Below are 461373 nucleotides of genomic sequence, written 5' to 3' on the forward strand. Positions count from 1 at the left end.
TGTCCGATGCCTGTGGAATGGGTGCCGACGGGAATCCAATGAGCTATCTGCTGACACAGCGTGGTCGGGAACTGCTTGCGGAGCACGACTGCATCGCTGTCAAGTCCTAACTGGTCGACTTGCCGCGCCATACGAGTGTACGCCACCGCAAAAGCGGGTAACGCACAGATCAAGGGTGGTAACGAACGCTGCGCCGACGCCCTTCGCGACGGCACCGTAGAACGTGGTCGACTCGACGACCAGGTGGACGATACCGAGGATCGTCGTCGACGCTATCTCGTTCGTGCTGGTGGCGCTACTTCCGAGATAGTTGGTGAGAGAGAACCGGCATTTCAGCTGGCCGCCTAGGACTGACGCCCCACAGGACTGGCACTCACGGCCGGCGCAACAGAGCCACCACCAGCGCTTGTCGTGACGCGTTGGCGTCAGAGGGCACCTTCACCCCTATCGTCTAGCATCATATCCGGAATGGAGGACGCCTCGCCGGTCGGCTTCAGTTCGGTGAAATTTCGATAGCGATCACGCGGCAATCAGTGTGGTTGTCCCGGATTCGTATTTCAACGGCATGACCAGTGTCCGCTCTGTCTCGGATTTATCTATGGACTAAGGGATGCGAATATCTTATGCTTCAGACGGCATTATAAACGCCAGAAAGCTTTCTACAAACATATTTTATATGTGTTACCCGAACGTGTGGAACCGGAGATGTACCGACCAGTTACCGGTCGGTGCTCACGGAGCCAAAGAAGGGGTCCATATCCGTCCACCCATTCGTTTGTCTTCGAAATCCGCCTCAACCCATAACCAAGATGAATTTTACCATAGTCAAGGGTGTCATAGAACGATTCACAAGCTGTTGTTTACAGTTAAAACATGTCTGAATTAGTAGTTGGAAAGATCCTGCGTATTGACCGCCGAGGATTCTACTAACTCAGAGGAGTGTTCCGGTAGGCGTGCGAGATACAGAGGGTGAGTTCATCAGAGGAATCGCTTATCAGCCTGTTTAGATTTGATTGTTGACCGCGATGCGTTGAGCCAGCCTGTGTCTACATCATCTGGAACATCGAAGTCAGGGACGAACGGTTTGATATCCAGCAACGGTGTCCCATCAACGACATCGATTCCTCGGACGGTCACTTCGGGTCCTGTGATTGAATCAACTTCAACAACAGAGAGGCCGATTTGATTCGGGCGCTGTGGTGCTCGGGTGGCAAAGACGCCTCTTTGTTCTTCATCAAGAAATGGTTCAACCTGTAACGAACCGGTATCAGCAACTGCGTGAAAGTGATAAAGCAAAATACAGTGAGAGAACCCATCCAGGTCTTTCAACCCATTAACGTATGACTCCTTTAGCTCAACAGTTCCCTCTACGGTATCCGCTCCAGTTGGTTGGATCGGCATCCCTTCCGGCGATTCAAAAGGTGTCCGAATTACCCCAATTGACTCGTACTGGTACTGGTCATTTGGCATAATATTCCGTCAGTCTTCGAATGAGAAATCAGTGTCGTGACCGATACGCGCGCTCTATACAGCACGGACTTCGTGTCAATTGTAAAGGATTGTAGCAGGGTATTTTATCACATCTGAGTGGGCAGGCGTACAGGAAACGGGGGATTCTTGAACGTTTCAAACAGGATTTGAGATCCATAGTAGTAGGATTCTAGCACATCTAGGGGCGGATCTGTTGAAATCCTCGGCCGCTAGTAGTTCGTCAAGCTCATGCCGAATACAGAGAGCGAATACAACACGATCCACTACACACACCAGATTTATTCGACTCCCAAGCCTCTCTAGAATCATGAGTACAGACATCGACGACCCCGGCGATGAGGAGCCCATACTGCCGGTCAACATTTCACTGTCTGTTGGCGAGAGCGGAGACATGTGGATTGCTCGTGACGAAGACACCGGTGTCACGTCGCAAGGAAAGACCCGGGAGGCTGCGCTCGAAAACCTCGACGAGGCCGTCGCCGGCTATCACGGTGCTGGAGAGTCGCCGAGCGACGAGGAACTCCGTACGATGGGGATTAACCCGGAACAGAACAACTCTGGGTCACTGGACGAGTCTGACGTGTTCCAGTGACTGTATGGCACAAGGAACGTTTTCGGGCAAAGAGATCGTGAAGGTGATGGTGAACAGCGGTATCTACGAGTGGGACCGAACGAACGGTGACCATGCGATACTCCGCTGGGAACCGCCCGCAGACCACGATTCGGACGCGCGTACTGTTCCGGTCCCTCTACACGACGAGGTCAATATGGGAACGTTGCGGAGCATCGCCGAGCAGGCCGGCGCAAAGGATTTCGACGAATTCTGTGCGTGGATCAAGCGTAACAGGTAGCTCATACCGACCTCTTCGGTCCAGTGATGACCGACTGCTGAATTGTAATTGTGGCGGCAATGCGGGGTGGGAAGACACCGTAGTGCCGCCGTAAATAGCCGTATACGGGCTTCAAAGTCGAATTAAATCGCTATTTCTATTGTGTGAAACTCCCGGGAACTGGTGTATAGTATGAAAAAACACACCCCACGGTGCCGCCGTAACGAAAGCCACCGCTGCGATATTTGTTCAGCTACTGAGCAAGCAACCCTCCGTCGACAATAATTGGCTGTCCCATCACGTAGGAGGAATCCTCAGAACAGAGCCAAACGACTGTATCGGCTATCTCTTCTGGCTCACCGAGGCGTCCTGCTGGGATACCCGCAGTAATGCGGTCCATCTCTTCGCTGTTGTCCTCTCCCGCCTGTTTGACCATTGGTGTGTCGATAACACCCGGACAGACAGCGTTGAACCGGATTCCATCTTTAGCGTAATCAACTGTTGCCCGCCGAGTCAGTCCAATAACACCGTGTTTGCTGGCCGCGTAGTGTGCGCTTCCGTTCGCACTCACACCAGCGACCGAGGAAGTGTTGACGATGGCGCCACCACCTCGTTCAACCATCTCTGTGATCTCGGCTTTCAGACATCGCCAAACGCCTTTCAGATTCACGTCGATCATCCGATCCCACTGTGTTTCGTCGTATTCAGCAAGGCGGGTACCCTCATCTGCGATGCCGGCGTTGTTGTGTGCGAAGTCAAGCCCGCCGTACTCGTCAAGCGCCGTCTGTACCATCGCGTCAACATCGTCAGAGTCGGTGACGTTTGTCTTGACGAACGTCGCTTCGCCGCCGTCACTCGTGATCATCTCAACCGTCTCGTGGCCACTCTCCTCGTCGATATCGGCGACAACGACGTTTGCTCCTGCTTCGGCAAACCGAAGTGATGACTGTCGACCAATTCCCGATCCACCACCAGTGACGACCGCAACTCCGTCTTGTATTCCGTTCATAATGTCTCCCACCACGTTGTTTCACGTGGAGTGTTAGTTATTGACAAACAATTATAATATACTTATCTGTAAGAGTTTATTCAGCATTGGTTGTATATCAACATTAACGAACACCAACTGGCGACTGTACAGTGTCGAGACCTACAGCAGTGGCCAAGTGAAGACCAAGTACGCCCTCAGCGGTGAGGGAGAGTGATCGAAGTGCGCTGGCTGCTGTTGAGAACTTACTCTACGCGATGAATTTAGACAATAGTATAGAATGCGTATAAATATGAGCAGTGAAAAAAATCTGTGCCAGTTTCACTCCCGTCGGAGTTGGTAGAACGCCTAGGAGCTCTTGTCGAGGATGGCGTCTTCGGCTCTCGGTCCGAAGCGCTGCGGTACGGCGCTCGACTGGTTGTTCGGGAGGAGCGCCTGAAGCGAGTCCACGACCAGCCTGTGGAGCGCGCTCATGAAGATCTCAAGGAGCGGCTGGAGCGCAAACGTGTATCTTGATCTGAATGTCACTCTCGCCGAACTGAAGGAGGACGACTGACTCGCCAGCGAGGCCGATCTGGAGACGATAGATACCCCGAAAACGTCCATCGCTACCGGCATCGAACTCCAGTACGTGATGGAAGACGAATGGCCACGTGATCGGGTCGTGCGCGCTTATCAGGAGATCGCCGACTTGGGAATTGAGATAATCCCGCTCGGGGGCGATGCGTTAGATGCCGCCGCCAAACTGCGGTCGCAGTACGACTCGTTGAACATCTTTGACGGCGTCCATCCCGGAACCGCCCAGACACTTGATGATCCTATCGTCTCCACAGACACGCTCTATCCTAATATCCCCGAAGTGGAGAGTATCGACCAGAGGGATCTTGAGTAGCTGTTCTCGCCCATGTAGACGCAGTCGTCGCTGCCCATCTCCACGCCGGGCAGCTGCGTGGGCGTGTTGAAGTCACGGCCTTGCGACTTGTTTTTTTCACCCAATTCTCACAGAATGACCCGAACGACGGGTAGGCGACGTCGAGGTCGCGTTCCTCGAAGGTCTTCCAGGTCGCTTTTCGACACGCGCTCACCTAGGTGGTCGCATAGATACTCGTAGAACGCCAGCACGGTCTCCCCACGCGCCTCGTATTTCGGTCCGCTCCCCGACGGGTCCGAAGATCGAAGGAAATTTTCAGCGTCCTCCTGCGCCGGCTCAGCGGTTTCCTGTTCTATTAGAGTTTATGGAGCGTTTCGGTACATCGGGTGTTGGTAGGGGTCTCAGTAGCGCTTTTCACTGAATCGCGTTTTAATATGGCGGTGCTGTTTCTACAATATGAACAAGGCGAGTGTCCTGAGGCTTGACTCCGAGGCGGTTCATCAAAACTCACGCCAAAATTAACTCGACCGCGCCGTTACGGATCGGCGTTGACTACGCGGTCGCGTTGCCGGATGGGTCAGTCTCGTTGCCCGACGGCTCCGGTGGTTCAGGCGGCGGCGTCGTCCCGCCCGGTGGGACCGTTGCCCCCGGCGGAACTGCCCCACCCGGACCGGCTCCCGGTCCAAATGACACGTCGGGGTTCGGTCCGGTCACGAGGAAGTCCGCGATGTTGCCGATCAGCACGCCGTTGTCGGCACGGCCGGCATTCTCCGGTTCGAGGAAGCTCGAGTCCCCGAACACTGCGAGTGAGTCGCTACGGACTGCGACCCCGTAGGAGCCGGTCTCACGAGTCGTTGACAGTTGTGACGTCTCCGCGGTGGTGAACGTTGTCGATCCACCGGCCACGCCGATCGGCGCGGCGCCGCGGAAGACTGCCTCCTCAACGCCTTCCGTCAGCGACCCCGAGCCGGTCGGCTCGCCGAGTACGCTGAGGTAGTTCGCGTCGTTGTGCTCCATGTCGTATACGTACCCCGCCTTACCGTAGACGCCAAACGGCGAGCCGAAGTCGGTAAGCGCGCCGGTGCCGCCCGGATCGCTCGTCACAAGCGTCCGACCGCCGGCTTCGACGAACGACTCAACCGCGTCGGTATCGCTTGCCGACAAGGCGCTGGGACTCGTGGTGACGAACGCGTCCGCGTCCGAGAGCAGCGACGGCAGCGGTTCCGCGCCGAAGGCTCCTCCGTAGAACCGAACCTCATGGCCGCTCTCGACGAGCGCCGCGGTTAGCGGTGCGACACCGCGCCGGACACCGCCGAGGGACCCGATGTCCGCTTTCGTGGGCGCATCGCCGTCTTCGATCGGTAGGACCGGCGCGCTGCCGCCGAGTCCAGCCGCCGCGCCGCCGAGGTGGACGACGACGGTGTTCGACGGTTCGGAGCTCTCCATTTCGACCTCGCCGCCCTCGCTGACGGTTTCCGGCTCGACCGTGTCCAACCGCCAGTGGTCGTCCGCAACGGCGTCGGTCTCGGGCGATCCGCCGTCAAGGACGACGCCGCCGACGGCGGCGACGCCGACGACCGCGAGGAAGACCAGCGCGAACGCGCCGACCGTCGTTCGCAGGTCGACATTCATTCACCGTCACCTCTGTTGACCGTGGCCGTGTCGTCAGTCATCGCGTCCGCTGCGTCGCCGTCTGTAGGTAACTGTCCAGTGTAGCTCGTCATGATCACGTCGTCGCCGACAGTTTCGTCCCACGCCTGCGGCGCGACTGCGAGTATCAGCCCGTCGCCGAACTGCTTTTTCGAGCCGTCGACGACGACCGTACCGTCGTCTTGTTCCAACAGCGGAATGCCGCCGGGGATGCGGCTCTCGGTGCGGCGGGTGTCGACCGCGTAATCGTTGAGTCCCGCTTCGCTCGCAGCGTCGGCGACCGCGCCGTCGACGAACCCAAACCGGTCGGCGAAGCCATTCTCAACTGCCTCGGTGCCAAGGTACGCGTCGGCGTGGGCGATCGCCTCGCGGTCGAGTTCGATCTCCTCGCCGCGTTGTTCGAGCACGTTCTCCAGGAAGAGGTTCGCGAGCGTCTGTCGGCGCTCGCGTTGGGTGTCCGGGTCGCTCCCGCGTTTGTCCGGCCCGGTCGTCCCGGCGCTGGGACCGCTTGGGGCCGGCGCGGTGCCGGCGACGCCGACGCTGCCGACCGCCTGCGCGGAGGGCGCGACGTAAATGCGGTCGGCTGGCGCAATCGCGAGGTAGGCGCCCGACGCGCCGAGCGTGTCGACGGCGGCGTAGACGGGCATCACCGACGCGGTGCGGTCAACCGCGGCGTACATCCGTTCGCTCTGTGCGGGGAGGCCGCCTCCGCTGTTAACCTCAAGGACGACCGCTTCGATTGAGTCGTTCGTGCGGGCGTCGCGGAGGTTGTCCTCAACGTGTTGGGCCGTTGCTGAATCGATGGTTCCGTCGATTTCGACCACAGCGACGGTGCCGTCTGGACCGGTGACGGCGCCGTACACGCCGGGCGCGACCAGCAGCCCCGCGGCCACCGCGAGGATTACCGCGACGCCGACCGCGTGTCGCGTCTCGATCCGGTCGAACCCCGTCGCGCTCGTGTCTCCGGAAGCCGATCGCTCGGCGGTCGGCGGCGAGCGCGCGTCGGTCGACCGATCGTCCGCCGCGGCGTTCGCGTTGTCGGTGTCGTCCGGTGTTCTCGACGGCGAGTCGTCGGAACTCATCGATTCGTCCTCGTTTGGTGCCGCGGTCGCGACGTCGTGTGCTGTATCGTCGTCATCGTGGATTCGCATGCGCGTTTGTCCGTCGATACGTCTGTATTTCTATCGCGATCGGCGGTGTCGTGGTAGACGCCGCCGCGGTCGTCGCCGCCGCTCACGCGTCGGTCACCTCGATCGGGTCGCCCACGGCTGCGTCGAACAGCGACGCGTGGGACGCGAACAGCTCGCTCTCGGCGGCGGCGTCGACGATCACGGTCCGTCCGTGTCTGGAGACGGTCGCGTCCGACAGCGAAGTCTCTCCTTCGCGGGCCGCCCTTGCTATCGCCTCCGCTGTCTCCCTGTCAAGTCGACGAGGGTCCGCGACCGCGCCGTACCGCAACGCGACGCTCGGACCGTCTGAGCCGCTGCCACCATCTCCGGGCGCTCCGCCGCTCTCGGACCCCTTGTCGGTCACACGGAGTGATGCCCCAACTGCGGCCGACGCGTCGACCGCGGTTCGGAACTCTCCCGGCGCGTCGGCCAGCAGGCTCGTGAGATGTTCCCGGGCGTCCGCTCCCAGATCGACACACACCGTCGCGTCGCCGTCAAGCAAGGGCGGAAGCGACCCGAAGCTCGCAGTCGTTCCTGCCCGACGCCCGCGGTCACCGTCGAGTCCAGCGTCGCGGTGTGTCGCGGCAACCGCAGGCGTTGGGCCGTACGCCACCACGAGTTCATCCGCCGTGACGGCGACCGCCGACCCTAGGTTCCGCGCTCGGAACCGAGCGAACCCGGAGTCGTCTTTCACCTCGCGGGCCACATCGGGGTCAGCGTCGAGTTCCGCAGCGAGCTCCGACGCGTTGACGTCACCGACCGCGACCGCGCACCCCTCTGGTCCTTTCTCGGTGAGCGCCGCGCTGCCGGCCGCCTGTCGCACGCCGTCAAGCGACACGCTCTCGTACCGATCGAGGAGGCGTTGAACCCTAGTCCCTATTCCGCTTGGGAGCCCGGTCGCCGTCAGAACTGCCGGATCGATCCGGCCCGTCACGACGGTGTCGACGGCACTTGACGTGGTTGCTGCCGGGTCGTAGCTTCCAGCGGCGACCGCGGAGCGTGGCCTGTCGGATCCTGGGCTGGCCTGGTCGCTTTGCGTCTCGCCGTCCGACTCGACGGTGGCCCCGGTCGAGCCAACCGCGAGGGACGAGTCGGGCGGCGGTTCGGAGGTCAGAGCGTCGATCGGTCCACCGATTCCAAACCCAGTCGCTGCGAGCGCGGCTACGCGCTTCGCGAACGTCCGTTTGGAGGGCATCGTTTCAGGTGACTGCTGACAAGTAATAATACTACCGAGTGGCGACGTCATAAAGAGAAAGCCTCGCGCTACAGCACAAGGGGGCTGTCAACGCGACATGCGCTGTGGCTTAATTTCGGCGGTTGTTGCCCTGTTATCGGCTTCGTCCCCGCGGTGAATATGAGACTTTCGCCTCGAATTTCCGTATACGCAACTGTGTCTAGCTTCCTGGCGCTCTAGCGGTCGCGTTCTCTGTGCCAGCAGTGCTGTTTGTTGGTGTCCGGATCTCGACCGATTCGTCGTCGTACACTGTCATGGTTTCGATTACAGTGCCGTTCTCAGCAACTCGTTGGACGATGACTGTCGGCGCCCCCGCAGTCGTGTCAGTTGGGTCCGTCTCTGTGGGTGTCTCAACTGGGGTCTCCCCTCCGAGGAACTGCGTGATTGCGTCAGTCTGTTCAAATGAATCGACGTCACCGGATCTTGCGTCGACAAATGCAACGTATGCGATCCCACTGTTGTCCTCAGGGACGACGCGTACTTGCCAGTACTCTCGATCGTCGATAACTGTAAGGATCGGCTCGGCTGGGGTAAAGCGGTCCCAATCTGTTTGTGGTGCTGACTGCCTTACGAGGTCCGCTGCTCGCTGTGGGCCGAACAGTGAGTCGGCTGGCACGTACCGTTCGAAGGTTCCGTTTTGACCATCGATGGTCCACAGCTCTTGAAGTCCCTGTGCGTTGCCGTACGGTTCGACGGCGACAACGTATTGCGGACCTGACTCAGAGAGGATAAAGAACGGCTGGTCATTTTCGTCTCCGGGGAGCGGTGCGATCTCAATTTCGTCTTCGTGACTGGTGTAGGTGTTGAGAATTCCGTTGCGGTACTTCGTCGCAGCGACCGACTGAAGCGCCAAATTCTCAGGGTACAGCTGCTGATTGTCGAGAATTGGGCTGGCTGTAGCCTCAGAGGGAGAGAGCGTTTCGATCGAACCGCTTGGATCGATGACGGCGACGCCTCCCCACTGTGGTGTAGAGTGCGGAAGCGGCGTCAGGTGGAATGTTGGTTCCGAGTACGGGACGGCGATATATTGGGTATTGTTGTGAATGACCATTTTCGGGTCACCGTAGTCGACAAGATACGCCTGCGATTTGAGGAGTTCCCACCGATAGTTCCGGTGGAAGATCGTCCCGACACCGGTCTCAAGCTCGCCATCAACGGACCGTACATTCGCCTGCTGGGTTGTCACATCGACGAGGACGGTCCCGGCCTGTCGTTTGGTGATCTTATTGAACAGGCCGTCCGGAGCGAGCGGTGCCGCCCAGTAGGGAGTCCCGTTCACCACGCTAATGTCTGTGTCACCGACGCGGTACTGCGGCCGATTGAGCGTGTTCGATGCGTACCGATCGGCAACCGCTCGCGTGACGATACGTGGATTATCGGCATCAACATCGTCGAGTCGCTCAACGGTGGCTGTCTGGCTCATCGTTTGGTCGCTCAATGTGACGCCGGCAACCGCGTTGGCGACGGGCATCAGCGCAAACGCAGTGATCACGAGGACGACTACCCCGACACGAAGTGGGGTAATCGTGTGGTCATTGCTGGTGAACGCGTTGACGACCGTCTCAACGCCACCGCCCGCCCGTGCGGTGGCCCACGCAGCGATGCTACCGGCAACGATACCAAACAGCAGTAGCGGCGTCGTGTACACCGCGTAGATGAGTCCATGGAGCCACGGTCGGAAGAACCACCCTATGGCAACAGCAAGGATGCCAACAATGCCAAGCGGAATCCACGGTGGGGACGACTCGTGCTGATCCGAGTTGCCTGGTGGCCAGTCGGTGAGCTCATCATCGGATGACTGTTCGTCTGAATCGTCAGATGGAGGGCGTGTTGACATTGATCTGGATCGTGAGGTTATGGCTCTGAAACGTGTATGTGTGGAGCCATGAGTTACTCAACTCGAATCCGCAAGTAATCAGGGCAACTCGCCGATTGAGAGAGGGAACCTAATGGAACCACAAGATGGAGTGATTTCTACCAGCAAATAAATATTACACAACTGACTTCGTTGGAATCCCATCCTCCTAGCAAAAGATAGACTGAGACAGCTGGTAGCTGAAAACTATATTTGGATCGCCTTCTTAACCAAACTACAGCGATCGGAGTCACGATTGATATCCTCCTCGCGCTGAAGCGCGAGGCTTTCTCCTTGTACTCCCGTAAGAGACAGATCCGACGCCGCAGTTACCCTCGTTGCTTTTTATAAGGTTTTATATATGATCTGTTACAGTATAAACTGATGCCCTCTGTACTCGAACAACCGGTGTTTCATTACGGAGTTCCGTTCATCAACGCCGCGATTATCGCTGTAATCGGGTTTACCGTGTTTAGTGGCGTAGCGCGTCTGTTTACACTCGTACTCGCCTGTCTCGAGGTCGTTGTGGTCCCACAGATACTGAAACGCGCGGCGTAGCTTAACCCACTCGCCGCTGAGTGGATATCCGCTATAATTGAACGCCATCGACAGGCGCATTACACTCACCAAACGAATGAGGATGTGACGGCCCGCAACCTGTACGTCACTTGGTGACGCTGCTAAGCGTTCAATGTGCGGGCCGGTCACTACATTCCCTCTATTCAGCACGCGATATTTTCCAGTTCATGAGGATCTCAACAGGGCATACTGAATAGAGCGCGTATTTCCCACTCTCATGTGGCGTGTGACTAGACAGTGATGACTAATATTAGAATTGATATGTGGATCGAAATGTATACCCCCGGAACAGGCCGTTGTATTGGTATGAGTGGCAGTCTGGTCGCCTGCGCCGGAGTGAGCGATGGACGGTAGCCGTGACCGCGGCGTTACGACCGTCGTTGCCACGATTCTCATGGTCGCCATCGTGGTGATACTCGCTGCTACCATCAGCGTCGTGATTCTTGACTTCGAGAGCGAGCTCCCAGAGCCGCAGCAACTGCGCGGGTTCGGCGACACGGAGGTGACGCTCGGGCCCGAACACCGATCGTGGGGTGGGTGGAACAATGGTAACAGCAATCCCTCCCGCGGAGACATTGACGTCGTTCGAGTGCCCTACGTCGCGGGGCCGAGCTTCCAAGGCGACGAGATCGGTTCGATACTGGTCAGCTGGGAGGGTAGCGACGGCGAGGGCGGTCAGGTTCGGTTCCTGAATCCCAACCGCTTCGACGCGGACACCGCTCAGACGTTCCACGACGGCGATGTCGGGGAGTTCTGTACCGGCGATTTCGGCGTCGGTGAGACACTGACGATCCGGATGGCTCACAACCGGTATCAAGCGGGGGGAACCGGGACCGATGTGGCAGATATTGGTGAGCAGTACGTCGAGTCGAACCAGAACGACATCGCTCGCGGCGATGACGAGCCTTTCTTCCGGGTCGAAAACAGGTATCCGATCGATTTTAGCGGCGACCGCCCGATGGACCCGGGAGACTCAGTCGAGATCCTTTTTATTGGCGTCAACGACGAACAGCCCATCGCCAGAACGACCGCAGTCGCGACCGCAGCGAGCGGCGAGCCCACAGAACGAGACAAGCCAGAGTGTCGCTAAAAACAGTCGACAGTCGCAGATTCGAACACATCCAGAGACGGCGTGATTGAAATTCGCGGTCGCTGATAGTTCGTCGAGATTGTGCTGGATACAGAGCGCATATTCAGCATTACCGTACCTTTCTCAGGAGAAGCTCCCGCTGAATAAAAACGCCGTTCAGAAGCCGCGTTCGGCAAACGCTTCCCGTGCCTGTTCGTATCCTGTCTCTCCACCTCTCGTGTAAAGTGACGGGAGGTTCACGCGACGTTTACAAGTTGTTCTCGCGTCGGTATACTTAATTACAAGTCGGGGACGTGTTAGTCCCTTTATGCCATCCGTTGCGGAGACCTGCTGGATCGCATCAAGTCGAATTCGGTCTGGCGAGCGGAACCCACGTGCGTAATTTACTGCCCAGAGTACGAGGATCGACCCGCCAAGGGCAGCGATGTAGAGAAAATTACCACCGCGAACCACGCTGACCACCCACCAGATGCCGATTGGAAATACAAACAAGTAGCCGACAAGGACAGTACTAGACCACCACGTTCCGCGCTGCCAGTAATCTCGATAGAGTGACTTAATATACCCTAAAAACGATTCCTGGAAGTATACGTAATCTTCGGTGAACCGTGCTGTGCCGCGTTTTATCGGGAATGACTCGATGGAGGACATACGTCTCTCTCACTTTACTGATCATACGAAAAACTTGCCCGCTGTGTCAGTAGCTGAAATGCTACTATCGGCATCTCCCTTCGTTGAATACAACCTCTGTATCTTGAGGCTCTGGGTAGGTCACCTCAGGCTATGCAAGATAGAGGGCGCGTATCGGCCACAAGGTGAAGCGTAACTCACGAAACGTTTTCTGGGGTGCTCCTCCTACGACAGATATGTCCACGACTGTAGCGACTCCGAATGCGGACAAACGTTGCGCGTACTGTGAATCCCGAATTTTCGACCACGACCCAATCTGTGTCCGTGATTGTGACGACAACTGCGGTTCCCCCCAGTACTTTTGTAACTACGCGTGTCTCACGGCATACATCGAGGAAAACAGCCTGACCACGGGGAATGCGTGTACGTGGAACCCCGATGAAAACAACTGCTGCTAATCGGCTGTATCGCTAACAGAGACTGCTGAACTCACTCTCTGTATCTCGTACCTTACTACTGACAGAAACTGAGAAGATCTCGTGGGCGCTGCTGAATACACTGCGCGAGTCTGTCACCCATCTACAGACTGGGTGGTATGACGGTTGTACAACCACCATGGATTCTACTACCCCAGATCGAGGGTCACTACTGCGACCAACAATCTGCTTCCTATGAGCGTACTCGAAACGGATAGTCAGATCTATCCCGTAACCGACAAAGTAGTCCAATCCTCAGATATCACATCTGTTAAGTACATATCGATAAAATTACAAAATATGACCAAACAACACATTTTCACTCAGATGATTCTCGAACGAGAGGAGCCAGCATTGTTTATCAATCCTCGCTCTGAACAAATCGCAGCCTTCGCAGAGCAAGCAGTAACGGCTGAGGACCAGCCTAAGGTCAGGCTGCTCGCAGACTCAGACGAAATCAAAGACGCCCTCTACAGTTTTCTCACAGCATCAAAGCTAGCCGAGCTCATCCACCGAGACCAGCTCAGCCTCCGAACACTCACGGAGCCAGTTCAGAATATTATTTTCACAACCGAGTCTGAGGCTGTTGTTCCTGTGATGGACAAGCACAGTATCTCGAGTTCGGATCCCAAACTGGTCCCATCAGTCTACGGTGAGTTCGACTCCAGATTCGAGGCTGCCGAGCAGTATCACCTCCGGACACCTGCCCTCTCAGTAGTGAAACAGACGCTCCGGGAGGAGATTGGCGACGATGTCGCTGACGAACTCAACGAAGTCCTCGCACACGCTGAAGAGATTTCCAACAGCAACGAATACCTCAGTATCGTCGAGATCATGCTTATCCTCGCAGCCCGCAACGAGGTCCTCCTCTACGACATCTCGAAATGGGGAGAGGATACAGGTATCGCTTCGAAAGCAACCTTCTCACGGGCCAAATCAGCACTCGAAGATGCTGGCCTCATCGAGACTGAAAAAGTCCCACTAGACATCGGTCGCCCCCGACTTCGGCTTATCGCAACCGACGAGCTCGCGACAGCAAACCTGAAAACACTCTCCACCGAGATCCAGTCTCCGCTGTAGCATCTGCCCCACGACAGCCACCGACTATCGAGACGGGAATACGGTGCTTCTCCAACTCAAGCTTGAGATGAAGCAGTCAAAATCACTGTATAGAGGGTGTGAAACGTATTCTATAACACGCAGTCACCAGATCAATAGTATTTCAAAACTCGACTACGAAAATTGCGACATGTACGATCTTACTGGCTTTCAGCGCGATCTGCTGTACGTAGTTGCCGGACTTGATGACCCCCACGGACTCGCGATCAAAGACGAGCTGGAGGACTACTACGAAAAGGAAATCCATCATGGGCGGCTCTATCCCAACCTCGACACGCTCGTTGAGAAGGGACTCATCGAAAAGAGTCAGCGGGACCGACGGACCAACGAGTACAGCACTACTCGCCGGGGCACTAGAGAAATCGAAGCTCGGACTGAATGGGAAGCCGGGTATATTGACCACGACGGGTGATCGAACTACTGCGTTCGAGGACTGTATTTCACGTCCCTGGCTCTGTTGAGATCCTCAGCAGGAGATATGTTCCAGGCCGATCACGGTCAATACAGAGAATTCACCGACCGGCTGTTTCAGGGGCTGTGTTGGATCGCTGTAAGGCGGAGAGATTCACTGTTTGACGAAGCGTTTGATGTTATAGACGACACACATCAGCGCGATTTCGCGGAACTCACGGAACCATGACCGCGCTCGCACGGCGAAGCCGAGCGAGCGCTTCACAGCCGAGTTCACAGTTTCGGTCATAGAGCGCTGATTATAGCGATTATCGTCGATTCTGGCGTTGTGTGCGTGGTCGTACGGTCCGAAGATGCGGTGCTTGATCAGCGGTCTGATCCCGAGATCGCATAATCCTTCGCGGAGCGATTGCTTGTCATAGCCTTTATTGACCGCGAGAGACCGCAGGTCGCCCGCATTCCGGCGGGCGATCTGCTCTGCGAGGTCCGTGTCACTTCCTTCCCGATTCGTTGAGCAGTGAACGTCAATGACGGCTTGCGACGCTGTATCGGCGAGTTTCGTGACTTTGAGCTTCTGAACGCGGTAGCTGATTCGCTGGCAGTAGTGGCGGCTCGCTGGTGAGCGGTCGTAGAACGTGGCGTCGATCGCGGCGTGTTCAGAGAGATCGTGCAGCTGCGCCGACTGGCGCAGCAGCACTCGACAGACGCTCATGCTGATCCGGTCGAACGCCTTACACAACGTGGACGGGGCGGGGAGATCGGCCGCGTTAAGGCCGATCTCCCCGATTATTTGTGGCATCTCTTTGAGCAGGTCGATCGTCATGCGGTACGACAAATCGAGGTAAATCCGCAGACAGTGAAGGGAAACGAGTGCGTAGTCGGCGAATCCGCCGCCACCGTCCGGGGCGGCGGATTCGCCTCCATCGCCAGTAACTCTTTGAGCAACCGGTACAACCTCCCCGATGAAGCGGGAGATTTGCGTCATGGTCGACGGAACTCTCCCGCTTCAATTCCTTTGATTTAGCGGCCTACCTCGCCTCCGTATGGCGATTCAACACAGCCGGTTGAAGCTACCGCAGTCTCGGTCTTTGGCTCGCCGCCGACCGGTTTCAGACGAACCCCTGTGAGGTACACTTCATTCAAATCTACCGAAGGACTGCCTCCCATATTCAGTACCTCACAAAGCATCCTCAGCTAGCTGTTTCTGAAGCCTGAGTTCTGTGGCGGAGCGGTTGTGCTGGGTGGTCTTGACGAGAAGATCGTCGACGAACCGACGGAGAGCTGTCGCTGTCGGCGGCGGCTGCCGCCGACGCGACAGCGTTGCCACTTCTGGCGGAGGCTAGCCCGGTCGGAGATTAGCGAGTAAACCGGTCGTCTGGTGGTCGGTTTGCGGGGACGGCCCGACGCGTCGCGAGGGCCGTCCACGCTGCCCGTTGAATCATGTTGATGAACTCCTTGAACGACCACTTCCAGAGGCGACGCCCCCCACGGCGGGGCGTCGCCACGTATTCCCAGTGTAAATACCGCCAGACGTTCTGTAACAACAAGCTCACCACGACGTACAGCAGCCGTACGACCGGATTTTGTGTCGAGGTCGTCGCAATACTTTGCTCGGAGAGTCGGTAGCTGGCCTCGATACCAAAGCGTTTCGCGTAGTGGTATCGAGCGTCTCGTGGTGAATCGATGAACGGCGCGTCAGCGGCGTAGCCGTGACGCGCCACTCCATGTTCGTCGTACCGTCCGTTTTGGTACGTACAGTCGATGTAGACGGGAAACTCGACGGTCCAGCTGTGACCGTCGAGTTTCGCCGTCATGTCGTGTTGAATCACGCGACTCCAGCCTTCCGAGAGTTCTTGCTTGATCGTCTGTCCCCAGCGGACGATCGGCATGACGTAGGCGTGGTTGTGTGCCTGAAGCAGCGTCAAACACTTGCTGTCGTAGAATTCGCGGTCAAGAAAGACGGCCTTGACCTCGAGGTCAAGGCTGTCGAGGATACCGAGAAACTCTGCGAGGACACTGCTGGCGGTGTCGCCGTCTTCGAGACGGCGCACCGCCAGCGTGTAGCGTTTGTTCTTCACACGCGCGTAGAGTGTGGCGTAGGCGTGGAACGCAGTCGTTCCACGCTTCGCTTGTGAGTGGTACAGGCCGTCTGTCCCATCTTCGTCGCCGTAGTAGGGCCGCAGGTGGAGGTCTGAAACGACCTCCACCTGCTGGGGAAGGACGTCGAGAACGTCCTTCTGAAGGAGCGCGTTTCCGACTTGCTCAAGCGTCTCAAGGTCGAATTTGGTGCGGAGATGGTAGAGAACCGAATTTTCGTGGGGGGCGTCTTCACTTTTCTCACAGAGCGTTGAGACCGAGGTCCCGTCGGCGCACGCGCCGACGAGGACCTCGTAGATGTCTTCAGCATCGATCTCGGCGTTTTCGGCGAGTGTGAGAGCAACTTCCTCGTCAAGAGCGTTGACGAGGAAGTTAAGGAGTTGGTCTTCGTGGATTTCATCGTCTGCTTGCTGGGTTTTAGACACACCTTCTGTAAGCAGACGTCTCAACTAACCGGCTTTGTGATGTACTGATTCTACCGCTAACCACCGACTGGGCAAGGCAGCGGAATAAGTGACAACGCTTTCGCGTCGGGGACTGGTCGCCGCCGATCCGGGCTGATTTTCTCTACGAAACCGTCAGTACAACCGCTTCGACACAGAACTGAAGCCGCAGAAGCAGCTAGACGAGAATGCTTTGTGAGGTACTGATATTAGATCGAGATCTGAACAGTTGAAGTTGTGTTGTAAGAACAACAACGTAGCCCACCGACATAGTTCGAAAGGGTACCGCAATAGTGAACCAACGTATCACACCGATATCCAGTATCCAGAAATCTCTTCAAGACCTACGCGGGTATCGAATCAACGGTCGTATCGTCGAAAACTCCGGATAATACTATAGAGGTACATCGTACCACAAGCATTATCACGAGTCCACTTCGTATGTAGCAGCATGGAAGAAGACCCCTTGGAGCGTATGCGTGAGCTCCGTAAAGAAAACAAGGAGATTTACGCCGAAATGGGGAAAGTCGGTTCGGGACACGCTACTGCGGAGGATTAAATCAGCTACCGCTATCGTTCGACGCGTCTTTTTCAATTCCGTTTAATACCTCTCGTGCTGTTTCCAGTACTTGATCTAATGTTTCTGTAGGCGGATCGTGTGGTCGGCGCTCTTCTAATCCCGGACAGAGTGTGTGAGTAAAGTATCGGTGCCAGACGCTGAACAGTTCATCTTTTGCCCACAACGTGTTGTATCGAACGTCGGATTGGAACGTTCGAGTATATTTTGAATGAAGAACAAAACGAGGAATAGACGGGGTGATAATTCGATCACTCGGACCGTCAGACTGTTCAACAAGATATTCAAGCGAGTTTGTCGCAGTTCGGTGGTTTGCGTCGGGAAAAAGGTGGAGCCCGACAATTGCTCGAATCCAGTGAGCGCATGCTTCGGGAAGCGGTGCGGTGGTGGGAAACTCCCGGATCAAGCGGCGGATATCTGAGTCTATGACATTAGAAATCCGCTGTTTTGTCAGCCCCGGTTCGTTTTCTCGTACCTCTCCGTAGGTAGAGCCTGGTTCCTCGTAGAACTCTTTGTTGAGCTGTTTGATTACCTGAGCGTTGACGGAGCCGAAGTCACGAAGCCGCCAGTCGTCTGCTTGGAATGCGTCCGGAGATATCCCCTCAACATCAAGAATAACGTTCTCTATGTGTTTCTCAGGCGGATCTCGGAGAAGTCTTGAGCCATAGGAGTTCTCCTGATAGGTTTCCAGCCCTATTTGAGTGACAGCACCGATACGTTCGAGATCACGGAGTTGTAGACGAAGTACGTTCTCCCGAAAGCGATCCTGTGCCAGCCGGTGTGGAGTGACGTGGGTTTTGTCTTGGAGGGCTTCGAGGATGTCTAGATCAGAGAGGTACATTGGGGCGCTCGGATCGATGAAATCCCGGTACGAGTGTGTTCCAGTGATTTCATCCGGCATATCAGAACCCCGCCCACTTCTCGGGCCGCGTAGCGTAGCTCGGTCGAAGAGCAGGAAGCGGCCGAACAAGATCGGCGTTCACGTGCCCGTCAAGATACCTGGCGCCCCACGTTGTGATCGACCAGTGATTGTCGAGCTCACCGCGATCGTGCGAGGCGATCCAGCTGGCCTTCGCGAGAACGCGGAGCCGGGTGCGAACGAGCCGCTGCTGGAGATGGAAGTCGTGAGCGACTTCCCACCAAGACGACGCCCCCTCACGATCGAGATACTCAAGGATGCGATCGTCCTCGCTGACCATCCAGTTCGCGGATTTTTTCATGTTACACCTGTGCGCTTTCGTCACCGTTCGAGGACTAGTCGTTGAGCTGTTCAGCATTGAGTTCCCCATCGAGGTAGCGTTCGCCCTCGGTGGTGATCGAGTATACTCCGTTACCAAGCTCCGTAACAAGCCCGTGGTCCTTCATCCGGTTCAGACGCTTGGAAACTCCCGATTTACCGATATGGATATACTGGTGATCGGAAAGGGGTGTAGGAGACGTAGGGCCTTCATCACGGATGATCTCAAGAATTCGGTCATCCCAGATGGTCATCCAGTCAGCGCTCTTCCTCATAGACACAAGGTTTCTTTGAGGAAACTTTGTTCCACGCAAAAGCAACGCCCAGACACACTGGGGCTAAGTAGAAACGTCGTTAACTTTAAGATACGTTGTTTCTTATCGTGAACCACGGAGCCCGAGTGACGAACCCTCGGCTCGCGATGAAATGTAGGATCCCGGCCGCGGTGTTGGCGCACCCGGCCGGGTCGGGTTCTGTGCTGAAACCACAGAACCATGCCAACGACGGCATCCGGGGGACTGAATCCCCCAACGACGACAGACGGACCGAGCGGGCATAACAACGGCGACTGCGAGATCTGCGGCGACCCGGCCGATGGGTTCTGCGCGCAGGTGAAATGCCACCTGTGCGCCGACTGCGCGGCGAAGCCGCTCGCCGCGCGCCGCGATGCAGGGGTGCGCGATGCGTAGCGTCCTCGCCGACAACGAACGCGACGGCGACGAGCCGACCGCGCTCGCCGACCTCACCGCCTTCCAGCGCGATCTTCTCTGGGCGCTCTCCCACGAGAACGCCCGCAAGGGGACGGCCCTGAAGGCGGACCTCGCTGCCTACTACATCGACGAGATCAACCACAGCCGCCTCTACCAGAATCTCGACACGCTCGTCGAGTGTGGCCTCGTCGCAAAGCGGGCACGCGATCGGCGCACCAACGAGTACAGCCTCACCGAGGCGGCCCGCCGCGCCCTCGAAGCGCGCCGCGCGTGGCAGGCGGAGGGTGATGCCACGTGATTCGCACCCGCCCACCGTATCTCCGCTTCGACGCCCGCGAGACCCTCACTGGCGAACTCGGTGAAATCACCGTCCAACAAGCGGTCGAGGGCCGCGTATGATGAAGAAGCTCTGGCGGTGCCGCCAGTGCGACCGACTCGTCAACCGATTCGTCAACGGGTGGGTCTGCCCGCGGTGTGGGTGGTACTGTGGCCAATCGATCGCGAGTGTGAATCGGGGGCCATGAGTCGAGACAACCAGCAGTCCGCCGACGCAACGCTAACAGGCACCCTCACGAACGACACCATCGCAAGCCTCGATCAGCTGTCGCTTGCGTCAACGTCGGGGGCGTGTCAACACTGCGGGCGCTCGTTCACCGAGGGCGACGACGTCGTCGCATACGTCTCCAAGCCGGCCGAGAAGCGCACCCACGAGGTTGGGCATTGCGTCTGCGCGCACCGCGAACACCGCCAGCAGGAGGTGTTCACGCTCGGCGTCCACGAACTGCTGGTTGCCGGGCGTATCGGGCTCGCCTCGGACGCAGCAACACAGTCGACGTGGCCGATTCTCGTCGAGCCGGTCCCACTCGGTGTGAGCGCGCCAGCGACGACGACGATCCGCTGGCTGCCGCCCGAGACACCACTCGCCGAGCAGGTCACGCCGACAGCGACCCACCGGCAGCGACGGCGTGAGGCCCGGGCGCAGGTGACGGTTGGTTCCCCACCGGCAACGGAGGGGGATGACTAATGCGGTCACCATCCCGCACCGAGGCCGCTCAACAACGACGGCCGAAGCACCACCGAACGCGTCCGTCCACCCGACCACCAACGACTGACCCGGACACCACCCTCGCGACGATCGCACACCTTCGGCGGGCGCTCACCGCGAGTACCGCCAGTGACGCGGCCGGCGTGACGGCGGCGCTCTTCCGAGCGACGCGGACTGTCGACGAGACACACTATCCAGACATCGCGGCCGCAGTCCGGATTGCCCGCAGTGTCGATCCTGTCTCGCGAACAGTCCGCCAGTACATCCGAGAGCTGCTCCGGCGGCTCGTCGCGATGGTCAACTGCTGGGAGCCACCAAAGTGATGCCAGCAGACAAGCAGACCCGCTGCGGGCACGCACAGCCCGCCGGCCAAGGCCACGAGCGTGGCGTCCATCTTGTAGGCCCAACCACACAGTATGACGCCGCCGGGATCCACTGTGGAAGCGTCTCGCCCCGGCTGACCGAGTGGATACCCGAACTCCTCGACCAGCTTCGTGAGGCGAGCACAGAAACAGTCCGAACCCAGACACCCCACACCGACCCGTGGCGGGCGAGTACGTCACTCCTCGATACCACGCTCCCGGAGTGGAATTCCCTCGAGAACACGTGGGACGATGCGACCGCCGAGGCCGTCGCGTACACGCAGGCGATTACCGAGTTGGCGCTCGTCGACGGCGACACCGAGTCGTCATATCACACCCAACGCCACGACGAATTACGTGACACAGTTCATACAGTCGGCACCGGGCGCGGCGCGGTCAACGCCGGGCTTGGCGCACTCGCAAAGGGACCAGTCGCGCTCCACCGCGAATTCGACGCTACTCCCCGAGCGATCACCGTCGCACTCGATGGCCCAACCTGGACCGATCTCCCCGACCGCCGAACTGGCGTCCGCGCGCTCGCGGCCATCGCCGTGCTCGCAGCCGGGTTCGACGTCCGCGTTGTCGTCTCCCCGGCGCTCAAACGCCACCTCACCCAGCGGTACCCACAGTGGTGTGAAATCCACCTCGATCTTACGCAGAGCCGGGATCGGTCCCACCCGCATCCCCACCGCGTTCAGTCTCACGAGCCGACCACCGACGAGCGCCACCCCGCCTGGCAAGCGCTCGATGGGCTCGAACGCACACCGAAGAAACGACGCCTCCTCACCAATCTCGACGCCACTACCGGGCGAACCTACCAGAATCTCGAACACGACGACGCGATCGACATTGAGGCAGGGACGGTCAGCCGGTACGTTCTTGATCTCGAGACGCGTGGGCTCGTCGACGTTGACCGTCGAGGTACCCACCACAGCGTCACACTCTCTGAACGCGGTCAGACGGCCGTGGCTGGGTATCTCGACGCTGCCGGCGACCTCGTCCATCCCGAACAACGCCGACTGACTGACGATCGTACTGCGACCACTCACGATGTCACAAGTACAGTGTCGCCCCGCCGAGAGGACCCCACAGGTGACACCCCACCCTCACTCGAGGAGTGGCTGGCGGCGACGGGTGACCCCGACGCCGACGGAGAGTTCGTCCAGTGGCTCAGGGGGCCCGACACCGTCAATGAAACCCACCTCCACCAGCGGTTTTGGACCCCCGCCCAAGACGATAGCGTCACGCTCGTCGATGACACCCCAACCCCGTTCGATGACGGCCGGGTTGGGTATCTGAGTCACACCCCCGGCGAGGCGCAGGTCGTCCTCCAATGGGGTGGGCCCTTAGCCACCCTGGGACGTCTCGCGGCTGTCTTACTCAGCGATAAGGCGCTCTCGAAGATCCTGACGCCGTCGCGGTTCGGCCGCGCATTCGAGGCAATCCATCGCGGTGATCTCGAACAAGACGCCCCACGAGTGCTGTGTCGTGGTCACCAGGTTGGCTGGTACAGCGAGGACGAGCACACGTATGCGGCGTGGCGTGACCGCATCACGTCCGTCCGCGATACACTGCTCGCTAAGATCGGCGAACACACGAACAGTACCAATACCGCCGCCCGCAGCGAACTCTTCGAAGATCTCCACGGGCTGGTCGCCTCGGCTACCCACCTGTATCACGCAATCGGCGTTGATCTCACGACCACGATCAGACTCCCGGACACCGCGGCGCTCGCCCGAAACTCGGCGCAACGCCGGCAGCTCTGTACGTTCCTTGCGAAGACGGTGCCCAAACAATCGGTGTATGGCGTTCACTCGGGCTACCGCATGTTGTTCGAAGAGCGCCCGCCCAAACTGCGGCGGCGGCTTCCATATAACGTCGAGCCCAACGCGACGATGGATCTGACGATGTCGTGGGTGCTTGCGGGCCCGACGATCACCGATCTCCGCGATGTAATCCAAGAGGCACTCACCACAGAGCTCACCGCCGTCCGAGAGGCGATCGCTGAAGGAATCGAAACCGCCCCTACTCTCTCGATCCCGGTCGTCGACGGGACGACCTACCCCGCCATCCGGCGGGTGATTGACGAGATTGCGATGACCCACGACGCCCAGTGGACACCCCGCGAGCGACAGCGGCTCGTGCGGCTCTGTCTCCGCTCGTTCGGCCCGGCGGACACCACGCGCCGTGCGTGCCCGTACGACGTCGTGGTGAGCCTGCTGCGCGCGCTGAACGAGTCCCACTCCCCGACCGTGGCTGCGGTTGAACGCGCGGCGGCGACGCTCTCTGTCGCGCGGTTCCGTCCCGATCTCGTGCCAACGGCGACGGCGCTGTATGCGGCCCTGCTTCGAGCCGACGAGCCGCTCGGCCGCTCAGCGTTACTCGAGCGGGCCGACATTGCGGCCAGTAGCTATGATCGCCGGATTGGCACTGTCCAAGCGCTTGACCGAGTACAGGCCGTCCAGATAGATGGCCACCGACGCTGGGTCACCACCGACGAACCCAGTCACCCATCACTACAGCCGTCGCCGTGCCTCGGTCACCCCCATTCCTGGCTCCCGCTGTTGACGCATCGCTCACGAACACATTCAGTCCGTTTCGCCCCCACCCTGTGGGTTCCACTCCGAGTCGGCTGGCGACACCCACATCGAATCCCCACGTGGGATCAACACGCCCCGACTGTCACCTCCCTTGACATCGCCCTTCCGGTGAACCAGTGGGGACCGCGCCGGGAGGACTGTACCGCAATCACCGACGCACCAACTCATCACAGCCACCGACCAGCCACAGCGCTCGAAACCATCACCGATGAACCACGCATGACACCACAATACTACGCACCGACCGCATCGCTTCTCGACCACCTACGTCTCCTCTTACCACGGGGTGTGTCCCAATGAGACACTCAGCAAGCGATCGTACAACCGACGCCATCTGCGAGCGCTCGCTCACCAAAGAGGAGACACACATCCGCGTCGCCCGCTGTGAAGAGGCCTCATCTCAACTCACGTCTAGCGTCGAACAGCGGAATCAGCGCCTGTGTCTCACCGTGTCCACTAACGATGCGTAACGCTACAAGTACACGACCGAAGATTGTTCGAGTAATCGACAAGTACGACCTCGACGGCATTGGCGACGAAATGGTTGCGGAGTGGACAAAGCCCGAGAGTACCCGACGCTCTTGTCGTGAACTCGCGGAATTCTTCAACATCCGTGTACTCGATGTAGCACTCCGCGAAGCGGGTATCATCTGGGATAGATCACTTGTAGAGGAGTGTGCTGCGATCATCAAAGACAGAGATAAATCGCTGACAGGATATGATCTCGATAGTAGGGGAGTAGACACCGACGAAGTCGGCGGAGACATGGTTTCATATCAATCTATATACACGTATCTGACAGAGTACCGTGATACTGAGTATGAGCGTGAGGTCGATGATATTCACTCGCGAGTTGCGAGTTTAGGACAGATCGAAACGTACTTGGATAGCAAGACCAAGATACACCGCTCAGTGATGCCTCTCGTCCTTACCGAAGTTCTCTCCCACCCAAAATTGACTGGAGCTGTTCAGGTGGGTCAAGTCCTCGCCGTTTCCACGTCGCCAACATCGTTGTTATTGTCTCGTGAATCTGGACCCCTTCTTCCGAACGGAGGGTCCGAAACATCTTCCGAAGGACTACTTGCTCGCGCAGAGCCCGCTCTGCGCGATTATTCGTTGAGTCAACACCTGGCTCAGTCACAAACGTCAGCCAATGACCCAACCCATTGCTGATCTTCTTGATCAGCTGCTGAACCTCTCGGACCTCGTAATCTTCCCTAATCAGGCCCTCTAAGTGCAAGGACGCTTCCGCCCGCTTCTGCTCGCGGGCGGAAGCGGACGGATCTCCTTCGACGAACGTCGTTAGATCGTCGTGGAGTGCGTGCAACTCTCCAGACAGCCGCTCTGCTTCGTCGTACCGTTCAGCGACGTACTCGGCTTCCCGCAACAGATGCGCCCAGCACCGCTGAAGCTTCGTGTGATAACTCGGATACGCTGACCAGCCGTCACAACTGAGCGTCGAGTCCTCGGCGAATTCCTCGCCGAGGACGTCTTCTAGGACCTGACTTCCACGGCTCTCATCAACCCAGAACAGCACTTCGTCATCAGTGACGAACGTCCACGCCCAGTGTTGCTCGCCGTCAACCGGAAAGCCTGTTTCATCACAGTAGACGACCTCACTCTCTCGAATCTTCTCTTTGACATCGTTGTATGCGGGTCGCAGCCGGTCTGCGACCCGCTTGGTCAAGTTGTAGATCGTCCGGTGGGAGATCGGAAGATCGAGCTCCCAGTCAAACAGCTCGGCTTGTTTCCGGTTCGGCAGTCGCTGATGGAACCGACCGAGAGCGGTTTGGGCCATGAGATTTGGCCCAAACCGCCCCTTTTCGGGACAGTCAGGATGCTCAGCAACGACCTCGTTTCCACAGGAGCAGTGGTGTTTGCCGAGTTGGAACTCTACGACGGTGGTTGGAACAGGAAGCGGGACATCGATAACAGTTTGTGAGACGTAGTTCTCAGGGTTAGAGAGGATTTGCTCACAGTCAGGGCAGTATCCCTGATCGACCCGAATCGTCTCTTCGGGTTCTGGTGGCGGTCGTGTTGTTCCCTCGTGACCTTCACTACGCCCTGGTGAAGAGTCGCTGGCGGCGTCAGAGTCGCCGCCAGCGTTGTCTTCTTCAGGTTCTTCGTCTTCGTCCTCGGTTTGGCCGTCATCGCCTGGTGAATTAGCCGCACCACCCTGTCTACTGGGAGGTGTGTTTGGATTTTCGTACTGCTTGAGGCGAGCCTCAAGCTGTTCGATCTCCTGTTGTTTTGCGGTAATCTGACGTCTCAGAAGCCGGTTCTCAAGCTTTTCGACTACGAGCTGCTGGCGGAGTAGAGAACTATCATCGGTGCGGATCACGGAATCTGTCGATTCCGTTGATCCGCGACTCCCCAGTGACACAGTTAGTTCTGCATTAGAGAACGGTCTATGAGACTGCTACGAAATCGTCTCGACATAGAACTGCTATCCAACTACATCGAAACAAAGACAGAGACGATTGCTGCTGGGATTATCTCACGGTCTGTATCCCACAACCAAGTATACGGAGCAGAGCCTCAAATAGAGGTTACGACGGAATGTATTTGTGAAACATGCGAGACCAACACCGAGATGTCGGTGTATCTGCGAAACGGCGGCTGTCCTACCTGTAGTCGGTCGCGTTAATTTCGCTCATTCTTCTTTGTCATTCTATTGAAATACTCAGCATACTTCGAGGTGGACCCTCCGGCCTCAAGGAGCGACCGGAGGGAGCGAGTAGGCCGGAGAGGAAACCGACATACTACTGAGCAAGTGTTAATTTACATCCCACCGTACTGACAACTAGTGCTGTGCTGGCACAAGTCCCGCGCAGTACGGGCCGCAGTAAGTGCTGTGCTGGCACAAGTCCCGCGCAGTACGGGCCGCAGTAAGTGCTGTGCTGGCACAAGTCCCGCGCAGTACGGGCCGCAGTAGCCCGGCCCCAAATGGTGGGTTCACCGACCCCGAAGGGCGTTCGGTGGGCGGGGCGCACAAAACGCCCCGTCGCATCAACTGACGGCGAGGACCACATCAAAGCTCCACCCTCAACGAGCGAGCTTGTCAGTGCGAGCGAAGTAGGATGGGGTCGGTTACTGAGTGGTGGTCTCTCGGAGACGTGCCGAATTCAGCGCGGGGAGGGTGTCAAGGTGATGACGGCGCTGTATCCCCTCCCTGCTCGCTCCCTTCGGTCGCTCGCTGAGGAAAGGGCCTTAGCGCCTATCTTCAGGTGAAGTGGGGTAGTTCATTCTTCTCTGGCACGACCGAAGAAAGCGAGTGCTGCGCCAAGGAGTGTGATATTTTGAAGGAACGATGTGAGTTCCCCACCGCGCTCTTCCTCGTCGACTGCCCAGAAGTCGTGCATGAGTGGCGTCACACCTATCAAAAACGCAGCTACAGCGCTCGCAGAGAGTTTTGGAGCCTTCCACACGCTAATTCCGAGACCACCACCGAGAAGAAGACCACTACCTGCCGGCACAAGTGTCTCTGCCTCAGGCACCCCTTTTGCATCGGCGTATGCAACCCGCCCATCAAGATTCGTGAGATTCCGTACGGCAAGCGCTACAAGGCCAGATCCAAACAGTACTCGGCCAAGAAGAGCTGGTTTTTCTGTGCTGTCGGTGTCTGTTTTAGACATTACCAGCTGGTAAAATAGCCGGTAATATAAGACTCATGATCATCGTATGAGGCGGATTTGTTACACATCTCTATCAAATATAGTAATACAGTCAAAACCCATATCAACCCCGATAGACGCCTCCCGATATGGCCGCAGCCACAGACAACGACCAGCTACAAGAGAGTAGCGCCGAATCTGGCGGGGACTTCTGGCGACAGTCGTTCGAGCAGTTCATCGAGGACCTTCCTGAAGCAGCATTCGTCGTCGACGCCGATGGTGACATCACCCAGTGGAACACCGCAACAGCCGACCTCCTCGGCCTTCCCGCAAGCAAAGCCGTCGGCATGAACGCATACGATGTCTTCGGCACTGAAGGCGAAGATGAGACCCTTGCCGAAGAAGTCCTCCGTACTGGAACCCCCATCCGTGAAGACCAGTTCCGATCCGCAGAACGACCGGACGGCACGAAAGCACATGCGCGCGCGATTGGAACCCCGATACAGACACCCACTGGCAAGGTCGTTGGGGCTGTCGAGTTGCTCTTCGACGTCACCACCGTCGTCGAACAGCGGGAGACGCTCGCCGACCTCCAGGAAGAACTCTCGGACAATGTCGAGACGTCCATGGAACAGCTGAGCGAGTCGACAACCGAAGTTGCGAATCGCTCGAATGAAATCAGCCAGCTCGTCGACGAGCAGGCAGCCGAGCTCGAGAGTACCCAAGGCGAGATCTCCGGATTCAGCGCCACTATCGAAGAGATTGCGTCCAGTGCCGAGGAAGTCAGCAACCAAAGCGCGGAATCGAGAACCCTCGCCGAAGAGTCCGTCGACACCGCGGGGGAGGTTATCGACCAAGTGGACGACACAGCCGAGAAGTCAGCTTCGGTCGCAGACGACGTCGCTGAGTTGAAAAACGAAATCGAACAAGTCGAAGAACTCGTCGGCGTGATCAACGATATCGCCGAGCAGACAAACATGCTCGCGTTGAACGCCAACATCGAAGCGGCACGCAGCGACAGTGACGGCTTCGCGGTCGTCGCCGACGAGGTGAAGAACCTCGCCAATCGCTCACAAGATCAAGCTGACGAGATCGAAGAAATCGTCGCAAGGATCAAAGAGAAGGCTGCTACGGCGACTACCGAAGTAAGAGCAGGAAACGCAGAGATCCAGTCCGCGAGAAACGACATCCAACGCCTCCTCGAAAACCAGAAACAAATCCTTGCTGCGGTTGAGCAAACCGAAAGCGGGATCACCGAGATCGCAGACGCAACGGATGAGCAGGCGAGCGTGGCTGAAGGGATATCGAGCGCTGTCGACGATGTCTCTGAACGGGCTGCCCTCGTGAGTGAAGAAGTCACAGAGATTGCGGACGAAAACGACAATCAAACAGAGATGGTCGCGGGGCTAACCCGGCAGGTCGAACAAATTGACCGCGAACTCGCTGAGGTCATGAACACGTCTGTCTAAGGTGAAGTACCTCGGGGACAAGCCCCGAGGCTTCACCGTTTTGTCTGTATCGTCTAGAAACGGACAGACAGACGCAGGCGAATTTAATTCCTCCCGACCTCGTGTATCAGCACTCGGCTGGAATTAACACCCGAACGCCCGATTGCGTCCGTGGGAGTCGGTCGCTCCACCACGACCCGATAGTGTCCGTCTCACCGTGTCGAAGACACGGGTTTTGAGAGACACCACATTTCCATATCGTGTCTCAGTCAGCATTGGATTAAGATCTTTAATCCGTCTTTGGAGTTTCCCTGACTGTATCAATAGCTTCGTGTCATTTGATTGTAAGGGTATTGGTCGGCTTCACCCTCGGGGTCAAGCCTCGAGGCACTCGCCTTGTTTATTTGTAGACATCCCGTGATCGGACAGACGAACAGTCTCATCCCACGTTTCCGCTCTAGTTCGCTGACGGCTCTTTCCGTGGGAGTGAGATGCTGACGACAGTTCCAGTCACCTCATTTTCGCCAAACTGGACACGACCGCCGAGGAGATCGGTTCCCCACTTGATGATCCAGAGCCCGAGCCCACTTCCATGGTGAAGCACAGATTCGGTTCCTTCAGAAAGTACGGATAGTTCGTGCTCGGGTATCCCCGGCCCGTTATCGCGGATTTCGATCTGTACCTGCTCGCCTACGCTGGCGACAATCTCAACATGTGGACTGTCACTGGTATTGTGTTCAGCAGCGTTTTCGATAGCGTTCGAAAGCACTGGACTAACAAGCACATCGACGGGTACATCCTGGTCAGGACACTGAAGCTCGAATGTAACGTCGGAAAAGCGTGATCTAACCTCTCTCAGCCGCTCTTTAAGTATCATCTCTATCGATCTGACGTCGGATTCTTCTCGAGCGCGACTGAAAAGCCGGATTGCCTCGCGACCTTTCTGTCCTAACTCATCGATTTGAAGTGCGCTTTGTTTTACGCGCTCGGCTGCTTCCGTCGGCAGGTCCTCGCTATACCCAAGTATCAGGTTAGTTTCTGTCTTGATGTTGTGGCGAAGCACGCGATTGAGAACCTGTAGACGCTGTTCTTGGCGCAAGAACTCAGTCACGTCCTGTAACGTCACCATGCTCCCAATGACCTGCCCTCGCTGTGTGGTAATCTCGACAGTTTTGATCTTGAAGTCCCGCTTACCTGAGTGGGTTTGTATCGTAAGGAAGTCTTCAAATACTCCAGAATCTGGAAATGCCTCGTACTTAGGAATCGTCTCTGGCGCAGATGATCCGAGCAGTTCGTCTCTTTGTACATTAAGCATCTCTAGTGCTGGACCATTGACGTTAATCACGTTGTCATTCAAATCAAGAACAAGTATCCCCTCTTGGGTACTATCAAATACGAGTCTTCGAGCGGTAGTGTTCGGTGCCGGATTCGTTCGCAGTAAACTGTACCGTCGAATGGCGGTCAGGTAGATGACGCCAGAAACTGAAAATGCGACTGGTGTCGGGTCAATAGGCGTGCTAAGCACGTTTGTGAGGTAGCATAGGTTTATACCCCAGGGAATGATCAACGCCCCAATCAGCGTATACGCCTGTTTCCGAAACGCAGCCATCTGGCTCAGGGCCAACCGGACTAACAGGGCACTACCCACGCCACCCAGTAAATACGTATAAGCGGCAACAATCCAATACCAGATGCCTCCGCTGTCGTTCTGGGCGACGCTGAGATCTGGTGTTTGTGCGATACTGATCTGTAGAAGTCCCTGAGTCGGCCCGAGAATGGCTAAAATCACGGTCACCACCGGGACGACCGTAAGTGCCGATACATATCTCCAGTTCAAAAAACGATCGTGACCAGTGTATGATAACGCAAACAGCATCCACCCGAGTGGGATTGCAACGACGCCTATCCACATCAGGTACATCCAGAATAGCTTTGCCTCCACACCAGGTGCTCGGAGTCGAAAAATAAGCATAAGCGACCAGAACACCTGCCCGGCCAGCAACAGTACGAGAGGTCTCGCCCCCGGAGATTGCCCCTCTCTCCACGCTAAAATAGCCGAAGCTGAGCCAAGAACGACGGAGATGTGTAACACAGACAGCAGAAAGATAGTATTTGACACAGTCTTACAAGGACATCTATGTATACTAACTTTATGTCTAAGAAATTTAACTTTCCACGGTCAATAAAAAAGAGAGTGCCGTGGATTACCCGATGATAGCGATAAACAGTCCGCACGCCACGAACACGTAGTTCATCTCACCGAGCAACTCCAGGCGACGGTAGTCGTTACTACGCCCAATTCGACTATTGAGGAAAACCGCCAGCACTCGTCCAGCAAGAAGGACCAACGCAAAAAGTGCTGGGAGGAATCCGCTAAGAAACGCGCCAATGACGACGAGAACTGAGAGCATGTTGATGATGTACAATAGATGCCGTGTCCGCTTGACGCCGACGACAGTCGGGAACGTTGAGACATTATTTTTGACATCATCTTCGATGTCGCGGACGTTCGGAATTTCAGTGTTGACGAAAATATCGGCAAAAAAGTAAACCGCCAACACAATGGCAAGTGGCGTGATTGCGGCATCGGCAAACACAATTGGCAGGACTACCATTGCTGTCGCCCACGCCAGTGCCACAAGCGTAGAATTAAGCACAAAGATGGTCTTCAGTCGCTGGACCGGCACAAGCGATCGTTCAGACAGATCTGCTACATACAAGATCCAAGTAACGCCTGGAATGAGGGTGACCGCAAGCGCAAGTGGGCCACCAAGCGCCGAGAGAGTAATTGCAAGTCCGTATGCTCCAGCAGACGTGATCGAAAGAAGACGCCTGTGTCGCCCGATGAACGCACTTCGCTCGGACGTCGCTTGTGGGTCGTATCGCACATCGCTGATTCTGTCACCGACGTAGACACCGTAAGCGACCAATCCAACGACGACGGGTGCCAGGGATGGCTCGAGCGACAAGATCACCATCGTGACAAGTGTTCCCGCGATCCCCATGCCTACAATATCGAGTTGGAGGAAAATACAGGCTTTTCGTATGCGATGCCACAGTTTGACCGATGGACGAAAACCGCTACCGGTTCCGGTAGATTGTCTATCGGAACCCGTCCGTTCTGGTTTTTTCTTTGACATTCTGTTGGGGACACCGCAAGAAAACACGCTGTTGCTTCCCTGGGTGCCAGCTATAAATTACTTCTAATTGACAATAAAGATAGATAGATACTTCTCATCAGATTAACAGGCCGTTTTCGGGTTTCGCGAATGCTCATTTTTCTGACATAATGTGTTTGCTGTTCGCATCTCTTACCAGTAGTTGGTAATACAATTTATTTATTCAGAGATGATGTTGGAATTATAGTAATAATCAAAACGATATACTTCTTCCCACTCTGAGTGGGAATATGACCAAAGTGGATTCAAAAGGGCGAATCGTCCTCCCGCAAGAAGTGCGAGACCGACTTGGTATTACTCCGGGAACAGAGGTTGATATCCGCGAAAAAGACGGGAAAGCAGTTGTTGAGCCAGAGGACAGCCCCGACGAAATTCTCGACAAGATGGAACAACTCATTGAAGAAGCGTCTTCGAACCAGGGAGAGACGACACCTATTTCTGAAGGGGCCGACCCGGTTGCCCACAGACACAGAGATGCCGTTCAGCATTTTCGAGGTGGAGCCCCCGACCTCAAGGAGCGAACGGAGTGAGCGAGTAGGTCGGGGAGGAAACCGACATGGGACGACACAACCACCACACCTCGACCGACTGACTCCCAAGCGTATAAGTACCGTCGAGTGCTCTCTGAAACTATGGGCGTGCGTCGAACCGCCGTCGTGAAACTCGCCGTTTCCGACGAGCAACGCGACGCACTCCATCGAACCGCCGAGCAATACCTGTACTGCGCGAACCGAACCGCCGACTACTGTTGGTCCGACACCTCCTACATTGAGTGTAAGACCAACAAGCGAGAGGTTCGCGACGCGCTCTACGCTGACATTCGAGAGGAGACAGACCTCCAGGCCCAACTTGTTCAAGCCGCTATCAAACGCGCTGTCGAAGCTGTCAAAGCGTGTGTCGAACGGTGGAAAAAGGGACAGCGCGTCTCTCAACCGACGTTTACCGCCGAAACGATGGACTACGACACGCGGAGCGCGACCTTCTACCGGAACAAGGTGTCGCTGGCAACTGTTGAGGGCCGAGTCGAACCGTCGTTCGTTCTCCCGGCAGACAGTCCGACGCCCTACGAGCGGTACGTACTCTCCGAGAGCTACGAGTTCCGTGAGAGTACGCTTCGGTACGACGCGGCCACTGACGAGTTCTACCTCAACATTTCGACGCGGCGGACAGACGGTGACGATGAGGTTTCGGAAGATACCGGGCACTCCGACCAAACGGTCCTCGGTATCGACCTCGGCGTCAACAGCCTCGCTGTGTCCTCAACCGGCACGTTTTGGCAGGGGGACGACTACGACCACTGGTGTCGTGAGTTCGAGAAGCGACGTGGCGAGATGCAACAACGCGGCACGCAGGCCGCACACAAGGCCCTGCTTCGCCTCGGGAAGCGAGAGGAAGCCTGGCGCAAACAGTACATCCACACGATCGCCAACGAACTCGTCTCGGAAGCCGTCGAACACGACTGCGACGTGATCGCATTCGAGGACTTGAGTGACATTCGAGAGCGGCTTCCACACGCGAAGTGGCACCACGTCTGGGCGTTCCGACGCCTGTTTGAATACGTCTCCTACAAAGCCCCTGAACAGGGCGTCTCTGTAGAGCAGGTCGAGCCGACCCATACATCCCAACGCTGTTCTCGGACGGACTGTGGGTTCACGCACGACGGCAACCGCCAGGGCGAACACTTCGAGTGCCAGAAGTGTGGGTATGAACTGAACGCGGATTATAACGCTGCAAAGAATATTGGCGTGCGGTACGCTCGGAAGCGACAACACAAACTCCGTTCCTCGCCCAAGTCGGAGAGCGGAGACGCACCAGTAGACGTGCGTGTGACTGGTGGGACGTTGAACGGTGAGAGTCACCAGCCTATTGCTGGCGACTAATTGCCGGGAGTCCACATCAAAGCCCTACCCTCAAGGACCGAGGCGCGGAGCGCCGAGGGAGTAGGGTAGGGTAGTTTACCGAGGAGCGGAGCAACACGATGAGTAAACAGTAGTTCAGGAGCCGGAGATCGACTCATCCGACCCAACGAGAGTGCGAACACGGCGCGCAAGAACCGTGGGCGGGAACTGTCCATACACTGACCTTCGGACACACCCGAACGTTTCGACACTGGCGTGAATTGTCGCTGCTGAGCCGAGTTCCTGCTGGAGGATGTGCTCGTAGGCGGCGATCTGGAGTTCATACCGCGGTTGCGTTGCGTCGAGTGACTCATTCAGCGCAATCTTGAGATCGGCCAACTGCCACTCGCCTCCACCCAGATCTATGAGGATATCGGCCTCACCATGAACTTCTACCTCAACCTCCCCAGCAGTCACGAGTCCACTCAAATCGTGGTCGACGTAGACCGCCTCCGCCGCTTGGATCTGGGCCCACAGGTCGGAGTTGAGGAAGTCCGACACGACCGACGTGTGGAAGAAGCTGACGAGGCCACCACGCTCAGTATCTGGCAACATCTCGATCGACTGCGGCGTTATCTGTTCCATCGCGTCCCGAAGTGCGCTTCGGACGGGCTTGCTCCACGCATCGATCTCGGTGTCCGGCACGTCCATCTCGATGAGGGTGAGTAATGCCTCGTGGAGACAGGTCCCGACGGCCTCTGGCCCAAGCGTCTCGAACGTGATCGGGAGGCTGTCGGCCACCGCCTCAGTTTCGGTATGAATGGCCTCGTCGAGGAGGTGGGCACCCACGGTGGCGTCGACATCGTCAGTCAACGGATAGGCCGTACTCGGGTCGAGAAAGCGTGGGACCCATGACTCCAACTGGTCGCGTCGAGGCGGGACGGCGCCCGTCACCGATAGCGTCGTGTCGTACATCTCGCGTGTCATACGGCCCTCGACGTCATTCACACCAATCGTCAAATCACCGGCACTGGACGGTTCGTCGATCGCATACGTGGGTGTCCGTCCAGGCGAAAACTCGAGTGTCTCAAACAGGGTATCGAGCCAGCGATCACGCGGCTGTGCCGTGCCGGGTAACGTCTTCGGAAGCGGGATGACGAGATGGTCACGTGCCCGAGAGAGTGCCACATACAGGAGTCGCCACGCCTCCGCACGCTCGTTGGCTGCGACTGACTGGAGCTGGTCGGGACCAAGCAGGTGCGGGGCCCCACTGTCGGCGTCATCGAGCCAGTGCTCGGTCGCCCACCGCAACCCGACATCGCGTGATGCAGCACCCTGTTTATCGCGACTGTCACCGCTTGGCGTGTAGAGTCCCCCATCGAATGGTGGCAGTTCGATATCGGGTGCTGTCTCGACGTTCGTCGGCGGGGCCAACGCCGCAACGCCACCCTGCGTCATGAACCGCTGAGAGAACGGGCCGGTGTCCCAGAGCTTGAAGCCCGGCGTTGCAAGCACAATCACGTCGTCTTGATCGCCTTTGAGCCGATGAACTGTGCTAAAGACGACATCGGCATCGGTGGTCACACTCGGGATATCGGGCCCCTCGCTCGGGGCCGCCCGAAACGGCGCAAGCAGGTCACCGAGGGCAGCTGGTGGGTACTGCGTGTCAGCTTCCCAGTCGGCGACGGTGCTCGTGAGCGTGTCGAGCGCGGCTACTCGTTGTGCTGCCGGCAGCTCGGTGAACTGGTCGCTCGGGTCGGCTCGAAGCGCGAGTTGCTCGATGATGTCTTCCAGATACACCGACGCTGGAACGCGATGGAACCGGCCCAGCTGATCGCGAAGATCGCGCAGGCCACAGAGGATGTCTCGGGTTTCGGCGTCGAGGTCGTCGGCCGCACAGATGACATCAAGGTCGTACCCAGCCCGCTCGAAGCAGTCGTGGGCTGCTGTGAAATCGAACGGCGAGTCAGTCAACAACGCACGTGTCTGGGCCCGATCGGTCGGCGCAGTGAGCCAGTCACAGACGGCGAGGACCGCCTTGACCACGGAACACGCAAAGAGTCTCGAACTCGCGTTTTGGACGGTCAGTCCTTCGGCCTTGAACGCGTCTTTGTACGCGTCCATCCGCGTTCGCTTTCTGAAGACGACGGTTATCGACTGTGGCGACCCGGTCTCATCAGTCAATGTCCCATCAGCGAGGCCCTGTGCGATGTACGTCGCAAGGATGTTCGCCTCGCCAGCGCGGCCGTCGGGGTTGACCCACCGTGTCTTGTCGGGCGCTGCCCCACCGGTGAACGCGGTGACGTGGATGCTCGGGTCGGCGGTTGGATCCCGAGATGCGTCGAGGCCGGGGTAAGTCGCCGCAAAATCATTGAGCCCCCCGCGAGTTGGATCGTCAAAGACGGGCCGCATGATGGTGTTGATGCCGACGGCGATGTCCGGGGTTCCACGATAGGTTGTTGCGGCTGTCACCGTCGCATGGGTGTCCCAGTCGATACCGAGATACTGGCCCTCGCGACAGGCGCTCGTGAACAGCGACGGATCGGCATGTCGCCAGCGGTAGATGCTTTGGAGCGTATCGCCACACGCGAGGACGCGCATCGAGGGAGTGACAAGCTGTGACAGCGCTGCGTGTTGGATAGTGGAGACATCCTGTGCTTCATCGATGATCACGCTATCGAGCCGCGCGTGGTACCGCTGACGAAGGGCTGTGTGCTGGTCGGTGGGTGGCCCATCGCCATCGACTGGCCAGTCACGCTTGAACACACTGGTGATGAAGAAGGCGACGTCGGTGTGAGAGACCACGCCATACTCGCGGATCAGGGCTCGGTACTGCTCGCGGTACGCTTCAAGCACGTCACCAAACGCTGTCAGCGTCCCCTCCCATGCGTCATAGAGGCGCTGGTCAGCAGCCACAAGGTCGTCCCACTCCGCTGGTGAGAGAGCCGCGTCGGTGTCAGCTGCGGCGTCGGCGTCGACGATGTCTGCGATCGTCGTCACGATATCCGCACGACTGCTGGTTCGTCCCCCGGGATACACTGCCTCTTGTGTGGTACGGAGTTTGCGTTCGAAGGCGGCCGTGGTGAGTCGCTGATCGCGACAGTACTTGACGGCGTCAGTGAGCATCTCCGCAGGAGTGGCTGACCAGCGGCCATCCGGGTATGCTGCTTCCAACTCGGCGATCGCGTCTTCGTGGGCCGGATCGGCAGCGACGGCGTCATAACACGCGTTGTGAACCGTTTTCAGCAACGCCTTATTCCCGATCGATGGCGTCTCCTCGAACCCCAGGTCGGTGGCCAGCTCTCCGAAGACATCACGCAACACGCTGTCGACAGTACCGATGAACGGTGCGTGCCGGACCCGCGTCACGAGATACGCGACATCTGACTCGGTGAGTGACGCTGCCTCGGGGATCAACTCATGATTCACAATCTCCCGAATGTGTTCACAGACACCGGGTCCGATCGCGGCCGCCTCATCGGTGGTAAACGACATGACGGCCACGCTCTGGGCAGGTGTCCGATCGCCACGAGCGTACCGCCGAATGATGGTTTCGGCCGCGATTCGCTGCATCGTCAGTGATTTGCCAGCACCGGCGACACAGTTCATGGTAAACAGTCCCGACTCGGCGTCGACGAATCGGTCTCTGATCGTTGCTTGTGCGTTCCGGAGTCTCCGTGGCTCGTCGTCGTTACTCATGAGGTGTCTTGGTGGGTGCTGGAACGGTATCTGTACTCGCAGAGAGGAGCGCGGCAATCGGCTCAGGAAGCTGCGGTGTCGTGCTCACCAGTTGGGTGCGGGCCTGCTCGGAGACAGTCTCCATCTCGAGTGACGCAAGAAACGGCGAGGGGTACACAACACCACCGTCGGCGGTCTGTGTGTACCGCGTCACGATCACGCCGCGCTCGGCGGCACGCATCGCATCGGCGAAGTGATCGCGATCACGGCCGTTTCCCCACGCGGTTCGCGGCGCAACGATATCTGTCTCACCAGCCCCAGCGAGAACGGCTTCCTGGAGCTCTGTGGGAACAACGCTGTCAATCTGGGCCGGCCACTCGGCTGCCGTCGCGCCGACCGCGATAACGAGTGGAACAGACAGCGCCCACACGTCGTTTGCCTCCATAATGTCGATGGCCCAGGCGTTCGAGTGTTCACGGCGGCCCGGGCGTTGTGTCGCCAGCAGCTCACACAGCTCCTGTACAGCGTCCCACGATCGGGAGACCGTCCCGTCTGCGAGCCATTCGTCGTATTTGTGCGAGACCTGCTCGACGAGCCGAGTGACCCTGACGGTTGCTCGCGCGGCCGTCTCCGTCGCCATGAGCGCCGGTGAGTCAGCCTGCTTGCGGGCGGGCACGCTCGTTTCGCGATACGCGTCGATCGACGCCCCCAGAACCGTTCCAACTGTCTCTGGCGTTGGCTCGCGCTCGGCATGCGACAGTAGCCAGTCACAGTAGGTTGTGAGTCGCTCGTCCGTGGTGTGTGTCTGTATCGTCTCGGCCCACTCGACGATCGATCGATGCCCGGGGGGAAGGGCCCCAAGAGCGGCCTGGATCGTCGACTGTTCGAGTGGCCAGCTGGCTGTATCCGTGAGTGGTGCCCACCGCTGCGCCACTGGTTCCAACAGCGTTGTAGCAGCGACGTCGCCGGCGCCAAAGAGCGTACAAAGCGCCGCTATCAGCGCGTATGGTTCGGTGCGGGTTACGCGCAACTGTGTCCAAAACACTGGCGTCACCCCATACTGGATGGCTGCCCGGGTCAGCGGCTGTTCATACGGATCAAGATCGCGAGCCACGACGACGATATCGCGGATGTCAACGCCACGATCACGAATCTCGCGGATAGTCGCCATCACAGCACGCGCTTCCTCGCGACGCGTCGGTGCGGGCAATTCGACAACAGGACATGACGGTGCTGGTAGCTCGCCAGTGAGTGCCGTGCGGTGGGCGTGGGTCACAGATTCACCTCTCGCCCGGGATAGTCAATGGACAAGAGGTCCGGGAGTCGCGCTGTGAGGTACTCGCTGGTTCCGGGGCGGAGGTGGAGTTCGATATCTGCCGTTGTTGCGGTACAGAGGCCAGACAGGAAGTCAACCTCTGGTGCCGGGATGCTGCTCACACCGACGAGTGAGATCCGCTCGATATCGGGATAGCAATCGGTCCACACCTCGTCACCGCCGATGAGGCGACGCGTCGCCCGTCTGAGAAGCGCCGTCTTCGAGACCGCTTTGTCAGTCTGGTTGCGCAGCCACGTCTCGACGGCGAGGCCACCATCAACCAGTATGGTCGCCTCGTCCGCAATGGGAGTCGCAAACTCGTCGGTGACATCGCGCAGCGCCGCAGTCCGATCCGGATGGAAGTTCGTCATTGATTCGACCTCTGAACGGATCTGCTCCAGTTGTTGGGGACCGATGTCTCGACGGGCAGCAAGCAACGGACGGAGTCCCGATGGCTGATCCGGTGTCGTCGTCGGAAGCGACTGGAGGAGCGCTAAGCGATCGACGCGATCGAGGCTTGTTGGGGCCGGGTCTGCGGCTCCAAGCAGTACTTCCGCAACGGTTTTCGGGTCGACAAATTCAAACGCATTCTGTGGCTGTGTACGCTCTCGCAGCCGCCGTTGGAGGTTTCGTTGGTGGAGTTCGGTCGGCGCCAACACGAGTTCTGTCGGCGTCGCTGTGCGGTCAGCACGATTGAGTAGCCGTTCTTCCTCGCCACAGTAAATCGAGATCTGCGAGGCAATATCGTCGTCAGTCGTGCGGAGGTCCGTTGTCGACATCAGCGAGATCAGGATATGGGGTACAGTAGGGTGGGTATAAGTCTCTCGCCCCGGAGCGGAAGTGGACCGATCTGTCGGGGCATTTTGGTCGTGGTGTTCGACTGTGGGTACCTCATGACAGGGGCACCATTTGGAAGGTCTCGGTGAAACGTGGACCCCGCACCACGGAGAAAGCCTCGCGCTTCAGTGCAGAGTGCTCTGTTGAATCCGATGACTGCACGGGGATCACGATCTCTGAAGAGGCGATTATCTCACGCTTCGTCATCGAGGAGTTGGATCGCTCCGCCCAGTGACCTTGGTCCTCACTCTCTCTGTCAAGATTCCATCTCTGAATTCACTCGACAGCGCTCCAGAACCGAGTACAGAGTGACCCGATCCCACCGCCTTCTGCGGATTCAACAGAGCACTGTCTTCTAATGAATATCTGGAAACAAATATATTGCCAGATGAAGCTGAATACTGAACTCAATCAACAGCCGCAGTGTTGCTTCTCTCCGCAAAGTCTGAACTGATCTCGTCTAACGAGCAGCCAAATTGGTCTATTTCAGCGACGAATCACTTCCTGTCTGAACGCTTTCCTCCAAGGAGCGGAGGATGTAATGCGAACCGACTCCTAATAAAATATATAATGATGTTTAATTCAGTATCGTTAGGCGATCTGACACTGAACAATCGGATCGGGTTAGCTCCGATGACACGGGTAAGTGCAATGGACGATGGGCAGGCGACTTCTAGGATGGCCCGGTATTACACGAAGTTTGCTAAAGGGGGATTCTCTTTTCTTATCACTGAGGGTGTCTACACTGATAACGCCTATAGTAAGGGGTATAACAACCAGCCTGGGTTGGTCACTGACGATCACGTGGAGGCGTGGACCCATGTGACTAATGCTGTACACGACGCTGGGGGGGTAATTTTTGCGCAATTAATGCACTGTGGTGCCCAGAATCAGGGGATCCCGCGAGAAAGCGATCAAGAAACTATCGCCCCGTCAGCAGTCAAGCCGGACGGTGAAAAGAACGAAGCCTACGGTGGCAACGGGCCATACCCTAAGCCGAAAGAGGCCGACAAGGAGGACCTCAAGACTGCTCGAAGGGGGTTCGTTGCGGCGGCGGTAAACGCTCACGAGGCCGGCTTTGACGGCGTGGAGATTCACGCCGCGAATGGATACTTGCTTAACGAATTCCTTTCAGACAAGATGAATCAGCGCGAGGATGAGTACGGTGGTTCACCAGAAGCGCGGGTACAGTATCCCGCAGAAGTCGTCGATTCGATCGTTTCGGCTGTGCCCGAGGAGTTTATCGTAGGCGTCCGGGTGTCACAGTCGATGGTGACTGACTACAGCTACGTATGGCCCGAAGGCGAAGAGGCAGCAGCGGTGTTCTTCGAGATGCTCTCGAACACTGGGGCAGACTACATCCACACAACCGAACGCTACGCCACAGAGCCAACGTTTGGAGACGATGGGCCATCGCTTATGGAAGCCGCGGTCAAGTACGTCACCGACGATACGGTCGTTATCGCAAATGGTGGCCTCGGGACACCCGAAGCAGCACGCCAGGCGATCGACGACGGGGCGGACCTCGTAACCCTAGGGACGAGTGCTCTTGCGAATCCGGACTGGCCATCGCGGGTTGTGGCGGGCAAAGAGCTCGCACAGTTCGACCGGACGCAGTTGCTGGAACCGAAAGCCGTCATCAGCGACGAGGAACTTTCTCTTGACAGCTCATCAGTTGACGAGTAACAGTAGTTGAGGCTAGCTATCTCAATGCATACGCTCTTCGATTCCTAGTGTCGAGAAGCAGGTGCGGAACTATGATCTCCCCCTGTCATTGCAGGTGGTGTTAACTTAAGCATCGGTTCCAGCAGACGGGAAAGGCTCGGAGGCATGATTCTACCGCCGTCGGCTCCGTATTTCCAAACATATTTGAAAACAAAAAATTTTGTCGTTTTGCTCTTCAAACGACATATTTGACAGCAGTCCAATTTCCATGACGAGTGATTTGAAATCGGAGCGGGGTTCGTGAGAGCGCAGCTGTGAGATGTCCGCCAGCATCAACCAGAAAGAGCGCGTCGTCAATATGGTGTTTCTCTCTGAGATCGCGGAGAAACACCAGAGTAAATTGTTGGTTTTGAACGGTAGATACGCCAACGTGGAGGAATTCAGTTGTATGAGGATCGACGGCGGCGTACAGCCAGAATCGATCTAAATCGATCTGAATCGCAGTCTCATCGACCGCAACGCGATCTGGACTCGCACCATCAACTGGCTGTAGATCGGCTTTTTGAATCCAGTTGTGGATTGCTGTTCGACTCCGATTGACACCCAATTTCTCAAGATACTGATTTGTATTCAAAACTGATAGTTCAGCAAGGTGGAGCTGAATACCGGTTTCAATGATCTCGTTGGGTGTCCGCTCTCGCTCCACAAACTCCAAGTCGATCCATTCAGTAGAGCCGGTGAGGCGGTTGGTTTCGAACATAGACCATTCGAAACACTGACCGCCTCGTTCTTAACTTAACATCGCCCTTCAACGCCACCCGCTAAACTAGGGACCTGCACACCGTAGGCGTCCATTTCTTCTGGAGATCGCATCACCGGACGGGTAGACTTTTGTGGTGCTGCCCGCATCTTTACGGTATGAGCGGAGCGCTACCGGGTACGGACGAGAACCGGTTGTTCGATACGCACGCCCACCAGCCCACCAGCGAGTTTCTTCATGACGCCGGCGGCGAAATGATGCAAGATGCGGCCGATCGCTTCGGAACGGACCTGGAAACGTGGGATTACGAGGAGATGATCGACGAGTACCACGAGGCGGGCGTCGGTCGCGCCGTCTTGCTGGGTTGGGACGCCGAAACGAACACCGGAAATCCGCCCGTGCCGAACGACTACGTCGCCGAAGTCCGTGACGAACACCCCGATTTCTTCGTCGGGTTCGGGAGCGTCGACCCCCTAAAAGACGACTGCGTTCGGGAGGCCATCCGGTGCGTGGAGGACCTCGATCTGTCGGGGTTCAAATTCCAGCAGATAGCACAGGGATTCGATCCGTCCGACGACCGCCACGACCACCTCTGGAGCACGATCGAGGATCTCGGTGTCCCCGTCGTGTTCCACGGGGGGAACTCCACGTTGGGCGCCTGTAGCGCCGGCGGGCGCGGTCTCAAGGTAAAGTACGGAAATCCCATGCTCATCGACGATGTCGCAGCGGAGCATCCGGACCTTCAGATTCTCATTGCCCATCCCGCCTATCCCTGGGAAAAAGAACAACTGGCAATTTGTCAGCAGAAGGGTAACGTCTACATGGATCTCTCAGGGTGGATTCCGAAATACATCGACGAGCAAGTCCTCCAATACGCCGGGTCACTACTCAAAGATAAAGTGATGTTCGGTACCGACTACCCGATGATTTCCCCCGAGACGTGGCTTGAGTCGTTCGAACATGACACCGACTTCAGTGAAGAGATTCAGCGCAAAATCCTCTTTGAGAACGCCGAGGAGTTTTTTGACCCATGATCAGCTGAAATCTGGTTTTTGCCCATTTAGGAACGCTTCGACCCCTCTGTCGTGGGCCGGCGTGTCGTAGGCCATCGCTTGAAGTCGCCCCTCCTGCGCCAGCCCGTCGCGCCACGACTGCCCGAGGTTGTCGTGGATGGCCTCCTTCGCCATTCCGATGCTCGCTGTCGGGCGATCCCGGAGTGTGTCAACGAGATTGTCGACGCGCTCGTCGAGTTTATCGTCCGGTACTGCTTCGTTTATCAGGTCCATTGCTGCGGCCTCGGTCGCGTCGATGAGGCTCCCGGTGAAGGCGAGTTCCTTCGTCTTTCTGAGGCCAATGATCCGCGGGAGCATCGCCGTTGCGCCCATGTCCGGAATAAGACCAACGTTGATAAACGTCGCACCGAAGCGAGCAGAGTCGGCGGCGTAGGCGAAATCTGAAACCGCCGTCAGAGACATTCCGGCACCAACTGCGTCTCCGTTGACTTTGCTGATAACCGGCACTGGCGCAGTGAGGGCGTTCTCGGCGACCGCTCCAAGGGTCTTGCGCACACGATTGTACGCCTCCAACGTCGTCTCGTCCCGTGCTGCCATAGCCTCAATGTCGCCGCCAGCACTGAATGCTTCGCCTCGACCTGTGATAACGACCGCATCGTGCGTCTCAGGGTCTAGGCCGGTGAGCGCGTCGGCGATCTCAAGCGCAACGTCCGCCGTCATCGCGTTTCGAACGTTTGGGCGGTCGAAAGTAATCCGTCGAACGGGACCGTCGTCGATTTGCATGGGTGTATTTCCAGGTGAGTGTACTTTGTTCTGGCTCTCCGTGCCGTCGTTCAGTTGTCATCCGTGATTCCATCGTCGGTACCGCTTGAGCGTATCCGGTCCGGCCGGTCCGCAATATCAGGAAACAGTTGCATGAGCAGACTATGCTGAGCACGATGGAGTCGCTCGATGAACGCGGACTTGCTGATGCCCATCTCGGCGGCTACCTCGCTGGCGGTCGCCTCGCGCGGAACTGTAAAGTACCCCATAGCAACCGCGTATCGCAGGCTTTCTTCCTGTGCCGGCGTGAGGTCCCACTGTTTCGCTATGGATCTCTCTTCTTCGCCTCGGAGGGCATACACCCGTTCGAGTTTCACACCGACGGTCTCACTGGTAGTTTCCATCACCGCCCGCATGATCTCGTGACCGACGACAGCCCCGGTCACGATGGCGCTTCCGTCTTGATAGATGATAGATTCGACCATGAACCCGCCGCTGATGAGTTCATGGACGACACACGGATGTAAAGAGAGACAGCGGTAATTGTAGCGGTCGCCGTTGTCCGATTTGTAAAGATACCGAATCCGGTCGTCTTCATCGAGCCAAGCCGTTAGATCGTCGCTAAGGGCGGAACTGAACCGAAGAAGCACGTTACCGTCGCTACGCATCAGTGGCGGAGCCACATCGACAGTTGTGCCTGTCGACCGAGTTGCATCAGCCAGTGGGCAGTCATCGCCCTCAATCCGGAACTCGGTCATCAGACACTCATCGATCATACTCCACAATGTCGGGGAGAAGTTAAAAAACCCGTCTATGGACTGGACAATGACTAATAGGTAACAAGCAATATCTTATGATGAATCATGAACATTGACGAAGTCAAAGAACGTGCGGGTCCACGGGCGTTCAACCCACGAGACGACATGCCCGAGGAGTACCGGAAAGCTGCGACGCGGATGCTCGAATTCCACGCAAACAGCGAAATCATGGGTGCGTACTTGGAGCGCCCGTTCATTCGTAAAGCGCCGAGCCTAGAGCGGAAGATGGCCTTCAGCGCAAAAACGCAGGACGAAATTGGTCACGGGCAGATGCTCTACCGGGCTGCCGAAGCGCTCGGCATCAAAACTCGCGACGAAATGCTCGACGACCTCGCTGAGGGTCGCGGGAAGTTCCTCAACTGCTTCCACTACCCGATGGAGAGCTACGTCGAAACGCCAATGATCGCCTTCTTTGTCGACGGCGCCGCAATGCGTCGCCAGGCAACGCTCAAAAAGTCTAGCTGGGAGCCGTACGCCCACGCAATGGACAAGATCTGCTTCGAAGAGGGGATGCACGTCAAGCACGGCGAGTCCATTCTTCGTGAGTTGATGAATGGTTCCATCAGAGAACAAGAGATGACCCAAGAAGCCTTCGAGAAGTGGTGGCCACGCATCTTGCAATTTTTCGGTCCGACCGATGATAAGAGCACCCACCATGGCTTCGCGTCGGAAGTTGGTCTGAAGACGGCCTCGAACGACGAACTTCGGAACTCGTTCCTCAACACCTACATGCCCAAGGCGGAGCGGTACGGGCTCGAAATTCCTGATGAGCCGCGAATCCGTGACAATGGTGATGGAACCTACGAAGTCGTTGAGGATGACCTCGACTGGGACGAGTTCTTCACCGTCTCGAAAAACGAATACGAGGGTAGCAAACAGCAGATCAACGGCCGCGCACAGTCGCAGAAAGCCGTGCAGTGGGTCCGTGACATGATGGATAGCCAGACGACCACCGGCAGTGGCCCGATCCCACAGGCGGCCGACTAGACCATGATCTGGGAGGTTTTTCGCCAGTCAAACGAAGGTGGTGAGTTCAAATACTGTCGTGACGTGCACGCACCCGACCGGGAGATGGCAAAGCAATTTGCCGTCATCCAGCACGGTCGACGCAAACCGACGAACGCGCTGTGGGTTGCACCGCAAGAGAAGATACTGAGCATCTCTCCCGATGAAGACCCGGGCGAGTCGACCGCCGACGGTGAGACCGTCGAGTGGGTCGTCTTTGCCCCGAACTTCCAAGGCTATCAAACCGAGGCAGGTTCGGTTGAGGCGACTGACGAGGCCGGTGCGAAGGCATTAGCGCTTGAGGAGTTCTCCGACCCTGACGACAAGGAACTCTGGGTCGTCGAGGAACAATTCCTCAGCGAAGTAAACGCGACCCAAGTTGCGTTCGGCGGGACGACCGACAAAGCGTACCGATTCGCACAGACCTACAACGTCGACCCTGCCGCCGAAGAGGTAGCAGCCTCCGAAGGTGAGCAGGTTGAGGCCGAGCGCCGGCGAGGTGAACTATAATGTCGGCAACCGAACCCGACCTCGGCAGCGCCGATGATCTTACCGAGCGTGAGCGAAACGCTGTTGAGGCACAGTTGTTCCGACTGGCTGACGACGAGTACGTCCAAGCCGAGCGTTACACGTTTTGGCAGGTTCGCGCGCCAACGCTTGAGTCTGACCTTGCCTTTGCAAACAACGCACAGGACGAACTTGGACACGCCCGACTGTGGTACGATGCCATTCAACAGTTCGGTTACTCCGAAGAGTCGCTGCTCTGGGAGAGCGAGCCGTCGGACTTCCAGCACAGTACCTTCGTCGAGCTTCCCTTCGAAGAGGGTGACTGGGCAGACGCGGTCCTCCGAGCGTACCTCTACGACGTGGCCGAGGACATCAGGCTGTCAGCGTTAGAAAATTCAAGTTACAAAGTCATCCGTGAGCGCACCAGCCGGATTCAGGGCGAAGAAGGCTACCACGTCGAACATGCCGAGAGCTGGCTGCAACGAATGGCTCAAGACAGCGACGCCAGTCGCCGCGTGGAAAAGGCGCTCGATCATCTCTACCCGTACGCGCTGACCTTGTTCGAGCCGGTTGGTGATGTGGAAGATAATATCGTGGAACTCGGTGTCCGGACCATGACCCTCGACGAGATGCGCGAGGAGTGGACCGACCGAATCACCGACTTCCTCACCAACCTCGGCTTCGACGTCCCGACGGACGAGGAACCGGCCACGCCCATTGGCCGGGACAACAATCACACCGAGTACTGGGACGAACTGTACGAGGAGATGGTCTCCTCGTACCGGAACCTCGGTCGACACGAAGCGACCAAGCTCATGGGCCCTGAAGACGATGAGTAGCGATTACGACCGGCCACGGGCCGACGCCGACGCAAAAGCATGCTCGTACACGGAGTACGATACGAAAGAGCGTGCGACGGGCGATGTGCCTGCCACCGGTGACGGAGCCGAGGGACTCGAACGCGAGATCTGGTCCGCACTCTACCAAGTCGAAGACCCTGAGATGCCTATCAGTGTCGTCGACCTCGGACTGATCTACGGACTGGAGCTTGACGACGGTGAAGTGACAATCGACATGACGCTGACTTACAGCGGGTGTCCCGCTCGTGAGCTCATACTTGAGGACGTTGAACAGGCTGCTGAGAGCGTCAACGGCGTTGACAAGGCCGACGTGCGTCTGGTCTGGTCGCCCGACTGGTCCATGGACCTCGTCACCGAACAGGGCAAAGATGCGCTCCGCGACTTCGGGATAAGTTTTGACCAATGAGCGAACCCGATCCAAGCGTTACGACTAGTGGCGAACTGACGGGTGCTAGGTGCCCGTACTGCGAGTCAACCGACACCAAGCGAGAACATCCCTGTGGTCCATCGCGGTGTCAATCCATCCACTACTGCAACGAGTGTCTTCAGCAATTCAAAAAGTTCGAGTGATTCACCCAAACGACAGCTCATTTCTACGCTCTTCACGCCTGTAGTACTCATCTCAATTCCGTTATACTTTACAGAACTCAGCCTCGAACGTTGAGTATCTAGCACTTAATCGACCGAAAATGGCGTCTGAGACGGTGTAAGCATGGAAAAGAGAGTTCAGCCGCAGACGCTCCGCTCTCCACTAGAGGTTCAAACGCCGTGAACGCTGCCTTCACTACCCCCTGTGAATCACTCTCCTGTTCGATCGATACCGTAAATTCCTCGTAGAACGTCTTTTCCTCCGATTTCGGGCCCAATAGTGCCAACACGACAACATTCAAAGCTGAGTAGACTGTTTAGAACAAAACGAGGAATTGGATACACCCAGAAATATACGAACTCTGGTGTGTAACCGAAATAGATACTTTGCAGACATTCCACCGTCCCGGCGGTCGTCGTCGAAGCGGGCGATTTCGGATCGATTGGCCACCGTAGGAGGTGACTGTTCGTCCGCAGTCCCACCGGAGAGCGGGTCAGTGCCGTCTCGCCGCGTTCCGGGTCGGCGGTCACGTTACACTCCGGGGTAGACCCCCCGACAGCATTCGCCTCAGCCGAGGTTGACGTTGATTGCTTTCGTCTGAGTGAACTCGTCGATAGCCTCCATCGCGTTCTCACGGCCGGTACCGGACTGTTTGTAGCCGCCGAAGGGCTGACCCGCCGAGACATCGTTGTAGTGGTTTACCCAGACCACACCGGCTTCGAGCCGTCGGGCGGTCCCGAGGGCTTTGGTCACGTCACCGGCGATGACACCGGCGGCGAGGCCGTAGTCGACGTCGTTTGCCAGCGCGACCACGTCGTCTTCATCACTCCAGGCGAACGTCTCCATGACGGGACCGAATATCTCCTGTTGAACCGACGGGTGGTCGTGGTCGATGTCGTCGATGACCGTCGGTTCATAGAAGGCACCGCCCGCCAGCGAGTCGTCGTCGGGCGCGTTACCGCCGGTTCGGATAGTCGCCCCGCTCTCGCGGGCGGCCTCGACGTAGTTGTGCGTGCGTTCGACCTGCTCGGCGGAGACTTTCGGCCCCATATCCGTCTCTTCGAGGAGCGGGTCGCCGACCGACATCCCTGCGGCCGCGTCGGTAAAGGCGTCCATGAACTGTTCTTCGATGTCCTCGTGGACGAAGAGCCGAGAGCCCGCGGCACAGCACTCTCCCTTGTTGAAAAAGATTGCCATCATCGCTGCCTCGACTGCTTCCTCGAGGTCGGCGTCCGGGTAGACGATGACCGGACTCTTTCCGCCGAGTTCGAGTGTCGTCTTCGTGATGTCCTCCGCGGAGTTGCGGATGATCTCTTTCCCGACTTCCGTCGACCCTGTAAAAGAGATTTTGGGAACGTCCTCGTGAGTCGAGAGGGGTTCGCCCGCGTCCTCGCCATAGCCCGTGACGACGTTGATGACCCCGTCCGGGACGATATCGTCGGCCAGTTCCATCAGTTTCAGAATCGACAGCGGGGTTTCCTCGGACGGTTTGAGCACGACGGTGTTGCCGGCGGCGAGGGCGGGGCCGAGTTTCCAGATGGCGATCATAAGCGGGAAGTTCCACGGAACGATGGCCCCCACGACGCCGTAGGGTTCTTTGAGCGTGAAGACCTGCTTTTCACGGTCGAAAAGGTCGTTCGTCTGGCGGGTTTCCCCGGTGACGTTCCGGGCCGCGGCGGCATAGTAGGTGAGATGGTCGACGATCAGCCCCATGTCACCCATCGCTTCGGTGATCGTCTTGCCAGTATCAAGCACTTCGAGGGTTGCGAGCGTCTCCTGATTTTCCTTGATGACGGCAGCCATCTCCGAAAGGACGCGCTGGCGCTCGCCTGGTGAAGCGTCTTTCCACCCGCCCTCGAACGCCTCGTGTGCTGCTTGGACGGCAGCGTCGATGTCGGCGGCGTTGCCGGCCGGTACCTCGTCGATCACGTCTCCCGTGGTCGGGTCCCGTGTCTCTATTGTCTCGTCGCTGTCACCGGCGACGAACTCCCCGCCGATGTAGTGGGCGAGAGTGTCGGGAACGGCGTCTGCGGCAGCGTCGCGATGTCTCTGTTTGATTGCACTGTCGGTCTCTGCTGAATCATCACTAGCTGTACTCATAGGTAGGGCAATGACAACATTTGCCACGAGACTGTAAATAGTTAACTGAAGCCTCAGATTTGAACGTTGAGTATCTAGCACTTAATCGACCGAAAATGGCGGCTGAGACGGTGTGAGCATGGAAAAAAGAGTCCAACCGCAGACGCTCCGCTCTTCGGTGGTTTGCACTCGACACAACAGTTATTATTCGACATCTTATCGTGTGGAGTATGCGGGTGCGAGTCAGTGTCGGGCACGCAGTGTTCGGTGTCGCGTTCGCAGCGACAGTACTGAGCGGCACTGCAGCGGCACACGGGGGCGCGGGGTCGACAGGCGCCGCGGGCGTTCTGATCGTCGTCGGCGCGACGGTGATGGGCGGCTTGGTGGCTGGACTCTCCGGTCTATGGTACGACCGGTGGCTGCCGACGATACCCGTTTGGGCGCCGTTTGCCGTCGGGGGATTGCTTGTCGTTCTCGGCGGGTCGTTGTTCCTGTCGACAGCCACAACCGTCGGTACCGATCCGGCCGGACTCCTAGTCGCCACCCTCGCTGGTGGCGCCGGTGTGGGGTTTGCTGTCACCGGCGACGACTGGGGGTGCTCGTGTGATGCAGACGCCCTCTCGACAGCGGTTTTCGGCCATCGGTTCGTCGAGGGACTGGTTCTGGGAATCGTCCTCGACGCTGCAAACGGGCTCGCTGTTGTTGCTGGCGCGGTCGTCGTCGGGCATGCGGCGGTCGAGCTGGCCGTCATCGGCCGCTACTACCGACGTGTGGACCGACTCCGTCGCGGATTCGCTGCTATCGCGGTGATTACGCTGGGATTCGTCGTCGGCGCCGCGGCCGGGACGACGCTCCTCTCGGCCGTTCCAGATGTGTTGGAGGGGGCAGTCCTCGCGGCCGCAGGCGGCGTGCTGTTGGCACTCGGTGTTTCCGAGTGGCAAAAAACAGGCCTCAACGCAGGCTAAACGTTGTGCAGAGCGAATCGTTTTATTACTGGGTGATGACTTATTGCTAACGATGATCGTGCTAACCCGTCGCGCTCTATACCCCGTCTGGCTCGTCCGCGTTGTTTGTCAAAAGTAGTCGTAATTTACAAACCAGTGCGATTGGAGTCGGCAGTCGCCGACACCAGTGCCTGCTCAGTCGTCGTCTGCCGTACCCTGCATACTCTCGTCCGTTTCGTCCTGGAACTCGTCCCGCGAGGGGATGTTGTGGCCCTCGTTGATCGCGTGTTCCGGCGGCACGTCGATGGCCTCGGACTGGTCGAAGAAGTTGTCCGGCGTCAGTTTCAGGTTTGCCATCTGGACGGGCAACACCGGCCAGTCCTCGGGTCGGGTGACGTGGTTTTTCCCGAGCGTGTACCAGACTACTAGGTCCTCGTTGTCGAGGTCGCGGTTCTGTTCGGTCCAGACTGGGAGCCCTTGTGGACCCTCGGCCTGGTTCGGATAGTCACCGGCCGGGAAGCGCTCGTCCTCGTCGTGTGGAGTGACCCAGAGGTGATTGTCGATAAATCCCGCGCGCCGCAGCACGCTACTGTCGTCGGTCTGTGCTGCTTTGACGTTCTCGTGCGGCTCGATACGGTAGCCGACCTCCTTGTCCAGCTTGTTCGTCTTGTTCGGGTTAGTCACCTTCCAGTACCGCCCCTCAAGCGGGTTGATCAGGCGCTGGGCCTCCTGCTCGGTCTCAAGCTGGCGCTGGTCGGCGTAGAAGGCATTGCCGCCGGGGTTGGGCGAGTCGACTGAGGGATCCGCGTGTGGACTGAATCCCTGGGGCCCCGTCGGCACGGTCTGGTTTTCGACCTCGTAGATGTTGTTGTCGGTGCCGTCGATGTCGAAGTCCAGGCGGAAATTGAAGAAGTGCTGGTGGATGGCTGACTTGAGCTGTGGCGCGAGCAGTTCGTCGTAGCCCGTCACGTCCTTGCCCTTCGCTGCCGTGGCGGTGGCGTCAATGCCGGTGAGTCGGACCTGAACTTGGATGCTACCGTCTTGGTAGAAGTACCAATAAAAGGCATAATCGTAGTTCCCGACCGCGCCGATGAACGAGACCACAAGACGGCGGTTTCGGCGGGATTCAGCCGACTCGGTCCGCCAGTCCGACCGCTCCCACAGGAGACCGTAGTCCTCCTCGTGCATGCAGATGGCGTTCGGGACGACGTTGACATCCCCGTCCATGGTGTTCATCACCGCGTCGAAGTAGTGCATGTAGCCCAGGCAGTCACACCGCTTTTCCAGGGACTTGGCCATCCGGCCGATGTTGTACTCGCCGGCGTCCATCGCGTTCTTGAACCGGTCGTGACGGTCGGGCGAGCCGTATGGGACGGACATCTCGGCCAGCGACGCACGGTTCAGAATCTTCCGAAACTCCCCGTTGTCGTCGTAGCCGACGTTGTGGAGCACGAGGCCCTCACGCTGTGTCCAGCCGACGCGGAACTCCCAGTTTTGCCACTCGACTTTGTGGCCGTCGACATCGAAGGAGGGGCCGTTGGGCTGGACGACGTCGTACGGTTCCACGTCGTCGCGGAGCTCGACCTCGCCCTCGCGATAATGCATCTCCTCGGGCGGGAATATGTTGTCCTCGTCCGGGGGTCCGTCGTCGACCACTTTGACGACTTCCATCGCGTCCAAGTCGACGAACGCGTGCAGGCCGTGGACCGGCTTTGCGTACCCCTCGTCGCCGTCTTCCTCGCTGGGTCGGAGGTAGCTCAGGCCGTGTGCCATCCGTCGGTCGCGATCGATATCCTCCGGGATGAAATCGTACCCGACGGAGAACGGATCAACCATGGCGCGGTCGGTGTCCTCGACGCCACGGTCTCTGAGAGCCGCCTGCCACTCTTCGTTTTCCTTGACCGTCTGTTCGCACTCGATGAACTCCTGGATGGCAATCGATGGCTGGGCACCGTCGATGTGCTCTACGTCTGTGAGTTCCTCGTCTTCCAGCGAGACGACTGCTTCGTACGTTTTGCGTTCCGGGCTGTCCCGGATTACCGCAAACGCCTCACGCTCGATTTTGGTCCCGTTCTCTCTGTATTCGTTCAGGGCTTCCTTTGATGGTTCGTTCAGTTCGATTTTTACCATCCGTGCGTTGTCAGTGAAGTCGGATGCTTCACGGAGCACTTTACCTGCGATTTCTATCTCGCCCGGCAGGAGGGGGTCCAAAGGGTGTTCAACTGTTTCTTTGGCTTCGGTTGCCATACACACATGACATGTGCACACACACTAATAGCTTTCTGGATCTAAGACCGACGTTCGGTATGCCTCGATCGCGCCACAGACCGGTTCGCGGTGCTTTTCGGCCGTCTTCACCGAGGAAGCGTGGCGACGGAAACCGTCCCACTGGCCCGGGGCTACAGTTTCTGGTACTCGCCGTTCGCGTGCTGCTCGGGGTAAACAGTGACCTGCTCACCGTCACGCCATTGTGACCACGTCGGCTGGAAGAAGCCCGGCCCATACTTGAGGTCGTGGGGGTACGCGTTGCCGTCCGGACTCTCTTCGTCGGGGCCGTACACCGAGTACGTCTGGTTGAGGTCGTAGGTGGTGTTCTCCATGGTCTCGACTGTATCGTCCAGGCTCGAACCGTCCTCTGTGCGGACTCGGGCGTACATCTGCGTCGCTGCGTACGCTCCGAAGGCCGCCCAGGTCGGTTTGCTCGGCCGGCTGTCGTAGTTCGACTCGTAGATGTCGACGAACTCCTGTGCCTTCGAGGAGAGGTCAACGCCCCATGTGGTGAACGTTCGGCCGATGATGAGCGAGGAGTCGGAGTTGATATCCGAGAGATACGCAGGCGACTGTGAGGCCACGAGGTCACCGAGTAGCGGTTTCTGTGTACCCGACTGTTCGTGCGCCAGCAGCGGTGCCTTTCCTGCCTCGGCGACGAGCCCGAACACGATATCTACATCCATCTCTTCGATCTGGTTCATCTACGGGCTAAAGTTGTTTTCGCTGAGCGAGAACACGATGTCGTCGTCGATTTCGATTCCCAAGTTCGGAACGTTCTGCTTCAGGGCCGGAGCGACCTGGCCGGTCTAGGCAGCGTCCTCGCGCAGAATGGCTGCACTGGACCAGTCCTGTTCGCCCACTGCAAACTGTTCGGCGAAGTTTATCATGTCCAGCACGAAAAAACGCCGCGTTGATCGATGCAACCCTGAACCACGGCTTGAACCGCTCGTAGTCTTCCGCGACTTGGGCCGGCAGCGCAGGTGAGACAGCACCGACGTTGAGATGAATCATTTCGGTGTCGGCCACCTCGGACATGATACCGGACGCCGTCTGTTCGGCGAAGGTCCCGAGTGTGGCATCAGCTCCCTGTCTGTTGACCAGCGTGTTGTGTGCTTGTGCAGCGGCGGTCGATTGGCCCTCGGTGTTTGCACTCTCGACTGTCATCTCGGCGTCAAGGATCCCCTCGTCGTTGTTCTGTTGTGTGGCAAGTTCAACGCCGCGTTCGGTTGCCTTTCCAACGTCGAGACCGAGCGCTGTCAGTACCCCAATAGTTTCTTCACCCGAACCAGAATGGTCACCACCTCCTCACGCGGGGTGGCTACCGGTAGAAGATCGAACATCAAAAATCCGATGTTGCCGCCGTCTTACGTTCAACACGGCATTACAAAATAATACTACGAAGCGGGCGAACAAGTAGCTCACCGGCGGCGGACGGGGTCAGTCGAGGTTGACGTGGACGTTCTTGACTTCGGTGTACGTCTCGATGGCTTCTTGACCCTGAGCACGGCCGTGGCCGCTCATCTTCGTGCCGCCGAATGGCGTCTGTGGCCACGTGTTCGGCGTTTCGTTGACCATGACCATTCCGTAGTCGAGCCTGTCGGCCACTCTGTGGGCACGCGATAGGTCGTTGGTCCAGACACACGAGGTCAACCCGAAAGGCGAATCGTTTGCGACCTCGATCGCCTCTGCTTCGTCCTCTACTTCGATTACCGACAGTACCGGGCCGAAGATTTCCTCGCGGGCAACAGTCATGTCGTTAGTCACGTCGGCAAGCACTGTTGGCTCAACGAAGTAGCCCACGTCCTTTTCGTTGGGAACACCGCCACCTGCTGCCACGGTTGCACCCTCGTCGCGACCGATTTCAATGTATTCGAGGACTTCTTCCAACTGCTCTTTGTTCACGACCGGCCCCATCTGGCCGTCGTCGTCGATGCCACCGCCGATAGGAATGCCCTCCGCGATGGTGGCCATTTTCTCGACCATCTCGTCGTAGACGTCCTCGTGAACGACTAAGCGGGAGTTGGCCCAACACATCTGGCCCGCGTTCATGAAGATGCCATACTGCACACCGCGCGAAGCCGTATCGAGGTCAGCATCCGGGAAGACGATGGCCGGTCCCTTTCCGCCGAGTTCAAGCGTTGCGTCGGCGACAGCCTCGGCCGCGTCCCGCTGGATGGACTTGCCGACGCCAGTGCTCCCGGTGAAAGTGACGTGATCGACACCATCGTGGCTGGCGAGTGCACTCCCGGCACCGGATCCAGACCCGGGGACGACGTTGACGACGCCGTCAGGGAGACCGGCTTTCTCTGCGGCTTTCGCGTAGTACAACGCCGATAGCGGCGTGACGCTGGAGGGCTTGAGAACGACTGTGTTGCCCGTCGCTAGCGCTGGCGCGATACCGCGGCCGGCTAGCTGGAAGGGGTAGTTCCAGGGAGCGATGTGGGCGGTGACGCCGACCGGGTCACGCGTCGTATAGTTTAGACGGGAGTCCGAAACAGGAATTTCGCTGCCTTTGATCTTATCTGACCAGCCGGCGTAATACCGGAACGTGTCGATGACCATGTCTATTTCCAACCCGGCCTCGAACGGCGTTTTGCCGTTGTCGTGCGACTCGACGAGCGTGAGTTCGTCTTTCATCGCCTCGATGGCATCGGCCATTCCCCGGACGTGTTCACGACGTACATCGGGATCCATCGTGCTCCACTCGGAGCTGCGCTCGGCAGCGGCCGCTGCCGCCTGAACAGCCTCGTCAACATCAGACTCATCGGCCTTCTGGACCGTCGCGTATTCCTCTTCGCTGGCTGGGTCTACCGAATTGATGGTCTCACCGCTGTTTGCGTTGCGCCATTCGCCGCCGATATACAGCTCTGTGGGACCGGAGTACCTAGTCACAAAGAAACGATTAGTGTACGGCGTATTAGTTTTTGTTGTTAGACTCCCTACAACACTCGCAATAGCCCATAGAGACGGTTCTAGACCAACCTTCGACCGTCGATCACAGGCAGGTGGCGGCCCAATGGTTCGTCCGTCGGAATGTGTGTGCCTACTCCTCTTTTCTCTTAATGAGGAACTTCATATCGCCCTCGAAGACAGTGGTTCCATCTTGGTTTTCCATCTCCGTGTCGAGGACGACTAGTCCCACGTCCTCACGGCCGACTTCCTTCTTGTTGGAGACTTCCATTTCTAACTGGAGTGTGTCACCGATGTTGACAGGGTTCGGGAGGTCCATGTAGTTCATCCCGAGGAAGGCGTAGGCTGTGCGCTCAACGATGCCGGTCCGGTAGACGAATCCGGTCGCTTGGACGAATGTCATCGGACCGTGGGCGATACGCTCACCAAAATCCTGCTCTTCGGCGTACTCCTTGTTAGTGTGGAGTTCGGTCCAGTCACCTGACAGCGCTGAGTGCATCACGAAGTCTGATTCCGTGACGGTGCGGCCGACGCTGATGAATTCTTCTCCCTCTTCGAAGTCCTCGAAGTGATGTGGCTCGTAACTGTACGGCATACCTCAAAGACTGCTCAGGCCAGCTAAATAACTTTACTCCCGTTTCCCGCTCCGACACGTATTTATCGGGGCTCGCGATATATGAGATCGTATGTCAAGAGTCTCTGATGAGGCCCGCGAGCGCATCCAGTCGGATGCGTTCTGCGAGACGCTTGGTATCGATCTCATCGAACTTGATTCAGGCTTCGCCCAGACCGAACTGACCGTCACCGAGGACTTGCTGAACTTCCATGGGACACCTCATGGTGGCGCTATCTACTCACTTGCTGATTCTGCGTTTGCCGCGGCGTCAAACTCTCATGATAAGACGGCGGTCGCGCTGGAGACAAACATCTCTTATCTTGAGGCTGTTGATGTCGGTGAGACACTGACAGCAACTGCTCACGAGACACATTTAGCGGGAAAAACCGCGGAGTATGAAATCGAAGTTACCGATGAGAGTGACGATCGAATTGCCACGTTCAGAGGTCGCGTCTACAGGATGGAATAGCGTACAGAATTGGGTTGGGGTGGTGTCTACCCTAGGCTTCCACAGAAAGCCTCTGAGAGCGGTCTTAGGGCGGTATTACTTGCGGTGATCGTAGACACGCTGGACCTTTCCGACTTTCGACCGGGCGATGCCGCCTGGTTCGACCAGATCGAGTTCATCAGGCGAGAACTGCAGAACGTTTTCTAAGCGTTCGGTAATCTCGGCCTCGAGCGACTGGCGGCTCTGTGTGGTTCCCTCTTCCATCTCGACGGTTAGTTCCATAACGTCGAGACTTTCCTCACGGTAGAGATCAATACGGTAGTGCGGGGCGACACCGTCTAGATCTAGAATGACGTGTTCGATTTCGCTGGGGTAGAGGTTCACCCCGCGGACGATGAGCAAGTCGTCGGCCCGGCCAGTGACGTTGTCCATCCGAACCATTGTCCGGCCACATTCACACTCCTCGTAGTTCAGCGTCGTCAGGTCGCCGGTCCGGTACCGAAGCACCGGGAGCGCCTCCTTACTGAGCGTGGTGAGGATGAGTTCACCCTCTTCACCTTCCTCGACTGGTTCGCCGGTGTGGGGGTCCACGACTTCAGGAAGGAAGCGGTCCTCCCAGATGTGTAATCCTTCCTGTGCTTCGTGGCACTCACAAGAGACGCCGGGGCCGACGATCTCTGAGAGTCCATAAATGTCGATACCGTTGACGCCGAGGCGCTCTTCGATTTCCTCACGCATTGGATCTGTACAGGGCTCTGCTCCGAAGATGATGGTCGAAATCGGCAGATCGACGGGGTCGTGGCCCATCTCTTCAGCTGTCTCGGCGAGATATAGTGCGTAGGAAGGGGTGCAGGTGAATACGTCGCTTTCGAGGTCGATCATCAGTTCGACCTGACGCTGGGTCTGGCCACCGCCGATGGGGATAACGGTCGCTCCCAACTCTTCGATACCGTAGTGGAGTCCCAACCCACCCGTGAAGAGCCCGTAGCCGTAGGCGTTCTGGATTGTATCGCCCGCCTCAGCCCCGCTGGCGGCGAGTGAGCGAGCGACGACTTCGCTCCAGACCTTGATATCATCGTCAGTGTAAGCGACTATCTTGGGCTTGCCGGTGGTCCCGGAGGATGCATGGAGGCGCGTAACGTCCTCGCTGTCAACTGCGAATAATCCGTCGGGGTACTCGTCGCGGAAGTCCTCTTTTGTCGTTGTCGGGAGCTTTCGGACGTCCTCAACGCTCTGGATGTCCTCAGGCGTGACACCCATCTCGTCCAACTGATCTCTGTAGAACTCGACGTTCTCATATGCGTTCTCTACCGTATCGCGGAGCCGTTCGACCTGTAGTTCGCGCAGTTCTTCGCGGTCTGAGGTCTCTACTTTTTTATACGACATCTGTAAGTGTATGACTGTACACAATCATAAAAATTGTTTGGGTATAATTCTCTGAGATCTGGGAGGAGTTGTATCATCACGATTTGGACTCTCCCCCAGTGGAGATCAATTCAAAATCCGGCAGTAAGAGGTGCTCTTGGAGGAAAAGCTATTTTCCGACACCTCCGAAAGAGGTAGCTATGCGAGATGCGTATATTATCGGCGCAGGGCAGACTCCCTTCGGTGCGATGCCCGAGAAGAGCTACCGATCGTTGTTTACATCCGCCGTGGAGGCAGCCGTCAATAGCGTTCCCAACGGAATCGATGACAACGAGATAGACGAGGCCGTCGTCGGCTCTCTCGGTGTCGGCGGCCGCCAGCTCGGTCTCTCAGGTCCGGCTGCCACCGAGCATGCCGGACTCCACGGAATTCCGAGTTCTCGTATTGAAAATGCTTGTGCCGCGTCCGGGTACGCCGTTCGACAGGCCGTCCAGGCGGTTAAGAGCGGGATGGCTGACGTTGCTATCGGCGGCGGTGTCGAATCAATGACCGATATGAGCAGCGACGTGACCAAGTACTGGCTGGGCGTCTCCGGTGAGACAGAGTGGGAACGCCTGACCGGAACCACCTTCTCGGGCGTTTACGCACAAATGGCCTCCGCCTATATGGACAAGTACGACGCGACAGCCGAACACCTCTCGATGGTGGCAGTGAAAAACCACGCCAACGGCGCAAAAAACCCTAAGGCACACCTCGGCTTCGAGTGCTCGCTTGAGGATGCGGTCAACGCGCCCGTCGTCGCAGATCCGCTTAATCTCTATCACTGCTGCCCGACCTCTGACGGTGGCGCCGCCGTCCTCGTCGCCAGCGAGGACGTAGTCGACCAGTACACTGACGACCCCATCCGCGTCGCTGGTGTCGGTGCGGCCAGCGAGCGAGTCGGTCTTTTCCAACGGGACACGTACACTGCTATCTCTTCATCGAAGTCGGCCGCAAAGCGCGCGTACAATCAGGCCGGTATCGACCCCGAGGATCTGGACTTCGCGGAGGTTCATGATTGCTTTGCCATCGCAGAGCTCCTAGCATACGAAGATCTCGGGTTCTGTGAGCGGGGTAGGGCTCCCAGTATGTTGGAGGACGGAAAGACGGAACTTGACGGAGAGATTCCGGTCAACGCCTCCGGTGGCCTCAAGTCAAAGGGGCATCCCATCGGCGCGACGGGTGCCGGACAGGTCACCGAGGCGTTCAAACAACTTAGCGGGAAAGCCGGTGACCGCCAAGTCGAAGACGCCACACTCGGGCTAACACACAACGTCGGCGGGAGTGGTGGCGGCGCGGTCGTTCACGTTCTTGAACGGGAGGTGGCACAATGACCGATGCACAGATTGCGGCCATCGGCGCCTACACGCCGAGACTCCGCATCGTAGCTGAGGAGTTCGAAGACGCATGGGGCAGTTTTAACGCGGCCGGCGTCAAGCAAAAAGCCGTCCCCGAGGCCGACGAGGACGCGCTTACGATGGGCGTTGAGGCAGCCGAACGAGCACTCGATGTCGCCGGTTACAGCGGCGCGGACGTGTGCCATCTCGCCTTTGCCACGACATCGCCGCCGATGGCAGAAGAGGACCTCTCCGCGCGACTGGCGAACGTCCTCGGTGTCCCCGATAGCGTGACCACACGGACGATGACAGGCAGCACCCGCGTCGGCGCACAAGCACTCAGCGGGGCGCTCGATGCTGGCCCTTGGGGCGAAAAAATCGCCCTCGTCATCATCAGCGACTGTCCAAAAGGTGCTCCCGACAGCGACGTTGAACACGCTGCGGGTGCCGGTAGCGCAGCGTTGGTCGTCGACGGCAACGGTCCCGGAAAGGTCCTCGATCGCACATCTCACGTTGATACCTACCCAGGCACGCGGTTCCGAACCGGCGGCGACGACAAAATTACGGGATTAGGCGTGACTCAGTATGACCGCGAGGCGTTTACCACGACGCTGGGCGGCGCCGTGGACAAACTGGACGACTCACTCGAAGACGTAGATGCCGCTGCAGTCCAGTCACCGGACGGAAAGCTCCCCTATCGAGCGACCGCAGCGCTCGGTATCGACGCCGAGACCATCGCCGCCGCGGAGACGGTGAGTTCGCTCGGGGACACCGGCGCGGCGAGTGTGTTCATCGGTGCTGCGACGGCCTTCACGCAAGACACAGAGCGCCTCCTCGTTGCGGCTTATGGCAGCGGAGCCGGCGCAAACGCCATCCTCCTTGAGGGGCCGGTCCCGGTCGAGAGCGCACTTGACGGCGAGACCGAACTATCCTACGCCGAGTACCTCCGGCGTCGAGGCGAGATCACAAGCGACGAGCCGGAAGGTGGCGGTGCGTACGTTAGCGTCCCCTCGTGGCGGCGGACCATCGACCAACGCCACCGGCTGGTCGCCGGTCGCTGTTCGGCTTGTGGTGCGCTGAACTTCCCGGCGGACGGTGCCTGCCAGCAGTGTAACGAGCGGTCGGTGAGTTTCGAGGCCATCGAGCTGCCCGGGACCGGCACCGTTGAGGCAGTAACTACTATTGCACAAGGCGGTGCACCGCCGGAGTTTGTCGAACAGCAGTCAAAGAGTGGGCCGTTCGTTAGCGCCGTCGTCGCGCTCGACGGCCCCAGGGGCAAGGAGACGGTTAGCGTCGCTTCGCAGGTGCTTAACGGTGACACGAAAGTCGACATCGGGACGGCTGTCGACGCCACAGTTCGACGCATCTACTCACAGGAGGATGTCATCCGATACGGCTTCAAAATGCAGGTCAGCGAGACGCGACGCTAGGTTAGAGTCGCTTGAAAATCGTCGCTACGCCCTGCCCAAAACCGACGCACATCGTCGCGAGACCGTAGTCGGCTCTTCGTCTTTGCATCTCGTGCAGTAGCGTCGTCGAGATGCGCGCCCCCGAACACCCAAGCGGGTGTCCAAGTGCGATTGCGCCACCGTTGACGTTCACCTTCTCGTCGGGAATGTCGAGTCCCTCGATGCAGTGAAGACTCTGTGCGGCGAAAGCCTCGTTGAGTTCCACGAGATCGATGCTGGCCATCGTGATGTCAGCGTTCTTGAGTGCGGTCCGTGAGGCCGGGATTGGTCCCCTACCCATCACCAACGGGTCGACGCCGGCGACAGCGCGCGTTTCGACACGTGCGAGAGGATCCAGTCCGTGCTCTTCGGCGTACGCCTCAGAAGTGACGAGCATCCCTGCGGCACCATCTGTTAGCGGCGACGCGTTGCCCGGCGTCACCGACGCGCGCTCGTCGTCGCGGAACACCGTCGGCAGTTCACTCAGCGACTCGATTGAGGTGTCTGGTCGGGGCGTCGTATCTTTCTCGACCGTCTCGTCGCCGGTACCGACGGGGACGATTTCGTCGTCGAACCGGCCACTCTCAGCGGCCGCAACGGCCCGTTTGTGTGAGCGCAGCGCGAAGCGGTCCTGCTCGTCACGGGTGATGCCGTGTCGGCGGGCGAGGGTCTCGGCAGTCTGGCCCATCGAGAGTCGGTCGGCGTCGTAGCGCTCATGGATGGCGGGGTGGAGCCAGTCGGAGAAGGGAATTCGGCTCATCTGTTCGACGCCAGCGATGGGGTAGACTGCGCCGTCTCCCGCCTCGACTGCACGGGCGGCATCGGTGAGGGTAGTCATCGATGAGCCACAGAGTCGGGTGGTTGTCGCTCCGGGGACTGTCTCGGGGAATCCACCTGCGAGCAGCGCTTGCCGGGCGAGGTTTCGGCCCTGTTCTTCCTCTTGATTCGCACAGCCCAGTCGGAAGTCATCCCAATCGCTGGCAGGAACGCCGGTTCGATCGACGAGTGCGTCTAGTACTGTGGTGATGAGGTCCTCGGGGTACGGTCTGGCGAGAGAGCCATCTTTCCGCGCCTGCGGCGTCCGGACGGCATCAACGATAACGGCCCGGTATTTTGGATCGGCCATCAGTGACTAGATTCTATTGTGGGTGTGATATTAAATCACTGGCCAGCGCGTGGCGGGCAAGCAATGTTTTTTATTCTTCGGTACTGTCGCTGTAAATGATGCAAGTAGCCGTACTCGGAGCCGGTACTATGGGCCACGGCATCGCCCAGGTGTCGGCCATGGCCGGCCACGACGTCCAGGTCCGCGACATCGACGAGGAACTTGTCGCAGACGGTCTGACCGCCATCGAATCGAATCTTGAGGAAGGTATCGAACGGGACAAAGTAACACAAAACGAAGCAGATGCGACGCTTGACCGCCTCTCAGGCACCACATCGCTCGAGTCGGCCGTAACCGACGCAGACATCGTCATCGAAGCAGTGCCCGAGGAGATGGGGGTTAAACACGATACGGTGACAGATGTCGAGTCACACGTCGCCCCCGACACGATCATCGCATCAAACACGTCGTCGCTGTCATTGACTGAAATTGCCAGCGCTCTTGACCATCCCAGCCGGGCAGTCGGGTTACACTTTTTTAATCCGGTCCACATTATGAAACTGGTCGAAATCGTCACTGCAGAGCAGTCGAGCGACGAGACGGTTGAGCGCGCTCGCCAGTTCGTGGAAGGGATCGAGAAGACGCCCATCGAAGTGATGGATTCTCCGGGCTTTGCTTCTTCTCGCCTCGGCGTTGCGCTCGGTGTGGAGTCGATGCGGATGGTTGAACAGGGCGTCGCCTCACCGGAGGATATCGATACGGCGATGGAACTTGGTTATAATCACCCGCTGGGTCCGATTGAACTCGGCGACGTGGTCGGTCTAGACGTGCGACTCGATATTCTGGAGTACCTCCGTAAGGAGTTGGGTGAACGATTTAAACCACCACAGATTCTCAAACGAAAGGTTCGTGCAGGGAAGCTCGGCAAGAAGTCCGGCGAAGGGTTTTATATCTGGGAAGACGGCGAAGTCGTCGGCACGAGTGGTGACTGGGGTGACTCGTAATGTCTATCGAGGAGACCGCCGCCGACTGCGAGACAGTCAACGTCAGCATGGGTGACCGTGTCGAGAAGGTCGCGACCATCGAATTGTATCGGCCTGACGCACGAAACGCGCTTAACGCACAACTCCGGCAGGAGCTCAAGCAGGTGCTCGAGGAGGTTCCGGACAGCGATCTTCGCGCGCTTGTCTTGACAGGAGCTAAAGATTCTGGCGCGTTCGTTGCCGGCGCCGACGTGAATGAACTCCGCGAACGAAACGCACTTGAACAGCGTGAAGCCAGCAAGCGACCGCGGGTCTACGAGTGCGTCGACGATTGCCCGATGCCGGTCATCGCCCGTATCAACGGGCACGCGCTCGGCGGTGGCTGTGAACTGATTCAGGCGTGTGATCTCCGCATCGCACACGAGGACGCGAAAATCGGTCAGCCCGAAATCAACCTCGGCATCATGCCAGGCGGCGGCGGAACCCAACGGCTTCCACGACTGGTCGGTGAGGGCCACGCGATGCGACTCATCCTCACGGGTAAACTCATTGACGCCGAGGAAGCTGCTGACATCGGCCTCGTAGACGAAGTCTACGGCGACGACGACTTCGACGACCGGGTGTACGACCTCGCCGCCGCTATAGCAGAAAAAAGCCCTGTCGCGCTCGAATTCGCTAAGAAATCTGTCAAGGCTGCGTCCCGGATGGATCTTGAGACAGGCATCGAGTACGAAGCAGAACTCTTCGCACAACTGTTCGCCACCGGCGACAAGAGCGAGGGCATCGACGCGTTCTTCGAGGACCGCGACCCCGAGTGGCCCAGCGGTTGACTATCTCGCGGTGTTAGGTGGCACAGTTGTTCTACAGTGTCGAACAGCAAATTTTGTGCTTGTTGACGTAGCGAAGCCGACTGTACAACGGTTTTCGGGCTTTTCGTCCCTATATCTTTGTTCTAGCTACCCGAACGTATTGATCTTTATTTAATGTGAACAACAGACGGTTAGCGTACTAGCTGGACTCTGATCAGCCTTGGGGCGAGTTCTAGGCAGCATCTTCTTCAAGATACGGAGTTCACAGCCACGATTCCCTGAAACTGTTGTTCACTCTCATCAAATCCACTGTTAGAGACGCTCTAAATATCATATTCATCGGTCTCAGTGTTGATATGTCGGAATGAATCTCCTGAAATCACGCCACACGGCGTGGCGACTCTTGCTGCGACGGCCGGTATCGTATTAACATCCCGCATCCATTACAACCATACAAATGTAATGGATTTCGTTACGGTCCGCTCTTTTCGTATTGGTTGGCCGATCGATCCCGCACAGTGGCACAAGTTCTATTTATTCGAACGAATGTTTTTGAGGTACTCGTCACGGTGCCACTACTTTTGATTCAACAGAGGGTGTCATAGAACGAGTAGCACACCAAAGAGCAGGGAGAACGCTGAGGTGGATGAGTTCAGCGACCCTGCAAGATGATCCTTCGGTAGAATCGTTCTTCAATGTCGCGGAAACCGAGACGCTAGCGTTGTTTGAGCATCTCTCCTTCGAGTTTCTCGAAGAGTTCGACGTGTTCGCCCCGGCGGAGACGGGGCGAACACGAGATCACGAACCACCAGAGCTGATGCGTGGCTTCCTCCATTGCTACTACCACGACATCTACGGCATTCGTCCCGTTGAGCGAGAGCTTCGGAACACGGTCGTTTGGCTTAGCTGTGGGTTCGATCGACCGCCGTCGAGAGACGCGGTCGATCGCTTTCTCACCGACCTCGAACACGTCGTTGACGAAGTCTTTGACCGACTCGTCGAGCAGGCCGCGCCGGGCGGCCTGCTCGACTTGACCTACTGTATCGATTCAACCGACGTGAGGGCGATGCCCGCCGATCAAGACGCGTCGAAGTGCTACGATCCAACCGACGACGAGTACTACTACGGCTACGGTTGCACGATCGTCTCGACCGGACAAAAGATCCCGATTGCAGCCGAGTTCACCGAGAGTAAGCAAGCGCCAGAGGAGACGGCGATGCGCGTCACGCGTGACGCGCTCGCCGTCGCCAAGCCGATCTGGATGGTCGGTGACAGCGCCTACGACACGCTCGACTGGCACGACCACCTGCTGGCCGCAGGAGTCGTGCCAGTCGCTCCATACAACGCTCGAAACACTGACGACCCGAAAGACATCGAGTACAGGGTCGAAGACCGCATCGACCAACACAGCGAGGAAGTTCAGCTGAAGCAGTCCACGTTGGACGAGACGTACAACCGCCGTACTGGAGTCGAACGAACCAACGAATCAGTGAAGGACTGCGGCCTCGGGCGAACGCACGCCCGAGGCCGCGTCCACGCACGAGCGCAGGTGTTTCTTGCGCTGTGCCTTCGCCTCGTCATTGCTATCACCAACTACGAACGCGGAGACAATCCGGGAAGTACGATCATCACGGTGTGAGAACTCTTCTATGACACCCTCTCAACATACTAGATATCGGTACCTTTGCTCATAAGACGCATGATTTTGTCCAGGCACCGTTAGGGCGTACGGCTCAATGTCTGTCAAGCCGTTGGACCAGAATGAACAGGCCGTGTAACGAAATAGCACAGCATACAGGCGGAAAGACTCGAAATAATGACCTCGTGATTTGAACTATTCTGCTTGTACTTTCGGAGTAGTAACAGGAACTGGCATACAGAGGAGCAGTTTCTACCGAGTAACCGGATCAGACGTGTGCCAGATTGATTGTGATCTCGTTGACTGTACCGAGTAAGAGTCCTGGGAGTTGGTCCCTGAGCAATGAACCTTCGAGACGAGTCGCTGGACCTGAAATACTGATTGCGCCGATTGCAGCGTCGTTCTCGTCGGTGATGGGTGCTCCGAGTGCGTGCAGTCCCTCAACAGACTCCTCCAGATTAAACGCGTAGCCCCGCTCCCGTATTGACTCGATTTCCTCCCATAGCTCGTCCCTGTCAGTGATTGTGTTTGGCGTCCGGGCGGGAAGTCCGTAGCGGTCGATAACATGTTCGATGTTTTCGTCCGGAAGGTTGGCTAGGATCGCTTTACCCGCCGCGTGTTGATGGAGGTAGTTCCGGTGACCGACATGGGCGTACGTCTGGACTGAGCGTTTTCCCTGCGCCCCGTAAATATGGATGCTTCGACCGTGCTCTTCGACGGCACACCAAATTTTTTCTTCCGTCTCGGCAGCCAAGTTGTCGACCTTCGGCTTTGCCTCTTGGTAAAGTGTGTACCTATCGCGTGCGACGGTTCCGTAGTCAAGGAACCGGAGACCTAACCGATACTCGTCTTCTTCCTCGATAACGAAACTGTTTGCTTCGAGGGTTTTGAGGTGCCTGTGTGCCGTGCTCTTTGCACAGCCGAGGTGGTCGGTGATTTCGGAGGCAGGCGCTGACTCGTTCTGCTTCAGATACTCAATTATCTCTATCGCGCGCTCAACGGTCTCGACCGGCCTGTTAGTATTGTTTGGCATTGTCATACACCTAGCTACGGACGAGCTCTTTACAAAGGTTTGGTTCGAAAGAGCCGAACGCTTCACGAGACAAACTTGGACGGATTGGCAGCAAAACCACTGATCAATTGAAGAACGAATAACCGATAGACAGAAGTCACACGAATAAGATAACAACAACGTATGCCAAAAATAGTCGACCTACTCGTCCGCAAGGACGGAGTCACACACGAGGAGTTCGCTGAACGCTGGCAGGGTGAACATGCAGAGATCGCGAAGGACCTACCAGGACTCACACGGTATGTCACGTCGGTCCCCACCCGACCCGAGAACGCCGAGTTCGATGGAGTACTCGAACTGCACTTTGAAGACATGGCCACGTTGGGGGAGACCTTCGACTCGGACATCGGGAAAACGGTTCAAAGCGACGCCGCGGAGTTCATCGATCTCGAAGCTGGGCCTCGTCTCATCGTCGAAGAAACAGTGCAGTTGGGCGAACAGTATGACTGAAGTGGGCGAGCGCCTCGTCGCAGAGCTGGAAGAACAGGGCGTTGAGTACATCTTCGGCTACCCCGGTGGCCGCGTTATCGAGATTCTCGATCACGTCCCGGATTACGAGATCACAATGGTCCGCCCCCGAGACGAACGCGAGGCCAGCGTTATGGCCGAGATGCGTGGTCGTTTGACCGGCCAACCAGGCGTGCTCACCGGGCAAGGGCCCTGGATCGGTAGCCTCGGAGCCGTCGGGCAGATGGAGGGGTATCTCGCTTCCTCACCGATGGTTACCATTACCGAAGCGAGCGAGCGTGGAGAGTACTCGACGCTTGCACCCTACCAGCAATCTCGCGGGGATTACGGCGGAATCGACCTGCCCGCCGCGCTCAATGCATACACCAAAGAGAACTGGTTCCCGCGCTCGCCGACCGAAACCGTCCGCAGTCTCCAGCTCGCGTTCAAACACGCCACTGCGGGACGCCCGGGACCGACTGCCGTCATCCTTGACGGCGATGCGGTTACCGAGGAGATGCCAGAAGACCCCACGCCGCCCGTCTGGGACGGGCACGACCAAGCCCGAAACTGGGAATCCCGGCCCGACAGAGCGGACGTAGCGACCGCCGTCGACGCACTCGCTGCGGCCGAACGGCCGGTCATCGTTTCAGGAAACGGAGTCCATGCCGCCGCCGCCTACGACGAACTCCAGACCCTCGCAGAAGCTGCTGACGCTGCCGTCGTCACTTCCTATCTCGGTAAGTCGACGTTCCCCGAAACTCACGAACTAGCGGCGGGTGTTATCGGATCGTTCGGCCATGAGGGCGCTAATCAGGTTGTCAGCGAGGCTGACGTGCTCTTCATCGCGGGCTGTCGGATGAACCCTATGGACACCAACTGGCAGGCACCGGATTTCATCCGTCCCGACGAGCAGACCATCATTCATGCCGACATCGACACGCGCAACGCTGGCTGGGTCTACCCTGCCGACGTAGCGCTTATCGGCGACGCCGCACAGAGCCTTGCTGACGTAGCTGAAACGCTCCCCCGCGGCATTGGTAACGAGTGGGCACACGGCCGCGCTGCGAGCGCCAAAGAGTCCTTCTACGACCCCTGCTGTGAATCCGACGCGTCACCGATCAAGCCTCAGCGCGCAGTCAAAGAGATAGAGGCCGTCGTTGACGAGGACACCATTGTGACTGCAGACTCTGGAAACAACCGCTTCTGGCTACTGAACTATCTCCAAACACCAGCCACGCGGACCTACTTCGGCAGTGGCGGCGTCGGCGCGATGGGGTGGGCAACCCCTGCTGCGGTCTCCGCTGCGATTACGACGGATAAGGACGTCATTGCTGTCGCGGGTGACGGCGGCTTCGCGATGACGATGACCAGCGTTGAGACTGCCGTCGACCACGGCGTCTCCCCCACGCTTGTCGTGCTCAACGACACCAGTCTCGGGATGGTCCGTCAAATGCAACACGAGAATGATGACATTGCTGGCGTTGAGTTCCACGATACCGACTTTACGAAGATTGCCGAAGCCTTTGGCGCACGGGCGACTCAGGTCGTTACACCTGACGGACTAGCTGACGCACTCGCGCAGGGAACTAGCGCCGACGTGCCCTTCATAATTGACGTGCGGATTGACCGCGACGAGGAGATGGTCAGGTCGCTACAATCTTCCTTCTACGAGTCTGTCGGCGGTCTCCACGAGTAACGGTCAGCTATCGGCCGGGAGTTCAACTTCGATTTCGACGAATGCGTCTTCCGAGAGAGACGCATTGGCCGAGCATCCTCAGACGGGAGTGTGGTGTTGCGTCGTCGGCCGCTTTCGCGACCTCAACCGAGTTTCAGGCTTCGCGAGAAGGTAAGGGAAGTGAGCAATCACCCCTCAGCATGACCGAGCCGTTTGTCGACGACGTCACCTAGCACCCTGACGCGCTCAAACCCACCGTTCGCCCGAATGAGCGTCCTCGTCTTCAACGTTGAACCCCTCGTTCCCCGTGCCCGGACATGTGACGCGTCTCGCGACCAACCGTGTCGTGATCGTCTGCGATACCTCAAACGCCGATGAGTCGCCAAAACCGAGGGGTTCCGCTGAGGTTCACGTAATGTCGACGGGTCTGTAAAACGGCTGCTAGTGGGTGAATCGGTATCGAATCCAGCCGATAACAACCTTTTTTATTTCCCTCCGTGTACAGTTTTCACACAACGATGGCAAACAATACAGTACTCGTTACCGGCGGAACCGGCTTCCTCGGTTCTTACGTGGTCGAGGATCTTGTCGATGCAGGTCACGACGTTGTCGCGTATGACCTTTCGACGGACGACCGAATCCTTTCGAAGCTCGGTGTCGCCACCGATGTGGAGATTCGTCGCGGCGACGTCTCCGAGCCAACCGACGTGGTGCGTGCAGTCAAACAAACGGGCGCGACTCACATCGTTCATCTCGCGGCCCTGCTTACGAACAGCGCACGCGATAACCCGCGTGCGGCACTTGACGTGAATATTCAGGGAACGAACGCCGTCTTCGAGGCTGCGCGGACTCTCGACGACCAAGTCGAACGGGTCACCTGGGCGTCCAGCGCCGCGGTGTATGCTCCTCCACACAACTACGACGCAGAGTATGTTTCCGAAGACGAACTGGTCTATCCCGACACCCTCTACGGCGCGACCAAGGAGTACAACGAACATCAGGCCCGCGTCTACCACGAGGACTACGATGTCGACCACGTCGCGTTGCGTCCGACCGTCGCGTACGGGCCGTACCGCGAGACTGGCGGTTCCGCGTTTCTCGCCGACATCATCGAGAAGCCCGCACTCGGCGAGTCTTTCAGTGTCGAGTACGGCGACCAGGTTATCGACTGGCAGCACGCTCGTGACATCGCACAGGCGTTCCGCAAGGCAACCTTCGTCGACGAATCCGCGCTCGGCCAGCGCGTCTACAACGTCCGTGGCGTCCTCGCGACAATCCAGGAGGCGGCCGACACTGTCCGTCAGATCATCCCCGACGCCGAACTCGAGGTATCCGACGAGGGCGAGCTTCCCTGGACGCAGAACCTCGATATGACCGCCGCACAGGAGGATTTGGGCTACGAAGTCGAGTACGACCTCGAAACCGGCTTCCGTTCCTACATCAACACGCTGCGCGAGGAGAACGGTCTCGACCCGGTCTGAGAACGCGAGACAGCGCAGCTATCTCTCGCCGAGACGCGTTCCATCGACGTAGAGTTTCTCCGCCGCTGGCCGCCCCTCGTCGTAGCCTTCGTGGTATTCGAACAGCTGAAAGAGCGCGCCGGTCGGGTTCGACGGCGGCACGAACGCCTCCGTCCAGTCGTCGTACTCCCGGTACTCGACGACGTCGAGTCCAGCGGCCTCGATTGCCGTGGCGACGGCGTCGATGTCGGCCACCTCCAGCGTGACGTGGTGCAGTCCGGGGCCGTGCTCGTCGAGGTAGTCGGTCAGGAAGGTGTCCTCGGCCTCCGGCGCGATGAGTTCCAGCCGCGAGGCATTCCGGCCGAAGTCGTATTGGGCCCACCGGAACCGCCCCTCGACCGATTCTTCGATGAGCTTCCGACAGCCGAAGGCAAAGAGGACGCTCTCGGCGTCGGAAATAGAGTCGACGGCGATACCGGTGTGGTCGACGCGAATCGGCGTCTCGTGTGTCATCGCCGTCCGATTGCGCACCCGGACATCTATACTCTTTGCCCGGACCGCCGACGGCCTGTCTGCTCCGCCAGCGTGGAGTATACTCTAATGCTGAAGCAGGGATTAATATTATACTGTCTTGCATATACTGGCTAGCTGTAGCATACCATGAGCAACACTATCACAGCACACGACTTCGTCGTTGTCGGCGCTGGCTCCGCTGGCTGTGCGCTCGCCCACCGTCTGACCGAGGATAGTGACAGAGATGTCCTGTTGCTTGAAGCTGGCCAGCCTGACGACAAAGAGGAGATTCACACACCGCCGCTTTTCCCGGAACTGTACCGGACAGCAGTCGACTGGGACTACTACACCGAGCCACAACCGGAACTGCACGACCGGAAGCTGTACCACCCGCGCGGGAAGACACTCGGCGGGTCGAGTTCACTCAACGCGATGATTTACATCCGTGGGCATCCCTGGGACTACGACCACTGGGCCGACCTCGGGAACGACGGCTGGAGCTACGAGGCGATGCTCGACCACTTCAAACGCGCCGAGCACTTCGAACCGGGGGATGGCGACTTCCACGGCGAGGGCGGCCCGTTGAACGTGACCACCCTCGAAGACACCCACCCGGTCTCGGAGGCACTGGTCGAGGGAATGGCGGAGGCTGGCATCGAACACAACCCCGATTTCAACGGCGAACGACTGGCTGGCAGCGGCTTCTACCACGTCACACAGCGGGATGGCAAGCGCTGCAGCAGCGCCGCCGCCTACATCAAACCGGCGCTCGACCGGTCGAACCTCACCGTCGAAACCGGGGCACAGGTCACCGACATCACGTTCGACGGCGACCGCGCGACCGGTGTCCGCTACGAACAGGACGGGACGGAACACACGGCCGAGGCGGGCTCGGAAATCGTCCTCTCGGCCGGTGCAATCAACTCCCCGCAACTGCTCTTGCTCTCGGGAATCGGGCCGGCAGCCCACCTCGAAGAACACGGCATCGACGTTCGGGTCGACCTCCCCGGTGTCGGCAAGAACCTGCAGGACCACCTCAAAGTGGGTGTCGTCTACGAGCAGACCGGCGGCCCGGAAGCGCCAGCCCCGAGTTCGAACGTCGTCGAATCGGGCTGTTTCGTCCACCTCGACGAGGACGAGCCAGCGCCGGACCTGCAGTTCCACAACGCGCCGGTGTACCTGCTCGAACACGGACTGACGCCGCCGGATGACGACCGGAGCTTCTTCACCATCATTCCCACCCAGATTCGCCCCGACAGCACCGGCGAGGTCCGGCTGGCGTCGGACGACCCCTATCACTCGCCCGTCATCGACCCGAACTACCTCGGCGCCGACGGAGACATCGACCCCCTGGTCGAGGGCATCAAACTCGCACGCGACGTCGCCGATACCGACCCGGTCGACGAGTTCTGTGGCGCGGAGGTCCACCCCGGCCCCGAGGTCACGAGCGAGTCGGGACTCCGCGAGTTCGTCCGCGAACACGCCTCGACGGTGTACCACCCCGTCGGGACCTGCAGGATGGGCGACGACGACATGGCCGTCGTCGACGACGAACTGCGGGTCCACGGCGTCGAGGGGCTCCGCGTCGCCGACGCGTCAATCATGCCCGATATCGTGGGTGGCAACACGAACGCCCCCTCCATCGCCATCGGCGAGAAAGCGTCGGCTCTCCTGACCGAGTAGCACTGCTTCGTTTTCGACAGGTCGTCGGGGCCGGTAAGTCAGCTCCCTGCCGCGGTTTCGAGCGCCGCCCCGAGCGCGACCAGCGTCGCCTCGTCGCGCCGGGCGCCGACGAACTCCAGGCCGACCGGCTCGCCGTCGGCGGTCTCTATCGGGACCGACAGCGCCGGGTGGCCGGTGAGGTTGAACGGGACGGTGTTGGCGACGGTCCGGGCGAAGTCCTCGTCGCTCGTTATCTCGCCGAATTCGGGGGCGGTCATCGGCGTCGTCGGCGCGACCAGCGCGTCGTAGCTGCCCAGCGCCTCGTCGACGACGGCGGTGAACTCCGCCCCGAGGGTCTGCGCGGCGACGTAGTGGTCGAGCCCGTCCTCGGCGAGCGCGCCGTTGGTCAGTATCTGCTCGCGGACGTTCGCCCCGAGGTCCGGCGACCGGACCGCCTCCCGGACGGCGGTGCGCCACGGTTCGCTGTGGCCGGTACCGGTCCCGACCAGCTGGCCGTCGGCGAGCGCGAGCGCGGCGAACTCCGCGCCCGCGACGACCAGTCCCGCGAGCGTGGCCGTCTCGAACTGCGGCAGGGAAACCGACTCGGCGCTCACACCTTGTCCGCCCAGCGCGTCGACGGCGTCCTCGACTGCCGACGCGACCGCCTCGTCGGACCCCGCCATCGCGGGCTCGATGACCCCGACGCTGAGGCCGTCGACCGACTCCTCGAGCCCGTCGGCCGCGGCTGGCGGCGCCGGGCCGCCCATCGAGGAGGGGTCGCGCGGATGCGGACCGGCGATGGTGTCGTGGACGCGGGCGGCCGTTTCCACGTCCGCGGCCAGCGGACCGACGCAGTCCAGCGACGGGGCGAGGTCGGCAAAGCCAAACCGCGGGACGAGCCGGTGGATCGGCTTGAGGCCGACGACGCCACAGAACGACGCGGGGATGCGGACGCTGCCGCCGGTGTCGCTGCCAAGCGCCGCGTCCAGCAGCCCGGCAGCGACGGCTGCCCCGCTCCCGCTGGAGGAGCCGCCAGGGACCACGCCCTCGGCTCCGGGATTCTCGATGGGGTCGAACGCACACGTCTCCCCGGTCGTGAAGTAGGCGAACTCGTCCATGTTCGTCGTCGCGGTCACGTCGGCCCCGGCCTCGTGAAGTCGGTCGACGACCGTCGCGTGGTACTCCGGGGTGAACTCGAGGGCCGCCGAGCCACAGTGCATCGGCACGCCCGCGACGGCGAGGTTGTCTTTTACGCCGAGTTCGAGGTCCGCGAGCGGCCCGTCGGTCTCGGGCAGGTCGAAGCGGTACCTGACGGCGTTGTGCCCGTCGGTCCCCGCCTCGACGTCCGTCGCCGCCGTCGCCGTCGGGGTTTCGGCGGGGAGACTGTCGTACTGCGCATCCATGCCCCGTGCCGCCTCGGCGTACTGGGCTCGCTCCTCCTCCGTCAGGTCCAGCCCGAGCCGGTCCGCGACCGTCCGTACGTGGGTGTCGTCGACCATGCGTCTGTGGCGTGGGACCATACCCACTAAGCTGTGGCGCGCAAATCCGGAGTTTAATTAGGGGCCTCCGTGCACAGAGAGGTGATGTACGAGCGTGACTTCATGGAAGGCACGCGTGGCACCATGGCCGTCGATTGGGAGGAGCGAATCGACATCCAGCGGATGCGACGCGAGCGCAAGGAGAAAGCACTGGAGCGACTGCAGGAGTCGGAACTCGGGTCGATGCTGCTCATCAACGACCCGAACGTCCGCTACGTGACCGGCCTCGCGATGACCGGCGGCAGCGGCGCCGACCACTACACCCTCCTCACGGAAGACGGTGACATCGTCCACTGGGACACGGCCGACCACGCCTCGAACCAGAAGTTCAACTGCCCCTGGCTGGACGACATCCGGTACGCCTGTCCCGGCCTCGGGAACGTCCCGCGGGCCTCGGCGAGCGCCTCCGCGCGGGACTGGCTCAAGCATAAGATGGCCGAAACCGTCTACACCGCCATGGAGGAGTACGGCGTCGACCGCGAGCCGATGGGTATCGACGTGGGCAACGGCGCGCTCATCGAGAAGTTCGAGGACCGCGGCGTCGACGTCGACACGTCGGCCGCGACGGAGATCATGCTCGACGCGCGCAAGGTGAAGACGCGTGACGAAATCGAGTGTCTCCGGCAGGTCGCGGCCATCTGTGAAGCCGGTTTCCAGAAGATTACCGAGACGGCAAAGCCGGGCATGCGCGAATCGGAAGTCTGGGGCGAGGCCGTGGGCGAACTCTGGCGTCACGGCGCGATGGCCCAGGGCGGCTACGTCACCTCCGGCCCGAACACGTGGCCGAAGCACCAGGCCAACACCACCGACCGGGTGATTCGTCCGAACGACCTCGTGTACGCGGACTTCTACAACATCGGCTATCTGGGCTACCGCTCGTGTTACTACCGCACCTTCAGCCTGGGTGAGCCGACCCAGACCCAGAAGGACGCTTACGAGAAGGCTCGCGACGACCTCTACGACGTGCTTGAACGAATCGAACCGGGCGCGACCTCCGACGAGATCTGCAAGGGCTTCCCGGACGAAGAGGGCGAACATATGGACTGGTACGGCGCTGACAACTTCTGGCAGATGACCACCAACCACTGGGCGCATGGCTTGGGCCTCCAGCTCTACGAGACGCCGCTCATCTGGCGCGGTATCTCACCGGACCACCCCATCGAAATTGAAGAGGGTATGACGATGGCCGTCGAGACCATGCAGCCCACCGAACGCCAAGGTGTTCGCGTCGAGGAAATGGTCGTTGTCCGCGAGAACGGAGTTGAGATCCTCAGCGAGTGGCCCGTCGAAGAGATTACTCGCATCGACCACTGACGCAGCCAGGCTAGTCGCTACCAGCCGTCGATTCCCTGAACAACACGACCTTCGCCACCCACACTTCCAAGACCGCTGCGGGTGAGTCCGACTCGCCAACGACAGCACGGATGACACCGCTCCCGGCAGATGTCGTATTCCCTCTGACCGCTTTGAGGACCAGCGATCTGTTCACGAGTGACATCCTCAACCGGCTGAAGATGGAAGCGTATCTTGTGTAACTGATGGCCGTGTAAATGAGGCCCTCGCTACGCCCGGTAGTGAAACTATGCCGCACAGACGCGGGCGACTGGGTCGCTCGCGACGGCGAGGCCGAAGGCAACCCGCTATCCGATGAGGCCATCGGTTCGGCTACCTGCCACTGTTTCGCCCTTCCTGAAGACTCCTAAGACGAGTCCCATCACGCTAGGAGAACAGCCGCGCCGAGGCAGCTCATCCCGTTTATTTTTCCTGTTGTAGTCCGGAACGCGTCGCCGTACGGTTGGTATTGGTTCGCAGCAATGTTTATTCGTCCGGCTGAGAGTTAGACGAGGTGAACATGGATGTCGAAACGTTCTTCGAGAACATGCCGTTTGCAAAGTTACTCGGTCTAGAGCTGACTGCCATCAACGACGGACATGCCGAAGGCAGCATCGAGATGCGCGAGGAACTCTCTTGGAACGAAGACAAAGTCATGGCGCACGGTGGCGTCACGTTCACCCTCGCAGATACTGTCGGCGGGGCTGCGCTCGTCTCGAAAGTTGATCAGCCGGTGCCGACCATTGATATGCGTATCGACTATCTTGAAGCTGGCACCGGAGACCTCCGCGCTGAGGCAGACGTCCGCCGACTTGGCGGCGATGTCGGCGTCGTTGACGTGGAAGTGTACTCGGCTGACGGCGTACAGGTCGCTGATGCTCGCGGCGTCTATAAGACTGAATGATCGGTCGCGACGGGCTGTGACTCGAAGTAATCAGGGACGAGCGTCTATTTTCCGGCAGCGGAATGCGTGCGTCGTCACAACTAAGTAAGTGACAAGCACCCACTATTTCCCCATACAGTCGGAATTATTACATATTGCGGCGACCATCGAACCCGAGGCGGAGAGTAGCGACGCGATAAATCTCTACGCGTTCTGGAAATGGGTGTTCACGACGCTTGTCCAGTTGGATCCCGGGCCAATGTCTGTCATCAACCACGAAAGCAGGATACCGACCTAGAAGGGCGACACAGTCGACCTACTACACTACAATGAATACGAAGTCGTCGGACGGAACGGCTATGAGGTCTTCAAGACCGGTGGTAAGACCAGACCCTGGCCGGAACCGTTCTCCAAGAGAGGAAGCCAATCGCCAAGGCCGATATATTGACGGCGACCGACGCCGACCTGCTCCACTCGCTGGCGTTGGCAGTTCCGACCCGGGACAGACAGAGCGACGTGGTCGCCGTCGTTGAGGGCATCCCCGCGGTGACCAGCCTCATCGACAAGGCGGTCGAGCGGATGGACCGGCTCAGCGACGACATAAACTATGTGACGACACACAGTGAGAAACAAGCCCGGCCCACCCGCAAAATGTTCGATATGGCCGAAGGCTCGAGGCCAATATCGACGCGGCCTGATCGCGATTTCGACCAGCTCAACCGTGTGTCAGTCGCATTGTCGCTCCGGTTTTCTCATTAGAATCATATTAAAATTATGCCAAAAATTTATGATGTATCTACGAACAATGCGAGTGCATGTCAAACAATGCCCAGCGCAGTTGGCAAAACGTATCACGACGTGACGTTCTGAAAGCGGGCACAGCGGTCGCCGGTGCAGCGGGTATCGGTGCCGTCGCACAGACAGAACTCGCGTACGCACAGACCGACGGCGAAGAGGCCACAGTCACGATTAAACGCGACGAGTACGGCGTCCCGCACATCTACGCGCGGGAGGCCGACAGCCGCGCTCCCGTGTTCTACGGCTATGGCTACGCGACGGCCGAAGACCGGCTTTACCAGTTGGAACTGTACAAGCGCTACTACCACGGCACCGTCGCCGCAGCCATCGGCGCGGGCGAGGGCGACAACGACTGGGTCTCCTTCGACAAGGCGGCCCGTCGCAACACGGCTGGGGAGCCGTCGCTGGACGCGCAGGCACAGGACCAGCTGAAAGCCGACCAGCGGGAGGTTTTGCAGGCCTTTACAAACGGAATCAACCGCTACATCCGGGAAGTCCAGGATAGCAACGAAATGGAGTTCCACCAAGCGTTCCAAGAGAACGGCTTCGAGCCCGAAGAGTTCTCAACGGAAGACGCCGCCGGGATGTTCGTTGGGAGCATGGCCTTTTTTAGCGGGTTCCAGTTGGAGACGCTGAACGCGACGGTCGTCGACATCCTCACCGGTCAGACCGGCGACGAGCAGCGCGCGATGGAACTCTTAGAGGACCTCAACTGGGGTGACGACCCTGGCGCACCGACGTCGACTGTCCAGTCGGACGCGGGTTATACGCCACCGTACACCGAAGTTGGGCGCAACAACTCGATGTCGTCGGGAACGTCGACCACGAGCACGCCCAGCAGCTCCGCCGATGTCTCCCGCGGTGCGACCGGCGAGCGCGTCGAGGCAAGCAACCGCATCACCAGTGGGGCCTTCTCCATCCCCGACGATCCACAGGCCGTCCACGAGTCCGAGATGGAGCGGGTCCGGACGCTCGCGACCGGCCTGAACGAACTTGGCCTTCCTATCAAGTACGGCTCTAACGCGCTGGCGGTCCAAGGCGACATCACCAATAGCGGATCGTCGATACTCATGGGCGGCCCACAGATGGGCTTCAACACGCCTTCTATCATGTACGAGGCGGGGCTTCATGGCCCGGAATTCGATATCGCAGGCATCACCGTCACCGGCTACCCGTTCATCATGTTCGGGCGCAACCGCAACGGTGCGTTCACCTCGACGGCGGGCATCGACAACTGCCTCCAGATGTTCAACGAGTCAATTACCGTCAACGAGGACAGCCCGGACACCTACACTTTCCAAGGCGAGGAGTACGAGGTCAAGACCAAGGAGGAGACCATCGAAGTTACAGACGGCGAGGACGTGACTTACACCGACCGCTTCACCCGCCACGGCGTCATCACGACGTGGGACCCCGAGAACGAGCAGGCCATCGCCCAGACCAAATCCTACGGGGGGCGACACATGAACTGCTGGCGGGCGTATTACGAACAGCAGTTCGCCGAGGATGCAGAGGAGTTTGTGGAAGTGTCACAGCGGTGTGACTACGCCCTGAACTTCATGTGGGCGGACAACAACGGTGATATTGCGTACGTCCATCTCGGTCGGTACCCCGACGCCGAATCCGTCGAGTTCGACACCCGCCTCCCGGCTGACGGGACCCAGTACGAACTAACCAAGGACGACTACCTCCGAGCCGCCAACGGAGAGGTGCCCGCGGCGGTCAACCCCGACCCGGGCTACTCTGCACAGTGGAACAACAAGCCCGCGCCGGAGTGGAATAACGGCGACCTCAGCTACTCGTGGTCGACCGACCACCGTGTCCAGCGCATCATCAACATGGTCGAGCACCGCCTGTCGAACACCGGCAGCGTCGGTTACGAGTTCCTCAAAGACGTTGTCTACGACATCTCCTTTACCGACCTCCGCGCTATCCGGTACAAACAACACCTGATGGACGCCCTGGATGGGGCAGACCTCACCGACACCGAGCAGGCCGCGATGGCCGAACTGGAGTCCTGGGATCACTTCGCACAAGCCGACGGCGACCATCACGAGGGTCAGTACCCCGCTGGCTACACCATCTGGAACGAGACATTCCCGCATATCCTGCAGGAAGTCTTCGCCGAGACCTTCGGCGACGCCTACGGTCCGGCGTCGTACTTCCTGAACTACGACTACGGCCGCGGGACGCTGATGCGCGTGCTCAACCCCGACGAGACAGCGCTTGACACCGCCGTCGACTACGTCGGTGACAGCCCCGACGACGAACTCGTCTCAGCGTTCAAAGCCGCCGTCTCGTCGCTGAGCGGTAAGTACGACGGCGACCCATCGAGTTGGCGCGGCGACGCCTCGCTTCATACATTCAACAACCTCGCGCTGTTCGGGATGCCCATCGGCGTCACCTCCGCGGGCAGCACCGCGCGAATGAACCGCGGGACCGAGAACCACTTTGTCCGTATGAGCGACGACCCGACCGCCGAGAACATCCTCCCGCCGGGTAACGACGGCTACGTCGCACCGGACGGGTCGACCGGCCCCCACTACGACGACCAACTCTCCATGTTCGAGAGCTTCAAGTACAAAGATCTGCTCTTTGGCGACGATGAGGTCGACGCCACTACCGAGTCGACACAGGAAATAGCCCGACAGACCGACACGGTGACACCGGACGACAACACTACCACACCCGACGACAGCACGGCAACACCGGACGGGTCGACGCCGGACTCCTCAACGCCCGCTTCCGAAGACGACGCGACTACCACCACCGGCGATAGCGTCCCGGGGTTCACTGTACTGAGCGGCGCGGCGGCCGTATTCGGGTCGGCACTCGTCTGGCTCCACAAAAGCGGCGGCGAGGAGTAAGCTACTTTCCGAGCATCCCGTCTATTTCGTCGTCTCCGAGCAGGTCAACCAGCGGCTCCTCACCGTCTTGGTAGGACTGCCACTCACACTCGGACAGTTGGTCGCGGATTTCCGCCTCGCTGAGCTTCGATTCGAGCATTTCATCCACATCGTCGGGGTCGTAGCCTGGAACTGGCATAATATAACACACCACATAATCGGCATTATAATTGCGGGTTGAAATGTCAGGGACTATTTACTCCTGGGTCTGAGAGTACTCCGCAACCCACTCTTTAAGCGTGATTCCCATCTCAGACTGGGTAATCGCGTTCGATGAGGCGGAGTTTGCGCTCTTGATGAGTTCGGCTTCCATCGTCCTCGTGGGAACTTCGCCAATAAAATGAGGGATGGCACGCTGGACGGCCAGCGGACAGCCCACTTCATGTGCAAGGGCATAGCCAGACAGCGAGTGAGGCACTTCTTGGGTGGCATACTCGGGATCTGGCTCGATGAGTTTTTCATTATCAACAAAATCGACGTACTCGTAGCACTTTCCCACGTCGTGAAGAAGCGATGCCGCGACGATGACGTCCATGTCTGGGTCTGCGCCGTGAAACTCGCGCTGTTCGGCGGCGGTTTCACGAGCGATCCGGGTGACACCACGGACGTGTTCGACGTTGGTTACATCGTGGATGTTCCAAGCGTAGGGTATGTCGTCGATGTCTCGCCAGCCGCCACGACTGAGTCCGAGCGTCCATGCCTCAACAACCTTCTCACGCAAGTCGTCGCTCTCGATGTTGTCGAGTTCCGGGAAGGATTCACGAACTTGGGTATTGTACTCCAACATGGCTCACTCTTGGCGCGTGACGACCCGCTCTTGCCCGATGAACCGCGGACGCTCGTTGATGGCGAGGAAGTTATCGACGTCCTCGCGGGCTTCCTTCGCCTTGCCGCCGGGGGCGTCATAGTCCCGGGACCCTTCGCTTCCAAGCGCACGGTGCAGCTTATCAAGATCCTCGAAGTAGAGCTCTGCGACGCCGTCGAACTCAGCGTTCTCGGGATCACTCGGGATCACTTGACTGTACCTGACGACGCCCTCGATCTCGCTGGCGATAGGCGTGTGAGTGTTCTGCCAGTGGTCGATGAACTCCGCGTGTGTCATGCCATCCTGGCGGACAAGGAATGCAGAGTGCTTGTAGAGGCCGTCTGTGTCGCCGTCAACCTCGTCTTTGACGACCCGTTCCTCTCCGATGATACGCGGACGCTCGTCGATCGCGAGGAAGTTATCTACGTCCTCGCGGGCCTCGGCTGCGATCTCTTTTGTCGGGTTGTAGTCGCGCGAACCGGAACTACCGAGTGCTTCGTGAAGGTCGTCAAGCGTCTCGAAGTACAGTTCTGCGAGCCCGTCGAACTCGGCGTTCGCGGCATCTGTTGGCAGGACTTGTTGGTACCGAACGACGCCTTCGATGTTTCTCGCGATGGGCCTATGGTTCGTCTGCCAGTAGTGGACGAACTCCTCGTGAGACAGCCCATCCCGTCTGACTAGTAGAGCTACGTGCTTGTACATCCAGTGAGGATCCCTCGGCATGAAGAATAAAACTTCAGGTTGGGTGGACCGGACTGAATCTCAACGTAGGCGAACAGTGTCTGCCAGGCCGCAAGCGGGCAGACCGCCCAGTGAGAGAGTGACCTCACCGATCCGCGGATCGCCGACAGCGACGCGCTGCTTGCGTTCGTTATCTCCGGATACCGACCAACGAGGCACTCAACGAGGGTGACTGTGATGGCTATCAGCGTCGTGAATACGAGTACGGAGACGGTCCCGAGGAGGCGTCGCCTATGGCACCACAGCGTGGGTTCGGTTCGCCCGGCATCGTCACACGCCGGACGACGGTCGTTACGATCAGCGCGACCACCGGCGTGACGGACGCCGGCTCGGCGATGGCGACGCCAGCTCCAACATCTCGTCGGGACAGACTCAAACAGTCATTCGTGTCCTAATCGAAACTGCTCACTCGTGATCGACTCGCGCGCTGCATTCAGCACGGTTCCGAGCGCGTCTCACCGATCGAGAGTTTCACCAGAGCTAAAATTCGCCGGGCGAAATAGTCACTAGGAGACCGCCACCGATGATTTGAGACCGAGAATTAGATGACATTCAAGCGAGTCGGACTGCCTGTTCCACAGAAGGTTTTAATAGGAGTTGGATGCCAGTCCTTGGTGTGACTATGAAGCACACACATGACAAGACAAGTGATGCTGCACCGAGTACTAGCTCGCGTCGGAGATTCATGGCAACCGCCGGGGCAGCCGGTGCGCTTGGACTCGCCGGCTGTAGTGGTGGTTCAACTGGCGGAACGAGTACAATAACCGTCGGCAGCGTGAACCCGATGAGCGGTCCGTACAGTTCCCTGGGACCGAACCAGCGCCGGGGCGCCGAGCTGGCCGTCAGCCAGATCAATGCCAACAGCGACTACGACTTCGAATTCGAACTTGTGACTGGCGATAGCGAGACCGAAGCGAGGGCGGCACAAGACGAAGTGCAGCGCCTCGTCCAGCAGGAAGGGGCCGATTTCATAGTCGGTGCGATTTCGAGCTCAGTCGCGCTGGGAATCAACGAGATCGCGAACTCCTCGGAGTTCGTTTACTTCTCGGGCGGAGCCGCAGTCCCCATCACCGGGTCCGCGTGTAACCCCTGGGTTTTCCGGTTCGAGACCAACACCGCAATGATCGCCGAGGCTATTTCGGCCTACAGCGTCAACGAACTCGGGACAAACGTCTGGTTCCACTACGCCGACTACGCGTACGGGCAGTCGGTCTATCAGCGTGTTAGCCAGCGGATGGCCAACGCGAATGGGGAGTACAACGAAACTGGTGTCTCGACCTCGCAACTCGGCGCGTCGAATTACGGCTCGTACGTCAGCCAGATCAGTAACTCTGATGCCGATATCGTCGTCTTAGGAATGACCGGCGGTGACCTCGTGAGTTTCACTAATCAGGCTGCGGACCAGGGTCTGACAGACGACAAGATTGTCATTGGGCCGACCCAAACGTTCCAGAGCGTGCTTGCCGGAACCGGGATGAACAGTATTGGCACCTACGGTGGCGTCCGATACTTGCCGACGCTGGATACCGGTGACAACCAGCAGTTCGTTGACGCCTACGAAAGCGAGTACGACGGCTCGCCGGGCAACTTCTCCCGCGTCGGGTACGACTCGCTGCGTCTGATAGCAAAAGGGATGAACGAAGCGGGCAGTACGGAAGTCGACGACGTACGTGATACGCTCGAGGGCGGTACCTACGAGACGGTCCTCGGAGATATCACGCTCCGGGAAGAAGACCGTCAGGCGACCAACCCGACATGGATGGGCGAAATTATCGACGATGGTGGAACTCCCACCGTGGATCTTATTAACGAAGTGCCCGCAGGTGAGACAATCCCGCCAGCAAGTGAGCTCGGCTGTAACTAACCCACCATGGTTGCCCAAATTGTCGAACAACTGATAAACGGACTCACACTGGGAATGGTGTACGTTCTCCTGGCCGCCGGACTCTCGGTTATTTTCGGCGTGATGGACGTCATCAACTTCTCACACGGAGAACTATTCGCACTGGGTGCGTACTTCGCGTTAAGCATCATCGCGCCGCTGGGGAGCGGCATCGGGTTCTGGGTAGCACTGCTCGCCGCCCCACTCATCGTTGGCGTCATCGGTGCCGGAATCGAGCGGGTCACTATTCGGCCGCTATACGGTCGTAATCCGCTCTACCACATTCTGCTAACGTTCGGGCTCGTCCTCATCATCAACGACCTCATCAAATTGATCTGGGGAACCGAACAGCAACAACTAGTCGTGCCAGACTATCTCACCCAGTCAGTCAGTATCTTCTCGATTCAGCTCTCGCTGTATAACTACTTCATTATCGCATTTGCGGGGGTGCTCGCAGCCAGCACTTGGCTCCTGCTCAACCGGACGAAGTACGGGATGATCATCCGGGCCGGCTCACAGGACCGCCAGATGGTCCGCAACGTCGGCATCGACATTGACCGCTACTACACGCTCGTGTTCGGATTCGGTGCCGCGCTCGCAGCAGTCGCCGGCATCGTTCTCGGTGGCTACCAGAGCGTCTCCACGGGCATGGGAAATAGTGTCATTATCCCCGCGTTCGTCGTCGTCGTCTTGGGCGGCCTCGGGAGCTTCCGCGGTGCGGTCTTCGGTGGGCTCCTCGTTGGCGTCGTCCAGACAATGATGCGCGTCTATAACGGCGCGACGCTCTTCGAACTCGGTGGGTTTGCGCTGACGATTCCCAACCTACAGGGGCTAACGGTGTTCCTGCTCATGATTGGGGTGTTACTCGTTAAGCCACAGGGACTATTCGGGACTCGAGGCGACGAATCTGAGAGCGGGGAGGGTGAGATTCTCGTTGGGTCGAGTGGTGGGTTACTCAGCGACTCAACGAGAACCAAACTCGGTCTAGTGTTCATTGCGGCGATGATCGTCTTACCAATCTTGCTGTTGTTCACCGGCAGTCGCTACTACGTGCTCGTAATGAACAATATTCTCATCTGGGCGATCTTCGCGTTGAGCCTTGATGTGGTGATGGGCTATGCAGGGCTAGTCCCGCTTGGCCACACGATGTTCTACGGTGTCGGTGCGTACACCTCCGCGCTTGTGATGTTGCACTTCACCTCATCGTTCGTCGTAGCGATCGTCGCTGCGATTTTCATCTGTGCGGTCATCGCTTGGATTGTCGGGAGCCTCTCTATTCGAGTGTCGGGTGTGTACTTTGCGATGATCACGCTCGCGTTCGCCGAATTGTTCTACAACGCGGTGTTCCGATTGGGATTCACGGGAGGCAGCGACGGCCTGCTTGGATTTGAACCGACGATGGGTATCGCCGGACTCGGCGTCCCTCTCTCGGAGATCAGTTTTGTGTTCATGGGCTACGAGATCGATCAACAGATTATTTTCTACTACATTGGACTACTACTCGCCGTGCTGGCGTTCCTGTTCGCGCGGCGTATTATGAACGCCCCATTTGGCAGTGTAATCCAGTCAATCCGAGAGAGTGAGGAGCGCGCGGAGTTCATCGGCTATAACACGGTCAAGTACAAGCGCCGTGCCTTCGTTATCAGCGGCGGGATCGCTGGATTGGCCGGTGGGCTCCTTGCGGCGAGTCCATCAACCTTTGTCATCTCACCTGACCAGACCCTTGCCTGGATTCACTCCGGTGAGGTAATTGTTATCGCTCTGTTAGGTGGAATGGGAACGCTCTTCGGCCCGATGCTCGGCGCCGGTGCGTTCTTCGGCGCTGAAGAAATACTCTCGCAGTACACCGAACAGTGGCGGATGATAATCGGCATCATCTTTGTGTTGTTCGTTATTTACGTTCCACGTGGTCTCGTCTCGGTCCCGTCGCTGGTCGTCCAGCGACTTGATCGGTTCGGGGAAGGCGGCAAACCCGGTATTGGTATCGACGAATCGGAGGTTCAATCAGATGACTGAGGCAGTACTGGAAACCGACGGGTTGACGAAACGCTTTGGCGAGCTCACCGCCGTCGACGACATCTCGTTATCAGTCGAAGACGGAGAGTTCCGCAGCGTCATCGGCCCAAATGGCGCCGGTAAGACAACAACGTTCAACCTAATTACCGGTGCGCTGAAGCCCAGTGACGGGGCCGTGCTGTTCAAAGGCGAGGATATCACCACCATGTCCCCGCACGATCGCGTTCGACGCGGCCTCGGTCGATCGTTCCAAATAACGAACGTCTTCGGCGGTCTTACCGTCCGTGAAAACGTACGGGTCGCGGCACAGTCTGTGTACGACGATGATATCGGTCCCGTGTCAGCAATGTTCCGTGACAAGAACAGCTTCGACGGTATCACCGAGCAGACAGCGGAGGTACTGGAGCAGATCGGGCTTCAGCACCGAGGCGAGGAGAAGGCCGAAACGCTTGCATACGGCGATCAGCGTCGCCTCGAGATCGGGCTGGTCCTCGCAACTGACCCCGACATAGTCATGCTCGACGAACCCACGGCGGGAATGAGCAGCGAGGAAACGCAGTCGACGATGGACCTCATCAGCGAAGTGCTTGCGGACCAGTCGCTGATGCTCATCGAACACGACATTGACCTCGTTATGCGCGTCTCTGACAAAATCACCGTGTTGACGCGTGGACAAGAACTCGCCACCGGGACACCGGAGGAGGTAGCGAACAATGAAGACGTTCGCGACGCGTATCTAGGGGGTGCACGAGAATGAGTGACAAGCTTCTTTCGATGGAAAACGTACAGGCAGGGTACGGCCTGACGCAGGTGTTACAGGGTGTAAACCTCGACGTAGAGCAGGGGAGCGTCGTCTCACTAGTCGGACGCAACGGCGTCGGTAAGACGACAACGCTGCGTTCTGTCATCGGTAACATCTCACCAACCGGCGGGACCATCACGTTCGACGGCAAAGATATCACATCGATGAGTACGGAACAGACGATTCAGAGCGGCATCGCGTTTGTTCCCGAAGAACGACGCATCTTCTCGGAGCTCACCGTTCGTGAGAACATCGAGATGGGGCGGCTCGGTGTGGATGCCAGCGACGGCCCGTCCGTCGACCAAATCCTCGACATGTTCGAGAATCTCAAAGAACGCGAGAACAGCCACGGGTCAGTTCTCTCGGGCGGGGAACAACAGATGCTCGCCATTGGGCGAGCACTGACCGCAGACCCTGATCTTCTCTTGCTCGACGAACCTACGGAGGGGCTTGCACCCTACGTTGTCAGACAAATAGAGGAGATAATCCGGGACCTACACGATCAGGGGATGACGATTCTCGTGGTCGAGCAGAACATTCCCATCGCGCTCGACGTCTCCGACTACACATACATCTTGGAAAAAGGGGAAATTGTCCACGAAGGGATCGCTGCGGACGTGCGAGAAGACCAGGAAGTACTCGACAAACACCTTGGCGTCGGGATGGCAGACTGAGCGCGGTCCCTTTTAATTGCATCAGACGGCCAAATAGCGGTGGAAACCAGCAGAGTAGCGATACATACTTTACACTAGTCACTAAATAGTGTTATATGAAAGAACTGCTATTAGGTATCGACCAGAACGTTGACCGAGCGGTCAAACAAGCGGAAACAGTTCTCGATCTCTTCGAGGCTGACAACATTCACGTCTACTTGCTGCACGACTTTGGCGAGAATCCTGAAGGGGCCTCAGTCGTTCAAGTCACTTCAGTAAAGCGTGCGAAGGAACTCTTCGAGGAAGCCAACGTTCCGGTCGACCTCCGTGAAGGCAGTGGGGACCCGGCAGAGTCTATCATCCAACACGCTGAGGAACTGGACGCTGACGCTATTTGTATTGCAGGTCGGAAGCGTTCACCGGCTGGAAAGATGCTGTTTGGGAGCGTCTCTCAGTCTGTGATTCTGAATGCTGACCGCCCGGTCCTGACCTGTAGCACGCCTCATGAGTCAGAGTAGGAACTGTTTCTAATACGAGTTCGTTCACAGTGGTAAATCCTTTGCACGCGGCCGCCCATCGCGATTATCGTCTTTTAAGTCTCGAACGATTCGGACTCATTGGTGAGATAGGTTCACGCGGAGTTCGCCGGTGACTCCTCGAATAAGATCCGCATAATCTCTCTTGATGCGATCGTCCAAGCGGTCGACAGGGCTCGAGATACTGATCGCTCCATAGATATTCCCAGAGGTGTCGGTGAGCGGCGCACCAACCCCTGTGACACCAGTTAAGAAGTACTCCGTGCCGTATGCAACCCCTTCTTCCTGTATCTCTCGCAACTCTGTTTCCAAGTCTGCGCGGGTCCGACCATCGGCAAGGGGGAAACTGTAATTGTCGAGAATCGCCTCAAGACGCTCTGTTGGGAGCACAGAGAGAATGGACATTCCACCAGCCAGTTCGTAAAGTTCGGATTGCTGCCCGATCCGCGAGTTCGTTCGAATAGCACGCTTCCCTAATGAGTTTGCAAGGAACACTGCCTTGTCATTTTCTTCAACTATCCACCAAGCCTTCTCGCTAGTCTCCTCTGCGATCTCGTCCAATTTCGGAACGACCTCGTCGTACATTGCCTGCGCCTCCCGAATGTCCATACCGATGTCTAGAAATCGGAGACTGAGACGGTATTGCCGGTTGGAATTCTGTACCACGTATCCCCTGTCTCTGAGGGTCGATAGATGGGCGTGGACGGTACTTTTCGGCATCCCCAACTTCGTGGCGAGGGCCGTAACGCTCGCTGTTGTCTCATATTTGAGCGATTCAACGATATCCAGCATTCGCTCGTCTGATCTAATTGTATTTTTTGTTGGCATACCACTCTGTGGGGACAAATTAACATAAAATTATTCACTGTGAGTGAACAATCTCTGCGAGATAGCGGCGTCCTACTTTTAAAGAGGTCTGCTCCGGTAACGAATTTTCGACTATTACATTAGATAAAATTTGAAATAAAATTAGCTCTCTCCAGCTTTTCTGTCTTCTGCTCTGATGGGATGAAAGCCTGCTAAGTCCCCAGAGTGCGTAAAGAGGTACTGGGGTGGTCAAAGGCCGATGATTCAACAGCGTCTTCGAACGCGTGGCTCTGATTGGCCTACGTGCCAAGGAAGCACCATCATGGGAGGCCGACCGGATGCTAGCGGCATCCGGGCGGCGAGCCCGAATAGGTGTTGCTCTATTTACGCACACACCACCCATCAGCGCAGCAGCTCGTATCGATCTTCCAGATGCTCGATCACACGGAGGAACCTGAATCCACAAGAGGTGAGCTACTGAGGGCCGCCGAGCCGGCGGCCCTCATCGGCCGGTCACAGCGGTTGTGAGCCACAGCTGAATCATTCACGTTTTGACCGCCTGCCGGCCGGTTTCTGAGCAGTCACCGTGACTGCTTGCGGTTTCTCTCTATGGACACGGTCGGGTCGATCTTGGCGAAAAATATAGTATCGCAGACGTGGTTTGTTGCGCTAGCAGGCTTTCATAGGTGTTGAATCCGATGACTGCACGGGGATCACGATCTCTGAAGAGGCGATTATCTCACGCTTCGTCATCGAGGTGTTGGATCGCTCCGCCCAGTGACCTTGGTCCTCACTCTCTCTGTCAAGATTCCATCTCTGAATTCACTCGACAGCGCTCCAGAACCGAGTACAGAGTGACCCGATCCCACCGCCTTCTGCGGATTCAACACCTATGAAAGCCTGCTGGCGCAACAAACCACGTCTGCGATACTATATTTTTCGCCGGGATCGATGCCGAGCTTGGTCACGAGAGAAAACTACAAGCAGGCACGGTGATAGCTCATACTCACGGACATAAATACGTAAACACATCTGGGATTTCGACCCGGTTGAGTGCAGAGAGAGCAGCCTCACGCAGATCGTCGAGTGTGTCAAACAGGCGGTTCCCAAGTTCTTGATCAAGTTGTCTCCAACACTCTTCCGCGGGGTTCAGCTCCGGTGAACCCCGCGGTAGGTAACAGAGTTCTATCGGTGTACCTTCAGCAAACTCTTGGACCGTGTTCGCCGTGAAATACGAGGCGTTGTCCAAAACGACGCAAATCTTCTCGCCGAATTCAGTCTGAAGTGCGTCAAGAAGTCGAATCGTCGTGTCGCTGTTAAAATTCCCTGCACACGGCAGGAAGAACGTATCACCGCCATCGCTGACTGCACCAAGCAACTTGATACTATCCCACGCGCCCGTCACCGGCAGTGACGGGCGCTCCCCTTCCGGAAACCACGCATAAATCAACGTCGAGAGAACCTGTCTCGTCTGATCGATGGTCAGGATCGTGTATTCGTCGTCCAGGTCGTTGCGCTTTTTTTGAAGCCTTCTTTCCAGGCTTCTTGGGCTCTCTCGTCGGATTTGTAGAACTCCGGCCGGGCTGTCTTCCAAGACAGCCCGGCCTCAGACATCAATCGTCGGACGTGCCGCTCACAGTACTCAACGTCAAACTCTTCGGCGAGATAGTGACGAGCTAGTGGAACAGACCACGCGGGCACGTCTAGTCCAACTTCTTCGGGTGAGTCGTGAAGTACCTCAACGAACTGGTCGTGCTGTTCATCAGAGAGTTCGGATGGTCTGCCTTCACGCGGATCGTCATAGGCGACTTGCTCGACCGGCTCATCGGCGAGCCGGTCGAGCCGGCCAACCCACCGAGACAACCATGGACCGGTGTATCCGTATCGTTCAGCAACCTCCGCCATCGTTGCATCGTCTTCTTCAAGATAGTTGATCACCGCCATTAGCCGCTGTGTCGGCTTTTTATCTTCGACCTCCGCGAGAGCGTCGCGGAGGTCGTCAAGAGTGGCGGCGTCAAGCGTGGACATACTTGCTAATCACACTCTAACCTAAAGAATATTTAGCTGACAGTATCAGGGAACAGCCGGCAGGCGGTCAGAACGTGAACGCGTTAGCTGTGGCTCACACCCGCTTCGACCGGCCGATGAGGGCCGCCGGCTCGGCGGCCCTCAGGCACTCACCTCTGGTGGATCGTACACCTCCTCACGCTCTAGCATATGGAAGATCGACACGAGCAGCTTTCGCGCCGTTGCGACGATCGCTATCTGATGGTTCTTCCGCTGTTTCAATCGAGCGTAGAACCGGCCAAGATATGGATCGTTACACCGGTGAACCGCTGTTTGAACACACTGAACGAGGATCCAGCGTAAGTCTCCACTTCCGCGCTTCGAGATCGATCCTTCCGTCCGCGAGTCAGGCGACTCGCGGACGACTGGATCCAATCCCGCGTAACTCACCACCTGCTTTGCCTCGTTGAATCGGTCGATCTCACCGATCTCCGAGGTGATTAGCAGCGACGAGTAGAAACTCACGCCAGGAATAGTCATCAACAGCTGCGTCTCCTCAAGAGACGCAGCAGTGTCCTCGATCAACGATTCGAGTTCCTCGATTTGACTGGTTAACTCGTCGATGATCGAGAGGAACGACTCCATCAGCTGATCGCCGACGACACCGAGCGAGAAATCCTCGCCGGCGAGGATTTCTCGCCCGTTCACACTGAACGGATCCCAGTCGTAGGTGATCCCGTGTTTGTCGAGTAGGGCGTGGACTTCGTTTTTGAAGTCCGTGCGCTTTTCGACGAGTCTCTTCCGGCCGCGCACAAGTGCGCGGCGCTCTCGGAGCTCTTCGGACGGGACGTAACTCTCAGCGATCATGCCGGCTCGGCGAAGTTGCGCGAGCAACTTCGCGTCGAGCCGGTCGTTTTTCACCTCAGCATAGCCGATCGCCTTGGTTTGTGTGGGATCTGCGACAACCACGTCGAGATGTTCGTCGAGGGTGTCGTAGACCGTGTAGTAGTTGCTGGTTGCTTCGAGCGCCGCTTTGGCTCCAGCGTATTCTTCGGCAACGTCGTCGAGATTCGCGTTTGTGACGCGAATCTCTTCGACGACCTCGGCATCGTCGTCCAAAACAGCGACGTGCGACTCATCTTTATGAAGGTCGATTCCGAGGTAGTACATGGTTCCTGTGAGGCGGTTTGTGCGTGAAGGGAGCCACACCTATTCGGGCTCGCCGCCCGGATGCCGCCGGCATCCGGGCGGCCTCCCATGATAGTGCGTCCTTGGCAGGTAGGCCAATCAGAGCCACGCGTTCTATGACGCTGTTGAATCATCGGCCTTTGACCACCCCAGTACCTCTTCACGCACGCTGGGGACTTAGCAGGCTTTCATCCCATCAGAGCAGTGCAGAGAGGATGTCAAGGCGTGGCAGCCGGTGTGTCGCCAGCCTCTGGATCGAACGGGAGGTTGATCAAGAGTTCGTCGAACCAGACGACCGGGCGCTTACTCTGACCGTTTTCCTCAAAGAAGATGATACCCAACTGGGCGAGGCGGCTGAGTTCCTCGTGGACGTTCTTCACGTCCCGGTCAACGACCCGTGCGGTTTCGTTGATGCTGGCTGGCTCTTCCCTGCGGATAGCTTCAATGAGATCAAGGACACGCGGCGTCAGCGTCTCCATAAGATCGTCGTAACTGGTGAACGAGAGCGTCGGTGTGAAATCCACCGCGTCGCCTCGTTTGAGCGCCTCGATCCCGTCGGTGATGTCGCCGTGGAACTCACTGGACGAGTTCACGGTTACGACGAGAGTTGATTCGGCCCGAAGCTGTTCACGCTCCATCGGGTGCAGCGGCGGCGTGGTGTCGTTCATGGGTATCACCGTGGTGAGATGGTCTCACTTGACCTCGAGCTCGGACTTCGGGATTTCGCTCCAGAACCGTTTCCAGAGTTCGACCATTCCGGGAAACGTGATACTATCTGGGTGAGGGTCTGGTGCGACGTGTAGTTCGTGCCCTTTGGTGTCCTCGTGCGAGTTGTCGTACCGACGAATCGTCCCATCATCAAGCGTGCGGGGCGGGTCCGGCTCCGTCGCGCCGTAATGAAGCTTGTAGGCCCACCCAGACGGGTACGCATCGCGATCTGTCCGCATACAGAACACGCGGACTACAGCCCCATCGGGGTACTTTCGACCCTCACTCACGCCATCGAGGTCGTCGTCGGTCAGTGAGGCCATCCTCATCCATTGGTACATAGACCAATAAAATAAGTATATTGGTTTGAGGACCAACAGTAGTCGTCACACTCCCAATACTCGTACTTCTGGCAGACATGTCCACGCCGATGGGAATATACCGGTTCGAGCTCCTCCAAAGTATCTTGATCGAGCGCCCGCATAGCATCCGCCGGCTGGCCTCACTCCGTGCGGGGCTGGAAGCCGTCGGTGAACGAGCGGGACTCGTCGGCGTGAGCGACGAGCCACTCCTCAACGCTCTCGATCAGCGCGAGGTGAACGCGGACTGTGGCGTCGAACCGTGAAGCGTCTCGGTCATAGTCGGTCGGTCAGGTCACCCCCTCTGGGGCAAACCCTCGTCTCCGGCTGAGGGCGATAATGTTGCCTGCGTCTATCAGCCCGTCAGTGGGGGTGCGGAAGCGACCTCGCCGCTGTTGGCTGGTCCGTGGGCGCAACGCGTGTGGAGCGAAGACGACTCGCGTGATGCGTCCGCGTCGACCCTCCTCAATCAAAGTAAACGACCACGGGTCGGGTGACCCGTGGCTTTTGTTGTTCCCTCAGCCTACGTCGATAGCACTCCACGCGACACGATGTCGCGGGATGAGGATGGGCGATTTACTGAACGCCCCGACCCAGACAGGCTCACCTTCCGAACAAACGGTTGGGTTTTGCGAGTCCGGTAATTAACTGATTCAACGTCTACTCCAGCGTGTTTCGCCCACGCTCGCCACGCCACGTTCACGCTCGCGTTCCGGTCAGCATGGTCTTGCTGAACTTCACACGAATCATTCGTACATCGGAACCGCCGACCCTGACGGTATCCCCGATGACCACAACACGAACACGCCTCCGAATTGTACGGCGACTCGACCGTCTCACACGGAATCTGGTTCCATGTCGCTTTATATCGAACCTGTTGCTCGAACTTGTGGAACGGCAGTTTGTGCAGACGACGATTCATGTACGTGCCGTACTTGATGACGTCTCGAATTCCGCTCAAGTCCTCGAACACGATAACCGGGTCCGGGAACTGTTGTGCGAACTCCACCACGACTCGGGACATCCGGTGAAGAACCCACTCGGTGTAGCGTTCTTCTTTCTCTCCGAGTTGGTGGTGGATGGAGTGTTGGCCGTGTTCTTGACAGCGTTTCGTGATGGTGTGGTAGCGTTGGCGTTCGGCTTTCACCGAGCCGTAGTCAAGCACGAGTGTTCCGAGCGTGTCCATCGTCTCACGAGTGAGAGCGGCGAGGGCGATGTTGCGCTCGTTAATATCGACGCCGACCAGTGTGTCCGCGTCTTCAGGTTCAGGCAATTTGACTTCTGTTTTGACCGTGACGTGTAGGTAGTACACGCCATCTCGGTACAGGAGTTCGGCCTGTCCCAACGACCATTCGTCTTCAGTTAAGGCTGACTCGATGAGGTTGAGGTCTTCCGGTCGTCCTCGAAGGCGTCCTTTCACCTTCTTGTACGGCTTCGGACTCACACGGAACCGAATACGGTCAGTCTCGTCGTTGTGGGTGAGTCGATAGCCTTCGGTGTGTGCCATGACGAGCGGGTATGTTCCCTCCTTGTCCGTGGCCGGTGGCGACGGTTTCCCGACGTTGGTGTCGTCTTGGTCGTGCCACCAGTTGAGGAGTTCTTTGTAGGAGTCCCACGCTTGCAGGGCTTTCCCGACAACCGCGCACTTGTTGTTCCGAAGGAAGTCCTCGCGGTCAACTTTCTTCTGAATCTTGGTGCGTGAGTAGCCGTCTTGTTTGAGTCGGAGTGTGTCGTTGGCGATGTCTCGTGCGGTGTAACGGGCATCTTTGAGCCACGATCGCTTACCAGACTCTATGCAGAGTCGAGTACGTGCGGTCTTCGTGACTTCTTCGATACCCATACCTTGACTATCGGATCAAATGATAATAAACGTAGGGATTCGGATGGGTAAATACAGGAGTCATACACATACGATTAGTTTGTGTAAGTATCATTTCGTGTGGTGCCCGAAGTATCGACACGGGATGTTGGAGTTAGTTCGAGACGAGCTTGCGGAGTTGTTCCGGGGGACTGCCGAGCGGTTCGGTCACGAGATTGTGTCGATGGAGATTGCCACCGACCACGTTCACTTGTTCGTGGGGGCCGACCCGAAATGGAGTCCTGCCGAGATAGCGAAGCAATTCAAAGGTTACTCGGGACGAACGGTTCTCAAGCGCCATCCTGAACTCAAACAGCGGTACTTCTGGGGAAGTGGCCTGTGGAAGGATGGCTACTACGTCGGGACGACGGGTACAGTTTCCGAGGACGTGGTTCGTCGGTACATCGAGGAGACGGAACATTAGGCGAGCGTACGCGATTCACCCACGGGTCAGGTGACCCGTGGAACTCTCGCTGTTTTCTTTAGATTCTCTGGAGTGAGAGGCGACACCCGAGTCGGCGATGAAGCTCGATATCGGACTCTATCTGGATAAATTATCATTTTTGGATACAGTATATATTCTTTAGAGGTTGGGCATCGACCGGCATCGGACCACCGTTCATCGGAGGGCTCAGAAAGCTGAATCAGGAGGTTAGCGGGTCGATCGAAGTTGTAGATCCTGATGGCGAGAAGGTCCTTGATACCTCGTTCGACGTCCCCTTGACCGAGTTAGACGGTGAATATAATATCGTAACATACGCCGACGTGTGGACTACTATCGATGAGTACAAGTTGACTTGGAGCTCGCGGATGCGGTGATAACAGGGGTCTCACGGCTGAATAAGCAATTTCGATTACTAGTATTGAAGAGGAACTTGTCGCTATCTCTATTGACTCAAACGATCAAAATGAACTGATCGCGCTTCGAGTCAGAGAGTCGTTCTCAGATCTTGGGTAGACAAACGAGATCGGCGAACCGGTATCAAAGATTTTTGCGAGTGTTCGTTTGACAGCGTGTTCCCAGCCCATGTCAGCAACAAACAAGACAATAATTTAAAAATGATTATGTGTATCTTAACACACCAGCTTCGCTATCTATTTTGACTGCGTTCGACGACGCACCGACCCGGCGGTGTCGAACGCGAAGGCGACACGCCCTTGACTACACTGACCGGCCCCGACCCACGTTCCACGTCCTCACTCGGTCCCGAGTTTTGCTCGCGTGTACGGTTCGAGGCCGCCGCTGTCGACGAGCGACTGGAGGAACTCCGGCAGCGGGTCGGCGTCGTACCGCTCGTCGGCGGTGTGGTTGATCACTGCGCCCTCGTCGAGTCGGAAACTGATCTCGTCGCCGTCGTCGATCCGGTCGGCGTCAGGACAGATCAACACGGGTAGCCCGAGGTTGATCCCGTTCCGGAAGAAGATGCGGGCGAACGACTGCGCGACGATGCCGTCGACGCCGGAGCCCAAAAGCGAGAGGGGAGCGTGTTCGCGTGAGGAGCCGCTCCCGAAGTTGTGCCCGCCCACGACGAAGTCGCCGTCGGCGACGTTCGGCGCGAACTCCGGCCGGAGGTCGTTGAAGGCGTTCTCGCCGAGTTCAGCTGGGTCGCTGGAGACCAGGAATCGCGACGGGATGATCTGGTCGGTGTCGATGTTGTCCCCGAACGTCCACGCCCGGCCGGGTTCGGTCGTGTCGATGTCGCGGTCGGCGTCGCTCATGCGCCCACCCCATCGAGGACGTAGTCGTCGTACCGGTTCAACTCGACCTCCCGCGGGTCAGTTATCTCGCCGTACAGCGCCGACGCGCCGACGGTGGCGGGGCTCGCGAGGTACACCTCGCTCTCCATCGATCCCTCGCGGCCGGGGAAGTTGCGGTTCGCGGTGGCGAGACAGACGTCGCCGTCGCCCAAGACGCCCTGATGCGTGCCGAAACAGGAGCCGCACCCGGCGCTCTGGACGATGGCGCCGGCGTCGACGAACGTCTCCATGACGCCGGTGTGCATCATCTGTTTGTACACGGATTTCGAGGCTGGGACGACGACCATCCGCGTGTCGGGGGCGAGCCGCTCGCCCGCGATGATGTCCGCGACGATCCGGATGTCCTCGTACCGCCCGTTCGTACACGTCCCGACGAACAACTGGTCAATCTCCGTGCCGACGACCTCGTCGACGGGGACCGCGTTCTCCGGGTTCGACGGCGTCGAAACCTGCGGCGAGAGCGACTCGGCCCGGTAGGTGTGGACCGCCTCGTAGTCGGCGTCGTCGTCCGGCTGCGTGTACGCCGGTATCTCGGGGCGCTCCCCGGTCTGCGCCTCGAGGAATTCGACGGTCCGCTTGTCGGGCGCGACGATGCCGGCCTTCCCGCCCATCTCGATCGCCATGTTTGAGAGGACGAGCCGCTCGTGGATCGGCATCGACTCGACTGCCGAGCCGCCGTACTCAGCGGTCATGTACGTACAGCCGTCGAACCCCACGTCACCGATGAACTTCAGGATGAGGTCCTTCGCGTACACCCCGTCGGGGAGGTCGCCCTCGACCTCGAACCGGAGCGTCTCCGGCACCCGGAACCACAGCTCGCCGGTCGCGAGCGTCGTCCCGAGGTCGGTAGAACCGACGCCGGTGCCGAAGCCCCCGACGCCGCCGAAGGTGGTCGAGTGCGAGTCCGCGCCGATCACCAAGTCGCCGGGGGAGACGAACCCCTCTTCGACGAGCACCTGGTGGCAGATACCGTCGCCCACGTCGTACTGCTGGGCGCCGTACTCGTCTGCGAACTCCCGGACGATGTTGTGGTTGTTCGCGGCCTTGACGCCGTCGGCCGGCGCGTGGTGGTCTATCGTGATCACGGTGTTGTCCGGGTCGACGAGCTCCGGGTCGTCGCCCGTCACGTCCTCGAAGACCTCGAAGGTCAGCGGCCCCGTCACGTCGTGGGTCATCATCACGTCGACCGCGGCCTCCACGTAGTCCCCGGCCCGTACGTCGTCTCCCGATTTCTCCGACAGCAGCTTTTCCGATATGGTTTTTCCGGTCATGCGTTGTCCTCCGCGACGGTCGCTAACACGCGGTCGACGGTCCCACCCATCAGGACGTGGCTCGTCGCCCCTAGGTCGAGTCGGTCGGCGACCTCGTGAGCGACCGATTCAACGCGCTCAAAGTCCGCACTCGTTTCGAGACCCATTCTACTCAGCAGTTGGACGAGGTCCTCGGTCGGCGTGTTGCCGACGCCGGAGAGCCCGTCCGGCAGGACGACTCCTCCGCCGAGCCCGCAGTGCGACGCGTCGAACCGGTCGACGCCGCACTGCATCGCGACGAGGGTGTTCGCGAGGCTCATCCCGTTCGTGTCGTGGAGGTGTAACCCCGCGTCCAGGTCCGGGTGGCGGTCGAACACCGCCGTGTACATCTCCTCGATCTCGACCGGGTCGGCGAGCCCCATCGTTGTCGCCAGCGTCACCTCGTCGACGCCGGCGTCGACGACGCGGTCGACGACCGCCAGCGTGTCTTCCATGGGAATCCGCCCCTCGTACGGGCAGTAGAAGCTGGTTCCCATCCCGGCTTCGACCTCAATGCCCGTCCCCTCGGCCATCGCGACGATCTCCTCGACGCCTTCGAGAATCTCCTCGACGGTCATGTTCTGGTTGTGCTCGCTATACGTTTCGCTGACCGTCACAAGGGCGTTGACTTTGTCGACACCGGCATCGATCGCTCGCTCCATCCCGACCGCGTTCGGGACCAGCGCGCGGTAGGTCACGTCGTCATAGCGCTCGATGCGCTTTGCGACCTCGTCTGCGTCCCGCAATGTCGGGACCGCCTTCGGATGCGTGAAGGATGTGATCTCGATCTCGTCGACGCCGGTCTTCGAGAGCTCGTCGATGATGTCGACTTTCTCGTCGGTTGGGACGAACTCGTCGAGCCGTTGGAACCCGTCTCGCGGGAGCATCTCGACTAAGGTCACGTCCTCGGGGTACTCGATCATATGACGTCCTCCGCGTCGAGCTCCGCGAGCGTTTCCTCGTCGTATGACAGCCGCTCGCCGTACACCGCCTCGTTGTGCGCGCCGAGCGGCGGCCCGAGGTGCGAGATCGAACCGGGCGTCTCGGAGAGGCGCGGGACCGTGTTCTGGACCGCGCCGGTCCCGATCTCGTCGTCCGGGACCTCGACGACCGCGTCGCGGGCCTGGTAGTGCTCGTCTTCGATGATGTCGGCCACGTTGTAGATCGGCGCGATAGTCGCCTCGTACTCCTCGAACCGGTCGATGACCTCCTCGCGGGTGTGGTCGTCCATCCAGTCTTGGATGGCCGCGTCGAGCTCCTCGACGTTCTCCAATCGCTTCTCGTTGTCGGCGAATCGGGGATCGTCTTTTAATTCCGGCCGCTCGATGGCGTCGAACACCCGCATCGCGATCGGCTGTGCGCTCGCCGAGATGGCGACCGCCCGGCCGTCGCCCGTCTGGTAGACGTTCCGCGGCGCGGACGACGTAGAGCGGTTCCCCGACCGCTCTTCGATCTCGTCGAGCTGCTGGTAGCGGAGCGGCTGCGGCCCGATGAGCGAGAAGATCGGTTCGATGAGGCTCGTGTCGATGTACTGCCCGGAGCCGCCGTTCGCGTCGCGGTTGTACAGCGCGAACGCGACCGCCATCGTCGAGAACATCGCCGCGATGCCGTCCGCGAGCCCGGTCGGGGGCAGCAACGGCTCCCGGTCAGGGTAGCCGTTGAGGAACGCGAACCCGGACATCGCCTCCGCGAGCGTGCCGAATCCGGGGCGGTCGCTGTACGGCCCCGTCTGCCCGAACCCGCTCAGCCGGAGCATCACGAGGCCGGGGTTGAGCTCGGAGAGGTGGTCGTAGCCGAGGTCCCATCGTTCGAGGGTGCCCGGCCGGAAGTTCTCGATGAGCGCGTCCGCGTCGGCGACCAGATCCTCGAAGACGACTTTGCCTTCCTCGGTGGAGATATCGAGCGTCACCGACTGCTTGTTGCGCCCGAGATACTTCCACCAGAGCCCGACGCCCTCCTTCTGCGGCCCGAAGTGGCGCAGGTGGTCGCCGGTCGCCGGGTGTTCGACCTTGATCACGTCGGCGCCGAAGTCCGCGAGCAGGCGCCCGACCGTCCCGATCGAGATCATCGAGCCGGCCTCGATCACGGTGACGCCATCGAGCGGGCCTGCGGGGGCGTTGGTCTGTTCGTCGTCTGCGGCGTCGTCTACACCGCCGTCCGTAGCCGCGTCGCGGCTCATCGTCGCCTTGTGCGTGTCTCGGCGGCGCCGTGTGCGGCGCGCGCCGGTCGGTTCGTCGTCGGTTGGATGCTGTGTCGTGTCATGTGCGTGTGTCCGTGTTCTTGGGTGGTGGGTCGCCCGCGCTCGATCCCGACGGGGAGCGGGCGAGCGGGCGACAGCGATCGGGGCGAGAGCGGTTAGATCGGGCGGTCGATGTGCGTCCCGTGGCCGCGCTCGCCGACTACCTCGCCGTTTTCGTAAGCGACCTGTCCGCGGACGACCGTATGGGTCGGCCACCCGGTCACGTCGCGTCCCTCGTATGGGGAGTAGTCCGCGCCGCTTTGGAGCAGTTCGGGGGTCACCGTCTTCATCTCGTCGAGGTCGACGATCACGATGTCGGCGTCGGTTCCGACCTGAATTGAGCCCTTCTTTGGATATATATTGAACGCTTTGGCGGTGTTCGTCGACGTCACCTCGACCGCGCGCTCCAGCGAGATGCGTCCCTCGTGGACGCCCTCGGAGAGCATGAGCGGGAGCAGCGTCGCCGACGAGGGGAAGCCGGGGAGGCTGTCCGGCACGTCCTCGCCTACCTTGTCGTCGCGCAGGTTGGCACAGTGGTCAGTGCCGATACAGGAGATAGTCCCGTCCGCGACCCGGCTCCATAGCGTCTCCTGGTCTGCCTCCGACCGGACCGGCGGGTTGACGTTGTGGCGCTCGTCGCACTCCTCGGTCGTGAGACAGAGGTAGTGCGTACACGTCTCGCCGGTGATCTCCCAGCCCGCGTCGTGGAGCATCGCCAGTTCGTCGGCGGTCCGCCCCGCCGAAACGTGGACCGCGTAGAAGCTGTCGTCGTAGTCGTGTTGGCGGGCCAGCGACCCGCTCGCGGTCATGCTCTGTGCCTCCGCGTAGTCCGGGAACTGGTCGACCAACACGTCGTAGCCGCGGTACTCTTGGTCATCGTCGACCGCGGAGTCGAGGTATGGGTTGTCTCCGAGCGCGCTCGTGATCTCCATGTTCTCGGAGTGGTGGCCGAGCGTCGTGGGCGCGTCCTGGGCGGCGAGTTCCTGGATGAACGCGTCCGCCCAGTCGTCGTGCATCTCCGAGTCGGTGCCGAACTTCTCGGGCGCGACATCCTTGTAGTTCTTATACCATTTAAACGACGTAATCCCCAGCTCCTCGACGATATACGGGATTTCCTCGATGTGTTCAAACGAGAGCAGCCCTAACGAGAAGAAGTAGTCGTGGTAGTAGTTCGGCTCTGCCTCGGCGAAGTAGCCGTCCATGATCTCCTCGTAGGAGCCACCCCGCCGGAAGTAGTTCCCGATGGTCGTGACGCCGCCGACGAGGTCGGATCGCGACTCCGTCTCGGCGTCGGCGTCGAGGCCACGGTAGATCCCGTGGTGGGTGTGCGGGTCGATGGCGCCGGGGAGGACGTGTTTCCCTGTGGCGTCTATCTCCCGGTCGCCGGAGAGGGTCCCCGGGCTCGCGATCGCCGAGATCGTCTCTCCGTCAGCGGCCACGTCCGCCTCGAAAACGCCGAGTTCGGGCGTGACGACCGTACCGTTCGCGACGACGAGGTCGTGGTCGGTCATGCGTCGATCCCCTCCACCCACGACTCCACCTCGTCGCGTTCGAGCACCTCGGCGTACTTCATCCACAGGTCCATCAGGGCGATCTTGTGGCTCGCCTCGATCCGGTCAAACAGACACTCCTGTGGCAGGACGACGTTAAAGCCGTTCTGTTGGGCGTCAATCGCGGTCGCGCGGACGCACCCGCTCGTGGAGTTGCCGACGATGATCACGGAGTCGTGCCCGCCCCGGACCAGCCGCGAGAGGAGGTCGGTCCCGTAGAAGGCGGAGGCGTACGACTTGTTTATCACCGTCTCGCCCTTTTCCGGCTCGACGGCCTCGACGATGTCGAGGTCCTCGTGATTGGGGTCGTCGTAGCTCGACGGGACGACTCGCGTGTACGTGACGGGAACGTCTCGCTCGCGAGCGAACGCCAGGAACGGCTCGATGTGGTCGATCGCGTTCCACGCGATCTCGCCCATCGCGGTGCGATACTCCTCGACGGCGTCGAGGATCGGCTCGTCGACCCCGACGACGAGTCGCTGCATGTCGATGACCAGGACCATCGGATTCGTGCCCATCCCGCGGGACTCCCACGAGGACGCGCCTTCCTGGTCGTACCCGGCCGCGGAGATGACCTGCTTGTCGCGCTCGGTGAGCAGGTCCTCCCAGATGCGTTTAGTCATGTGAACGAGTGGCAGTATGTCGAGCAGTCTGATAATTCTGTGGGTGGGTGGAGGCGGGACTGCGGGTCGGCGGCTACCGCGAGGGCGCGAACGCCGCCAGCGTCCGTTCGACCCACTCCCTGTCGCTCCCGGCGGGCGCGCGGACAATCGGGAGGTCGACGCCGATGTCGCGGAGGTGAGCCAACTGCGCGCGCGCCTCTGTCGGCGTCCCGACGACCGCGAGGCGGTCGAGGAGCCCGTCGGCGACCGCGTCGGCGCCGGCTTCGAGCGAGGGGGCCGCACGGACCGCGTCGACGACCTCTTCGTACCCCGCCTGTTCGGCGGCGCGGTCGTAGTACCCCGGAATGTCGCGCAGGTAGTAGGCGACGTGTTCGGCCGCGGCCCGCCGTGCGCGCGCCGGGTCCTCGTCGACCGCGGTCAGCACGTACATCGCCACGTCGATTTCTTCCGGATCCTTGTCCGCGCGGGCCGCGCCGTCGGCGAGCCACGTCAGCGCCTCCTCGAACTGCGAGTCTGGGTAGAGGTTCGGCACCCAGCCGTCGGCGAACTGCCCGGTGAGGCGGACGTTTGCCGGCCCTAGCGCGCCATTGTAAATGGGGATCGACGCGCGTTCCGGCTCGAACGCCTCCCAGAACGCGGTCCGAGACGGCGAGAAGAACTCGCCGTCGAACCCCTCTGGGTCGCCGCACAGATACCGGCGCACCAGCTCGATGTACTCGTCCATCCGGGGCAGCGGGCGGTCGAAGTCGGCCCCGTGGAACCCCTCGACGACGCCGGGATGCGCCACGCCGAGCCCGAGGATCGCCCGCCCAGCCGAGTGCGCGTCGAGGGTCGCCGCCGCCTGCGCGATGGCGGCTGGGGTGCGTGAGAACACGTTGACGATGCCGGTCGCGAGGCCGATTCGGTCGGTGTGGACCGCCCAGCGTTCGAGTTTCCCGAATGCCGACTTCCCCTGGCCCTCCGCGGCCCACGCGCTCTCGTAGCCGAGTTCTTCCGCGCGAACGACGAGGTCGGGCTCGTCGCGCAAGGCAAAGAGGACGCCGATGCGATCGGTCGTGTCCGCGTCGCTCACGGCTTGACTACCTCCTCGACCGCGAGGTCGTTGTACACGTCGAGCCGGGCGATCGCGCCCTCGTCGACTTCATACACGTCGACGTACCGCACGTCCTCGAAGGGCTCGCCGTCGTTGTCGACGCCGTGGAGCGTCCCCTGGCTGACGACACGGTTCCCGGCGACGGTCCAGCGACCGAACGCCTTGCCGGCGCGCTCGTACCGCGGTTCAAGGAAGGCGAGGAACGAGGCCGCGGCTTCGGGCCCTGAGAACCGTGCGCCGGGGACCGTGATCACGGCGTCGTCGGCAAACAGCTCGCCAACGGACTCGCGTTCGTCCGGGTCGGACATCCGCTCGAAGAACTCCTCGACCGTCTCGCGTGGCGTTCGGGCCATGGTTCTCATACACACCCAAAGAGATATAAATGAAACCATCATGAACTTAAGTGCCGGTCAGCAGTCGTCCACGTGGGTCGCCAGCGGCGCGGACTCGGGGGAAAGGCGGTAGGCACACGAACGGCGACACCCCACAGACCGGTAGATTTACGCGACATGGTTCCGAGTGTCATGGTATGGAGTCGCCCGATATGGAGCCGCAGCAGCGGACGTTAGACGACGCGAGCGCGGAGGTCGTCTCGGCCGACGAGGTCGAGTTCAATGTCGAGACCGACGTGCTGGTCGCTGGGGCCGGCGGGTGCGGGCTTACGGCGACGCTCGCGGCCTGCGAAGCGGAGGACCTGACGGTCACGCTCTTAGAGAAGAGCGCCGAGGTCGGCGGCAACGCCGCGCTGTCGACGGGGATGATTCCCGCGGCCGGCACCCGCTTCCAGCGCGAGGCGGGGATCGAAGAGGAGCCGGCCGACATGGCCCGAGACATCTTGGAGAAGAACAGCCACGAAGCCGACGCGGAGTTGGTCGAGCACCTCTGTGAGAGCAGCGTCGACCTGGTCCACTGGCTCGTGGACGACTGGGATATCTCGTTGCATCTTGTTGACGATTTTAAGTACCCGAAACACTCCGAGTATCGGATGCACGCGCCGCCGGGACGCAACGGCGAGAACCTCGTCGCCGAGATGCGCGACCGGATCGAAGCGCGGGAGAACACGGAGTTGCTGACGAACACGCCGGTGACGAAGCTGGTCGCGAGAGACGGCGCCGTCGAGGGCGTTGTCGCCGGCGCGGTCCGCGAGGAGGCGATCCAGGCGGACAAGGTGATACTCGCCACCGACGGCTTCGCGGGGAACCGGGAGATGGTGCGCGCGCACTGCGAGGACGACATCGCCGACGCGCTCTACTACGGCTCCGACGGCAACACCGGGGATGGGATCCGCTGGGGCGCCGAACTCGGCGGCGCCCTCGCGTCGATGGACGCATTTCAGGGGCACGCGACCGTCGTCAGCGGGACGGGCGCGCTGTCGACGTACGCCGTCGTGATGAACGGCGGCGTCCTCGTCAACGCCGACGGCGAGCGCTTCGGGAACGAGTCGAAGGGGTACTCGCAGTTCGCGGTCGACGTGGTCCGTCAAGAGGGCGGCGTCGCCTACGAGATCTTCGACGAGCGCATCTTCGAGCGTCTGCAGGGCGAGTTCGACGACTTCGACCGGGCCGTCGACCTCGGCTCGTACACGAGCGCCGACACCGTCGAGGCCCTCGCCGCCGAGCTCGGTTGCGACCCGGAGGCGACCCGCGAGGCGGTCGAGTCGTACAACGCGGCCGTTGAGGCGGGCGAGCCGGACGAGGTCGGCCGCGAGGACGGGCGACACGTCCTCTCGGCTCCCTTTTACGGGACCGAGGTGACCGGCTCGCTGTTCCACACGCAGGGAGGGCTCGTCGTCGACGAGCACGCACGGGTGCTCCGCGAGGACGGGTCGACCGTCGACGATCTTTACGCCGGCGGCGGCACCGCGACGGGCATCAGCGGCCACGGGGCCGCCGGCTACCTCTCCGGGAACGGGCTCACGACCGCGATGGGATTCGGCCGGCTGGCCGGCGTACACGCCGCCCGGGCGCTCAGCGAGCAATCGTGACGACGAGAGAGACGGCCTCGGCGCTGTCGTTCGCCGGTGACACCGTGCTGATCACCGGCACGGCTCGGGGTATCGGTCGTGCCTGCGCGGTCCGCTTCGCCGAGCGCGGCGCGACGGTGGTCGGCGGCGACCGCCTCGACCAGTCGGAGACCGTCGGGGCCTGTGCGGAGCTTACAGGGGATTTCGAGGCGGTAGACGCCGACGTGACTGACCCCGCGGCGGTCGCGGCGTTAGTCGAGCACGCGGCGGACACCGGGCGCATCGACGTGGTCGTCAACGTGGCCGGGATCGTCGCCCGCGAGCCGATCGAGACCCACGACGGCGAGCCGTGGGCGCGCTCGATGGACGTCAACCTCACCGCGCCGTTCCGGATCGTCCGCGAGGCCGCGCCGCACCTGCGCGAAACCAGCGGCACGATCGTCAACGTCTCGTCGATCTACGGACAGATCGGGGCGGCGGAGCGCGCGGGCTACGCGTCGACGAAGGCCGGACTGGATGGGTTGACGCGGGCGCTCGCCGCCGAACTGGGCACGGACGGCGTCCGAGCCAACGCCGTCGCGCCGGGGTTCATCGAGACCCCGATGACCGCGCCGTACGCCGAAGACGACGCGGCGCGCGAGCGGTTCCGCGGGCTCGCGGCGCTTGACCGGCTCGGCGAGCCGACGGAGGTCGCGAGCGTCGTCACCTTCCTCGCGGGCGACGCGGCCTCGTTTGTCACGGGCGAGACGGTCCTCGTCGACGGCGGGCGGGCGACTGTGGAGTGAGCGGGGCGCGCCGGCCGGAGTTTGGCGCGTCGCCGCAAAACGAGAGCGTGTCAGTACCAGTCAACTGCGTGTCACTGACTAGCGGGAAAACGTTTATTCGGACGTGCGGTGACGTTCGGGCATGACTCGCCCAATTTTATCGACCGAGGGGTTGACCAAGCGGTTCGGCTCCCTCGTCGCAAACGACGAGCTCTCCGTGACCGTCGAGGCGGACACGATTCACGGGATCATGGGACCGAACGGCTCCGGGAAATCGACGTTTTTCAACACGGTCACGGGCTTTTACCGCCCCGACGGCGGCACCGTCCGGTTCGACGGGGAAGACGTGACCGGCTGGAAGCCCGACGAAATCGCGCGGCGCGGACTCGCGCGGACCTTTCAGATCCCGTCGCCCTTCGAGGATCTCACTGTCAGGGAAAATCTGCTCGCCGTGTTCACCGGGGGGCTCCGTTCCGGGGTGCGGGTCCCCGACGAGAAGCGCTCGCGCGCCGACGAACTGCTCGAACTCCTCGAGATCGACCACGTCGCCGACCAGGAGGCCGGCGGGGTCTCCGGCGGCCAAGAGAAACTGCTCGAACTCGGGCGCATCCTGATGCTTGAACCGGCCTGCGTGATGCTCGACGAGCCCACCGCGGGCGTCAACCCCTCGCTGCGGAACCGCTTGCTCGACCACTTGGAGACGCTCAACGACCGCGGCACGACGTTCGTGATCATTGAACACGACATGCGGGTCATCGCAGACGTCTGTGACCGCGTGACCGTGTTCAACCAGGGACAGGTCCTCGTCGAGGGCGACTTCGAGTCGGTGACGAGCGACGAGCGCGTCCGCGACGCGTACCTCGGGGGCGCGGCCGACCACGACGCGTCGCTGGAGACGCTCATCGAGGAGGAGGAGGAGACAGGGAGCGCCGCCGTCGACGACGCGGCCACAGACCCGACGCCGGCCGCCGCCGGCGGCGCGGTAGCTACCGGGAGTGCGGGCGCGTCGTCCGGGGCCGCGGCGACGGGCGCCACGGCAAGTACGGCGTCCGCGCGCTCTGAGGTCGGCGCGGCGTCCGACGGGGAGTCGTGGCTCGTCGGCGAGAACCTCGTCAGCGGCTATGGGAACCACCGCGTCGTTGATGGAGTCTCGGTCGAGAGCAGGGACGGCGTCACCTGCGTCTTCGGGCCGAACGGGTCGGGGAAGTCGACGCTTTTGAAGACGCTCGCCGGGGTCGTCCCCGCGTGGGAGGGGACAGTCAGGCACCGCGGAACCGACCTGACTGGCAACAGGCCGGCCGAGAACGTTCACCGCGGGGTAACGATGCTCCCGCAGGACGGCGGCATCTTCGGCAACCTCACGGTCCGCGAGAACCTCCTTCTCGGCGGGTACACCGTCGACGACGGGGCCGTCCGCGAAGAGCGGTTCGACGAGGTCCTGTCAGCGTTCCCGGAACTGGAAGGCAAACTCGACGAGAAAGGGCAATCGCTGTCGGGCGGCCAGCAGATGATGCTCAGCTACGGGCGCGCGATGATGACCGGCGCGGAGGTGTACCTCCTCGACGAGCCGTCGAGCGGGCTGGCTCCCTCCCTCATCGACCAGGTGTTCGAGATGACCCGACGGCTCGTCGAAAGCGGCGCGCAGGTGGTACTCATCGAACAGAACGTCCGCGAGGCGCTGCGGATCGCCGACTACGTCTATATCTTGGCGCAGGGGCAACTCCAGTTCGAGGGGACGCCCGACGACCTGACCGACGAGGACGACCTCGTGGAACTGTACCTTGGGCTGGACTGACGCCCGCCGACTCGTTTCCCCACCCGTCGTCTGTCTCGCCGCCCGCCTCGCCGGATGCGCTCGTCACCGCCGCGAGCCGCGGAACTAATCAGAATCTTTCGTAACAAACTATATGTGTGCCCGTATCACACAAGGCATATATGGGAGACAATCCCGCAGACCGTGTCAGTAGACGCTCGTTTGTTAAATACAGCGGCGCCGCCGGCGTCACCGGTGCGCTAGCCGGCTGTAGCAGCAATGGTGGCGGCGGCGGGGGCGACGGGAATGATGGAAGCGACGGGAGCGACGGGAGCGACGGCGGCGACGCGCCCGACGAGGTGATCATTGGCTCGAACCACCCGCTGAGTGGATCTCTCAGTAACACCGGTGAGCGGATGGATCAGGCAGTCAAACTGGCGGCGATGATCAAAAACGAGGCGGGCGGCATCGAGTCGCTGGACGGCGCGGAACTCAGCGTCATCAGCGGGGACAACGAGGGGGCACAGGAGCTCGGCGGCGAAGTCGCACAAGAGCTCATCGACGAGGGTGCGAGCGTACTGACCGGCTGTTACTCCTCGCCGGTGACGAGCGCGGCGACCCGGACCGCGGAGAGCGCGGGCGTCCCGTTCGTCATCTCGGTGTCCGTAGCCAACTCGATCCTCCAGGAGACGCAGCTCAACTACGCGTACCGGCCCCAGCCGCCGGCGAACCAGATGGCGGTCGACCACGCGCGCCTGCTCGCCGACGCAATCCGGAACGCCGGCGAGGAGATTGAGACCGCGGGCCTGTTCTACATCGATATCAGCTTCGGGCAGTCGGTGCGCGACGCGCTCCGCGAGGAGCTCCCTGCCAACGATATCGAAATCGTCGCCGAGACCGCCTACGAGCCGGGCGACACCGCTGACACGCAGGTCACGACGCTCCGGGACGCAGACCCGGACGCGGTGATCGCAACCACCTACCGGTCGGGGACGATCGAACTGGTTAACGCGATGAACAACCAGAACTACCAGCCGAAGTACGTCACCGGCTGCTCGAACGCGGCAATGAACGATGTCAGCGCGCTCGAAGAGATGGGCGACACCGTCGAGGGCGGGTTCGCGAACAACTTCGCGCTTGACCCGACCTCCGACGCTGCGAGCGAGGTTCAGTCGCGCTTCGAGTCGGAGTTCGACACCAGCTTCGACGCGAACGTTGCGATGACGTACGCAGCAACCGAGGTCATCATCGCGGCGATCGAGGAGGCGGGGTCGGCCGACCCAGACGACATCAACAACGCGTTAGGGGAGATCACCGTCGAAGATCACATCGCGGCGATGCCGCCGATCACTTTCGCCGACAACGGTGAAAACGAGAACTCGCTCGCACCGCTGTTCCAGATCCAAGACCTCGAAGACCGCGTCGTCGCACCCGAGGAGTTCGCTGAGACCGACGTGCAGTTCTGACCCACATGCTCTCTTCGTTTTTCCTTGACGCCTGCGGTCGAGAAGCGGCTACCGTCGCCGGGGCTCTCGACACGACCGCAGCGCCGGTCGTTCTCGGGCTCTCACTCCCATCTCCGACGATCTTCGCCCAGTACTTGGTGTTCGCCGTGTTGCTCGGGGGGATATACGGCCTCGTCGCGCTCGGGCTGACGATGATCTTCGGCGTGATGGACGTGATCAACTTCGCGCATGGCGCGCTGATGGTGGTCGCGATGTACACCGTGCTCGTGTTTTCGGACGCCACGGGGCTTTCGCCGTTCTTCGCGATCCCCTTCGCCGTCGTGTTGCTTTTCGCCGTCGGCATCGCTATCTACCGGTCGACGATCGCCCCCATCATCGACGCGCCACAGGAGAACCAGCTCATCGTCACCTTCGGCGTCCTGCTGATCCTCGTCAGCGGCGTCGAGATGGTGTTCGGCGCGGACCCCCGACAGCTGGGGCTTAACCTCGGCTCGCTCGAACTCTCCGGCGTATTCGTGCCACGGGGACAGTTGTACGCGCTCGTCATCGCGCTCATCGCGCTTTCGGGAACGTGGCTGTTCCTCCAGCGGACGATGCTGGGCCGGGCGATCCGCGGGACCGCCGACAACCGTGACGGCGCGCAGTACGTCGGGATCGACGTCCCGCGGATCGACGCGCTTACGTTCGGGATCGGCGCCGCATTAGCCGGGCTCGCAGGAGCAGTCATTCCCCTCTTTCAGTCGTTCACGCCGGCGCTCGGCGATCAGTACCTGATAAACGCGTTCGTCGTCGTCGTGTTAGGCGGGCTCGGCTCGTTCCCCGGCGCGTTCGTCGGCGGGCTGATCATCGGCTTCATCCAAGTGTTCGGACAAGCGTACTTGGGCGGATCAACGTACCAGATCGTGATATTCCTCGCATTCATCCTCGTGTTGCTCGTGAAACCGGAAGGACTGCTCGGAGGGAGCGCCGATGAGTAACGCACTCTCCCGCGCCGTCGATCGATACGGCGCGTTCCGAGACGAGTGGTACGCGCTCCCGGCGTTGGTCGCGGTGAGCCTCCTCGTGCTCGCCGCGATGCCGTTCCTCCGGCAGTTCGCGCTGTTCGGAGTCGCGCCGCTCGGGTGGCTCAGCCTGAACATGCTCATCATCACCCTCGTCTGGGCGACGACCGCGCAGGCGTGGAACATCATGTCCGGGTACACCGGACAGTTCTCGTTCGGGCACGCCGCGTTCTTCGGCCTCGGCGCCTACACGACGATCATCCTGACCGGGAACTTCGGCATCTCCCCGTGGATCGGGATGCTCCTCAGTAGCGCCATCGCAGCGGTATACGGGCTTATCATCGGCGCGTTGACCTTTCGATACGATCTAGAGGGCCACTACTTCGCGCTGGCGACGCTGGCGTTCGCGGAGCTGTTACGGTACGTATTCACGAACGTCGCACAGCTCGGCGGCGCGAGCGGCTTCTTCCGTCCGCTCGCGCGTGAGTACGCCGACGGGCCGGGCCTGGTCGCTTTCCAGTTCACCGGCGACCTCCCGTACTACTACCTGATCCTCGGGTTTCTGACCGTCGTCACTGTCGTGTCGCTCGCGATCAACCGGTCGCAACTCGGTTACTACCTGTTCGCGATCCGCGAGCGGGAGCAGGCCGCGGCCGCCATCGGAGTCCCGACGTACCGGTACAAGCTGCTGGCCGTCGCCGTGAGTGCCTTCTTTACGGCGTGGCCCGGCGCGTTCTGGTCGATGTACTTCAACACGATCCGCCCCTCGACGGTGTTCGACCTGCTCGTCAACGTCGAGGTGCTCCTGCCGGCCATCGTCGGCGGGGTCGGCACCGTCCTCGGGCCGATCGTGGGGTCGCTCATCGTCATCCCGGTCGGCGAGTTCGTCCGACAGTCCTTCGAGATTCCCGGACTGAACAACGCCGTCTACGGGGCCATCCTCATCGCGATCGTGTTGTATAGCCCGAAGGGCGTTATCTCGTGGCCGTCCCGGTTCGTCGAGCTGCTCCGGGCGCGCACCGACTTATTGGACGACGATGCCGACTGAGCCCGAACGCGAGCTGGCGACGTTCGCCGCGGAGGTCGAGACGGACATGATTCCCGACCGAGTCTGCGACCGCGTGGGGCTCACCGTCGCCGACACCCTCGGCGCGATCGTCGCGGGGTCGACCGACGACGCGGTCGACGCGCTCGCGCGGCGCTGGACCGACAGCATCTCGGGCGGAGCGACGGTCATCGGCGCCGACGGCGGCGAGACAGTCCCGCCGCTCGCGGCGCTGTGTAACGGTGCCGCAGGGACCGTCCTTGAACTCGACGAGGGACACCGGTTCGCCGCCGGCCACCCCGCGATTCACGTGTTACCGGCGCTCTTGGCCGACGCAGAGATCGGGTACAGCGACAGCGACGCGTTCGTGCGCTCATTCGTCGCGGGGTACGAGGTCGCCGTCCGAACCGCACGCACACTCGGCACGCTCCGGTCCGGGTACCACCCGCACGGCGTGTGGGGCGCGGTCGGCGGCGCGGCCGCAGTGGCCCGCTCGCGCGAACTCGACCCGGAGACGACGCGGTCGGCCATGGCGATCGCGGCGAACTACGCCCAACACACCCGGTTCGAGGCCGCGACGGAGGGCGCAACCGTGCGGAACGCCTACGCGGGCATGAGCAACCTCGCGGCGCTGGTCGCCGTCGATCAGGCCGAAGCCGGGTTCGGCGGCCTCCGGAACGGGGTCGCCCGGCACCTCGAACACGCCGCCGCGGGCGACATCGACGAGTCGGCCCTCGCCGCCGGGCTGGGCGATCGGTGGGAGATCGAACACGGGTACTTCAAGATCCACGCCGCGTGCCGGTACACGCACCCGGCACTGGACGCCGTCGCCGCGCTCGAAGCCGAGGTGGACCCGAGCGCGGTCGAGTCGGTCCGCGTCGAGACGTACCCGGCGGCCGCGCGGCTGACGGAGCCGCGGCCGCGCAACCAGCTACAAGCGAAGTTCTCGATCCCCTTCGCGGTCGCAACGGCGCTGCTTCGCGGCGACTCCGGGCCGCCCGCGTTCACGGACGAGGCGATAACGCCCGAGGCGATCGCCTTAGCCGAGCGCGTAACCGTCGCGGTCGGCGACGATATTGCCGCCCGCGCCCCTGAACAGCGGGGCGCCCGTGTGACGGTCGAGACCGCGGACGGGCGACGGTCTCAGGAGGTCGCCGCGCCGCGCGGAGGCGAACACAACCCCTTCGAGGAGGCGCGGCTCGAATCGAAGTTCCGGAACCTAGTCGTGCCGGTGATTGGGGCCGACCGGGCGACCACGCTCTGGGAGCGCGCCAGGGCACCGGCGCCGCCGCGCGTCCTCTGTACGCTCGCGAGCCGGTAGCGCCCGACCGTTTTCCGCGTCCGTCGCGTCCCATACGCTTTTGTCCGCGACGCGCATCCTCAATGTATGGCAGAATCACACACACGTGAGTGGGAGCGAGCCGTCAGCGACTTTCTCGCGGCGCCCATCGACACGACGGCTCGGAGACACGGTCGGGCGGTGGTCGCGGACGTGCTGGCGGCCGCCGTGGCCGGATCGGCGGCGCCGGGCGTCGCCGGGGTCGCGACGGGCGCGTCGTTCGCGGAGGGCGACGCGACGATCCTCGGGACGGACCGGCGGGTCGCCCCGCCGCAGGCCGCCATGACGAACGCCGCGGCCGCCATCGCACAGGAGGTGGAGGAGGGCCACAACACGGGCGGCCACGTCGGTGCCGGGATCGTCGCCGGGGGGCTCGCGGCCGCGGAGGCGAACGACGTCGACGGTGAGACGTTCGTCGACGCGTGTGCGAAGGCCTACGAGGTCTGCGTGCGCCTCGAACGGGCGATATTCGCGATGAAAACCCGGATGAACGACGCGATCCCCTGGCTGGTCCGGAACCCGCACTCGGCGTGGACGACGGTCGGGCCGGCGGTGACGAGCGCGCTCTGTCTGGACGCGACCAACGAGGAGCTGCGCGAGACGTTCCGGATCGCGGCGAACCTCGCGGTGGTCTCGATGCACGACCCGTACGCTGAGGGGCCGACGGCCCGGAACTTCACCGCGGGCTTTTCCGCGCAGGTCGGCGTGACCGCAGCGCTCACGGCGATGGCGGGGGTCGAGGGATCGGAGGCGGCCATCGAGGCGGTGTACGACCCCTTCGAGGAGTTGCTTCCGGAGGGGTTCACGAGCCAGTTCGAGACACTCGGAGAGGAGTGGGCGGTCGCGGAACACTACGTCAAGCCCTATCCCTCCTGCCGGTACACCCACCCGCCGCTCGACGCGCTCCGCGAGGCGATAGACGGACGAGACGTCGATCCGAGCGCCGTCGAGTCGATCACGGTCCGAACGTTCGCCAACGCGACCGACATGGCACACGCCGCGCCGGAGACGTTGACCGCCGGGAAGTTCTCCGCGCCCTACGTGCTGGCGACGTACCTCTGTCGGGGCGGCGTCGAACTCGACCACTTCACCCCGGCGGCGCTGGCCGACGAGACGGTCAGGGGCGTGGCCGCGCGCGTCGACCTGCGCGTCGACGACGGGTACGAGGCGGCCTTCCCCGAGTCGTGGGGCGCGAGCGTCGCAGTCGAACTGCGTGACGGGACCACGCTACGCGGCGCCCGCGAGTACCCCCGCGGCGACTACCGAGACCCGATGCCCGAAGCGGCGTACCGAGAGCGGAACCGAAGGCTGCTGGCGCACGGGCTCGGTGCGGGCGAGACCGGCGACGACGAGCGCGTCGACGCGGCGCTCAACGCCCTCGACGCCGTGGCGGAGCGACCGGTTCGGTCGACGATCGACGCGCTCAGCCTGTAAAGCAGAACGAACGTTCTGGCAGGCAGAACAGACGCGACAGATACATTACCCACCCGAGCGATCGGCTATGTATGACACGCGACGACACACCAAACGCGGCGTCGGTCGGAGCAACAGAACGGTCGTTCAGCATTATCGAACAATTGGGCGAACGCGGCGGGTGTGGGGTCTCGGAGCTGGCGGAGTCGCTATCGATATCGAAGAGCACGGTACACAACCACCTCCAGACGCTCCGGAGTCTGGGGTACGTCGTACAGGACGGCGACGAGTACCGGCTCGGGCTCCAGTTCCTCGGGCTCGGCGACCGCGCTCGCCAACATCACGATCTGTACTACGTCGCCAAACCCGAGACGGACAGCTTGGTCGAGGCGGTCGGGGAGCGCGCGCAGGTGATGGTCGAGGACGACGGCGTCGGTATCTACATCTACCAGTCGCTGGCTGACCAGGCGGTGCGGACGGACTCACACATCGGAACCGTCGTCGACCTCCACGCCACGTCGGTCGGGAAGGCATACCTCGCATACCTCCCTGACGACCGCTTAGACGAGTTTCTGGAGGCGATCAGCTTCACGGAGCAGACGCCAGACACGCTGACCGAGGTCGAATCGCTCCGGGCCGAACTCGACGATATCGCAGAGCGCGGGTACGCGTTCAACGACGAGGAGCGAACCGTGGGGATGCGCGCGGTGGGCGCGCCGATCCTTTCCGCGGACGACGACCGCGTCCTCGGCGCCATCAGCGTCTCGGGACCGACGACCCGGATGAAAGGGACGTGGTACCGCGAGGAGGTCCCCGAGATGGTGACACAGTCCGCACAGATCATCGGAATTCGGGCGACATATTCGTAGTGATTCGGGAGAGCAGAATGACTGTTCGATTAGCTGTCTCTGCGGGCGTCGACATCGCATCGAGCGTTCGAAAGGCATGCTATTACAGTCGTACATATGTAATGGATTGAATTACCCGTGTCATGGAAACCGACGATGTAAAGTTCGTTGCTGAGGGGCGGGTGTTGACTGTTTTTCGCAGTAATCTATCATCTTAAAGTATTATATTAAAATACAACATAAACAGATGATGATGGCGCTGTATCCCCGCCCTGCTCCGCTCTTTTCAGTCGTTCCGTTGAGGGTGGGGGCTTAGCGCCTATATCCAGCGAAATGACAGAGACGCAGGCTCACACCTCGTCGGACGTCGGGTCGCTCGCACAGCCGCATCCCCCCCGGCGGATAAGTTCGCTCACCGGGGCGTCGGTCCCGCAGTTCTGACAGACGGCCCGTACATCGATGAGGATGTCGTAGTCGGCGCGGTCCAGTTCGTCCGCGTTCGCGAGCGCGGTCAGCGCCGACTCCGCCACCGCTGACATCCGGCCCTGAAGCTTCTCGACGGTCTCGACCTTCCTCTTAGCGATGTCCTCGCTCGCGTCGGGGAGGCTCGCCTCGCGCTCCTGTGTGAGGTACGTGTGGATCGCTTGGTGGGTGACGAAGTCACTGGTGACCTCGTCAACGTCGACGCCCTCACGCTCCAGGCGTCGACGCGCCCGCGTCGCCGACGAGCCAGAGTCGCCGCGGACCGCTTCGTATGTACTCGATACGTCGACTGAGAGCGACGAGACGCCGACCTCGCCGAGGGCCGCCCGCAACACGGCCTCGTTGAACTCGTCGGCGAGGTCGCGCAGACTCGTCCGCTCACCCGATTCGCCGGTCCACGCCGCCTCCAAGTTCGCGCCCATCCCGTCGAGGTCGTACGCTCGGATCACCCGCCCCACCTTCGTGTTCACGCCGCTCGCTGCCGTGGTCATAGTGGTAGTTCGACGCGAAGGGTTACAAAAACATCGGTGAGCCGACGCGAGATCCGAGACCGACGAGGCTCGCCAAAATAACAATCCATTTATAATCACACATAATTTTGTAGTTGTGCGTGCGGTCAAGAAGTCGCGGAATCGACGACGAGCAAGTTTGAAGATGTTTTAAAAGGCTGTTTCGGCCGTCAGTCGATCTGTTCGATGTAGTCGTGCTCGTCGGGTAGGGCGGCGGTGTCGCCCGGCAGCAGCGCGGCAACGAGGTAGTCGGCGTGGGTCTGGAAGTAGTCGACGACGCGCGCGATCCGGTCAGTGTCGATCGCTTCAAGCGAGTCGAGTAGAATGAACGGGACCGTCTGGTGAACGTCGTGGACGAGATAGCCCGCGAGCGCGAACACGAGCCCCGCCACCTCGCGTTCGCTCTCGGAGAGGTGGTCGACCGTGTCCTCGTAGGCCGTCCCGTCGGGCGACGAGCGGACGATGTGGAGGTCGAACCGGGTCCGCGTGACCTTGCGGCGCCCCTCGCGGACCTCAGTCTCCCGGCGCTCGATCCAGATCCGGTCGAGGTTGTCGTACTCTAAGATGTCGAGCACCGTCTCCATGTGGTCATTGAATCCATCGACTGCGTCCTCCTCGATGCGGTCGACGCGCGTCCGCAGCTCGGTGATCCGCTCGGCCAGCTCCTCGCGTTCGGCCTTCAGGTCCTCGCGACGCTCGATCGCCGCCTCACGGTCGTCAATCTCGTCGTCGATCTCGTCGATCTCGTCTTCGAGCCGCTCGATCCGGAGCTCGATCCCGTTCGCCTCGCGGTGGAACTCTAACGCCTCGTCGTAGCCGTCGACGTCGATCGACTCGGCCTCCTCCTCTAGCTCCTCGATCTCCGCTTCCTTCGACTCGATCCGGTCTTCTAAGTCCGCGATCCGCGACTCGGTCGACTCGATCTCCGTCCTGACTGCGTCGAGCCGCTCCTCGGCGCGCTCAATCTCGCGTTGGGCCTGCTGGATCGACGACTGTCGGTCGGTGAGATCCTGGATCTCCGTGCGGATCTCGTTGCGCTCGTCGAGCTTGTCGGAGCGGAGTTCCCGCAGCCGGTCGAGAGTCGCCTCGATCTGCTCGGTCTCGACCTCGGACCCACAGGTCCAACAGACTGTCCGATCGCCCCCGGTCAGCGCGGCGGTCGGGTCGTCCCCGGTCGTCCCCTCGTCGACGTCAAAATCGATCTCCGAGTCGCCCACCATGTCCTCGTTGAAGCTAATGACGCTGCCGAGCTCGTTGATATCGTCGTCGAGCGAGCGCTTCCGGCTGCGCAGCTCGTCGATGCGGCCAGCCAACCGGTCCGCGTTCCCGTCGGGTTCCTCGGCCGCCTCGACCGTCTCTCGGAGCTCCTCGCGCTCCGCGTTCAGCTCCGAGAGCGTCGAGCGCTCGGTCTCGAGGTCGAACTCGAGGTCGTCGAGTTCGGACCGGGCGTCCCGGACCCGCTGGAACGCCTCCTCCATCTCTTGTTTGCGCGTTTGGCTCTTCTCGACGCCGGCGTCGAGCTCGTCGAGCTTCTCGCGGACCGATTCGAGCTCCACTTCTGCCTCTTCGAGCTCTTTGGTCTTCTCGCTGCGATCGGCTTCAAGACCGGGGAGATCGCGTTCGAGGCTGTCGAGCTGCTCAATTTCGGACTCCAGGTCGTCGCGCTCGCGCTTGCACTCGCGGATCTCCGCGTCGATCGCGTCGGTGTCGATCGGGCGCATGATGACCTCGCGGAGGTCGTCGCCGCGCGCGACGGCCCGCCGCGCTTCGTTGTCCTCCAAGAGGAACGCGAACAGGTCGGCCAGTTCCGGGTCGTCGAGGTAGGGATCGCCGCCGTACGAGACGGAGTCGCCGCGGCGCCGTAGCGTTCGGGTGTACGTATCGTCACCGAGTTCCAGGGTCACCTCTCCCTCCTCGGCGTCGCCCTTCAGCGAGCTCTGGCGGCTGCCAAGTCCGGCCATCAGCGCCTGTAGGAAGGAGGTCCGGTTCGTCGCGTTCCGTCCGGTGAGAACCGAAACGCCGTCGGAAAGCGTCACCGACGCCTCGTCGATGCCGCCGATATTGCGGACATCGACGCGAAGGGAGTGCTTCGGAAGTTGAGCCATTAGTTTGCTCAGAGAACGACACTCATGGTGTTAAATCTGGCTTTCGGCCGAGTGGTCGGCCGCGCGTCGCCCGGGGCTGCCGGCGGGAGGCGCAATTTTGATAGAGGTAGCCGAGCCGCAGGTGGTACGAGCGACCTGCCGGGATGTCGTCGACCCGGCGACACTCGCCGGGGGCGAGGTCGAGATCGTCGATGGCGCGTTGGTGGTCGTCGTGGCGAGGCTCGAAGCTGTCGGCGTCAGTGGGTGTCGTGTCGAACATAACGGTTTGTCGGGCCACCCCCTCGGGGGAAACCCTCGTCTCCGGCTGGGAGGAATAATGTCGACGACGACGGTGGTCGATCGGGGCGAGGCTGTCGTCGTAGCGCAAAAAAAGAGGCCGGCCGGCTGGATATCCTCACCCAGCGACGTAGACATCCCCGAAGCCGCAGTCGGGGCAGTCCACTTCGTAGTCGGGAGCCCGCTGTTCGTCCGCGGTGACCTCAAGCTGTGTGTCGCAGTCGGGACACGGGAGATCGAGACTGCCGACCGGCGTCGGGTCGGCGATGTCGATCGTGTCGTCGGCGTCGGTGCTGTTCATGATCAGAGTGCCTCGGTCTCAACGGTGAAGTCGTCAGGCGAGAGCTCCACGTCGTCGACGAGGTCGGCCACGATCTCGGCGGCCGCCTCGATAGCCTCCTTGACGTCGAACCCGAGCGTGGCCTCGATGACCTCGCCGTTGTGGACGGCGGTCGCGACGACCGGCTGCTGGGTGTAGACGATCAGGTCTTCCTCGAGCGACTGGTACGGGCCCGCCGAGACGAACTGGCGGGCACACTCGAGCGAGCAGAAGCCGACCGTCCCGTAGTCAGCAACCATCCCACGGGCGTCACACCCGAGGAGGAGTTTCAACTGGTCGTCGACATCGTCGTGACAACCCTCACAGGCACACTCGATGTCGTCGTCAAGGGTAGTCGTCAGGTCAAACTCGGACTGAGGCGTCGAACCGCGAAGCGTTTCGGTCATAGTCGGTTGGTCGGGTCACCCCCTCGGGGGAAACCCTCACCGCTGGCGGGAGGCAAAAATGTTGTCAGCAGAAGCGAGGTCAAGACTCGGCCGTAGCCGGTGTCTCCGACACCGTGCTGAACGGTGGGTTAGTAGTTACTGCTAACGTCACAACCAGCCGTCCCATTGGGGCCAACATGAGTGGGGAGTCACAGAGAGTTTCCCCCACTGGTTGTCCCCCGAGATCGACCCCAAACAAACCCGACTGATCGACCGTCTCCACTACAGGCTGGTTGCGGTTCCGTCATCTGCCGCAACAAACCCACCAGCCACCGGGCTGTAGCAAGGGAGTCTCGACCCCCGCTGAGAAGCCGGTCAGAGGACCCGGCGTTTGCAGTCACTACAGGCGACGTCACCACCCCCGAGACGGGTGGCCGACTTACTCGAACAGAAGTCACACCCCTCCGATCCACTCCGGGCATTCATCGACATGAGGGCGGCGAAGACGATGCCGACGAGCAGGGCGATTGCGGTGCCGAACGACGCGGTGAAAACGACGAGTGCGAGAAGCGTATTCATCTTGGGAAACCTCACCGCTGGCCCGACCGAAATAATGCTATCACTGGGTTGGGGCCTGCCGCCACTCCGTCCGGATTCAGACGGTGTCGTCTCACCGTGTTGAGACAGAACGAGGCCCCACCGAAGGTGGGTGGCTCGTGGACGCCATTCTGTATACCAGATCGCTGAAAGATTCCCGGTGGGGATACTGGCGATGACTCCCGCCAAGAGGGAGTCGTCGAGGTGGGGGCAACCCACCCAACAGAACAGTGACCAGCTGTCCTCGAGGCGTGTCGGTCGCGACCACTGTTGGTGGGGTGGACCCGACACCGTTCGGTCCCCGTCGGCTGTCAGGCTCGAAGCGGTCGCCTGCCGTGTCTGTGGTGGTGGCGTTCCGTCGCTGGTGACGGCCGACGGCGTCGTAGTCAGAATACTGAGAGGTCTACCTCGCTGTGGATCCTGATCGTCGACACGGGCCAAGCGAATGCGGCGTCCAAAGCGGCGACTGGTCGCCGCGTCTGTGGTGTTGATCAGAGGCGGTGTCGATGCCGATTGGTGACCACGTCGTGACCTCGGTCGGGAGACGCCGCGAGTCGAGATCGGCGAGTCGAGTCGCATCGACAAGCCCACCCGGATGAGGGGATCAGCAGAGTCGGTCACCGACGTCGGAGGTGAAAATCCCGCCGGGGTCGAAGCCGTTCCACACGGCGTGTGATCGTGGCGATGGTGACAGCCGGTCGGCGTCTGAGGTAGGGCCGACTGTCGGCTGACGCATCAGGTTCCTGAAACAGTGACCAGAGCCACGACTCGGCGGTGAGAGACTGGTCGACAGCCGATGTGTTGAGGGAGTCTCTCGTCTGTGGATCGGACGGCGTGTCGACGGCAGTCGACTGGTCCCCAAGGGGACTGTCCCGGTGGTGGTCATCGACCGTCAGGAGATGGGAAGTCTACCGAGACGATCGCGGTCGTCGAGACGACGAGTCGTGTTGCGTCCGGGGTCCACCTGACCCGTGGGGAAGTGTGCTGAGGCTATTTCGAGATTCTGAGAGGATTCGTGAGTCACACAGTGTTGGTGAGGCGGTGGTAGTGCCGACCGCCGTGTAGTGGTGTCCCCGTCTTGCTGGCCGACTGCCTTCTGCGGTCAGTCTCGATCGTGGTGGTCAACCAGCTGGTGATGCTTCTGTCTGAGACCCTGTCTCTTCATGTCCCCTTCAGGGGACTGCTGGGGTGATCCCGGTTGCCTGCTGTATCAGGCATCTTACTCTTGGCCCTTGGGCCTGAACACCCCCACCCAGAGGGGGTATTACCCGGTATATCACAGACGTACCGGGTCAAATTGGGGGTGTTCTGAGAAGGTGAAAATAAGTCGGTCTCGGAAACCGGCTGAAACGGCTTTCTAGAACACGCTCAGGTATGCGAGCGAGTCATATTTGATTGAGCAGTGATTTTGGAGTGGAGACCCCCGGATAGGCCTTGCCTTCATGCGGTTTTGATTTGATATCCGAGGGGGTGCTGAGAGTGGACTGAAAACGGGCAGATTCACCCCCCGTATGATTATTTTCACTAAAATTGCCGGGTGTGTCGAAAATGTGGTACTTATATGCGAAATAAACTCTGGTAGGTTCTCGGTTGACCCCCCGGATACCCCACTACGTCATGCGGTTTTGATTTCATATCCGGGGGGTGTTTGAGTGACCTTGCTACCCCCGGATACTCCGCTACGTGTGGTTATTTTCAAAAAATCGAATTTGGCTAAATTCCGAGACATAAAAGAGAAAATAACAGGCGATCGGGGATCTGCTGTGAGTTAGAGAATACAGGGCCTTTTCGAGACAAAATAGGCTTGAGTTCTGCTTCTGTGGCACCCCCCAGATACCCGGTTACGTCTTGCGGTTTTGATTCCATATCCGGGGGTGATATTCGGTGGTCAGACCTGAGTTGGACACCAGCTGAGTCAATGTCAGTAACCTCACCAGCGGGTTGAATAGTTTAGTGTGGAATATGGCGCAAAGATAGTGAGTCAGTCACCTGCTCATCTCGGGCTTTGCGCGACGATTGGTATCGAAACGTCCAGCGAGAAGGCGTAGTTGACTCTGATGAGAGACATACTATCGTACACCTAATCCACAATCAGGAACCTGTCAAGTAGCCCCCGTCGGAGCAACCGAATCGTGCAGTGAGAACGGAGCCGGGAGGAAGTTCCCTAGTCGTCCATCGAGAACTTCCCTTCGAGTTCAGCGAGGGTTTCGCCCTCGTCTGTGAGCTCAATACCGAACCACGTCCGAACCTGCTTTCCGCCTTCGACACTGGGCCGACCTTCCTTCAGTTCGACGTCGACTTGCGCTTTTAGCGGCCCAGTGAACGCACCCGGCGCGTACTCTTGGATCGCCACATCATCCACCGACATATCAGTACTGTTACGGATGTGCCGGAGGCAGATTTGCGCCCACGAATTGAACGCATCGCGGAGTTCGGCCTTCGGAACGAACACCGTCTCGTCGGTGTCGGTCGTGATCGTCTCGTCTTCCGTGTTGGTGTAACGACGGAGGAACTGCTTCAGTGGGTCGGGCATGTCGTCCCCGATGAGCGGCTGGCCATACTTGCGGTGGATGCTGTCGAACGCAACGTCTTCTGTGTCGACCGAAGGCGTCGTCGAACTACTCTCGTCTCCGCCCGAGTCACCACCGGATCCACTACTGTCCGCGAGGCGTGCGGGCGTGTATCCTGTCGTGTCCTCGATATCTTTGAGAACTGGGAAGTACACATCATCCGGGAGCTTGAGGTTGCGCTTCCCGGCTTTGTTCCTGCCCGGCGAGTCGGCATTCTGTTCGTCCGAATCACTGTCGGAATCATCGCTACCCCCGCCGAATTGTTCGAGGTCCTCAGGCTCGCAATAATCATGCTCGATCGCGTATCCCACAAGCCCCTTCAGCGGGATAGGCGTGTGCTCTGGAACGAGGTTGTTCTGGCGAGCGTAGGTCCACAGATGGAGGTACTCTAAATCATCGAGATTCTGACCACTCGCGGAATCCTTCGGGTCGCGCTTGCCCATGTCACAGAGCGCAAAGTGTTGGAAGTTATAGAGCGCTTCCCGCTTGTGACAGTAGGCAGTTTCGTCGTCGATCACCACGAAGTAGTTCTCCGATTCACCGAAGTGACCGAAGGGGTTTTTCCCACGGGATCCGGGCGTGAGTCCAAGGTCGCGCAGGTCGAGGTTCCAGAGGGGGTTGTGGCTCCCAGTGAGCTCGCGATAGTCGCCCTGTTCGATTCGGTCTTCGATCTCCTGTGGGTCGATATCCATCGCGGTGCTGGCGTCGTTCACCAGCCCCCCAATGTTGCCCGTCGCGGCGGGGTGTTGTGACGGGTGGATTGTGGGGATGAAACCGAACAGCGAGAGGGGTGGATACACCGCGTTTTGTTCAGGCACAGGATCGAGAACATTACCCTCGCCGCGAAGCGTGCTCGCGTCGCCAACAGGCCACCTGTGAGCGGCCGTCAGCGCCCCCGTGTCAGCGTCGGGATCAGCCGGGATGATGTGGGGGTCACGAACGGGCATATTTACGCCCGTTTCTGTCCGGTCGATCGCCCCGACAGTCTGGGGGAGGTCGTGGGCGGTGGGGTAGCCAAGCGACGTCGGATCCATTCCGGTTGGGTACTCGCCAACTGGGTCCGACCGGTCGGCGAGCGCCCGCATCCACGCAGGGGCCGTGGCCGGTCCATCACTCCCGTCGTCGGCGGGTGTCGGGCCATTCCCCATCGTCAGTCGAAGCGCCCATTCAGCCGGCGGCGTGAGCGCGAGCCAGCCCTCTTGGAGGAAGTCGTCAAGGTCGCGCTTCTCATCGCCAAACTGCGGCAGCTCTAAGAGCCATACATTGGTTCCACCGTAGTCAGTGTGGGTTGGCTCTTCGTCGGGCGTCAGTGCCGTCTGTCCGTCCGCGTCGGCGCTCGCAGTAGTCTCGTCTGTCTCGGTGTCGACGTCGATCATACCGAGCCGCGTCGCGACTTTCTCCCAGAGCTCGTGATCATCCTCGTTGGGGTCGGCGTCGCCCTCGAGGACTTCCTCGCGATACACCTCGGCGGCGGCTTGGACCGTCCCCGTGAACGTATCGTCCGGCGACGGTGTATGCGTGTCCAGCACCCGGCCCATGTTGACGGCGCTATCCACGCCGGGCCCGTACTGGTGAATCTCGATGACCTCGCTGATCGGGCCCTTCCCGTGGAATTCGCCTTCGGACTCCAACAGGTGAACCGGGACTTCCTCGGCCGTGACGGGCGTCTGCTCCTCTGCGTCGACGTCGGCGTCAGCCGGCGGCGCGACGCGAATGTCCTGATCGTCGAGTTTGTCTTGGAGCGTCCCGTCGCGAGCGGCCTCGAGAACCAGCTTCCGGGTGAACATCTCGTCGCCGGGGAACTCGCCGGTACAGAACAACTCGCGGATGTTCATGTCGCGTTCACACTCGCGCTCGTCGTGGTCCCGGTCTTCCTCCGCAAGGACGACCCGCTTCGGCGGGTCCGAATCTTGGAGGAAGTACACGTCGGGGATCTCCCGGCGCTTGATGATCTCCGCGAGTACGTCGCGGTGCTTCATTTTGAACGACTTCGTGACCGGGGAGATGCACGGGATGCCGTGGGCGTGAGCGGTAATCGCGTCGGCCATCCCCTCCGTGATTGCGAGGGGTTCGCCCTCGACAATGGTCTCCCGGCCGTAGATCGGCTCGTCGGCGATAGTGTAGTTCTTCGTCGTCGCGAGCTTGGCGTACTTCCCCCCGGTGAAGTCGTCGGTGTGGGTGCCGTCTTCGGTGTCGAAGTCCGGCCGCCGCCCGATGAAGAAGGCCACCTTGCCGTCCTCGTCGTAGTACGGGAAGATGTACCGCGCCCGGAAGAGACACGAGAGGTCGGCGGGATCGTCAGGATTGTCTATCGTGGTGTAATCGACGTATTCCTCGCCCTCTTCGTTCTCGCCGTAGGCGTCGTTTGGCTTCGTGAACAGCCCGGTCGCGACCATCGTGTGGTGGCTAAAGCCCTGCTCTTCGAGGTGGAAGAAGAGTTCCTTGCCGAAGGCGGGTGCCCACCCGAGCTGCTTGTCATCGACGAGGTCGTCGCTCCAGCCCCGGTGGTCAGCGCCGAGATACTGGTAGGGTTGCTCGTCGGCGGCGAAGTCCTCGGGCTCGGCAATGCGTTCAGCGGCGTCTTCCGTGGACTGGATGCCGGCGGTCTGTGCGTCCTCGTTCGGCGGCATCGCGTCAGCAGCGTCGGGATCCTGCTCAACAGGGTACGCCGGGTCGGGCTCGTCAAGTGTGGTGAAGTATTCCCGCGGTGTCTCGGGCTTCCGGTAGCCCACTTCGAACGCCCGTTCTTCGTTCCACGTGACATTCTGGTCGATCGTCGTATCCAGCTGGCTGTGGAAGAAGCGGGCGGCTTCCTCGAGGCAGGCTTGGACTGCGCCGAGGTCCGGCGTGGGGCTCAGCCGGAGGTCGGTAGGGTCGGCGTCGACGAGTGTGCTGTTAGGCTCGGCACGCGGCTCGCCGGGTGCGGTTTGTCCTGTGGGGCGTGTGTCGTCGGCGTCGCTCTCTGCGTCGGCTGCGCCGGCTGCGGGCGGCTCTGTCTCGCCGTCGTCCGGGTCGGTGTCGCTCCCAGCGTCAGTCTCGGCGCCGTCGTCGCTCCCAGCGTTCGTCTCGGCGTCGGACGTAGTGTCTGCGTCGTCCTGACTCCCGGCCTCGCTGTGCGCGCCTGTGCGCCCGCCTGAGCCATTCCGACTCTCGGACGGGGCGTTGGTCGTCTCGGTGTCGGTTGTGTCTTCCTCGCGTGTGCTGGCCGTGTCTGGCTCGTCGCTCTCACCGTTCGCGTCCGTGGGCGTGGGGGATGCATCTTCGCTGTCGTCCGTGGCGGGTGTCTCTCCCCCACCGTCCGGGCCGTCGTCGGTATCATCGGAACCGTCGCCGTCGGAACTGTCGTCGGAGTCCGAGCCGTCTCCACCTACGGGATACGCATCCCGGTCGAACGCTGCGGCGTCGATTTCCGGCCCTTTCTCGTCGCGAGGTGTATTGATCTTGAACTGCCCCGTCTCGTCGTCACGGTACACCGCGCCGTGCTCACAAGCCGCCTCAATGGTTGCTTCTTCTTGTTCTTGGGTGAGATCGTGTGCGTCCCAGAGAGCAAGGGTCAGAGCCTGTTCGTTGAACGGGGTGTGCGGTTGGTTACCCGCAGTGGTCAGTACCTCATCCCAGAACGTCGGGATCGCCCGTTCACCGAGGGCGAGTTGCTTTCCGTCTTCTTCGATGACGCCGGCCTCGACACCCGCGCCAATAGCGGCCCGTGCCATCGGCTCCTTGAATTCGTATTCCCGCTTGAGCGCGATTACTGCCATCGAGACACTGGCACTCGCGTCATGGTCATTCCCAAGAGCATCCCACACAGGCACCCAACTATCCCGACGCTGCATCTCGGCTATTTCGTCTTCGCCAAGGTAATCGCGAGGAGAATCTCGCGGCCCCGGCAGACGGAGCGCATCTTCATCAACCACTACGAGTTTGTTCGTCGCAAGTCCGATCCGGATTGCGTCCGCAGCCTGCGTATCACGGACGCCAGTCCCGTACCGAAGCGCACCGGGGAGGTTATCCCGGAAGATGGCCTCCGTCTCGTTCAGGTTCGCCGAATCCCACACGTCCTGCCAGAAGGCGGCGTCGGTGGGGTCTTTCGCGCCGAATTTGTCGGCAACCGCATCGGAGTCGATTTCGATATCGTCTGGCGAGCTGTCCTCGTCGATTGCGTCGCTGTTGGCGATGTAGTAGGTACTCAAGTTTGTCATGGCGGCTGCGTGACTGAACGTCACGGCGTCAATCGGGCTCGTCTCGTCGGCGCCCGCGTCATCGTTAAGGATGTCGACCGGCCCATCCGTATCGCTGTCGGCACCGAACGGGTCGTCTTCATCCACGGTCGTCTCGACACTGGGAGACGGCTCCTCGTCAGGCGTGTCGGCGTTGTCCGTGGCCGGTGTGTCGCCCTCATCCGCGGCTGCGTCGTCATCGTGTATCCCGACCGGGTCGCGGTTGTTGCCCTCAATATCAAGGGCGGTCATCTCGCGGTATATCGGCAACTGCTCATCGGGGACGATCGGCTCAAACGCATCCGGTGGGGCCTCGTGGGTTACATTCGCTCCGGGTTTGGAACCGACCCCACTCACGTCGCTATCCCGACTCGGCATCTTGCTCGGGATGAGCCGTTCCGGAATGGGGACGGCTTCGCGTGAGAACCCGGCACGCTCTATGTGTATCTCTTCGTCCTCGGTATCGCTCGTGTCTGGTTCGTCTTCCGTGTCCTGCTCAACCCTTGCTTCTTCGGGAACTTGCTCAATACTCGTGTACGTCTCGGTGGGTGAGTCTCCCTCGGTGTCAGGAGAATCGGCCTCGACAGGTGCTTGAGTATCCGATTCGCTCGTGGGTTGTTCAGCGGGCGAAAGGAATTCGGGGAGAGCCGTTTGGACAATGTCCCAGTCCTCCTCCGTCGGTATCTCTTCGAACTCCCGCTCGGGGACGAACGGCTCGTAAACCAGTTGCCAGTCCTCGCGAAGGTCGCCGAGTGTCGGGTAGCGTTGGACCTCGCCGCCGGGGTAGACCACCCACTCGTTGTTGTGGGTGTCATAGCGGCACCACACGTCGAACGCGTTCGTTGACCCGAAGCCCTCGTCCATCCGGAGCGACCCCTTCTTGGCGCCATCAGCCATGCCGTCGTACAGCTGAATCTCGTCGTCGTGGGTATTGACCCACACCGCTTGCTTGCCCTTCCTGATGAGCGCGTGCTTCCGCTCACCGTCTGTGGGTGTCCCCAACTCAAGGAAGTCGGTCTTATTGTAGTACAGCGGCATCGGGTCGCGCTCTGTAAGATCACCTGCGTCTTCTGCGTCCTCGTTGGGGCGCATCCGAAGGTGCCCACGGATGAGCTTCGGGTCTGTGAGAATGTGGTTGACGCGAGCAGCAAGCTCAGCACTTTTCTCACCACCCTCCTCCGGAGTGACGAACATAACCCGCCGGTCACTACGAACCGACCGGGCGAGGTTCTGGAGCGTCCGGGCTGGCTTCTTGTAGGTTGAGGTCTCTGCTTCGATAGTGATCGCACCGCCCCCAGAGAGGTCTGCGGCGATTGGGTAGTCCTTCTTGAACTGCTCAAGCAAACGCGAGGCCCGCTTTGTATCCACAGTCCCCTCAATCGGCGGGTAGGCAACTGCGTCCGGTAAGCTCACTTCGTGGTCCTGCCGGACGACGGTGACTTCCATCCCGATAGCCGACAGCATCACGAACGACCGGCGAATCACTTCGTTGTGCTTCTCTGTCTCGGGCCGCCAATCTTCATCAGCCTGCTCAAGAACCGACCGAATCCCTTTGTCCGTGATCGACAGTTCCGTCTCCGGGTCGGTGATCCGAACCTGTCCTGTCGGCGTCCCGCCCGTCCCCCGGACGCTGGTTTCCTCTTCTTCATCCTCGGGGTCGGCCAGCTCAACATACGCCTCATCGACGAGGATTCCGTCAGGCAGCTCCTCGAAGTCCGTCGACGTCCGGCGGTGGAACCCCTCGTTTGCGGCCTCGACACTCACCGAGAGTGTGTCGTCGCCGTCCATCTCCGGCGGGTCGATATTCAACGCCGGGGCGGGCTCAAGCGTCTCGTATGCGCCGGGGAGCGTATCGAGTGCGTTCTGTCGGATCTGTTCAGCCCACACTGCCTCAAGGAAGCACTTCGTCAAGTCGTGTTCGCCCCCAAGGTGCATCAGGGCGTGTTCCGACTCGTCGAGGTTCTGCTCGAGCGCGTCGACGCCGTACTCCTTGAGGTTCTCCCCGATGATCGCTTCGGCTTCTGCCGGCGTCCGCCGCGCCGGGTACGGGGCGAAGGTGTCGGGCGCAAGCGGGTCCGACCGCATCGGCCCGTCCTCGTCCATCGTGGAGATCGTCGTCAGGGCCGTATACGCAGGCAGCGACTGAATCGTCCCCGAGTCGATGTCGTCGTCGTCGAACCGCTCGGCGATGATCCGGGCGTCATCAACTTCCGTCACACCGAAACTCAACAGCGTGTCCGTGTTCCCGAACATCTGCTTGAGCGTCTGGGGCGCAATCTCCCGCACCTGCGAGGGGTTCTGGAGACACGTCACGACGCCCATCTTCCCAGACCGGGCCTTCGAGAGCATCTTGTCGAGGGCCATGTTCTCTGAGGCGATGTCGTCAAACTCGTCCATGAACGCGAAGAAGGGCTCGCGGTCGGCCTCCTCGATCTTCTCGCGTTTTCTGATGGTCGACCACACGCGGCGCATGATCCCCGTGGAGACGACTTTCCGGATCTCGTCAGACCGCACCGTGTTCCGGACGAGAATGATTTTCCCCTCTTCGACGGCGTGCGAGAGGTTAATCGTCCCGTCTCGGTGGGCCACAATCCCCCGGCTGATGGGGTCTTCGACCCAGTCTTGAATCCGGCGGAGAACCGGGTCGATCTCTTCGGTGTCCATCTCCGCGATTTTCGTGGTGTACTCGTGGATGAAGCTCATCCCTTCTTGGCTGATACTGTCAGCTAAATATTCTTTAGGTTAGAGTGTGATTAGCAAGTATGTCCACGCTTGACGCCGCCACTCTTGACGACCTCCGCGACGCTCTCGCGGAGGTCGAAGATAAAAAGCCGACACAGCGGCTAATGGCGGTGATCAACTATCTTGAAGAAGACGATACAACGATGGCGGAGGTTGCTGAACGATACGGCTACACCGGTCCATGGTTGTCTCGGTGGGTTGGCCGGCTCGACCGGCTCGCTGATGAGCCGGTCGAGCAAGTCGCCTACGACGATCCGCGCGAAGGCAGACCAACCGAACTCTCTGATGAACAACACAAGCGGTTCGTCAAGGTACTTCACGAATCGCCTGAGGAAGTAGGATTAGACGCGCCCGCGTGGTCTGTTCCACTAGCTCGTCACTATCTCGTCGAAGAGTTTGACGTTGAGTACTGTGAGCGGCACGTCCGGAGATTGATGTCTGAGGCCGGGCTGTCCTGGAAGACAGCCCGGCCGGAGTTCTACAAATCCGACGAAAGAGCCCAAGAAGCTTGGAAAGAAGGCTTCAAAAAAAGCGCAACGACCTGGACGACGAATACACGATCCTGACCATCGATCAGACGAGACAGGTTCTCTCGACGTTGATTTATGCGTGGTTTCCGGAAGGAGAGCGCCCGTCACTGCCGGTGACGGGCGCGTGGGATAGCATCAAGTTGCTTGGTGCAGTCAGCGATGGCGGTGAGACGTTCTTCCTGCCGTGTGCAGGGAATTTTAACAGCGACACGACGATTCGACTTCTCGACGCACTTCAGACTGAATTCGGCGAGAAGATTTGCGTCGTTTTGGACAACGCCTCGTATTTCACGGCGAACAAGGTCCAAGAGTTTGCTGAAGATACACCGATAGAACTCTGTTACCTACCGCGGGGTTCACCGGAGCTGAACCCCGCGGAAGAGTGTTGGAGACAACTTGATCAAGAACTTGGGAACCGCCTGTTTGACACACTCGACGGTCTCCGTGAGGCTGCTCTCTCTGTACTCAACCGGGTCGAAATCCCAGATGTGTTTGCGTATTTATGTCCGTGAGTATGAAAACTGGATTTCGTTCTTGGTGAGAACGTCCATGATCTCCTCGCTAGTCCCCGGCACCTGAGAGGAATCTACAGCGGTGTCGTTGGTGATTTTCCGCCGCATCGCCTCCTCACGCACCTTCATCAAGTCATCCTCAGCAGGGAGCTTCTCCGGCCCCGTGGCTCGAAGCAGAATCGCGTACGCATCCTCTTCCTCGAACTCCTCCGGGTTGTCCCAGTCCGTAGCTGTTGCAAGTAGGTACGAATGCCGAGGAACACCGCCGGCCTCGTCTTTCCACTTGTCGTTGCTCACGATGACGCACTCGTCGTAGTTCATGTAGTAAACGCCACCAATGATATCCGAGTTCTCGATGATGGGACGCATGGCCTGGTCGTCCAGAGCCATCTCGTCCATCAGGTTGTTCGACATACATTTGCTCTCTGACTGTTCGGACTTAAGTTTGGCTTAAGCGCGATGAAAGTGAAAACTGAGCGCAAACTGATATCCAATAATTACGGCTCTGTTGATGTATTCTTTTCCAGACATATTCTCTCTGGCTCTGATGGGATGAAAGCCTGCTAAGTCCCCAGCGTGCGTGAAGAGGTACTGGGGTGGTCAAAGGCCGATGATTCAACAGCGTCATCGAACGCGTGGCTCTGATTGGCCTACCTGCCAAGGACGCACTATCATGGGAGGCCGCCCGGATGCCGGGCCGCGGCATCCGGGCTGTAGCGCCCATGACTCGACTTCTTTCGCGCATGGACCAGTCAACAGAACGTGCTCTATGGCACGGAGTCCTTATCGGTCTCTTGCGCCCCATATCTTGGTTCACGTTCTCTAGGGATAGCAGCGTTTCCATCGAGTCAACAGGGCAGTACAGTCACAACAACTGATAAGTCCATACCAAGCAGTGATAGTGTCGTATGAGAGATGGTCAGCGGATGGAGGAGGCAACAAAACGGATTACTGCGGTAATGGATCGGGTTAGCGAGGCAGTCATCACCGACAGGGAGTTTCTCGAAACCGTTTCGACTGGCCTGTTGGCTCGTGGTCACGTTCTACTGGAAGATGTTCCGGGGACGGGGAAGACGCTCACCGCCGTTGCACTAGCCGATGCACTCGATCTGGAGTTTACTCGCATCCAGTTTACACCTGACCTGCTGCCAAGCGACATTACCGGCTCACAGATTTATAACGAGGAGCACGGTGAGTTCCAGTTCCAGCGCGGACCCGTTTTTGCCAATATCGTGCTGGCCGATGAGATCAACCGTGCACCCCCGAAAACCCAGTCGGCGCTCTTGGAGGCAATGGATGAGGGACAGGTTACTGTCGGTGGGACAACATATGACCTCCCAGAACCGTTTTTTGTTCTTGCCACTCAGAACCCCATCGAACAAGAGGGCACTTTCCGCCTGCCAGAGGCACAACGGGACCGATTTATCGTTAAGACCTCGATTGGCTACCCCGACCGCGGCGGCGAGATCGATCTCATTAGCCGTCGAGCGAGTCGGGACACCCAGATGCCGACTGTCAATCCGGTTGTCGACGCCTCGCAGGTGACCACTCTCCGCCAGCTGCCCGAACAGGTGAGTATCGAGGAGTCGGTCAAAGAGTATCTTGTCGACCTCGCCCGAGCGAGTCGAGATGATCCGCGAGTCGACGTGGGCGTCTCGCCACGTGGTATCCAGCGGTTTTTCGAAGCCTCTCGGGCCCACGCGCTGATCGATGGTCGTGACTACGTGACGCCCGATGATATCAAGGCTATCGCCCGTCCGGTGATGACCCACCGGCTGGTGTTGACCTCTGAGGCCGGAATTAAGGATATCAACGCCGAGGCAATCGTCACCGACCTTCTCGACAGCGTCGAGGTACCGGGCGCAGCGACGACTGCCGACTGACGCCTCTACTCACCCTCGAATTGCGACGACCAGCAGCAGGACACCCACAGTCGACGCGAGGACGCCGACAAGCGTCCCGTCGCTAACGATCAGTCGACTGAGGGCATTCGTGTACAGCCCCCACGCCAATCCGACGCCGACGACCGCGAGACCGAGTGCCGAGAACATGTGGATAGCTTCCAGTTGGATTGATGAGGAGGGACCCAGTTCAGCCTGCGTCGTGACGCTACGCTCGCCCGTGTTCCAGATGAAGATTGAGACGGCAACAGCGGCGAAGACCACAAGCACATCGGTACCGCCGATCCCAGCAGCGATCGTACCGATCCCGAGCCCCGCGCTGGCGATGGCGCTGCCCGCGGTCCGCCGGGGGATGTATTTCATTCCGCCTGCGGTTACAATCATGGCGAGCACGCCGGTCAACAGCGCCACGGCGACGGTGACACCCGCAAGAACAACCCCCGCCGGCGTCAGCGCGGTGACTACTTCATCGACCGGAACTGGTGTCTCAGGGATCTGGCTGACGGTCTGTGGCACCAATGGTGAGCCGACGATGGCGACCGCTACCGCACTCCCCCCGGCCAGCATGGACGGAATAAGGCGGCCGACAGTGTCGGTTACCCGACCGGCGACAAACTGCAACCCGCTTAGCAATACCACCCCAAGCGTCACGAGACCGATACCAGAAACGAGGCCGCGGCGGAGGCTGGGGGCTGCGAGAAGCTCAAAAACCACCGGGAAGCGAGCGAGAAGCGCCCGGGGATCTGACACCCCAAACGCAAGCAGTATCGATACAAAGGTTAGCCCGAGCACCGGCACAAAAGCCGTGTTAAGCACGGAATGAGTTCGCGAGAGTAGTTGACCGACGGACTCCTGATTCGTCTGTGGTGTCAACTCCATGACGGGGGCCACCACAATTAGTAGTTTGAGCGCCGCGATCTGGAGGGTCACGAGAAGCCAGAAACTGACGAGGACGAATACGGATTCAGAGGGCCGATACAGAAACGTGGTGAGGGTCGAACCATCGATCCCGGGGATGGAGACGGGAACCGCAGTCAAAGCATCGAACTGGAGGACTAGCAGGCCAGCGAGTGGCACACCGATCCCAATCAGCGCCCGCACGGCCGTCCCCCAAAGTTTGGCAACTGCGCCTTCCCCGACGCCTGTATCAAGCGTGGCGATGACGCCGAAGGCAGCTATTCCGACAGCGACTGTTACGCCAAGCTGACCGATCAGCGGCCGAACAAACGGATCGCCCGCAATTGTCAGCGGTACCAGCTCACGAAGCGGGAGGCCGACGGCAACCAACCCGACAAGGCTCGGCACGGGCAATAGCAGCGTCGCAACTGCAGTCCCGAGCGGTGTCTCTGTATTACGGACCAGAACAATGGTTCCCAACAGCCCCCCGGCGACCCCAGCAGCGAGGCCGGGCCGAGTTGTCCCGGTCGCGCTTGTGAGGAGCCAGCCACCGAGGGCCACGGTAGTGCCGATCAAAAGCGAGCCGAGGCGTGTTGTATTCGGCTTCGGCAGAATGGTTTGACCGGCCATCACTGCACCCCCGCATCCAAGCCCCGGGCAAGCGCGGCAGGTAGTTTCTCCGCTCGTTCCCAGTCAATAACCGTCGCCCCGAGAAACCGGAGCCGATCAAGCCGGACCGAACGCTGAAGCGCGACTATCCGGCCGCCGACGGTCTCGGGAGCGGTCTGTGGCGAGAGCACCGTCACCTCATGACCGTCGCCTCGGAGTGACTCGACAAGGTCAACGATCGCCCCGTCGGTCGCAGAGGTACACAACATCACCTGCGCGCCGGGCGGCACGAGCGACTGGAGCCGCTGCCAGTCGATGCCGCCGTCAGCCACTGGGGGAGATGCGGCTTCTCCGTGCGGCTCAGTGCTGGTCGGCCCAACAGTGGTAGAGCTGTTGGAGTGATCTCTGTTATCAATCCTGTCGGTCGCGCCCGACGCCGCGGCGTTACACACCGCTGTCGCGTGGGTGGTGAAGGCGGTGCCCTCGTCGGCCGAGACCCACGCCGGAGGTTCGATATCGGTCTGTGGGTCGGCAATCCCGAGTGCACCCAGCGAGACGTGGTGACCCTCGTTGATCAGCACTTCGATGGCGATTGTCGCGGCGTAGGCACTCAGGGTCGCCCCTGTCGGATCAGTCGGGGAGGCTGCAGTGTGAGTCGACGGGCGGCTGTCGGTGAGGACGACGACGTGGGCGGCGTGCTGCTCGCGGTAGTCGATCGTCGCCAGTTTACCAGTCTTCGCATACTGTCGCCAGTTGATTCGTTTGACTGGGTCTTCGGGCCGGTACTCTCGAGTCGCGTAAAACTCGACGCCCGGTCCACCCGAGTCCGTCGCCAGCTGCCCGGTATAGGAGGTAGTCTGCTGGACTGGGATATCCTCGACTGCGACCCGACACTCGAAGTCGGTGACGCCTGTTGCGTCGATTTCCTCTCCGACCACTCGCGTGCCGTTGAGGTTACGCGCGCTGACGGTGACATCGTCGAAGGTGTAGGTTCCACGGTCGGCAGCGAGCGTGTAAGTCGTCGACAGCTTACTACCCCCTGCGATTGCACTGCCAGCGCGGGGCGACCCCTCGGTAACGCCAAGTTCCTCGGGGACGCCATCAACGAAACGGAGGTCGGGAATTGCCGTGTCTCCCGTGTTCCGGACCGTCAGAGTCACGTCAACGGGCTGGCCGGGCAATGGGGTCTCAGGGCTGATCTCTCGGTTAACTTCGATGTTACCTTTGACGACCGGCGAGCCGGACAGCGCCCCGTAGAGAGCGAATACCAGAGGGACGGCCGCGGCAAGCACCAGCGAGAGCGATCCAGTTGCGATTCCGGCGGCGACAAGGATGATCGCATAAGCCCGCATGATCCGGTAGCGGGTGTGTCTCACTGTCGGCCACCTCCGGAGTCAAAGAGAGCCCGTAACTGACCGAACCGCCCTCGCCGCCGTGCTGGTGGGTTATAAGCCGTTAACTCAGCTGCACAGGTATCTTCAACTGCGCGCAACGTCCGCCGCGTTCGGTAGTTGTAGGCGTGGTCAGGATACAACCACGCGTACACTCGGTATAAAAGTGGGAACTCAACTGAATTGGTCGCCGTCAGCGTCGCCGCAGCTACCTGATCGTTGGTCCACTCCCCGTTGTCGACGTACTGTTCGGCCTGCTCGCGGTCGTCAAATTTGCGACCGTATAGATCTACTAGGACCGTCCGGAGTGACTCCTCGATGGTCTCAGAGCCAGACCGCCCGTTCCGCACGGATTCGAACACGCTAGTGAGGCCCGCGCCCGTCACGTCGACCTCCCGATCCGGCTGCTCGGGCGACAGGTCTGACAATACCGCCGTCTGATCGTTCGTTCGCCACGCCCACGAGCCCAACAGCCCGATACAGGCGAGGACCGCACCGGCGGCGAGGATCGCAGTCCGTACCCCGACAGCTTCGGTTAGTCGATCCAACTGCATCATAATCTCTGGCGGCAGGAGTTCGGGGCGGTAGCCAACAACGGCGGCAAACCCGAGGACGACGGCGCTTACGATCAACAACAGCAGGGTCCGAAATAGATGCTCACGGTTCATTCGTCGTCCTCCTCCCGGAGCGTCGACAGCGCCTCGCGGGCGGATTCAAGCCGCGATTCATCAGGTGACCGGTGGCCGTACTCTACGGCGCGATATAGGTCGGTGATATACTCCACAGGTCGCCGCGGCAGCCCCTGTCTGATCGCGTACCGACTGATCTCGGCGGGGGTCCGTGTCGTGAGCTTTGGCGGCCGTACAAACTCGACGAACGACCCCCAAATCGCCCGAATCCGTCGGTGTTGTTCTGTATCGGGGGTTCTCGTCGTTGTTGCGTCGGCTGTAGTATCATCGCTACTGCGACGGAGCCCCCGGAGTCGGGAGCGAACCCACGTGATCGCCGCTAGTAACAACCCGTAGGGGTTCACCTGATGGAGGATATTGATAAGCGATCCCGTCAGGAGGCTCGGCAACGACGTGAGCTGTCGCCAGAGCCCCACGATAGCGGCCTCAAACGCGGCTGCCAACCGAATCACGAGATTGGTCAACCGGTGTGGAATAGAGATAAGAAGGGCAACAATAGCCGCGAGTCTGCGTGTCAGTAGCTGCCGAGTGATCCCGTACCGCCGGGCGATCATTATGAGGCCGACAAGGGTACCAACCAACGCGGCGACGACGACCCCGGCGTTCCGGTACAGCCCGTCTATCGACTGCTCGCCGGTGACGCCGTTGGCGCTGGCGGTGAGGACAACCGAATCGGCGATGGGGAACGACAAAGTAATTGTCCCATTGGCGTCAGTCTCGCCGACGACCTCGCCGTCAACACGGACCGGAGTGCCCGATATCGGCTGGCCGTTGCGGCTAACCGTCGCAGTCGCCGAGGTTCCCGGGAGTGCGATCAGGGACGGTGAGACCGAAATATTAGGGGCAAGGGGATCACGCTGTTTGTCCTCAGCGGTCTCTGAGTCGTTGCCTCCTTCTGGCGGGGTGACGGTGAGCGTCGATGAGACATCAACCGACCCGCGAGTCGCCCGGACCGAATAGTTACCCGGCTCGATGTTTGCGAGCGAGAGTTCGTAAACGCCATCGCTATCGGTCGACCCAACGGTCTCGCCGTCGAAGTCGATGTTCGCGTCAGCGACCGGCACGTCCTGAACGGCGACCACAAGTCGAGCGGTCCCACCCGTTGTCCGATTCCCGCCCACGGAAATCGTCGCGTTTGTCTCTGGGGCGTAGGTCACCGACGATTCGTTAGTCGCGTCGTCCACCTGATGAAAATCAGTACCGAGTGCGCCGATCGTCGGTCCCCCAAGCCGGGAGATTACCAGCGGCAGACTACTCGCCACGGTCGGTAGTGCCTCGACGAGGCGTGGACTCACAGTTGACGTCGCATCATCAAAATCGGTGGTGAGGAGAGTCGACGCCGAACCGTCGATATCGGCAACAGTAGTGGTCGAACCCGAATCGTCGGAGTACTTGGTCTCCGAGCCGCGAGGACGAGCGGTAATTGTGATCTCTTCGGCGTACGGTAGGGTCGCCGGTGTCTCGCCGCTCGCATCGGTCCAGCCGACGCGCTCATCGTTGACATAGACTGGGACGCCGACGACCGCGCTGTCGTTTTTCTCGACGTTCACCGCGACATCAGCGCCGACGACCGCCGAACGGTTTAGCGAGAGGTCGTACGGTGGCTGTGGCGAGTCAACCGGAAGGCTGCCGCCCGGCGTCGGATCGAACCGCACCCAGCCGACACCCTCGAAATAGACCTCGACCCACGCATGGGCCCGATCGCTTGTAACGAGAGATTCACCATCGCCAACAGGGCTCCCCCCGGCAAAGCCGACTACGTACCGTGCTGGGATGTCCTGACTCCGGAGCATGGCTGCCATCGTCGTGGCGAAATGCTGGCAGTAGGCTTCGTCGACCTCAAACAGGAGTTGATCGGCGATCGGCTGGCTGGAGTCGATATCGGTCTGGAGCGAGTAGCCCTTATTCGATTCGAGCCAGTCGTGGACCGCCATCACGCGGTCGTACCGAGTTTGTTCGCCGCCGACGATTTCAGCCGTGCGCTCGCCGACCCGATCTGGCGTATCAGCTGGTAACTGCGTGTATGTTTGACGAATATTGTCTGGAGCCCGCCCGTCAGCCTGCCGAAGGGTGGTTGCATCGCGAGGGGGAGGTGAACTCGTGGCGGTGTAGGTGGCTCCCTTCGAAAGTGAGCGGTCGGTGCTGACGCCGCCGACAGTCGATGCACGGACAGTCGTTCCTGACTGGTTCGACAGGCTGACACTCTTTGGCTGCCACGCTGTCGGTAGCGACCGGGTGTCGGTCAACACGGTCACTTCGTATTCTATGATCTGACTGTCTACAGTCCGATCGTCGTTCGGCACACCCTCCGAGATGGGACGATCGTCGGCCGACTGTTCCCACCCGGTACCCGTATAGTCCGTGTATGCGGTCTGTCGCCAGTACGTGGTTTCCGACGAGTTAACGACAAACAGGGGCACCGGAGTGAGTGATCCATTAAACCCACTGCTAATACTAGTTTGCTCGGGGGCGGCGAGTGAACCGCCGACTGGCGATCCTGACGTCCCGCCCGGCATCTCGCCACCTCCACCAGCAGTCCCGAGTCCGCTTTCTTCCAGTTCATCACCGGGGAGTCCGAGTGCTCCGGGGCCATTTTCCTCGCCAAAGATATCAACGACGGGGAGGAATGCAGCCGAGAGCAGCAGCGCCACAATGGCAACGATTACTAGCACCCCTTCGCCAGTTTGTCTCCCCTCGCTCATCTACTTGTGAACAGCTACCAATCCATCATGTGTAAAGCTTGCTTACTTTGTGCTAGTACTGTGGCTCTGATGGGATGAAAGCCTGCTAAGTCCCCAGCGTGCGTGAAGAGGTACTGGGGTGGTCAAAGGCCGATGATTCAACAGCGTCATCGAACGCGTGGCTCTGATTGGCCTACCTGCCAAGGACGCACTATCATGGGAGGCCGCCCGGATGCCGTAGTGCCTAGTGAAAGTTATGAAGGTAGAGTCTGATGAGGAGGTATGTCTGGGGATCGCCGCAAAGAGATCGTCCGTCACCTCAGTGAGGACGATCTCGATCGACTCCTCGCGGAGTCTACGGATGAAAAACTCACTGAGCGGTTGATCTTCGTTAAACGGCTCTACAAGGGGGCAACCTTGGAGGACGCTGCCGACGATGTCGGCAGGTCCTCCGCGACAGGAACACGCTGGGCTCGCCGATGGAACAAGGGCGGTCTTGGACTTCTAATGCCGAACTTCGGGGGCGGCAGGCCCCCGAAGCTCGGCGAAGAACAACAGCAACGCCTCTTGGAACTGCTCCGGGAGGGCCAACCGTGGAAGAAACAAGAGATACAACACCTCATCAACGAGGAGTTCGACGTTGAATTTCATCCAGCCCATCTCACTACGTTCCTCGAAAAGCTCGGCCTCTCCTACGCAATTCCACGAACTAAGCGCCCATCACGGCCAGAGAATGCCGAAGAAATCCTCGACGAACGCGTCGGCGACGCGTTCGACGAGGGAACTGATGAGCCGCACAACAAACGCGATGGAGACGATGAGGAAGGCTGGGTCGTCGACGAAGAGATCTGTACGGACGGTGGAACTGTGCTTGGATTTCTCGACACATCGCATCCACAACCGTGGGACAACTCACAGCGACTCTACACCGTCGACGACCCTCACATCACCCGACCGCTGGTGAAGTTAGACGAACCAGCGGTCGGGTTCTATGCACTCTCCGGTGAGAGCGTGGTCCAGTTTCCAAGTAATCAGGAGAAAGAACGAATCTGTGAGTGTCTCGAAGGAATCCGCGAGCAGAATCCGAGTCAACGGATTCTGCTCGTCTTGGATAACTTCTCTTCTCACGTGTGCGAGTACACGCGTAAGCGAGCCCATCAACTCGGAATTGACCTCGTGTTTTTGCCCGTTGGTTCACCGGATCTCAATCCAATCGAGCAGGTCTGGAAGAGTTTGAAATGGGAAGCGTCACCGTTGATTGTGGAGAGCGCGGCAGAATACCGCGCTCTCCTTACCGAGCTCTTTGAGAAGCTCACAGCTCAGCTTAGTTTCGCGGCCTCTTGGATTGACAATCATCTCAACGACTATCTTCAAAAGTTATGCTAGGTACTATCCGCGCCATTCCCTTGGAGGGCAAGCAGCTCCGATCTGTTCTCAACGATCTCGACCGGAAGTACATCGATGTAGAGGTCGAAGTCGAGTTCAAACGAGGACCGTACAACGGGACGCAGTCGCTGGATACGAAGCGGTTCCGCGTCGTCGGCGTCCGTGACGAGGACGCCGACGACTACCATCTGTACATGACGAATTTGGTGAGAAAAGAGTTCTTCCCGGCCGATTTAGCGCAGATCTACCGATGTCGGTGGGAAGTTGAGTTGTTGTTCCGTGAGCTGAAGACTCAGTACAACTTGGATGAGTTCGACACGAGCGACGAACACGTGGTGAAGATCTTACTGTACGCAGCACTGCTGTCGCTGCTTGTAAGCCGCGATTTATTGGATCTGGTCACTGAGCAGGCGGATGATGAGCTCGTGTTTCCGACAGAGCGCTGGGCGGCGACCTTTCGGTCGCACGCCCAGCTTTTCCTCCACAAACTGGGTGAGTATCTCGGCTACTCACCACCGCCGCTGCTTGAACGACTGATCGAAGACGCTCAAAAGATCCACAAGCAGCGACCGATCTTACAAGAGACGCTCGCTACCGCTACACAACCGAGGTGTGAGTCTTAACTGAAGACGGATACCACTTCCGCTTCCATTCGGGGAGTCTGTTGTTCTGGTCGTACTCACTCGGCTTATCGTCTTCAGGACTGTTCCCGTAGTCCCAGCGGACGTGGTTGTAGAGTTGGCGATGAACGTTCAGATGGTATTCCAGTTCAGCCGCTACCTCTTGTGTTGGATAAGCGTGGTAGCGGTGACTGTATTCCATCGCTGTCTCTTGATTAGCAATGTGTTTCCTTAATGGTTTGTATCACGAGTTGTCGGCTTCATCCCCGAGGTCAAGCCTCGGGGTATTCGCCTTGACTTTTGATAAACCGGGGTGATGGTTCACCACCGTCTGACCACGACGGCGGCCGTCCTAGTGACTCGAGCACGCTGATCGACGCACAATCGAAACCCCAGCCCACACTTCCACATTAATGACCCGAACACTCCACGTCCAGATCAAGTCCGCGGATCGTAGCGGCCTCGAGGAGAGGCTCAAAGCGATCGACGCCGGCGACGATGTCGAACCCAGCGAGCCAACGCTGTCGATCGAAGATCTCGAAACGTTCGGTCGCGTCTTTCGGTCGACCAACCTCGAACTGCTCGAAGCCATCGTTGAGCACGAGCCAGAGAGCATCCGAGAACTCGCTCGCCTTGTCGAGCGGAACCCACCAGAGGTCCTCGACAACGTGAACGAGCTCGCCGACTACGGGCTCCTCGAGTTCGAAGAGAACGGCAGCGCAAAGCGCCCCGTCGTGTGGTACGACGAGATCGACGCGGACCTCCCGCTCACATCGGCGTCGGGACGCGAGCGCAAGGCGAACGACTGAGCGCTGAGATACCGATGGCTAACAACTTGCGTAGCGTTGCTCGGCCCGCTGTGGTGAACGTCTGGCGGGTTTGTGTTGGGTGTTGGACTTCTACCCAACGCTTATAGCGTTGGCCGGTATCCCAACAGATGAGAGATGGTCCAGGAGCCGCTGTTCCAGTACACGCACGTCGAGGCCGGTCTCGTCGAGAACGTCGTGCTTCGACCGACCGACGACACCGAGACGTACCCCTCGGGCTGGAAGTACACACTCCACCTGGGCACTCTCGACGACCTCACGCTCGTCCGATACGACAACTCCCACGAGGACACGAAAGGCCACGAACACCACACCGCAGCCGGCGACCTCGACGACGTCGAGTTCCCGGGGATGGAGGACCGGCTTGTCGAGTTCTGGGCAAGTACAGACGAGTACTGGGACGCCGTCGGCGGCGACCCGCCCCGGCCGCACTGATCGAACACCACCCGACACACCCCGACCATGACCACACTCCACATCACCGTCGGCGACCGAGAACAGCTCCGTGAGGACGCGCTCCAGTTTGTCCAAGACGTCGAGGCCGACAATCTCGACGATCAGGATGGAACAGCAACGCTTCAGTTCGGCACCTACGACGACTTCGTCGACAGTCTCACGCCGCTGCGCCTCGAGCTCATTCGGGCGATCGCGGAAGAGGTGCCCGAGAGCATGCGCGAGGCAGCGCGTCTCGTCGAGCGTGACGTGTCCGACGTCCACTCGGACCTGAAGCAGCTGGAAGTACTGGGGATCCTCACGCTCGAAGAGGGCGGGCCCAGCGGTGCGATTCAACCCGTCGTTCCGTTCGACCGCATCGAGGTCCACATCGACTACCCGCTCATCGATAGCGGCGATGCCGATGGGACTCCCGCGAGCGCGTAGTCACCACGCATCTCTCTCGGAGTGTCCTCGTGCGATGGCTACTCACGACCCGCAATCACGCTGCTGTTCCGGAACAATACTTTCGCCCCGCTCACCTGAGCTATAAATCACAGAGTCTCTAATTTTGAGGGGAGGGAGCACCACTGGCCCGGTTTCAACAGCCGGATCATCTCTAAAACAGTGTCACACGCTCCCTCTCCCCCTCAAAATAGCTCGCGAGCTCGTGAGAATGACCACTGATGACCCAAAGACAATCCGTGGCGACTGCTCGTTCTGCGGCGAGACAGTCACGGGTCGGGACGCAATCATCCACTACGAGACCGCTGGCGGTGATCCGGGCGTGTGGGCCGAATGTCCAAGCTGTGGCGAGATCGTTGACCCCACCCATGCTCAGTAAACAGTTCATCCAGCAGATTATGAGACTCGAGCCGTCATCGACAACGCACCACGAGTGCCGTCACTGTGGGTACAGTGTGGAGCAGGATGTCGATGAATGTCCACGGTGTGGCTCTCACGAAATTGCGGCCTACGATCTTGAGTAATCGCTGAAGTGTTCACGGTTGGTAGAGAAAGTTCAACACCTTATGTATCACCCGAACGCTAACATGGCTCCGATTGTTACATAAGGTATGGAGCAGCCGTCACCACCCACCTCGCTCCCGAGGTATCTCGCGGAGGGGCTCCCCAAACAGGATACGGAGACACTCCAGGAGGTACAGAACTATATTGGGGCTCTCATCGAGTATCGCGACCAGTCGGTCGACACTGACGAGCTTCCGGAGGCTGCCGAGCCCGTCGACGAGCCCGATGGCGCAGGACGCGGGACCGTCGTCAAAGAGAAAGTCACCTGTGGCGACGACAGCTGTAAATGTGCCAGCGGGAATCCCGCGGATATGCACGGCCCGTATCTCTATCGCTACTATCGTGAGAACGGCACAATGAAATCGGAGTACATCGGCAAGCCAGAAAGTGAGTAGTGGTGTGAGAAGTTTGCAATAACCACCCGTTCGTGCCAACCTGCGGTCCTAGACTTCCTCGCGAAGGGTGTCATCAACGACATCAGCGAACGCAACGTTCTCACGCACCTGTTGTATCTCGACGGTGACTCGGTCCCCGACACTCGTTTCGGGAACGATCACAACGTAGCCGCGCTCGACTTTCGCGATCCCGTCACCTTGGTCACCGAGGTTCTCGATTTCAACGTCTCGCTGTTCACCTTCCTCGACAGGCGGGCCGTCGTATTCGTGTTGCTGAGTAGCGTGGTCAGCTGACTGAGTGACCTCAGTCGTGTCGGTGGCTTCGGTATCCGACGTCGATGTCGATATGAGCGCAACACGGTATGTTTCACCCTCAGAGAGTGTCCCGGTGGCTATCTCACGGTCTGGCACAGGTATCTGGTAGGTGCCATCGTCCTCCTCAACAGTCGCAGTATACAACGTCTGGAGCGTCTCAGAAATGTTCATAAATCGCGTATTGTATTGACTCGTGCCAGCGGACTTGGTTCTAGCGTTTCTAGTGCTCTCAACTGAATACCGTCGGTCTGATCAAGGTTCCCGAGAGACCACTTCAGGACTCATCGCCAGCATCAAACACGGCCGCAAAGTCTTCGAGAAGCTCCTGTGGCGATCGCTCATCACTACGAGACGGAAGTGGAGCTTCCCAGCATTCGATTTCGAGCATGCGCGCATTCGACACTGACTCCGGTTCGGTTGTCACATTGAAAATTCCGGTATGATAGATCGCCAGCAGTCGCTGCTCATGAACGGTGACGTAATCGATTCCGGCCCGGTCCAAGACTGTAGAAACGTTAGTCGGCTCAGATAATGAGACAGAGACACTTGGAGACTGCGAGTCGGTCATACCAAGTCATAGGCATATTCTACATATAAAAACCCGACTTGAGCAGGGTTCAGATACACCAACTGGTCAGTTGCCGTGACCGGTCTATCGTCTCTCAACGAGTACAATAGAACAGTCCTCCCGCAGTCTCGGCTGTGACAGTATCCGCCCAGACGCCGGCTACCCACCAATTAAACGAGTGTGATAAGATGTCCCGGAGTCAAAGCTAGTGAGTTCGGTAATACGCTGCTCCAGTTCTTCGATTTCAGCTTGGAGCTCGGTTGTGTCTTCGTCGGCACCAGCCAACTGGTCTTTGAGCCCTTGGAGACGGCTTTCTTTCATCTCGTCGTCGACGTCTGCCTTCCGTACATACTCGCTTTCGTCGATCTCGTACACGTCGGACTCAGAGAGTGACATCACTTCCAGCGCATCGTCAAGTTTGCTCGTGTCGACACTCAGCACGCGCTCGGGGTCGATCCCTTCCGCCTCCAATAGCTCAAGGACTTCTTCGTCATCTTTGAGTGTTCGATTCCGACGGACCGCTCTTCCGTAGGAAATTGTTGATACAGTCACGGTATTTTCACGAGTAGCCTCAACCACCGATCTGAACGTCTCTCTAAGCCGAATAGAGTTCACCCGGGACAGACCAAAATCGCAAGACAGCAAGCCATCAATAATGTCCTACACAAGAGCGTTCGAGTGAGCTACCGTCCACTACTGTGGTCGTCGCCTTCGAGCGCGTCCCGAAGCCCGTCCGGGAGTAGGGAAAACGGCTTTTCCGCGTGAAAGGCGATGTTCTCGTAGGCCTGCTTGACGTGTTTTCGCTTCGGGTCTGCACACTCCTCGGCGAGCGTGTCCAGTTCGTCCATCATGGACCGGAGTTCGTCCTCGGCTTCAAGCATCTCGGCGGTCAGCGCCAGTTCCTTGGTCGCCTTGGCGGCCGCGCGTCGCACGCGGCCGTCGTCGTCGCAGAGCGCGTCCGCGTAGAGGTCCCGCAATCGTTCACGGTGGGTCGCGATTTCGTCGAGCGTCCACTCACCCGGTAACGCCTCGTCGGTGAGGTCCGCACCGACCGTTCGATAGGCCAAGCGCGGATACAGACTGGCCGCAAAGCGAATCACGGACTGTCGCTGGTATCCATCGTCGGCCTCGTAGAGGTCGAGACACATATCGAAACACTCGTCGAACAGGGCGGCTCGTTCCTCGAGTTCGGTGTTTTCGATTTCGTCGATCGCCCGATTCACGCGCTCGGTGTCGCCCGAGGAGAGTGCGTCAGCGAACGCCTCGTGAGTGTGATCCATAAGCGTTGTTGGTTGGATGGCGGCGTAATTCCTCGGATCGGCCTTCGAGAGGATTTCCGTTCCTCACCCGGCGGCGTCGTCGACGTAGTCATCACGCTACCAGACGGTTCGGCCCGCAAGCGACCTGACCGCAGTCGCCGTGAACACTTCGACGGAGCACGTTTCCGTTACGGCCGTATCCGATCCGTGTAGATGGGTAGCGAGATAGCGCAGTCGTTCGGGGATCGCTTCGTCACTCCACGTATACTTCTCCCGGAACACGGGCAGGGTGTATGTCCGATCCTCGTCGAGTGACCAGATCGTTGCTGTGGCGAGTCTGGCGTTGACGTGATCGTCGGCGACCACGTCCGGATGTGAGGTGTCGATGTGCCAAAGTGTCGCTTCTTCGGGCTGAAACAGCGGAAGCGGATCGAGGTGCTCAGACTGGAGATGTTCGAGCGTCAGTTCCATATACGGTTTGTACGGTTGGCAGAGATCTAATCTGTTCAGCACGGGGAATTCTAAAGGAGAGCTACCGCGAACGAACAGCTATGGTCGACTACATCGTGGAAATCAAAGACTCGGTCTTTCGCGAGACACCACTCGCGGAGGCGAATTTCGATGAGGATGGTCGACTCGCCTTCGACTTGAAAGCGGACGCAGAGGAGTGGGTAACTGAACAGAACCGAGAACACACGAGCAGGGGGCAACTCACGCTACACACCGCTCATCCGACCGACACGTCGGATGTCGACGCCTACGCCGTCTTCCAGCCGGTGAAAGGCGTCTGGGTTCCAGATTCGTAGGCACACAGCCACCCAACCGCCCACCACAATTACTACGGGTTTAATCCGTAGATACCATACGAGCGATGGTTGATCCCGACCCGACACTCACGGAGGCAGCAGTCCGGGGTCTGGCACGTCCCCAGTCATACGACCGGGGGGGAAACTACTACGCCGAGGGTGCCGTCGTCAAGCTCGTCCGGCGCGGTGAGACGATCCGAGCGGCGGTTGAAGGCAGCCAGTACGAGCCCTACCAGGTGCGGATCGATCTCGACGAAACTGGGGTCGTTGACACGGCGTGTTCCTGTCCGTACGATCACGGTGGGATTTGCAAGCACCGTGTCGCCGTTCTCCTGACGTACGTCCGCGATTCCGATGGGATCGACCAGCGACCGCCCATCTCCGAACTGATCGCGGATGCCGAGCCCGAGGTCCTCCGTGACGTTCTCACCAGCCTCATTGAGAGTCGCCCGGAGCTGGCATCCCAGATCGAATCCGAACTCGAAACAGCCGAGTCAGAAGACGAGATGGAGAATGGCGAACACGGTCGAACTCCGGACATCAATCGCGAATCGATCCGCCAGCAGGTACAGAACGTTCTCGGACCGACTAAGGGGCGAAGCGCTCACGCCTACGACCCGTACGAGGCAGCCGAAACCGACGTCGAGAAGTTGCGAGGCCTTCTCGATCAGGCACGGACAGCCGTCGAGGCTGGCGACGGCGAGACGGCACTGGACATCCTCGAACCGCTGGCCGACGAACTCATGGACGAAGAGTGGCTCGCGCTCTCGTACGACGATTCGAACGCGATCTTCGAGTTCTTCGACGAGGTCGACCGAGTGCTGGCCGAGGCGCTGCTCACCGCCGACCTCTCGGAGGCCGAGCGTACCGATTGGAAGGATCGCCTCTGGACGTGGGTACAGGAGATGGGAGGCTATACACACCATCCGCCATACAGTGTCGCGCTCGAAGCCGCCCAACGGGGCTGGGATTTCGAACCGGTTCAGCGAGCGATGCAGGGCGATATCGGCTATGCCGACCTCTGGGGAGGGGATCCACCGTGGTACGCCGAGGACTTCATCAGGGCTCACCTCAACGTCCTCAAGCGCCAAGGTCGCAACGAGGAGTACCTGGATCTGGCGGAGGCTGCGGATCTGATCGATGACTACGTAACCAAGCTCGTGGAGGAAGGACAGATCGACGAGGCGATCGAATACGGCCGGCACAACTTGTCCTCCCCGAACGAAGCACTCACACTGGCCCAGACGCTGCGAAACCATGATCGGCCCCGAGCAGCACTGGAGGTGGCCCAACGCGGATTGGCACTAGACGGCAGCGAGAAAGCGGAGCTGGCCGAGTGGCTCCGCGATCGAGCCGCCAGCCTCGACGAACCGGAGGTGGCCTTGGAGGCGGCTATCGCCGCATTCGAAGCCTCGCCGACGCTTGCGGCCTACCAAGCGGCAGAGGAACTCGCCGGTGAGGAGTGGATGACTATTCGCGAAGAGTTGGTGACATCGCTTCGGAACAAGGACACGACGCAGCGAGTTGCGCGACGGCACGTCGAAATCTTCCTGTACGCAGAGCAGTACGAGGGGGCTATCGATATCGCGGATCGATTTTCGGACTACAAGGTCGTGGAGCCGGTCGTCGAGGAAGTCTGGGATGAGCACCCAGACTGGACGATCGACGCCTGTAAGGAACAAGCCAAGCCAATCATCGAGGAGGGACAGTCCCAACGGTACCGACACGCCGTCCAGTGGCTGGAAACTGCCGGAAAGGCCGCCCGAGTTGTCGGTAAACTCGATGAGTGGTGTGTCTACGTCGAAGATCTCCGAGACGAACATTACCGGAAATACAAGCTCCGCCCGATGCTCGAGGAACTGTTGGAGGGCTTCACTGAGTAGTCGAAACCAGGTGAGGATAATGGATAGGACTACCAAAGACCGCGTTCTCACCGTGCTGGACGAGTGTGACATCGACCTGCCTGAAGATGGGCTGACACTGGAAAAGATCAGAGAGCGGGCTTTCAGATTCCAGTTCGAAGCAGATGACATGCTCTCGTTACAGATCGAGCGTCATCCGACGGTGTACCTTTCGGACATGGGTGTGCCGGGTGTCGATGCCTCACCAGCTCGGTTTCACGTGGTGACGGAGTATCAACTGGATTTGAACGACGAGACGTGGCATATCGAAGAACTTTCTTCGACCTTCGAGTACGAACCATGGCTGGTACTCGAAGCCGAGCTTGGAGCCGGAGGGCCCCACGAGATGATTCAGAAGGGGATCGAGGACGTCAGGGCTGCAGACGATCCAGAAGACACATTCGAGGACGTGTTCGGGTCGTGGATAGATCACTGGGAAGAGAAGTTCGACGAACTCGACGGCAGGAACGTTCCCGAGGAGGACAAAGAAGCGATCCTCGATCTCCTAGTCGGCGAGCTGAAAGAGCGGGCAAAACTCGATTGATCGGTGGCTGCTGTTCGTCCCGACATGCAGCTTCGTGCGACACGCTTTGTTGATTCCGATCGTAGGATACAGACATGCAAACCGAGACGTGGATCGAGCGGTTACTCATCGATCAACTCACTACCCACGACAGACGATACAAACACGATTACGCTGGCGTCGAAAAGACGACTGACGACCTCGTTGTAGCCTGTACGCAACTCGACGGAATCACGACAGAAGGTGGATCCGAAGAGCCGCCACTCGAAGAGCTTCTCTCGATGGATTCGGAGTTCGGACCTGAAGTCGAAACCGCGCTTCAAACACTGCAAGAACGGGGATTAGTCGAGTGTGTCGGAGAACGCGAGCGATCTGGGCCGTCGTTCGAATCAGGGGACTATGGCACGACAACCCTCTGGAAACCGACCGTCGAGGGGCGGGCCGAAGCGAGAGCGATCCGCGAGGCATATTCTGACGAGGTGGAAACACTCGCGGACTCGCACGGTGAGGAGTTCGAGGAGTTCCGCGAAGAGATCGTCTCGGTCGCCAGAACGTATGGAATCCTTCCGAGTGATGTCGAATAACAGACTACCAAAACCATGACCGATTCAGAGACGGAGATACTGGAGCGATTTGTTATCGAAGTCAGTCAGATAGGGACTGTCGACCATATCGTCGACCTGAAAGCAGAACCAGTCGGCAGGTCGACCTATTCCCCTCGTCAGGAGTTGCTCGGCGAGAAGCTGTGTGATCGGAGTACGCGCTCACCCGCGAGTGAATACATCGATTTACCTGAAAGTAGGCGCTAAGGCCCCTTCCTCAACGAACGAGCGAAACGAGTGAGTAGGGAGGGGATACAGCGTTCACGAAAGAAAGCTCTCGTGCGCGGACGAGACGCTTCGCGTCTCGTCAACGCCGCACAGTTCACAAACACGTTCGACGCTCGGCTCACAGGCCCACGCAGTCGTAACAACTATACGCATAGGTACGCATAGTGCGCATGTAGTGAGACGGAAGAACATCACCATCCGTGAAGACCAAGCCGAGTGGGTCGAGGAGAACCATCTTAACCTCTCGTCGTTCGTTCGCGGACAACTTGACGAACTCATCGAAGAACGCTCGTAGATGAACTACAGCTACAGGTATCGACTCCGACCGTCCGCCGCCCTCGAAGACCAGTTAGCGTGGACTGTCGATACCTGTAGACAGGTCTATAACCACTTCCTCCACCGACTCAACCGAACAGACGACACCTCGGCATACCGCGAGCAAAAGCTCCTGCCGAACCTCAAGAGGTGGTGGGACGACCTGAAAAACGTTCACTCCAAAGTTCTTCAGAAAGTCGTTCAACGCCTGTACGACAACCTCTCAACCCTTCGCGGTCGCAAAGAGAACGGCTACCGCGTCGGGACGCTCAACTGGAAGGCACCGGGTGAGTACCGAAGTTTTACCTACAGTCAATCCGGCTTCAAGCTCAAGAACACGAGCGGTCGGACCCGACTGTGGCTCTCGAAACTCGGTGAGATACCCATCACCTTCCACCGCGACCTGCCCGACGACGCCGAAATCAAGACCGTCACCGTCAAACAGGAACCTATGGGGAAGTGGTACGCCACCCTCGGCGTCGAAACCCCGGACAACCCATCGGAGAAGCCGGAGAATCCCGAGAAGTGCGTCGGCATCGACGTGGGGATTCTCACGTACGCCCACGACACCGACGGAACCGCCGTCGAATCGCTCGACCTAACCGACGAGCGCAAGCGGTTGGAACGCGCCCAACGCGACCTCTCGCGGAAGGAACACGGCTCTGCGAATTGGGAGAAACAGCGCCGTGTCGTGGCCGAACGACACGCCGAGTTGAAGAACAAGCGACGGGACTTTCTACACAAACTGTCGAACTACTACGCCCGAGAATATGACCTCGTGGCCGTTGAGGACTTGGACGCGAAGGGCTTGGTCGAACTACCGGGCAACTCGCGGAACCGGGCAGGTGCGGCTTGGGGGACGTTCCTGCGGATGCTCGAATACAAGTGCGAACGCGAGGGAACGCACTTTGTCGCCGTGAATCCGAAAGGGACGACGAAAGAGTGTGCGTCCTGCGGCGTTTCGACCGAGAAACCGTTGTGGGTGCGCGAACACTCCTGCCCGGCGTGTGGGTTCGAGGCTGACAGAGACGCGAACGCGGCGTTGAATATTCTTTCTCGCGGTGTGAAGAAGCGGTTAGGAGCGGGACGCTCCGAATTAACGCCTGTGGAGACTGCGCTCGCTGTGGATACCTCGGTATCTGCAAAGCGCGTCGTTGAAACAGGAAGCCCCACCCTCAAACGCGAGCCGTCAGGCGAGCGGTAGGGTAGGGTAGTTCACCGCGATATGCTGACTGGAAAAGTCTCGACAAGACGGCATTCGAGGGCGATGCGCCAGATGAGATCTGTTCGTATTGCTGGGCTGTAACACTCGATGAGATCGACCAGCTGAGACAGGATGCAAGCATGGAGGTAGAATCTCGTATCGGCACCACCGGCTACCGTCTTCGCTGGAAGCAGAAGGGTCGCGCTCGCGAGGAGTGGTACGATGTCGTCGTTCGGCCGGAAACGACGATAGCGGAACTCGATCGGCTCGTGTGTCGATTCAGTACGCTCGATGATCTTCACCTCCGGATGTACGGCCTCGAAGACGAGTATCTGGACTCGTCACTCAACATTCTCCCGGACCACCAGCATGAGAAGATCGACGACCCTTCGTACACGAACGCGAGTGACGTGACGATCGGAGACATCGCTGAACGTGCGACGCTCCGAGAAGGGGATCGGCTCAGCATGGTCTACGACTTCGGAACGCCGTCACAGCACTACTGTATCGTCAAGGAGGTCTACGATCCAGACGAGATCGACGACCTGCTGGCAGAATCCGACACAATCGCCGGGACAGATACCGCCGCCATCATTGACGAAAGACGACTGTAGGCGGGACAACCACCCGCTACTCGTCCATATCGGGATACTGGGACGGTGCGTCCCCCTGTTCGTCGACGACCACGGGGCTACTGTCCAACGATGCGTTGCGAGTATCCTGGAGTTCGATGTAGTGTTCCCAGTTGTCACCCATGTCGAACGTGTAGGAGAGCGCTCCCAGCTCTTCCGGATTTAACTCGTCGATCGTGGTGTCGGCGGCGTTACCTTCCGGCGGCGGATTCGACTGGAGCTCGCGAAACCGCGCTTTGGCGTCTTCGGAGGCGTCGTCGGGCACGGCTTGATCGATGAAGCGGTCGATCTCCGCGTCGTCCATCGCTCGCCAGCTCGGGCCGCCGTCGTAGAGCTGTGGGTGGACGTAGCTCCGGAGCGCGATGCCGTCCTCGTTGCGCGTGATGAACTCGTAGGCGTGGCTGTCCCAACGCTCGAACGCCTCGAAGATCGCCTCGTGGAATTCGGCTAGTTTATGTGACCCGTCGACTTCGATATCCCGCCAGACCTCCTCGTCGGGTTCGAGCTCCAGTGGCGGATTCGGGAGCAACCATACACGAAACACGTAGCTCGTCATACGTGTATCTTCCATAGGCGGGAGTGTCAGTTTTCCTCACGACAATAGCGTGGTTCCTCGATCAGTTGACTACAGTACCGTTCATTCACAAAAGATCCCAGCGTCATCTACGATTTTTAGAATATCGGTAACGCAAAATGCTAAACAGTCGCCCCTATCGATTTGTTGTGTGAGCGACCACCACAATCTGTAGACCCACCTCTATCGACTTGTTCCTGTCACCGATAAAACTGAGTCATCGATAACACCCTCGCCCCTATCGACTTGTTCGGTGAACACCCTACTGATTGAGCTGTGCATTCACGACGGTGCGGAGTTCGTCATTGTGGACGTCGTCTAGCCGCGAATCTTCTCGGAGCGTCTCGATGATAGTCTCCGGATTCTCACCAAACGTGAACTCGAGGTAGCTACCCGAGTGTGGTCCCTGACTCTTCCGCTCTGTCTCGACCAACGAATACGTCGTGAGTTCTTTCATCTTATTCACGTACGTCTCCTGGTGGTACTGATCCGAATCTAGGGTACCTGTCAAGTACTGATACACCCGGTATCCAATCGGGCTCCTTGCTGCACCAGTTCCGTCCTCACGGGCCACAGCTGCAGTCGCGAACAGACAGAGCTTCTTCTGCGTACTAATCCCACGTGTCACCTCCAACACGCGGTTCTTCTCAACCTTATCTTGGGCTTGTCGAACGTGTTCCTCCCGGACTTTATCTACACCTGTTTTTTCCGCAATCGACCCAGCTGTTCGCATCAGGTCGATCGCCTTCCGTGCGTCTCCATTGGTTTGGGCAGCGAATGCAGCTGCAAGCGGGATGACGTCACCGCTGAGTGTATCCTCGTGGAAGGCGTCCTCCCGAGCCCGGAGAATTTCCCGGAGCTGGTCGGCGTCGTAGTCACTAAAGTGAACGTCCTCAGGGGTAAAAGAACTGAGAGCGCGACTTCCCACACTCTCCATCATCTTCGTGTCGTTAGTGATGGCAGTGACAGAGACTTGGGCAGTAATCTCGTCGGTGCTTCCAGCACGAGATAGCTGATAGAGAAGGCGCGAAAAAGCGGGCTCGTCTTTATCGCGACGACCGACGAGCATATCGAGTTCATCGAGAATAAATACAACTGTATCGTAGTGGTCGTTGATCAGACGGTAGAGTTCGCGCCATTTTTTCTTGTTTGGAACTCCATGTTCCGGGACATCGACAGTCGCTCTTCGGTAGACTGGCGGAACTAGCGGAATACATTGACAGCGATACAGTCCACGAGACTGTGGATCGGTGCCCCAGTAAGGTTCAGTGACCGGAGGAAGCCGTAGGTCCGAGCGGCCTGCTCCAAGCCCTGCTTGGACAGGCCGCGGAACTTCGCCAACCACGGTTGGAGCAGTGACCAGAGACACTCTACCTGGTTCGTGTGGACGCCTTTGTCGGAGACGTACCTCTCGTCGTGGACAACGTATTGGTGATCGTGCTCCATGCCTCGGTAAGCTGGCAGTCCATCGGTCCAGACCTCTCCCAGCGGCTGGGAGAGGTCGTCTGCTTCCTCGATAACTGGCCCAAGGTCATCTTCATAGTCGCTTCCTTCCTGAGCTGAGACCACGCGAAGCACGTCGCGGCACGCCGCGACGAGCGTCAGTTCGTCACCCTGATCCCCTGTCCAGCGGGTACGTCCACCCTCGGGCGACCCGCCGCGGTTGAGTCCCTCCCGCGGCGGATCTTGGCCTTTGAAGCCCGAACACACCTGCTGTGTTTCATCGACCTGTGTTGGCCCATCGACTGTCTGGGAGATGCGCTCCCAGACAGTCGGAAATCCCCGACAGAACGCGGTTTCAAACTCTCTGAGCTGGTCGTGAAGCGTCGTGTAACACGGTGAGAGGAGACCAGCGATCTGGGTAATGCTGAGGAGTGTGTCAGCGTAGAGGATGAAGGCGATGAGGAACTCACCTGGGGTGAGTTCCGAATCGTAGAAGGGTGTCCCTCGCGTGTACGTGGTTTTCCAGTCACAGCGGCCACACCAAATACGGTCAGAGCCGTTGAGAGCGTGGAGGTTGTCTGCGCCGCAGTGTGGACAGGAGCGTTCTTCCCACACCGTCTTGAGACGCCGCTCGACGATGGCGTCGAGCGGCTCGGGCCGAAATTCTATTACCCCAAGTTCCGCAAGTTCCGCTAGCCTCTGGCCGAAGGCAGGACGGTCTTCACACATACCCGTCTTTGCCAGGCCAGAGGCACTAATACTCCTGGTTCCGCCAGTCTACTGAAGAGCGTCGACAGTTGTTCCGATGTCGTTCGCCACCTTTCGGGAAAGTTCGTAGACAGCTGCGCCGAGGGTTCCCACGTTCTGGCAGTTCATCTGGATGACGCCGAACCGGATATCACGGCTTTCGCAGAGTTCGACGATGTTCTGACAGACAGCATTAATGATAAGAGATTTCCCGGTTCCAGAAGGACCATAGAGGAGAAGATTCGGCGGTCGCTCGTTACTTATTGCGACGCGAAGGTGCTGAGTAATATCGGTGAGCTGTGTGTCACGACCGACGATACGTTCTTCGTCGACGATCTCGTTCGGCTCAAGGAGCGACCGGTTCTTGATGAGACTCGCGGCTTCTTCCTGCTCGAGAATGAGATCTTTGATAGAACTCGTGGACTCGGAGGTTCCCTCGGGACCAGGATCCGTGGGCATATTGGGACCCACTCTACCAAAATACTAACTCAGCTTTGAACGTTGAAGTAGGAGCATGACGTAGGCGGTAGTGAAGACGGATGATGCCGATTACGGACTTCTTGTCGTGTACGCGTGTGTTTGACGAGTTCGAATCGCTGTCATCAGCTCAACGTCATCACGCGAAAACCTACGCCACCGGTCTTGTTGCGGCCAGCAACAAGACCGTGGCAGGCATCTCACGCGAAGTCCTTCCAGCTGGAGACAAACGCGCTCTCAACAAATTCCTCACCGAGTACGACTGGGACGAACAACAGTTCAACCACGAACGCCTCGAAGAACTCCAAAAACACGGTGAAACACGCTGGTCGAAGGCTGGCTACATCATCCTCGACGACACGATCACCCACAAAGCCGGGGACGAAGTCCCCGGCGTCGGCCACTTCTACGATCACGCTGAAGGTGACACTGTCTGGGGCCAAGACCTCATCTACGCCTTCTACGCTGACGACAAAACCGCCTACCCACTCACCTTCCGCCTCTACGAAAAACAGGACGACAATGACCAAGACCACGACACCAAGTACGATCTCGCCCGCGAGATCGTCACCGAACTCGAAGACGAGGTAGGTGTCCCGGCGGACACCTACCTCTTCGACTCGTGGTTCGCCCACGATTCTGGCCTTCCTGAACTCATCGAATCCTCCGACAAAGACTGGATCGGCCCGCTCCGGAGCAACCGACAGGTGACCTACGGCGGCGAAGAGATCCGCGTCGATGCGCTTGCAGAGCGCATCGACACGGTTGAACGCGACGTTGAAGACGAGACCTACCACATCTGGACAAAGAAGCTTCCCGTCTCCCAACTGGGAGACGTGAAGCTGGTGCTCGCTGAGAAAGAAACTGACGAAGAAGACGAAGAGAACCCGGTCAAGTACCTCGTCACGAACAAGATCGACGCACCGACCGAGCACATTATTCGCTCCTACGGGATGCGGTGGCGCATCGAAACGTTCTTCGAGGACTCGAAGCAGGATCTCGGCTTGGGAGACTGCGAGATGCAGACCGACGAAGGTGCCAGTCGGCACTGGCACCTTCTGATGGCTGCCTACAGTCTCGTCCGTCTTGATCCCGAATCGAGCGCCTTGGGGACGGTTCGCTCGAAAGCGTCATCGCTTCGAGCGAACCTCGAACACTCGCTGAAAGAAGCCGTTTACAACCTTCTCTCGTGGGTTCGAGACAACGATGAGCGTAGCGTCGACGACCTAATGGAAGAGATTGATCACCTCTTCGTTCACTCAACAGCCGACGCTAACGTTCAAAGCTGAGATACTAAAAGATTCCCCTGTCGATTTCTTTTCTGCCGGTATGACCGTCAAATCCACGGTATTAGAGGTTTACGCTGTTCCTCTCCGTAACCTCCGACGATTTGTTAGGGGTTATCGTCTCAACCGATTCAAAAGAATACCCACACACCCTCTCACCCCTATCGATTTGTTCCAGCCTCCAAGGAAGGAAGGGGTGACAGAATTCCAGATTGGACTAACGTCTCATCTACGTCACGATTTGGGGCAAAATTGAGAGTCTCTTCCATCTTCTCTTTTTCTTCTTTCTAGTTCTAGCTACTAGCTAGATAGAAGAACACACGTCTATCGATTTGTTCTAATCACTCTTCGTCGCTATATTCTCCTCCTAATAGGATATTAAATAAGAAGTCAAGAAACCAAGCGACGAAGACCAGGATCGGAGTTCTTGTACACTGTGGCGAGTGATGTCTTGTTGCTCCTTTTATTTCTTCGACTAACTACTCTACACCCACTCCTATCGATTTGTTCAACCCCCTTTCTACACACCAATTATAACAGAATCGAATTTATAAAGATGGATTTAGCCGAAGGATATTATTCTGATTAACCATATCCACCTTGGCTCCCCCGTGATTGACCCACCTCACCACTCTTTCTCGTTAGAACAAATCGATAGGGGTGGGTGTGTGGTCCTAGGGACACGGTCGTGGTGAATCCCCCGACTACGTGTAGGAGTGATCCTATGCTCAATTTTGATCAGAAATGGAAACCTCCCACTAGGGCGTGGAAAGAACTTCTCTCCACTAATTCAATACCGATCTCCTATGGGTAACTCCTCGCGAAACAAATCGATAGAGGTGACCCTCTATATACAGGTGGTTTTGTTGAACAAGTCGACAGAGGGGTGCGTCTAGTGGTAAAATATGTTGAATCCGTGGACCCAGTCGTATCTTCCTGTTATATTTCACCTCCGTCACCACAACCAAGAAGTGACTATCACCACCCGATGACGAACCCATCGATAATCTCTGTGAACAACCTCAGACATTTAGCATCTCGCTCTCTCACAACAGATATGTCGTTTCGGGTCAGCTGGCACAATCTCCTTGAGCGGTTAGATGACCTCCCGGAAGGAGCGACGCTCCGGACACCACTCTCGAACGACCGGTTTCAGATAACTGGCGTCCAGGAACACCGTGTCATCATCAGATTCTCAGATAGCGGTGAGTCGCGACCGCTTCAAAAAGATCAGTTCGAGACACTATATCGGCGTGTCACCGACTCTACCGATGGGTTCGACCTCGATCGACTCCCACCCGATGCGGATCCATACCCGACGGTATTGAGTCTTCATCCACGATTCGAGGTGAACGACGACCGAGGTGTGATAATCGAGACCGAAGCGCCAACCACCTCATTGTTGCTAGACGAGGACCCGTCCTCTGAGCCTGCTCCCGACGAACGGACAGAACCTGATCTCGATGTCTACGCGGATGCGCTGTTGCTCGTCGACGCGCTGGAACGTCACGAGGTTACAGCGCTCGAAGGTGTCGAGACAGGGACACTCATCGACCTGTATACCTTGCTCTCGGACGTTCAACGGAACGCAAACGACCTCCGCAAGGAGATCGCCGACACGCTCTTAGACCGACTCCATCACGACCGACCCGTCTCGGGATCGTACGGCTCGGTCCAGCGGACTGCTCGGACGAACCGCTCGCTCAAAGCCGACGAGGAGGTGCTGGACACGCTCGAATCAGCCGGGATCAACCGTGATCGGGTGGTGAGCGTTGATCGCGGGAAGGTTGACGACGCCCTCGAGGTGACTGATGTCGCTGAAAGCGACGTCTACGAGATTGAAGAAACCGAGTACGTTCGGAAAGCCGAGGTGGACGAAGACCGCAAGGAGACGCGGCTCCAAGGGCTGAAAGACCAACTTGCGGCGAGCGATGCTGACGATGCCGACCAGCTTCGCGACGAAGTCGAAGAGCTCGAATCGCGGATCGAGGAACTGACCGAATTCAAGTCTGGACAGTCGTATCACACGCGCTCGAATGCCGACCGATGAGTTGGTCTGGCGGCGTGACGAGGGGAGACACGCTACGGTCGACGTCAGCCCTAGGTGGGTGCTCGCTACCGATCAAGAGTATCGGCCCAGTTGGATGAGCAGTCTTCTCATGTACTGCTCACCAATCGTCTGGTGAAATCTATTGATAGCTAGTGGGCCTTCAGTTGTGAGCTTCTAGATTCACCCTACAGACCGTCTATCAGTTGTTTCTAGCAGTTCAGCGTTGAAGCGGCACTAAGGCATTAGAGAGCAGTTCACATCCCTTGCTTACTGACACGTGAATCGTTCGGCACAGAGGATGTATCTATCGGATAGAGTCAAGCCGGTCCACAATTCTTCGCAGTATGTGTTCGGCAATCGAATAAGAACTATACAGGTGAGAGCGAATCGAGCAACATGGGTCACCTATCCTCTCTCACTCAGGATCTGACTAAGCAAGACAAGCGGAAGATTGCTACTATCGTTCTGGTTATGACCACTGGACTCCCAGTCTACGTAGCGTTCATGTCTCTCACCGGTGTAATTGATGTGCCAATGACCACGTTCTTCCTCGGACTTACTCCTATTATCGGGTTTGTGATGTCACTGCTCGCGATTATACCAGCCTATCTACTAGGGAGCAAAATGACTCCCTGATTGTCTTGAGCTAGGCACGGACACGTTGATCATACGTGCGCTGTGTATCTCGCACAGCTATCGAGTTATCTCCCTGATCTGGCAGAATCCTCGGCACTCAATGCGTATACTCGTCCTGACAGCTAATTCATCGAATCCCAGACAAAATCAGATTTTTGTGAATATTTTTATAACACCTATTGATATTCAAACACGAACCTGCCTTCTGCTTTTGTATCGAACTTTCTATGGGAATCAAATACCTGGAGACGCTGCTCAGTTATCCGGAATTTGTCATCCCACCGTCGACGTATAGTGACTCCCCACTAACGTAGGACGCGAGGTCGCTCGCTAGATAGAGTGCGGCATCAGCAACATCCTCTGGTTGACCGAGCCGACGTAGCGGGATCGTCTGGCGATAACCCTCTTCAGCCTCTGTCCCGACGATCTCGACGTCCTCTTTGAGCATTGCCGTCTCGATAGCGCCCGGATGAATCGCGTTCACTCGGATGTTCTCAGGCCCCAACTCGTCGGCGAGCGCGTACGTCATCAGTCGGACCGCACCTTTTGATGTACAGTAGGTGACGAAGCCTGCACTCCCTTCGAGACCGGCGTTGCTCGACATGTTGATAATGCTCCCACCACCGTTCTCAACCATTTTGCGGGCAGCGTACTGCGCGCCAAAGTAGACTCCCTTGACGTTGATATCCATCATCTGGTCGAAGGCGTCTTCGTCGGTGTCGACGAACGTCTCTTGGCGGAAGATACCCGCGTTGTTTACCATCACGTCAATGCCACCAAATTCGTCCGCGGCATCGACGGCCGCTTCGAGGTCGTCAAGATTCGTCACGTTACATTCTACATACGTCGCGTCGACATCGTACTCGTCGATAACGAGTTCGTGAGTCGGCGTACCACCCTCTCGTGGTGCTTCCTGAATATCGGCGACAACGATGTCCGCACCCTCCGCGGCGTATGTCTCCGCGATAGAGCGTCCGTTGCCGCTCGAACCACCAGTGATCACAGCCGTCTTCCCGTCAAGCAGGGGACCAGACATGGTGTAGCTAACATGTTCCCATTTGTAAATAAACGTTCGTGATATACCTTTTTATTCTTGGGTTACCTAATTTGGGGGGATTCTTAGGAGGCGATGTATATGATCCATTGTTGTCGACACAAACTTGAATTGATCACAATAGGTGGAATATGTATCGCCTACAACTCTCCTACTAACTGATCGGTTTCCCTGATGGCTCCACCCGGTTGTCGGCGGCGGAGGGCATCAAAACCCACTTTTCGGTCTCTCCCGTACGTATTGCCATGGATCGCCGTACATTTCTCGAAGCTGGTCTCGGGGTAGCCACCGCCACTAGCCTTGCCGGCTGCGCTGGCCAGGTTAATTCTCGGTCCCCGCGTGCTCCTGCTATTGTCGAAAATCGTCCTAACGGGATCTATTTGCCGGGCCACGTTGAGGGAATGCAGATGGTTGGAACTACTGAGCAGGGCGATTACGGCTTTGGACTGATGTACAGCTACGCCCACCGATTTTGGAACGTCAACGGTGAAACCACGTCGCTGACCGAGATTGGGCCTGACGACGATATCCATCTGATGGCTAGCGTCTGGGATTCTGAAACCCAAACGATCCTTCCTGAAACGGGGTTGAGTGTTGAGATCTACCGCGACAGTGAACTCATCTCTCAAGAGGCTATCTACCCGATGCTGTCACAGCCAATGGGATTTCACTACGGAGCAAACTTCGGACTTGACGGGGACGGCACCTACGATGTCCGGCTTAGTGTTGGTGGCTTATCGACTCGACGGACCGACTTATTTCAAGACCGGTTCGAACAACCTGTAACCGCGAGAATCCCATTTGAGTACAGTGAATCGAAACGAGACAATATCAGTTTTCGCCGGCTTGAGGACGCTGGATCCTCCGGTGCTGTCGACCCCATGGCGATGGAAATGCTCCCAAGTTCGATTGCACCCCGGGCAGACGTCCTCCCCGGCCGCGTCGTTGGCACCGGCAGTACCGATGGGGCCGTTTTCGTGACCACGGTGCTTGACTCCCCTCCGGCAGGCGTTGTTGGTCAGGGACAGTATCTCGCCGTCTCAGCGCGGTCACAGTGCAACCGTATGGTACTCCCGGCGATGAGCCTCTCAGCGGCACAGACTCGCGACGGTGAGATACTCTCTAACCAACGGCTCACTCGGACGCTGGACCCATCCCTCGGCTACCACTATGGCGCTGTCGTTGACGCCGTCCAGTCCGGTGACAAGCTGACACTCTCGCCGACGCTTCAGCCGCAGACAGCGCGTCACGAGGGGTATGAAACGGCCTTCGGTGGTGAAACCGGGGCAATGGAAGACATCAACTTCACCGTCAACGATCAGCAGTCGGCGTAGCGATGGTGGCGACAGACTGTTGATTACGGAGAATCGAGGAGAAAGCCTCGCGCTTCAGCGCGGGGAGGATGTCAAGCTGGTCGTGGTGACGGCAGCACCCGGTGCCGACGGGGTGGAACAAGGAAGTTGCCACGCCGGCGGGTGAAAACGTACTCCAAAATGCCGTTGTTGACCCGCTGACGGACAGCCGGTGTTTCCGCTGTGATGTCTACGCCGTTCATCGATCGACGGACATCTTCGAAGGCAGAGATGCCTTGTTGTAACGAAGGGAAGTGGAGACTCGCAACCTCTTGATCGGAGCCGATGTCATCTGTTGACTCGAAGTGCCGGCGGAGTAGTCGCACGTTCCCGTCCACGTCTCGATTCGCACGGGCCGCCTTCTGAGCATGCCCAACTCGGGCATATTCACGGGCTTGATCAACGATATCATCTGGGATCTCGTCGATCCCGCTATTATCACCGAGATTCGCACCAACGCCGTCGACGAGGCCTTGCTCTGCGTGGACCGGGCTGAACATCTCCGCCACCCGGTCGTCGTGGTCCTGTTCGAGGTACCAGTCGTCAAGTCGCTGCCGAATGTTCGAAATTGCTTTTGTCGTTCCCCCGGCGAATGGGCCGTCCTCCAGCGTGACGTAATCTTCCGTGGCTTGGTTGCCGACGAAGCCGGCGGTGAACCCCATAAATAGCGGTGAGTCTTCGGGGACCGGTTTCGAGTCGGGGATGCCCGCGACGTCTTGATTCTGTGCTGGAAGGCCCGCTCCAACGAATCCGGTGCGGCGGGAGTCGACGGTGAACGCATCTGTGAGCCGCGCCTCGACGTCGACACCATTCACACGCTCTTTTTCGCCAGTTAGTGCCTCCTCTGCCGCCAACACCGTATCAGCTCGGTCACTCGCAAGGTGGACGACCGCGTCTTGTGTATCGAATGTTGGTGTTTCAAACTCAGACAGTGACTGCGGAGCGGGGAGGTCCACAGCCGCTGGCAGCGACGCTTCGAACCGGCCGAAGTATGCGGGCGAGTAGGCAATTGAGTAGAGCAATCCCTCGTGGCTCCACTCGTACGCGCGATCGATCGTCCCGAGCGCTGTGGCGACGGCCTCGCGCTGGTCGTCCGTTGGTGGGCCCTCACCGTCTACGTTCAGGTATAACAACACTTGATGGGCAGGAAGTAATGAGTTGCCGGCGTCATCACGTCTGATGTAGTCTCGCCACGCGTGCTGGCGAGCAGGCTTCGCATTCGGATCACCAGTGGGAACTGGCCCCGATTCCGTCCGGGCTAGACAGGCCGACAGTGCGCTAGCCCCACCCATCGCGACTACGCGTTTCAAGAACTCACGGCGCGGTCGGTCTCGATCAAAAAAGTCCATATCTACTGATTGTGACCTCGACAGGATGAATGTGCGGCCTTTGGAAAGTTGAGACGCTTACACGCACGAGCGGATGTGATAGGGTTCAGCGATATCGACAACTTCCAGACAGCAGATCAATACAATAAGCGTCTGGGAGGTGAAACTCTTCCCTATCGTGAAGGCCAGTAATCACCGGTTTTTATACCAATTTTCACGAGGAGTATGGTCACCCGCTCGCTCTTCTTACGATCTCATCTCTCTCCCATCTCAGTATTAGTGGTGTACCCAGTGGTTTGTTGATCTGGTTGTCTTTTTCACACACTGATCCTCGTGCTGACTGGTCTACGGATAACTGAGGCGGGTACCTCGGGGTACTTACCGAGGTAGTTTATAAGCGGCAGTAGCGGTACGCGTTCCAACTGTACTGAGCGATCGGTGTTGGGTGTGAAAAGTCTTTTTTAAAACCCTATTGCGGCGGCACTGCGGTGTACGGGGGCACCATGTTGCCGCCGTAATGACAGTCCCTCTGCGATATGTGCTTAATTACTGGACAAGGAGCCCTCCGTCGACAATAATTGGCTGCCCCATCACGTAAGAAGAGTCCTCAGAACAGAGCCAAACGACAGTATCGGCTATCTCTTGGGGCTCACCGAGGCGTCCTGCTGGAATACCTGCAGTGATGCGGTCCATCTCTTCGCTGTTGTCCTCACCCGCTTGTTGGACCATTGGCGTGTCGATGACACCCGGACAGACTGCGTTGAACCGGACACCATCCTCAGCGTAGTCAACTGTTGCCCGCCGAGTGAGCCCAATAACGCCGTGTTTACTGGCCGCGTAGTGTGCGCTCCCGTTCGCACTCACGCCAGCGACTGAGGAAGTGTTGACAATAGCCCCACCACCTCGTTCAATCATCTCTGGAATCTCGGCTTTCAGACATCGCCAAACGCCTTTCAGATTCACGTCGATCATCCGATCCCACTGCGCCTCGTCGTATTCAGCTAGGCGAGTACCCTCATCTGCGATGCCGGCGTTGTTGTGTGCGAAGTCAAGCCCGCCGTACTCGTCAAGCGCCGTCTGTACCATCGCGTCAACATCGTCAGAGTCGGTGACGTTTGTCTTGACGAACGTCGCTTCGCCGCCGTCACTCGTGATCATCTCAACCGTCTCGTGGCCACCCTCCTCGTCGATATCGGCGACAACGACCTTTGCTCCTGCCTCAGCAAACCGAAGTGACGACTGTCGACCGATTCCTGATCCACCGCCAGTGACGACCGCAACTCCGTCTTGTATTCCGTTCATATTGTCTCCCACCACGTCGCTTCACGTGGATTGCTAAATATTAACAAACAACCGTGATATATCTGCCGGCGAAAGCTTATAATAAGGTATACCGCTGGATGTCGGCCAGGTTGTGCTGACAGAGCGAGAGCCATCCACCCGTCTCGAACGCGCCAACAACCTCAGCGTACATCGAACGGATCGCACGTCTCCTCTCCAACAAGGATCACACCACTAACTAAGAGTAGATACCCCACTTCGAAGCACTGTCTGCTCACGTGTTACAGTACGTTGTATACTCGGCATCGAACTCGCGTGGCGGTGGTTGCTGGAACTGCGAACCCATATCCTTCGACGTATAGGGGGTTTCCAATACGGTCAGTAACCGCTTGAACTTGGATAGCTTTCCAGTTTCGAGATACTCATCCAGTGACTCTTCAACTAGATAATTGCGGGGAATATACCGCGGATTGACCTCCTGCATCAACTCCTCATTCAGGCCGACAGCAGCCAACTTATCCCTCAGCTGCTCGAATTCCGCAGTTGTAAACACCGGGTCATCAAACGTCTTGGGTGCCTCTAATTCGAGGAACGTATTGGTGTAGTCTGCGTTCGATTTGCGAAGCCACTCTAGGAATTCATCGACGAGCTCTTCCTCGCCATCTGAGCCAATTCCCAACTTCTTCCGCATCATCGCGTAGTACTGCGCATCAAATCGAGCCTCAAATTCGTCTAGCTTGGCTTCGAGTTCATCATACGTGAGCGCTGACTGCGTACACAGCGGTTGGAGTGCTTCCGCAAACCGCTCGAGATTCCACCGCAGGATAGGTCGCTGGTTGCCGAACGCATATCGCCCGTGCTTATCGATTGAGCTGAAGACCGCCTCCTCGTCATAGTAATTCATGAACGCACAGGGTCCGTAATCAAATGTCTCTCCATCGATACTCATGTTGTCCGTATTCATCACGCCATGGACGAATCCGACACGCAACCAGTCAACAACCATTTCGATCGCTGACTGTATGACTGTATCAAAGAACTCCACATATGGACGATCTTTTTCCTGCAGCTGCGGGTAGTGCCTGTCAATTACATAGTCAGTGAACTGCTGTAGTTTGTCGGATGCTCGGGCTGCGACGTACTGGAAGGTTCCGTACCGAATGTGGCTGTTCATTACTCGGACTAGGACGGCTCCGGGTTCTGTCCGGCGTCGGTTGACCACGTCGTCAGTCTCGATGACCGCAAGACTTCTCGATGTTTTGATGTGTAGATTCCGCATCGCATACGAGTACAGATACTCTCTGAGCATCGAGCTGACAGTTGCGTTTCCATCGCCTCTTCCGGAGTAGGGCGTTCGACCAGACCCTTTCAGTTGAATATCGTATCTACTCCCATCGTACACGTGCTCGCCGAGTATCATTGCCCTCCCGTCGCCTAAGACGGTAAAACTCCCATACTGGTGGCCCGCATACGCTTGGGCGATCGGTTCTTCTAAACGATCTTGACCTGCTAGCATCTTCGCATCAAGTTTCGCTGTATCCAACCCAAGGTCAGCACATAGCTCGTCGTTACGAACCACAATTTCGGGATGAGCGATACTCTTCGGTGTCACTCTCGAATACAGCTCCGAGTCTAACTCTTTGTAAGTCGTGTCAAATGAAAAGGTCATTTAGGTTCACATAGTGTTCTTTCGCTTGCTTTGATAATTTGTACGGCTCATCCCGCCCATGGGCGTGACAATACGAGCGAATAGGGCCCGATAGAGAGAGAATCTTCATATATCGTCCGTTCGCTGTCGTATTTCCTTTCCAATACCAGCATTGGCCGAGCAGGACGGGCATGCAAGAACGACGCCGTCCTTGTCGCCGAACACCTGTACAAACTGAGCAGAAATATGCTCGCCACAGGTAGCACAATCAGGCATGTGTATCAGTAGAACTCCCGAACGAGATCCGTTACATTGTCCGGAGCTCCGTCGGGTATGACCGCCATATTGTCTGAGAGCCCTTCACGCTCTTCGTAGGCAACCGAGTGCTCGTCCTGATAGAGTACACCCTGGTACTCTTTATTTCCATCCATAATCATGTCTGTAGCGTCATCGTAAGCCGTCGGATCGTGGTCTGTCTCGGCGAGATCGACAATCGTGTCTCGGAAGTAGTCGTAGGTATCGACGTCGTTGAACGTCACACAAGGGCTGTAGACGTTGACGAAGCCGAACCCGTCGTGTTCGACGGCTTTCTGAACGATCTCGGTGTGGCGCTGGCTGTCCGAACTGAACGATTGGGCAATGAACGTCCCGCCGGCAGCCAGCGCGAGCGCAAGTGGGTTGACCGGCGGCTGTTTCGGCCCCTCGGGCGTCGTCGAGGTTTCGAAGTCCTCACGCGATGTTGGCGAGGCTTGCCCCTTCGTGAGGCCGTAGATGCGGTTGTCCATGACGACATATGTCATATCGACGTTGCGGCGGACCGCGTGGATGAAATGGCCAGCGCCAATCGAGTAGCCATCTCCGTCGCCGCCGGCGACCATCACTTCGAGGTTCGGATTCGCTAGCTTCGCCCCGATCCCCACGGGAAGGGCGCGACCGTGAACGCCGTGGAGTGCGTAGCTGTGCATATAGGTCCCGATCTTCCCGGAACAGCCGATCCCTGCGACGACGAACGTGTTGTCCGGGTCGTTCCCGGTGTTCGCGAGCGCTTTCATCATCCCGTTCATCGTGCCGAAGTCCCCGCAACCGGGACACCACGTTGGCTGCTTGTCGGATTTGAAGTCAGTGAATCTGATGTCGGTGCTCATCGCCTTACCGTCCTCCTCCGACCGTACGCAAGAAAACGTCCTTCGAGTCGATGCTCGCGGGTGTCGGTCGTTGCGTAATCTGGCTTGGTATCATGCTTTCGAGTTCGTGACTGTCGCAATCTCGACGTCTGTTATTCCCTGTGCTTCGATTTTGGCCTTCACTGCCGGTGGAAGCGTTTCGAGTGTCTCGTCAACTTGTGGATTAATCGGCACGCCGTCAACTTTGATCGCAACCAACTTGCCACGGCGACCGTGTGCAGCGACTTCGAATTCGAACGGTCGGTCACGTTCATCCACACTGTGGACCCAGACTTTCGCGAGCCCGTTTGCACTCTCCCAGTGAACGCTGTTGACGACGGTGAGACTGCCAGCCGGCGGAACGCAAGAGGAGCCGCATGCTGGGCACTGTGCGGAATGTGGACTCTTACCGATATAGGTATACTCTGCCCCGCACCGGTAGCACTGGAGTGAGAGGGTCATAAGTGGTTCCTCAATCACCCCTCACAGGCGCCCCGCTCGTCCGGGATCGACATCGATGGCGTCGACGGGACACACGTCGACACAAAGCATGCAGTCGATACACTGTGTCTCGTTAATCGGGTCGGCTTTGATGTCGCTCTCGGGGTGGCCCGGTGTATCCGTCCACTCGAACACGTCGACGGGACAGTCCTCGAGGCAGGCACCATCGGCCATACAGATATCGAAGTCGACAGCCACGTGTGTCCCGTGGATTCCCTGTTGTTCCGGTTCGTCGACCGGCCCCCAGACTCGGTGCCCCTCGTGTTTCTCAGCGACATCGCGGTTCGCTTCGAAGTGTGGATCGATAGCCATGAGAATTTCTCGATAAGGGTGGCGTAGTCCAAACGAACTACTATCCGAGCGAGCCCTCCATCTCGAGCTCGACGAGCCGGTTGAGCTCAACGGCGTACTCGATGGGCAGTTCCTCCGTGATCGGCTCGATGAACCCAGAGACGATCATCTGCTTCGCGTCGTCGTCGTCGAGACCGCGCGACTGGAGGTAGAAGATGTCCTCGTCGCCGATCTTGCCGACGGTCGCCTCGTGGGCGACGTCGACTTTCGACTCGTTGATCTCCATGTACGGCATCGTGTCCGACGTCGACTCGTTGTCGAACATCAGCGCGTCGCACTCCACGGCCGTCGAGGAGTTCTCCGCGCCGTCCGCGATGTGGACGAGCCCGCGGTAGTTGGTGCGGCCGCCGTCCTTCGCGATCGACTTCGACTCGACCGTGGATTTGGTCTCGGGCGCGTTATGATACACCTTCGCGCCGGTGTCGATGTCTTGGCCCTCGCCAGCCATGGCGATAGTGATGTGATTGTCCGAGGCGCCGCGGCCCTTGAGGATCGTCGAGGGGTACAGCATCGTCGCCTTCGAGCCCATCGACCCGGAGATCCACTCCATGCGCCCGCCCTTCTCGGCGATGGCGCGTTTGGTGTTCAGGTTGTACGTGTTCTTCGACCAGTTCTGGACGGTCGAGTACTGGACGTGGGCGTCCTCGTCGACGAAGACTTCGACACCGCCACAGTGAAGATTGAATTTCGAGTACTTCGGCGCAGAACAGCCCTCGATGTAGTGGACTTCAGATCCTTCCTCAGCGATGATGAGCGTGTGCTCGAACTGGCCCATCCCCTCGGAGTTCATCCGGAAGTACGCCTGGACGGGCATGTCGACAGTGGTGTTCTCCGGGACGTAGACGAACGAACCGCCGGACCAGATGGCGCCGTGGAGCGCCGCGAACTTGTTGTCGCTCGGCGGGACGCACTTCGTCATGAAGTGTTCGCGGACGAGCTCCTCGTGCTCCTGGACGGCCTCATCCATATTACAGAAGATGACGCCCTTCTCCTCCCAGCGCTCCTGCATGTTTTGATAGACGACCTCCGATTCGTACTGTGCGCCGACACCAGAGAGCGCGTTCTTTTCGGCTTCCGGGATGCCCAGCTTGTCGAAGGTGTCCTTGATGTCGTCCGGGAGTTCCGTCCAGTCGTCGACGCCCGCCCGCACGTCGACGTCCGGCCGAATGTAGGGGACAATCTCGTCGACGTCGACTTCGCTCAGGTCCGGCTGTCCGGGCCAGTCGGTCGGCATCGGCATCTCCTGGAACTGTTCGAGTGCGCGCAGGCGCCGCTCTAACATCCACTCTGGTTCGTCTTTGTCCTCCGAGATGACGCGGACCGTCTCCTCAGTGAGACCCTTCTCGGTCTGGAAGGCAGACTTCTCCTCCTTCTTGAACTCGAAACGGGCCTCGGTGTTCGTCTCTTTGAGATCGTCTTGTTTTGAACTCATCAAAGTATTCTTCAGAGACTACGAATATAAGTGTGATGCGCTAGAACACTCGTTAGTAACTTATGACGGTTTCTTTAACGAAAATGAATAACTTTGTGTGATTTAATTCGGTTTCTCTACTTGGTAGAATTTAACATGTGGCGAGAGGGCTATTCCGTCGAGACAAGGCTACCGTCACTCGTTAGCAAGAATGACTTGACAGCACTCGATCGCTGCTTCGATGTGGCGGTCGGCGACCACGTCGCCCGTTTCATCAGCCGACTTAAGTAGTGTGGCAACTTGGCGGACCCGTTTCCGTCTGGTTTGCGTGTCAAGATCGTCACTGGTAGCATCGCGGGCGACGGCTTCAGCTTCTCCGAGCCATCGGTTCGTCGCTGGCGGAACTGGGCGATCTGCGGTCGCAGTTAGGTGAGTCGCTAGTGCGTCGACCGCAGCCCGCGGCTCGGTTGGGATGTCGATCTCGTCCGTCATTGTTGGTATGTTAGCGCCCACTCTGAAGAATTGTTGCGCCAAGCCACACGCCAGATGCTTTTGGACGTCTCCAGCCGAGTGCGACCTCTTTTTAGCCTATAGTCAGGGTGTTACAGAGCGGTTGGCATACCTCCCTTTGCTCTCTCGAATTGTTCACTGTAGGGGATTATTCTCCGAGTTTGTCTGTTACCGTCTCGTAGAGTCGGCCTGTCCACGCTGGGAAGACGAGAGCAGCGAGGGTTCCAACGACGACACCAGCAACAATTCCCTGTGTGATATCTTGGAGAACTGTCGTTCCGAGTGCCGCTCCGAACGTCACTCCAACGAGCATTGCGAAGACGACCCGTTCTCCCCCAGTGTCGTCGGAGTTATCAGACATCTGTATCGGATGAATTTTCGAGAGGCAAAAATAACTGGGGCAAGTCTCGTGAGCTAAAACGGCTGTGTGGTTCACAGGAGCGGTGTATCAGGCAATTCCCACTAAACCTAGGGTGTCATAGAAAATCTACCACGACATTTATTTCGCGAATTTACAGCTGAATCAGCCGATAGAATGCGTTTGTGAGTGTACTGCTGAGATTTTTACCAGATTGCGTTGATGTTCGTAACGGCCTGCTGAATACACAGCGCGAATGTGGCACGTCGCAGTGACGAAATCAGGATAGATCGATTCGCTCAGTACACTATCTGAGAATAATTCTTCCGCCTCTTTTTTATTCCACCTGTTTCGTGTTTTCTTGTGGAACACGTGTAGCTGTATAGATCTGATCTGATTTCAGCGTTGGCGATTTCTTTGCCTCTTCTTTCTGTTCCACTTGTCTCGTTTTTTCTCGTGGAACACGTGTACTTGTATAGATTTGATCTGATTTCATCGCTGTCGATCCGCGCTTGTTAGTAGTACACGTGGGAAATGTGAATTACTATCTTCATAGTAAATACTTATAAAAGAGATCAGCACCAGTTGTGAGCCAAATAGTGGTTTCCTACATACGTGCCCTGTATCTCGCACAGGTAGCTGAACCTCTCATTGAACTGGCAGAATTTTCGGCAGTCAATGCGCAGGCACGTTCTATCGGTTGGTTCTGGATTTTAACGGAGAAAATAACGCAGTTCCATTGCTGACTGCATCCTCTGTGTCGCGCATGTAACTTCTGACAAAAGCTGAAGATATGCCAGAGGCGCTGCTGAATACAGCGCACGTGTCTTACACGGATGTGTGCTAAGTCGGGAGGTGGGAGGTCCATCAAACAGGTTGAATCGTTTCTATACACGGGCGCCACAACCCTTCTTATTGAAACTCCCTATGGATATGTATGCAGTTGTATTGGCACCGCCGTACGCTTCAGCCAAGTCCGAATCCGGCGCTTTCGACCGCCTTCACCGCTGCTAAACAGAATAATAGCTGTGTGGTGCCAGTGTTCGTGTTAGATGACGCGATTTTGTCACGGGCCAACGGGTTAGGAGTCGCGTTCATGCTCGGTTCTCTTCATGAACTTCGAGATTGGTACCGAGGCCATGGCGGTGATATCGTGATACAGCACGGAGACCCAACCGACGTCGTAGGTCGTCTTGCGCGGACCATCGGAGTCGAACAAGTCGTGTGGAACAAAGACCATTCACAACTGGCCCGTGCCCGTGACCGTGCGGTTCAGCGTGCTCTCACCCGCACCGGAGTCGACTACACGTCCGTTCCAAACGAACAGCCGAGCAAAATGAACTCATCTACAACGCTGCCCTCGAACCCAGATGCGTATCTGGCTAACCCACATACACTGGAGATTAAGACCCAAGCGGTGCCACGACTCTCAGACCTTCGTGAAGACGAATACGACTTAGCGCCCCTCACCGCCGGTACTGAATCTGCTCGAAAGCGATTACGAGCCCTATCGAACGGAACAACGTATCGTCGGTGTGACGACACCGGATAGTACGTCACTCAGCATGATACGGCACTCGACTGGGTTCGAACGATTTGGCACCGGTCAGATAACAGCCGATGAGGCGGGTTCTACCAGTCGTATCGATATTTGATATTGTCAACGCGCTTCACGACCAATATCTGGGGAGAGTCCTTCTCCGTTCGCTTATTCAGGTGCGTTAATATCTCTCACACTGACTTCAACCTCTGTATCTTACCGGGATTTCTGACATAATGTAGGTAGGTCAGTACTGTGTGTGGGTATTTGGATCACCTGAATTGACCGATTCGGGGCGGTGCTAACAGCTATGAGAACCGTTGTATGACACCCAGTCAACGGTTTATGTTTCTATCATACCGAGATATCTACCTCTCTACTTTCCCACTTCTCTTCTACTTCATCTACTGATTTCTCGTTGTCAACCACGTCGGCTAAGTCGCGGAGGTACTCCACGATATCATCGTTGTCTACATCCCATCGCTGGTCAGAGATCGATTTGAGACTCGTCGCTAGCTCACGGGCTTCATCAGCCGTGTAAGCTGCGTCAGTCTCACCAATATCAACGATGACAGCAAACTCGTTGTCGGTGATGCTGAGGTTCAACGACGACACCTCGCCGTCAATAATGCTGCTCGATACCCCGTCCTGAAGATCGGACTCATACATTATGTAGTCGATCTTGTCGGTCCCATTTGAAATCGGGGGATCGTCAGGGTCGGAGCGGTCAACTTTTGGCTGGGAGTGTGGTACTCTTTTGACCTGAGCTATTCTATTGATGAGAATATCTCAGTTAGCTAATATATTTTGTTCAACGATCTGTGTCAGATTGGATCGAACACGCGTGAATGCGTCGGGGTCAACATCCGGCGGGGAGGGCGTACTGGCATCTCTAATTAAGCATTTCAGCAGAGTCGATAAGTAGTAGTTATTGCTATAGATAGATGAATAGTGTTTTTTATCATAGGAATAATGTGAAGATATGTCAGAAGAACAGTCAAACTCTGAAGAAGTAGGCACTCTGCTTGATGTAACTCGTTGGCACAAGGAACAGGCTGACCCTGACTTTGATAAAGAGTCGGTAACACACCTTCTTGAAGACCGAAGGGATGCGGAATTCGTTGAGTGGTACCCTGGCCCTCCGGAGGGGGATTCCATGTTGGCCCGATTTCGGGTAACTGATGTCTCCGAAGGCGGAGAACTAGTTGACTACTCGGTCGAGATCTCGGAGAATTTACTTCAAGAAGCTATCGAATCACTAAGTAATCAGAAGCATAAGCGTACTACTCCTACGGCCGATAGTACCGAAATCAAAGACTCATCCTCAGACGATCAGAGCTTAGAGGATTATTTGTAGTCAAATACCGGATTCTAACACACCCAGAGACGGCTTTATTGAAATCCGTGGTCGCTGATAGTTCGCTGACGCCGTGCTGAATACAGAGCGCGTATCTCACACGGAATCATCTCCCAAGTCGAGTAGGCCGGATCGCTCAGTACAGCCTACTCTGAGAGAACCTTACAACACTCCGAGAGCGGTGGGTGGTGACTACGCGCTCGCGGGTGTACCATCGGCATCTCCGCTATCGATGAGCGGGTAGTCGATGTGGACCTCGATGCGGTCGAACGGAACGACGGGTTGAATCGCACCGCTGGGCCCGCCCTCTTCGAGCGTGAGGATCCCCAGTACTTCCAGCTGCTTCAGGTCCGAGTGGACGTCGGACACGTCACGCTCGACGAGACGCGCTGCCTCGCGCATGCTCTCGGGCACCTCTTCCGCGATCGCCCGAATGAGCTCGAGGCGCAGCGGCGTGAGACTGTCGACGAAGTCGTCGTAGGTGCCGAACTGGAGCGTTGCTGTTCCATCCTGATCGTCGAGATTGTCGGCCTCGACGTCTTGGACGAACTGGAGCGCGTCCTGACGGAGCTGTTCTCGGTCATCGACGGTGATGTGGAGTGTGGTCATGGTCGGGGTGTGTCGGGTGGTGTTCGATCAGTGCGGCCGGGGCGGATCGCCGCCGACGGCGTCCCAGTACTCGTCCGCGCTCGCCCAGAACTCGACAAGCCGGTCCTCCATTCCGGGGAACTCGACGTCGTCGAGGTCACCGGCTGCGGTGTGGTGTTCGTGGCCCTTCGTGTCCTCGTGGGAGTTGTCGTATCGGACGAGCGTGAGGTCGTCGAGAGTGCCCAGATGGAGCGTGTACTTCCAGCCCGAGGGGTACGTCTCGGTGTCGTCGGTCGGCCGAAGCACGACGTTCTCGACGAGACCGGCCTCGATGTGGGTGTACTGGAACAGCGGTTTCCGGGCCATCTCTCATCTGTTGGGACACCGGCCAACGCTATAAGCGTTGGGCAGAAGTCCAACACTGAACACAAACCGCTCGAGGTTCGCCACCACGGTCCGATCGACGCTACGGGCCATCTCATTACTGGGTAGGGGGCGGCGACCCCACACCGCTCCCGAAACCCAATCTTCCCAGAGGGGATGCCACAGTATCAATCGTTGCTAAGACACAGTAATGCTATTTCGACTGTGTGAAACCACCTGCTCGGGCGTAAGCCAGACACGGGTTGCTCGCTTTGAGTTTCCGAATCCGCCGATTCGCTCATCTATTTAAGTAGCTCGTAGCGCTAATTGCGCCGCTTAGCCATTTGAGCTTCCGACTTCATTAACAAACTCGGAAACTCAAACTAGCATGGGTAGCTCGACGTACACCGCCTTCGAAATGAAGACCCCGTTATCGAGGTGAAATTGGACCTGAAGATGCTGAAATCTCTTTTTTAGACATATTACCGTCTGAAACAGCTGGTCACTGAAGAGTGCTTACTCGGCCAACAACTAACAATACGGTAGGAAAACAACAGGTATGGAACATCTCGACGGTGGTCGGGTCCGGAGGCACCTCTTCGGTGACCGTCTTCCTCGTTGGGCTGTTATCGGTTCTGTTGTCGGTCTCTTGGGTCTCGCGTCTGTCGCGTTCCTCCTCGGTGTGGGTGTTCGCCTCTATGATTTCTGGGGCTGGCTTGTGATCGTTCCGGGAACTGCCGTCATTGCGGGGATCTTCGGTGCGGGCTTAGTCCCAACCGTCGGCACACTCTGGCTGATTAGCCTCTGGGGGTACGCCTTTCCACCACTCGTCGGTTATCTCTCTGGTGAGTGGATGGGGGCAGGCCGGTACACCTCGCCGAGAATGCTGGGGTTTGCATACGGATCTGCCCGCGCCGAATTACTTGGAGGACTCGAAACAAGTGTTAATTTTGGGCTGGCGCTTGCGGTCATCGTCGGAACAACCGGCTACGTTGTGGGGTCCGTCGTCAGATGGATAGCGATGCGCATGCGGTCGGCTTGATTACTGAACAGCCTGTACGGATAGAACCCAGCTCAGATATGTCACTTTCTGAGGATTTCAACAAGCCCGGATCTCCCTATTAGATGGTGATGCTAGAGGTTCAGATAAATAATAATATATCTTTGTCTTATAAAAACTTGTCATACGGTTAATTGAACCGGCTGATTCATCAGTAATGTCCCAAGCTACTCACCCATGATGTAGACACGTTCTCTCGAATGAGTCAGGGCCCCATTTGGAATAATAACGAATTCTTGTGCTGATTACACGCTCTATGCCGGGAACTCGCCAAGGCGGCTTCATTCGAAACATCACGACTGACGCGGGCGGGGACTCTCAGGCAGGTTGTCCGTCCATCGTTACGGACTGACAGTTCACTTCTAATCGGATCGCCGGCGATCCGCCATCGCTTTCCTCGATCCAAATTTCGATCCCTGCGTGGTTTGGGTCATCACACGGGAGATCCGGGTGTTCAAACCCTGGCCAGTCACGTTCAAACCGAGTCCCATCAACTGTCACGACGACGGTATCGGGCTCATCCGATGCGGGGAATGTAGCGTCCTCATCAGCTTCATTACTATTTGAGAGAGTGTATTCGCTTTTGAACAGCGTAGACCCGCCTTCACTGGTGACCGTGACGGTGACCTCACGAGTGAGTTCACGATCACCTAAATACACGCTCACAGTGTGTGCCCGTTCCGCTGGGTCACCCGAGCCGATTACGGAGCTACACCCAGCCAGACCAACTGTACTAATTGCCCCGACAGAGCCGAGGAGCTCACGCCGCTGCATTGACCTGTGTCACCCCGGTTATCCGCTGGATGTAATTACGACAACCCGAGTCATCTGGAATGGAATACACCTGTCCAGTGAACTCCATACAGGAGTCAACAAAGGCACTATTCCAAATACTACTCAAAACATAAAGCTGTATTTGTGTGACGCCGTCCCACGAAATAGTGGGACTCGACTGGTCAGATCGGATGTCCCATGCGGGAAGGTAAGTTATAGAATTGCTGAATACTGCTCTGTTGAATAGCGACCTCTGAGCCATGGTGAGACGATGCCGATCTTGAGACCACTAGCGTCAACCGTTAACAAACCGACTCAAATTTTGACCTCCTCGGTCAACACCGCTATTCAACAGAGCAGAAAAAAGTACTGCTGAGAAGATTGAACCCGCAATAAAACAAGCGCTGGATAGAGAATCAGTTGTTTTGGAACTCGAAACTGAGGCCGCTACGGGTGAACGACAGCGCTTCGTTCGGGCTGTTCTTTCGCCGTTGTGGGACGACGATGGAGCGGTTACCGGTGTAGTGGGGTCGGTTCATGATCTTAGCGAGGTTAGACAACGTGAGCAGCAACTTCAGGTTCCTGACCGGGTGCTCCGTCTTGACATCCACCTCCGCGTAAACGCGGAGGAATCCCGAGCGGTGGGAGTTTCAGGTTCACAGTCCAATCAGTTGACTACCAGACCTTTCGGGCATAGGTAGTCCCACAGTGTCGGACTGGTGGACTGCTGGCCATGCCAACTGGCCGTTACCCCTATCCTCGGCCGTGTACTGCGTCCCAGTGTTGTTTTTGCCACGGGGACGCCGGCAAGCGTCAACGGACTTGGGGGTATCGTCTGGTTTGTTTTGAGCAGTCGGCACAGACACACCCTTCGAGGATATGGCGTTCACCGACTGCCCTTTCAGATACTGTCGTCCGAGAGACGAAGTCTCTCGTGATCACGAAAATCGAAGATTTTCGAACGACCTCGTTACGCGGGCGGACAGGCCGCCTCCGAAGGACGGTTCGGAATCCGCTCCGTTCCGACCGATTCCTAGCTCTCCATAGAGCGGCCTGTCAGTTAAATCTCTGTCTGTGAAACTCGGTACAGACGTTCGGCTAGTGGATTGCTTCCCACTATGTCGGCTTCATCACCCGCCTGAAAGCGGGTGTATTCACCTTCTAGCCTCTATAACATAAAGAATACGATGAGCGTTGTGAAGTGGAGTACAGAGCTGATTGAACAACAGACAACTGGCCCCGATGTTGTGAACACCGCTGAAACAGTCTCGGAGCACAGTCAGAAGTTGATTGATATGGCTGGGATAGAACGACGAACATCATCGTTTGCGAATAGTTTCAGCAATGCGCGTTAGAGACCGCTCAAAACTGGCTCGAAGCCTTCGCCGTCTACCACAATCCACGTCAAACTTAACGCGAGGCCTCAACCCTGAACCCCGTGTGCGTGTAGGATTCAGGCTCTATTAAAAACTTCAACCGATGAGATATTCTCAATGATGTCTAGAGATACCGCTCCAACTGAGAGCGCGACTCACGGAGGTAGTCGAGTGACTGCGTCCCGACTTCCAGCGAGAGCGTCCCGTGCCAGTCGGTGGGGAACGCCTCGAAGATAGGCCCGAAGTCGAGGTTCCCGGCACCGAACGGGAGGTGTTCGTCCGCCGGCCGACGGGTGTCGTTCAGGTGAACGTGCGAGATGCGGTCGGCGTGGTCAGCGACGAACGCGGCTGTCTCCGTCGGGTCGTGACCGGTTACCCGAGCGTGGCCCGTATCGAGCGTCAGCGAGGTGTCCGTCGCGGCGAGCAATCCGTCGATGTGTTCGATAGTGTACGGGCTTCCGAATATGTTCTCGGCACAGATTTCGACGTGACGTGAGTTACCGTACGCGTTCAGTTTGCTGACTGATTCGTTGATGTACTCGCGGAGCTCCGCGTCGTCCCACGCGACTGACCATGCGGAGGACTCTGGGTGGAGAACGGCCTTTTCTGCCCCCAGTTCGGCCGCGGCATCGATACAGGCCGACTGCGTTTCGACGGCACCGCTGCGGACGGACTCGTAAGGCGATCCGATGTCTGTCGGGAACGGAAGGTGAACGAGTAGGCCGAGGCCGTGATCGTCCAGTATCTGCCGAATCGTCCCGCAATTCGACGTGAGACGCTCGCGGCTGTGAGGCCCGTCCATGAGTATCTCGACGTAGTCGAACTCGCCGTCCCCGGCGAAGCGCAACTGCGGTTCCAGTTCCGATGCGACTGCGGTGACGAAACCGATTCGTGGATTCATATTGATTTGGGTAGCGGACCGTGAATTACTTCGTGGGAAGGCTCGCGAGCTCGGCGAGGCTATCGAGGCGATACGTCGGCCGGATATCGAGACGATACCCGCGGCGATGCGGTCGGTTCACGAACGCGGCGTCGACGCCAGCCGCGCGAGCCGCCGCCACGTCGACACGGCTGTCACCGACGTACAACGCCGATTCGACGCCCAACTCGTCGAGCGCCGCCTCAAGATACGACGGGTCCGGCTTGCGACGTTCCAGTCCGCGAAGCGACGGCTCTCGACCGTAGTACGCTTCGAACATCGCCTCCAGACCGAACTCCGCGACGATGTGTTCGATTGTCGCGTGCTGGTTGTTGCTCACGATCGCCGTCGGGACCGCGAGATCGGCGAGCGTCTCGACATCGTCGTAGAGCGGCTTCTCACCGTCTCGGATCGCCGCCAACTGGCGGGCTGTGCGTTCCGTCTCGTGACGACGCCAGAACGCGTCAGCGTCAACTTCGTACCGCTTGGCAAGCCTGCGCACCGTTTCCACCGAGAGATCGTCGACGAGCGACCGGACGTCGCTCGGTGTCGGGTCGACATCGAACGCCGCGAACGCCCGCTGCGACGCTTCCGTCAGGACCGACTCGTCCGTCGGATAGGTGAGGACGCCGTCGTTGTCGAAGACGATCGCGTTGTACTGCGTTTCGACCCGACTCATGTCGTGTTCCACTGGGCCTCGTGCGCGGGCTGGTCGGTCGACTCCGAGGCGACGTTCTCGGCGGAGTGATAGAACGCGCCCCCGGCCTCGGGGTCAAACAAGTGGAGCCGTTCGGGATCGGCGGTCAACGACAGCACGTCACCGACTTCGACCGCCGACCGCGGCGGAAGGCTCACTTCCATCTCGGTGTCACCGACTGTGCCCCGGGTCAACAGCGAATCACCGAGCGGTTCGGTGACGGTGACATCCATGCTGAGCGGGCCGTTCATCTCTTGTGACAGGTCCTCGGGCCGGACCCCCAGAACCACACGGTCTCCCGCGTGAGATGTCACAGAGTCGGAGACCGGACTCGGCAACGGAACGCTGTTCTCGCCCCACGTCACGTGGACGGAATCTCCACGCCGTTCGAGCACTCCCTCGACGGTGTTCATACCCGGACTACCGATGAACTCGGCGACAAACCGAGTCGCCGGCGCATCGTACAGCCGCTGTGGCGGTGCGACCTGCTGAATCTCGCCGTCGTACATGACCGCGACCCGATCGCCGAGCGTCATCGCTTCGACCTGGTCGTGTGTGACGTACAGCGTCGTCGTGCGAAGCTGCTCGTGGAGCTCGGCGAGTTCGGCACGCATCTGGACGCGGAGTTTCGCGTCGAGGTTGCTGAGCGGCTCGTCCATTAGGAACACCTCCGGATCGCGAACAAGCGCTCGTCCGATGGCCACACGCTGTTGTTCGCCCCCCGAAAGCGCTGACGGAGTCCTGTCGAGGAGGTCTTCGATGTCGAGGATCTCGGCCGCGTCTGCGACCCGCTCTGCCACCTCGTCGTCGGTGAACTCGGTGGCCGTTCCGAGACCGAACGTCATGTTCTCTCGAGCGGTCATATGCGGGTACAGCGCGTAGTTCTGGAACACCATTGCGACGTCGCGCGCGGCGGGCGATACGGTCGTCACGACCTCGTCGGCGATCTCGATGGAACCTTTCGTCGGAGACTCGAGGCCCGCGAGCAGTCGGAGCGTAGTCGACTTCCCGCACCCCGACGGACCGACCAAGACGAGGAACTCGCCGTCTTTGACGTTGAGGTCGACACCGCCAACGGCGGTGACATCTTCGAAGCGCTTCACCAGGTCTGTCGTTGTGATTCCGGTCATTCTGATAGTCCGAAGGTTTCCAGCAGCGGGCCTCGGAAGACGATGAGCGCCAGCAGCGGCGGCAACAGCGTCAACACGGCGCCCGCCATGATGAGCCCCCAGTCAGTCTGGCCGGCGTTGCCAACCGACTGGAGGTATTTCATGCCGACCTGTACGACCTGTTTGCTCTGATCAGAGACGACGATCAGCGGCCACAGGTACTGGTTCCACGCGTAGATGAACGTGATCACGCTGAGACCGCTTATCATCCCCCGAGACATCGGGATCAGTACTTTCCAGAGGAAGCGGAGCGGACCGACGCCGTCGACTTTGGCCGACTCGACGAGCGAATCGGGGATCGACATGAAGTGCTGGCGGAGGAGGAACACAGCGGTCGCGCTCGCGACGTACGGGCCGGTAAGCGCCAACAGCGTGTTCGTCCACCCCAGTGCGGCCATCATCTCGTATAGGGGGACGATTCGTACCGGAACGGGGAACATCAGCGTGAACAGGATCAGAAAGAAGATCGCGTTCTTGAACCGGAAGTCGTAGAAAACGAGCGCGACCGCGGCGAGGAGGCTCACGGCGATCTTCGCGACGGTGACAACGATAGACATCACTAAGGAGTTGAACATGTACGATGCCATTCCGTACCTGGTGAACACCTCGGCGTAGTTTGCCAGCCCGTCGGTGCCAACACTGATGTCGGTGATGTCGTACACTTCGGGAACGGTCTGGGTACTCATTACGAACGCGAGCAGGAGCGGCGAGGCCATCACTAAGACGGAAGTGATGAGGCCGAGATGGACGCGCCACTGCGCCGGGAGTACCTGTGTGTCGGCTATCGCCGACAGCGGTCCGCGCTCTCGAACGTCAGTCGCGATGTCGTTAGTGTCGAGTGACATTAGTAGTGTGCGTAGCGGTCTGAGACGCGCAGTTGGACGAACGTGAGTCCCGCCACGAGCACGAACAGGATCACGGACTGCGCGGATGCGAGACCGAGGTTGTTGAACTGGAAGGCGTCACGGTACAACTGATATATCATCAGGTTGGTGGCGTTCGTCGGTCCCCCCTGCGTCATTAGGTCGATCAGGGCGAAGCTGCCGAAAAACGCGTAGATCGTGTTGATCACGACCAAGAACACCAACGTGGGCGACATGAGCGGAAGGTACACGCGCACCAGTCGACGCCACGTTTCGATTCCGTCGAGCCGACACGCCTCGTTGAGCGACTCAGGCACGTTGTTCAATGCGGCGAGCATGAATATCACGTTGTACCCGACCTGTTTCCAGATCGCCGCCACCGTGACGACGGCGAACCCCTGCCACCCGACGGTGAACCAGTCGAGTTCGATGCCGAACCATGCCTCAAGGTAGTGCGTGTAGATACCAACGCTCGGGTGCGCGAGGAACAGCAGGACCGTTCCTGCGACGGCTGTCGGTAGTGCGTACGGCCAAATCGCGGCGATCAGGTACGCGGCCTTTCCGTCGCTGACCTCGTACAACAGGAACGCGACCAGGAGGCCGACAGCGAGCGATCCGATAACGACGATCACCGCGAACGCCATTGTTAGTCCGACGCTCGTGAGGTACACCTGCGACCCCAACAGGTCGGTGAAGTTCGTCAGTCCGACGAACCGGGTGTTCTGACCGAACAGAAACGTCTGGAAGAAGCTGAACCGGAGCGTCTGTAGCGACGGGTAGTACAGGAACGCGATGATCGCCGCCAGTGTCGGTAGTAGCAGGAGGTACGCCCCCAGCGAACTATCGTACGTGTTCTCGTGTACGCCCATTTCAGTTGCCTTTGCTCTGGATGTAGCTCTGGAGAACGTCGTCGGCCTCCGTCTTCATCTCCTCGAGTTTCGACTCGACGGTGACGTCAGAGTTGATCATGCTGACGTAACCGTCCTGAATTATCGTTCGGACTTCCGAGGCGGGTCCGGCTTGCCAGCCCTGTGTCGCGACGGTCTGTTCCGTCTCCTGAAGCTGGTCGAACGCGGTCTGGAAGTTGGGGTTCTCGTCGAACCAGCCGTCTTCTTCGAGGTACTCGACGGCGCTGTCACTGATCGGGAAGTAGCCGGTGTTCTGGTGCCAGAACGCCTGCTGCTCTGGCTCGGCCAGCCAGAGGAGGAAGTCGGTGAGTCCCTGCCGTTTTTCTTCGGACAGACCGCGGGTCATCCACAGCGATGCGCCCCCGATTACGACGCCGGTGCGTGTGTCGCCGACCGTCGGGTAGTACCCCGTCCCGAGTTCGAATCCGTTCTCTTCGGCTCCCGCCGTCGCCGAAGCAACGCCGGCCGTGGACGAGATCCACATCGCCGTCTGTCCGTTGAGGAACGCTTGTTGTGCCGCGCCCCAGTTGCCGACGCCGGCATGATTGTACAGGCCGTCGGCATGCATGTCGGCCCACCAGCCAAACACCCGGTCAGCCGTGTCGGTATCCAGGTTGATTTCAGTCGGGTCCCCCGCACGACCGTTCTCTTCGTTCACAAGCGGGACGTTCGCTTCCGCGAACCACTGCTCAGGGAACCATGAGACGTTAGCGAAGGTGATTCCCTGCTCCGCGATCCCCTGATCGACGATCGTCTCGCTCACCTCACGGATCTCGGCTAACGTCGATGGCGGCGATTCGGGATTGAGCCCGGCCTCCTCGAACATGTCCTTGTTGTAGTAGAAGATCGGGTTCGAGGAGTTGAACGGCATCGAATACACAGTGTCGTCGAACGAGTAGTAGTCGATGACTGGGTCCTGAAAGTCTGACCAGTCGATCCGGTCGCTCGGAAGCGCCTCCTCCATCGGGACGAACGCACCGCTGTCGATCGCGAGGCGACTCCCGAGGTCGACGATCTGTGCCAGCTCCGGCGCTTCGCCTGCGCCGATCGCTGAGGTGACCGCGTTCAGCGTCTCGTCATAGCTTCCCTTGTAGCTTGTTTCGACCGTCACACCGGAGGACTGCTCATTGAAATCGGCCGCGAGCGCGTCGACCGTTTCGCCGAGGTTTCCCCCCATCGCGTGCCACCAAGTGATAGTCGTCTCACCGCTGCTTTCGGAGCTCGCACTATTCGTGGAACTGGACGAGCCGTCCGAGCCATCAGCGCCGTCTGAACCCCCTGATGTTGCTCCTAGACATCCAGCGGAAGCAAGGCCGACTGTGGCCGCACCGGTTGTTTGAAGAAATCTACGCCGACCACTGTGTGAGCCGTTCGAATTGACCACATATCGAGGTATATTAGTTTCATATTAAGATTTTATAATATTTGAAATGATTAGTAGTGAATGGTAAGCACTGCTACAATTACTTCGGCCTCAATACGTACCTGTACATACCGATCCAGAGAGTTCTGGGGTATTTTGAGAAATATCGCTGAGACGACCTCATCGACACCGCCACACACTGACTCGTCGTGACCACGAAGACTTAATCGACGAGAATCGACGGCGGACGAACAAGAGTCGATCGAAGGACGCCGCTAACAGAAGTGGGGCCGCGTCGGCGCGCTCACACCTGGTCTCCGTCGACCGGCCGCTCGCGTCGTGCTCAGGACTACGTGTCTCCGGCAGACGTCTCACCGGAAGCGGGGAGCAGACCGGAGTAGTCGGCGGCGATGCCGTCGACGCCGGCGGCGGCAAGCCGACTGGCCTGATACCACGTATCGACTGTCCACACGTTCACCTCACGTCCGTCCGCGTGCGCCTCGGCGACGAGGTCCACGCCGGCGGTGACCGCCGGATCGTGGAACGGAGTTCCGAATATTACCTTCATCGGAGCGTGGACCGCTGCGGCGTCGTGTGCCCGAGCGATAGCGAGTCCGTCGCCAACCGACTCGTAGACGATAGGAGCGACCGGATACGATGACGTGTCGCGCGTCGCGGCCAGCGCACCCTCACAGAATGACGAACAAAGAAACTCGTTGTCGTGAGCGTCGAGTATGTCGACAACTCGGTCTACGAATGGCTGCCAAGCAACTCTGCGGTCAGCAAGCGCGTCCGGAGAGAGTTTCTCGTCGAACCGCAGGTCGTACCGGCCGGGGTTTTTCAATTCTACGTTGACTCCGACCTCGGGAGGGACGGCTTCGAGGAGCGTTGACAGGCGCGGTACCGTGTCGCCGCTCCGGAGTACCTCCGCACCAGTGACGGTCATCGTCTCGGTTTCCCAGACGACGCCCGTCTCGTCCGTGAGTCCGCGCTCACCGCCGTTGCGTCCTGCTAAGTTGTTGTCGTGAAACACGACGACGTCGTCGTCGGCTGTCGGAACGACGTCGATCTCGATAACATCGGCTTGGCGGGTCGTCGTTCCCTCGTCATCCGTCGATCTGCTCTCGCTTGCCGCCGCTTGAGCAGCGGTGACGGTGTTTTCTGGGTTCTCTCCCGCGAAGCCACGGTGCGCGATGAGCGTGAGTTCACCGGGTGGAGTGGCGTCTGCCGGACCGGCCCCGCTGTCCCGACGTTGCGTGGCTGTTGCGTCACTCGTCTCGTTAGTGCCCTCGGGTTCCACCCCACCGTCGGTGTACACGGCCCCGAGCGCACCCGCTGTTGTGATACCAACGGTGCTCTTGAGCACCCGACGGCGGTGCGTCGGTTGTCGCGTCTCGACTGCGAACAGTTCTGGAAGATGGCGAGCCATATGGGGATGTCTCGCGAATCGGATATAGCGGCTGGTATGTCGTATCATGAGGCGTCTATATCATTGTGTGCGTGTCGATAGGGCTCGTCGGCGACCAGCGGTACCGGCTAGGCGACTCTCGCACCACCGAGGATCAGCCGGCTCCCGACGATCGCGAAGAGGGCGTGAACGACCTCGCGCTGGAGTCGTTCGCTCACGCGTTCGCCGAGGCGCATGCCGACGGTGAGGCTGGAAACCACGAGGATCGGTGCGGCGGTCGACGTCGGGGCGAAGCCGATGTCCAGGAGGGTCCGAGCGCGGCCGCGACCGCGGTCACGAGCACGACGGTCTCCACCGGTCCGGCTGCGGGCCCGTGAAGCATACATTCGACGCGAGTGGAAGTAGAATACTGAAACACACCACATCACACTACCACTCAAATTTGGGAATTATCTTGAAACTCAACGAGAAGTAAACAGGTGTCCCCAAGCCTAACCGTTCAGGAAACGGGGTTTTCTGAACAGTAAAATCAAATCTACAAGCCTCTTCCCGAACTCAGTGAAACACTACTATTCGCAAATTGATAGAATATTCCGTGATGAATACAGGGCGCAAGTCTCGTGCTGGCTCTCGTCAGGACGGCGGCCCAGTCAATCGGTCAATATAATTTGTATATCCTGTACCGGAACGCTTCACATTATTAGCAGGCGAGAATGTATGATGCCTCATGATCGTTGGAATCGCCGCAGCAATATCTATCGGGAACGCAGTGGGTATCTCGGCTATCAGTGCGACGGTCGCTCACCGTTACAACGAACCAGGGGCTGCGTGGTTCACAGGATACACTGCGCTGATCGGGGTCGGTCTCGGACTCGTCAGTGTCGGCATCCTCACCGATCTTATCTCAGTGACCGACTTTGGGGGTGCGGTCGGGCGGTGGCTGGCAGTTGTCTGGATCCTCCCCGCCGCTTTGTGGGCTATGTTTGCACTTCGGTACACGGGACGGTTCGTCTCGCTTTCGCTCAAGACGGGTGCGCTGATTGCGTTTCCGCTTTTGGTGCTTACTCTACAGGGTCTACTAACCGGAGTATCACTAGTGCCAACGCAGGTTCTCGGGCTCCTTGGAATTACTACCCGTTATTACGCAGTGACGCTGGCTGTAGCCGGGATCGTGCTGGTGGTGCGGGCGACACGTCGGTATGACCACCTAACAGCATGGCAAGGAATTGCCTTTGCTGTGGCACCAGCGGCGATGTGGCTGTTCTGGAGCAATATTCCGTATATTGCTCAACTCGGTCAAGCAGCGGGAGGGGCCGCCTATGTGCTTGGCTCTCTCGGCGCGGTGGGTGGGCTTGGACTCGCGGTGTTTCGGTTCGACGCGTTCAAAAAATCCCCTGCCGTCGGCGTCGTCGGCGAACGGGATGTCGTAGACGAGACAGACGACTTGGTGCTAATAGCGGATGACGAGCACCGCGTGGTGCGAGCAAACGAGAGTGCGCGCACTGCGTCGGGGGACTCCGACCCGTCTACCGGCACCGTTACCGTCGAAGATACCGTCGGAACGAGTGTGGACGGGCTGCGAGCAACCGAGACGCTCGAACTCAATGTTGAGGGTACGTCAGCGAAGTTTGACCCGCAGGTGTCGACGGTACTCGACCAGCATGACCAGCAGTTGGGTACCGTGATCAGCCTCCGAGAAGTGACCGAACGAGAACTTCGCAAAGAACGACTCGCGGTGCTTAACAGGGTTCTGCGGCACAACCTACGTAATCAAATCGATGTCGTCAACGCTCATCTCGAGGCCATCGATAACGACCACGCGGACGCCGCAACTGAGGCGACCGATCGCATCACACACATGAGTAACCGCGCGCGGACGATCGACCGACTTCTCTCAGAGACGCACGAAAACGTCGCCGTCGATGTCGCCGAGCTGCTCCGCGGCACTGTGGCCGCCTACGACTCCTTGGTCGCTGTCGAAGCACCCGACTCGTTGATGATCTCGACAGACGGTGCCGCCCTCGAAGCGGCTATAGAAAGCGCCGTCGACAATGCGGTCACACACGCTACGAACGTGACAACGTCTCTCCGGCAGACGCCTGACGGATACGAAATCCAGGTCACCGATGATGGCCCGGGGATTCCCGAGTCGGAACTATCTGCGCTCGAAACCAGCACTGAGACAGCACTACAACACGGCACGGGTCTGGGATTGTGGCAACTTACCTGGGCCGTCCGCACTCTTGACGGTACCGTCTCTTTCGACACATCAAACGGCACCACCGTCACAATTACGGTCTTTGACGCATCTTCAACTGGTGAGTCAGAGACTACTATTTTACAGGCACGCATAGAGAGCAGTTGGCCCGATCAGCGCACCCCGGGGTCTCTTGTAACAAGCTTGGCCCCATCCTCAGACAAACTTGCCCGAAAATATGTCAGTTGATAGTCGACCGACGCGGACGTCTCAGTGTGAGGTTGACGCTAGGTGGGTGCTGACTTCACGCACTATATTCAGCAGTCAGTAGCAGCCTATATCACATATCGAATAGTTATTTCGCCAGGTTGGGCAAGAGCCATTTACAAATTGGCGGCTCTGTTGGAATCATATTCTTCAGACATAATATTATATGAAACAAATGGTCGATGAGAGCTGCGTACTGATCGCTTCAACGCATCGCGTCTAACGTCGTGGCCACTGCGATCGGTGTTAGAATTGTCAAAAACAACCACTGATGCTGATTCGTCCACTGTCGGACTCTTGTGGAGCGACGGCGTAAGAGGGCAATCGTACTGAACGAGAGAAGCCCAAGCACGCTGACTAGGTTCCCAGTAAGTCCCATCCAGAGCGCAACAGGGAGCGGAAGAACAGTCATAACGAGATCTGCTGTTCTTTCGAAATCCATACTCTCAACTTTTAACATTCAAAAATATATCTACTGGTCTTGGAGAACAAATCACTCCATTGATATCCTCTGCTGTGCGACCCGTGAATTGCCTGTACTGACCGCGACTGGGTCAAAATATATCACTCGCTGAATATTTCAGCAGAGCCGAATTGGCCCACCATTAGGCGTATAAATCAGTACAAAGAACGCGACTGAACTGTCGGCTCGAAAACCTGATCCGCACCCGGGTCGGACTCGACGGTCCCCGGGACGAACGAGATCTTCTCGCGCTCGCGTTCCGCAGCTGCCGGGCTCATCATTCCGAGATAGTGGCTTCTGAACGTCTCCCAGTCTTCCCAGCCGCCCCAACTCATCACGACGGCAGGAAGAGCACCACAGTTCCACAGCAGATGACCACCCCAGGTCCGACGGAGATCGTGAACGTCGAGGAGAGTCCACCCCTCGTCGCCAGTCGCCGCGTACCGGCGTTCGCCGGCGCGCTTCACCCAGCGATAGATTGAGTTCGGCTCGACGTCGACGATCGGCTCATCGGGGTCGCGTTCGTATGAGAGCGTCCGGACGGAACTGGCGAGTTCGTTTGGAATCGGCGTCTCGCGGTACTGCCCGCGCTTCGGGTAGTCGTTCCACACGCGGAGGGAGCCGTCGGGGCGTACGTGAAGTCGTTGCCAGTGACGCTGGCGATCTCCTCGCGACGGAGTCCGGCCTGAACGCCGAGCCGAAACGCGATTTCCTGCTCTGGGGACTTCGCCTCGTCGATGAACGCTGCGACCTCGTCGTTCTCGTCGCTCTGGCTGAGCCAGACCCGCTTCCCGTCTCGTTTGGGATAGTCGTCAAGTCGCATAGTAGGCTTTGCGAGGTGACACACCGGATCATCCTACAGCTAAAGCCGCAGTATATTTCTCGGATTTGATAATATGATTTAATAAAGCTAAACAGTCGAGAATATTTTATGAGGAGTCCGTAGGGGTTGGGAGGTGGATCTGGATGGTTGTCCCTGATTCAGATCCGGACACTTCGATGTCCGCCCCTACCGTGACGACGATCCAATACGCGAGATAGAGACCGAGTCCTTGGCCATGGACTAATGGTTGCTCTTTTCCTTTAACCAGAACTTCTTCTTCTTCTTTCGGGATTCCAGGCCCCTCGTCCGCGATGGTCAGCACAACTGAGTCATTACGCTTGATTACAGTTATCTTGACGACCGGGTCCGAGCCGGTGTGCTCCGCAACGTTTTCGAGCAACTCCCACATGGCCGTCCCGATCCGTGGTAAAGTTTCGGCGACCGCAGTGTCTGGTAGCTCGGTTGTCACTCCCACTTCCGGGTGCCGCTGTTCGAGTCTTTCGATCGTATCGCTGACGGTCGGAATAATATCGACTGCTTGAAGTTCCGGCGAGACCTCCCGGTTCTCTTCGATCTGTCGCGCTGACTCAGCAATGTCCAACAGGCGTTCACCAGCCTGAACGATCGTCTCAGCGCTCGATTTAGCACCTCCGTCAAGCTCGTTTGCGAGCAGTTCGGCACGGCCATTAATCACCGTCAGTTCGTTCCGAACATTATGTCGTAACACGCGATTTAATACGCTGATCAGGCCCTCGCGCTTTCGTCGCTGGCTCGCGTCTTGAACCATCACTTGGACTTCTGTGACGTCGTCGGCCGTCCGCTTGTCGCGGCTCACAGAAGGGTCGTAAATTGGAACGAGCCGCATGTCGATGTAAGTGGTGCGACCCGACTGTGTCACGATAGGGTGGTCGCGTATCTGAGCCGTCTGGCCATTTGTGACCTCGTCGAGACGCTCCACTGCTGTTGTGAGGCTCTCGTCATCTGCGGCAAGTACTGATATGTGCTCGCCAGTCAACTCCTCAGGCTCGTATCCCACGAATGATTCGGCCGACTCGGACACGTAATTGAATCGCATCTCGATGTCGATTCGGAACACGAACGAGAAGCTCGCAGCCAGAATGGCCCGGTAGAGCTCGTTGCGTTGGTCGAGTTCGCGTTCTCGCTTTAGCAGTTGCTGACGCTGCCGCTCGCGTTCTGAAATGTCATTGAGAGTCAAAACATCTGTCTCTGATCCCCCGACACCCATTGATTGTGACGACACGAGGTAGTGGCTCGGCTGAGTGCCGTTATTCTGCGTGACGACGTTTTTTGTCCCGTTCTGGGCCGCACGGAGTTCCGGAAACACATCTTCGAGGCTCTCGCCGACTGATCCACCAAGATCCGGAAACGAGTCTACCATCGCGGCTGAGTAGTCTTTGATCCGACCATCGTCGTCGACGATCAGGGTCAAGTTGCCGGCTTGGGAGGCCGCGCCGACTGCTAGGAGCCGATCGCCGAACAGGAACACTGCTCCGACCGCGAACCCTGCTACCCCAACCGGCGCGTAAATGAACTCAATCAACGTCGGTGTCGTAATAGCGATGAGATCAAAGATAACAGGTAAGCCGAGGAGGCCGGTCATGCCAGCCAGCAGCCGTGAGTCATACTCCGACTTCATATATACTTCGAATATCATGAATAGGCCGACGGCTGCGAGCACATACGAGAACCCAGTTGCTATCCAGTGGACTATACCGTGGTTGATCGCCAAATAGCGAAAAGGCGTGGTAGCTTCACTGATTGTAAAATAGAGGCCGTGTAACGGATTGGTAACCTTCACGGTTACCACGGTGAGAAACACGCCGGTACTGAGGAGACGTATACTTGAGTTCTGATGTAGTTGCCGGCCGCTATAAGCGGATGCGAAGTACAACCACGCCCAAACGGTCCCGAATCCGAACACGAGTCCAATAATATACGCGGGCTCCTTGAGTGGATCCGGCACAAGAAAGTATCCCGTTTTGAATATTCCCCAGATTCCCGTCGCTACGAGCATTCCGACCAAGCCACGACGGATGTCGGCGTCGGAGATCATCCTCGCACGCGGAATAGCCGCAAAACAGATGATGCCACTAATAAAAAATAGACTAATATATGCGATACCCGCTGGTGTCGTCAACACTCCAGCCATCACGCGGTGAATACCCTACGCTTGTGACTTTCTGATATTGGGACACCCATCAATATATGTGTGTTTGATGGTGTATATATAATAACCTATGGCCGAATTATCTGATCTGATATCGAACTAATATCTAATAAATTATTGAAATCTCTTCTCGGAGCCCTTCTGGGAAGCACAGTATCTCGAGTTCGGATCCCGAACTGGTCTCATCAGTCTACGGCGAGTTCGACCCCAGATTCGAGGCTGTCGAGCAGCATCACCTTCAGACACCTCTCCTCACAGTAGTAAAGAGACGCTCCGAGAAGAGATTAGCGGCGGCGCCGCTGACGAACTGAACGAAGTCCTCACACACGCTGAAGAGATTTCCAACAGCAACGAATACCAAGTATCGTCGAGATCATGCTCATCCTCGCAGCCCGTAACAAGGTCCTCCTCCACGACATCTCAAATGGGGAGAGGATACGGATATCGCTTCGAAAGCGACCTTCTAACGGGCCAAATCAGCACTCGAAGATGCTGGCCGCATCGAGACTGAAAAAGTCCCAATAAATATCGGTTGCCCCCGACTTCGCCTTATCGCAACCGAAAGCTCGCGACAGCAGACCTGAAAACACTCTCCACCGGGATCCTGTCTCTGCTGTAGCATCCGCCCCACGATAGCCCGACTATGGAGACGAAAATACGGTGCTCCTCCGACTCAAGCGTGAGATGAAGCAGTCAAAATCACTGCCTAGAGGGTTTGAAACGTATTCTATGACACGCAGTCACCAAATCAGTAGTACTTCAAAACTCGAATGCGAAAATTGCGATATGTACGATCTCACTGGCTTTCAGCGCGACCTGCTGTACGTCGTTGCCGGACGTGATGACCCCCACGGACTTGCGATCAAAGACGAGCTCGAGGACTACTACGAAAAGGAAATCCATCATGGGCGGCTCTATCCCAACCTCGACACGCTCGTTGAGAAGGGACTCATCGAAAAAAGCCAGCGGGACCGACGGACCAACGAGTACAGCACTACTCGCCGGGGCACGAGAGAGATCGAAGCTCGGACTGAATGGGAAGCCGGATATATTGACCACAACGGGTAATCGAACCGCTGCGTTCGAGGACTGTTTGACTCTAGTATTTCGCGTTCCTCAAAAGCCGAACCACACCTCGAACTCGACAAAAACATCCGACAGAGGAGTAACAACCATTTATCAATAAAAAGAAAATTTGATTATGATTGAGATCTAATTATGAACTATGAGCAAGTCAGAACAATCAAATGACTCTGAAAAAGAGATTGTCGCCGTCACTAAGCACGGCCAGGCGACCATCCCAAAACGGTTCCGCGAAAAGCTCGGGATCGAAGCGCCTGGGAAGGTGTTGTTCCGGGAAACCGAAGATGGAGAGGTGATCGTTGAACAGGTCCGCTCACCGAGCGAGATGCGCGGCTTTGCCGCCCGTAGCGAAGCGAGTACAGACAAGCCTGCGTCCGAGATTCTCGAAGAGAAACGCGACCAGGACCGGAATGAACGTGACTCGCAGTTCTCAACTGAAGAATAATGTCGGCTCCTGACCGCGTTGTCTTCGGCGCTGAGCCGCTGATAGCACACGCCGACGATGAACTAGGCAGCGAGGTTGTAGAAGAGTATCTCGACGCGGTCGCAGTCGAGGACACCGTCGGCTACGCCAGCTACGTGAATTTCGCTGAGATCCGGTACACAATCGCCCGAAAGTACGACCGCGACACAGCCGACGAGTATCTCGACTGGCTGACTAATCTCGGTATCAAAACGGTAGATGTCGCCGATACTTGGACGGACGCCTCGGAGTATACGCTCAAGTATAATCCTGCGCTTGGCGACTCGTTCGCGCTGGCAACGGCTGAACATGTTGACGCGACGCTCTTCGTTGGCGGTGACGACGATTATGATGACGTCTCCGATATCCCGATCGAACGGTTCCGCGACGGTTCCGCGTAGGCCCGTTCGAAGATCTGGCTTGTCTGTGACCTTTGACATCCTCCTCCGCGTAAACGCGGAGGAATCCTGAGCGTTGGAGATTTCAGGTTTACAGTTCCACCGAACTCCGACACGGTGAGAATCCGTGTGGGGTTCACGGACTGTGACGGGTGGGACTGCTGGGAGTGCCAAGCCCCCGGTACTCCTATCCTCTATCGTGTTCGGACTCCCGGAGTTGTTTTTGCCTCGGGGAGTCCGGCAGACTTCGCTGGACTTGGAGTTACTTTCTGTGGTGCGTACAGCAGTCGGGCACTGTATCGGTTCATTATAAGAACCGACCGTTCACCCAACTGGTTCCGATTACTGTCTCATTGCTTGGGGCGGACAGGCCGCCATCGTAGGACTAACGGGAGTCGCTCTGTTCCCAGTCTGATTCCTATCTATACGTGGGATTGCCTGTCACTTTAAGATGCGGATTGCCAAATCTCAGTGTGGCTATTGTAGTGTAGATTGACTCCGAGTTGTCGGATTCATCCTGCGGCTGAAGCCGCAGGTATTCTCCTTGATCTATATAATATCTTCACTCATCGTCGGGTCGTTCAATGTTGCTCAGTTTCGACCGGTAATAGTGGTTGTATCGAATTGGGTTTGCTGGGGCGAGGCGACACCGGAGTCGCGTCTTATTTCACCAAACGTGCTGGCCACAGACCTTAGCTAGCAGATTCTGTTTGGAAATGAAAATAAGCATGAACGTGTGAAAACAAACCAACTAGCAAATGGGTGAACGCAGCTGGACATCGGTTGTTGATACCACGTTCAGAGAACTGGGAGAGTCTAGCGACTTTTTCCTTGGGCTCATACTGAATTTTGGACTCATTGTTGGAGTGGTCGTGTTTCAGTGGAACCTCGTTGAGATCGCACTGGTGTATCTCATCGAGGTAGCGATTATCCAGCTCTTCTTTTTTCCTATTGCGTTGTTTACTCCGAAACCAGTAGACGGTCGGGACGGAGACATGTGGGACACCGACCCGACCCCACGTCAGCTGATTGGCTTGTTCCCACCAGTATACTGCCGAAATATCAAATTTGTCTGGTCCAAAGTTGTTTTCAATGCCGTGATTGTCGGCGTTATAATCCGCTCTGTTGCCTCCAGATACAGTCTTGGTTCGGACCTACCCGCGTCAGTCGGCCTCGCGATCGCTGGCATCGTGCTGTTTCAGCTGAGCCGTGTTTGGCGGCACTTTGTTGCTGAGCAATCATACAAACAGAAATCACCGACAGACCCGCTGGCGTTTGTGTACGCCCCACTCACTGAATTGTACTTGATATTTGTATACGTACTCGCCCCCGTGACGTTGGTTTTAGCCGGTATCGCATTCACAATCGATAGCGACCTCAGCTCATTGCCTACATTACTGGTATATCTGATCCCAATGGGATTTATTCGGGCGTGGATAGGAAGCTTGGATCCTCAGACAGACGATTTTGAGGTGAGTTTTAATTGAAGAGTGCGGCCTTGTGGAACTCTTCAGCAATTGACATCCTCCCCGCGCTGAAGGGCTGTCTCTTACCCATAAGTCAATACTGTCGAGAAAAATCAACCAGATACAGCCTGATATTTAAAAATCGGTCAGGAAGAGATCATTAGTGACGCCGATTCATTGATACTGTCAGCTAAATATTCTTTAGGTTAGAGTGTGATTAGCGAGTATGTCCACGCTTGACGCCGCCACTCTTGACGACCTCCGCGACGCTCTCGCGGAGGTCGAAGATAAAAAGCCGACACAGCGGCTAATGGCGGTGATCAACTATCTTGAAGAAGACGATGCAACGATGGCGGAGGTTGCTGAACGATACGGATACACCGGTCCATGGTTGTCTCGGTGGGTTGGCCGGCTCGACCGGCTCGCTGATGAGCCGGTCGAGCAAGTCGCCTACGACGATCCGCGCGAAGGCAGACCAACCGAACTCTCTGATGAACAGCACAAGCGGTTCGTCAAGGTACTTCACGAATCGCCCGAGGAAGTAGGATTAGACGCGCCCGCGTGGTCTGTTCCACTAGCTCGTCACTATCTCGCCGAAGAGTTTGACGTTGAGTACTGTGAGCGGCACGTCCGGAGATTGATGTCTGAGGCCGGGCTGTCCTGGAAGACAGCCCGGCCGGAGTTCTACAAATCCGACGAAAGAGCCCAAGAAGCTTGGAAAGAAGGCTTCAAAAAAAGCGCAACGACCTGGACGACGAATACACGATCCTGACCATCGATCAGACGAGACAGGTTCTCTCGACGTTGATTTATGCGTGGTTTCCGGAAGGGGAGCGCCCGTCACTGCCGGTGACGGGCGCGTGGGATAGCATCAAGTTGCTTGGTGCAGTCAGCGATGGCGGTGAGACGTTCTTCCTGCCGTGTGCAGGGAATTTTAACAGCGACACGACGATTCGACTTCTCGACGCACTTCAGACTGAATTCGGCGAGAAGATTTGCGTCGTTTTGGACAACGCCTCGTATTTCACGGCGAACAAGGTCCAAGAGTTTGCTGAAGGTACACCGATAGAACTCTGTTACCTACCGCGGGGTTCACCGGAGCTGAACCCCGCGGAAGAGTGTTGGAGACAACTTGATCAAGAACTTGGGAACCGCCTGTTTGACACACTCGACGATCTCCGTGAGGCTGCTCTCTCTGCACTCGACCGGGTCGAAATCCCAGATGTGTTTACGTATTTATGTCCGTGAGTATGATTCTAGAGGATGGATAGACCGTATCGCTGAGCAGAAACTGAATTTATGAGGAATTTCGCTGAATGAGCGGCTCGGCGCTCATTCAGCACCCAGTTTGTAGCCTTCTGCCCACATGCGGAGCTTCTGAAGCCCTTTCCACATCGTCTGCCAGCCCGGCGGTGGATCAGATCCTCGGTCAAGATACCCTCCAAGTTTCGCTACATGTACCGCGTACGCTTTGCCGCTCTTGCCGCTCAGTTCTGGAAATTTTGTTTCCAGAACTGCGCGTTCAGCGTCGCTTAACAAGGTTTCTGGCGCAAGCGAGTCCTTCCCCCGTGCTAGTTCCCGTAACTCTAGCACCTTCCACGCGATCACTGAGTAGACGCTCAGCAAGACTTCCATACGCTCCCACGTCTGAAGCTGTCTTTCTTCGATCTCACAGCCACTCTTCAGCACTTTGTGCCAGTCTTCAATCCGCCATCGAAGGCTGTAGTACTCGATGATGGTCAAGGCATCATCGAACGTCTCGACCGATTCAGTGGTGAGTAGCACCCACTGAATCGGATCGTCTGCCTCACTGACTTCGTCCACTCTCACCACATTGATCTCGACTGAGCCCTCTTGTCCGGGATTGTTTTTCGGCGCACGAATCTCGCAAGTGGCTGTTGTAATCGACACTTCTGCTGTCCGAGCCTCGCGTCCACCGCCTTGTTGAATCTCAATTGAGTCGCGACCTCGCTCGGCGAGGTCGCTACTCCACTCGTATAGTTTTCCAGCATCACCGCCTTCAGTCCAGATACGCCGATTCTGATTCGCTCGGAGGATAAAGCCAGTGTCGTCACGCTCTCGGCCAAATTCTTCGAACAACGAAAACGCGTCGCCGCCCCTGTCGTGGACAAAAATCGGACGGATATCGTCAGGAATCCATTCAAGAGCTGCTCTGTCTCCACGCAGCCATTTCTCGTACTGGGTTTCAACGTCGATTGGGTCGTTTTTGCCGTTTGTGATGTAGTCGACGTTTGTCTGTTGGTCCTCGACCAGCGCCTGCTGGTCGATGACCCCGGTCATTCGGTGCGTGTCGGGACAGACTCCGATTGACGAGTGTAGTTTGACTCCTTCAACATCAATATCTTCAGAGCTAATGTCGCCGAGTCCATCTTTCGCCGGATGACGTGGGTAGGTGAGGTATGTGGTGTCGGAGACGACCAGTAGCTCGTCTCCGCCACGCACTCGCGAGTGCTGTGCTTGTTTATGAGCGGAGAGGATCTCGCCAGGGGTCACACGATCATTATCGCAGAATCGGTACGTAGCCTTTGTGGACGGCCAATTCTCACAGGATGCTGGGATGGACTCGGCAGGCGAGCTGCCGAGTTCATCCCCAATCTGTACCAGACGGTCAGTGAGACGTTTATCTCCAAACTCGGCTGATCGAAACTCCGTTCGAATCCACCCAGAGACATCCATGTCACGCAGCTGTCCATCTTCGTCAAGTTCTGGTCGCCAACTCCGTGAACGGTGCCCATCTTCCGGCATTAGTCCGTCAGCTGCGGCATTAGAACTTATGGGTAAGAGACAGCGCTGAAGGGCGAGGATTCCCACGGCACCGCACCGCTGGGTTGGGATATTGTGGTTTACGACGTGACCTGTTCTTGAGGTACAAACGCACCAGTTTCTTTGTCAAACAAGAACGTCGATGGCTGTGCCAACCAGCCGTTACTCCTATCACCGCCATCCGTGGCGGGACTTGGAGATACTTTCTGCCGAATGTTCTCAGCACCGTTCACGTCCGCGTTCGCCACAGTCCCGCACTCATCGCAGACATACAGTCCGCGTTCAACACGGTTTGCGTCACGCTTCCGACCACGGCACGAACACGACTTCGAGGTATCCCGCTCAGACACTTGTTCAACCGTAATACCTTCCATTTCGGCTTTGTATTCGAGAAGGTCTGTGAAACGGTCGAACGCCCACGAGTGTAGATCAAGATTCCCGTGTATGCCCCAGTCCTTTGACTCGGCGTTCTCCTCATCCTCACGGATGCCAGAGAGATCTCCCACCACGATAGTTCCAACTTCCTCGTCAACACACCGCTGGACGATACGTTTCGAGAGTGTGTGGAAGTAGTGGGTACGGCGAGCCGACTTCTTCTGGTTCAGCCCGGTGGCCTGATCGGAATTCGAGTCGTCACACAGAGCGATTCGCTTGCTGAAGTAGTAGTCGTCCTGTTTCAAGCAGTTCAGCGGGTACAGCTCGCTGTGACCGTCTTCATACGCGAGCGCGGCAAAGTTGTTAATACCGAGACCAACACCCACCGTCTTCTCACCGGGGCTTCATCCACGTCGACCTCGACCTTACAGACGAAGTGTAGTTCCCATTCGTCGCCCGTCCACACAATCTTGGTTTGTTGGACGTTCTCCACGGCGGAGAGGTCAACGTCGGGGCGAGTTTGGTACGTACACAGGACAAAATCCGACCAGTACTCTTTCAGGTTCGATCCTTTTGAGAGTCGGACGCGGTTGTACTGGGTGTCGAGTTTGAAGCCTTTCTGCTTGAACGTGACTGTGGAACGCGGGTGTTCGTCGCCGTGTTTACGGTAGCCGGGCGGGTTCGCTCTCGTGTCTCCGTTACGTCGTTTGCCGTACCAGTCGTTGAACGCCTCAGCGAGTTCTTGAAGGACTCGCTGACTTGACTGCGAATACAGGTCATCATAGCGTTCGTGGGTTTTGAGGTACGTGGTGAGTTCGTTGTGGTTGGGAATGTGACCGATTTCATCCCAGATCCGACTACACGTCCACCGTCCGACGTTCCAGAGTTTCGAGGCGGCGAACCCGAGCGAATCAAGGTCGTCTTACACCCGAGACTGGTTCCGTATGGAAGCAGTATAGGTGCGGGTAACGACCTGTTTCGCTATACGTAACCTATGTAGACTAACTTGCTTGAAGCTATGTATTTGCTCAGCGTGGAATATCCAGCCGTGCCATCGAACGGTGGACTGTGAAGGGTAGTGTCGGATTCATCCCCGCGCTAAAACGCGAGGCTTTCTCCTCAATTCTCCGTAACCGTACCACTGCGATTACCGTCGATACAATCTACGATGTCACCATCTCTTTTTGACTCTCTCGCAGTTGGGTGAACGCTTCTGCTAGGGTCGCAAGGATGAGTAGCGAAAACGGGAGTCCGACAACACCAGACAGCAGGATTCCTATTCCTTCCCCGGCAATGGCACCGACCACTAACGATGTCATGGCTGTTAACACACCTGAGATGAGCCCAATCCCAGCGACAACTACTAATAATAATCCGAACAGCCGCAGCCAATGACCGCGTGTTAGCTGCCAGCTATTCCGAAAACCGGCGATGAAGTTCTTGTCCTCTACCGCGACGTACACGAGCGTAAAGATGAACGCAACGTATGCGATGATTCCAGGAATAACAAAGAGCACTGACCCGACGAGCATGAGAACCGCGTATATGAGCCCCCCAACAAGCGAGTTCAGGAGGACCGGCACAATGTTTCGCGTGTAGTACTCTGACGGAATTTCCTGTGTATGACCGCCGACAAACGTTCGAATCGTGACAATCGTGAGCCATTGAAGCCCCAGCAACAGGAGAATAGCTGCGCTCACGGAAACAGCAAGCGGGGCGTCGATTGCCGGGAGAGCTACGTTCCCTGTCGGCGTACCTGACTGCTCAAGCCCCGTGACGACAGCACTATAAAACGGAATCTGCCACGCAGCCCCGATCAGCAAATATGCGACCAGCAACAGCAAGCCGTTACGATTCGCGACACGGCTGATTCCTCCCGCAAGCGATGAACCAATATTGAGTGTCACGCTAGATCCATCTCGTGTTGATGTGATACATTGTACTGACGCGTTTCACTATCTGAAACTCGGCGTTTCACGGAGGCGTGTTGGAACTTATCAGGTGCGAGACTTAGAGCCAGAATATGAAGTACTGACATCCTCCCACGGCTAAAGCCGTGGGGTTCCCCCACTGGGGGTTGAATCCACGAGTAGCGGGAGGTTCGCAGGTTCGTCGTCACGGTGGACGATGACCTGCGTTTCGGGCTGTGCCAGTACAGCCCCCGCCTCGGACAGCGGTTTCGAGAACTTGCCCAAGGCTCGTTTGCCAATATTCAGCGCACCGTTCTTGTCGGCGTTGTCGTCCAGCCCACACCCGGGACACTCAAAGCGTCCCTGCGTTGCTCGGACGCCTTCGCAGGCACAGCGGTTGCACGTCTTCGACGTGTCGTATTCTTCGACCAACTGTACGTCGATGCCTGCGTCGTGGGCTTTGTACTCGATGTAGTTGAGCAGGCGGGCGAACGGCATCTTGTGGGTCTTGTCGTTGACGTACCGCCCTTTGCTGTTGTCCTTCCGAATCCCGCCGAGGTCACCCACGACGATGATTGCGTTCCGTCCTTTGGCGTCCTCCACAATTTGCCGAGCAATCTTGTGGAGACGGTCGTCCACCTTCCTCGCTTCCGCGTCACCGATACGCTCGACCACCATCTGTCCCTGTTGGGGTTTGGCTTTCCCGATGGACTTCCGCAGTTGCTTGTAGTGTTCGCGGATACGACGAACTTCCTCACCGTAGAAGGTGGTCTTGCGGTCGGAGAGGAACGCGCAGGTAGCGACCCAGCGTGCGCCCATGTCGATAGCCAGCACGTCGTCGTACTCGTCTTGGATGGTCACAGACCGCTTCACGACGAGATGTACATACCAGTCACCGTCACGGTACACCAGTTCGCTGTCTCGAAGGTCCCCCTCATGGACGAGTTGTTCGTCCTTGTGCGGAACGTGGGCGGGGCACCAGATGGAGTGACCCCGTCCACGCTCGGGATCGTAGACGGGGACTTTCACCCACCACGACGAGAGAACGGTGTCCTCGTCGTAGGACACGTCGAACACGTCGTTGCGGAGAACGACAGGCTGTTCACTGTCGGGGTTCGGATCTTTCTGTCGCTGGACTTTCGACGCCTGCTGGTCGGTCGCGGAGTACAGGTCGGCGTCTCCACCGTGAACAGCCGTCTGGAACGCCTCGTACTCACGGGCGAGCAGGTCAGCCTTCCTGTTGGTCAGCGAGTGGAGTTTGACCCGCACCGTGGTTTTGACTGTCCGTTTCATAGCTACTCACCTGCTTGGGCGTCGATGTACTCCTCGATGACCTCGCTGGATACGTCGCCCGCACTTGAGACGAAGTACGAGCGCGTCCACAGCGACGGGAGGCCGAAATCAAACTCATCACGGAGTTGGTGCGAGGAGTAGCCCTTGACCTGTTGCATAATCTTGTTCGGGGCAAGTGTTGGGTCGCCCGTGATGAACAGGTGTACGTGGTCAGGGCGGATCGCCAGCTCCAGTATCTCCAAACCGAGTTCGTCGGTTTTCTCCTCGATGAGTTCTTTGAGACGGTCGCGTACCTCGCCCTCAAGTACCGATTTGCGGTACTTCGGACACCAGATGAAGTGGTACTGGAGTTTGTGGACGTTGGTACGTTCTCTGTCGAACCCACGAGGCATCGTCAGTATATAGAAAGTTCTCACCTAAAGATGTTATGTAGGCATCCAACCCCAACCGTGCCTACGAGTGTGGAAAGACTCCCAGTTGTCGGCTTCATCCCACCCGTGAACGGGTGGGCTTTCGCCTCGCTACCGCTGTAATTTAGCAACCAAGCGGAAGGACATCACCCTAACGGAGCGGTTCGAGGTTAAGAAGCGACGGATTTGTAGACTGGTCTTCCGATCAGGAATAGGCCTAAGATGCCGAATATAAGTGGTAGAGGGCTACTCTGTTTCTTAAGATACGATTTCGAGGGCGAGCCTTGTACGACATAGGCCGTGGTTGTCTCCCCGACATTGTACCGGTCAATTCTGTCTCCCGCGGCAGTCCTTGTGTCGGACGCTTTTGTTCCTATTCCCGGTCTGATGTTGTCGGAAGTGTATTCGGTTCCGTTGTACGTGTAGCTGTAAGTGACGTGGGGGGTGTACCTGTCCCCCCTTTTTGAGGAATCCATGGTGACTTCTTTGCTCTCTACCGTGGCTTCAATCTGTACCCCGGATGAGAGACTTTGTTGCTGAGAGTATCCCATGTATCCAGCAACTCCGAGCAGCACAATCCCCAGTATTATACTTATCAGAGACAGCTTCGACATATTGGCGATTGTTTAGACTATTGAATAGTAATTTCGACGTATTTCTCACTACGCAACACATACAGCTCTCATTAACCGCTGTTTCAGGCGAAAATATATCTGAAGAATGGGATTTCAACAGAGCCTTTCTCCGTGATTTTACTACTGTGATGGCGTTATAGTGTACACTATGGAATCGGTGAGATGCCGACCCGAACCACAAGGGGCGGTGAACTGCGGAGGTTCACCCGGCAATGACACGGATTCCGATGGGGCGTTGTTGACCGCGCCACAGCCGTATAAAGGAGAGAAAACGAGAGTTTCGCCCGTATGTTTGGGGGGTTCCCCATGAGGCGGGTTGAAACCAAAGGGCACTGACAGCCCGAATCCGGTGGACGGATTCCACGTCCTTCAGGGCGTGGAAGAGGTCAATAGCTAAGCAGCCACCCACCGGTTTGCGAGTACGTGCTTCTGAGCCTGAGACACGAGTAGCCGATTTATTATCGATGTATGCCATGGGCCCGTATGAGCAGTCCTGACTGGGCGGGACAAAGACTGTCGAGACGCAATCTGCTTGGTGCGTGTATCGCTGCCGGAACTGCCACTCTCGCAGGATGTACGTCCGGATCTCTCGAGGCTGAAACTACGGTTACCAGAGAGTATGACGGAACCGACATCTCAGAAATTAATGTCCAAGGCGTAAACGGTGACATTGCGATTCGTGATACACAGCGTGAGACGATCCAGCTCAACGGCACAAAGCGGGCAGCAAGCGAAGATGATCTAGAACGCATCACGCTACAAGCCGACCAATCCGACGATCGCCTGTCGCTCACCGTTGACACGGAGGATAGTGGCTTCCTTCCCTTCGGTTCGTCCCCGCTACAGATGGATCTGACACTGACCGTTCCTGAAGGATTACACCTTACTGCTGAGGGGATGAACGGTGATGTCGATATAGAAACTAGCGGGGCCGAGAGCGTCACTGCCGATACAACAAACGGTGATATCACACTTTTAGCATCTGAACTTGTTGAAGTCCAGACCGACACCACAAACGGTGATATCTCAATTACCCTGCCAGCAACCGCGGAGCCAGCAATATCGCTTGACACAACCAATGGCGACACCACAATCAACGGGTTCCAAGCAGATTTAACTGAGTCCGGGTCAGCGGTCGACCGGATGGTTGGAAACGGTACGCACCGTGTTACAGCAACTACTACGAACGGTGATATTACTATCCGCGGTAGGGAGAGAAACGAATGATCAGGTGGTTCCAATCAAAGGACCTTGCGGTTCAATTGATAATCCTCGCAGTAGTTTTTGACCCGCTAGGATTTGCTAGCGGGTATTTGATTGCTCCCTCCTTGGAGATCGCTCCGCTCTATGGTGGAATAGCCGGCCTAATTGCCGGGAGTTCGGTGCTTTCTCTTCATGTGCTTTACACATCTATGAATAAATAAGTAAGATATCATTTGTGTCGAGTCAGTCAGTCGAGAACCCGGAGAGATCAGCCACGACAAACACGTAAACATCGACGCAATATCACGGGAACATATCTACCACGAGCAAATGATTCGCGATATGCGCGGTGTGCCCTCCACGGTACCGAACCGATCAGCTACAGATCTTGTGATCATCGGTACAAATCTGCTCCCTTTGGCTGGCATAGTCTATGGCGATTGGAATGTTTGGACTCTTTTGCTACTCTACTGGATTGAAGCATTTAGCACGGTCCTCTTCGGCGTGCTAAAGTCGTTGTTCGCAAAGCAAGGATCCCCCGATGTTGTCGGAGAACGAGAACCCCTTCATGAACTACGGCACAAACGAGGTGGCTGGCGGCCTCTCTCAACGCTTCCACCAATATATCCCCGCAATGTGCCCTTCGCATTGTCAATCCTCGGTATCTGGGCTTCTACCATACTGCCTATTACGATACTCTCCTGGGTGCTGGTTGAGACATCGATAGCGCTTTCTTGGGAGGTCGCTGTAAGTGTTGGTGCCCTCATAGTCGCACACGGCATCGAGTTTCACCGTGAGTATCTGGGAGCCAAGACATACAAGAATGTGTCCGCCCGTGAAATTCTACAACAACCGTCCCAGCTCACGCTTGGGGTGATGTTTTTGGGGATAATCGGCCTGTCAATGGGCCAATCAGCCGGAGTAACTGTACTTGGAGGATTTGTGATTGTTAAGACAATTCTCGCTGTATCGTGGGAATCTACCGGTCCAATAGCAAGCGCATTTCAAGAGCTCTTTGACCGACTCAGTGCTGACCGTGAGTTTAGTCGGTCACAACCAGAGCTAAGCCTCCCGGATGAGCCGGTTGAGGCGCGAGTGACAGTCAGCCCGCAATCTGTCCTACTTGGAAGCAGTACCACGATACTACTCACGGTGGTTAATCGCGGTGTCGCGCTGCTGCTGGCTGGTGTTGTCGCCGCAATAGTTACAGCGCGTTTTTTATGGGTCGGCATTGGCCTCACCGTGCTACTGGGAATTTTTATTATCCGCGCCGGGAGCTACTACTTCCGGTACGGCACTATTGAGTACCAACGGCGTGGTGAGATGCTTGTCGCGTACGACACCGTACTTGATGCGCCACAGTGGCTGGTTCCGATTCACTCGCGAGCACGATTTGAAATCAAGAACGCCATTCCTGACCGCCTATTTGGTACCGGAACACTACAGATTTCAAACGTTGAGACAGCCCCGACAAACACAGTTCAGTTTGGTCCTGTCGCTGATCTTGACCACGCGACCGAGACACTTGATCTGCCGATCAGACACGAGGAACGCCCTGAGCAGGATCCCGCAGTCGTGGGTGCCGCACTCGTGTTGGCACTAGTTTTCCTTAGTGTTCCACTACTGCTGCTTGGCTCCCCTCAGGTGAGTGGCGCAGAAATGGCAGCTGTCATGGTGTTGATCGCACCGTTTTTTATGATTTTACTCAGCGTCCTCATATATGCGATGCTCGCTCGAATCTAAATGATCTGCGAGGGCAAGCTCATCGACCCACCGGGGTCGAAGAGAGGCCAAACACTCGACCCATGTTTTATATACTCAAGATACCGTTCAATCACTTCTCCCGACACCGCTCCCGTCGTTCCTGCGTAGCATCCGGTTGTAACCCCACAGAGCGGGAAATTGTATCAGCTGTTGAGAGTTTCAACAGAGCCGAAGGTGTCATAGAACGTTTCACACAGAATTATGTTTCACTCCAGCATTCGATGAACTGTCTGGTAAGTAGGGTTGTGGGGGTGTCATAGAACTCTTCTCACACCTCGTTGACTGACCTGTGGATCACTCAGTACAGAGGATTCATACACCAGAGTCGACCGACGCCTCCTTCATTTCTGTTAGGAACGCTTTGCGAGATACAGAGCGTGAGTTCAGCAATCAAACCGATTCCGCCTTACCGGGGAGCAGTAAATATAACCATTAGATAACTGGTGGAGTTGTCCAAACAATTCGGTGGCGTCTGCGATGGATCAATTGCCCTGGATTGCATCGATAACCACTGTCGGTAGTTCCCATCGGGTAAGCGGATAGTCACAACTGACAGGGTTAGATTCTCAGGAAGCGTCTGGATGGGTGCGTATGAAATTTCTCTACCACCCAGACACTGTCCTTACGGCTCCAGACCTCGAAAGCTTAGCGGTCAGCCTTCTACAAGAACTTCCTCTCCCCGGAGTCGAAGACTGCCGCTTCGACTCCGGGGTCATCTGGGAAACGGTCACGCAAGCAGCCGTCGATCAGAAGTCCATCAAGGCTGTTACCGACACCACTCGTCGAACATACTCTGACGACTACACGCTTACACAACTTCACACCGTTCCGCCTGATGAGTTGGAAGCAATCGTCAATGACCTCTTCGCCCAGCAGGCGGCGATGATCCTCGGCCCCAGTCCGAGGATCATCTGCCTCGACTTCGTCGATATCCACTACCACGGCTGTCCACACGCTGAGGCGAGCGAACTCTGCCACACCAAACCACGCGATGGCACCAGCCAGTGCCATCGCTACCTTGCTGGATTCGTCCTCTGTCGGGCGAAACCACTCATCGTCGCAGTGACCCCCGTCCGGAGTGATGAACCCAAGAGCGACGCGGTCGAGCGACTGCTCGACCACGTCGCGGCCCTTCCATTCGATGTCGCAGGACTCCTCGCTGACCGTGGATTCTACGACGGCACGTCGATCGAGCGACTGGATGCTACAGCACCAGTCGCTCTTCCGATCATCCGCCGTGGGAAACAGATGGCCGAGAAATTGGACACGACAGTCTCCTACTGGACGGAGTACGTGATGTACAAGGGAAGCGAGCGGGAACTGCGCTTCCCGCTCGCGGTCTGTGTCTCCTACCAGCAGGGCAACCGTGAGAAACACGGCTTGCTCGTCCGGGCGTACGTGGCGTGCGATCTGACCGATCGCACGCCGAAGGAAGTCGAAGCGCTCTACCAGAAACGCTCAGCCATCGAGACAGCCTTCCGGACGATGCGCGAAGCGCGTGCGCGGACAAGTACGACCGATCCAGCAGTTCGGTTGTTGTTCATCCTCGTAAGCTTCCTGTTGCGGAACCTCTGGGTGATCGTCCGATGGGGCGTGCTCGCCACGCCGCGGCGCGGCGGGCGAGCACTCCCTGTCTGGTTCCGCTTTGAGGTATTTCGAGAATGGATCGATCACGCTCTCGACGACAGGTTGGGCCGGAAGTGGGAAGCGCCGACCAACCGTATCGGCATCCCAGCGACCTACAGCGAGCTGGACGCGGGCTGAGGCCGCCCGCGTCCAGCGGCAGCCCTATGAGTGAGCTACAGCTTTGCTTCTCGTCTGAACTGACGGCGCTCTCACTGGTGTGAGATCGCCGTCTTTGTTCGACTCGATGAATCGGTCGCTCTGATCTCGTTCATTTCTCTCTAGAAATTGGGTCAGCAATCAGGCACGATGGGAACTACCGACTGTTGCCACCACAATCGGATCTATCGGAACCGAACTACTATCGCTGAGCTTGATCTCGTATTGGTCACGTATTGCGAAATCGCTCTCAATAGTACCAATAGAATTGCCGGCTGCATCAGCTATCTCGAAGTTGTGCCCGATAAATTGTCCCACTGGCAGGAACTTTCGAGCTATAGTGATAAGTCCACCACCCGAGGTGACTTTGGCGACAAGGGAGCCGTCCTGAGCATCGTGGATCCGCCAGGTGTCTTGGAAGAAAGAAAAGTCATTATCCAGAACGACGAGATCATCTCCAGTCTGGCTATCTGTTAGCAGGTAGGCACCAGCGATATCCAGCGTACCACTAGGCGCTATAGTCAGCAACTCATTATCGTCGTCATCAACGAAGGAAGTTTCCCCCTCGTACGTATTTTGACATCCTCCCGCGCCTGAAGACGCGGGAATCCCACGGCACCGCACCGCTGAGTTGGGATATTAGGGTTCGCGGTTAGTAACCTGTTCTCGTGGGGCGAAAACACCCTCACTACGGTCGAACAGGTGAACCGCTGGCTGTGCCAACCAACCGTTATCCCTATCACCGCCATCCGTAGCGAGACTCGGGAGTACCTTTTGCCGAATGTTCTCCGCGCCGTTCACGTCCGCGTTCGCAACCGTATCGCACTTCTCACACACGTACAGTCCGCGTTCGACGCGCTGATTGTCGTCTGTATGACCACACGCCGAACACGACTTCGACGTATCGCGTTCCGACACCAACTCCACGTCGATGCCTTCGGCTTCCGCTTTGTAGTCGAGTAGCGTCGTGAAGCGGTCGAACGCCCACCCGTGCAAGTCGAGATTCCCGTGGTCGCCCCAGTTGCGGGACTCACTGTTCTCGTCACCTTCTCGGATACCGCCGAGGTCGCCCACGACAAGCGTTCCGACACCCCGTTCAACGCACTCCTCCACGATTGCTTTCGAGAGTACGTGCAAAAAGTGCGTCCGACGGTCAGTCCGCTTCCGGTCAAGACGAGTCGCTTCACGGGACGAGGAATCGTCGCACTTGGCTTTCTTCTTCGTGAAGTAGTATTCGTCCTCTTTGAGTGCGCCACCGGGGTACAACACAGATTCCCCGCCGAACGAGACGGCGGCGAAGTTGCAAATCCCGACGTCAACACCAGCCACCTCGTTACCCGGCGGTTCCGGGTCGATAGTGGTTCGACAAACGAATTGTAACCGCCACTCGTCGCGCTTGTAGATCGCGCGAACCTGTTGAATGTCCCACTCGGTCAGGTCAACGTCCGGACGAGTCTCGTACTCGCACAGAATGAAGTCTGAACGGTGTTCTTTGAGGTTGCGGCCTTTCGAGAGGCGAACGCGGGTGAACTGTGCGTCGTGCTTGAAGCCAGCCGCTTTGAACGACACGGTTGAACGCGGGTGGGAGTCTCCGTGTTTGCGGTAGCCGGGCGGTCGGGCACGGTCGTCGCCGTTCCGACGCTTTCCGAACCAGCCGTTGAACGCTTCAGCGAGTTCTTCGAGAACGCGCTGACTGGATTGAGAATGTAAGTCCGTGTAGCGTTCGTGGCGTTTGAGTTCGGCTTTGAGTTCCCCGTCATCGGGAATCTCGCCTGTTTCGTCCCACTGTTCTTGTGCGTAGTAGCGACCGACGTTCCAGAGTTTTGAGGCGGCCCATCCGAGTTGGTCGAGGTCGTCACGAACCTGTTGCTGGTTCGTAATCGTGGCCTCAAAGGTTCGGATGGTTCGACTCATTTTCTGGCTTCATAACTGGTTATGAACACCGTTCTGTTGATAGTGTCGGTTGGCGTGGAATATCCGGCCTTGCCATCGACGGTGGATTGCGTAGGAGTTGTCGGATTCATCTGGTGGCTAAAGCCACCAGTATTCTCCTTGAATCTCTATAATATGCCAAATGACCAGTATCAGTACGAGTCAATTGGGGTAATTCGGACACCCTTTGGATCGTCGGAAGGGATGCCAATTCAACCAGCTGGAGCAGATACCGTAGAGGGAACTGTCGAGGTAAAGGGGTCATACGTTAATGCGTTGAAAGACTTGAACGGGTTCTCTCACTGTATTTTGCTGTCTTCCTCCGCGTGTGGAACGACTACGCGAAGCGGGGGAAGTACCGCGAGACGCCGATCCCGAAGGAACTCGCCAGTTCCGTTCGGACGCTCTCATACGAACGCGACCCCGACGAGCCGATCGTCGACGTCGAACCGAACTCGATTTATCGCTGGGTGAAGCGCGCCGGCGAGCGCCGGTACGCCGGGACCAGCGATGAGGGGTGGACATACCTCGATGTCCACGACCTCCGGCGTACTTGGGGCGGTCATTTGCTGTGGGACTGCGGTATTCTTCCTGCCGTCGTGATGAGTTTCGGCGGGTGGGAAGACTGGGAGACGTTCAGAAACCACTATCTCGGAGGGATGAGCCCGATAGCTGCGGAACGCGAGCGCGAGAAGATCTCGTTCGTCTCGGGGAACGTCGAATCCGACCCGGGTGCGGATCCGGTTTTTGAGCCGACAGTTCAGTCGCGTTCTTTGTACTGATTTATACGCCTAATGATAGGCCAATTTGTAGATGGCTCTTGTCCAATCTGGCGAAATAACGATTCGATATGTGATATGGGCTGCTACTGACTGCTGAATATAGAGGTTATAGTCAGCATCAGAGCATTGTTATTTCAAATTAGCAGAATCAGGACAGAAATTGACTTTGTTGATACCGAGAAATTAATTCATATTTAGCCAGTAGTTTTTTAATAATAGTAACACATTACAGACCATGCCGTTCAGTTTACACCGAGAGATTCAGGTTCTCCACGTCGATGACGACCCCTCCATCACGGACCTGACAGGGACGTTTCTCGAACGCGAGGACGACCGCTTCGCTGTCCAGACAGCGACCAGTGCCGACGAGGGGTTGGAGAATATTAATGACCGCCCGCCTGACTGCGTCGTCTCGGATTACAATATGCCCGGCACGGACGGCATCGAATTCCTACAGGCTGTCCGAGAGGAGTATCCCGACCTCCCGTTTATCCTCTTCACCGGCAAGGGCAGCGAGGCAGTCGCCAGTGACGCCATTGCTGCCGGTGTCACCGACTATCTCCAGAAGGGGAGCGGCACCGAACGGTACGAACTCTTGGCCAACCGGATCCGCAACGCCGTTCGGACCCGCCGCGAGGCCGAGCGGGCCGACAGACAAGAACAATTGATGCGATTGACGGAATTCAACGGTGATACCGGTGGTTTCGAACTGGACACAGAGAGCAATACTGTCGTGCTGACGGCAGGTACCCGGCGAATCATTGGCCGTCGTAACCAACACGAAATGTCTCTGGAGGAGGCGCTGAAACTGTTCCATCCAGACGACCGCGAAGACATCCAGCATACACTCGACAAGGTGCTGGAGACGCGCGAAGAACTGTACGACACATGGCGACTCCAACCGGGTGACGGCGAGGAACGTCTCCTCGATATGACAATTACTCCGGTTGTCGAGAATGGGGGGGAGGTAACGAAGCTCCGGGGGGCCGGTCACGATATTACTGAGCGTGAGGAGCACGAACGGACCGCTCGGCAGCGACAGAAGCAATTATCGCTGTTTTTTGAAGAATCACCACTTGGGGCAGTCCAGTGGGATTCTGAATTCCAGTTTGAACGAATGAACAGACGAGCCGAAGAGATTCTCGGCTACAGTGAGGCAGAGTTGTGTGGCGAGTCATGGGAGGGGATTGTCGCTGGTGACGACCGCGGACAGGTGGGTGATGCTGTAGAAAAACTCCTTGACGCGGACGGCGGAACCCACGTGATCAATAGGAACGTCCGGAAGGATGGCGAGGCAATCACCTGTGAGTGGCACAACCGTGTCGTCACCGGCGCAGATGGGGACGTCCAGACGATTTTTTCGAAGTTTCAGGATGTTACCGACCGAGAGCGGCGGAAGACTGAATTAGAAGAGTACGAGACGATTATCGAGGCACTCAGTGATGCGGTGTACGTGCTTGACGAAAAGGGGCAGTTCACTTACGTTAACGACGAGTTGGTGGAATTAGTCGGCTACGACCGGGAAACGATTCTCGGGAACACACCATCGCTGATCAAGGACGAAGAGGCCGTACAACGGGCCGAGCAGGAATTGGGACGGTTACTATCGAGCGATGGCCCGGAAGCGGTAACATTCGAAGTGACGGTCTACCCCCGCGAAGGCGACCCAATCGTCTGCGAAGATCATATGGGCGTCCTTCCGTACGATGGCGAGGAGTTCAACGGGTCGGTCGGCACACTCCGGGATGTCACCGAGCAACGAGAACGTGAAGCCGAACTCCGCCAGACCACCAACCAACTACAGGGTGTTATCGATAGCGTTGAGTCAGCGATGTGGATTCGAAACACCGATCACGAGTACGTGTATATGAATCAATATCATCGGGACCTGTTTGACATTGCTGACGATACCGACATCGCCGGAAAACGGGCAGCAGATTTACACTCGGCGGAAGTGGCTGAGAAATTTCAGCAGAACGACCAAAGAGTGTATGAGACGAGAGAACAGGTCGAGATCGAAGAGGTCATTCAGACCGACGACGGTCGTCAGTACTTTCTCACCCGGATTGTCCCACTGTTTGACAATGGCTCCGTATACGCCACCTGTGGCATCGCCACCAACATTACTGAGCAGAAAGAGTACGAAGAAAAATTGTAACGACAGAACGAGCGTTTGGAAGAGTTCGCCAGCATCGTCAGCCACGATTTATGGAACCCACTCTGTGTGGCCTAAGGATGGTTGGAACTGATTCGGGACGAGTGTGCGAGTGACCATATCGACGTCGTAGCACAGACATTTGACCGGATGGACGCGCTCATTGAGGACCTGCTGATTCGGGCGCTCAGGTATTCCCGGTCACTCGGAACTGCCCTCGCCTACCGGCGTCTCCTCTTCGATCTCGGCGGTGTCACGATCGACAGTTACCCGGACCTTCTGGATACGTGTGTCATCCACCTGTTCGGCCCGGAGCGTGACGTTCTCGTAGTTGAACTCTTCGTCCTGCTCGACAAGGCGGCCCGCAAGGTTGAAAACGAAGCCCGCGATACTCTCGAACTCCTCGCCTTCTGGCAGTACAATGTCGAGCGCTTCATTGATTTCCTCGATGTTAACCCCACCGTTCACGAGGACGGTGTCATCGTCAACGAATTCGATCGGATCTTCTTCGTCACCCGCCAGTATTTCGCCGACGATTTCCTCGGTCATATCCTCCATCGTGATGAGGCCCTCAGTGGCACCGAACTCGTCGACGACGATAGCCATCTGTATCCGTTTCTCGCGCATTTCCGAGAGGAGCGCGTCGACGTTTTTCGACTCGGGGATGTGGAGCGTCGGAGCGATTACGTCCTCTACGTCGAGGTCGTCGAAAGTGTCGTAGTTCGAATTCTGTAGGTCACGGATGTCGAAGACGCCGATCACACTGTCTAGCGACCCATCGTAAACTGGTAGGTCCGCGTGACCACTTGAGATACACTTCTGGATTGCCTCCTCAACGGTCGCATCACTGGAGATAGCCGCCACATCGAGGCGGGGGGTCATCACCTCCTTGGCAGTGGCATCGGTGAATCGAAGGGCGCGTTGGAGCCGCTGGTGTTCCTCCTCGTCGAGGACCCCCTCACGCTCGCCCGTTTGAATCATATTTCGAATCTCGTCTCGGCTGACGTAGGTCGACTCGATGGACGGGCTGCCGCCGGTAAGTCTGTTCACGACGCCCGTCAGGTAGTGGAATACGGTGATAAGCGGCCACAGTGGCTTCTCGACGATCTTTAGCCCCCGGGCGACACGCCGTGCGTGTAGTCCAGTGTTCTCTACGGCGTAGGATTTGGGTGCGCTCTCGCCGAATATTAACACCACCGACGTGATGCCGAGCGACGAGACGATAACTGCCGTGCCCGCGTCGAAATAGAAGCCAACGATAGTCGTCGAGATTGAGGACATCGTGATGTTGACCATATTGTTCCCCACGAGAATTGTTACGAGAAGGCGGTGGGGATCCTCCTTGAGAGATTTGACCGCCCGTGCGCCACGCAGGCCTTGCTCAACCATCGCATCTACCTGATGGGACGGCAAGGAGAACAGCGCAATCTCCGACGACGAGAAGAATCCCGACCCTACCAAGAGAAGCAGAATCAAGCCGATACCGACCGTGGTGACTGCCGTTTGGCTCAGTTCGGCGCCGACGACTGGCACGGTGTACTGGAGGAGGCCACCACTGGACAGTACTGTGAGGAGAGATATCCACATGCGACCACCTAATGCGTGAGCAGAAAAGTAACCCGTGGTAACAGAGTATGGATTCCTTGAGTTACACCCATACGAGAGCCTGTCATAGAAACCATCTCATAGCTTGAGCTTCTCGCGGCCAGGGTCGTCTCCCCGCTCGAAGTTGGTGATTACAACAACGAGACGGAGACACCAACCATCTGCTCAGACAATAGTGAGGCACCGGCCTGTGACAGTGTACACCCGTCACCGGTGAAGCGGACTGTTTCGACTGTGGTCCCATCATCACTGAGAGCTACCTGAGGTCTCCTTCAGGGTGCGTTGGGCCGACACACTGTGGGTTCGTCGTTGCTGCCTCAACATCGGGAGAGGGAAGCTCACCGTAGTTCCGGGGATTCTGCGAGTGATCTGCGAGTAACTCTTGAACAAACTTGCTGTTGATAAAAGACACTAAACACTCTTATGAGCACGATTGTACGGCTAGTCAGAAATCCCTAGTCCGTTGAATAACGAGGCCGTCTGTGGACTGGATCGCTGATTTCAAAGAATTCGGACGTTGTCTGGCTATATCGTTTATCTCGACATAATCTAAGTCGGTTCTGCTCTGTTGAATAGCGACCTCTGAGCCATGGTAAGACGATGCCGATCTTGAGACCACTAGCGTCAACCGTTAACAAACCGACTCAAATTTTGACCTCCTCGGTCAACACCGCTATTCAACAGAGCAGTCGGTTCAAAAATCATATAGTGAGAGTGTCATAGAACAGTTATATGGATAACACGAGGGGGCATCTGCGCAGTTGAGTTCGAAGTATAGGGTCAGAAAATAAACCTACTCTTGATACAAATCGCTATACACAGGGCATGAAATGTTCTATGACACCCTCATATAGCGTATAAAAAGCGCCGAGAAGGTGGACGTTAATTCAGGTCAAAGCGATCGTTCGTCATAACCTTCTGCCAAGCATCAGCAAAATCATTTATGAACTTCTCCTCTTCAGCAGCATAGGCCTCTGCGAGGGTACGAAGCCGTGAGTTCGACCCGAAGATAAGATCTACACGTGACCCCGTCCATTCGACTTCATCCGTTTCACGGTTTCTGAGTTCGTACACCTGTTTGTTATCTTCGCTGTCAGCTGCCTCCCACTCATAATCCATCGAAAGTACGGTTTCAAAGAAGTCGTTAGTCAGGGCCCCCACGTCATCTGTGAAGACGCCAAGCTCCGAATTCTGATGGTTGGCTCCCAGCGTGCGCATGCCGCCAACAAGGGCCGTTGTCTCGGCCGGTGTCAGGTCCAGGAGATCTGCCTTGTCGACCAGCAGTTCTTCAGGTGAGCGGTTTAGTCCATCTCCATCGGTGAAGTAGTTGCGAAAGCCATCGGCATCCGGTTTCAGAGCTTGGAAAGATTCGATATCTGTCTGCTCCGCAAGCGCATCAGTCCGACCCGGTTCGAACGGTACTTCAATCTCGTATCCGGCCTCGGCTGCCGCCTGCTCGATGGCCGCGGTCCCGCCGAGCACAATAATATCGGCAAGTGAGATGTGGACTCCGTCTGATCGAGAGTCGTTAAACTCTCGTTGAATATCTTCAAGCGTGTCAAGTACTGTTTCCAGTTCTTTCGGTTCGTTAACATCCCAGCTTCGTTGTGGCTCGAGGCGAATTCTGGCTCCATTCGCACCGCCGCGCTTATCGCTATCCCGATACGTTGATGCTGAAGCCCAAGCAGTTTTGACAAGCTGAGTACGGGACAGATCGGAGTCAAGGATTTCCGTTTTGAGCTTGGCTACCTGTTCCTCATTGACGAGTTCGTAATCGGCGTCGGGGATGGGTCCCTGCCAGAGCATTTCCTGGTCAGGCACTTCTGGGCCAAGGAGCCGCTCCGGTGGCCCCATATCACGGTGGATAAGCTTGTACCATGCCTTTGCGAAACTGATTCCAAATTCCATCGGGTTCTCTTGGAAGCGTTCGAGAACCTCCCGATAGTCTGGGTCCCGCTTCAGTGCGACGTCCGTCGTCAGCATCATCGGAGTTGCACTCTCAATCTCGTCGTGTGCTGGCTCTGCAGAGCCATGTACCTCCGCGTCCTTGGGCCGCCATTGCCAAGCTCCGCCGGGTCCCTTGTGTGGCTCCCACTCGTGATCCAGCAAGAGATCAACATATTCCATATCCCAGCTAGTTGGGGACTGGGTCCACGGGCCTTCAATGCCGCTTGTGATCGTGTCGGCACCTTTGCCCTCACCATACTCGTTTTTCCAGCCGAGGCCCTGTTGTTCGATAGGCGCCGCTTCAGGTTCACCACCAAGATTTTCGTCAGAGTCAGCGCCATGTACCTTCCCAAACGTATGTCCGCCGGCACAGAGGGCAACGGTTTCCTCGTCGTTCATCGCCATCCGATCAAAGGATTGTCGCACGTACTTCGCGGACTCGAGAGGGTCTGGTTTGCCACCAGGACCTTCTGGGTTCACGTAAATCAACCCCATGTGGTCTGCGGCGAGGTCGCCTTGGAGGTTCCCCTCCTCATCGTGGCGTTTGTCTTCCATCATCTCCTCTTCAGGCCCCCAGTTGACGCCTTTGTCTGGTGCGTATGCGTCCTCACGCCCCCCTCCAAAGCCGAACGTTTGGAATCCCATCGATTCCATGGCAACGTTTCCGGAGAGGACTAACAAGTCAGCCCAGGAGAGTTTTCGACCGTATTTCTCCTTGACTGGCCAGAGCAGTCGCCGGGCTTTATCTAGATTTGCGTTGTCTGGCCAACTTTCGACAGGTGCAAACCGCTGTGTGCCACCTGACGCACCACCGCGACCGTCACCAGTACGATACGTGCCCGCACTGTGCCAAGCCATCCTGATAATGAGCGGTCCGTAATGTCCGTAGTCGGCTGGCCACCACTCTTGGGAATCAGTTAATACGTCCTCAATATCTGCTTTCACTTGCTCGAAATCGAGAGACTCGAATGCTTCAGCGTAATCGAACTCGTCTTCGTACGGCCCAACATTGCTGGCATTCTGATCAAGTATTTCTACATTGAGTGATTCTGGCCACCAATCCTGTGTTGTACTTCCGCTGGCTGAATGTTCTCCAGACATATGGATTGTCCAATTATATGTATGTAGGTGAAACCAATCAACTGTTGTTTATCATATGCCAATCCGACCTCCCACGAACGTTAGCAGTCTACCTCGCTGCTGTATCGCGATTTAACACAGCCTCTAAGCCAAACAGCGTTCACTCATTCGTCTTTAGTTAAGCTTGATAGTAATACAATTCCCAAAAGTATGCTTGTCAGTATTAGATGTAGGAGAAGCCACAGATGAGACACCAGTACCGGCGAGATCGAGCGATAAGCAACCATCACAAACGGCGTTTTCTTGCCGTATCTGGTGTGGCTGGGCCGTATTTGAGCAAAAACCACAGCTATCGAGTATTACTGAAGATATTAACTAAAGACGAATGAGTGTTCACTTAAGATGGACCAAAATCGAAACACAGCAAGTCATCAACAATGTGCTACGCAGGAGCGTAGTGACTATCTCAGCTACTCACCGCCGTCACTTCTTGACCGGCTGATCGAAGGTGCCCAGAAGATCCACAAAGGACGGCTGATTACAAGCGACACTAACCCCCGCTACACAACCCAAGTGTGGGGCTTGACTGAAGACGGATGTAGGATTTCAATCACATACACCAGTAGCCTCAATTTGAACTGTAGCACCGTTCGGCAACTGCTTGACGCCAACGAAGGTCCGTGACGGTCGTTGACCCTCAAAGAATTCGTCATACGCCTGCGTAACTTCCTCTAATTGGCTCATGTCAGTCAGGTATACTGTGGTTCGCATTAGTTCGTGACGACTGACGCCAGCCTCAGCAGCGACAGTGCGAACACGTTCAAGCGCCTTGAGTGTCTGTTTTCGGACACCCTGATCTGATACTGTCTCTTTGCTAGGTACTTGGCCATCAAAACATACCAGTTGTATGCCACGATTTCGAACACTGTACGGAGTAGTTAACGAACTATCTCGTTCTTTTCGGGTTATGTTTTCGGACATGTTAGTCACTTAGCTTCGAATTTCCTGGTGGTTTGTTATTGGCTGCTCTATATTCGAGGAACTCATCGTACTGTTCAACGACAAGTGTTGAGTCCGCCCGCGGCTTCGCAGTACAGGTGAGTACGTAGCCTGCCTCTCGGTCTTCAGTATCGTACCGACGCGCGTTTGGATGGACAACGTCGCCGTCAACCAAACGAGCAGCACAGGTGATACACCAACCTTGTTGACAGTCAGCTGTGAGCCACACACCCGCCGAACGCGCGGCCGCCAGAATCGTCTCGTTCTCACTGACCTCAAGTTCGTGTGTTTCACCGGCTTCGTCCAGCGACGACTCTTCGGGAACAACGATCGTGATGGTCCACGTATCGTCCGACGACTGTGTCATAAATAAGGGGAGAGTGGAGACCGTTGTTACTCGCTCAGGCGGAGTCGTTGAACGGGTTGTTCTTCGTATATGGTGCGTCGCCCGGCTCGCCACGCGCGAAGTGCCCGGCCGGATTAATCTCGTCGTCCCGTTCCTTGCTCAGCAGCTCGATGAACCAGGCCTCGTGGTCCATCTCCTCGTTGAGGATCCGCTGGGCCATGTCGTAGGTTCGCGGATCGGCCCCACGAGTCATATCACAGATCTCGCTCCAAGTACGAATCGCACACCGTTCCGCTTCGAGCAGTACTTCCAGAATGTCTTCGACTTCTAGCTCGGATGTGTCGAACTCACCACTACCATCCATCGGCGTCGGTACCTCGGCGTCGGGACAGGAGGCCCGGTCGGCGAAGTCCCTGATGTCGTTCGGCAGCGACCCCTCGAGTTCGTACACCCTGGGGACGACAAGCTCGAAGTGGGCCCGGTCTTCAAGACGGGCGTCCTCGGTGATCTCCTTGTAGTCCTCCTCCCCGGCGAGGTGCATTCGGAGGTTCGTGTAGTAGTAGTAGGTCGTGAACTCGGCGCCGATCGCGTCGATCAGTTTCTCCCGGAGTTCCTCGGGGTCGACGCCTCGTTCGCGGATGACCTCGGCACCGACTCGCTTGCTCGTGTCGCCCGGTTCCACGGAACCGCTGCCGTGTTCTTTCTCGTTTGCCATCGCATCTCTACATACCCCGGTAACAGTAATCAGAATTGTTTTAGCAATAGATGATATTATCTGCCAAAAGAATGAAACAGCACTAAGAACAATTCTTTTGTGTATCTACTATTTAGCAATAGATAAATGAACGGTAAGCCTGAACCCGCGCAAGAGACACGTGAGTTTGAGTTTGTCCTCCAGTTCGAGTCAGGAGCTGATGAGTTGATGGATGTGTTCCGACAGTACGAGAGCCTCTCGTTGTGGTCGTCCGCGATCTTCGTGAATGACAGCTATATGTGGCGGCTCGATTATGCGAAGGGGACGAGCGAAGCGCTGGACGCGTTCGATGAGGTATTTCTTGACAAAACCCGCTGTAACGAGTGCTTCGATGTCGTAGATTGTGATACGGACCGATCATATTGCGTCCTAGATCGTCAAGAGACTAGCCGAACTATCTATACACTTCGTCGTGAAATTAACAGTTGTCATTCACTTCCGCATATTGTACTCGATCATATTCAGACAGGAACTATATTCGAATCCCGCCGGGTCGGTGACGAGTACCGGTGGCGCATTCTCTTCCCTAGTGATTCTCCTATTGGAGACATCTACGATACAATGGAAGCACAGATTCGGGAGGGCGTGTCGGTTTCGGTGTCCCATATCACTACTGGCAGCGACTGGAAGGCGACCGAGCGCCTCGCGACAGACTTCTCGCCAGAACACTGGGAAGTGCTAAAGGCAGCGGTCAAGCACGGATACTATGAACGGCCGAGAGAAGTTTCTGTCTCCGATCTTGCGTCGATACTTGATGAACCTCGTTCTACGGTTCAATATCGACTACGAACCGCAGAGGATCGTATCGTGTCGGGATTTGTCAAGCAAACACTGTGAACGGTGGTGGCTACGAGTGGTAGAAATCACGATTGCTGATACTCACAGACATGAATACATAAAGATATCAGGAACTTCGATGCGGTCGAGTACAGAGAGAGCAGCATCACGGAGATCGTCAAGCGTCTCGAACAGACGGTTCCCAAGTTCTTGATCGAGTTGTCTCCAGCACTCTTCCGCGGGGTTCAGCTCTGGTGAACCCCGCGGAAGGTAACACAGCTCGATCGGTGTGTCTTCGACGAATTCCTACACCTTGTTCGCCGTGAAATACGAGGCGTTGTCCAAGACGACGCAGATTTTCTCGCCGAACTCTGTCTGGAGTGCGTCGAGTAACCGGATTGTTGTGTCGCTGTTGAAGTTCTCTGCACACGGCAGAAAGAACGTCTCACCGCCGTCGCTGACTACACCGAGCAACTTGATGCTATCCCACGCGCCCGTCACCGGGAGTGACGGGCGCTCTCCTTCCGGAAACCACGCATAGATTAGCGTCGAGAGAACCTGCCGCGTCTGATCGATCGTCAGGACTATGTATTCATCGTCCAAGTCGTTGCGCTTTTTTTGAAGCCTTCTTGCCAGGCTTCTTGGGCTCTCTCGTCGGATTTGTAGAACTCCGGCCGGGCTGTCTTCCAGGACAGCCCGGCCTCAGACATCAATCGTCGGACGTGCCGCTCACAGTACTCAACGTCAAATTCCTCAGAGAGATAGTGACGAGCTAGTGGAACAGACCACGCGGGCGCGTCTAGTCCAACTTCTTCGGGTGAGTCGTGAAGTACCTCAACGAACTGGTCGTGCTGTTCATCAGAGAGTTCGGATGGTCTGCCTTCACGCGGATCGTCGTAGACGACTTGCTCGACCGGCTCATCAGCGAGCCGGTCGAGCCGGCCAACCCAACGAGACAGCCATGGACCGGTGTATCCGTACCGTTCAGCTACCTCTGCCATCGTCGCGTCGTCTTCTTCGAGGTAGTTAATCACCGCCATCAGCCGTTGTGTCGGCTTCTTGTCCTCGACCTCCGCGAGAGCGTCGCGGAGGTCGTCGAGGGTGGCGGCGTCAAGCGTGGCCATACCCTAGAATCACACTCTAGCCTAAAGAATATTCAGCCGACAGTATGAAGACCTCTCCCAGCGGCTGGGAGAGGTCTGGACAGATGGACTCCAAGCGTACCGCGAGATGGATCGGGATCACCGAACGGTCGTCCACAAAGAGAGGTACGTATCGCCTGACGGAGTCCACATCAATCAGGCAGAATGTCTGTTTTCGCTCGTTCAACCGTGGCTGCGGAAGTTCCGCGGCCTGTCCAAGCAAGGGTTGGAACAGGCCGCTCATACATTCGGGATCGTTAGATCGCTGAATCTCACAGGCGCATCTGTCGATATCACCATCGACTGCCTTGTTATGGGGTCTTTCCGCAGCTCTACATAAGAGCGACCCAGTTATCCTTATTGTGGCACATCTCGTCGATGGTATCTCTAGATATGATATTCCAGAATATGATTATTCAGAATATGATTATTTAGAATATTTTATATCACGCCCACTAATTCAGTGCTACTCAATATTTGGATAATTCGGGGAACATACCGACACCCCGGTCGAGCGTCAGTCGTCGGCAGCAGCAGCGTCAGCCTGCCCCTGCCAGAGATCCGCGTATATTCCCTCGCCCGCAACCAGCTCGTCGTGCCCTCCCTGCTCGACGATCCGGCCCTGATCCATGACAACGATCTCGTCCGCGTTCTGGATCGTCGACAGTCGGTGGGCGATGATGAACGCGGTCCGCTCCTCGACCAGCCGCTCGAGGCTTTCCTGAATCAGTTCCTCGGTCTCCGTATCGACGTCTGAGGTGGCCTCGTCAAAAACGATGATCTCGGGATCGTTGAGCAGTGCCCGGGCGATGGCGAGGCGCTGCCGCTGGCCGCCCGAAAGTTTGACGCCACGCTCGCCGACTTGCGTGTCGTATCCATCTGGGAGATCTTCGATGAACTCGTCGGCCGCGGCGGCCTCGGCCGCCCGCTCGACCCGAGCGCGGGCGCTTTCGTCCGGTTCTCCCGCCCACTCGGCCTCAAGCGTCTCGCGGTCGCCGTACGCGATGTTCTCCGCGACGGTCCCCGAGAACAGGTACGGATTCTGTTCGACAATGGCGATGGCGTCCCGCAACGACTGTAGATCGTACTCCCGCACATCGGTCCCGTCAACCCGGACGGCCCCATCGTCGACGTCGTGGAACCGGGGAATAAGCTTCAGGAGCGTCGACTTCCCGGCCCCGGTCGCCCCGGCGAGCCCGATCGTCGTCCCCGCCGGCACGTTGAGCGAGACGTCGTGAAGGACGGGCTCGCGGTCCCCGTAGGCGAACGTAACGTCTTCGAACGTGACCTCTCCGTCAATCGACGCAGGGGTGTGCGGCGAGTCGGGGCTGGTGATCGTGGGCTCGCGGCCGAGCAACCCGAACACGCGCTCGGCGCTCGACTTCGCGAGCTGGTACTTGTTCGCCGACTTCCCGACCCGGCGCATCGGCGAGTACAGCCGCCGCAACAGGAGGAAGAAGAGCGCGAACCCGCCGAGGGTCAGCGCCCCTGCCTCGCCGGGAACGCCGCTGATGATATCGGTGCCACCGATGTAGAGCACGAGGACGAATACGACGCCGGTCAACAGTCGCAGGGCCGCGAAGAACCCCCGTCGGATCCGAAGCGCCGCGACCTTCTCGTCGTGGTACGCCTCGCTCTGCGTAGCGACTCGGCTCTCCTCGAAGCTGTACCGGTCGAACGACTTGATCACCGCGGCGCCACCGAGGTTGTTCTCGAGCCGCGTGTTCAGTCGAGCGACTGTCTCGCGAATCGATTTATATCGAGGTTCGATCCAGGTGAGAAACTGGCTACTAGCCAGTCCGATGACCGGGACCGGCGCGAGCGCGATGAGCGCCAGCTTCGGCGAGTACGTCCACAAGATGATCGCGATTCCGCCGACCGTCGCGACCACGCGGATGAGCTGTCGGAACTCCGTGTTCAGGAACTGCTCAAGCCGATTGATATCGCTGTTGAGGATCGACATCATACCGCCGGTCTGATGATCGGCGAAGAAGTCCATCGAGAGCCGCTGGAGATGGTCGTACGTGTCGTTTCGCAGATCACGCTGAACCTTCTGTGCGGTCGCTTGAAGCAGATACCGGGAGATAAACCGCGCAACTGACCGGACCAGGTACGCGAGCACCGCGATGAGCACGAGCTGTTCGAGCACCGCGAGCCGAGCCGCTTCGCCGGTGATTTCGCCCTGCGGCAGCAAACCCACGTCGGTCAGCAGTCCCGCGTCGGCCGACCCGCGGATCGCTCGATCGATCGCAGCCGCGACGACAATCGGTGGGACCAGTCGGGCAAACCTCGTGAGAAACGCCGCAAGCACGCCGAGCGTAAGGGTCGGCCAGTAGCGCTTGGCGTAGCCGAGCAGACTCACCATCGGGTGGCCGTCAACGTTCTCTCGGGCGTGTTCAAACCCGCCGTGGTCGTCTGTCACTGTGTTCGGTAGCGCTCTTGTGTGTAAGTATTCGGTGACATGGCGCTATAAGCTAGATGATTGTCTGGCGAACTGATGACAGACTAGTCGGCGGCTTGTTCGGTTCGTCGGGTCTCCTCTACTTGTAGCGGGTCGGCTGCCGATGTCGCGGTAACCAATCGGAGGAACTGTCCCGCGTTCGTGAGGAGTTTATTCTCCGCTTTTCGAAGGTGCTCTTCATACGTTGAGCGAGCGACTGCCGTCTGATCGGCCAGGTCTCGAAGCGAGGTCTTCCGTGGTTGCTCGTAGTACCCACTCTCCAGTGCTAATTGGAGCGCTGCCAACTGTCGGTCAGTGATGTTCTCGAACAGTTGGTTCGCCGGCGCCAGCATACTGTGTGGAATCTGTTTTTCCGAAATCGACGTTTTCGAGAGCAGTTCGATTTCTCTATCGGAGCGAAGATCACCGAGCAGCTCTCGAATGTCCTCGCCGTCGAACGCGACTACCGTGTAGTGCTCCCAGCCTTGACGGTAGATCGTTGGCGACTGATACAGGCAGTTGTGTTTCTCAAACCGGTCGATAATCGACTGTTCGAGTGAACAGAGACACGACTGTGTGACGATGTGATACCCTTCGTTACCCTTCGATTCGTGCAGAACGGTTCCGAGTTGGTCAATATCGTCACGCAGCTCTTGACCTCCTCCTCCGCGTGAACGCGGAGGAATCCCACCACGGGATTTCAGGCCGAGCGAAGCGGCCTGTTGATTTCAAGACGCATACGTTCCAAGCGTCGTCTGCTGGGTTTCAGCATCGGCTTGGCTGTCTTGTGGCCCGGTCAAAGAGGCCCCATCCGTAGCCGAGTCATCGGCACCAGCCTTCTGCCGGGAAGCCCAGTCGCTTTGGCGGTGACTCTCTCCACTACGGTAGCGGTCTGCAATGTTTATCGCCCCGTTCACGTCGGCTTGATACTCACCGACCCAACAGCCGTCGTTCGAGCATCTAAACGTCGCCTGTCGTGGCCGGTAACCGTGTTCACCGCAGGCGTGACACGCCTTCGACGTGTTCCGGGGATTCACCGTCTCGACGGGAATCCCCTTCTCGGTAGCTTTGTAGCGAATCTGTGCGTGGAGCTTGGCAAAGCCCCACCCATGTAACCGCCGATTCATGTACTCACCGTAGTCCATGTTCTCGCGGATGTACCTCAGGTCTTCCAGCACTAACACTGGGTTGTCGACGGACTCGGCGTAGTCCACGACCTCGCTGGTCACACGGTGAAAAACGTCGTCAATCTGGTCCCACAGTGCGTCACCGAACGAGTCTGCGATTCGCTCACTACCACGCTTCTGAAGCCGTCTTGTGGCGGTGAAGTAGGTTTTTCGGAGCCGACGAACGGCTTTGCCGTCGGCGGCCCACAGGCGGGGGCGAACCGGAGAACCGGAGCCGTCGCGGTGACACACCGTGACGAGGCTCGCTTCTCCGATGTCCACACCAACCGGTGTCCGCTTATCGGCGGACGCCTCAGATTCGTCCTCCACGTCGCGGGTAGCGGTGATGTGGAGGTACCACGTTCCATCCCGCTCGAACAGCCGACTTTCACCCATCTCGGCGTCGTCTGCGTACAACGCTTCAAGCCAATCCCGCTGGTCGGGATTGGCGCGTGCTGGTATCCAGAGGTGGTAATCCTCGTGGTGCGGGACTTTGGCGTACCACTCGATAGCGTTCTGTGGCTGGTGGTCGAGTTGTAGGCCCTCGTTTGTGAACCGCACTGGGTGGTCGTCGTGGATCTCGTTGGCGTCGTAACTGTTCCCACAGAGTTGTGGGACGTACTTTTTGAGGGCATTTTTCGCGTAGCCGCTCAGGTCGTACTCGACAACCACATCGTTGGTTGCTGACTGCGTGTCACAACCAGTGTCAAAGGCAGCCTGAAGCGCCCGTCGATAGGCATCGCGTGTCTCACGAAGTTTCTGTCGCTTATGGAGGTTCGGGTCCACAAGCTTCAGTTCGAGGGTTTTCGTGAGTTCGCCCATCGTCACCGTGCGAAGATTTTGGTTGTGGCAGATATATATCCCAGCCATCCGGAGTGGAAGTGAACCCGTGGGAAATCCGGCACTATACTCACCGACAGAGATACTGATACACTCCGGGCGGATTGATCTCTTTCATCGCTGAGCGGGTCTCACTCCGAAGTTCGTCAATTTCTCCAAAGTATTGATTACCAAGGGTTGATCTGAGTTGTCGCCAACACTCCTCGGTTGGATTTAGCTTAGCCATCCCAGTCGGGAGATATAGAAGCTCTAGCTTCGATTTCTCGGCAAACTCCTTGACTTTCTTCGCTGTGAAATAGGAACCTTTGTCGAGAACTACGAGTAGCTTCTCTCCGAATCTTGCCTGAAGTGACTGGAGAAATCGAACCGTCGTTTCCTTGTTGAACGAACCAGCGCATTCCAAAAACATGGTCTCGCCGTTCTCGGTGAGACCGCCCAAGAAATTGATTCCATCACGAGAGGCCGACACGTTCACTGTCGGCCTCTCGTCAATCGGAAACCACGCATATCTGAGATCAGCTCCAACCGATTTCCTGAACTGATCAATCGTTATGACCAGCCTGTCTTCATCCCGTCTCCCGACTTTTTTTGAGCTCGTCGTCGTACCGTTCAAGATCTTCCTCGTCAGCCGAGGCTGGTTCTGGCCGAGGTTTCTTCCAGGAAACCTCGGCCTCTTTCATTAGTCGCTGAACGTGACGCCGGGAATGTGCAACATCAAACTCAGTTATGAGGTGTTGTTGAGCTAGTATACTCGACCAAGCAGGCTCATCGTATCCAGCTTCTTCGGGTGATTGGTTGAGTGTTTCAGCGAATTGTTGGAACTGTTCGTCAGAGAGCTCAGGCGGTCTTCCTGGACGTTCGTCGTCGTAGAGCGCGTCTTCAAAGTCGCGCTCTTCGAAGCGATCCAACCAGTTGTACACTGTCTGACGAGGCCATCCGTATTTTTCCTCGATCTTATCTGGAGATAGCCCAGCGAGATATTCGCGTGCAGTAGTGAGCCGTTTGATTGCTTTCGGATCACGCTCGTCCGCGAGCTGCTCGCGGACGCGCTCAACTGAAAGATCGGGAATCTTGTTCCCGTCCTTGGACATACTCAAACGATGAGCTTCTGTGTCTCAAAACTTTCGACGTTGAGTATACAATAGAACGGTGGCTTGTCACACTATGATGTCCGCTCGACCCCCGCCTGTTCGTTCCTCGGTTCCGACACTCTGTCGGAACACTCGTCACTCACGGCAAGGCGGGGGTATGCGCTCGTATCTCTATCAGTACAATGTAGGCAAGATTATCGGTTGACGGTGCTCACACTCAGTTCAACGGTAGTCCACCGCCGATCGATTAGAAGAACAGATTCGGTCTGCTGTACTCAGCCTCTGTACTGAGTGATTTGGAGTGTAAAATATCAAATTCTGAGTGTTTCAACAGAGCCAATGAAACGGTGACATAGTACATTAGTAGTTCCATCCCTACTGACAGTGAACTGTACTGGAGGCCGAGGTCACCTATCCGGAGGGACAACGGTGATATAGTAATTGTCACGACCGGCGAAGGCGGCCGCGTGCTTGAGGAGACCCACTCAAAAACGGGCGATAGTCCTTGTTAGGCTACGCCAGGACATCGATTCTTCGATCACGGCCAGCCAAACGAGTGCGATTGGGTTCGATCCCGGTGATGTTCAGTTTTGACGGCCAGTCAACCCCCCTGCGTCGGACGGAAGGAACTTCTCGCTATCAGTGTGTTCGAATGATGCGACGACGGTGCCGTCAAGCTGCCGGATCCGTGTCTGAACGGGATGGTCACCAATTGTTTCGCTAACGCCACCAATCGCAGTAAGTGGATATGCGGCGGCGATGAGGAGACACCGCTCCTGTTCGGGGTCCAAGATTTCGATGACGAGAAAGACGGTTCCAGCTTTTGTGGCCCTATGAACATCGTACTGCGGAAAGTCTCCGTCTGCGACCCAGTCGCTAATCTGGTCGGCATCCTCATCGGGTACGAGATGGCGGAAGGCGTACTCCTTTTCATCAGGGTTAGTCACGACCGTCGTCTCACTCGACTGCGTATACAGAACAGTCCACCCTGCTGTCTCGCGACGTTCGGCAAGGTCGGCGGCATCTGTAAGTGTCCGCTTCCAGGCCTCTCGGGCTTGCGTATCAACGCCTGCTGATTCGTCACGTGTCATGTCCCTACGGGCGTGGGCACCTTCCAAAAGTCTGTTCCACATCGGGGCCGCGTCCGCTAGCAGCTACCAAACAAAAAGCGCTTCAATTCCGATCGATGTCAACAGGATACAGATTCCAGCGGCAAACAGCTTTAGCGCCGGCGAATACCGCTCTTCCGGTGGGAGCATGTACCATCTGAGCGGCGGAACTGACTGTACGACGGCTTGAAACCGAGTCACCTCACGGCTACCGATAGTTTGCGTTCGATCATGCCGAGTCAGCTCCATGCCCGATTCAGTGTGCTCAACATGCCACGGCCTTCCAGGAAGCAGACAGTACGTCGCGTACCCCAGAACAACGATCCCGAGTATGAAAGTAAACAACACCACGTCCGCCACTGTTCCAGTAATTGTCTGAATCACACCACCGACAACGAGTGCTATGGCTGTTACGACGAGTGCGTACACCGTTGCGTCAAGCACTCGCCGGGCGATTACCTCAGCCCAGCTCAACTCCGAGACCCATTCATCAGATCGATCTACTGAGCTCACGACTGGGGACTATCCGATCCGCTAGCGTCTGGGTCAGCGTACTCCTCTTTGTGGCGATGGCAGCGACTGGATCGGCCGCTGTCAGTCCGGCCAGTCGCCAGCAGCGAGGGGGCTTCACGATCGCAGACACTACCGAGTGCTGCTGTAATGATCTCTCTCGCGTGCTCCTCATTCCCGTCGTTGGCGGCCTCGATGGACTGTTGAATTGGCTCTTGTACATCAGAAGGGAACGACCGGCTGGCAAACAGTTCCCCAGCGGCTTCCTCGACATCCGGGAGCCGGGTCTCAAGTCCCAGTAGCTCACGGGCTCGTTCGGAGAGAGATGGATCTGTTCGTGAGCGCTCGCGGAGCACCTCGCGGAACACTTCGATCGCATCCCAGTCATGTTCGGATAGCTCTTCGAAGCCGTCGGGTCGAATCTTCGCTGGGCAGCGGGTCGAGAACACACACCCATTAGGCGGATCACGGGGACTCGGGGGTGTCCCGCGAAGGGTCGTCCGATCGCGTTCGACCGTCGGGTCTGGGGTTGGAACAGCCGATAGTAGTGACCGGGTATATGGGTTCTCGGGCTTTTGGAACAGCTGCTCTGTCGGTCCGAACTCCATTATTTTTCCGAGGTACATGACGGCGACGCGATCACAGATGTGGCGGACGACGGAAAGATCGTGGGCGATGAACAAGTACGTGAGATCAAGCTCCTCTTGGAGGTCCATCAAGAGGTTGAGAATCTGCGCTTGGACGCTCACGTCGAGCGCACTAACCGGCTCGTCGAGGACGACGAAATCAGGCTCGACGGCGAGTGCCCGAGCGATCCCGACGCGCTGCCGTTGGCCACCGGAGAACTGGTGCGGATACCGGTAGTAGTGCTCCTCACGGAGGCCGACGCGCTTGAGGAGATTTCTGACGCGTTGTCGGCGCTCGGCGGGCGTCTTCCAGTTGTGGACATTCAGGGGTTCTCGAATGATTTCGCCTACCGTCAGGCGGTCATTAAGACTCGATTCTGGGTCTTGGAATACGATTTGTGCGTCGCGTCTCCAGCGTTGGAGGGCATCACCCGACAGCGTAGTGATGTCGTCACCGTCGATGACGATGTTGCCATCGGTTGCTTCCTCAAGCCGGACGAGCGTCCGCCCGAGCGTCGTCTTTCCACAGCCAGACTCACCAACGAGACCGAGCGTCTCGCCCCGCCTCACATCGAAACTAACACCGTCCACGGCTCGGACCGGGTCGCCGCCGAACAACGAGCGTTCCTCATAATGTGTCTTTAGATCACGGACCGACAGCAGTACATCGTCATTAGCTGTGCTGTTGCTGTCTGAAATATTGCGCATCTCGGGGCTGGTCTCGCTACCTCCAGAACTCTCGCCGCTCATTGCTCGCCCCCATCATCAGCTGGCCGGTGATGAGCTACTGCCTCGTCGGTCGTCATTGACTCGGGATAGAGCAGACACGCCGCGTCATGATCCGGGTCGTCACCCACAGCGGTCGGGATTGGTGCGACCTCCGAACACTCCTCGAATGACTTTGGGCATCGTGGAGCGAACCGACAGCTGCTTGCGGGTTCATTCGGTGTTGGCACCTCGCCTTTAATCGTCTCGAGGCGGTCGCCACTAGTCTGAGTGCTGGGGATACTTCGCAGTAGTCCTCGCGTGTACGGATGCTTTGGCTCCGCAAATAGCGGTTCAACCGGCGCTGATTCGACTATCTCTCCGGCGTACATGACATTGACACGGTCTGCTACCTCGGCGATGACACCCATGTCGTGCGTGATAAACAAAATGCTGAGGTCGCGTTCTGCCTGGATGTCCATGAGGAGGTCAATAATCTGTGCTTGAATCGTGACGTCAAGCGCAGTGGTAGGCTCGTCACAAATCAAGACCTCCGGCGCACAGGCGAGCGCCATCGCGATCACAGCTCGCTGGCGCATGCCTCCGGAGAACTGGTGCGGGTACTCAGTGACCCGGCGGGCCGCATCCGGAATCCCGACCTCCTCGAGCAGTTCGATTGCGCGTTCTGTCGCCGCAGTACCACGAAGGTCTTGATGAAGCGACAGAGCCTCCTTAATTTGGTTTCCAACGGTGTATACCGGATTCAGCGTCGAAAGGGGGTCTTGGAACACCATCGCGATCCCGTCGCCGCGAATCGACTCGTACTCTGACTCAGTGTACTCCGTGATGTTATCTCCCTCAAATCGAATTGCGGATGCTGGATCGATCTCACCCGGCGATTCAATGAGTCCGAGTATTGACCGCGCAGTCACGGATTTTCCACTGCCAGACTCGCCGACGAGTCCGACGGTTTCACCGCGTCGAATATTGAATGAAATACCGTCGACTGCGTGGATCTGTTCGTGTTCAGTGTGGAAAACGGTACGTAGATTTTCCACCTCGAGCGCTAGGTCACGGCTCGATGTCGCATCAGCGTTCAATGGCACGTTGTCATCGCGTGCGTGTCGGCTCATCAGGCACCACCCCCAGCAGCGACGTTCTCGTTGCCACCGTCACCGATGTCACTCTCTGGGTCGATCGCATCTCGGACCCCATCGCCAAGCGCGTTGAATCCGGTTACGATGATCACGACGAGAATGCCCGGAATGAGCGAGATGTGCCATGACTGCGTGGCGACATACGGCTGTCCCGCGCTCACCGCTCGGCCCCACTCAGGTACCGGTGCTTCGATTCCGAGGCCAAGGAATGAGAGCCCCGCAATGCCGATAATAACGCCGCCGAGTGAGAGGGAGGCGTAAATGAGGAAGTAGCCAACGACGTACGGTAGCATGTGCTTTTGCATCGTCACTCGCGGGCGCTGCCCGTACGATTTCGCAGCGTCGATCCACTCACGCTCCGACACTTGGAGTGCCGGGCCACGGACGGCTCGCCATAGCGCCGGCCAGCCGGTGATACCGAACAGTATCGCGAGGACGAGCCCGCCGTTATACACCTCTGCGATCCATGTGTCGGAAAGGACGAACGACGCGAGAATGATAAACAACAGTTGGGGCATCGCTTGGATTGAGTCACCAGCAATCACAACTCCAAGGTCAACAAGTCCCTTGTAGTATGCCGTCAGCATCGCAAATACCATCGCAAACCCACCGGCAATGCCGAGGCTGGTGAGCCCAACAAGCAATGACACCCGAGCTCCCGACGCCATGAAGGTGAACAAGTCTTTGCCGTCTGGGAGTGTTCCGAACGGGTGGAACCGGTCGTACTGATCGTATTCAAGCGGTCCAACGTTGTTGTCGCCCTGTCCGCGAGACTGTGTATCACCGTTGGCTTCGCCGACGAAAATCGATTCGACTTGTCCCGTCTCATCGTTGTAATAATCAATGCGGTTCTCGTATGGATTCTCGATGTTCTGATCGACAGTTGTCGGACCCAGCACCGGCGCAAACAGCGCCATGACGACAAACGCGAACACGATTGTGAGACCAAATAGCCCCCACGAGTGTCGGCGGAATCGGTTCACAACGTCGTCACGCGGCGTCCAGTCAGGAATCCGGTAATGACGCCGGTACAGCGTGTACCCCCACCACCCGACGAGCAGCCAGGTGAATGAGTACGTGTAAATTACAGCCACCCGGAGGGCCCACGCTACCGCTGGTGAAAGGCCGAGCGTTGTGCCTTCCCAGCCACTCGGCGTTTGGTATCCGGTATTGTCGATGACAGAGCGAGAGGTAATTGTCGGCAGCTCGGCTCCCCGCTCGGCGACTGTGGCGAGGAGTGCCGCAACCGGTTCGACGACTCCTGGGACCAGCCCGCCGACCCACCCCCACGGGGGCACTGACAGCAACCCGCTGACGATCGCACCAAACTCGGCTGCGATGAGGACGGCAACAACGGCGGCCCACGTCGCTGCGGGACCTGGATTTCGCGTAATCCGTTCAGACAGCGGTAGGTCGCGATCGCCCTCAGGACGACTAGCCTCTTCTCGGAACTCACCAGTGCGAGTCGAGCCCGACCCGACGTCAGTGTCAGCTCCCATTATGCGCCTCCGTCGTATCCAACACGTGGGTCAATCACGGTGTACAGGAAGTCCTGGAGAATGTTGATCCCGACCGAGAGCAGAATGAACAAAAACATCAACGACCCGACAAGCGGGACATCACCATTAATCGTTGCTTGGAAAAAGAGGTAGCCGAGCCCGTTAATTGCGAACACAGTTTCGACGAGCACGGATCCACCGAGAAGGAGGAACGCCTCTCCAGTAATGACAGGAACGAGCGGGATGAGTGCGTTCCGGAACATGTGCTTCCAAACGACGAGTCTCCCGGGCACCCCCTTCGCTTTCGCCATCTCAACATAATTTGCGTTTTTTGTTTCAAGCACCGCCGTACGCCCGATTCGCATCTCATTGCCCATGGACGCAGAGCCGAGGACAAGGGCTGCTGGAAGGATCGCTTTCAACGCACCAAGAAACTGTGTCGGTTCCCACAGCCCCGAAAGGTCGGGCGGGGTAACGATCTGTGTTTCAACAAGCCAGTCCCCCCAACTGAATCCGAACAACGCGTCCGATTGCGTGAGGACACTGACGAATATCACGGCTAACCAGAAGTTTGGCATTGCTCGCCAGACTATCCCGCCAAAAGAGGCGATGTAGTCAGCGAGCGTATTCGGGTTGAGCCCAGCATAGAACCCGAGCGGGAGCCCGACAAATATCGGGATGAGGATAGACCAGAACCCAAGCCACAGGGTTCGAGGGCCATAAACCCCGACGAGTTCCCACACTGACTGGCCGCGGACAACGACCCACGATTCTCCCAACTGGAGCGTCAGGAGGTCGCGCATGAACTCCGCGTACTGAATCCAGAGCGGTTGATCGAGTCCAAGGCTATCCCTGATAGCGGCATACGCCTCCGTGTCGCCGCTTGGCCCGATGATCGCGGCCGCGGGGTCAATTGGTCCCACGCGAAGGATGAGAAACGTTACAGTCGTGCCGAGAAAGACAATCGGCACCATCAAAAGCACGCGCTTGAGAAAATACTCCCATCGTCCCATTTGCTAGGACATCGTATAATCTTATCATGTAATAATACTTGCCCTTACACCAAAAACGGCTAATCACATCAGGATTTAAATTCCTACCATATTTGTCATAGTCATGCCGAATTCCGATTCGGACCGCACAAGAAGAAGGTTCTTACAGTCGACTGGCGCGCTCGCAGCAATGACGGCCGTTGCTGGGTGTTCGGGAGGAAGCGACGAAGAGGTCCCAGACGAGTTGGACGATGGTGGAAACGCGACTGATGGTGAAGACAACGATGAGAGCGCTGAGACAACCAGCGATGGCGAGAAAACGCTGCGCCTGTTGAACGCGTCGATCAACACGTTCGACCCGCCAGCAAATGTCCTTTCATCTGCCAATGAGGTCATCTTCCAAGTTTTCGACGGGCTTGTTGGGAAGCCGGAAGGAAAGTCAGGCGTTGTTAACCAGCTCGCGACTGAGTACGAAATTTCCGATGACGGGCTGACGTACACCTTCACACTCACTGAAGACGTAGTTGCTCACAACGGGAGTTCGGTCGGGGCTGCCGACGTTGTATACTCTTGGGAACGCGTCGCAGCGTCTCCAGATTCCTCGTCGGCGTTCCTGTTGCTCTCAGACCTTGGGATCGAACACGAGACAAACGAAGAGGGAGAGTACGTCCCCGGATCGATGGCCGTGGAGGCTGTTGACGACAGGACGGTCGAGGTGACGCTGTCATCACCATACTACGCGGCGCTCGATATCATGTCAGACGCGACGTTTGCCGTCCTTCCAGAGGGAATCGTCGGTGACATCGAGGGGTATGACGGTGAAATGGAGTACGACGAGTTCACTACGTCCCCGGTTGGAACCGGCCCCTTCGAGTTTGACACGTGGACGTCTGGCGAGGAGATGGCAGTGACTGCCTTCGACGAGTACCACGGCGAGGCGCCAATGGTCGACCGCGTCCACTGGCAGGTGATCGAAGACACCAACGCCCAGTACAACTACGCGATGAACCGGAACGTCGACGCGTTCTCGATCCCGACCGCCCAATATGATCCTGAGCTGGCGACGGTCAACGAGACGCAAGACAACGGTCTTCAAGTTGGTGAGTACGGGCCGGTACAGAACGGTGATATGGTCGATTACCTCCGGATTTCCGGGTTGAGCACGCAGTTCATGTTGTTCAACAACGACCAAGTGATCGAGCCAGCTCGGAAGGCCGTTGCGTGGGTGATGGATCACGAAGAAATCGCCAACAGCGCGTACAAGGGCCGAGTCGAGCCGGGGTATCACATGACGCCTGCGACCCTCTTCCCGGGCGGCCCGGAAGCGGCGGAGGAACACGCCCGCGAGAACTACCCGTACGGATACAACGAGTCGAACATCGAGGAGGCCCGCCTGATCATGGAGGAGGCCGGCTACAGCGACGACGACCCGTACGAGTTCGAGATTCTCAACGTCGAGGACACCACCTACGAGCAGATCTCCAATGACCTCCGGGACCGCCTCTCGGCTGCGCACATCGAGGTCTCCATCAGCACGGCTCCGTTCTCGACGCTGCTTGACCGCGAGTTTGCTGGCAACCGACCGGCCGGGCTCGGCGAGTGGGGGATGTCGTGGGCGGATCCGCTCAACGTCCTCGCGCTGCTGTATCCGCCGAACACCCGCTCGACGGACAACGAGGGGGTCAGCGGAAACCCGCTCGTCGCGCTCAACTGGGTCGACACCGAGGCCTCACAGACCGCTCGCGACTCGTGGAACACGATGCAAGAGAACTCGACCCGCGACGACGCCGCCAGGGAGCGCTGGGAGGAGGCGCTCATCCAGATGGAGGAGGCCAACTGGGAAGATTGCGCGATGATCAACTACGCGTACCCGGCCGCAGAACGGTTCTCGTACGACTGGGTGGACATGCCCGAGTTTGGCGAGCTAGGGGCTCTGAGCCGGTACACTGGCGTCGATATCGATACTGACGCACAGCCTTGATACCCTCCCCGCGCTAAAGCGCGAGCCGCTCTCCTCGATTCTCCATAAATACCACGCTGCTGGCAGCTCTTTTTTTACTCATCGGGCTCTGTTGAAATCCTGGCCTTCAGATATATTATCGTCTGAAACAGCTGGTCGCTGAAGGGTGCTTACCCGTTATTTGTCGAGTGACTGAACACATCTCTGAGAAGCACTCCACCGCTACTGATGGCGATTAATCCACCGGTAGCTTGGAGGACAGCTGGAAGGGCACCATTTGAGGGCCCGGAAAAAACGAGTACGAGAGATAGCCCGATTAGCATCAAATACAACGGAGTCTCATACATATCTGAACGTTCTCTCTTCATTGTTTAATATCTGTGAATTGACCTCGACCGAGCCGAAATATATCACTCGATAAGGATTTCAACAGAGTCACTCATCGCTATTGTCGACAGCGCAGACGATACTGGCGCGTTTCCGCCTAGTACGGAAACGCCATACACGCCACCGAGCCGCCTGCTTTCATAAATTCATCTGTTGATACATGGAGAGTCTCATACCCGTGTGACTCGAGCGCGTGGATAGTTTGGTGGTTTGACTCTTCGATGACAACGACGTCACCTGACAGCGAGTGGCAGTTACACGCGAAGTGATCCTGTGCTGCCTCTGGTGAGACTTCTATCAATGTTTCAAATAACGTGTCAAGTTTTTCTCGGCCTGCGTCAGTAAACGCGTCAGGACACACAACGGCCGTCTGTTCGTCGATAGCTGAAAAGCAAACATCGAGATGGTAGTATGAGTCGTCAGTGAGTTCAAGCGGAACGACGCCGACATCGTAGCGGTCTGCTATTTCCCGGTATGCCTCGAGGTCAGTTCGTGGCCCGTAACCACCCCAGAGGAGGCGACGCCCCGGATGCCAGCGGGCATCGCCGCACCCCTCGAACGGAACATCCGTACGAAGCTGCTCAGTTGGAATATCCCGGTTGGTACACCACTGCTTGAAGTAAGCAGGCTCATCATGTCGTTCTTCAGTTGCCATCTGCGCGAGCAGGAACCCGTCGCGATCTGGAAGCGAAAGGGCATGATTCGAGCAGAAGGTAATATCTGGGAGTTCCCCGGGCGGGGCAACTTCGACCTCGCTAAGATCGTCCCAAACCGCGTCGACATCCATGATCGAAACGTCGGCCAGATCCTCATATCTGGATACGAGATCGTGCCACTGTTGGTTCGCAGTGGAACTGTCCACGCCGGACACCATGTACGGATTAATCTCGTAGTCGACGGAGAAATGCGTCGGAGTAGTAAATAGTACTGATTCGTCTCTGGATCGTCGTGAGAATGAGTCAAGTGGCGGAAGCGCATTCGGGTCAACGTAGAGGTTGTCAGTCATCGTGAACAGACACATTACCTCATCACCTGCTAATAAGACTTGGGCAACAGTATCTTTCGCATGAAATTCCAGCCGTTTGTTTGCTAATTTGGCTGCGAAGTGTGTCAAATAGCCAGTTCTGGTGGTGATATCTGTCTATATAAATATACACAATTAGAACGACCCGTATCAACTTGGGCCCCCTAGAGCGTCAGTGGAGGACGTCAAAAATACTGAGTAGAGCAATACTGAGGGAGGCAGTCACTGCGCCACACAATGTAGGTTATGTTATCAAGATCATGTAGAAGAAATGTTGAGTCCAAGCCAATTCCCAGCTGAGGGTGGCGGTATAAATTTATATTTTTTCTAATAAAAGATCAACTACCGTAGTCGTGGGGGAGCTATCACAGGTCGGGTTTGGGCCTGGAGCATATCACATACAAATATGTGTTAGATGCCTTATCCCTCTATCTGAGAAATCTAGGAAAGACGCCTTTCTTACATATCTGAGTATGAAACCTTACTCAGTAGTCTTATTTAGAGATCTTACTTAGAGGTCTAAGATAGATAAGAGTCATAGATGAATGTCTGACGTATATTTATGTGGTATGTCTCTAATAATGCTGTATGCTCTCGTACACGGTTTACAGCGAGGCTGGCGGCGTCGGGAAGACGTCGCTAACCGCGAATATCGCCTGTGCGCACGCCCGAGCGGGGCTTGATGTGTTGGTGATTCCGCTCGATCCACAGGACGGGAACCTGAGTCGGCTGTTCGACGTCGACGACGACCGGAGTGATTCAGCAGCAGACAGTCTCGTGCGACACCTTGTCGATAACCCGGGTGGCAACTTCGACGATCTGATTCGGACGGCAGAGGGTATTGATATTATTCCGGAACACAACACCCTTTCAGATCTCTCAGACCACTTAGCACGAGAGAAAAGTCGGGCCGAAGACTTCGGCGATGCGTACAACATCTACGCGCAACTCCGGCGTGTCCTCGTTGAGAACGATGTGCCGGACCGGTACGATGTTCTTATCTGTGATCCTCCAGCAACGGAGTCAGATCATCTCTATAATGCGATCTATGCGACGAGGAACCTCCTCATTCCGTTTGAGCCGTCCGCAAAGGGAGAAGCGTCCGTTGAGGGCTTAGAGGAGCTTGCGACGAACTTCGCGGATGAATTGAATATCGAAGTTGGGGTGCTTGGAGCCGTCCCAATCGAGTTCAAGGGGACGAGAGATCAAAACGAGATCATCGAGGACGTGCCCTTCGAGGTTCCGGAGGTGATCGGCGACCGAACATCGATGATGGAGGGCTGTTGGCGACACCAGTGTAGTGCGTTTGAATTTGTGCGAACGCACCGGAGCCGACGCCGCGACTACGAGGTTGAGACGCTGGCAAAGTTCGATCGAATTGCTCGCTCGCTTGAGACGCAGGGCGGCATTGTGGCGCCTTCGCCGCCTGAGCCAGGCGCGTTGGACGATCCTGAGGAGGTGACCGTCTGATGGGGGGATTCAAAGAGGGCACTGTGAATGGGTGGGAGGACGAGGAAGAGGACGACGATGAGCCGGAGGTCGAACCCGCTTCCTCGTCCGACATGGACTCGAAAAGCGACCAGGCAGAGACAACTGAGGTGGAGATAGAGACTGGAGCGAGCAGCAGCGCCGACAATAGCGGACGCGACACAGCAAGGAGTGACATTCCGTGGATATTACGCCGAAACAGCATCACAGACGGGCGAGAACAAACGGTCCAGCTCCACCTCCAAGAAGACACGCTGAACGTCCAGCGGACACAGAAGTCGATTATTGAGAGCCGACTCGGAGAAAGCGTGCGGAAAGCGGATCTCCGTGAGGCAGCGCTCCTGGTTGGACTTCAACACACGGATGATGTTGTCGACGTGCTCGAAGGGTGGGGATACGCGCTCGAATGATATCGCAGTATATGGTTTATTAGACAGTTAGCATCCACGGACAGCCGGCCGACGATAGCTACTCATCCGCTGAGAAAATGTCGCTGCCCACGTCAGAGAGTTCACCCGCCTCCTTGTGGGCATACATCTTCGATGTCGTTGATGGATCCTCGTGTCGGAGGACCCGTTGCGCGTCACTGAACCCCGCTGCATCGTAGTACGCCTCACCAACGCCACGGCGAGCGCCGTGGAGGGTGAGATACGCTTTCGAGTCGTCTGAACAGTCCACAGCGGCTGCCTGAGAGTGCTTTTTGAGCGTGTATCGGCCGCCTTCCGTAGTTAGAGCCGGCGGGGTGAGGTCCCGTTCACGAAAGGCATCAACGAGGTCTGCGGTGCCGAGACTCGTAACCGTGTCAATAGTCTCTGGATCGGCGTCACGCTCCTGAAGTTGACTTCGCGCAGCATCCCGCAGGGATGCGAGGTGGAACGAAGGGAACACGGGCCACGCATCGGTGGGCGGGTCGAGGAGCGTCTGCCAGCGGTTGAGGGCACTAACGGGACGATCTGTCAGCGGTGCCTTCTCGATTTGCTGGCTTTTGCCGAGGACTGTCAATACCTCCTGGTCAGTATCGATATCCCCCCATGTGATTCCCGTCCGCCGGTCATCGCGACTAGAGGCGAGGACCTCAGCACCGCGGACGCCAGAGAATCCGATGACGTAGACGAGCGCCCGGTCACGGGCAGCTGTGAGTGCTTCTCGGCTCTGCGGATCCGCATCAATCGCCGCATACGCTCGCTCGTCGACGTACGAGACGATTGTCTCGCGCTGCTGGGTCGACCAGAACTGCTGTTTGCTAGAGTCGGTTGCGGGCCGGTCAGGCATTTCGTCTTTTGCGCGGTCGGTATCCGCGGGGTTCTCTGGGATGTACTCCCACTGCTGGCAGTAACGGAGATATGCGGAGACGAGCGAGTAGTAGTTCCACGCAGTGGCTGCTGTGATCCCGTCCGTGTCATTGCTGGCTCGACGGGCATTCACCCGTCGGGCGAGGTGACCGGCATACCGGGCGAGGTGACGACTGTCGACCGCTTCTACGGTAGTCACGCCTTGGCCATTCATCCATTCGATCCAGTCCGGGACGACGCGTTCGAGCGCTTGAACGTAATTGCCGGATCGCTGCGTCGTTCCGTCCTCGGACTCGCCAAGTGTCTTCGCCTTGGCGTCGAGAAAATCGGTCAGGGGCTCGTCGAGTGGTGTTCCACTAGTCGTGTCCCCGGGTTGAGGGCCGTCAGTTGGCTGTACCATCGATTTAGCTTCACCGACAGCGGGCATCCTCAAAAATCTACTTGTGACTACTACACTAATCCAAAGTAGGTGCGGGTATTAGCTATAATAGCGTATGAGCTCTTCTGAAGCTGATTTTCATACGATCAAGCCTCACTACTTGTCTGATAAATCTTATTTCGCTATATAGAATCTATAGGTCGAGAAGTTTTGCAGTTTCGGAGGATAAGCTAGTTTCAGGTCGGATTAGCATCAATTCGTGGTGATTTGGAGCGTTCTGGGATCAATTTTGAATCATTACTCTCGAACTACCAGACGAGCGTACGAAATTGCGTGGATTTTGGCGCTGCTGGATACGGTTGTCACTCTTGAGCGGCGGACCCAGCGAGAGCTCAGCCGATTAGTCGTGCGGGATCAACGCCGAGGCAACGAGCTCAACACACTCACCCGCAGTAATCACAGGCGCGTAGTCCATCTCCTCGTCGACACCTGCTTTCAGCAGGAAGTCGGTCAGCCGCCAGATATTGTATAGGAGTACCGCGAACACGAAGTAGAACAGGCGAACGCGGTAGTCTTTCGAGGAGGTCTTGGCGAGAAAGTCACCTTTGATCGATTTGTACTCACTCTCGATCTGCCACCGGCGGCTGTAGCGCTGACAGAATGTCTCGGCTTCCTCGGGACCGACTCGAAGATTCGTCGCGAAGACGGCCGTTCCCTCTTTGCTCGTCGACGGTACGTACAGGAGTCGCATTGGATGCGATCCAGATTCCACGTGGACAGAGGCCGACTCCACAGCGACTTCCTGGTCGTCTTTGTCCATTTGGTCAAGCACCTCCCGTTCGGAGCTGGAGACCCGCTTCGGAATGAGGTAGTTCACATCGAGGTTTGAGAGCGTCTGGAACACTTGTATCGAGTCAAACTCTCGATCACACAGCACTGTCTCGATTGGAACGTGCTCTTTTGCTCGTCGAACGAGCCGTCGCACAGTACGATGGACCTGATTCGACGGGTACTCATCCCACTCAGAGCTCTCTCGAACCGGTTCCACGGCAAGAACGAGCGGGATATTCTGTCCAATGATCGAGAGTGTTGCGAATTTGAACGCTCGACCGTCTCTGTCCTTGGTCCCGCTGACCATCGGCATCTCTTCGACCTATCCGTAGTAGGGAATAGTCGTGATGTCGATCGCGGCTGTGACTGGACGCCGGAACGATGCTTCAGAGGCGATCACCGAGAGTAAGCGATCCGTCGTTTTGTTGAACCCCCTCACGAGTTCTTCGGGGCCAAATTGTTTGACTGCGCGGAGGTGGGTATCACCATGCGGTCCGTACTCTTTCCCGCGCCGATATTGGAAGCGAGTCGCTCCCTGCGAGGTGCCACAGCGGACCATCCCCATGAACGTCTGTAACTCGAAAAATTGCGTGTCCTCGTACGAGGCGTTCGATGCCCGACTAGAGTCGAAGTGTCCATAGGCGTGATCACGTGCGAGGCGCGTCGTCTGGATAATCTTCTCCTGTGAGAAGGATTCGTCTTCGACTGGGTCTGTATCTTCTTGCGTGTCGTCGACGATCTCTGCCTTTGGCCGCACCTTCGGAGCTGAGATGTCGCGATCGTGGATTTCTTTAACAACGAAATGGGCAGCAGCGTGGACGTATTCGTGGGTCGCGTCGTCGAATCGATTTCGCCACGCCCGCGAGAACGCTGATTCATCGGGTACTCGCCTGAAGCCGAGGATAGTCGCTACTTCCGGTTGCCGGGTGAGTCGTCGAGAAAACTCGGCGTACGAGTCACCCGTTATTTTCATGAACACAAATGAGAGGATTATCGCGCGAAAGGAGAGTGGCGCAGGATGCCACGCTGGATACCCGTCTTCGATCGTGTCTATCGAGTGATCGAGGTCTTCGAACGCGGTGACGAGATCGGCTTTTTTGAGTTCGTTTCGGATAGTGATCCCCAGCTGGTACGCTTCGCACAGAGACTGCATGCGAGGACCATCTTTGAAAGGAGGGCTACCGGAACCACTCATTCAAGAAATGGTGGGGTCGATCGCAAAGTTACCACACCAACATGACTACAAACATACTCTGTTCATCGTCAAAGGGATTGCTGCCGCCGCGTCTAGGTCTCCGAGTTGGCTCTCAACCTTCATGATGTCCACGAGGTACCCGGTACGGTTTCTAACATAAGTTCGAGCTGATCCAGACACATCTCGATCTGCTTGTCGATCGGCTCAGATCCCCGTACTGTCCGGTTGATATCCGGGAGGACACCTTGGAAGAAGACCACGTCCGACCCGCTGGCCTGCATGCCGAATGCGCCGGTGTCAATAACGTCGTCGCGCCGGCGTTTACTCTCTTCACTCAGCGACTCACCAATCAACATCCCGTTTTTGCGGTCCATCTGGTCTCCAAGAGCCGCTACCTGATCCAACATATGATTTAGTTTGTCTTCAAATATGAAAGAGTCTGCTTGTCCCGCCGTGTCGCGAATAGGGTGAACCGCTCGGGCTGGGTTTGTAATCAGTACTAAATTCTCATTAAAGGCTTTTAGAGCTTCTTTTTCCTGTTTACTGCGTATCGAATCGTTCCGTCGACTCAACAAGAGAGTGCGCCGATACCGTTCATTTGAATGTGATGTCGGTCTGGGCGCGTTCACGAGACATCTGAGCAGTACACCAAATGAATTAAGTCATATCGAGATATATCGATGTGTATGTCGATACTCGGCCGACTGTTCGGTGGCGAGTCGAATGATAATGAGAGCTGCTGTGATATACAGATAGAGGAGGTGGACTCGGACGAAAACGGGGCGGACGCGCCGGACGAGCGCGCCGACCGTACGGAGGACTGATCGATAATGTCGCAGGAACAGAACACGGCGGCTCAAGCGGGCTCCGAATCCGCGAGCGGGACGCTCCGACGGATGGAGGAGGGCGTCTGCTGTGACGGGCCGTTCCCGGAGACTCGACGGGCGGACGACGCGGTCGTCGAGGCGGAGCTGTCGGCGTTCAAGGCACTGGCCAACGAGAAGCGACTCGCGGTCGTTCACGCGCTTCGAGAGGGCGAACTCTGCGCCTGCGAGTTGGAGACCGTACTCGACGCGCCCCAGTCGACGGTCGCGTCACACCTCAGGAAGCTCCGCGACGCCGGCATCGTCGCCACGCGCAAGGAGGGAAAGTGGACGTACTACCGGATTGCGGACACAGCGAGCCTCCAGCTGCTCGATCTGGCCGCGGCGTTAGGTGAGGACCGATGATCCCGCCGGGGACCGAAGCGGCGCTGCTCGACTCGTGGGACTACTTCCTCCACCTTGCGATGGTCCTCACACCGCTGTTCATCGGCGCGTCGTTCCTCGTCGGGCTCGCACAGGAGTACCTCCCACCCGAGCGCGTCGAAGAGATGCTTCGCGCACGCGACCACGGCAGCGGGAACGTCCTCGCGGCGGGCCTCGGCGCGGTGACGCCGTTCTGCTCGTGTTCGACCGTCCCGGTCTTGGCGGGCCTGTTGGGGGCCGGCGCCCCCACGGGGATGGCGTTCTCGTTCCTGCTCGCCTCCCCGATCGTCAACTGGATTGCCGTGTTCCTACTGTTCGGGCTGTTCGGGACCGGCGTGACCGTCGCGTACGTGACGACGGCGCTGCTCGCGGCGATCGTCGCGGGACTCATCATCGGGACGTTCGAACTCGACGGGTACATCAAGGACGTCCGGATCACCGCGGGCGGTCGCGAGATCGCGACCGACGGCGGAGCGACTCCCTCGGACACCTCAAATGCGGCCGACGCCGGCGGGTGTAGCGAGTGCGGGACGACGGCGACGAACAGAACCCACAAGGAACGCGTGACCGCCGCGGGGGAGGGCGCGCTCTCCTTCTTCCGCGACACACTCCCGTACATCGCGGTCGGGATCGCGATCGGCGCGCTGATCCACGGCGCCGTACCGGCAGAGTTTCTCCAACAGATCGCCGGGCCGGGGAACCCGCTCGCGACCCCGATCGCCGCACTCGCCGGTGCGCCGATCTACGTGAGCATCAGCGGAATGCTGCCGATCGCGCACTCGCTCACTGAGGCGGGGATCCCGATCGGAACGGTGATTGCGTTCGTCATCGGCGGGGCGGGGATCAGCATCCCAAACCTGATCCTCCTGAATAAGCTGTTCGAACGCCGGCTGCTCGCGATCTACGCGACGACGGTCGTGACGATCGGCATTACAGTGGGTGTGCTGTTCAACACCGTCTTCGCCGGCCTCCTCTGAGCCGGGATCTTTCTTACAACGACCGCGACCCGTCGAGCGCAACGAGGACCGCGTTTGCGCGCGGCGTGGCGCGATACATCCGCCACTTGCCTTCCTTTCGGCGCGTGACGAGGCCAGCATCAGTGAGCTGCGAGAGGGCGTGGCTGATTGCGCTGTCGCTCACGTCCAAGAGCGGCGAGAGCTCACACACGCATAGCTCCTCGTCATCAGCCGCGTGAAGCATCCGAACGATCTTGTATCGGGTCTCGTTGCCGAGCGCCGACAGTAGCTCGATATCGGTCTCCAGGTCCGACCCGCCGACGCTCTCGTTCAGTTCTTCTAGCTCCGCTAACCGGTCGGCGAGGTCTTCATCCGTACAGGAGCCACATTCGTCGGCGACGTACCGCTGTAAACGCTCGGTAGATGACATACAAACAATTGAACCAAGCCGGGATTAAACGTTGCGGAGCGCCGTCTCAACTGATAGCTGGACAGCGAAAACAATATAGTAATCTCTCAAATATTGTCTCGTGTGAAAGAGACGAGACTTGTGGCGGGTGTCTGGCGGTCGACAACGACCATCTCGGCAGGCTCGAGCAACGATACGGCCGAATGCGCCGCTACAGGGTGTTCGCCGTGACCGGTTCCTACAAACGGGTCAATTACACCGACATCGAGACCACCTCGGGCGCGATGCGGCCGCTTACCGGCTCGCTCGATAGCGAGCAGGTCGGCGTGTCAATCGCGCGCTGTGAACCCGGATGGCGGAATAAGTCGCATGACCACGCCGCGGAGGATCACGAGGAGATATACGTCCTCTTAGAGGGTGAAGCTACCGTCGTTATCGACGACGAATCCGTCGAACTCGAAGCCGGCGACGCGGTTTGGATTCCGCCGACTGCGACGCGGCAGATCCAGAACGGTGATGTCGAAAGTGCGCTCGTCCTCGTGAGTGCCCCGGCGTCGAAGTGTCGAACCACGACGTGTGTCGACGACCCAGGATCGTGGGCCACCAACGGATTTATGGGGTGATCGGGGGGTCTCGGTCGTTCAAGATGAAATGACTGTGCGACCGATGTGAAGATATCCGACCGAAGAGCTTATAATTGTATGAGAGTTTGTTCAAATGAATCGGCCACAGAGAGGACAAACAAACGTGTCCTGCTGTGAACGATACATCAGACGTACGACCTCAATCCGACTCAATCATGACCGAACTCACCCTGTACGAAGAAGCGATGTGTTGCTCCACCGGCGTCTGCGGTCCCGACCCCGACGACGAACTCGTCGAGGTCAGCGCGGCGCTTGACCAGCTCGAAGACGCGTTCGACGAGCTCGAAGTCAACCGGGCGAACATACAGCACAACATCGATCAGTTCCTCGAAACGCAGCGGATCTACGACCGCGTTCAGGAGGACGGACCGTCGATCCTCCCGATCACGGTCGTCGACGACGAGATCGTCGCCGAGGGCGAGTACCTCTCGTACGACGAACTGACCGCGGCCATCGACGGCAACGCCACGCCACAGGAGGCCTAATAAATGGCACAATCACAGTCGACAGCGACGAGCGCGCGTGAGGTCGTCGAACCGAGTAGCGACGAAACCGAGTTCGTCTTCTTCAGCGGGAAGGGCGGCGTCGGCAAGAGCACGGTGAGCTGTGCGACCGCGACGTGGCTCGCCGACAACGACTACGAGACGCTCTTGGTGACCACCGACCCTGCCCCGAACCTCTCGGACATCTTCGGGCAGTCGATCGGCCACGAGGTCACCGCGATCGACGGGATCGAGAACCTCTCGGCGATCGAGATCGACCCGGACACCGCCGCCGAGGAGTACCGCCAGGAGACGATCGAGCCGATGCGCGAACTGCTCGGTGAAGAGGAGATCCAGACGGTCGAAGAGCAGCTCAACAGCCCCTGCGTCGAGGAGATCGCCGCCTTCGACAACTTCGTCGACTTCATGGACAGCCCGGAGTACGACGTCGTCGTCTTCGACACTGCACCGACGGGCCACACCATCCGGCTGATGGAGCTCCCCTCTGACTGGAACGCCGAACTCGAGAAGGGCGGCTCGACCTGTATCGGGCCGGCGGCCTCGATGGAGGACAAAAAACAGGATTATGAGCGTGCGATCGACACGCTCCAGGACGACGAGCGCACTTCCTTCGCCTTCGTCGGCAAGCCGGAGGACTCCTCGATCGACGAGATCGAACGCAGCGCGAGCGACCTCGGCGACCTCGGGATCGAGTCGCAGCTGTTGATCCTCAACGGCTACCTCCCAGAGTCGGTGTGCGAGGACCCCTTCTTCGAGGGGAAACGCGCGGACGAGCAGGCCGTTATCGAGCGCGCCCGAGAGGAGTTCGACGCGGACGCGACGGCGACGTACCCGCTCCAGCCCGGCGAGATAGCCGGGCTCGACCTGCTCGCTGACGTGGGCGGTGTCCTCTACGACGGCACGGAGGCGACCGTCGACGTCGGGACCGCGACCGACGTGGACGCTGACGGTGCGGTCGAGTTCGATTCGATGGCGGACGCCGACGCGGTTGTCGACCAGCTCACGCCGGGCGAGGAGACGCAGTACCTCTTTTTCACCGGGAAGGGCGGCGTCGGCAAGAGCACGGTCGCCTCGACGGCAGCGACGAAACTCGCTGAGGCGGGCCACGAGACGCTTGTCGTCACGACTGATCCGGCCGCGCACTTAGAGGACATCTTCGGTGAGCCCGTGGGCCACGAACCCACCTCGGTCGGCCAGGAGAACCTCGACGCGGCGCGGATCGACCAAGAGAAAGCGCTTGCGGAGTACCGCGAGCAGGTCCTCGACCACGTCACCGAGATGTACGAGGACAAAGAGGACACACAGATCGATGTCGACGCCGCGATCGCGAACGTCGAAGAGGAACTGGAATCGCCCTGTGCCGAGGAGATGGCCGCGCTCGAAAAGTTCGTGAGCTACTTCGACGAGGACGGCTACGACGTGGTCGTCTTCGACACGGCGCCGACAGGCCACACGCTCCGACTGCTCGAACTTCCCTCCGACTGGAAGGGGTTCATGGACCTCGGCTCGCTGACGAAGGGGGCTGCCCCCGCCAAAGGCGACCAATACGACGAGGTCATCGAGACGATGAAAGACCCCGAACGGAGCACGTTCGCGTTCGTGATGTACCCCGAGTACACGCCTATGATGGAAGCCTACCGGGCCGCCGCCGACCTCAAAGATCAGGTCGGCATCGAGACCTCGCTGGTCGTCGCCAACTACCTCCTCCCCGAGGAGTACGGTGACAACGCCTTCTTCGCGAATCGGCGCGCTCAGCAGGCGCAGTATCTCGACGAGATCCGTGACCGGTTCGACGCGCCGTTGATGTTGGCGCCGCTCCGGCAGGACGAACCGATCGGGCTCGACGAACTCAGCGCCTTCGGTGAGGAGATTACCGGACTCGCAGACGTTGTCGAAGCGGACGCACCGGAGGTGACGCCCTCGTGAGCGACGCACAGGACGTGGAAGGTGCGGCCGAGGACAGCGTGGGCGTGTCTACTGAGGAAGACGTAGAAGCCAACATTGAGGCGGCGCTCCACGAGTTCCTCGACACGCTCGACGAGTCTGAGACGTATCAGCGGTTCGTCGCGGCCGACGAGGCGTTACAGGACGATGACGACGCGATGGCGCTGCTCCGCGAGTACCAGCGAAAGCAACAGCAGATGCAACGCGGCGGTTTCGACGAGTCGGTGATGGCCGAGCTGAAGCAGCTCCAGACCGAAATGTCGAACAACGAGACGATCCAGCGTCAGCAGGCCGCACAGGCCGATCTGATAGAACTGCTCAAGCGAACGAACGACGCCATCAGCGACGAGATCGGCGAGGAGTTCGCGCGGTCCACCGGAGGTGGGTGCTGTTGAGCGCTTCCGGTCAGGACGCCAGCGAGTCCGAAGTGACAGACGAAGAGGTCGTCGCGGCCGCCGAGGCGCTCGGCGAAGAGCTTGCGGCGGCGAAAGAGTCCTCCTCGGAGTTCGCGTTCACCACTATGGTGATGCAGTGTAACGAAGCGATCGGCGACGAGACTGGTGTCGACTACGGGAGCGTCTGCGGCGCCGACGACGACGGCTGCTGTTAGCGGAGGTCATAGGGGCCGTTCCGGCTGACGGCCCTGCCAATTGTCACTCCGCGGACGGAGTTTGCGACAGGAGTTCGTCGAACAGCGAGACGACACGTTCTTCGATCTCGTCACGGATCTCCCGAACCTGCTCAATCGGACGCTCGTGGGGATCGTCGAGCCCCCAATCGCGATTCTCGCCGTTCCACGTCGCCGGGCATACGTCCGATGCCGAACACCCCATCGTGACGACGATATCGACCGCCTGTAGCTCGTCTGGCGTCACCTCTCGCGGCGTTCGGTCGCTGAGATCGATGTCTCGCTCTCTCATTGCTTCGACGACGATCCCGTGGACGTGGTCTGCGGGCTGTGTGCCACCGGTAACGATCGTAATCTGATCGCCCACACCGCGACGGTCGCGCTCGCGCTGGGCGAACGCTGCCGCCATTTGGCTCCGTCCTGCGTTTTGGACGCACACGAACGCGATCTGGTGGTCCGTCCGCTCATCGGATTCAGTCACACCTCCACAAGCGAGTGGGATCGGTATAGCTGTTACTTCAGGCACAGCGGCTCTTGATAGGCTATCTGAGAAGTACTCTCAGACCCGTTTTGAGCTATTGAGACGTATATACATCACATATAAGTGCTCAAGTCGACGGCATCGATTCTGCTGTTTATGAGTGATGATTTGCCGGTTACTCTAGGATTCGTTTGTGTACAAAATGCTGGTCGCAGTCAGATGGCAACAGCGTTCGCCGAACGCGAGCGTGACCGTCGTGGACTCGAAGACAGTGTTGAGATCATTACCGGTGGCACTCACCCCGCCGATAGCGTCCACGACGAGGTCGTGGCGGTCATGCAAGACCACGAGATCGATCTCTCGGATCGAGTCCCTCGAGAAGTCTCAACGACTGAGCTCGAATCATGTGACGTCGTCGCCACAATGGGCTGTTCGACACTCGAACTCGATGCTGAAGAGATAGATGTTCGCGACTGGGCGCTAACAGATCCTGACGGCCAAGATCTCGATCAGGTCCGTGAGATCCGAAACGATATCGAACAGCGGGTTACAGACTTGTTCGACGATGTTCACGCGAACGGTTCGCAGTGAAACAAGCGCCTGCTGGAGCGGTACTCGAATGACGGACTGTTATTGATTTTAGCGAGATTTTAATCAAGCTTTTTGTGAGAAAACAAAGGCACGCATGAGATCTATCCTCCGAAGTTATGATCCTCGTTCGCGTATTTTCTTGTCGAGATCTGCGAATTTTGTGGTATCGTAGACCCTCTCCAAGAGCATATCTCGTTTCTGCCCAACCACCCGAAGCCTCGAATTTTCACGACCGTTTTCGTTATCCTTGCTCATTTTGTATTGCTATTCTAAAATTACAAGTGGTAGATACTAAATTGGTCCCCGTATCTGCTACGCTCGCAGAACAGCATACAACAATACCGGAGAGTCGTGCGGTCGGCACGCAGACATACTGAACGGGTGACTCACCCCGTACTGACGTCGAAGGAAAGGAACATATCGGTTCCACCTTCTGAAGCTGTGACCGTAACATTGAGATAGTTGGTCTCATCTTCAGTTGGGTCTATTAGTGTAGTTCTTCGACGAGCGCAGCAACCGCCTCGTCGACGAGATCGCTGTCAAGGCGACCTTGCCAGAAGTCGATATCCTCGTGGTCGATCGATTGTACTCCCCACGGGACAATCTGACTCTCATCCGGGGTCCCACCACGAAGCCAACTCTCACCAGGAACATCGATCAGGCCGTCCATCCAGGATTTCGACGTCAACGTGAGCGCAATATACTGCTCCCCGTGGAACGGACGGCCTTTATGATTCAGGAGAATGAGCCAGGGCCGAGCAGCTTCCTCGCCTTTGAACGGATCATCCCCGTAGACGACGTCGCCACGCTCGAAAATTGGTCTCTCTCCGTCGGTCACTATTCGTCCTCGACGCTCGGATGCGGTTCCTCGGGTGCGTGTTCGCGCCAGGACTCCTTGTCCTCTGTACCGAGTCGCTGGTTGAACAGGGCGGTCGCCCGTTCGTACCCGCTGTATCCGTCGAGTCGCTCCGTGTCGTCGGTTATCGCCCAGTACGTCGCTTTGTGTTCGACGAGATCGCGGCCCTTCAGTCTCGAGAGCGCGGTGCTGACCGCGCCCTCATCGAGACCGATCTGAGAGGCGATCTCGCGAGCCTTGAACGCGCGATCATCGTTGGCGGCGAGAAATCCGAGGACCTGATCCGGGACGGAGAGTTCCTCGAGTTCGTCCTCGCTCGTCTTCTCGAAGGTATCCCGGTCGATGGACATTATTGAGCAGAAATACGGTGTCAACCGTAATGAGAGTTAGGTGTGAAAGTGGTGAAAACGCTGAAGGAGATACTTCGTCCGTAGACTCGTCGAAGCAGTTCGAGAATCGTAGACATTGAGACGGCCAGTCTTAACTACTGTATAGGTCGAGAAGTTTTGCAGTTTCGGAGGATAAGCTAGTTCCAGGTCGAATTAGCATCAATTCGTGGTGATTTGGAGCGTTCTGGGATCAATTCTGAATCATTACTCTCGAACTACCAGACGAGCGTATGAAATTGCGTGAATTTTGGCGCTGCTGAATAGGGTTGTCACTCTCGAACGGCAGACTCAGCGAGGTCTCAGCCGGTTAGTCGTGCGGAATCAACGCTGACATGACGGGTTTCGATTGCCCGACGCTCTCCTTGTCGACGGCCACGGCGGTTTCTTTCCCGATGTTCTCGGTCGGAGCGGATACGCAAAGAACGCACTCAAAAGTCCCGCAACTCACGACGACGTACAACGCGGGCGACCTCCACGACGACCACCCTGTTCGGTTCACCAATGAGGGCCTACGACTCGACCACAAGCCCGAGAACGCTATTGAGTGGTTTGTCAAGATTCCGCACCACGAGGACTATTACCTCTGGATGCCAGCCCAACCGAACCCCGAACAGCGGGACTGGTTGGAAGCGTTGAACGCTGGTGATGCGGAAATGGGCGGGGGTCGGCTGTTCGAGCGAGAGGGGACGTGGTTCCTCCACGCCACCGCTACTCGCGACGTTGAGGAAACTTCTGAGGTGTCCGCCGAAGAACGGACGCCCATCGGAGTGGACATCGGGGAAGCATCACTCGTCACGGTGTGTCACCGCGACGATCACGGTTCTCCGACCGCACCTGAACTGTGGGCCGACGAAGGGAAGACGGTTCGTCAGCTCCCTAAGAGCTACTTCACCGCCAAGCGCCGACTCCAGACGCGCGGAAGCGAGCGTATCGTGGAGTCGTTCGGTGGCGACCTATGGAAACAGATCGACGACGTGTTCCACCGCGTCACCCGCGAAGTCGTGGAGTACGCCGAATCCGTCAAGAATCCCGTTCTCGTTCTGGAAGATCTGACGTACATCCGGGAGTCGATGGACTACGGTGAGTTCATGAACCGGCGTCTCCACGGATGGGGGTTCGCCAAACTCCACGCGCAGATACGCTACAAGGCCGTCGAGAAGGGGATCCCCGTCGACACGGTGAATCCGCGTAACACGTCGAAGGAGTGCTACGGGTGCGGTGAAGTGGGATACTGCCCGCGACAGTCGACGTTCACGTGTACGAACGACGCTTGCTGGATGGGCGAGTACCATGGGGACGTGAACGGCGCGATAAACATCGCAGACCGCTACCTCAGCGGAGGGAGCCATTCGAGAGAACACAGAGATGACGATGACTCGGCTGAGGATGGGGGGCGTTTGACCGCCCCACAAGACACCCACGCCGATGCTGAAACCCAGCAAGGGACGCGTGGAACGAATGCGTCTTGAAACCGCAGGGCCGCTCTCGGCCTGAAATCCCGTGGTGGGATTCCCGCGTCTTCAGGCGCGGGAGGAGGTCAATGGAGCGCGTCGCCTGTATCGAGCCAGCGAAAAGGATCCAGTGCTCGGTCAGTGCCCCATCGCGCCCCCGAGGGGCTGGTAATGCGGGAACATCGGATGTGGGAGGTGAACACCGAGTGCCATCAATCCGTGCGCAAGCAGCACGTACCCCAGCACGACGAACACCACACCGAGTAGCCGATGAACGCGTCGCCGGTGGGCGACGTCGATCGATTGGATAATCGTCCCATAGAGGAAAACTGCCGGAATCGTCCCGATGCCAAGGGCACCGAGAGCGATTCCCCCTGTGGTCGGGGAGCCGCTCGCGAAGGCGAACAGATACGCGGGATACAGCATCGGGCAGGGGAGAAACGCGTGGACGGCTCCCAGCCCGACAATACTCGGGCTGTTCACGTGTCGGTGAACTCTCGCTGCGAGCCACGACGTAACGCGCTGGACGCCAGGGATGCGAATATCGCCTCCGCTTCCACCGATGACGTACCGAACGCCCGTCGCCACAATGAACCCTCCGACCGCAAGACCGACAACACCTCGCAGGAGATCGGCGATCGGTGTCAGCTGGTCAGCGGTAACGAATACGACGCTCCCGAGCGCGCCGAAGACGGCCCCGAGAATCGCGTACGTCGTCGCCCGGCCGACGTTGAACAGGAAATGCTGGCGAACCTCGTAGGTCGTGAGATGACCGGCACGCCCGTCGTTGGCTGTCACCGTCCCGCCATCGGGCTGCGGCGTCATCTGTTTCGAGTACATCGTCACAAGTGGACCGCACATCCCGATACAGTGTGCGCCGCCCAGCACGCCGATGAGGACGAAGAGGACGACATCAATCCGGAGGAGCGACTCGATCATAGTCGTTCTCGGTTGCGTGCGGATTTGTATCGTCTGGTGTACCTCTCGAATAAGACTGTATGGATGATGTCGAGTGAAAAGAACGCATCAAGATGGCTTTGTTGAAATCCTATTCTTCAAACATTTTCTCGCATGAAACAGTCGATTGATGAGAGCCCCAAAGCGACCGTATCTCGGCTTGTGACAGGAACTATGCTCGCAGGAACGGTCCATCAAACATGGTCTTCGTACCTGATGAACTCCCGGATCAACTCTTAGTTGATTACGAAAACGCGACCGTGTATGGGGATTTGGAACAAGAGAAGGTGCTTCACCAAGGCAAGGTTCGTCTTCTCCCAAACGGGTGGGTTGCGTTGCCCACTAACCGACTCCTGTCTCCTGAAGCGGTACACCACATCGATCCATAGAGATCCGGTACTGAGCGATCAGGGTTGTGAAACTATCAACTGTTGAGGATTTCAACAGAGCCACACGACTAACCCGCTGAGATCTCGCTGGGTCCGCCGCTCAAGAGTGACAACCGTATCCAGCAGCGCCAAAATCCACACAATTTCGTACGCTCGTCTGGCAGTTCGAGAGCAATGATTCAAAATTGATCTTGGAACGCTGAGAATCACCACGAATTGATGCTAATTCGACCTGAAACTGGCCTATCCTCCGAAACTGTGAGAAACGTGTTGGCAAGACAAATCGGGGACTGTTTCGGCCACAGAAGTACGTTGGAACAATTAATTTCGAGCCCGGTTAGGTCGGGATATGAGCTGGACCCGTCGTAGAGTGCTCGCGTCCATGGCTGGTGTATGTGGGGCCTCCGGATGCCTTGCCTCCCCTGACCGATCACTGCCGACAGCACCGACCAGTGGATGGAACCAGTCACGGTGTGATGCCCAGAAAACGGCTACATCCGATGTCACAGTCCCTGAACGCGGAAATCTAGCGTGGGGCGGTGGCAGTGGCCAGATGCTGTCGGTAGTGGCTGATCAGACCGTGTATACTGTTGACGATGACGATGGCCTTACCGCACTCAATGCCCAAACCGGCGAGCACAGGTGGCAAACAGCCCTCGATCGCGACCTTGACGATACGGAACCGGTTGGTGTCTCAGGAGGCATCATCAATGATCAGTTGTTAGTTGCGACCCGGGGGAGGCTCTATTCGTTCAGTACTGCCGACGGCAGTGAGCGGTGGCAACGAAAGCTTCCGGGGCATGTATCTTCGATATCGACGACGGTCGTCCCAGATCGACAGATCGGGCTGATTGATTTTACGCACGGTCAGAAGTACTACATTATCGCCGTTACGGCCGAGTCAGGCGAGATCAAATGGCGAGATTCTGTACTGCGAGGCGGCGGACGTGGACTAGCAGTATTTGACGATCACGTATATGTTACTGGAACATCTAAGACAGGTGAAGAAGTTCTACGCTGTCTTGAAATAGACACCGGGGAGTTGATCTGGCAGCAAGGAATCGCAGATACTGACCGCTATTCGACGCATGTCTGTGTGACGAGTGGTGTCCTAATCGGTGAGGGAGCCGATATTAGTGTCTATGATCATAGCGACGGAAAGCAGAGAGCATCTGTAGAGCTTCCGCACGGACGGGTTCGCAGTATCGCCGTTGACGATGGTACCGCTTTCGTGCTTTCCGAATCCGGTCTCGCAGCGGTATCGGTGCCAGACGGCGGCAGGCAGTGGTCTCTGTCGAGAAATCCGACCCGACATTTTGTCCGCGGCCCACTCGCAGTTGGGCGCGAAAGCGTCGTCGCACCAGTGTTCATGGAATCGCTTGGTTGTCCAGCAGTCGTTGCGTTTGAGCGGATCGATGGAACACGGCGTTGGCACTATACTCTCGGTGACGACTTTGCGTGTGGAACGATCTGGTCTCAACCAGTCCTCGCCGACGGGGCAGTGTTTATCGATACCAGCCCGCATACTGTGACTGCTCTTGGAGATCTTTCCCAGCAGGATTGACTCTCTGTGGCTCTGTTGAAATCCCATTTTTCAGGGCGAGAATCCCGCCGTTTACGGCGAGGAGGATGTCACAGCGGATATCGCAGGGCTGTGATGCGTGGTTTCGGCTAACTCATACTGGCTGCCGGGGTATCAGCTCTCACAGGCCTTACATTCGAGGATATCTCGGCTGAACTTCTGTGCGGCGTTGACGCTGTGTTGGTAGTAGAGACTCTTCACCCCTTTTTTCCAAGCCTCGATGTAGAGCTGGTTGATCTCCTTGACGCTCACTTCGCTCGGATCGATTGAGACGTTCAGGCTCTGTGCCTGGTCGATGTGTTTCTGCCGCTGCGCTGCCTGGTTAATGATCGCCATCTGTGGAATCTCGGCGAAGGTCTTGAACACCTCCTTCTCCTCGTCGGTTAGGCAGTCGAGGTGTTGGACGCTCCCGTCGTTCTGTGCGATGCTGTCCCAGACTTCACGCTCATCTCTGCCTCGCTGTTTCAGTATCCCCTCGAGGAATCGGTTCTTCTGCGTCGATTTGAGCTTCGCACCGTCACGGACGAAGTAGTTCGATTTTAGTGGTTCAATGCTCGGACTGACCTGCCCCAGGATGACGCTGCTGGATTTCGTCGGGGCCACGCTCATCGTCGTTGCGTTCCGGCGACCGTAGCCGTCGAGCACTTCCGGCTCACCGAACTCGTCGGCGAGCCGACGACTCTCCTCGTAACTTCGCTCCTTGATGGTGCGGAAGATTGCCTCATTTTTTTCCATCGCCTCCATGCTGTCGAACGGAATCATCTCGCTCTGGAGGTAGCTGTGCCAGCCGAGGACGCCGATGCCGATCGCCCTGTGCCGTTTCGCAAACCGCACTGGCCGTTCCATGAACTGCGTCCCCTCCGCCTCTTGGATGAACTCCTCCATGACGGCGTCGAGGAACCGCGTCAGCGTCTCTACTGCGTCGGTGTCCTTCCACTCGTCGTAATGGAGCGCGTTCATTGACGAGAGACAACAGACGAAACTCTCGTCTGGCGTGGCGGGCAGCGCGATCTCGGTACACAGGTTGGAAGCGTTGATCTCGTAGCCCTTGTCCTTGTATACCTGTGGCTTCCCCTCGTTCATATTGTCCCGGAAGATGATGTACGGGACTCCGATGTTGATCCGCGTCTCGATGATCTCTGCCCACGTCTCTCGCTTCTCCTCGTCGCCGTCGACCATCGCCTGGAACCAGTCGTCACCAATGATGACGCCGTAGTAGATGTCCTGTACAGGGTCGCCCTCGGTCTTGATGTTGAGCCACTCGTCCAAGTCGTCGTGTTCGATGTCGATGTACCCCGCGAACTGTCCGCGCCGCGTCTCTCCCTGGCTGACAACGTTGATGATCGTGTCGAACAGCTCGGTAAAGCTATAGCTCCCGTTGCTCTTGCCGTTGTTCGTGATCGGGCTGCCTCGGGGCCGGATCTCGCCGAAGTACCCGCTGGTCCCGCCGCCCAGCTTGGTCATCTCGCCCACTTCGGCCTGTGTGTAGAGGATGCTCTCCATGCTGTCCGCCATGTAGCTACCGAAGCAACTGATGGGCAGGCCTCGGTCCAGACCGAAGTTCGACCACACTGGACTCGCGAGGCTGTAGAAACCCCGACTCATGTAGTCATAGAACTTGTCCGCAAAGCCGTCATCATCCAAGATTTCTTCAGCCCGCTCTCCGATCTCTCTGACCCTTTCCTCGGCTGTGACGCCCTCAAGTAGGTACCCCTCGTTGAGGAATGCCCTGCTATCCTCGTTCAGCCAATAGAACGGTTCCTCGTGCTGCTGTTGTACCTCGTCGAGTGCTGGTTCTGTTTGTGCCATCGTTAGAACATGTCCTCTGCGGTAACGCTCTGCGAGTGCTTGTTGTACGTGGTCGACCGCTTGCTGAAGAAGTCGTTATCCTTCGTCATCATGATGTCCTCATCGAACCACCGCGTCTCCTCGAGCAGGTCATCGTCCGGGTCGAATATCGGCTCGACACCGACGTTCTCGAGGCTCTGATTGAATCGATCCCGGAGGAATGCGTCGACGTGCGCCCGGGGAAGAAACTCCAGTTCACCCTCACCGAAGATCCAGTCTAGTATCTTCATCTCGGCCTCGAACGCCTGCTGACAGGCGGCTTGGACCTCTTCTTCGAAGTCTTCGTCGAAGAGGTCCGGATTCTCCTCGCGAATCGTCTCCACGAGTTCGACACCGAATAGCCCGTGAATCTGCTCTTCCTTGCTGGTCGCCTCGACGGCGTTTGCGATCCCCTTGAACTTCTTTTCGTGTTTGTCGAAGCTCGTCATGATGAGGAACTGCGAGAACAGCGAGACGTGTTCAACGAATGTGGAGAACAGGAGGAGACTCATCACGTACTCCTGTGTGTCGTCGCTCTCGCTCTTCTCAAGATACTCGTCGAGGTAGTCAATCCGCTCCTCGATTGCGGGGACGTCGGTCACCTCCTCGAAGTCTTCCGCAATCCCCAGGATGTCGAGGAGGTGACTGTACGCGTCCATGTGTCTGACTTCACTCTCCGCGAAGGTCATACCGACGTTCCCGACCTCTGCTTTGGGCATCTCGTCGTAGATGTCTGCCCAGAATGTCTTGACCTGGACCTCAATCTGCGCGATGGCCAGCATCGTCCGCTTGATAACGGCCTTCTCGGCAGGAGTCGTGTTGACTTTGAAGTCTTGGACGTCTCCTGAGAAATTGAACTCCGTGTGAACCCAGTAGCTGTTCCGTATCGCGTCTTTGTACTCAAGAACGTCGGGGTATTCGTACGGTTTGAGCTGCGTTCGTTCGGAGAAGATGTCAGTCTCTGACTCTCCACCTGTGGTTTTGCTTTCAGTCATTGGTACGTACTCTGGAGGAATCGTTCTCTGTTGGGTGGTTTCTGTTGCCGTCGTTCTCTGTGCGTCTGGACCTGGGCCATGCTCGTCCGGTCAGGGATTGACCGAGCATTCGTTTGATCTGCGTATGGTTGTATCATAGTGAACCGTCCGAGGCGTCGAAGTCATCAAGTTCTGCATCCAGGACCGCATCAAGTTCTCTCAAGAATTCCTGCGGCTCAGAGAATGCTTTGTAAACGGAGACAAACCGAATGTAAGCTATCTTATCGAGCGTGCGGAGGTTCTCAGAGACGAGTTCGCCGATGAGACTCGAAGAGACGATCCGTGCCTCTTGATCTTGTAGTTCGCTCTCGATATCGTCAACGAGAGTAGTCACTGTTGTCTCCGTCACATCTCGCTTCTCAACGGCTCGCTCGATCCCTGCGCGGAGTTTCTGTCGGTCAAACGGTTCGATGGTTCCGTCGCGTTTTTTCACTTGGAGGGATTCCCACTCCGGACGTTCGTAGGTCGTAAAGCGGAACGAACAGCGTTGACACTCGCGGCGTCGTCGGACGGAGGTTCCGTCGGTACTGGCCCCTGTATCGATGACGCGTGTTCGCTCGTTCCCGCAGTCCGGGCAGTTCATAGTTGTCACTGCTTAATCCTCCATGGTCTTAACCCCATATGTGGTGCCTCTCGATTTTGACCGCAACATCTGGTGGTGAGGGCTGTCACATAAACCTTACCCAATAGAATTGGAATAGTACAATTCAGTTTGATTGCCGGGCGTGGGTGATTGGGCTCAGATGTATTGAGCACACCAGGTTCAACTGCGCTACAGCGATTTTTTCGAAGACAGTTGTACCCCGCTGTGGGCTAGCAACGGTCGTGCTCAAACATTTGGAGGGTAGGTTATGGCCACAATTCTTGACTGTGGGTGCCAATACGCTAACGATGACTGACGAAATAGAAATCCCGACCGAGCCACGGGCCGCGGTCGACGCACTGGCGACACACCTAACTGCGACCGCAGACCGCCCAGTGCCGCCAGCAACGAACCGATGGCTCGGGGAAGCTGAAGCCGTCGCCCGCGACGCTGCCAGTGACGGTCTTGACACGCAAACCAGGCAAAAGCGGGTTCGTCAGGTTGCCACACTGCTTGAGTCGGCTGACGAAACAGATGATGTGGTTGCCGATCGCCATATTGAGGCGGCTATTCAGTGCTGCCAAGTCGTTCTCGCTAACGAGTGACCGTGGTTGAGACTGTACAGGATATCTCTCTCGCCACATGTTAAATTCTGCCAGATAGAGAAACCAAATTAAATCTCACAAGGTTGTTCTCTTTCGTTAAAGAAACGATTTTAAGTTACAAAAGAGTGTCCAAGCGCACCACGCTTATGTTCGTGGTGTCTAAAGATTACTTTGATGAGTTCAAAACAAGACGATCTCAAAGAGACGAACACTGAGGCCCGCTTCGAATTCAAGAAAGAGGAGAAGTCCGCTTTCAAAAGCGAAAAGGGCCTTACCGAGGAGACGGTGCGCGTCATCTCGGAGGACAAAGACGAGCCGGAGTGGATGCTGGAGCGCCGCCTGCGGGCCCTCGAACAGTTCCAAGAAATGCCGATGCCGACCGACTGGCCCGGCCAGCCGGACCTGAGCGAGGTCGACGTCGACGAGATCGTCCCCTACATTCGGCCGGACGTCGACGTGCGGGCGGGCGTCGACGACTGGACCGAGCTCCCTGATGACATCAAAGATACCTTCGACAAGTTGGGCATCCCGGAGGCGGAGAAGAACGCGCTCTCGGGCGTCGGCGCGCAGTACGAGTCGGAGGTCGTCTACCAGAACATGCAGGAGCGGTGGGAAGAGAAGGGCGTCATCTTCTGTAACATGGACGAGGCTGTCCAAGAACACGAAGAACTCGTCCGCGAGCACTTCATGACGAAGTGCGTCCCCCCGAGCGACAACAAGTTCGCGGCGCTTCACGGCGCCATCTGGTCGGGCGGCTCGTTCGTCTACATCCCCGAAAACACCACGGTAGACATGCCGGTCCAGGCGTACTTCCGGATGAACTCCGAGGGGATGGGCCAGTTCGAGCACACGCTCATCATCGCCGAGGAGGGTGCCGAGGTCCACTACATCGAGGGCTGTTCGGCCCCGAAGTACTCGAAATTCAATCTCCACTGTGGCGGTGTCGAAGTGTTCGTGGGCGAGGACGCCCACGTCCAGTACTCGACCGTCCAGAACTGGTCGAAGAACACGTACAACCTCAACACGAAGCGCGCCATCGCCGAGAAGGGCGGGCGCATGGAGTGGATCTCCGGCTCGATGGGCTCGAAGGCGACGATGCTGTACCCCTCGACGATCCTGAAGGGCCGCGGTGCCTCGGATAACCACATCACCATCGCCTTCGCGGGTGAGGGCCAGGACATCGACACCGGCGCGAAGGTGTACCACAACGCGCCGGACACGAAGTCCACGGTCGAGTCGAAGTCGATCGCGAAGGACGGCGGCCGCACCAACTACCGCGGGCTCGTCCACATCGCGGACGGCGCCGAAAACTCCTCGACGGCCGTCGAGTGCGACGCGCTGATGTTCGACAACGAGTCGACGTCGGACACGATGCCGTACATGGAGATCAACGAGTCGAAAGTCGACGTCGCTCACGAAGCAACCGTCGGGAAGATCGGCGACGAAGACATCTTCTACCTCCAGTCGCGCGGGCTCGACGACGACGACGCCAAACAGATGATCGTCTCCGGGTTCATCGAGCCGATCACAGAGGAACTGCCGATCGAGTACGCCGTCGAGCTGAACCGCCTCGTCGAACTCGAGATGGAGGGCTCGCTCGGGTGATCTAATGCCGGAGTGCGCACACTGCGGAGCACACGTCTCACAACAGTTTGTGACTGTGTTCGGGTTGGACGGCGGTGACGTAGTTGCCTGCCCGGCGTGTTCCAATAAGGCAAACATCGCAGAGACAGTGTTATCCCGTCGCTCATAACGAACGATGGAGCACTGCTTCGCATGTGACACTGACTACGGGTATCTTGGAACGACACCGCATGAGGGATCCTGTCCGGCCTGTGGCTCGTCAGTCGTAACACCAGCAGGCGAACTCAGCGTCGTCGACACGACAACGTGGGAGAGTGCCAATAGTCTCTCGACAATCCACGTGACGGCGGTCGACGCCCGCTCTCGTCGATTTGAGTTTGTCGTTGCGGCGCGTCGCGGCCGGGGAGAACTGGTCTGTCTTGCGATCGATGGGATGGCGGTGCCCACCGATACAGTGTGGTCAGTCCCGGCTGCCGTCGCTACGAGAGTTACCGCGCACGGGATCAGGCTCAGTGATTCCACGCCAGCTCAAAGCATATGAGGAACGGTACAGGCCGGACACACGGTCGGTCATGTCTGTCCTGTCTCGGTCGCGAGAGGTGATGTCGCTTGGTGAACTCGAATCTGAAATTGCTCCGACAGACCCCCGTTCGTTGATCAAACGGAAATGATCGGTTACTCATATTAGATCTGTTTTTATTACCGCGCGCCCAACATATTGTTATAGAGATGAAAGAGCAGCTCAAAGTAGGAGTCATACAACACAACCCTGTAATCGGTGATATAGACGGGAACCTCGGTAAGATAACCAAGGAGTACAGGCAGCTGGCGGATACTGAGCCTGATCTCGTTGTCACACCTGAACTCTCGATAGTTGGGTATCCACCGCGTGATTTACTCCACCGAGCAGAGATACTTGATGCTCAAGAAGCAGCTCTCAATGATCTGGCTTTAGAAACCGCTGACGGGCCACCGTTAATCGTCGGCGCTGCGGTCAGGACCGAGCGTGACAGCGGTGCGCCGATCCACAATGCCGCAATCGTGCTCCGCGATGGAAAGAAGAGTGAAACGTACCACAAGCGGTTACTGCCGACATACGATGTCTTCGATGAGCATCGGTACTTCCAGCCCGGGACCGACCCAGTAGTCGTAGATATTGCGGACACCGCCATTGGACTCACGATCTGTGAAGACGCGTGGCAGGATGCCGTCGTAACCGGGACACGCCGCCACGACGAGAGTCCGCTACAGGACACAGCTGCGAGCGGAGCGGATCTTATTATTACGCTTTCTGCGAGCCCATTCAGTCTCGAGAAACCGTCTCGACGTGAACACCGGTTCGCAACGCATGCTGCTGAGACAGACTGTCCGGTTGTGTTTGTTAATCAAGTCGGTGGGAATGACGAGTTGATCTTCGACGGACACTCATTGGTCGCTGTTGATGGAGCGGTCCACGAGCAGTTGACAGGATTCGAGTCTAGCACTACTGTCGTGGACGTTTCGGTCGGCGGAGACGCAACAGTTCCGACAGGTAATACTGAAACCCGCGCTACGCAGGCCCGCAAAGCACTCACGCTCGGCGTAGGGGATTACTTCGAAAAAACCGGGTTTGAGGAAGCCGTAGTTGGGTTATCAGGTGGGATTGATTCCGCAGTCGCGGCCGCGCTCGCAGTAGCGGCACTCGACGCAGAGAACGTCTATGCCGTGTCTCTCCCAAGTGAGGTCACAAGCCAACAGAGCATCGCCGACGCTCAGACGGTAGCGGCAAACTTAGGCATCGAGTTCGATGTGATCCCTATCGGATCGGCAGTGGAGGACATCTCCCAGACGCTTGATGCGAACAACGCATCGCTCACTGGTGTTGCTGCTGAGAACATCCAAGCGCGAATCCGTGGGTCTATCCTCATGGGAATAGCGAACCAGCGTAATGCGCTCGTGCTCACCCCAGATAATAAGAGCGAAGCCGCAGTCGGCTACTGTACGCTGTACGGCGACGCCGTAGGCGCGCTTGCTCCACTCGGTGATTGTTACAAACAGCTGGTCTACGAGTTAGCTGGTGTGTTCAACGAGACACTTTCCTCAGCAGGATCATCGCCTGTGATTCCAACGTCTGTAATTGAGAAAGAGCCGAGCGCAGAGCTTCGTTCCGGGCAGGCCGACGAAGAGGAAATCCCAGCGTATGAGGTACTGGATCCTATTCTTGAACAGTATATCGAGGAAGGCGAAACCATCAGTTCGATACGAGAGGAATATCCCGACCACGTTGTTGACGAAGCACTTAGACGGACTACACACGCCGAATTCAAACGACGGCAAACTCCACCGCCACTTCGTATCACACAGAAGGCACTCGGGCGTGGATGGAACTATCCAATTGCCGCAGCGTACGATTGTCTACTCGATGACCATTGAGACTTCGTGAGCTGGCCGCTTCAAATAACCGGGCCAAGTTTCGGATGACGTTGCTGGAGAGCGTCGCAGCAGCCGTTGAGTTAGAATTCCAGTAGGAAGCGTAGGCACAAGTCTCAGGTAAAGGTCTTAGTTTTGTATCTTAGATAATAGTCTTAGATACACGGAGCTAGTAGTCAGACGGCGAACGACAGCAAGTTCATCCAATCAGTCAGTTCCACTGCTACCCACGTATGTTAGCTGCGCCGTGAGATCTGTCGCAGAGACCATCCCGACGATTTCATTTTTATTGCTAGCTACAGTGTTGACTCCTGAGGCCTACATGCGAACAAACGACATATAGTATGTAGACTGTCAAGTATACGTTGGCTATCTATTGGCATAAGTGAGAGATATCTAGCTTGATTTCAACCAACCCGAAGCTAGCATATCGTGGTTCTGTTTGTTATGAGGGTTCGTTTAAATTTAGGCAGTTATTAGATTCGCATTAGATATGAGATGCTGCTCGCAGCGCCACGGTTGAGCTACACAACTACCGATGATAATAGGCCACATCAGTTCCAATGGGTCGTATGAGCGAACACAGAGATTATCGCGCCGGTTTCCGCACGCAGCGTGAAGAGATCGAGGACAAACAGTTACCCACTACTGGGGAGTTTCCAGACTGGCTCTCTGGGGATCTCATCGGGAACGGGCCGGGACAGTTCGAGGCCGGCGACACAGGGCTGCGACACTGGTTCGACCCGTTCGCCATGCTCCGGCGCTTTCGGATTGACAACGGTGAGGTTAGGTACGCGAACAAATTTGTCCAGAGCCGGGATTACGCATTCGCACAGGATCATGGCGGCGTCCGAACCCCGTTCCCAGGAACACCTCCCGATCGATCGGTCTGGACACGACTGCGTCAAGTTCTCGATGGGACATTTCCGGACAACCCAGTCATCGGTATCCAGCGGTTCGGCGACGAATTCGCGGCGGTTACTGAGTCACCGACAGCACTGACGTTCGACCCTGACACGCTCGAAACGACGGGGCGAATCGATCTCACGGCTGGATTGGACTGCGATTTGACTCTCGCTCATGTTCACTACGACCCTGTCGCGGAAGAGTTCATCAATCTGGGGGTGTCGTATGGTCGCAACACGGTGTATACGGTGTTCAAGCGGCCGAGAGACGGTGGGACGCCGACCCCGCTGAGTCGGCTTCAGTTCGATGAGGCACCGTACATTCATTCCTTCGCTGTGACCGACCAGCACGTCGTCGTGACGGTAAACGCGTACGGGCTGGACACCACGCAGCTCCTCAAAGGTACCGTAACGAAGGAGACGTTCCTTGACGCGTTTCAGCCACTGTCGACGCCCCTCCGCTTCGTCATCCTCGATCGCTCGACCGGTGAACACGTGGCAACCGCGTCGGCGTCACCGGCGTTCATCTATCACCACGCGAACGCGTTCGAGCGTGAGGGCGAGCTCGTCGTCGATGTAGTTGCGTTCGACGATGATCGCGCAGTGACCGGACTCGCATTGTCAAACCTCCGGAGCGACGATCCGGACCTTCCACGAGGCGACCTGTGTCGGTACACGGTACCGTTGTCCGGCGGTGAGGCAACTCGAGAGCCACTCCACCGTGGTCCAGTTGAATTCCCAGTGATCAACTACCGAGCGGTTAACGGCACACCCCACCGATACGTCTACCTCGCTGAAACTGACGGAGCGTCAAGCCTACCGACAGATATCACGAAGGTGGACGTCGACACCGGCACGGCCCACCGCTGGCGCGAGTCAGGTACTCATCCAGGCGAACCGCTGTTCGTCCCCGCGCCTGAGGCAGAAAACGAGGACGACGGGGTGCTGCTCTCGGTCGTATTAGATCCCGACGCAGACCGCTCCCGGTTGGTCTGTCTCAACGCCGAGACGCTCGGGGAACTCGGCCGAGCCGAGCTCCCGCATCGTCTCCCGTTCGGATTCCACGGGCAATTCTACGGCCCCGTGGCTCCCGGACGGAGTATGGCGTGAGGTGTCGGATCAAAGTAAGCTAACCCACGACTAAAGTCGTGGGCTTTCAGCGTGGACTCCCGCTCTGGCCGAATCATAGCGGAAACAGCGCGGAAACCCACCCCTTCAGGGCTGTCTCTTACCCATAAGTCAATACTGTCGAGAAAAATCAACCAGATACAGCCTGATATTTAAAAATCGGTCAGGAAGAGATCATTAGTGACGCCGATTCATTGATACTGTCAGCTAAATATTCTTTAGGTTAGAGTGATTAGCGAGTATGTCCACGCTTGACGCCGCCACTCTTGACGACCTCCGCGACGCTCTCGCGGAGGTCGAAGATAAAAAGCCGACACAGCGGCTAATGGCGGTGATCAACTATCTTGAAGAAGACGATGCAACGATGGCGGAGGTTGCTGAACGATACGGATACACCGGTCCATGGTTGTCTCGGTGGGTTGGTCGGCTCGACCGGCTCGCTGATGAGCCGGTCGAGCAAGTCGCCTACGACGATCCGCGCGAAGGCAGACCAACCGAACTCTCTGATGAACAGCACAAGCGGTTCGTCAAGGTACTTCACGAATCGCCCGAGGAAGTAGGATTAGACGCGCCCGCGTGGTCTGTTCCACTAGCTCGTCACTATCTCGCCGAAGAGTTTGACGTTGAGTACTGTGAGCGGCACGTCCGGAGATTGATGTCTGAGGCCGGGCTGTCCTGGAAGACAGCCCGGCCGGAGTTCTACAAATCCGACGAAAGAGCCCAAGAAGCTTGGAAAGAAGGCTTCAAAAAAAGCGCAACGACCTGGACGACGAATACACGATCCTGACCATCGATCAGACGAGACAGGTTCTCTCGACGTTGATTTATGCGTGGTTTCCGGAAGGGGAGCGCCCGTCACTGCCGGTGACGGGCGCGTGGGATAGCATCAAGTTGCTTGGTGCAGTCAGCGATGGCGGTGAGACGTTCTTCCTGCCGTGTGCAGGGAATTTTAACAGCGACACGACGATTCGACTTCTCGACGCACTTCAGACTGAATTCGGCGAGAAGATTTGCGTCGTTTTGGACAACGCCTCGTATTTCACGGCGAACAAGGTCCAAGAGTTTGCTGAAGGTACACCGATAGAACTCTGTTACCTACCGCGGGGTTCACCGGAGCTGAACCCCGCGGAAGAGTGTTGGAGACAACTTGATCAAGAACTTGGGAACCGCCTGTTTGACACACTCGACGATCTCCGTGAGGCTGCTCTCTCTGCACTCGACCGGGTCGAAATCCCAGATGTGTTTACGTATTTATGTCCGTGAGTATGATTCTAGAGGATGGATAGACCGTATCGCTGAGCAGAAACTGAATTTATGAGGAATTTCGCTGAATGAGCGGCTCGGCGCTCATTCAGCACCCAGTTTGTAGCCTTCTGCCCACATGCGGAGCTTCTGAAGCCCTTTCCACATCGTCTGCCAGCCCGGCGGTGGATCAGATCCTCGGTCAAGATACCCTCCAAGTTTCGCTACATGTACCGCGTACGCTTTGCCGCTCTTGCCGCTCAGTTCTGGAAATTTTGTTTCCAGAACTGCGCGTTCAGCGTCGCTTAACAAGGTTTCTGGCGCAAGCGAGTCCTTCCCCCGTGCTAGTTCCCGTAACTCTAGCACCTTCCACGCGATCACTGAGTAGACGCTCAGCAAGACTTCCATACGCTCCCACGTCTGAAGCTGTCTTTCTTCGATCTCACAGCCACTCTTCAGCACTTTGTGCCAGTCTTCAATCCGCCATCGAAGGCTGTAGTACTCGATGATGGTCAAGGCATCATCGAACGTCTCGACCGATTCAGTGGTGAGTAGCACCCACTGAATCGGATCGTCTGCCTCACTGACTTCGTCCACTCTCACCACATTGATCTCGACTGAGCCCTCTTGTCCGGGATTGTTTTTCGGCGCACGAATCTCGCAAGTGGCTGTTGTAATCGACACTTCTGCTGTCCGAGCCTCGCGTCCACCGCCTTGTTGAATCTCAATTGAGTCGCGACCTCGCTCGGCGAGGTCGCTACTCCACTCGTATAGTTTTCCAGCATCACCGCCTTCAGTCCAGATACGCCGATTCTGATTCGCTCGGAGGATAAAGCCAGTGTCGTCACGCTCTCGGCCAAATTCTTCGAACAACGAAAACGCGTCGCCGCCCCTGTCGTGGACAAAAATCGGACGGATATCGTCAGGAATCCATTCAAGAGCTGCTCTGTCTCCACGCAGCCATTTCTCGTACTGGGTTTCAACGTCGATTGGGTCGTTTTTGCCGTTTGTGATGTAGTCGACGTTTGTCTGTTGGTCCTCGACCAGCGCCTGCTGGTCGATGACCCCGGTCATTCGGTGCGTGTCGGGACAGACTCCGATTGACGAGTGTAGTTTGACTCCTTCAACATCAATATCTTCAGAGCTAATGTCGCCGAGTCCATCTTTCGCCGGATGACGTGGGTAGGTGAGGTATGTGGTGTCGGAGACGACCAGTAGCTCGTCTCCGCCACGCACTCGCGAGTGCTGTGCTTGTTTATGAGCGGAGAGGATCTCGCCAGGGGTCACACGATCATTATCGCAGAATCGGTACGTAGCCTTTGTGGACGGCCAATTCTCACAGGATGCTGGGATGGACTCGGCAGGCGAGCTGCCGAGTTCATCCCCAATCTGTACCAGACGGTCAGTGAGACGTTTATCTCCAAACTCGGCTGATCGAAACTCCGTTCGAATCCACCCAGAGACATCCATGTCACGCAGCTGTCCATCTTCGTCAAGTTCTGGTCGCCAACTCCGTGAACGGTGCCCCATCTTCCGGCATTAGTCCGTCAGCTGCGGCATTAGAACTTATGGGTAAGAGACAGGGCTTTAGCCGTGGGTTAGCTTACACAGAGTATGTGCCCATCTTAATTACTCTTTTCTATGAGTGATACTTGGTACAACATATCAATGAAGCACGGCACACGAGCCGACAGACGCTCAATGGTTGGGATAAATCGATGGAGCGGTGCTCGGTCGAGCGAGGAACAATGACGACGGCCGTCGGCGTTGATGTCGGCGGTACGTTTACCGACGTGGTACTCATCGCAGAGGGCACGCTCACAACGACAAAGGTTCCCTCAACGACAGACCAGAGCGAGGGTGTCATCCGTGGGATCCAGCAGGTCTGTAAGGACGCAGGAATTGACCCGTCCGAGATCACCGAGTTCTCACATGCGATGACGGTATCGACCAATGCCCTGCTCGAAGCTGACGGCGCCGAAACGGCACTCGTGACCACGGACGGTTTCCGTGACGTACTGGAAGTGGGTCGGCAGACGCGTCCAGATCTCTACGATCTTGACGCTGAGAAGCCGACACCACTGATACAGCGTCGGAACCGGTTCGAGCTTCCAGAGCGGACAACGATAGAGGGCGATCGAACGGTGCCCGACGCGGACGTGATCGATGATCTTATAGAGCAAATACGCGAGCGGAATGTCGAGAGCATCGTTGTCTCTTTCCTTCACGCATACGTTGATCCGAGCAACGAACAGCTCGTAGCCAAGCGGCTTCGAGAGGCACTCGATGTCTCGGTGTCGGCCTCTCATGAGGTTCTCAACGAGTTCCGCGAGTACGAGCGGACATCAACAGCAGCCGTTGACGCGTACGTTACGCCGGTGATCGACTCCTACATCGGACAGTTAGCGGAGCGTGCTAGCGATCTGGGGCTGCCTCAGCCCCGAATCATGCAGTCCAACGGTGGAATCGCCGAGGCAAGTGAGATTCGTACCCACGCCGTTCAAACTGTACTATCTGGTCCCGCGGCGGGCGTCGTTGGAGCAAATGGGACAACGGTAGGAGAAGACGAATTTGAGGGATTCGTTACATTCGATATGGGCGGTACGTCGAGCGACGTGAGCCTCATTCGAGATGGCAGCGTGGAGCGGACCACAGAAAGTGAGATCGATGGCCACCCAATCCGCGTTCCGATGGTTGATGTGACGACTGTTGGAGCTGGCGGTGGGAGCATCGCGTGGGTCGACGCTGGTGGCGCACTCCGCGTAGGACCTCGGTCAGCAGGCTCGAAGCCAGGGCCTGCCTGCTACGGTCATGGGGGCAAAGAGCCAACGGTGACGGACGCAAACCTCGTGCTGGGCTATCTCAGCGAGGAGACGCAACTAGGCGGGGAACTCAAGCTCGACGTGGATGCCGCTATTGATTCGCTTGAACGACTGGCGGACGAAGCTGATCTCGACTCCGCACGAGAGGCCGCAGAAGGCGTGTTCCGCGTTGCGAACACCAATATGACTCGAGCGATCCGCTCAGTCACTGTAGAACGAGGACACGATCCCCGCGAGTTCGGTCTCGCCGCATTCGGCGGTGCAGGTCCTGTACACGCCGCGGCGCTCGCGAATGATCTTGACATCGGAACCGTCGTTGTTCCTCACGTTTGCGGCGTGCTATCGGCGTACGGTCTGCTCGACGCCGACGAGACGTACGACGCTGTCCGAACGTATCAAACGCCTCTGTCGGAAACAACGGGAACAGAGCTTAAGACGGTGTACGAGCAACTTACGGCCGAACTACCGTCCGACCGCAGCGCAGGTGACATATCGCTTCAGTGTTCAGCTGACCTCCGCTACCGGGGGCAAAGCTTCGAACTTGAGGTCGACGTGGAGCAGCCTATCGAGACTGACGTACTTCGGACCGCATTTGAGACGGCCCACAAGAGAGTGTACGGCTATACGGCCGAGGAACCAGTTGAAGTGGTAAATCTCCGGGTCACCGCGACGATCCCACGGAGCGCTTCTGCGACTGAGCTCACAGAAGAAACCTTCGAGAAATTGGCAGAGCATACTGCCGTGTTCAACGGTACGGAGTACACAACTCCTGTCTACCGTCGACCAACGACGAGCGGGACCACAATCGACGGCCCAGCCGTGCTCGAACAAGACGAAAGCACGACTGTTGTTCCTCCCGAGTGGGAGGCAACTGTACAAAAGAACGGCTCGCTCGCACTCACGGAGGTACAACGATGACGGTTGACGACTCGACAGCCGAAAGTATCGACTCAGTGACGCTTGAGGTGTTTCGAAATAAACTTGAGAGCATTGCTGAGGAGATGGGGAAGGTACTTATACGAAGTGCCTACTCGCCGAACATCAAGGAACGGCAAGATTGCTCTACTGCGCTGTTCGATGCTGACGGCCGGATGGTCGCACAAGCAGAGCACATTCCGGTTCATCTCGGCGCGATGCCGGACGCCGTTGCCGCCGTGACCGCAAAGGATCCCGAGCCGGGTGATGCGTACATCCTGAACGACCCGTTCGAGGGAGGGACCCATCTCCCGGACGTGACGATTGTCTCACCAATCGCAACAGAATCAGATGTCATCGGCTACGCCGTAACACGGGCGCATCACGCGGACATGGGTGGGATGACTCCCGGGAGCATGCCCGCCGGCGCTACTGATATTTACCAAGAGGGGTTACGCCTCCCCGCGGTCAAGCTCCGCTCCGGAGGCGAGCTGAACGAGGATCTGCTGGCGATGATTTTAGCGAACGTACGTAACAGGACCGAACGGCGAGCAGACCTTCGCGCACAGCTTGCGGCCCACGATCGTGCTGAAGACCGATTGCGCTCGCTTATCGACGAGCACGGACGCGACCAAGTCAACCAGGCATTCGGCGCGGTTATCAACTACTCTCAGGCCCGGATGACAGATGAGTTGACTGCTTTCCCCGATGGAACTTACGAGGCCCATGATGTGCTTGAGGGCGACGGCGTGAGCGACGCAGAGATACCGATTAGGGTGTCCATCACCGTCGATGGGGCCACAGTCGAAGTTGACTTCACAGGGACCGCCGACCAGTGTGCCGGCAACATGAACGCACCGCTGTCGGTGGCGAAGAGCGCGGTGTACTTTGTAGTTCGGTGTATCACTGACCCCGAGATTCCCCCGAATTATGGGAGTTACGCCGACATCACTGTTACCGCTCCACAAGGAACGGTCGTGAATCCGACACCACCGGCGTCGGTCGTTGGGGGCAATGTTGAAACCAGCCAACGACTCACCGACGTGGTGTTCGCGGCGTTCGCCGAGGCTGCCCCTGAACGTGTGCCAGCAGCATCGCAGGGGACCATGAACAACGTTATTATTGGGAACCGCGATCGTGAAGGGTTCACATACTACGAGACTATCGGCGGTGGATTCGGCGCACGACCCGACAAAGACGGGATGGACGGCGTCCAAGTTGGGATGACTAACACGCTAAACACACCAATTGAGGTACTAGAAGCTGAGTATCCCTTCACAGTCGAACGATACGGGTTCCGTGAGGGTAGTGGCGGCGACGGGCAGTACCGCGGCGGCTTGGGACTGGTTCGGTCAGTAACCATCGAGACCGAGGCAGTAGTCTCATTGCTGACTGAGCGCCGTCGTCGTCGTCCACAGGGCGCTGCGGGCGGCGAGCCCGGGGCAGCAGGTGAGAACCTCGCTAATGGTGAGCCGTTACCCGCCAAAACTACTCGAGAGGTAGAGGCAGGTACAACCATCACAGTCCGGACTCCTGGCGGCGGCGGATACGGTAATCCTAGCAAACGGACAGCCGACGACCGCAAAGCCGACCGCCTCGACGAGAAAGTGAGCGACAACCACGAGGATCAATGACTGACACACACAAACTCGAAGAACTGTCCTGGCCCGCGGTCGAGCAATACATCACCGGCCGCAGCGGCTTCATGAAATTACAACACCAGATGTGAGTGTAGCAGCTAGCACGTTGCGGACTACACACCCCTCTATCGATGTGTTCTCGACGTTCGGTGCTGTTAGATAAGCTAGAAGTTGAATCACGGTTAGAGTAAAAGTCTCATACAACAGGCGTCACTTTGAGGCGAAAGAGACACACCCCTCTATCGATGTGTTCCACTCACTCGTCGTCGAGGCGATACTAGTGAGATCTGAGCTGTAATTGTCGATAGAGCCCAAAATCGGCGTCTTAAACTGTTATACGTCGGATATTGTAAGGAAGCAAGCCGCACAGAGTTGTCGTGGTGAAAGCCACAGAATACACGCTGTCAGAACACATCGAACACATCGATAGAGGGGTGTGTGTGTTTGTGTTAGTTGAAGAAGAGAAGAAGAGAGAATGAGGAGAATAGAACGAATCGTTCAGAACATACGAGAGCACGGTTCGTTCGATTTGGACGGACAAGACGTGACTACCTCGAATACGTCAGTTGAACCAGCCAGCAAATCACCCCACCCTGCGAAGACATCGAACACATCGATAGAGGGGTGTGTGTCTTCGAGCGTGCGATCGTGAACACATCGTCACCGGCTACTGGTAGTTACCCCGTTATCACTGTTCTCACGCGATTAATACGGTATTGTGCGGTTTCAAACGTCTAATTACACTTCGATAGAGGTGGGGAACCTTTTTCATACAGGGCGGTATCAGTGTGCGTATGGGTATTGACGACTCCGATGATCCTTTAGAGAAGTCGGGATCGCCGGAGGATGAGACAACGGCTCAAGCAGAGCTGTCGAATACGTCTCACGTCACAACTGGTGATTCACAGTCCAATGGCGATCCTGATTCTGAGGAGCCCTCCCAGTCGATCGAGGATATGCTTCTCGAGTTTGATGACCAGAAGGGGCTAATTCGAGAACGAGCGCTACTTGATCCTAACTACGTCGTCGAAGAGGACCGCATTGTGGGTCGCGACGAGCAACTCCAGGAGGTCACCAAAATGCTCCGTGTTGCGCTTGGAGACAACCGACCGCCAAATTTGTTCCTCTACGGCCCGTCCGGAACGGGCAAGTCGCTGATCACAAAGGCCGTTTGCCATAACATCAGCCGGATCTGTAAAAGCCGAGATATCCAGTTCGGCACAATCGAAGTGAACTGCCAAGATCTGGATACGCTGGGTATCGCCGTGTATGAGCTCGTCCAACAGGCTGCCGATGAAGCGGGGGTTGCTGTCGAGGTTCCTAAACACGGCGTCGCGACGAAGGAGAAATGGGACGAACTCTACCGTATCGTTAACGAGCATTTCGACTCCGTCGTATTTGTCCTCGATGAACTGGACATGCTCGTTGGACGACGGGACAAACAAGAGCCCGCGTTCTCGCGACTACTATATCAGCTCTCTCGGGCTGGGACGAACGACGACCTAAACGCGTATATTTCGGTCGTTGCGATCTCGAACGACACGAAGATGATGGAATCTGTTGGGAGTCGCGCAGTTAGCTCGTTTACTCCCGAAGATGTCCATTTCGACGATTACGATGCCGATCAACTTCAATCGATTCTTCGACGCAGGCAAGATGCCTTCCACGAAGATGTCGTCGACGAGGCTGTCATCCCACTTGCGGCGGCATTCGCCGCACAAACTCATGGTGACGCCAGGAAGGCGATTGATCTCATGCGTGTTGCCGGTGAATTAGCTGAACGGGAAGGTGACACTCGCGTTCGAGAAAAACACGTCCGTACCGCACAAGCCAAAGTCGAAAAGAATCGGGTGCTTGAGGTTGTCCGTGGTATTAGTACACAAAAGAAGCTCTGCTTATACGCAACCGCAGCCGTCGCCTCCAAAACCGATAGCGGGTCTGCTCGAAGCACGACCGGCTACCGCGTGTATCAGTACCTGACTGACGCCATCGACGCTGATCAGTACCACCAAGAAACGTACGTCAATAAAATGAAAGAGCTCACAACCTATTCGCTGGTCGACTTCGAACGTCGGAGCCACGGCCCGAGCTCTGGAATGTTCCTTGAGTTCCAGTTCGGAGAGCGACCAGAAACAATTCTGGAAACACTTCGAGAGGATTCGCGCATTGAGGCGGTCTCCGAAGATGAGGTCAACTCCGTCGTTGAAGCTCAAATTCGCAACCAGACGTAGGGGTGACTCTCACTAAGATCACCGTTCGTCGCCCTCCAGATCCATTCAGGATCGAGTAGACCTGATACTGTGTCCATTAGTTTGCGTATACACCCCTCTATCGATGTGTTCCCTAGGGTTGTTATCAAGAAACAATTGTCATTCTGTACGCTAGTCTTAGGCCCCTTGCTCATGATATCCCGTTAGTTCACGTACACACCCCTCTATCGATGTGTTCAAAACAGCCTGCTACCACGATACAACTTGGATTTTATTTCGACTCAATCTACAGATTAAATACTGTTTTCCGTTAGCCTGAGCACACACCCCTCTATCGATGTGTTCGGTGTGTCTGTTATCAAACCACAGAAGATATGCGTCTCACCTGTTTGACCCTATTAAGTAACTTCCCATTAAATCGAGTATACACCCCTCTATCGATGTGTGATCTCGTTTTTGAAGGGCTAAAACACCAGATTATCGAGGAATTTGTCCGGAGAGCATGGACGGCTCTACTGACCTAAGTCCCAGTATACTTGTCAGAAGCTACTCGTCCGCGTCGACTGGCCCTTTGTATTGTGAGCGGATCTTTTCCCCTTCCCGCCACTGCCAGTAGTAGTAGCGGTTACCATTGATCGCCTTGATCGTGATCGTCGCTTTGGCGGGGACGTCATCTGGGATATCATCAGGTCGCTCTTCATTTTGGTCGTCAGCTGACTCCTCGTCGGGCTGAGCGCCACGTGCTTTGTGCGATGCGAGCGCCTCGGCGTAGCGTGCGACGTATCGGAGATCCGTTGGCGAGTAGCTGTTGAGTGTGTCAACGATCTCTGTCGGGAGGTCTTCCGGTGGCGTCGGTGGCTTGGGAGACATCGTCAGTCGCTTCGTGTCGCTCTTATGTAGAACTACGGAAAGCCCCCATAACAAGGCAGTCAATGGTGATATCGACGGATGCGCCTGTGAGATTCAGCGATCTAATGATCCCGAATGTATGAGCGGCCTGCTCCAAGCCTTGCTTGGACAGGCCGCGGAACTTCCGCAGCCACGGTTGAACAAGCGAAAACAGACATTCTGCCTGATTAATGTGGACTCCGTCAGGCGATACGTACCTCTCTTTGTGGACGACCGTTCGGTGATCCCGATCCATCTCGCGGTACGCTTGGAGTCCATCTGTCCAGACCTCTCCCAGCCGCTGGGAGAGGTCTTCAGCTTCCTGAATCACTGGCTCAAGATCGCCTTCGTAGTCGATCCCACGCTGTCCGCGAATCACACGAAGCGAGTCGCGGCACGCCGCGACGAGCGTCAGCTGGTCACCGTGACGCCCTCGCCAGCGTGATCGGCCAGTGCGCGACGAGCCGCCGCGAGAACGACTGTTTCGCGGCGGCTCTTGACCTTTGTAGCCAGAACAGACTTTGCCAGATTCGTCGACCTGTGTCGGTCCATCGATGGTCTTGTTAAACAGTTCCCAGGTGAGGGGGAAGCCGCGCTGAACCGCGGCTTCCGCCTCCCGAATCGCCGTGTGAACGGTTTTGTAAGCGCGACCGAGCAGCGGCGCAATTTGGTTGATACTCAGCAGCGTATCTGCGTAGAGAGTGAAAGCGAGAAGCACCTCACCACAGGAGAGGTGCTTCTCGTGAAATGGCGTTCCATGGGTGTATACTGGCTTAAATTCGCAATTACGGCATCGAACTCGGTCGTGTTTTTCCCACGTCATAATACTCTGGTGACCACAGCGAGGACAGGATGTATTCTCCCAGAACCGCTTGAGCCGCCGCTCGATGCGGGCATCGAGCGGCTCGGTGTTGATCTCGATAACTCCGAGCTCGATCAGCTGCCGAAACATCCCGCCGAACGCTGACTCAGTGGAAGACATATCGCCAGATTAGAACTGTCTGAGTGTAATTATACGGGCTTTCCGCGTTTCTACATAAGAGCGATTTTCTCCCTCCTGACGATCTACCACTGACCACTTCCGAGATATCCGCTAAATCATTTCGCCGCAAATGTCTCTGTTGACTCGATGGAAACGCTGCTACCCTAGCAGAGCGTGAAACAAGATATGGGGCGCAAGAGACCGACGGATTTCACGTGCCATCGAGCACGTTCTGTTGACTGGTCCGTGTGCGAAAGAAGCCGAGTCATGGGCGTTACAGCCCGGATGCCGCGCCCCGCGGCATCCGGGAAAGCCCGAATAGGTGAATCTCTGCTTCACGCACTGGCGTCCCGGGTGAACCAACCATGTACCTCGGAATCGACGTCCACAAACGGTACGCACAGGTGGCAGTGATGGATGAGGCTGGGAAGATCGTCGAAGAGGTTCGCGTTGAGAACGCGAACCTCGACGAGCTCGCCCAGCGGTACGCCGGCGCACAAGCCGTGCTTGAGGCAACCTCCAACTACTACCACATCCACGACACGCTGTCGGAGCACTTGGATGTGACCGTTGCTCATCCCAAAAAGATCAACCAGATCGCAGACACCGACAAGAAAACCGACCGCGTTGACGCCAAAGAACTCGCGCGGATGCTCCGGTTAAATTCGGTGCCTGAAAGCTACGTTCCGACCGAGGAGGTTAGGGAAGCCCGCGCACTCGTGCGCGGGCGACAGACCCTGGTCGAAAACCGTACCAAGTACGCCAACAAGGTCCATGGACTCCTCTCCGATCACGGCATCACCGAAGACGTGAAACCGCTAACCGTGGAGGGACGAGAGTCCCTGCGGGGACTCTCGATCCCGACGCCGTTCGACACGCTGCTTGAGTCGTACCTCGACCTGATCGAGTCGCTCACCGAAGAGATTCAGAAGCTCGATGAGACGATCGAAGAGCGCGCTGGGTCTCTGAAGGAGACCCAGCTGCTCATGACGATTCCCGGTGTGAGTTACTACACTGCGCTGACAATCTACGCGGAGTTAGGTGGGATCGACCGGTTTGACGGTGACAAGGAGGTTGTCAGTTACGTGGGATTGAACCCGGTGATCCGCGAGTCAGGCGACTCGCGGATCGAAGGGGGCATTTCGAAACGTGGATCAGGGCGTGTACGATGGCTGCTCGTCCAAGCAGCAAACACCGCAGTTCATACGAGTAACGACGAGTATCTCAGTCGGTTTTACGACCGGTTAGCAAGCCGGAAGAACTCACAGAAAGCGATCGTGGCAGCAGCTCGGAAGATGCTGGTATCGATCTACCACATGCTTGATCGGGGAGAAGCGTACGATCCACCGGGTGTAACCGCATAGACGAGGGAGCTGAGGGCCGCCGGTCCGGCGGCCCTCAGTGGCGGGCCGAGGCCCTCCGTGAGCGTCAGCTATCGCCAGACAGCGACCGCACCGCAGACACGTTCCGACCGCCTGCCGGTTGTGAGAACAGCAGATCCCCGGACGGCGTAATTATTTTGTCGTTAGACGTGGTTTGCCCGGGTAGCAGCGTTTCCATAGGTGAAATCCTCAACTGATGATATATTCTTGGAGCCGTAATGAATACAGCGCGCGAGTCGGTCACGAGAGAATGGTTGTTACTGAACCAGTTGAATCGGTAGCTACAGAGCGCGGCTCTAATACAATAAGGGTTGCCCCGTAGCGGTTCAGCCACTTTGCTCAGCGAGTCCGTAGCTTACAGAACTCGGGGAGCGATGGTTATGAAGACCCCGTTAGGAGTCGCCGGGACGCTCCTCGGGATTTAAACATCCACCCCGGCCGTAGTCGCCTTGCTCACTCTCTGCGCTTCCGAGAATCGAATCGGTACAGTAGGGCCACAGTGAGGCGACGTACGTCGAGCCGTTGTGACGAAGGTATATTCCAGAGGGGAGAGTTCCGTCGGTCTGCGGGTCGCTACGGTCATAATAGGGTAGCGGAGAGAGCGCCGCTCTGACGTCCGAAAACTCCGACCTGTCGAGGCGCTGGTCGGCAACCGAACGCTCCGCTGCACGGCTGAGCGCTGTTCGAATCGGCTCGACGGAGCGAAGTCGTTCATCACTCGACGGCGTCACCGTTGCTCCGTCTGGTGTATCTGTGCGAAGAATCTCTAGTAAGCCACCGTTGTCTCCCGGGTCAGCGAGACAGCCAGAGAACGCCGCGATGCTCGTCACACTACAAAGGTGGAGCACTCGACGACGGGAGAGCGGTGAACTCATACACGGACAAAGCATCGGTTGAAATTAATTATTTCCGTCTCGACTCCATCGGGCTGGCTGTTACATACGCAAGCGCGTTCTATCGGCTGACTCGTGATTTAGATCGTCTGTATCTCGCACGTAGCTTCTATCAGCTCTGAAGTATTTCAACAGAGCCAGTTTATACCAATCGAGGGTGGAAATGGAAAATACGTCGGTGGCCTCGATCCCGTTGCCGCCGAGGGGCGGAGGCCGCATTCGTTCCGCGGCTCGTGCTGGCGTCCGTCGGCTCCTCCGTCAGCCGAGGAAGTCGATCCCGGTGATCTCGAACCGCGCGCCGCCGCTCTCTGCCTCAGTCGCGACGACGTCCCAACCGTGCGCGTTGACGATCGTCCGGACGACCGAGAGGCCGTAGCCGTGCCCGCCGTCGCGCGTGGTGAAACCGTGGTCGAAGACCTCCTCCTCGCAGCCGTCAGCGATCCCGGGGCCGTCGTCCTCGACGAAGAGGCCCGTGTCGAGAGGCCCGACCCGGACCGCTGCGTCGTCGCCGCCGTGGTCCGTCGCGTTTTGGAAGAGGTTCTCGAACAGCTCGCGGAGTCGGTCGGGGTCGCTGCTCACCGACGGAACGGGCTCGTAGGTGAGCGCCGCTCCCGAGTTCCCGCCGAGGCTCCGCCAGGCGGCCTCGACGACCTCGCCGACGTCGGTCGGCTCCGGGTCGCTGACGACGTTTCCCTGTCGCGCGACGCGGAGCAGGTCGTCGACGAGCCGTGCCATCCGGTCGGTCGTCTCGCCGATCCGTTCGAGGTGTTCCTCGTCACCGGCCTCCTCGTACAGCGTCAGGCTCCCCTCGATGACGTTCAGCGGGTTCCGAAGGTCGTGCGCGAGAATATCGGTGAACTCCTTGAGGCGGTCGTTCTGCCGCTCTAACATCCGCTCGTACTCCTTCGCAGTCGTCGTGTCCCGGCTGATCGCCGCGTACCCGTGGAACTCGCCGTTCCGCAGCGGCGACAGCGTCAGGGTGCCCCAGAAGACGGAGCCGTCCGCGCGCCGGTGCCAGTGTTCGAACTCGACCGATTCCTCTCTCGGCTCCGCGAAGAAGTCCCCGGGAAGTGAGTCGGAGTCCGCCTCGCCCTCGTCGTCGGCGAACAACATCCGGACGTGTCGGTCAAGGACTGCCGTCGCGTCGTGTCCGTAGAGCGCCATCGCCGGCGCCGGCCACGCGATGATGTTCCCGTCGGCGTTCAACATGAAGATTGCGTGCGTGGAGACGCCTTCGAGGAGGCGACGGGCCACGGGGTCTCCCGACTCAGAGGCGTTCGTCGGAGGATCAAGGGCGTTCGTCGCGGGGTCGGGATCGTCTGTCACACGAGGGGATTACGCTCCGGTTACCAATCTCTTCGGACTGGCTTACCAAGGTACTTATACCAGAACCAAGCGGCGAGGCCGCGGGCGTCAGTCTGCCAGTTCGACCACCAGGACTTCCATGTCGGAACCCGTGCCCTCGGTCCGATACTCCCACGTTCCGCGGGGATCGACGCCGTTCTCGAGGGCGTCGCAGAGCACCCGACCGAGGGCGACCTCGAACTCCTCTGTACTCGATATGTCGTCTTCGGATGAGTCGCCAGTTGTCATGATGAAACGTACACTCGACTGCGATACGATGCTGTCGCGAAACTCACCGCCGCGCAAACAGAGACCGCAGTCGTCTGTTTCTACGATTATTGATAGGTCTCCTAAACGGATAATACTACCGAAACACATGGTACACCAAGGTGAATCGCGCTCCGGTAGAAGGTTTCTACCGAGTTTTTAACGCGTTTGCGACAGAACAGTGCTGTATCTGATGAGCGTTATCGTTGAGTTGACTATTCCATCTGTCGAATTCGAATTGGGACGGATCCTCCGGATCGAAGAGCCGACGCAGCTCACGCTGGAAACGATGGTGCCGCTGGGCGGGAAACCCACGCCGTTCGTTCGGATCCAGAACGAAGTCCGCGAGACGTTCGAGCGCTCCGTCCGTGAACACCCCTCGGTCAACGACATCCAGCTCGTCGACACCCACGATGACGAGACGCTGTACGCGCTGAACTGGGACCCCTCGGAAGCCTCGCTGCTCCGCCGGATCCTCGACTTGGACGCGGTCCTGCTGGGTGCGACCGGAACCGCCGACACGTGGGGGCTCGAACTCAGGTTCCCGAGCCACGAGGGGCTCTCGTCGTTTCAAGAGTTCTACCTCGACGAGGACATCGGCGTCTCGATCGAGCGCATCTACAACCCCACGAAGCCGGACGCCGGTCCGTGGTACGGGATGACGCCTCCGCAGCGCGAGACCCTCGCGGCCGCCGTCGAGGCCGGCTACTACTCGCTCCCGCGGCAGATCTCCACCCAGGAGCTCGCGGACTCGTTCGGCATCTCCGATCAGGCCGTCACCGAACGCCTCCGGCGCGGTATCTCCACGCTGGTACTGAACACGCTGCTGGTCGACGAACCGGACGAGTAGCCGCGGTTCTGGCGGTGAGGCTCTGTTGAAGTTCTATTCTTCAGATACGTTTTGTCCGAAACAGCCGGTCACTGAAAACTGCGAATTAGACGGGTCTCTGACACGTGAGAGACAAGTGACGGTACGGACAAGACGGTAGTTGAGAAAATCATCGAAGGAATCGCCGATGCGAAAGATGTGAAGCCGGAGAATCCTCACATTATGCTCGAAAATTACCTGAATTGAGGCGCTAAGGCCCCTTCCTCAACGAACGAGCGAAGCGAGTGAGTAGGGAGGGGATACAGCGCCGCACGGTTCTCAAACACGTTCGACGCTCGGCCCACAGGCCCACGCAATCGAAACAACTATGCGCACAAACACGCATAATGCGTATGTAATGAGGCGGAAGAACATCACCATCCGCGAAGACCAAGCCGAGTGGGTCGAGGAGAACCATCTTAACCTCTCGTCGTTCGTTCGCGGACAACTTGACGAACTCATCGAAGAACGCTCGTGAACTACAACTACAGGTATCGACTCCGACCGTCCGACGCTCTCGAAGAACAGTTAGCGTGGACTCTCGATACCTGTAGACAAGTCTACAACCACTTCCTCCACCGCCTGAATCGGAACGACGACACCTCGGCATACTCCGAGCAGAAGCTCCTGCCGAGTCTCAAGAAGTGGTGGAGCGACCTGAAAGGCGTTCACTCGAAGGTACTACAGAAGGTCGTGCAACGGCTGTACGACAACCTCTCGACACTACGAGGGCGCAAAGAGAACGGCTACCGCGTCGGGACGCTCAAGTGGAAGCCACCGGGCGAGTACCGCAGTTTCACCTACAGTCAATCCGGCTTCAAGCTCAAGAACACGGGCGGTCGGACGCGACTGTGGCTCTCAAAACTCGGAGAAATCCCGCTCACCTTCCACCGCGACCTCCCCGACGACGCCGACATTAAGACCGTCACGGTCAAGCAAGAACCTACCGGGAAGTGGTACGCCATTCTCGGCATCGAGACGCCCGACGACCCGCCGGAGAAGCCGGAGAATCCCGAGAACTGCGTCGGCATCGACGTGGGGATTCTCAAGTACGCCCACGACACGGACGGAACCGCCGTCGAATCCCTTGACCTCTCCGATGAACGCGAGCGTTTGGAACGCGCACAGCACGACCTCTCGCGGAAACAGCACGGGTCAGACAATTGGGAGAAACAGCGTCGGGTCGTGGCAGAACGCCACGCCGAGTTGAAGAACAAGCGCCGCGACTTCCTTCACAAGCTCTCGAACTACTACGCTCGGGAGTACGACTTCGTGGCGGTCGAGGACTTGGACGCAAAGGGGTTGGTCGAACTACCGGGCAACTCGCGGAACCGGGCAGGTGCGGCGTGGGGAACATTCCTGCGGATGCTCAAATACAAGTGCGAACGCGAAGGAACGTACTTTGTTGCTGTGAATCCGCGCGGAACGACGAAAGAGTGTGCGTCCTGCGGCGTTTCGACCGAGAAACCGTTGTGGGTGCGCGAACACTCCTGCCCGGCGTGTGGGTTCGAGGCTGACAGAGACGCGAACGCGGCGTTGAATATTCTTTCTCGCGGTGTGAAGAAGCGGTTAGGAGCGGGACGCTCCGAATTAACGCCTGTGGAGACTGCGCTCCCTGTGTCCTCGGTTGTGGATGCAAAGCGCGTCGTGAAAACAGGAAGCTCCACCCTCAAGCGCGAGGGCGTCAGCCCGAGCGGTAGGGTGGGGTAGTTCACTATCGGTTTCCGTCGGGAGAAGAACAGTACGGAGCGGAACACCGCCGAGGACGGGACGGTCCTCGGGGTTGACCTCGGTATCCAAAACCTCGCTGTCACCAGCACCGCCTTCTTCTTCAGCGGGCGGGAGTTGACTCACGACTTCCGCGAGTTCGAGAAAGTACGCGCCGGACTCCAACAGACCTGGACGCGAAGCGCCCATCGGGCGCTCGAACAGTCGAGTGGCCGGGAACTTCGCTACGTGCGTGACGTACTTCACCGAGCGTCGAACGCTATCGTGGACGAAGCCCTCCGATATGAGTCCGACGTGATAGCCTTCGAGAACCTAACCCACATCCGCGATCGCACAGGTGCGTGTGGGGTCACAAGCGGGCGTTCCGAGCGCTGTACGAGAAAGTGGCGTATAAATCCGAAGCGAAAGGTATCTCAGTGAAGCAAGTCAGGTCAGCGTACACGTCACAGCGGTGCTCCGAGTGTGGCTTCACAGCTGAGGAGAATCGCGCGACCCGCACCGATTTCCGGTGCGTGAAGTGCGAGTCGGAAGCGAACGCGGACTACAACGCGGCGAAGAACACCTGGATGCGGTATGTCCGTCGGGGCCAACAGTCGTCTCGCTAGACGGGCAATAGTCAGCATGCCCTAAAGTCTGGAACAGTGACGCCGAGTGGCGGATTCACCGCCTACCTGGATGGGTTCGAGGCCGAGTTCATGGACAAGCCCCACTCTCCACGAGCGAACCCCTCAGAGTGAGCGAAGTAGGGTGGGGTAGTTGACACACCTTATCGGCAAAGGCGAGGCCCTCGACGGGTCGATGCTGTTCTTCGACGCCCTCGACATGGAGTTCGACAAGGTCGAGATCCCCAAGCAGGACGACTGCCCGGTCTGCGGCGATGACTCGGCCATCGAGTCCGTCCACGACGTGGAGTACACGGCATCCTGCGCGATCGACGCTGGTGGCGACGCCGAACCGGAGATCGAAGCGATCGAGTAAGAGGTTTCCCTCCGACCCGGTTTGGGGCGACGCGAACCGGGGAGTTTCTGAGACGCGGATGGTTCGTAGCGCCGGTCTCGCCGTTTCCCGTTGAGCGACCGCGTGCCGAGTGCTGTGAGAATACTCGCCGTCTGCGGGGTTCGTTCAGCGCTCGCTTCGGATCGACACGGTCTCCTGTTCGAACGCCTCCTCGTTGTCGCGCCACCGCCACGAGCCGACGAAGGGGTAGCCGTCAAGTGCGCAAATGACATACGAGTGGTCCGGCCACGTGGCCTGTGCGGCGTCCGTCTCGCTCGGGTGCGTCGGTCCGGTCGGGTGCGAGTGGTAGAACCCGACCACGTCAAGACCCGCCTCCTCAACGGTCTCAATCAGCTCAAGCTGCTCTTCGGGGTCGATCAGGTAGCGGATCTCTGGTGTTTCCGCGACGTTCTCAGCGGCGTACGTCTCTGTGACGACGCTCTTGTCACCGTCAGTGCCGTGTTCGCCAGCGAGCACGCCACAGATCTCTGCCTCGCCGCCTTTGTACGCCCGATACACGATGTCATCGTACGCTGCCCGCGCGAGTTCGATCATACCCTGAGATAGCCTGATGTCCGGATAAGTCCGTTCCGACCGCCAAGGGGGGAGGCGAGTCAGGAGAACCGGCGGTCATTGAGGACGTGACGTACGCAAAAATAGGGGTGCTGTTCGCGGAGTTGACGCCGTCTCCGAGTCAGCGTTGTGTCGGGTGAGCGCGCCGAACCGTTTAGCTGAAAGTAGGCGCTAAGCCCCCTTCCTCAGCGAGCGCCGACCTAATGGGAGGTGCGAGCAGGGAGGGGATACAGCGCCGCACAGTTCTCATACACGATTCGGTGACAGACCCACAGATCCACGCAATCACAACTTTTTCACAGTAGGGTAGTACAATATTGACCGAACCTAATGAAGTACGACCTCGACTCGGGAGCGCACTCAACGTATTCCCTACACTACCACCTGATACTCACCACGAAGTATCGGCGTGGAGTGCTCACCGAGGAGCGAACCCAATTCATTCACGAGGTCATCAGCGGGTTCACGGACAACTACGGTGTCGAACTGACGAACCTCGACGGCGAGGACGACCACGTACACATCCTCTTCCGAGCGAAACCAACCACAGACCTCGTGAAGTTCATCAACACGGTCAAGGGCGCGACCGCCCGCCGTATCCGCAACGAGTACGCGGACGAACTGAAGACCAAACTGTGGGGCGACTCGTTCTGGAACGACTCGTACTGCCTCATCTCGACGGGGCAGGTATCGCTGGATGTACTGAAACAGTACGTAGAGGACCAACGCGAGTAGAATGTACTACGCCTACAAGTACCGTCTCAAGCCGTCCGACGCCCACCGTGAGGAGTTGGACCGCCACCGAGACATCTGTAGGCAACTGTACAACCACACGCTCTACCGTCTCAACGAGTACCAAGACGAACACGGTGAACTGCCGTCCATGACCACGCTACGGTCGGAACTCCCCGACCTCAAGAAGTGGTGGGACAGCCTCACCGACGCGTACTCGAAGGTTCTCCAAACCGTTGTGGAACGACTGTTCGACAACCTCAAAAGCCTCTCTAAACTCAAAGAGAACGGCTACGGTGTCGGTCAACTCAAGTGGAAGCCGCCACGGGCGTTCCGCAGTTTCACGTACAGTCAGTCTGGCTTCAAGCTCGACAAGAAGGGCGGTCAAACTGTGCTGTCACTCTCGAAACTCGGGGACATACCGATTCGGCTTCACCGCGCCATTCCCGACGACGCGACGCTCAAACAGGTCACGGTCAAGAAGGAACCGACGGGCGAGTGGTTCGCCACGTTCGGCGTCGAAATGGATCGCGAACCACCCGAACCGCCTGAGAACCCCGAGACGTGCGTCGGTATCGACGTGGGCATACTCAAGTACGTCCACGACACGGACGGGACGGCGGTCGGGCCACTCGACCTCTCAGACGAGCGCGACCGCTTGGAACGCGAGCAACGGAAGCTCTCGCGCAAACAGCACGGGTCGAACAACTACGAGAAGCAACGGCGTCAAGTCGCGGAGTATCACGCCGATCTCCGACGGAAGCGCCGTGACTTCTTGCACAAGCTCTCGGCGTACTATGCCCGGGAATACGACCTTGTGGCGGTCGAAGACCTGAATGTGAAGGGGATGATGGAAACTCCGTCGAACAGCCGTAATACTGCGTCTGCCGCGTGGCGAACGTTCCTCTCGTTGCTCGAATACAAGTGTGAGCGAGAGGCGACGCACTTCGTCGCGGTCAATCCGAGAGGGACGACCAAGAAGTGCGCGTCGTGCGGCGTTTTGACCGACAAGCCGTTGTGGGTCCGTGAACACTCGTGTCCCGCCTGCGGGTTTGAGGCGGACAGAGACGCAAACGCGGCGTGGAACATTCTTTCTCGCGGCCTCGAAGACGTAGGAGTGGGACACTCCGAATCAACGCCTGTGGAGACTGCGCTTCCTGTGGATACCTCGGTATCTGTAAAGCGCGTCGTGGAAGCAGGAAGCCCTACCCTCAAGGAGCGAACGGCGTCAGCCGTGAGCGAGTAGGGTAGGGTAGTTCACAACGTGATAATCTCGTAGTCGTCGCCGACGAGCGATTCGGGTTCGAGCCAGCAGTCACGAATACACTGAAGCGCCGGGAGACAGATCGGATCGAACTCGCCGGCACCGCCGTCCCTGTTCATACCGCGAGCTGGTGGCTGGCCTCGCCGTAGGCGAGTGCGGCTTGGGTCACGGTGAGATTCTGTTGACTGTGCGCGTACAGAGGCGTTATAACAAGATACTGTCTAATCACAGTCGGATGGCGATACTGGACGACCTCTCGGGGTTCGAGTTCGAGGACCTGATAGAAGATGTCTTCCGCAACCTCGGCTACGAGAACGTCCGCCAAGCTGAGAAGACAGCTGACGAGGGCCGAGATGTCCTGATGGAGGAAGTCATCGACGGAACACGGAGAGCAATCGTCGTCGAGTGTAAGCACACGGGGACGGTCGGGCGGCCAGTCGTCCAGAAGCTCCACTCGGCGATCGCGACGTTCGACTTTGACGGCCCCAAACGCGGAATGGTCGTCACGACTGGCCGGTTCACGGACCCTGCTCAGGAGTACACAAACCGACTCCAACAGAACGACGACCCCCACCCAATCGAGTTGCTCGACGGCGAGGCTCTCCGGGAGATCGCCGACGAGATCGGGCTTGATCTCTATAACGGTCGCATTGAGATTCTCTGTGACGAGACGCTACGTCCCCACGATCCGACAACAGATGTCGACGCCCCCGTCAAGGAGAGGTTCCGTGACATCGAGAACATCGAGGCCGCCGACCTTCCGGAGCCACATTCGACGGTGACGTTCCGCCCGGTGGTTGCGGTCACCGCGGACACGAACGCTGTCTTCGAGACATCGGTAGGCGTCATCCACCGGATCAACGATCGCACACAGTTCGTCGTCCACGCTGACCGTGGACATCCGAAGGTGGCCGACGACGACGTCGCGACGCTAGTCATCGAGAACTTCCACGCGGCGGTCCCCCTCGATATTGGACAGTTAACCGAGGTATTCGACGACGTCGAGGAGCGCCGATTTGGGCAGACCCAAACAGAGTACAAGGAGTGGGCTGTTGACCGGCTTCAGGACTATCACACGACGACGGTGACCTACACCGGCGACAACAACGTCACCTACAACAAGACGTGTAAGCCGAATCTCTCGGATATCTCTGTGCAATCGATCGAGCCGGTGTATCTCCCTGAGGTTCGGCAGACGACCGAGCTGCAAGAGTATTCGTATCCGTACGAATACTATGCTGCTGGCCCTTCACGGGTCACCTTGGAGGACGGGATTCATCGGTGCGTCCACTGCGAGACGAGCGGTATCGACGAGACCTACACCTACTGTTCGAACTGCGGGGCGATCGCCTGCCGCAGCCACATCAAGACCGAACGGGTGGAAGGTGAGCCGGTCTGTACGGGCTGTGCGGTGACCGAACGGTTCGCGTTGAAGCCGAAGTACTTCTACGGCGAACAGAATCTCGAGACGTTCCGCGAGGAATACGCCGAGATGCCACTTCACGAGAAGGCGATGGAGAACCCGTTACTGGCGGGCGGCAGCGTGGTCGCGGCGCTGCTGCTCATCATTGGACTGCTCGTTATCGGCGGGGTCATCTGAACGGGCTTGCTGATCACCTAGACTGGTGGTATTTATATCACCCCAGAAGCCCTGATGGGCGCTAACCCAGCGTTGAGGTCTGTTTGTCTACATCTACTTCGCAGTCGACGCCGTCGCTAGGCGCATCGGGTCACTCGAGAGTTGGCGCGGTCCGACGGATATTTCGCTGTTGGCGGCGACCTCCTCGTGAATGAGTCGCTACGGGACGGCCGGCCGATTCTTGCTTCTGTGTGCCGTCTGGGGCACCGCGTTCATGGCGACGGACGTCGGCCTGGCTGATCTCCCTGCGGTGCCGTTTGCGGCCGTGCGTTTCGACATCGCTGCCGCACTGTTGTTTGTCGCTGTGGTTGCCTCCGATGCGGATATCCGTCCCCATACTCGGGACGACTACGTCTACGTGCTCGTCGGTGGCGCGCTCACAATCGGTGCGCACCACGCATTCCTCTTCGCGGGCCAGCGGTACGTCACGGGCGGTGTCGCGGCCGTTCTGTTGGGTCTCGTCCCCGTGGTGACACCTGCGCTCACGCGGCTCGTCTCTACTGAGGAAGAGTTTACCGCTGCCACCGCACTCGGCGTCGTGCTTGGATTCGTTGGCGTCGTCGTCATCGCTGATCCCGACCCCGCGAATCTCGCGGACAGCGTCTTCGGAGTGTCGCTCGTGCTTGCGTCCGCACTTGCGTTCGCCGTCGCCGCGGTCGTCACGCACAGCAGGTCGCCGTCGATGCCGTTCCTCTCGACGCAGGCGTGGATGATGGCTATTGGCGCCGTCGTGCTCCACGCCGCTGTGATCGCAGTCCCTGGTCAATCGTTCGCGGCCGCCACGTGGACCCCGTCCGCACTCGCCGCACTTGCGTACCTTTCTGCCGTTGCTGGCGTCGGCGGCTTCTTGCTTTATTTCACGTTACTCGACGACCTCGGACCCATCGAGATGAGCTTCATTGAGTACGTCATCCCCGTGTTCGCAGCGCTGGCCGGCTGGCTCGTGCTTGGTCAGGAAGTGACGCCGGCGACCGTCGCCGGGTTCGGGTTCATCGTGGCAGGGTTCGTCGCCGCGAAGTGGCGGACATTGCGTGGAACATAGTAGTGCGTGATTGGTGACTTCGGGAGACCTTCCGAACACTTCGCTGGGGTCCCAGTGGTTGGCAAGTGCGGTACACGATCAAAGGATCATCTCACGAGCCGATTTTGAGTGGATCGCCTCCCTCCCAAGCGAGGATAAGATCTTACTTATTGGTAGAATTTGTGTCAATTCGTAATTCGGCGAAGTTACTACCTAATTTGCGGGTTGGTTCGCAACTCATACATACAAGGTTCAAGATCATAATTTCACGCCCCATACGAATGTCAGAACGCCCTCCATCCGATGATTCCGACGAGCAACCCTCCGATACCGATCTGACCGACTGGCCACCAGATGACTCGGATCAAGACCAGTCGGCGCCACCGTGGATTCCGCTTGGCATTGTTGGGATTCTTGCTGTTGCCGTCGGCTGGTTCTTCCGGCCGTGGCTCCATGGCCTCATCTACACGGTGTATACGACGCCGCTACTGTTGCTTGGCATCATTGCTGGTAGTATCGCGGCGTGGGTTACCGTACGTGCGGGCGACCGCGTTGAGACCGTCATCAACACGCTCTCCAGCAGCGACCACACGATTACCCCACTTCGTGTCGGTGTAGTCGTCGTCGTGATCGCTGCGTTCGCGCTGATGCCCGTCGCTAACGCAGTCGCTGGCGTCACATTAAGCGACCAAACAATGAGCCAGACGGCTACTGTTGAGCAACTCGACGATGTTGACGCCGACAATCCCCGAATTGTCACGCGAGCGGTCGCCGAACGGTACGCATCGAACACACTCAACCGGCCGCAGTACCGCGTCGGGGAGACCGATATCAGCGTGGTGAATGGGACTCCCTACTGGGCTGCTCCGCTCGCTCCGGATGGCCTATTTAACACGATCACAAAGCGTCAAGCCGGAACTGTCCTTGTCGATATGACAACTCAGCAGGCGAATGTACGGTCCGTAGACGGCGAGCTCGAAACTGGCGTCGGAACGATCTTTTATCGGAACTACCGCTGGAAGCTCCTCAAATCGCAGGCGTATCTCGTGGACTACGGTGATCCGAAGATGGTCATCCACAATGAGACTCAATACATCACCGTCCCATACACTGAGCCCACATTCCACTTGACGCCGTTACCACACTCGACACCACAGTGGGGAGGCGTCGCCGTCATTGATCCAAGCGGTTCGATCGACATGCTCTCTCCCTCTGAGGCTGCGGCTAGCCCAATCCTTGACACTCAGCAACTGTATCCAGAGAAACTGGCGCTTCAATCGGTCGCGGCAACGAAGTACCGAAATGGAATCCTCAACACCTATACGAGCCACGAAGATGAAATCGAGATCGCGCCGCTTCCCGGAGACGGAAACGACCAGCCGTTCTTCATTCTCTCTGAGTCGGGGCCGCAGTACGTTGTTGCTGTCGAACCGTACGGCGACGCACAGGGTCTCCAAGAGTTGTGGACAATCGACGGCCAAACCGGAACCTTCGAACGCTACATCCCAACTGACTCGCTGTTCGGCCCACAGCGAGCAGCAGATCTCGTGCGGCAATCAGCGCCACAGACAGACTGGGACCGCTTTTCGCCAGCCGAACCCATTCTCACAGTCATCGACGATCGAGAGTATTGGCAAGTGCGCGTCGTCCCCGAAGATAACAGCGGGATCGCGTACGTCGCGTTTGTAGACGCACGGTCCGGGAACGTCGATTCGTTCGAAGAGACTGACGCGATCTCGCAGTTCCTCGCTGGCGAGACACCGGTCGAGAATCCTACCGAAACAGACCCAGTGACGCCTACGGAGACGCCGACGGTTATCGTCCAACGAGTTGCCGAGAACGGTACTGTAATTGAGACCATGAGAGTGTACGACGACGAATCGCTCGAAATACGGACACCCACGAACACCTCCGTTGGTACAGAGAACGCGACGGCTCAAGCCCTCGGCAGTTAGGGAAATGGCTCGGTAATGTGGGCGCTATTGAGTTCGGCATGCTGTCCACCTGACGAAGGCACCCCTAAAAGCCGCTACCCAACTTGTCCGATGTTATTCGATCCAAACGGTTTTGCGATTGACAAACTCCTTGATCCCAGCCTCGGAGAGTTCCCGGCCATAGCCTGAGTCCTTGACACCGCCAAACGGAACCCGTGGGTCGGACTTCACCAACTGATTCACGTACACGCAGCCCGCGTCGATACGGCTTGCCACACGTTCACCGCGGTCGCGGTCCTGCGTCCAAACGCTGGCTCCGAGTCCAAACGGTGTGTCATTAGCCTTGGTGATCGCCGACTCCTCGTCGTCAACCTCGTAAACCGTAGCTACTGGGCCGAATGTCTCCTCCGTGTCGACGGGACACCCTTCCGGGGGATCAGTCAAGATGGTCGGCGGGTAGAAGGCCCCTTCTCTGTCGAGAGGCTCACCGCCAGTCACGAGCGTCGCTCCAGCCTCGACGCTTGCGGTGACCTGTTCATGAAGAGTTTCCATAAGATCTTCTCGGGCCTGTGGCCCGATATCGGTCTCCTCGTTTGTGGGATCTCCCACAACGAGCGAATCCATCTCGTCGGTCAGTGAGCCAAGGAATTCATCGTATACGTCCGTGAGGACGATGAACCGTTTCGCGGCAATACACGATTGACCACCGTTTAGATTCCGCGCCCAAGCGCCTGTCACACACAGCTGGGGAATACGGTATCACCGCCGAGATGCGGTCAGAAGCCGATACAATCCGGACCTGCCCGGCGTATGGTGAACAGGACGACACCGACCGGAGCGGTGACGTATTCCGGTGTCCGTGTAGTCACGAAGCCCACGCAGACCTGTGCGCGTCTCGCACCTTCCTCAAACAACAGGCTGACGAAATTGAAGCTGGGTCGATAGCTCGGCCCGTGCGTCTCAGGTGAGACGACCACAACTGGTCGGAGGTATCACACTCTCCCGAGAGGGCAAGTCCCAACGAGGAGCGCACAAACCGGAGCCCCGACGACGGGAAACTTGCCTCCGTGGGTTCGGCATAGCCAACATCCCCACCGGAGGAATCCCACGGCTTCAGCCCTGTCTCTTACCCACAAATCGAGTCGTTGTTGCGGTCAATGAATCCGACCGAAGCCTCGATATCTACAGATTTAACACTTCTATGGGGCGATTTTGCTGATCTTGTTTACCACATTCAACAACCCCCCACTGCCGATATCACCGTCCGAATTACTCCCCACCTCGATCTCTCGAGAATAGATATGGTTCGACAGCGTCTGATAGTGTTTAAGGAAGACATTTACCGATAGACGTAGTAGAGCCGGTAATGGGTCGGCTTGACGAGGTTGCGCTTGAGGAACTCTACGAAGTTAAAGAGGAGATTGACGAGGGAAAGCCGCGGGAACGTGTTCTCGCGGCGATAGGGCGCAAACAGGGCGATCACTTGGATACATTGGCTGAACGCCATGACGTCGTCGAGAAAACGATCCGCAACTGGCTCGATCGGTTCGAAGAAGAACCGATCGAGCAAGCCCCCTACGACGCTCCTCGACCAGGACACCCAGGAAAAATCAAGGGACAAGACCGCGAGCAGCTGTTCGAACAGCTACAACAGCCGCCAACCGAACTCGGCTACGATCAGCAAGCGTGGTCGGCGAAGCTCCTCCTTCACCACGTCAAAGAGGAGTACGGCGTCGAATACCACGAAAACTACGCCTACGAATTGCTGAGAGAGGCCGGGCTGTCCTTGCGGACAGCACGGCCTCAACACCACGAAGCTGACCCCGAAGAGAAGGCTGAGTTTCAGCAGACAGTCAAAAAAAACGAGCCGAACTGAGCGAGAAAACCGTCGTTGTCGTCGATCAATTCACCAAGCACGTCGGAACCGTTCAGCGGCGTGGCTGGTACCCGATCGGGTCAAATCCGACGATAGAGACAGCAACGTCTTGGGAGTCGGTGACAGTGCTTGGCGCTGTCACCGACGACGGTGACAGCTTCTACTGCTGGACAGAAGAGAACTTGACCAGATTCCACGGGATTCGGCTGTTAGAGGCATTGAAACACAAGTTTGGCGAGGAGTTAGTGGTGTTTCTGGATCGAGCGGGCTACTTCTACGCGAGGGATCTCTGGGAACACGTGAGCGGAGAACGCGAGACCGAAACTGTCGGAGACAGTTCGGTCTCGTGCGTGCGTGGGGACGATCTCGAAGTGTGGTACTTCCCATCGAAACTCCCCGAGTTGAACGCTGTCGAAGGGTGCTGGGACCAACTACAGGAGTGGTTCAAGTACCGCCTTATGCCAGATCTCTCGACGCTGAAAGATTACATTCTGCGAGGACTAAGCGCGATCACCGAACCGAACATCTGGCCGTATCTCACCGGTAAAGATTCGAATTAAACACTATGAAACGTTTGTTTGGGACTCGGTGAACTTGTGGGTAAGAGACAGGGCTGAAGCCGTGGGAGGAAGTCAATCGGCAAGGAAACGGCCCAGCAGCTATAGTTTGACTGATAGATTTATATGGAATAATAATTTTTTAAATGTAGAACACAGATATCAAGGTATGTATGATCTTACGGGCTTTCAGCGTGACTTGTTGTACATAACCGCCGGGCTTGATGACCCACATGGGCTGGCAATTCAAGATGAGCTCGGGGACTACTACGAAGAAGAGATCCACCACGGCCGGCTCTACCCCAATCTTGACACCCTTGTTGAGAAAGGGCTTGTTGAGAAAAGCCAGCGGGACAAGCGCACCAATGAGTATTCACTCACCCGCCGCGGCGAAAGAGAAATCCAGGCGAGAGCCGACTGGGAGGCTGAGTACATCACTCACGACAGCTGAAACCTGCTACACTAGACTCACTTCTCTTAGTCGCAGATCACAACCGGTGGTTCCTGTCATACTCGTTATGAGTGTCGTTTAAGAAGAAAAATGTTGGTTTGTATAGTAATTAGGTATTCTCAAAATAGACCCCTAACAGCAAGCGACTAGTGCCGTGTTCTTAGCGGTGGTGATTACGACAAGTGCCTTTGTTCCGTTTGTTCAACCTGCTACCGCACAAAACGAGTCGCCAGCGCCAACGCTTGGCGACGTTGATATTTCGCATGATGGCCGTAGATGCTCGGAAAGCCATCTTAAACCGACAGATCTTGCATAACATTTCGGGACCGTTTCAGGCCCAGAAACGCATACGATTCTATATTTGATTGTAGTGATGAATGTCAGCTGTTGTATGTGGCCTTCCGACTGGTCCCCGCGTTCCCGTGCCGAAGAGAACCCGCTGTGCGTTGGATCGGCAACCGCTCCCCTGCGCCGTGATCCCCTCCCTGCTCCGATCGGTTACCACCATGACCGAACGTAGACTCGCGGACATCGTTTCGACACGCCGAGGACTGCTGGGTGCGGTTGGTGTCGGTGTGGGCAGCGTTCTTCCCGGGTGCGGATCCGTCCGCCAAATGGAACGAGAACAGACCCGTGATACTCGGACGGTCGATCCGTCCAGAGTCGCGGCCCTCAGCGTGACTGAGGCTACGGGCGATATCGCCTTCATCGGTGAGCCTCGTGACGATATCAAAATCGTTTCGCAGAAACACGCCACCGGCGGCGTCTCCCTCAACGAGCTCGACACCAGTGTACAGATCGTCGAGGATCGGTTGGAGATCACAACTGACGAACCGCAGTTACTCGGTCTAGGCGGTGGCCGCGTCGCCCTAGAGCTCCGAGTGCCACCCAGCGTCGCGGTTCATCGGCTTCACACCAATCATGGGGACGTGACGAGCGTCAGAGTCACCGACGGGGCGACACTGGAGGCTCCCGAGGGTGACGTGTCCGTCAATCGCGCGCGGGGTGAGGTCGCCGCTCGGTCAACGAAAGGAGACATCACTGTCGATGGGACCGAAGGCGGCCTCTCCGCAACGACTTTGGAGGGAACGATTCAGGTACGTGACCCAATGTGCGTGGCAGCGTTGGAGACACAGACCGGAGATATCACCGCCGATGTCCCCGCTGTGGCCGACGACGCTCTCGTTGAGTCGTCTGCCGGCGATCTGTTGCTCCGGCTCAGTGAGGAGCTCAGCGCGACCCTCTCTGCTCACACTAGCACTGGTGAGTTCTCTGTGCCGAAGCAAGCCCCACAGTTCCGCGTTCACCGACGAACAGAGACACAGCTACACGCTACCGTCGAACGAGGTGCCAGCCGACTGACCGCGAGAACGGACGACGGTGATATCACAATCCGCGCCTGAGTGCTCTCACGGGCGATGAGGGGATCCCACCTCGCCTCCGCCCCGCCCCCCGGTCGGTGACACGTAGCCAGTGGAAGGTCATCTCTTCGGGATGGGGAGAAACCAAGCAGACCGTCGCCCGGCGTGTACACCCACTAGAAACTGTCTTAGAAGCCGGGTTATTAAATGCTGTAGTGAGTACTAACACCACGTGACGGCCGACATGTATGTTGATAGGCCGCGGGTGCTGCTCGTTGACGATGAGAAGGAGGTCGCCGACGCGTACGCCCTCCGGCTGGACGCAGTGGCTGATGTCACAGTCACTTACAGCGGTCCCGAGGCGTTGTCTGCGGTCGACGAGTCTGACCCGCCGGATGTAATTCTCCTTGACCGGCACATGCCGGATCGATCTGGTGACGACATCCTCCGTGAGCTACGAGAGCACGACATTCACACTCGGGTTATCATGGTGACCGCCATCGACCCGGGATTAGAACTTCTCGAACTTCCGTTCGACGACTACCTCTGTAAACCAGTCGACCGTGAAGATATCAGAGCCGCCGTCGACCAGCAGTGTCAGGTCCTCGCATACGAACTCCTCGGTCAGTACTTCGGAGTCGAATCGAAGCGAGCGGTTATCGCAGCTGAGTTGCCACAGGACCGTCTCGAGGACCACGATCAGTTTTCGTCGCTTGACGAGCAGGCCGACAGTTTGCGGGACCGCATCTGTCGGCTACTTCCCGACGCAGACGAGTTGTTAGATCAGTTCACCGGTATTGAGCGCGAAGGGTACTGATCTCCGGCAAGAGCCGTGACCCGGGCTGATCGTTGACCCGACTCGTCTCCCAACTACACCAGTCAAGGAGGCCTCTGGTGCCTCCCCCGCCAATTAAAAGGTAATTTCAAACCGCGCACCGCCGTCATCCGCTGCTGTGAGCGTCAGATTCCAGCCGTGTGCTTCGACGATTCGGTCGACGATCGCTAGGCCAAGGCCGGTCCCACCACTCCGCGTTGAATATCCGGGAGTGAAGACGACGTCACGCTTCGCGGGCGGGATTCCCGGGCCGTCGTCTGCGACATAAAACCCCCCTTCCAGTGGGTGAACAACTACAGTCGCGCTCTCGCCTGTCTGCTCGCCTCGGGCGCCCGGATGGCTGTTTGCTGGTGACTCTGTGGTTTGTTCACTACCCGTTTCATCGGTTGAGACACCGTGTTCAACGCTATTTCGGAACACGTTTTCAAACAACCGTTGGAGCCGATCGGAGTCCGCGGTAACCGTCGGCAGCGACTCCGAAACCGTCAGTTCGACCTGTTCGGTATCGATCGACTCCCACGCGTCTCTCGCAGCGGTCTCGATTGCGACCTCCTCCGTGGGTTGAACGACAGCCTCGTCGCGCGTCAGCGTTAGGACATCACGGATAATCTGTTCCATCCGATCGTGTGCGTCTGCGACCGACTCGAAGTGTTCGGGATCGCCGGTCTCCTCTGCTGCCCGGAGGTGGGCCTTCGCGACGTCGAGCGGGTTCCGAAGGTCGTGGCTGATAACGCTGCTCACTTGATCGACACCCGGTGAATAGCCTTCGTCGGGACACTCGCGGAGGTCTGAAAACATCAGGTACCCGGTGTCGTCATCCGACGGGATTACGCGAGCGAAGAACGGGCCTCGGCTGCCGTATCCGTCCAGCCGGATGCCGATCCGATCGCCGCGGACGAGATGCGAGACTGGCTCCCGGTCACCGGTCGTATCGCAGCTGTTGAACCGGTCGAATATCGTCGACACACGTCCGCCCACCAGCTCCTGTTCGAACTGCCGCTCGAACGCGTCATTCGCGGCGGTCACGCGAGCATCGTCACCGTCGACGGTGTATGCGAGCGCAGGGTCTGGAAACTCACGTAACGGAATCGCCGTGTGACGACCATCACTCATCGGTTGCTCACATCTCTATTTGGCATTGTTACCGCGCCCGTTTCTCCGTGCGAGTACGCATGGTAATTGGTTGGACCACCACCCGATACAACACCTATCATCACTTTGGCCCGGCTACTTGTTTAACATTATTTCTTGCTTCTAGGCCAGAAACACTCTTTTTATGTTAACTCTTATAACCAAGTGACCATCTTTCTGTTTGGAACCAGCTATGCGCTCTGAGCAGCGCGTTTCAGTATCTGTGGCGTGACAAGGAAGTCAGCGACGGCAACCCCCACCATCGCTAATCTAAGTGTCTGATCTTCAATAACGAGGAACGCGATAGCTACAATAATAGCGGCCGTCATAGCGGGCATCCCCCAACGGGCGACCGGACTGCGGAATACATTCGCTGATTGCGACATACCAGACCATCAGTATGCGATTATATATTGATACTGGCGTGTTTCTGAATTGGAATCACACCCGGTAGAAGCATTACACTTCCCAGACAATCGCTAATCAACTGGCATGATCTCGCACGAAAGTGAGGTGATGATTTTGCTTGGGGTAGCTACAGTGATTCTTCTTGTATCAATAAGTACTCTCACCGACTTGCCGGCATGGATAACTATCGCTGTTGTGATTGTCGTTAGTGTGTTTATTCTACAGTTTATCAGTCGGAAAGAGAAGTGATTGGATGCTACGCTGACCTTTTCTCACGGCTAAAGTCGTGGGGTTCACCCACTATGAGGTTGACTTCACGCGTAGGGGAGATTCGCAGGGTCGTCGTCCCGTTGGACAATTCGATGTTTCGGGCCACGAGACACGCCCCCCACACTTATGTTAAATCGTCGAGTTATGATTGTCCGTGCGAGACGCGTCTACGTTACCGGTAGCGCCCTTCACCTTCGGCTTGCTGTCCAGTACCGCTCTACCGTTTCGTGCCCCTATCGCTGGTGTAGAGATATCCCCCACCAACGACACGTCTGTCGGTGGGCATTCGAGTACCGATACCGCCACTCACTTGCTCGTTCGACCGATATCACGCGTTGCGCCCGACTCACACGTCACCCGCCAACGCGGCTCTGTACACGACTTCGAACGTTCCGGGTCATGCCATCTATGCGCCTGATCGGGGATCGCAGAATTCTCTTCGGGTCAGTTTGTGTCGAGACTGTCGCCGCAGTACTCATCCTACTGTACGGACACCTTTCGCTGCTAGCTGTCGCCGTTTTGTACTGGATTGATCTTCTCTTTCTGACCCTCCGGACAACGGTACAACAGCTGCTCTCGCAGCCCAAAACGGATCTTCAGTCGACTCTTTTTCAACGTCCGTTCCGGCTTCTAGCCCACAAGCGCGGATCCATCACCGTTACCGATCGCCTCCCGGGAATTTACCCCCGAAACATTCCGGTGGTCTGGGGAGCCGTCTTCATACTTGTTTTTTCAGCGAGCACAACGGCGTACGTCGCCGCCGTCGACATCCCCAGAGAGCTGTGGCGCTCGCCGGCTACACTGCTCTTATTAGGTGGGGGTCTCGTCGCGGCAGCGACGAAATCGTGGCTGGTGCTGCGGGCATATGTGGCCTCAGAGGGCCACGAGATCACCTCTGCCTCGGCGGTCGTCCCCCGGAAGCGAGTACTGATATTCGCTGTCTACGGTGGAATGTTATGGCTTGTCTCCCGGTGGACGCTTACGACCCTTTCCGGCGAGGGCTTGGAGATCACACGAGCTGAAATGATGGTTTCCGCGTTCGTGCTAATCGTGTCTCGGCTCGCGTACGGTTGGTACGCAGCGCGCGCTCGACCCGACGGCTGGCAGCCGGACTCGACGTCCGAGCGTAACGATGAAGCGATATCTCAAGGGTGGTCAGACTCCGAACCGGAAGAGAACGTATCCACTCCGTCTCAGCCGTCGATCCCGGATGGAGAACCACGCGAAACGATGGCGCCTGTTCGCTCCTCTATCCTCGCCGCAGGAGTGGTGAACGCGATGACGACTGGTGGTGTCGTCGATAACCGCTTCGGCCACTGGAGACAGCTCACGATACGGGTGGGTATAGCGGGGTTGATGATTGTCGCCGTTTTTGCCCTGTTGAACGGTGCTATCGTCGTGTCCGCGAGCTTGGCTGCGATTTTCTTCGGTCTCGTTGGAAGCCTCTCGACAATAAGCGCGGTACATTTGCTGCTGGCGCTCGGTGGCGTCGAATACGAATTTTACGAGTCCAAAGTGGTGGCGTACGACCGATACCTCGGACGACCACAGTGGTCGGCGTCATACGACGGTGTCCGGGATGTCTCGGTCGAGCGTGGGCTGTTCGGAAGTCCGCTCTGGCTGGACGCTGGAACGGTGTTTTTTGATCGGACTTACAACTCTAAGGACGGCGACTCCGCCCAGGAACCGAGGTCATCGATCGCATTCGTTCCGGATCCCGAGCGTGCCGGTGAACTGCTCAGCTCCCATTCGTGACGAGCCGTAACGGCTTCACCGGCTTTGTTGAGACCTATTCTTCAGATAGATGTTTATCTAAAACAGCCGGTCGATGAGAACTGTAAAGGTAACAAGACGGACATCGTATCCAAACTACAATTAGTCACGTGTCATTATACCACCTATGGAAGATCTGTACATCTACACTGGCTCATTCGTCGTAATTGGAGCTTCAATAGGGGGGCCAGCGGTAGGTTCGCTCATCGCTGGCGATCGTAGTATCCCGATACTGCTCATGGCGATCGGTGGAGCTGGAATGCTTGCCACTGCCGGCTACGAATTGCTTCGAACTGACTCAGAGGAGTTCACTGCCTCTGCTATCGTCCTTCTCGTGTTGGCTGGTTCCGCCTGTCTGTCCTTTCTCGGAACAATACTCTCTGCGATGGGCAGTTTCTGAGTGGCCTGTACTGACCGCAACTAGTCAGAGAATATTACTCGTAGCTGAGCAGCGATCCCGGCAGTTCGACGGTGACGGTCGTCCCCCTGTCGATATCGAACGAGACCTCTCCGCCGAGCCGGTCGACGCCCCACCAGACGAGCCAGAGCCCGAGGCCTTTGCCGTGCTGTAGTGGCTGTTCTTCAGCGTCTTCGAACACTTCTACCTCGTGGTTGCTGATCCCGGCGCCGCTGTCAGCGACATCGATCCACCATCGATCTACTCCCTCGGTATCGCTGGTCTCCTTCACCCGTACGCTGACATGCGGCTCCGGAGCGGACCCCCCGTGTTCGACTGCGTTCGACACCAGCTCACGAATGACTGGTATCAGAATCTCCCCGTTAGCGCGTGTCTCTGCCGGTGGTGTGTCTATCACGACGGGGACGGACGAGACGCCACCAGCATACTCGTGGCCATCGTTGACGACCTCTGCGTGCTGGACCTCCTCGATGGCGTGACGGATGAGTTCCTCGACGGACCGATTACCCGTACGCTTGTCGGCCTGTAACACTGACTCTATCTCGCGGGCAGTACGTCCAAGATCACGCAACGCCGACAGTTCCTCCTCGACCGTCGTCGCTATCTTGTCCGCCGTGTCGGGAGTGGGACTGTCGGTGAACTGTCGAAGGTGCGCGGTTGCCACGTCAGCCCTGTTTCGTATGTTGTGCCGAAGCACGCGACTCAGAACCTCCGCACGACGTGCATTTTGTCGGCTGTCTGTTATATCGCGGAAGATCAGGGTGTGCCCAAGTGTGCGGTCGTCGCTGTCGGTAATCCGGCTCGATGAGGCTTCTAGCACCCGATCGCTGCCTGGCAGCCGACACGTTGTCTGTCCCCCCGCGAGTAACCTCTTGATGTCGAATGTATCCGGCAGTATGGTGGCAAGGTCCTGACCGACTACTGTATTAAACTCCCGCTCAAACAGATCTGCTGCAGCAGCATTCCAGTCAAGGATAGCATGTCCATCCGTGACTGTGATGGCCGCGTCTGGCATTTCGGCGACGATGTCTTGTCGAGCGACGGCCAAGGCCGCTGGTATCTCCTCAAACAGCCCGAACCGGGTGACTGCCAGCCACGCTGCACACGTCGACAGGATCACAAACGGGACGGGAATGGCTGCTCTCGCTAGCGGAGTCTCAGCCAAGGCGATGAAGAACCTCTCTGCGAACCATACTGGCGGCACAATCACCGCTAGACCTAGTGTCAATCGCGTTGAGACGTGCTGATATCGGTGTAGCGTTCGCCACAACTGTCCAAGGCTGAGCAGCACGATTGATCCAGTTACAAAAAAGGAGATTGATATAGCGAACTGTAGGAAGGGAAGTAGTGCCTCGCTGAGCCCACCCGGGAGGTTATCGAGTACCAGTGAGACCAGTGTAGCGGACATGGACCCTCCAGTGTACAGGAGTCCGAACGGAACAAGCACGAACAACAATAGCCGCTCGCGACGGTCCGTTCGAGTCGTATATGCGAGAATAAACAGAGCATACAGCACTGGAACTACTGTTTGAAGCACCCAGTCTGCGATTCTGGGCCCTTGGAGTCCGAACGCGATGATCGACGGTGTTGACTCCACCGCCGGCGACATGCCGTCTCCGTTGGGCGCTCCCAATTCGTAAACACTAATAATATCGTTGACGCCGCCAGCGGCTGTCCACACTCCCAGCCCAACCATACAGGCAATAAAACTCTGTGTGCCTACTCCCGAATACTGTCGCCTGGTGTGAGCTGCGATGAGTAGCAGCAGTATTCCCAAAGTAACATTCACACCCCCGACAGTGGCGAGCATGATACGATTAGTTCACACGCTAAATGTAATTACCCTGTCGGAGCGAACCGTTCGTCAAGTGGTGGACAGTTAATGTCGACCGCAATTGATATCCTCTGTGAATTCATCTGGCTCGTACTTTCGGTGTATTTGCCCGAGTCCATCGGCACTAACGCTTTGTTGTTTGCCGCTTGAAGATCGCTTCCTGCTTACAGTCTGTCGAATAGCGGCGAAATAAAAGCATACGCACAGATACAGAGCGTGAGAACAAACATCGGAAATCCTAATCCGTCTTCACCGGCGATGACGAGTCCCGCCGTGAGAACTGCGGTTGCTACAGCGAGGAGTGCTGTACGAACTGAACGGAGATATGACCGAAGTGCGGCTTGTTCGTTCGTCATACAAATCGTCTGTTCGAAATTGATGTCACTGTTCTCCGACCCTCTGGAGTGACGCTTCTGAAATCTCCCCCCGCGTTGCGCGAACCCACAAAACAACCGCCGCGACGAGTACGGCCGTCGGGAGAAGTAAGACGACGATGAGGTCGGCACTGAGATCGAACGGTCGGGTGAGCCGAAACGCCGCTGGATATCCGCTTTCCGGTTGCCCGAACACGACCGTCGTCCAGAGATTGGTCGAGAAGTGGATGCCGACTGGGAGCGCGAGGCTGTCGGTGAGGACGTACGCGAGGCCGAAATACAGCCCCCCAACCACCGCCTGTGTCACGGCGACCGACGCTGAGAGTCCCGCCGCGCCAGCGTTCAAGTGAAGCGCTCCGAACACGAGAGCCGATACGACGACCGCGCTCCCCGTGGCAGCCGGCCTTGAGACCCTGCGAGACGTAAACCCGACAACGAGCTCACGGATCAGTACGCCTCGGAAGAGAAAGTCCTCCCACAACCCGACGATAACGAACGCAGCGGCCGTCGCTCCGATCGCGAGTCCGACGGTCACGGGGTCGTTGAAGACTCCCATTGACCACGAACCAACGATCCTCCCGCTCCCGGTAGCGAGAATCGCGGCCGTCGAAACGGCCTGAAACAGCACGCCGATTACGGCACCGCCGGCGAAGTCACCGAGCCACCGTCGACCCAGAGAGAGTCCGTACGCGGCGGGACTGGTTCCGAACAGATAGTATAAGACGAGTATCACCGCTGCTACCCCACAGAGCGTGGGAAGTTGATTTGGGAGGTTGGTCAACACGTCCGGCGTTGAGAATTGCGCGAGTACCAGCCCCACAGCAGCAAGTGTAGCGATGAACGTTACCGCTGTCACAACTACGCGCACCGCCGCCCCGCTGATCGAGACCTCAGACCCGATACGACTGACTGGCCGCAAGCGTGTACTCATCTGGGCAGACCAAGCGTTTCCTTCGGTCCTAGCAGCTCAGACTGATCGACGCCTCGATGTCGCCACCGTCGAGCGACACGGAGAGGTGCTGTGCGGAGGCGCTGAACTGCTCTCGGTGATGGCCGTCGGATGCGACGTAACACTCGCTCGTGACCAATCCGGCGTCCTGAAGCTCGTTGAGACGCCGGTAAGCCGTCGGCCGAGAAACATCAGCGGCCTGCGCGACGGCGCGCCCGCCGCGAGGCTGTTCGGAAACCGCCTCGAACACTCGCCGGGTGTATTCGTCGCCGAAGAGGTTGAGTAGCTCTTCCGTCGATAGCTCGTCGGTCGGTTCCTCAGTCTGCTCGCCGCGCGACTTGTGTCGCACTGCCATGTGATGACGATGTAACGGAACACCCTTGGTGGAATATGCTCAGTATTCAGAGTCTCCGCAGCGAGGATATCTAACTATCCAGACTCGCCTTCGTGTGAGAGCAATCGGGCGCATGTCGATCGGGCGTGACACGGCGAATTGCGACCGCTATCCGCTACTATCCTCGTGTTCGTTGTAGAATGCGTCCAACAGCTTGCGCTGGCTCGCCCGGAGATGGTGGAGCAGCGTCGATCCGGTAATGCCGAGCGACGTCGCAACCTCCTCGGCCGTACTTCCACGCGGGGACGTGAAGTAGTCCGCGAGATAGGCCGTTCGCAAGACGGTCGCCTGTCGGTCAGTAAGCCGTTCATTGAGTTCGTTTCGAAATTCTCGCGTGGTCGTCGGTGAGCGGGTTTTGTCCTGTCGTGCGAGAACGGGTGCCGGTCCGTCATCACCGAGCACGTTTGCCAGCCGACGCACGTTCGCGTCGGGAGACAGTTCGACGATCAGCTGGCTGTCATCGCCGTTAAACACCGCCGTCTGTATCGTCGCACCACGGTTGATTGCCGCAACGAGCGGGACTTCCTCACCCAGCGTCACCTGAATCCGGCCGCGCTCAGTGTCCGACTGACGGACCACACGACCGGCCTGAGCACTCGGAACCGCTTCGACGGTCTCAACGACGGTGTCCGGATCGGCACCCGTGACTGATAAGAAACACGTGAGACCAGTATCACTCGGCATTACGGTCCCCTCAAGCGCGAGTTCCGCGTCGCAGGTGTCGCTCACACGTACCAGCGGGGAGTTCTCCGTGAGCCCGAACGTAACTTCGGTGAGGGTGTCGGAAAACAACAGCTTCCGATTCTGTGTCGCGTTGATCGCGTACCCGGCCAGTTCGCCGAGCGTCTCAAAGCTGGCCTGTACGTGATCGCTGAATGCGGTTTCGGTTCCCGCGTAGACACCGACGACGCCGTACACGCTGGAGCCGTAGACCAACGGCAGCGCGAACACCGATTGGACTCCGTCCGCGAACCCAGCGGCACGAACCGCGTCCGGGACTGACGGATTCTCGCTTAACGACTCTACCAACTCGGGGCGCTGTTGTTCGACTGCTCGCCGTTCGGGGGTAGCCTGTCCCTGCTTCACCGCCTCACGGAGAGCCGGGAACAGCTCTCCTTGCTCACCCCCAACACCGGTGATGACCAGCTCGTCACTGTCGACAGCGCACTCACCAGTCCATACGAACCGATACTGGTCCGATGTCCCCAGTTGGTCCCGGATTGTCTCCATGATCGCGTCTTGAGACGTAGCTCCGACCAACCCCTCAAGCACGTCGGCGATCAGAGTATCGACCATCTCGGCCCGCTCAGACTCCGAACGAAGCCGTTCGATCGTTTGCTTGTTGGTGCGTTTTTCAGTGATGTCGGTAATGTAGACAGTTGCCGCATCGTCATCAGGAACAACTGACACTGACAGCCAGCGGTCGACTTCTGGATAGTACTCTTCGAATGCTACATCAGATACCGATGTCCGTTCAAACGCCTTTGTGAGCGACCCTTCGACCGACTGGGGAAACACCTCAGCAATCGGCTCACCGTCAGGCGTGTCGGTTGTGAGGATATCGGCCGCCTGATCATTCCACGCGCGCACCATCCCGTCTCGGACGGTGATAACTCCTATCGGTGCTTCTGCGAGACGATGTTCCAACTCCATTCACGTAGGGGCCTCCTCGTTCTATCGATGTTTTCCCGTCAGCCAGTATATACGTGTCGTCCGGTTGAACCGCAGTTTACAAGCTTATATCCCGGTCACTAATATCGGTGTTGTTCTGTCGCCGTTTCAGAGTCAGCAACTCACGAAGTGGATTATACGTACAGTTGTAGAATACAGCGTATGCCCTCGAACACCCGGGGCCGTCGAATTCCTCAGGTCTGGCACGTTGTGATTCTCGGAACCATAGCTTCACTACCCGCAACTGCTGTAATAAATTGGCTTCCGAACTCTGAAGCGACCGCCGGTGGCGGGGCGATAATAGTTGGGCCAATGATCGCTGGCGCGATCGCAGCTAAGCGGTCGGTAGAACCGGACGCTGTTGGGCTCCGTGCTGGCTTTCTAGGCGGTATAGTTGCGGTATCTGGATTTATGCTTACAGAAGCCACGAGCGTAGCATGGTCACTCAACACGACAGTGTTCTTCCTTATCGCCGTCGTGATGCTTCTGTGTCTCTCGCCGGTGTTCGGTCTGATTTTCGGTCGGATTGGTGGCTGGGCAGCAAGCAGTGTCGGTGGTTTCGGAGTCGACCAACCATCGTGATCAACTGATTTGCGTTGTTCGCCTGGTTTGCTCCTAGCGTTGTTATTGACATCCTCCTCCGCGTGAACGCGGAGGAATCCCGACCGGTAGGAACTTCAGGTTTACAGTTCGCTCACCCCGCTTCTTATCAGGTCAGATTCACCTACCGAATCGTACGTTTCTGCTCCTGAAACACCCTATTAGCCATTATTAACCCAACCATCGTATAGAAACACATGGCGCTGGAACATCATCAGCGATCGCCTCTCCGCAAAAAAGTGTTTTACTTGATAAGTTACGCGGGTCGCTGTGATTCCAATCGAGCTAACTACTGTGCCGCTGTCACCCGAAGATCATATGAGCTCGGTATGGACAGACCGTTTCTAACGGAGGAACAGTGCCGTGGGTCGGCTACCGTCGATGAACTCTGAGCAACCACTAGTTTTCAACGGAGATAGCCGCTGGGCAGTCGCGTTCGTGGCGTTGCTCTTCGTACACAACGAGATCCACGAGATCGCGCACACGGGGGTCGGTCGTCTCATCTGTGGTGCGTGGGGCCCACGAAATTTCAACAGTTGGCAGCTCGCTTGTTCGAAAACGCCCGAGATTGTTTTAGCACCGCTCGCAGGACTCCTCTGGAGCTACGGGTTGATGTGGATCGGGTATCGGTTACTGAATCCGGCAGAGTCACCGGCCAAACGGTCCGCAGGATTTTGCCTTGTTTTCGCGACAATGCCCTTCGGTCGGCTGTATACTGTGGCGCAGTCCGGGGGTGACGAAATGGTCATCCTGCGTGGAGCCTTCCCGACTGTTGATCCAACTGTGCGCCTCGTTGCTGGGCTCAGCATCGTTCTGCTGCTTATCGGTCCCCCACTATACCGAGCCGCTAGTGTGCTCTCACAGCAACGGCGGTGGATCATTTTTACCGGGATGCTTCTCCTTCCGTTTGTTCTATTCCTAATTGTCGTACTGCGAATCGCAAACCCACTGCTCGCATCTGGGTTCTTGGCTAGTGAGGGGCTACTCGGCTCACCGCTCTTTGTGAACATCTGGACCGTGTTCTGGGCGATTGTCTTACTTCTATCTTGGCGACAACTGTCCACGACACTTGTAAAAAGAGGTGTACTGCTTTCCAAAGACCAATGATCCGCAAGACGCTTCATCAAACTAGTATCGGATTGTATATTCTGTGGATAATAGCGACAACGCTGCTCATTCTCGGCCGATACACGCCGTTTCCATCGTATAAAATCGTCCACTCAGCGGTTGTAACCGGCGCAGTAGTACTTACTGTCGTAGGTACGGGGCAACTTCTTCGGAAAGGCTATCGAAAGGGCGTCTCGGGGTAGATACGCGCTCTGTATGTAGCACAGCCTCGACAAACTATCAGCGACCAAGGGGTTCAATAAATTAGCCGTCTACCGGCCCAAACAACCGGTAGCACGACCATAGCGTTATTGTTCTATAAACTTCAACTCACAGAGAAAATGGCCGAGGGCTTCACGCAACGACACCCGGCGATTGGCGTGGTGGGGCCAGCGTCGGTCGAAACGACCCTCCAAGACGCGCAGGATTCGCTTGACGTGGCTGTTTCAATAGTGCCTGCCGGACGTGACGCTCCCGGCTCAGTTGAGGAGTTCGATTGTGTGGTTGCCGCGGTAACACCTGAATCGGGCAGCGCCGACCGGACAGACGCTGACACAGCCGCGTCACTGACCGGGGTCAGCAACTGGGTGGTCCAGAACGCCACCCGTGACTCCGCCCCACCGGTGGTGTACGTCGCCCCTACAGAGGCATCAATCGCTGAGGCGCTTGAGGCCGGTGTAACGGAGTATCTCCCGTGGGAACTGCTCGCACAATCTCCGACGACCGTGCTCAAGCGAGCGGTTACCGCGACAGAGGTACAGCCGACTCCCGACTATCGGACCATCTACGACAACGTCTCTGAGCCACTCACACTTCATGACCCCGAGACGGGAGAGTTGATTCATGCGAATCAGCGGCTCTGTGAGTTGCTGAAGTATGATCGAGCGGAACTCATTTCTATGCAGGTCGGCGATTACACTGCGAGTATCGACGGGTACGATCAGGCCGCTGCCATGGAGGTTATCACCTCCGCGACGGAGAGCGGAACGGTCGGTCCAATCGAATGGCCGCTTGAGACGGCTGACGGCGAACACGTCTGGGTCGAAGCGACGCTGACGACAGTCACGATAGACGATCAGGAACTGGTGTTGGCGACCGCCACGGACGTGACCGACCGTCGACGCCAGCGTCGTCAGTTCCGCGAGATATCGACTCATATCGATGAGGTCGTCTATCTGGCACGTGCGGACCTCTCGGAGGTTCTCTTTATCAACGAGGCCTACGCGGATTTGTTCGACCAACCGGTCGAACGCCTGTATGACGACCCGATGGCCGTTCTCGACGCCGTTCATCCGGAGGACCGCGAGGCGTACCGCTCGGATCTTATCGCTATGAGCGAACACATCCGCGAGGAGGAGTCGGGTCCGTACACATTCAGTCACAGACTCCGCGTTGGCGGTGAGACACGTTGGGTTGAGGTACGCGGCTATCCGAGCCGCGGTCCAGGCGGTGCCGTCGATCGGATCGTCGGAGTCATTCGGGACGTTACCGATACGCGACGCCGCGAGCGCGAGTATGAGCAGATATTTAACGGCGTGACCACTGCGATCGCAGTTCACGACCCTGACACGGGTGAAATGGTCGACGTGAACGACAGTTACGTCGAACTGTTCGGATACGACTACGACACGATTCTTCAACAAGGAATCAATGACCTCAGTGTTCCCGAGGAGGGGTACACCGATGAGCGCGCGAGACGGCTTATCACCGACGTCGGCGAAACCGAGGAAGATGAAACAGTCGAGTGGCGAATTGAGACCGCTGAGGGCGACAACCGTCTCGTCGAAGCGAACCTCACAGTCGCGACCGTAGGTGGTCAGCGACGTGTCCTCTCGCTGATGCGTGATATTACAGAACAGAAACGCCGCGAGCGGGAGTACGAGCAGATATTCAACGGAGTCAACGACGCTATCGCCATCTTCGACCCAGAGACGCTCTCCTTCGTCAGTGTGAACGACTCGTATCACGAGCTCGTGGGGTGCGACGATCTTGAGCGTATTCGCGACCTCGGTATCGAGGGTCTCAGCGAAACTGAGGACGGGTACACAGCGGAACGCGGTAAAGAACTGATTCAGACTGTGGCCCGTTCGGGTGAACCGAAGACCATCGAGTGGAAACTCGCCCCGCCGGACGAAGAGCAGTCATGGATCGAGGTCACGTTGGCGACGGCCGAGATCGGTGGTGAACAGCGAGTTCTGTCGATCCAGCGTGATATCACGGAGCGGAAGCGCCGCGAACGAGAGTTCGAACAGATCTTCAACGGTGTGACGGACGTAATCGGAGTCTACGACCCGCAGACTGCGGAGCTACTCGATGTCAACGACACCATGTGTGAGCTCCTCGGATATGACCGTGACACAATCATCGATATGGACCCGGAAGAGGTGACTGCGACGGCACTCGGATTCGATGCGGACACAATCGGGGAGGTTGTCCGCGACGTGGCCAAATCCGGTGACCCGGCGAGAGACATCGAGTGGGCGTTGCGGACCGCCAGCGGCGATGTTGTATGGCTTGAAGTCAATGCGACCTTGACAGAGATAGGCGGCGAGCAGCGTGTGGTCACTATCGCTCGGGATGTCACCGGACGGCGCGACCGCGAGGAGCGGGTACAGGTGTTGAACCGTGTACTGAGACACAATGTACGGAACGATATGGACGCTGTCTTGGGATACACGGCTACAATTGAGGAGGCGGCAGAAGACGAGGTCGTCCGAGAATACGCCGAAAGCGTTCACGACATTGCGAACGGCCTCCTGGAACTGAGCGGTAAGGCGCGTGCCGCCAGTCAGATGCTCCAAGACAACGACGACCCAGAAAACCGCAGAGTCGGTACGGTACTGGAGTCTGCCGTCGCCGACCTCCGTGAGTCTCACGACGAAGCGACGATTCAATTGTCTTCCGCGGAGGCTCCCGCACCGGCTGATACGGCTGTCTTTCGGCTAGTTTTGAGCGAGCTCGTCGAGAACGCCGTCGAACACGGTGGGGACTCCCCGGAAGTCGAAATTAAGACGACGCCGTCTACGGCCAACGATGAGACGCGAATCACGGTGCGTGACGACGGACCCGGGATCCCCGACCGCGTACTTACTCCGTTCCGAGCTGATGGTGAGTCGCCGTTCCAGCACAATCACGGAATTGGCCTCTGGCTTGTCAACTGGGGTGTTCGGCAGCTCGGTGGCGGAATCGAGTTCGAGCGCCCCGCCGATGGCGGAACTGTCGTTCACCTTTCTTTGCCAAACGTACTGCGTTGACGGTCACCGGTATCTACACGCAGCAGAACCGTGAGATCCTGTTTTCGGACGCAATCACAGCGGTGTCCCAAAAGCACTTCATCGACCGATTCACCGCTAGAAACACTCCGGACAGCTTTAATTTACAACAATGCCAACGATGATACGCCCTTCAACGATGAATCAACACACGCGTTCGTCATTCGACTCCGTCACGCGACGTCGAGCCCTCGCAGTCGGTGCCAGTGCCGCTGTAGCGTCCACCGCCGGCTGCTCGACAGTCCTTAATGCGATCGGCAACCGAATCTTCGAAGAGGTCAACCTCCTCAACCAGCTGAATCAGGAGGTCAGCGGGTCGATCGAAGTCGTAGATCCCGAGGGCGAGACGGTCCTCGATACTTCGTTCGACGTTCCCTCGACCGAGTCAGACGGTAATAGTAATATCGTCGCCTACGCCGACGTATGGACCACCACCGGCGAGTACCAAGTTGACTTGGAGCTCGCCGATACCGTGATCGCAGGTACTTCAGAGCTGAATCAGCGATTTTCGATTACTAGTACTGAAGAAGAAATTGTCGCTATTTCAATTGGCTCAAGCGATGAAAGTGAACCAATCGCGCTTCGAGTCGGAGAGTCGTTCTCGGATCTCGGGCAGATGAACGAGACCGGTTAACCGAGGCAAAGGAGTTTCGCGAAGGTTCATTTGATAACGGGTTCCTAGCTCGCGTCAACTACAAACAACACAAAGCGCCCGGCTGCGTGTACTAACACTGTTACTGGAAGCCCGATTGCGGCAGCTAGCACGGTAACTGAGAGTATTGTCGGAACGTTACCCACTGAAACCGCTAGTCCGACCATTGTGAGGAGTCCGCCAATGAACGTTCCCGCCGCAACCGTCTCTATCGTTCGGATGCTATCATATGCTAGCGTCCGCGTACTGCGGTCTCCGACGAACGGGATCCCCCGACGATCTACCTCTAAGTATGCGTAGCTGAGTAGTACGACTGCCAAACCGAGTAGCAAGACAGTACAGAAGAGAACGATGGCGGTTCCGCCAGCGAGGATCGACCCTTCTCCGCCGATCGCTGCTAATGACCCGAAGGCCAAAATCGGGACGGCAAGTGCTGCGAGCGCTATTGCCACTACGGAAATCCCGGCCCAGACGTAGATCCCGTTCCGTGAAAGCCACGTGTACGCCCGATCCGAGTAAGTATCGGAGTGTGACGTGGCTCGGTCAACCTCGGAGCTAGGCCCACCCGTTGAGGCGTCGTCTGTCATACCGGCATATCGGTCGTCTCCCGTATACTTCCTAGTCCGTGTCTCGGGCGGAGAAACACGGTGAGGAGACTCTGTTAAAATCCTTACAAAGTGATATTTTCTGACCAGCCGCGGTTAGTACAGACCACTCAGAAACTGCCTATCGCAGAGAGTATTGTTCCGAGAAAGGACAGACAGGCGGAACCAGCCAACACGAGAAGGACGATGGCAGAGGCACTAAACTCCTCTGGGTCGGTTCGGAGCAATTCGTAGCCGGCAGTGGCAAGCATTCCAGCCCCACCGATCGCCATGAGCAGTATCGGGATGCTATGATCGCCAGCGATGAGCGAACCTACCGCTGGCCCCCCTACTGAAGCTCCAATTACCATTCGAAAGGGTACACCGTTGAGGGTGCCGCCGGTCGGAGGCGGTATTCAGATAAGTATCCGACTGATGAGCATATCCCATCGCCGTGGCATAGTCTGGTGGGATCGCCCATCACTTCTCGCGCTCTCCACTGGCTTCTGGGACGGTTTTTGACCGATCGGCGCCAGCGATGGGGCCGGGCATTTGGCGTCGTGTTCCGTCTCCTCGATACCCGTTCAGCTACCTCTTGCGACACTGCGTTCCGAACCGTGGATTTCCCCACTATTTTGAGGGTCGGTGATCTGGGATAATGTATGTCTGATACGGCCCTCCAAGACATATCGGGAGACGGTTCAACGGATTCCTCAGACCTGGATCTCGACTGGCTCACGCTTGAAGACGGCGAGTCTATCCAGTGGTCGAGTACCCCGCACAAGTACAGCGTCCTTCCTGCGTTTATCATCGGAATTCCGCTGTCACTCGTCCTTATTGGCATCCCGATCGTTGCTGCGTCCTATCTTCAGTACACCAATACGAACTACGTGGTCACCAATCGTGGCCTCTACAGCAAACGTGGGGTACTCTCACGTGACGTCCAACAGATTGGGTTCGACAAAGTCCAAAACATCTCGTACTCACAGTCGGCGCTCGGCTCGTACTTTGGATACGGCTCCGTTGACGTTAGTACAGCGGGCGGGTCCGGGATCGAACTTCAGTTTCGAAGTATCCCTGCCCCAGCAGCAGTTCAGGAACTGATCGCTAGGGAAATTGACAGCCGACAGCAGACCGAGTCCGACTCGACGAAAGAGGATGTTCTTGATTCGATTCTTGCGGAACTGCGCGTCATTCGGCAGGCGGTCGCCGACGACCAGAGCGGGTCCCAGGCCGATTCGACTGCCCCGTCTACTGACGAGGCAATCCATACTGACACAAGTAACACAGATGAGTGACAGCTGGTGGTATCAACACGACGATGAACGCGTTGTCTGGAAGGGTCGCCCGCGTCTCTCAGCGGCTCTTCCAGACATAATCGTCGGAACCGCCATCTCTGTGTTTGCCCTTGTCGGCGCTGTTAGCGTCGACCTCTGGTTGTTAGCGGGGGTGCCCATCGGCGTTGCGGTTCTCAGTTGGGGGCTACTCAGGGTACGACGGACGCAGTATCTCTTGACAACCCGAGCAGTATGGGCAAAGCGGGGCGTCCTCGGACGAACCGTTCGTCGTGTCCATGTCGATAAAATCCAGAACACTTCGTTTTCTCAGTCCGTCACAGGCTCGTTTTTCGGTTATGGAAAAGTGTCCGTTGAGGTCGCCGGAGGACGCGACCTAGAGTTTCGGCGGGTTGATAACCCGAAGAACGTCCAGACGACGCTCGCGGAGTACATGGGTAATGAAGAGTACGCAATCCCCGGGTCTCGAGAGCAGTGGGAATCTGTCCTCAGCCTTGTCCGTGAAATCCGCGCCACGGTGGCGCCCACCAGAGATGATAGTGAGCCTGTGACCGGAGAATAAGAGAGTTCACATTGGGTCTCAAACGGTCTGTCGCCAATATTGAAGGCAGTCAGTTACTGTACGTCGCCAGCGCGAGCAGCGTCGGCGAGAGATCACGTGGTGACCGGAAGATTAGTTTCCGGTAGGACAACCCGTTTATAAACGATCAAGTAGGAAACTGTCGCAAGCAGATACACACCGACTGTCGGCAGTGGCGGCCAGTTCAAAATAAAAATCGCGAACGCTACCCAGAATCCGGCTAATAGAATCCCACATAGTGAGACGACATGTAATCCCTCCTGTGACTGAACTTGAATGTCGCTCCCTGTCAGCAGCCGGACGCTGAGCATCGCCACAGTAAGTGTCGCCCAGGTCAAGACTGGGAGCCCGAACACGGTCCATATATTGACCGGTAACTGTGGAGACTCACTGAGCAGTATTGGCCACCCGACTATCCCGAGTGCCACCCAGCCAATGCTCCGAAAGAGCTCTTCGCGGAAGATTGAACGGACGCGTGGGTGGTTAAGGAATTCGCGGAGGGGATGCGTCGAAGTAGTCTTGTCGGCTGTCAGCGCTTGTTTTCCTTCCGGCGATAGCGGCCACTCCGACTCAGGGTGGTTGAGATAATACAAGGTTAGTGAATCAGCGAACGACTCCGTCGTGACGACTCCGTTTTCCTCGAGTTCTGTTAACCGGTTCCGGAGCGTCACCTTAGAGACGTCTGGCTTGATCTGCTGTTGGATTTGCTGGAGCGAAAAGAACGGCCGATCTGCTCGATACATCGTTTCGACGACGTGGCGGCGGGTGAGTTTGGTGTTTACCCGCTTGTCCTGAGGCAGCTTTTCTGTTATCCAAGGTGGGAGGGCCATGTGTTATCAGTCAGTCACGCACAACATCTTATCGAGTCAAATTGTATGTTTTGCTCTGTTGGGGCCACAGGGCGGTGCGGTGCTGTTTCAGCAATTGAAACTGCTTCGGAGACCCTGAGACTGGCCCGAAGCGTCAGGTAGTCGCTGTCGAGCCCCTGTCCGTCGGGTGAACGTACCAGTACCAGAGGGAAGTCACGGCCGCGACCGCGACGTAACTGAGCGTGATCCACTGAGCGGAGTAACCACCTCTTGTGACGAGATACACCGCGGCGACACCCCCGAGCATGATCCCGAGGGCGAGGCTCACGGATATTCCGCCTGTCGTCTGGACACAAAGATCCGATTCGGTCACGCTCCGGACTCCGATAGCACTTGCCGTCAACACGGCCCAAGTGATCACGGGAAGTCCGAAGACCGTCAGGGGTGTCGGGTTGAGCCAACTGACTTCCATCGTCACTAGCGGCCAGCCGACGAGTCCGGCTCCGAACCAGACGATACTTCGTAACAGTTCCGTGCGTACGATTTCGCGTAGTTGTGGCGTCATGTCCACACACCCGCCTAGCGTAGCAACCGGTAAAGCAGCGCCGAGAATCTTGCGTTCACAGAGGCGGACTTTCCGGGCACAAAGGAGAGTTTGTACCCGGAAAGTAGAGGTATTGCGCCACGGACCGTCGCGCTAGGCGGTCACTAGCCGGTCGGATTAAGCTCGGTGTGAGATATAGGAGACAGCGAAGCCCCCCGGCCAATTTCGACCTGTCTTTAACGCGACATTGGTAAAACTAATTATGGCCAAGAATTTTGTCGTTCTATTTTGAAAAATGTATTCGTATTCTAATATCCCCTTTGGGCACGAGTAACGGCTTCGTGGCAGAGCCAGAGATCGACAGTCCACAAAGCTTAGATCCTCAACCACCCGAATCAACGGGAGTAACATAGTGATCAGGGGGATCCCATGATATCAGCAGAGGGAACACGTCACTCTGTATGCTTAGACCGGTACTTCTCGTCGGGTCTGTATTATCAGCTCTTGGTTACAGGGAGAACCAGCGCACAGATACTACAGAAGACGATGGTGCGCGTATTTCAGTATTCAATCCCAGTGAGGCACGGGTTCTACGAGCAACCCGAACTCAGCATCTGTGAGCACTGGCGCGAAAGAGCCCTCGACAGGCTGTTGTCGGGAACAGAACACTCAATTCGACGATTGAGAGGTCATTTAGGAGCTAGTTCCGGAAATCACGCTGCTTGTCGCCCCCTCGGTACAGATATTTCAGTGCTACCTGTGGCAACTCAGTAACAATAGCGTTGAGAGCCATGTACTTACAACAGACACTCTATCCGATCGGACTGGCCAGTACCAACATTGCGATAGGCTGGCTGCTTTATTATTCATCTGAGCCGATCCTCGGAGGGCTGCTCGTCGTGGTTGGGGCCTTTGTCATCCTCACTTCAATTGGGAGTACTCTCAGTCGATATAAATCCGTACTCAGTGATCAACACTGACTCGAGCAACAATGGCTTACTACTATTATATCCGCTACCGGTTAGGTACATGAATGCCCTCCACAGCATCTGTTCAAAAGTCACGAGACAGAACTGTGATTGATCCTGAGGGGTCTGTGTTCCACGCCCAGGGTACGCGCAGCGGGTCGCTTTGTCACCACATCCGTAGATGAGCTCAGCAGCCACAACTCACAATACGGGGGATAGTCGCCTCCCGGATCCCGAACTATCGGCCCTCCTTGTGGCGAATCTGGTTCCGGTTGTCGGGATTGTTGTGTTCAACCTATCGGTTTTAGAACTGCTGACCTTATATTGGCTTGAGTTCGGTGTTGTCTGTTTTTGGGCGGTTGTTCGAGCGACGTTTGCCGGGCGGCCAATGGAACGGAATGGGGATCCAATCCTGTTGGGGGCGATTGCCACAAAAAAGACCTCTATTTCAGTCCCGCTGATCGGTGCTAACGTCCGACTACTGACGATTCCGACACTTTTGTTCGTGGTACCGATCCTCATCGGACTGTGGCTATTCGTCGGGGCATTAGTTGTCGGCCCCGTAGCAAATGTGAATCCGGATGCCAACATCTCGTCGTGGCTTATCGCTGGTGCGTTTGGAATTTTCATCGCAGCAGGATGGCGAACAGCCACTACGTACTTTCGAGATGGTGATTACCAAGATCACAACGTCGCAACCGCTCTTCAGAGTGTCGTCACGGAAGGCGCAACAGTACTCCTCGCGAGCATCATCGCGCTGCTCACCGCAGCTCTGGTTGTCTCTAACGGCGGGGGTGGAGAGACCTCTCGTGCGGTTGAACGGGTTGCGACGGGACCACTCGTCGCAGTGGTAGTCTCAATTAGGCTCCTCACCGATCTCGCAGAATACTACTACGATGGCCGTCTCGGTGCGGGATTGTGGTCACTTGTCGGTCGTGGAGACGCATACAGTCCCCCGGAGCGTGAGACAATTGAGACAACGCTATCAGGAAATCCCACAGTTTTGCGGCCGTCGCTGTCGGGACGGCTACTGCCTACGGCCTCACATTTCCGGACACACCCTGGACTATGGTTGCTGACACCACTCGCCTTTCTCGCCGCATCACTTGCTGTATTTGATGGTGCTACCCAAATAGCGGGTGGCATCATGCTTCTTGGGACCGGCGTCCCGCTTGGTCTCATCCATCTCGACTACTGGATCCGGTACGCTGGTGTTGAATACCGGCTAGATTCGGACACCATTGTTGCGACTGATACCCTGTTTCAAACCCCTCTTTGGCGGTACGAATCGCTAGCTGATCATGAGGTCCGAATCGAACGTGACGCCGTCGACAGGTGGTTAGACACCTCGACGGTACTTGTTGACCGCGGTGACAGACCGACCAAGCTACCACGACTCGAAGATACCACCCCAATCACGGACTCTCTTGTCGACGTGAGTACCGCTGACAGTGACGCTGGTGTCAATTGGAATGCGAATACAGACGAGCCAGACACCATGGTGGAAGTTAGTATCGAACTGCTGCGGTTAGACAGTACAGCACCCCGTATGTCGCTTGTGTCGATGACTCTGTTCGGAGTCGTCTCACTGATTGCGTTGGTGATAGCTGCTCAGTTTGAAGGCGGCGCAGCAGCGGGTGTCTTCGTATTTCTGTTCACTGTGATTCCGCTCGTCGGACTTATAATCTACCAGATCAGCAATAACTAATGCTGTTGGCCCTCCAGTGTTAGGCTGCGGTTCCACCAATTTGGGACACTAACCTCTATTGGTGGTGTGTCGGTACTAGATACATCTACTTGACGAATGATAGTACTGGTGGACGGGGTGGAGGGCCGTCCTTCCAGCGGAGGGTGATCAATGAAGCGTCGCGGGGGGGTAGGTGAGCCTCCCATCCGTTGGGGGGGAGGTGAGCGATGGGAGAGGCCCAGCGACCGGATATTTGTTCAAGACCGCCTCCGGCCGGCGGCTACCTGTATCTAATACTGGGAATAGTATCAAGCCCGTAGCAGCGTTTCATCGGGAGAAACACGGCGCAGTTGGGCCTAAATGAGATTGTTGAGTGTTAGGCCATGCTCTCCGTTGAGCTAGTGGCATCGTTATACTGGTAGCCACCGAATCCGAGAAGCGGGTAGAAGACGAATGAAATAAACGTGAGTCCGAGGCCGAACAGAATCCCCTTATTGAATTTGCCAGCGACATCGATACTAACTTTCAGCGTGGCGAAGAAATTGATCACTGGGACGAAGAACAGAGCAAACCAATACCATGCGTTTCCGCTCACCTTGACTAAGACGTAGAGATTGTATATCGGAATAATCGCAGCCCAGCCCGGTTTCCCAGCTTTCTCAAATACTTTCCACAATCCGGCAAAAATCAAAATAATGAGTCCTAGTGTAACGAACAATTCAATATTGGTACTACTGGCTCCTTGTATCGAAACTGATGAACTCAACGCTGATCGCATCAGTCAATGAATTCTTCCATATTAATAAAAATCCAAGTCACCGTTTCACACTCTGAATTACGACCATTGGAATAGTTATCATACCGAACCCAAACTTCCAGAACACATATGTTCGTAGCTTTCGACTGAGGAAGTAATGTCCGCGCTTCAGTCTGCCCTCCTCAATTGGAATCCGAGTCGGATCATAACTGCCGTCATAGCTGGCACTGCAGTCTTTCTTGCGTCCCAAGTTACTGATGGAGTTCTCTTGGAGCTTGGCGTGGCAGTTCTCTTAGCAATGGTACTCCATATTCCATGGTGGTTGTACAACCGTCATACCACCCAGTCTGTAGATGGGTGACAGACTCGCGCCCTGTATTTAACAGCCCGTTTGTACCAACTGCTAAGAATTTCAACAGAGCCGAGAGGTTGAAATGGTGAACACAGAATTAAAAACAAGCAACTGGATCTACCACATAGCACTATTGCCAACTGACGGACTAGGCACCGTCGTGGTGATTAATAGACATGATAGATGATATCTTAGAGTTCATTTTTGAACTATTGCTGGAGTTGGTCCCAAACGCGGTATGGAAGGTTCTGCTGAGTGTGGTCGGGATCGCGGTGACGGTAGTCGGAGCGACAAAAATTACAGAGTCAACACGAATAGGGGCCGCATTAATTGCCGTCGGTACATTCCTATTTATAGGCTCTCTCTTCTCGTTGTACCGATCGAGCTAATTCTTTTTTTATTACGACGCCGTCACGAGCACGAACCCGACGACACCGATGAGGAACACGATGAGTGTGAACACGAAGCCGGTCAGTTTCACTCGACGGCCATAGGCGTTGAGTTCGTCTCGGGAGTACATGATTGTAACGAGGCGAGACGGATGTCGGAACGGACTCGGTGGCCGTGGGTCTGGAATACGTTCACGCAGTCGTCTGTATTCGGTAAATGACCAAATGCCATAGAGTGTGAGCCCAAAGACAAATCCTAAACCCGATAGAAGCGCCGCAAGGAACGCGAATCCGACTGGATCAGCCACACTGACCTGTATTGATGACTCCTCTGAGTTCAACAGAAGTACCACTATAGTCACGAGAGAAACGAAAAACACAGCTGGTGTAAACAACATGAGACGCTTACTAACTCGAGACAGTGTGTCTCGATTAAACCCGAACACCGTGTCATATCGAGTTGGCTCGCGCCCAGTTGTTTGACTGATCCCTACATTTTGGCCAGGATTACGCGCCCCAATCGCATGAAGTGCTGTCAAGAGCGCCAGAAGACTCCCAAAACCAATGAATCTGAATGGAGCAAATACCGTTTGTCGCTTGAGAAACGCTCCACTAGGGTTGTCGGGGGTAACGTAGGCTGTCGCTGTCTCATTCGGCTCATATGGCTCAATACTACGTTGAGCGTCACTCCGGACGGTGTATATCGGCCGCGTTGAGCCTGGGAACACCTGTTTGCTCGTATATTCACGCCCCTGATATTCGTAGGTGTGCTCAACTGAGATGCGGTAGTAGAAGCGACGCCCATCAGATCTGCTGATATCGGTGCCAACAACAGTTGTTTCGACAGCGACAGCATCGTCAACAGCGTCCGACTGCTGGACGTAGTCATATCCTCCATACCCAGCGATGCCGAGTCCGAGAATGAGCGCGAGAAGGATCAGCGGCGTAACCGTGACAGCCACCCCACGGAGAGTAAACTGCATTTCACCTGAATGTTTTTATTGGAACCAATAAGCCTGAACGGAGTGTTTCAACAGCAGCAACAGCAGTCAGCGTAATTCAAGATGGAGCCCCCGACCTCAAGGAGCGACCGAAGAGAGTGAGTAGGTCGGGAAGGGAACCGACATGATTCCGTCATTACCACGTTCTACACGTGGCTAACTCTCCTCCAAAAACAGTATTGTCATAAAGACTTAGCGTAACATCTGAATTACGGAAGGAGGTACGTCGTACGGTCCCCGTCAAACTCGACGTGGCCGACAGCGACGCCGCCCTCCTCCACGAAACCATCTCCGAGTTCCTGTGGGCCGCCAACTACGTCGTTGACCACGCCTGGCAAGGTGAGTACAAGACGACGAGCAAAGCCCAACTCCAGCGTGAAACCTACGACGACGTGCGGGCCAAAACGAGGCTCCAAGCGAATCTCGTCCAGAACGCTCGCAATAAGGCCGCCGACGCCGTCCAGAGCGTTGTCGCACGCTGGAAACAGGGTGACTACGCGGGAAAGCCGCACTTCTCCGCCCCGACGCTCGTCTACGACAAGCGATGTGCGACGTTCAACGACGACCACGCGACGCTCTCGACCGTTGCGGGACGTATCACCGCCAGATATGTTCTCCCCGACGGGGATCGCGAGACGCCTCATTCAGAGTTTCTGTTCAACGACGACTACGACGTGACGGGCGCAGAACTACACTACCGCGACGACGAGTTCCACCTTCACGCCCGCACAAAGGCGGACGCGGAGTTCGAGACTGCCGATGACGGTAACGACGGGCACAACACAGTCCTCGGCGTTGACCTCGGCATCGAAAACGTCGCCGTCACCTCCACGGGCACGTTCTGGAACGGGGCAGAGCTGAACCACTGGCACCGCGAGTTTGAAAAGCGGCGCGGGTCGTTCCAACGATGTGGAACCCGGGCCGCCCACGAACCCATCCAGTCGGTTGGACGTACCGAGACGGGGCGCTATGACCACTTCTTACACACCGTCTCGAAAGAACTCGTCGCGGAAGCCGTCGAACACGACTGTGACGTGATCGCGTTCGAGAACCTGACTGGGATTCGTGACCGAATGCCGAACGCCAAGACATTCCACGTATGGGCCTCCCGCCGGCTGTGCGCGTATGTGGAGTACAAAGCCGAAATGGTCGGTATCTCGGTCGAACAGGTGAGTCCCGCGTACACGAGCCAGCGGTGTTCCAAGTGCGGGTTCACTCACGAGGATAACCGCCCCGCCTCGAACGAACCGGACGTGTTTGAGTGTCTCAAGTGCGGATACTCACCCCACGCCGACTACAACGCGGCAAAGAACATCGGCCTGAAGCATCTCCGCTCGGGGCAAACGTCGTCGGGCGGAGGCGCACCCGTAAACGTGCGCTTGAATCGTGGGAGATTGAACGTGAACGGGGATTACGAGCCTGCCAGCGATGGCCAGAACGGGAGTCCACGCGAAAGCCCTACCCTCAACGAAGCGAACGGCAGCGCCGTGAGCGAGTTGGGTAGGGTAGTTCACAGCCGGCTATACCACTCGACATATCTGTGTTTCCGGGCCAGTAACGGGTATGATGAAATTATGGATGAATCGCTTGAACAACCAGCGTGAGTGAGCGCAATGACATCAGTAACTGCCCAGCGGTTCAACGCTGTTCCATCTAAAAATCCGAAAGCGAATCCCCTCCACCAATGCTGCTCTCATTAGGACCCTCACTTGCCGTTGATCTCGTTGCCGTAGGCCTCCTGGCGTGGGTAACGTGGCAAACTGCGAAGGATCGGTCCCCCCCAAATGCGGTCCCCTTTGCGCTCATGAGCGGCAGTCTGTTACTATGGGCACTGCTCTCGCTGATCTCTGAATTTCCGAACGCATGGGGGGTCGGATCGAATTTGGCTGCTATCGCGCAGGTTGTCCTGGTCGTGTTTCTCCCCGCGATATGGCTGGTCTATGTCCTTGGGTATATCGGCCGAGAGACAGGCTTTACTTCCCTCCGAGGGGGCTTGTTTGTTCTCCTTGCGCTCCCGCTGATTGGGGCAGCAGCCACGTTCGAGGGTGACCCAACGCGGGAGGAGATCCGTCGCTCACTCGCGTCACTCGTCGGTACTGAACTGTTATTATTGTTCATAATTTACGCCTACGCGGCGTTTCTCTTCCTCAGGTACGGCTGGAACCACGGCCGTGTTTCAAGAACACAGGTTGGGATCCAGCTAGGAGCAATCTCAGCACCATACATTATCGGGGGCTGGCTTGACGGGAGTTTGATCATCGACGGAGTCACTGGCGGGTTGTTAGTTTCGGGAGTGTTACTTACCGTTGCGATTCAACGCTATCCGGTATTGACGGGGTTCCCGAAAGCAGATTATGTCGCGCGGTCACGCGTCGTCGAATCGCTCCAGGAGGCGGTTGTCGTTGTCGACTGGGAAGCAAATATCCTCGATGCCAACGTGACAGCTGAAGGCTTGTTTGGGTGGGCGACACGAGACGTGATCGGGACACCAGTCAGCGCGGCCGTAGACGGATTCGATGTGACAAATCTATCAGCTGGTACAACTGAGGTTGTCTCGCTCCAAACGACAAAGGGCCGACGTCAGTTTCAGTACACGGTCTCCGACGTCGAACGCGACACGAGTGACAGCGACGGGGAGCCCGTGGCGCGGACAATTGTCTTCCGGGACGTGACCGATCAGCGAACCCGTGAACAGCGGCTCTCAGTACTCAATCGCGTGCTTCGACACAACGCCCGGAACAAACTCGACGTGATCTTAGCACATGCGGATCACGTAGAAGACGACACGCACCGGACAGCGATTCAAAATAGTGCCAGCGAGCTTGCCTCGGTCAGCCGGAAAGCACGAGAGGCTGAAGCAGTTATGACCGATAGCGTTAGCGCCCCGTCAACGGTCGATATTGCTGCGGTCGCCCACGAAGTCGCCGCAACGGCCCGTGATGATTACCCGGATAGCAGCATCTCAGTCACTGCTCCGGAGCGGCTACAATTGACCTCCTATCGAACTGTTGTGCGACGGCTTATGACAGAACTCGTCGAGAACGCTATTGTTCACTCAGACGACCCCGCACGAGTCGATATCGAGGTCGAAACGACAGCTGATGATATCCCACAGCTCCGCATCGCAGACAATGGTCCTGGGATCCCGGACCGAGAGCGAGACTTGTTGACCGAATCGAGCGAAACACAACTTGAGCACGGACTGGGTGTCGGACTCTGGTTCGTCAATTGGGCCGTAAGCCAACTGGGCGCTGAACTTGAGTTCCAGTCTACTGGTACCACAGGCACTACCGTAGTCGTTCGTTTTTATCGGAACAGAGAGTCGATGCCGCAAGACTCAGACGGCAGCCATAATCGGTGACAGGCGTATTGATGCTGGAGCCTTAGCCGACCGCGGCTTTATTTGAACTTTCAGAAGGTAGTATATTGTACTGGGTCCTAGTTTGTGTAGAACCCTTCAGAATCGCTCAGTAAAGGGTACTTACAGACCAGATTCGGACTATACCCCTCCTAATGCTGTCAAGAACGTCTTGCGAGATACAGAGGGTGAATTCAGTAGGATAACCCCACGTGGCTTAGCGTATCGGCAGTAATCTAACAATCAGCCTCACTACTGTGAATTCAAAAGTCGACCTTCCATTACCCAATGATGTACTCCGGAGCGAGGAAGATAATGGCGAGAAGACAGACAAATACGAGAATGGCTGTGAGACGCAATAGACCAGCCGCCCGTCGTCGAGTTTTTGGAAGAGATTCAGCAGTTCCGGACAGCGCAGCTCCGACGATAAAAAATAGCATCCACGGGACTCCTCCAGCCTCGCCGACACTCCAACCATACACGAATATACACAAGAAGGCGAGCGACGCGCCAAACTGGATGAGTGAATTGGGGCGACCTTGTGGCTCGTTAAACAGAACGTTGCTGATGTAGGGGACCATAGTTGATACGTACCTGCTAAAGATACAAAATAATGACTTAGTATGATCCCAGTGGAACGTGTTCTGTGCTACGCGATTCCACCGCAGGAACCGAGAGGTAAATACTGCGAGATTCGCGCGCTGTATCTCGCACGACGATCCGAATGTCTCCCTGAATTAGTAGAACTCCCGGTGTTCAATGCGCAGGCACATTTCTCCGGGTGATTCAGATCTGAATTCACAAAATAAATGTTGTGGCAAATCTTCTGTCTCCCTATTTTACCTCACTAAACATACGTTCAACGGCATTGCGATTCCCATGTGTAACGTGCTGGAGTCGAAGCCTGTGACGATGACAGGGCGCGTGTAACCACAGCGCGCCGTCGACCAGAAAGATTGCGTCGTCGATATAATCTGTGCGTTGCTGAGCTTCGTCCGGAGACGGTCGGTCCACAACCGCTTTGATACTGAAGCCACCCAACACAGTACGGTGATTCAACTCGATCCGCTGGGGCTGTTCAGGGTCGGTATTCCAGCGGTGAGTGGCGGTGTCGCCGGGGCAGTGGGGGTGACGGCGCACCGACGACTCCGGCAGGGGGATGCCCGCACCGGGCTCGCTAGGCCGTTCGTCGTCCTCGCCGGGGTGGTGTCGCTCCTCGGGGTCGGATACGCCGGGCTACACGCAGTGACGCCACTCGAGAACCTGCCACTGGGGTCCGCAGTCCTACTTCTGGCGGTTCCATGGATGACGTTTGCAGCACGATACATCGGGATCGGGCGGTACATCACACCTAGACGAGTACTCGCGGTGACGCTGGCCGTGGCTATCCTCGTCGGTGTGAACCTTTTGGGACGACTGATACAGGAGGGGTGGATCACGACCTCGCTGGTGGGTACTGAGGCGCTCCAGACGCTCGAAACGGCACAGTCGGTGGCCACACTGGTACTCCTGACCCTCGTGTTCGCACTGATCGGGGGAGTTGTCGTCGCGACGTATCGACACGACCGACTGTCGACGGTACAGAGTCTCCTCGTCGTAATACCGATCGCCGGATTCATCTTTACCGTTCAGACGACCCGTCCTACGACGCCGCTGTTGAACGACGTGCTGATCGGGAGTACGTTTCTCGTGGTCGCCGCCAGCCTCACGCTGGGGATCTTTCGCTATGATGTCATGACGCGCGTCCCCGCGACCCGGAGACTGGGTGAGCGGGCGGCACTGACAGAGACCGACGAGGCGATTTTCGTCCTTGACGACCGGGCACGGGTGGTCCGAGTCAACGAACCGGCCGAACAAATGTTCGGCGGCGCACAGACGCTGGCCGATGTCACGGATCACTCGGTGACATCCCTGACCGAACTCAATACTATCACCTGCCGGACGACGACGGGCCACAGACAGTTCGAACCGAGCGTCTCGCCGCTTGTCGACGAGTACGGGGAGACGTTCGGTTACACCGTCATGTTGATCGACGTGACGAACCGCGAAATCAGGCGACAGCGGCTGGCGGTACTCAACCGCATCCTCCGTCACAACGTCAGGAACGAACTGGACGTGATACGGGCGCACGCGGAGGAGGCCGACCTCGCCCCGGCCGTCGACGGCGCGGACAGACTGAGCGCACTGAGCGCGGAGGCACGGCGGGTCCAAGATCTCATGGAGCGGTCCGCGGCCGATCGAACCGAAGTCAGCTTACGTCCGCTTCTCGAAGATGTTGTCGCCGACGCAACGGCTGGTGTAAACGCCGACGTGACCCTCACTGCCCCCGACGTGACGGTAAACATCGACCCGGAACGGTGCCGATACGTGATCGATCACCTCGTCGAGAACGCAGTCGAACACAACGACGGGGAGTCCCCACGCGTCGTGGTTCGTGTAGAACGGACCGGGGCGGACGTCCGTCTTGTCGTCGCGGACGATGGTCCAGGGATACCAGAGTCAGAGCGGGCAGTGATCGAGGGGGGCGTCGAGACCCCCTTCGAACACGCCAGTAGCTTGGGCCTCTGGGGGACCAACTGGGCCGTCCAGAGCATGGGCGGGTCACTCTCCTTCGATGAGAGTGATCTCGGCGGGACAGCCGTTGAGGTTGTCCTCAGAGACGTGGCAGTCTCCGACGTGTGACAATGAAAAGAGAGCATTCGGGTGAGGTGTATCAAGCGTCGTAGCAGCCTGGGCCACCTGGACCACGGTGCCCGTCTCTCTTATCGAGATACCTATACGAGGCCGACAAACGTTCCGTTCTTGGCACATAGCCCACACTCTGCGCTTACAGAGTGGGGCTGCTATCCCTAGCAACTCAAATTGACAACGACTGGATCACGATATATCATCTGCTGAATGGTTTTTAACAGAGCCAGCATTTTTAGTTACTAGGTGTCTGAAAGACGACTTGATGTATTCAGCCCTCCGACAGAACACTCGGACATTCGGACGACGCATACAGCGGGTATCGCTACTTCGTCTGTCATACCGCTCTCGGTGGTGTGAGAAGATGCGTCTACAGTCAGCTGAACCCCGCAGCAACGTCCGACATTCTCCTCATTGTACGCGGCCTCGTGGTGATTGACAGTATGAACGACGATTCAGGTGTGAATGTTAAGGGTCCCGATAGCCTCAAGGGTGCTTTATTGTACATCCTCATTGGGATTGCTATCGCCAGCTACGGAGGATACGATTACGTTCAACAGACGGAGGCAGTCCGAGAATCAGTCGAGGTTGATGCGACTATCACCGAACTCGATATCGAGGCTGATAGCGGAACGTCATCAAATCCGGGCGCCGATTTCGATCCGGTGGTTGAGTTTGAGTACACGTATAACGGAAATGAATATACTGGGACAAAAATATACCCCGCAGATCTTGAACAGAACTACGAGACGCAATCGGGCGCCGAATCAGCCATTGAGGAGTACGAACAGGGGGCACAGACAACCGCATATGTTTCTCCCGACGAGCCGGGAGATGCGTTTTTGAAAAATCAAACGTCGAACGCACCGATCATTGCGATTGTACTCGGTGGACTATTCACCCTCTTCGCCGCGGTTTCCGCCGTAAGGAAATTCTAGCACGCTGGAACTGCGCTGAGGGTAATCCGTGGGGGTGGAGCAGAATATATTCGTTGTTGATCAGGAATAGTATGCTTTAAACCTAGGAACATTCTCTGTTTCTGAGCCAGAGAGTACAGGTAACACCTATACAATTGCCGGATGCTGGCTGAACTATGGACAGAAGCTCGAAGAGCCAGTTGTTGGTCTCCGGGGGAAGTCTTCTACTAGTATTCCAACTAATCGTGTTTCAAGGGGCGTTCAACATCGTCGAAAGCTCTGGAGTTTCAGGTAGGCTGAGGGGTGTTCTCAGTGGTGGATTATTACTCATCGCCACGATCTGTGTCGGTAGCGGAGCATATCTTCGGTATTAGCGTACGCTAGTTACACAGGGTCTACACTGAGCGCTTGAGCGTCGACCGATTTTTGTGAAATGATACCATACACACAGTTGCTGATGCCCTCCGCAGATTACGGGGACGAACCTCCTTTGAGGGCCGGAGGGACAGGGGGCATCAGCCTTTTGTACGCTGGTAGTACGCCTTTGGTGGAAAACATTTTGCCGTATGTATTTCAGCTACGACCGCTAATTGTCGGCATGTGTATGCCCTCCATCTTCAACCAACTGGACGATCACCCGGTCTCACTTGTGGCCGGATTTGTGACCGTCGCCGGAGTGTATGTACTCACTCCGGCAGTGTGGTACACGGCGTTGATCGCGGGAATGATCGTGTCTGGCGTTCTTGAATTTGCGATCAAGGAGGTACCGCCTGACACCGACGAGTACGACCCGGAACAGTACCCGCTGTGGGCAGCCGCGGATTCGGGTGATGTTCCAACCGACGGCCGCAACACCGACTCTACGGATGATGCGTTGTCAACACTCCAAGAACGATATGTCAGCGGTGAGCTCAACGATGCGGAATTTGAAGACAAAGTTGAACGACTACTTGAGTCCGACAGAGATGACGCGCAATCGCATCTGGAAGAAGATTCTGTCACGGAAAAGTTGGAAAAGTAACTGTAGACGGCTCCCGTAACTTAGTTCTACAGAGAAAACAAGGCGAGTGCCTCGGGGCTTGACCCCGAGGCGGTTCACACTTCCTCCCTGCGTTGGTTGATGAACACGCGCCCGACGGATGTGCTTCCGAACCTGAAACACGTCTCGGAGCATTATCACCGAGCGCACGTCTTCTGAAACGATGCCCTCCAAACGGACGTTCGCGAGGCGCTTAGGTGCGCTCGTGGCAACCGGGCTCGGTGTTAATAGGCCCATTGGAGCACTGACTTCAGAACCCCCGCCCGCTGGAACGCTCGCAATCAACGGATCCGGTGAAACGGGAGCGGCGACAGGTAGCTCGGCCAAACACAGCCCTGCGCGGCAACTCCACTCAGCGGTTGCTAACGGGGCGTACAAGCCGGCCGCAGTTACATCACGGGGAGTTGACACCGTGGTTACTGCGCGGTTTAACCCGAGCCTGGTAACGATGACGGGGGTCCCACAGGGGGTTGCGGCCCCGATCCGTGACCTCCTCTCTCGGTACGACAGTGTATCGCTTGACCGACTCCAACAGGTGGCTGGCGGAACCGCACTCACGACAGACGGCCCTGAGGGCTGTGGTGTCATCGTCGGTGACATCGACGCACGGACACTCCGTCGAGAACTCACTCGAGACGCCGATCTCATCCGAGAGCCGGCCACCAAGGCCGGCTTTACCCGGTTCAAGTCGAAACGCACCACCACGACGCTTGGTGTCCGCGCGGACGAAGTTGTCATCGGGCACGCTTCATCGATTAGCAGTGCGGTGGTCCACCGCGACGCTGGTATCAGCGGTCACGACACGGAGCACTCACGGACAGACACAGACTACGGATCGCTCCCGTCACGGCTCCACGGAGACGCGACGGTCTGTGTCGACTTGGGGACAGAGACGCGGGAGTATCTGCGACGCACCCTCTCGGACGCACCGAAAGCGCTCCGGACGGCGGTTGATGCGGCAGCCGCAGTTGGCGTCGCTTGTAGTGTGACCCCAGACGGCTCAGGGCCTTCGAAGTCTCTGTCAGCCACGCCCCCGACAAGCCAGCATGACACTGCCGATACTCCGATGACGACGTTTCGGTACGGCGCAGTAGCCGATCCGAAACGGCTCGACAGAGAGACGGCAGAGGCGATTGCGCGCGCCGCACGCGAGGGAGAATCCTCGTTTAGTGACGCAACCGTCTCTAGACACGGGCGTACAGTAATACTAGAAACTGCCGCCGACGGCGATATATTTGCGCCACATGCCGAACTGGCGGGGGTGACCGTCGGCGACGTCGAGTCGCTGTCAGACTCATGAGTTCCAACATTGCGTCCACTCTCGACACACGGCATCGGTTGCCGTATGACCCCAACGCAGCTACAGCGGTACTCTATTACCGCACAATCAGTTCGACGATGCAAGACCGACAAAACCTCCAAATACGACCGCGAGACCGAGCGAGGACAGGGCAATGAGTTCTGAGAAGGGCCCCACAGAATCTCCAGATGAATCGACGCCGGATACGGACACACGAACCGAGCGCCACTCGCCGACAACTTCCGACCGTGTTCCGCCACGCTCCGAGTCGGGATCGGTTGTCGACCGGCTGACCACTCGACACGCCGTTGGTGTCGCAGTGATACTGGCGCTTGCTGCGGGGCTGTTCGTCGCTCCCAGCGTGTACGGCGCCGTAACCGGTCCCGACGGCACCGTCGCTGTGATCGAAATCGACGGAGCGATAGACTCGTCGACAGCACAGCACGTCGAAGACAACCTCCGAGACGCCCGCATGAACGACTCCATCCAGGCGGTCGTCTTGGAAGTTGACAGCGGTGGCGGCCTGCCTGCACAGAGCGAACGGATGTACGCTGCGGTCGACCGTACTGCCTCGGTGATGCCGGTATACGCCGCAGTAGATACGCTCGGAGCGTCCGGCGCGTATCTCGCGATTGCGCCTGCCGATCGCATCTACGTAGCCCCGTCCGCGCAGGCGGTCGGTAGCGTCGGTGTTGCGGGGGCCGCGCCGGCTCCAAACGGGCCAAGTGCGGGTACGACCGGCCCTGACAAACGAGGTAGCGATCCGGACACACAACGCGAGCGGCGACAAACGCTCGCCAACCTCTTCATCGAGAACGTGATCGAACAGCGCGGCGAAGAGATCGAGCTTGACCGAGAAGCGATCGCGCACGCCGATGCTTATCTCGGAACCGAAGCCGTTGCCAACGGATTCGCGGACCGATTTGGCTTTGTCGATGGAGCAGTCGCTGATGCCGCAACTGAAGCCGGTATTGACGACTACGCGGTCGACACGCGTCGTACCGAGAATCGCGTTCCGGGGGGCATTCCGCTCTTACAACAGGACGACAGTACTGTCGTCGTTGTCGACGACTCTGAAAGCGATCTCAACGACGATCTTATCCTCGCGGTGGCACCGCAAACATGGGACGAGACTGTCGGCGAGGAAATAGTCATGACAAGCTACACTGGACGACTGCCCACGGACCAACTCAGTAGTGAGACGAACGCCGACGACGCCCGCACGCAACACGACGATACCGGCGCGACGAACGGAGGTGAGCCCGCATGAGCGTTAATCTCCGAACGGCAATCGGCGCATTCGCGCTCATATTCCTGGCTGTTGTCGGCGTCGCCGCAGCCGGGGGTGTCCTCTTAGATACGGCCCCACCGGATACGGAGCCTGTTACAGACGACCACTGGCGGCTCGACTCCGTCGAACCGGAAACCGTCAGCGAGGGCGGTGACATCGAAATGGAGAGCGGCGAGCCGTCGAACACGGTCGTCGTCCACCTCGGAAGCAGTACGACTGGCGCCGGTGGCGGGCTGCCCGTGCTTCCGATTGAGGACGGTAATGCCCCCACGGAGGCAGATATTGGGACGCTCGGTGGCGCCCGGCGTGGCGTCACACCGCTTACCTCGACACTCATCGAGAACGGCCACGAGGTTCGGTTCTACGGCGGAATCAGAAGCGGTGAGCGGCTCCAGTCGCTGCTCGCTGATGCGGACGCGTTCGTGACGACCGCCCCCGGCGCACTCTCGGGACCAGATGCTGATGCCGTCAACTCGTTCGTTGAGGCGGGCGGCCGAACCCTCGTCGCGAGTGACCCAGGCAACGCCGGGGCATTGACCGACTTCGGATCCCCGTTCGGCGTCTACGGCGACGCCGGCTACGTGTACGACATGGAGCACAACGACGCGGGCTACCTCAGCGTCCTCGTACAGCCGCCCGAGTCGACGCCGCTTACTGAGGGGGTTGAGCAGGTCGTCCTTCGTGGCGCGGCGTCCGTTGGCTCTGCTGACGATTCAGCAACGCTCACCACGGCGGAGACATCGCGTCTTTCGACCACTCGGGAGTCTGGCTCATACACGGTCGCAGTACGGAGCGAGTCTCTCGCAGTAGTTGGAGACTCGAGTTTCTTCGCGCCCGAAAACGCCCGTCGCGCCGATAACGGCGTCTTCATCGGGAACCTCGCTGACTTCCTCGTGAGCGGTGACGCGCCTGACGTGTCGTTCGGACCGCCGACCGGACCGGGCGGCGGGACTCCACCGGGTGGGGGTATGCCGCCCGGTGGCCCGACGCCGCCCGAGCCGCCTGAGCCGCCAGAGAACGCGACGGCTTAGCATCGGTTCATCAGCCGCTGCGTGGATTTTTGCTCTAATATTCCATAGGGCTAACTGCCGGTGCTATTCGTGTGTTCAGGGGAAACCAACGGGTTAGTCACAGTTCTGGAGACGATACAGAGTCAGCCATCTGCCCCCTAAAACGAGACTAACTCTCAACTCTCAGTAGCTCTTCGCCGCGCACACCAGCCGATCAAAAATAGCCTTCAACGACACTAACCACTCCGTTTCCAGTTTCGATCTTGGCACACTCATTCGGGTCGCTGCCGAGAAGACAGTCTGCGCGGTCACCCACACCGTTATCCAGTCGGACATCTACTCGGTAGACTGCGCGTTCGAGACGTGTCTGGATGCTGACGGTGTCTTGTGGACCGACAGAGACGGTCCGAGTGAACGCGGTTTCGCCGTTGTCGTCGGTGATTGTGACGTGAACATTGTGGGTACTATCGTCGTAACTCCTCAGTACCAGACTCTCACCACTAACCCGACGTGTATCTGGGTTTCCTGAGTGGTCGGTTGTGCGATGCGCAGCGCGGTAAGCCTCTTTTGCGGGCATGTACAGACGGTGGAAATCCAGTCCGTAATAAGTTGAGTCACCGTTACCGGACGTGAAACACCAATTTCGCGACTTTGCTGACCTATGCCGGCTCTGTCACTGGCCCAGAAACACCGGACCCATGTATATGTCATCTCGACACCCTGGGGCACACATGCGACTTGAGATAGAATCGCTCGGCAAGCAGTACTCAGAGGGTCTTTGGGGGGTTCGAGACATTACCCTTCGACTCGGTGCTGGTGTACACGGCCTCGTCGGTCCGAACGGTGCTGGGAAGTCTACTCTCATGCGCATGCTCACGACGGTGACGCCCCCGACAGAAGGAGCGATCTACTGGGACGGAACTCGGGTGAGCGAATCGCCCGGTGTCGTCCGAAGCCTACTCGGATATCTGCCACAGGATTTCGACACTTATCCGACGTTAACGCTTGAGGAGTATCTCGAGTACGTGGCGGCGCTACGGGGGCTTGATTCCGAAACGGCGAGCGCGCGGATCGAAGCGTTGCTCGACCTCGTGAACCTCACCGACGTGCGTGATCGGCGCCTCGACACGTTCTCTGGTGGTATGCGGCAGCGGGCAGGGATTGCACAAGCGTCAGTACCTCACAAAGCATCCTCGGCTAGCTGTTTCTGAAGCCTGAGTTCCGTGGCGGAACGGTTGTGCTGATGGTCTTGACGAGAGAATCTCCGACGAATCGACGGAGAGCTGTCGCTGTCGGCGGCGGCTGCCGCCGACGCGACAGCGTTGCCACTCACGAGACGCCGTACTCGGTCGGTGACTACCGGTGGAACCGGTCGTCTGGTGGTCGATTCGCGGGGACGGCCCGACGCACTGCGAGGGCCGTCCACGCAGCCCGTCGAATCATATTCACGAACTCCTTGTACGGCCACCACCAGAGGCGACGCCCGCCTCGGCGGGGCGTCGCCACGTATTCGTAGTGGAGATACCGCCACGCGTTCTGTAACAGCAGACTCACCACAACGAACAGCAGTCTCACCGTCGCGTCTCGCGTCGTTGTTGTCGCTATCGCTTGCTCGGACAAGCGATAGCTCGACTCGATACCGAAGCGTTTCGTGTAGTGGTATCGAGCGTCGCGTGGTCTCTCGATGAACGGCGCGTCAGCGGCGTAGCCGTGACGCGCCACACCGTTCTCGTCGTACTTCCCGTTTAGGTACGTACAGTCGATGTAGACGGGAAACTCGACGGTCCAGCTGTGACCGTCGAGTTTCCCTGTCAGATCATGCTGAATGACACGACTCCACCCTTCCGAGAGCTCTTGCTGAATCGTCTTCCCCCACCGGATGATCGGGATCACGTACGCGTAGTTATGCGCTTGAAGCAGCGTGAGGCACTTGCTGTCGTAGAATCCGCGATCAAGATAGACGGCCTTGACCTCGGTGTCAAGGCCGTCGAGGACACCGAAGAACTCAGCGAGGACGCTGCTGGCGGTGTCGCCGTCTTCTAGACGGCGCACCGCCAGCGTGTAGCGTTTGTTCTTCACACGCGCGTAGAGTGTGGCGTAGGCGTGGAACGCGGTGGTTCCACGCTTGGCTTCCGAGTGATAGAGGCTCTGCGTGTCGTCTTCATCACCGTAGTAGGGTCGCAGGTGGAGGTCTGCGCAGACCTCCACCTGCTCAGGAAGGAGTTCGACGATATCTCGTCGAAGGAGCGTGTTAGCGACTCGTTCGAGCCGTTCCGGCTCGAACTTCGTCCGGAGATGGTAGAGGATCGTGTTGGCAGCGGGGCCGTTGTGACTCGACGCACAGAGCGTCGAGATCGAGGTCCCGTCGGCGCAAGCGCCGACGAGGACCTCATAGATGTCCTCAGCAGTGATTTCAGCGTTATTGGCTAAGGAAAGCGGAACTTCCTCGTCAAGGCTGTTGACGAGAAAGTTAACAAGCTGGTCCTCGTGAATCTCACTGTCTGCTTGCTGGGTCGTAGACACACCTTCAGCAAGCAGACGTTCTAACTAAGCGGCTTTGTGAAGTACTGAGCGTTGCTTAACGACCCCGAGCTGTTGGTCGTCGACGAACCAACCGTCGGCCTCGATCCGGAGGAGCGCGTTCGCATGCGTAATGCGCTGGCTGACACCGCTGATGATCGCGTCGTGATTTTTTCGACACACGTCGTCGCGGACATTGAGGCGACAGCTGACACGGTTACCGTGTTAGAAGACGGGCAGTTACTCACCCACGCACCAACCGAGTCGCTGATCAAGTCCGTTGACGGCGATGTCTACGAATGCCGGGTCTCCCAGTCGACGCTAGAGCAACTCGGACAAGAGTTCCCCATCTGTAACACCGTCCAGCGGGCAGACGGCGTCGATGTTCGGCTCGTCGCGGAGGATCCGCCGACCACCGACGCCGAGCAGGTCACCGCATCGCTCGAAGACGCATATCTCCAAACGGTTACGCATGCGAACTGACGTCCGCCGAGCCTATCATATTGCTCGGACTGACATTATCGCTCGTGTTCGGTCGCGAAAGCTACTCATCTTTTTTGCCGTTGTCATCTATATCGGATACCTGATCAACTCGGGCTCGTTTGGCGTCTTCTATACGGTTTCCAACGGGCCGAACGTCAACGGCGCGCTGACCTCTCACCTCGTCGGGCTCAACGCTGGGATGGCCGGATCAGCGGTCATGCTTCTGGCCGGATTCTACGTGCTTCGCGGGTCGCTTGAACGCGATGACCGCCACGGGCACCTCCCGGTGGTAACCAGTTCACAGACCAGTGAACTACCCTACCCTACTCGCTCACGGCTGACGCCGCTCGCTCCTTGAGGGTAGGGCTTCCTGCTTCTACGACGCGCTTTGCAGACACCGAATGGGTGTCCGCAGGGAGCGCAGTCTCCACAGGCGTATCTTCGGGCCATCCCAGCCCTAATTCAGCAAAGCCTCTCTGCAAGACGTTCATCGCCGCATTCGCGTCACGGTCACATTCAAACCCACACGAGGGACACGAATGCTCTCTAACCCAGATAGGTTTCGCTGTCTCCACGCCACACGACGCACACTCTTTCGTCGTGCCCCGCGCTTCGACTTGAACCACGTGCGTCCCGTACAGCTCGGCTTTATATTCGAGCAGAGTGATGAACTGTCGCCACGCCGCATCCTGCTTGTTCTGGGCGTTGTACGACTGTTCCAGCATCCCCTTCACATCCAAGTTCTCGACGAACACCGCGTCGTACTCGCGGACGAGCCACGTCGTGAGTTTGTGCTGGTAGTCCAGCACCTTCCGCCGGATGTGACGCTTGATTTTCGCAACCTTCAGTCGTTGTTTCTCGTAGTTGTTTGACCCTTCCTCTTTGCGAGAGAGTTTGCGTTGCTTGCGACGGAGTTGTTCGTACTCGTCTCCGAGATCGAGCCAATCTACAGTTTTCCCGTCCGAGGTGTGGATGTAGTTACGGATACCGAGATCGATTCCAACGCTGTTGTTCGTGTTGAGTGCATCTACGCTGGGTTTCTCGGGGAGATCGGCCTCATCGGTTTCGAGACCGAAAGAGACGAACCACTCACCGGTTGTCTCTTTTTTAATCGTGACTTCTTTGATCTCCGCTGTATCTGGGAGTTCGCGGTGGTAGCGGATCGGGATGTCACCGATTTTGGAGAGCCAGAGTGTCGCGTTGCGGCCACTCGTGTTTTTGAGTTCGAAACCGGACTGCGAATACGTCATACTCTGAAACTCCGCTGGCGATTTCCACTTGAGCATCCCGACCTTCTGACCATTCCGTTTCTTCTCAGAGAGATTCGAGAGGTTCTGATAGAACCGCGTGACGGTTCGCTGGAGTGCTTTCGAGTGAACCTCTGTGAACACGGAAAACTCGTCTTTCCAGTCGGTGAGACGGTCGTGATGCTTGTACGCCGACCCAACGTTGTCGGCGTCGTTGTGATTCGTGTACTCGTACCGCGTGAAGTTGTACGCTTGGCGATGAACGTCGATGTGCTGTTCGACAGTCTCCGCCACCTTTTGTGTCGGATAGGCGTGGTAGCGGTGACTGTATTCCATCGCTGTCCCTCAGTTTGGGATATGTTTATTTAATGGTTTGTACTGCGTGCGGCGATTCATCCCCTCCCTACTCGCTCCCGATAGTCGCTCCTTGAGGAAGGGGCATTCTCGCCTCAATTCTGGTAAACCGGTGTACCTACTCGGAAAACTACTGAGCAACACTGCCGTCGGCGTTCTCACCGCAGCGGTACTCGCAGGCGCAGCGGTCGTCAACCACTCGATCTACGGGGTCGGTGCCACCGACCCAATTGCCATCAGCTGGCCAGTCTTTGTGATGGTCGTTCCACTCACCGTGTTTGTTGGCGCGGTCGCGATGCTGTTTGGCACGATCAATCTGCTCGCTGGAACCCTCGGTCGGATAGCGTACTTTTTTGGGGCCATCTTCTTGCTCTCCGCACAGTCGGCGCGTCCGGAAACGGCAGTCCCGGCCGCTGTCCCGACGACTGTGAAAGCGCTCGATATTGTCGGGCTCACCCTCGCGTACGATCTCACCTTCGAATCAATACAGGCCGCTGTGCCGGGATTCGAGAGTAGCTTCGCGAACTTCGGAACGGGTGGATCCAACGCGCAAACGTTCCGGTACGAGGGAGGCCCGTGGCCGGCGTGGTTCTTCGCTCAGCGATTGGGTACTGTCGCCGTCGGACTGGCCGTAACGCTTGTCGCGGCACTGTCGTTTAATTGGTTTCGGACGACCGGCGGGGTAGTGGAGAAGGTACGTCGGCGCCTCCCGCTCGACGAGACTCCCCCTGAGACTGCGACACAGACAGCGTCCAATCCACAAACTCCAACAGACACGGCTGATCCGGCTGTGTCCCCTTCGCCTGTTGGTGATGATGTCACGATTCCTCCGGTTACCCGTCGTGGTGCCGGCGGGTTTCGGCGCGTCCTCACGATGGAACTTCGTCGTCTCCTGCGTGGACAACCGCGTTGGTGGTATCTCGGTGCGGGGCTGTTGGCGGTCGTGCCAGCTGGAATCGCCCTCACTGGTGGTGGCACTGAGGGAGCTGCCCGGGGGCTGCTCTCGTTGGTCGCGGTCTGGCCACTCTTCGTTTGGTCACAGATCGGCTCACAGACCGCTCGTCATGGGATTCGCCCTCAAGTTCTCACGTCCGACTACCCGGTTGGCCAGCTTGTCGGCGAGTGGATTGCCGGCTGTTTAATCACCATCGTCGTCGGGGCCGGTGCGTTTGCGATCGCTGTGGCCACAGGAGGTCCCACCGCACTCATCGGAGTGACGGGTCTCGTCATCTTCCCGCCGTCGCTCGCACTCGCTGCTGGGTTATGGACTGGATCGCCTCGGCTGTTCGAAGCGTTGTATCTCGGACTTTGGTACATCGGTCCGCTCAACGGTGGATTCGTTGCTGACTTTGCCGGCGTCACCGCTCGGGGCACGTCGTTGGGAGTCCCGATTGTCTTCGCCGCCGTCGGTGTTGGTCTTGTTGTTGTCGCCGCACAGACACGACGGGTGTACACGAATCTGGGCTAGCTTCCTTCAAAAATTCGACGCAAGTTATCCTGGGCCCTCCTCTGATTACGAATGTTCTATTCTCTCTCACGCAACATCAACAGCGCCCACAATCCCCAGGTCGTTGGCACAGAGAGCGCAAGCCCATTCAACGGCGAATACACCACTGTTCCAATAGCGAACGTCGCCACCAACCAAACCAGCAGTGCCAGCTCTTTCGATTGTATCCCCCCCAGCATCCGGATAGGTACTGATGCGGTTGATTCAAAATTGTACTGTCGCGTTTCAGTGCCGGAAACGCAGGTCTGTAGTCCACTATCCTTCATCACCGAAACCGACCTTAATATCCCCCTGACCTGAAAGGCGAGGTTTTCGCCCCGAATTTTCTGTCATGGAGAAACTGTCGTCGCCGGCGCTGGGTGTCCGGCGTCGCTACAGTTGACATCCTCCTCCGCGTAAACGCGGACGAATCCCCCGGCTTCAGCCCTGTCTCTTACCCACAAATTCTATTCCCGTAGCTGAGAAGTTGAGGCTGGGAGATGGGACGAGATCAGCGGAGTTGGCGACCTGATCTGAACGATGACGGGGAGTTGTGTGACATGGATGTATCAGGTTGGATTCGGACGGAGTTTCGGGCAGCGGAGTTCGGAGACAAGCGTCTTACCGATCGATTGGTCCAACTCGGGGATGAACTCGGCAGTTCACCTGCCGAGTCCATCCCGGCTTCCTGCGAGGACTGGGCGTCCACAAAGGCTACATACCGATTTTGCGATAATGAGAGTGTGGAACCGACCGAGATTCTCTCTGCTCACAAGCAGTCACAGCGATCACGGGTGAGTGGCGGAGACGAGCTGTTGGTCGTCTCCGACACGACGTATCTCACCTTTCCTCGCCACCCAGCCAAGGACGGTCTTGGAGATATTAGTTCCTCAGATATCGACGTAGAAGGCGTCAAATTACACACTTCCGTTGGTATTCGCCCAGACACGCAGCAGATGACTGGGGTCATCGACCAGCAGGTGCTGGTCGAGGACCAACAGGCGGGCAACACTTACAGCACAAACGGCAAAGACGACCCAATTCTCCTTGAGAACGAGCATGAAAAGTGGTTGCGTGGGGATAGGGAAGCCGCCAAGTGGCTTCCCGAAGACGTGCGTCCGATTTTTGTCCATGACCGAGGTGGGGACGCATTCTCGTTGTACGAGGAACTGAGCAAGGAGAGTGCTAACGCTGGTTTCGTTGTTCGAGCCAATCAAAATCGACGAGTCTTGACAGAAGGTGGTGAAGGTGGGAAACTCTTCGATTGGAGTAGCGACCTCGCAGAACGAGGTCGCAACTCCATTGAGATTCAACAAGGCGGTGGACGAGAAGCCAGAACAGCCGAAGTCTCAATCACTGCAGGAACCTGTGAGTTGCGCGCACCGCGAAATAATCCGGATCAAGAAGGGTCCGTCGAAGTGAATGTGGTGAGAGTGGATGAAGTCACTGAGGCTGGCGATCCGATTCAGTGGGTGTTACTCACCACTGAATCGGTCGAAACGTTCGACGATATTCTAGCCGTTATCGAGTACTACGGCCTTCGCTGGCGGATCGAAGACTGGCACAAGGTGCTGAAGAGCGGTTGTAAAATCGAAGAGCGGCAACTGCAAACGTGGGAGCGTATGGAAGTGTTGTTGAGCGTGTACTCAGTGATTGCCTGGAAGGTCTTGGAGTTACGAGAGCTAGCCCGTGGAGAGGGTTCAGTTGCTCCAGAGATCTTGTTAAGCGAGGCCGAACGCGCAGTTCTGGAAACGAAATTTCCAGAACTGAGCGGTCAAAGCGGGAAAGCCTACGCGGTACATGTGGCGAAGCTTGGCGGATATTTAGACCGCGGTTCAGATCCCCCTCCAGGCTGGGAGACGATGTGGAAAGGGCTTCAGAAGCTCCGCATGTGGGCAGAAGGCTACGAACTGGGTGCTGAATGAGCGCCAAGCCGCTCATTCAGCGAGACTCTCGTCAATCCAGCTTCTGTTCAGGGTCACAGACCGTCCAGCCTCTGAAAGTCGTGAGTCAGCATCAATAATGATTCCTTCCTGACCAATCCACTCATATCAGAGCGAATTTGGTTGATTTTTCTCAGCAGCGCTGAGTTATGGGTAAGAGACAGCCGTAAACGGCGAGGCTTCCCGTACCGCAGGTGGGATATTTGCCGGTCTACGACACGACCTGTTCTCTCGTGTGAAACGTCCCGCTCTCGCGGTCGAACAAGTGTGTCGATGGCTGTGCCACACAGCCGTTACTCCTATCCTCGCCGTGAGGACTCGGAGTTATCTTCTGACGCATATTCTCTGCCCCGTTACAATCCGCGTTGGCTACTAACTCACACGACGAGCAGACGTACAGGCCACGTTCGACACGGTTCGATTTCGTGTCGTCTCCACATCTTGAACACGTTTTTGAAGTGTTCCACTCGTTTTCTTTCAGTACCTCAACACCGCGCATCTCGCCTTTGTATTCGAGGTACTGGTAGATGCGGTCGAACGGCCACGTGTGCAGTTTCTTATTGCCGGTTTTGCCCCAGTCTGACTCCCGCACGTCTTCAGGCCAACTCACCGCGAGCGTTCCAACACCGCGATCAACGCACTCCGTAATAATGGCGTCCGTCAGCGTGTGGTAGTAGTGTGTCTCACGATCAGAGAGCTTCCGACGTGCCCACATCGACTTCTCTGACGGGCCGTTCTCTCCCTCGGTGTCGTACTCAGCTCTAGTAAAGTATTGTTTGTCTTCTTTGAGCGAGTTGCCGGGGTACAACACGTATTCGTCGGGGAACGCGACCGTGGCGATGTTGGTGATGCCAAGGTCGATCCCTGCGACATCGTCGCCAGCCGCATCCGCTGTTTCGAGCTCGACTTTACAGACGAAGTGGAGTTCCCAACTCTCACCAGTCCAGACGGCACGAATGTTCTGTACGCTGTTGACTTCTGAGAGATTAACGTCTGGTCGGGTCTGGTATTCGCAGAGCAAGAAGTCTGAGAAATGTTCTTTGAGATTCGAGCCTTTCGAGAGTCGGACGCGGTTGTTCTCAGAGTCGTGTTTGAACCCGTCTTCTTTGAACGTCACCGTGCTCTTTGGTCGAGTGTCGCCGTGTTTGCGGTAGCCGGGCGGATTCGCCTCACTGGAGTTGTGTCGCAAGTCGAACCACGACTGGAAAGCGTCAGAAAGTTCTTCGATGACTTTCTGACTGGATTGTGCGTTCAAATCTTTCCAGCACGACTGGTTTTTCATGTACGATTTTAGCACACTACCGTTTGGTATCTCGCCGGTTGCGTCCCAGATACGGTCAGCTGTCCATCGTGCGACGTTCCAGAGTTTCGAGGCAGAGTCTCCGAGCGAATCAAGACCATCACAGACCTGTTGGTGGTTCTGGATGGAACCAACGTAGGTGCGTGTGGCCTTAATCGCCATACATAGACTATGTAGACAAACTAACTTAATGGTGTGGATGTGCGTGGAATATCCAACCTGCCGTTCGTGATGGATTGGGTCAGCGTTGTCGGATTCACTCCCGGCGTAAACGCCTGTCTCTTACCCACAAATCGAGTCGTTGTTGCGGTCAATGAATCCGACCGAAGCCTCGATATCTACAGATTTAACACTTCTATGGGACGATTTTGCTGATCTTGTTTACCACATTCAACAACCCCCCACTGCCGATATCACCGTCCGAATTACTCCCCACCTCGATCTCTCGAGAATAGATATGGTTCGACAGCGTCTGAAACGTTTGTTTGGGACTCGGTGAACTTGTGGGTAAGAGACAGGCGTAAACGCCGGGGCTCTCTCCTCGTAGAAAGATAGAGTGTCCAGTCACACGGGTCAGCGTCTCATCTACCAGGCTCATTGATTCGCACTGGGTGAGAGCCCGAACCACTCATTCGTCGAGTTTGCCGATACCTGACCGTGGACTTAGCGACACACAGGAGTGTCCAAAACACCGCAGAGGATGACTACAATAGAGCACACCACACTACCCACACTTTTCCACAAAAGCCGTGGTTGATCTTCGTATGAATTCAAATCGAGCCCGTGGGATCCTCTTAGGGTTGGCGTGTGGGGATGCGCTTGGCCGACCGGTTGAGTTCTCGTCAGCATCCTCAATTGCGGCCGAGCACGGCCAACTCGACGAGATGATTGGCCATGGGACGTGGAATCAGCCAGCAGGAACGATTACAGACGATACCGAACAGGCCCTCTGTATTGCCCGCAGCCTTGTTGAGCAGCAAGCGTTCGATCCAGCAGATATCGCGTCTCGATTTGTCGATTGGTACGACAGTAATCCATTCGATATCGGCCGGATGACGATGAAGTCGTTGAGTCGGCTCAAACACGGCGACGACTGGAGCGAGGCTGGCCAGCACGTCTGGGAGACTAGTCCCGAAGGCCAAAACGCAGGCAATGGGAGTGTGATGCGGTGTCCACCGCTCGCGATACCATACGCAACCGACTGGGAGCGACTTGTCACAGTGAGTCGACAATCCTCACAGATCACGCACGCAGATCCACGGTGTACCTACGGTTGCGCCGTTTTGAATCTCACACTTGCTGGCCTTCTTGACGATGTCGACACCCCGTTACAGGACGCTCTCAATTACGTCGACGCAAGCGCCCCGGATGAACTGACTGCCGCGCTTAGGCCACTGGCACGTGGCGATCAACCCGATCTGCTGGAGACATCGGGCTACGTCATCCACTCACTCCAGACAGCACTCCACGATGGGCTACATACCACAGACGCCGAGGAAGCAATTGTGACAGCCGTCAACCGAGGTGGAGACACCGATACGATCGGCGCAATCACAGGTGCCATCGCAGGTGCCCGATTTGGCGCGTCTCAGCTCCCGGACCGATGGCTGACAGCGATTGACGAGGTAGACGAACTCGAAGCACTAGCGATGGATCTCGAAGGACCAGAGGAATAAACTAAACCACCCACTGCCGTAGGCAGATCCGAATGGCCGTCGACGACGATACCGGATCAGAAAATACGGAACCGCAGAAGTCCGCATGGTCCGTGTCTCGACTCAACAACGAAATTGCTGCCACTTTGGAATCCGCCGCGGAACGGTTCCCAACGTACGTTGTCGGCGAAGTCTCCGATGCGACAGCGAAGGGCTACGGGACGTTCTTTACACTCCGAGACGTCGACGGCGAGGAAACTATCCAGTGTATCGTGTGGTCGTCCTATCGCGACCGCATCGACGAGCCCATCACCGAAGGCGAGGAGGTAATCGTCCGGGCAAACGTCGATTTCTACGCCGAAGGCGGCCGGACACAACTCAACGTCAAAAACTACTGGCCGGTCGGCGATTCCGATCGATCACAGGAATTGGAGGCATTGCGTGCCGAACTCAATGAGGAGGGCCTCTTCGATGCCGACCGAAAACAGTCACTTCCACCGTTTCCATCAAACATCGGTGTCGTCACCTCATTGACTGGATCGGCTCGAGAGGACTTCCGTGAGTCCGCCTGGGGACGCGCACCCGGAGTGACGCTCACCTTCTTTGGGGCGACCGTTCAGGGCAAAAACGCCACAGCATCGATCGTCGGGGCGCTCCAACAGGCAGATCGAGATCCAGACATCGACACCATCGTCGTAACGCGTGGTGGCGGCGCAGACGACACGCTGTGGTGTTTCAACGAGGAGCCCGTCGTCCGAGCAATCGCGGACTGTGTGACCCCAACAGTCGTCGCTGTGGGCCACGAAGACGATGAGACCCTCGCCGAAGCGGTCGCAGACAAGCCAGCAATGACACCGACAGACGCGGGGATCGTGGCGACACCTGAGATGAGCACCATCCGAGAGCGCGTCGAGACCATCGAACGTCGGCTCCAAATCGGGTACAAAACAGTCGTCAGCGAGCAGCTTGACGCGCTCAATCGACGGATCGAAAACGCCGTTGTGAGACTCGAACGGGCAGCAGAAACTCGGCAGGCACGTATCCAGCGAGCAGCCGATCTCGAACAGCGGATCGATACCGCCTACACGACACAGACAGGATCACGCCTTGATGCGGTCGACGACAGGATCGAGACAGCACTCCAGGAGATCGAACACGCCGCGGAGACAGAGGCTGTCACGGTACGGGCAGCGCGGGGACGCATTGGCGGACTTGAGAGCCGTATTGATCGGGCGTACGAGACACACATCACCCAAGAAACTGAAGCACTTGAGCGCCGGATCGAAAGCGCGTATCGAGATATTGAGACGGACACGGACGTCCGAGAAGCAAAACAGGAAGCCCGCCAGCTTCGGATAATCATCCTGGTCCTCATTGGCTTGCTACTGCTCGGTGTCGCACTGTGGGCGGGTGGACTTCTGTGAGCACAACAGAGTATTCAAGCAGTCCCCAGGTAATCATCAGGCATGAGTGAGGCTGAGGTCGACATCGCCGGGACGATCGATAGACTTGAAGAGATTGCCGAGACACTCGAAGATGGAGAGGTTGATCTCACCACCGCGAAGGAGCTCCGCGAAGAGGCAGACGACCATCTTGAGACCCTTCGTGACGCCCTAGACGTCGGCGACGGTGACATTATTGAGATTGACGGTGAAGACGCCGACCTAGAGCGCGCCGAGTGACGGTCGGACACACTTTCCGACATTCACCATCAGCACTCGCAAAAGAAAGCCAGTTCACGCCGACTTGCACGCCTCAATGATAAGTTCGGGGGCATCAACCAGTTGATTCACTGTATGCGCACCCTTCCCTTTCCCTCGGCCCTTCCGATTCTGTTCGATCAGCGAGAGAAACGCAAGTTCGGAGAGGAGGTCGCGGACGCGACGAATTTTGAGCGGGTCGGTTCCTTCGCGTTCACACACAACCTCGTAGGCCGAGTACACCTGCTTTGAGGGGATCATCGCATCTGTATCGGTTGACTGCTGCATCTGGAGTGCGAGCCCCTGAAGGAGGTATTTCGAGTGCTCGGGTTGCTTTCCAATTAGTTCGGCGAGCCGCGCCTCTTCTTCACGCTCGTGTGCTTCATCAACGTACTCAACGCGGACGCGGTCGTCATCGTGTTCGTCAGCGATTTCGCCAGAATATCGGAGAATATCAATCGCCTTCCGAGCGTCTCCGTGTTCTTTCGCCGCGAGTGCTGCGACCTTCGGAATCACGTCGTCATCAAGGACGCTCTCTCGGAACGCATCTGCCCGTGAGTTGAGGATTGCACGCAGTTGATTTGCGTCATAGGGCGGGAACACAAAGTCACGCTCGGAGAGACTTGATTTGACGCGCTCATTAAGTGTTTCCTTGTAGCGAATCTTGTTGCTGATCCCGATGATGCCGAGTGTACTGTCTTCTACCTTTCCGGCCTCCGCCGCTCGTGAGAGCTGCATGAGAACGTTGTCGTCTTCGAGTTTGTCGATCTCGTCTAAAATGATGATACCAACGTCGAGACGTAGATCAAGTATCTTCCAGAGCCGCCGATAGTAATCAGACGTGGAAACGCCAGACGCTGGGATTTTCACATCCGTCACGTCAGGATCGTTGAACGATTCAGCGATCGTTCGGATAGCCTGCGTTTCTGTTGAGTCCTGAAAACAGTCGATGTATGCGACGTCAACGTGGACATCATTCTCGGCGGCAGCCTCAGTGAGATCCTGCGTAATGTACTTCGAGCAGAGGCTCTTGCCTGTTCCAGTCTTTCCATAGATCAACACGTTGTTCGGCGTCCCACCTCGCTGGGCGTCCTTAATCGCGTTCGCGAGGTTTGTGAGTTCCTCATCACGGCCGATGATCCGATCACCCTCTGGAAGATGACTCACACGAAGGAGTTCCTTATCAGCAAAAATGGGGTCGGGATCCCCGAAGAATGACTCCGTATCGCTCATACAGGATCGCACTCACCCGACCCATATCAATCTTCCCACCGTCTTGCCGCTGTAAACAGGAGTCTGTATTAGACGATCCGTCCAAGTGGGGTTAAAACCCGTATGTTCCTACGTTTTGAGAATTCCAATCTCATAACGGGCCGCGTATTGCCGCTGTAAGAGTGGTATCGAGGTGGTCTCACACCCCCCGTTGCCGCTGTAAACACGAATGATGTGTGACCTCCAGATGAAATTGTGGGCGATTCAGAGAAAGTCGATCGAGAGCCGGTCAGCTACGTGATTTGGGGGAAAACACCATGACGGTGAAACATACGGTTCACGTCTTCGACGCCAAAACAACATGGCCTCTCAGTATGCCAAAAGAGTAGTACGGTAGCAAACAACACGCTTTGGTATAAAATTACTGATCGGTGTGGTGTTGATAGTAGAACGTGTGAGCGGGCAGATGGATATTTTCTATACATACACCGCTCTACGGTGGTTTTACAGCGGCAACGAGGGGTCCATCTCTTTCGAGCCACCATACCATTTCCCGGGAGATGTTTACAGCGGCAACGAGGGGTGTGCGACAGATGATCCCTGATGCCTCAAGCACCGTAACGTCGAAGTCAACAACCCCTCCAGGGTCCTCGGGTCTATCAAAATGGGGAACCCGCCAACACCACCGTCACCGGGCCTAGCGGCTCAGGTCACTTAACCAACAAAATCCCGTTGCTGTTGCTTTTGTTGGTTAATCGTTGAGAGTGCGGCCTTTCTCGAGACGGGTCTTTATTTATGTGATAGACTAAGCCAAGGTATGAGCGACTCGGCGTCTCCAAGCGCCTCTGTCTCGCTATCTGAGCCCACTGACATTCCGGCAGTCCTGGATCGGGCTGGTATCGATTATGTCGGTGTTCATGACCAGCGACTACTGGCTATCTATCGCACCGGCATCTTCAATGTGGTAACTGAGTCGGGGACAGTATCGAATGGGCACACACTTCAGATCGACTGCTGGGAAGCACCACTCCCGTCTCAGGGTGATGAGCAATCACCTCAGGAGCTTCTCGAGGACTTTGCCGCCGTATTTGACGCAGGCAACCAGAGCTAAAGCTGTCTGTCTGTATCTACGACCTAGCGACCTCGATGAGCACGTCAGACAGTGTTCTTCATGAGGTCCAGCCGGCTCGAACTACTATGATCAGTATAGAGCGAGCTCCACACCGTTGATTGGGTTTCTGGACGTTTCCGGAAACAGTGTGGTTCCACAATCAGAATCGAGAGACGGCGGAGCAATCGAGGTGAATATATCACTGCGATCAGAGCTTTTCCGGAATCTCCCCAGTCACACTTATATCACTCACGCTGAGAATAACTACCCACCGACCGATGATCCGTGATGCTCGCGTCCTCCGCGCCGGGTTCGTCCCTCGAGAAGTCGAGCATCGCGACGCCGAAGTCAACCACCTCTCGAGCGTTCTTGAACCGATCACGAACGGCGAGCCGGCTGACACGGCCATCGTCACCGGCCCGAGCGGTGTCGGTAAAACCTGTGTCTCGAAGTTCGTTACCGAACGGCTCCGCGAGGAAGTACTCGACGTCGAGGCCACCTACGTGAATTGCTGGCGAAACTATAGTCGCTTCCGGACGCTGTACCAGATTCTCGACGACATCGGCGCGACGATAGACATCCATCGCCAGTCGACACCTCACGACGAGCTCATTGATCGCCTCCAACAGTACGACGGTCCTCGAACCGTCGTCATCCTCGACGAGGTCGACCAACTCGAAGACCCGAGCCTCATCTACGACCTCCACAGTATGGAGCAGTTCGCAGTGATCTGTATCGCAAACAAAGAAGAAGAGCTGTTCAGCCGCGTCGACGACCGCCTTGTGAGCCGGCTGCGCTCCAGCGAACACGTCCGGATGGACAAGTACCACAACGAGCAACTCTACGACATTCTGAGTGCTCGAACGAAATGGGGGCTTGAAAACGGCGTTATCACCGACGAGCAGCTTTATCAGATCGCTGATGCCGCTGCTGGTGATGCCCGTCTCGCGATCGGGATGCTTCGCAGCGCAGCCAGCACAGCTGACCGCGAAAATCACGAGGAGGTCACCAACGACATCCTCCGAGACGCTGCTGAAGATGCTCGGGCTCAAATTAAGCAGAAGAGTCTCGACTCGCTCACGCCGCATCAGCGAGTCGTCTACGATATTGTTCGCGACCACGGCCCACTTGGACCCAGCGAGATTCACGACCGCTATACTGACGCGGTCGACGATCCGCGGACGAAGCGCACGGTCCGGACCTACCTTTCGAAGATGGCACAGTACAACCTTTTTGAAGCAGAAGGCACGAGCCGAGATCGTGAGTACTCACTCGTCGATTCAGCATCTACATCGCCGATACAGTGACTCAGAGGCCGTGGAGTAGGTATTTCGTGGCTTTGTACAATTCCCCTTCTCCAGATATATTCACCTCCGAAATAGATGTTCGGGGCAGGTTGCGAATTCAGAAATAGGCCATACTAACAGGACCTAGCGGCTGGTCATCATCCAAGTGTACTATCCCCTGCTTCACTACAACAAACCCCGTCTGAAACTGCTGTTATTGTAACGAACCCCGTGTCAATACACTACTGACCAGAGTGCGAAATATGTACCCTGTACTGACCACACCCTAAACAGAATATGTCACTTTCTAAGGATTTCAACACCTATGAAAGCCTGCTAGCGCAACAAACCACGTCTGCAATACTATATTTTTCGTCAAGATCGACCCGATCGTGTCCATGGAGAGAGATCGCAAGCAGTCACGGTGATAGCTCAGGAATCGTCCGGCAGGCGGTCAAAACGTGAATGCTATAGCTGTGGCTGACGGCCGCTGCGACCGGCCGATGAGGGCCGCCGAGCCGGCGGCCCTCAGTAACTCACCTCTTGTGGATCAGATTCCTCCATGCGGTCGAGCATCTGGAAGATCGATACGAGCTGCTGCGCTGATGGGTGGTATGTGCGTAAATGGAGCAACACCTATTCGGGCTCGCCGCCCGGATGCCGCTAGCATCCGGGCGGCCTCCCATGATGGTGCTTCCTTGGCACGTAGGCCAATCAGAGCCACGCGTTCGAAGACGCTGTTGAATCATCGGCCTTTGACCACCCCAGTACCTCTTCACGCACGCTGGGGACTTAGCAGGCTTTCATCCCATCAGAGCCGGTACAGTGATATACCATATACGGCAAAGACGGAGCGGCCGTCAGTCGCAGAGACAGACCCCCCCTTCCCGAATCTGGTTCACGCTGAATTGGTGGACGGCGAGGGCAAGACTGGCCATTGCGTCTGCCTGCTCTTCTGTCGGTCTCCCGCCGCCGTAGTAGCTCTCTGTCCGGTTCTCGCTATACAGATCCTTCATATCTTCTGCTGTTTCTTTGGTGAACAGGCCAATCTGGTATGCGCGTTTGTAGCTGAACTCGTGATCTTTGAAGTCCTGAAGTTCATCGTTCGACATCGCGAGCGCGTACGCTTCGATGGATCTCTCTATGGTTCCAAAACTCACCTCGATGATCGCTGTGTAGTAGTCTCCCTGCGCCTGAAGCGTGTTAGTCACCTCAACGAGCCGGCACGCTTTCGTCAGTTGAGTCTTCCAGTCATCGTCGGCACTAATCCCTTCCTCGAACTCTGCTCGATCACGGCCCGCCATCTTGAAGGCGTCTTGTGCCCGCTCCAGGGACTCGAGGATGTCAGTTGGATCAGACCTGTTACTCATCGCTATCACCTCCCTCGAGGAGGAGCTTTTCGACCGTCTCAAACTTGGTAGTGCTGTAGATTGGGATTCCTGAAACGACAATTTCCCGAATGTCTTCTGTGTACATGGGAATCGCTTGGACCGCCTCAACGTCGATGTCGTAAGCATACCTATTCCCGTCGAACTCGGCGTCTTCGAGGTCGCGACCAACAGCGTTCGCCTCTCGTTGGTTTGGGGCTCGATCGTTCGTCGTGAGCACCCAGAGGTCAATGTCGCTGCGCCGATCGGCTTCGCCGCGCGCCACACTTCCGTAAAGAACGATCCCGATGACGCCCTCGAGACGGTCAGTGAGTTCATCGACCGCGGCCTTCACGGGCTTCTGGAACTCTGGTTGCGGTATTCGGAGGAGAGGGTCGTCCGGAATAGCGAGTCGCTCTCGGTTGATCTGAACGAGCCGTTGATTGTTCTCGGGCGATTCAACCACTAATTCGTTCTCGACGAGGGTATTGATCGCTCTCCGAACCGTCTGTTGGGAATGGCCAATCTGATCAGCCACTTCGCGCTGTGAGAACTGTTTGAATCGGTGGTTCGTTAAAAATAGCAAGATGTCGTTCGTTGCCTTGCTTTTGAACAAATCCGCGTCTGCGGCGGGTATTGGAACGGATATGGACACACCCTGGGTGGCGTTCGATTCCGTCTCACGGCTCATGTACCATGCTACGGCTCACTACTATATAAACATTATATGAAATACGGGCAGTACTTAAAAATAATCGAAACACCAGTTATCTGTCGATGTCTTCGATCGCCTCAGCAGCGGGATCACCGAGCTCTCCAGCTTCAATATGTGAGTACCGTTTCCGAACCATCTCTTCGGAGTTATCCAAATATCGAGTAGCACTGAATTATGGATGTGAGATAAAATATTCTGAATAATCGGCTCTGTAGTTTCGGTACACGGCGGCGGATTTCACGGCTATCGGACGCTCCGGCGAAGATTGTATACGGTGGCTTTCAGCAGCATTTCTCGGAACTCTAACCACCAGCTACGCGCACGCACGGCGGAGCCGAGCGTGCGCTTAATCGACGAGAAGACGGTTTCTGACATGGAGCGCTGGTGGTAGCGATCACCGTCCATGCGGGCGTTGTGGGCGTGATCGAGTGGATTCATGATCCGGTGTTTAATCAGCGGTCTGATGCCATTTTCGCGGAGTTCGTCGCGGAATGATTTCGCGTCGTAGCCGCGATCAGCAGCGAGGCTCCGCAGGTCGCCAGCGTTGCGTCGGGCGACCTGCGGGCCGATCTTCGCATCGTGCTTCTTCGAGGCGGTCGAGTGGATGTCGGTGATGTACAGCGTTTCGACATCCACGAGTGCGGTGACTTTCAGCGCTCTGACGCGGTAGTTCGTGCGGTTAGCGTAGTGGCGGCTAGGCTGATCACGGTCAAAGCCAGTCGAATCGATAGCAGCGTGGCCGGTGCGTTTCTCGGCTGACGCGCCGAGAAACACACGCCACGTCTTAGTTGGAATCCGCTCAAACCACGTGCGAAGCACCGTGTAGTGTGGAAGTCTGGTGAGTCCGATCTCTTCAAGAACGCCGGGCATTTCTGAGAGCAAATCCACGGCGACGCGGTAGGATTTGGCCAGCTCGATGCGGAGTGCATGCACGGTGAGCATCGCCCACTCTGCGAACCCGCCCCCCCCTTCGGGGTCGGCGGGTTCGTCCGGATTAGCGACAACTGATTTAGCCTTAGCCACCGTAACACGCGTGAAGAGACGGATTTCGGATGTCACACCGATCTGTCTCTTCGCTTTCTACAGCAATAACGGAGTCGTCGGCTTCACGTCTAGCGAAACTACAGAGCCATTTTTTGAACCCCATCTTCGGAGCCAGCTCCCGAAACGATTGTCGGCAGAGCCAGATGTCGTACTTACCGACGAGACCTTGTTCGCGTCCCGTCATGCGGCAGACGTGTCGGTCGTCTCTCGAATCGTTCAGCTGATCGATCCCACTATCTTTCTGCGGAGTATCTCGTGTCATGATTAGCAGTCGCACATGTCGGATTCGCAGTAGGACAAGTCCTCGAGGAACATGTTCTTGTCAGGATACTCTTCGAGCGCAAATGCGGGCGAGGTGTTAGTGGTGACGGCGTTGAGGTCGCGGCAGCCGAAGCTGTTGCTAGGAAACGATGGCGTGATGAGGCGCATTTCTTCTGGCCACTGTAGGAACGCCGCCCCGACTTCGCCTCGCTCGAGGATGGCGTAGGAGCCGAGACCCAGATCCGCGAGGACGGCCCCAAGACCGACGCCTGCGGCACCTGCCCCGACAATCGCTACGTCGAGCGACTCGTGTTTACGGGCTTCTTCGGATGTCACTGTTAACAATATAGGGTAGTAGATAGCCAATTATAAATAATATACGCTCTAGTCTTAATAACAGATGAGTCGAGAGACGATTCCCGTCACCGTGCTGAGCGGCAACCTCGGCGCGGGCAAGACGACCGTGCTGAACAACCTCCTGAACACGCGAACGGACCTAGACGTCGCGGTCCTCGTCAACGACATGGGCGAGGTGAACGTCGACGCCGAGCGCGTCGCCGAACACTCGGACATCTCGGAGGACGACGAGGACCTGATCGAACTGTCGAACGGCTGTATCTGCTGTGAGCTACGCGGCGACCTGCTGGACGCGCTCGCGAAGCTCGCACAAGCCCGCGAGTTCGACTACTTGGTAATCGAATCGACGGGCGTCGCCGAACCGTTGCCGGTCGCCCAGACGCTCACCATGGGATTCGACCAGGGAGACCTCGACCCCACGGAGTTCTACGAGGAGACCGGCATCGAAGTGATGGACTACTACGAACTCGACACGACCGTCACTGTGGTCGACGCCCACCTGTTCTGGACAACGTTCGATTCGAAGGAATCGCTGATGGACGGCGACACCGAGAAAGACCTCGGAAGCCTCTTGATCGAACAGATCGAGTTCTGTGATGTCCTGCTGTTGAACAAGTGCGACCTCGTCGACGAGGAGACGCTCGGCGAGATCGAAGAGATGATCGAAGTGCTGCAACCGCGCGCGAAGATCATCCGAACCGAACACGGCGCGGTCGATCCCGGCGAGATCCTCGATACAGGACGGTTCGACTTCGAAGCAGCGAGCCAGTCCGCGGGGTGGCTACGGGAACTCCAGCAGCCGCACGAGTCCGCCGAAGAGGAACACGGCGTCACGTCGTTCGTCTACACGTCGCGCCGTCCGTTCCATTCTGAACGGTTCGCTGATCTGCTCGACTCGTTCCCCGCGAACGTCGTCCGCTCGAAGGGTCACTTCTGGCTGGCGGGTCGCGAAAAAATGGCACTCGGATTGAACGTCGCGGGACAGTCGATCCGAGTTGGGTCGGCCGGTAATTGGATTGCGACGCTGCCGGAGAACGAGCGCGAGAGCTACTTCGAGGCCAATCCGGAGCTCGAAGAGATATGGGACGACAAGTGGGGTGACAGGGGGACCCAGCTCGTGCTCATTGGTACGGACATGGACCACGACGCGCTCCGCACCGACCTCGATGCGGCCCTGCTGACCGACGAGGAAATGGATGCCGACTGGACCGCCTTCGACGACCGGTTCCCGACGTGGGACGACGGAGACTCCGCCACACTTGAAGAGGGGACCGAGGAGCCGACCGAGACGACCGACGACGGCGCCGAGGAGGTCGGCCTCGCGGACTGACGATGTCCTCGCCACGATCCCTCTTCCGGACTGTCGTCAACAAGAACGCACCACACGAGACCCGTAAAGCGGCGATCGGTGAGCTCGCCGAGATAGACGCGACGACACAGCTTCGCGTTATCGTCGTCGCAGACGGCCTCAACGGGTCGTTCCGCCGGAACGCGTTGAACGCGCTCGGTCGATGCCGAGCGACGACAGAACTCGGTGCGCTGGTCGACGACGCAAGCCTACCGACAGCGCTCCGAGAGCGGGCGGACCAGCTTCGCTAGCGCTCGATGCGGTTGGTCAAATCTCGTTTTGAGCTCGGAACTTAGTTAGTAAGTGTTCCAATTTAATATTCTAAAGCAGTTTTCACACTCCGTTTTTTAATAATACTCTTGTATATATGGTCCTGAGTTGTTAATGTAATGTCGTACACCTGCTCCAGCTGCGATGCACAGTTCCAGAGCGCTGCCGGCGTGACCCAGCATGTCGCGCTTCACCACAACACGTGTGCCGAGTGCGACGAGAATTTCGACGACACCGATTCGTTGCGCAACCACATCCACGAGAACCACTGAGCGATCAAGGAGAAAGCCTCGCGCTTCAGCGCGAGGGGAATGTCAAAGGGAATTGAACCGCAGAGCAAATTCGAACCGGTGAAGCTGTTAATCGCTTGTGCTGCTGTACAGGTAAACCGACACGATCGCGAGGAAAGCTTCCGCAACCTTCGTGATGGTGACAATTGGATTAATCGCCCCGTTCATGTAGAATGCTTCAATCCCCCAACCCCGGAACGGGAATAGCGCAAGAATTGTCACCAACGAGTACACTGCAGCCACCAGGAAAAATGAGCGTCGCCAAAACCGGGTGAAATACAGTGCTGCTCCGCCAAGGAAACCTAGTCCGTTAAGCACGAAGAGAACCGCCAGCACAACGCTCATTTCAATCGCTCGCGTCGTCGCCACGAGATGGATGAGTCCCGTAATGAGGGCCAAAAGAACCGCCACATACCCGATCGATTCCGACGGCCACTGAAGCATACTGTCTGACTTTGTTGTATGGTTCGTACCCATACACACAATACTATCTGAACATATAAAAGTGAACGTTATTATATAGCATCGTGGGAATCAGCTGTCCACTGTTTCGGAGGATAGGCTGGTTTTGTGTCCAATATCTATTGACTTGTGGTGCTATTCACCAATCACTACGCCGCGGAAAATATCTGTCTCGGTCACGATACTGATTTTTCGGTAGAAGACGAAGCAACGAATGTGCCCAAAGACACATTCAGCTACGAATCGATTGGAGTGATTCGGACGTCGTTCGAATCAGCAGAAGGAATGCCGATTCAACCGATCGGGGCAGATTCAGTCACAGGAACTGTCGAAATCGAGGCGTCGTATGCGGACGGATTAGCGGATCTTGCCGAGTTCTCGCACTGTATGCTGTTGTACCATTTTCACGCATCTAGCGATGAAGCTCCCCTACGGATCGAACCGTTTCTCGATGACGAACAGCGAGGAGTCTTCTCGACACGGGCGCCACAACGTCCGAATCCGATTGGCCTCTCCGTTGTGGCAATCGAGTCCGTCACAGAACAAGAACTGACCGTGAGCGGTATCGACGTCGTCGACGGGACACCATTGCTTGATATCAAACCGTTCGTTCCCGAGTTCGATATTCCGTCCGAGGTGGAGACAGGCTGGCTCGATGCGTCGGAATCGACGATCCGATCAGAACAGGCCGACAAGCGGTTTCTCTGATAAAGATACAAGTGCATACCTCCGTCTTCAGGCGGAGGTCGAGCGACACTCGGCTCGTTTGTTCCGGTAGTTTGAACCCTGTGGCCTCCAGTTGTCACGGATGCTACGGAATCGGTGAGAGGCCGTCCCCGAACCACAAGGGGTGGTGAACTAACGGTGGTCCACACGGCAATGACACGGATTCCGACGGGGCCTCATTGGCCGGGCCACAGCCCTACGAGGGAGACAAACGAGAGTTTCCCCGGTGTGTCGCCGGTTCCCTCCGAGTGCGGGTTGGAACCAAATGGCGACGACCGCCCGAATCCGATGGTCGGATTCCTCCGCGTTTACGCGGAGGAGGAGGTCAATTCCCGGTCGCTACTCGTGGATATTCTGAGTGAGTTTCCAGTCCTACAAACGAGTTGTCTTACCGCGACAGGCGAGCGCTTTATATATTCAGCTTCATTCATCTCGCTACGGCCAGTTGCCGCCAGTTGAGGACGTAGTCTCAATCTCCCAGTCCGCAGTGCCCGCAGCGTCGGTCACTAATTGAAACGTCCAGTCGGGTACTGTCTCTACCACCCTCGCGGTCTCGTCTGTCCCGACGAATACGTACCGTTCCGTCTCGAAGTGTCCTCGGACCGCCGTCAGCGCCTCCGCTATCGAACGTGGTCCGGACAGGAACTCTTGGTGGTATCCGGCCTCTCGCACCCGTCGTCGTTCGATGTACGACGGCTCCGAGGGGACGATCCCGACGTAGCTGCTCCAGGTAGTGGCGTCTTCGAGGGCGTGGGCGGGCCGTGCGAGTCGATTGAGTGCGCCAAGCGAGACAGCGAGCGTGAGATCGGTCGAAGCCACGTCACGATCCTCCTCGAGAGCTCATCGGGAGCGGGCCTGTCTGCGCCTGATCTGGTGGGTCGAGAATCCGTTCTGCGGCCCGGCGGGCACCGACGATATTGCGAGCGAAAGGACCGACGCTGGGCTCCGCGAGCGCGCCCGAAATGTACACCGCGGACTCAGTACCGTCGGTCCGTCTCCACGCGAGGGTTCGATCGTTGAGAACGGGGAATCCCTCGGCCCCGCGTGCGAGCGATAGTGACTCGCTGACGCGGCCGACCAGCGGCTGCTCGGGAACCGGTTCGAATCCGGTCGCGAGGACGACGCGTGCGGCCGTCGCTTTCGTGCCGTCGTCGAAGCGGAGGGATAGCCCCTCGTCTGTCGCGTTCACAGACGTGATTTCGCTTTGCCGGTGTTCAAGCGCACCACCGTCACGCGCTTCGGACAGTCGTCGTTCGACGTACGGCGGGATCGTGGCGTCGTTGCGGGCGGACCGGATCCGATCGAGACGAGCCTCCGATCCCGGCGGGAGCGTGTGGATCTCTTTGCCGATGTGACGCCAGTTGATCCAGTGCGGGTCGGCCTCGGTCAGTTCGATTTCGAGTTCGTGACGCGACAGGAGTGTCACCGTGGTCCGCTCTGCCAGACGGCAGGCGAGGTGCCCGGCAGTGATACCCCCTCCGACGACGAACGTTCGCCCCTCGAACGGGTCGGGCGTCGCCGGGTCGAACGCTTCGTCCCAGACGTGTGCGAGCGGCGCGTCGTCCGGGAGCGACGCCGTCCACTCTGGGAGCGTCGGTGTCGCACCGAGCCCGACGGCCAAGACGACGCGGTGGGTCTCAATCGCTCCCGCGTCCGCTTCCACCAGATACGTCTCTGTGCCCGCAGACCGGGAAACATTGGTTATCTTCAACCGATGATGACAGTCGGAAAGCTCACGACGCTCGATAACGTCGCGAGCGTGGTCAAGAAACAGGTCGAGAGTCGGTCGGTCCGGGTAGTTCTTCGTCGACACGAGTTCGTTCGCTCGGTGGTGTCCTTCCGCGAACGACTCGAGCGAGAACGACTCGGTGTCGATGTGGTGGACGAACGTCGACCGGAGGGTCTCCATGCCGCACTGATTGGCCTTCTTGGCGAACGAAGCGAGTAACTCCTCGCGCGGGTCGAGGATCCGAATCTCGTCGCGCGTGTACTCACTCTCCGTAATGAGGTGGTTTGCGAGGCAAGTGCCGTGAATTCCGCCGCCAACAATCACGTACTCGTAGGGGGATCACCACTCAGTGAGTGATCAGCGGTCAACCTAACGACTGTCACTCTCGTTTTCCTCCGTCGACTTCCAATTCTTTTCGGTGGTGATTGGACTGACGATCACTGAACCGTTGTACGATCGGAAGCCGATACCCCAACTTTCGACTACTAAGCGCGACGGCGTACACTGCAATCGCCGCGACGACGATCGAGCCGCCGGCCGCAATTCCGTAGACGTACGACAGCGTCACACCGGCTATCGCCGCGAACTCGGCGGCGAGGATCGCCAGTAAGATGGATTGCTTGAAGCTCTCGGCGACTTGCGCCGCAGCGGCGACCGGAACGACGAGCATCGCAGCGACGAGGATGACGCCCATAATCTGCATCGCGCTGACGACGACCAGCGCCGTGAGCACGACCATGAGGCGTTTGTATAGGCGGACGTTCAGTCGCGCCGCGCGGGCGGCCGTCGCGTCGAATGTGACGTACAAGAGTGGCCGATAGGCCAGCGTGACGAGGCTACCGACAAGGACACTCATTAACACGAGGATACCGACGCTCTCTGTCGAGACAGTCGCCAAACTGCCGAAGAGGTAGGCGTCGATACCGACCGCGATGCCACCGTCGGTGGCAGTGATAAGGATACTGCCGACTGCGAATCCTCCCGTCAGGACGATCGCCAGCGAGGTGTCGCTGTACGCTCCGGCGTGTTCGACGAGCAACTCTACGAGTAGCGCCGTGACGATTGCGACCACGAATGCGGTGAGCAGCGGCGATAGCGTGAGCGAGAAGGCCGAATTGAGGAACAACCCGACGGCGACGCCGGCAAAGGCTGTGTGCGCGAGCGTATCGCTGATCATCGCCATCTCTCGATGAACGAGGAACGTCCCGACGACCGGCCCAATGAGAGCGATACACAACGCAGCGAGGTAGGCACGTTGCATATACGGGTATTCGAGCATCGGCATGCCGAGCAGGTCGGCCAACACGTCCATTCCGGGACCAAAGACGTAGTTGAGGAACCACTCGATAGGGGCGAAGACGTTGACAGCAAAAAGCGGAGTCGCTATCACGTTGTCGAGTGGAACACTCTCTCCGAGGCGACGTAGTGTGAACATTATTTGTGGTCGTGCTGGAGGATGTGTTGGTCTTTCCCATAGGCCTGCGAGAGAGCATCAGTCTCGACGAACTCCTCCGGGTCGCCGTCGAAGAACAACTGACGGTTGAGACAGGCGACGTCCGTCGCGTGTGTGGTAACGACACCGATGTCGTGCTCGATCAGGATGACGGTCAGCCCGGTCGCGTTCAAGTCATGGATGAGGCCGTAAAACTCCTCTCTGGATTCGGCATCCACGCCGACCGTCGGTTCGTCGAGTGCGAGCAGATCGGCCTCTGAGGCGAGCGCACGGGCGATGAACACCCGTTGGCGTTGACCACCGGACAGTCGACCGACCCGGCGAGACGCGAGGTCTGTGATTCCCACCTGTTCCAGCGCGTCTTCGATCGCTTGCCGGTCCGCTGCCGAGAATCGACCGAAAAGCCGCCGCGGGTACCGCCCCATCTCAACAACCTCTCGAACCGTGATCGGCATATCGCGCGCCGCCTTCGTCGCCTCCTGTGCAACGTATCCGATCCGTTCACCGGCGTCGAACTTGTGGGCAGGTTCGCCGAACAGCGACACCGTGCCTTCGTCTGGTCGACGAAGTCCGAGCATCAAGTCAAGCAGCGTGCTCTTGCCGCTTCCGTTCGGCCCGACCAGTCCGAGAAAGGAGCCGGGCTTGACGTCGATCGACACCGACTCGAGAACCGGGACTTCTCCGTAGCCAAACGTGACGTCATCGACGCTGATGAGGGGGTTCCCCGACTGTTGCCGCTCCATCGTTGCTGTCGTCATCGGTAGTCGTCGAGGTCGACGAACGAGTTCCCGTACGCCGTAATCCAGGTTGTTGTCCGATACGGAACAGCCACGTCCGGCGGATAAATCGTACAGACGGGTCTCTCCGCAGGGCCGACGACCAATGCCATCAGTCCCGAACGAGGGCTCTTGGATGGGCTGGGCTCGGCGTTTCCGTCCCACTCCGGTTCCGTGTCGCCAGACGTGGTGTCGCTCATTCTGCGTCGAGGGCCTGCTTCAGGGTCTCGAGATTGATGTTTTCCATGATCTCAATGTAGCCCCAGCCCTCATCGGCCCACTCCTGGGTCTGTCCGGGAATCGGCGTCAGCGGGAGGACTTCGGTGGCGTCGGTCTCTGCGACGAGCTGGTTCGCCGCTGTCTGGGATTCGAGCGGGTCAGCACAGACGTACTGGAGGTCGTGTTCGGCGATGATCTCTTGGGCCCGTTCGATGTCCCTCGGCGTCGGCTGGTCGTCCGGTGAGAGTCCTGTCAGCGTCCGGACCTCGAAGTCGTAGCGCTGGCCGAGATACTGGAAGGCGTTGTGACCAGCGACGAACACGACGTCTTTCGAGGCGCCCTCTAGCGCGGACTGGAACGACTCGTCGAGTTCGTCTAGGCGGTTCCGGTACGATTCGGCGTTCTCGGCGTAGGCACTGGCGTTGTCGCCGTCGACGTTGACGAACCCGCTCCGGATGTTGTCGACCGCCTGCTTCGCTCGCTCAGGGTCTAGCCAGAAGTGTGGGTCAGCCCCGCCAGAGTGGTTGTGGCCGTGTCCCTCCTCGCCTTCGTGATCGGCTTCTCCCTCGTGCTCGCCTTCGTGTTCTTCTCCACTCTCGTGGCCGTGTTCACCCTCATGCTCGCCATCGCCCTCGTGTCCGTGTCCGCCCGCACTCTCGGTCACTTCGGGTTCGATGACCGACCCACTGCCGTCGGTGAGCGTCGCGTCGAACTCAGCGGGAGCGTGCTGGGCAAAGAGGACATAGTGACCCTCTGTTTCGATGTCGATGGAGAAAGTCGTCTCACCGGAGTCCGCGAACTGGAGGTGATAGAGTGACTCACTGGACGGCGTGAGTGTCTCGCCGCCTTCGACCGGTGTGTGCGTGTCGTGGTCGCCGTAGAGGGCGGCCGCAGTTTCCTCGACGTGGTGAATGCCGTGGTCGCCACCCTCGTCGGTCGCGATGACGGCGAGCTGCATCCTCGGATCGGGGCCCTCGTGGAACGTGTGCGTGTAGGTGCCAGCTTCGAGGTGGTAGAGGCCAGCCCACTCCCAGGGAGTCTCCCCACCGTGATCGTGCTCTCCTTCACCGTCGTGGCCTTCCTCGTGTTCGCCCTCATGATCTCCTTCGTGACCGTGATCGTGGTTGTGTCCGCCTTCGATGAGGTTGATACCAGCACCGGCAGCGACGATATCGACGTCGGCGTCGTCGTCACCGAGACTCGTCACGAGGTCGTCAGCCCACGGCTGGAAGCCCTCCATTCCGTAGAGAAAGAGGTCAGATTCGAGGATTGCTCCCTGAATCTGTGGCCCTGGTTCCCACCCGTGGCCGTGTTGGCCGATCGGGACGAGCGTCTCTGCGGTCGCGGTGTCGCCTGCAACCTGGCTGGCCAAGTCCCCGAATACGAAGAACGAAGACTGGGCTTCCGGCACGGTATTCTCTGTCGCTGTTGAGCCGTCATTCTCCGCCGCGCCGGAATCGCCATTGTTCGATGTACAGCCCGCGAGCGCACCGATGGTTGCCGTACCGAGTCCAGCTGCGATGAGTCGACGTCGGGTGTATCGAGGCATCTATTGATAATAATAGCAGACCAGATAATAAAGACTGTGATTTTAGACATCTAAGTTAATAAGAAGCACTAACTGAAATCTGAGTTTAGTAACCGGTGTCGGGGTAACTAATGCGAGTCGTAGAATTACTAATGATTGCTACCTCGAAATCCGTATTACACAACCCTGAGAATGGTGCTAACAGGTTTTTCCTACTCGTAGCCCGAATGAATGGATGTAATGTGTCACTGCTTCAGCGACCTAGCCGAGATGAGTGATGAAGAGCGTACGGAAATCCTCCGCGAACACTCGACCAAAGAACTCCGCGCGGAATACTCCACGGAAGAACTAGAAACCCTCGGCGTTATCGCCTGAGGCTAGTTCACGTTGGTCTTAATCGGACGACCGACAGCGTCAGCCCGTCACTTAGACCCAGTCGCTGCCCGTTTCTTTGCGTACGCGAGCGTGTAGTAGTCTCGATCAGTTACCTCTCCGGGATTGTTCGTAACGAGGGCCTCTTCGGTATCCATGAAGAGTCGCCGTCCGAACGTCACCTCGTACCCTGCTTCAGTCATCTTTTCGTAGGTCGTCGGTGCGTCAGTCACTTTGAACAGGATCAACCGATTCGGACCGATCGGTGCTTCTCCGTCGGTCGCCTCGCGGAGCGTCAGTTCAGCGCCAGCGTCGATGTCGACCCCGAGGACCGAAGCGAACGCCGTCACACTGCTGACACCGGGGACGACTTCGATGTCGACGCTGGGGTGCTGCTCGCGAAGCGTCCGACGCAGGTGTCCGAACGTCGAGTAGATACAGGGATCGCCGAGCGTGACGAACGCCGCGTCGGCGTCGCGTGCGTTCGGCGCGACTTCCGCGGCCGCCACCTCCCACGCCGCTTCCAGCTCTTGTGGGTCGGTCGTCATCGGGAACTCGAGGTCACCCAGTTTCGAGTCGGGAACGTACTCGGCCGCGACGCGCCGTGACAGTCGTCCGGGTGAGTAGACGATGTCGGCCGATTCGAGCCGTCGCTTGCCGCGAACCGTGAGCAGGTCAGTCGCGCCCGGCCCCAGCCCAATTCCGTACAGTGTCATCGGTTACGTGCCCTCCTCATAGTTCTCGATGCCGTCCTGAACCACCTTCTCCGCGAGTACAGCACACGGGACGCGCATTGGCGTCAGCTCGACTCCCAAGAGATCGAGGGCGTCCTCACGGTCGAGGTCATGAACCTCCGAGAGCGTCATTCCTGGGAGCTCTTCGGCGAGCAGGCTCGCGCTCGCAATGCTGATCGCACAGCCCTCTCCAGTAAACGTGACCTCTTCGATCGTTTCACCGTCCTCGGCGAGTCTGAGGTCGAAGGTGAGTTCGTCGCCACAGGAAGCGTTCTCGCCAGTGTGAGAGACGGTAGTTGGCGAGAGGCGCCCCCACCTTCGAGGATTGCGGTAGTGATCCAGGATTACCTCCTGATACATTTTGGACCCCTGCATCTACTCCACCCTGTGTCGCGTCGCGAGTCCGGCGAGATGCGGGGCTTCCTCCGCGATAATTTCGGCCGTAGCGAGTTCAGCGGCGTTCACGCTTCCGGGCAGCACGAACACCGGGGCGTCGCGGGCGATACCCGCCGTCGCGCGGGTCGCGACGACTCGGGTTCCGACCTCCTCCCACGAGAGCCGCCTGAACGCCTCGCCGAAGCCTGGTAGCTCGCGGTCGAAGAGTTCGCTCACCGCGTCCGGACTGACGTCGTCGACAGTGACTCCAGTCCCGCCGGTAGTCACGACGAGGTCAATGTCCGACCGATCCAGACACTCGCTCACGGTGGTCTTAATCCGGACGTAGTCGTCCGGAACCGTCCGGCGTGACGTGACGACGTGACCTGCGTCGACGAGAGTGTTTGCGACGGCGTCACCACCGGGATCAGTTGGGTCCGCCTCCGTGGCGGTTCCTCGGGACGAGGAGATGGTTACGATTGCGACACCGAGGGGATCGACGCAGTCGTGACCGTCTTGATCCGTCGTCCGCCGGTCCGCCGCCGACGGGAGCTCTGAGTGATTCCCGGTCACTGTCCCTCACCGACCACGAGACGCTGTTCCATCGGTGGCTGAGACCGGTCCATCGTCCCCGGAAACGGATTCTCGAGTTCGTCCCAGTTCTCTGCCATCTCCGATTCTGAGAGGAGACAGTCGTCGAGGGCGGCAGCGATGGCCGAGTCGTCCATTCCAGCACCGATGAAGACGAGTTTTATTTCACGGTCTCCCCACTGTTCGTCCCAGTGGAGATCCGGTCGTGACTCCCGATAGGATTCACGCTGGGACTCGGGGACCGTGACCGCCCATCGGCCGTTGACTTCGACGTGCGTCTGCGTACCCGCTTGGCTCAAGTCCAGCGCGTATCGCTCGCGTCCAGCGACCCACAAGTGTCCTTTCGCCCGGACGACGGACTCGGGGAATGAGCGGAGCCACTGGGTGAACCGTTCCGGATGAAACGGCCGGTGGCGCTCGTACACGAACGAGTCGACACCGAACTCCTCCGGCGGGTGACGGTGATCGTGGTCGTCACCCTGACCATCGTGGGTACCGTCGTGACCATTGTCACGCTCGGAACCCTCGTCGTGACTATGACCGCCACCGTGGTCCATCTCTGCTGATTCCAGCTCTCCGGCCCCTCCGTGGTCGTTTGAGAGCACCTGCTTCCACCGGGCGGACCCTTTCGCTTGTTCTCTGTCGAATCGTCCAGTTCCGAGAACGTCGTCGGGTTCGACGGCGCTCTCGGTCGTGCGGGTGATGTCGATTTCGGGGTGGAGCGTTTCGAGCACGCGTTCGACCGCCTCGCGTTCGTCTTCCGTGACGAGGTCACACTTGTTGAGGACGAGTACGTCGCAAAACTCGACCTGCTCGGCGAGGAGGTCCGAAAGCGGTCGAGAGCCGTCATCCGTCGACTTGATCGGACGACCGTCGACGAACGCCTGATAGAACTGTGCGGCGTCGACCACTGTGACGGTCGTATCGAGATCGTACAGCGTCGACGCACGTGCGGGCGAGACGAACCGCTGGGCGATGGGGACCGGATCGCTGATCCCCGAGGCTTCGATGACTAAATAATCGAACTCCTCGTCGAAGGCCAGACGCAGCAACTCCTGGTCCAGTTCGTTCTGGAGGCCGCAACAGATACAGCCGTTCGACAGTTCCGTGACGCCGCCGTCTTCCAGCGAGAGCTCAGAGCCGTTCTCGATGAGGTTGGCGTCGACGTTTACTTCGCCGACGTCGTTGACGAGAACGGCGATATCGTACTCCTCGCCGCCGACGGTAAGGAGGTGGTTCAGCAGGGTCGTCTTTCCGGCGCCGAGACCGCCACTCAGGATTGTGACCGGGGGTTGCTCGTCGACGGCCATCAGTCGTCAGCCAGTGCGAGTTCGCGCTGTTCGTCGGCGGTGAAAGGATCCGGATACTCGTTCCAGTCCTCCTCCATTTCTGCGTCTGAGAGGACACAGTCTTCCAGTCGCTCGACTAGTGTCTCCTGATCGAATTCGCGGCCGATGAACACGAGCTCTGATCCCCGGTCGCCCCACTGGTCGTCCCAGTCCTCTTTGATGCCGGGGCGGGCGGCGAAGTAGCGCTCCTGTTGGGCCTTTGGGAGCGTGGCGATCCACGTCCCTTTCGGACCGGCCCGAACCGACTGGCCCGCTTTGTCGAGACCCATCGCGATGTCTTCGCGACCGGCGGACCAGAAGAAGCCCTTCGCGCGAATGATACCGTCGGGGAGGTCGGCGAAGAAGCGAGCGATCCGCTCGGGGTGGAACGGTCGGCGGGATTCGAAGACAAACGAAGTGACCCCGTGTTCGTTGGCGGCCGACTCGTGGTGATGGCCGTGCTGGAGTTCACGCTTCCATCCGGCAGACTGACTTGCGCGATCGAAATCGAACCGACCCGTATTCAGGATCTCTCTGGGGTCTATTGCTCCGTGTTCGGTTCGGACAATATTTGCTCGCGGTTGGAGTGCCCGTAACACTGCCTCCATCTCTTCAAGTTCATCATCGGGGACGAGATCGCACTTGTTCAACAAGAGGACGTCGCAGAACTCGATCTGATCCATCAGCGCCTCCTCGGGGACGCGGTTCCCTTGTGGATCGATGGATTCATCCGTGAGGGCCTGACCGGAATCAAACCCCTTCCAGAAGCTGTGCGCGTCAACGACGCTGACCATTGTATCGAGTTCGTAGACCCCCGTAGGGTCGAAATCCGCGTCTTCGAACCCGCGAGCAAACGTCTGTGCGACCGGAATCGGTTCGCTGATCCCAGACGACTCCACGAGGAGGTACTCGAAGTCTCGCTCTTCAGCCAATCGGCCTACCTCGTCAAGCATGTCCCCGCGAAGCCGACAGCAGATACACCCGTTCGACATCTCGATGATTTCATCGTCGTTCTGGGTGAGATCCGACTCGCGTTCGACGAGGTCGGCGTCGACGTTCACTTCGCCCATATCGTTTACTAAAACGGCGGCGTTGAGTTCCTGTTCGCTACTAAGAATGTGGTTGAGCGTCGTCGTCTTGCCAGCTCCGAGGCTTCCGCTGAGAATTGTTACCGGGATCGGGTCGTTGTTGGACGGCATACTCTGGTTATGAATCTGCTACACTAAAATACTAATTATTATGCTTATACTCTATCGTCATAACAGAAACTAATAAGAATGAATAAAACTTTAATATATGAGCGTTGTTAGCATCTCGATGCCCGAGGCGTTGCTGGAACGCATCGACGAGTTCGCCGAAGAACACGGGTACAGTGGCCGAAGCGAAGTCGTTCGCGAAGGCACACGCACGTTATTCGAAGAGTTTCAAGAGCAACGTATCGAGGGACAAAAGCAGATGTGTACGGTAACGGTCGTCTTCGAGTACTGTCAACCTGCCGTCCAAGAGCGTCTCACGAGAGTACGCCACGAGTACGATGCTATCGTCTCCGCAACTACCCACACACACGTCAAAGACCAGTACTGTATGGAGTTGTACGTTTTACAGGGGGCCACAGAAGCACTATCTGGATTCGTCAACAGCGTTCGAGCAGTGCCGAATGTCCAAGCGGTGGATTACTCAATCGCCTCACTGGGCGATGCTCACATCGATCAGCGCACCAAGTCTTGAGCACCGCTCAGTGCTCAGCGAGGAGCATCAGTTTAACACGACTCACCGTATCGAAATCGCGCAAGCGATAGGTGAGAGTCCGGACGCGCGAGGCTGGCCCGTTACAAAAGAGCGTCTCGAGACACCACTCTCCTTCATGGATATGATTCGTGGTCGTGATACATAGTGCGAGCGCATACCCGCGTCTTCAGGCGCGGGTCAAGCGGACAATAGCGTACATCTCCACCGACGATAGCACGGCTGGATTTCCCACCGTGTACGATATTTTTAACTCACCACAGAGGCATAGTGTGTAATACGGATGAAGACCACACGGCACGCAACCTACAACCTCAACTACCACATAGTGTGGATACCGAAGTGCCGCCAATCGGTACTCGTCGGTGACGTTGCAACCCGTGTGCGAGACATCCTCCACGAAATAGCCGACGAGAAAGGGTTGGAGATTATTGACCTGACCGTCCAACCCGACCACATCCACCTGTTCGTCAGTAGCCCGCCGAAACACGCCCCGTCACTTCTCGCCAACTGGTTCAAAGGCATCAGTTCGCGGAAATACAATCACCGACACGCCGACCACGACGGAGAGAAAATCAAGTGGGCACGCGGCTACTACGCAGGAACAGCGGGACACGTTTCGAGCGAGACTGTCGAGAAGTACATACAGCGCCACGAGGAGGACGAACAGTGACCGAACTCACCGAGACGCTGGAACTCAAGCTTGTGGAACCGAACGTCCACAAGCACCGCAAACTCTGTGAGACGAAAAAAGCGTACCAAGACGCGCTTGAAGCCGCGTTCAACGCCAACTGCACCACACAGTCTGCGGCCAACGACGTAGTGGTCAACTACGACCTGAGCGGCTACGCGAAGAACGCGCTCAAGAAGTACGTCCCGCAACTCTGTGGGGGAAGCTACGACGCGAAAGAGCTTCACGACGACCACCCTGTTCGGTTCACGAACGAAGGCCCGAAGCTCGACCACAAACCACAGAATGCAATTGAGTGGTACGTCAAAATCCCGCACCACGACGACTACCACCTCTGGTTGCCCGCCCAACCGAACCCCGAACAACGGGAGTGGTTGGAAGCGTTGCACGCGGGAGACGCGAAAATGGGTGAATGTCGGCTGTTCAACCGCGACGGTGAGTGGTACTTCCACATCGTCGCTACGCGAGACGTAGAGGAACGAGAAGCCAGTTCGGCGGAAACGCCGATTGGGGTAGACATCGGGGAAGCCTCTTTGTTAACGGTGTGTCACCGTGACGAGCGCGGCTCCCCGACTGCACCCAACCTCTGGAACGACGAAGGCAAGCGAGTCCGACAACTCCGTGAGACGTATTTTACGTCGACTCGACGCCTTCAGCAACGCGGAAGCGAACGTATCGCAGAGTCCTACGGCGACGAGTTGTGGCGACACATCGATCACATCCTCCACACGGTCACATCGGAGGTAACCGCCTACGCCGACCAAATCGAGAACCCCGTACTGGTTCTGGAAGATTTGACGCACATCCGTGAGAACATGAACTACGGCGCGTTCATGAACCGCCGCCTCCACGGATGGGGATTCGCCAAGATGCACGCCCAGATTCGCTACAAAGCGGCTGAGAAAGGGATTCGTGTGGAGACGGTGAATCCCGCGTACACCTCGAAGACGTGCCACTGTTGCGGAGAACAGGGCTACCGTCCGAAGCAGGCGATGTTCACGTGTTCCAACTCGGAGTGTTGGGTTTCAGAGTACCAAGCAGACGTTAATGCCGCGCTCAATATTGCAGACCGCTACCTCAGCGGAGAGAGTCACTCAAGAGAATACACGAGTGGCGATGACTCGGCTGAGGAAGGGGGACGTTTGACCGTCCCACAAGACAGCCAAGCCGATGCTGACACCCAGCAAGAGACGCTTGGAACGTATGCGTCTTGAAACCTTAGGGCCGCGCTCGGCCTGAAATCCCATGATGGGATTCCCGTGACTTTAGGCGCGGGAGGAGGTCAAGACGTCCTGAAACTGGTGTTGTACGTCGTGGATGTCTTCGATAACCGCTTCGTGTTCGTAATCGAAGGCCATGACGACGACGACGTCGCCTTCGATATCTTCCAATCTGGTGTGTGCCTCAATGTACTCTTGCATCGCTTCGCGGGCGCCACGCGAACGCGATTTTAATCCTTCTGCTTGCCACGTTTCATCGAACTCGGACAGGAGGTCATCGGGAATGTTGAAGCTTGTGCGCATGATTTGTTCTCTATTTTATCGGTGATTTATCTTCGAATATCACAGTACTCCCGAGTCGTAGGATATCGCTCACGTAGGCTCCGACCACTCGACTGAGTCTCATCAAGAAGTCGTAAGAGATGCCGAAGAAGGCGGTCAGTCATGTCTGTGTCCGTCTGTGGAGGGTTTCGGTGCGGTATTTGAATTCCCAGCTTCTGTCAGGAGCGACACGAGGTCCGATTCGGTCACCGGCTGTGCCGTCGCCCCCAGCTCCGCGTCACGAGCCACACGAACCGCGCTCGGTGGGTGAAGGTTCGCGTCCGCCAACAGGGCGTCGTCGTAGAAAACCTCTCGGGGTGTTCCGCCTCCGATGATGTTGCCTTCGGCCATCACGCAGACGCGGTCCGCGACTTCGGCGGCGAATTCGAGGTCGTGCGTCGACAGGACGACACTGATACCGTCCTCGTGAATTTGCTCGATCCGCTCCGCGACCAGCTGGGACCGATCGGGATCGAGCCCCGCGAGCGGTTCGTCGAGCACGACCACACTTGGTTCGAGGACGAGCACACCGGCGAGGCCAGCGAGCCGTTTCTCCCCGCCGCTCAGGTAGTGTGGGATTCGGTCTTCAAGATGGCTCGCGTCGACAGTCGCCAGCGCTTCACGAGCGCGTTCCCTCGCTTCGTCTCCGGGGACCCCGTAGTTCTGAAGGCCGAACATCACGTCGTCAAGGACTGTGGGCGCGACGAGTTGCGTATCGGCGTCTTGGAAGACGAACCCGACCTCTTTTCGCGCGTGTGGCTTGTTGTCCTCGGTGATCGGGGTGCCGTCGACGACGAGCTCGCCGTCATCGGGAATGAGGGTAGCGTTCAGATGTTCGAGGAGCGTCGACTTTCCGGCGCCGTTGCCACCGACGAGGGCCACGACCTCATCGGAATACACGGAGAAGTCGACCTCGTGCATACCAACCGTCCCGTCCGGGTACGTGTGGGCTTCACACTGTAAATCGACCAGGGGCCGCCGGTCTTCAGAATGATTCGTACTCATACTGGAATCACCTCGTAGACGCCGACCAGGGCGTAGGCGACGACGCCGGCGTAGCAAGCGGCGATAACGATGAGCTCACGAGCGGGCGGTCGCGGGACGTCCCCGTACAGCGTGAGGTCGCCGTCGTATCCGCGGGCTTCCATCGACTTGACGAGTCGTTCGGACTGCTCGATCGCCGACAGCATCGTCATGCCGAGGATCCGGGCGTACAGCCGTTTATTCGACCAGAATTCCGAGAAGTTCGCTCCGCGGGAGAGCGCGGCTTTCACCAAGTCCTCAAGCGTTTCGAGCATAACGAACGTGAACCGATAGGTGAGCAGGGCGATCTGGTCGATCGGTCGCGGGAGCAGTCGCCCGAGCATGTACGCGACATCGGTGTATTTGGTCGTCATCGACGCCGTCAGCGCGAACGTGACGACCGTGAGTGACCGACAACTGAGCTCCAAAAAGAGGGTGAGGCCCTCCCACGTGACCGAGAAACCGCCGAAGGGCGTCGGGACTGCGCCCCCGATCGGCGTCCCCGGTTCGAGAAACGCAAGCGGTCCGGCGACCGAGATGATGAACAGCATCGGGAGCGTGTACCAGCCGATGAGCCGCCGAAATGGCAGGTCCGCGAGTCCGTAGATCACTAGTACGGTTCCGTACAGACCGGCCAAGAGCGCGAGGCGGTCGAACACCGTGACGGCGAGAACGAGCACACCGACGACGCCGACCTTCGTCCACGGGTTGATTCGATGTAACGGTCCGTCTCGCCGCTCGGCGAACGCCGTAATGAGCCGGGGATCAGGGACGTGATTCGAGAGCGTTGTCACGGTTACCGTGTCGGTCGTTCGTCATCACCGAAGCCGCCGTAACGGTCGACGTAGACGTACAGCCCGAGACCCAAGAGGGCGAAGGCGAGAACAATTCCGCCGAATTCGACCATCAGTCCGCCCTTCCGGATGGGACCGGCAACGATGATACCACGTCCAAGATTCACGAGCGAGCCACCGCCGTCTTGGACGCCGCGTTGAAGCGCTTGCGAGGCCCGCTTTGCCCATGGAACGGCACCACCAGTCGCAGTGAACCCCCAGTAGCCAACGGCGAGGAACACCGAAAAGACGGCAGCCATGCTACCGTACTGCTTCCAGCGCTGCATCAGGCTGTCACCCCCGAGGGCTCATCGCGAGTGTCACGGTCAGTAAGTCCGACGAGGTCGGGGCGGACAGAAGCCAAGAACTGGACGATAAGTCCCGTAAGCAGCCCCTCAACGACTGCGACACCGAGGTTGAGAGCGGAGAGTCCACCAACGGCGATTAGCAGGTCACCACGCGGGAGCGCGCTCCCGTTAACCCCGCTGATGACGATGATTGCCCCCATCAGGAACGACCCCACTGAGAGGCCGAGTGTCGCGGCACTCGCGCTGGCGGGGAAGACGTCCCACTCCATCCCCATCAGCGTCTTGAACGCGTAGTAGGCGACAATCGCTTCGCTGGCGTTGATCAGCGTGTTCGCCCCGATTAGGCCGACCGCTCCGTGTCCGAGCGCCGCCGAAAAGATGTTGACGACCAGCGCGACGAGCGCGCCGAGAAGCGGTCCGGCGATGATACCCACGAGCCCGGTGAGATTCATGTGAATTCCGCCCCATACAGGAATGTTAAGCTGGAAGACGGCAAAGCTCGCAGCCGCGCCAATACCTGCGAGTGCGATCTGGTGTGTCTTTATTCCACCCTTCCGTATCCGATAGACCACAGTGGAGATTAGTCCAGCACCGATCAGCGTCCACAGCACGAGCGCCCAGAGGGGGAATGACCCTTCTCCAAGGTGAATGTGCGGCATGTCTGTTTGGCAATTGTAGATGTAGATATAATAACTTTGCTGTACCGAGCTAGATAATATAATAAGATGAATGTAAGGTTGGCCTGTAGGTTAATTCAAAATGTGGGTGCCCGTGCCGGTGACAGCGATGCCGAGCCTACGTATCGCTCGCTTCTGTGCCGTTTCGGTCGACGGGCACGACAGTGTATTCCACCGAGACAGACTCGTCCGCTCCTCGAACGGTGCCGATAAAATGGAGAACGTCTTGATACGCGGCTTCGACGACGAACGTCTCGACACAGCCGGCGTTCTCTCGGAGGCAGTTATGCGAGTTCGACCGGATGGCCCCTTCGAACTCATGGCGAATATCCATCATTCGGCGTTCAATCTCTGGTTCGTCGTATCCAAATACCGCAGTGACCGTTGCCAATACGCGCCGGTCCTCGTAGTCGCTCTCTTGATACTCCTCAAGCAGTGATTGACAGGCCTCACGAATCACCTCGCTCCGGCCGGTGTAGCCGTGTTCTTCCGCAAACGTATCGAGATCTTCTCGGAGTCGCTCCGTCATCGAGGAGCTCACGATAGGCATATGTTAAAATTTAATTCTAACATAATAGAGATGGCGGTCTAAAGAAAATAAATTAATAATCTTGCTGTGGGAGCGTGTTAGTGGTTAGTGTCGACAGGACTCCCGAGTTCATCCCTAATCTGTGCGACGTGGTCCACGAAGTCGCGGGCGGTCCGTTCACGTGGGTGTTCTAGATCAATGGAGAACGTTGATTGTACGGTTCCCGGGTCGGCATTCATGACGATCACGCGGTCAGCGAGGGTCACTGCCTCGTCGATGTCGTGGGTGACGAACACGACGGTCTGTCCGGTCTGCGTCCAGATGTCGAGCAGTTCCGCGTGTAAGCGGTCGCGCGTTTGAGCGTCGACACTACCGAACGGTTCGTCCATCAAGAGGATCTCCGGATCGGGGGCGAGCGCGCGAGCGATACCGACGCGCTGTTTCATGCCACCGGACAGCTCCTTCGGGTACGCGTCTTCGAAGCCGTCGAGCCCTACCAGGTCGATTAACTCCCCGACTCGTCCCTCGCAGTCGGGACAGTCACAGGCGGGCCGGTCAAGGCCAAACCGGATATTTCCGCGGACGGTTCGCCACGGGAACAGCGCGTACTCCTGAAAGACCATTCCCCTGTCCAGCCCAGGACCGGTAACCGGGTCTCCACCGACCAGTATCGAACCACCATCGGGATCGTCGAGCCCGGCGATCGCTCGCAACAGCGTCGTCTTCCCACACCCCGAGGGACCGACGACACAGCAAAACTCGCCCTCCGACACCGAGAACGAGACGTCATCGAGCGCCTGCGTCGACTCGTACGAGCGGCTGACGTTCTGGATAGTGATCTTCTCACGGGAGTCCCGGTCGGTGGACGAGTCCGTACTCAGCGCCATGCAAGGACCCTCCGTTCGAGCAGGCGGAACCCGACGTCCATACAGAGGAACGCCAAGCTGATCAGGAACATGTACGCGACGCTGGTCGCCATCGCGAGGTTGTTCGAGGCGTTGATGATCTCGTAGCCGACGCCTGGTGCGCCGAACAGCTCGGCACCGACGACGATCATCCAGCAGCGACCGATGCTCGTCCGGAATCCGGTCAGCACTTGGGGAGCCGCACTCGGGAGCGCGACGAGTTTCAACATCGAGAGGTCGCGCTCGACACCGAGCGTCGACGCGGCGTCGGTCAGTTCGGTCGAAACGCCCTCGACGCCGCCATACGCGCCGTAGAAGTTGATCCAAAATGCACCGACGAAGACGATGAACGCCGCACCGGTGTGGTGGATACCGAACCAGACGATCGCGAAGACGATCCACGCCAGCGGCGGGATCGGTCGCAGGACCCGGACGAGCGGCCGCAGCCAGTCGTCGAACGCACCGTTCCAGCCCATCGCCAGTCCGAGACCGATCCCACAGGTCGCACCGAGAAGGAGCCCGGGAACGTAGTGGAACAGCGTCTGCGCGAGATGTGCAAGCCCGGTTGGGAGTACGAGACTCGATCCCAGAATGGGGACCACAATCGCCGTCGAGGTCGCGAACAGGTCGATAAACGCGCGCACCGAATCGAGGGGGCCCGGCACCAGATACGACGGCTGGGTCGTCATCGCGCCAACCCACCAGACGAGCAGGAACACGAGGAGACCGCCGAGGCCGCGAAGATACCGCCGCAGGTCCCCCTCGAAGGTTTTGGCCGTCAGCGCGTTCGAACTGGTGTCGGTCTGCGTGCTCATTACTGTATTGCGTCGTAGGGGTCGAACGCGAACAGGTCCTCGGTCGCGACTGACTCCTCAATGTTGCCGACGTTGGCGACGAACTCTCCCATCGTCGCGGCCTGATCAGTGATCGCGTGGGGATCCGAGATGAACTCCGACGCCTTCGAATCCACGGCGGCCGTCGCGAGGTCTTCACTCACGCCGGAGCCGATGACCGAGGCAGCGTGGCTGGCGGCGGCATCCGGGGAGTTCCCCGTGAACTCGGTCGCCGCGACGTGCTGTTCGACGAGCGATTGGGCGACCTCATCGTCGTCGAGCACTCGCTGGTTCGCGAACAGCACCGTGACGGGGTGGTTGTCCAGGATGTTCCCGGACCAGGCGAGTTCCCCGAACCCGTCAGCTTGGCCGATGACCGTCGCAAACGGCTCTTGGATGATCGTCGCGTCGATGTCACCCGACTGAATCGTCTGAACCGCCTTCGCTGGCGGTACTTTCGACTTGTTGATCGCAGACTCCATCTCCCCGACATCTATGTCCTCCTGGATCCAGTATCTGAGGACGATGTCGGGGACGCTCCCGTCCGGTGGGGCACCGAACCGGACCTTGCGGCCGCGCTCTTCCTCGAAGCGCTCGAACACGGCTGGGCCCTCCTGTTCGTAGAGATCGACGAGCTCGGTTGTCCCCATGATCTTGAAGCCGGATCTCGAGTTCGCGGCGAGGATGCCAGCGTTGGTCCCTTTGTCAACAAGGACCATTGCGGGAGTGATCCCGAAGAGCGCAACGTCGACGTTCCCACTCGCGAATGCCTTGACAACACTGGGGCCGGAGCTGAACCGCTCTATCGTGACATCCGTCGGAACGTCCTCGTAGTACCCCTCTTGTTCCATCACGTAGTGTTGCATGTTCGGGTAAATAGGGACGTACGCGACCGTGACGGAATCGAGGGACCCACCTCCCTGACCGAGACAGCCAGCGACTCCCGTCGCAGCAATCGTGGTTGCGCCCGTCTGGAGTAGTCTTCGGCGCGAGATGTGAATCATCAGTGTTGTTAACACTAAAAGTAATCATAATAATACCTGTGATTCTTCTAAATGAGATTAATACTTTTGCTGGATGGGGTTCGGAGATATTGGTATTGATGGGGGTGAATTCAGCGAGGGAGGAAAAGCAGAATCAGCTCAGATCGGCCAGCGGGCTGAAATCATCTACTGGAGATACGGAGTAATCAATTGTGAGAGTGTCCTTAGTCGCTCGAATCTTTCCAACAAACGCCGAGATCTCTTCGAGAGACCCTTCGAGCACAAACAGTTCCATACAGTGATGTCCGCCAACGTGACTATGGAAATTCGAAGCGACGATGTCCTCGTATTCGTGGCGAAGGTGCATCATTTTCTCTTCTACAGTCGTCGTTTCGTAGTCGAATAACACGGTGACCACTCCCATCAGTTCGCGCCCTTCGAGTTTCTTGTCCTCGAATTCACCCATGAGGTTCCGACTCGCCTCCCGAAGGACCTCACTCCGACCAGTGTATCCGTGGTCGTCGGCAAACTGATCAATCCGCTCAAGCAATTCCTCAGGCATTGAGACGCTTACTACGCTCATATAGCAACTTAGCCGGTAGAATATATTAAGATTTATTATTTTTATTCGCTGGTCGCCGATCGAGGTTCCTCTGATAGAGAAGCAGGACGTCTCGACATCATCAGCTCTGGCTCAAAATTCGCAGTTCAGCACGAGCAGTTAATTTTCTGACTCACGCCGACACAGATTCGTCCCTGACGGTACTTCCCAGAACGAGTGCGCCGGCAATGATTACGAGATTCTTTACAATATACTGACCCTCGACCGTTAACCCGTACGGGAACGTGGTATAGACAACTTCAGGGAGCAGTACCATCGGGAGGAACGTACCCGGAAGTTGGAGTGCCAACAGCAGCAATCCAACACGCGTAAGCGGTGGATAGAGCAGACAGATCCCGATGATCACCTCCCACACGCCAAGTACCGGGACGAAAAACTCAGGCGGAAGAACGTACACCGTAGAGGCGACGAGGTCACCGGCCGGCGAGACGCCGAGTATCTTGAGTGCGCCGAACCAGATGAACACCACTCCGACAGCGGTTCGCAACGCTGGAACACTCCAACGGTCCATTTTCGATGCCAGTGTCGCGTCGAGTGCGTCTAACCGCTCTTGATACACTGTTAGCGTGTCTTTCGATTCGTTTTCTGAGGTTGCCATCGCGTGTGTAATAGCTACGATTTTGCCGGACAAAAGGCTTCTAGCTCCTGATCAACCGTGTCAGATTCTTTGAGTAGAACCTGTGTGGTTCTCATTATCTCCACTATGAGAAAAGTCAATTAGTTCATCCCAGTCATCTGGATTCCATCAACGAGTGACCGATCGATGTCGTCGTACCCGATCGTCCGTCCACCGTAATTATCAGCGAACGATTCAGCTTCGCTGGGTTCCGAGAACGGCATGAGATCTGGCCCCATTCCACCCATTACATCCGATTCGATGACGTATGTGAGGCCCGTGGCATCGGCGAATGTATCGGGGGCGGTCGGTGCTGGTATCTTCTTTCGCTCAGTGTCTTCAGGGATCTCCCAATCAACACGGGAGTAGTCCGTGACGTATACCGCGGTCGCCTCCGCGCCGTCAGCTACCAGGTTAAGATGGTACGGGAAGAGACCATGTGCGAGCGTGTGAAACCAAGCAAGGTTCTCAGTTCCTTCGGAGCCTTGGACGGGGCCCTGTCTGGGTTCGGGTTCTGTATCGGCGTAGAACACCTGCCCATTAGGGCCTCCATGGTCTCCAATGACCATTCCACCTTGGTAGTCAGTCTTTTGACCCGACAAATCCACCGGTTCAGGACTTGAGCCAGAGGATCCTCCAACGCAGCCAGCCGTTCCAATTACGGCTCCCAAGCCGACTGTATGAACGACCTGTCGACGCGATACCAAATGCGAGTCAGGTTCAGATTTCATAGCTATAGTTCTTCATATAGAGTCAATACGATTCTGGTGTGACTGTCGAACGGCGTTTGCCAGAGGACATAAACCACTCACAGGAGGCGTTCGCTCCGGATCAACGAGCGTACAGATCGGTCTGGAGTGGACGATGTCTGGCGCTGATTGGTATGTACTGGTGTCAAGCTGGCTAGGACCCAGCCAAGCTAGTCGCTTGTGACCTCCTCACCAAGCGAACCTGGGGCGTGAGCGTACACGGCGTAGAGGATCATCGCAGCGATCAGGAAGTCGAGGCTGTGTTCGACGAAGTGGTGAACCGGCATCGGAACAGCTCCCAGAACAGTCCCAGCGCCAATCAGTGACCGTAGAACAAGCACCCCAACCGCGGCGCTGATCAGTCGGTACTGGCCGGTCTGGCGGCGTCGATACGCGACGAGGCTCACGACGAAGAGCGCGCTGGTTCCGATTCCGGCACACGCGATGACGGCCAGCAGTACGGGCGACCCCTGAACGGTCAATGGCACGAGAGCCGAGAAGACGGCCCGAACGATGAGCGACGCGATCACGACACTGGCCAGTATGCGTTGGGAGTGATAAGAAGACACGGGGCGAAACGTTCTCATGGGAGGAAAGCCCCCGACAGGTTTTATCTCTCAGCCGATTACAGGCGAATACTCACGATGGCGACGATCAGAGATCGGGTGCGACGACACGTCCGCGAGACACCTGGTGTCCACTTCAACCAGGTGGAACGCGATCTGGACATCGCCACCGGACAGGCGCAGTATCATCTCCGACGACTAGTGAACGACGGGGAGTTGATCGTCGAGCGGATCGCTGGTCGGGCTCACTACTTCGATCCCACCTTCGACCAGTGGGAACGACACGCGCTCGCGTTCCTTCGACGCGAGACCGCCCGCGAGATCGTGTTGCGACTCCATGCGGACGGCCCTCGTCGTCCAGAAACACTTGCCACAGAATTGGATCTCTCACGAAGCACGGTCTCATGGCACGTCTCGACTCTCGGCGACGCTGGAATCGTGACGAAGTCCGACGACCGTCCGATGACAATCACGCTAACCCGCCCGGAACACACAGCTGAGTTGCTTGATGTGGTGTCGCCCTCGCTACCAGACCGGCTCGTCGACCGGTTCATCCGGACTGTCGACAACCTCTTTGAATGAGGCGCTGACTGGCTGGACTCGTCCAGATCGGACGCAAGTGGCGCATTCGAAGGTCACACCAGATACCTCAAAGCCGCGGGACCGATACGCAAACGTATGGACCGACGGATTTTCTGTAAAACGGTCGGCGTCGCGGGAGTCACCGCCGGCACTGCCGGTTGTCTTGGTGTCCTTGGTAGTAGTGGCGCCGAAGGAACTATTCTCGGACCGCCGGAGCAAGACCTCAGCGAGGCGTCATTCCCGAGCTACGGTGACAACATGCCCGAGTTCACTGTCCCCGACCCGATCCACGGTGAGGAGATATCGACGGCCCAGTTCGAGGGCGAGCGCGCGGTGCTGTGGACATCATTTTACACCAACTGTCCGGATGGGGTGTGTCCCGCACTCATTCTCCGGCTTCGTCGCGGACAGGAGGCCGCTGCTGAGGCGGGGTACAGCGACCAAGTCGCGTTTCTCCCCATCACGTTTGATCCCGAGCGGGACACCGCCGAGGCCCTCCGTGAGTACGCCGGCCAGCAAGGGGTTGACCTCGACGCGGGTAACTGGCACTTCCTCCGGACAGAGACCTACGAGCGGGCCCAAGAGATACACGACGAGCACTTCGGTCTGAAGATCGAGAAGCAACCAGCAGATGACATCGAGAATCTAGAGTACCGTTTCCCGCACTACGGGCTCATCATTCTTGCCAATAAGCAAGGGATCATCGAGCGGGCGTACCCACGGGGCCCGCGAACCGACATCGACCGGCTCGTCGACGACCTCGAACGAGTGGCCACCGCGTGACAGTTCTTGGGCTCTGGGAGGCCAGCTACTGTCATTTTCCGCATCGTAGTTGTTGATTGGAGCCCGTCGCTTGTATCGAGCCAGCGAAATGTGACCAGTACTCGGTTAGTGCCCCATCGCACCCCCGAGGGGCTGGTAATGCGGGAACATCGGATGTGGGAGGTGAACACCGAGCGCCATCAGCCCGTGCGCGAACAGCACGTACCCCAGCACGACGAACACCACACCGAGCAGCCGATGAACGCGTCGCCGGTGGGCAACGTCGATCGACTGGATAATCGTCCCATAGAGGAAGACGGCTGGAATCGTCCCGATACCGAGGGCACCGAGAGCGATTCCACCGGTGGTCGGGGAGCCGCTCGCGAAGGCGAACAGATACGCGGGATACAGCATCGGGCAGGGAAGAAACGCGTGGACGGCTCCGAGCCCGACAATACTCGGGCTGTTGACGTGCCGATGGACTCTCGTTGCGAGCCACGACGTAACGCGCTGGACGCCGGGTATTCGAATATCGCCTCCGCTTCCTCCAATCACATATCGAACGCCCGTCGCCACAATGAACCCTCCGACGGCAAGACCGACAACACCTCGCAGGAGGTCGGCGATCGGTGTCAGCTGGTCAGCGGTGACGAACACGACACTTCCGAGCGCGCCGAAGACGGCCCCGAGAATTGCGTATGTCGTCGCTCGGCCGACGTTGAACAGGAAGTGCTGACGAACCTCGTAGGTCGTGAGATGACCGGCACGCCCGTCGTTGGCTGTCACCGTCCCGCCATCTGGCTGCGGGTTCATCTGCTTCGAGTACATCGTCACAAGTGGACCGCACATCCCGATACAGTGTGCGCCGCCGAGCACGCCGATGAGAACGAAGAGGACGACATCAATCCGGAGGAGCGACTCGATCATAGTTGTCCTCGGTTGCGTACGGGTTTGTGTCGTCTGGTGTATCTCTCGAACGAGCCCGGACAGATACCGAGGACGTGCTACTATAGGCAAACAAGAGGTCGCACTTGGCTGGAGACGTTCGAAAGCATCTGGAGTGGGGCTTGGCGCAACAATTCTTCAGAGTGGGCGCCAACATACCAACAATGACGGACGAAATCGACATCCCAACCGAGCCGCGGGCTGCGGTCGACGCACTGGCAGTCCATCTGACTGCGACCGCAGATCGCCCAGTCCCGCCAGTGACGAACCGATGGCTCGGAGAGGCTGAAGCCGTCGCCCGCGATGCTGCCAGTGATGATCTTGACACGCAAACCAGACAGAAACGGGTTCGGCAAGTTGCTACACTGCTTGAGTCGGCTGACGAAACGGGCGACGTGGTCGCCGACCGCCACATTGAAGCAGCGATCGAGTGCTGTCAAGTCATTCTCGGTAACGAGTGACGGTGACCCTGTTTCTACCGAATAGTCCTCTTGCCACATATTAAATTCTACCGAGTAGAGAAACCGAATTAAACTACACAAAGTTATTCATTTTCGTTAAAGAAACTATTATAAGTTACTAACGAGTGTTCCAGCGCACCACACTTATATTCGTAGTCTCTGAAGAATACTTTGATGAGTTCAAAACAAGACGATCTTAAAGAGACAAATACCGAGGCCCGTTTCGAGTTCAAGAAGGAGGAGAAGTCTGCCTTCCAGACCGAGAAGGGTCTCACCGAGGAGACGGTCCGCGTCATCTCGGAGGACAAAGACGAACCGGAGTGGATGTTGGAGCGCCGCCTGCGAGCGCTCGAACAGTTTCAAGAGATGCCGATGCCCACCGACTGGCCCGGCCAGCCGGACCTGAGTGAGGTCGACGTCGACGATATCGTTCCCTACATTCGGCCGGACGTCGACGTGCGGGCGGGCGTCGACGACTGGACGGAACTCCCGGACGACATCAAGGACACCTTCGACAAGCTGGGCATCCCGGAAGCCGAAAAGAACGCGCTCTCTGGTGTCGGCGCGCAGTACGAATCGGAGGTCGTCTACCAGAACATGCAGGAGCGGTGGGAGGAGAAGGGCGTCATCTTCTGTAATATGGATGAGGCCGTCCAAGAGCACGAGGAGCTCGTCCGGGAGCACTTCATGACGAAGTGCGTCCCCCCGAGCGACAACAAGTTCGCCGCTCTTCACGGCGCCATCTGGTCGGGCGGCTCGTTCGTCTACGTCCCCGAAAACACCACCGTCGACATGCCCGTGCAGGCGTACTTCCGGATGAACTCCGAGGGGATGGGTCAGTTCGAGCACACGCTCATCATCGCCGAGGAGGGCTCGGAAGTTCACTACATCGAGGGCTGTTCCGCCCCGAAGTACTCGAAGTTCAACCTCCACTGCGGCGGCGTCGAAGTGTTCGTCGACGAGGACGCACACGTTCAGTACTCGACCGTGCAGAACTGGTCGAAGAACACGTACAACCTGAACACGAAGCGCGCCATCGCCGACAAGGGCGGGCGCATGGAGTGGATCTCCGGCTCGATGGGGTCGAAGGCGACGATGCTGTACCCCTCGACGATCCTGAAGGGCCGCGGCGCCTCCGACAACCACATCACCATCGCCTTCGCGGGCGAGGGCCAGGACATCGACACCGGCGCGAAGGTGTACCACAACGCGCCGGACACCAAGTCGACCGTCGAGTCGAAGTCGATCGCGAAGGACGGCGGCCGCACCAACTACCGGGGCCTCGTCCACATCGCGGACGGCGCCGAGAACTCCTCAACCGCCGTGGAGTGTGACGCGCTGATGTTCGACAACGAGTCGACGTCGGACACGATGCCGTACATGGAGATCAACGAGTCGAAGGTCGACGTCGCCCACGAGGCCACCGTTGGGAAGATCGGCGACGAGGACATCTTCTACCTCCAGTCGCGCGGTCTCGACGACGACGACGCCAAACAGATGATCGTTTCGGGCTTCATCGAGCCCATCACGGAGGAGCTGCCGATCGAGTACGCCGTCGAGCTCAACCGGCTCGTCGAGCTCGAGATGGAGGGTTCGCTGGGGTGATCTGATGCCGGAGTGCGCCCACTGCGGAGCACACGTCTCACAACAGTTTGTGACCGTGTTCGGGTTAGACGGTGGTGACGTAGTTGCCTGTCCAGCATGTTCCGGTCGGGCACACATCGCAGAGACGATCGTGGATCGATACTAGTCTCAGACCATGGAACACTGCTTTGCGTGTGAGACCGATTACGGGTACCTCGGAACGGCCCCGCACGAAGGGTCCTGTCCAGCCTGCGGCTCGACCGCTGTCACTCCTGCAGGCGACCTCAGCGTCGTCGACACAACAACATGGGAGAGCGCGAACGGGCTCTCAACGGTCCACGTGACGGCGACTGACAACCGATCACGCCGGTTTGAATTTGTCATTGCGGCGCGGCGGGGACGAGGGAAACTCGTCTGTCTCGCGATCGACGGAGTGACAGTACCCACCGAGACAGTGTGGTCAGTTCCATCTGCCGTTGCTACGAGAGTCACCGCGCACGGTATCAGGATCAGCGACTCGACGCCGGCTCAGAGCCCACAATGAACGGTACTGGCCAGGCACACAGTCGAACGCGTCTGTTCTGCCCCGGTCACGAGAGGTGATTCGACTTGATGAACAAGCGCACTAACGAAGAGCGACCGGACACAGTTTCCCGCAAAAACGGTACTGATGCGCCCTCATCGAGCGAAACTGGCGACGGACAGTCTGTTACCGACGCAGTTTCGGTGGAGAATGGGGACGAACGGCACAGTCAGACTACTTGTCCGGAGTGTCACGGACGACTTCGTCGAGCCGATGATGACGTTGATGCGGTCTGTGACGACTGTGGACTCGTCGTTTCAGACGCGACGCTTGATACGAACATCAAACTGTACACGCCGGACGGCACCGGCGATCAGGACTCTCGCGTCGGGCCATCGAGCACGAACCTCTTACACGATAAGGGGTTATCGACGGTGATCGGGTGGCAAGACACCGACGCGAAGGGGAACGCGCTGTCGGGAGAACGGCGACAACAGATGCGTCGCCTTCGACGATGGGATGAGCGCTTCCGACGACGCTCATCGGCGGATAGGAATCTCATGCATGCGCTCGGTGAGATCGACCGCATGGCTTCCGCGCTCGGCGTGCCCGAAAGCACCCGAGAGACGGCAGGCGTCATCTACCGTCGCGCACTTGCGGACGGACTCCTTCCGGGTCGAGCCGTTGAAAGCGTCGCCACTGCGGTGCTGTACGCGGCGAGTCGCATGGATGACGTCCCGCGCTCTATCGACGAGGTTTCAACAGTAAGCCGCGTCGAACAAATTCGCGTCGAGCGGGCGTATCGACACGTCTCACGTGAACTCGGATTGGAAATTGCTCCGACAGACCCCCGCTCGTTCATCGGACGGATCGCGTCGGACGTAGAGTGTACGGACGCAACGGAGCGGGAGGCACGACATCTCGCCGGAGCCGCGGTTGAAAACGGCGTACACAGCGGAAAACATCCGGTAGGTATCGCCGCAGGAGCACTGTACGCGGCCGCTAAACGATGCGAGGAGTCGCTCCGACAAGCAGATATCGCTCGTGCTGCGGACGTGAGCGAGATGACGATACGGAACCGGTATCCTGAGATTTTGGCCGCAACAGATACGGAGGATGAGTAGACACAGTAAATGACAACGCTGCCCCCGAACTCAGAGGCGTATCTGGCTAACCCACATACAAGCTTGCTGCTGTATGGCGATTCAGCACAGCCTCTTACCCCAAATATTCGATTCTTTTGTTCGATGCCGGACTGTTCCGCCAAAGAAAATAATTTTTCTTCGACTGATTGATAGTGGTTACGATAAATCTTTACCAGTAAGATACGGCCAGATATTTGGTTCGGTGATTGCGCTCAATCCTCGTGTCATGTAGTCTTTCAGCGTTGAGAGATCTGGAACAAGGCGGTACTTGAACCACTCTTGGAGCTGATCCCAACATCCTTCGACGGCGTTCAATTCGGGAAGCTTTGACGGGAAGTACCACACTTCAAGGTCGTCTCCACGCACGCACGAGACCGAACTGTCTCCGACAGTTTCGGTCTCTCGCTCACCGCTGACGTGTTCCCAGAGATCCCTCGCGTAGAAGTAGCCCGCTCGGTCCAGAAACACCACTAATTCATCACCAAACTCGTCTTTCAATGCCTCTAACAGCCGAATTCCGTGGAATCTGGTCAAGTTCTCTTCCGTCCAGCAAAAGAGGCTGTCACCGTCGTCGGTGACAGCGCCCAGCACTGTCACCGACTTCCAAGACGTTGCCGTCTCTATCGTCGGATTTGACCCGATTGGGTACCAGCCACGCCGCTGGACAGTTCCGACGTGTTTGGTGAACTGATCGACGACAACGACCGTTTTTTCGCTCAATTCGGGCTGTTTTTTTCGACTGTCTCTTGGAACTCGGCCTTCTCCTCGGGGTCAGCTTCGTGGTGTCGAGGCCGTGCTGTCCGCAAGGACAGTCCGGCCTCTCTCAACAACTCGTACGCGTAGTTCTCGTGGTATTCGACGCCATACTCTTTTTTGACGTGGTGGAGCAAGAGCTTCGCAGACCACGCTTGCTGGTCGTAGCCGAGTTCAGTCGGTGGCTGTTGTAGCTGTTCGAACAGCTGTTCACGCTCTTCTCCCTGGATTTTTGCTGGTCTTCCTGGTCGAGGTGTGTCGTAGGGAGCTTGCTCGATCGGTTCTTTTTCGAACCGATCGAGCCAGTTGCGGATCGTTTTCTCGACGACGCCATGGCGTTCAGCCAACGTATCCAAGTGATCGCCCTGTTTGCGTCCGATCGCCGCGAGAACACGTTCTCGCGGCTTCCCTTCGTCGATCTGCCCTTTGAGTTCGTAGAGTTCCTCAAGCGTGACCCCGTCGAGCCGACTCATTACCAGCTCTACTACGCATAAAGGTAAATATTTTCTTTAATCACTATGAAACCTGTCGACCTTTAGACTAGGTTGACGCTATCGACGAAGTGGGGAATCTGTCAGAGGCAAAACGCGTGGCTCGAAGGGACCATCGAGTCACGCGGGTTTCCGCTCCAAGCCAGTCGATCTGTGACTGGTTCGATAATAGCGGTCGTCTTATGAAGTGTACCAGCGGATGTCTGTCGAGAGTCGCGCACACGTATATATCCGGTATGGGCCATGAGAGGCGGAGTGGTCCGCGAGACGAAATATATTGATCCACTATTTATGTATATTGACAGACCTATGAACTCGGACTCGTCAGTTACTCGGTTTGATCCAACGACTACTCGGTCAGCACTCGACGCTGTATTCACTGCTGTCTCCAAGTTTAAAGATACAGATGCGAAAAATCTCCGGCGTCTCGACAAATATATCGACGCCGACACAATCAACCTCCTGTTTGGTGGTCCGGATAGTTCAACAACGCGTATTGAAGAAGGGACCCTTTCGTTTCGATACGACGATGTATTCGTGACTGTGACACATGACGGATGGATCGAGGTCGTCGACGCAGACGCGTTCCGCACACGGCCAGCGCACCATAGACTGTCGGCCGACGCACGCGCACAGCAATCGACCGAAGCGGCTCTCGAAGCGGCGGCAGCGGCGTTCGCCGAGGCCGAAGAATACGTCTGGACCGCCGCTAGCAACACTTCGGATACTGAACTCGGCGATCCGCTCTGGGCAGTGGTGGAGCAACTCTGGGCCATTCAGACATCGATTGACGACCTCACCGCGCAGTCGTCTTCGACTGAACCGCTGGCAACACAGACAGATGACCAGTTGTGACGAGGTGACCGATGACGCACTGTTCAACCTCGGCGTCGATCTCAACCGGGAGGAGACAGTAGGCGGCGCTATTGATCGGACGCTGACTGCGATCCGTACCACACTGGGGGACACAGCGATTGCCGTGTGGCGGAACCGCAACGAGCATGCTAGCAACCTTGAGAATGCCTACTCGCCGGCACAGCCGTCCCCACCGTTGTTCAGTTCCGAACGCAATACGGGCCAATCGGTTCAAACCCCTTCACCCGACGCAGCCCTAATCAAGCGATGTTTCACGGCTGATGCGCCGGTTCGAACCGACGGGGTGGCCGGACCAATCGCACCGGATGATCACTGCTGGCTTCCGCGTCAGGAACTTTTCGTTCCGATCGATTCCGAGCGTGTGCTATCGGTTGGCTGGAATCACCACGATCTCACGACCGTGTTGGACGAGGCCGGTGTCTGTGAGCTTCTCGGGCGAGTAGCGGGGTTACTCGCCGCGGCACTCGACCGTATTAGCTCCCAGACCCGTGACCCGACAAGCGAGATCGACTCGGAGATTCGCATCGGTGCGTTTCAACAAGCGATTGAGGACGCCGCCGATGGCGTCGCCATCCTCGATGACGAGGCGTACGTCTATATCGATCAGACGCACGTCGATATGTACGGATTCGACAGCAAACAGGAGTTGCTCGGTCGAAGTTGGCGAGAGCTATACGCTGCGGATGAAGCGGCACGGATCGAGAGGGAAGCTTTCGACGCGCTCGAACGTGATGGTCACTGGCAGGGGCGAGTAACGGGAAGTCGGCCCGATGGAACGACGTTCCCGGCGGAGCTGTCCCTGACGATGGTCGCCCCGTCCCGAATGGTCTGTACGGTACGTGACGTGACCGACCGTGAAGCGCGGGAACGTGAGCTCTCATTAAAAGAGCGGGCGCTGGACGAAGCAGGGATCAGCATCCAGATTACGGATCTGACCCAACCGGGAAACCCGTTGGTGTACGTCAACGAGGAGTTTGTACAGCTAACCGGGTACGAGCGGTCAGAGGCTCTCGGCCGAAACCCGAGATTCCTCCAGGGCCCCGGATCAGATTCGGAGACGACAAAGCGAATCCGTACGGCGATCGAAACCGAGCGACCGATAACAACTAAGCTGAGAAACTACACCGCGGAGGGTGAACCGTACTGGGCGAAGCTCTCCGTGACGCCGGTTCGAGACGGAAACGGAATCGTGACAAACTACATCGGGGTTCAACACGATATTACCGAGCAACGACGGCGGATCAGAGAGCTCAGAAACCAGACTGAGCGGCTAGAACTCGTTCTCAGCGGGACGGAGACGGGCATCGGTGAGTGGGACTTCAGTACCAACACAGTCACGTTGGACGCCACTTTACGAGAGGCGGTCGGAGCGAGCCCGACAACGATAGACGAGTGGCAAGCAATAGTTTACCCGGAGGATCGCGAGCGTGCCGCTGACGCCCTGCGGCGCCCGATCGAGACCGGCGACCCGGCTACTGAGACGATACGAATCGGGGCGGATGACAGCGAAGTCACGTGGATAGATCTACACACCGTTGCGAGTGATGCGGGTAATAGCTCTGCCAGTGTGCTGGCGATGGGGCGAGACGCGACGAAGCGCTCCGAGCGTGTAAAATGGGCATCGAAACTGTTTGATCAGGGCCCGCTGCTGTTCGTTCAAACTCGGGCCGTTGGCGGCGAAGCAGTCATTGAGGCCTGTGACCAGTCGTTTTCCGACGCGCTGGGGTACGAGCGCGAGGCGGTGGTTGGACAGCCGCTCAGTGAGTTTTATGACGATAGCTCGACTGATTCGCTCCAGTCAGACGGCTACGAACGCGCGCTTAGCGGCGATCTCACCGTCGCAGAACGCATGCTCGTGACGACGGACGGTGATACGGTCCCATGTCTGTTACGGGCGATCCCGCGCACCATCGACGACGAGGTTGTAGGTACCGATGTGCTGTTCATCGATATCTCTGAACGCGAGAAGTACACTCGGCGACTGGAGGCAGTGTTTAACAGCCCGCACCAGTTTACCGCGTTAGTCCGCCCCAACAAAATCGTGACTGACGTGAACGACACGCTGGTGGCACGCATCGGTGTTGATCGGTCGACAATAGTTGGTGAACCAATCGACAAATTCCCGTGGCTGGACCTTGACCCGAACCACGGACTCACGGTTTGTGAGGCGGTCAACCGCGCGGGTGGCGGTGAACTCGTCCAGACCGAAGGAGAACTACAGGGTCCAGATGGTCTCGCACGCATCGAGGTGTGGTTCAAGCCGATTCGTAACGCCGCTGGTGAAATCACGCTGATCGCCGTTGAGGGGAAAGATATCACCGTGAAGACGCGACAGCGACAGCATTTACAGGTGTTCCAGAGGGTCGTCCGACACAACGTCCGCAACGATTTAAACAAGCTCGTGGGATGGACGACGATACTCGCCGAGGAACCGGACGCTGACTGTCGTCAGGATCATCTCCGCCGACTGACGCGTATATTCGACGGGTGGGAACGACTTACGAACAAAATGCAGGTGATTGATCGCGCGATACGGGAGATACCACACGACGAGTCGACCGTTAACATCGCTGAGGTCACTGAAACGGCCGCAACGGCGGTACAGGATGACTACTCGGACGCAACGATCGCCGTCTCTGTCGACGCGACCGACGAGACTGTCTCACGATGGCTTACACACCCACTTACCGAGGTGATAAAGAACGCGGTGGCCGCAGGAGACCGAGAAGACCCGTACGTCAACGTATCGGTGAGACAGGTTGACAACGGCTGGCTCCAGATCGTCGTGACCGACGACGGGCCTGGCATGCCAGATATCGAGCGGGAAGTACTCGTCACCGGCGAAGAGACGCCGTTACAGCACGGCTCTGGGCTCGGGATCTGGCTAATTCGGATGTTAGTCTCCGTACTCGGCGGAGAGATCGACGTCGACGTGACCGACACAGGTACCGAAGTCGTGCTTCGCGTTCCGACGTCGTCAGCAAACCGCAATCTGGGTTTAGTCGCACCCGAGCAGATATCCTAGTAGGTGTAGTGTACAAACCGTGAGAAGTGTAGAAAGGCCGATAAACAAAGCGCAATCTCACAACGAGGGTCAACGATCCGAAACCCACCAATCGAGGCGGGAGTGTGGCGCGGCTTCGTCGGGTAATATCACCGTATTCACTTCGGGGTAGACTCGCCGCCGTCTTCATCGACTATCCCGGGAGGCTGTCGCTCCACTGCTTGGGCCGATGCTTCACTATCCGAGCACGGCGCGGAGCCAACCACCTGCCATGTGGGGGCAACATCTCGCTTCCCACACACTCGCGCCTCGATCTGGCCGTCGCCGGTTCGCATCTCAACAACGTAATCGAAGTGTGCCGACCCAAACCAGCTGGAACCGTCGATATCGCTCGCTGGTGGCAGGTGGATGAGCCCGCCGACGTCCTGATTTCGCCACTGGCCAACCAGTTCGTGGAGGAACCTGTCAAGCGCAGTCGGGTCGTGATGCGCTAGCAGTTGCGTCAACGTCGCGATCGCGAACGTTCCCGTTCGATCACCCGTCGCGAGCTGCGTCGTCGCACGTTCGGCGGCGACCCCAAGTGAAGTGAGGTCACCGCACCGAACCGGTCCGGCGTCGGTAGTCGCGACGTCAACACCGCCGTCGGTCTCGGCACCAGGGGTGGAATCAATGACGAGTGGGTCCATCGTTGAGAGCCGCGAGCGAACCTTATGGCGTGGGTACTTCGTCGTCAACACCGCGCCTATCTCGGTCATTGCTGCGTACATGGCGTAAAACAGGTCATCATATAATTGGGAGCTTGGCGCAGCAAATCCAACGATGTCGTCGTAGCGGACCGCGACATCGGCGATGAAAGCCGGTATGATCGTCTCTGGAGACGGGTGTAAAACGGCTTCGAAGGTCTCACCGGGGTGCCTTTCCGCTGCGAGAAGCCGGTCGACTAGCTTGTTCCCGTAGTCGTCGACGTAGACGGAAGAGTCGACCCATGACGAACGATTTTCACTCGTCGTAGTCGCGGCGGGGTCAGTGGACCGGTTCAGATACTCGTACACCATCATAGTCAACTCAGACGGCTGAGTACTCATTCTATCTCACCTGTTCTGGTCGGTATTGAGGGCACTTTGACGAGATTCGCGGCGCGTCATTCCATCCTGAACTCATGCATTCTATTCTTTCAGTATCCATACTATTTCTACGCCCGAAGATATGTGGCAGGCAGAACAGATACCGAATATGTCCGTGTCTTAGTAGTAGCCTACAGACATACGTCACTCGAAAAAGCCGCGGATGATCTTCGACTCCGCGGCGCGCAGATGCTGGTGGAGCGTTGACGAGGACACGTCGAACCGGTCGGCGAGATCGGCACCGTTGATACCCCGCGGATCATCATAGTATCCTTCTTGGAGCGCTGTCTCGGCGATCTCCCGCTGTCGGCTCGTCAAGTCTGTATTCCCGGCGGACTCGTCGCGTCTACCGGATGACCCGGACACATGGCGCTTCGAGACGAGCTGACACGAACCGGAGACGGTAGACAGCTCCTCGCGGACCCGACCGATCACTTTCGGGTCCGTGGTCCAGAACTCCAACACGTCAGCGTTCGGGCGGGAACGGACACTGCTCAGTTGTGTGTCTGTCCGCATGAGTACGTCGCGAACCGAGGCTAGCGACCGGTCTGGTGTATCTCTCATCCGCACGGTAATTTCGTGGACGCTGCTATCGGTCGAGGCAATACTGTCGAGTTCGATGCCCGGCGTCGCCGCGACGTAGTCACGAAATGCGGTCTCGGTGTAGCCGTCGACGCGACCGGTTAGGTGAAAGTTTTCCCTACCTGTTAGCGCGACGTGTTCGACGACGATTGTACCGGACGTCGAGAGGCCCGGGAAGAGCGGCGACGGATCCTGACATTCGAAGTCGAAGGCGATCGGTGCGTTCGACGCGCTCGCGGACTCAAGCGTTGACAGCCGCATTCCGGCGGCGTCCGCAACCGCACCAACTGCTTGTCGTTCTGGTTCGGCGAAGCGCTCGGCATCTGTACTGATGAACTCGGCGATCGCGTGGACGGTCCCACAATGGCTCACCGGAACCGCGAGCGATTCCCGGTAGCCGAAATGGAGCAGTCGGTTGAGCCACTCGCCGTGAGCTCCTCCGGTCGCTTGTCCGTCGACGATACGCTGTGGTTCGTTTTGTGAGGCAGCGGTGATCGCGGGGAACGTCTGCCTGGCGCTTTCGTACAGCTTCGCCGGTCCACCTGCCTCGGACACTTCGACCGGGTCAATTCGCTCTGTGACCGGATCATACGTGCCAACGAACGCGTACTCCGCCACACGATCGCCGAAGTCAACAACCGCCTCACGCACTGCCGCCGATGTCTCCGCAGTCACGATCGCTTCAACGGTGTCAACCATCCCCTCCCACAGGTTCTGGTAGCGATCCGCTTGCCGCTGGGTCCTGGCAACATCATTTGAGAGCCCCGCTATCGATGTCTCCTGACGGAGTTGTGTGAGTGCCGCCGAGACCTGCTGGCTCACCGCCCGAATGAACGATTCCAACGTCTCATCCCGTTCGTCAACGACGACGCTCAACAGACTCGTATCACCGAGCTGTGTGACGAGTGCCTGCTTCTCGGCCGCGTCGCCGGCGTCGATAACGGCGTCGGCCGGGAGCCAGCACGTGTCGGACTCGGTGAACGCTCGCCAGAGATCCGTCTCGCCCGGGTGAATTCGCTGTCGGCTACGTGATTCAGAGTTGTCTCCCGCAGTCGCAAGCCGCACCAACTCCCCTTCTGACGTATTGCGGTCGTATATCGCGAGCTCGTCAGCTGTTACCACATCGGCGACCGCCTTGACACACGCGTCGAACGCGTCTTCCGGATCCGTTGATTTGAATACACGGCTGCTCACGGCGTAGAGGTTCGTCAGCCGCCGCTGCCGGTCAAGCGCGTCACGCGCATCGGTGAGATCGGTAATATCGTTGGCGACGCCGAGTACTGCGTCCTCATCGCTGTCGACCGGGGTGAATGGTATTTTCCACGTTTCTAAGACTCGTTCGTTGCCTGCGGCGTCGGTCAGTGTCTCCTCGGTGCGATGGAGCGGCTTGCCGGTCTCAATCACCCGTCTATCGTCGTCGGTGAATGCGTCCACCTCGTCGGACTCGGCCGTGTAGTCAGCATCAGTCGAACCGATCATGTCCGAGACGGTAGTGCCGTACGCGTCAGCGACCGCTTCGTTCGCGAGCAAGAATTCGCCGTCTGTGTTCTTCGCGAATATCAGCTGGGGGACTGTGTTCATGACACGTTCGAGCTGATTGCGTTCGGACTCTATGCGGTCGCGCGCAGTACGTAGTTGACGTCGCTGCGCGACGAGCTCGATTGCCGTCTGGAGGTACTGTGTGACGATCAAAATGAGCTCGCGTTCGTCCTCGGCGAGACTGCCCGTTTCCGGCGACCCGACGAGAAACACGCCATCGTCGTCAATAGGGACAATAAATTCGGTACCGATCGGCGTCTCCCGGTTGTGAACGCCCACCTCGGCGGCGACATTCGGGTAGTATGCCGGCGTCCCAGCATCGAACACCTCCCACGCGAGCGATTCACCAGGGCGGAATCGGGGTGCCTCCTCGACAATCGACGCTGCGCTACTGGAGACAGACACCGGGACAAGCACGTCGGTGGTAGTCTCCGCAGTTCCAGCCGGAGCCACCGTATCCGTCCCAGCCGGTTCGTGTGCCCAATACCCAGAGAACGGCCGATCAATAATCTCCGTCACTCCTTTGATCGCAGTATCGATCACGCCCTCGTAATCGTCTGTAGTCATCAGCTCTTCGGCGAGCGAACGTGTCTTCTCAAGGCGACGGAGTCGGCGTTCTTGTTCGGTGAGATCGAGATTAACGCAAGTGATTCCCCCCTCGGGTAGCTGTGCGAGCGACACGCGCTGTGTAATCGGCGTACCGTCTCGTCTGACCCCGACCAACTCGCCGTCCCACGACCCCGTCTCCTCGACAACTGGGAGAACCTCGGTTTCGATCCGCTCGATGACGTCGTCCGCGTATATTTGCCGCCAAGTCTCACCGAGTAGCTCCTCGGCGTCGTCGTACCCGAACATCGTGATGTGAGCATCGTTGAGGTACGTGTACTCACCATCACCGTTTAATAACGCGATACCAGAGGTCGTCAGGTCCATCGCGGCCGCTTGCTGTTCAAGTCGAGCCAAGTTCGCCATACGCTCGCTAACGTCTTGGAAGATTCCGAGGACATACTCGGTGCCCGCGTGTGTGAACGTCGTTGACCTCACGTCGACCGGCACCGTCGACCCATCTGCACGCAGAATCGTCACCGGCTCCTCTGCGTCGGCACGGACGTGTTCTTTCCGCCCGTTCTGGACCGCCTGAAACCCTTCACGGTGACGCGTCTCGGTCTCTGGCGGGTGAAGTTCGGTCTGGTGCATCCCGATAAGCGAAGAGCGGTTGCGGCCGAACAGTTCGGTCGCCGCCTCGTTTACCGCCACGACGGTTCCAGTGGCACCCTCTGCGGTGAGGATCGGTGCTGGACCTTCTATCGCCAGCCGCGCGAGGAACGCGTCGGCTCCGTGGTCGGGAGACATGGGTTCCGGACTCATCTTGTTATATAATTCACTATTCTGGACCGATTTGAGAGTATCGCCGTAATGGCCCATAATTAGATTTTACAGCCTAAGAGTAGGTTTCTCAGGTAGTAGATTTACATACCCATTATGACAAACAGACATCTATTAAAATGGTTAAAAACGAGTTGAGAACCAGTAATGACTCTCACACCAGGTTTTGAACATGTTGAAATCTATCGAATAGAAGGCGCGCATCAATACCATCCTCCGAGATTGTGCGGCGCGGTGGTATAGTGAAGTCGTTAACTTACCGGATCTCACCTCATAAGCCGCGCAAGGAGGGTAGCCCCAACGAGGAAGGATACGTTATGATTCTCTGTCGAACTGTACCGAAAGGTCGACCGCGGGACGATCTCACGGTGGAAGATCCAACGGACTATCAGAAACCGAAGGGCAGCAGATCAACAAGGGTGTTACTGTATCTCTTCTAATACCTCTGGCCCCCTCAGTATCCGGAAGAATTGCTCGTACTCCGTCTCACTGACTACCTGAGATAGTGCGCGCTCTGCGTTCCTGTCGTCGATGATCAGCCCCACAGAATTGTGACCCTCAGACACCCGAATTTGAACAAGATTACCGGCGAATTTGGCGTCCGTTTTCGGGAGTTCATCTTCTCGCTCCTGTTCGAGCTTGGCTAACTCTCTGTGTGCTTCGTCAACCATCTCGCTCACGGTAGGTCCGTCACGGATTCGCGCACCGTAATCCGGCTCTGGAAGGGCAACAATCCAGTCCTCGTTACGTATTGGATCAAGCCAATCGTTGACACCGTAGGGACCAGCCCATTCCTTGTCCAACTCCTCGACTACTCCAGTGGAGACGTACAACTGCTTATCATTCGACTGAATGTAGTTGATAGAGATACAAGCGCATACCTCCGTCTTCAGGCGGAGGTCGAGCGACACTCGGCTCGTTTATCCCGGCAGTTTGAAGTCCGTGGCCTCTAGTAAGCACGGATGCTACGGAATCGGTGAGAGGCCGTCCCCGAACCACAAGGGGTGGCGAACCAGTGGTGGTTCGCACGGCAATGACACGGATTCCGACGGGGCCTCATTGGCCGGGCCACAGCCCAACGAGGGAGACAAACGAGAGTTCCCCCGGTGTGTCGCCGGTTCCCTCCGAGTGCGGGTTGGAACCAAACGGCGACGACCGCCCGAATCCGATGGTCGGATTCCTCCGCGTTTACGCGGAGGAGGAGGTCAATAGCTGTCGCCGTTCTGGAGTAGATCGCCCGATTCCACCCAAGACGCTCGAGTCAACGAGGAGTGCATCCGGGAGCGGGTAGAGGGGTGAAGAGCCAACTAATTTCGGCCGATCGCTCATTCCTGCTCAAACACGTACGGAGTGTTTCGAATCTTCCGATCATGTACGTCGTGTTCGAAGGAATCATCGATGAGCCCTGCTTCGACAAACAGGGCAATGATCGGCTCCAGCGCCTGCGTGATGCTGATAGCCTCGATCTCATCAACATTGAGGCGGTCTGCTGCTCCACGACGAGTCACCTCGCCACTGAGATATGCCCGTGTCTGCTCAACCGCCATCAGCAGCTTCGCCTTGCCGTGCCGATCAACGAAGAGTTCGATCTCACTAACCTCGCCGCTTACACCGTAAGCGGCGATCGTAAGCGGGTCAAACAGTATCCGCGTCTCTCCCTCCCCAACGGGGAGAAATAGTGAATCAGTCCGGAGCTGGCTCTCTTTCCCGCTACTGACATCCTCGACAATGTCTAAGTTTTTGAGCTTTCCAACCCGCATTGAGGTTGTACTTCCGGCAAGATCGAGTCTACGCTCGATACTGCTGTTCGTAGTAGGCTGATTCAGCAGGATGTCAGTATACACTCTGGCGATGTCGGGATTCACCAGTATCTCTGAGGCCGCGATAAAGGAGCGTGCGGTGCCCTCTTTCGAGCCGTTCTCGTCCGCAGTCGGGGCGTTTGTTACTACCATCGTAATTCATGATACGTGAACCGAGAACTAATATCTTGTGGCAGTTGTGTCGGACTGTATGGAGGCTCCCAGAAATTGTTCTTAGATAACTGATTTGTGGATACTGGCATTCGTATTCACGTCTTAAGAGAGCATTTCACTTATACGAATTAATCTTAATCTTAAGATTAGTCTGACAGCTTCTTCCGGACAAACGGCTGCTAGCCGGGTACTAGGGCGGTGTCGGTGTTTCGTGGTCACCACCCAGTGGCCATATCCCAGAGGAGGGCGACGTCAACGACACCGAGGATAGCTCCAGCTAGTAGCCACGCATCAAGCAACGATGTGAGGTCCAAGATCGGGCCAGAAACTGCGAGTTCGAAGGCCGACGCCAAACTCGCCACCTCAAACAAGAGTACCCCCGAGATGACCCAGATCACAGTCGCACTAGCAGCGATGAGAAGCTTATTCCCGCTCATCTGTGACGCTCTAGCGACACCAAGCTACTGTCCATCGTACCAGGGCGGCGCACCGAACGCATCAGCGTAGCAGTCTGGGTGACACGGTCGCTTGCGGTTGTCCGGCCATGCCCGGTCGAGCGGAACCTGCTCGCCGCAGAGCCCACACTCGGCGGTGTGACCTGCCTGACGAGCGTCTGGTGAGAGATTCCGCGCCTCGATGTAGAGCGCGTGGAGCGCCCACGGCGTGAGGCGAACGGCGACACGCTCGGCCGGATCGGGATCCTCGTCCGACGTCGCGGCCGAGAGCGTAAGCACCCAGCCGTCACCGGGCTCGCCGTCGGTCGCTGGCCCGAGGGCGATCGTCCCCGCGAGGTCGTCGTCGACGTAGTACCACTCTGCGTCGCGGTCGACGTGGTAGTGGCCATCGGGGCGCGGATTCTCGGGATCGACGTCGTCGCCCATCGTGTATCTTCGCTGAGTCAGGCGTTCGCCTTCCGGCCCTGTCCCGACCCAGTCGTGAGCGGGATGTCGGCGTCGATTTCGTCGTACCACACGACCGGCCGCTTTGCCCGGCCATTCTCCTCGAGTTCGACGAGGCCGTAGTCGGCCAGCTCGTTCACGTTCTCGAGGACCTCTGGTGGGTTCCGATCAACGAGGCGAGCGAGCTCGCGGATGCTCTCCGGCTCGTGTTCGACGATCGCCTCCAAGAGCTCAAGGTTGGTCGAGCGGAAGACGCGACCGAACGTTTCGAGATTCTCGATCGAGAGCGTCGGTTCGCTGGGGTCGACGTCCTCGCCGGCGTCTATCGCCTCGAGGCGCTCTTCGAGGTCGCTACGGTCGGCAGACTTGATCTGAACATGGAGTGTCTGGGTCATGGGGGGGGGTGTAGGGTTGTGGGTCGGAATTAGTCGCGGGTCTGTACGTCGGTCACCGTAGTTGATCGGGCTACCAGTCGTCGCGCTTCTCTTCTGGGAGTGCCGCCCGCCAGGCGCGGAAGATCTCCGCAAGGCCGGGGTAGTCGATCTCGAAGGTCTCACCGCCGAGGTGGAGTTCGTGGACGCCGTGGTGGTTGTCGAACCGGATGATTGGATCGTCTGCGCCGGCTTCACCGTAGTGGTGCGCGTACTTGATCCCGTCCTCGAACCGGTCTGAGGTCGGGACCGAAAGAACACGCCTGAGGTCGGGACCGAAAGAACACGCACCCGCGCAACGGTGCCGTCGGCGTAGGCTTCAATCTCGTCTTCGAGCACGGTGACATCATCGCTCATCCACACATGTGCCGACGCACCCTGCTCCGATAAGTGTTAGGAAAAATCCTAACAGTACCAAGGAACGGATAGCACCCATGAAGACAACAGAGCGATCGCTCTGTCAGCTGTGGGGCTACCCAGATGTGGTTGATGCGGTACTACTCGTTGTCGGAGTCGTCATCGACAGAGGCCTGGGACAGCTGTCTGTTGCCTGTCTGAGCTACTGCCCGACTGATTTCCTTCTCAAACAGGTTCTTGATTCTATCTTTGGACAATCCATTGAAAAACAGTGGATGATTCTTCTCGACCAGGTGTTTGGTCGAGTCCCAAATATAGTTCGAATTTTGAGAAGGCAGAAATCGAGTTAATCTTAATCTTAATATTAGTATTAATCTAAATAGTCTCTTCTACGGTGTCTAGATACGCTACGTGGAGTTCACACGAGAAGGGCGTGAAATACTAGAGCTAAACAGTCCTCGAACGCGGCGGTTCGATCAGCTGTCGTGATCAATATCGGTAGTTCCCATCGGGTAAGCGGATAGTCACAACTGACAGGGTTAGATTCTCAGGAAGCGTCTGGATGGGTGCGTATGAAATTTCTCTACCACCCAGACACTGTCCTTACGGCTCCAGACCTCGAAAGCTTAGCGGTCAGCCTTCTACAAGAACTTCCTCTCCCCGGAGTCGAAGACTGCCGCTTCGACTCCGGGGTCATCTGGGAAACGGTCACGCAAGCAGCCGTCGATCAGAAGTCCATCAAGGCTGTTACCGACACCACTCGTCGAACATACTCTGACGACTACACGCTTACACAACTTCACACCGTTCCGCCTGATGAGTTGGAAGCAATCGTCAATGACCTCTTCGCCCAGCAGGCGGCGATGATCCTCGGCCCCAGTCCGAGGATCATCTGCCTCGACTTCGTCGATATCCACTACCACGGCTGTCCACACGCTGAGGCGAGCGAACTCTGCCACACCAAACCACGCGATGGCACCAGCCAGTGCCATCGCTACCTTGCTGGATTCGTCCTCTGTCGGGCGAAACCACTCATCGTCGCAGTGACCCCCGTCCGGAGTGATGAACCCAAGAGCGACGCGGTCGAGCGACTGCTCGACCACGTCGCGGCCCTTCCATTCGATGTCGCAGGACTCCTCGCTGACCGTGGATTCTACGACGGCACGTCGATCGAGCGACTGGATGCTACAGCACCAGTCGCTCTTCCGATCATCCGCCGTGGGAAACAGATGGCCGAGAAATTGGACACGACAGTCTCCTACTGGACGGAGTACGTGATGTACAAGGGAAGCGAGCGGGAACTGCGCTTCCCGCTCGCGGTCTGTGTCTCCTACCAGCAGGGCAACCGTGAGAAACACGGCTTGCTCGTCCGGGCGTACGTGGCGTGCGATCTGACCGATCGCACGCCGAAGGAAGTCGAAGCGCTCTACCAGAAACGCTCAGCCATCGAGACAGCCTTCCGGACGATGCGCGAAGCGCGTGCGCGGACAAGTACGACCGATCCAGCAGTTCGGTTGTTGTTCATCCTCGTAAGCTTCCTGTTGCGGAACCTCTGGGTGATCGTCCGATGGGGCGTGCTCGCCACGCCGCGGCGCGGCGGGCGAGCACTCCCTGTCTGGTTCCGCTTTGAGGTATTTCGAGAATGGATCGATCACGCTCTCGACGACAGGTTGGGCCGGAAGTGGGAAGCGCCGACCAACCGTATCGGCATCCCAGCGACCTACAGCGAGCTGGACGCGGGCTGAGGCCGCCCGCGTCCAGCGGCAGCCCTATGAGTGAGCTACAGCTTTGCTTCTCGTCTGAACTGACGGCGCTCTCACTGGTGTGAGATCGCCGTCTTTGTTCGACTCGATGAATCGGTCGCTCTGATCTCGTTCATTTCTCTCTAGAAATTGGGTCAGCAATCAGGCACGATGGGAACTACCGAATATAGTTGGCTTCCCATTCAGTCCGAGCTTCAATCTCTCTGGTGCCCCGACGGGTAGTGGTGTACTCGTTGGTCCGTCGGTCGCGCTGGCTCTTCTCGATGAGTCCCTTCTCAACGAGCGTATCGAGATTTGGATAGAGTCGGCCATGATGGATTTCTTTTTCATAGTAGTCCTCGAGTTCGTCTTTGATCGCGAGTCCGTGGGGGTCATCAAGTCCGGCAACTACGTACAGCAGATCGCGCTGAAAGCCAGTGAGATCGTACATGTCGCAATTTACTCATTCGAGTTTTGAAATACTATTGATCTGGCCCTGTATGGAGTGAAGTGATTCATCACTCTCCCCGTGGGTCACCAACCGGTATTTCACCATATTCTGGACATGAGACCCATCCCTGTCCGAATGCTCTACCCATCCCTTTGTCCGGGCTCCATTCGTGTTCATCCCCACAATGTGGACAGTCTACCAGTGGAGGGTCAATCTCCAGTGCCTCTTGCTGGATGAAATGATTTCCTTGGTATGAGTCACAGTTCTGACAGACGTTTCCCCAGACTTTCTTGCCAAGAGTATTGCTGTAGACCCGTTCAACAGGGGTTTCGTAATTCGCTAATATATCTCCGAGAGGCGTATCAAGATGGTCTCCTTGTGGCCAGACCACAGGCGTCATCTGTCTTTAGTTAAGCCTCACACCTCGGTTGTGTAGCGGTAGCGAGCATCTCTTGTAAGATTGGTCGTCGCCTGTGGATCTTTTGAGCGTCTTCGATCAGGCGGTCGAGCAGCGGCGGTGGTGAGTAGCCAAGGAACTCACCGAGTTCGTGGAGAATGAGATGGGCGTGCGACCGAAAGGTCGCCGCCCAGCGCTCTGTCGGAAACACAAGCTCATCACCCCCTGCTCAGTGACTAGATCCAACAGATCACGGCTTACAAGCAGCGACAGCAGCGCTGCGTATAATAAGATCCTCACCACGTGTTCGTCACTCGTGTCGAACTCGTCTAATTCGTACTGTGTCTTCAGCTCCCGGAACAGCAACTCAACTTCCCACCGACAGCGGTAGATCTCCGCTAAATCCGTCGGAAAGAACTCTTTCCCCGCTAAATTCGTTATGTACAGGTGGTAGTCGCCGGCGCCCTCGTCGCGGACGCCGACGACGCGAAATCGCTTCGTATCTAGCGACCATGTCCATTGTACTACGCTCGGCGCGTCGGTCTTCTGGGACGCCGTTAGCGCTCGTGGGCAGGTACTGTAGTCTCCCGCCGGTTCGGTCGTCGTTCGCGATTTTCGACGACGCGGTCGCCCGCCTGCTCCCCGGCCCCTTCGATAGTTACTAACCGTTCCAGTCGCCGTTCAAACTCGTCGTCATCCATTTCGCCGTCAACGTACCGGCGCTTGAGTCGCTCGATTGGTGACGCCGACCCTCCCGTCGTAGCTGGCGTAAGTTGCCGCGTAGCGTCTTTACGGCTCCGGTGATCTTCCGCGAGCTCGTCGGCAAGGTAGCCTCCGAGCGCGCTGCTCCCGATGACGTATACCGCACCGACGAGGGTCATTCCCAACACACCGACCGTCGCGATCGGAGATACGGTCGCAGCGACTGCCACCGCGAAAAACGTCATCGGTAGCGACAGTAACACCACTAATGCGCCCGTGACAAACCCAACTCGTGGGCCGCTCCCGTCGCCAGACTTCTTCACCTGGCTCGCCACGCCACCGCCCATCGCCGGTGCGAGCAACCCAACGAATGGTACCACGCTCGCGAGCACTGTTACCCCAACCCCAACGCCGGCCGGCTTGAACACTTCTGCAACCCATCGCTGCATCTGGCCACCGCGAGCCTGCTCGCCGCCGGTCATCGTGTGGCATCCCCACGGGTGTGTGGCAATTCGAACGGGCGGCACTTCCGGTCGGCTGATTGTCTACACTGTCCGTATCGCCGGTCAGTCCGTCCGTATCCCATCATAATATTGTATATATTCCACACGACTAAATATGTACTGCCGTCAGGCCCTCTAACTTATCTAGCAGTCCAACCCTCTTCTTTATATTTCCTGAGTTGCGGATAAAAACTAGAGTAAAAATGATTCTCGCGTCCGATCGGAGTTAGGACCTTACAAATGAGGTATTGGCCTCGGCGTTCGTTTCACACCCTGGGAGAAGTTGCTCTGCCGGGCAGACATCTGTGAAGCTACTTTGAATGAGATTAAGACCGACAAACCCGACGAGCAACAAAAACCATCGTGACACGAATGTCCCGAGCGTGAGTCCAAGCAATGCCATTCCACCAGCGAGACGGCGCACTTGTAGTTGACACTTTTTCCCCATGTAGTATTGTTATGAATACACAATATATTAAGACTGTCGGCGGAGCAATCACCGATGTGCGATGTATATTTAGCGGGCGTTACTATGTACGGTCGCGTCAAGTTAGTACTCACCTAGCTGCTGTCATGCGATTTTCTGTAGTGTTCTGGAACGTTGTAGCGGATCGTGTTCTGAGGATCAACGAGAAGGAGAACTGAGAAGGCAGATCCAGTTTCTCCCGGAGTTACTACCTATCTTGAGTATGTAACTCGGCTTTCCAAAGCTCACGGGATACTCTTGCCGTCTTGCGTTTCTGCTTAACTTAACGCGACCGCTGCTTCTGCCCTACTATTTACGAATCGTGATTTTACGAACTAGTGGCAAAAACCCGTCAACTGGCTGAGTGTATATAAAATGGTTGATTTCCGATTTGATATTCTATGGGTGTACTGGTTTAGCTTCGCAACGCCTCTACCGGGCGTTCGTTTGCTGCCTTCCAAGCAGGGTACGCCCCACTGATAATTCCCACACCAACTCCAAATCCTAGCGCCAACAGGAGATAGTAAGCGTTAGTCGGGTCGATAACTAGGCTGGCGTCAACCGCTGGGGTTGCGGCTACGAGCGCGGCGACGAGTATCACGGTCAGCACAGTCCCTGCTGCGGCGCCCGCGGCACCAATCAGGCCAGCCTCTGCTAACAACACACGCAACACGTCTCGGCGGGTCACACCCACAGCACGCATTACGCCAATCTCTTGTCTCCGCTCGACCGTACTCATCAGCATTACATTGAGGATCGAGACGCCGGCGACCACGAGCGAGATAGCACCGAGCCCGAGCAGGAACGTACTCAATAGGTCAAAGAAGCCATTAATCTCATCCACGATTGCTGCTAATTCGAATAGGTCGACTCGATCTTCACGAGCGTTCACCTCTCTGCGGATCGCGTCCGCAGCGGCCTGCGCCGTCTCACCGGATTCTGAAATAATAAGCGCTTGCGCGTAGCCGTCAGCGGCGAACGCCGACTCTGGGAGAAAGACGGCGTCATCGGGTGCAACCGGGCTGAATGTCTGTGTCTCAGCGAGCACGGCAACGACGCGCACTTGTGACCCTACGATCTCCACAGTATCGCCTGTCCCAATATTGAGATCAGTAGCAACACCCGCACCGATGATTGCGCCCTGCCGGTGACGGTCCGGGAGCTCCCCCTCAGCGGCTTCAAACGCGAGGGCTGGTTCCTCAACGCCATAGATTGTCGCAAAGGTCTGTGAGCTTGCGCCCGCAACAATCCCGTTGTCCGAATACAGTGGAACCACAGCCGGATCGCCGACCGCCGGGTCGTCAACGGCACGTCGGATCTCCGCTACATCAGTCGTCGAAAGTGACTCTACTCCGGTGTCCGAGTTTGGCGACACGACTACTTGTGTGCCAATATCACCGATAGCGTCGTTGGCGCCGAGCGCGAGCACATTTCCGAATATCCCTAGCGCGGCCACTGCCAGCACGCCGATACAAACGCCAAGCACCGCTAGTACCGTCCGTACGCGGTTCCGGCGGAGATTCCGGCCGGCCATTCCAACAGCGGGTCGCCAGCCCCGGAGCCAACTGGTAGCTCCGGGTTCAGTGTCGGTTCCGCTGGAAGTACTCTTGCTCATTGTTCTCCCGGTGCGAGCGGCGACTCGCTGTTCCGGCCTCCTAGGGTGTCGTCTACTGAGGTCGCCTCATCGACATCTCCGCCTACCAGCACCCCGTCGGTGAGCTCAACGACTCGGTCCGCGTACTCCTCAACTAGCGGATCGTGTGTGACCGCGATGACAGCAACACCCTCCTCTTTTACCCGCCCGAACTCAGCGAGGATTGACTCGCCGGTGTCCGTGTCGAGGTTCCCCGTTGGCTCGTCAGCGAGTAACACTGCCGGGTCATTTATCAGCGACCTAGCGATAGCGACCCGTTGTTTCTGTCCACCAGACAGTTCTGATGGTTCGTGGTCAAGCCGGTCACCGAGCCCAAACCGTCTAAGCAGGTCCACAGCACGGTCGCTCGCGTCGCCTGAATCGAAGGCGGTTGGTAGCGCAACGTTCTCGACCGCGGTCAGCGCTGGCAGGAGGTGGAAGTCCTGAAAGACGAATCCGATCGATCCCTTGCGAGCTGTGGTGCGCTCGGCGACCGAGAGTTCAGTCACATCGGTACCGTTCAGCAGACGCCACCCCTCAGTCGGGTCGTCGAGGAGACCGAGTACGTTGAGCAGCGTTGATTTCCCAGAACCACTGGGGCCGACAACAGCAACGAACTCTCCAGGCTCAACCGCGAAGTTCACGTCGTCGAGTGCGACCACCGGTTCGGTCCCCCCGCCTGGGTACCGCTTGGTCGCACCCCTGAGTTCGACGCTATACATCGCGGCGACGGATTACACTCCCAGCAATTGCGACCCCAGTGCCGCCAACAACTCCGACAATACTGATTACTCCAAGTGTGCCAACAGTACCAGATTCTGACCCACTCTCGTCATCTGGCTCTGGAAGCGCCACTATTGTGGTCTCGGTGTAGCGGACACCACGCTCGGTGTACTCGATCCGGATCGGAACCTCATCCGCTACAGAGGCATTCGCCACAGTTTGAAGGTCAAAAGCGACGAAATCGCCCGCGCTGACGGTTCCAATGAAGTATTTTTGCCCGGCTGGGGTCGGTTCAACCCCATCTGTCCCAGTAACCGAAACGACAACCCCGTTCAATTCACCAGTACCCGCATTACCGAGGTTGGCATCAACAGTTACCTGACCATCATCAGTCGTCCGGATGGTCGCGTCGGTAACGCTCGGACTACCTTCGCGCGTTGGATACGTTACTGTCGACTCCGCGGTTCGGTCAGCACCGCGTTCGTTTCGCACGTCGGTATCAGCACGGAACGCCGCGGTAACCGTCACATCCGAACGCTCGTCAATCGGGCCAAGGTCGATAATTACCTGCCGCTCCTCACCGGGTGCGAGGTTCTCGACAACGAAGGGGCCGACTTTAGTTGTTGGATCAGCATCGTCACTCGCGGCATTTTCTCCCCTATCCCCTCTGACTGATGTGCCAACGGCAGTCAGGCTCACGCGGTCTGCGGTCGTCGTCCCGGTGTTAACGACCGTCACCGCTACCGGAGAGTCAACCGACTCGACGGACTCAGAGTCAGACTCGTCGGTCCCACCGGCTTGGAGGCCGCCGCCACCACCACCGAGAAGATCTCCGACACCACCAACATTTATTCCACCAGCATTTTGATCATCATCGTCGCTCTCGAGGTCTTCCGGTGCTAGCGCGCGGGTTCGGAGGTCAAGCGCAACCTCTACTGGCTGAACATCAACAATCACGTCGCGTGTCACCGTGACGGTCCCGCCGTTAGCCTCGCCACCTGTCGCTTCTTGATCCGCAACGACCTCGACAGTGAGTCGGTATTCCCCCGGCTCGTCGAACTCTGTCCACAGAGCGACATCAGTTGTGTCACCCGGAGAGAGTCCTCCGACCATGGTAGCCTCGTCACGTGGGTTGCCGTCCTCACCCGCATTATACAGCCGAACGCTCGTTATGTTGGCGGCTGCTGGACTTCCACCAGAGTTTGAGACAGTCACATTCAATAACGTTCGCTCATCGACTACCGGCTCACTTGAGCTGACATCGACCTCATCGATACCAATCCGAGCATCTGGCACTGCTGTGACCCCTCCTACAGCGCCTAGTAACGTCAACAGGACCAGTAGGGAAGCTATAATCCGTGGTGAATCCGCGTTCACTCTCGATAGAGGGTTGCGAGTCACGCATCCACCGTGGGATTAATCCCGTTAATGATCACCTGTGAAAAGAGTGCGGCCACCACCGCTTGTAGGGGCCCCACCTCTATGTCGAACGGCTGTGTTTCTTCGCTATGGACCACACTTGTGTGACGCGCTGAACGGGTTTTAATATTGTGGAACAAGAACTATACTAGATGCTACAAACGAATCTAAAATACAAATTCGGGTATTTGAACGAAAAGAAAAGTACACAATTTCCCATATAAGACAATACTATCTTGTGTGTAGCGTGTATACAATTGATGTGGATATCAGTACATCACAAAGCCGGCTAGTTGAGACGTCTGCTTGCTGAAGGTGTGTCTAATACCAGCGACGCCCCGCCGTGCGGGCGTCGCCTCTGGAAGTGGTCGTTCAAGAAGTTCATCAATATGATTCAACGGGCAGCGTGGACAGCCCTCGCGACGCGTCGGACCGTCCCCGCAAATCGACCACCAGACGATCGGTTTACTCGCTACTCTCCGACCGGGCTAGCCTTCGCCAGGAGTGGCGACGCTGTCACGTCGGCGGCAGCGCCGCCGACAGCGACAGTTCTCCGTCGGTTCGTGTACGAATCTCTCGTCAGGGCCACCAGCACAACCGCTCCGCCGTAGAACTTAGGCTTCGGAAACAGCTAGCTGAGGATGCTTTGTGAGGTACTGAGACTACCAATAGCAGTCATTCACAGCCATTAGATCCGCTGAAGTCTTATTTTTCAAATGGTCTTGTATTAATAGAGCAAGATTAATACTTGTCGAGTCACACAAATATACTGTGTCTACACCGACTCAACAGGCGCCGACAGGGACTTCTGGGATGAACTCGCTATCAACACTTGAGCAAGTCGTACTTATTCTGTTAGGCATCACAGCCGCAACACATCTGTATGCTGGTGTTATAGAGGGAGCGCCGCCAGTACTTCTTGCTGGTGTTGGCTTCATCGGGGGAATGCTCCTGTACGCACGAGGTGTCCGTCGCCATGGTCTCGCTATCGCCGCGATTCCGTATACAGCTGTCCAGATCCCATTGTGGTATATTGCCAAGGCGGGGAACTTCACCCTCGTTGGGTATGTTGATAAGATCGTTCAGATTGTACTTGTTGTGGCGCTTGTCGTTCTTGTCTTCCGGCAACGCGACGCATGAACCACTCAACCTGGTATTAAATTAGAGGATGAGGCGGACGACTTTGAGTGCCTATGCCAGAGTTCGACCGCCTCAGCGAACGTATTATGTGGGTTGACTTGTCGTTTGTGGAATGAGAACCAACTCTGCGGTGGGCGATTAGAGTAGGGATCTGCTGTCATTTGGCTGGTACAATCTGTCGCCGCAGTGACCGCTGCTAATACCCGCGCATTCTCTGAGGCGTTGTCCCTGAGTGAGACCCAACGGCGAACTGTCGTCGTCCGTGGATTTCACGTCCCAGATAGAGTACTCGATGTGGTGTCGCAGTCAATACTGTGTGACACCACTATACGACCTTGCTAGCGTGAGCTGTCGAAGTCGGACTCGGCATCCGCCGCTGCGACGTACGCATCACTGACGGGTGGTTCTCGCCACGTACGAAGCGTCCTGCGAGGCGGCCAGGTTCAGTAAGCGGGGGCAGTGAGTCTGTATAGAGACGCTTGACCGTGAGGATCCAGATATCAAGTATCTGGGAAAGCATCCACGCCCGGTTTGTTACGCCCCACGCAACGACGAGGACAGGCATCGCCTCGGCGAGCCCCTCCGATACAGTGATCTTGTACTGCCCGTTCGCCCCCTGACTAACTCTCGTTTTCTCCATCTCTGTATAAGCCTGTAGTTAGGCCCATTCTTAGTCCTCATACTGGTGTTCAGAAAAACCCCCGTTTCCTGAACACCTTGCCCGGTACACAATCCGCTTATCTGTAGAAGATCGTTGATGGCTTGCCTTCTTGCGGTGTGAAGAATTTCTCACGAGTTCACGGGCTACTTCGAGGGGAGAGGGAGCGTCTGACACTGTTTGGGAGCTGATCCAGTTGTTGAAACCGGCCCAGCAGTGCTCCTTCGCTTCAAAATTAGAGACTCTGTGACTTATAGCTCAGGCGAGCGAGGCGAAAGTACTGTTCCGGGACAGCAGCGTGACCGTAGGTCCCGCAGGGGTTGAGGTCGGAGTCTCCAGCTTGTATTATGCTGATCCGCCGACCCACTATTCGTCGGCCTGCTCCTTCTCCCTCACGAGATTGGGAGCTTCGAAGTCCACGACCTCGTCGATATCTGTAGTGACCCAGATCAAGAAGCGGTTTTCGGATTTGACGATTCCATTAACCCCTTCGCCATTAACGGTTGTTGCTTGATCCACGTCTTCTGGAGCCACGTCGCGGACTTGGAACAGTTCATCAACCATCCAGCCGACGGCACCGCTCCCATCGGTCTCGTCGTCGTCGAACACCACAATCCGTTCGCGGGGTCCTTTCTCGTCGATCGAAAAGAGTGTCTTCGGATCAACAATCGTTGTCGTACGTCCTCGCAGGTCCATTACGCCTTCAACGTGGTCAGGGGAATTAGGGATCCGCGTGAGCTTGCCGGCGTCAACGATTTCGTCGATGATCCCGATATCCAGACAGTACGTCCCGTTGCCCAAGCCAAACTCCAGCACTTTGGTGGGTTCAGCTTCAGTTTCTGTGACTGACATAAAGAGTCTTTGGTGAAGATACAAATAACTGTACCTCTGAAATTATTAGCTTTGATTGTCAGACCCGTAAAATCATCTTGACTCTCGCTCTTCTCGTGGAGGTTGTTGGCACGGATTTCTTTTATAAACCTCACTCAGTAGGTAGTCGGCAGAGCTACTATGGTGCGAGATATCTCACAGAAGTGGTGTATCTCGAAATCGCAAGAACTCTCTCCATCAACAATGTGCTATACAAGAACAAATCAAACATGATAATCCTCAGAAAGTGTTATAGAACTGGTGTCAAAGTAACGGGTAATGACTCTCGCTTCGGAACAACAGATTCAGGTTCTCCACGTTGACGATGAGCCGTCTCTTACAGACCTGACTGCGACGTTCCTCGAACGTGAGGATGATAAATTCACTGTTGAGACAGCAAACAGCGGTAACGAGGTCCTAGAACGGGTTGATAGTCACCTACCCGACTGTATTGTCTCGGACTACAACATGCCCGGCATGGATGGCTTAGAACTCTTACAAGGTGTCCGTGAGAACAATCCAGACCTCCCGTTCATTCTCTTTACCGGCAAGGGCAGTGAAGAGGTAGCCAGTGAGGCGATCTCCGCCGATGTAACAGACTATCTTCAGAAGGGAACAGGTTCAGAGACGTACGAACTCTTGGCCAACCGAATTCGGAACGCGGTCAACACCCGACGTGAGGCTGAGCGCGCTGACAGACAGGAAGAACTGATGCGCCTGACAGAGTTTGCGGGCAACACCGGCGGGTTCGAACTTGACAGAGAGAGTGGTAGGGTCTTGCTGACCGTTGGTGCCCGTCGAATTATCGAGCGTCCCAACCTGACTGAAATCCCTGTTGAAGAGGCGATAGAATTGTTCCACCCGGATGACCGCGAAGAAGTTCAGCAAGCACTCGAGAAGGGTTTCGAAGCAGGTGATAAACTACGAGACACGTGGCGACTCCATCCAGGCGGCAGCGACGAGCGTCTCTTGGACGTTACGATCACTCCAGTCGTGGAATCTGGGGAGCAAGTAACGAAGCTCCGCGGGGCAGTCAACGACATCACTGAGAAAAAAACACGTGAACGACAGTTAACCGAACTGAACCGGGCTACACAGGCACTCCTAGAGGCAGAAACCAGACAAGAGGTCGCTGATATTGGCGTTGAGGCTGCCAGTGATATCCTCAATTTCAAGGCAAATGCTATCCACGTCTCCGAAGCTGACGACACTCAACTGGTTCCCGTGGCACAGACGGATGAGCTAAACTCGCTCATTGGAAATATACAACCACTTCCTGTGACGGACAGTATCGCGGGACGAGTCTACCGCGACGGCGAACCAGCAGTAATAGCAGATGTACAGCAAGATTCGGACAGCCACAACACCGGAACTGATCTCGCTGGTCACTTGTATCTGCCACTTGCTGACCATGGGGTACTGATCGCTGGCTCCGAGAAGCGAGCAGCCTTCGATCAACAGGACACCGCGCTCGGAGAGCTACTGGCAGGGAGTCTCATAGCAGCGCTTAATCGCGTCGAACACGAGCAGACTACTCGCCAACGACAGCAGGAACTCGCGCTGTTATTCGAGGAATCCCCACTTGGGGCCGTCCAGTGGGACAACACATTCCGATTCGAACGGCTGAACGCACGGGCTGAAGAAATCCTTGGATATGGTGAGCAAGAGATACGCGGCGAACCATGGGAAATGATTGTCGCCGCCGATGACCATGACAAAATTGGCACTGTCGTCGAGAGCCTTCTCAATGCCAATGGCGGAAAACACGCACTCAATCGGAACGTCCGAAAGGACGGCGAAGTATTCACCGGTGAGTGGCACAACCGTGTTGTTACCAACGCAGAAGGGGACGTACAGTCGATCTTTTCAAAGTTTCAGGACGTCACCGAGCGCGAGAACCGCAAGCGAGGATTAGAAGAGTACGAAACGATCATTGAAGCACTGACCGACGCAGTGTACGTGATTGACGAAGAGGGACGGTTCACCTACGTCAACGACGAGTTCGTCGAGTTAGTCGGCTACGACCGGGAAACTATCTTTGGGAACACACCGTCGCTCATCAAAGACGAGGAGGCTGTCGAACAGGCAGAACACCAGTTGGGACGGTTGTTGTCAAGTGATGGCCCGGAAACGCTCACATTCGAAGTGACGGTGCACCCGCGGGAGGGTGACCCGATTGTCTGTGAAGATCAAATGGGCGTTCTCCCGTACGAAGGCGACCAATTCAACGGCTCAGTTGGAACACTCCGGGATGTGACCCACCGAAAAAAACGTGAACAGGAGTTACAGGAGTTAAAAAACCAGTACGAGACACTAGCCAAGAATTTCCCGGACGGTGCGGTATTCCTGATCAACACGGATCTCGAATACGTACGCGCCGGTGGCAGAGAACTGGGCAACATTGGCCTACCTCCCGACGATATCGAGGGTCGGAAATCACACGATCTGTTCCCGGAAGACATCGCGAATGAACTCTGTCACTACTACGAGGAAACGCTGAATGGGAATGCCAGCACGTTCGGACAGGAGTACGGGGGCAGGCAATACCGAATTCAGACCGCCCCTGTTCGGACCAACAACAATGAGATCGAGTACGTGATGGCAGTCTCACAGAATGTCACCGAGGAAGTCGAGAACAAACGGGAACTCGAACGTCAGAACGAGCGACTTGAGGGGTTCGCCAGCATTGTCAGCCACGATTTAAGAAATCCGCTTCAAGTGGCTGTCGGACGGTTAGAACTGATTCGTGAGGAGTGCGAGAGTGACCATATTGAGGGTGTTGCCCAGGCACTCGATCGGATCGGCGCGCTCATAGAGGACTTACTAACACTGGCACGAGAGGGTGAGAAGATTGGTGAGCCCGAACCAGTTGGACTTGCGGACATAGCCAAGGACAGTTGGCAAACCGTTGGCACGGGACAGGCAGCACTCGAAACTAATGTCTCTCAGGTTGTCAAGGCCGATCAGAGCCGTCTTCAGCAACTATTTGAGAATCTCTATCGTAACGCAGTCGAACATAACGACGAAAACGTGACAGTATCCGTCGGTACAATAGAGAACGGCTTCTACGTGGCGGATACCGGAACCGGTATCCCAGGGAGTGACCGCAAGGAAATATTTGAGGCGGGCTACTCGACCAATGAGGAGGGGACCGGCTTCGGCCTGCGGATCGTCGAGCAAATTGCCAGCACTCACGAGTGGGAGATTACTGTGACCGAGAGTGAACAGGGTGGTACACGGTTCGAATTTACTGGGGTCGAACTTGTAGAGTGAGTTCTGGACTTTGGTGGAGAAAGTGAATCGCCTCGGGGTATTCGCCTTGTCCGCCGATAAAAGACAAGACTAGAGCACGGTCACAGCAACAAACTACTTGAATACTAAGGGTAATATGCTATTATGACAGGTCAGCGATTGTCTACGGGTATTAGTGGGTTGGACGATATTTTAAACGGCGGTCTCATCCACCCGCGAAACGTGCTTATACGCGGGTCTCCTGGTTCAGGGAAGACAATTTTCGGCTTACATTTTCTTTCGGCGGGGATAGACGCTGGCGAGACATCTCTGTACGTCAACATGGGTGAGCCACAGGCGTATGTTGAGGAAACCGCAGATGCGTTCGATCTTCATACCGAGCAAATTCACTTTCATAATATTTCCCCGACTCAAGAACAGTTCTCAGAGCGTAACTCGTACAGCGTCTTTGAGTCAGCGGAAGTCGAACAGCCGGACTTTATTGCCGATCTCCGTGAGAAGATTGATGAGATCGACCCAGACCGCGTGTTACTGGACCCAATCACAGAATTCCGACATCTTACAACTGACGAGCGGCAATTCCGGTCCGGAATCCTCGGTCTCCTTGATTATCTCAAAGAAATTGACGCGATGGGCATGTTAACCTCTCAAGCTGGCGGGCCAATCACAGACGATGATATTCAGTTTCTTGTTGATACTGTCATTTCTCTTGATGTGACTCCTGAGAGCCGGATGGTCAGTATCTCTAAGTTCCGAGGGTCGTCGTTCCGGCGTGGGGATCATTTCTACGATATTTCTGCGGCGGGACTGGAAGTATGGCCGGCACTCGTGCCCGATACGCAGAAACAAGTGATCGACACGGAACCGCTGTCGTCTGGCGTGGACGAACTCGATGAGTTGCTCTATGGCGGCTTAGATCAGGGCACGATAACAATGCTTAGCGGGCCAACCGGTGTCGGCAAGACGACGACTGGGCTTCAGTTTCTCATTCAAGCAGCACTTGCGGGCAAACAGAGCGTGTTATTCCAGTTCGAAGAAGCAGAATGGACCATTCGTGATCGCGCAGAAGCAATTGGGCTTCCACTTCAGGCTGCGCTGGAAAGCGGTGAACTCTCTATCGTTGAAGTCTCTCCCGATGAGTACACGGTTGGTGAATTTGAGCAACTCCTCCGGGAGGCCGTTACCGACGGGACTGAGGTTGTGATGATTGATGGGTCACAAGGCTTCCAAGAAAATCTCCGTGGACTTGCCGACACGACGGGTGCTTTGGTGCGGATTGGCCGGTTCCTGCGGGCTGCTGGTGTCACTACCCTCCTTGTTAATGAAGTCCACAATATCACCGGGGACTTCCAAGCGTCTGAAGAGCGGACGAGCAATCTTGCCGATAATATTGTGTTCCTGCGTCACGTCGAGTACCGCGGTGAGATGCGGAAAGTGATTGGGACACTGAAAATGCGAACGAGCGATTTCGAACGCAGCCTTCGCGAACTTGCGATTACGGCCGACGGGATACGCGTTGGGGAGCCTCTCCCACAACTTCGGGGCATTCTCACTGGGACGCCCGACTGGAACGAGGATGCTGGCGGTACCGATCGCGACGTGGCTGATACCGACCAAGCGTAGCCTTCGCGTGACACACGCACTCAATACAAGCCCACGATCAAATCTCATGTCCACGAACGAACAGCCGTCCTACCAAGAGACAGCCGACGAAGCGAAGCGTGTCCTGCTGCTGGTTAGTAACCCAGGGAACCGACGCGTCCTCACAGAGTGGCTAACCACACATGATCAATATACGATTGTTGAGGGCGTAGATATCGCTGAGGCGGCGTTCGACTGCTGTCTCGTCGACAGGACAGCCTTCAATGAGCACCGCTCGGAACTGCTCACACGAAAGCAACATGAGCAGGTTGTGCTGCCGTACCTGTTGTTGGTCCCCGAGGCAAAGCACCGCCAGGTCTGTAATCGTCTCCGTGAGACACACCCAGAGTTGTGGGATGCTATCGATGGGCTGATCGATATGCCACTCGCAGAACACAGACTTGGCGAACAACTAGAGATGGCTCTCCGCCTGCGAGACCAGTCGACTGTCGCGTTCAACCGACGTGAGCAACTCCGCCAAATCCGCGACCAACACGCCGGTCACGGAGTATTGATCACCGACGTCAACGGGACAATTGAGTACGTCAATAGAGGTTTTGAGTCACAAGCAGGGTATACAAGTGAGGAAGTCGTCGGAAATACCCCGCGGATGCTCAAATCTGGTGAACATGATGAGGCGTTCTATGAAGAGCTGTGGGAGACTATCACCGCCGGTGAGACGTGGCATGGCACAGTTGTCAACAGACGCAAAGACGGCGAGAGGTATATTGTCCAACAAACAATTGCTCCGGTTGAAAACCCAAATGGTGATATCACACAGTTCATCGCCGTTAATCACGAAATTACTGATCTCCGAGATCTCCAAGAACGTCTTCGTGAGCAACGTGAGCAACTCGACGTGTTGAACAGAGTTCTCCGTCATGATATTCGAAATGATATGAACGTCATTGTTTCGTGGGGAGAAATGCTTGAAAATGAGCTCTCTTCGGACGGTAGAGAGAAACTTGACCGGGTCCTCCGGGCAGGAAATCATGTTATCGAACTCACAAACGTTGCCCGTGACCTATCAGCACTCATTCACGGTGATGAAACGCCAGATCTCAAGCCGATCTCACTTCGACAACTCCTCACTGAAGAACTCGAAAAGCGTCGGGAGACGTTTTCCGACGCAGAAATTACGATGCCAGACCCACCCGATCAAGAAACGCGGGTACTGGCGAATAAGTTGCTCTCGTCAGTGTTTCGGAACCTTGTCAACAATGCGGTCCAACACAATCAAAGACCAGATCCGAAGGTAGTCATCACCGTTGAAGAGTTGGATGACACCGTCCGTGTCAGAGTGGCTGACAACGGACCAGGAATTCCAGCCGACGTCCGAAAAGATCTGTTTCAAGAAGGTCAGAAGGGACTAGAGAGCGGGGGGACCGGAATGGGTTTGTTCCTCGTTGATAATCTTGTTGAGAGTTACGATGGGAAAGTCTGGATCGCGGATTGCAGTGAGGATGAATTGCCCAGAGAAGCAACTGAGACGGATCAACCTGGCGTAGCCTTTGTTGTTGAGTTACTGACGACTGAGGCTACAAACAGTAGCGAGGGGGGCGATCGATGAACGATACACTTTCTGTAAATGACTCCTCTGATGATGTTACTGACCAAGCGGCCTTGTTCCCTTTACTCTCTGATAAAGGAGATCGGCGGCTGATTGTTGAGTGGATTGAATCCCACGATAGCTACACGCTTGTCGATCCTGACCAGCCAGTCGAAACAGCGACATTCGATTGTTGTATCGTTGATGGGGAGATGTTACAGACGCATGCTGAGACGCTCCGAGCTCGGAAACGCGAGGCTGAGCCCGCTCTCTTGCCATGCCTTCTGCTCATTCCGGGAGCAGACCTCTCCGTTATTGAAACCGATCGTGGTGAGATTGCCGACAGCGTTGTGTTCGAAACCGCTGACGAAGTGGTTTCGATGCCGATCAAAAAGGCTGAATTAGAATGGCGGGTAGAAGCACTTACGAGGCTGCGAACCCAATCACTGCGTCTCAAAAAACGGACGGAGACGCTGGAACTATTCAAACAAGCGGTTGAATCCTCTGGTCACGCCATCTGGATGTCCGACGCGACAGGAACGATCAAGTACGTCAACTCAGAGTTCGAATCGATTACGGGTTACAGTCGGACTGAAGCTGTCGGTGAGTCACCAGAGCTTATCAGTTCTGGAGCGATGACCGACGACTACTACAGTGATCTTTGGGAGACGATCACCGCTGGCGACACGTGGCATGAAGAAATTACAAACCAACGACGAGACGGCTCCCAGTACGTCGCAGATCAAACTATCGCGCCAATTGTCGAAGATGGTGAGCCGAAAGCCTTCGTCGCAGTCCAAAGAGATATCACCGAGCGCAAAGAGATTGAGCAACGGCTCTCCTTATATCGTGATATTGTTGAGCGGCTTGAGGATCCAATTATGCTCCAGAGCTGTGAGGGAGAGTTTCGACTGGTTAACGACGCACTGTGCTCGTTTGCCGGGCTCTCAAGGGATGAATTACTCGGCGATGGTGAATACGAGTTTATGGACGCAGCCACTGCCACAGAGATTGCCCGGCAGAAACAGCGTGTAATCGAGACCGAACAGCCAGTCGAATACAGTGTTGAGCCGACGTTCACACATACTGACAAGGAGGCGGTCTTCTACACGAGCCGGTACCCCTACTATGAGGATAGAGAACTCACAGGCACAGTTGCGATCTGTCGGGATGTCACCAATCTCGACAAGCGGACGCGACAGTTGAAAGTCTTCGACAATATTTTGCGCCATAATATTCGCAACGATGTGAATGTAATCCGTGGTCGAGGCAAGCAGCTTCAAAATGAACTCGATGGTGACCTCAAGGCTGCTGCCGATATCATCGTTGAGCGAGCTAACGGCCTGTTGACGACGAGCGAGAAGTCACGAAAGATCACTGACGGCCTCAGTGATCCACGCGACCCGGCCCCGGTAGACCTCGGACAGGTAGTTCGAAATCTTGCGGAAGAGACGGGTCAAAATTGGTCTAACGCAAGTATCGATGTTTCGGCCCCGGCTCAACTTGTTGTCTCTGCGTCTGACTCGATTGATACCGCTATCGAAGAGCTACTGATTAATGCTGTAGTCCACAACGACAGCGACGAACCACGTGTATCTGTTGACCTTACTGCTGACAGTTCGTGGGGTATCCTCCGCGTGCGAGACAATGGTCCGGGTATTCCGGAGTTTGACAGAAACGTTCTTGAATCGGGCGGAGCTATCGAGACACTCTCTCACGGCAGCGGACTCGGATTGTGGCTCGTCTATTGGACCATCACTCACTCTGGCGGAAAGATTCGTGTTGACGACCGCGAGCAAGGTGGGACCGAGATTACGATTAGGCTCCCGTTGGCAGCTGGGAAGTGACTTCTTCTACTCCTTTAACAAGTAATTTTACCGGCTGTGCTCCCATTTGTTTGATATGACCAACTCGCCTAGCGAAACGATTGAGGCTCTACATGACGTTGCGACCAGACTTCAATCTCAGGATACGACTGAGAGTGTCTGTGATTTAACGGTTAGTGCCGCATCAGATATTCTGGATTTTAATCTTTGTACTATCTTGATTCGCGATGGCGAGTGGCTCGTTCCGCGCGGCACATCAAAAGATGCTCCAGCAGACGGAAGTCGTCAGATGCGTCTTGACCAAGGATTAGCAGGCAAAACATATCAGACCGGAGAGTCGCAACTTGTTAACACAATAGAACCGGATGACAATACGGACCCCGCGAAGCCGGACTATCGGTCAGGCATAAGTGTTCCAATCGACGACCACGGTGTTTTTCAGGCGGTTAGTACGACTGAGTCTGCGTTTACTGTAGACGATATTGAGTTAGCTGAGCTACTTGTGAGTCACTCAAAAACAGCTCTTGATCGCATCGAAAAAGAGCAAGAACTGAAACAGCAAATTGAGCGTCTAGATCGGTTTGCCTCAGTAGTCAGCCACGACCTCCGCAACCCACTGAATATCGCTCAAGGATACCTCGAAACCGTGCGTGAGGAGGAAGATAGTGAGCCTCTTCGAAAGGTCGCCGCTGCTCATGAACGAATGGACCACTTGATCGACGACATGTTAACTTTTGCACGAATCGGAACAGAAGCGCTCAATCTGGAGGCTGTAGAGTTAGCACAACTTACTGAAGAAAGTTGGTCGAGTGTTGATCAACAGAACGCTACATTATCCATCGACACAGAGCAATATATCAGCGCAGATCGGACGCGTCTTCGTCAGTTGTTGGAGAATATTTTGTCAAACGCAGTGATGTATGGTGGGTCAGATGTTTCTGTGAGGGTCGGGGAAGTTGAAGATGGCTTCTATATTGAAGATGATGGCCCCGGTATTCCGGCTACAGATCGCACGGCTGTATTTGAGGCGGGATACTCTCCGGGTACGGAAGGTACTGGATTTGGATTAAGTATTGTTAAGCAGGTTACTGAAGCACATGGGTGGGACATTCGTATTACCGAAGGAAGTGACAACGGTACACGATTCGAGATTACTAAGATTGACATCATTTCTCAGAGACACCCCCGCACAGGGTGATACAGCAAGGGACACGTATCGAGAGGGCCTCTAAGATATTGTCTTAACCTACAAGATTGAGACCGTTAGAAGATCGGAACACCATTCTCACCGTCGTTCCCCGTGGCTCATTATCGTTAAATTGGAGTACTCCACCAGCCTGTTCAACGATCGCTTTCACGAGCCATAGTCCAAGACCAGACCCATGAAGAACAGGCTGAATCGTTTCTTCACCAGTCCGTATATCGCGCTCCTCATCCGGAATACCCGGCCCGCTGTCACTCACTTCGAGATACGATGCGTCATTATCTGACCAGACCCGAATCGAAACTGACGGTTGGTCACGGTCTGAATGGATAACCGCGTTTTCGATAAGTTCCTCGACCGCTGTTTCGATCGTTCCATTTGGAACGCTGACCGGCTCATTCGACGTTTCCAGCGTAATGTCTGCCTCAGGGAATTCTGCTTGAGTGTTTGATACTGCGTATTCGGCCGACTGTGCAAGATCGGTTGACTCAGCCGTTCGCGACTGCGAGAGAACTTTTGTGACCTGTCGTATTTTCCCAGCCATATCAATCAACTTCTGGCTGTGCTCCGAGACTGTTTCAGCGGTGTTCACAACTTCGGGGTCAGTTGTCTGCTGTTCAATCAGCTCAGCACTCCCTTTTACAATGTTCATCGTGTTCTTTATATTGTGACGGAGCACTCGATCGAGAACCTGAAGTTGCTGCTCACGTTGTCTAACCTCGCTAAGATCATGAACCGACCCCACTACACCGGTAACCGCTCCATCGTCGTCCCACAATGGCGAAAGGACAGCCCGAACGAAGCGCCGTCTTTCACCCGTATTGGCCTCAGTTTCGAGTTCAAAAACAACTGATTCTCCATCCAGCGCTTGTTGTATTGCGGGTTCAATCTCCTCAGCAGTACTTTTTTCAACAATCGAATCAATTTGCGTCCCACGAACTCGGCCCGAATCAAGTCCATAAAACTGCCGAAAGTTCTCGTTAGCGAATATAAGTCGCTCTGATGAGTCAATACAGAAGATCCACGTAGGTGACGCCTCGACTGCCGATTTGTATTGTCGGAGCCGCTCCTGTTTCTCTTTGTCTTCTGTGACATCCCGGTGGAAACCGGCGAATTCACTGATCGTACCCTCTGTGTCGGTAATAGGAGCAAACGTTTCTTTTGTCCAGAATTCCGGTCGATCATCGTGGTTGTCACAGCGCTCGATGGTTACTGATTCACCTTCTTCGACGGCTCTCTGGACCGTTGCGGCCATTTCCGAATCTTTGCCATCACAGAACAGCGCTGTGAGGTCAGACCGATCCTCCAGATCATTCTGCGCTAGTTCATCAAACCGATTGTTTGCATACACGAGCGGATCGTCTTCCTGATGTAAATCGAATATCGTGATTCCAATCGGGGCCTTATCCATCACTCTGGATTTGCGATGGAGTTCGCGGCGTGTCCGCTCGGATGCCGTCACTTCGGTATACACGTATACTCGGTGCGCGCCCACTCGCTCGCTCGGTAACCCCGTCTCGATCACCCGGTAATGCCGAGTTTCACCGTCAGCTTCCCACTCGAAGATCGGATCGTCTCGAACGGTACACTCATACAATTTTGGTGCCGTGTCAGCGAAGCTCGTTTCACCGGCCCCGCGGAGCTCATCGAATGTCTCAGCGGCGGTGGGGCTTATGTGTCTGATTTCTCCATCGGCGTCAACGATGACCGTTGCTTCGTTGAGATGTGTAAGCACCTGTTTTCGCCAGAACCGTGGAATCGGGCGAAACGTCTCATTCAAAAACACGAAGCTTCCCAACGCGAAAACGGCCATTCCAAGAGGAGCATAGCTCGTCTCGACAAACTGCGCCGGGACGCGCCCCAGTCCGATAGCGACGTCCACTACTGCTGGGACGGCTGTGAGGACTACAACGATCCCGAGCCGCCAGTCTCTGATGCGAGAGGTAGTCACGGCTTCGATCAGCCAGACCGTTGCAACCCCGACCGACAGGTATGCCGCCCCGGAGATCAACCAATAGGTAACACCGGGATTAAACGCAAGGTGCGCGAACGGTTCGGTTGAGACATAGGCAGTGAAGTAGAGATTATACGTGGGGTTAGTGAGTTTGATAGCGACAGCGACGAGGTACAGTCCAACCGCAAGACGCCGCAGTGCGGGGCGCCGGTGGTATTCGTGACCTGCGTACGCTGACGCAAAGTATAGCCACGCGCCAATACTAGCAAGTCCAACAATTAACCCGATGATTCGCAACCATACGGCTGCTGAAACCCAACTGATCGCGAATTGTATCGCAGTTGTCGCTGTCCACCCACCAGCCAGAACGAACACTGACACAAGCCCAAGGCGTGTATCACGCTCGGCGATATCGGTTGCTCGCCAAGCCCCATAACCCGAAATGAGCGTCGCGAGAGCAAACACCGCGATATACGCCGCCTGTGCTACCTCCATGCGTATTTTATTCTATCTATTATAAATAGGTTATTACAGTCGCAAAATTCTTTTGTGTCATTACTATTGGAATTCTACGACTCAAAATATCTCCCAACAGTGGGGGAGAGGAGTCAATTCAGTTGCTTTCCTCCTCGCAGCGAGACTCAGACGACACATTGCCGCCATCCGCGGCCATCTGAGACTGTGTGTTTGCCTGAACTGTCGTTTCTTGTTGTGTTTCGAACCCAGTCACCTGATCGTTGAGATCATCAGCCAGCGTCGAGAGTTCTTGAATCGTTTCGGTCGTTTCCGCGAGTGACGACGTCTGCTCCTCGGTCGCCGCCGACACGTTGCTCGCCTCCGCGGCGGTCTGTTCACTCACACTTGCCACCTCATCTACCACCGAGACGACCTCCTCTGTCGAGGCGGCCTGGTCATCCGTCGCGTCACTAATTTCTCGGATGCCGCTCTCAGCCTCCTGTACTGCGTCCGCGATCTCATCAAACATCTCAATTGCACTCTCGATCGTTTCCGACCCGCGCTCAACGCGCTCGCTCATCTCTTCCATTCCCGCAACTGTTTCCGTTGTACTTTCTTGCGCAGTCTCAATCCGCTCTTCTACAGCAGTCGTCGCTTTTCCTGCTTCCTCTGCGAGCGATTTGACTTCAGAGGCTACAACACCGAACCCCTCTCCAGCTTCTCCAGCACGCGCTGCCTCGATCGACGCGTTCAGCGCCAGAATGTTTGTTTTCTCGGCGATCCCGGAGATCATCTCTACAATCTCTCCAATCTCATCCATATCCTCTTCGAGAGCCTTGACCTGTGCGGCTGCCTCGTCGGCTTGTTGCTCTATCGACTCGATCTCTTCAGTCGCCTCCGAGGCGTACTCACGCCCTTCATTCCCCTGTTCAACGGCTGCTCCAGCCGTTGCAGCCACTTGATCTGCCGAAGACGCAATCTCTTCGACCGTAGCGGACATGTCGTTCATCTCGTTAGCGACTTCTTGTAGATTTTCACTCTGCGTGTCTGCCCCATGTGAGATCTCCTCGACGGACCCGGCAACCTCCTCGCTTGCTTGCTTGACTTCTTCGGTGTTTTGTGTAACCACATCACTTGAAGTGGCGACGCTCTCGACAATATCTTTGACACTACCAACGCTATCACTAAGACGGTCAATCCCGTTCTCTAGGTTCGATAGCACGTCGCCGTACGCTCCTGGGTAGTCGGTGTCGATATCTTGCGCGAGTTGACCCTGCTCTAGCCGGTCGCTCGCAGTCGATATTTGCTCGAAACTGTTCGTCAGCTGGGTCGTCCCCACCGCGAGGTCATCAAGCACGGCACCGTACTGGCCGGGGCGGTTGGTGTTGACGTCGTCATCGAGCACACCCTGTTGAAGGTCGCTACTAACGCTCTGAATTTGCTCGAAACTTGCCGCGAGCTCGCCGGCACCCGTTTCAAGATTGGTTATCGTCTCACCGTACGTTCCGGGGTATTGAGATTCAAATTCCCAGTTGAGATCCCCCTGTTTGAGCCCTTCACTTGCGGTTCCAATCTGGGAAAACACGCCTTCGAGGTTTTCTTGCATCTTGGTGTATGCCTCTACCATCCGCCCGATTTCATCATTCTCGACGTGTTGACCTACCTCCTTATCGAGTTCTCCGTTACTGATCGCGGTGAGCCCGTTCGATAGCTGCTTGATTGGTGGTGTGATGCGACCGGCGACGAATAGGCCGATCATAATCGCTACGATGAACGCTCCGATGGTCAGCCCGAGAACTTCCAACTGTGCGGCTTGTGTCGTGCTGTCGGCTGCAACAACCGATGACTCTTTGTCTTCGATAGCTGCCTGCTCGAGCGTCTGCGCCGAGTCTTTGGTATCTGCGACGATCGCGTCTAACTCATCGCTCTTTGCCTGCGCTTGCTCCATATCACCGGCTTCTAAGGCTGTAAACAGTTCCTGAGCAGTTCTGGAGTACTGTTCGTGTTGTTCCTGTAATTCTTCAAATTCTGCTTGTTCTGCTTCGCTCAGCTCTTGTTGTTGTAACTTGGCGGAGTATTCGTCGAATCTCCCACCTGCTGCTTCGAAATTGGACTGCTCTCCCTCTTCACCGAGGAGTGCGGCGTGTATGGCGACTTGTTGCTCTTCGATGGCTACGAGCATGTTTAGCGAGGCATCGATTTTGTCGCCGTCTTCAGAGATGACGTGTGCCTCTTCATCGACATCTCCAACGGCTTGGTATCCGACCGCGCCGGTGACGCCCACCAGTAACGCCACTAAGACGAATGCGATGATGAGTTTCGGCCGAAGGTCCAACCGGTCAATCGCAATCTTATCTAACATATCTGAGACTGTATATCTGATTTATAAATAGTTACGCAACAAAATATTGTAAATGATAGTCAGGGCAACCAGTATCGCAGAAAAACTAGGACAGGAAACATTCGCGCCGGCTAGAAGTACGAGATCTTAGTCTTGTGAATCTCACTCTTTGGACCCGATCGAGCACTATCTCATATTAAGATAAAAACGACCTACCGTCATCATACCGACGATACGTCGTTCCGTTTGACAGAGCTCGTAATTGCTTTCGAGCAGATTTAGTACCAGCGGTGAGGGGCGCAGAGTCGTATTCCTCTTCACGAAGGTCTGAAAGTCGTGGCACCTCTCTAGTTTCAATAGCTAGTGTATGTGGGTTAGCCAGATACGCCTCTGGGTCCGGGGGTAGCGTTGTAGATGAACTCGTCCTGGCTGCCTGTCCGGTTGGAACGGACGTGTAGGTCACTCCAGTGCGAGTGAGCACACGCTGAACCGCACGGTCACGCTGACGAGCCAGTCGTGAGTAATCTTGGTTCCACACAACCCGTTCGACTCCGATAGTCCGCGCGATATGACCCACGATGTCGGTCGGGTCTCCGTGTTGTATCACGAGATCACTACCATAGCCTTGATACCAGTCTCGAAGCTTACGGAGGGAACCGAGCATGAATGCAACTCCCAGGCCGTCGGCCTGTGACAAAATCGCGTCATCCAGCACGAACACTGACATCACACGACTATCATCCCGCTCAGCAGCGGTGAGGGCGGTCGAAAGCCCCGGATTTGGACTTGGCCGAAGCGTGCGACGGTGCCAATACAACTGCATACATACGCCTAGAGGTTTTCACTGATATCCTCCCCGCTCTAAAAGCGAGGAATCCCCGAAGTGGAGTATAAATAACCTCGATCAACATCAACCAGTGGCCCCGACCCCGTCATCTGACTCAACAACTTAAGACGTTCTCAAAAACGAGAACTTGAGGCGAGAGACTAAGTATGGTATCGTACAGCAAGTGTATATGCAATTGGGAGATACAGAATCGCCGCTTAAAACGTATATCGAGAATACGCCGAATGGTAAAGAGATTCCTGACGAGACGTTCAAACGGCGACATATTGGTGTCTTGGCGTTTACACTCGCGTTACTTCCGTTTGTCTTCGGTGTGAGTCGAATGGTGGGCGCGGAGTCGATCACCGGTGCTGAACTGCCGGTCATCCCGATGTTACACTCCGTGGTCGGCAGTGGTATGGTGTTGGGATTGGTAGTGACAGCTGCAGTCCCGGCACTTTCTCGTCGAGTTCGGGCAGCTACGGGCGCGGTCGCGTTCATGGCACAGGCGTCGGTGTTAGCCTACTTTACTGGTGGATTCATCGAGGCACATTTTCTCTACTTTGTGGGAGTCGGGGTTGTTGCACTGTATGAAGACTGGGTACCGTTTGCGATCACGATTGGGTATGTCGCTATCCAACACAGCGTCTTCGGGCTTATCGAGTGGTTCACGGTCTACAACCATCAGGCAGCGATGGCTAACCCGATCGTTTGGGGTGGGATACACGCTGTTGGCGTGTTGATGCTTGCGGGGACAATCACGTTCCTCTGGCAATCGCTCGCGATTCAGCGACAACAGGCCCGCGAGAAGGTCCAAGAGAAACTAGAAGAAGCGAAGCAAGCGAGAGATCGTGCCAAAGAGAAGGAAGTAGAGGCGGCCGAACAGCGCGAAGAGATGCAGGAGCTTAATGCGGAACTTGAGCAGGCCGCTGCCGACTACCAATCGGTCATGGTTGAGTGTGCGGCTGGTGACTTCACCCGCCGGCTTGACACCGACGTAGATAACGAGGCGATGGTGGAGATCGCCACCACCTTCAACGATATGGTAGAGGATCTTGAGCTGACGTTCGCGCAGATTCAAAACTTCGCAGATGAGGTCGCGTCCGCGAGTGAAGACGTGAGTGCATCGACGGCAGAGACGCAGCGTGCGAGCGAGCAAGTCGCGGACTCTATCCAAGCGATTGCGGCAGACGCGGATACACAGCACGGGCAGAGCCGAGAGGCATCGGATGAGATGCAGAATCTTTCCGGAACCGTTGAAGAGGTTGCGTCCTCAGCGGATGAAGTTGCCACAGCTTCTCAGGATGCCGTTGAACTCAGCAATAGCGGTCAAGCGGCCGCGACAGAGGCGATTGATGAGATGGAGGATATCGAGTCGCAGTCTGAGCAGACGGTCGAGCAGGTCAACACGCTCGCGGACGAACTTGAGGAAATCGGAGATGTTGTTGAGTTGATCGAGGATATTGCTGAACAGACGAACCTGCTTGCGCTGAATGCCTCGATAGAAGCGGCTCGTGCCGGTGAGGCCGGGTCCGGGTTCGCTGTAGTGGCAGACGAAGTGAAAGAGCTTGCAGAGGAGACAGCGGAGGCGGTTGATGACGTCACCGAGCGGATTGAACGTGTGCAGTCTACCTCTGGTGAAGCCGTTGGGGATATGGAGTTAATGCAGGAACAGGTTCGTTCGGGCGCAGACACGGTTGAGTCGGCTCTCGCTGCGCTCGATGAGATCACGACCACTGTCGAAGGCGTGAATGATGGTATTCAGGAGATTAGTGACGCAACAGACAGCCAAGCTGCCTCTACGGAGGAGGTCGTAAGCATCGTCGAGGAGGTCGCTCACGCGGCAAATGAGGTGAACAGCGAGTCGGATAATGTTTCCGCAGCAGCCGAAGAACAAACATCGTCGCTTGCGGAGGTCTCTCAGAATACAGACAATCTCAAAGAACGAGCGGGGAAGCTTCAAGACCGGCTCAGCGGGTTCACTATTGATGCGGACCCTAACCGGGTTATCGATATAGCGGGTGAACATGCCGGAGCGCAGGCAGGTAGTTCGGTCAAGGTAGTAGGTGATGGTGGCAATACAGAGTGACAGTCATCTTGCTGGCTCTGTTGACATTCTAGTTTTCAAATATATAATATAATATAATATAATACAGCTCTTTACCCTCCGAGCACTAGATTCGAAATACGCTCTTCTGTAGGATATTGTTGATTACTCTATGGATCTACCCGGAACTCTTTCTTCCTCACCAGAAAAAATAGCAAGTCGATCGGACCGCCGGTCACCGAACAGCCTTCTTGATCCGTTCGATGAGAGTTTCGTACTGTTTCGGGCCGACGTCCTTCTCAACGTAGTCAGTCACGTCGTCGAGGATTGCCTGCTTGGCTACCTCCTCGCTGCCCCGTCCAGTGTACAAAATAAAGGGCAGCGCCGGATGGCGGTCTCGAACAGCGTTGAGAAACTCGATACCGTTCATACCCGGCATCTTGTAGTCGCTGACGATACAGTCGATTTGCTCGACGTGAGAGAGTTCAGAGAGACGTTCGAGCGCTGCCAGAGGGCTCGTCGCTTCGGTTATCGAGAGTCGGTCTGACTGTTCGCTCAAGAAGACGCGGGTCATCTCAAGGCTCTGTTCGTCATCGTCGACGAGTAGTAACTCGATGGGACCGCTCCCGTCCGACACCGACCCGAGCGCATCGACCGCGAGCAGGTCAGCGCGAAGGTACCGGCCAAAGAGGTTTAGTAGGCGAAACGACGGAAACTGAACGCTGATCCGTTCGGTCCGGTCCGGCGCGTTCAGGTACAAGACGACTACCGGCGCATCGGCTCCCGAGAGGCTGAACCGAGCGATGTCGTCCCGGTCAACGGTGATCCGATCGCCGCCATCTGTCGGTTTGAGTCGTATCGCTGTGGCTGAGACGGCGAGTCGACAGGATCGTCTGTTGTCAGTTTGGTCGTCCGCGCGTCGGTGGGAGACAGACACCTGTACGTCGACGAGCAGTTGTTTAAAAAGCAGACGCTGGAACTTCACGAGCGTCGCAGCGTCGGCTCGCATGGCGAGTGTCTCGCGCCGGTTTCCGCTGTCGAACGCCAGCGTGACAGTCTCCGTCGAGTCGGCAGCGGCGGCCATCGAAACATCCCGTACAATATCGAAAACCTCGTCAATGTCGATCCGGCGCGCTACTTCCCCGGTCTGGACGCGAATCTGTGTAGGCGTCATCGCGATACGCCCACGACTCGGCGTACCGCTCGTCGACCGACTGAGGTCGACCATGGCGCCGAACTCGGCAGTGATCGAATCTGTCAACACTTGTTTATTGACTAAACAATCTATAAACCTTTGTCAATTTTCTATTTGAATGACACCAAACCGATCGGCCTTCTGTAGGAGATTGTTGGAACAGTCATTGCTAGCTGAGCGGGACACTAATCGACTTGCTAAACACCTCTACCGTGGACTATTAATTTGATTCACGCACCGCAAATCGCAAGACTACAATCTATCAACAATCCGCTACAAGAGCGTAACGGATTCAGCTTTCTGTCTTGAGAAATTCTGGCATAGTATTATTACTACCCATTATAATACCTATCCATGAACAGCGAAACGAATATCCACGTGCTTCACGTCGACGACGAGCCGGACTTCGCTGAGCTGACTGCAGAGTTTCTGAAACGCGATGACAATCGCTTCACAGTCACGACAGCGACGAGTGCCAGTGAAGGAGTCGAACAGCTCTCTCACGGTGACTTCGACTGTGTCGTCTCTGATTACGATATGCCTACACAGAACGGTATCGAGTTTCTCAAATCCGTCCGAGAGAACTCCCCTGACCTGCCATTTGTGCTGTTTACTGGCAAGGGCTCTGAGGAAATTGCCGGGGAAGCTATCTCCGCTGGCGTAACGGACTATCTTCAGAAAAAACGTGGGACCGACCAGTACACCGTATTGGCGAACCGACTGCGAAACGCCGTCCAACGACATCGTGCAGAACAAGACCGAAAGCGCCAGCGCAAAGCAATTGAAACGGCACAAGAAGGCGTCAGCATCCTCAATGAGGCCGGTGAATATATTTATGTCAATCAGGCGTACGCGGATATCTACGGATATGACCCCGACGAGATGGAGGGGGAACACTGGGAACTGATCTACCCCGATGGCGACACAACGATCGCACGGGACGTTATCTTGCCGACGGTCGCAGAGGACGGCTACTGGCGAGGCGAAACGACTGGGCTTCGGGCTGACGGAACGACCTTTCTTGAGGACCACACCGTCACACGGGCCGAGACCGGTGAGCTAATTTGTTCGGTGCGGGATCGCTCTGTGGAACAGGAACAGGAGATCGCACTCACCCAATTTCGAACGCTCGTCGAGACTCTCAACGACCCGGTCTACGTGCTCGATGAGACAGGACAGTTCGAATACGTGAACGACGCGTTCATCGAAATGGTTGGGTACGACCGGGAGACGATTATCGGAGCGTCACCAGCACTGATCAAATCTTCAGAGGAGATCAACCGTTCGCAAACCAATCTCGGGCGGGTTCTTTCATCGAACGGGCCCGATAGCGTACAATTCGAAATCGAGGTTCAGCCCAGCCAAGGTAAACCAATCTCCTGTGAGGACCATATGGGCGTCTTGCCTTACGAAGGGGAATCTTTCGGGGGATCTGTTGGGATTTTGCGAGATATCACTAAGCGTAAAAAGCGTGAAAAAGAGCTTGAGCGGACAAATACTGTTCTTCGCACAATCGTCGAAACGCTGCCGATGGGTGTACTCGTTGAGGATGCTGAACGTGACGTACTCATCGCAAACGACCGCCTAGGCGAAACGCTTGGCATTCCGGTCGACGGCGAGGAACTCATCGGACGCGACTGCGCTGCGGCGGCTGAAGAACTCAAGTCCCAATTCATCGATTCAGAGGCGTTTATCGAGGGAATTACTGAGCGACTCGACCAGCGAGAGCCAGTTCAAGATGAGGAACTCCACCTCACGGACAGCCGCGTGCTTGAACGTGATTACGTCCCGTACATCCTGCCGGAGGGTGAAGCGAACATGTGGTTATACCGTGATGTCACAGCGCGCACGCAACAGAGGCAAGAACTCAAACAGGCCAACCAATTCCTTGCGCAGACACAAACCGTCGCAGACGTCGGTGGTTGGGAGCTTGACCTCCGAACTGAGTCGCTCCGATGGACAGAGGAAATCTACCGGATTCACGGCGTCGACACGGACTTCGAGCCGACGGTTGAGGATGGAATCGAGTTCTACCACTTCGAGGATCAGACGACGATTCGGGATGCCGTGGAACGTGCGATAGCCGACGGCGAACCGTACGACGTGGAGTTACGCATCGTCACCGCGAACGACGAGGTGCGATGGGTCCGTTCTCGCGGCGAGCCGCGGTACGAAGACGGCGACATCGTTGGTGTGCGCGGCACGATTCAGGACATCACCGAGCGGATAGCACGTCAACAGCGACTGGAAGAGTTCACCAGTGTTGTGTCACACGACCTTCGGAACCCGCTGAACGTCGCCACCGGACGGCTAGAACTGGTAAGCGAGGAGTGTGACAGCGACCATCTCGACAGCCTCCAACAGGCGTTAGAGCGGATGGAGGCGCTGATCAGGGATCTCCTCGCACTTGCTCGGGACGGCAGAAAGGTCACTGACGCTCAGCCGGTCGATCTCACCACAATTGCCAACAGGTGCTGGGAGAACGTTGAGACGGAGCAAGGGCGCTTACTTACTATGACCGATCAGACCGTGTTGGCAGACAGCAGTCGTCTCAAGCAGGTGTTTGAGAATCTGTTTCGAAACGCGGTTGAGCACGGCGGGGCGGACGTGACCGTGACGGTCGGAGAACTAGACGGCGGGTTCTATATTGAAGACGATGGTTCAGGAATTCCACTCGACGAACGCGATGCTGTCTTTGAGGCCGGCTACTCGCAGTCGACGAGTGGGACGGGGTTCGGACTGAGCATCGTCAAGCAGATCGCCACTGCACACGATTGGCAGATTCGTATTATGGACGGGACAGACGGCGGAACGCGGTTTGAGATAACGAATGCTGAACTTATAGACACCTAAGGACTTATTGAAATCCTACTTTCAGATATATTCTCGCCTGAAACAGCCGGTCGATGGAAACTACGAAAGAAACGCTGTCACGGCAGCGAACCTGTTGTAACAGCTCGCGGCGACCGATTCCGACCCAAACGCATCTAGCAGAATCATCCGTGTCGAACACCGCTGACGCGGTGTGCTTGTCCTCTTCGACTCAACAGTAGCTCAGCAGTATCGACAATCCCCTACAGAAGAGCGTTCAGCTAATATCTCAACGCCTGGGATCTCTCCGTCTTTAGCCGGAAGAGCATATTAAAAGACAACTCGTGTGGCATTTTGGGTCACACGAAGCGGATGAGCAAGGCAGCTAACAGCGTTAATCCAAGAGTGTAACCGATGATCACGATGGCGTTCCGCTTCGGCGCACCAGGGGCCATCCCGGGGAGATCAGGTAATTGCCGCCTGCCACAAGAGGTCACTGGTCTGTTGAGTCCGCTCCATCCGACGATTCGTTGATGTCATCCGAACCAGGCCCGGTGTCGGCCTCGACAGAGTCGGAACTGGAGTCGTTATCAGACTCCTCACCGTTGGAGGTATCAGACTCCTCACCGTTGGAGGTATCAGACTCCTCACCGTTGGAGGTATCAGACTCCTCACCGTTGGAGGTATCAGACTCCTCACCGTTGGAGGTATCAGACTCCTCACCGTTGGAGGTATCAGACTCCTCACCGTTGGAGGTATCAGACTCCTCACCGTTGGAGGTATCAGACTCCTCACCGTTGGAGGTATCAGACTCCTCACCGTTGGAGGTATCAGACTCCTCACCGTTGGAGGTATCAGACTCCTCACCGTTGGAGGTATCAGACTCCTCACCGTTGGAGGTATCAGACTCCTCACCGTTGGAGGTATCAGACTCCTCACCGTTGGAGGTATCAGACTCCTCACCGTTGGAGGTATCAGACTCCTCACCGTTGGAGGTATCAGACTCCTCACCGTTGGAGGTATCAGACTCCCCACCGTTGGAGGTATCAGACTCCTCGGAATCGTCATCTGGGTTAGAGGCGGGCGGGTTGGGCGAGTTACTGTCCGGCGGCTGGTCCGCTTCCGCGCCGGAATGGACATCGTTCGATTCTTCGGACGGCGTCGAGTTTTGATCGGACGGATTGGTTTGCCCGTCGTCCGTCAGCGACTCATTGCCAGTGGAACCGGATAGAGTCGCAGACGCGTTGGTCCCGTTCGTGCTTCCGCCGGAGGCAGGGAGATCGGAGACTTGCTCGTCACCTGTGGCGTTTCTACTCGCCCCGTCGTCGTTTCTGTCCGGTGGTCCACTACCCAACGATTCGTTGCTGCCAGGTGCCGGAGGCTCGGCTGTGCCGCTCGTTGTGGCTGTGACCGTCCCACTCCCAGAGGCGTTTTCAACGCTTGTGACTCCGACGGTTGGGGCGTTAACCGATCCGGTCGTATTGTCGCTAAGCACGACCGGATCGGGAGCCGGAATGTCGGCGCTGAACCCGAGTGAAACTGACTCCTTGTCGGACAGCGTTGCGACCGACACACCGGCTGAAATCGACGCAAACACGATGAGTAGTGCGCAGATGACTGCGAACGTCTTATTCATCATCAACCTCCGCTTCCCCGCCGCCGTCTGCTAGGGTGGGAACCGAGGCAGGGGTCGATGGCGTCGGTTCAGGCTCCGGTTCAGGTTTCGAGCGCGCCGCCCGGGCTGTCTGCCACGTGGTGAAGGTTATCCACCCGGTAAACAGGACCCCAAGAAGCCCCGCAGTGAACGCACCAACCGAAATCGGGGTTGGGGCTGCGGTCAGTGAGAACTCTTGGTAGATGTTCCACCCAGCGTATGTGAGCAACGCACCCATCGCTAGCAGCGTCAGCTTCAGGTCAATCGCGGCGACAGTGACGGTGCTGTCCGATTCCGGTTCCGAATCATTGTCGGCGGCGGCGGCCGGGAATTCCCAGTCGTCAGCCTCGTCAACATCCGTAGCGTCTGGATTGTCCAGTACATCTGGAGCGTCTGCGTCTTCATCAAGCGGTACTGACGCTGGCTCTCGGTCGTGTTTGTCCGGCTTGTCGGTGCGCTCGTCTGGTTCCTGCTGAGCCCACGCGAGGAGTTCGCTCACGCCGAGTAACACTAGCGGACTGATGACCAACAAGACGTACCCCACAGGTGTGTTCGCCCACAGAATTATATGACCAATAAGCGGAATTGTGAGAACCACTTTGCCGATAATGGTTTCAGGGGCAACCGTACCTGTATCGGCCTCCTCGTTTGCGTCGCCTTTTGTCTCGTATCTGCCATCAACTTCGCCGACGACGCGATGTGTAGTCGGGACGCTGTCGCCAGGACTTCTGTATGTGATCACGTCGCCATTTTGAACGGGACCAGAGGAGTCGACGATCACCACGTCGCCAGGTGACAGCACTGGCTCCATACTCCCAGAGAGAACAACGTAGCTCTCATCGGCACCGATGACTTGCGGGACGGCGAAGACCGCAAAGGGTGAGATCGCCGCGACGAGAACAATCGTCACGAGCAATGTGCTAGTGCTTCCCATCGATGGCCGCGGCAACTGAGTCATTGGTCACCTCCTGGCGGAGCCGTGGGTGAACCGCTGCGCCCGCGCGTTTCAGGGTCGTTTGTTTTGCCTGAAGATTTCGACTTGCCAGGGTTTCCGGAGTTGTTACCACGGTCTTTCGAGCCTTGGCCGTTGCCGTTACTTCCCGGGGTAAGAGACGGATCGCTGCATCCCGAACAGTCCGCCTCTGGATCGTTCGTACATATGCAGACCAGAATATTACTGATGGCTGTGCCGTCAGGTGCGTACACGATTCCGTCGGCGTCACTACCGGTGAGTCCTACGGTGTCCGTACGAGTGCTATCGTCACGATCGTAGGATTTGGCTCCCGGCCCACCTTTCACCCAGACTGTACAGAGCCTTGGGACAGTCCTATTGCGGTCTGTCCGGTTTTTGAGTCGGAACGCAACCCCGATGGTTTCAGCGCTATCGTCCTTGTCGACGGTCTGGTACACGTCGAGTTCGTACTCAGAGCTGCCCTCAGTGAACGCGTAGACGCCGGGTTCGATCTGGCTCTCGCCGATTCCAGGCTGGTTTCCATTTCCAAGTTCTATCTTCCCAAGTGTCCGGCAGCACGTACAGTCCTCGGCAGGCAGACATGGCCCAGTGTCGATACCAGCGAAAGGGTTCGTCGGGGTAGCGTGCCGACACTGGGTGGCCGACGCCCATAGCGGAAGGTCGACGGTCTCCGAGCCGATGTAGTCGGTGAGTTCGTACTCTACAAGCAGACACACCTGGTCGGTTAAGCAGTCAACTCCTCTGGTAGTGGGATCGCCATCGATTTGGCGACCACCACGGAGTGCTGTAGCAACCTCTCTGAGGGAACCGCCCGCGATTGGATCGAGCCGGTCGCCGGCCTCACAGTGGGCGTACGATAGGGTCAGTTGAAGCGCTTCTCCCAGATCAGTTGCTGCTGGAGTGGGGCAGTCAGTTGCGAGCCACAGCGCCGCGGGGTTGTTCACCGCCTGACCGCGCTGTGGGAGCGAGAAAGTGAACAGCGTCCGACCGGACATTCCGTCGGCACCGAGTGTCTCGATCGGGAGCCGAACGCGTGGCCCATCGGCGATACCGTAGCGCTCGGCGGTATCGGCACCCGGACCAGACAATATCTCGTATTCGATCGTTAGGTCAACAGTGCCTGCCGTAAGCGCCGCTTCGAACTTCTCGTCGTCTCGCAACACCGCCGTAGTCCCAGCTTCGGAGGCAGTCCAGGCGAAGCCTCCAACCCCACCGGTAGCTGCGAGTGCTGCCAGCACACGACGGCGGCTAACGGTCATTCGGACCCTCCAACGCGGAATGGGCTGTCGCCGCCACAGGGGCCCCCCGCAAAAGCGAACTTGAATCCGAGGGCGTCACCCTGTGAGCGATTACCGATATTGGGAGGAAGCTCCCACCGGAGCGCGACGCATCGGAGCGAGCCTGGGTCTAAGCACTCAAGCGCGAGCGTGCCATCAGGGCTGCCGATACCGGTCGTTGGTGCAAACGCATCAGTAAACGACGACCGCGCCACCAGCGGTGACTCTAGTGACTCCTCGAAGTTTTTCACCCCATTACACCCACGGAGCGGCGAGCCGTCAAGCCAGATCTCAACGACGGCATCATCACCGAGCTCACCGCGATCTAGTGTGCTGTCGCCGTCTGTCCGCTCCGGCTCATTAATTCCGTTTTCGTCCGTGCTAGTGATCGAGCCGGCAGCCCAGATGTCAAGCGGCTCTGACGGCTCGGTTGTGACGACTTCTAGTCCGACCACAAGCGTGCCGGTATCTCCTGAGAGAACGTTTCCTATAGAGATAACCGGGCCCGAGATATCGGTCACGAAGGTTGCCTCTTCGACGTATCCAGGGGACTGGTCGGGGTTGAGCACTGTATCCGCGTCCGTTTCGTTTCCGTCGCCGGTAGTGCCCCCGACGAGCGCGCCGTTGTACGTCTCGTACCACGCGACGCGGAGACGTCGATCGTCGGTATCGGCACTTTCTGCGGCGTAGGTGTATGCGGAAAACCGCGGCGACGGTTGGCTGAGTGAAAGTCCCCCAACTGCGAGAGCTCCAGCGCCGATTCCGGCTACTAGTTGTCGACGTGTGAATGGCATGTGTTTGGTTTCCCGGATACGCCGGGTCGGTGTACAGAATTTGTCTTCTTCCAACCAGTACGGCGGAGCAGGTCATATGTATGGACCCACTTCCGGACCGGTATGGCCCTAATACCGTTGAGTTGGCCGGTCGTACGACCGGCCGTGGGCTCGAGATTCCTGCGGCTGTCGGGACTACTGCTGCTTCCGGTCTCAACCCGACATCGCATCCGCCTTCGTTCGTTCATCCGACAACCGACTGTGTCACGGACCCGGTCCGCCCGGTTGTCTCCCCACGGTAAGCGAGCGTCAGTACCACTCGCTGTCCGTTCATTTCAACGCCATCACCGTTTGCGTCGCGGAACGAAAACAGCGTTACTTGTGCCGTTTCGTCCGGCATGAGTGACGGTTCCCGGTCCGCGCTGTCAGAGTAACCGTCGCTCCCGAGCGTGATCGTTCCCGGTAAAGCGATTCCACCTGGAATATCGGTGTATCCGGGTGTCGCCGAATCGATATAGACCTCATAGCCCGCCGGGATCGAAGTGTTGTCGACTTCGTCGCTCAACGCGAGAATCACGGGATCGGCGGGTAAAATCGTCAGATCGGTCACCACTACCGACTCACTCAGATTGTTACGGACATCGAACACCAGGCCATACGGACCAGGGTTTGCTGATTCATTTGCTCGGGCATTCAATACCGAGAGGTCTGGCCGAGAGCCGCCGCCGGTGTTATGTCGGGCCTGCTCAGCGTAGACACCGACATCAAACACTACTGAATCGCCTTGTATCTCGTTTGACTGCTCATCTGGAAGCGTGAAGGCCAGCCCAAGGTATCGCGTCGTTGAGTTCGCAAACGGTTCGCGAGCTGGGTCGGCTCCTAGTGCGGGGGCACCGTCGACAACCTCGTTGTAGCTTGTTGATGGATCGCCGTCAAGAGGAATCCCGTTACCGGTTGAGACGAGATCTAGAAACTCTCGAAGCGTGGGGTTTGTCGTAGGATCCTCGTTACCGCCGAAAAACACATGTTCACTCTGGTCAAGGGTCACATTTCCTATAGACTCGTACCAAGCGGTCACGCGGAGCGCGTCGAGCAGTTCGACGATCGGCTCCGCGTTGTCGCCCGCTTTGCGTGTTCCGTCTCGATTTTGATCTTCATCCGGATCGCCCGCCTCAGGCTCCGTAATTTCCCCCTCGTCGGCATGACCAAGCCCGCCGGTCAGCCAAAGATACCCTGGATTGTCGAACAGGTGAAGGCTAATGTCTAGTGTGATTTGATCGCCGGGTTTTAGATCTCCGAATGTCTCTGGGTCAAGTACTACCGAGGCGAAGTCGGGCTCAACCGGCCGATCGACAAACTGTTCGCGAAACCGTGTCTCGATGGCTGTGCGCTGATTCTCAGAGAGTGAGCTAAGATCGCTACTGAATCCTGCTCGGAGAGCGATCTCCTCGCGTGTAAAGATTGGATCTCGAATCCCATCACTCCCTTCGATGAAACTCCCGCTGTTGAGGATGTCGTCGCTCTCCAACAGACGTGTGGGATCTTCGGGGTCGTTAATGAACTCATCAGGCGAAGCATCAACGTAGACGGGGCCGTCAGGGCCGTCGTATGTGACCTGCCAATCAACCTGAAGGTCAAACTCACCGGCGGTGACAGAGTTACCAGCGAACTGTTCGGTGTCGTTGAGGTACGCCGTCGTCCCGAAACCAGCACCCCCCGCGGCGACGCCAGTCATTCCGAGACCAGCGAGCACAGACCGGCGACTGAGGGTGAATGGTTGGTCTTGGCTGTGAGTGTCGCGTGTCATTGTAGTACTCGTTGAAACGAACGCCCGGCAGCGGTCTCGAACCGCTGTGTCAGCCCGCGGCCGGTCCGCGTCTGATCCGGGTCTCGACCCAACCGCCGCTCGTGTGGACGGACGGCTGCGTCGCTGCGCCCCGTGGCGCGACCGTTGAGACAATCCCTCCTGTAGGGGTGTCTCTAGTCGACGACCTCGGTCGGGGTCTGATCCTCGTCCTCGGGGATCATCCCGACGCCGGTGTTGTGCCGGGACTGCTCGGCGTAGAAGCCGATGTCGAAGCCAACCATATCGCCCTGGATCTGGTTCGCGTGGTTAACCGGAAGCCACCACTGGAAGCCAACGCAGTGGGTGACGCCCTCGCCCGTGAACGGGTCGCGGTTCGGGTCGTCCTCGGGGTCAGACAGCTCGTCGAAGGTCGTCGCGCGGTCGCCGTCCAGCGGCACACCGCGGCCCTCATTACCCGAAAGCGCATCCAGCGCCGTCCGGAGGTTGCCATTGAAGAAGACCTCCTCCTGAACCACGACCTCGGCGGCGATGTCGTCGGCGACATCGGCGAAGTTGGTGACGGGGATTTCGTTGTAGAAGCCCGCGCTCGCGATTTCGTCTTCGAGGTAGTCGCTCAGGTCTCGCCCGCCGCCGAGTTCGACGGTACCAGGAGCGATGTTGAGCACCGCGATCCGGGAGCCGTCGGGGCCGGCCTTGACCGCGTCGGCGACCAAGGCGGTTTCGTCCTGTTCGCCTTCCGTGACAGTCCCGCTCGCGGAGTCGTCGTTGTCGTATCCGGGGCTGCCGTCGTCGGCGGAGAACCCGGGACCACGCGGTGCGGAGTACGAGGTGCCGCCGACCGATGCGGAGTAGCTCGGGTCCGGGTTGTCCCCGTCCATGCCGTAGTTCGGGCCGCCGTCGGTGACGACCACCACGACGGGAAGGGCGTCCGCCCGACCCTGATCGTCGAGCACCTGGTCAGCGATGTCGATCGCTCCGGGCATCGGGGTGTTACTTTCGAAGCTGAGGCTCGGGAGGCTGAAGCCGTCGGGAGTGCCGAGCCCGGAGAGGCCCGTCACGCTGCCGCCGCCGAAGCTGACCGCGCCGACCTGCGCGGAGCCGTCCGTCGGGAGAGCGTCGACGAAGGTGTCGACGCCGTCAATAAGCGCCTGTTGCTCGTCTACGCCGTCCTCGTCCGCCCGGATCGAGCCGGAGGTGTCGATCGCGAGCATGATATCGACCTCGCCGCGCCGCTCGACCTGGTTATCACAGTCCGGATCGTACCAGATCCGGACTTCCATCTCGTCAAGTAGCTCTACGACGCCATCTATCTCGTCGGGGTCGTTACGCTCGGGCTCGGTGATGATCCCCTCGCCTGTGAACTCCTCGTTCAGCATACCGTTCATCCAAACGTAGCCGGGATTGTCACACAGGTGGAACGAGAAGGTGACCTCGCCGAAGTCACCGGGCTTGACGTCGCCCAAGTTGATCAGCGGGTCGCCCGGAGTGGTCACGTCGTTGCTCGTCCGGTTGGGTGAGAAGAGACCTTCCCCGCGGGTTTCGGCGTCCGCGTTGCCCACGTCGGTCAGGCCAGCCTCGCCGTTACAGACTTGATCGTCGGTGAAGTCATCCTGGATCCCGTCGTCGTCGCTGTCGGGGAGCGCCTCGATCGAGGTGGCTTCCCAAAAGGCATCTTTGTTCTCTTGGAAGGTCCCATCGCCCAGGAACCGGAGCGCAATAGAGCGCGCATCCGGGTTGTCGACCGCGGGGAGGATGTACTGGTTGTCGTCGAGGATGTCGATCTCGTCCTCAGGAACGAGCTCGACGAGTTCACGCCCGGCCGAGCCGTCATAGTAGTGTTCCTCCCAGTCCACGAGCATGTCCAGCTCGCCCGCAGTCAGTTCATTCCCCTCGAAGTCCTCCTGGTCGCTGAAGAACGCAGATGTGCCAACGCCTGCTCCTGCGGAGGCGATGCCGACGGCACCGAGGCCGGCGAGTACGCGGCGGCGGGAAAGGTCGTACAGTTTCGGGTTGTTGTCGTCTGTCATTGGTCTGGGTTCCCATCGGGCGACGACCCACCGCAGGCCGCCATGTCCAATTGGGCTACCTCACACCAGACGGGATTCGGTATTAGTCATGCGCTGATTGAAGGTCTTAGACCCTAAAACACCTGTTTTGAAGTATTCCGTTACCGCCAAAGAGGGATTCAGCACCAATCACCTACCAGTGTTTAGGATGGTCATACCGGTTGAGTAGAGGTTGTATACCGCTGTGAGGACTTCGGTATGGAGAGCGTGCCACTCTGGGGATGTACAGTAAGTAGTCCATACATATGCGCTGATGATACGTGGTTGCCGCTGATTCCAGACCGGTACAGTGTCCATACTCGTAGCGGTCGATCCTGACGACGCCCGCAACGCACGGGGTCGGCCGCGTCCGGAGTGTCGTGTCGAGCTCCCTGTGAGCCGAGTCCGACGGGCCGTCTCAGCTCTGCTGTGGGGTGTTGTTGCCGACGGGCGTTCCGGTCGGCGTCGGTTCGGGCGTCGTGAACGGCGTCTCGTTGTGCCGGGACTGCTCGACCTCGAAGCCGAAGTCGAAGCCGACAGAGTCAGACTGTACCTCGTTGCCGACCTCGAAGGGGAGCTCCCACTCGAACCCGATACACTGGGTGGTCGCGCCGGGGTACGGCTGGTCGCCCTCCTCCTGCCGGTTCCCGTCAAGGAGCACGCCTTCCGAGAGCTGGGCGAACACTTCGGCCATCGTCCCCTCCGCGATCTTCTGTTCGCCGTCGAGGACGATCTGGGCGATCTCCGCGTAGACCGTGTCCAGATCCGCACCATCGGGGGCGACGAACGCGTCGTCGGACGAGGACGCGATGCTCTCGAGGAACACCTCGTCGGCGCCGGACCCGAGCGCGATGGTGAAGATACGGATGTTGCTCTTGGCGCTGTTCGCCGCGGCCGTGGCCGCGCTGTCGCTGTTGGGCGAGCCGTCCGACAGCAGGATCATGACCTTCGATGCGCCAGCGGTTGCGTTCGTTCCGGTAAGCAGTTCGGTCTCCGCGGTCGAGATGCCGGCCGACATATTCGTCGACCCCGAGTCGTCGTAGGTGTCGATAGCGTCCTTGACAGCCTGGTAGTTCGTCGTCAGCTCTTGGTCTAAGGACGCGGACGCCGCGAACGATATCGCCGCCGCTTCATCGGGGATCGAGAGGTTGTCGACGAAGTCCTTCCCTGCGGTCTTGAGCTGAGCGAGTTCGCTCTCCGTGATGGATCCTGACGTGTCACTCACGAGTGCGACTTCCAGTTCGTTCTGCTGGCCCGTGCCGGTCGGCTCGAAGACGTTGTCGCAGTCCTCGTCGTACCAGACGCAGACCTCGATGGCGTCGGCGAGTTCGCCGAGTCCGTCGGTGTCCTCGCCCTCCGCTTCGAGTTCGGGCTCGGTCTGGCCGTTCTCGGCGCTGTTGGTGATGTCGCCCACCATCCGGAGGTAGCCGGGGTTGTCGCAGATGTGGATGCTCACGGTGACTTCCCCGGAGTCGCCGGGCTTCACATCCGAGAGGGTGAACATCGGGATCCCGTCGCCGTTGACGAGGAACTCGTCGGCGTCGGGGCTGCAGAAGTCGAACGCCTCGCCCTGGACGCGGTCCTCCCACGCCTGCTCGTCCTCGGGTGAGGGAGCCTGGGCGAGGAGGTACCGGCCCGTCGGTTCGCCGTCTTCGAGGATCTCCTCGGCGTCGGGGTAGTCCATAGCCTTGACCGCGTCGAGCCGCCCCGGGCCGCCGAAGTAGGTCGCTTTGTAGTCGAGCTTCAGGTCGAGCGTTCCGGCCTGGAGCGTATTGTCCGTGAATTCCTCCTGGTCGGAGAAGAAGGCGCTGGTCCCGAGACCGGCGCCCGCGGAGGCGATGCCGACCGCTCCGAGCCCCGCGAGGACGCGGCGGCGGGAGAGGTTGTACAGCTGTAGTTCGTCGTCTTGTGTCATTGTTGTCTTGTGTGTCGGTCGTTTGTGTTCGATTCCTGTTTCCCAGCCTCGGTGGAAGGAAAGTACCCACCGGGGGAGTCGAACCCCCGTGGTACCGGTGTGGGTCGGAGTCGGCGCCGTGGTTCGGCTCAGGTCGTCGTGTTCGTGCCGGAGCCGTCGTTATGGCGGCACTGTTCGGTGTAGAATCCGAGGTCGAAGCCGAGCGTGTCGCCCTGGATCTCGTTGCCGACTCCGAAGGGGAGTTCCTACGCGAAACCCACGTCGAGCGTCGTCTCCCCGGGGAGACAGTCGCGTTCGGAATCGGTCTCGCCCGCCGCGAATCCCATAAACGGCTCGCGATCGTCGAGCGGGATCCGGCCGTCGTTGCGGTCAAGGACCTCGAACGCGGCCGCGAGCGTCCCCGGCTTCGTGCTGTTGAGGCCCGTGTAGGTCTGCTGCCAGCTGACCTTCAGATCGAGCTCGCCGGCGGTCAAGGTATTGTCTCCGAACGTCTCCTCGTCGGAGAAAAACGCGCTCGTGCCGAGGCCGCTGCCAGCGGAAGCGAGCCCAACGGCACCCAGGCCGGCGAGCATCTTGCGGCGTGAGAGGGTGTATCGTTGTAGTTCGGTTGTCATTGGGTTGGAGTTGGATTTTCTGTTATGAGAGTCGGATCGGACGGCCCGATCGGCCGACCGGTGGCCGGTCGTGGTTCAGATCGTCAGCGTCCCCGACGGATTGACGATCAACTGGTTGCTTGGGATGCCGCTGCTGGAGAGGCCGCCACCGTCGGTGGCAAACACTTCGTTGATGACGATCGCCGAGGGGACGCCCGGCAGTTCGGGCACGTCCGCGTCGGCGGCCATCGCGCTCCAGTCGATGATGAACGTGTACGTCCGCTGGTCAGGGGACTCGATGGCGGTAAACCCGGATATCTGGCTGCCGGAGACATCACCGAACGTGCCGTTGGAAAGCCTCCGACGGAGATACCCCCCGGCGTTGGGGCCGTTGACGTCGCTCGGATCCGCCTGCGGGCCCGCGTACCCGAGTCGGAAGTCATCGTTCGGACTGTCTCCGAGGCCACCTGCGTCGTTGTCGACATTGATGTTGACCTCCAGCTGGTAGCTGTTGGGATTTGCGGGGAATCCAGCGTAGACGCTGTCATCAACATCGACGCGGACTACCGTGACCGGACCGGAGTTCACCGAGGCGGTCAGGAAGTAGTTACCGGTGGGGTCGGGATCCGTCTGGAGAACCGTGTCAGCGAACGGAACCTGGCTGCCATCGTTGTGGCGTTCCTGTTGTGCCAGGAACGTGAGATCGAACGCGACGGAGTCGCTCTGGATCTCGTTGCCGACCGAGGTGGGCACTTCCCACGCGAATGCGAGACAGACATCCTCGTCGAAGCTCTCCTCCGGCGTACCGGTGAAAGCCTGCCGACCAGCCGAGTCGGGGTCGGCGTCAAGCGGAACGCCGGTGCCGAGGTACGCGAGCGTCTCCCGGAGCGTCCCCTCGAAGAGGACGTTGTCGAACTGCGATTCGCTCGGACGATCCTTCTCGCTCGGGTCGAAGCTCGGGTCAGCGTAGAACAGCGTTACCTCGATCGCGTCCGCGAGCTCGCCGTTGCCGGCGCCGGTAGTCGAATCGATCGCCTGCTCGGGCTCGGGCTGTCCGTTCTCGTCATTTTCGGTTAGTTCGCCGCCGGCCCAGATGTAGCCGGGGTTGTCGACGATCGAAAAGCAAAACGACCCACAGCTGTAGTCGCCGGGCTTGACGTCGTCGAGTTGCTGGCTGACCGTCGGTGCCTGGCCGTTCTGGACGCCGCCGAAGGCTTGTCCGCCCTCGTTCGCGGCGCCCTGATACTCGTAGACGTTTGCCTGTACGGAGAGGTCGAGCGTCCCGGCCGTCAGCGTGTTGTCCTCGAAACTCTCCTCGTCGCTAAAGTACGCAGAAGTGCCAACGCCTGCGCCCGCGGAGGCGATGCCGATAGCACCGAGGCCGGCGAGTACGCGGCGGCGGGAAAGGTCGTACAGTTTCGGGTTGTTGTCGTCTGTCATTAGTCTGGGTTCCCATCGGGCGACGAGCCACTACAGGCCGCCAGTCCGATTAGGCTACCTCACACCAGACGGGATTCGGTATTAGTCATGCGCTGATTGAAGGTCTTAGACCCTAAAACACCTGTTTTGAAGTATTCCGTTACCGCCAAAGAGGGATTCAGCACCAATCACCTACCAGTGTTTAGGCTGGCCATACCAGTCTAGTCCGTAAGTCATACCGGTTGAGTAGAGGTTGTATACCGCTGCGAGGACTTTGGTATGGAGAGCGTGCCACTCTGAGGGCGCACGGTAAGTAGTCCATACATATGGGCTGATGATACGTCGTTGCCGCTGATGTTTCAACGGACTGTCCTTCCAGAGGTAGAAGTGTATCAAGTCCTGAGCAATTCTCGTCGGCGCGAGGCGCTCACCGAGTTGTGGGGTCAAACGGAACCGATGTCGCTACGTGAACTCTCCGAAGCAATCGCCGCGGCTGAGGCCGGATACCACCCTGCGCCGCGACCGCTTCGAAAGAGTGTCACTAACACACTTCACCAGACCCACCTCCCGAAGATGCACGAACTCGGGCTCGTTGAGTACGATCCTGACCGAAAGACTGTGTCGGCGTGTCCGGGAGCAAGGCAGGTTAGGCGATATATGGATATTACCACAGTCCTAGGCATGACCTGGGGAGAGTACTACCGAGTGTTAGGCATTCTTGGACTCTTTTTTACTGTTGCATCGCTCGCTCTGATCCCTGGATTCGCCGCTATCGACCCCTTAGTTCCGGCAACGCTTTTTTTATGTGTTTTTGCTCTCTCAACGATTTACCAGTTGTTTGCCTCACGGCTCCGCATATCGGGGCGTGGCGAACACCTCCGGTCCCGGCTGTTCAAAAATAACTGACCATGCCGCAGCGCCGACTGCTAGCCCCATAGTATTAGGACTCTGCACTGTTGAATCCGATGATGGCACGGGGATACAATATCTGAAAGAGCCTTTATTCCGCTCTTGATCGGCGATGAATTGGATCGCTCCATCCGGTGATATTGATCCTCTCGCTCTCTGCCAAGATTCCGTCTCCAAATTCTCTCGGCAGCGGCTCTGAATCGGGCATAGAATAACCCGATCCCGACGCCTTCTGCGGATTCAACAGAGCATCTGATCTGTTGAAATCCTCAGGAAGTGAGGTACCCTAAGCTGGTCGTGTTCGATACAAACGAAAAGTTACTCAATTGTGAAAACTATTTGGCGGTCTCGACTGCGTGTGCGTTCATTTCGAAGAGGCGGGCGTTACACTCAGTACAGGTCGCAGCGACCACTTCATACTCGCGGCAGCAGGAGCTTACCAGCTCAGTGCCGAGTTGTATTGTACCCCCACATGTTGGACAGAAATCGAGGCACGCCCGGATCGCTGAGAGCGTCTGTCCGCGGGCAGCTTCTGGAACCAACGCCCACTCATCGGTCCACGTTGAGAGCTCTTGATAGGCAGCGAGGTCGGCGACGAACGCTGCTCGCGACTCCCACCGGCCGCGTATTGACTCATCCACCAAAACGCGCCACGACCCATCCTCACCGACGAACGACACGCGATCGGGGTTGACATCGAGCAGGTCTGCTGCAGCAGCCGTCATCCCTGTGTTGATGTCGATTTCGAGTGCTGTAGTGCCAAGCTGACGTTTAAATTCGGGCGTAAGGGCTACGTCATCACCCATATCCTCAAGAACTCCGTTACGCTCAAGGAACGTGACCGTGTCGAATGTCATGCCCGTAGAAGGTACTGGAGCGTCAGCCTTCCCAAATAATGCGAGTACATACTCGGGTAGGTACCGCTTCGTGAGTTCAGGAGTTCCAGGGACTAGGTAGCCACGCAAATAGATTGCGGCGACCGAGACCATTGCGACGGCAACTCCCAGAGGGAGGGAAACAAGCCCTGTCGCACCTGCCACTCCGGCCGCAATAATGAGGTTTACCACTGTACAAGGGGTACACCGGTTTTTACCGGTGTACTCTGGACGGCGAATGGTAGCTAACGGGCCGGTGTTGTGTCGTCGTATCATTTCTGGTCGCTAAACGCGACAAATACAATTAGGTATGAGGCTCATACCCAGCGCTCAAGCATAAATTACATATATATTGTTGTGAACTACCCTACCCGACTTCGCTTGGTTTGAGAATTTCACTCGTTGAGGGTAGGTGCTTAGCACCTATATCAAGCTAAAGACGGATGCCGCCAGACGTTCTATAAAACAAGCTCACCACGACGTACAGCAGCCGTACGACCGGATTCTGTGTCGAGGTCGTCGCAATACTTTGCTTGGAGAGTCGATAGCTCGTTTCGATACCGAAGCGTTTCGCGTGGTGGGATCGAGCATCTCGTGGTGAGTCGATGAACGACGCGTCAGTCCTCATCACCGCCAGAGCGTTCGGCCTTCAGCTGTCGAACCTCTCGTTCCACGTCGAGATCGTCCAGATCGTCGAGCCGGACAGTCAGCGTCTCGTCCTCGCCAGCGTTCGCGTTTCGCCCATCGTTGTCGGCCGTGTCGACCTCGTTGGCGGTTGTCGGTTCGTCTCCGCTAGTCTCTCCTCCCGAAAGCCGGGCGTCGACCCGACGGACGAGTACGTACGTCGTGGCCACAGTTCCAGCGGCTACGGCCCCATAGGCGACCAACAACGCCTCAGCACCGAACCGAGCCTCCAGCACTGGCCCTGCGAGCCACGCGAACACACAGACACCGACGAGAAACGCCGTGGCGACGGAAACGGCTCTGCTCATGTGGTGCGCTTCGGTGTCACCGGACAAAGCCCTTCGCTCGCCGAGTGCCGGTCCGTGGGCCATCACCAGTTATCTATATGACACTCGTCCTCCTAGTTAACTCATGGCAGTGGATGTGCTCACGACGATGAAGGAGCTGTTAGGAGAGGTTCAAGAGGATGTGGACAACCCGGACGCAAGTTACAAACTTAGGACTGCGAGACAACTTCTCAGTGTCCTTGAACAGCGTAACGAAGACCTGAGTATGGCAGTCAGCGAAGCAGTCTCCGACGATGAGTTGCTCGACCGGCTCCGTGAGTTAGATTATATACAGCCAGCAGTTGACGACTTTGCTGGATAGGATTGTTACGTGCTCGTACTGTTGGCGAACCCACCTGGTTGATAGATAGTACACGGCCGATTCGCACTCTATATTCAGCAAATGGTTGAGGACAGATCGCCGGTTGAGAGTTTTAATAGAGCTAATTCGACACATACGCACGACTCGGGTTTGAGGAGGTAGGGTGTGCGTCAGTGGGGGTCGATATCGGTGGCCTCCTCCAGCCGCTCGACGCGTTCGCGCAGTTCTTCGAGATTGGGATCCTCGGCCCGCGCATCCTCCAGCGGGCGGACATCGGTGAGTGCGTCGTCGACGCGCTTGTCCTCGGCCTCGCTGCCGAGGTAAAGGTCGCGGCGATCCTGTTGGAGGCTCCGGAGCGTCGACTCAGCGATGCCGGTGTCGTCGGCGACACTCGCGAACGACTCACCGCGGTCGACGCGGACGAGGGCCTCGCGGGTATGTAGGAATTCGGCGGGATCAACGCGGAGGTAGCCATCTTCGACAACGAACCCCGCAGGTGGTCTCCCAGTCCACTTTCCGGCAGACTGTGCAGCGCGGACGCCAGACCGTATCCGCTGGAGCTTTTGTTGGTGTTCGATCTGGGCGAGGTCGCCCATCAACCGAGCGACCATGCTGTATATTGTCTGCTGGAGCTCGCCGTCGTCGACGTGAATCTTCAGGCCGACGTCGAGGGCCTCAACGCCGGTGTCGTGTTCCAAGCAGTGCTGAATGAATTCGTGAATCTCAGTCGGGCCGAGCCGGGAGAGTCGGCTAATCTCGTGAACGACCACGAGGTCGAACTCCTCACTCTCGACATCATCGAGGAGTTGGTTGTAGACCTCGCGAGTGTCGGTGTCAGCGGCGCCGGAGACGATCTCCGGATACTCCTCGACGTCTTTGACACCGAGACGATCCAAGTGTTCACGCGTCTCGTTGAGCTGCCGAGACACGTCCTGATCCGACGTCGAGACCCGGGCGTAGATCGCCGCGGTTGCGGGTCCGTTTTCGCTCATGTTTTCGAGGACGTGCCACTAACTTAAACAAGTGGGTGTTTTTGCGGTTCCGTGTAAACCACTACCTTCTCAACGCTCTTTGAGATCGGCTGTCCCTCACAGAGAGGTAGTGAAACAGCAGTATATACTCAGGAGTTGGTAGGTCAGCCAGTGTAAGACTTAGAGCATTGACTCAGCAGAATGGTCGCATCGCGACTCGCCCTACGGTCGTGTCGGGTGAGGCTCCGTCTAGGCGGAGATAAGATGAAACCTCGAATCGAAATGGGGCTCTGCAGTGTTGCGAGTGAGTTGAATCGGGCCGGGTCAGGAGTCGGTCATCAGGCTGTACGGCCGGTCTTTCGTGACTCGCGTGACAATGTTTATTACGGCGCCCTACGGGTCCTGGCCCGCGGCGAGTTCTATGCTGTCCCTGCTGTCGCCGATGACTGTGGCGGGTTTTTAAAAACAAGCGGTAACTATCCTGCTAGTAAGAAGGGAGATGGATGAGATCTACGAAGAGGTCGATGCGCACAGTCATCACCGCGACGACCTCATAGCGTGGTGGGACAACCATCACGACCATCTCACACAGGAACAGTGCGACAACCTATTCGACTGGATCATCGATGACCCGTTCGCGTATTTCCCTCTCGTCATCAGACTAACGCTCGACACCGCTGACACCGGTCCTGAGTTCGCTGAGAATCTCGAACGTCTCTCGCCCCATATCGACGCTGATCTCGCCTGGGGCAAATTTTACACTGTATTCAGGGAGAGAATGCAGGATAATCCAGACTTGGCGCAGGAACTCTACAGCGAACTCCCAGTTGACATTGAGGACTGGACCCACCCCATCATCGGCCCGGTCTTCGCGGGCCTCCCCCGCGATGACGCAACGAACGAACTCTGCCGGTTACTAGAGAGCCACGAGGAGACCAAGGTCAAGGCCGGGATACGCGGCCTGATGGCCACGTTCGAAGACACAGAACTCCCACCGAAACTCGTGGATTCGCTGGTCCAGCTGGCTGACGACCCCGAATTTCACGGCTACGTCCTCCAGGCGAATACAGCAGTCTTCATCGCCAACTCCGACCTGTGGGAGCATACCCTCGAAATCGGGAGAACCAACCCCGACTATGTACCCCAAATTCTCCAGCAGTACGGCCGCTACATTGAGCACGATCATCTCGCAGATTATCTCGCGCTCGCAGAACACGGTATGGCGGAAGACACCGTCGATGACATCCCCGTCCACTATCTCTACACGGATTTCGCCGACATGACAGACCAGCTGGCCGATTTCACGGTCACGCTCAGCGAGCATCGGCTCACCACAGCTAAGCAACTTGTGGACCACATCGCGGACGAGAACGATGCTATTCTCTCCGCCGTATTCGACCGTATTGATACATTCCCCTCGGCGTTCCATGCCGTTGAAACAGTATTCGCCGCCGGGGAAGATAACCCGGCACAGCTTGTTGACCTCGTAATCGATCAGTACGATACCGCTCATCGCCGTGTCATGCTTCAACTGCTACAGAAGGCGGTCGGCGAGCTCTTCTTCGCTACCTCCTATGAACGGTCGACAGCAACCACAATCGCCGATTTCCTCACATCGCTCGACGCACCAGCCTTTGTCCGCTCAGTAGACCGCGCATTAATCGAGCAGGAGCCGGATGATGACGAGCATCATAACAAGGAGGTGTATTACCACCTCTACAACGTGCTCAACGACCATCTTGACAACCGGGAATACGAACAAAGCACGCTTACCCGGCTCGACGAATACCCGCAGCTCAAGGCCCACTTCCATCGCCGGTTAACACGGAAACTTGACCAGGGAACGTATCATCCGATGCTCAACCTGTTGCAGAACGACGCCGAAACATACCTCCAGTTCCTTGAGGAGAACTGGCGTCGCATCCCCTCGGCGAAACAACAGCAGCTGCTCGGTGACGCCTTTGAGTCGACACTGAGTGAAATTGGATTCCTACTCTGGCTCGACACCCAGGGCCTGTCCTATGACATTGACGTGCCGCTTCACGACCACCAAACAGGGAACGAACTGGAGAAAGACGTTGACGTCGTCGTTGACGGCAACTACATCGAAATCCGAACGCCCCAGACCTGGCGCAATCTCAAAGTCGCAAACAGGGCGCTCGGCATCCCGAACACCGCGTATAACAAGATTGCTGATAAATTCAAATCCGACTACGCGGGCAGCGCTGAGCTCACCAGCGAACTGGTCTTCATCGCGCTCGACATCACACAATCAGAGATTTTCCCCGAAGAGATCATCGCCTCACTCTACGGCTCATTGAAAATCCAATTAACGTACGATACTGACACAGGCCAAGCCGTCGATGACCGCCCCGTCCGCGACGCAGATGACGCCCTCCAAGGATGGTCACTCCTCGACGATAATCTGAATGGCGTGATCTGGTACACCGCCCGCATCACCACGGACACCGACGGAACACAGAAGCTTCAGGTGGACGGAGATGTCGTCCCGAACCCGCATCACAAAGACGAGGACAACGCCCAATACTGCAGTACCCTAGCAGACACCCTGTTTTGAGAAGGGCCGTGTATGACCCGCGCTGTACATCTTGTACGCCAACTCGCCGTAATATCACTAGTTCGATATCTATTTCACCAGATGAAATAGGAGGTTCTCAACAACTCGATGAGTGGGCTTGATGGCCGCTGGGATTGAGGCGATAACCACGTCGGTCGTCGGCGTATATCACTGAAATCGTGCTGGACGATCGGCAGTAGTGCCAGATTTCGGCCTTTCGGTCGCGTTAAGTTTGGCGTGAATTGTGGTAGACGGCGAGGGCTTCGAGCCAATTTTGAGCTGTCTCTAACGCGACATTGCTGAAACTATTCGCAAACGATGATGTTCGTCGTTCTATTTCCCAAAAGACACGTTCGATGGCATTCCGATTTCCATGTCGAATGACTTGAAATCGATAGCCGTCGTCAGCGAGAACAGATCCGAGATAGTCTGCGTCATCGACGAGAAATTCCACGTTATCGAGCTGGTAACGCCGGTGGAGCTCGGTGAGAAACCATCGCGTCGTCTGTTTATTTGCGGTCGGATAGAGACTCACGTGAAGGATCTCGTTCGTCTGTGGATCAACCGCGCCGTACAGCCAGAACTTCTGGCCGTGGAGGCGGATCATCTTTTCGTCAACCGCGAGTTGATCCTCTGAGACGGTCGAGATCGGCTGTAGATCGGCTTTATGAACCCAGTTATGGATCGCGACGTGGCTCCGAACGATCCCAAACCTTTCGAGATGCTTACTTACCTCACGAAGTGACATACCGGCCAAGTGACAGCGGATCCCTACTTCAATCGCCCATCGCGGCGTTCGATCTCGCTCCACAAACGACAAGTCAATCCACGCGATACGTTCGCTGAGGCGCTCGGTTTCGGCCATAGACACTCTGAAGTCGAGCGCCTCATCCTCTAACTTAACGCGACCGGCCTTTCGGCCCTAATCCTCAAATGTGGCTCAACCATGTCGCTAGTAATCTAGAGGGTACGTCGAAACTGGTCAACATACTCGTTTGCTGTCGTCACCTGCGACAAGAGTCTGTACAATATCGCTAAGAGACCATTCTAACCATACGACGGGCCGGTTCACGCTCAACACTTGGGGTGGCTGTTCATTCTCTCCGTCTTATGTATCAACTTGATCTTTTAATCTCTAGTGTGCTACATAAGGAATTGGTTCCGAGATCCGTGTACACAAACGCGAAAACGGCCCTTCGAGTGTGTCGTGATACGTCAGCTCTGAATAGGTTGAAATTCAAAGAGGCAGCGTGAGACAGTAGTTCTCGACCTCGGGCGCAAGGGAGATGATCTGCTCTCGACGCCGGAGTTCTTCGCGACGCGTCTCGATTCTGTCCTCAAGTTGTTCGAGACGCTCTTGTTGGCCACGGATCGCGATGTCCATATCCGAGCCGGCGTCGGCTTTACGCTCGTACTCTTCGATGAAGGACTCGATTCGTTCTCGTTCCGCCTGTGCGTACTCCTCAAGGTTCTCCAGCTCTCGAGCGGTCTCCTTGTGGCGCTTTTCCTGAAGCTGGTTCTTGATCTCGGTGACCCGCACGCTCACATACCGGTCGGCAGCCGTCCCTAAGTCGGATTGAGCATCGAGAACCGTCCGAAGGTCGTCGACGTCGGGTTTTGCTGCTACCGAGTTGCCCTCGATGACACGCTCACCGAGCGCCTGTTGAGCGTCCTCTTGCGCAGCATCCACGAAGACGGGGATGGTCTCCTCGCGAATCACATCGCCAGTGCCGTCCTCAAATGCCACGCGATAGTTGTAGGTGATCCCCGGTGTGTCGACGAACGGCAGCAGTTTGAGTCCGACCTCACCGCGCTCGTCCTCCAACACGCGTGCCATGAGGCGTTGCAGGACGTCCGTGTCCGGAGCGAGGTAGGTTATGTCCTCGTGATCCATCGCGAAGTCGCGGTCGAACGTGAACGGGCCGAAGGTCGTATTTTGGCCGGGTGAATTGATTCCGTCCGGCAACTCGGCTTGATACAGGTTGGTACCGCGTTTCTCGAATTCGCCTCCGAAGGCTTCGACTGCTCGCTCGAAGAACGCGCGGATGTCACCCTCGCTCCCGTAGACGTCGGCTGACTCGTCGACGACCTCCTGAATCTGCCGGCGACTCTCCGCGTCGAACGTGCTCGTATCGACGAGGCTCCGCTCGTACCACTCCTCGAGCGTTCGCTGACGCTCTTCGATCATCTCCTCAAGTTCCTCTTTGGTCGCACTCGGTGGTTCGTCGTTCTCGATGGACTCCATGATGAGCGAGTCCACGTCGATGTCGTCGAGGATGCCGAGTACGTCCGCTGTGTTTCCGAGCTGAGAGCGGATCTCCTCGACCTTGGTTTGAAGCATCTCGAAGATCTCGCTCTCGCGGGTGTCGTCGAAGAGGAAGTTCCAGACCTTGACCTCCTCCTCCTGTCCGTAGCGATGGATGCGGCCGATCCGCTGTTCGAGCCGGTTCGGATTCCACGGGAGTTCGTAGTTGGCCATGATGTGGCAGCTGTGCTGAAGGTCGATCCCCTCACTCGCCGCATCGGTCGCAAACAGGAGTCGCGACTGGCCGTGGTTAAACTCGTCTTCGATCCGCGCCCGTTCGTCCTTGTCCACATCGCCGTGAATCTTGAGAATTTCGTCGGCCCACGGCTCGTCTTCGACGTAATCGAGGAGATAGTCGAGTGTATCTCGATACTCCGTGAACAACAGAAGTTTCTCGTCTGGTTGTTCCTCGAGGAGCTGCGAGATGAATCGCCTGACCTTCTGGGCCTTGGAGTCGACCGGTAAATCCTCCGCCAGCGAGACGAGATCGCGGAGTGTGTCGATCTCTTCTTGGAGCTGTTCGTCGGTGCTGGTGACGGTCAGACCGCCGATCTCGTCTTCCGCGTTTTGCTTGTCGTCCTCATCTAGATCCTCGCCATCGAGGTAGGCTCGCGCTTCCTCGGAAAGGCCATCTGTTGCCGCCTCCTCCCCGAGGAGGTCATCCAGTCGTCGACGGAGTGTCGCGTGAATCGCGCCCACGCTGCTCACCAGCCGTTTCTGCATGAGCGCCATCGCGAACCCGACAGCGGGTTTGTTCAGCTTCTCCGAGCGGTTGTAGACGTTTTTAACGTAGTCGGTGACCGCGCGGTAGAACTGACGCTCGTCGTGCGTCATCGAGACCGAGACCGAGTTGACCTCCCGGTCCGGGAAGACGCGTTCACCATCCTCGTCGTAGATGTCGGTCTTCCCGCGACGGATCATGACGCGATCGACGGTCTCCTGTGAGAGGTCCCGGTTCTCGGCCACGAGGAACGGGTCGATGTACTCGACCAGTGAGCGGAACGCCTCACCCTTCCCATCGTGGGGCGTCGCGCTGAGCAGCAGCAGCGAGTCGGAGTTCCCCGTAACGGTATCAACCATGTTCGCTGTCTTGCTCGGTGATTCCCCTCGCTTTGCAGCCTTGTGTGCCTCGTCGATCACGACGACGTCCCAGAACGCATCCCGGAGTGCGGGTCGGAACTCGTCCTGTCGTAGGAACGCCATGCTGGTGACGAGCTGTTGCTGGTCTTGGTTCCAGATGTTGGCTTCCTCGCCGAGCCGTCGACGTTCACCGTCGACCCACGCCCGGTCTGCGACGGTGAGATCGACGTCGAAGAAGCGATCCATATCTCGGATCCACTTCTTCTGGAGGTGCGCGGGAACGACGAACAGGACGCGGTCGGCGCGATTCCGGGCGGCGAGTTCCTTCAGGATGAGTCCGGCCTCGATCGTTTTCCCGAGCCCGACATCATCGCCGATGAGCGCCCGCTGGCGAAGCTTCTGCATCACCCAGTTGACGGCGTCAAGCTGGTAGGGCTCCAGTCGAACGAGCGAGTTCGAGATGCTCAGGAGCTGTCCCTGCTCGTGGGCGAGCTTGAGTTTCGTTGCTTGCGTGTGGAGGTCGAACCACTGCGCCGAGACCGCATCGTGATCAGGATGAAGATCACCGATTCGCTGATTGGACAGTTCCTCGAGTCCGGATCGATGCGGTTGAATCTCGACATCGTCGAGACAGACCGTCTTGGCACCCTCGCCGTCGATGTATGCTCTGAGATACTCGATCTCCCCGACTGTTTGGGTTTTGATTACTTCAGCCGGCGCGCCGTTGAGGATCACCCGTTGGCCCGGAGAAAACTGGGTAGAGTTCGTCATCGAGTGATGTCTGTGTCAAGACCACACGCCGTCTTCAAGATTGCCAGTGCGCGCATTATCGGGCCTCGGTTCCGGCGAACGACCGTAGGGTACGTTCGATCTCCGACTCAACGTACTCGATTTCTACACCGTAGGCATCTACGATGTCGGCGTAATACTGTGGTATCTGTCCAGCCAGTGCCTGACTCTCAAACTCCTCGGTGTACGTCTCCAGAATGGAACCCGCGGCGGCTTCGTTGACCAACGTCCGTTCTTCGTTCTCGAGGAATTGCGTGAGGACTGGCTTCATTACCGAATCAGGAACGTCGAAGGCACGCTCGGCCGGCAGTATCGACTCGAACAATCCTCCACCGAGATACGGTACGTCGCTGAACATCTCGGGGAGTTCGGCGTCGCGCTGCTGTTTTGGAGTTGAAAGGGCATCGTAGAACAACGGCTGGAGGTATTGAGAGTAGAAGCTGCCCCGGAAGCGATTGAGCCCCTGAGTATGCTCGCTCCACTGTGCGTGGAGTGCGACACTGTCGAGGATCCCGCGATCTGCCAGCAGTTTCACAAAGGCGAGTCGATCAACGAGTAGTGTCACGAAGGCCAGTTTTTCAGACTGTGAGGCATCTGGTGGCTGCTCGATTGCGTCCACAAGCGCAGCATCCAGCTGCTGGTACTCACCGCCACCGGTAGTCACCTCCAGGTAGAGGTCGTAAAACTCAGTCAGTCCCCCAATAGCTCGCCGGACACCGTAGTGATTGAACGTCTGGTAGAAGTCTCCCAGCACTCCTTCAACGGTACTGTTGTCCTGTAACTCATCGGTGTAACTGACTAAACCTTGCTTGCGGGCAATCCGTCGTACCGCTGGTGCGATATTTTGCTCTTCAACAACGGTGACGAGGTCTGCCCGCCCGCGTTCATCCGTTTCGACAGCGTACATTCCCCACCGGAATCCGTCAGTCGAGAGTCCGTACTCGTAGCGACGTGAGTCGAGGTACCCCTCGATGTCACCCTTCGCGGTTTCGAAGTTGTTGACCGATTTGTTCTCTCCGATTACCGTCTCAGAGAGATTGTCAATTCGGAAATCCGGCTGTTCATCGCTATCGCCGACGGGATAGTACGGCCGTGGTGTGTACTCGTAGCCGAGCGTCTCCAGAATCGGCCAGATGAGAGCATCTTCGACACACCGCTCGGGTGTTTGGCCAAGATTCTTGCTCTGAAGTGTGCCGGCTGCCTCGACGATCTCACTGAGCCGCGGATCGTCCATCTGGTCATCGAGCGTGGTCAGAAAGTCGACGATCTGGCTCCGGATTGCGGTGGTCGCTTCTTCGATTTCTTGTGATGACATAGATGCGAAGTTCGAGAGATTAACCCTGCGTGATGCTGATGAAGTCGAGCACGAACTCCTGAGGGAGCAATCCGCCGTGATAGAACCGCGCGTCGCCGAGCCCCTGCTTTCTGAACCGCTTGAGTGGACTCGCAAGGATACTGACGTTGGCGTCGAGGTACCCCAGTCGTGAGCTGGAGTCGAGTAGCACGCCGGGTGAATCCCCGTCCACATCCTCTCCGGCAATCCATCGGCGCCCGGAGTCGGACGCTTCCGTCGGCCGCGAAATCCTCTCCGGCGATGCGTTGTCCGGGAGCAGTACGAACCCATGGTCGGTCAGGACGTAGGCCTGATCCCACTCGCCCTGTTCGAGCTTTGCGCCGATGAACTCCGCGAGCGAGTCGACGCGTCGGGCCAGCATCGCCTCGAGGTCGCTGAGTTCCTTCTCGCCGATGTCGTCGATGTCGTTCTTGAAGTAGGCGACACGCGTCGATTGCCAGCCGTCGTCCTCCTCGCGAGTGACCGTCCAGCCGTCGCCGCCCAACAGCGACTCGCGGCGATTGGTCGTCACGCGACGATTGTTTCGCAGCGGCTGTAACTCACCATCGACCAGCGAGACGTCGAACATCTGAATCTCTCCCGGCGTGAGTGCGGCCTTCCCGAACTCGGTCTCCGAGGGAAGCGTTCCGAGCCAGACGTCTTCGTCGATAGCGAACTCGGGGGCATCGGACGGAAGCGTCGCCACGTAGTCACGCAATTCATCAGCGAGGCGACGGGCAAGGTCGAGCCGAAGGGCGTCGATGACGAACAGCGCAATCGTCTGACCGCTTTCGAGGCCGTCGGACTCCTTTGTGAAGAACTGGTAGGAGTGATCCTCGTCGACGAAGGGGGCGCCGGCTTTGACGGTCTCCGTGACGAGGTCGCCGAGGTCTTCGAGGTACTCGACGTATTCCGACTGGAGCTGGGTACGGAGGTCGTCGAGCCCGGCGGTCGCGGGGTGTTCGTCGGGAAGGTCGGTCTCGGGCTCGCCGGCGACGACGAGATTGAGCACCGCGTTGTCGATCTGCCACGTGCCGTCGTCCGGGTCGGCGTACAGCGAGACGACGTCGTCGGTGGCGCTCTCGTCCCACGTTTCGAGCTGGTGCGCGAGGCGAGCGATCTCCGCAGCCTGTTCCCACGTCCGCGTCCACGGGCTGTCCGGGCCGTAGGCTCCGCGGTAGGTGCCGCGGAAATCCTCGCTCCCGAGGAGAGCGTCGTACCGCGCCTCGGCGCGCTCAAGACACGTCTCGTAGTCGCCGGCGTCGAAGGACGCCTGCCACTCCTCCCAGAGGCGGCGTTCGAGCGCGGCGTCGACAATACAGTCCGCGAGTTCCCACGGATCGTCGACGTCCGCGACGATGTCGGGCCAGATCGCCTCGCCGAGGTAGCGGTCGGCGAGGAGACTGGCCGAGGTGGTGTTGTTCAACAACGACTTGAGTTCGGGGAGGTCGTGATCGCCGGCCGTCTTGGCGCGGAACTCCCTCGGGAAGCGTTCGGCGTCGACGCCGGCGTGGATCAGCCACTCGGCGACAGCCCACCGACGCGTCGCCGCGACGATCCCAGCAGGTTCGTCCTCGCTGTCAGCCGCGTCGACGCCTTCACTGGTCAGCAAGTCCTGCATCTGCTCGATGGTGTCGGGGCTGTCGTCGATGTCGCCCCAACCGTTCTCCAGCACGAACGCGACCGGATCGGTGTAGCCGCCGGTGACAATCTGCGTGCGAAGTTGTTCGAGCGTCGGGAGCTGGCCGCCGGTGAGCTGGTCGTGGAGAATCCGGGCGATCTCGCGGCGCTTTGCGGGGTCGTCCGCCTGCGTCGCGGTTTTCAGTTCCCACGCGTCGAGTTGCCCGCGCTCGAACGTGTGGACGGTGAGGTCTTCGATGCTCATCTCCACCTCGCCGCCCGTGTGCTCGACGTCGCGGAACCAGTCGAAGTCGCCCTCGGCGTTTTCAGACTCCTTGACGTGTGGGACGTACCAGACCTGTTCGCCGTCGACAGGATTAGCACGGAGTTCCAGCGGCGTCTCCTCGGCGACCTTTAGGTGAAGATCGAGTTCGTCACAGGCCTGCTCGATGATGTCCTCGAGATAGTTCCCGTCGTCCCACCAGAGAACGATCGGGTCGGACGACTCAGCTCGGTCGAACTCGCTTCGGATAGTGTCTTTCGCGGCGTCGGAGAGGGTCTGTTTTGCTTGCATGTTTATTCTAACTGCCGTTGTTCGACTTGTTCCAGAAGTTCTTCTCGGGTCTCATTCCCGATTCGAGCAACGCCCACTCGCTGATAGGTGACTATTTTGCAACCCTTCTGGCGAAGTGGGTCAAAATCTATGGCGTCGAGGGAACTTCGCGCAGCACCAAGACACCATACAGAGCCGGACTCTGCTCGATCCGCGATCTGTTCCCAATAACCCAGTATGAGGGAATCGAATTTCAACGAAGATAGCAGAATTACTACGACATCTGAATCGGCGGCTCTCTCCAAGATCGTGCTTAGAACTTCTTCATCTTCACTCGCCGCTTGGTCTCGATGAAGATACTCGTCAACATTCTCTTCACCTCTGACAAGTCCAAATCGCTCCGATAGGATGTGTAACTGAACGTCTCCATATTCGTGGAGTTGATCGGTTAGGCTGGAAACGGTGAGGAATCCACCCTGATAGAACTCTTTAAATGGTATATCTGTCTCCTCCCGCGTAGTTCCCGCATCTTCGGCGAAAATGCTGATTTTCATAATAGTGGCCTCTTTGTGTTGGGGTCTATTTGATTACCATTAGATATACTGTCCCTGATCAAATCACTCTGTCTTCGACGATTTCTGGGACAACATTCTTGTCAGCGAGCGGCGTGATATTGATTGCGACGCCGTGTTTGTGGTTGGGCTGATAGCCAGCGGTCGTGATTTCGGACAGAGCACGATTCTTCCAGTCCGAAGGTATCTGTTTATCGACTGACTGGCACCGATCGTCGATTTCCTCAGCGAGCGCCTTGAACTCCGCTAGCGGTGGTAACTCATCGACATCGTCGACATCTTCCTCCTCTGCAATCTGTTGGAGATACTCTTTGTCGAGGACGGATGCGTCGTCAATGCCCGTCGCGAGCGAGGCGAGCATTTCCTCGTCCTCGGTAAGATTATCGAAGGGGTCACCATCGTCGTCGAGGAGGTCAATCCCCTCACGCTCAAAGTAGTAGGTCATGAAGAGGATGCCTGTGCTGGAGTAGTGATCCGAGCCCTTGAGTCGCCAGTTAAAGTAGTCGAAGAGGTCGGCGAGATGGGCTTCAACGGGCTCGTCGCTTGGCTTTGCGTACTCCTCGCAGGCGCGTTCGAGTTCCTCAAGAGCGTCTACCCACTCTTCGCGCCATTCGTCGACAGCGTTCCAGAAATTATCGGAGAAGGTGTTTTGGAACCACTCCTCGCCGTTCATTTCGCGGAGTTGTTCGAGCGTCTCGATTCGATCCGCGGTCTCCTCGCGGAACACAGCGACTTTGGTAGCCAGCTCGCTGACACGTTCTCGGTCGTCTGCATCGAACTTGCGCTCATTGGTGGAGCCAAGTTCCTGCATCACTTCTTCAAATTCGGCGACCTGTTCGAGGGCGTTCGAACAGAACTCGAATTCGTCAGTCGCCTCCGCGCGTTCGCTCGTAGAGAGTGACTCGCTGTTTCGACGCTGGTTCGCCGCCGACCGACGTTCGCGGAGTTCGGCCTTCCGCGGTTCGAGGTACTGGTTGCTCAGACGGTCGAACAAGCTGGCGTCGAGTTGATGATAGTCGACAAAGCACGCGAAACCTTCGCCTTTCGCGTCGGCGAGGAGCCGCTCGGTGCTGAGTTTCCAAAAGATGGGCGTGTTCTCCATCGTGTCAACATGGTAGGCGAAGAGGTCATCCTCAACGAACGCTCGGAGATTAGGATACGCCTCGTCGGCGGCCGATTCTGCTCCGAGGATGTTGTCGACCTCAACGAGCCGATCCTCAGCGTATTCGCCGTACGCGTTATGGAATTGTTCAACGATACGGTCGAGTATATCGGTCTGTTCATCTGTTCCTTCCAGTGGAATAATGCCGTCACTCTCGTTTTGGATAGCCTCCATTACGAAGTGGTGGATAAGAGCCCTAACCCGCTCCTCTACATCTACAGTCTCATCAGAGAGCGAATCAGGGTCAGAGAGATCCCTATTTCGGGGGTCTTGAACAGTCCGAAGGGCAATCTCATCATTAATACCCTCTTGTATTGAATCCGACACATTTAGAATATTATACAGTCTCTGGTCGATCTCGTCAGCAAGTTTTTCAAGTTCGATTTTCCGTTCAGCCTTCCTATTGTCGGCTTTCGTCGCGAGCGTGGTGATTGATTGATTACCAGAGAGATGGCTTTCTTCCAGATCGACCCGTGTTGAGACTTCATCAGTATGCGGATGGTCATAAAAGAACTCAGACCTTTTTTCTGAGGGAAGAATAGCCGGCCCAACGTAGAACGGACTTGTAGGGTCAACTAGTCGACTTTTAATTTTGACTCTGAACTGTTCCTTTGCAATCTCTGCTAGCCGTTCTTCACTATCCAATTTCTCGAACCATGGCATCCCACCCACTTCTCCTGCATTCCACTCTCTCTCGATTGTGAGCGATAGGAAAAGCGCATTGTACAGGGTAGAGTTGAATGCCGCCAACATCGTCCATAAAGAGTCCTCCTCGTTTGGAACAAAGAGGTATCCTGTGTCACTAAACAAGCCATTTTCCGGATAATATCCGAATCTCCTTCCAGTTTCTTTAATACGCGTCCATGTCAGTCCGCTTCTCCCATACAGGTCTTCGTTCGGGGTTCTGACCGTAGGACTATATCGCTTGATGGTTTTCCCATTATCCCCCCACTGTACTTGTTCAGGAACGTGCGGAACGAGCCAAGCATCTGCCCCTCCACTAGCTATTGGCTTGAATAGCTCATTATCGGAGATCTCCCAACATAGTCGAACGAAACGATCATTGTTAGCAGTCGCAACACCTTGTCGAGCGAGTCCGATTGAATCTCCTTCAACGCCTGCTTGTTCAGCATCTAATTTCAGATCGGAGCTATGTAGTTCACGTACTTGTTGCGGAGTGGAGTAGCACAGAGTTGTTCCGGGAACCTGCGAGAATTCGGTAAGGTCAATAGAAAATAATCTGTTGACGCCACTCTCACGATCCGAGAGAATCTTGGTGAACTCGCGTTCTTTTTCTCGGGTTCCTATATCATGTAGTCTAATGAAATCACCTGTTGGCTTTTGTTGAACACCCGAACGCACAACAGTTCCTGCAGTTCGGACGGTAGCGTTGTCGAGGACACCAATTCCGTACTCGGCTATGAAATCGAAACTGCTCTGCTCACCGATAAAGTCCACTCTGAAATCTTCAAATCGATTCTTGAACATAAATGTGCGAGGGACGAGCATTCCTACTCGTCCATTCTGCTTCGAGATTCGATCACCAACCTCGAAGAAGTTTATGTAGAATTCGGGTGTGTAATTATAATGAGACTCAACATATCGTTGTACGGAGTCTGGCATTCGGTTTCGAGAGCCATACGGGGGATTCATTAGGACAACATCGTAGTCCTGTGCAAGAATTTCCAGTAAGTGAACGAAACTTCGCAGATCCTGAGCTAAGAATGAGTCACCATTCCGATGTTCATCAACTGCTTCCCGAAGAGTACCAAGAATCTGTCTTAGTGTATGGTCTTCGTTTGGATCATCTTCAAGAGTGATTTGCACTGTCTCTTTGTCGACCTCGTCTTCGAAAACATCATTAAGTGTTCCACGTACGTCGAGCAGACTACCAAGACCGTGAACCTCCTCAAAAGCATCTAAAATCTGACGAAGTGCGTTCTCCACATCCGATTTCCCGCTCGCTACTTCGTCAAATACCTCTTCAGCTCCTTCTATATCAGCTACATTTGCATCAGCACAGACGATTCCAAGGTTGGGCATGTCAAACTGACTTGCACCTTCGGCTTCGGAACGTGTCCGGGCCTTTAGATAGAGGTTAAATGCAGCGAGCTGGCAGGCGCGCATATCAAGGTCTATACCATATATGTTGTGTCGAAGAATTTTACGAGGTATTTTATCGTGATCAATGTCTGTCTGATCTCGCCAGATTCGTTCTAACACGTCAAATGCGTACAGTAGAAAGTGGCCACTCCCACAAGCAGGATCGATAACTCGAATGTCTTCGGGGCCTTCGAATGCGGGCGGTTGTCCTTTCTCTTCAGAAGGAACAAGATAAGTACAGAATTCGGCAATAGAGGGTGACTCATTAGGCGAGAGAGGACGATTCTTGCGTTCATCAGGTGAAAGCGATTCCTGTGCTGTGACTACCTCCTGTAATTCACCAGTTTCCTCAAGATATAATTTACCGAGAGAATTGTCAGTGAGCATTCGGACGACCCAATGTGGAGTATAAAATTGGTTGGCCGTCGGAACCTCCTGTGGTTCAAATTCTTCTGTCCGAGCTTTATTTCGGAGATTGTCAAGAAGTTTGACGTTATAATACTCATAGACCCAGCCCAATACGTCGTCACCACGCCAGACCTCGCCGGGCACCTGATCGAGCATCCCACAGAGGTCTTCGAACGTGTCATCGTCGGGATCGATCAGACTGTATGCAGTCGAGCGGTCGAAGAGAATCTCGATCTCCTCAGCGAGGTCGTCACACGCGTTCCGATAGGCTTCGAGGACGGCTTCCTCCTCCAGCATGAACTCCTCGGTGACCAGCCGGTCGGCAGCAGGGGTGAGGCCGTCGTCACGGAAGGCCGTAACCTCGTCGTCGATAAAGTCCCGAACCTCCATACAGCGAAGCGCGGCCAGCCGATTGACGATCGTGTAGCCGACGCCCGTGATGTACTGCTCATAGCCATCGTCCCAATCGTTCCCGTCGACGGCTTCGAGTTCGATAGCCTCGATGAGATCTTCCTGTGCCTCGCTTAGGGACGCGTCGTCGTCCGGCTTCTCGTCGAGATCGTACTCGTCCTCGAGCTGGTAGCGAACATTTGCCTCGACGCGGTCGCGCATCTCGGTGACGACGTCCTCGAGATGCTCGCGCTCTTCTTTGTCGAGCTGGGCCTTGCGGGGTTGGGTAGATTGTCCGTCCATACGAAACTCAGTGATGTTTCAAGCAGAACCATTGAGGTGTCTTGAAGATTGTCCATATACTCTCGGACGGCGGCCGGGTCGGGATTTGCAAATGGGTCAGCGGGGAAGTTCCCCCACGAAGCATTTATCTCTAAATGTGTAAGCTGGTGTATGGTTGATGAGTTTGCCGGCCCTCGGAAGATTCGATACTTCCTGTATCTACTGTTGTATGTGGTCTTCGGAGCCGTGATTTCGACGATACTCGCCGACTTCTACGGAATCCCATTTATCGAACCAATCATGTGGTGGTTCGTAGAGAATCCGATGGTGCTGTTTGAGCTTGCAGGATTCTTCTCAATCATCGCGCTGGTCGTTATTGTGGGAATGAAGGCGCTTGAGCTGGCCGACAACAGCGGATTCTAACCGATATGTCCCGCCGGTGCAGTCTGTTGCATATTTACGAAGGAAAGATAAACGAGTTCGCTATTTCGCAACAGTAGGACGTCAGTCGAGCGGTTCGATCATCATCACAGAACCATCCGGTAGTTCATCCATAGTCTCCCGAATCCGCCGCACCTGCTCGTCAACACCGTCGAGCAACTGCTCGGCGTCTTCGATCAATTCACCCACGCGTTCCTTACTCGGCGGGCTGGTTCCCTCGACTGTATCGACGACCTCTTGCGTGAGATCGTGGTCGGGATACTCGGACTGCAGTTCGTTGGCGAGTTCTTCGAGTCGTTCGTCGACTTCGAAGGGATTCTCTGCCTCGTCAAGGAGCTGTTCCACCTCGTCGACGCTCGGCGGCTGTGACCGATTGAGCATCTCGTTCACATCGGTCGTAACTGGATGGTTCGGGTGCTCTTCCTCCAGTCGTTCCGATGCCTCCCGAAGCTGCGACCAGAGCGAGGCCTCGCTACCGGATGCTTCAAGGAGTCGCCGTGCCCGTTCGTACCGCTTGGCTTGCTGAACGACCGTCGGGGCGACGAGGTCTTCCTCCGAGAACGAATCACCGTTCCATGCCGTCTCGAAGAGCTCGTAGAGATCGTCGATGGTTACACCGTCGAATTCGACGGCGACGCGGTCGGCAGTTTCCTTGCTGCTCCCATCGTGAGCGTAGAGCCACGTCGCGAGACTGGAGACCACGCTCTCGGGTTCCTCGTCCGATGGCGACTCTCCCGTGATGCGTTCGTACTGCTGGCGGACGGCGGTTCGTCTGTGAGCGGCGGCTTCGTCAATCGTTGCTCGGAGCCGGTCGGCATCAGGCACTTCGTCCCCGTCGACGATCGATTGCATGTCCCCGGTGACGTCCGCACCGGGGTAGAGCCGCTGCATCTCCGTCGTTCGCTGGCTGAACTCCTTCCAGAGGTTGTCGCTATCCTCGGCCGACCGGAAGAGATCTCTTGCCCGAGCGAATCGCTCTGACTGCCGTGCGATTTCGTCGGACGCAAAGTCGTCTGTTTCGAGAGATTCGCCACCGAGTGCGGGATGGAGAGCCGTTTCGAGTTCGCCCAACGAAGCGCCTTCGCCGAACTCTCTGCTGACGCCTCGCAAGACGCGTTTCACCAGTACGCTGTTCTCGTCTACCCAGTTAGCCAACTCCGAGAGCCACGCGTCGGGTTCGGTTCCATCCGGCTCCTCACCGATTAGCGTCTCGACGGTCTCCCGAATCTGGTCTGGATCGATTCCGTCCAGTGACTCGAACCGAATCTGTACGTCGGTCAGGTTCGTCTTGTTTCTGACCGCTCGGCCAATCTCGTCCGGCTCGGTAATGTACTCGTCGTCGCGACGCAGCGCGATTTTGTTGGCCGTTGCGAGCGTAATCAACAGGGCCGAGACCGATTCCTGCGGTGTCCCACGATACGTGCCTCCGCGCTGGACAGTCTGGGTAAGCAAGTCCTCGGCACGAAGCGACTGGGTGTCCTCGTACTCGTCGAGGAATTCCTGACACCAGCCGTTGGCGAGTTCTGCGCGATCGGTATCCACACCGAGCGTGACGGCGTCCTCGCTCGAGAGCGGCCAATCGTCGCCGCCGCGGAAGAACCGCGCCATCTGCTTGGCGTCCTCGACTTCCGTGATTCCGTTGGTGAGCACGAAGCGCGTCCCGCTGAACACAGACCGTACTTGCGTTTCCACAACTTGTTCGAACACGTCTCCGTATCGCCCTCTCGTCCCGCCTGTTCGGACGTAGACATCCGCTTCCTCGAGTTGCTCGCGAATCGCCGACTCGAGCGCCCGCTGTTCGTCACGGTGGTCGGACTCCAAGTCCGGATACGTCTCCGTTTCCTCTGACAGTACCTCCTGCATGCCCATCACGTCCCGGAGACGGTCGATCGTCGATCCCTGTAGCTCGACGGCGACGAGGACGTGCTCGCCTCCATCTCGTCCTTCGTTCGTCGTCTGCCATACATCAACCTGATCGCTAACCTCCTCGTCGCGCCCCGCGACCAGCCGCACACGAACGGCGTCAAACTCTGGCGTCGGTGCTTGCTCGATAGGGTCGAGAACAGAGTAGCCGAACCGGAATGGGACTTTGCGCTCCGCCTCGAGATCCACTTCGTGTCGACTGCCCTCCGAGAGCAGGAGGTTGCTTCCCTCTCGAATGGAGTTCTCCAACTTGGCCGAAAGTCGATGCGACGGGATCTGCTGTGCGCGAGTCTTCGCCCGCGTCAGGATGTCCTCCTGTTCCTCGGAGACCAGCAGGTACTCCTCGTCGCCGCGGTCGTTTGTCTCCGTCAGCACCTTCCGATCCTCGAGGAGGTCGGAGAGTGCCGATTCGACATCTCCTCGGACAGATTCGAACGACTCGTGAGTTGACTTGACCATCAGCCGGGCGAGGTTCGCCGGCGTCGACGGCACCTCGGAACGCACCTGATTCAGTAGATACAGCGCCTTCGCAACGCGGACGGAGAACGCACTTTCGTCGCCGCCAGCCGAGGGGACGAGTTTGTTCTCGACCATCTCCTGCACCCATAGCGGGATGTACGTCGTCTCTTCCACCAGCAGGTCGTACAACTCGTCCCACGTGACGAGTGCTCCGACCTGCTTGTCTCCCCACTCGAACCGCGTGAACAGTGAGCGGACGAGGATTAGCAATGCCCGCCCCTGCACATACTCCTCTTCGGTCACGCGTCCCCGTGGCATCAGTTGCTGAATCACCGTCCGGAGCAATCCGAGATCGTACTCGCGGAACGGGTACGACTCGACTGCGTCCGGGTCGGCGCCGGCAATATCGGAGTATGTGTCAAGCGTCAGGTCGGGCATTTCCCGGAGCGCGGACTCGACGGCCTGTCCACCCTCGGCGTCCTTCTGCAGCCACCGCTTTCGGACGATGATCTCGGTATCGGCACCCTCGAGCGGTTCTTGAGCGCCGTACCACGGCTGCTCCGTGACTTCGGTATCGTCGAACTCGCCGTGGATACGCTCGATCGGATACTGTCCAGTCCCGATGACTGGCGGGTTGGGCCCGACGCCCAGCTCCGTCAGGGCTTCCATCGTTTCTTGGAACTCTCTGTAGCGGTGGCGGCCATCGCCAATGAACAGCGCCACCTCGTCGAGCCCGATCAGCAATTCCGTCTCGGTCTCGGGCGTACTCAGCGACTCTTGCGCTGCTTCGACACGGTCGACAAGTTCGTCCGGGTCGAACTCGTTGGGATCGACCTCTTCGATGGCGTCGTCGATCGATTGCTTGACCTCCTCCCGAGATGCGAACGGTGAATCATCAAGTGTCGGAACGGCGTCGTAGAGCCAGCTCCGTAGCGACGCCCGCTCGTCGTACACGTCCTCGAACCTCTGTCCATCGTGCTCGACTTCCTGTAGTCGCTCCCAGCAGTCACCGTGGTTCATGTCGAGCTGCCACGCCCACTCGAGCAGCCAATTCGGGTCAGTAGGATACCCGAGTTCGCGGCCGATTGCCTCGTAAATGAGGTAGGGGAGCGGCGGTTCCTGTGACGCGTCCCGGTTGAGGAGGTTCAAGAAGACGGGCTTCAGCCGGTCGACGTGAGAGTTAGCGACGCTCTGTCGGAACGACTGGAAGCCCGGCCATCTGTTCGCCAACTCTTCGCCGAGGTCGGCGAACTCCGATTCGGTGTCGGCAGCGAACCCGATGAGCTTCAGGAGGTGCGTCTTCCCCGACCCGAACGTCGCAGAGATGTAGAGGAAACGCGGTTCCTCGTGGGGATACTTGTCGACGAGGTTCCCGAGCGTGGTGAGCACGTCGCGGGCGCTGTCGGTCTCATAGAACTCGCGGACGTCGTTTTCGGCCCGCGCTCGGGCGTTGACCTTCTGGACTTCTTCGAGTTCGCGGGTCGGTGACTGCTGGAAGATGTCGTGAATGTGTGTGTCGCTCATTGGAGATGCACCCCCTCAACCCGACCTTCGATCTGGTGGGCCGGGTAGTAGTTGCGCGATTCCTCGCCGAAGAAGCTCAGTTTCCCACCGACGATGTCTCCGGGGAACGGAATGCCGATCGTAGACTGGACGTTGCGGCGGTCGAGTTCGTCAAGCAGTTCCGACGCACGCGTGAACGGGTAGAGACTCCCGAGGTGCGTGAGGAGAACGACGTGTCGCTGCTGGGCTGGGGCGTCGATTTTCTCAACCATAACCGCGACGAGTTCCTCGGCTAATCGGTCTTGCATCGTTTCGGTGATAGTCGCTGGCTGGCTGTTCTTACCGAGATCGACTGCGAGTTCGAAGACGTCGGTTTCGACGAACAACTCGTCAAGCCGGAGGACTTGGACGGTTCCGTCATCCGGGAACTCTTCGGTACGATGCGGGTTCGTCGCCCACTCGGTGAGCCGTTCAGCGACCCGTCGCTCGTACTTCGGCTGGACGGGGACGATCACGAACGGGTTTCGAATGCCGCGTCGTCCGTCGGCAAACTGTGCGAGCCGCTCCGTGAAGTCGTGGAAAGGACGTTTGGTCGTCATCGGATGATCACCCCCGTTTCAGTCCGCTCGATACTGAGGTCATGGCGTTCGACGAGCCGTTCCAGTTCTGAGTCCAGCGATTCGCGATCCGACGGGAGAACCCCGATCGCCGTGATGTCTGTGGGGGACTGATCCCCAACGAGTGTCTGTAGCTCCTCGAACGTACCTCGCAACTCCTCTATGCCGCTACCGGCAACCACAGCGAGGGGTTCGCTGTCGAGCAGCGTGTTTGTCGCTCGAATGAAGTCGTCAGCCTCGGTGTTGGTCGTTCCGCCGATCACCGTCGACACCGCGTCCGAGATGTCCTCGTGCCACGACGCGGCCCGGCGGAGCGGTGTGATGTACTCGCTCTCGAAGGCCGGCCGAACGTTCGAACCGAACTCGCTCGCGGGCCGGATCCACGGATGCTCCTGCAACTCGTCGACGAACGCATCGATCTCAGTTTCCGCTCGGAACGAGTCCCACGCGGTCTCGATCGCGTCGCCGAGCGCCGGTGAGGTGGTTTGGGCGTCGTTGAACCGATCCCAGCCATCGTGTGTCCACCACTCGCCCTCGTAGTCGTTGATGCTCTCTCGAAGCGTCTGGCTGGCCGTTTCGCACTCCTCGGTCAGCCAGTCGTACGACTGCTGGGCGAGAGTCAACTGCGAGTCGATTCGTGTGAGCGCGGGAAGGCGCAAACTCCACACCTCCTCGGCTTCGTCGTACCAATCCTGAGCGTCGTTAGTTACTTCGACGACGTCCTTCCAGTCGGTGTCACGTGATTTGACGGCCTCTCGTCGGTCGGTTGCGCTCTGCTGCTCGGCTTCGAGCTCTTCGACGAACGACTGGAGGAGG

General features: G+C 57.6%; 387 protein-coding genes and 35 pseudogenes (2 of these 422 running past the window's edge). 190 read left to right on the forward strand and 232 right to left on the reverse strand.

From position 1 onward, the window contains the following. A protein-coding gene (locus EO776_RS15920; RefSeq protein WP_094521188.1) for a FeoC-like transcriptional regulator crosses the window boundary here: on the forward strand, positions 1–110 show its 3' end. It extends 175 nt beyond the left edge of the window; only the last 110 of its 285 coding nucleotides appear in the window; its start codon lies beyond the left edge, outside the window; its stop codon occupies positions 108–110. A 76-nt stretch (positions 111–186) separates the two neighbouring features. Here the strand turns inward: EO776_RS15920 and EO776_RS19450 are convergent. After that, positions 187–530, reverse strand: a pseudogene (locus tag EO776_RS19450) (hypothetical protein); the annotation flags it as partial. Between the two features lie 448 nt (positions 531–978). Then, positions 979–1470 (reverse strand): tRNA (N6-threonylcarbamoyladenosine(37)-N6)-methyltransferase TrmO, encoded by a 492-nt coding sequence (gene tsaA, locus EO776_RS15930; RefSeq protein ID WP_094521187.1) that lies wholly within the window; start codon positions 1468–1470, stop codon positions 979–981. Between the two features lie 328 nt (positions 1471–1798). Between tsaA (EO776_RS15930) and EO776_RS15935 the strand changes: the two genes are divergently transcribed. Then, positions 1799–2083: a type II toxin-antitoxin system HicB family antitoxin gene (locus EO776_RS15935; protein WP_049933568.1), complete on the forward strand. Its 285-nt coding sequence runs from the start codon at positions 1799–1801 to the stop codon at positions 2081–2083. A gap of 4 nt (positions 2084–2087) precedes the next feature. Then, positions 2088–2342 carry a type II toxin-antitoxin system HicA family toxin gene (locus EO776_RS15940; protein ID WP_007344157.1) on the forward strand — a complete coding sequence of 85 codons (255 nt, stop codon included), beginning with the start codon at positions 2088–2090 and terminating at the stop codon, positions 2340–2342. A gap of 232 nt (positions 2343–2574) precedes the next feature. On the opposite strand, the gene EO776_RS15945 is transcribed toward EO776_RS15940, so the two are convergent. Continuing rightward, positions 2575–3330, reverse strand: coding sequence for an SDR family NAD(P)-dependent oxidoreductase (locus EO776_RS15945; protein WP_094521201.1), 756 nt, complete (start codon positions 3328–3330; stop codon positions 2575–2577). A 327-nt stretch (positions 3331–3657) separates the two neighbouring features. Next, a complete protein-coding gene (locus tag EO776_RS15950; protein ID WP_246041548.1) occupies positions 3658–3927 on the reverse strand; it encodes a hypothetical protein in 270 nt (89 codons plus the stop codon). A 16-nt stretch (positions 3928–3943) separates the two neighbouring features. Between EO776_RS15950 and EO776_RS15955 the strand changes: the two genes are divergently transcribed. After that, positions 3944–4201 carry a PIN domain-containing protein gene (locus EO776_RS15955; protein ID WP_241897914.1) on the forward strand — a complete coding sequence of 86 codons (258 nt, stop codon included), beginning with the start codon at positions 3944–3946 and terminating at the stop codon, positions 4199–4201. Between the two features lie 531 nt (positions 4202–4732). On the opposite strand, the gene EO776_RS15965 is transcribed toward EO776_RS15955, so the two are convergent. The 4 genes from EO776_RS15965 to EO776_RS15980 form a co-directional block, all read right to left on the reverse strand. Further along, the gene (locus EO776_RS15965) at positions 4733–5812 is read right to left on the reverse strand and encodes a hypothetical protein (RefSeq protein ID WP_094580660.1); all 1080 of its coding nucleotides are present in this window, start codon (positions 5810–5812) and stop codon (positions 4733–4735) included. Next, positions 5809–6912 (reverse strand): S49 family peptidase, encoded by a 1104-nt coding sequence (locus EO776_RS15970; protein ID WP_129452690.1) that lies wholly within the window; start codon positions 6910–6912, stop codon positions 5809–5811. The genes EO776_RS15965 and EO776_RS15970 overlap by 4 nt, the downstream gene beginning before the upstream one ends. A 151-nt stretch (positions 6913–7063) precedes the next feature. Then, on the reverse strand, positions 7064–8194 hold the full coding sequence (locus EO776_RS15975; protein WP_129452565.1) for a hypothetical protein: 1131 nt from the start codon (positions 8192–8194) through the stop codon (positions 7064–7066). Between the two features lie 199 nt (positions 8195–8393). Further along, positions 8394–10070 carry a hypothetical protein gene (locus EO776_RS15980; RefSeq protein WP_129452566.1) on the reverse strand — a complete coding sequence of 559 codons (1677 nt, stop codon included), beginning with the start codon at positions 10068–10070 and terminating at the stop codon, positions 8394–8396. Between the two features lie 940 nt (positions 10071–11010). Between EO776_RS15980 and EO776_RS15985 the strand changes: the two genes are divergently transcribed. After that, complete coding sequence (locus EO776_RS15985; protein WP_129452567.1) at positions 11011–11757, forward strand: archaellin/type IV pilin N-terminal domain-containing protein; 747 nt, start codon at positions 11011–11013, stop codon at positions 11755–11757. A 156-nt stretch (positions 11758–11913) separates the two neighbouring features. Here EO776_RS15985 and EO776_RS15990 read toward each other — a convergent pair whose 3' ends face one another. Next, positions 11914–12408 (reverse strand): hypothetical protein, encoded by a 495-nt coding sequence (locus tag EO776_RS15990; protein WP_094520761.1) that lies wholly within the window; start codon positions 12406–12408, stop codon positions 11914–11916. 215 nt (positions 12409–12623) lie between these two features. On the opposite strand from EO776_RS15990, the gene EO776_RS19455 reads away from it, so the two are divergent. The 3 genes from EO776_RS19455 to EO776_RS16005 all read left to right on the forward strand — a co-directional run bounded on the left by EO776_RS19455 (position 12624) and on the right by EO776_RS16005 (position 14394). Continuing rightward, positions 12624–12845 (forward strand): hypothetical protein, encoded by a 222-nt coding sequence (locus EO776_RS19455; RefSeq protein ID WP_094520762.1) that lies wholly within the window; start codon positions 12624–12626, stop codon positions 12843–12845. Positions 12846–13058: 213 nt separating this feature from the next. Continuing rightward, the gene (locus tag EO776_RS16000) at positions 13059–13943 is read left to right on the forward strand and encodes a transcriptional regulator TbsP domain-containing protein (protein ID WP_246041549.1); all 885 of its coding nucleotides are present in this window, start codon (positions 13059–13061) and stop codon (positions 13941–13943) included. A 169-nt stretch (positions 13944–14112) separates the two neighbouring features. Beyond that, positions 14113–14394: a helix-turn-helix transcriptional regulator gene (locus EO776_RS16005; protein ID WP_004599500.1), complete on the forward strand. Its 282-nt coding sequence runs from the start codon at positions 14113–14115 to the stop codon at positions 14392–14394. 153 nt (positions 14395–14547) lie between these two features. Here EO776_RS16005 and EO776_RS16010 read toward each other — a convergent pair whose 3' ends face one another. The 5 genes from EO776_RS16010 to EO776_RS16030 all read right to left on the reverse strand — a co-directional run bounded on the left by EO776_RS16010 (position 14548) and on the right by EO776_RS16030 (position 19001). Next, the gene (locus EO776_RS16010) at positions 14548–15378 is read right to left on the reverse strand and encodes an IS5 family transposase (RefSeq protein ID WP_094580663.1); all 831 of its coding nucleotides are present in this window, start codon (positions 15376–15378) and stop codon (positions 14548–14550) included. Positions 15379–15748: 370 nt separating this feature from the next. Further along, positions 15749–16915 carry an ISH3-like element ISH3B family transposase gene (locus EO776_RS16015; RefSeq protein WP_129452568.1) on the reverse strand — a complete coding sequence of 389 codons (1167 nt, stop codon included), beginning with the start codon at positions 16913–16915 and terminating at the stop codon, positions 15749–15751. Positions 16916–17493: 578 nt separating this feature from the next. Next, a complete protein-coding gene (locus EO776_RS16020; protein ID WP_129452569.1) occupies positions 17494–18411 on the reverse strand; it encodes a hypothetical protein in 918 nt (305 codons plus the stop codon). Between the two features lies 1 nt (position 18412). Further along, on the reverse strand, positions 18413–18730 hold the full coding sequence (locus EO776_RS16025; protein ID WP_246041552.1) for a winged helix-turn-helix domain-containing protein: 318 nt from the start codon (positions 18728–18730) through the stop codon (positions 18413–18415). Between the two features lie 34 nt (positions 18731–18764). Further along, complete coding sequence (locus EO776_RS16030) at positions 18765–19001, reverse strand: MarR family transcriptional regulator (protein ID WP_241897860.1); 237 nt, start codon at positions 18999–19001, stop codon at positions 18765–18767. 427 nt (positions 19002–19428) lie between these two features. On the opposite strand from EO776_RS16030, the gene EO776_RS16035 reads away from it, so the two are divergent. From EO776_RS16035 to rdfA (EO776_RS19810), 5 genes and pseudogenes are all read left to right on the forward strand, one after another. Further along, a complete protein-coding gene (locus EO776_RS16035; RefSeq protein WP_099288492.1) occupies positions 19429–19755 on the forward strand; it encodes a helix-turn-helix transcriptional regulator in 327 nt (108 codons plus the stop codon). A gap of 222 nt (positions 19756–19977) precedes the next feature. After that, complete coding sequence (locus tag EO776_RS16040) at positions 19978–20481, forward strand: hypothetical protein (protein WP_129452570.1); 504 nt, start codon at positions 19978–19980, stop codon at positions 20479–20481. Further along, complete coding sequence (locus tag EO776_RS16045; protein ID WP_129452571.1) at positions 20481–20825, forward strand: hypothetical protein; 345 nt, start codon at positions 20481–20483, stop codon at positions 20823–20825. Before EO776_RS16040 ends, EO776_RS16045 begins: the two co-directional genes overlap by 1 nt. Further along, positions 20825–23764: a plasmid replication protein RepH gene (locus EO776_RS19460; RefSeq protein WP_246041554.1), complete on the forward strand. Its 2940-nt coding sequence runs from the start codon at positions 20825–20827 to the stop codon at positions 23762–23764. Before EO776_RS16045 ends, EO776_RS19460 begins: the two co-directional genes overlap by 1 nt. 162 nt (positions 23765–23926) lie before the next feature. After that, positions 23927–24349 (forward strand): annotated as a pseudogene (gene rdfA / locus EO776_RS19810) (rod-determining factor RdfA); the annotation flags it as partial. Between the two features lie 43 nt (positions 24350–24392). On the opposite strand, the gene tnpC reads toward rdfA (EO776_RS19810), so the two are convergent. Both tnpC and EO776_RS16065 read right to left on the reverse strand, forming a co-directional pair. Continuing rightward, on the reverse strand, positions 24393–25847 hold the full coding sequence (gene tnpC / locus EO776_RS16060) for an IS66 family transposase (protein ID WP_094519486.1): 1455 nt from the start codon (positions 25845–25847) through the stop codon (positions 24393–24395). 859 nt (positions 25848–26706) lie between these two features. After that, positions 26707–27099 carry a DoxX family membrane protein gene (locus EO776_RS16065; protein ID WP_004595508.1) on the reverse strand — a complete coding sequence of 131 codons (393 nt, stop codon included), beginning with the start codon at positions 27097–27099 and terminating at the stop codon, positions 26707–26709. 128 nt (positions 27100–27227) lie between these two features. On the opposite strand from EO776_RS16065, the gene EO776_RS16070 reads away from it, so the two are divergent. Further along, complete coding sequence (locus EO776_RS16070) at positions 27228–28547, forward strand: methyl-accepting chemotaxis protein (RefSeq protein WP_094520694.1); 1320 nt, start codon at positions 27228–27230, stop codon at positions 28545–28547. A gap of 436 nt (positions 28548–28983) precedes the next feature. Here the strand turns inward: EO776_RS16070 and EO776_RS16075 are convergent, their stop codons facing one another. Together EO776_RS16075 and EO776_RS16080 are read right to left on the reverse strand one after the other, a co-directional pair. Continuing rightward, positions 28984–30645, reverse strand: coding sequence for a histidine kinase N-terminal 7TM domain-containing protein (locus EO776_RS16075; protein ID WP_308203516.1), 1662 nt, complete (start codon positions 30643–30645; stop codon positions 28984–28986). Positions 30646–30730: 85 nt separating this feature from the next. After that, positions 30731–31666: a UbiA family prenyltransferase gene (locus EO776_RS16080; RefSeq protein WP_049933543.1), complete on the reverse strand. Its 936-nt coding sequence runs from the start codon at positions 31664–31666 to the stop codon at positions 30731–30733. Positions 31667–31935: 269 nt separating this feature from the next. Here EO776_RS16080 and EO776_RS16085 point away from each other — a divergent pair, with 269 nt between their 5' ends. Both EO776_RS16085 and EO776_RS16090 read left to right on the forward strand, forming a co-directional pair. After that, complete coding sequence (locus EO776_RS16085; protein WP_129452572.1) at positions 31936–32235, forward strand: AbrB/MazE/SpoVT family DNA-binding domain-containing protein; 300 nt, start codon at positions 31936–31938, stop codon at positions 32233–32235. Between the two features lie 102 nt (positions 32236–32337). Then, complete coding sequence (locus EO776_RS16090) at positions 32338–33585, forward strand: RNA-guided endonuclease InsQ/TnpB family protein (RefSeq protein ID WP_129452573.1); 1248 nt, start codon at positions 32338–32340, stop codon at positions 33583–33585. A 114-nt stretch (positions 33586–33699) separates the two neighbouring features. Here EO776_RS16090 and EO776_RS16100 read toward each other — a convergent pair whose 3' ends face one another. The 3 genes from EO776_RS16100 to EO776_RS19465 all read right to left on the reverse strand — a co-directional run bounded on the left by EO776_RS16100 (position 33700) and on the right by EO776_RS19465 (position 39315). After that, positions 33700–37242: a UvrD-helicase domain-containing protein gene (locus EO776_RS16100; protein ID WP_100050366.1), complete on the reverse strand. Its 3543-nt coding sequence runs from the start codon at positions 37240–37242 to the stop codon at positions 33700–33702. Next, complete coding sequence (locus EO776_RS16105) at positions 37235–38392, reverse strand: PD-(D/E)XK nuclease family protein (protein WP_100050365.1); 1158 nt, start codon at positions 38390–38392, stop codon at positions 37235–37237. The genes EO776_RS16100 and EO776_RS16105 overlap by 8 nt, the downstream gene beginning before the upstream one ends. Positions 38393–38493: 101 nt before the next feature. Continuing rightward, positions 38494–39315 carry a hypothetical protein gene (locus EO776_RS19465; protein WP_246041556.1) on the reverse strand — a complete coding sequence of 274 codons (822 nt, stop codon included), beginning with the start codon at positions 39313–39315 and terminating at the stop codon, positions 38494–38496. Positions 39316–39943: 628 nt separating this feature from the next. Between EO776_RS19465 and EO776_RS16115 the strand changes: the two genes are divergently transcribed. Then, complete coding sequence (locus tag EO776_RS16115) at positions 39944–41059, forward strand: oxidoreductase (RefSeq protein WP_176454961.1); 1116 nt, start codon at positions 39944–39946, stop codon at positions 41057–41059. A 100-nt stretch (positions 41060–41159) separates the two neighbouring features. Here the strand turns inward: EO776_RS16115 and EO776_RS16120 are convergent. After that, a pseudogene (locus tag EO776_RS16120) lies at positions 41160–41798 on the reverse strand (IS6 family transposase). A 158-nt stretch (positions 41799–41956) separates the two neighbouring features. On the opposite strand from EO776_RS16120, the gene EO776_RS16125 reads away from it, so the two are divergent. After that, positions 41957–42832: an amidohydrolase family protein gene (locus tag EO776_RS16125; protein ID WP_094519879.1), complete on the forward strand. Its 876-nt coding sequence runs from the start codon at positions 41957–41959 to the stop codon at positions 42830–42832. Here the strand turns inward: EO776_RS16125 and EO776_RS16130 are convergent, their stop codons facing one another. Together EO776_RS16130 and EO776_RS16135 are read right to left on the reverse strand one after the other, a co-directional pair. Continuing rightward, on the reverse strand, positions 42833–43594 hold the full coding sequence (locus tag EO776_RS16130; protein ID WP_094519878.1) for an enoyl-CoA hydratase/isomerase family protein: 762 nt from the start codon (positions 43592–43594) through the stop codon (positions 42833–42835). Between the two features lie 50 nt (positions 43595–43644). Further along, positions 43645–44331 carry a helix-turn-helix domain-containing protein gene (locus tag EO776_RS16135; protein ID WP_094519881.1) on the reverse strand — a complete coding sequence of 229 codons (687 nt, stop codon included), beginning with the start codon at positions 44329–44331 and terminating at the stop codon, positions 43645–43647. Between the two features lie 105 nt (positions 44332–44436). On the opposite strand from EO776_RS16135, the gene EO776_RS16140 reads away from it, so the two are divergent. The 5 genes and pseudogenes from EO776_RS16140 to EO776_RS19925 all read left to right on the forward strand — a co-directional run bounded on the left by EO776_RS16140 (position 44437) and on the right by EO776_RS19925 (position 47333). Then, on the forward strand, positions 44437–45378 hold the full coding sequence (locus tag EO776_RS16140; protein ID WP_094519877.1) for a Phenylacetic acid catabolic protein: 942 nt from the start codon (positions 44437–44439) through the stop codon (positions 45376–45378). A 3-nt stretch (positions 45379–45381) separates the two neighbouring features. Then, positions 45382–45687: pseudogene (locus EO776_RS19815) on the forward strand (PacF protein); the annotation flags it as partial. Between the two features lie 218 nt (positions 45688–45905). Then, the gene (gene paaC, locus EO776_RS16150; protein ID WP_094519875.1) at positions 45906–46742 is read left to right on the forward strand and encodes a 1,2-phenylacetyl-CoA epoxidase subunit PaaC; all 837 of its coding nucleotides are present in this window, start codon (positions 45906–45908) and stop codon (positions 46740–46742) included. Further along, positions 46735–47169 carry a 1,2-phenylacetyl-CoA epoxidase subunit PaaD gene (gene paaD, locus EO776_RS16155; protein WP_094519874.1) on the forward strand — a complete coding sequence of 145 codons (435 nt, stop codon included), beginning with the start codon at positions 46735–46737 and terminating at the stop codon, positions 47167–47169. Before paaC ends, paaD begins: the two co-directional genes overlap by 8 nt. Then, positions 47166–47333, forward strand: a complete 168-nt coding sequence (locus EO776_RS19925; RefSeq protein WP_432509024.1) for a PaaD-like zinc ribbon domain-containing protein — start codon at positions 47166–47168, stop codon at positions 47331–47333. The genes paaD and EO776_RS19925 overlap by 4 nt, the downstream gene beginning before the upstream one ends. 586 nt (positions 47334–47919) lie before the next feature. Here the strand turns inward: EO776_RS19925 and EO776_RS16160 are convergent. Next, positions 47920–49452, reverse strand: coding sequence for an aldehyde dehydrogenase family protein (locus EO776_RS16160; RefSeq protein ID WP_094519873.1), 1533 nt, complete (start codon positions 49450–49452; stop codon positions 47920–47922). Positions 49453–49661: 209 nt separating this feature from the next. Between EO776_RS16160 and EO776_RS16165 the strand changes: the two genes are divergently transcribed. Beyond that, entirely contained in the window at positions 49662–50396 is a 735-nt protein-coding gene (locus EO776_RS16165; protein WP_094520166.1) for a hypothetical protein, read from the forward strand. A gap of 174 nt (positions 50397–50570) precedes the next feature. Here the strand turns inward: EO776_RS16165 and EO776_RS16170 are convergent, their stop codons facing one another. The 5 genes from EO776_RS16170 to EO776_RS16185 form a co-directional block, all read right to left on the reverse strand. Next, positions 50571–52622 (reverse strand): primary-amine oxidase, encoded by a 2052-nt coding sequence (locus EO776_RS16170; RefSeq protein ID WP_094520165.1) that lies wholly within the window; start codon positions 52620–52622, stop codon positions 50571–50573. A gap of 152 nt (positions 52623–52774) precedes the next feature. Beyond that, a complete protein-coding gene (locus EO776_RS16175) occupies positions 52775–53347 on the reverse strand; it encodes a type 1 periplasmic-binding domain-containing protein (RefSeq protein WP_094520164.1) in 573 nt (190 codons plus the stop codon). Positions 53348–53354: 7 nt separating this feature from the next. Next, positions 53355–53915 carry an ABC transporter substrate-binding protein gene (locus tag EO776_RS19825; RefSeq protein WP_394346137.1) on the reverse strand — a complete coding sequence of 187 codons (561 nt, stop codon included), beginning with the start codon at positions 53913–53915 and terminating at the stop codon, positions 53355–53357. Positions 53916–54083: 168 nt separating this feature from the next. Continuing rightward, positions 54084–55538 carry an aldehyde dehydrogenase family protein gene (locus tag EO776_RS16180; protein WP_094520163.1) on the reverse strand — a complete coding sequence of 485 codons (1455 nt, stop codon included), beginning with the start codon at positions 55536–55538 and terminating at the stop codon, positions 54084–54086. Positions 55539–55689: 151 nt separating this feature from the next. Then, complete coding sequence (locus tag EO776_RS16185) at positions 55690–56151, reverse strand: MaoC/PaaZ C-terminal domain-containing protein (protein ID WP_094520162.1); 462 nt, start codon at positions 56149–56151, stop codon at positions 55690–55692. A gap of 91 nt (positions 56152–56242) precedes the next feature. Between EO776_RS16185 and paaI the strand changes: the two genes are divergently transcribed. Beyond that, positions 56243–56641, forward strand: a complete 399-nt coding sequence (gene paaI / locus EO776_RS16190) for a hydroxyphenylacetyl-CoA thioesterase PaaI (protein WP_094520161.1) — start codon at positions 56243–56245, stop codon at positions 56639–56641. A 75-nt stretch (positions 56642–56716) separates the two neighbouring features. Here the strand turns inward: paaI and paaK are convergent, their stop codons facing one another. Next, positions 56717–58006, reverse strand: coding sequence for a phenylacetate--CoA ligase PaaK (gene paaK / locus EO776_RS16195; protein WP_129452574.1), 1290 nt, complete (start codon positions 58004–58006; stop codon positions 56717–56719). A gap of 179 nt (positions 58007–58185) precedes the next feature. On the opposite strand from paaK, the gene EO776_RS16200 reads away from it, so the two are divergent. Together EO776_RS16200 and EO776_RS16205 are read left to right on the forward strand one after the other, a co-directional pair. Beyond that, positions 58186–59358 carry a thiolase domain-containing protein gene (locus EO776_RS16200; protein ID WP_094520159.1) on the forward strand — a complete coding sequence of 391 codons (1173 nt, stop codon included), beginning with the start codon at positions 58186–58188 and terminating at the stop codon, positions 59356–59358. Beyond that, on the forward strand, positions 59355–60791 hold the full coding sequence (locus tag EO776_RS16205; RefSeq protein ID WP_094520158.1) for a zinc ribbon domain-containing protein: 1437 nt from the start codon (positions 59355–59357) through the stop codon (positions 60789–60791). The genes EO776_RS16200 and EO776_RS16205 overlap by 4 nt, the downstream gene beginning before the upstream one ends. A gap of 1 nt (position 60792) precedes the next feature. Here EO776_RS16205 and EO776_RS16210 read toward each other — a convergent pair whose 3' ends face one another. Then, positions 60793–61935 carry a thiolase family protein gene (locus EO776_RS16210; protein ID WP_094520157.1) on the reverse strand — a complete coding sequence of 381 codons (1143 nt, stop codon included), beginning with the start codon at positions 61933–61935 and terminating at the stop codon, positions 60793–60795. Positions 61936–62033: 98 nt separating this feature from the next. Between EO776_RS16210 and EO776_RS16215 the strand changes: the two genes are divergently transcribed. From EO776_RS16215 to EO776_RS16225, 3 genes are all read left to right on the forward strand, one after another. Continuing rightward, positions 62034–62918, forward strand: a complete 885-nt coding sequence (locus tag EO776_RS16215) for a 3-hydroxyacyl-CoA dehydrogenase family protein (RefSeq protein ID WP_094520171.1) — start codon at positions 62034–62036, stop codon at positions 62916–62918. Beyond that, positions 62918–63727 (forward strand): enoyl-CoA hydratase/isomerase family protein, encoded by an 810-nt coding sequence (locus EO776_RS16220; protein WP_129452575.1) that lies wholly within the window; start codon positions 62918–62920, stop codon positions 63725–63727. The genes EO776_RS16215 and EO776_RS16220 overlap by 1 nt, the downstream gene beginning before the upstream one ends. Positions 63728–64352: 625 nt before the next feature. Continuing rightward, positions 64353–65345, forward strand: coding sequence for a transposase (locus tag EO776_RS16225; RefSeq protein ID WP_129452576.1), 993 nt, complete (start codon positions 64353–64355; stop codon positions 65343–65345). A gap of 268 nt (positions 65346–65613) precedes the next feature. Here the strand turns inward: EO776_RS16225 and EO776_RS16230 are convergent, their stop codons facing one another. Next, positions 65614–66378: an IclR family transcriptional regulator gene (locus EO776_RS16230; RefSeq protein WP_094520170.1), complete on the reverse strand. Its 765-nt coding sequence runs from the start codon at positions 66376–66378 to the stop codon at positions 65614–65616. Between the two features lie 162 nt (positions 66379–66540). Between EO776_RS16230 and EO776_RS16235 the strand changes: the two genes are divergently transcribed. The 3 genes from EO776_RS16235 to EO776_RS16245 all read left to right on the forward strand — a co-directional run bounded on the left by EO776_RS16235 (position 66541) and on the right by EO776_RS16245 (position 70023). Continuing rightward, positions 66541–66867 (forward strand): EthD family reductase, encoded by a 327-nt coding sequence (locus EO776_RS16235; protein WP_094520154.1) that lies wholly within the window; start codon positions 66541–66543, stop codon positions 66865–66867. Then, positions 66860–68563, forward strand: coding sequence for a thiamine pyrophosphate-binding protein (locus EO776_RS16240; RefSeq protein ID WP_094520153.1), 1704 nt, complete (start codon positions 66860–66862; stop codon positions 68561–68563). Before EO776_RS16235 ends, EO776_RS16240 begins: the two co-directional genes overlap by 8 nt. A 497-nt stretch (positions 68564–69060) precedes the next feature. Next, complete coding sequence (locus EO776_RS16245; RefSeq protein ID WP_094520152.1) at positions 69061–70023, forward strand: NAD-dependent epimerase/dehydratase family protein; 963 nt, start codon at positions 69061–69063, stop codon at positions 70021–70023. An 18-nt stretch (positions 70024–70041) separates the two neighbouring features. On the opposite strand, the gene EO776_RS16250 is transcribed toward EO776_RS16245, so the two are convergent. Further along, positions 70042–70515 (reverse strand): VOC family protein, encoded by a 474-nt coding sequence (locus EO776_RS16250; protein ID WP_094520151.1) that lies wholly within the window; start codon positions 70513–70515, stop codon positions 70042–70044. 147 nt (positions 70516–70662) lie between these two features. On the opposite strand from EO776_RS16250, the gene EO776_RS16255 reads away from it, so the two are divergent. Next, on the forward strand, positions 70663–72198 hold the full coding sequence (locus EO776_RS16255) for a GMC family oxidoreductase (protein ID WP_094520150.1): 1536 nt from the start codon (positions 70663–70665) through the stop codon (positions 72196–72198). A 38-nt stretch (positions 72199–72236) separates the two neighbouring features. Here EO776_RS16255 and EO776_RS16260 read toward each other — a convergent pair whose 3' ends face one another. Then, positions 72237–73676: an amidase gene (locus EO776_RS16260; protein WP_176455007.1), complete on the reverse strand. Its 1440-nt coding sequence runs from the start codon at positions 73674–73676 to the stop codon at positions 72237–72239. An 84-nt stretch (positions 73677–73760) separates the two neighbouring features. Between EO776_RS16260 and EO776_RS16265 the strand changes: the two genes are divergently transcribed. From EO776_RS16265 to EO776_RS16280, 4 genes are all read left to right on the forward strand, one after another. After that, complete coding sequence (locus EO776_RS16265; RefSeq protein WP_094520148.1) at positions 73761–75029, forward strand: M24 family metallopeptidase; 1269 nt, start codon at positions 73761–73763, stop codon at positions 75027–75029. 538 nt (positions 75030–75567) lie between these two features. After that, on the forward strand, positions 75568–75951 hold the full coding sequence (locus tag EO776_RS16270; protein WP_094520169.1) for a PaaI family thioesterase: 384 nt from the start codon (positions 75568–75570) through the stop codon (positions 75949–75951). Positions 75952–76374: 423 nt separating this feature from the next. Further along, positions 76375–76689 carry a hypothetical protein gene (locus tag EO776_RS16275; RefSeq protein ID WP_094520147.1) on the forward strand — a complete coding sequence of 105 codons (315 nt, stop codon included), beginning with the start codon at positions 76375–76377 and terminating at the stop codon, positions 76687–76689. Positions 76690–76745: 56 nt separating this feature from the next. Next, positions 76746–79595, forward strand: a complete 2850-nt coding sequence (locus tag EO776_RS16280) for a penicillin acylase family protein (protein ID WP_129452577.1) — start codon at positions 76746–76748, stop codon at positions 79593–79595. A gap of 1 nt (position 79596) precedes the next feature. On the opposite strand, the gene EO776_RS19120 is transcribed toward EO776_RS16280, so the two are convergent. The 3 genes from EO776_RS19120 to EO776_RS16290 are packed head-to-tail and all read right to left on the reverse strand — an operon-like array spanning position 79597 to position 81141. After that, the gene (locus tag EO776_RS19120) at positions 79597–79773 is read right to left on the reverse strand and encodes a hypothetical protein (RefSeq protein WP_176455006.1); all 177 of its coding nucleotides are present in this window, start codon (positions 79771–79773) and stop codon (positions 79597–79599) included. 57 nt (positions 79774–79830) lie between these two features. After that, positions 79831–80421 (reverse strand): HD domain-containing protein, encoded by a 591-nt coding sequence (locus EO776_RS16285; protein ID WP_121600873.1) that lies wholly within the window; start codon positions 80419–80421, stop codon positions 79831–79833. 3 nt (positions 80422–80424) lie between these two features. Then, positions 80425–81141, reverse strand: coding sequence for an EthD domain-containing protein (locus tag EO776_RS16290; RefSeq protein ID WP_094520145.1), 717 nt, complete (start codon positions 81139–81141; stop codon positions 80425–80427). 724 nt (positions 81142–81865) lie between these two features. On the opposite strand from EO776_RS16290, the gene EO776_RS16295 reads away from it, so the two are divergent. From EO776_RS16295 to EO776_RS16315, 5 genes are all read left to right on the forward strand, one after another. Further along, positions 81866–83044 carry an ABC transporter substrate-binding protein gene (locus EO776_RS16295; protein ID WP_246041558.1) on the forward strand — a complete coding sequence of 393 codons (1179 nt, stop codon included), beginning with the start codon at positions 81866–81868 and terminating at the stop codon, positions 83042–83044. A gap of 6 nt (positions 83045–83050) precedes the next feature. Then, positions 83051–85078 carry an ABC transporter permease gene (locus EO776_RS16300; RefSeq protein ID WP_094520144.1) on the forward strand — a complete coding sequence of 676 codons (2028 nt, stop codon included), beginning with the start codon at positions 83051–83053 and terminating at the stop codon, positions 85076–85078. Then, positions 85071–85835, forward strand: a complete 765-nt coding sequence (locus EO776_RS16305; RefSeq protein ID WP_094520143.1) for an ABC transporter ATP-binding protein — start codon at positions 85071–85073, stop codon at positions 85833–85835. Before EO776_RS16300 ends, EO776_RS16305 begins: the two co-directional genes overlap by 8 nt. Further along, positions 85832–86554 (forward strand): ABC transporter ATP-binding protein, encoded by a 723-nt coding sequence (locus EO776_RS16310; protein WP_094520142.1) that lies wholly within the window; start codon positions 85832–85834, stop codon positions 86552–86554. Before EO776_RS16305 ends, EO776_RS16310 begins: the two co-directional genes overlap by 4 nt. A gap of 95 nt (positions 86555–86649) precedes the next feature. After that, a complete protein-coding gene (locus EO776_RS16315; RefSeq protein ID WP_094520141.1) occupies positions 86650–87051 on the forward strand; it encodes a universal stress protein in 402 nt (133 codons plus the stop codon). A gap of 96 nt (positions 87052–87147) precedes the next feature. On the opposite strand, the gene EO776_RS16320 is transcribed toward EO776_RS16315, so the two are convergent. Continuing rightward, positions 87148–87897 carry an IclR family transcriptional regulator gene (locus EO776_RS16320; RefSeq protein ID WP_217900610.1) on the reverse strand — a complete coding sequence of 250 codons (750 nt, stop codon included), beginning with the start codon at positions 87895–87897 and terminating at the stop codon, positions 87148–87150. A gap of 926 nt (positions 87898–88823) precedes the next feature. Here EO776_RS16320 and EO776_RS19830 point away from each other — a divergent pair. After that, a pseudogene (locus EO776_RS19830) lies at positions 88824–88898 on the forward strand (hypothetical protein); the annotation flags it as partial. Here EO776_RS19830 and EO776_RS16325 read toward each other — a convergent pair. The 4 genes from EO776_RS16325 to EO776_RS16340 form a co-directional block, all read right to left on the reverse strand. After that, positions 88883–89904 (reverse strand): IS630 family transposase gene (locus tag EO776_RS16325; RefSeq protein ID WP_129452578.1). Its coding sequence is split into 2 segments (ribosomal slippage): positions 88883–89398 and positions 89401–89904, totalling 1020 coding nucleotides; the frame shifts between segments, so codons are not numbered across the junction. The pseudogene EO776_RS19830 and the gene EO776_RS16325 overlap by 16 nt on opposite strands. Positions 89905–90045: 141 nt before the next feature. Continuing rightward, positions 90046–91053 carry an IS110 family RNA-guided transposase gene (locus EO776_RS16330; protein ID WP_129452579.1) on the reverse strand — a complete coding sequence of 336 codons (1008 nt, stop codon included), beginning with the start codon at positions 91051–91053 and terminating at the stop codon, positions 90046–90048. Positions 91054–91289: 236 nt separating this feature from the next. Then, a complete protein-coding gene (locus EO776_RS16335) occupies positions 91290–91739 on the reverse strand; it encodes an HVO_A0114 family putative DNA-binding protein (protein WP_176455000.1) in 450 nt (149 codons plus the stop codon). Between the two features lie 24 nt (positions 91740–91763). After that, on the reverse strand, positions 91764–92102 hold the full coding sequence (locus EO776_RS16340; RefSeq protein ID WP_176454999.1) for a toxin-antitoxin system TumE family protein: 339 nt from the start codon (positions 92100–92102) through the stop codon (positions 91764–91766). 107 nt (positions 92103–92209) lie between these two features. On the opposite strand from EO776_RS16340, the gene EO776_RS16345 reads away from it, so the two are divergent. Next, a complete protein-coding gene (locus tag EO776_RS16345) occupies positions 92210–92404 on the forward strand; it encodes a hypothetical protein (RefSeq protein ID WP_246041560.1) in 195 nt (64 codons plus the stop codon). A 257-nt stretch (positions 92405–92661) separates the two neighbouring features. Here the strand turns inward: EO776_RS16345 and EO776_RS16350 are convergent, their stop codons facing one another. Next, positions 92662–93978, reverse strand: coding sequence for an RNA-guided endonuclease TnpB family protein (locus tag EO776_RS16350; RefSeq protein ID WP_094520093.1), 1317 nt, complete (start codon positions 93976–93978; stop codon positions 92662–92664). A gap of 43 nt (positions 93979–94021) precedes the next feature. Between EO776_RS16350 and tnpA (EO776_RS16355) the strand changes: the two genes are divergently transcribed. After that, a complete protein-coding gene (gene tnpA / locus EO776_RS16355; RefSeq protein ID WP_094520095.1) occupies positions 94022–94420 on the forward strand; it encodes an IS200/IS605 family transposase in 399 nt (132 codons plus the stop codon). Positions 94421–95193: 773 nt separating this feature from the next. On the opposite strand, the gene EO776_RS16365 is transcribed toward tnpA (EO776_RS16355), so the two are convergent. From EO776_RS16365 to EO776_RS16400, 8 genes are all read right to left on the reverse strand, one after another. After that, positions 95194–95715: a 3-isopropylmalate dehydratase small subunit gene (locus EO776_RS16365; RefSeq protein ID WP_094520092.1), complete on the reverse strand. Its 522-nt coding sequence runs from the start codon at positions 95713–95715 to the stop codon at positions 95194–95196. After that, positions 95712–97025: a 3-isopropylmalate dehydratase large subunit gene (locus tag EO776_RS16370; RefSeq protein ID WP_129452580.1), complete on the reverse strand. Its 1314-nt coding sequence runs from the start codon at positions 97023–97025 to the stop codon at positions 95712–95714. Before EO776_RS16370 ends, EO776_RS16365 begins: the two co-directional genes overlap by 4 nt. Next, complete coding sequence (locus EO776_RS16375; RefSeq protein ID WP_094520090.1) at positions 97022–97966, reverse strand: hydroxymethylglutaryl-CoA lyase; 945 nt, start codon at positions 97964–97966, stop codon at positions 97022–97024. Before EO776_RS16375 ends, EO776_RS16370 begins: the two co-directional genes overlap by 4 nt. Continuing rightward, on the reverse strand, positions 97963–99222 hold the full coding sequence (locus EO776_RS16380; RefSeq protein ID WP_094520089.1) for a CaiB/BaiF CoA transferase family protein: 1260 nt from the start codon (positions 99220–99222) through the stop codon (positions 97963–97965). Before EO776_RS16380 ends, EO776_RS16375 begins: the two co-directional genes overlap by 4 nt. 176 nt (positions 99223–99398) lie before the next feature. Further along, positions 99399–100793 carry a dihydroorotase gene (locus tag EO776_RS16385; RefSeq protein WP_094520088.1) on the reverse strand — a complete coding sequence of 465 codons (1395 nt, stop codon included), beginning with the start codon at positions 100791–100793 and terminating at the stop codon, positions 99399–99401. After that, the gene (locus EO776_RS16390) at positions 100790–101455 is read right to left on the reverse strand and encodes an isochorismatase family protein (protein ID WP_099288848.1); all 666 of its coding nucleotides are present in this window, start codon (positions 101453–101455) and stop codon (positions 100790–100792) included. The genes EO776_RS16385 and EO776_RS16390 overlap by 4 nt, the downstream gene beginning before the upstream one ends. 73 nt (positions 101456–101528) lie before the next feature. Further along, positions 101529–102527 (reverse strand): LLM class flavin-dependent oxidoreductase, encoded by a 999-nt coding sequence (locus EO776_RS16395; protein ID WP_094553328.1) that lies wholly within the window; start codon positions 102525–102527, stop codon positions 101529–101531. Further along, a complete protein-coding gene (locus tag EO776_RS16400) occupies positions 102524–102901 on the reverse strand; it encodes a nuclear transport factor 2 family protein (protein WP_094519991.1) in 378 nt (125 codons plus the stop codon). The genes EO776_RS16395 and EO776_RS16400 overlap by 4 nt, the downstream gene beginning before the upstream one ends. A gap of 191 nt (positions 102902–103092) precedes the next feature. Between EO776_RS16400 and EO776_RS16405 the strand changes: the two genes are divergently transcribed. The 9 genes from EO776_RS16405 (at position 103093) to EO776_RS16445 (ending at position 114161) form a co-directional block, all read left to right on the forward strand. Continuing rightward, entirely contained in the window at positions 103093–104532 is a 1440-nt protein-coding gene (locus EO776_RS16405) for an FAD-dependent oxidoreductase (protein WP_094519992.1), read from the forward strand. Beyond that, complete coding sequence (locus EO776_RS16410) at positions 104529–105296, forward strand: SDR family NAD(P)-dependent oxidoreductase (RefSeq protein WP_094519990.1); 768 nt, start codon at positions 104529–104531, stop codon at positions 105294–105296. The genes EO776_RS16405 and EO776_RS16410 overlap by 4 nt, the downstream gene beginning before the upstream one ends. 121 nt (positions 105297–105417) lie before the next feature. Further along, entirely contained in the window at positions 105418–107070 is a 1653-nt protein-coding gene (locus EO776_RS16415) for an ATP-binding cassette domain-containing protein (protein WP_094580653.1), read from the forward strand. Positions 107071–107210: 140 nt separating this feature from the next. Then, the gene (locus tag EO776_RS16420) at positions 107211–108494 is read left to right on the forward strand and encodes a substrate-binding domain-containing protein (RefSeq protein ID WP_094580654.1); all 1284 of its coding nucleotides are present in this window, start codon (positions 107211–107213) and stop codon (positions 108492–108494) included. A gap of 5 nt (positions 108495–108499) precedes the next feature. Then, complete coding sequence (locus EO776_RS16425; protein WP_094580655.1) at positions 108500–109471, forward strand: branched-chain amino acid ABC transporter permease; 972 nt, start codon at positions 108500–108502, stop codon at positions 109469–109471. After that, the gene (locus EO776_RS16430) at positions 109464–110543 is read left to right on the forward strand and encodes a branched-chain amino acid ABC transporter permease (RefSeq protein WP_094519986.1); all 1080 of its coding nucleotides are present in this window, start codon (positions 109464–109466) and stop codon (positions 110541–110543) included. The genes EO776_RS16425 and EO776_RS16430 overlap by 8 nt, the downstream gene beginning before the upstream one ends. Further along, on the forward strand, positions 110533–111861 hold the full coding sequence (locus tag EO776_RS16435) for an MmgE/PrpD family protein (protein WP_129452581.1): 1329 nt from the start codon (positions 110533–110535) through the stop codon (positions 111859–111861). The genes EO776_RS16430 and EO776_RS16435 overlap by 11 nt, the downstream gene beginning before the upstream one ends. A 66-nt stretch (positions 111862–111927) precedes the next feature. Beyond that, positions 111928–113313 (forward strand): MmgE/PrpD family protein, encoded by a 1386-nt coding sequence (locus tag EO776_RS16440; protein WP_129452582.1) that lies wholly within the window; start codon positions 111928–111930, stop codon positions 113311–113313. A gap of 71 nt (positions 113314–113384) precedes the next feature. Further along, positions 113385–114161 (forward strand): IclR family transcriptional regulator, encoded by a 777-nt coding sequence (locus tag EO776_RS16445; protein ID WP_094521096.1) that lies wholly within the window; start codon positions 113385–113387, stop codon positions 114159–114161. Positions 114162–114490: 329 nt separating this feature from the next. Here the strand turns inward: EO776_RS16445 and rdfA (EO776_RS16450) are convergent, their stop codons facing one another. From rdfA (EO776_RS16450) to EO776_RS16475, 6 genes are all read right to left on the reverse strand, one after another. Next, a complete protein-coding gene (rdfA, locus tag EO776_RS16450; protein ID WP_094521095.1) occupies positions 114491–115114 on the reverse strand; it encodes a rod-determining factor RdfA in 624 nt (207 codons plus the stop codon). A gap of 188 nt (positions 115115–115302) precedes the next feature. Continuing rightward, positions 115303–117237, reverse strand: coding sequence for an archaea-specific SMC-related protein (locus EO776_RS16455; protein ID WP_094521094.1), 1935 nt, complete (start codon positions 117235–117237; stop codon positions 115303–115305). Positions 117238–117631: 394 nt separating this feature from the next. After that, on the reverse strand, positions 117632–117814 hold the full coding sequence (locus EO776_RS16460) for a hypothetical protein (RefSeq protein WP_094521093.1): 183 nt from the start codon (positions 117812–117814) through the stop codon (positions 117632–117634). 2 nt (positions 117815–117816) lie between these two features. Then, positions 117817–118239: a hypothetical protein gene (locus EO776_RS16465; protein ID WP_094521092.1), complete on the reverse strand. Its 423-nt coding sequence runs from the start codon at positions 118237–118239 to the stop codon at positions 117817–117819. A gap of 354 nt (positions 118240–118593) precedes the next feature. Next, positions 118594–118797, reverse strand: a complete 204-nt coding sequence (locus tag EO776_RS16470) for a hypothetical protein (RefSeq protein ID WP_094521091.1) — start codon at positions 118795–118797, stop codon at positions 118594–118596. Between the two features lie 2182 nt (positions 118798–120979). Then, complete coding sequence (locus EO776_RS16475; protein WP_246041562.1) at positions 120980–128305, reverse strand: TraM recognition domain-containing protein; 7326 nt, start codon at positions 128303–128305, stop codon at positions 120980–120982. 59 nt (positions 128306–128364) lie between these two features. On the opposite strand from EO776_RS16475, the gene EO776_RS16480 reads away from it, so the two are divergent. After that, a protein-coding gene (locus EO776_RS16480; protein WP_246041564.1) for an IS630 family transposase occupies positions 128365–129386 on the forward strand; the annotation gives its coding sequence in 2 pieces (ribosomal slippage) (positions 128365–128868 and positions 128871–129386; 1020 coding nt in all). On the opposite strand, the gene EO776_RS16485 is transcribed toward EO776_RS16480, so the two are convergent. Next, positions 129375–129800: a hypothetical protein gene (locus EO776_RS16485; RefSeq protein ID WP_099288484.1), complete on the reverse strand. Its 426-nt coding sequence runs from the start codon at positions 129798–129800 to the stop codon at positions 129375–129377. The genes EO776_RS16480 and EO776_RS16485 overlap by 12 nt on opposite strands. 494 nt (positions 129801–130294) lie before the next feature. Between EO776_RS16485 and EO776_RS16490 the strand changes: the two genes are divergently transcribed. Continuing rightward, a complete protein-coding gene (locus EO776_RS16490) occupies positions 130295–131269 on the forward strand; it encodes an AAA family ATPase (RefSeq protein WP_094520378.1) in 975 nt (324 codons plus the stop codon). A gap of 9 nt (positions 131270–131278) precedes the next feature. On the opposite strand, the gene EO776_RS16495 is transcribed toward EO776_RS16490, so the two are convergent. Genes EO776_RS16495 through EO776_RS16510 form a run of 4 tightly spaced genes read right to left on the reverse strand, consistent with a single transcriptional unit; the run spans position 131279 to position 137575 of the window. After that, entirely contained in the window at positions 131279–132814 is a 1536-nt protein-coding gene (locus tag EO776_RS16495; protein WP_049933437.1) for a hypothetical protein, read from the reverse strand. Further along, a complete protein-coding gene (locus tag EO776_RS16500; RefSeq protein ID WP_049933435.1) occupies positions 132814–134169 on the reverse strand; it encodes a DUF58 domain-containing protein in 1356 nt (451 codons plus the stop codon). The genes EO776_RS16495 and EO776_RS16500 overlap by 1 nt, the downstream gene beginning before the upstream one ends. Next, positions 134166–134852, reverse strand: a complete 687-nt coding sequence (locus EO776_RS16505) for a DUF7269 family protein (RefSeq protein WP_049933434.1) — start codon at positions 134850–134852, stop codon at positions 134166–134168. Before EO776_RS16505 ends, EO776_RS16500 begins: the two co-directional genes overlap by 4 nt. Next, positions 134849–137575: a transglutaminase domain-containing protein gene (locus tag EO776_RS16510; protein ID WP_129452584.1), complete on the reverse strand. Its 2727-nt coding sequence runs from the start codon at positions 137573–137575 to the stop codon at positions 134849–134851. Before EO776_RS16510 ends, EO776_RS16505 begins: the two co-directional genes overlap by 4 nt. A gap of 261 nt (positions 137576–137836) precedes the next feature. On the opposite strand from EO776_RS16510, the gene EO776_RS16515 reads away from it, so the two are divergent. Together EO776_RS16515 and EO776_RS16520 are read left to right on the forward strand one after the other, a co-directional pair. Then, positions 137837–138940, forward strand: a complete 1104-nt coding sequence (locus EO776_RS16515) for an IS630 family transposase (protein WP_094520376.1) — start codon at positions 137837–137839, stop codon at positions 138938–138940. A gap of 8 nt (positions 138941–138948) precedes the next feature. Then, a pseudogene (locus EO776_RS16520) lies at positions 138949–139563 on the forward strand (transposase); the annotation flags it as partial. A 13-nt stretch (positions 139564–139576) separates the two neighbouring features. On the opposite strand, the pseudogene EO776_RS19470 reads toward EO776_RS16520, so the two are convergent. Further along, positions 139577–139762 (reverse strand): annotated as a pseudogene (locus tag EO776_RS19470) (RNA-guided endonuclease TnpB family protein); the annotation flags it as partial. A gap of 211 nt (positions 139763–139973) precedes the next feature. Between EO776_RS19470 and EO776_RS16530 the strand changes: the two are divergent. From EO776_RS16530 to EO776_RS16545, 5 genes are all read left to right on the forward strand, one after another. Next, complete coding sequence (locus tag EO776_RS16530) at positions 139974–140369, forward strand: HVO_A0114 family putative DNA-binding protein (protein WP_094580034.1); 396 nt, start codon at positions 139974–139976, stop codon at positions 140367–140369. Between the two features lie 135 nt (positions 140370–140504). Next, entirely contained in the window at positions 140505–140822 is a 318-nt protein-coding gene (locus tag EO776_RS16535; protein WP_094520263.1) for a toxin-antitoxin system TumE family protein, read from the forward strand. A gap of 27 nt (positions 140823–140849) precedes the next feature. Next, the gene (locus EO776_RS16540; protein WP_129452585.1) at positions 140850–141266 is read left to right on the forward strand and encodes an HVO_A0114 family putative DNA-binding protein; all 417 of its coding nucleotides are present in this window, start codon (positions 140850–140852) and stop codon (positions 141264–141266) included. Positions 141267–141495: 229 nt separating this feature from the next. After that, a complete protein-coding gene (locus EO776_RS19930; RefSeq protein WP_456152231.1) occupies positions 141496–141663 on the forward strand; it encodes a DUF7837 family putative zinc-binding protein in 168 nt (55 codons plus the stop codon). Between the two features lie 232 nt (positions 141664–141895). Continuing rightward, positions 141896–142243, forward strand: a complete 348-nt coding sequence (locus EO776_RS16545) for a DUF6788 family protein (RefSeq protein WP_094520265.1) — start codon at positions 141896–141898, stop codon at positions 142241–142243. Between the two features lie 48 nt (positions 142244–142291). On the opposite strand, the gene EO776_RS16550 is transcribed toward EO776_RS16545, so the two are convergent. From EO776_RS16550 to EO776_RS16570, 5 genes and pseudogenes are all read right to left on the reverse strand, one after another. Next, on the reverse strand, positions 142292–142729 hold the full coding sequence (locus tag EO776_RS16550) for a TRAM domain-containing protein (protein ID WP_094520266.1): 438 nt from the start codon (positions 142727–142729) through the stop codon (positions 142292–142294). 103 nt (positions 142730–142832) lie between these two features. Further along, positions 142833–143126 (reverse strand): hypothetical protein, encoded by a 294-nt coding sequence (locus EO776_RS16555; RefSeq protein ID WP_129452586.1) that lies wholly within the window; start codon positions 143124–143126, stop codon positions 142833–142835. Positions 143127–143285: 159 nt separating this feature from the next. Next, a pseudogene (locus EO776_RS16560) lies at positions 143286–143660 on the reverse strand (hypothetical protein); the annotation flags it as partial. A 149-nt stretch (positions 143661–143809) separates the two neighbouring features. Next, the gene (locus tag EO776_RS16565; protein WP_094520267.1) at positions 143810–144406 is read right to left on the reverse strand and encodes a hypothetical protein; all 597 of its coding nucleotides are present in this window, start codon (positions 144404–144406) and stop codon (positions 143810–143812) included. Positions 144407–144502: 96 nt separating this feature from the next. Beyond that, positions 144503–144856, reverse strand: a complete 354-nt coding sequence (locus EO776_RS16570) for a hypothetical protein (protein WP_094520268.1) — start codon at positions 144854–144856, stop codon at positions 144503–144505. Positions 144857–144936: 80 nt separating this feature from the next. Between EO776_RS16570 and EO776_RS16575 the strand changes: the two genes are divergently transcribed. From EO776_RS16575 to EO776_RS16605, 6 genes and pseudogenes are all read left to right on the forward strand, one after another. Then, positions 144937–145191 carry a hypothetical protein gene (locus EO776_RS16575; RefSeq protein ID WP_050033709.1) on the forward strand — a complete coding sequence of 85 codons (255 nt, stop codon included), beginning with the start codon at positions 144937–144939 and terminating at the stop codon, positions 145189–145191. A gap of 65 nt (positions 145192–145256) precedes the next feature. Next, complete coding sequence (locus tag EO776_RS16580) at positions 145257–147074, forward strand: SWIM zinc finger family protein (RefSeq protein WP_094579706.1); 1818 nt, start codon at positions 145257–145259, stop codon at positions 147072–147074. 19 nt (positions 147075–147093) lie between these two features. Further along, positions 147094–147636, forward strand: a complete 543-nt coding sequence (locus EO776_RS16585; RefSeq protein WP_094520270.1) for a hypothetical protein — start codon at positions 147094–147096, stop codon at positions 147634–147636. Between the two features lie 74 nt (positions 147637–147710). Further along, the gene (locus EO776_RS16590) at positions 147711–148199 is read left to right on the forward strand and encodes a hypothetical protein (protein ID WP_094520271.1); all 489 of its coding nucleotides are present in this window, start codon (positions 147711–147713) and stop codon (positions 148197–148199) included. 541 nt (positions 148200–148740) lie between these two features. Then, on the forward strand, positions 148741–149964 hold the full coding sequence (locus EO776_RS16600; RefSeq protein WP_129452587.1) for an RNA-guided endonuclease InsQ/TnpB family protein: 1224 nt from the start codon (positions 148741–148743) through the stop codon (positions 149962–149964). A 20-nt stretch (positions 149965–149984) separates the two neighbouring features. Further along, positions 149985–150578, forward strand: a pseudogene (locus EO776_RS16605) (IS1096 element passenger TnpR family protein); the annotation flags it as partial. 16 nt (positions 150579–150594) lie between these two features. Here the strand turns inward: EO776_RS16605 and EO776_RS16610 are convergent. The 4 genes and pseudogenes from EO776_RS16610 to EO776_RS16625 form a co-directional block, all read right to left on the reverse strand. Next, on the reverse strand, positions 150595–151152 hold the full coding sequence (locus tag EO776_RS16610; protein ID WP_129452691.1) for an IS1096 element passenger TnpR family protein: 558 nt from the start codon (positions 151150–151152) through the stop codon (positions 150595–150597). A 280-nt stretch (positions 151153–151432) separates the two neighbouring features. Next, a pseudogene (locus EO776_RS16615) lies at positions 151433–152350 on the reverse strand (orc1/cdc6 family replication initiation protein); the annotation flags it as partial. Positions 152351–152373: 23 nt separating this feature from the next. Next, positions 152374–153342 (reverse strand): IS1595 family transposase, encoded by a 969-nt coding sequence (locus EO776_RS16620; RefSeq protein ID WP_129452589.1) that lies wholly within the window; start codon positions 153340–153342, stop codon positions 152374–152376. Positions 153343–153402: 60 nt separating this feature from the next. After that, a pseudogene (locus EO776_RS16625) lies at positions 153403–153819 on the reverse strand (AAA family ATPase); the annotation flags it as partial. Between the two features lie 80 nt (positions 153820–153899). Here EO776_RS16625 and EO776_RS16630 point away from each other — a divergent pair. Both EO776_RS16630 and EO776_RS16635 read left to right on the forward strand, forming a co-directional pair. After that, positions 153900–155126: an IS701 family transposase gene (locus EO776_RS16630; protein WP_129452590.1), complete on the forward strand. Its 1227-nt coding sequence runs from the start codon at positions 153900–153902 to the stop codon at positions 155124–155126. Positions 155127–156180: 1054 nt separating this feature from the next. Then, complete coding sequence (locus EO776_RS16635) at positions 156181–157173, forward strand: hypothetical protein (RefSeq protein ID WP_129452692.1); 993 nt, start codon at positions 156181–156183, stop codon at positions 157171–157173. Between the two features lie 895 nt (positions 157174–158068). On the opposite strand, the gene EO776_RS16640 is transcribed toward EO776_RS16635, so the two are convergent. Continuing rightward, positions 158069–158845: an SDR family oxidoreductase gene (locus EO776_RS16640; RefSeq protein WP_094520517.1), complete on the reverse strand. Its 777-nt coding sequence runs from the start codon at positions 158843–158845 to the stop codon at positions 158069–158071. A 425-nt stretch (positions 158846–159270) separates the two neighbouring features. Between EO776_RS16640 and EO776_RS16645 the strand changes: the two genes are divergently transcribed. Further along, positions 159271–160197 (forward strand): iron transporter, encoded by a 927-nt coding sequence (locus EO776_RS16645; protein ID WP_241898021.1) that lies wholly within the window; start codon positions 159271–159273, stop codon positions 160195–160197. A 71-nt stretch (positions 160198–160268) separates the two neighbouring features. Here the strand turns inward: EO776_RS16645 and EO776_RS16655 are convergent, their stop codons facing one another. From EO776_RS16655 to EO776_RS16695, 10 genes are all read right to left on the reverse strand, one after another. After that, complete coding sequence (locus tag EO776_RS16655; RefSeq protein ID WP_094579702.1) at positions 160269–161564, reverse strand: DUF7405 family protein; 1296 nt, start codon at positions 161562–161564, stop codon at positions 160269–160271. 525 nt (positions 161565–162089) lie between these two features. Continuing rightward, positions 162090–162845: an SDR family NAD(P)-dependent oxidoreductase gene (locus EO776_RS16660; protein ID WP_094579705.1), complete on the reverse strand. Its 756-nt coding sequence runs from the start codon at positions 162843–162845 to the stop codon at positions 162090–162092. A gap of 253 nt (positions 162846–163098) precedes the next feature. Beyond that, positions 163099–164493, reverse strand: a complete 1395-nt coding sequence (locus EO776_RS16665; protein ID WP_094579701.1) for a protein adenylyltransferase SelO — start codon at positions 164491–164493, stop codon at positions 163099–163101. Positions 164494–164598: 105 nt separating this feature from the next. Then, entirely contained in the window at positions 164599–164748 is a 150-nt protein-coding gene (locus tag EO776_RS19935) for a DUF7563 family protein (RefSeq protein ID WP_425433501.1), read from the reverse strand. Positions 164749–164753: 5 nt separating this feature from the next. Continuing rightward, positions 164754–165617 carry a 2-oxoacid:ferredoxin oxidoreductase subunit beta gene (locus EO776_RS16670; RefSeq protein WP_094579700.1) on the reverse strand — a complete coding sequence of 288 codons (864 nt, stop codon included), beginning with the start codon at positions 165615–165617 and terminating at the stop codon, positions 164754–164756. Positions 165618–165707: 90 nt separating this feature from the next. Continuing rightward, a complete protein-coding gene (locus tag EO776_RS16675) occupies positions 165708–166097 on the reverse strand; it encodes a hypothetical protein (RefSeq protein ID WP_094579704.1) in 390 nt (129 codons plus the stop codon). Between the two features lie 21 nt (positions 166098–166118). Then, positions 166119–166448 carry a 4Fe-4S dicluster domain-containing protein gene (locus tag EO776_RS16680; RefSeq protein ID WP_008443201.1) on the reverse strand — a complete coding sequence of 110 codons (330 nt, stop codon included), beginning with the start codon at positions 166446–166448 and terminating at the stop codon, positions 166119–166121. 40 nt (positions 166449–166488) lie between these two features. Next, positions 166489–167919, reverse strand: a complete 1431-nt coding sequence (gene sufB, locus EO776_RS16685) for a Fe-S cluster assembly protein SufB (RefSeq protein WP_099289333.1) — start codon at positions 167917–167919, stop codon at positions 166489–166491. 174 nt (positions 167920–168093) lie between these two features. After that, positions 168094–168390, reverse strand: coding sequence for a hypothetical protein (locus EO776_RS16690; protein WP_099289334.1), 297 nt, complete (start codon positions 168388–168390; stop codon positions 168094–168096). Positions 168391–168556: 166 nt separating this feature from the next. Then, positions 168557–168769: a hypothetical protein gene (locus EO776_RS16695; RefSeq protein ID WP_094580239.1), complete on the reverse strand. Its 213-nt coding sequence runs from the start codon at positions 168767–168769 to the stop codon at positions 168557–168559. 934 nt (positions 168770–169703) lie between these two features. Between EO776_RS16695 and EO776_RS19835 the strand changes: the two genes are divergently transcribed. Continuing rightward, positions 169704–170318 carry a deoxyribodipyrimidine photo-lyase gene (locus EO776_RS19835; protein ID WP_094580238.1) on the forward strand — a complete coding sequence of 205 codons (615 nt, stop codon included), beginning with the start codon at positions 169704–169706 and terminating at the stop codon, positions 170316–170318. 342 nt (positions 170319–170660) lie between these two features. On the opposite strand, the gene EO776_RS16705 is transcribed toward EO776_RS19835, so the two are convergent. Then, a complete protein-coding gene (locus EO776_RS16705) occupies positions 170661–170975 on the reverse strand; it encodes a hypothetical protein (protein ID WP_094580237.1) in 315 nt (104 codons plus the stop codon). 313 nt (positions 170976–171288) lie between these two features. Here EO776_RS16705 and EO776_RS16710 point away from each other — a divergent pair, with 313 nt between their 5' ends. Beyond that, the gene (locus EO776_RS16710) at positions 171289–171663 is read left to right on the forward strand and encodes a hypothetical protein (protein WP_129452592.1); all 375 of its coding nucleotides are present in this window, start codon (positions 171289–171291) and stop codon (positions 171661–171663) included. 192 nt (positions 171664–171855) lie between these two features. Here EO776_RS16710 and EO776_RS16715 read toward each other — a convergent pair whose 3' ends face one another. Further along, positions 171856–172272, reverse strand: a complete 417-nt coding sequence (locus EO776_RS16715) for an HVO_A0114 family putative DNA-binding protein (RefSeq protein WP_049933529.1) — start codon at positions 172270–172272, stop codon at positions 171856–171858. Between the two features lie 27 nt (positions 172273–172299). Next, on the reverse strand, positions 172300–172617 hold the full coding sequence (locus EO776_RS16720; protein ID WP_049933527.1) for a toxin-antitoxin system TumE family protein: 318 nt from the start codon (positions 172615–172617) through the stop codon (positions 172300–172302). A gap of 556 nt (positions 172618–173173) precedes the next feature. Between EO776_RS16720 and EO776_RS16725 the strand changes: the two genes are divergently transcribed. The 3 genes and pseudogenes from EO776_RS16725 to EO776_RS19695 all read left to right on the forward strand — a co-directional run. Continuing rightward, entirely contained in the window at positions 173174–173656 is a 483-nt protein-coding gene (locus tag EO776_RS16725; protein WP_080508771.1) for a hypothetical protein, read from the forward strand. Between the two features lie 1169 nt (positions 173657–174825). Next, positions 174826–175149 (forward strand): annotated as a pseudogene (locus tag EO776_RS19840) (PAS domain-containing protein); the annotation flags it as partial. Between the two features lie 603 nt (positions 175150–175752). Beyond that, positions 175753–175862: pseudogene (locus EO776_RS19695) on the forward strand (IS6 family transposase); the annotation flags it as partial. An 86-nt stretch (positions 175863–175948) separates the two neighbouring features. On the opposite strand, the gene EO776_RS16745 reads toward EO776_RS19695, so the two are convergent. From EO776_RS16745 to EO776_RS16775, 7 genes are all read right to left on the reverse strand, one after another. Further along, positions 175949–176725 (reverse strand): sugar phosphate isomerase/epimerase family protein, encoded by a 777-nt coding sequence (locus EO776_RS16745; protein ID WP_094519864.1) that lies wholly within the window; start codon positions 176723–176725, stop codon positions 175949–175951. A 25-nt stretch (positions 176726–176750) separates the two neighbouring features. After that, positions 176751–177422, reverse strand: coding sequence for an HAD family hydrolase (locus tag EO776_RS16750; protein ID WP_049933176.1), 672 nt, complete (start codon positions 177420–177422; stop codon positions 176751–176753). Then, positions 177419–178570, reverse strand: a complete 1152-nt coding sequence (locus tag EO776_RS16755) for an ABC transporter ATP-binding protein (RefSeq protein ID WP_049933173.1) — start codon at positions 178568–178570, stop codon at positions 177419–177421. The genes EO776_RS16750 and EO776_RS16755 overlap by 4 nt, the downstream gene beginning before the upstream one ends. Beyond that, complete coding sequence (locus tag EO776_RS16760) at positions 178567–179454, reverse strand: carbohydrate ABC transporter permease (RefSeq protein ID WP_049933172.1); 888 nt, start codon at positions 179452–179454, stop codon at positions 178567–178569. Before EO776_RS16760 ends, EO776_RS16755 begins: the two co-directional genes overlap by 4 nt. Further along, the gene (locus tag EO776_RS16765) at positions 179454–180341 is read right to left on the reverse strand and encodes a carbohydrate ABC transporter permease (protein ID WP_049933170.1); all 888 of its coding nucleotides are present in this window, start codon (positions 180339–180341) and stop codon (positions 179454–179456) included. The genes EO776_RS16760 and EO776_RS16765 overlap by 1 nt, the downstream gene beginning before the upstream one ends. Position 180342: 1 nt before the next feature. Next, complete coding sequence (locus tag EO776_RS16770) at positions 180343–181557, reverse strand: ABC transporter substrate-binding protein (RefSeq protein ID WP_179231094.1); 1215 nt, start codon at positions 181555–181557, stop codon at positions 180343–180345. Between the two features lie 535 nt (positions 181558–182092). After that, on the reverse strand, positions 182093–183172 hold the full coding sequence (locus EO776_RS16775; protein ID WP_094494855.1) for a glycerophosphodiester phosphodiesterase: 1080 nt from the start codon (positions 183170–183172) through the stop codon (positions 182093–182095). Between the two features lie 65 nt (positions 183173–183237). Here EO776_RS16775 and EO776_RS16780 point away from each other — a divergent pair, with 65 nt between their 5' ends. Together EO776_RS16780 and EO776_RS16785 are read left to right on the forward strand one after the other, a co-directional pair. Beyond that, positions 183238–183528 carry a hypothetical protein gene (locus tag EO776_RS16780; RefSeq protein ID WP_145964606.1) on the forward strand — a complete coding sequence of 97 codons (291 nt, stop codon included), beginning with the start codon at positions 183238–183240 and terminating at the stop codon, positions 183526–183528. Positions 183529–183878: 350 nt separating this feature from the next. Then, entirely contained in the window at positions 183879–185597 is a 1719-nt protein-coding gene (locus tag EO776_RS16785) for a sensor histidine kinase (RefSeq protein ID WP_129452594.1), read from the forward strand. Positions 185598–186233: 636 nt separating this feature from the next. Here the strand turns inward: EO776_RS16785 and EO776_RS16790 are convergent. Both EO776_RS16790 and EO776_RS16795 read right to left on the reverse strand, forming a co-directional pair. Then, on the reverse strand, positions 186234–186689 hold the full coding sequence (locus EO776_RS16790; protein WP_217900574.1) for a site-specific integrase: 456 nt from the start codon (positions 186687–186689) through the stop codon (positions 186234–186236). Positions 186690–187007: 318 nt separating this feature from the next. Next, positions 187008–189071, reverse strand: a complete 2064-nt coding sequence (locus EO776_RS16795) for an ATP-binding protein (protein WP_129452595.1) — start codon at positions 189069–189071, stop codon at positions 187008–187010. A 384-nt stretch (positions 189072–189455) separates the two neighbouring features. On the opposite strand from EO776_RS16795, the pseudogene EO776_RS19475 reads away from it, so the two are divergent. The 6 genes and pseudogenes from EO776_RS19475 to EO776_RS16825 form a co-directional block, all read left to right on the forward strand. Beyond that, positions 189456–189640: pseudogene (locus tag EO776_RS19475) on the forward strand (transcriptional regulator TbsP domain-containing protein); the annotation flags it as partial. A gap of 235 nt (positions 189641–189875) precedes the next feature. After that, positions 189876–190157 (forward strand): helix-turn-helix transcriptional regulator, encoded by a 282-nt coding sequence (locus EO776_RS16805; RefSeq protein ID WP_049933163.1) that lies wholly within the window; start codon positions 189876–189878, stop codon positions 190155–190157. A 157-nt stretch (positions 190158–190314) separates the two neighbouring features. Continuing rightward, entirely contained in the window at positions 190315–190617 is a 303-nt protein-coding gene (locus EO776_RS16810; RefSeq protein ID WP_094519215.1) for an AbrB/MazE/SpoVT family DNA-binding domain-containing protein, read from the forward strand. Beyond that, on the forward strand, positions 190617–191036 hold the full coding sequence (locus EO776_RS16815; protein ID WP_049933161.1) for a PIN domain-containing protein: 420 nt from the start codon (positions 190617–190619) through the stop codon (positions 191034–191036). The genes EO776_RS16810 and EO776_RS16815 overlap by 1 nt, the downstream gene beginning before the upstream one ends. 755 nt (positions 191037–191791) lie before the next feature. After that, a complete protein-coding gene (locus tag EO776_RS16820; protein WP_049933346.1) occupies positions 191792–192520 on the forward strand; it encodes a DUF6498-containing protein in 729 nt (242 codons plus the stop codon). A gap of 205 nt (positions 192521–192725) precedes the next feature. Next, positions 192726–193747, forward strand: a protein-coding gene (locus EO776_RS16825) for an IS630 family transposase (RefSeq protein WP_129452446.1) whose coding sequence is annotated in 2 segments (ribosomal slippage) — positions 192726–193229 and positions 193232–193747 — 1020 coding nt in all. Because the reading frame shifts where the segments join, the coding sequence is not laid out codon by codon here. Between the two features lie 84 nt (positions 193748–193831). Here EO776_RS16825 and EO776_RS16830 read toward each other — a convergent pair. From EO776_RS16830 to EO776_RS16855, 6 genes and pseudogenes are all read right to left on the reverse strand, one after another. Further along, positions 193832–195265, reverse strand: a complete 1434-nt coding sequence (locus EO776_RS16830) for an IS4 family transposase (RefSeq protein WP_129452596.1) — start codon at positions 195263–195265, stop codon at positions 193832–193834. A gap of 98 nt (positions 195266–195363) precedes the next feature. Beyond that, positions 195364–196643, reverse strand: a pseudogene (locus EO776_RS16835) (RNA-guided endonuclease InsQ/TnpB family protein). 178 nt (positions 196644–196821) lie between these two features. Beyond that, on the reverse strand, positions 196822–197565 hold the full coding sequence (locus EO776_RS16840) for a hypothetical protein (RefSeq protein WP_246041568.1): 744 nt from the start codon (positions 197563–197565) through the stop codon (positions 196822–196824). A 141-nt stretch (positions 197566–197706) separates the two neighbouring features. After that, entirely contained in the window at positions 197707–198861 is a 1155-nt protein-coding gene (locus EO776_RS16845; RefSeq protein ID WP_094521213.1) for an RNA-guided endonuclease TnpB family protein, read from the reverse strand. Between the two features lie 2 nt (positions 198862–198863). Beyond that, entirely contained in the window at positions 198864–199253 is a 390-nt protein-coding gene (gene tnpA / locus EO776_RS16850) for an IS200/IS605 family transposase (protein ID WP_094521214.1), read from the reverse strand. Positions 199254–199441: 188 nt separating this feature from the next. After that, positions 199442–199885: a DUF3592 domain-containing protein gene (locus EO776_RS16855; protein WP_080508728.1), complete on the reverse strand. Its 444-nt coding sequence runs from the start codon at positions 199883–199885 to the stop codon at positions 199442–199444. A gap of 504 nt (positions 199886–200389) precedes the next feature. On the opposite strand from EO776_RS16855, the gene EO776_RS16860 reads away from it, so the two are divergent. The 3 genes from EO776_RS16860 (at position 200390) to EO776_RS16875 (ending at position 204637) form a co-directional block, all read left to right on the forward strand. After that, a complete protein-coding gene (locus EO776_RS16860) occupies positions 200390–201133 on the forward strand; it encodes a DUF4097 family beta strand repeat-containing protein (protein WP_094552384.1) in 744 nt (247 codons plus the stop codon). A 327-nt stretch (positions 201134–201460) separates the two neighbouring features. After that, on the forward strand, positions 201461–202852 hold the full coding sequence (locus tag EO776_RS19200; RefSeq protein ID WP_222104452.1) for a DUF6498-containing protein: 1392 nt from the start codon (positions 201461–201463) through the stop codon (positions 202850–202852). Between the two features lie 612 nt (positions 202853–203464). After that, positions 203465–204637, forward strand: a complete 1173-nt coding sequence (locus EO776_RS16875) for an ISH3 family transposase (protein ID WP_129452597.1) — start codon at positions 203465–203467, stop codon at positions 204635–204637. Between the two features lie 159 nt (positions 204638–204796). On the opposite strand, the gene EO776_RS16880 is transcribed toward EO776_RS16875, so the two are convergent. Together EO776_RS16880 and EO776_RS16885 are read right to left on the reverse strand one after the other, a co-directional pair. Beyond that, the gene (locus EO776_RS16880) at positions 204797–205183 is read right to left on the reverse strand and encodes an LURP-one-related/scramblase family protein (RefSeq protein WP_129452598.1); all 387 of its coding nucleotides are present in this window, start codon (positions 205181–205183) and stop codon (positions 204797–204799) included. 111 nt (positions 205184–205294) lie between these two features. Further along, positions 205295–206569 (reverse strand): RNA-guided endonuclease InsQ/TnpB family protein, encoded by a 1275-nt coding sequence (locus tag EO776_RS16885; protein WP_094494840.1) that lies wholly within the window; start codon positions 206567–206569, stop codon positions 205295–205297. A gap of 344 nt (positions 206570–206913) precedes the next feature. Between EO776_RS16885 and EO776_RS16890 the strand changes: the two genes are divergently transcribed. From EO776_RS16890 to EO776_RS19940, 3 genes and pseudogenes are all read left to right on the forward strand, one after another. Beyond that, positions 206914–207369, forward strand: coding sequence for a site-specific integrase (locus tag EO776_RS16890; RefSeq protein ID WP_049933286.1), 456 nt, complete (start codon positions 206914–206916; stop codon positions 207367–207369). A 235-nt stretch (positions 207370–207604) separates the two neighbouring features. Then, positions 207605–209527, forward strand: coding sequence for a PAS domain S-box protein (locus tag EO776_RS19125; protein WP_049933288.1), 1923 nt, complete (start codon positions 207605–207607; stop codon positions 209525–209527). Continuing rightward, positions 209528–209710 (forward strand): annotated as a pseudogene (locus EO776_RS19940) (histidine kinase dimerization/phospho-acceptor domain-containing protein); the annotation flags it as partial. 15 nt (positions 209711–209725) lie between these two features. On the opposite strand, the gene EO776_RS16905 reads toward EO776_RS19940, so the two are convergent. From EO776_RS16905 to katG, 3 genes and pseudogenes are all read right to left on the reverse strand, one after another. After that, positions 209726–211111, reverse strand: a complete 1386-nt coding sequence (locus tag EO776_RS16905; RefSeq protein WP_094519513.1) for a hemolysin family protein — start codon at positions 211109–211111, stop codon at positions 209726–209728. Positions 211112–211260: 149 nt separating this feature from the next. After that, positions 211261–211335 (reverse strand): annotated as a pseudogene (locus EO776_RS19845) (hypothetical protein); the annotation flags it as partial. 676 nt (positions 211336–212011) lie between these two features. After that, positions 212012–214177 carry a catalase/peroxidase HPI gene (gene katG / locus EO776_RS16915; RefSeq protein WP_049933290.1) on the reverse strand — a complete coding sequence of 722 codons (2166 nt, stop codon included), beginning with the start codon at positions 214175–214177 and terminating at the stop codon, positions 212012–212014. 405 nt (positions 214178–214582) lie between these two features. Between katG and EO776_RS19850 the strand changes: the two are divergent. Then, positions 214583–214742 (forward strand): annotated as a pseudogene (locus EO776_RS19850) (IS4 family transposase); the annotation flags it as partial. Between the two features lie 20 nt (positions 214743–214762). Here EO776_RS19850 and EO776_RS16920 read toward each other — a convergent pair. Genes EO776_RS16920 through dps form a run of 3 tightly spaced genes read right to left on the reverse strand, consistent with a single transcriptional unit; the run spans position 214763 to position 216216 of the window. After that, positions 214763–215137 (reverse strand): RidA family protein, encoded by a 375-nt coding sequence (locus EO776_RS16920; protein WP_080508748.1) that lies wholly within the window; start codon positions 215135–215137, stop codon positions 214763–214765. Position 215138: 1 nt separating this feature from the next. Next, a complete protein-coding gene (locus tag EO776_RS16925; protein ID WP_080508749.1) occupies positions 215139–215522 on the reverse strand; it encodes a 2Fe-2S iron-sulfur cluster-binding protein in 384 nt (127 codons plus the stop codon). Positions 215523–215556: 34 nt separating this feature from the next. Next, complete coding sequence (dps, locus tag EO776_RS16930; protein WP_049933440.1) at positions 215557–216216, reverse strand: DNA protection during starvation protein; 660 nt, start codon at positions 216214–216216, stop codon at positions 215557–215559. Positions 216217–216342: 126 nt separating this feature from the next. On the opposite strand from dps, the gene EO776_RS16935 reads away from it, so the two are divergent. Next, a complete protein-coding gene (locus tag EO776_RS16935; protein ID WP_129452600.1) occupies positions 216343–217092 on the forward strand; it encodes a helix-turn-helix domain-containing protein in 750 nt (249 codons plus the stop codon). A 42-nt stretch (positions 217093–217134) separates the two neighbouring features. Here the strand turns inward: EO776_RS16935 and EO776_RS16940 are convergent. After that, positions 217135–218156: pseudogene (locus EO776_RS16940) on the reverse strand (IS630 family transposase). Between the two features lie 37 nt (positions 218157–218193). On the opposite strand from EO776_RS16940, the pseudogene EO776_RS16945 reads away from it, so the two are divergent. Continuing rightward, positions 218194–218514 (forward strand): annotated as a pseudogene (locus tag EO776_RS16945) (transposase); the annotation flags it as partial. A gap of 177 nt (positions 218515–218691) precedes the next feature. Here the strand turns inward: EO776_RS16945 and EO776_RS16950 are convergent. The 10 genes from EO776_RS16950 to EO776_RS16995 all read right to left on the reverse strand — a co-directional run bounded on the left by EO776_RS16950 (position 218692) and on the right by EO776_RS16995 (position 230330). After that, positions 218692–220596, reverse strand: coding sequence for an ABC transporter ATP-binding protein (locus EO776_RS16950; RefSeq protein WP_049933445.1), 1905 nt, complete (start codon positions 220594–220596; stop codon positions 218692–218694). 83 nt (positions 220597–220679) lie between these two features. Then, positions 220680–221318 carry a helix-turn-helix domain-containing protein gene (locus EO776_RS16955; RefSeq protein ID WP_094580746.1) on the reverse strand — a complete coding sequence of 213 codons (639 nt, stop codon included), beginning with the start codon at positions 221316–221318 and terminating at the stop codon, positions 220680–220682. A gap of 24 nt (positions 221319–221342) precedes the next feature. After that, the gene (locus EO776_RS16960; RefSeq protein ID WP_094553611.1) at positions 221343–222602 is read right to left on the reverse strand and encodes an RNA-guided endonuclease InsQ/TnpB family protein; all 1260 of its coding nucleotides are present in this window, start codon (positions 222600–222602) and stop codon (positions 221343–221345) included. A gap of 88 nt (positions 222603–222690) precedes the next feature. Beyond that, positions 222691–223711, reverse strand: a protein-coding gene (locus EO776_RS16965) for an IS630 family transposase (RefSeq protein ID WP_129452601.1) whose coding sequence is annotated in 2 segments (ribosomal slippage) — positions 222691–223209 and positions 223211–223711 — 1020 coding nt in all. Because the reading frame shifts where the segments join, the coding sequence is not laid out codon by codon here. Positions 223712–224295: 584 nt separating this feature from the next. After that, on the reverse strand, positions 224296–224802 hold the full coding sequence (locus EO776_RS16970) for a DUF7529 family protein (protein WP_049933232.1): 507 nt from the start codon (positions 224800–224802) through the stop codon (positions 224296–224298). A 63-nt stretch (positions 224803–224865) separates the two neighbouring features. Further along, on the reverse strand, positions 224866–225333 hold the full coding sequence (locus EO776_RS16975) for a DUF7555 family protein (RefSeq protein ID WP_198943799.1): 468 nt from the start codon (positions 225331–225333) through the stop codon (positions 224866–224868). Further along, positions 225330–226664, reverse strand: a complete 1335-nt coding sequence (locus EO776_RS16980) for an ABC transporter ATP-binding protein (protein ID WP_129452693.1) — start codon at positions 226662–226664, stop codon at positions 225330–225332. Before EO776_RS16980 ends, EO776_RS16975 begins: the two co-directional genes overlap by 4 nt. A gap of 38 nt (positions 226665–226702) precedes the next feature. Further along, on the reverse strand, positions 226703–227794 hold the full coding sequence (locus tag EO776_RS16985; RefSeq protein ID WP_080508691.1) for an ABC transporter ATP-binding protein: 1092 nt from the start codon (positions 227792–227794) through the stop codon (positions 226703–226705). Further along, positions 227794–229317, reverse strand: a complete 1524-nt coding sequence (locus EO776_RS16990; protein ID WP_080508692.1) for an ABC transporter permease — start codon at positions 229315–229317, stop codon at positions 227794–227796. Before EO776_RS16990 ends, EO776_RS16985 begins: the two co-directional genes overlap by 1 nt. Next, positions 229317–230330 carry an ABC transporter permease gene (locus EO776_RS16995; RefSeq protein WP_049933236.1) on the reverse strand — a complete coding sequence of 338 codons (1014 nt, stop codon included), beginning with the start codon at positions 230328–230330 and terminating at the stop codon, positions 229317–229319. The genes EO776_RS16990 and EO776_RS16995 overlap by 1 nt, the downstream gene beginning before the upstream one ends. Positions 230331–230499: 169 nt before the next feature. Here EO776_RS16995 and EO776_RS17000 point away from each other — a divergent pair, with 169 nt between their 5' ends. Continuing rightward, positions 230500–232290, forward strand: coding sequence for an ABC transporter substrate-binding protein (locus EO776_RS17000; RefSeq protein WP_049933237.1), 1791 nt, complete (start codon positions 230500–230502; stop codon positions 232288–232290). Between the two features lie 463 nt (positions 232291–232753). On the opposite strand, the gene EO776_RS17005 is transcribed toward EO776_RS17000, so the two are convergent. After that, a complete protein-coding gene (locus EO776_RS17005) occupies positions 232754–233677 on the reverse strand; it encodes a dimethylarginine dimethylaminohydrolase family protein (protein ID WP_094520173.1) in 924 nt (307 codons plus the stop codon). 591 nt (positions 233678–234268) lie between these two features. Between EO776_RS17005 and EO776_RS17010 the strand changes: the two genes are divergently transcribed. Together EO776_RS17010 and EO776_RS17015 are read left to right on the forward strand one after the other, a co-directional pair. Then, on the forward strand, positions 234269–235150 hold the full coding sequence (locus EO776_RS17010; protein ID WP_094520174.1) for a ParA family protein: 882 nt from the start codon (positions 234269–234271) through the stop codon (positions 235148–235150). Continuing rightward, complete coding sequence (locus EO776_RS17015; RefSeq protein ID WP_086215357.1) at positions 235150–235578, forward strand: hypothetical protein; 429 nt, start codon at positions 235150–235152, stop codon at positions 235576–235578. Before EO776_RS17010 ends, EO776_RS17015 begins: the two co-directional genes overlap by 1 nt. 58 nt (positions 235579–235636) lie before the next feature. Here the strand turns inward: EO776_RS17015 and EO776_RS17020 are convergent, their stop codons facing one another. The 3 genes and pseudogenes from EO776_RS17020 to EO776_RS19485 all read right to left on the reverse strand — a co-directional run bounded on the left by EO776_RS17020 (position 235637) and on the right by EO776_RS19485 (position 239437). After that, positions 235637–236860: a tyrosine-type recombinase/integrase gene (locus tag EO776_RS17020; protein WP_094494802.1), complete on the reverse strand. Its 1224-nt coding sequence runs from the start codon at positions 236858–236860 to the stop codon at positions 235637–235639. 379 nt (positions 236861–237239) lie between these two features. After that, positions 237240–238823: pseudogene (locus EO776_RS17025) on the reverse strand (transposase). A gap of 161 nt (positions 238824–238984) precedes the next feature. Next, positions 238985–239437, reverse strand: a complete 453-nt coding sequence (locus EO776_RS19485; protein WP_241898014.1) for a hypothetical protein — start codon at positions 239435–239437, stop codon at positions 238985–238987. A 114-nt stretch (positions 239438–239551) separates the two neighbouring features. Here EO776_RS19485 and EO776_RS19130 point away from each other — a divergent pair, with 114 nt between their 5' ends. From EO776_RS19130 to EO776_RS17040, 3 genes are read left to right on the forward strand one after another with little or no spacing between them, the layout of a single operon-like run. Beyond that, on the forward strand, positions 239552–239689 hold the full coding sequence (locus tag EO776_RS19130; RefSeq protein ID WP_158228723.1) for a hypothetical protein: 138 nt from the start codon (positions 239552–239554) through the stop codon (positions 239687–239689). A gap of 6 nt (positions 239690–239695) precedes the next feature. Then, positions 239696–240094: an ArsR/SmtB family transcription factor gene (locus EO776_RS17035; protein WP_099289345.1), complete on the forward strand. Its 399-nt coding sequence runs from the start codon at positions 239696–239698 to the stop codon at positions 240092–240094. After that, the gene (locus tag EO776_RS17040; RefSeq protein ID WP_099289346.1) at positions 240091–241089 is read left to right on the forward strand and encodes a permease; all 999 of its coding nucleotides are present in this window, start codon (positions 240091–240093) and stop codon (positions 241087–241089) included. The genes EO776_RS17035 and EO776_RS17040 overlap by 4 nt, the downstream gene beginning before the upstream one ends. Positions 241090–241102: 13 nt before the next feature. Here EO776_RS17040 and EO776_RS17045 read toward each other — a convergent pair whose 3' ends face one another. Beyond that, positions 241103–241498, reverse strand: coding sequence for an ArsR/SmtB family transcription factor (locus EO776_RS17045; protein ID WP_004595752.1), 396 nt, complete (start codon positions 241496–241498; stop codon positions 241103–241105). Positions 241499–241680: 182 nt separating this feature from the next. On the opposite strand from EO776_RS17045, the gene EO776_RS17050 reads away from it, so the two are divergent. From EO776_RS17050 to hcsS, 5 genes are all read left to right on the forward strand, one after another. Further along, positions 241681–242100 (forward strand): cupin domain-containing protein, encoded by a 420-nt coding sequence (locus EO776_RS17050; RefSeq protein ID WP_099289347.1) that lies wholly within the window; start codon positions 241681–241683, stop codon positions 242098–242100. Positions 242101–242276: 176 nt separating this feature from the next. After that, entirely contained in the window at positions 242277–242606 is a 330-nt protein-coding gene (gene arsD, locus EO776_RS17055; RefSeq protein ID WP_099289348.1) for an arsenite efflux transporter metallochaperone ArsD, read from the forward strand. A gap of 3 nt (positions 242607–242609) precedes the next feature. Further along, entirely contained in the window at positions 242610–244550 is a 1941-nt protein-coding gene (gene arsA, locus EO776_RS17060) for an arsenical pump-driving ATPase (RefSeq protein ID WP_099289349.1), read from the forward strand. Then, positions 244547–244963: a halo-CC-star protein HcsL gene (hcsL, locus tag EO776_RS17065; RefSeq protein WP_004595748.1), complete on the forward strand. Its 417-nt coding sequence runs from the start codon at positions 244547–244549 to the stop codon at positions 244961–244963. The genes arsA and hcsL overlap by 4 nt, the downstream gene beginning before the upstream one ends. Continuing rightward, positions 244954–245178, forward strand: a complete 225-nt coding sequence (gene hcsS, locus EO776_RS17070; RefSeq protein WP_004595747.1) for a halo-CC-star protein HcsS — start codon at positions 244954–244956, stop codon at positions 245176–245178. The genes hcsL and hcsS overlap by 10 nt, the downstream gene beginning before the upstream one ends. A gap of 43 nt (positions 245179–245221) precedes the next feature. On the opposite strand, the gene EO776_RS17075 is transcribed toward hcsS, so the two are convergent. Next, positions 245222–245644: an arsenate-mycothiol transferase ArsC gene (locus tag EO776_RS17075; RefSeq protein WP_394346138.1), complete on the reverse strand. Its 423-nt coding sequence runs from the start codon at positions 245642–245644 to the stop codon at positions 245222–245224. A gap of 189 nt (positions 245645–245833) precedes the next feature. Here EO776_RS17075 and EO776_RS17080 point away from each other — a divergent pair, with 189 nt between their 5' ends. Next, entirely contained in the window at positions 245834–246268 is a 435-nt protein-coding gene (locus EO776_RS17080; RefSeq protein ID WP_099289181.1) for a low molecular weight phosphatase family protein, read from the forward strand. A gap of 487 nt (positions 246269–246755) precedes the next feature. Here the strand turns inward: EO776_RS17080 and EO776_RS17085 are convergent, their stop codons facing one another. After that, entirely contained in the window at positions 246756–247106 is a 351-nt protein-coding gene (locus EO776_RS17085) for a type II toxin-antitoxin system PemK/MazF family toxin (protein WP_099289180.1), read from the reverse strand. Continuing rightward, a complete protein-coding gene (locus EO776_RS17090) occupies positions 247106–247474 on the reverse strand; it encodes a MarR family transcriptional regulator (RefSeq protein WP_049933409.1) in 369 nt (122 codons plus the stop codon). Before EO776_RS17090 ends, EO776_RS17085 begins: the two co-directional genes overlap by 1 nt. 445 nt (positions 247475–247919) lie before the next feature. On the opposite strand from EO776_RS17090, the pseudogene EO776_RS17095 reads away from it, so the two are divergent. Further along, a pseudogene (locus EO776_RS17095) lies at positions 247920–248982 on the forward strand (RNA-guided endonuclease TnpB family protein); the annotation flags it as partial. A 120-nt stretch (positions 248983–249102) separates the two neighbouring features. Here the strand turns inward: EO776_RS17095 and EO776_RS17100 are convergent. Continuing rightward, a complete protein-coding gene (locus EO776_RS17100; protein WP_049933407.1) occupies positions 249103–249903 on the reverse strand; it encodes a sulfite exporter TauE/SafE family protein in 801 nt (266 codons plus the stop codon). Between the two features lie 960 nt (positions 249904–250863). On the opposite strand from EO776_RS17100, the gene EO776_RS17110 reads away from it, so the two are divergent. Next, positions 250864–251874, forward strand: coding sequence for an outer membrane protein assembly factor BamB family protein (locus EO776_RS17110; protein WP_179235187.1), 1011 nt, complete (start codon positions 250864–250866; stop codon positions 251872–251874). Between the two features lie 132 nt (positions 251875–252006). Here EO776_RS17110 and EO776_RS17115 read toward each other — a convergent pair whose 3' ends face one another. The 3 genes from EO776_RS17115 to nrdR form a co-directional block, all read right to left on the reverse strand. Continuing rightward, positions 252007–253701 carry a ribonucleoside-diphosphate reductase subunit alpha gene (locus EO776_RS17115; protein WP_099288927.1) on the reverse strand — a complete coding sequence of 565 codons (1695 nt, stop codon included), beginning with the start codon at positions 253699–253701 and terminating at the stop codon, positions 252007–252009. Between the two features lie 2 nt (positions 253702–253703). Then, positions 253704–254714 (reverse strand): ribonucleotide-diphosphate reductase subunit beta, encoded by a 1011-nt coding sequence (locus tag EO776_RS17120; RefSeq protein WP_049933404.1) that lies wholly within the window; start codon positions 254712–254714, stop codon positions 253704–253706. Between the two features lie 133 nt (positions 254715–254847). Continuing rightward, a complete protein-coding gene (nrdR, locus tag EO776_RS17125; protein WP_089309352.1) occupies positions 254848–255336 on the reverse strand; it encodes a transcriptional regulator NrdR in 489 nt (162 codons plus the stop codon). Positions 255337–255644: 308 nt separating this feature from the next. On the opposite strand from nrdR, the gene EO776_RS17130 reads away from it, so the two are divergent. The 6 genes from EO776_RS17130 (at position 255645) to EO776_RS17160 (ending at position 263230) form a co-directional block, all read left to right on the forward strand. Then, positions 255645–255941, forward strand: coding sequence for a hypothetical protein (locus EO776_RS17130; protein ID WP_080508740.1), 297 nt, complete (start codon positions 255645–255647; stop codon positions 255939–255941). A 174-nt stretch (positions 255942–256115) separates the two neighbouring features. Beyond that, positions 256116–257546: a Fe-S cluster assembly protein SufB gene (gene sufB, locus EO776_RS17135; RefSeq protein WP_129452603.1), complete on the forward strand. Its 1431-nt coding sequence runs from the start codon at positions 256116–256118 to the stop codon at positions 257544–257546. Positions 257547–257550: 4 nt separating this feature from the next. Further along, a complete protein-coding gene (locus tag EO776_RS19945; RefSeq protein WP_425433497.1) occupies positions 257551–257694 on the forward strand; it encodes a DUF7563 family protein in 144 nt (47 codons plus the stop codon). A 560-nt stretch (positions 257695–258254) separates the two neighbouring features. Then, a complete protein-coding gene (locus EO776_RS17145) occupies positions 258255–259937 on the forward strand; it encodes an NAD+ synthase (protein ID WP_080508707.1) in 1683 nt (560 codons plus the stop codon). A gap of 569 nt (positions 259938–260506) precedes the next feature. Beyond that, on the forward strand, positions 260507–261949 hold the full coding sequence (locus EO776_RS17155) for a carotenoid oxygenase family protein (RefSeq protein ID WP_094519727.1): 1443 nt from the start codon (positions 260507–260509) through the stop codon (positions 261947–261949). A 259-nt stretch (positions 261950–262208) separates the two neighbouring features. After that, a protein-coding gene (locus EO776_RS17160; protein ID WP_129452446.1) for an IS630 family transposase occupies positions 262209–263230 on the forward strand; the annotation gives its coding sequence in 2 pieces (ribosomal slippage) (positions 262209–262712 and positions 262715–263230; 1020 coding nt in all). Between the two features lie 84 nt (positions 263231–263314). Here the strand turns inward: EO776_RS17160 and EO776_RS17165 are convergent. Next, on the reverse strand, positions 263315–264739 hold the full coding sequence (locus EO776_RS17165) for an IS4 family transposase (protein ID WP_129452472.1): 1425 nt from the start codon (positions 264737–264739) through the stop codon (positions 263315–263317). A gap of 218 nt (positions 264740–264957) precedes the next feature. Here EO776_RS17165 and EO776_RS17170 point away from each other — a divergent pair, with 218 nt between their 5' ends. The 3 genes from EO776_RS17170 (at position 264958) to EO776_RS17180 (ending at position 270817) form a co-directional block, all read left to right on the forward strand. Continuing rightward, a complete protein-coding gene (locus EO776_RS17170; RefSeq protein WP_129452604.1) occupies positions 264958–266949 on the forward strand; it encodes a hydantoinase/oxoprolinase family protein in 1992 nt (663 codons plus the stop codon). Further along, entirely contained in the window at positions 266946–268580 is a 1635-nt protein-coding gene (locus EO776_RS17175) for a hydantoinase B/oxoprolinase family protein (RefSeq protein WP_094580487.1), read from the forward strand. The genes EO776_RS17170 and EO776_RS17175 overlap by 4 nt, the downstream gene beginning before the upstream one ends. 800 nt (positions 268581–269380) lie before the next feature. Continuing rightward, a complete protein-coding gene (locus tag EO776_RS17180; protein ID WP_176450722.1) occupies positions 269381–270817 on the forward strand; it encodes an orc1/cdc6 family replication initiation protein in 1437 nt (478 codons plus the stop codon). 525 nt (positions 270818–271342) lie between these two features. Here the strand turns inward: EO776_RS17180 and EO776_RS17185 are convergent. Together EO776_RS17185 and EO776_RS17190 are read right to left on the reverse strand one after the other, a co-directional pair. Next, positions 271343–271666, reverse strand: a complete 324-nt coding sequence (locus EO776_RS17185) for a hypothetical protein (RefSeq protein WP_085682831.1) — start codon at positions 271664–271666, stop codon at positions 271343–271345. Between the two features lie 22 nt (positions 271667–271688). Further along, positions 271689–272666 carry an IS1595 family transposase gene (locus EO776_RS17190; RefSeq protein WP_129452605.1) on the reverse strand — a complete coding sequence of 326 codons (978 nt, stop codon included), beginning with the start codon at positions 272664–272666 and terminating at the stop codon, positions 271689–271691. Positions 272667–273031: 365 nt separating this feature from the next. Between EO776_RS17190 and EO776_RS17195 the strand changes: the two genes are divergently transcribed. Next, positions 273032–274030, forward strand: coding sequence for an IS110 family RNA-guided transposase (locus tag EO776_RS17195; RefSeq protein ID WP_129452606.1), 999 nt, complete (start codon positions 273032–273034; stop codon positions 274028–274030). 1169 nt (positions 274031–275199) lie between these two features. Here EO776_RS17195 and EO776_RS17200 read toward each other — a convergent pair. Both EO776_RS17200 and EO776_RS17205 read right to left on the reverse strand, forming a co-directional pair. Then, a complete protein-coding gene (locus EO776_RS17200; RefSeq protein WP_129452607.1) occupies positions 275200–276267 on the reverse strand; it encodes a two-component system sensor histidine kinase NtrB in 1068 nt (355 codons plus the stop codon). Between the two features lie 87 nt (positions 276268–276354). Beyond that, on the reverse strand, positions 276355–276534 hold the full coding sequence (locus EO776_RS17205) for a hypothetical protein (RefSeq protein WP_049933472.1): 180 nt from the start codon (positions 276532–276534) through the stop codon (positions 276355–276357). A gap of 211 nt (positions 276535–276745) precedes the next feature. On the opposite strand from EO776_RS17205, the gene EO776_RS17210 reads away from it, so the two are divergent. The 4 genes and pseudogenes from EO776_RS17210 to EO776_RS17230 all read left to right on the forward strand — a co-directional run bounded on the left by EO776_RS17210 (position 276746) and on the right by EO776_RS17230 (position 280126). Next, complete coding sequence (locus EO776_RS17210; RefSeq protein ID WP_129452608.1) at positions 276746–277402, forward strand: helix-turn-helix domain-containing protein; 657 nt, start codon at positions 276746–276748, stop codon at positions 277400–277402. 492 nt (positions 277403–277894) lie between these two features. Beyond that, the gene (locus EO776_RS17215) at positions 277895–279130 is read left to right on the forward strand and encodes an RNA-guided endonuclease InsQ/TnpB family protein (RefSeq protein ID WP_129452609.1); all 1236 of its coding nucleotides are present in this window, start codon (positions 277895–277897) and stop codon (positions 279128–279130) included. A 6-nt stretch (positions 279131–279136) separates the two neighbouring features. Next, a pseudogene (locus EO776_RS19495) lies at positions 279137–279885 on the forward strand (RNA-guided endonuclease InsQ/TnpB family protein); the annotation flags it as partial. 19 nt (positions 279886–279904) lie between these two features. Next, on the forward strand, positions 279905–280126 hold the full coding sequence (locus EO776_RS17230) for a hypothetical protein (protein ID WP_241897855.1): 222 nt from the start codon (positions 279905–279907) through the stop codon (positions 280124–280126). A gap of 144 nt (positions 280127–280270) precedes the next feature. On the opposite strand, the gene EO776_RS17235 is transcribed toward EO776_RS17230, so the two are convergent. Beyond that, positions 280271–280699 carry a desampylase gene (locus EO776_RS17235; RefSeq protein WP_094521374.1) on the reverse strand — a complete coding sequence of 143 codons (429 nt, stop codon included), beginning with the start codon at positions 280697–280699 and terminating at the stop codon, positions 280271–280273. A 348-nt stretch (positions 280700–281047) separates the two neighbouring features. Between EO776_RS17235 and tnpA (EO776_RS17240) the strand changes: the two genes are divergently transcribed. Both tnpA (EO776_RS17240) and EO776_RS17245 read left to right on the forward strand, forming a co-directional pair. After that, positions 281048–281452 (forward strand): IS200/IS605-like element ISHma12 family transposase, encoded by a 405-nt coding sequence (gene tnpA / locus EO776_RS17240; RefSeq protein WP_094494233.1) that lies wholly within the window; start codon positions 281048–281050, stop codon positions 281450–281452. A 1-nt stretch (position 281453) separates the two neighbouring features. Further along, positions 281454–282695: an RNA-guided endonuclease InsQ/TnpB family protein gene (locus tag EO776_RS17245; RefSeq protein ID WP_094521372.1), complete on the forward strand. Its 1242-nt coding sequence runs from the start codon at positions 281454–281456 to the stop codon at positions 282693–282695. A gap of 11 nt (positions 282696–282706) precedes the next feature. Here EO776_RS17245 and EO776_RS19675 read toward each other — a convergent pair whose 3' ends face one another. Next, positions 282707–282832, reverse strand: a complete 126-nt coding sequence (locus EO776_RS19675) for a hypothetical protein (RefSeq protein ID WP_254921798.1) — start codon at positions 282830–282832, stop codon at positions 282707–282709. A gap of 116 nt (positions 282833–282948) precedes the next feature. Here EO776_RS19675 and EO776_RS17250 point away from each other — a divergent pair, with 116 nt between their 5' ends. The 3 genes from EO776_RS17250 to EO776_RS17260 all read left to right on the forward strand — a co-directional run bounded on the left by EO776_RS17250 (position 282949) and on the right by EO776_RS17260 (position 287328). After that, positions 282949–284313, forward strand: a complete 1365-nt coding sequence (locus EO776_RS17250) for a restriction endonuclease (RefSeq protein ID WP_129452610.1) — start codon at positions 282949–282951, stop codon at positions 284311–284313. Between the two features lie 190 nt (positions 284314–284503). Then, on the forward strand, positions 284504–285394 hold the full coding sequence (locus EO776_RS17255) for a DMT family transporter (protein ID WP_094521370.1): 891 nt from the start codon (positions 284504–284506) through the stop codon (positions 285392–285394). 260 nt (positions 285395–285654) lie between these two features. Beyond that, on the forward strand, positions 285655–287328 hold the full coding sequence (locus EO776_RS17260; RefSeq protein ID WP_094521369.1) for a hypothetical protein: 1674 nt from the start codon (positions 285655–285657) through the stop codon (positions 287326–287328). Positions 287329–287421: 93 nt separating this feature from the next. On the opposite strand, the pseudogene EO776_RS17265 reads toward EO776_RS17260, so the two are convergent. Beyond that, a pseudogene (locus tag EO776_RS17265) lies at positions 287422–288042 on the reverse strand (aldehyde dehydrogenase family protein); the annotation flags it as partial. On the opposite strand from EO776_RS17265, the pseudogene EO776_RS17270 reads away from it, so the two are divergent. The 6 genes and pseudogenes from EO776_RS17270 to EO776_RS17295 all read left to right on the forward strand — a co-directional run. Next, positions 288036–288389, forward strand: a pseudogene (locus EO776_RS17270) (zinc ribbon domain-containing protein); the annotation flags it as partial. The pseudogenes EO776_RS17265 and EO776_RS17270 overlap by 7 nt on opposite strands. A gap of 284 nt (positions 288390–288673) precedes the next feature. Beyond that, positions 288674–289183: an IS630 family transposase gene (locus EO776_RS17275; protein WP_049932884.1), complete on the forward strand. Its 510-nt coding sequence runs from the start codon at positions 288674–288676 to the stop codon at positions 289181–289183. Continuing rightward, positions 289180–289743, forward strand: coding sequence for a transposase (locus EO776_RS17280; protein ID WP_080508605.1), 564 nt, complete (start codon positions 289180–289182; stop codon positions 289741–289743). Before EO776_RS17275 ends, EO776_RS17280 begins: the two co-directional genes overlap by 4 nt. A gap of 166 nt (positions 289744–289909) precedes the next feature. Continuing rightward, positions 289910–290191 (forward strand): helix-turn-helix transcriptional regulator, encoded by a 282-nt coding sequence (locus tag EO776_RS17285; RefSeq protein WP_049933141.1) that lies wholly within the window; start codon positions 289910–289912, stop codon positions 290189–290191. Positions 290192–290805: 614 nt separating this feature from the next. Next, positions 290806–291594 (forward strand): DUF4097 family beta strand repeat-containing protein, encoded by a 789-nt coding sequence (locus EO776_RS17290; RefSeq protein WP_241897924.1) that lies wholly within the window; start codon positions 290806–290808, stop codon positions 291592–291594. 202 nt (positions 291595–291796) lie between these two features. Next, positions 291797–292369 carry a response regulator gene (locus EO776_RS17295; RefSeq protein WP_089309274.1) on the forward strand — a complete coding sequence of 191 codons (573 nt, stop codon included), beginning with the start codon at positions 291797–291799 and terminating at the stop codon, positions 292367–292369. A 93-nt stretch (positions 292370–292462) separates the two neighbouring features. Here EO776_RS17295 and EO776_RS17300 read toward each other — a convergent pair whose 3' ends face one another. Next, positions 292463–293500, reverse strand: a complete 1038-nt coding sequence (locus EO776_RS17300; RefSeq protein WP_094579927.1) for a sensor histidine kinase — start codon at positions 293498–293500, stop codon at positions 292463–292465. A gap of 1104 nt (positions 293501–294604) precedes the next feature. Here EO776_RS17300 and EO776_RS17310 point away from each other — a divergent pair. Together EO776_RS17310 and EO776_RS17315 are read left to right on the forward strand one after the other, a co-directional pair. Next, positions 294605–295951 (forward strand): hypothetical protein, encoded by a 1347-nt coding sequence (locus EO776_RS17310; RefSeq protein WP_094521365.1) that lies wholly within the window; start codon positions 294605–294607, stop codon positions 295949–295951. 145 nt (positions 295952–296096) lie between these two features. Next, a complete protein-coding gene (locus EO776_RS17315) occupies positions 296097–296369 on the forward strand; it encodes a hypothetical protein (protein WP_094579926.1) in 273 nt (90 codons plus the stop codon). A 34-nt stretch (positions 296370–296403) separates the two neighbouring features. Here EO776_RS17315 and EO776_RS17320 read toward each other — a convergent pair whose 3' ends face one another. The 4 genes from EO776_RS17320 to EO776_RS17335 all read right to left on the reverse strand — a co-directional run bounded on the left by EO776_RS17320 (position 296404) and on the right by EO776_RS17335 (position 301591). Next, entirely contained in the window at positions 296404–298083 is a 1680-nt protein-coding gene (locus EO776_RS17320) for an ATP-binding protein (protein WP_158228680.1), read from the reverse strand. 519 nt (positions 298084–298602) lie between these two features. Next, the gene (locus tag EO776_RS17325; protein WP_094553419.1) at positions 298603–299526 is read right to left on the reverse strand and encodes a CPBP family intramembrane glutamic endopeptidase; all 924 of its coding nucleotides are present in this window, start codon (positions 299524–299526) and stop codon (positions 298603–298605) included. Positions 299527–299554: 28 nt separating this feature from the next. Beyond that, complete coding sequence (locus EO776_RS17330; protein WP_049933035.1) at positions 299555–299899, reverse strand: winged helix-turn-helix domain-containing protein; 345 nt, start codon at positions 299897–299899, stop codon at positions 299555–299557. A 147-nt stretch (positions 299900–300046) separates the two neighbouring features. Beyond that, on the reverse strand, positions 300047–301591 hold the full coding sequence (locus EO776_RS17335; protein WP_094553418.1) for a bacterio-opsin activator domain-containing protein: 1545 nt from the start codon (positions 301589–301591) through the stop codon (positions 300047–300049). 180 nt (positions 301592–301771) lie between these two features. On the opposite strand from EO776_RS17335, the gene EO776_RS17340 reads away from it, so the two are divergent. From EO776_RS17340 to EO776_RS17355, 3 genes are all read left to right on the forward strand, one after another. Continuing rightward, positions 301772–302191, forward strand: coding sequence for a DUF5518 domain-containing protein (locus EO776_RS17340; RefSeq protein ID WP_080508647.1), 420 nt, complete (start codon positions 301772–301774; stop codon positions 302189–302191). 1466 nt (positions 302192–303657) lie between these two features. Further along, positions 303658–306570 carry a PAS domain S-box protein gene (locus EO776_RS17350; RefSeq protein WP_094519746.1) on the forward strand — a complete coding sequence of 971 codons (2913 nt, stop codon included), beginning with the start codon at positions 303658–303660 and terminating at the stop codon, positions 306568–306570. A gap of 157 nt (positions 306571–306727) precedes the next feature. Beyond that, entirely contained in the window at positions 306728–307222 is a 495-nt protein-coding gene (locus EO776_RS17355) for a hypothetical protein (protein ID WP_049933032.1), read from the forward strand. A 44-nt stretch (positions 307223–307266) separates the two neighbouring features. Here the strand turns inward: EO776_RS17355 and EO776_RS17360 are convergent, their stop codons facing one another. Then, positions 307267–307827: a hypothetical protein gene (locus EO776_RS17360; RefSeq protein ID WP_129452611.1), complete on the reverse strand. Its 561-nt coding sequence runs from the start codon at positions 307825–307827 to the stop codon at positions 307267–307269. Positions 307828–308486: 659 nt separating this feature from the next. On the opposite strand from EO776_RS17360, the gene EO776_RS17370 reads away from it, so the two are divergent. Both EO776_RS17370 and EO776_RS17375 read left to right on the forward strand, forming a co-directional pair. Then, positions 308487–309122, forward strand: coding sequence for a PH domain-containing protein (locus EO776_RS17370; protein WP_049933030.1), 636 nt, complete (start codon positions 308487–308489; stop codon positions 309120–309122). Next, positions 309115–309681: a PH domain-containing protein gene (locus EO776_RS17375; RefSeq protein WP_049933029.1), complete on the forward strand. Its 567-nt coding sequence runs from the start codon at positions 309115–309117 to the stop codon at positions 309679–309681. The genes EO776_RS17370 and EO776_RS17375 overlap by 8 nt, the downstream gene beginning before the upstream one ends. A 92-nt stretch (positions 309682–309773) precedes the next feature. Here the strand turns inward: EO776_RS17375 and EO776_RS17380 are convergent, their stop codons facing one another. After that, complete coding sequence (locus EO776_RS17380; protein WP_129452612.1) at positions 309774–310529, reverse strand: hypothetical protein; 756 nt, start codon at positions 310527–310529, stop codon at positions 309774–309776. A gap of 133 nt (positions 310530–310662) precedes the next feature. Next, positions 310663–311079 (reverse strand): hypothetical protein, encoded by a 417-nt coding sequence (locus tag EO776_RS17385; RefSeq protein ID WP_199237905.1) that lies wholly within the window; start codon positions 311077–311079, stop codon positions 310663–310665. A 1122-nt stretch (positions 311080–312201) separates the two neighbouring features. Here EO776_RS17385 and EO776_RS17390 point away from each other — a divergent pair. Then, entirely contained in the window at positions 312202–313728 is a 1527-nt protein-coding gene (locus EO776_RS17390; protein WP_129452613.1) for a DUF6498-containing protein, read from the forward strand. A gap of 355 nt (positions 313729–314083) precedes the next feature. On the opposite strand, the gene EO776_RS17395 is transcribed toward EO776_RS17390, so the two are convergent. Together EO776_RS17395 and EO776_RS17405 are read right to left on the reverse strand one after the other, a co-directional pair. After that, a complete protein-coding gene (locus EO776_RS17395; RefSeq protein WP_049933027.1) occupies positions 314084–314485 on the reverse strand; it encodes a DUF5684 domain-containing protein in 402 nt (133 codons plus the stop codon). A gap of 731 nt (positions 314486–315216) precedes the next feature. Next, positions 315217–316188 carry a DUF3592 domain-containing protein gene (locus tag EO776_RS17405; RefSeq protein ID WP_094519698.1) on the reverse strand — a complete coding sequence of 324 codons (972 nt, stop codon included), beginning with the start codon at positions 316186–316188 and terminating at the stop codon, positions 315217–315219. A gap of 269 nt (positions 316189–316457) precedes the next feature. On the opposite strand from EO776_RS17405, the gene EO776_RS17410 reads away from it, so the two are divergent. Together EO776_RS17410 and EO776_RS17415 are read left to right on the forward strand one after the other, a co-directional pair. Further along, positions 316458–317810 carry an RNA-guided endonuclease InsQ/TnpB family protein gene (locus EO776_RS17410; protein WP_246041526.1) on the forward strand — a complete coding sequence of 451 codons (1353 nt, stop codon included), beginning with the start codon at positions 316458–316460 and terminating at the stop codon, positions 317808–317810. An 80-nt stretch (positions 317811–317890) separates the two neighbouring features. Beyond that, a complete protein-coding gene (locus tag EO776_RS17415; protein WP_129452614.1) occupies positions 317891–319567 on the forward strand; it encodes an ATP-binding protein in 1677 nt (558 codons plus the stop codon). Positions 319568–320401: 834 nt separating this feature from the next. On the opposite strand, the pseudogene EO776_RS17425 reads toward EO776_RS17415, so the two are convergent. Next, positions 320402–320533 (reverse strand): annotated as a pseudogene (locus EO776_RS17425) (IS6 family transposase); the annotation flags it as partial. An 81-nt stretch (positions 320534–320614) separates the two neighbouring features. Between EO776_RS17425 and EO776_RS17430 the strand changes: the two are divergent. The 8 genes and pseudogenes from EO776_RS17430 to EO776_RS17465 all read left to right on the forward strand — a co-directional run. After that, on the forward strand, positions 320615–322246 hold the full coding sequence (locus EO776_RS17430; protein ID WP_129452615.1) for an ATP-binding protein: 1632 nt from the start codon (positions 320615–320617) through the stop codon (positions 322244–322246). Positions 322247–322695: 449 nt separating this feature from the next. Then, a complete protein-coding gene (locus tag EO776_RS17435) occupies positions 322696–323190 on the forward strand; it encodes a DUF3592 domain-containing protein (RefSeq protein WP_094495406.1) in 495 nt (164 codons plus the stop codon). A 155-nt stretch (positions 323191–323345) separates the two neighbouring features. Continuing rightward, complete coding sequence (locus tag EO776_RS17440; protein ID WP_080508721.1) at positions 323346–323543, forward strand: hypothetical protein; 198 nt, start codon at positions 323346–323348, stop codon at positions 323541–323543. 230 nt (positions 323544–323773) lie between these two features. Continuing rightward, positions 323774–324190, forward strand: a complete 417-nt coding sequence (locus EO776_RS17445) for an SHOCT domain-containing protein (RefSeq protein WP_176450692.1) — start codon at positions 323774–323776, stop codon at positions 324188–324190. A gap of 466 nt (positions 324191–324656) precedes the next feature. Next, positions 324657–325508 carry a hypothetical protein gene (locus EO776_RS17450; RefSeq protein ID WP_321169413.1) on the forward strand — a complete coding sequence of 284 codons (852 nt, stop codon included), beginning with the start codon at positions 324657–324659 and terminating at the stop codon, positions 325506–325508. 154 nt (positions 325509–325662) lie between these two features. Then, positions 325663–326778, forward strand: a complete 1116-nt coding sequence (locus tag EO776_RS17455) for a S49 family peptidase (protein ID WP_080508719.1) — start codon at positions 325663–325665, stop codon at positions 326776–326778. Further along, complete coding sequence (locus tag EO776_RS17460; RefSeq protein WP_089309444.1) at positions 326775–327830, forward strand: DUF4350 domain-containing protein; 1056 nt, start codon at positions 326775–326777, stop codon at positions 327828–327830. The genes EO776_RS17455 and EO776_RS17460 overlap by 4 nt, the downstream gene beginning before the upstream one ends. A gap of 710 nt (positions 327831–328540) precedes the next feature. Continuing rightward, positions 328541–328981, forward strand: a pseudogene (locus EO776_RS17465) (ATP-binding cassette domain-containing protein); the annotation flags it as partial. Between the two features lie 184 nt (positions 328982–329165). On the opposite strand, the gene EO776_RS17470 reads toward EO776_RS17465, so the two are convergent. Next, positions 329166–330332, reverse strand: coding sequence for an ISH3 family transposase (locus tag EO776_RS17470; protein WP_129452617.1), 1167 nt, complete (start codon positions 330330–330332; stop codon positions 329166–329168). A 51-nt stretch (positions 330333–330383) separates the two neighbouring features. On the opposite strand from EO776_RS17470, the gene EO776_RS17475 reads away from it, so the two are divergent. After that, positions 330384–330812, forward strand: coding sequence for a hypothetical protein (locus EO776_RS17475; protein ID WP_246041527.1), 429 nt, complete (start codon positions 330384–330386; stop codon positions 330810–330812). A gap of 323 nt (positions 330813–331135) precedes the next feature. Here EO776_RS17475 and EO776_RS17485 read toward each other — a convergent pair whose 3' ends face one another. Further along, positions 331136–332395, reverse strand: a complete 1260-nt coding sequence (locus EO776_RS17485) for an RNA-guided endonuclease InsQ/TnpB family protein (RefSeq protein WP_094552636.1) — start codon at positions 332393–332395, stop codon at positions 331136–331138. Positions 332396–332525: 130 nt separating this feature from the next. Here EO776_RS17485 and EO776_RS17490 point away from each other — a divergent pair, with 130 nt between their 5' ends. Both EO776_RS17490 and EO776_RS17495 read left to right on the forward strand, forming a co-directional pair. Further along, positions 332526–333881: a hypothetical protein gene (locus EO776_RS17490; protein WP_186279056.1), complete on the forward strand. Its 1356-nt coding sequence runs from the start codon at positions 332526–332528 to the stop codon at positions 333879–333881. A gap of 518 nt (positions 333882–334399) precedes the next feature. Next, on the forward strand, positions 334400–335824 hold the full coding sequence (locus tag EO776_RS17495; RefSeq protein WP_094580467.1) for an IS4 family transposase: 1425 nt from the start codon (positions 334400–334402) through the stop codon (positions 335822–335824). A gap of 229 nt (positions 335825–336053) precedes the next feature. Here the strand turns inward: EO776_RS17495 and EO776_RS17500 are convergent, their stop codons facing one another. Beyond that, positions 336054–337304 (reverse strand): RNA-guided endonuclease InsQ/TnpB family protein, encoded by a 1251-nt coding sequence (locus EO776_RS17500; protein ID WP_094580716.1) that lies wholly within the window; start codon positions 337302–337304, stop codon positions 336054–336056. A 602-nt stretch (positions 337305–337906) separates the two neighbouring features. Here EO776_RS17500 and EO776_RS17505 point away from each other — a divergent pair. The 3 genes from EO776_RS17505 to EO776_RS17515 are packed head-to-tail and all read left to right on the forward strand — an operon-like array spanning position 337907 to position 340479. Continuing rightward, positions 337907–338818 (forward strand): ADP-ribosylglycohydrolase family protein, encoded by a 912-nt coding sequence (locus tag EO776_RS17505; RefSeq protein ID WP_099289276.1) that lies wholly within the window; start codon positions 337907–337909, stop codon positions 338816–338818. A 32-nt stretch (positions 338819–338850) separates the two neighbouring features. Continuing rightward, complete coding sequence (gene xseA, locus EO776_RS17510; protein WP_094520700.1) at positions 338851–340221, forward strand: exodeoxyribonuclease VII large subunit; 1371 nt, start codon at positions 338851–338853, stop codon at positions 340219–340221. Between the two features lie 42 nt (positions 340222–340263). Next, complete coding sequence (locus EO776_RS17515) at positions 340264–340479, forward strand: exodeoxyribonuclease VII small subunit (RefSeq protein WP_094520701.1); 216 nt, start codon at positions 340264–340266, stop codon at positions 340477–340479. 54 nt (positions 340480–340533) lie between these two features. On the opposite strand, the gene EO776_RS17520 is transcribed toward EO776_RS17515, so the two are convergent. Continuing rightward, entirely contained in the window at positions 340534–341730 is a 1197-nt protein-coding gene (locus EO776_RS17520; protein ID WP_094520702.1) for a Cdc6/Cdc18 family protein, read from the reverse strand. Positions 341731–342526: 796 nt separating this feature from the next. Here EO776_RS17520 and EO776_RS17525 point away from each other — a divergent pair. Further along, on the forward strand, positions 342527–342820 hold the full coding sequence (locus tag EO776_RS17525) for a hypothetical protein (RefSeq protein ID WP_094580718.1): 294 nt from the start codon (positions 342527–342529) through the stop codon (positions 342818–342820). A gap of 278 nt (positions 342821–343098) precedes the next feature. Beyond that, on the forward strand, positions 343099–344127 hold the full coding sequence (locus EO776_RS17530) for a Cdc6/Cdc18 family protein (protein ID WP_129452618.1): 1029 nt from the start codon (positions 343099–343101) through the stop codon (positions 344125–344127). An 839-nt stretch (positions 344128–344966) separates the two neighbouring features. On the opposite strand, the gene EO776_RS17535 is transcribed toward EO776_RS17530, so the two are convergent. The 5 genes and pseudogenes from EO776_RS17535 to EO776_RS17555 all read right to left on the reverse strand — a co-directional run. After that, positions 344967–345476 carry a DNA-binding protein gene (locus tag EO776_RS17535; RefSeq protein ID WP_176450691.1) on the reverse strand — a complete coding sequence of 170 codons (510 nt, stop codon included), beginning with the start codon at positions 345474–345476 and terminating at the stop codon, positions 344967–344969. Next, complete coding sequence (locus EO776_RS17540; RefSeq protein WP_176450690.1) at positions 345469–346164, reverse strand: nucleotidyltransferase domain-containing protein; 696 nt, start codon at positions 346162–346164, stop codon at positions 345469–345471. Before EO776_RS17540 ends, EO776_RS17535 begins: the two co-directional genes overlap by 8 nt. Positions 346165–346431: 267 nt before the next feature. Then, positions 346432–347247 carry an IS5 family transposase gene (locus EO776_RS17545; protein ID WP_099289261.1) on the reverse strand — a complete coding sequence of 272 codons (816 nt, stop codon included), beginning with the start codon at positions 347245–347247 and terminating at the stop codon, positions 346432–346434. Positions 347248–347317: 70 nt separating this feature from the next. Continuing rightward, positions 347318–347494, reverse strand: a pseudogene (locus tag EO776_RS17550) (30S ribosomal protein S14); the annotation flags it as partial. Between the two features lie 35 nt (positions 347495–347529). After that, a pseudogene (locus EO776_RS17555) lies at positions 347530–347829 on the reverse strand (NAD(P)-binding domain-containing protein); the annotation flags it as partial. Between the two features lie 64 nt (positions 347830–347893). On the opposite strand from EO776_RS17555, the gene EO776_RS17560 reads away from it, so the two are divergent. The 3 genes from EO776_RS17560 to EO776_RS19135 all read left to right on the forward strand — a co-directional run bounded on the left by EO776_RS17560 (position 347894) and on the right by EO776_RS19135 (position 349740). Continuing rightward, positions 347894–349180 (forward strand): GTP-binding protein, encoded by a 1287-nt coding sequence (locus EO776_RS17560; RefSeq protein WP_094519647.1) that lies wholly within the window; start codon positions 347894–347896, stop codon positions 349178–349180. 2 nt (positions 349181–349182) lie between these two features. Next, entirely contained in the window at positions 349183–349449 is a 267-nt protein-coding gene (locus EO776_RS17565) for a hypothetical protein (RefSeq protein WP_094519646.1), read from the forward strand. Between the two features lie 138 nt (positions 349450–349587). Beyond that, the gene (locus tag EO776_RS19135) at positions 349588–349740 is read left to right on the forward strand and encodes a C2H2-type zinc finger protein (RefSeq protein ID WP_008439973.1); all 153 of its coding nucleotides are present in this window, start codon (positions 349588–349590) and stop codon (positions 349738–349740) included. 87 nt (positions 349741–349827) lie between these two features. Here EO776_RS19135 and EO776_RS17570 read toward each other — a convergent pair whose 3' ends face one another. Continuing rightward, positions 349828–350235 carry a DUF7475 family protein gene (locus EO776_RS17570; RefSeq protein WP_053770069.1) on the reverse strand — a complete coding sequence of 136 codons (408 nt, stop codon included), beginning with the start codon at positions 350233–350235 and terminating at the stop codon, positions 349828–349830. A gap of 201 nt (positions 350236–350436) precedes the next feature. Between EO776_RS17570 and tsaA (EO776_RS17575) the strand changes: the two genes are divergently transcribed. After that, positions 350437–350928: a tRNA (N6-threonylcarbamoyladenosine(37)-N6)-methyltransferase TrmO gene (gene tsaA, locus EO776_RS17575; protein WP_094519645.1), complete on the forward strand. Its 492-nt coding sequence runs from the start codon at positions 350437–350439 to the stop codon at positions 350926–350928. Positions 350929–351381: 453 nt separating this feature from the next. Here the strand turns inward: tsaA (EO776_RS17575) and EO776_RS17580 are convergent, their stop codons facing one another. The 11 genes from EO776_RS17580 to EO776_RS17630 form a co-directional block, all read right to left on the reverse strand. Then, complete coding sequence (locus tag EO776_RS17580; protein WP_094519644.1) at positions 351382–351765, reverse strand: DUF7124 domain-containing protein; 384 nt, start codon at positions 351763–351765, stop codon at positions 351382–351384. A 1-nt stretch (position 351766) separates the two neighbouring features. Then, a complete protein-coding gene (locus EO776_RS17585) occupies positions 351767–352999 on the reverse strand; it encodes an FAD/NAD(P)-binding protein (protein ID WP_100050491.1) in 1233 nt (410 codons plus the stop codon). Between the two features lie 55 nt (positions 353000–353054). Beyond that, a complete protein-coding gene (locus tag EO776_RS17590) occupies positions 353055–354113 on the reverse strand; it encodes a metal ABC transporter permease (protein WP_094519643.1) in 1059 nt (352 codons plus the stop codon). Next, positions 354110–354886 carry a metal ABC transporter ATP-binding protein gene (locus tag EO776_RS17595; RefSeq protein WP_094580078.1) on the reverse strand — a complete coding sequence of 259 codons (777 nt, stop codon included), beginning with the start codon at positions 354884–354886 and terminating at the stop codon, positions 354110–354112. The genes EO776_RS17590 and EO776_RS17595 overlap by 4 nt, the downstream gene beginning before the upstream one ends. Continuing rightward, entirely contained in the window at positions 354883–355104 is a 222-nt protein-coding gene (locus EO776_RS17600) for a DUF7511 domain-containing protein (RefSeq protein ID WP_080510588.1), read from the reverse strand. Before EO776_RS17600 ends, EO776_RS17595 begins: the two co-directional genes overlap by 4 nt. Next, entirely contained in the window at positions 355101–356672 is a 1572-nt protein-coding gene (locus EO776_RS17605; RefSeq protein WP_094519641.1) for a metal ABC transporter solute-binding protein, Zn/Mn family, read from the reverse strand. The genes EO776_RS17600 and EO776_RS17605 overlap by 4 nt, the downstream gene beginning before the upstream one ends. 401 nt (positions 356673–357073) lie before the next feature. After that, positions 357074–357739 (reverse strand): cobalt-factor II C(20)-methyltransferase, encoded by a 666-nt coding sequence (locus tag EO776_RS17610; protein ID WP_094519640.1) that lies wholly within the window; start codon positions 357737–357739, stop codon positions 357074–357076. A 3-nt stretch (positions 357740–357742) separates the two neighbouring features. After that, the gene (locus EO776_RS17615) at positions 357743–358132 is read right to left on the reverse strand and encodes an iron-sulfur cluster assembly scaffold protein (RefSeq protein ID WP_094519639.1); all 390 of its coding nucleotides are present in this window, start codon (positions 358130–358132) and stop codon (positions 357743–357745) included. After that, positions 358133–358705 (reverse strand): MogA/MoaB family molybdenum cofactor biosynthesis protein, encoded by a 573-nt coding sequence (locus tag EO776_RS17620; RefSeq protein WP_100050492.1) that lies wholly within the window; start codon positions 358703–358705, stop codon positions 358133–358135. Next, the gene (locus EO776_RS17625; protein WP_094553548.1) at positions 358702–360033 is read right to left on the reverse strand and encodes a GTP-binding protein; all 1332 of its coding nucleotides are present in this window, start codon (positions 360031–360033) and stop codon (positions 358702–358704) included. Before EO776_RS17625 ends, EO776_RS17620 begins: the two co-directional genes overlap by 4 nt. Continuing rightward, positions 360033–361250, reverse strand: a complete 1218-nt coding sequence (locus EO776_RS17630; RefSeq protein WP_094519636.1) for a GTP-binding protein — start codon at positions 361248–361250, stop codon at positions 360033–360035. Before EO776_RS17630 ends, EO776_RS17625 begins: the two co-directional genes overlap by 1 nt. A 97-nt stretch (positions 361251–361347) precedes the next feature. On the opposite strand from EO776_RS17630, the gene EO776_RS17635 reads away from it, so the two are divergent. Continuing rightward, on the forward strand, positions 361348–361779 hold the full coding sequence (locus tag EO776_RS17635; protein WP_094519635.1) for a CopG family ribbon-helix-helix protein: 432 nt from the start codon (positions 361348–361350) through the stop codon (positions 361777–361779). A 7-nt stretch (positions 361780–361786) separates the two neighbouring features. Here the strand turns inward: EO776_RS17635 and EO776_RS17640 are convergent. Next, positions 361787–361939: pseudogene (locus EO776_RS17640) on the reverse strand (CopG family ribbon-helix-helix protein); the annotation flags it as partial. Between the two features lie 141 nt (positions 361940–362080). Here EO776_RS17640 and tnpA (EO776_RS17645) point away from each other — a divergent pair. Both tnpA (EO776_RS17645) and EO776_RS17650 read left to right on the forward strand, forming a co-directional pair. Then, complete coding sequence (gene tnpA, locus EO776_RS17645; RefSeq protein WP_094519634.1) at positions 362081–362470, forward strand: IS200/IS605 family transposase; 390 nt, start codon at positions 362081–362083, stop codon at positions 362468–362470. Further along, positions 362467–363702, forward strand: a complete 1236-nt coding sequence (locus EO776_RS17650; RefSeq protein ID WP_094519633.1) for an RNA-guided endonuclease InsQ/TnpB family protein — start codon at positions 362467–362469, stop codon at positions 363700–363702. Before tnpA (EO776_RS17645) ends, EO776_RS17650 begins: the two co-directional genes overlap by 4 nt. 60 nt (positions 363703–363762) lie before the next feature. On the opposite strand, the pseudogene EO776_RS17655 reads toward EO776_RS17650, so the two are convergent. The 13 genes and pseudogenes from EO776_RS17655 to EO776_RS17715 all read right to left on the reverse strand — a co-directional run. Further along, positions 363763–364011: pseudogene (locus EO776_RS17655) on the reverse strand (CopG family ribbon-helix-helix protein); the annotation flags it as partial. A 135-nt stretch (positions 364012–364146) separates the two neighbouring features. Then, complete coding sequence (locus tag EO776_RS17660) at positions 364147–365034, reverse strand: energy-coupling factor ABC transporter ATP-binding protein (protein ID WP_094519632.1); 888 nt, start codon at positions 365032–365034, stop codon at positions 364147–364149. Then, entirely contained in the window at positions 365031–365846 is an 816-nt protein-coding gene (locus EO776_RS17665; RefSeq protein ID WP_094580075.1) for an energy-coupling factor transporter transmembrane component T family protein, read from the reverse strand. Before EO776_RS17665 ends, EO776_RS17660 begins: the two co-directional genes overlap by 4 nt. 2 nt (positions 365847–365848) lie before the next feature. After that, on the reverse strand, positions 365849–366172 hold the full coding sequence (locus EO776_RS17670) for a cobalamin transport operon protein (protein ID WP_094519630.1): 324 nt from the start codon (positions 366170–366172) through the stop codon (positions 365849–365851). Next, complete coding sequence (locus EO776_RS17675; protein WP_094519629.1) at positions 366172–366852, reverse strand: energy-coupling factor ABC transporter permease; 681 nt, start codon at positions 366850–366852, stop codon at positions 366172–366174. Before EO776_RS17675 ends, EO776_RS17670 begins: the two co-directional genes overlap by 1 nt. Before the next feature lie 136 nt (positions 366853–366988). Beyond that, entirely contained in the window at positions 366989–367399 is a 411-nt protein-coding gene (locus EO776_RS17680) for a CopG family ribbon-helix-helix protein (protein ID WP_049911851.1), read from the reverse strand. A gap of 98 nt (positions 367400–367497) precedes the next feature. Beyond that, positions 367498–368286: an ABC transporter ATP-binding protein gene (locus tag EO776_RS17685; protein WP_094580074.1), complete on the reverse strand. Its 789-nt coding sequence runs from the start codon at positions 368284–368286 to the stop codon at positions 367498–367500. Continuing rightward, positions 368277–369119 carry an ABC transporter permease gene (locus EO776_RS17690; protein WP_008847095.1) on the reverse strand — a complete coding sequence of 281 codons (843 nt, stop codon included), beginning with the start codon at positions 369117–369119 and terminating at the stop codon, positions 368277–368279. The genes EO776_RS17685 and EO776_RS17690 overlap by 10 nt, the downstream gene beginning before the upstream one ends. Beyond that, entirely contained in the window at positions 369119–370141 is a 1023-nt protein-coding gene (locus tag EO776_RS17695) for an ABC transporter substrate-binding protein (RefSeq protein ID WP_094519627.1), read from the reverse strand. Before EO776_RS17695 ends, EO776_RS17690 begins: the two co-directional genes overlap by 1 nt. Positions 370142–370274: 133 nt before the next feature. Beyond that, positions 370275–370703: a CopG family ribbon-helix-helix protein gene (locus EO776_RS17700; protein ID WP_094519626.1), complete on the reverse strand. Its 429-nt coding sequence runs from the start codon at positions 370701–370703 to the stop codon at positions 370275–370277. 151 nt (positions 370704–370854) lie between these two features. Continuing rightward, positions 370855–371340 carry a DoxX family protein gene (locus EO776_RS17705; RefSeq protein WP_094519625.1) on the reverse strand — a complete coding sequence of 162 codons (486 nt, stop codon included), beginning with the start codon at positions 371338–371340 and terminating at the stop codon, positions 370855–370857. 119 nt (positions 371341–371459) lie between these two features. Continuing rightward, entirely contained in the window at positions 371460–372089 is a 630-nt protein-coding gene (locus EO776_RS17710) for a nitrous oxide reductase accessory protein NosL (protein ID WP_094519624.1), read from the reverse strand. A 188-nt stretch (positions 372090–372277) separates the two neighbouring features. Then, positions 372278–372637 carry a DUF7471 family protein gene (locus tag EO776_RS17715; protein ID WP_094580072.1) on the reverse strand — a complete coding sequence of 120 codons (360 nt, stop codon included), beginning with the start codon at positions 372635–372637 and terminating at the stop codon, positions 372278–372280. A 114-nt stretch (positions 372638–372751) separates the two neighbouring features. Here EO776_RS17715 and EO776_RS17720 point away from each other — a divergent pair, with 114 nt between their 5' ends. Together EO776_RS17720 and EO776_RS17725 are read left to right on the forward strand one after the other, a co-directional pair. Continuing rightward, entirely contained in the window at positions 372752–373255 is a 504-nt protein-coding gene (locus tag EO776_RS17720) for a winged helix-turn-helix transcriptional regulator (RefSeq protein WP_094519622.1), read from the forward strand. A gap of 96 nt (positions 373256–373351) precedes the next feature. After that, complete coding sequence (locus tag EO776_RS17725; protein ID WP_094519621.1) at positions 373352–374038, forward strand: SCO family protein; 687 nt, start codon at positions 373352–373354, stop codon at positions 374036–374038. Between the two features lie 105 nt (positions 374039–374143). On the opposite strand, the gene EO776_RS17730 is transcribed toward EO776_RS17725, so the two are convergent. After that, on the reverse strand, positions 374144–374944 hold the full coding sequence (locus EO776_RS17730; protein WP_094519620.1) for a sulfite exporter TauE/SafE family protein: 801 nt from the start codon (positions 374942–374944) through the stop codon (positions 374144–374146). Positions 374945–375126: 182 nt separating this feature from the next. Between EO776_RS17730 and EO776_RS17735 the strand changes: the two genes are divergently transcribed. From EO776_RS17735 to EO776_RS17750, 4 genes are all read left to right on the forward strand, one after another. Further along, positions 375127–375423: a hypothetical protein gene (locus EO776_RS17735; RefSeq protein ID WP_094519619.1), complete on the forward strand. Its 297-nt coding sequence runs from the start codon at positions 375127–375129 to the stop codon at positions 375421–375423. Between the two features lie 174 nt (positions 375424–375597). Continuing rightward, positions 375598–377028, forward strand: coding sequence for a Fe-S cluster assembly protein SufB (gene sufB / locus EO776_RS17740; protein WP_094519618.1), 1431 nt, complete (start codon positions 375598–375600; stop codon positions 377026–377028). Positions 377029–377032: 4 nt separating this feature from the next. Then, positions 377033–377173: a DUF7563 family protein gene (locus EO776_RS19950; protein WP_432508932.1), complete on the forward strand. Its 141-nt coding sequence runs from the start codon at positions 377033–377035 to the stop codon at positions 377171–377173. Between the two features lie 446 nt (positions 377174–377619). Further along, positions 377620–378654, forward strand: coding sequence for a transcription initiation factor IIB (locus EO776_RS17750; RefSeq protein WP_094519616.1), 1035 nt, complete (start codon positions 377620–377622; stop codon positions 378652–378654). 177 nt (positions 378655–378831) lie between these two features. On the opposite strand, the gene EO776_RS17755 is transcribed toward EO776_RS17750, so the two are convergent. Beyond that, a complete protein-coding gene (locus EO776_RS17755) occupies positions 378832–379395 on the reverse strand; it encodes a transposase (RefSeq protein ID WP_080508661.1) in 564 nt (187 codons plus the stop codon). Beyond that, complete coding sequence (locus tag EO776_RS17760; RefSeq protein WP_080508662.1) at positions 379392–379901, reverse strand: IS630 family transposase; 510 nt, start codon at positions 379899–379901, stop codon at positions 379392–379394. Before EO776_RS17760 ends, EO776_RS17755 begins: the two co-directional genes overlap by 4 nt. 273 nt (positions 379902–380174) lie before the next feature. Between EO776_RS17760 and EO776_RS19140 the strand changes: the two genes are divergently transcribed. Both EO776_RS19140 and EO776_RS17765 read left to right on the forward strand, forming a co-directional pair. Then, complete coding sequence (locus tag EO776_RS19140; protein WP_158228714.1) at positions 380175–380774, forward strand: HalOD1 output domain-containing protein; 600 nt, start codon at positions 380175–380177, stop codon at positions 380772–380774. Beyond that, a complete protein-coding gene (locus tag EO776_RS17765) occupies positions 380761–383820 on the forward strand; it encodes a sensor histidine kinase (RefSeq protein ID WP_186279057.1) in 3060 nt (1019 codons plus the stop codon). Before EO776_RS19140 ends, EO776_RS17765 begins: the two co-directional genes overlap by 14 nt. A 137-nt stretch (positions 383821–383957) precedes the next feature. Here the strand turns inward: EO776_RS17765 and EO776_RS17770 are convergent, their stop codons facing one another. The 8 genes from EO776_RS17770 to EO776_RS19855 all read right to left on the reverse strand — a co-directional run bounded on the left by EO776_RS17770 (position 383958) and on the right by EO776_RS19855 (position 391953). Further along, complete coding sequence (locus EO776_RS17770; RefSeq protein WP_129452620.1) at positions 383958–384857, reverse strand: DUF7504 family protein; 900 nt, start codon at positions 384855–384857, stop codon at positions 383958–383960. 210 nt (positions 384858–385067) lie between these two features. Beyond that, positions 385068–388412, reverse strand: a complete 3345-nt coding sequence (locus tag EO776_RS17775; protein WP_186279058.1) for a PAS domain-containing protein — start codon at positions 388410–388412, stop codon at positions 385068–385070. 440 nt (positions 388413–388852) lie between these two features. Continuing rightward, a complete protein-coding gene (locus EO776_RS19500) occupies positions 388853–389341 on the reverse strand; it encodes a hypothetical protein (protein ID WP_246041528.1) in 489 nt (162 codons plus the stop codon). Between the two features lie 414 nt (positions 389342–389755). After that, positions 389756–390382 carry a DUF7437 domain-containing protein gene (locus EO776_RS17785; RefSeq protein WP_094521033.1) on the reverse strand — a complete coding sequence of 209 codons (627 nt, stop codon included), beginning with the start codon at positions 390380–390382 and terminating at the stop codon, positions 389756–389758. 236 nt (positions 390383–390618) lie between these two features. Next, complete coding sequence (locus tag EO776_RS17790; RefSeq protein WP_094521032.1) at positions 390619–390840, reverse strand: hypothetical protein; 222 nt, start codon at positions 390838–390840, stop codon at positions 390619–390621. 24 nt (positions 390841–390864) lie between these two features. Then, positions 390865–391284 carry a hypothetical protein gene (locus EO776_RS17795; protein WP_094521031.1) on the reverse strand — a complete coding sequence of 140 codons (420 nt, stop codon included), beginning with the start codon at positions 391282–391284 and terminating at the stop codon, positions 390865–390867. A gap of 17 nt (positions 391285–391301) precedes the next feature. Beyond that, positions 391302–391697, reverse strand: a complete 396-nt coding sequence (locus EO776_RS17800) for an HVO_A0114 family putative DNA-binding protein (protein WP_006630784.1) — start codon at positions 391695–391697, stop codon at positions 391302–391304. A 70-nt stretch (positions 391698–391767) separates the two neighbouring features. After that, the gene (locus EO776_RS19855) at positions 391768–391953 is read right to left on the reverse strand and encodes a toxin-antitoxin system TumE family protein (RefSeq protein ID WP_321166870.1); all 186 of its coding nucleotides are present in this window, start codon (positions 391951–391953) and stop codon (positions 391768–391770) included. Between the two features lie 214 nt (positions 391954–392167). Between EO776_RS19855 and EO776_RS17810 the strand changes: the two genes are divergently transcribed. Then, positions 392168–392440 (forward strand): hypothetical protein, encoded by a 273-nt coding sequence (locus EO776_RS17810; protein WP_129452622.1) that lies wholly within the window; start codon positions 392168–392170, stop codon positions 392438–392440. 222 nt (positions 392441–392662) lie between these two features. Continuing rightward, positions 392663–393835, forward strand: a complete 1173-nt coding sequence (locus EO776_RS17815) for an ISH3 family transposase (RefSeq protein ID WP_129452597.1) — start codon at positions 392663–392665, stop codon at positions 393833–393835. A gap of 175 nt (positions 393836–394010) precedes the next feature. Here EO776_RS17815 and EO776_RS17820 read toward each other — a convergent pair whose 3' ends face one another. The 7 genes and pseudogenes from EO776_RS17820 to EO776_RS17855 all read right to left on the reverse strand — a co-directional run bounded on the left by EO776_RS17820 (position 394011) and on the right by EO776_RS17855 (position 400039). After that, complete coding sequence (locus EO776_RS17820; protein ID WP_129452623.1) at positions 394011–394283, reverse strand: helix-turn-helix transcriptional regulator; 273 nt, start codon at positions 394281–394283, stop codon at positions 394011–394013. A 410-nt stretch (positions 394284–394693) separates the two neighbouring features. Continuing rightward, positions 394694–395217 (reverse strand): annotated as a pseudogene (locus tag EO776_RS17830) (transposase); the annotation flags it as partial. A gap of 20 nt (positions 395218–395237) precedes the next feature. After that, complete coding sequence (locus EO776_RS17835) at positions 395238–395864, reverse strand: SHOCT domain-containing protein (protein ID WP_176450679.1); 627 nt, start codon at positions 395862–395864, stop codon at positions 395238–395240. A 247-nt stretch (positions 395865–396111) separates the two neighbouring features. Then, positions 396112–396333, reverse strand: coding sequence for a YgaP family membrane protein (locus EO776_RS17840; RefSeq protein ID WP_094520223.1), 222 nt, complete (start codon positions 396331–396333; stop codon positions 396112–396114). A gap of 433 nt (positions 396334–396766) precedes the next feature. After that, positions 396767–397966, reverse strand: coding sequence for an ABC transporter permease (locus EO776_RS17845; RefSeq protein WP_089308966.1), 1200 nt, complete (start codon positions 397964–397966; stop codon positions 396767–396769). Further along, entirely contained in the window at positions 397963–398706 is a 744-nt protein-coding gene (locus EO776_RS17850) for an ABC transporter ATP-binding protein (RefSeq protein ID WP_099289284.1), read from the reverse strand. Before EO776_RS17850 ends, EO776_RS17845 begins: the two co-directional genes overlap by 4 nt. Continuing rightward, a complete protein-coding gene (locus EO776_RS17855; RefSeq protein WP_094582156.1) occupies positions 398699–400039 on the reverse strand; it encodes a CARDB domain-containing protein in 1341 nt (446 codons plus the stop codon). The genes EO776_RS17850 and EO776_RS17855 overlap by 8 nt, the downstream gene beginning before the upstream one ends. Positions 400040–400456: 417 nt before the next feature. Here EO776_RS17855 and EO776_RS17860 point away from each other — a divergent pair. Next, positions 400457–400599, forward strand: a pseudogene (locus EO776_RS17860) (ISH3 family transposase); the annotation flags it as partial. A gap of 298 nt (positions 400600–400897) precedes the next feature. Next, complete coding sequence (locus tag EO776_RS19505; RefSeq protein WP_241897989.1) at positions 400898–401266, forward strand: hypothetical protein; 369 nt, start codon at positions 400898–400900, stop codon at positions 401264–401266. A gap of 1024 nt (positions 401267–402290) precedes the next feature. Here EO776_RS19505 and EO776_RS17875 read toward each other — a convergent pair. Continuing rightward, a complete protein-coding gene (locus EO776_RS17875; protein ID WP_092563099.1) occupies positions 402291–402776 on the reverse strand; it encodes a chemotaxis protein CheW in 486 nt (161 codons plus the stop codon). Between the two features lie 297 nt (positions 402777–403073). Here EO776_RS17875 and EO776_RS17880 point away from each other — a divergent pair, with 297 nt between their 5' ends. The 5 genes from EO776_RS17880 to EO776_RS17900 all read left to right on the forward strand — a co-directional run bounded on the left by EO776_RS17880 (position 403074) and on the right by EO776_RS17900 (position 412260). Next, entirely contained in the window at positions 403074–406067 is a 2994-nt protein-coding gene (locus EO776_RS17880) for a PAS domain S-box protein (protein ID WP_094520279.1), read from the forward strand. A 123-nt stretch (positions 406068–406190) separates the two neighbouring features. After that, the gene (locus tag EO776_RS17885) at positions 406191–407669 is read left to right on the forward strand and encodes an ATPase domain-containing protein (RefSeq protein WP_094520278.1); all 1479 of its coding nucleotides are present in this window, start codon (positions 406191–406193) and stop codon (positions 407667–407669) included. 46 nt (positions 407670–407715) lie between these two features. Next, the gene (locus tag EO776_RS17890) at positions 407716–409257 is read left to right on the forward strand and encodes a PAS domain S-box protein (protein WP_158228718.1); all 1542 of its coding nucleotides are present in this window, start codon (positions 407716–407718) and stop codon (positions 409255–409257) included. Continuing rightward, positions 409254–411083 carry a PAS domain S-box protein gene (locus EO776_RS17895; RefSeq protein ID WP_094520276.1) on the forward strand — a complete coding sequence of 610 codons (1830 nt, stop codon included), beginning with the start codon at positions 409254–409256 and terminating at the stop codon, positions 411081–411083. The genes EO776_RS17890 and EO776_RS17895 overlap by 4 nt, the downstream gene beginning before the upstream one ends. A gap of 55 nt (positions 411084–411138) precedes the next feature. Continuing rightward, positions 411139–412260: a sensor histidine kinase gene (locus EO776_RS17900; protein ID WP_094520275.1), complete on the forward strand. Its 1122-nt coding sequence runs from the start codon at positions 411139–411141 to the stop codon at positions 412258–412260. A 43-nt stretch (positions 412261–412303) separates the two neighbouring features. Here the strand turns inward: EO776_RS17900 and EO776_RS17905 are convergent, their stop codons facing one another. The 3 genes from EO776_RS17905 to EO776_RS19860 form a co-directional block, all read right to left on the reverse strand. Beyond that, on the reverse strand, positions 412304–414715 hold the full coding sequence (locus EO776_RS17905) for a PAS domain-containing protein (protein WP_094520274.1): 2412 nt from the start codon (positions 414713–414715) through the stop codon (positions 412304–412306). 118 nt (positions 414716–414833) lie between these two features. Further along, positions 414834–417038, reverse strand: a complete 2205-nt coding sequence (locus tag EO776_RS17910; protein ID WP_094520273.1) for a HAMP domain-containing methyl-accepting chemotaxis protein — start codon at positions 417036–417038, stop codon at positions 414834–414836. Between the two features lie 175 nt (positions 417039–417213). Beyond that, positions 417214–417840: a deoxyribodipyrimidine photo-lyase gene (locus EO776_RS19860; RefSeq protein ID WP_094520272.1), complete on the reverse strand. Its 627-nt coding sequence runs from the start codon at positions 417838–417840 to the stop codon at positions 417214–417216. Positions 417841–418033: 193 nt separating this feature from the next. Between EO776_RS19860 and EO776_RS17920 the strand changes: the two genes are divergently transcribed. Beyond that, positions 418034–419932, forward strand: a complete 1899-nt coding sequence (locus EO776_RS17920; RefSeq protein WP_129452624.1) for a methyl-accepting chemotaxis protein — start codon at positions 418034–418036, stop codon at positions 419930–419932. A 193-nt stretch (positions 419933–420125) separates the two neighbouring features. On the opposite strand, the gene EO776_RS17925 is transcribed toward EO776_RS17920, so the two are convergent. Next, entirely contained in the window at positions 420126–421151 is a 1026-nt protein-coding gene (locus EO776_RS17925) for a response regulator (protein WP_129452625.1), read from the reverse strand. Positions 421152–421439: 288 nt separating this feature from the next. Between EO776_RS17925 and EO776_RS17930 the strand changes: the two genes are divergently transcribed. Next, the gene (locus EO776_RS17930; RefSeq protein WP_094520855.1) at positions 421440–423938 is read left to right on the forward strand and encodes a PAS domain S-box protein; all 2499 of its coding nucleotides are present in this window, start codon (positions 421440–421442) and stop codon (positions 423936–423938) included. Positions 423939–424389: 451 nt separating this feature from the next. Here EO776_RS17930 and EO776_RS17935 read toward each other — a convergent pair whose 3' ends face one another. From EO776_RS17935 to EO776_RS17975, 9 genes and pseudogenes are all read right to left on the reverse strand, one after another. Continuing rightward, positions 424390–425250, reverse strand: coding sequence for a ring-infected erythrocyte surface antigen domain-containing protein (locus EO776_RS17935; protein WP_129452626.1), 861 nt, complete (start codon positions 425248–425250; stop codon positions 424390–424392). Between the two features lie 274 nt (positions 425251–425524). Next, positions 425525–426484 (reverse strand): signal peptidase I, encoded by a 960-nt coding sequence (locus EO776_RS17940; protein WP_158228697.1) that lies wholly within the window; start codon positions 426482–426484, stop codon positions 425525–425527. A gap of 20 nt (positions 426485–426504) precedes the next feature. After that, positions 426505–427683: a hypothetical protein gene (locus EO776_RS17945; RefSeq protein ID WP_129452627.1), complete on the reverse strand. Its 1179-nt coding sequence runs from the start codon at positions 427681–427683 to the stop codon at positions 426505–426507. 95 nt (positions 427684–427778) lie between these two features. After that, on the reverse strand, positions 427779–428594 hold the full coding sequence (locus EO776_RS17950) for a hypothetical protein (RefSeq protein ID WP_129452628.1): 816 nt from the start codon (positions 428592–428594) through the stop codon (positions 427779–427781). Between the two features lie 223 nt (positions 428595–428817). Next, on the reverse strand, positions 428818–430380 hold the full coding sequence (locus EO776_RS17955) for a SipW-dependent-type signal peptide-containing protein (RefSeq protein WP_129452629.1): 1563 nt from the start codon (positions 430378–430380) through the stop codon (positions 428818–428820). 173 nt (positions 430381–430553) lie between these two features. Beyond that, positions 430554–432407, reverse strand: coding sequence for a vWA domain-containing protein (locus tag EO776_RS17960; protein WP_129452630.1), 1854 nt, complete (start codon positions 432405–432407; stop codon positions 430554–430556). Positions 432408–432843: 436 nt separating this feature from the next. Then, positions 432844–434340: a vWA domain-containing protein gene (locus tag EO776_RS17965; RefSeq protein ID WP_099288577.1), complete on the reverse strand. Its 1497-nt coding sequence runs from the start codon at positions 434338–434340 to the stop codon at positions 432844–432846. A gap of 425 nt (positions 434341–434765) precedes the next feature. Next, positions 434766–434954, reverse strand: a pseudogene (locus EO776_RS19510) (SipW-dependent-type signal peptide-containing protein); the annotation flags it as partial. Positions 434955–435029: 75 nt separating this feature from the next. Next, on the reverse strand, positions 435030–436373 hold the full coding sequence (locus EO776_RS17975) for a SipW-dependent-type signal peptide-containing protein (RefSeq protein ID WP_129452631.1): 1344 nt from the start codon (positions 436371–436373) through the stop codon (positions 435030–435032). Between the two features lie 333 nt (positions 436374–436706). Here EO776_RS17975 and EO776_RS17980 point away from each other — a divergent pair, with 333 nt between their 5' ends. Next, positions 436707–437258 carry a DUF7344 domain-containing protein gene (locus EO776_RS17980; protein WP_425433486.1) on the forward strand — a complete coding sequence of 184 codons (552 nt, stop codon included), beginning with the start codon at positions 436707–436709 and terminating at the stop codon, positions 437256–437258. Between the two features lie 338 nt (positions 437259–437596). Here the strand turns inward: EO776_RS17980 and EO776_RS17985 are convergent, their stop codons facing one another. The 3 genes and pseudogenes from EO776_RS17985 to EO776_RS17995 all read right to left on the reverse strand — a co-directional run bounded on the left by EO776_RS17985 (position 437597) and on the right by EO776_RS17995 (position 439128). After that, positions 437597–438250 carry a hypothetical protein gene (locus EO776_RS17985; protein WP_129452633.1) on the reverse strand — a complete coding sequence of 218 codons (654 nt, stop codon included), beginning with the start codon at positions 438248–438250 and terminating at the stop codon, positions 437597–437599. A gap of 329 nt (positions 438251–438579) precedes the next feature. Continuing rightward, positions 438580–438755 (reverse strand): annotated as a pseudogene (locus tag EO776_RS17990) (ISH3 family transposase); the annotation flags it as partial. Beyond that, a complete protein-coding gene (locus tag EO776_RS17995) occupies positions 438754–439128 on the reverse strand; it encodes a hypothetical protein (RefSeq protein WP_099288824.1) in 375 nt (124 codons plus the stop codon). The pseudogene EO776_RS17990 and the gene EO776_RS17995, both read right to left, overlap by 2 nt. A 103-nt stretch (positions 439129–439231) precedes the next feature. On the opposite strand from EO776_RS17995, the gene EO776_RS18000 reads away from it, so the two are divergent. Continuing rightward, positions 439232–439468 carry a hypothetical protein gene (locus EO776_RS18000; protein ID WP_099288825.1) on the forward strand — a complete coding sequence of 79 codons (237 nt, stop codon included), beginning with the start codon at positions 439232–439234 and terminating at the stop codon, positions 439466–439468. A 170-nt stretch (positions 439469–439638) separates the two neighbouring features. Here EO776_RS18000 and EO776_RS18005 read toward each other — a convergent pair whose 3' ends face one another. Continuing rightward, entirely contained in the window at positions 439639–440460 is an 822-nt protein-coding gene (locus EO776_RS18005) for a recombinase family protein (RefSeq protein ID WP_186279059.1), read from the reverse strand. Positions 440461–440938: 478 nt separating this feature from the next. Between EO776_RS18005 and EO776_RS18010 the strand changes: the two genes are divergently transcribed. Then, positions 440939–443017 carry a hypothetical protein gene (locus tag EO776_RS18010; RefSeq protein ID WP_129452634.1) on the forward strand — a complete coding sequence of 693 codons (2079 nt, stop codon included), beginning with the start codon at positions 440939–440941 and terminating at the stop codon, positions 443015–443017. A gap of 226 nt (positions 443018–443243) precedes the next feature. On the opposite strand, the gene EO776_RS18015 is transcribed toward EO776_RS18010, so the two are convergent. The 6 genes from EO776_RS18015 to pglX all read right to left on the reverse strand — a co-directional run bounded on the left by EO776_RS18015 (position 443244) and on the right by pglX (position 455635). Then, positions 443244–443882 (reverse strand): IS6 family transposase, encoded by a 639-nt coding sequence (locus tag EO776_RS18015; protein WP_089309163.1) that lies wholly within the window; start codon positions 443880–443882, stop codon positions 443244–443246. Between the two features lie 372 nt (positions 443883–444254). Continuing rightward, positions 444255–447173 carry a helicase-related protein gene (locus tag EO776_RS18020; RefSeq protein ID WP_129452635.1) on the reverse strand — a complete coding sequence of 973 codons (2919 nt, stop codon included), beginning with the start codon at positions 447171–447173 and terminating at the stop codon, positions 444255–444257. Positions 447174–447228: 55 nt separating this feature from the next. Next, complete coding sequence (locus EO776_RS18025) at positions 447229–448506, reverse strand: hypothetical protein (protein WP_129452636.1); 1278 nt, start codon at positions 448504–448506, stop codon at positions 447229–447231. A 19-nt stretch (positions 448507–448525) separates the two neighbouring features. Next, on the reverse strand, positions 448526–450718 hold the full coding sequence (gene pglZ, locus EO776_RS18030) for a BREX-5 system phosphatase PglZ (protein WP_129452637.1): 2193 nt from the start codon (positions 450716–450718) through the stop codon (positions 448526–448528). A gap of 2 nt (positions 450719–450720) precedes the next feature. After that, positions 450721–451251 (reverse strand): hypothetical protein, encoded by a 531-nt coding sequence (locus EO776_RS18035; protein WP_129452638.1) that lies wholly within the window; start codon positions 451249–451251, stop codon positions 450721–450723. 58 nt (positions 451252–451309) lie between these two features. Next, positions 451310–455635: a BREX-5 system adenine-specific DNA-methyltransferase PglX gene (pglX, locus tag EO776_RS18040; protein ID WP_129452640.1), complete on the reverse strand. Its 4326-nt coding sequence runs from the start codon at positions 455633–455635 to the stop codon at positions 451310–451312. Positions 455636–455785: 150 nt separating this feature from the next. On the opposite strand from pglX, the gene EO776_RS18045 reads away from it, so the two are divergent. Next, the gene (locus tag EO776_RS18045; protein WP_129452642.1) at positions 455786–456037 is read left to right on the forward strand and encodes a hypothetical protein; all 252 of its coding nucleotides are present in this window, start codon (positions 455786–455788) and stop codon (positions 456035–456037) included. Between the two features lie 81 nt (positions 456038–456118). Here EO776_RS18045 and EO776_RS18050 read toward each other — a convergent pair whose 3' ends face one another. The 3 genes in view from EO776_RS18050 to EO776_RS18060 are tightly spaced (each overlapping or abutting the next) and all read right to left on the reverse strand, a layout consistent with a single transcriptional unit that may run on beyond the window. Next, positions 456119–459961 (reverse strand): hypothetical protein, encoded by a 3843-nt coding sequence (locus EO776_RS18050; protein WP_129452643.1) that lies wholly within the window; start codon positions 459959–459961, stop codon positions 456119–456121. Next, positions 459958–460539 carry a BREX protein BrxB domain-containing protein gene (locus tag EO776_RS18055; RefSeq protein ID WP_129452644.1) on the reverse strand — a complete coding sequence of 194 codons (582 nt, stop codon included), beginning with the start codon at positions 460537–460539 and terminating at the stop codon, positions 459958–459960. The genes EO776_RS18050 and EO776_RS18055 overlap by 4 nt, the downstream gene beginning before the upstream one ends. Then, a protein-coding gene (locus EO776_RS18060) for a hypothetical protein (protein ID WP_129452645.1) crosses the window boundary here: on the reverse strand, positions 460536–461373 show its 3' end. It continues 2846 nt past the right edge of the window; only the last 838 of its 3684 coding nucleotides appear in the window; its start codon lies beyond the right edge, outside the window — the gene reads right to left on this strand; it ends in the stop codon at positions 460536–460538. Before EO776_RS18060 ends, EO776_RS18055 begins: the two co-directional genes overlap by 4 nt.

The sequence above is a fragment of the Halorubrum ezzemoulense genome, assembly GCF_004126515.1.
GTDB lineage: Archaea > Halobacteriota > Halobacteria > Halobacteriales > Haloferacaceae > Halorubrum > Halorubrum ezzemoulense.

Bases quoted from the DNA above. Each gene is read 5' to 3' on its own strand.
- arsA (WP_099289349.1), top strand. From the start codon at position 242,610: ATGGCACAATCACAGTCGACAGCGACGAGCGCGCGTGAGGTCGTCGAA.
- EO776_RS16135 (WP_094519881.1), bottom strand. From the start codon at position 44,331: ATGACCGAGTTCCGGATTGAGGGCGATGACTGCCCACTGGCTGATGCA.
- EO776_RS16255 (WP_094520150.1), top strand. From the start codon at position 70,663: ATGAGCAACACTATCACAGCACACGACTTCGTCGTTGTCGGCGCTGGC.
- EO776_RS16820 (WP_049933346.1), top strand. From the start codon at position 191,792: ATGGGTGAACGCAGCTGGACATCGGTTGTTGATACCACGTTCAGAGAA.
- EO776_RS17515 (WP_094520701.1), top strand. From the start codon at position 340,264: ATGAGTGAGGCTGAGGTCGACATCGCCGGGACGATCGATAGACTTGAA.
- EO776_RS15980 (WP_129452566.1), bottom strand. From the start codon at position 10,070: ATGTCAACACGCCCTCCATCTGACGATTCAGACGAACAGTCATCCGAT.
- EO776_RS19950 (WP_432508932.1), top strand. From the start codon at position 377,033: ATGCCGGAGTGCGCCCACTGCGGAGCACACGTCTCACAACAGTTTGTG.
- EO776_RS16020 (WP_129452569.1), bottom strand. From the start codon at position 18,411: ATGCCGGATGAAATCACTGGAACACACTCGTACCGGGATTTCATCGAT.
- EO776_RS17145 (WP_080508707.1), top strand. From the start codon at position 258,255: ATGAAAGAGCAGCTCAAAGTAGGAGTCATACAACACAACCCTGTAATC.
- EO776_RS16775 (WP_094494855.1), bottom strand. From the start codon at position 183,172: ATGGCTCGCCATCTTCCAGAACTGTTCGCAGTCGAGACGCGACAACCG.
- EO776_RS16405 (WP_094519992.1), top strand. From the start codon at position 103,093: ATGGAGCCGCAGCAGCGGACGTTAGACGACGCGAGCGCGGAGGTCGTC.
- EO776_RS17835 (WP_176450679.1), bottom strand. From the start codon at position 395,864: ATGACCGGCGGCGAGCAGGCTCGCGGTGGCCAGATGCAGCGATGGGTT.
- EO776_RS16220 (WP_129452575.1), top strand. From the start codon at position 62,918: ATGTCTATCGAGGAGACCGCCGCCGACTGCGAGACAGTCAACGTCAGC.
- EO776_RS16455 (WP_094521094.1), bottom strand. From the start codon at position 117,237: ATGGCTCAACTTCCGAAGCACTCCCTTCGCGTCGATGTCCGCAATATC.
- EO776_RS19120 (WP_176455006.1), bottom strand. From the start codon at position 79,773: ATGCCAGTTCCAGGCTACGACCCCGACGATGTGGATGAAATGCTCGAA.
- EO776_RS17080 (WP_099289181.1), top strand. From the start codon at position 245,834: ATGAGTGATGATTTGCCGGTTACTCTAGGATTCGTTTGTGTACAAAAT.
- EO776_RS17045 (WP_004595752.1), bottom strand. From the start codon at position 241,498: ATGTCATCTACCGAGCGTTTACAGCGGTACGTCGCCGACGAATGTGGC.
- EO776_RS16170 (WP_094520165.1), bottom strand. From the start codon at position 52,622: ATGGCAACCGAAGCCAAAGAAACAGTTGAACACCCTTTGGACCCCCTC.
- EO776_RS17660 (WP_094519632.1), bottom strand. From the start codon at position 365,034: ATGAGTACGAATCATTCTGAAGACCGGCGGCCCCTGGTCGATTTACAG.
- EO776_RS19835 (WP_094580238.1), top strand. From the start codon at position 169,704: ATGCAGTTGTATTGGCACCGCCGTACGCTTCAGCCAAGTCCGAATCCG.
- EO776_RS15985 (WP_129452567.1), top strand. From the start codon at position 11,011: ATGGACGGTAGCCGTGACCGCGGCGTTACGACCGTCGTTGCCACGATT.
- EO776_RS17210 (WP_129452608.1), top strand. From the start codon at position 276,746: ATGAGCGTTATCGTTGAGTTGACTATTCCATCTGTCGAATTCGAATTG.
- EO776_RS16645 (WP_241898021.1), top strand. From the start codon at position 159,271: ATGGTTGGAACTACTGAGCAGGGCGATTACGGCTTTGGACTGATGTAC.
- EO776_RS17565 (WP_094519646.1), top strand. From the start codon at position 349,183: ATGTCCTCGCCACGATCCCTCTTCCGGACTGTCGTCAACAAGAACGCA.
- EO776_RS18010 (WP_129452634.1), top strand. From the start codon at position 440,939: ATGGATGAGATCTACGAAGAGGTCGATGCGCACAGTCATCACCGCGAC.
- EO776_RS16675 (WP_094579704.1), bottom strand. From the start codon at position 166,097: ATGACCCTCTCACTCCAGTGCTACCGGTGCGGGGCAGAGTATACCTAT.
- EO776_RS17920 (WP_129452624.1), top strand. From the start codon at position 418,034: ATGCAATTGGGAGATACAGAATCGCCGCTTAAAACGTATATCGAGAAT.
- EO776_RS17710 (WP_094519624.1), bottom strand. From the start codon at position 372,089: ATGAAATCTGAACCTGACTCGCATTTGGTATCGCGTCGACAGGTCGTT.
- EO776_RS16080 (WP_049933543.1), bottom strand. From the start codon at position 31,666: ATGTCAAAGAAAAAACCAGAACGGACGGGTTCCGATAGACAATCTACC.
- EO776_RS17995 (WP_099288824.1), bottom strand. From the start codon at position 439,128: ATGAGCAGAGCCGTTTCCGTCGCCACGGCGTTTCTCGTCGGTGTCTGT.
- EO776_RS17310 (WP_094521365.1), top strand. From the start codon at position 294,605: ATGCGCCTGATCGGGGATCGCAGAATTCTCTTCGGGTCAGTTTGTGTC.
- EO776_RS17350 (WP_094519746.1), top strand. From the start codon at position 303,658: ATGGCCGAGGGCTTCACGCAACGACACCCGGCGATTGGCGTGGTGGGG.
- EO776_RS19465 (WP_246041556.1), bottom strand. From the start codon at position 39,315: ATGTCGACAACGGACCTCCGCACGACTGACGACGATATTGCCTCGCAG.
- EO776_RS17005 (WP_094520173.1), bottom strand. From the start codon at position 233,677: ATGTGTCTGTTCACGATGACTGACAACCTCTACGTTGACCCGAATGCG.
- EO776_RS17360 (WP_129452611.1), bottom strand. From the start codon at position 307,827: ATGACAGACGACGCCTCAACGGGTGGGCCTAGCTCCGAGGTTGACCGA.
- EO776_RS16250 (WP_094520151.1), bottom strand. From the start codon at position 70,515: ATGACACACGAGACGCCGATTCGCGTCGACCACACCGGTATCGCCGTC.
- EO776_RS17930 (WP_094520855.1), top strand. From the start codon at position 421,440: ATGAACAGCGAAACGAATATCCACGTGCTTCACGTCGACGACGAGCCG.
- EO776_RS16295 (WP_246041558.1), top strand. From the start codon at position 81,866: ATGGCAACCGCCGGGGCAGCCGGTGCGCTTGGACTCGCCGGCTGTAGT.
- EO776_RS17605 (WP_094519641.1), bottom strand. From the start codon at position 356,672: ATGCCTCGATACACCCGACGTCGACTCATCGCAGCTGGACTCGGTACG.
- EO776_RS16420 (WP_094580654.1), top strand. From the start codon at position 107,211: ATGGGAGACAATCCCGCAGACCGTGTCAGTAGACGCTCGTTTGTTAAA.
- paaK (WP_129452574.1), bottom strand. From the start codon at position 58,006: ATGTCGTATAAAAAAGTAGAGACCTCAGACCGCGAAGAACTGCGCGAA.
- EO776_RS17015 (WP_086215357.1), top strand. From the start codon at position 235,150: ATGGGGGGATTCAAAGAGGGCACTGTGAATGGGTGGGAGGACGAGGAA.
- EO776_RS17120 (WP_049933404.1), bottom strand. From the start codon at position 254,714: ATGACTGAAAGCAAAACCACAGGTGGAGAGTCAGAGACTGACATCTTC.
- EO776_RS17775 (WP_186279058.1), bottom strand. From the start codon at position 388,412: ATGAGTCCGGAACCCATGTCTCCCGACCACGGAGCCGACGCGTTCCTC.
- EO776_RS16390 (WP_099288848.1), bottom strand. From the start codon at position 101,455: ATGACTAAACGCATCTGGGAGGACCTGCTCACCGAGCGCGACAAGCAG.
- EO776_RS16365 (WP_094520092.1), bottom strand. From the start codon at position 95,715: ATGAGCGACGCCGACCGCGACATCGACACGACCGAACCCGGCCGGGCG.
- EO776_RS16005 (WP_004599500.1), top strand. From the start codon at position 14,113: ATGTACGATCTTACTGGCTTTCAGCGCGATCTGCTGTACGTAGTTGCC.
- EO776_RS16460 (WP_094521093.1), bottom strand. From the start codon at position 117,814: ATGAACAGCACCGACGCCGACGACACGATCGACATCGCCGACCCGACG.
- EO776_RS16000 (WP_246041549.1), top strand. From the start codon at position 13,059: ATGAGCGTACTCGAAACGGATAGTCAGATCTATCCCGTAACCGACAAA.
- EO776_RS16755 (WP_049933173.1), bottom strand. From the start codon at position 178,570: ATGACCGGAATCACAACGACAGACCTGGTGAAGCGCTTCGAAGATGTC.
- nrdR (WP_089309352.1), bottom strand. From the start codon at position 255,336: ATGAACTGCCCGGACTGCGGGAACGAGCGAACACGCGTCATCGATACA.
- EO776_RS16370 (WP_129452580.1), bottom strand. From the start codon at position 97,025: ATGACCGGAAAAACCATATCGGAAAAGCTGCTGTCGGAGAAATCGGGA.
- EO776_RS16125 (WP_094519879.1), top strand. From the start codon at position 41,957: ATGAGCGGAGCGCTACCGGGTACGGACGAGAACCGGTTGTTCGATACG.
- EO776_RS16330 (WP_129452579.1), bottom strand. From the start codon at position 91,053: ATGTACTACCTCGGAATCGACCTTCATAAAGATGAGTCGCACGTCGCT.
- EO776_RS17320 (WP_158228680.1), bottom strand. From the start codon at position 298,083: ATGGTTGGGCTGGGAGTGTGGACAGCCGCTGGCGGCGTCAACGATATT.
- EO776_RS16585 (WP_094520270.1), top strand. From the start codon at position 147,094: ATGGATAGGACTACCAAAGACCGCGTTCTCACCGTGCTGGACGAGTGT.
- EO776_RS17615 (WP_094519639.1), bottom strand. From the start codon at position 358,132: ATGCAGGGGTCCAAAATGTATCAGGAGGTAATCCTGGATCACTACCGC.
- EO776_RS17875 (WP_092563099.1), bottom strand. From the start codon at position 402,776: ATGTCAGTCACAGAAACTGAAGCTGAACCCACCAAAGTGCTGGAGTTT.
- EO776_RS16215 (WP_094520171.1), top strand. From the start codon at position 62,034: ATGCAAGTAGCCGTACTCGGAGCCGGTACTATGGGCCACGGCATCGCC.
- EO776_RS16660 (WP_094579705.1), bottom strand. From the start codon at position 162,845: ATGAACGGAATACAAGACGGAGTTGCGGTCGTCACTGGCGGTGGATCA.
- EO776_RS19455 (WP_094520762.1), top strand. From the start codon at position 12,624: ATGTCCACGACTGTAGCGACTCCGAATGCGGACAAACGTTGCGCGTAC.
- EO776_RS17610 (WP_094519640.1), bottom strand. From the start codon at position 357,739: ATGACACTGTACGGAATTGGGCTGGGGCCGGGCGCGACTGACCTGCTC.
- EO776_RS16725 (WP_080508771.1), top strand. From the start codon at position 173,174: ATGGAACATCTCGACGGTGGTCGGGTCCGGAGGCACCTCTTCGGTGAC.
- EO776_RS17300 (WP_094579927.1), bottom strand. From the start codon at position 293,500: ATGAGTGATGGTCGTCACACGGCGATTCCGTTACGTGAGTTTCCAGAC.
- EO776_RS17285 (WP_049933141.1), top strand. From the start codon at position 289,910: ATGTATGATCTTACGGGCTTTCAGCGTGACTTGTTGTACATAACCGCC.
- EO776_RS17685 (WP_094580074.1), bottom strand. From the start codon at position 368,286: ATGGCGCTGAGTACGGACTCGTCCACCGACCGGGACTCCCGTGAGAAG.
- EO776_RS16765 (WP_049933170.1), bottom strand. From the start codon at position 180,341: ATGGGCGTACACGAGAACACGTACGATAGTTCGCTGGGGGCGTACCTC.
- EO776_RS17415 (WP_129452614.1), top strand. From the start codon at position 317,891: ATGCTGCTCTCATTAGGACCCTCACTTGCCGTTGATCTCGTTGCCGTA.
- EO776_RS15970 (WP_129452690.1), bottom strand. From the start codon at position 6,912: ATGAGTTCCGACGACTCGCCGTCGAGAACACCGGACGACACCGACAAC.
- paaI (WP_094520161.1), top strand. From the start codon at position 56,243: ATGTCAAGAGTCTCTGATGAGGCCCGCGAGCGCATCCAGTCGGATGCG.
- EO776_RS16715 (WP_049933529.1), bottom strand. From the start codon at position 172,272: ATGACCACACTCCACATCACCGTCGATGACCGAGAACAGCTCCGTCAG.
- EO776_RS16385 (WP_094520088.1), bottom strand. From the start codon at position 100,793: ATGACCGACCACGACCTCGTCGTCGCGAACGGTACGGTCGTCACGCCC.
- EO776_RS17375 (WP_049933029.1), top strand. From the start codon at position 309,115: ATGAGTGACAGCTGGTGGTATCAACACGACGATGAACGCGTTGTCTGG.
- tsaA (WP_094521187.1), bottom strand. From the start codon at position 1,470: ATGCCAAATGACCAGTACCAGTACGAGTCAATTGGGGTAATTCGGACA.
- EO776_RS16465 (WP_094521092.1), bottom strand. From the start codon at position 118,239: ATGACCGAAACGCTTCGCGGTTCGACGCCTCAGTCCGAGTTTGACCTG.
- EO776_RS16400 (WP_094519991.1), bottom strand. From the start codon at position 102,901: ATGGCCCGAACGCCACGCGAGACGGTCGAGGAGTTCTTCGAGCGGATG.
- EO776_RS18025 (WP_129452636.1), bottom strand. From the start codon at position 448,506: ATGTCATCACAAGAAATCGAAGAAGCGACCACCGCAATCCGGAGCCAG.
- EO776_RS16810 (WP_094519215.1), top strand. From the start codon at position 190,315: ATGAGCAAGTCAGAACAATCAAATGACTCTGAAAAAGAGATTGTCGCC.
- EO776_RS16670 (WP_094579700.1), bottom strand. From the start codon at position 165,617: ATGAGCACCGACATCAGATTCACTGACTTCAAATCCGACAAGCAGCCA.
- EO776_RS17900 (WP_094520275.1), top strand. From the start codon at position 411,139: ATGACCAACTCGCCTAGCGAAACGATTGAGGCTCTACATGACGTTGCG.
- EO776_RS17100 (WP_049933407.1), bottom strand. From the start codon at position 249,903: ATGATCGAGTCGCTCCTCCGGATTGATGTCGTCCTCTTCGTCCTCATC.
- EO776_RS17440 (WP_080508721.1), top strand. From the start codon at position 323,346: ATGGACAGAAGCTCGAAGAGCCAGTTGTTGGTCTCCGGGGGAAGTCTT.
- EO776_RS19135 (WP_008439973.1), top strand. From the start codon at position 349,588: ATGTCGTACACCTGCTCCAGCTGCGATGCACAGTTCCAGAGCGCTGCC.
- EO776_RS16555 (WP_129452586.1), bottom strand. From the start codon at position 143,126: ATGACCGACTCGCAGTCTCCAAGTGTCTCTGTCTCATTATCTGAGCCG.
- EO776_RS15975 (WP_129452565.1), bottom strand. From the start codon at position 8,194: ATGCCCTCCAAACGGACGTTCGCGAAGCGCGTAGCCGCGCTCGCAGCG.
- EO776_RS16970 (WP_049933232.1), bottom strand. From the start codon at position 224,802: ATGACACGTGACGAATCAGCAGGCGTTGATACGCAAGCCCGAGAGGCC.
- EO776_RS17180 (WP_176450722.1), top strand. From the start codon at position 269,381: ATGGGTATTGACGACTCCGATGATCCTTTAGAGAAGTCGGGATCGCCG.
- EO776_RS17670 (WP_094519630.1), bottom strand. From the start codon at position 366,172: ATGCAGCGCTGGAAGCAGTACGGTAGCATGGCTGCCGTCTTTTCGGTG.
- EO776_RS15950 (WP_246041548.1), bottom strand. From the start codon at position 3,927: ATGCCGGTAGCGATGGACGTTTTCGGGGTATCTATCGTCTCCAGATCG.
- EO776_RS16440 (WP_129452582.1), top strand. From the start codon at position 111,928: ATGGCAGAATCACACACACGTGAGTGGGAGCGAGCCGTCAGCGACTTT.
- EO776_RS17395 (WP_049933027.1), bottom strand. From the start codon at position 314,485: ATGCGATCAGCGTTGAGTTCATCAGTTTCGATACAAGGAGCCAGTAGT.
- EO776_RS17790 (WP_094521032.1), bottom strand. From the start codon at position 390,840: ATGAGCGGGAATAAGCTTCTCATCGCTGCTAGTGCGACTGTGATCTGG.
- EO776_RS16350 (WP_094520093.1), bottom strand. From the start codon at position 93,978: ATGGGTATCGAAGAAGTCACGAAGACCGCACGTACTCGACTCTGCATA.
- EO776_RS16785 (WP_129452594.1), top strand. From the start codon at position 183,879: ATGATCGTTGGAATCGCCGCAGCAATATCTATCGGGAACGCAGTGGGT.
- EO776_RS16415 (WP_094580653.1), top strand. From the start codon at position 105,418: ATGACTCGCCCAATTTTATCGACCGAGGGGTTGACCAAGCGGTTCGGC.
- EO776_RS16600 (WP_129452587.1), top strand. From the start codon at position 148,741: ATGAACTACAGCTACAGGTATCGACTCCGACCGTCCGCCGCCCTCGAA.
- EO776_RS16920 (WP_080508748.1), bottom strand. From the start codon at position 215,137: ATGTCCGAAAACATAACCCGAAAAGAACGAGATAGTTCGTTAACTACT.
- EO776_RS17525 (WP_094580718.1), top strand. From the start codon at position 342,527: ATGAGCGACTCGGCGTCTCCAAGCGCCTCTGTCTCGCTATCTGAGCCC.
- EO776_RS17595 (WP_094580078.1), bottom strand. From the start codon at position 354,886: ATGACGACAGCAACGATGGAGCGGCAACAGTCGGGGAACCCCCTCATC.
- EO776_RS15965 (WP_094580660.1), bottom strand. From the start codon at position 5,812: ATGAATGTCGACCTGCGAACGACGGTCGGCGCGTTCGCGCTGGTCTTC.
- EO776_RS17505 (WP_099289276.1), top strand. From the start codon at position 337,907: ATGAATTCAAATCGAGCCCGTGGGATCCTCTTAGGGTTGGCGTGTGGG.
- EO776_RS17705 (WP_094519625.1), bottom strand. From the start codon at position 371,340: ATGGCAACCTCAGAAAACGAATCGAAAGACACGCTAACAGTGTATCAA.
- EO776_RS17975 (WP_129452631.1), bottom strand. From the start codon at position 436,373: ATGACAGACGACAACAACCCGAAACTGTACGACCTTTCCCGCCGCCGC.
- EO776_RS16430 (WP_094519986.1), top strand. From the start codon at position 109,464: ATGAGTAACGCACTCTCCCGCGCCGTCGATCGATACGGCGCGTTCCGA.
- EO776_RS17985 (WP_129452633.1), bottom strand. From the start codon at position 438,250: ATGGTCTCGGTCGCCGCAATCTATTTGCGTGGCTACCTAGTCCCTGGA.
- EO776_RS17955 (WP_129452629.1), bottom strand. From the start codon at position 430,380: ATGACACGCGACACTCACAGCCAAGACCAACCATTCACCCTCAGTCGC.
- EO776_RS16960 (WP_094553611.1), bottom strand. From the start codon at position 222,602: ATGGGCGAACTCACGAAAACCCTCGAACTGAAGCTTGTGGACCCGAAC.
- EO776_RS17820 (WP_129452623.1), bottom strand. From the start codon at position 394,283: ATGTACGATCTCACTGGCTTTCAGCGCGATCTGCTGTACGTAGTTGCC.
- EO776_RS16185 (WP_094520162.1), bottom strand. From the start codon at position 56,151: ATGCCGTACAGTTACGAGCCACATCACTTCGAGGACTTCGAAGAGGGA.
- EO776_RS16515 (WP_094520376.1), top strand. From the start codon at position 137,837: ATGTCTGGGGATCGCCGCAAAGAGATCGTCCGTCACCTCAGTGAGGAC.
- EO776_RS17035 (WP_099289345.1), top strand. From the start codon at position 239,696: ATGTCGCAGGAACAGAACACGGCGGCTCAAGCGGGCTCCGAATCCGCG.
- EO776_RS19675 (WP_254921798.1), bottom strand. From the start codon at position 282,832: ATGAACAGGGACGGCGGTGCCGGCGAGTTCGATCCGATCTGTCTCCCG.
- EO776_RS17960 (WP_129452630.1), bottom strand. From the start codon at position 432,407: ATGACAGACGACAACAACCCGAAACTGTACGACCTTTCCCGCCGCCGC.
- pglX (WP_129452640.1), bottom strand. From the start codon at position 455,635: ATGGACGGACAATCTACCCAACCCCGCAAGGCCCAGCTCGACAAAGAA.
- EO776_RS17405 (WP_094519698.1), bottom strand. From the start codon at position 316,188: ATGCAGTTTACTCTCCGTGGGGTGGCTGTCACGGTTACGCCGCTGATC.
- EO776_RS16235 (WP_094520154.1), top strand. From the start codon at position 66,541: ATGCCAAAAATAGTCGACCTACTCGTCCGCAAGGACGGAGTCACACAC.
- EO776_RS17330 (WP_049933035.1), bottom strand. From the start codon at position 299,899: ATGGCAGTGCGACACAAGTCGCGCGGCGAGCAGACTGAGGAACCGACC.
- EO776_RS16010 (WP_094580663.1), bottom strand. From the start codon at position 15,378: ATGACGCAAATCTCCCGCTTCATCGGGGAGGTTGTACCGGTTGCTCAA.
- EO776_RS16855 (WP_080508728.1), bottom strand. From the start codon at position 199,885: ATGTCGAAGCTGTCTCTGATAAGTATAATACTGGGGATTGTGCTGCTC.
- EO776_RS16510 (WP_129452584.1), bottom strand. From the start codon at position 137,575: ATGAGCGAGGGGAGACAAACTGGCGAAGGGGTGCTAGTAATCGTTGCC.
- EO776_RS17165 (WP_129452472.1), bottom strand. From the start codon at position 264,739: ATGGGGCACCGTTCACGGAGTTGGCGACCAGAACTTGACGAAGATGGA.
- EO776_RS17435 (WP_094495406.1), top strand. From the start codon at position 322,696: ATGAACGACGATTCAGGTGTGAATGTTAAGGGTCCCGATAGCCTCAAG.
- EO776_RS17455 (WP_080508719.1), top strand. From the start codon at position 325,663: ATGAGTTCTGAGAAGGGCCCCACAGAATCTCCAGATGAATCGACGCCG.
- EO776_RS16435 (WP_129452581.1), top strand. From the start codon at position 110,533: ATGCCGACTGAGCCCGAACGCGAGCTGGCGACGTTCGCCGCGGAGGTC.
- EO776_RS17185 (WP_085682831.1), bottom strand. From the start codon at position 271,666: ATGTCTCCCAAGCCACCGACGCCACCGGAAGACCTCCCGACAGAGATC.
- EO776_RS16620 (WP_129452589.1), bottom strand. From the start codon at position 153,342: ATGTGTGAAGACCGTCCTGCCTTCGGCCAGAGGCTAGCGGAACTTGCG.
- EO776_RS16990 (WP_080508692.1), bottom strand. From the start codon at position 229,317: ATGGGAGCTGACACTGACGTCGGGTCGGGCTCGACTCGCACTGGTGAG.
- EO776_RS18055 (WP_129452644.1), bottom strand. From the start codon at position 460,539: ATGACGACCAAACGTCCTTTCCACGACTTCACGGAGCGGCTCGCACAG.
- EO776_RS18050 (WP_129452643.1), bottom strand. From the start codon at position 459,961: ATGAGCGACACACACATTCACGACATCTTCCAGCAGTCACCGACCCGC.
- EO776_RS17560 (WP_094519647.1), top strand. From the start codon at position 347,894: ATGAGTCGAGAGACGATTCCCGTCACCGTGCTGAGCGGCAACCTCGGC.
- EO776_RS17275 (WP_049932884.1), top strand. From the start codon at position 288,674: ATGGGTCGGCTTGACGAGGTTGCGCTTGAGGAACTCTACGAAGTTAAA.
- EO776_RS16025 (WP_246041552.1), bottom strand. From the start codon at position 18,730: ATGAAAAAATCCGCGAACTGGATGGTCAGCGAGGACGATCGCATCCTT.
- EO776_RS16290 (WP_094520145.1), bottom strand. From the start codon at position 81,141: ATGTACAAGCACGTAGCTCTACTAGTCAGACGGGATGGGCTGTCTCAC.
- EO776_RS16490 (WP_094520378.1), top strand. From the start codon at position 130,295: ATGAGAGATGGTCAGCGGATGGAGGAGGCAACAAAACGGATTACTGCG.
- sufB (WP_129452603.1), top strand. From the start codon at position 256,116: ATGAGTTCAAAACAAGACGATCTCAAAGAGACGAACACTGAGGCCCGC.
- EO776_RS17940 (WP_158228697.1), bottom strand. From the start codon at position 426,484: ATGGGAAGCACTAGCACATTGCTCGTGACGATTGTTCTCGTCGCGGCG.
- EO776_RS18000 (WP_099288825.1), top strand. From the start codon at position 439,232: ATGGCAGTGGATGTGCTCACGACGATGAAGGAGCTGTTAGGAGAGGTT.
- EO776_RS17355 (WP_049933032.1), top strand. From the start codon at position 306,728: ATGAATCAACACACGCGTTCGTCATTCGACTCCGTCACGCGACGTCGA.
- EO776_RS16260 (WP_176455007.1), bottom strand. From the start codon at position 73,676: ATGGTCGACGACACCCACGTACGGACGGTCGCGGACCGGCTCGGGCTG.
- EO776_RS16090 (WP_129452573.1), top strand. From the start codon at position 32,338: ATGGGCGTGCGTCGAACCGCCGTCGTGAAACTCGCCGTTTCCGACGAG.
- EO776_RS17600 (WP_080510588.1), bottom strand. From the start codon at position 355,104: ATGAGCGACACCACGTCTGGCGACACGGAACCGGAGTGGGACGGAAAC.
- EO776_RS16280 (WP_129452577.1), top strand. From the start codon at position 76,746: ATGTCAAACAATGCCCAGCGCAGTTGGCAAAACGTATCACGACGTGAC.
- EO776_RS16570 (WP_094520268.1), bottom strand. From the start codon at position 144,856: ATGGAACTGACGCTCGAACATCTCCAGTCTGAGCACCTCGATCCGCTT.
- EO776_RS16030 (WP_241897860.1), bottom strand. From the start codon at position 19,001: ATGACCATCTGGGATGACCGAATTCTTGAGATCATCCGTGATGAAGGC.
- EO776_RS17335 (WP_094553418.1), bottom strand. From the start codon at position 301,591: ATGGAGTTGGAACATCGTCTCGCAGAAGCACCGATAGGAGTTATCACC.
- EO776_RS17010 (WP_094520174.1), top strand. From the start codon at position 234,269: ATGCTCTCGTACACGGTTTACAGCGAGGCTGGCGGCGTCGGGAAGACG.
- EO776_RS17750 (WP_094519616.1), top strand. From the start codon at position 377,620: ATGAACAAGCGCACTAACGAAGAGCGACCGGACACAGTTTCCCGCAAA.
- EO776_RS15940 (WP_007344157.1), top strand. From the start codon at position 2,088: ATGGCACAAGGAACGTTTTCGGGCAAAGAGATCGTGAAGGTGATGGTG.
- EO776_RS17680 (WP_049911851.1), bottom strand. From the start codon at position 367,399: ATGACGGAGCGACTCCGAGAAGATCTCGATACGTTTGCGGAAGAACAC.
- EO776_RS17905 (WP_094520274.1), bottom strand. From the start codon at position 414,715: ATGGAGGTAGCACAGGCGGCGTATATCGCGGTGTTTGCTCTCGCGACG.
- EO776_RS16575 (WP_050033709.1), top strand. From the start codon at position 144,937: ATGGTCGACTACATCGTGGAAATCAAAGACTCGGTCTTTCGCGAGACA.
- EO776_RS17255 (WP_094521370.1), top strand. From the start codon at position 284,504: ATGAGTCGCTACGGGACGGCCGGCCGATTCTTGCTTCTGTGTGCCGTC.
- EO776_RS17445 (WP_176450692.1), top strand. From the start codon at position 323,774: ATGCCCTCCATCTTCAACCAACTGGACGATCACCCGGTCTCACTTGTG.
- EO776_RS16580 (WP_094579706.1), top strand. From the start codon at position 145,257: ATGGTTGATCCCGACCCGACACTCACGGAGGCAGCAGTCCGGGGTCTG.
- EO776_RS16875 (WP_129452597.1), top strand. From the start codon at position 203,465: ATGAAATTTCTCTACCACCCAGACACTGTCCTTACGGCTCCAGACCTC.
- EO776_RS16980 (WP_129452693.1), bottom strand. From the start codon at position 226,664: ATGCGCAATATTTCAGACAGCAACAGCACAGCTAATGACGATGTACTG.
- EO776_RS16535 (WP_094520263.1), top strand. From the start codon at position 140,505: ATGGTCCAGGAGCCGCTGTTCCAGTACACGCACGTCGAGGCCGGTCTC.
- EO776_RS16530 (WP_094580034.1), top strand. From the start codon at position 139,974: ATGACCCGAACACTCCACGTCCAGATCAAGTCCGCGGATCGTAGCGGC.
- sufB (WP_094519618.1), top strand. From the start codon at position 375,598: ATGAGTTCAAAACAAGACGATCTTAAAGAGACAAATACCGAGGCCCGT.
- xseA (WP_094520700.1), top strand. From the start codon at position 338,851: ATGGCCGTCGACGACGATACCGGATCAGAAAATACGGAACCGCAGAAG.
- EO776_RS17170 (WP_129452604.1), top strand. From the start codon at position 264,958: ATGACGACGGCCGTCGGCGTTGATGTCGGCGGTACGTTTACCGACGTG.
- EO776_RS17485 (WP_094552636.1), bottom strand. From the start codon at position 332,395: ATGGAATACAGTCACCGCTACCACGCCTATCCGACACAAAAGGTGGCG.
- EO776_RS16040 (WP_129452570.1), top strand. From the start codon at position 19,978: ATGAGTCGAGACAACCAGCAGTCCGCCGACGCAACGCTAACAGGCACC.
- EO776_RS17450 (WP_321169413.1), top strand. From the start codon at position 324,657: ATGACGGGGGTCCCACAGGGGGTTGCGGCCCCGATCCGTGACCTCCTC.
- EO776_RS16335 (WP_176455000.1), bottom strand. From the start codon at position 91,739: ATGAACGACACCACGCCGCCGCTGCACCCGATGGAGCGTGAACAGCTT.
- EO776_RS16505 (WP_049933434.1), bottom strand. From the start codon at position 134,852: ATGAACCGTGAGCATCTATTTCGGACCCTGCTGTTGTTGATCGTAAGC.
- EO776_RS16045 (WP_129452571.1), top strand. From the start codon at position 20,481: ATGCGGTCACCATCCCGCACCGAGGCCGCTCAACAACGACGGCCGAAG.
- EO776_RS17460 (WP_089309444.1), top strand. From the start codon at position 326,775: ATGAGCGTTAATCTCCGAACGGCAATCGGCGCATTCGCGCTCATATTC.
- EO776_RS16805 (WP_049933163.1), top strand. From the start codon at position 189,876: ATGTACGATCTCACTGGCTTTCAGCGCGACCTGCTGTACGTCGTTGCC.
- EO776_RS16680 (WP_008443201.1), bottom strand. From the start codon at position 166,448: ATGGCTATCGATCCACACTTCGAAGCGAACCGCGATGTCGCTGAGAAA.
- EO776_RS17965 (WP_099288577.1), bottom strand. From the start codon at position 434,340: ATGACACAAGACGACGAACTACAGCTGTACAACCTCTCCCGCCGCCGC.
- EO776_RS17815 (WP_129452597.1), top strand. From the start codon at position 392,663: ATGAAATTTCTCTACCACCCAGACACTGTCCTTACGGCTCCAGACCTC.
- EO776_RS16720 (WP_049933527.1), bottom strand. From the start codon at position 172,617: ATGGCCCGGAAACCGCTGTTCCAGTACACCCACATCGAGGCCGGTCTC.
- EO776_RS17895 (WP_094520276.1), top strand. From the start codon at position 409,254: ATGAACGATACACTTTCTGTAAATGACTCCTCTGATGATGTTACTGAC.
- EO776_RS16770 (WP_179231094.1), bottom strand. From the start codon at position 181,557: ATGGGGGGAAACCTCGGCGAAACGGTCGACGCGCTCGCGGCCGATTTC.
- EO776_RS16100 (WP_100050366.1), bottom strand. From the start codon at position 37,242: ATGAGTAACGACGACGAGCCACGGAGACTCCGGAACGCACAAGCAACG.
- EO776_RS18020 (WP_129452635.1), bottom strand. From the start codon at position 447,173: ATGACGAACTCTACCCAGTTTTCTCCGGGCCAACGGGTGATCCTCAAC.
- EO776_RS17980 (WP_425433486.1), top strand. From the start codon at position 436,707: ATGTTTCAACGGACTGTCCTTCCAGAGGTAGAAGTGTATCAAGTCCTG.
- EO776_RS17795 (WP_094521031.1), bottom strand. From the start codon at position 391,284: ATGGGCGACGACGTCGATCCCGAGAATCCGCGCCCCGATGGCCACTAC.
- EO776_RS16085 (WP_129452572.1), top strand. From the start codon at position 31,936: ATGACCAAAGTGGATTCAAAAGGGCGAATCGTCCTCCCGCAAGAAGTG.
- EO776_RS16640 (WP_094520517.1), bottom strand. From the start codon at position 158,845: ATGTCTGGTCCCCTGCTTGACGGGAAGACGGCTGTGATCACTGGTGGT.
- EO776_RS17090 (WP_049933409.1), bottom strand. From the start codon at position 247,474: ATGTCCATCGACCGGGATACCTTCGAGAAGACGAGCGAGGACGAACTC.
- EO776_RS16035 (WP_099288492.1), top strand. From the start codon at position 19,429: ATGCGTAGCGTCCTCGCCGACAACGAACGCGACGGCGACGAGCCGACC.
- EO776_RS16245 (WP_094520152.1), top strand. From the start codon at position 69,061: ATGGCAAACAATACAGTACTCGTTACCGGCGGAACCGGCTTCCTCGGT.
- EO776_RS17370 (WP_049933030.1), top strand. From the start codon at position 308,487: ATGTCTGATACGGCCCTCCAAGACATATCGGGAGACGGTTCAACGGAT.
- katG (WP_049933290.1), bottom strand. From the start codon at position 214,177: ATGTCTGGAGAACATTCAGCCAGCGGAAGTACAACACAGGATTGGTGG.
- EO776_RS16265 (WP_094520148.1), top strand. From the start codon at position 73,761: ATGTACGAGCGTGACTTCATGGAAGGCACGCGTGGCACCATGGCCGTC.
- rdfA (WP_094521095.1), bottom strand. From the start codon at position 115,114: ATGACCACGGCAGCGAGCGGCGTGAACACGAAGGTGGGGCGGGTGATC.
- EO776_RS16495 (WP_049933437.1), bottom strand. From the start codon at position 132,814: ATGGCCGGTCAAACCATTCTGCCGAAGCCGAATACAACACGCCTCGGC.
- EO776_RS17785 (WP_094521033.1), bottom strand. From the start codon at position 390,382: ATGGTAGTAACAAACGCCCCGACTGCGGACGAGAACGGCTCGAAAGAG.
- EO776_RS16745 (WP_094519864.1), bottom strand. From the start codon at position 176,725: ATGAATCCACGAATCGGTTTCGTCACCGCAGTCGCATCGGAACTGGAA.
- dps (WP_049933440.1), bottom strand. From the start codon at position 216,216: ATGGCAAACGAGAAAGAACACGGCAGCGGTTCCGTGGAACCGGGCGAC.
- EO776_RS16305 (WP_094520143.1), top strand. From the start codon at position 85,071: ATGACTGAGGCAGTACTGGAAACCGACGGGTTGACGAAACGCTTTGGC.
- EO776_RS17190 (WP_129452605.1), bottom strand. From the start codon at position 272,666: ATGTCTTCCACTGAGTCAGCGTTCGGCGGGATGTTTCGGCAGCTGATC.
- EO776_RS16425 (WP_094580655.1), top strand. From the start codon at position 108,500: ATGCTCTCTTCGTTTTTCCTTGACGCCTGCGGTCGAGAAGCGGCTACC.
- EO776_RS17130 (WP_080508740.1), top strand. From the start codon at position 255,645: ATGACTGACGAAATAGAAATCCCGACCGAGCCACGGGCCGCGGTCGAC.
- EO776_RS17390 (WP_129452613.1), top strand. From the start codon at position 312,202: ATGAGCTCAGCAGCCACAACTCACAATACGGGGGATAGTCGCCTCCCG.
- pglZ (WP_129452637.1), bottom strand. From the start codon at position 450,718: ATGCAAGCAAAACAGACCCTCTCCGACGCCGCGAAAGACACTATCCGA.
- EO776_RS18005 (WP_186279059.1), bottom strand. From the start codon at position 440,460: ATGAGCGAAAACGGACCCGCAACCGCGGCGATCTACGCCCGGGTCTCG.
- EO776_RS17325 (WP_094553419.1), bottom strand. From the start codon at position 299,526: ATGAGTACACGCTTGCGGCCAGTCAGTCGTATCGGGTCTGAGGTCTCG.
- EO776_RS17315 (WP_094579926.1), top strand. From the start codon at position 296,097: ATGGAAGATCTGTACATCTACACTGGCTCATTCGTCGTAATTGGAGCT.
- EO776_RS19460 (WP_246041554.1), top strand. From the start codon at position 20,825: ATGCCAGCAGACAAGCAGACCCGCTGCGGGCACGCACAGCCCGCCGGC.
- EO776_RS17885 (WP_094520278.1), top strand. From the start codon at position 406,191: ATGACAGGTCAGCGATTGTCTACGGGTATTAGTGGGTTGGACGATATT.
- EO776_RS18045 (WP_129452642.1), top strand. From the start codon at position 455,786: ATGGTTGATGAGTTTGCCGGCCCTCGGAAGATTCGATACTTCCTGTAT.
- tnpA (WP_094519634.1), top strand. From the start codon at position 362,081: ATGAAGACCACACGGCACGCAACCTACAACCTCAACTACCACATAGTG.
- EO776_RS16815 (WP_049933161.1), top strand. From the start codon at position 190,617: ATGTCGGCTCCTGACCGCGTTGTCTTCGGCGCTGAGCCGCTGATAGCA.
- EO776_RS17735 (WP_094519619.1), top strand. From the start codon at position 375,127: ATGACGGACGAAATCGACATCCCAACCGAGCCGCGGGCTGCGGTCGAC.
- EO776_RS15955 (WP_241897914.1), top strand. From the start codon at position 3,944: ATGGAAGACGAATGGCCACGTGATCGGGTCGTGCGCGCTTATCAGGAG.
- EO776_RS16160 (WP_094519873.1), bottom strand. From the start codon at position 49,452: ATGAGTACAGCTAGTGATGATTCAGCAGAGACCGACAGTGCAATCAAA.
- EO776_RS17690 (WP_008847095.1), bottom strand. From the start codon at position 369,119: ATGAGCACGCAGACCGACACCAGTTCGAACGCGCTGACGGCCAAAACC.
- EO776_RS16830 (WP_129452596.1), bottom strand. From the start codon at position 195,265: ATGCCGGAAGATGGGCACCGTTCACGGAGTTGGCGACCAGAACTTGAC.
- EO776_RS15990 (WP_094520761.1), bottom strand. From the start codon at position 12,408: ATGTCCTCCATCGAGTCATTCCCGATAAAACGCGGCACAGCACGGTTC.
- EO776_RS17840 (WP_094520223.1), bottom strand. From the start codon at position 396,333: ATGGGGAAAAAGTGTCAACTACAAGTGCGCCGTCTCGCTGGTGGAATG.
- EO776_RS16115 (WP_176454961.1), top strand. From the start codon at position 39,944: ATGATGTTTAATTCAGTATCGTTAGGCGATCTGACACTGAACAATCGG.
- EO776_RS19935 (WP_425433501.1), bottom strand. From the start codon at position 164,748: ATGCCTGATTGTGCTACCTGTGGCGAGCATATTTCTGCTCAGTTTGTA.
- EO776_RS17675 (WP_094519629.1), bottom strand. From the start codon at position 366,852: ATGCCGCACATTCACCTTGGAGAAGGGTCATTCCCCCTCTGGGCGCTC.
- EO776_RS17880 (WP_094520279.1), top strand. From the start codon at position 403,074: ATGACTCTCGCTTCGGAACAACAGATTCAGGTTCTCCACGTTGACGAT.
- EO776_RS17540 (WP_176450690.1), bottom strand. From the start codon at position 346,164: ATGAGCCGTGAGACGGAATCGAACGCCACCCAGGGTGTGTCCATATCC.
- EO776_RS17910 (WP_094520273.1), bottom strand. From the start codon at position 417,038: ATGTTAGATAAGATTGCGATTGACCGGTTGGACCTTCGGCCGAAACTC.
- paaD (WP_094519874.1), top strand. From the start codon at position 46,735: ATGAGTAGCGATTACGACCGGCCACGGGCCGACGCCGACGCAAAAGCA.
- EO776_RS17800 (WP_006630784.1), bottom strand. From the start codon at position 391,697: ATGACCCAGACACTCCATGTTCAGATCAAGTCTGCCGACCGTAGCGAC.
- EO776_RS16130 (WP_094519878.1), bottom strand. From the start codon at position 43,594: ATGCAAATCGACGACGGTCCCGTTCGACGGATTACTTTCGACCGCCCA.
- EO776_RS16985 (WP_080508691.1), bottom strand. From the start codon at position 227,794: ATGAGCCGACACGCACGCGATGACAACGTGCCATTGAACGCTGATGCG.
- EO776_RS17760 (WP_080508662.1), bottom strand. From the start codon at position 379,901: ATGAGTCGGCTCGACGGGGTCACGCTTGAGGAACTCTACGAACTCAAA.
- EO776_RS16610 (WP_129452691.1), bottom strand. From the start codon at position 151,152: ATGACGAGCTACGTGTTTCGTGTATGGTTGCTCCCGAATCCGCCACTG.
- EO776_RS17850 (WP_099289284.1), bottom strand. From the start codon at position 398,706: ATGTATAGCGTCGAACTCAGGGGTGCGACCAAGCGGTACCCAGGCGGG.
- EO776_RS17520 (WP_094520702.1), bottom strand. From the start codon at position 341,730: ATGAGCGATACGGAGTCATTCTTCGGGGATCCCGACCCCATTTTTGCT.
- EO776_RS17110 (WP_179235187.1), top strand. From the start codon at position 250,864: ATGCTGTCGGTAGTGGCTGATCAGACCGTGTATACTGTTGACGATGAC.
- EO776_RS17725 (WP_094519621.1), top strand. From the start codon at position 373,352: ATGGACCGACGGATTTTCTGTAAAACGGTCGGCGTCGCGGGAGTCACC.
- EO776_RS16320 (WP_217900610.1), bottom strand. From the start codon at position 87,897: ATGCCAACAAAAAATACAATTAGATCAGACGAGCGAATGCTGGATATC.
- EO776_RS19925 (WP_432509024.1), top strand. From the start codon at position 47,166: ATGAGCGAACCCGATCCAAGCGTTACGACTAGTGGCGAACTGACGGGT.
- EO776_RS16635 (WP_129452692.1), top strand. From the start codon at position 156,181: ATGTCGTTTCGGGTCAGCTGGCACAATCTCCTTGAGCGGTTAGATGAC.
- EO776_RS17770 (WP_129452620.1), bottom strand. From the start codon at position 384,857: ATGATGGTGTACGAGTATCTGAACCGGTCCACTGACCCCGCCGCGACT.
- EO776_RS17205 (WP_049933472.1), bottom strand. From the start codon at position 276,534: ATGACAACTGGCGACTCATCCGAAGACGACATATCGAGTACAGAGGAG.
- EO776_RS16665 (WP_094579701.1), bottom strand. From the start codon at position 164,493: ATGACCTTTTCATTTGACACGACTTACAAAGAGTTAGACTCGGAGCTG.
- EO776_RS18015 (WP_089309163.1), bottom strand. From the start codon at position 443,882: ATGGCCGAAACCGAGCGCCTCAGCGAACGTATCGCGTGGATTGACTTG.
- EO776_RS15945 (WP_094521201.1), bottom strand. From the start codon at position 3,330: ATGAACGGAATACAAGACGGAGTTGCGGTCGTCACTGGTGGTGGATCG.
- EO776_RS17250 (WP_129452610.1), top strand. From the start codon at position 282,949: ATGGCGATACTGGACGACCTCTCGGGGTTCGAGTTCGAGGACCTGATA.
- EO776_RS16710 (WP_129452592.1), top strand. From the start codon at position 171,289: ATGTCAGAAGAACAGTCAAACTCTGAAGAAGTAGGCACTCTGCTTGAT.
- EO776_RS17000 (WP_049933237.1), top strand. From the start codon at position 230,500: ATGACGGCCGTTGCTGGGTGTTCGGGAGGAAGCGACGAAGAGGTCCCA.
- EO776_RS17290 (WP_241897924.1), top strand. From the start codon at position 290,806: ATGGAACGAGAACAGACCCGTGATACTCGGACGGTCGATCCGTCCAGA.
- EO776_RS16070 (WP_094520694.1), top strand. From the start codon at position 27,228: ATGGCCGCAGCCACAGACAACGACCAGCTACAAGAGAGTAGCGCCGAA.
- tnpA (WP_094521214.1), bottom strand. From the start codon at position 199,253: ATGCCTCGTGGGTTCGACAGAGAACGTACCAACGTCCACAAACTCCAG.
- EO776_RS15935 (WP_049933568.1), top strand. From the start codon at position 1,799: ATGAGTACAGACATCGACGACCCCGGCGATGAGGAGCCCATACTGCCG.
- EO776_RS17340 (WP_080508647.1), top strand. From the start codon at position 301,772: ATGCCCTCGAACACCCGGGGCCGTCGAATTCCTCAGGTCTGGCACGTT.
- EO776_RS16380 (WP_094520089.1), bottom strand. From the start codon at position 99,222: ATGAGCCGCGACGCGGCTACGGACGGCGGTGTAGACGACGCCGCAGAC.
- EO776_RS17845 (WP_089308966.1), bottom strand. From the start codon at position 397,966: ATGAGCAAGAGTACTTCCAGCGGAACCGACACTGAACCCGGAGCTACC.
- EO776_RS17020 (WP_094494802.1), bottom strand. From the start codon at position 236,860: ATGGTACAGCCAACTGACGGCCCTCAACCCGGGGACACGACTAGTGGA.
- EO776_RS16565 (WP_094520267.1), bottom strand. From the start codon at position 144,406: ATGGATCACACTCACGAGGCGTTCGCTGACGCACTCTCCTCGGGCGAC.
- EO776_RS16230 (WP_094520170.1), bottom strand. From the start codon at position 66,378: ATGCCAAACAATACTAACAGGCCGGTCGAGACCGTTGAGCGCGCGATA.
- EO776_RS17260 (WP_094521369.1), top strand. From the start codon at position 285,655: ATGTCAGAACGCCCTCCATCCGATGATTCCGACGAGCAACCCTCCGAT.
- EO776_RS17195 (WP_129452606.1), top strand. From the start codon at position 273,032: ATGTACCTCGGAATCGACGTCCACAAACGGTACGCACAGGTGGCAGTG.
- EO776_RS17050 (WP_099289347.1), top strand. From the start codon at position 241,681: ATGCGCCGCTACAGGGTGTTCGCCGTGACCGGTTCCTACAAACGGGTC.
- EO776_RS16750 (WP_049933176.1), bottom strand. From the start codon at position 177,422: ATGAGTCGGGTCGAAACGCAGTACAACGCGATCGTCTTCGACAACGAC.
- EO776_RS17040 (WP_099289346.1), top strand. From the start codon at position 240,091: ATGATCCCGCCGGGGACCGAAGCGGCGCTGCTCGACTCGTGGGACTAC.
- tnpA (WP_094520095.1), top strand. From the start codon at position 94,022: ATGGGTAAATACAGGAGTCATACACATACGATTAGTTTGTGTAAGTAT.
- EO776_RS17175 (WP_094580487.1), top strand. From the start codon at position 266,946: ATGACGGTTGACGACTCGACAGCCGAAAGTATCGACTCAGTGACGCTT.
- EO776_RS16240 (WP_094520153.1), top strand. From the start codon at position 66,860: ATGACTGAAGTGGGCGAGCGCCTCGTCGCAGAGCTGGAAGAACAGGGC.
- sufB (WP_099289333.1), bottom strand. From the start codon at position 167,919: ATGAGTTCAAAACAAGACGATCTCAAAGAGACGAACACCGAGGCCCGT.
- EO776_RS19130 (WP_158228723.1), top strand. From the start codon at position 239,552: ATGTCGATACTCGGCCGACTGTTCGGTGGCGAGTCGAATGATAATGAG.
- EO776_RS19945 (WP_425433497.1), top strand. From the start codon at position 257,551: ATGCCGGAGTGCGCACACTGCGGAGCACACGTCTCACAACAGTTTGTG.
- EO776_RS16175 (WP_094520164.1), bottom strand. From the start codon at position 53,347: ATGAACCAGATCGAAGAGATGGATGTAGATATCGTGTTCGGGCTCGTC.
- EO776_RS16225 (WP_129452576.1), top strand. From the start codon at position 64,353: ATGAGTTCAGCGACCCTGCAAGATGATCCTTCGGTAGAATCGTTCTTC.
- EO776_RS17700 (WP_094519626.1), bottom strand. From the start codon at position 370,703: ATGAGCGTAGTAAGCGTCTCAATGCCTGAGGAATTGCTTGAGCGGATT.
- EO776_RS16300 (WP_094520144.1), top strand. From the start codon at position 83,051: ATGGTTGCCCAAATTGTCGAACAACTGATAAACGGACTCACACTGGGA.
- EO776_RS17495 (WP_094580467.1), top strand. From the start codon at position 334,400: ATGGGACGAGATCAGCGGAGTTGGCGACCTGATCTGAACGATGACGGG.
- EO776_RS17730 (WP_094519620.1), bottom strand. From the start codon at position 374,944: ATGATCGAGTCGCTCCTCCGGATTGATGTCGTCCTCTTCGTTCTCATC.
- EO776_RS16065 (WP_004595508.1), bottom strand. From the start codon at position 27,099: ATGTCTAAAACAGACACCGACAGCACAGAAAAACCAGCTCTTCTTGGC.
- EO776_RS16165 (WP_094520166.1), top strand. From the start codon at position 49,662: ATGCGGGTGCGAGTCAGTGTCGGGCACGCAGTGTTCGGTGTCGCGTTC.
- paaC (WP_094519875.1), top strand. From the start codon at position 45,906: ATGTCGGCAACCGAACCCGACCTCGGCAGCGCCGATGATCTTACCGAG.
- EO776_RS16200 (WP_094520159.1), top strand. From the start codon at position 58,186: ATGCGAGATGCGTATATTATCGGCGCAGGGCAGACTCCCTTCGGTGCG.
- EO776_RS17500 (WP_094580716.1), bottom strand. From the start codon at position 337,304: ATGGCGATTAAGGCCACACGCACCTACGTTGGTTCCATCCAGAACCAC.
- EO776_RS16375 (WP_094520090.1), bottom strand. From the start codon at position 97,966: ATGATCGAGTACCCCGAGGACGTGACCTTAGTCGAGATGCTCCCGCGA.
- EO776_RS16590 (WP_094520271.1), top strand. From the start codon at position 147,711: ATGCAAACCGAGACGTGGATCGAGCGGTTACTCATCGATCAACTCACT.
- arsD (WP_099289348.1), top strand. From the start codon at position 242,277: ATGACCGAACTCACCCTGTACGAAGAAGCGATGTGTTGCTCCACCGGC.
- EO776_RS17950 (WP_129452628.1), bottom strand. From the start codon at position 428,594: ATGCCATTCACACGTCGACAACTAGTAGCCGGAATCGGCGCTGGAGCT.
- EO776_RS17155 (WP_094519727.1), top strand. From the start codon at position 260,507: ATGAGCGAACACAGAGATTATCGCGCCGGTTTCCGCACGCAGCGTGAA.
- EO776_RS17115 (WP_099288927.1), bottom strand. From the start codon at position 253,701: ATGGCACAAACAGAACCAGCACTCGACGAGGTACAACAGCAGCACGAG.
- EO776_RS16140 (WP_094519877.1), top strand. From the start codon at position 44,437: ATGAACATTGACGAAGTCAAAGAACGTGCGGGTCCACGGGCGTTCAAC.
- EO776_RS16925 (WP_080508749.1), bottom strand. From the start codon at position 215,522: ATGACACAGTCGTCGGACGATACGTGGACCATCACGATCGTTGTTCCC.
- EO776_RS17810 (WP_129452622.1), top strand. From the start codon at position 392,168: ATGAAGACAACAGAGCGATCGCTCTGTCAGCTGTGGGGCTACCCAGAT.
- EO776_RS16860 (WP_094552384.1), top strand. From the start codon at position 200,390: ATGAGCAGTCCTGACTGGGCGGGACAAAGACTGTCGAGACGCAATCTG.
- EO776_RS17570 (WP_053770069.1), bottom strand. From the start codon at position 350,235: ATGGGTACGAACCATACAACAAAGTCAGACAGTATGCTTCAGTGGCCG.
- EO776_RS16485 (WP_099288484.1), bottom strand. From the start codon at position 129,800: ATGTCGAACAACCTGATGGACGAGATGGCTCTGGACGACCAGGCCATG.
- EO776_RS16345 (WP_246041560.1), top strand. From the start codon at position 92,210: ATGGGAATATACCGGTTCGAGCTCCTCCAAAGTATCTTGATCGAGCGC.
- EO776_RS17720 (WP_094519622.1), top strand. From the start codon at position 372,752: ATGGCGACGATCAGAGATCGGGTGCGACGACACGTCCGCGAGACACCT.
- EO776_RS16995 (WP_049933236.1), bottom strand. From the start codon at position 230,330: ATGGGACGATGGGAGTATTTTCTCAAGCGCGTGCTTTTGATGGTGCCG.
- EO776_RS16845 (WP_094521213.1), bottom strand. From the start codon at position 198,861: ATGAAACGGACAGTCAAAACCACGGTGCGGGTCAAACTCCACTCGCTG.
- tnpA (WP_094494233.1), top strand. From the start codon at position 281,048: ATGAAGTACGACCTCGACTCGGGAGCGCACTCAACGTATTCCCTACAC.
- EO776_RS16475 (WP_246041562.1), bottom strand. From the start codon at position 128,305: ATGAGCTTCATCCACGAGTACACCACGAAAATCGCGGAGATGGACACC.
- EO776_RS16205 (WP_094520158.1), top strand. From the start codon at position 59,355: ATGACCGATGCACAGATTGCGGCCATCGGCGCCTACACGCCGAGACTC.
- EO776_RS17890 (WP_158228718.1), top strand. From the start codon at position 407,716: ATGTCCACGAACGAACAGCCGTCCTACCAAGAGACAGCCGACGAAGCG.
- EO776_RS17630 (WP_094519636.1), bottom strand. From the start codon at position 361,250: ATGCCGTCCAACAACGACCCGATCCCGGTAACAATTCTCAGCGGAAGC.
- EO776_RS19930 (WP_456152231.1), top strand. From the start codon at position 141,496: ATGACCACTGATGACCCAAAGACAATCCGTGGCGACTGCTCGTTCTGC.
- EO776_RS16340 (WP_176454999.1), bottom strand. From the start codon at position 92,102: ATGGCCTCACTGACCGACGACGACCTCGATGGCGTGAGTGAGGGTCGA.
- EO776_RS17625 (WP_094553548.1), bottom strand. From the start codon at position 360,033: ATGGCCGTCGACGAGCAACCCCCGGTCACAATCCTGAGTGGCGGTCTC.
- EO776_RS17765 (WP_186279057.1), top strand. From the start codon at position 380,761: ATGACCAGTTGTGACGAGGTGACCGATGACGCACTGTTCAACCTCGGC.
- EO776_RS16210 (WP_094520157.1), bottom strand. From the start codon at position 61,935: ATGGCCGATCCAAAATACCGGGCCGTTATCGTTGATGCCGTCCGGACG.
- EO776_RS16285 (WP_121600873.1), bottom strand. From the start codon at position 80,421: ATGTTGGAGTACAATACCCAAGTTCGTGAATCCTTCCCGGAACTCGAC.
- EO776_RS16795 (WP_129452595.1), bottom strand. From the start codon at position 189,071: ATGGCTGGAGTGTTGACGACACCAGCGGGTATCGCATATATTAGTCTA.
- EO776_RS16885 (WP_094494840.1), bottom strand. From the start codon at position 206,569: ATGAGTCGAACCATCCGAACCTTTGAGGCCACGATTACGAACCAGCAA.
- EO776_RS16445 (WP_094521096.1), top strand. From the start codon at position 113,385: ATGACACGCGACGACACACCAAACGCGGCGTCGGTCGGAGCAACAGAA.
- EO776_RS17245 (WP_094521372.1), top strand. From the start codon at position 281,454: ATGTACTACGCCTACAAGTACCGTCTCAAGCCGTCCGACGCCCACCGT.
- EO776_RS16105 (WP_100050365.1), bottom strand. From the start codon at position 38,392: ATGGCGACTATCCGCGAGATTCGTGATCGTGGCGTTGACATCCGCGAT.
- EO776_RS16550 (WP_094520266.1), bottom strand. From the start codon at position 142,729: ATGAACATTTCTGAGACGCTCCAGACGTTGTATACTGCGACTGTTGAG.
- EO776_RS16270 (WP_094520169.1), top strand. From the start codon at position 75,568: ATGGATGTCGAAACGTTCTTCGAGAACATGCCGTTTGCAAAGTTACTC.
- EO776_RS16315 (WP_094520141.1), top strand. From the start codon at position 86,650: ATGAAAGAACTGCTATTAGGTATCGACCAGAACGTTGACCGAGCGGTC.
- EO776_RS18035 (WP_129452638.1), bottom strand. From the start codon at position 451,251: ATGAAAATCAGCATTTTCGCCGAAGATGCGGGAACTACGCGGGAGGAG.
- EO776_RS16705 (WP_094580237.1), bottom strand. From the start codon at position 170,975: ATGTATGAGTCCGATCTTCAGGACGGGGTATCGAGCAGCATTATTGAC.
- EO776_RS17635 (WP_094519635.1), top strand. From the start codon at position 361,348: ATGAGCGTTGTTAGCATCTCGATGCCCGAGGCGTTGCTGGAACGCATC.
- EO776_RS16760 (WP_049933172.1), bottom strand. From the start codon at position 179,454: ATGTCACTCGACACTAACGACATCGCGACTGACGTTCGAGAGCGCGGA.
- EO776_RS16935 (WP_129452600.1), top strand. From the start codon at position 216,343: ATGAACGGTAAGCCTGAACCCGCGCAAGAGACACGTGAGTTTGAGTTT.
- EO776_RS17380 (WP_129452612.1), bottom strand. From the start codon at position 310,529: ATGGCCCTCCCACCTTGGATAACAGAAAAGCTGCCTCAGGACAAGCGG.
- EO776_RS16905 (WP_094519513.1), bottom strand. From the start codon at position 211,111: ATGTGGATATCTCTCCTCACAGTACTGTCCAGTGGTGGCCTCCTCCAG.
- EO776_RS16310 (WP_094520142.1), top strand. From the start codon at position 85,832: ATGAGTGACAAGCTTCTTTCGATGGAAAACGTACAGGCAGGGTACGGC.
- EO776_RS17530 (WP_129452618.1), top strand. From the start codon at position 343,099: ATGATCCGTGATGCTCGCGTCCTCCGCGCCGGGTTCGTCCCTCGAGAA.
- EO776_RS16545 (WP_094520265.1), top strand. From the start codon at position 141,896: ATGGAGCAGCCGTCACCACCCACCTCGCTCCCGAGGTATCTCGCGGAG.
- EO776_RS16695 (WP_094580239.1), bottom strand. From the start codon at position 168,769: ATGTCTGATAACTCCGACGACACTGGGGGAGAACGGGTCGTCTTCGCA.
- EO776_RS19125 (WP_049933288.1), top strand. From the start codon at position 207,605: ATGCCGTTCAGTTTACACCGAGAGATTCAGGTTCTCCACGTCGATGAC.
- EO776_RS17535 (WP_176450691.1), bottom strand. From the start codon at position 345,476: ATGAGTAACAGGTCTGATCCAACTGACATCCTCGAGTCCCTGGAGCGG.
- EO776_RS16470 (WP_094521091.1), bottom strand. From the start codon at position 118,797: ATGAATACGCTTCTCGCACTCGTCGTTTTCACCGCGTCGTTCGGCACC.
- EO776_RS17695 (WP_094519627.1), bottom strand. From the start codon at position 370,141: ATGATTCACATCTCGCGCCGAAGACTACTCCAGACGGGCGCAACCACG.
- EO776_RS16655 (WP_094579702.1), bottom strand. From the start codon at position 161,564: ATGGACTTTTTTGATCGAGACCGACCGCGCCGTGAGTTCTTGAAACGC.
- EO776_RS17235 (WP_094521374.1), bottom strand. From the start codon at position 280,699: ATGATCGAACTCGCGCGGGCAGCGTACGATGACATCGTGTATCGGGCG.
- EO776_RS16630 (WP_129452590.1), top strand. From the start codon at position 153,900: ATGATGCCGATTACGGACTTCTTGTCGTGTACGCGTGTGTTTGACGAG.
- EO776_RS19860 (WP_094520272.1), bottom strand. From the start codon at position 417,840: ATGCAGTTGTATTGGCACCGTCGCACGCTTCGGCCAAGTCCAAATCCG.
- EO776_RS16690 (WP_099289334.1), bottom strand. From the start codon at position 168,390: ATGACGGACGAGATCGACATCCCAACCGAGCCGCGGGCTGCGGTCGAC.
- EO776_RS16540 (WP_129452585.1), top strand. From the start codon at position 140,850: ATGACCACACTCCACATCACCGTCGGCGACCGAGAACAGCTCCGTGAG.
- EO776_RS17295 (WP_089309274.1), top strand. From the start codon at position 291,797: ATGTATGTTGATAGGCCGCGGGTGCTGCTCGTTGACGATGAGAAGGAG.